We start from the raw sequence: 335,239 nt of genomic DNA, 5'->3' as shown, positions 1-335,239 counted from the left end.
TGGCCGAGCAGGAAGGGGAACTCGTCGTTGATACCACCCTGCCTGTAGTGCAGATCGGTGTGACAGACCCCGCAGGCCTGCACCTGTACGACGGCCTCGCCCGGCCCCGGGTCGGGCACCACGATCGTCTCGACCCGCACCGGCTCACCCTTGCCCGGTGCGATCACGCCGCGTACTTCCTGCGCCATGGCCACTCCTCGGTTGAAAGAGGGGGCGAGATGTTGCCCCATACGGCACGCATCTCGTGGTTCGCAACACAGCATCGCGGAGGCCGAAGCGGGGGTCAAGGATGCGGCAGTACGTCCTCCGCGGCCCGGCCGTGACTGGTCAGCCGGTTCCCCGCCCCCGAGGAGATCCGGCCGGCGTGCCGTCGGCGCCCGGGGCAACTGTCGTGTGCGCAGGTATCATCTATTGCGCAAACACCACAAACCCCCACATCCCGAGTCCGGCACGGATGTGCCCGAGGTGAGGATGCGCGACATCACCTTCGACGGCCGCGGTGAGCTCCCCGAGCCCGGGGGCGAGGCGGAGGCGCTGCTGGACGCGCAGGGCCGGGTGGCGGCCTGGGGCCCGGGCGCCGAGGCGCTGCTCGGCCATCCGGCGCGGGAGGTGCTCGGCCGGCGGGCGGACGGCCTGCTGCACGATCCCGCCGAGGCCGCGCACGTGGTCCGGCGGTGGGCGGAGGGGGACCGCCAGGGGCCGCTGGTGCTGCGGCGGCGCGACGGAGAACCGGTCGAGGTCCAGGTCTGGGTGCGTTCCCTCACCGCCACGGACGGCGGGCAGCGCTGGCTCGTACAGGCGGCCGGGGCGGAGGCGTACCGCACCTTCGAACTCGGTCGCGCCCTGTTGCAGGGGCTGTTCACCGACATCCCCTTCCACATCGACCTCTTCGACACACGGCAGCGGTTCGTGGCCCAGAACCTCGCGCAGCGGCGCGCCGGGGTGTTCAAGGACGCCGAGTACTCCGGGCACACGATGCGCGAGATGGCGCCGCCCGGTCTGCTGGACATCGACGCGCTGGAGGAGCGGCAGCGGAGGGTGCTGGAGACCGGCGCGGCGCTGCTCGACACGGAGGTGGTGGGCCACCCCGTACCCGGTTCGCCCGACGACTACGTGTGGTCGGAGTCCATCCTGCCGCTCAGGGACCCGTCCGGGACCGTGATCGCGCTGGCCCATGTGGTCTCCGACGTGACCCAGCGGGTCCGCTCGCGCGAACGGCTGGTCCTGGCCAACGAGGCGGGCTCACGGATCGGCACCACCCTGGACCTGTGGCAGACGGCCCGGGAACTGGCCGAGGTCGCGGTGCCGTGGTTCGCCGACTCCTGCCACGTCGACCTGCTGGACTCCGTCTTCTCCGACACCGACGACACGGACGGCGCCGGGGGCTCAGACGGCGCGGGGGGCACGGACAGCGCGGACAGCTCGGGGGACGCGGGCGGCGCGAGCGGTGGGGACGGCCCGGGTGGCCGGGAGCCCGCCGACGACGTACGGCCGCGCCACCCGCTGCCGCGCCACCCGCTGCTGCGCCGGGCCGCGTCCGACGGGGTGACCGCCGAGGACCCGGCCACCGGCGGGGCGCGTGCGGTGCGGGTGGGCGACCTCGACACGGCGGCGACGGCGCCCGGCTCGCCGTTCCTCCGCGCCCTGGCGAGCGGCGAGTCCGTCCTCCTCGCGGACGAGCAGCTGCGTTCCGCCGCCGCGGATCCCCGCCGGGCTCCGGGCGCCGGCCCGGACGTGCACTCCTGGCTGCTGGTCCCCATGCTCGCGCGGGGTGTCGCCCTCGGTACCGCCGTCTTCATGCGCTCACGCAGCCCCCGCCGGTTCGAGCCCGAGGACGTGCTGCTCGCCGAGCAGATCGTGACCCGTACCGCGGTGTGCGTCGACAACGCCAGCCGCTACCACCGGGAGCGGACGACGGCCCGGACCCTGCGGCGCAGTCTGCTCCCCCAGCGGCTGCCGTCGCCGTCGGCGGTGCGGACGGCGTCCCGCTATCTGCCGGCCAGCGAGCACACCGGTCTGGGCGGGGACTGGTTCGACGTGATCCCGCTGTCCGGGGCGCGGGTGGCCCTCGTGGTGGGCGATGTCGTCGGGCACGGTCTGCAGTCGGCGGTGACCATGGGCCGGCTGCGCGGTGCCGTCCGCACCCTGGCGGATCTCGACCTGTCGCCGGTGGAGCTCCTCGCCCACCTGGACGACCAGATGAACAGGTTCCTCGACGAGCGTGGCGACGAGGCGTCCCTGGTGACGGGGGCGACCTGCCTGTACGCGGTGTACGACCCGGTGTCGCGGCTGTGCCAGCTGGCGCGGGCCGGTCATCCGCCCCCGGCGGTGGTGTCCGCGGGCGGCGCGGTCGACTTCGTGGACCTGCCCGGCGGGCCGCCGCTGGGCCTCGGCGGTGTCGTGTTCGAGGAGCGCGAGATCGCCCTCGCCGACGGGGACCTGCTGGTCCTCTACACGGACGGGCTGCTGGAGTCGCGGGTGCAGGACTTCGACACCGGGCTGCGCCGGATGCGCGCCACGCTCTCCCGCACCCCCGCGTCCGCGACTCCGCAGGACGTGTGCGACACGCTCATCACCGGGCTGCTGCCGCCGGGCCACCAGGACGACGTGGCCGTACTGGTGGCCCGGATGACCGGTCTGGCCCCGGACGCCCATGTCACCTGGGAGATCGGCGCGCAGGAGCAGATGGTCGGCCGGGCACGGGAACTGACGGTGCGGCAGCTGGCGCGGTGGGGGCTGGCGGAGGAGTCGTTCACCACCGAGCTCATCGTGAGCGAGCTGGTGACGAACGCGCTGCGGTACGGCGGAGCGCCGATCACCCTGCGCCTGATCCGGGACCGGAGCCTGATCTGCGAGGTCTCGGACGGCAGCAGCACCTCGCCCCATGTGCGGCACGCCCGGGACACGGACGAGGGCGGACGCGGCCTCTACCTCATCACCCAGCTCGCCCAGAACTGGGGGACGCGGTACAACCCGCGGGGCAAGACCATCTGGGCCGAGCAGTCACTACCCGCCTGAGGCGCCCGCCGCGGAGGGCGGCCGGTCGTCGTCCGGCCCCGGTACGACGACCAGGAAGGCGTCCGTGCCGAGGTCCATCACCACCGTCGCCCGCCCGCCCTCGGCCCGGCACCGCGCCGCGTACTCCTCGGCCGGCCACGAGCCCCGGGGAGCCCCTGCCGGAAATCGCTCCAGCACCCTCGCACCCATCGTGTCCCTGCACCTCCCGGGTCGGTTCTCGCCTTTCCCTCCGGCTGCCCCCGATCGACGCGGACATGCCGGGCGGGAGCGCGACCGGGCCCAGAACTACACATAAAGAAGAAATAAGAGCACAATGCTATCTAGCGGCGTATACCGCACGCACCAGACGCGGTCAGGCCTGTAAGTCAAGAAGGAGACGAGTCATGGCCAACGTCTCGCACGGCAGAAGTGACATGACCAGCCACCCCGATGTCTCCGAGATGCGGGAGCGCTACGCCCGCATGCTCGGCGGCCGTGATGTGGCGCTCGTGGACGGACCGGTGTTCCTGCTCGGTCTGTACTGCGCGGCGTCCCCGTGGATCCTCCACTACACGGCGAGCCAGCCCTCACTCGTGGCCCACAACCTGATCATGGGCATAGCGATAGGCCTGCTGGCACTGGGCTTCACCAGGGCGCCGGAGCGCATGTACGGCCTCAGCTGGGCCATGTGCGCGCTGGGCATCTGGATGATCATCGCCCCATGGGTGGTCGGCAGCAGCCCGGACAAGGGCGTCATCATCAACAACGTCATCATCGGCGCGCTGGCCCTCTGCCTCGGGCTGGTGTGCGCCGCTTCGGCGGCCAAGCGGACGCCTATGACCTAGGCACACCCGGACTTCCTCTGGAAGGGAGGACGCGGGGCCGGTCCGGTGACGGCGGACCGGCCCCGCCGGGCGCCCGCTCAGCGGCCGGGGACCAGCCAGGGCTCCTGCGGGAGCGGACTGCCGGTCTCGATGAGGGACTTCAGGTTGGAGAGCACGGCCGGCCAGCCGGACGAGATCGCCCGGAGTTCGCCCTCGTCGTTGAGGTCCTCGTGGGTGACGGTGAGCTTGACGATGTCGGCGTGCGGGCGGATGTCGAAGGTGACCCGGGAGTGCCGGCCCCGGTCGCCCTCGTCCGCGGGCGCGGCCCAGGTGGTGACCAGCCGGGTCGGACGGTCGCTCTCGACGACGGTGCCGACCACGTCGGCGATGCCGGAGCCGTCGGTGCGGACGTGCTCCCAGCGGGAGCCGGGGCGCCAGTCGGAGACATTGGAGTGGCCCCAGTAGACGGCGGTCAGGTCGGCGTCCGTGAGGGCGTCCCAGACCCTCTCGGGGGTGCTGGCGATGTAGGTGACGTAGACATAGCTGGGCTGGTCGCTCATGGCTTCCTCGGCTCTTCGCTTCAGGTCGCCGAGCGCGCGCAGGCGCGGGCGCTCGAACTTGTCGATCCACCGCTCCTGGATCTCGTGGAGCGGCACCGGGTTGAGGTAGTGCAGCTTCTCCCGCCCCCGCCGCACGGTGCTGATCAGATTGGCCGCCTCCAGGACGGCCAGGTGCTGGGTCACCGACTGCCGGGTCATCGCGATCCGCTCGCACAGCTCGCCCAGCGTCTGGCCGTTCTGCTCGTGCAGCCGGTCCAGCAGCCGTCTGCGGGTGTCGTCGGCCAGCGCCTTGAAGACCTGGTCCATCCCGCTGTCGTCCTCTGATCGCACACCCAACGTTATGCAGGCAATTACTTGCATGTCAATGCCGGCCGCGGCGGGGCGCGGTTCGGGGAGCCGTGTCGAAGGAGATCCACACGTCCGGCGGCAGCCCCGGCTTGCCCGGCACCGGCCGGGGCTCCTCCGTTCAGGCATCGCCCGCGACCTCGGCCGCGACCCGCCGCCAGAAGGCGACGGCGCCCGGGTTCTCGTACTGGAACGCGATCTCCCAGCGGCCCGGATGCCGCGCGAGCACCTCGCGGACGGCGGCCGACCCGACGCCGGTCCGCCGCGCGCCGCGCACCACGAAGAAGCTGTTGAGCACCCGCGCGGGCGCGTCCAGCGCCCGGACGAAGGCGAAGCCGACCGGGTGCTCGCCCAGAAGGAAGAGATATGCCGCCCAGTCGGGTGCGCGGAACGCGTCCTCGACGCGCTCGTCGCGGAACGAGCCGTCGGGCCTCGGCAGGAGTCCACGGAACTCGGACAGGTCGTGGCGGAACATCAGCCACAGACGGTCGACGACGGGGCGGTCCCCGGGAACGGCGGGGCGGACGACGACGTCCGCGGCAGTGGTTTCGGTCATGAAAAAAGCCTCACCCGGCGGCAGTTGACCGCCGGGTGAGGCTGACGTGTGGTGGAGAATCTACACCACGGCCGGTTCCTCCGGCGCGACATATTCCTCGCTGATCTCCTTCGCCCCGAACGGCCACACCTTCTCCAGCCGCGCCCAGACCAGGAACGCCACACCGCCGAGGGCGAGCCAGGCAAGCGACCACTCGATGGGGTGGCGGCCCGGGGAGTTCCGGTCGGCGTAGCCGTAGATCACGCACCAGCCGACGAAGGCGACGATGCTCGGCAGCGGGTAGAGCCACATCCGGTACGGCCGCTTCAGGGCCGGCTGCCGGCGGCGCAGCACGCTCAGCGCCACGATCTGGGCCAGCGCCTGGACGATCACCATCACGGTGGTGAGCAGCTGGATCAGGGTCGCCAGGTCGGTGTGCCGGCCGATCAGGAAGCCGATCGCGGTGATCACGCCCATGGTGGCGAGCCCCAGCATCGGGAAGCGGTGCCTGGGGTGCAGCTTCTCGTAGGGGCGGAAGAAGACGCGGTCGCGGGCGGCGTCGTAGGGCACCCGGGAGCCGCCGAGCAGGCCGGTGAAGACCGAGGCGAAGGCCGTGATCAGGATCAGCACGGTCACCGTGTCGGCGGCGCCCTTGCCCCAGGTCTTCTCAAGAACCGCCGAGGCCACGGAGGTCGAGGCGATGTCGCCCGGGTTCGTCATGCGGTGCCAGTCGATGACGCCGAGCGTGCCGATCTGGAGCAGCAGGTAGATCGCCATGATACCGACGATCGAGAAGAGGATGGAGCGCGGCAGGACGCGGCCGGGGTCCTTGATCTCGGCGCCCATGTACGCGGTCGTGTTGTAGCCGAGGTAGTCGTAGATGCCGATGGTCAGGCCCGCGGCGAAGCCGAGCCAGAAGTGGTCGCTGGTCAGGTCGAAGGCGTGGGCCGGGTAGGTGAAGGCCAGGTGCGGGCTGAAGTCGCTGGCCGCGGCGGCGATCACCAGCAGCACCGAGGCGATCATCACCGTCCACATGACGGCGGTGATCCGGGCGATGTGCTCGATGCCGCGCCAGAGCAGGAGCACCACCAGGGCGATGACACCGAGCCCGATCAGGTCCCCGGAGGTCTGGCCGAGGCCGGGGGCGAGGTAGCCCAGGTACTGGACGAAGCCGACCACGCCGGTGGACATGATCAGCGGGATGAAGAGCATCGCCGTCCACACGAACAGGAACGGCATCAGGCGTCCGGTGCGGTACTGGAAGGCCTGGCGCAGATAGACGTAACTGCCGCCGGAGCCGGGCATCGCGGCGCCGAGCTCGGCCCAGACGAGGCCGTCGCAGAGCGCGAGCACGGCGCCCGCGACGAAGCCGATGACGGCCTGCGGGCCGCCGAACGCGGCGACCATCAGCGGAATGGTGACGAACGGGCCGATGCCGCACATCTGGCTCATGTTGATGGCGGTGGCCTGGAACAGACCCACGCGGCGGACGAAACCGCCGTTCGGCGGGGCACTGCCCGGGGCGACGGGACTACCGGGACCAGCGGACATGGGGGCTCCTGGGCGAGACACGGGGAGGTGGGCGGGGCACGTACGACGGGCGGGTGCCGACTCGGCGGGATGGCCGATAAAGTTAAGGAGCCTTACTAGATGCGTCAAGTATGCGTCGGGAATCGGTGAGAATGGTGCGATGGCCGCCAGCGACGTCGTAGAGGAGCAGGAGCAGCCCTGGAGCCGGCGGCGCCTGCGCAGCGCCAACGAGCGGCTGCTGCTGGACCGGCTGCGCCTGCTCGGTTCCGCCTCCCGCGCCCAACTGGCCCGCGAGACGGGCCTGTCGAAGCCGACGGTGTCCAGCGCGCTGGCCGCGCTGGAGTCGGCGGGCCTGGTCCACGAGGTCGGTACCCACGTGCCGGAGCGCGGTCGCACCGCGGTCCTGTACGCGCCCGACCCGGCGGCCGGGTTCGCGCTCGGCATCGACGTGGGCCGGAGCTGGCTGCGGGTCGCGGTCGCCGATCTCGACGGCACCCTGGTCGCCCGCTCCGACGTGCGCAACCGGGCCCGGGGTTCGGGAGCGATGGCCGACCTGCTGGTCGCGACCGCCCGGCAGGTGGTCGCCAACTCCGGGGTGGATCCGGCCGAGGTGGTGCACGGGGTGGTGGGCACGCCGGGCGTGTACGACGAGCGGCAGCGCCGGGTGCGGTACGCGATGCATCTGCCCGGCTGGGGACGCGCGGGCCTGTTCGACCGGATGCGCGAGGAGCTGGGCGTCCCGCTGGAGGTGCACAACGACGCGAACCTGGCGGCCCTCGGCGAGTACACGTACGGCGTCGGGGCGGGCAGCCGGCTCTTCGCGTACATCATGATCGGCACCGACCTCGGGATGGGCGTGGTCAGCGAGGGGCGGCTGTTCACCGGGGCGCACGGGCTGGCCGGGGAGATAGGGTTCCTGCCCTGGCCGGGGCGGCAGCGGGGACCGGAGCGGCTGGAGGACGCGGTGTCGGGGGTGGCCGTGGTGGAGACGGCGCGGCGGCTGGGGATGACCGGGCAGCTCACCGCGAAGTCCGTGTTCGACGCGGCCCGTCAGGGCGACGAGGTCGCCGCCGAGGCGGTACGTCTTGAGGGCGAGCGGATCGCGCACACGGTGGCGGCGGCAGCGGCCGTGCTCGACCCCGACCTGGTGGTGCTCGGCGGCGGTGTGGGCCACAGCGTCGACCTGCTGCTGCGTCCCGTGCGGGAGCATCTGCGCACCCTCACCCCGCTGCGCCCGAAGCTGGCGCCCAGCGGGCTCGGCGAGGACGCGGTGCTCCTCGGCGCGGTGGCGACCGCCCTGGGCACCGCCCGTGACCTGGTGTTCGAGCGCCGGTCGGGCGCTTCCTGACCGCGGCGGCGCCAACTCGCGCGGGCCCCACGGTGATTGACACCGCCTCCGCGGCACCCTAGCTTGAGCCGGGTTAGTAAAGTTTCCTAACTTTACGAGCCTGGAGACCATCGTGTTCCCTCGCCGTGCCCCCGGACACCGCCTCGCCACGGCCGCCGTGGCCCTGGGACTGCTCTGCTCACTCAACACCAGCGCCTGGGCCGGGGCCCGCGACCCGGCCCACGGGCCCGGCCGGATCACCCGTGTGCCGTCCGCCGCCGGGTCCGAGACCCCGCTGTCCGGGTACGCGATCCGGTCCACGGCCGACGTGGGCGACTCGGCGGCGGCGGTCTCCTCCCCCGGCTACCCGACGCAGGGCTGGTATCCGGCGGGGCCCCGCTCCACGGTCCTGGCCGCGCTCCTCGCCGACGGCGTCTACGACGACCCGTTCGTCTCCACCAACCTCCAGAAGATCCCCAAATCGCCTTTCCAGGTGCCCTGGTGGTACCGCAGCGACTTCACGGTGGCCGACCCCGCGCAGCGCACCTACCTGGACTTCAGCGGGGTGATCTCGGCGGCCGACGTGTATGTGAACGGCCGTCAGGTCGCGACCGCCGCCGATGTCACCGGCGCCTACACGCGGCACGAACTGGACGTCACCTCGCTCGTGAAGGCCGGCACGAACACGGTCGCCTTCCGCATCCAGCCCAACAACCCGAACAAGAACCTCACCATGGGCTGGCTGGACTGGCTCCAGCCGCCGCCCGACCAGAACATGGGCATCGTCCGGGACGTCCTGGTCCGGCGCGGCGGCCCGGTCGCGCTGCGCGACACGCACGTGATGACGAAGCTCGCGGTGCCGTCCCTGGCGACGGCCGACCTGACGGTGAAGGCACAGGCCCGCAACGACTCGGACGCGCCGGTCACCGCCGAGGTCTCCGGCACCGTCGCCGGGGTGCCGCTCACCAGATCGGTCGAGCTGGCGGCCCACCAGAGCAGGACCGTCACCTTCACCCCCGACGACGCCCCGGGCCTGCACCTCACGGACCCCAAGGTGTGGTGGCCGGCCGGCATGGGCGGCCAGCCGCTCTACGACCTCGACCTCACCGCCTCCGTCGCCGGCACGGCCTCGGACACCGCCCACGAGAGCTTCGGCGTCCGGGACGTCCGGGCCCCGCTGAACTCCGACGGCGCCCGCCAGTACGCGGTCAACGGCCGCCGGCTGCTGATCAAGGGCGGCGGCTGGTCACCGGACGAGTTCCTGCGCTGGGACCGCGGCTATGCCGAGGACCGCCTGAAGTACGCCCTCGACCTGGGCCTGAACGCCATCCGGCTGGAAGGCCACGTCGAGCCCGACGAGTTCTTCGACCTCGCCGACCGCCTCGGCGTCCTCACCCTCCCGGGCTGGGAGTGCTGCGACAAGTGGGAGGGGCAGACCAACCCCGGCGAGAGCGGCGAGAAGTGGACCGCCGCCGACTACCAGGTCGCCCAGGCCTCGATGGCCGCCGAGGCCGCCCGGCTGCGGGACCACCCGAGCGTGGTCTCCTTCCTGATCGGCAGCGACGCCGCGCCCGACGCGAAGATCGAGAAGAACTATCTGGACGCTCTGGACGCCGCCGACTGGGCGGTCCCGGTGGTTCCCGCCGCCTCGGACAAGTCGGCCCCCCAGCTGGGCAGTTCGGGCATGAAGATGACCGGCCCCTACGACTGGGTCCCGCCGGGCTACTGGTACGCCAAGCGCGAGGGCGGCGCCACCGGCTTCAACTCGGAGACCAGCGCGGGCCCGGACATCCCCACCCTCGACACGCTGCGCCGGATGATGACCCCGGCCGAACTCGACACCCTCTGGAAGGACCCGGACGCCAAGCAGTACCACCGCTCGCCGTCCGCCACCTTCGGCACCCTGAAGGTCTACGACGCCGCCCTCACCGGCCGCTACGGCGCCCCGAAGAGCCTCACCGACTACGTCAGGAAGGCGCAGCTCGCCCAGTACGAGAACGTCCGCGCCCAGTACGAGGCGTACGAGCGCAACCAGACCGACGCCTCGAAGCCGTCGACCGGGGTGGTCTACTGGATGTTCAACAGCGGCTGGACGTCCCTGCACTGGCAGCTGATGGACCGTTACCTCGACCAGGGCGGCGCCTACTTCGGCGCGAAGAAGGCCAACGAGCCGCTGCACGTCCAGTACTCCTACGACGACCGCTCGGTGGCCGTGGTGAACAACCGGCACACGCCGGTCTCCGGGCTCACCGCGCGGGCCACCCTCTTCAACCCCGACGGCACCCAGAAGTACGACAAGACCGTCACCGGCGTCTCGGTGCAGGGCGACGGCGCGCACAGCACCGCGCTGACCCTGCCGGCGTCGGTGTCCGGGCTGGCGTCCACGTACCTGGCGCGGCTGGTCCTCACCGACGCCGACGGCAAGGAGGTGAGCCGCAACGTCTACTGGCTCTCCACCAGGTCCGACACCCTCGACTGGGCGAAGACCGACTGGTGGCACACGCCGACGACGAGCTACGCCGACCTGACCGGGCTGTCCTCGATGGCCCAGGTCCCGGTCACGGCGACGGCCTCGACGACGGACGCCGACGGCACCTCGACCACCACGGTCACCGTCCGCAACTCGGGCACCGGGAAGACGCCCGCGCTGCTGACGGACGTCCACCTGGTCGACGCCGACGGCAAGCCCGTGCTGCCGGTCCGGTGGTCGGACAACGAGGTCAGCCTCTGGCCGGGCGAGTCGGCAACACTGACTGCCGCCTACCGCACCGCCGACCTGCACGGCTCGGCGCCCCAGGTGCGGGTCTCCGGCTGGAACGCGGTGGAGCGGACGGTTCCGGCGGACCTGCCGGAACCGTCCGTCCCGCTCAGCTCACGTTGAGCGCGGTGTCGTCGACGACGAAGGACGTCTGGAGGGTCGAGCCCTCGACACCGGTGAACTTGATGGTGGCCGTGGTGCCGGCCAGGGAGGAGACGTCGAAGCTCTTGAGGACGTATCCGGAGGCCGCGTTGAGGTTGGAGTACGTGGCCAGGGTGGTGGATCCGGCGGTGACCGTCAGTTTGTCGTAGGCGGTGCTGGTGGTGGTCTCCGCGGTGTCGATGTGCAGATAGAAGCTGAGCGTCGCGGAGCAGCCGGACGGAATGGTCACCGACTGGGACAGCGTGTCGGTGTGCGCGGACCCGTAGCCGTCGAGCCAGGCCTTGTAGGAGCCGGTGCGGGCCGCCTCGCTGCTGGAGTTGGTGATGACCCCGCTGCTGGCGGTCCAGGTGGTGTTGCCGGACTCGAAGCCGGGGTTGCCGAGGAGCTGGGCGGAGGTGCAGGTGCCGCCGCCACCCCCGCCGCCGCCACTGCTGCCGCTGGACGCGCCGGTGAGCCAGGCGGTGGCGTTGAGGGCGAGGGCCGCGTTGGTGGCGCCGGTGTCGTTCCAGCCGTCGTACAGCGTGTTGCCGGACTGGCCGGTGCCGTCGTCGATCGGGGAGCTGTCGCCCCAGAACGCGACCCGCCCGCTGCCGAAGGTGCTGGTGGCGAAGAAGGCGCCGGTGTTGCCGGAGTAGCCGCTGCGGTAGACGAGCCCCTTGACGGCCGAGTTGTCGGACGGCTTGAGCGTCGCCGTCGTCCCGTCGGCGATCAGGCTCTTGGTGACCGTGCCGAAGGAGCCGTTCAGCACCGGGTCACTGCTGTCGCTGATCGCGGCCGGGTAGCCGGAGCTGATGTCGAGCGAGTCGATCGAGAAACCGAAGGGGTCGGTCGAGTCGACGCTGTTGTTGGTCATCAGGTCGTTGAGGATCTCGACCGCGTCCTCGCCGTCGCTGTTGCGGTCGGCCCCGGTGTGGTCCGAGATCATGAACAGCCCGCCGCCGGCCTTCACGAAGTTCATGATCGCCGTCTTCTCGGCGGTCGTGAACAGGGTGTTCGGCTCGGGCAGCACCAGCGCGTCGAAGTTCGACAGGTCGGTCGTCGACGAGCCGCCGTAGGTGAGCGCGCTGGTCGCGGTCTTCATGCTGTAGCTGCCGGTCTTCTGGAGGGCCACGCCCCACGAGGAGAGCGCGCCGGTCCAGTCGGTCTCCGAGGACGGGGAGGAGTCCTGGGCGAGCGGGTCGGGCTTGCTGGTGGAGATGATCCAGTCCGCGTTGCCGGCCTCCTCGGCGTGGCCGTCGTCGAACAGGACGCGGTAGGTGGTGGCCGCGTGGGCGGGGGCGGCGGCCGTGCCGACCTGGAGGGCGGCTCCTGTGACGAGCAGTCCGAACCCGGCCAGGGCGGTGGTGAGTCTGTGGCGGGATCTGCTGGATCCAAGCATCCGGCGAACCTCCGTGAGGGGGTGGGGTAGAGGCGGTGCGGGCGCCAACTCTGCGCGCGTAGAACGTGCTTGAGATTTCTACACGCGTCGACTCCTTGAAAGGTACATGGCATGTCCGGTCGGTGAACAGAAAACCGCTGTAACAACCGGACGGGACTGTCGCCGGATTCAGCGGGCAGATTGGACTGCAGCGGGGTACAGACGAAGAGGGGCGGAAATGGAGATCTCGGGCATCATCAGCGCCATCATCATCGGGCTCATCATCGGTGTGCTGGGGCGCCTGGTCGTCCCCGGCCGCCAGCACATCGGTGTCCTGTGGACCATCGTCGTCGGCATCGTGGCGGCACTGCTGGGTTCGGCGCTCGCGGCGGGCTTCGGCGTGGCCGACACCAAGGGCCCCGACTGGATCGAGTGGTTCATCCAGATCGCCCTGGCGGCGCTGGGCATCGCGGCACTGGACCGCAGCAAGGCGCGCCGGTGACCTGAGCGCGCCTCGGGCGCGGCGGGACCGCACCGGGTGGTGCGGTCCCGCCGCGCGGGCGCGTCCTGCGGCGGTCGGTCGTACGGCGCCGGTCGCCGGTTGCTTTTGCCTCCTGCCTCCTGCCGCTTACCGCGGAGAGGGCGGAGAGAGATACGGCGTGGTCGTGCTCAGGGCGTGGAAGCCCAGCCGCTCCAGGATCGGCCTGCTCGTCGGCAACGCGTCCACCTGGAGGTACCGGCAGCCGTGCGCGGCGGCGACGCGGGCCCGGTGGGCGACGAGAGCGCGGTACACACCGCGTCCGCGCCACTCCTCCACCGTGCCACCGCCCCACAGTCCGGCGAACCTCGCCCCTGGCACCAGCTCGACCCGGGCGGCGCTGACCGGTTCGTCCCCGGCGAGCACGACCAGCGCGACCATGGTGTCCGGCTGCTCGGCGAGCCGCGTCAGCAGCTGGTGCCGGAGCGCCGAGCCGTCGGTGCCGAACGCCTTCTCGTGCACGTCCACCACGAGTTCGATGCCCGCCCGGTCCGTGGCGGGCACCACACGCACGCCGTCCGGCAGCCTCGTGTCGAGGGTCAGCCGGGCGACCTCGCCGACCATCAGCGTCTCCTCCGGCTCCGCCCCGAACCCGGCGGCGGCGAGCCGGTCACCGAGGTCCGAGGGCCGGTCGTGGCCATAGACCTTCCACTCGAACTCCCGCCCCTGGGCGGCGAAGAACTCGATCTGCTCGGCGATCGCACGATCGGCGGTCGCCTCGTCCAGGTCCGACCAGAGAACGCCGTTCCACCCCTCGGCGTCCGCCACCTGGCGCACCACCGCGCCCGTCCGCTCGATCCGGGCGCCGGGCCCGTCGGGCCGGGCGCCTTCGCGCATGTCGCGGTCGTACAGGGCGAGCACGGTTCTGTGATCCATCCCGGCACTCCACCATCCGGGCACGACGGCTGCAACAGAATTACCAGGTGGCGGCCGGGTGTGCGGGGCGGCGGTCAGCCCAGTTCGAGCGTCGTGACCCCGAAGACCCGCTCCTGGGCGTGGTCGCGGACCGGGCCGGTGTACATGCGGGCGGTCTCGAACGAGGGGACGAAGCCGGCCGCTTCGACGAGGGCGACGCCCGCCGTGCTGGTCCCGGGTACGTCGATGGCGACCTGGTCGCCCGCCGCCTCGGCGGTGAGCGCGGTGAACAGGGCGCGGGCGTCCTCGGCGCTGTCGGCGAAGAGGGGTCCGATGCGCAGGGTGTCGCGGCCGGGGCGGATCACGCCGTAACCGGTGAGGCGGTCGCCGTCGTGGCGGACGAACGCCCGGTGCCCGGTGCCGGTCAGCCACGCGGCCACGAAGCGCGGCCGGTCGGCCGGGCAGCAGGCACTGTCGTACGCCGTGACGGCGGCCAGGTCGGCGGCGCGGGCGGGCCGGACGCCGGCCGGGGTCTCGGCGGCGGGGGCCTCGCCCACGAACCGGGCGGTGCGGTAGGCGAGTTCGAAGCCGGACTGGCGGTAGTTGTCCTGCTGGGCCACCACGCCGTCCAGGCCGACGGTGCGGTTGCCGGCATGGGCGAGTGCGGTCTTCCAGGTGGTGAGGCCGTGGCCCTGGCCGCGCAGGTCGGGGCGGACCAGGTACCAGCCCAGGAAGGCGTAGTCGGCGCCGTGGTTGACGACGGAGATGGCCGACACCGGTTCGCCGTCGACCCGGCCGACGAAGAACCCGTCGGGGTCCTGGGCGAAGAAGGCGGCGCTGTCCGACAGCCCGGGGTTCCAGCCCTCGTCGGCCGCCCAGCCGACGATCACCGGCCAGTCGTCGGGGGTGGCCCGGGTGACGACGAGGTCCTGGGGGGCCGGAGAGGTCATCGATGCGCTCCATTCCGTAACGGGGTCCGACCGCACGGCGACCGGCGCCGCGCGCCCGCAGCATCCTTCCCGATCACCGTGCACCGTGCCACGACGGGATCAAGCCGTTGACGTGCCGCGCGCGGGAACGGCGGAGGCCCCACCGGTCGGGTCCGGTGGGGCCTGGCGATGCGCGGTGCGTCAGCCCGCTCCGGTATCACTCCGGCCGGTCAGCGCGTCCGGCCCGGGCGGAAGCGCCGGTACAGGGCGGTCCCGGCGAGCAGCAGCGCCGCGCTGCCCGCCAGGGCGGCGCCGGTGAGGTCCGTGCCGGTGTGGGCGAGGGTCGCCTGGGCCGGCGGCGCGACGGGGTCGTGCGCCTCGGGCTCGTGGTGGGCCTTGGGCGGGGCCGGCGGCTTGACCTTGGGCGGCTCCGGGGTGGTGGTCTTCGGCGGGCTCGGGTGGTCGCCGGAGGTGTTCACCGAGGTGTTGCCCATGGTCGGGTTCAGGACGCCCACCACGTTGACGCTGTTGCCGCTGACGTTCACCGGGAGGTCGACCGGCAACTGGATGCCGTTGCCGGACACCACCCCGGGCGAGCCCTCCTCGGCGCCCTGCGCGGACGACCCGCCGGACGTGACCGAGCCGGCGGGCGCGCTGTCGGCGGCGTCGCCGCCGCCCTCGTTCACACAGGTGTTGCCGGCCGCCGGGTTCAGCAGCCCCACCACGTTCACGGTGTTCCCGCACACGTTCACCGGGAGATCGACCGGCAACTGGATACCGTTGCCGGACACCACCCCGGGTGAACCGGCCGCAGTACCGTCCGCGCTCGCGTCGGCCCAGGCCGGAACCGCCATGGCCATCGCACCGGAGGCGGCAGCGACGGCGATCACACCGTTTCGGGTAACCCGTTTCATAGGTTCCCTGCCTTCCAGACATGATTACGGGCGCTCGCCCGCAACGGTTAAAACGCGGACGAACCATGCGAGTTATGGCTTATCCATATTTCACCCGATCGAGCGACACCCAGGTCGAACCGGCGGCCAAAGTATGCAAGGGCATCGAGAGGGGGCGGCGGCGCGCAGAGTACGCCCCCGGCCCGCCCCGCTCGCCGGGAGGCGGGCCCCGCGGAGCCCGCTTATGGTGAGCGAAAGCCCTGTGTCCGGTCCGCCACGGAGCGTCCCTGGAGGCCCCCGATGCCTGCCGTGCCCCGCACCCGGCCCGCCCTGCGGTGCTGCGCCGGCGCCGGCGCCGTGGCGCTGGCGCTGCTGGGCGCAGGGCTGCCCGCGACCACGGCCGCCGCCGGCGGGGAACAGCCGGACCTGACCCGGTTCTATCGGCAGCACGCCAGGTGGACGGCGTGCCGGGACGACGCGCTGCCCAAGGACATGCAGTGCGCCAGGGTGACCGTCCCCCTCGACTACGCGCGGCCGGCCGCGGGCACCCTCGATCTGGCGCTGTCCCGCTACCGGGCGACCGGGAAGTCGCAGGGCTCGGTGCTGCTGAACTTCGGCGGCCCGGGCGGCTCGGGCGTCAGCCAGCTCGGCCAGGACGGCAAGCAGTTCATGGGCCTGACCAACGGCTACGACGTGGTCGGCTTCGACCCGCGCGGGGTCGGCCGCTCCTCCCCCGTCAGCTGCGGCGACGGTATCGGCGGCACCTCGGACGGCGACGGCGCGAGCGCCGACGAGCCGCCCGACATAGCGCGTCCCGATGCCCTGATGAAGGAGCTGAAGCAGCTCACGGTGCGGTGCACCAGGAACTCCGGCCCCGTGCTGTCCCACATAGGCACCGTGAACGCCTCCCGGGACCTGGACGTCATCCGTCAGGCGCTCGGCGACAAGAAGCTCAACTACCTGGGTTTCTCCTACGGCACCAGGCTCGGCGCGGTGTACGCGGCGCAGTTCCCGCACAACGTGGGCCGGATGGCGCTGGACGGCGTGGACACGCTGACCGAGTCGCTGGCCGAGCAGGGGGTGGCCGGGGCCCGGGGGCAGCAGACGGCGCTGGACGACTTCCTGGACTGGTGCGTCGCCGGCCTGGGGTGCCCGTTCGGGCAGGACCGGCGCAAGGCGGGCGAGGCGGTCGTGAAGCTGGTGCGCTCCCTCGACCAGGACCCGGTGCCCTCCGACTTCGGCGGCCCGTTCACCGGCCAGGACCTCGTGGGCGCCCTCGGGCAGGGGCTCTACGGCAAGGAGCTGTGGCCGGTGCTGGAGCGGGCACTGGCCTCGCTGATCGAGGACGGGGACACCCGGGGAGTGCAGAACGTCGCGTCCGGCGGCTCCGCGCTGCCGCACGGGCACCGGCCGGCCGGCGGGCTCGTGGACAGCGCGGACATCCCCGTGGACAACCTGTCGGCGGCGCTGATGGCCATCAACTGCGCCGACGACCCGGACCGGCCGAGCGCCTCGCGGCTCACCCGGGATGTCGCCCGGCTGGACAAGGAGTACCAGCGGGCGTCCCCGGTGTTCGGCCGGTTCCGGCTGACGCAGGTGCTGCTCTGCTACGGCCGGCCGCGCGGTACGGACTTCATCCGCGAGAAGGTGAAGGACGTGCCCTCCGCGCGGATGCTGCTCGTGGGCACCCGCGGTGACCCGGCGACGCCGTACAGCTGGACGGTCGAGACGGCGAGGCGGCTCGGTCCTTCGGCCGTGGTGCTGGACAACAGGGGTGACGGGCACACCGGGTACACGTCGTCGACCTGCGTGCACGGGAAGGTCGACGACTTCCTGCTGTACGGCACGCTGCCGCCCGACGGCAGCTCCTGCCCTCAGGACAGGGTGAGTTCCGGGTCGTAGAGGTCGATCCAGTGGGCCAGGTCGAGGGTGCGTTCCAGGCCGCGCCGGTCGGCCTGGGTGCTCAGCTCGGGCCGGTGCGCCGCCTGGTCGGCCTTGTCGCGGTCGACGAGGTCGAAGACCCGGTGGTCGGGCCGGGCCACCAGGTCCTTGACCTGCTCCTGGAGGGCGCGGCCGTACTCCGGGTCCTGGGTGGAGGGGTAGGGGCTCTTGACCCGGTCGTACACGGACTGCGGGAGGACGTCGCGGGTGGCCTCGCGGAGCAGGGTCTTCTCGCGGCCGTCGAAGGACTTGAGGGCCCAGGGCGCGTTGTAGACGTACTCGACGAGCCGGTGGTCGCAGAACGGCACCCGGACCTCCAGGCCGACGGCCATGCTCGTCCGGTCCTTGCGGTCGAGCAGGATACGGACGAAGCGGGTGAGGTGCAGGTAGCTCATGCGCCGCATCCGGTACTCGAAGTCGCTCTCGCCGTCCAGGCGCTCGATGCCGGTGAGGGCCGCGTGGTAGGAGTCGGCGATGTAGTGCTCCAGGTCGAGGGACTTGGCGAGGTCCGGGCGCAGGACGCCGGCGTCGTCGCCGAAGTGGCGGGCGAACTGGAAGAGCCAGGGGAAGGTGTCGGCGGTGCGGGCCCCCTCGTCGAAGAACTGCAGGTAGCCGCCGAACACCTCGTCGGCGGACTCGCCGGACAGCGCGACGGTTGACTGGTCGCGGACGGCCCGGAAGAGCAGCAGGAGCGAGGTGTCCATGTCGCCGAAGCCGGCCGGCAGGTCGCGGGCCCGGATCACCCGCTCGCGGACCGCGGGGTCGGCGAGGCTGGCCACGTCGAGGACGATGTCCTGGTGGTCGGTGCGGGCCAGGCGGGCCACGTCGTGCACGAAGGGCGTGTCGGGGGTGGAGCGCAGTTCGTCGGCGACGAAGTTGTCGGTCCGGCCGACGAAGTCGACGGCGAAGCTGCGGACCTTCTCGCCGTGCGCGGCGAGCTGACGGGCGGCGAGCGCGGTCATGGCGGAGGAGTCGAGGCCGCCGGAGAGCAGGGTGCAGCGGGGCACGTCGGCGACCAGCTGGCGGCGCACGATGTCGTCGAGGAGTTCACGGACGGTGGCGACGGTGGTGTCCCGGTCGTCGGGGTGCGGGCGGGTCTCCAGCCGCCAGTAGGCGCGGGTGCGCAGGCCGCGGCGGTCGACGGTGACCACGGTGCCGGGTTCCACCTCGCGCATGCCGTCCCACACGGCGCGGCCGGGGGTCTTCACCATGGTGAACAGCTCGCGCAGGCCGTCCAGGCCGACCCGGGGGCGGACCAGCGGGTTGGCCAGGATCGCCTTGGGCTCGGAGCCGAACAGGACGCCGTCCGGGGTCGGGTACAGGTAGAAGGGCTTGATGCCCATGCGGTCGCGGATCATCACGAGCTTGTCGTGCCGGCCGTCCCAGACGGCGAAGGCGTACATGCCGTTGAGCCGCTCGGCGACGGCGTCTCCCCATTCCACGTAGCCGCGGAGCACGACCTCGGTGTCCGAGTCGGTGGTGAACTCGTGTCCGCGGGCGGCGAGTTCGCGGCGCAGCTCGGTGAAGTTGTAGGCCTCGCCGGAGTAGACCATCGCGACGGTGCCGTCCGGGGTGCGGACGGTCATCGGCTGGCGCCCGCCGGGCAGGTCGATGATCGCGAGCCGGCGGTGCCCCAGGGCGGCGGGGCCCTCGCTCCAGGTGCCCCGGTCGTCGGGGCCGCGGCAGGCCATGGTCTCCGTCATTGCATCCAATGCGCGCTGCTCGGTGGTGAGGTCACGGTCGAAGGAGACCCAGCCGGTGATGCCACACATGTGCTACCTCCTGCTGCCGGTCAGCCGGGCCATGCGCGCCACCTGCGGTTCCGCGGTGGAGGCAATTGCCCGAGCGAACCACTTGTATTCAGCACCTATATAGCGAGCGTGCGCCCGGGACCTCGGCCGGTCAACCTGGCTGTAACACGAACGGAGTACCCCACCCCCACTTTCGGACGCGTTTTGCCCGTGCGAGGCCCGTGAACCCGCCTCACACCGGGCCCTGCCCGCCCCGAACAGGCCAAGCGCAAAAAGTTCCCCAAACGGGTCGGCGCCGCGGCTTTCGCCGGGCGCCGGTCACCTGGTGCTGTCGCGGGTTCGCGCTACGCGGCCGGGGCGAGGAACCGGTCCAGCACCGCCGTCAGCTCGGCCGGCCGCTCCACCGGCAGTTCGTGGCCCGCGTCGATGATCCGGACCTCGGCGTCCGGGTAGGCCTTGGCCATCCGCAGCATCTGCCCCACCGGCAGCTGGATGTCGTGGTAGCCGTGCACCATCAGGGTGGGCGCGGTGATCTCGCCGGCCCGGTCGAGGACGTCGAAGGCGCGCATGGCGCCGTACAGCGTCATGACGACCTCACGCGGGGTGCCGGCGGACGCCCGGACGTACTCCCTGATCTGCTCGCGCGGGTAGCCCGGGGCGAAGGCGCGCTGGATGTTGGCGGCGACGAACAGCTTGAACGGCACGAGCGCCGAGGCCGCCAGCAGCAGCCCACGGCCGCGGCTGTACGTCATCCGGCCGATGGAGTTGACCAGGACCATCCGCTCGACCCGCTCGGGGTGGGCCAGCGCGAGGGTCTGGGAGATCATGCCGCCCATGGAGTGACCGACGGGGACGAAACGGTCCACCTCCAGGTGGTCGAGGAGCGCGACCACGTCCTGGGCAAGCTCGGCGACCGTCTTCACGCCGGCCCCGGTGCTCTCGCCGTGGCCGCGCAGGTCGAGCCGGATCACCCGGCGCTCTCCGCCGAAGTGCGCCATCTGATGGTCCCAGCGGTGCCGGTTCGCGGTCCAGCCGTGGATGAACACCAGGGGCGCGGCGCCGCCGTCGCGGGGACCCTCGTCGTCGTACGTCAGTGCCGCTCCGTCGACTTCGAGCTGCGGCATGGGGGCCTCCTGGGGCGTGATCCGGTTACTGCCGGGTACGGTAACGGGCCGTCCGGCCCGCCGTCACCGGCCGCCGGGCCTCAACACGGTTACGGCGCACCCGGGGCCCGGCAGCGCCGGAGGATTACCCCAAATGCCGCAATGGCGAATCGGTCCTATGGTGCTGATATGGAGCACGCACTCAGTCCTTCGACCCTTGCCGAGCTGCGCCGCCCGCGCCCCTATCCCGCTGTCTCCGTGCTGACGCCGACACACCGTCGTGAGCCCGACAACGCCCAGGACTCCGTCCGGCTGCGCAATGTCGTGGCCGAGGCGAAGAAGCAGCTGGAGTCCGATCCCGCGGTCACCCGGGACCGCCGCTCCGACGTCGTCAGGCAGCTCGAACAGGCTCTCGCCGAGGTCGACCTGACGTACACCGAGGACGGTCTGGTGATCTTCGCCGCTCCGGGCGAGCACCAGGTGTGGTCGCTGGCCCGCAGCGTGCCCGAGCGCGTGGTGCTCGCGGACACGTTCCTCACCCGCAACCTGGTCTCGGCGCACGCGGCCGAGCGGCCGTTCTGGGTGCTGTCGATCTCGGCCGACCGCGTCACCCTGTGGAACGGCGGCATCGACCGGGTCACCGAGAGCCGGGCGGCCGGTTTCCCGCTCAACCGCAGCCAGGAGAACTTCGACGCCGAGCGCCGGGAACAGATCGGCGACATGCCCAGCACCTTCCGCGACGAGGACACCAAGCACTTCCTGCGGGAGGCGAACACCGCGATGGCCGCGCTGCTCCGGGAGGAGCCACGGCCGCTCTACGTCACCGGCGAGCAGGCCGCCCTCTCCCTGTGGGAGGAGCTCGGCAACGTCGCCCGGTTCAGCATCCCCGTGCAGCACGGCGGGCTCGCGCACGCCGGCCCGGAGGCCGTGTGGCAGGCGATCACCCCGCTTCTCCAGGCGGAGTCCCGCCGGAGCACGGCGTCGGTGGCCCGGGAACTGGAGTCCGCACGCGGCCACAAGACGTTCGCGGCCGGTGTCGACGAGGTCTGGCAGAGCGCCCGCGAGGGCCGGGTCCGGCTGCTCGCCGTCGAGGAGAACTACCGCACGACGGTCCGCGACGACGGCGACCACCTGATCCCGGCCGTGAGCGGCGACCTCGACGCCCGCGACGACATCGTGGACGAGATCGTCGAGCAGTGCCTGGAGACCGGCGCCGACGTCCGCTTCGTCCCGGACGGCACCCTGGGCGACGAGAACGGCATCGCCGGCGTGCTGCGCTACTGACCAGCCCCTCCCCCGGCCGACGTAGGCTCTGGAAGCGTGATCGTCGGCCGAGAGGGAGTGTGTGGGCGTGGCTGAGTTGCTGGGCGTCGCGGTACTGGGTGCCGGACACATGGGGGCCGACCACATACGACGGCTGGACCAGGTGATCAGCGGCGCCCGGGTGGCCGCGGTGGCCGACCCGGACCCCGACCGCGCCAAGGAGGCGGCGGCCGGTCTCGACGGCGTCACCGTGCACGCGGATCCGCTGGCCGCCCTGGGCGCACCCGGGGTCGACGCGGTGCTGATCGCCTCACCCGGCCCGGCGCACGAGGAGCCGCTGCTCGCGTCCTTCGAGCGCGGGCTGCCGGTGCTGTGCGAGAAGCCCATGGTGCCGGACTCCACCGGCGCGCTGCGGGTGGTGGAGGCCGAGGCGAGGCTCGGGCGCAGACTGGCGCAGATCGGGTTCATGCGCCGCTACGACGCCGAGTACGGGCGCCTGAAGTCGCTGCTGGACGGCGGCAGCCTGGGCCGGCCGCTGATGCTGCACTGCACCCACCGCAACGTGTCCTCGCCGCCCGGGTTCACCAGCGCCATGCTGATCAACAGCTCGGTGTCGCACGAGATCGACGCGGCCCGCTGGCTGCTCGGCCAGGAGCTGACCGCGGTGACCGTGCTGCGGCCCAGGCCATCCTCGGGCGCCCCCGAGGGACTGCTCGACCCGCAGCTGGTCCTCTTCGAGACCGACGACGGCGCCCTCGTCGACGTCGAGGTCTTCGTCAACTGCGGCTTCGGCTACCAGGTGCGCTGCGAGGCCGTGTGCGAGAACGGCAGCGCCCGGATCGGCGAGGACCACACCATGCTGGTCACCGCGGCCGGCGGCGCCCGCGAGGAGGTCGCCCAGGACTACCTGGTGCGGTTCGCCGACGCCTACGACCGCGAGGTGCAGGCCTGGGTGGACGCCACCCGGCAGGGCCGGGTCACCGGACCGGGCGCCTGGGACGGCTACGCCTCCTCCGTGGTCGCCGAGGCCGGGGTCCGGGCGCTGGAGAGCGGCGGCCGTACGGCCGTCGAGCTCGCCCCGCGCCCGGACCTGTACGCGGACCTCAGCCGCTGACGGAGGGGGTGCCCGTCTCCAGATGGCCGGTGAACCGGCGCGACCAGGTCGCGTCGGAGTCCACCGTGACCGTGAAGTCGTACCAGCCGCTCTGGTACGCGACGGCGTTGAAGTAGTCCTCGGTCGAGGCTCCGGCGGCCACCGTGTACGTCCACGGGCCGTCGGTGCGGTAGTTGTTCGAGGTGATCGTGAACTTCACCGGCGTGGAGCCGGTGTTGGCCATCTTGAACCAGACGGCGAGCTTGCCGCTGCCGGGTTCCACGGCGTAACGGGAGCTCACCTCGGCCGACTTGCCGGCCTTGGTGGCGTCGCCCTGGAAGCGGCGCAGGAAGCGGTTGGGACCGGCCATGGTGATGTCGTACCTGCCGGCGCCGTATCCGGTGCCGATGTTGAAGTAGTCGGAGGCGGTGGCGCCGGCGCCGACCGTGTACTGCCAGGGCGTGGTGTCCCGGTAGGCGTTCGGGTGGATGGAGAGGTGCGCCGAACGGGTCGCCGGGGTGCCCTGGTTGGCCATGGTGAACCAGGCGCGGACGGTGCCGCCGGTCCCGAACTCCAGGTGGTCCAGGTAGCCGTTGGGCTGGTAGGGCAGCGCGCGGGCCGGGCGGGTGCCGGACTCCTGGGCGGGCAGGGCGTTGGTGGTGGGCACCGGGTTGGGCAGCGGGCCGCAGGTGGAGTAGCCGATGACGCCGGTCGAGGGCAGGGAGACGGCGCCGTGGACCGGGTTGGCGAAGTCGAAGACGCCGGTCAGGTCGCCGCTCACGGCGCGCCGCCAGTCGCTGATGTTGGGGCATTTCGCGGGTTTGCCGAGGGCCGCCGTCCAGGTCTCCAGGAAGCGCAGCACCGAGGTGTGCTCGAAGACCTCGGAGGAGACCCAGCCGCCGCGGGTCCAGGGCGAGATGACGATCATCGGGACCCGGAAGCCGAAGCCGTAGGGCACGCCGTTCAGGAACTCACCGGCCGTGCCGGCGGGCGGGGCCGGGGGCGGGACGTGGTCGAAGTAGCCGTCGTTCTCGTCGTAGTTGAGGAACAGGACGGTGGAGTCGAAGACGTCCGCGTCGGCGGCGAGGGCCTGGTAGACCAGGTTGACGAAGTGCGCGCCGTCGCCGGGCGGGGCGTAGGGGTGCTCGGAGAAGGCCTGGTTGGCGACCACCCAGGAGACCTGCGGGAGGGTGCCGGCCACGACGTCCGCCTTGATCGCGGCGGCGATGTCGTCGGGGGTGGAGCCGGTCACCGCCGGGACGGAGGACATGCCCCGGTCGTGGAGCGGGTTGCCGGCTCCGGCGTTCGCGAAGTTCTTGAAGTAGGCGCAGCCGTTGTCACCGTAGTTGTCCTGGGCGTTCTGGTAGACCTTCCAGGTCACTCCGGCGCTCTGCAGGGCCTCGGCGTAGTTCTGCCAGGTCAGGCCGGACTCGTCGCCTCCGTCGTAGCTGGCGGAGTCGACCTTGCCGCTCCACAGGTAGGTGCGGTTGGGGCCGGTGGCGCTGAGGGTGGAGCAGAAGTAGGCGTCGCAGATCGTGTAGTTGTCGGCGAGCGCGTAGTGGAAGGGAATGTCGGCGCGGTCCAGGTAGCCGAGGGACCGCACGTTGCCGACGCCCGCCACCCAGTTGTCGAGGCGGCCCTTGTTCCAGGCGGAGTGCTGGGAGGACCAGGAGTGCGGGAGGTCGCCGTTGCACTGGGCGAGGGTCTCGCCGTCCTTGCCGCCGGCGTCGGGGGTGGCGCTGAGCTTCCACGGGTACTGACGGCCCGTGCCGTTCGGCTGGTTGAAGACCGGATAGCCGCCGCTCAGGGTGATGCCGCTGCGGTCGGCGAAGCCGCGGACGCCCTTGAGGCGCCCGAAGTAGTGGTCGAAGCTGCGGTTCTCCTGCATGAGGATCACCACGTGCCTGACGTCCGAGATCGTGCCGGTCGCCGTGCTCGGGGCCGCGGTCGCGGTCCGCGGGCCGGCGGCGCCCACCGTCATGCCCGCCGCAACGGAAGCGCCCAGTCCCACGAAGCCTCTTCGGCTGATCGGTGTCATTCGCCCCGTCCTCGTCACCGGTGCGCCCGTGCGGCACACCGCGCGCCAGAGTGCACCTGGCGGTCGGCGGGCTCCGGGCCGGATCGGTGAGGCGGGAGTGAACAAGAGTCAAAGTACGGGTCGGTACCGCCCCGTGCGCCTCACACGCCCCCGAACAGCGTGCTCAGGCCCCGTTCCACGACGGCCTCGACGTCCTCCTGTCCCGGGGCCACCACCTCGTGGGAGCGCTGCAGGAACCGGACCAGCGCCTGGGTGTCGAACTGGAGCAGGGCGAGGCCGTGCGGCGAGTGGAACTCCACGGCCGTACGGCCCGGACCGCAGGGCCAGATGTGGACGTCCCCACGCCCGGCCGGGGCGCTGAGCCCCTGGTCGAGCAGCGAGCGGGCGAAGGTCCAGGTGACCTCCTCGCCGCCGAGGGTGACCTCGGCCGGGAAGTCGACGAAGACGGCCAGGGGATCACCGGAGGTGTACCGGAGCGTGGCGGGCACCGGGACCTCCTCGTCCTCGGCGGTGATCAGCCGGGCGCGGGCGGGTTGCTCGAAAGTGATGTCCATGCCTGTAGGACTCCGGGAAGGCCCCTTGCATGACGCGAAATCCGGACAGAGTTGCCGCGGTTGGCCGAGACCGCGACACTGTGAACACAGGGGCGTCGAACAACCGCCCGAGCGCGACACGAAGAGCTCGCGAAGTCCGTCACATCACGTAGCCCTCCTACGACTTGGACGTCCGCTCGCGTACACCTTTCAGGGGCGGCGACCAGGCCATGAAGACTCTGGCATATGCCAGAAGCACCACCGTATCGTGTGTTGCCAAATCCCTTACGGGGCGTCGCAGGCTGTGCAACAGTCGTAACCGGTCCCACCGTCCGCCTTGGCCGTTCAGTCCCCTCATCGGAGTGCGTCATGCCGTCCCATGTCTCCGCGGACCGCCCCGCCGCCCAGCCTCCCGGGCGTGGCTCGGTCGAGGCGTTGATATCGCAGACGCGGCGACTCAAGGGCGACGTCGACGCGGTGCGCCGGGACACCCGGAGCCCGGGTTCGGACTCCGAGGAACGCTGGCAGCGGGCCCTGTACGACCTGGCGCTCCATCAGCTCAACGACCTGGACGAGCACTTGGCCCAGCTGCGCGACGGACCGGCACCCCCGCCGGCCGGTGCGGAGGCCGCGCCCGCCCGCCCCGCCCCGCCCGCCCCGGGCTCGCTGCTCAGCCGGGTCGGCAGCGCGGAGTGGAACCTGCTGACGGACGAGGCCAGTTGGTCCGGCGAGCTCTTCCAGATCCTCGGCCGCGACCCGGCCGCGCCCGCGCTCACCCTCGACGAACTGCCCGCCGTGGTGCTGGACGAGGACCGGCCCCGGCTGACCGCGATGGTCACCGACTGTCTGGTCGACGCCAAGCCGATCGACGGCGAGTTCCGCGTCCTGCGGCCCGACGGGAACGTGCGGACCGTCCACATGATGGGCGAACCGGTGCTCGGCGGCGACGGCAGCACCGCCTCCATGTGGGCCGTGCTGCGCGACGTCAGCGAACTGCGGCTCAGCCAGCGGACGGTGCGCGAGACCCGGGACACGATGCAGCGGCACCGCCGGCGGGCCGAGACCGAGCAGCGGCTCGCCGTCGAACTCCAGGAGGCCGTGCTGCCGCCCGGGCGCGGTGCCCTGCGGCTGCCGAGCCGGGGGCCCGGCACGCTTGACGTCGCCGCCCGCCATCTGCCCTCCGGGGCCGGAACCCTGCTGGGCGGCGACTGGTACGACGCGCTGGAGCTGCCCGACGGCGGCACCCTGCTGAGCGTCGGCGACCTCACCGGACACGGCGTCGCCGTCGCCTCGGGCATGACGATGCTGCTGGGCGCCGTACGCGGCATGGCGATGGCCGGCACCCAGCCGGGGCAGCTGATGTCCCTGCTGAACCAGTTACTCGACGCCACCGTGCAACCCGCGCTGGGCAGCGCGGTCTGCTGCCGCTACCGGCCCGCAACCCGCACCCTGACCTGGGCACAGGCAGGACACCCCGCCCCGCTGCTGTTCCGCGGCGGGACGGGGTGTGCGCTCAGCGCGCCGGACGGCGTGCTGCTCGGTGTCACCTCGGGAGCCGGTTACGGGCAGACCGAAGTGACCCTGGAACCAGGCGATCTGCTGCTGCTGCACACCGACGGAGTGGTGCCCGGGCACAGCGGAGCGGACTCTCTGGGCGCGCTCCTCGGCCTGGCCCCCCGGTTCGGGGCGGCGCGCACCGCCCAGGACTGTGTCAGGGCCGTGGTCGAGGAGTTCGGCGAGAGCGAGCGCGAGGACGAGGCCTGCGTGCTTGTCGCCAGGGTGGGTGAATAGGGAGCAAGCAGGGAGCACAGGCGGGGTCAGCCGTTGCCGCCCTGATGAGAGCCGATGAGACCCGATGAGGTCGGTCGGCCGGCTGGTGTCGAGCGCGCAGGCCCCTATGCCTGCGCGCTGTTGTTGTTCCTCTTGCTCCTGGCCCTGGGCAGGGCCAGCTTGATCTCCTCCCGCAGTTCCTGGATCCTCGGGTAGCTGGAGTACTCGGCGGTGAGCCGGTACATCTGGCGCAGCCGGTCCCAGGTGCGGTGGGAGGAGTTGGATCCCATCGACATCAGGGCCAGCCGGGCGTACCGGTCCGCCTGTTCGGGGTCGTCCGCGATGAAGCAGGCGGAGGCCATGGACAGGAAGTCGAAGATCTTCGACCGCTGGCGGCCGTCGATCCGCAGGGCCAGGGCCTTCTCCGCGTAGTGCTGGGCGTGCACGGCCGCGGCCGGGTCGTGCTCGGCGAGCGTGCGGTAGGCGAGGGCCTGCATGCCGTACAGGTCCTCTTCCCTGAACATCTGCATCCAGCTCGGCGGCGGCACGTCGCCCCGGTCGGAGACGAAGAGGTCCTCCGCCTGGCCGAGGGTGCGGCGCATCGCCTGGCCCTTGCCCATCGAGGCCTGTGCCCAGGCCTCGATGGTGTAGAGCATCGCCCGGGTACGCGGCAGCACCTCGTCGCCCGAGCCGGACTTGGCGAGCTTCATCAGGTCGAGTGCGTCGTCGGGCCGGCCGAGGTGCACCATCTGGCGAGCCGCTCTGGAGAGCGCCTCCCCGGCACGCGGCCGGTCACCGCCCTCACGGGCCGCGTGGGCGGCGATGACGAAGTACTTCTGGGCCGTGGGCTCCAGGCCGACGTCGTGCGACATCCAGCCCGCGAGGACGGCCAGGTTGGCGGCGACGCCCCACAGGCGCCGCTGGAGATGCTCGGGGTGGCGGTAGGCGAGCATGCCGCCCACCTCGTTGAGCTGTCCCACCACGGCCTTGCGCTGGAGACCGCCGCCGCGGGCCGCGTCCCAGGCGCGGAACACCTCGACGGAGCGCTCCAGTTCCTCCATCTCCTCGGACCCGATGGGGGCGGCCTCGTAGCGGTCGAACCCGGCGGGGTCGGCGTGCAGAGGATCGTCGAGGACGGGGGCGTCGGCCTTGAGTGTGGGGTCGGTGTGCAGCCACTCGTACATGGCACTGCTGAGTACGGATCCCGCGGTGAGCGCGGCACCCGCGCCCACCAAGCCGCGTCGGTTGAGCATGAGGTCCATTCCCGTGAATTCGGTGAGGACCGCGGCGGTTCGTTCGGGCGCCCACGGCATGCCGTCGGGATGTTCCACGTTCCCGTCGTCCGGCCGTTTTCCCGTACGCCCGTGCCGTACCAGACCGAGGTCCTCGATGGTCACGACACGGCCGAGACGCTCGGTGAACAGAGCCGCCAGCACCCGCGGCACCGGATCGCGCGGGATCTCTCCCGTGTCGATCCACCGCCGCACCCGGGAGGTGTCGGTCGCCAGCTGGGGGTGGCCCATGGCCGCCGCCTGCCGGTTGACCAGCCTCGCGAGTTCGCCCTTGGACCAGCCGGCCAGGCCGAACAGGTCCGAGAGGCGGGTGTTGGGTTCTCCGGTCACGTCAAGCCCCCAGGTTCTCGGCTGAGTTGACAGTAGCCCGGTGCCGGTTGCCGGGCGACTATTCGCCACGGTTCGCCAGGGTGCGCCAGATGGTGTGCCACTGGGCGACGGGTGTCAGGTAGGAACGCGCCACCCCGACCCGGTCGCCACTCGACGGGCACACTCCCCAGGGTGTGTCCGGGCGGCCGGGACGGGCTGGGCGCGAGAACCCCTCACAGGACTTCTCAGGCAGGCACCGCAGGTACACGAAGGGATCTGTATCGCCCATGTACGCAGCATCGTCCTCCGTGTCCGCTCCGCCCCGGCCGCTGCGCCCTCGTCCGGCGGGCAGCGGACCCTATCTGGACCCCGCGCGGCCGGGGGCCGCCGTACCGGTCGTGGGCCGGCAACGGCGCGCCGCGGGTCTCGGCACTCAGCCCCTCAGCGGCAGACTCGACCTCTCCGGCCCCCAGGGCGCGCAGCTGCGCACCGCGATCGCGTCGGTGCACCGGATCTGTCCGGAGTTCGCTCCGGTGCAGGTGCTGCGCCGCACCGGGCGGTCGGTGATCCTCGTCGGCACGACGGGGCGCAGTACCGCCGTGGCGAAGTGTCTGCTGGACCACTCCCCCGCCTGGGCAGAGCGGACCCGCCACGAAATAGCCGCATACCGCTCGTTCGTCCGGCACCGGCCGCCGATCCGGGTGCCGAGACTGATCGCGGCGGACCCGGACAACTGCACGCTGGTGATCGAGCGGATGCCCGGCCGGGTGGCGGCGGTCCAGCGCCACCCCGCGGAGGCGCCGCCCCGGGCGGACATCCGGGCCGCACTGGGCGCGATCTGCCGGCTCAACGCGTGGCGGCCCCCGGCCGGCACCTTCGACGCCCCGGTCGACTACCCGGCCCGGATCGCCCGGTACCACGAGCTGGGTCTGCTCACCGACCGCGACATGGGTGACCTGCAGAAGCTGCTGCACGGCATCGCGGTCGCGGCCGGCCGCCAGGGGATGGGCCAGTTCTGCCACGGCGACGCCCTGCTCTCGAACATCCTGCTGTCCCCGGCCGGTCCAGTGCTGGTGGACTGGGAGCACGCGGGCTGGTACCTGCCGGGGTACGACCTGGCCACGCTCTGGTCGGTTCTCGGCGACGCCCCGGTGGCGCGCCGTCAGATCAGCCAGATCGCCCAGTCGGCGGGGCCCGCGTCCCGGGACGCCTTCCTGGTGAACCTGATGCTGGTCCTCACCCGGGAGATCCGGACCTACGAGACCGCCGTGCAGCGTTCGATGCACGACGCGACCCCGGCGGCACCGGGTACGGCCCACCCGGGCGCCGCGCCGACCGGCGAGGAACAGCGGCTGCTGCTCCGGCGGCTGCACGACGACTGCCAGATGGCCCGCCGGGCCGTACGCGCGGCGGTCGGCACTCGCTGACGGGGAAGAGGATCCGCGGTGCGCTCAGGGCAACTGCGCACCGCGGATCCTCGTATGTCCGGGGATCCCTCCGCGGGTGCCGCGGACACCCACTGGTGTACTCCACTGACGCCCCGCAGGCCCGCGGGGCGCCACCGCGAAACTCCCACGATCATCGCATGACATGGGAATTCCGGTCTCTCTGGGCATGATTGACGGATCGTCGGCAAGCCGGTACCACTGAGCCACGCTCAGCCCCGCACGCCCCGTCGCGCTCCATCGCCCCAGGAGGCTGCATTGCGAGGATCCGTCACCGAGCCCGCGCCCCCGCGCAGTGGCAGACGTACGCGCAGGACGGCCGGGGCCGTCGCCGCCGCGGCGCTGCTGCTGCCGCTGCTGGGTGCGGCACCGCCCCCGGACACGAGCGAGTCGTCCGCCGGACTGCTCCAGCGGACGTTCGCGTCCGCCGCCACCGCGTACCACGTGCCGCAGAGCGTGCTGCTCGCCGTCTCCTACCTCCAGTCCCGCTGGGACACGCACGACGGCGCGCCCAGCGTGACCGGCGGCTACGGCCCGATGCACCTCACCGACGCGCACACCGCGCTGGCGACGGCCGGCGAGCACTTCGCCGACGGCACCGAGGACGCCCGCGGCGACAGCGCCCGCCCCGCCCTGCGCCCCAAGGCGCAGGTCCCGCAGAACTCCGCGCTCCCGGCCCGCCTCAGGACCCTGCCGAGGGCCGCCGCGCTGACCGGGATCCCGGCCGAGCGGCTGCGCACCGACGCGGCGGCCAACGTGGCCGGCGGCGCCGCCCTGCTCGCCGCCGCCCAGCGGGACCTGCACCAGCCGCTCAGCGCCGATCCGGCCGCCTGGTACGGCGCGATCGCGAGCTTCTCCGGCGCCGACGACACGGCGACCGCGGCGGCCTACGCCAACGACGTGTTCGACGTCCTCCACACGGGCGAGGAGCGCACCACCGACGCCGGACAGTTCGTCGCCCTCGCCGCCCAGCCGGAGCTGCGGGCCGACACCGCGCAGCTGGAGCTGACCGGGCTGCGCCCGGCGGCGGACGACGGCACGGAGTGCCCGACAACGGTGTCGTGCGAGTGGATCCCCGCGCCCTACGCGCAGTTCGGGGACAACGACTACGGCAACCACGACCTCGCCGACCGGCCGGCCTCGCAGAGCATCAAGTACATCGTCGTCCATGACACCGAGGGCTCCTGGGACACCACCATCGGCCTGGTCCAGGACCCGACCTATGTGTCCTGGAACTACACGATCCGCTCCACCGACGGTCTGATCGCCCAGCACGTCAAGGCGAAGGACGTGGCCTGGCACGCGGGCAACTGGTACATCAACGCCAAGTCGATCGGCATCGAGCACGAGGGCTTCCTCGCCTCGCCGGACGCCTGGTACACGGAGGCGATGTACCGTTCCTCGGCGCGGCTGGTGAAGTACCTCTCCGACCAGTACGGCATCCCGCTGGACCGGCAGCACATCCTCGGCCACGACACCGTACCCGGCCCGACCACGTCCACGATCCCCGGGATGCACACCGACCCCGGCCCCTACTGGGACTGGCGGCACTACTTCGAGCTGCTGGACCACCCCTTCAAGCACAAGGGCAGGAAGCACCGGGTGGTGCCGGGCGGGGTGGTCACGATCCTGCCGGACTACGCCACGAACCAGCCGAGCTACACCGGCTGCGTCACCAAGGGCCAGCCCTGCGCCGCGCACGGGTCCGGCGAGGTACGGCTGTACTCCGACCACGACACGACATCGGCCCTGATCAAGGACATCGGCATGGGCACGACGCCGACGACCGACGTGAACGACCTCTCCTCGCGGGCCTCCACCGGGCAGCAGTACACGGTGGCGGACACCTGGGGGGACTGGACGGCGATCTGGTACCTCGGGCAGAAGGCCTGGTTCGAGAACCCGGCGAGCGCCCCTGCGGCGGTCGGCTCGACGGGGGTCGTGATCACGCCGAAGGCGGGCCTGACCAGCGTCCCGGTGTACGGCCGCGCCTATCCGGAGGCGTCCGCGTACCCCTCCGGAGTACCGGCCCAGTCGATCTCACCGCTGCCGTACACGATCCCGGCGGGCCAGAAGTACGTGGCCGGTGACAAGGTGCCGGGCGAGTACTACTACGCGGTCACCTTCAACACCGACTCGCACAAGGTCGTGGTCGGCAAGGACCTGTACTACGAGATCCAGTACGGCCACCGGGTCGAGTTCGTCCGCGCGGCCGACGTCGACGTGGTGCCGGCCGCGAAAGCCGGACGGCACCACGGCCACGGGAAGTAGCCGGCCTCAGCCCTGCTGGAAAAGCTCCGCCGGGAGCGGCTTCAGCAGGGCGTACAGGTCGTCGGTGATCGGGCGGTCCCAGGCCGCGATGGTCACCAGGACGCCGTCGCTGCGGTCGAACTGGACGCAGGAGATCCGGCTCTCGGAGAGCTTGAGGCGCCGCACGATCAGCAGGTTGTCGCCCTGCAGGACCGGCATGTCCTCGGTGCCGACGACGGTGACGTCCTCGTCGTTCTCCAGTGCGAGGAGGAGCTGGCCGACCTCGAAGGGGATCTCGTCCTCCTCCACCTCGCGGGCCGGGGAGCCCTCGGGGAGGTTGCCGATGATCATCGCGGGGCCGCGGCCACCGAAGAGGTCGTAGCGCAGGAAGACGCCCTGGCAGGTGCCGTCGGGGGCGGGCAGCAGCCCGGCACCGAGATTGCCGGGCCAGTCGCCCGGGTCCATGGCCAGAACGTCGAATTCGGGGCCGGCGGGCGTGGCGCTGCGGCGACGGAGGAACGACATGCGCTCCATGGTACGGGGCCCGGGTTGTGGGGCGGGGATCAGTACGGGGTACGTGGTACGGGTCGGCCGACGTCGGTGCGGCGCGCCGGGTCCGCCGCCGCTCTTGCTCCGCCGCCCTCGGCCCGCGCCCCCTCTCGATCCGCCCCTGGGTTCGCCACCCCTATCGGTCCGCCGACGCCCTCGACCCGCCGCTGCGCCGGGTGCGCCGGGTGCGCCGACATCCTCGATCCGGTGCCGTGCGTGATCCTCGGCAGCCCTCGATTCGCGGCCACTCTGATCTGCCGCCAGTCTTGATCCGCCGCAGCGGTGATCAGCCACGACGGTGGTGTTCGGCGGTGCCGTGCCGGGCGGGGGTGTTCGCCGTGGTGGCTGGCGGTGCTTCGCCGGGTGCCGCGCCGTCGTGGCTTGTCGCGCGGTTCCCCGCGCCCCTGGGTGGGTCGGCGTTGGCGCCCGCTACAGAGCCGCGCTCTCAGCGGTTGCCAACTCGGCCCGTGCCGCGTCCGCCAAGCCGTCGGCTCCGCACTGGTGGGCGGTTTCGAGGCCTCGGCGCAGGTGGGTGGTGTCGTGGAGTTCCGTGCCGAGGGCGACCAGGGCGCAGGCCAGTTCGTAGGCGGCCGGGGAGCGGTCGAGGTAGGTGATCGACTCGCGCAGGTAGGCCAGGCGGGCATCGCCCGAGGAGACCTCGGCCGCTGTGCGCAGGGCCTGGCCGATCGCGGAGGGGGCGCCGAAGCGGCGGGCGCGGGTGAGCGCGTCGAGGGCTGTCGTGAGGGCGCGTTCCGGGGTGTCGTGGGCTTCGGCACGGGCCAGGTGGAGCTGCCAGGGGCACCAGGAGGGGTTGCGGATGCCGCGTGGTTCGAGGCGACGCCCCGCCGCGGAGAGCTCGGCCGCCGCGTCCTTGGTGAGGCCGCGGGCGAGGAGCAGCTCGCCGTAGACCGTCTGGGCGTCGGGGAAGACCACGGCCGCCGGGAAGGGCTCCCGGAAGGCGTGGTCCTCGGCGAGGCGGGTGGCCTCGCCGGTACGACCGCGGGCCAGCAGGGTCTGGATGAGGATGCCGACGGCGTACCAGTGGGCCGGAGTGCCGGGGCCGACGCGTTCGGCGAGGCGCAGGCCGGAGCGGGCGTGCTCCTCGGCCTCGGCGAGCCGGCCACGGCGGTAGCGGACGTAGCCGAGGAGGGTGTACGCGAAGGAGAGGTGGGCGCCGCGCCAGCCCTGGCGTTCGAAGTCGGCGATCCCGGCGGCGAAGAGTTCCTCGGTGCGCTCGGGCCGGTCGGCGTACATGAAGGCGAGGGCGACGAGGACGGGGACCTCGAACCCGCGGTCGGCCTCCGCCCAGCCGAGGCCGCCGGCCAGGGCGCGCTCGGCGTGGTGGAGGGCGACGTCGGCGGGTTCGCCGCGCTGGACGGCGTCCCAGGTGCGCAGCCCGATGACGTAGCGCTCGGTGAGGTCACGGCCCTGGAGGCGGTCGGCGAGCCGGGTCAGGCGGCGGGACCGGGACGGATGGTCGGGCTCGTCGGCGCGGAAGGCGTCCCACATGAACTGTTCGGAGAGCATGCGGAGCCGGACGCGGGCGTCGCCGGTGACGTGGATCTCGCGGGCGAGGGTCTCGGAGGCCTCGGCGAGGCGGTCGCTGTGGGCGAGGACCTGCGAGAGGCGGTAGACGATGTGGTGGCGCAGGGCGGGCTCGGCGATGGGTTCCTGGAGGGCCGCGCGCAGGTGGTTGACGGTGGTGGCGGGCTCGGTGAGGAGGGAGGCGCTGCCCAGTTCGTGGAGGACGGCGGCGCGCAGCTTGGCGGGCGGGGGTTCGCGCAGCGCGCGGGCGAGGTAGGCGCGGGCGGTGTCGGGGGCGCCGGCCCGGAGGGTCTCGCCGGCGGCGGCGCGCAGTTGCCGGACGACCCAGGTGTCGCCCTCGGGGTGGGTCTCCAGGAGGTGGCGGGCGGCGGCGGTGGCGCCCTGGCCGTCGTCGGTGACGCACCAGGCGGCCTGGCCGTGCAGGGCGACCCGGGTGGCGGGTGGGATGGCCCGGTAGACGGCGGTGGCGATCAGCGGGTGGACGAACTCCAGGGTCTCGGCGCCGGTGAGGACGCGGGCGCCGCGCAGGGCGTCGGCCGCGTCGGCGGCCTCCTCGTGGCCGAGGCCGGCGACGGCGGCGGCGAGCGCGGGATGGATCTCGGTGCCGAGAACGGCGCAGGCCCAGGAGAACCGGACGGCGGAGGGGCCCAGGCGTTCGAGGCGGGCGATCAGCCCGCTGCCCTTGACGGCGGCGGCGAGGTCGCGCAGCAGGGGTGCACCGGCCTCGGTGGGGTCCAGGCCCCGGTCGTGGACCTTGGCGGTCAGTTCGACGGCCTCGAAGGGGTTGCCCGCGGTGACGGCCCAGCACTCGTGGCAGAAGGCGTCGTCGGCGTGGTCGCCGAGGCTCTCGCGGACCAGGCCGGCCACGGCGTCCGCGCTGAGCGGTTCGAGGCCGTGCGGGCGACCCCCGGCCCGTCCGGGCAGGCCGCGGAACGCGTCGGCGTGCCCGGGGAGTTCGTCGGGCCGGTACGCGACGACGACGAGCAGCGGAAGTTGCTCGGCCCGCGGTGCGAACGCGGCGAGCCAGCCGAGGGATTCGGGGTCGGCCCAGTGGGCGTCGTCGAGGACGAGGACCACCGGGGCCTGGCGCACGGCGAGGTGGGTGAGGACCCAGTCGAGGCCGTCGCGCAGGCCCTGCTGGTCGGGCGGGGCGCCCTCGGTCGGGGCGCACAGGCCGAGGGCGGGACCGACGATGTCGTACCAACTGCCCAGCGAGGCGCGGAGTTCGGCCTCCGGTGCCCCGGCGAGGCGGGGTTGCAGGAGCTGGCGGGCGACGTGGAAGGCGACGCGCTGTTCCTGGTCGCCGCCGCGCGCGGAGAGCACGGTGCAGCCCTGGGCAGCGGCGCGGCGGCGAACCTCGGCGAGCAGCGTGGTCTTGCCGATGCCGGCCCGGCCGGCGAAGGCGAGCAGTGCGCCGAGCGGCCGGTCGCCCGGCGCCGCGCCGTCCGTGCGCAGGCCGGTGAGTTCGGCCAACGCCTCGTCGACGGCAGCGAGTTCGCTGTCACGCTCGTAGAGCGTCCGTCGGTTCCTCAGGACCCGCTGTCCCATGACCACCCCCCGCCACGGTGTTGCGCGAGCGCGGGGAGCGGGCGCGCACCGTGGCTTGCAGGCAGCTCAGCGTACGCTTCACGGCGGTGATCCGCTCTCTACTGACGGTAACTGGGCGAAGGGGCTTGACATCACTGCTGCGGCGGCGAAGGCGGGACCACCGCGATCGGGGCAGCCGCGTGCAGCAGTACGGCGTGAGTGACGGAGCCCATCATGCGGGCCGGGGCGAGCAGCCGCCGGCGGTGGCGGCCGACGACGACCAGTGCGGCGTCCTTGGAGGCGGACACCAGCAGGCCCGCCGCGTCGCCGGGCAGCGCGAGGACGTCGGCGCGCAGGTTCGGGCGGTCCTTGAGGTGCGGGGCGAGGAAGCCCTCGGCGAGGGTGCGGGTCTCCTGCTCGACCTCGTCCTGGTCGACGGCCGGCGGGACGAGTTCCCCGGCCGCGAACCAGCTCTGCACCGGCCACGGGTAGGCGGCGACCACCTGGAGCCGGGCGCCGCGCCGGGCGGCCTCCGCGAAGGCGAAGGCTAGGGTGGCGTCGTCGGGGCTGTCCACGTCCAGGCCGACGACGACCCGCGGGCCGGGCTCGGCGGGCAGTTCCTCGTGCACCTCACGGCCGGGCCGGGGCACGACGACCACCGGGCAGGCGGCGTCGCGGGCGGCGGCCATGCCGTTGGAGCCGAGCAGCAGGCCGGCGAAGCCGCCGCGGCCCCGCGAGCCGAGCACCAACAGCTGGGCGTCGGCGCCCAGTTCGGGCAGCAGCGCGCTCGGCGCACCCTCCAGGGCGACGTATTCGACGGTCAGTCCGACGGCGCCGCTGCGCAGCCGGTCGCGGACCTCGTCGAGCACGGGGTCGCCGCCCTCGTCCGGCTCCCCGGCGACCAGGACGTCGGGCTGCCCCCAGGCGGCGTACTGGCGGACATGAACCACCCGCAGCGGTGCGTCCCGCTGCCGGGCCGCCTGTACCGCCCAGTCCAGGGCCCGCAGGCTGTCGCCCGAACCGTCCGCCGCGGCGATGACCGGCGCAGCGCTCATCGTTCCTCACCTCCGGAATACGACCTTCCCCGTCCGGGGCCAGCCTGTCTCAGGCGGCGGCCCCGGAAGGGCGCTGCTGGTCACGTGTCCGGAAATCCTTGCGGAACACCCCCCGGTTCACCTCTCTGCCACGGCGGCGAAGCCGGGGGGAGGCGCTCAGGTGAGGTCGAACTCGCCCTCCCGGGCCCCCGACACGAAGGCACCCCATTCGGCGGGGGTGAAGATCAGGGAAGGGCTCTGCGGGCTGCCGCTGTTGCGCATCGCGATGAATCCCTCGACAAAGGCGATCTGGACATCCCCCAGGCCCCGGCTGCTGGACTGCCAATCGGCCCCGCTGAGGTCCAGCTTCGGCTTCTCCCAGCCCAGTACCGGCTGCTGCTGGATGGTGCTCTCGGCCACGTCCGTGCTCCTCCCGAATTCGTCGTCCGCGGCCAGCCTAGCTTTCGGTTCCGGCACTCAACAGGCCACGTGAACGGGTCCTTTCAGTTGTCGGGGGCGGCGGCGCCGACGAGCCACATGGAGAAGAACTGGGAGCCGCCGCCGTAGGCGTGCCCGAGCACCTTGCGGGCGCCGTCCACCTGGTGTTCTCCGGCCTGGCCGCGTACCTGGAGGGCGGCCTCGGCGAACCGGATCATCCCGGAGGCACCGATCGGATTGGTGGAGAGCACTCCGCCCGACATGTTGACGGGGAGGTCACCGTCGAGTTCGGTGACACCCGATTCGGTGAGTTTCCAGCCCTCGCCCTCCTCGGCGAAGCCGAGGTTCTCCAGCCACATGGGCTCGTACCAGGAGAACGGCACGTACATCTCGACGGCGTCGATGTCGCGGCGCGGGTCGGCGATGCCCGCCTGCCGGTAGACGTCGGCGGCGCAGTCCTTGCCTGCCTGCGGCGACACCGCGTCCTTGCCGGCGAACAGGGTGGGCTCGCTGCGCATGGCGCCGCCGAGCATCCAGGCCGGCGGCTTCGCGGAGCGGGCGGCTCCGGCGCGGTCGGTGAGGACCATGGCGCAGGCGCCGTCGGAGGAGGGGCAGGTCTCCGAGTAGCGGATGGGGTCCCACAGCATGGGGGACGCCTGGACCTTCTCCAGGGTGATGTCGTGCTCGTGGAGGTGGGCGTAGGGGTTCTTGAGCGCGTTGCGCCGGTCCTTGTAGGCGACCAGCGAGCCGACGGTGTCCGGGGCGCCGCTGCGCCGCATGTAGGCCCGCACATGGGGGGCGAAGAAGCCGCCCGCGCCGGCCAGCAGCGGCTGCTGGAAGGGGATCGGCAGGGAGAGCCCCCACATGGCGTTGGACTCGGACTGCTTTTCGAAGGCGAGGGTCAGCACGGTGGAGTGGACGCGGGCGGCGACGAGGTTGGCCGCGACGAGCGCGGTCGAGCCGCCCACCGACCCCGCGGTGTGGACCCGCAACATGGGTTTGCCGACCGCCCCCAGCGCGTCCGCCAGGTAGAGCTCCGGCATCATCACGCCCTCGAAGAAGTCGGGCGCCTTGCCGATGACGACCGCGTCGACGTCGGCCCAGTCCAACTCGGCGTCGTCGAGGGCGCGTCGCGCGGCCTCGCGGACGAGCCCGGCGATCGACACGTCCCGCCGGGCCGCCACGTGCTTGGTCTGGCCGATCCCTGTGACGGCCACGGGCTCCTTGCTCATCGCGGATCCCCTTCGAGTACGGCGACCAGGTTCTGCTGCAGGCAGGGCCCGGAGGTGGCGTGGGCGAGGGCGCGGTCGGACTCGCCGCGGTGGATGCGGGCGGCGGCCTCGCCGATGCGGATCAGTCCGGCGGCCATGATCGGGTTGGCGGCGAGGGCTCCGCCGGACGGGTTCACGCGCACGTCGTCGCCGAGCCGCAGCGCCTTGCGCAGTACGACCTCCTGCGAGCTGAACGGCGCGTGCAGCTCGGCGGTGTCCACGGGTCGTTCGAAGGCACCGGCCCGCTCGGCGGCGAGCCGCGCGGACGGCGAGTCGGTCAGGTCGCGGACGCCCAGGCTGTGCGCCTCGATGCGGTGGTCGATGCCCCGGATCCAGGCGGGCCGCTCGCACAGTTCCCGGGCCCGCTCCCCTGCCGCGAGGATCACGGCGGCGGCGCCGTCGCCGATCGGCGGGCAGTCGCCGGTGCGCAGCGGCCGTACGAGGTAGTCCCCCTGCGGCACGGAACCCCGGAGCTGCGCATGGGAGTTGGCTTCCGCCGCCGTCCTGCTCCGGGCGCCGACGGCGGCCAGCGCGGGCTCGTCGGTCTCCCCCGCGTCGATGAGTGCCTGGGCCTGGAGGGCGGCGAGCGCGACGGAGTCCGGCCAGAGGGGGGCCACGTAGTAGGGGTCGAGCTGCCGGGTCAGCACGTCCCGCACCGAGCCGGGCGAGGACTTGCCGTAGGAGTAGACGAGCGCGGTGTCCGCGTCCCCGGTGAGCAGCTTCGTCCAGGCCTCGTACAGGGCCCAGGCGCCGTCCATCTCGACGTGCGACTCGGAGATCGGCGGCCAGGCGCCGACGCCGTCGAGGGCGAGGGTGAAGGAGAAGGCCCGTCCTGCCAGGTAGTCGCTGGAGCCGGAGCAGGTGAAGCCGATGTCGGCGGTCTTCAGCCCGGTCTGCCCGACCACGTCGTGCAGCACCGGCATGAGCATCTCGACCTCGGAGAGGTCCTCGCTGGTGCGGCGGTGGTCGGTCTGCGCGAAGGCGACCAGTGCTATGTCACGCATCACAGCAGCTCCTTGTACGTGTCGTAGTCCGCGTCGGGCTCGCCGGTGGGCCGGTAGTGGTCGGGGAATCGGGCCCCCTCGGTCCACACCGGTTCGACCCTGAGTCCCATCCGCACCTGGTCGTAGGGGATCCCGCCGATGCGGCCGTGCAGGGCGAGGCCGGCGCCGTCGAGGGCGATGTGGGCGTAGACGTACGGCACCTCGATGTCGAGGTTCTTCGCCTTGATGTTGACGATGCAGAAGGTGGTGACCGTGCCGCCGGGACCCACCTCGACCTGTTCCGATGTGGCCACCCCGCAGGTGGGGCACGCACCCCTCGGCGGGATGTACACCTTCCGGCAGGAGGGGCAGCGCTCGCCGAAGGTGCGCCGGGAGGAGAGCGCCTCGATGTAGGCGGACTGGGCCCGGCCGGGCGAGTAGGTGTAGTCGAGGCGGGCATGGGCGACGATGCCGTGGACGGCGTCCTCGAACTCGCCGCCGTGCCCGCCGGGTTCGACCGCCTCCCCGTCGTACGGCTCGAAGCAGGCGATGTCGGTGATGGCGCCGGACCGTTCCTCGGCCCAGCGGACACGGACCCGCATGCCCGTGCGCACGGCCTCGGGGCCGGAGACGTCCAGGGCGTGCAGCAGGGCGGTGTCGGCGCCGTCGAGCCGGACCAGCACCCAGGCGAAGGGGGTGCCGAGGGGCTGGCCGCGACGGGGTTCGTGGTTCCAGGCCCAGGTGGTGACGGTACCGGTGGGGGCGACCTCGACGAGGTCACGGATCTCGTCGGCGGTGACGGGGTCGTACTCGACGGGCGGAACGAGCGTGCGCCCGTCGGCGGCCTTCACCCCGAGGACGACCCGCTCCCGCAACCCGGTGAGAAACGCACTCTGCACAGGCCCGAGAGACCGGGTGAAGGGAAACTCGACGACGAGGGGAGCTCTGAGAACTTCGGGCATCGGCGCTGCCTCCTTGAGAAGGTCAGTGGATAGCGCCCCGTCAGGGGCGCGGGGAACTGCGCGACCAGCCCCCACCGGCCCGCGCCTTCCGAACCGGCCCAGGCCTGCACAGCACTACGCACGCTTGTAGGCAGGCACCCGCTTCTCCGCGAACGCACGAGCCCCTTCCTTGGCGTCGGAAGTGTCGAAGATCGGCCACCCCCGCTTCAGCTCCGCAGCCAGCCCGTCCGCCTCCGTCATCTCCGCGGTCTCGTACACCGACGCCTTGACCGCCTCGACCGCCAACGGCCCGCACGCGTTGATCTGCTCGGCGATCTCCAGCGCCTTCTCCAGCGCCGAGCCGTCCGGCACGACATGCCCGACGAGCCCGATGTCCGCCGCCTCCCGGGCGCTGTACGGCCGCCCGGTGAGCAGCATCTCCAGCGCGTGGGTGCGCGGAATCTGCCGCTGGAGCCGTACCGTCGAGCCGCCGATCGGGAAGAGCCCCCGCCGGACCTCGAAGAGCCCGAACGTCGCGGACTCGCCCGCGACCCGGATGTCGGTGCCCTGGAGGATCTCCGTGCCGCCCGCGACGCAGTACCCCTCGACGGCGGCGATCACCGGTTTGCGCGGGCGATGGTGGCGGAGCATCGCCTTCCAGTGCAGGTCGGGGTCGGCCTTCAGCCGGTCGCGCAGGTGCTCGCCCGCCATGCCCTGTCCGGCCAGCGCCTTGAGGTCCATCCCGGCACAGAAGGCACCCCCGGCCCCGGTGAGCACGATCGAGCGGACGCCGTCGTCCGCGTCGGCCTCGATCCAGCCGTCGTACAGACCGACGAGCATGGAGATCGAGAGCGCGTTCTTCGCCTCGGGCCTGTTGAGCGTGAGCACCAGTGTGGCGCCCTCGCGCCGCACGGTGAGGTGTTCCGTCCCACCCATGGACCGTCTCCCCTCTGAAAGAACGAGAACAGGTTGCAGTAGGCCGGGAGGCACTTCAAGGGTTTTCTGACAGACAGTCAGATTTCTTCGCGTGAACCCTTCACACTTGCCGCGCCCTTTGCTCTGATGACCGGCGAACGGACAGGTGCGCCTTTCTTCGTCACGGTTGCCGGGGTCAGGAGGAGCGGTGGAGTACAACCTTGCCGATCTGTTCGAGTCGGTCGTCGACGTGGCCTCGGACCGCGAGGCGCTCGTGTACGTCGACCACCCCGGCACGGGCGCGGAACGCCGGCTGACCTACGCCGAGCTGGACGCCGCCGCCAACCGCATCGGCCATCACCTGATCGACAGCGGGATCCGCCCCGGGGAGCATCTCGGCCTGCACCTCTACAACGGGATCGAGTACCTCCAGACCGTGTTCGGGTGCATGAAGGCGCGGGTCGTGCCGGTCAACGTCAACTACCGTTACGTCGAGGACGAGTTGGTGTACCTCTACCGGGACGCCGACCTGGTCGCGCTGGTCTTCGACGCGGAGTTCGACGACCGGGTGGCGGCGGCGCTGCCCAGGACGCCGAAGCTGCGGCACCTGGTGCGCGTGGGCGAGCCGACGTCGGAGCTCAAGGCCCTGCCCTTCGCGGAGGCCGAGGCCGCCGGGTCGCCGGGTCGGGGGTTCCCGGCGCGCTCGGGTGACGACCAGTTCATCATCTACACCGGTGGCACCACGGGCATGCCCAAGGGGGTGATGTGGCGTCAGGAGGACCTGTTCTTCGCCGGGTTGGGCGGCGGGGCGCCGACCGGTGAGCCGGTGAAGCGGCCGGAGGAGCTGGCCGAGCGGGTGGCGGCCGGCGGAACCGGGATCACCTTCTTCCCCACTCCCCCGCTGATGCACGGCACGTCGACCCTCACCTCCCTCATCGGCTTCAACTTCGGTCAGCGGGTGGTGATCCACCGCAAGTTCGTGCCCGAGGAGGTGCTGCGGACCATCGCGCGGGAGAAGGTCACCAGCATGTCGCTGGTCGGCGACGCGATGCTGCGCCCGCTGATCGACGCGCTCAACGGGCCGATGAAGGGCACCGACTGCTCCGCGCTGTTCAGCGTCTCCTCCTCCGGTGCGATCCTCTCCGAGACCGTGCGCAGGCTGTTCACCGAACTGGTCCCGAACGCCGTGCTGCTGAACAACTTCGGGTCCTCCGAGTCCGGTTTCAACGGCACCGCGACCGACGACTCCGGGGCCGGCAGCGGCTTCCGCGTCCGCGTCAACTCCCGTACGCAGGTGGTCGATCCGGCGACCCACGAGCCGGTGGCGGTGGGCGAGATCGGGCGGGTCGCGCAGAGCGGGCACGTACCGCTCGGCTACTACAACGACCCCGCGAAAACCGCCGAGACGTTCTTCGAGAAGGACGGCCGCAGGTGGGTGCTCCTCGGTGACATGGCGACGGTCGACGAGGACGGCGTCGTCACCGTGCTCGGCCGGGGCTCGCAGTGCATCAACACCGGGGGCGAGAAGGTGTACCCGGAGGAGGTCGAACAGGCCCTCAAATCCCACCCGGACGTGTACGACGCGCTCGTCGCCGGGGTGCCCGACGCCAAGTGGGGCAACCATGTCGCGGCCGTGGTGCAGCTGCGCGCGGGCGCCGAGCAGCCCTCCCTCGCGGACATCCAGACCCACTGCCGCAGCCGGCTGGCCGGGTACAAGGTCCCCCGCCAGCTGGTGATCGCCGAGGCCATCCAGCGGTCCCCGAGCGGCAAGGCGGACTACCGGTGGGCGCGGGAGACGGCGGTGGCCGCCGACCGGTAGACCGTGCGGGTGCGCCACCCCCGCGGGGTGGCGCACGGGCCGTACGCTGTGCGCACGATCAGTTGTCGATCATGCACACGGTGTCACAGCCGCCGCACGGAAGGACCTCCGGTGTCGCACCCCACGCCCGCCCGGCCGCCGGAGACCGCGCCCGCGCCGGCGGATCCCGGCACGGACGAGGGCTGCCGCCGGAGGCAGCCACGCACCGCCCGGGGCATCGCGGTGGGAACGACCGCGGCCTCCGCCCTCCTGCTGCCGGCCGCGCTGCTGCTGCCGAACCGGCTGGACCTGCTCACGCCGACGGCGTTCCTGCGCCTCCCGGTCGAGGGGATCGTGCTCGCGGCCGTGCTGCTGGCCCTGCCCGGCCGGGCGCGGCGCGTCACGGCGGTGGCGGCGGGCGCGTCGGTGGGGCTGCTGACGCTGGTGAAGTGCCTGGACATGGGTTTCTACTCGGTGCTTGAACGGCCGTTCGACCTGGTGCTCGACTGGGTCCTGCTGGACGACGCGGCGGACTACGTGCGGGAGTCGTTCGGCCGGACCAGTGAACTGCTCGCGATCTCCGGGGCCGTGCTCCTCGCCGCGACCGTGCCGGCCGTGACCGCCCTCGCCCTGCTGCGGGTCGCCGAGCGGATGGCGCGCAGGCGCCCGCAGGCCGTCCGTACGGCCCTGGTCCTGGCCGTCGCCTGGGTCACCTGTGCCACCTTCGGTCTCCGGGCCGGCGGCGCGCCCGTCGCCTCGTCGCTCGACGCGCAGCTGGTGGACGACCGGGTGCGGGCGGTCCGCGCCGGTCTCGCGGACGCGCGGGTCTTCGCGGCGGAGGCAGCCGTCGACGCCTTCGGGAACACGCCGCCGGACCGGCTGCTGACGGGCCTGCGCGGCAAGGACGTGCTGTTCACGTTCGTCGAGAGCTACGGCCGTACGGCGATCGAGGATCCGGCGATGGCCCGTCAGGTCGGCGCGGTCCTGAAGGAGGGCACCGCCACGCTCCGGGCGGCCGGTTTCGAGGCGCGCAGCGGCTGGCTGCGGTCCCCGGTGCTCGGGGCGGGCAGCTGGATGTGCCATGCCACGCTGCTGTCCGGGCTGTGGATCGACAACCAGCAGCGGTACCGCGATCTCGTCTCGGGCGACCGGACGACCCTCAACGAGTACTTCCGCAGGACCGGCGCCTGGCGCACGGTCGGTGTCGTGCCGGGGGTCCGCAGGGCCTGGCCGGAGGCCCGGTTCTTCGGCCTCGACCGCGCCTACGACGCCACGCACCTCGGCTACCGCGGCCCGTATTTCAGCTGGACGCCGGTCCCCGACCAGTTCACGCTGGAGGCCTTCGACCGCCTGGAGTACGGGAAGCCGAACCGGCGTCCGATGATGGCGGAGATCATCCTCGCCTCCAGCCACCAGCCCTGGGCGCCCCTCCCCCGCATGATCGACTGGACCGACCTCGGCGACGGCTCGGTCTTCGGTCCGATGCGGAAGGCGGGCAAGGACCCGGCGGAGGTCTGGAAGGACCCGGAGAGCGTGCGGACCGAGTACCGGGTCTCGATCGAGTACTCGCTGCGCAGCCTGTTCGGGTTCATGGGGCGCCACGCGCGCCGGGACACGATCCTGGTCTTCCTCGGCGACCACCAGCCCCGCCCGGAGGTCGTCGCAGGCAGCCCGCGCCGGGATGTGCCGGTCACGATCGTCGCCCACGACCCGGCGGTCCTGGACCGGGTCGCCGGCTGGGACTGGACGCCGGGCCTGAAGCCCGCCGCGGACGCGCCGATCTGGGCGATGGACAAGTTCCGCGACCGTTTCCTCACGGCGTTCGGGCCGCGGGACCCGAGCGCGGCTCAGGCGTCCAGGAAGCCGACGGTACGGCGGACGAACCACTCGGGGTCGTCGAGCCAGGGATAGTGGCCGGCGCCGGGCTGCACGACGACCTCCGCGTGCGGGAAGGCATCGGCGACGCGCCCGGCCAGGGCGGGGCTGGGACCGCCGTCGAGTTCCCCGGCGTACACCAGGACGGGGGCGGCGAGGGCGCGCAGGGCGGCCCGGGTGACGTCCGGGGTGAAGGCGCCCTCGGCGAAGCAGCGGTCGCCCGCCTCGAAGTTGCTCTGCTGCTCGGTGGCGGCGACATGGGCCCGGGCGGCGGCGTCCCAGCGGCCGTGGAAGAAGGGCATGAACACCACGTCGAACTCCCCGGAGCCGGTCAGCCACGCCTCCAGCGCGGGGAACGCCTCCGCGAACCAGGGCTCTCCCGCCCGCAGCCGGGCCGCCGCCAGCCGGTCCTCGGGGGTGGCGTGCAGGCCGAGGGCCGAGGAGTTGCCGGTGATCAGCGCGAGCCGCCGCACCCGGTGCGGATGGGCCGCCGCGTACAGGGTCGCCAGGGCGGCGCCCGCCGAGTGCGCCAGTACGTCCATGTGGTCGAGACCCATGTGGGCCCGCAACATCTCCACGTCGTCGACCAGTCGGTCGCAGCGGTACGACGCCGGGTCGGCGGGCACCGCGGAGTCGCCGGTTCCGCGCAGGTCGAGGAGGATCAGCCGGCGGTGGGCGGTGAGCCCGCCGAGGTCACCCAGATAGACGGAGGCCCGCATGGGGCCGCCCGGCAGTACGACGAGCGGTTCGCCCTCCCCTCTGACGTGGTAGGCGAGGCGGGTCCCGTCGGCTGCGGCGAAAGTGGGCATGGCGCTGATCCTCGGGGACGGCGCCGCGGTGCCGCAACGGGTTTCTGCGGCCGGCCCCCGGTGTCAGGCAGCCGGGACCGGCTTGCTCACCCGGAACGCGAACTGGCCGCAGAACGTGAGCTTGCGGAGGTTCACCAGGGCCGCCTCCCGCTTGCTGCCGCGGGCCCAGGCGTCGATCTCCGTGTTGAGCGGCGACTCCGTCTGCCAGAAGCGGCCGTACTCCTTCTTCCGCGAGGCATGGTAGGTGCGCATGATCAGTGTCACGCCGTCGAGCGAGGGCCGGATCTCCTCCAGGGCGAGCCCGGCCTCCTCGACCAGCACCCGGAATCCGTAGGGCGTGTAGTTCCACAGGCTGAAGGAGTGGTACGGCTCGAACTGCGAGGTGCTGCCGATGAACAGGCCGCCCGGGCGCAGCACCCTGCCCACCTCGGCGAGCAGTTCCCTGGGCCTGGCCACGTGTTCGAAGACCTGGTGGGAGTAGACGAGCGGGACCGCGCCGGAGCGGAACGGCAGGTTGACGCCGTCGAAGTACACGACGCTGTCGCCCCCGGGCCTGCGCTGGGCGGCCTCCGGCGAGTCGCGGATGTCGACTCCCACCCAGCGGACGCGGGAGTCGTGCTTGCGGAAGAGCTCCGCCGACGTGCCCCGCCCGCACCCGAGGTCGACCACCCGGTCCGGTGCCCGCGGCGAGCTCATGGCTTCGTCGAGGTAGTAGCGGGAGGTGACCTGACGGGCGTGGTCGTCAGGGATGCAGTCGTGCATGAGTTCCCACAGGGTCGACATGTCCCCACGCTACGGACGTGCCGTTCTTCTAGGCCACATCCAGGCGGGGGTTCGGGACCGCGGTCATCCCTTGGGGCGAACGGGACTGGGCGGACGGCGGCACGAGGCGGCCGACGCCGGACAGGTCGCGGGCGGTCACGCTGTTGCGGTCGGCGACGGTCCGGCCGAGTGCGTGGTACGGCCAGAGTCCCCCGGCCTGCCGGCGGCTGCGCTCGTTCCACTCCAGGGCCTCGGCGGCGCGTGCCCGGAAGAAGTTGAGCGCGTAGCCGCCGCTGTGGATCCGCAGCAGGAAGAAACCGCCGGGGTACTCCTTGGCGGCACCGACCTCCAGCTGGGTCACCCGCGGGGCGAGGGGCACACGGGTGCGCTTGTTGCGGTGGGTGTGGCCCACATGGTGGAGGAACACACCCGGGGCGGTGGCGTAGGCCCGGAGGATCGCGCGGGCCTGGCGGCGGCCGAGGCGCTGCGCCGGGCTCACCGGGAAGAGGCCCTCCCGGACGGTCAGCGGGTGGTGGCCGAAGACGACGGTGGGCTGTTCCCGGTGGGCGCGCAACCGGCGCCGGAACCAGGAGAGCTGCTCGGCGCCGAGGCCGCCCGCGTCACCGCCGTTGCCGCGCTTGTCGTAGGTGTCGAGGCCGATGATCCGCAGTCCGGCCACGTCGTGCTCGAACCAGCCGGGCCCGTCCGGTGTGCCGAACTCGCGTTGGAAGGCGTCGCCGTCGGTCGCGGCGCGGTCGTGGTTGCCCCGGACGACGAAGTAGTCCCGCCGGTGGGCGCCGAAGCCGTCGAGGATCCGTCTGGCCTCCGCCAGGTCGCGCGGTCCGCCGCCTGCGGAGATGTCACCGGCGGCCAGCAGCAGCTGGGCGCCGCGGCTGCGGGCCTCGTCCACCACGGCGCGGCTCATCAGTTCGGGGTAGGGGGTCTGTCCCGTCCGCTGCCCCACTCCGCGCAGGAAGGGGACGCCGGCCACGAGGCCGGCGACGGTCTCGCCGATGTGCAGGTCGTTGCAGAGGGCGACGGAGAACAGGTGGTGGCCGGGCGGGGGCTGCGGGGTGGTGAAGGAGTAGGGGCCGCCGGGCGTGCCGAGGCCGTGGCGGGAGGTGCCGGCCGCGTTGCCGCGGACCAGGTGCAGCGCGGTGGGTGTGGCGGGCACGCCCCGGGAACGGGCCTGGTAGTAGTAGGTCTGGCCCGGCTCCAGGCCGGTGAGTTCGACGTGGTGGTGCGCGGTGGGCCGGTCCTCGCCGGCGGTGCGGTTGAGGCGGGCCGGGTGGGTGCCGTAGACGACCTCGCCCTCGGTGACGGCGGGCAGCATCCGGCCGGTGCCGTCGTCGGTGCCGGGCAGGGCGGTGTGCCAGGTGATGACGGCGCGGTCCTCGGTGAGGGTGACGAGTTCGAGGTGGACGGCGGCGAGGGAGCGGGGGTGACGGGGACGGGGGGCGGCGGCGGAGCGGAGCAGGGCGGGTGCGAGGAGGTAGCCGGAGCGCAGCAGCTCGCAGGGGCCGGGGATGCCCGCGAGTGCGCCGAGGGGGACGGGGAGGCAGCAGCGCATGTCGGTTGTGTGCTCGCCGGCGGTGAACGGCGGACGTGGTGTCGGAAGCCGCACAAGGTATGGAACCAGACTTCTTGGGTCCGTACGGGGCGTTGTGTCGACGCTCACGTGCCGGGCCGCGCAGGAGCCGCCGCCCGGTCCTCAGGAGGCGGGGCCGAACCGGTCCCGCAGTTCCCGCTTCAGGATCTTTCCGCTGGCGTTGCGGGGGAGCGCGTCCACGAAGAGGATCCGCTTGGGTGCCTTGAAGGCGGGGAGCTTCTCCTTCACGTGGGCGATCAGCCCGGCCTCGTCGACTTCGCCGCGCGCGACGACGACCGCGGTGACCGCCTCGATCCACCGCTCGTCGGGCAGGCCGATCACGGCGGCCTCGGCGACCGCCTCGTGGGTGTACAGGGCGTCCTCGACCTGGCGCGAAGCGACCAGCACGCCACCGGAGTTGATGACGTCCTTCACCCGGTCGACGATCGTGTAGTAGCCGTCGGCGTCGCGCACCGCGAGGTCGCCGGAGCGGAACCAGCCGTCCCGGAAGGCCTGTTCGGTCTCCTCGGGCTTGTCCCAGTAGCCCTCGCACAGCTGCGGTGAGCGGTAGACGATCTCGCCGGGGGTGCCGTCGGGCACGTCGGCGCCGTCCTCGTCCACCACCCGTGCCTCGACGAACAGGACCGTGCGACCGCAGGAGTCGAGCCGCCCCTTGTGCTCCTCGGGGGCGAGCACGGTGGCCAGCGGTCCGATCTCGCTCTGCCCGAAGCAGTTGAACAGGGCGAGTTTCGGCAGCCGTTCACGCAGTCGCTCCAGGACGGGGACCGGCATGATCGAGGCCCCGTAGTAGGCCTTGCGCAGTCCGCCGAGGTCGCGGGTGGCGAAGTCGGGCCGGTTGGCGAGTCCGATCCACACGGTGGGCGGCGCGAACAGGCTGTCGACGTCTCCGGCCTCGACGAGGTCGAAGAGGGTGTCGCCGTCCGGCCCGTCGAGGATGACGTTGGTGGCGCCCACCGCCAGGTAGGGCAGCAGGAACACGTGCATCTGGGCGGAGTGGTAGAGCGGCAGCGCGTGTGCGGGGCGGTCCCCGGCGCTCAGGTCGAGGGCGGCGATCGCGCTCAGGTACTCGTGCACCAGCGCCCGGTGGGTCATCATCGCGCCCTTGGGCAGCGCCGTGGTCCCGGAGGTGTAGAGCAGCTGCACCAGGTCCTCGGTGCGTGGTTCGGGCCCGTCGTACGGCGTCGCGTCGGCGAGCCGGGCGAGCAGCGAACCGTCGGCGTCCCGCAGCGGCAGCGTCGGTACGCCGTCGGGGAGCCGGTCGGTGAGGGCGGGGTCGGCGAGGACCAGGGAGCTGCCCGACTGGCCGACGATGTAGGCGAGGTCGTCGCCGGTCAGGTTCTGGTTGACCGGGACGTGGACCAGGCCGGCGCGGGCGCAGGCGAGGAAGGCGATCAGGTAGGCGTCGGAGTTGTGTCCGTAGGTGCCGACCCGGTCGCCGCGGTCGAGGCCCTGGCCGAGCAGGACGTTCGCCGCGCGTGAGACGGCGTCGTCGAGTTCCCCGTACGTCCACCGTCGCTCGCCGTACCGCACCGCCACCCGTGCGGGGGTGCGGCGGGCGCTGCGCCGCAGCACCCCGTCGACCGTGCTGCCCTGTCCCTGCGTCATGACTCATGATCCTCGGGCCGTCGCCCGGGCAGGTCAAGCGAACGCGAAGGGCGACGCCGAAACCCTCCGGGTCCGGCCGGGAGGGAACCGCACGGGAGTGACGGAAAGAATCACCATCGATGCATCTTGCATCAAGAGGCGTTCACCGATTGGGCATCTTGCTTCAACGTGCCCCTGTGCGCCCCTTTGGAGAAAGGTTTCCGGAAACCCGCACATGATTGAACTGGGCAGGACTTGTCTCGGACTGTCAGCCTCGAAGCAGGTTCGCTCATTTCACGCGTTGCACTGGGCAGGAGGTTTCCATGAACGGTGCTGTGCCCGAACAAAAACGGACATGGACAGCAGGTACTGCTCCCGGCATATTCCCACTCCTCGGTCACGGTATCGCTTTATACCGTCGCCCGCTGGCGTTTCTCAATTCTTTGCCCGCGCACGGGGATCTGGTCGAGATACGGCTGGGCCCCCGGCGCGCCTGGATGGTGTGCCACCCGGAGCTGGCCCACGAGGTGCTCATGGACCCGCACACCTTCGACAAAGGGGGCCCGCTCTACGACAGGCTGGGCAGGCTCATGGGCGACGGACTGGTCACCTGCCGTCAGTCCGCGCACCGGGACAAACGCAGGCTGTTGCAGCCGGCCTTCCGTCCGTCCCACGCCGCCGCGTACACGGAACTCGTCGCCGAGGAGGCCGAGTCGGTGTGCGAGGGGTGGCAGGCGGGCCAAGCGGTTCCCGTCACCGAGGCGATGACGACCCTCACGACCCGCGTCATCAGCCGGGTCCTGCTCTCCGACTCGCTGGACGACTCGACCGCCGCCCAGGTGCGGGACTGTCTCGCCGACGTCGTCCGCGGTCTCTTCGTCCGCACGGTCGTGCCGGTCGACGCGCTGTTCCGGCTCCCGACCCCGGCCAACCGCCGCTACCGGCGGGCGCTCGCCCGCCTGCACGCCGTCATCGACGCGGTGATCGCCGAACGCCGCCGGGGCATCCCGCGAGACGACGTCCTGGGAACGCTGCTGGCGGCCCCCCACGGCCACGGCGCGGAACCCGCCCGCACCGACCAGGAGGTCCACGACCACCTGATCACCCTGCTGCTCACGGGCGCCGAGACCTCGGCCCTGTCCCTGGCCGCGGCCTTCAGCCTGCTGGCCCGCCATCCCGAGGCCGAACGGCGTCTGCACACCGAGCTGGACACCGTCCTGCCCGGCGGTCGCCGACCCCGCCCCGACGACCTGCAGCACCTCGTCCGGACCCGGTGCGTCGTCTCCGAGACCCTGCGCCACTCGTCCCCCGGCTGGCTCTTCACCCGCGTCGCCACCCGGGAGACGGAACTCGCGGGACGCCGGCTGCCCGCCGGAGCCACCGTGCTCTACAGCCCCTACCTCCTGCACCACGACCCGTCCTCGTTCCCCGACCCCGAACGCTTCGACCCCGACCGCTGGCTGCCGGGGCGGCCCACCGCCGGCCAGCGGCGCGCGATGATGCCGTTCTCCGCGGGCAACCGCAAATGCCTCGGCGACGAGTTCGCCATGGTGGAGATCACCGTCGCGCTCGCGACCATCGCCGGCCGGGTGCGGCTGCGCCATCTGCCCTCGTACACGGCACGGGCACCGCGCCCCGCGATCACACTGGGGCCGCGCTCCCTGGTCATGCTCTGCGAGACACGCCCGCCCGGGCCGCCGGAGGCCTCGTCGTCCCGCGCCCCGCTCCCGCGCCGCGCGGTCTGCCCCCGCCAGGCACCGGACTCCCGATCGGCAGGTGACCACAGTGTCGGCAACGCATGAGGAGGTCGCGGTCGGCGTACCGGACGGAACCCGCGCCGCCAACCTCGGAGACCTGATCGACGCCCACCTCCATATGCCCTTCCCGTTCCGGCGCAACCCCCATGAAGCCGAAGCCGCGGTCGGCGTCGGCGCGTGGCTGCGCGCGCGGGGGCTGACGGACGAGCCGGGCGTGGCGAAGATGATCGCCCGCACGCGCCCCGCCGAACTCGCGTCCTACATCAGCGCCGACGTGGATTCCGGCCTGCTCCAGATCGTGGCCAACCAGATCGCCTACCAGTTCGTCTTCGACGACCAGGCCGAGGACGTCGGGCAGCGCTCGCCCGGCCTGCTGCTGCCGATGCTGTTCGAGAGCATCGCGGTCCTGCGCGACGAACGGCCCCCCAGCACTCCCCTCGGCGCGGCCCTGGCCGATCTCCACCGACAGGTCCGGGAACGGTGTACTCCCGCGCAGGCCGCACGGTGGGCCTGGAAGAGCCGCGAATACGTGCACGGCCTGTTGTACGAAGCGGTGGCCCAGGCCCAGCCCTACCTTCTGCGGGCCGGAGACTGCACCTCCATACGGTCCCTGATCGCGGGAGTCGAACCGTTCCACCCGCTGTGCGAGGCCGCTCAGCCCGACGAACTGTCCGCCGCCGAACTCCACCATCCCGTCGTACGGCGACTGGCCCGGCTCTCGGCCGACGCGGCGGTGTGGATACCGGACCTGTTCTCCTCGGTGAAGGAACAGCGGGCCGGCGGAATGATCAACCTGGCCCTCGCCCACCAGCGCGAGAACGGGTGTTCCCTGCAGGCCGCCGTCGTCCTCGCCATCCGGCAGATCAACAGCACGATCGAGGAGTTCCAGGAGCTCTACGCCGGGGTCGAACCGGAACTCAGCACCGCGGGGGTGGGTTACGTGGAAGGCATGACCGGCTGGATCCGCGGGTGTTACCACTGGTCCCGGACCGTACCGCGGTACGCGGATGTGGCGTCGGTGCCCGTCGTGCAGTAGGTGCACCTGCCGCGGTCCGGCGACCGCCCCTCAGGAAGGAGGCGATCAGGGTCCCCTACCCGGAAGACGGACATTATCCCTTCTACAGTTCATGATTCACCCGATAGTACTCAGTCCGGTCGGGCCGCACCGCGACAAGGCGTACGCTCGGCTGTCCCCGGGCCGAACGAAAGAAAGCGGTACGGCATATGGCAATGGAGCCGCGGCAATCGGTCTTGGATCAGCAGACCTTGATCGAGCGCCGACGGGAACTTCAGGCCCTCGACGCGGCGTTCCGGGAATTGCGGCGCACATCGAGCGGAGTACCGCGAGCACGGCACAAGGGATTGCTGGCCTTCACGGGGCGGGCCGGACTGGGCAAGACGGCCCTCATGGCGGAAGCACGCGCGAAAGCCGCGGCGGGCGGATTCACCGTGCTGTCCGGCAGGGGCGGCGAAGCGGAACAGGGTTCGGCCTTCCGCGTCGTACGGCAGCTGATGCAGCCCCCGCTGGCGCGGATGGAGGAGGCCGAACTCCGCGCCTTTCTGGGAAGTTGGTACGACACCGTCGCCGCCGTGCTCGGTCTGGAAGCAAGGGGGTCCGCTCCCGCTCCGGACCCCACCGGGGTCCGTGAGGGTCTGGACTGGGTCATGACGCGGCTCACGGTGAAGAAGGCACCCGTGGTCATCCTCCTCGACGACCTGCACTGGGCGGACCCCGAGTCCCTGAAGTGGCTCACCTCGTTCGTACCCCGGGTCGACGACCTCCCGCTGCTGCTCGTGGTCGCCTACCGGCCCGACGAACTGCCGCCCGAGGGAGGCGAACTGCGCACCCTCGTGGGACATCACGGGGACCGCCCGCACGAGCTCGAACTGCTCACCGCCGAGGGGGTGGCCAGGATCGTCAGGGCCGAAGTCGGTGACGTGGCCAAGGACGAGTTCTGCAAGGAATGCTGGTCCGCCACCGGCGGGAGCCCCTTCGAGACGGTGGAGCTCGCCATCAAGCTCGCCGAGCAGAGGGTGGGCGGTACCGAGGACGACCTGCTCGCGATGCGTGAGCTCGCCGCGGAGATCAAGGGCCCGGGGCTGATCGAGCGGCTGAAGCGGCTCGGCACGGCGACGGTCCGGTTCGCGCACGCCGCGGCCGTGCTGGGTTCGCCCTTCTCCCCACAGCTCGCCGCCACCATCGCGGTGCTCGGCGACGAGGAGGCGAACGAGGCGGTCCACAAGCTGCGAGCGGCCCGGATCCTGTCCTACGGACGCGAACTCGACGGCTCCCTCGAGTTCGTGCATCCCCTGATCGCCACGACGATCTACCGGTCCATCCGCCCGCAGGCCATCCGGGTCGGCATGCACAACGCCGCCGCGGAGGCCGTCCTCGCCGCCGGGCACGGCCCCACCGCCGCCGCCCGGCACCTGCTGGAGGTGCCCTGCGAAGGCAGTCCGGAAGCGGTGGCGTGTCTCCGCGAGGCCGCTCGCGTGTACCTGCGCGCCGGGGCCACCGAGGCCGCCCGGCGCCTGCTGACCCGTGCGCTGCGGGAGCCGCCGCTGCCCGAGGACCGGGCCGCGGTCCTCCACGAACTCGCCTGCTCCACCTTCCTGATCGAGCCCACGGCCACCGTCCGGCACCTGCGCCAGGCGCTGGCGCAGTCCGACGTCGACCCCGATCTGCGCGCCTCGATCGTCTTCCGGCTCGCGCAGGCTCTGGCGCACACCGACCAGCTGGCCGAGGCCGTGAGCGTGGCCACCGAGGAGGCGCGGCAGGCCACCAGTCCCCGCGTCAAACTGCGCATGCAGGCCGATCAGTTCGTCTGGGGCATGTTCCAGGCCGACGACCACGACTCGCCCGCTCGCTCCCGGACCCTGGCACGGCTGGCCGAGCAGTTGCCCGGCCGCAGTCTGGAGGAGCGCTACATCCTGGGGCTGCGGGCCTGGGACGCCGTCCTGCGCGGCGAGCCGCGGCGGAGCAGCCTCGGCCATGCCGAGAAGGCCCTGGACGGCGGCATGAGCTGGACCGACGAGAACCGGGGTTTCGAGGTCCCCGCTTCGGTCGCCCTGGTCTACATGTACGCCGACCAGCCCCGAAGGGCCGAGGAGTTGTTCAGCAAGGGCATCGCGGAGTGCGTGGCCATGGGCTGGCGCGGCTCCCACCTGGCGCTCGGCCAGACCCTCGCCGGTTACATCCGCTACCGCCGCGGATGCCTCGCCGAGGCCGAGGAACTGGTACGGGGAGGTCTGCTGATCGCCGACAAGGTGGAGGGGGCCGTGCCGGCGCAGTGGTTCGCCGTGGGCATCCTCATCCAGACGCTGCTGGCCCGTGGGCGGGTCGCAGAAGCGCGGGCGCTCGCCGACGAGCACCGCTTCGGCGCGACGGCTCCCAACGCCGTCATCTACCCCGACCCCCGCACCGTCCACGCCGAACTCCTCCTCGCCGAGGGCCGGCACGCCGAGGCGGCGCGGTTGGCGGCCTCGGTCGGACAGTGGCTGGACGCGCGGGGCTGGCGGAATCCGGCCTGGTGTCCGTGGCAGCTGCGGCTCGCGACCGCGCTCGCGCCCACCGCTCCCGAGGAGGCGGTGGGGCATGCCGAGGAAGCCGTGCGCCGGGCCCGGGAGTTCGGTGCCGCCTCGGCCGTCGGGCAGGCCCTGTACACGCTGGCCGAGGTGACCTGCGGGCCGGCGGCGGTCGACCTGTACGCGCAGGCCGTCGAGCAGCTGGAACAGTCGCCGGCCGCCTACGAACTCGCCCGCGCCCAGATCGGCCACGGCGCCGCGCTGTCCCTGGGCGGCCGACTCCAGGAGGCCGCCGACCGGCTCTACCAGGGGCTGGAGGGAGCCGTCCACTGCGGGGCCGAGGCGCTCGCCGCCCGGGCCCGGGAGGAGCTGTCGGCGGCCGGGCTGCGGCCGTTGCCGTTGCGCTACGCGCAGGTGGACACGCTCACCGCGCCGGAACTGCGGACCGCCGAACTGACCGTCCGGGGACACTCGGCGGGTGTGGTCGCCAAGGAGTTGCACCTCACCGAACAGGGCGTGCGGCAGCTGCTGTCCCGGGTCTACCGCAAGCTCGGCACCGATGCGGCCGGCCTCGGCGGGTTCCTGGAGGTCAGGCAGCGTCCGCGCCCCTGACGTGCCGGACCGCCGGACCGCCGGGTCCCGGTCGGTCACACCGGCCTGGTGCGCCCCTCCCAGTAGGGGTCCCGCAGCCGCCGCTTGTACAGCTTGCCGTTGGGGTCGCGGGGCATCTCGGCGATGAAGTCGAGGGTCTTGGGGCACTTGTAGCCGGCGAGCTGTCCGGCACAGTGGGCGAGCAGGTCGGCGGCGAGGTCCGGGCCGGGCTCGTGTCCGGGGGCGGGTTCGACGACGGCCTTGACCTCCTCGCCCCAGTCGTCGTGCGGGATGCCGAAGGCGGCGGCGTCGGCGACGGCCGGGTGGGACAGGAGCACGGACTCGATCTCGGCGGGGTAGATGTTGACCCCGCCCGAGATGATCATGTCGATCTTGCGGTCGCGGAGGAACAGGTATCCGTCCTCGTCGAGGTAGCCGAGGTCGCCGACGGTGAAGAAGTCGCCGATGCGGTTCTTCTCGGTCTTGGCCCGGTCCTTGTGGTAGGCGAAGCCGCCGGTGTTCATCTTCATGTAGACGGTGCCGAGTTCGCCGGGCGGGAGCCGGTTGCCGTCGTCGTCGAAGACCGCGAGTTCGCTGATGGGCCACGCCTTGCCGACCGTACCGGGCTTCTTCAGCCAGTCCTCGGCGGTGGCGAAGGCGCCGCCGCCCTCGCTGGCCGCGTAGTACTCCTCCACACAGGGGCCCCACCAGTCGAGCATGGCCCGCTTGACGTGGTCCGGGCAGGGGGCGGCGCCGTGGATGGCGTGCCGCATGGAGGAGACGTCGTGTTGTGCCCGCACATCCTCGGGGAGGGCGAGCAGGCGGTGGAACTGGGTCGGGACCATATGGGTGTGGGTGCACTTGTGTGTGTCGATCAGGCGGAGCATCTCCTCGGGGATCCACTTGTCCATGAGGACCAGGCGGTGACCTATGTGGAGGGACGCGCCCGCGAACTGCAGTACGGCCGTGTGGTAGAGCGGCGAGCAGACCAGGTGGACGTTGTCGTCGAAGGGGCGGATGCCGAAGATGCCGAGGAAGCCACCGAGGTAGGCCTCCTCGGGGAGCTTGCCGGGCAGCGGGCGGCGGATGCCGCGGGGGCGGCCCGTCGTACCGGAGGTGTAGTTCATGACCCAGCCGAGTTCGCGGTCCGCGGGCGCCGACTCCGGCTGTCCGTCGAGGAGTTCGGCGTACGGCCGGAAGCCCTCGATCTCGCCGACCGCGTACCGGTGGGTGGCGGGGAGGCCGGCCTCGTCGGCGGCGTGCCGTGCCGGGCCGGCGAACCGCTCGTGGGCGAGGAGCACCTTGGCGCCGGAGTCGGCGACGATCCAGCCGATCTCCGGGCCGACGAAGTGGTGGTTGACCGGGACGAGATAGAGGCCGGCCTGGGTGGCGGCGAGGTAGGCGGTGAAGAACTCGGGCCCGTTGGGCAGGACGACCGCGAAGGCGTCGCCGCGCTCCAGGCCAGCGGCCCGGAGTCCGTGGACGAGTTGGTTGACGGCCGCGTGCAGGCGGCCGGCGGTCCATTCCTCGCCGTCGGGTGCGACGAGCACCTTGCGGTCGGGATCGCTCGTGGCCTGGGCCCAGAACCCGGTGGGGGGCGTGCTGGTCACTTGCCGCTCCTTCCGGCGATGCGGTTGATGCGGTCGACGGTCTGTTCGAAGCCCCGGGTGAGGTCGTCGAAGACGGCCTGGACGCTGCGTTCGGCGGTCATGCGGCCGACGATCTGGCCGACGGGGGTGCCGAGCAGGGGCTCGACCTCGTACTTCTGGATGCGGGTCAGTGCCTCGGCGACGAGCAGGCCCTGGAGGGGCATGGGGAGGGTGCCGGGGCCGTTCGCGTCGTCCCAGGCGTCGGTCCACTCGGTGCGCAACTGGCGGGCCGGTTTGCCGGTCAGGGCGCGGGAGCGCACGGTGTCGCCGGAGCCGGCGGCGAGCAGTTTGCGGGTCACGGCGGGCGAGGAGAGGTCCGCCTCGGTGACGGTCAGCCACATGGAGCCCAGCCACACTCCCTGAGCGCCGAGGCTGAGCGCGGCGGCCACCTGCCGGCCGCTGCCGATCCCGCCCGCCGCCAGGACGGGCAGTGGCGCGACGGCGTCGACGACCTCCGGGGTGAGGACCATGGTGGCGATCTCGCCGGTGTGGCCGCCGGCCTCGTAGCCCTGGGCCACGACGATGTCGATGCCCGCCTCCCTGTGCTTGACCGCGTGCCGGGCGCTGCCGGCGAGCGCGGCGACGAGGACGTCCTGGTCGTGGGCGCGGTCGACGACGTCGGCGGGCGGGGAGCCGAGGGCGTTGGCGAGGAGCCGGATCGGGTAGTCGAAGGCGACGTCGAGCTGGGTGCGGGCGACCTGTTCCATCCATCCGGTGATGCGCCAGCCGGACGCCTCGCCGTCGGCCAGTTCGGGCACGCCGTACTTGGCGAGGGTGTCCCTGACGAACTGCCGGTGCCCCTCCGGGATCATCGCCTCGACGTCGGCCTCGGTGACGCCTTCCACCTTCTTGGCGGGCATCACGACGTCGAGGCCGTAGGGCTTGCCGTCGACGTGTGCCTCGATCCAGTCGAGGTCGCGCTTGAGGTCGTCGGGGGCGGTGTAGCGGACCGCGCCGAGCACTCCGAAGCCGCCGGCCCGGCTGATGGCCGCGGCCACGGCGGGAAACGGCGTGAAGCCGAAGACGGCGTGCTCGACTCCCAGGGTCTTGCTCAGCTCCGTCTGCATGGGCGCAGGATGCCGCAGTCACGCGGACGACGGAAGAGGTTTTCTGATGCTCCGTCAGATTCTTTGAAGGTACCCCGGTCGGCCGCGTCCCGGTCGGCGGTGTCCCGGTCGGCGGTCAGTCGTTCCGCTGTTCCAGGACCGCCATCGCCGCGTTGTGCCCCGGTACCCCGCTCACCCCTCCCCCGCGGACCGCGCCCGCCCCGCACAGCAGGACGTTGGCGTGCCGGGTCTCCACGCCCCAGCGGCCGGTGCCGTCCTGGGCGTAGGGCCAGGAGAGGTCGCGGTGGAAGATGTTGCCGCCGGGCAGGCGCAGGTCCCGTTCGAGGTCGAGGGGGGTCTTCGCCTCGATGCAGGGGCGGCCGTCGGCGTCGAGGGCCAGGCAGTCGGCGATCGGCTCGGCGAGGTGGGCGTCGAGCTGGGCGAGGGTCGACTTGAGGAGTTCGTCGCGTACCGCGTCGTTGTCGGCGGCGAAGAGCCGGGCCGGGGTGTGCAGGCCGAAGAGGGTGAGTGTCTGGTAGCCGCGGTCGGCCAGGTCGCGGCCGAGGATGGTGGGGTCGGTCAGGGAGTGGCAGTAGATCTCCGAGGGCGGGGCGGCGGGGAGCAGGCCGGCCGCCGCCTGGGCGTGCGCGGCGGCGAGCTGCCCGTAGCCCTCGGCGATGTGGAAGGTGCCGGAGAACGCCTCGCGCGGGTCGACGGCGGTGTCGCGCAGCCTGGGCAGCCGCTTGAGCAGCATGTTCACCTTGAGCTGGGCGCCCTCGGCGGGCTCCGGGGCGGGATCGCCGGTGAGGGCGGCGAGCTCCTGCGGGGAGGCGCCCACCAGGACGTGCCGGGCGACCGCCACGCCCTCCCCGTCGGCGGTGCGGTAGGCGACCTCCGCGGTCCGGCCGTCCGTCTCGATCCGTACCGCCTCGTGTCCGGTGGCGAGCACCGCGCCGGCCGAGCGCGCGGCGGTGGCCAGTGCGTCGGTGAGGGCGCCCATGCCGCCGACCGGTACGTCCCAGGCGCCGGTGCCGCCGCCGATGACGTGGTAGAGGAAGCAGCGGTTCTGGCGCAGCGAGGCGTCGTGGGCGTCGGCGAAGGTGCCGATCAGCGCGTCCGTGAGGACGACGCCGCGCACCAGGTCGTCGGCGAAGTTCTCCTCGATCGCGACCCCGACCGGCTCCTCGAACAGGGCCCGCCAGGCCGCCTCGTCGTCGATCCGGCGGCGGAGTTCCTCGCGTGCGGGCAGCGGTTCGGTGAGCGTCGGGAAGACGCGTTCGGCGACCCGGCCGGTCATGGCGTAGAACCGCTGCCAGGCCTGGTACTCCGTCTTGCCCCCGGTGAGCCGTTCGAACGCCTCGCGGATGCGGCGCTCGCCGCCGCCGACCAGCAGTCCGGTGGGCCGGCCGTCGCGTTCCACGGGCGTGTACGAGGAGATGGTGCGGCCACGGACCCGGAAGTCCAGGCCGAGGTCGCGGACGATCTTCCTCGGCAACAGGCTGACGAGGTACGAGTAGCGGGAGAGCCGCGCGTCGACGCCGGCGAAGGGGCGGGTGGAGACCGCGGCGCCGCCGGTGCGGCCGAGTCGCTCCAGCACCAGGACGGTGCGGCCGGCCCGGGCCAGGTAGGCCGCCGCGACGAGGCCGTTGTGGCCGCCGCCGACGATGACGGCGTCGTAGCTCCGGGTTGCTTCGGTGGCAGGGGGCATGGTTCTTCGTAACACATGATGATCTAGGCGGGTAAGAGGCATGCCGGTTCGCTCCGCGGGATGGGCCGGTTTCGACCTGCGGGTCGCGGGTGGCTGGTCGCGCAGTTCCCCGCGCCCCTTTCGGGGCGCTTCACGGACGGCGTTGCTGCCGCAGCACCGCCACTCTCCGGTACAGCTCCACCGCCTCGGGGCCTCGGCCCAGTTGTTCCAGGCAGTGGGCCTCGTCGTTGCGGCTGGCGAGGGTGTCGGGATGGTCCGGGCCGAGGACTCGTTCCCGGGCGCTCGCCACCTTCCTGTACTCCGTCAGCGCGTCCGGCCAGCGGCCCAGCCAGCCGAGGCTCACCGCGACCTCGCGGCGGCTGACCAGGGTGTCGAGGTGATCCGGGCCCAGGATCCGGTCGCGGATCGCGCAGACGTCGCGGGACTCGGCCAGGGCCTCCTCCCAGCGGCCGAGGCGGCCGAGGTTGACGCCGAGGCCGTGGCGGGCGCGCAGGGTCTCGGGGTGGGCGGGGCCCTGGACGCGGGTGCGGTCGTCGATCAGGGCGCGGTAGAGGGTGAGCGCGTCGGCGCTGCGGCCCAGGCGGCCCAGGCTGATGCCGACCTCGTAGCGGGCGGCGAGCGTGTCGGGGTGGTCGGCGCCGAGGGCACGGGCGCGGGCCTCGGCGACCTCGCGGTAGGTCTGCAGGGCCTCCTCCCAGCGGCCCAACTGGCCGAGCGCGTAGGCGACTTCGTATCGGGTGACCAGGGTGTCGGGGTGGACCGGGCCGAGTACCCGGGCGCGGGCCGCGGCCACGTCGTGGGCCATGCGGTACGAGTCCTCCAGGCGGCCCAGCCTGCTGAGGTTGAAGGCGAGGTTGTGGCGGCAGCGCAGGGTGTCGGGATGGTCGGGGCCGGCCAGCCGCTGCCGGGCGGCGAGGACGGTGGTGTACATCTGGTGGGCGTCGAAGTGGCGGCCCAACTGGCCCAGTACGTAGGCGGTTTCCTGGCGGGCGGCGAGGGTGTCCGGGTGGTCGGCGCCCAGGGCGTGCTCCCGGGCGGCGGTGACCTCGGTGTACGCGCGCAGCGCGTCGGCGGCGCGGCCGGTGCGGCTGAGGGTGAAGGCGATCTCGTAGCGGCTGGCGAGGGTGTCGGGGTGGTCGGGGCCGAGCAGACGGGTGCGTTCGGCGGCGACGGCCCGGTGCACCACGCCGGCCTCGGCCCAGCGGCCGAGCCGTCCCAGGCTGAGCCCCGCGTTGTGGCGGCCGGCGAGGGCGGCGAGGGCCGCCGGGGAGGGGGCGGGGTCCGCCGGGGCCGGGGCCTCGGCGCCGGTGGCCGGGCGGGCGATCCACTCGCCGGTGAGCCCGGCGCCGGGGTCGGGCGGGGTGGTGCGCAGGGCGGCGCCGGTCGCCTTGTGGCCGGTGGTCATGGACCGGGTCCAGGACGGCAGCCGGGGTTCGCGGGCGGCCGGTTCCGGGGGCCGGAGCCGGGGCTGCGCGGTGACGACGGTGGGGACGTAGGTGGGTGTCGTCCGCCCTGAGGTGATCCGGCGGCCCAGTTCCCGGGCGTCGTAGGGTCGTTGCTCCGGTCGTTTGGCCAGCAGGTCGAGGACGACCCGCTCGAACCAGCCGGGCAGTTCGGGGCGGTGGGAGCGCGGCGGGGCGGGCGGGGTGTCGCGGTGGCCGACGAGGATCGCCCAGGCGTCGTCGAGGTCGAACGGCGGTGCCCCGGTGGCGATCTCGTAGAGGACGCAGCCCAGTGAGTACAGGTCGCTGCGCTGGTCGACCTCGGTGCCGCCGATCTGCTCCGGGGACATGTAGTGCGGGGTGCCCATGGCGATGCCGGTGCCGGTCAGCCGGGAGGTGAAGCCGATGTCGTGGCCGAGGCGGGCGATGCCGAAGTCGCAGATCTTCACGGTGCCGTCGGTGAGCCGCATGATGTTCGCCGGTTTCAGGTCCCGGTGCACGATGCCCTGCTGGTGGGTGTAGGCGAGGGCGGCGGCGACCTGCTCGGCGATGTCGACGACGTCGCCGACGGGCAGCGGGTGGTGCCGGTCGTCCTCCAGGAGCTGGCTCAGGTTGCGGCCGTCCAGCAGCTCCATCACCAGGTAGAGGATGCCGTCGTACTCGCCGAAGTCGTGGACGACGGTGACCCCGCGGTGCGAGAGCGCGGCGGCGACTCTCGCCTCGCGCCGGAACCGCTCCCGCAGGATGCGGGTGAACGCCTGGTCGTGGTGCGGGCCGAGCGGTTTGAGGCACTTCACGGCGACCTGCCGGCCGAGCGACTCGTCGCGGGCCCGCCACACCTCGCCCATCCCGCCCCGCCCGATCAGATCGAGCAGCCGGTACCTCTCCTGGACAAGCCTGCTGTCGGCCATCGCGCGCCGCCGCCCCCCGTCGCGGTCCGTGACACCCCCCTGCTCGCCCAGTATGGCTGTCTATCGCCCGACTTTGTACGGTGCGGGGCGTGCGCCCGGGCCGAGCCTCTCGATGGCGTCCAGGATGTGTTTCGGCGGGAGTTGCCAGCGCAGACGTGCGGGAACACAGCGCAGCAGGGTGCCGGTGGCGCGCAGCCGGCGAGTGACCACGGCGGGTTCCGGGGCCGGTCTGCCGTACAACTCGTGGGCGTACGGCGGCAGGGAGGCGTACGCGAGGTGGGCCACGCGCCGCCACAGCACCTCGCGCGCCGGTATCAGGAGCGGGTGCGTCGACGGGCGGAGCAGGAACTCGTCCACCGCGCGGGCGTCGGCACCGACGGCGAGCACGGGCCGCACCGACGTGAAGTAGGCGGCCAGTGCCGCCCGGTCGCCGGGTACGGCGTCGGTGACGAGGCCCACCAGGCGGGCGCGGGCGCGCTGTTCGGCGATGTACCGGTCGGCCTGCGCGTCGGTGAGCGGGATGCCGGAGCGGCGGCCGACGTGCAGGTACGAGTCGATCTCGGCGCAGTGCACCCAGAGCAGCAGCTCGGGTTCGTCCACGCCGTACCGTTCGCCGGTGTCGGGGTCGGTGGCGCCCAGCATGCTGTGGATCTTCCGTACCCTGGCTCCGGCCCGCTCGGCGTCCTCGGTGGTGCCGTAGACGGTGGTGCGCACATAGGTCGCGGTCCGCATCAGGCGGCCCCAGGCGTCGCTGCGGAAGTCCGAGTTCTCCATGACGCCGCGCACCGCGCGCGGGTGCAGCGCCTGGAGGTAGAGCGCCCGGATGCCGGCGATCCACATCATGGGGTCGCCGTGCAGGTGCCAGGTCACGGAGTCGGGGGTGAAGAGCCCGGCGTCACCGTCCATACCGGCAGGCTAACGCCGTACCCGTGGCATCCCCAGTCCGATCCAGGAGATGATCTCCCGCTGGATCTCGTTGTTGCCGCCGCCGAAGGTGAAGATGACCGCGGAGCGGTAGCCGCGTTCCAGGTCGCCGTGGAGGACCGCGCCCGCCGAGCCCTCCTTGAGCGGCCCGGCCGCGCCGGCCACCTCCATCAGTGAGGCGTAGGCGTCGCGCCGTGCCTCGGAGCCGTAGACCTTGACGGCGGAGGCGTCCTGCGGGGTGAGGGTGCCCTCCTGGACAGCGCTCACCATCTGCCAGTTGAGGAGCTTCATGGCGTCGAGGCGGGCGTGGGTGCGGGCGAGGTTGCGCCGTACCCAGGGCAGGTCGACGACCCGGCGGCCGTCGGCGAGCTTGGTCTCCATGGCCCAGCGCTGCACGTCGTGCAGGGCGCGGATGGCCATGGTGCCGTGGGCGGCGAGGGTGACGCGCTCGTGGTTGAGCTGGTTGGTGATGAGCCGCCAGCCGCGGTTCTCCTCGCCGACCCGGCGGGCGACGGGGACGCGGATGTTCTCGTAGTAGCTGGCCGTGGTGTCGTGCGAGGCGAGGGTATTGATCAGCGTGCAGGAGTAGCCGGGGTCGGTGGTCGGCACCAGGAGCATGGTGATGCCCTTGTGCGGCGGGGCCTCGGGGTCGGTGCGGGTGGCGAGCCAGACCCAGTCGGCGGTGTCGCCGTTGGTGGTCCAGATCTTCTGGCCGTCGACCACGTACTCGTCGCCGTCGCGCACGGCCCGCGTCTTCAGGGCGGCGAGGTCGGTGCCGGCGTCGGGCTCGCTGTAGCCGATGGCGAAGTCGATCTCGCCGGAGAGGATGCGGGGCAGGAAGTACGCCTTCTGCTCGTCGGTGCCGTACTGCATGATCGTCGGGCCGACGGTGTTCAGCGCCATCAGCGGCAGCGGTACGCCGGCCTGGGCGGCCTCGTCGAAGAAGATGAACTGTTCCATCGCGGTCAGGCCACGGCCGCCGTACTCCTTGGGCCAGCCCACGCCGAGCCAGCCGTCGGTGCCGAGGCGGCGAACGGTCTCCCGGTAGAAGCGTTTCTGCGCGGCCGGGTCGGCGTAGCGGGCGTAGGCGTTCTCCGGCACCAGGCCGGCGAAGTAGGCGCGCAGTTCGGTGCGCAGCCGCTGCTGCTCGGGCGTGTGGTCGAGGTGCACGGCGCCTCCAGGCTCCCCAAGGGCGGTCCTGACGGCGCACACCGTAGAACGTGTTACAGAAATTGGGAATGGCGGCGGCCCGCCGCGACCGGTGTCAGCTCTCGCCGGGTGCCAGCGGGCTGCCGTGCAGGGAGTCGAGCACCCCCGTGCCGAGGACCTTCAGCAGCGGCTCGGTGAAGACGCCGTCGACCAGGACGAACGCCATCCGGGCCGCCGTGTCCGTGCGGTTCTCCCAGCGGTGGTCGGTGCCGCGCTGGACCACCACGTCCCCGGCGCGCAGCACCCGCTCGGAGTCGTCGAGGACGAGGACGACCTCGCCGGTCAGGACGATGCCGTAGTCCACGGTCTGGGTCCGGTGGGTCGGGGAGACGCAGCCGGGCGGGAACTCGTTGACCCGGATCTTGGTGCCGCCGGGGGCCGGCGGCACGGTCAGGTCGCGCTGCGTGGGTTCGGGCTCGTCCGCCGCGAGGGGTGCCGGTACGGAGTCGGTGTTCCACATCTCGTAGAAGGCGGCACCGTCGGGCGCGGTGCGGATGACGGGCGACTCGCCGTCGGAGAGGAACACGGAGGTGCCCGTCTCGTCGTGACCGGTGACGATCCGGCGGGGCGGCTGGCTCATGACGGAGCTCCTCTGGTCGCACGCGGGCTGCGGGGAACGGCGGTACCCGGCCACGCTAGGCAGCCCGGCGGGACGGCGGAAACGCGTATCGGCGATGCCAGCCATCGGGTCAGCGGTTCGCGGCGGCCCGGCCCGCCTCCGCGCGGATCTCCTTCGGTGCCAGGGCGAGCAGGGTGACCGCGACCGCCAGCAGCACCGCCGCGAACTGGGCCGGCCGGATTCCGATGGTGGCCGCGAGCGGGCCCGCGAGCAGCGCCCCGAGCGGTGTGGCGGCCACCGAGCCGAGCATGTCGTACGAGCCGACCCGGGCGAGCCGGTCCGCCGGGATGGTCCGGGCCATGACCACGTTCCACTGGACCATCATCAGCTCCACCAGGACCCCGGTCCCGAACGAGAACGCGCAGATCAGCCAGAGCGGCAGGAGCAGCGCCAGGGCCAGCGTGGGCGCGGCGACCGCCGCTCCGCACAGGGTGACGAACCGCAGGGGCCGCCGGGTGGTGAAGCGGGTCGCGGCGCAGGCCCCGACGACGAGTCCGAGCGACTCGGCGACCAGGATCTCGCCCCAGGCGGCCGAACCGCCGAGGCTGTCCCGGGCGACCACGGGACCGAGCACGCTGTACCCCCACGCGCAGGCCATGAAGACCAGCGAGTACTGCAGGACGATGACCCACAGCCAGGTGTGGGAGCGGAACTCCCGCCAGCCCTCGCGCGCTTCGCCGAGCAGGCCGGGAGCGGGGCGGAAGGCGTTCGGGGCGGTGCGGATCAGCAGGTTGGGGACGGCCGCGGCGAGCATCGCGGTCGCGTCCGCGGCCAGCGCCCAGCCGGGGCCGAAGGAGGCCACGGCCACCCCGGCGAACGCGCCGCCGCCGACGGTCGCCCCGTTCGTCACCAGTCTGCTGATCGCGTGGGCCCGCTGGAGCTCCGCGTCCGGCACCAGGCGGGGCAGGAGCGCCGTAGAGGCCGGGAGGAACATCGCGAGGGCCGATCCGGTGCCGGCCTCCAGCAGCATGATCTGCCCGATGCCGGGGCGTCCCGTCAGCAGCAGGCAGGCGAGGGTGCCTTCGCAGCACGCGGTGAGCAGGCAGGCCGCGGCGATGACGTACTGGGCGCCGAACCGGTCCGCGAGGACGCCGCTGACCGGCATGAGCAGCAGCGCCGGGAGGATCTGGGCGGCCAGCACGTGCGACAGGTCGGCGACGGAGCCGGTGAGGCCGAGGACGGCGAAGGAGACGGCGACCGTCGAGACGGCCGTCGCGGCGGGGGCGAGCAGCCGGTCGAGGAGCAGCAGGCGGAAGCCGTGCAGATGCCACACGCTCCGCGGCGCGATCAGCTGGACGGACATCACGGCGTGACTCCCCGGGCCCTCAGGCGCCGGTCCGCGGGAAGGCCACGGCGCGGACCGGGGCTCCGGGGCCGCCGCGCAGCGGGACCGGGAAGCGGGGTGGGCGGTCTCATCGTCGTACCCCGGTCAGCGAGTCCGCGAGGTCGGCGATCAGGGTGCCGCCGGTCTCGCGGCCCGGGGCGCGGCGGATGTCCTCGCGGACCTGCGTGAGGCGCCGCCTGCGGCCGTCGTCGGCGAGCAGTTCCCCGATGGTGGCGACCAGGGCGTCGGGGTCGAAGCCGTAGGTGTCCATGCGGACGCCGAACCCGAGGTCGGCGACGCGCTGGGCGTTGTCGTACTGGTCCCGGAAGAGCGGGAGGACGATCATCGGCAGGCCCGCGGCGACGCCCTCGCCCAGGGTGTTGCTGCCGCCGTGGGTGATGAGGAGGTCGCACTCGGGCAGGACGCCGGGCTGCGGCAGGAACGGCTCGCCGTACATGTTCGGGCCGAGGGTGACCTCGTGGTGGCAGGGGCCCATGGAGACGATCGTGCGGTGGCCGGTGCGGGCGACGACGTCCACCAGGTGCTGGAGGAGCCGGGTGTCCAGGGAGCCGAGGGAGCCCAGGGAGAGGTAGAGGACGGGGCCGGTGCCGGGCAGGTGGTCGGCCACGCGGAACGTGCGCTCTCCGGTGCGGACCACGGTGTCGAGGCGGTGCCAGCGGCGGGCGAATTCGGCCGGGCGCGGGTAGTCGAGGGCGCTCGGGTAGGTGTAGAGGTTGAGCCAGGGCGAGTCGTAGGCGAACCGCAGCGGTTCCAGCGGCGGGGCGCCCTGGGCCGTGCAGTAGGCGTCGAACTCGGCGTGCAGGCCGGTGTGCAGGGCCGCGTACTCGGCGCGGAAGGCGTCCCAGCCGGAGCGGTCGCCGAGCGGGTAGCCGGAGAAGGCCGGCGGCAGGTCCGGGTCGGCCAGCTCCAGGGGGTTCGCGGAGATCGACCGCACCCACGGGATGCCGGACGCGGCGACCGAGGGGTCCGCGCCGACGTTGTCCACCACGATCAGGTCGGGCCGTACCTCGTCGATGATGGCGCGCAGCCGGGGGTGGGCGTACTCGGCGGCCCGCGCCAGCTCGGCCCACTGCGGCCGGATCACCGTGCGGAGCTGCTCCAGGGTGGAGCCGCGGAAGTGCACGGCGTTCTCGCGCACCCGGTCGGCCCACATCGCGGGGCCGCCCGCGGCCGGGTCGGCGGGCGGGGGCGAGGCGTCGTACACCTCCTCGTCGAAGCCGTGCGCGACGGCGACCCCGCGGAAGCTGCCGTCCATCGCGAAGACGGGACGCGCGCCGCGGTCGCGGACCACCTCGGCCATCGCCCGCAGCGCGTTGTACGGCCCCCACGCGGCGGCGCCGGGCACGAAGAGGACGCGGGGGGTGTCAGGCACGGGCCGGCCCCCGTCCGGTCGGCGTCGACGCCGAGCTGCCTGCGGCCTCGGTCAACTCCGGCTCGTACAGCGCTGGTTCTCCGGCGGGCACGGTCACCGTGCCGCGGTCGAACCCGTTGCGGTGCGCGCTCATCGGCCGCCTCTCGGTCCGGGATCCGGGCCCGGAAGCGTGCCGCGGCCCTGGCTGACGCCGGTCGACACCGTACGGCCGCACCATGGGGACATTCCCAGATCCCCGAACGAAGACCTGTCGGGCGTCGGGGCGCCGCACCTACCTTCTTGTCCCACGCGATCCGGACGTGCCCGGCCACCGACGAGAGGGAACCCTGCCCGTCATGACCCAGCAATCCCCCGAGACGATCCACGCGCTCGCGTACGGCGCCTACCCGGCGCGCTGTCTGCAGGTCGCGGCCGAGATCGGCGTCGCCGACCTCATCGACGACGAGCCGGTCCCCGTCGGCAAGCTCGCGGCGGCCCGCGGGGCCACTCCCGGCGCGCTCGACCGGGTCCTGCGCCTGCTCACCTCCTTCGGTGTCTTCGAGGAGCGGGACGGCGGCTACGCGCACACCGACGCGTCCCGCGTGCTGCGGGACGACCATCCGATGAGCGCACGCCCGCTGCTCCGGCTGATGGGGCTGCCGTTGCACCTGGACAGCCTCTCGCTGCTCCGGCACACGGTGATGACCGGGGAGCCGGCCATCGAGGTGCTCCGGGCCGGCGGGCTCTGGGGCTATCTGCGGGAGCAGCCCGAGGACGCCGAGATCTTCCACCACGCCATGACCTCGAAGGCGGCGGCGGACGGCCCGGCGGTCGTCGACGCCTACGACTTCACGCCGTTCGGCGTGATCGCCGACATCGGCGGCGGCCGGGGTCACCTGCTGCGGGGCATCCTGGACGCCGTCCCCGACGCCGAGGGAGTCCTGTTCGACCAGCCGGGCGTCATCGAGGCCCTGGGCTTCCCCGACCACCCGCGACTCGCGCTGCGCGCCGGGGACTTCTTCGACGAGGTGCCCGCCGCCGACGCCTACGTCCTGATGCACGTCCTGCACAACTGGGACGACGAACGGGCCGCGCGGATCCTCGCCACGGTACGGAGGTCGGCCGCCCCCGGAGCCGCCCTGCTCGTCATCGAGAACGTGCTGCCCGACGAGCGGCCGGCCCCTGCGGCGCTCACGATGGACGTCATCATGCTCGCCCTCACCCGCGGCCGTGAACGCACGGAGGGCGAGCTGTCCGCGCTCCTCGGCGCCGCCGGTTTCCGGTTCACCGGGATGACGGAGACCTCCGGCACGATGCGCATCGCCGAGGCGCGGGCGGTCTGACCCGCACGACGGCGCCACCCCTGCCGACGGGAGCCCGGCCGGGGTGGCGCTGTCGTACGTGCGGGGCGTCGGCTCCGCTAGGCGGCGGGGCCCAGGATCACGGGCAGTTCGGCGAGGTCGTTGCCGATGAAGGAGTGCTGGGGCTCCAGTTCGTCGGGGGCGATGGAGAGGGCCAGCCGGGGGAAGCGGGCGAACAGGGCCGGCAGGGCGATCTCGGCTTCGAGCCGGCCGAGCGGGGCGCCGACGCAGTAGTGGATGCCGTGGCCGAAGGCCAGGTGCTGCTTGTCGGCGCGGTCGATGTGGAAGGCGGCCGGGTCGTCGTGGATGCCCGGGTCGCGGCCGTGGGCGCCGAAGGCGATGAGGATGGCGTCTCCGGCCCGTAGGGTGACGCCCTCGCCGAGGTCGATGTCCTCGGTGGCGTACCGCAGCGGCAGGTGCATGATCGGCGGGTGCAGCCGCAGCGTCTCGTCGATGACGTCGGCCCAGCGGGCGGGTTCGGCGAGGACGGCGGCGAGCTGGTCGGGGTGGGTGAGGAGTTCGCGTACGGCCGCGTCGATCAGGGAGACGGTGGTCTCGCTGCCGCCGCCGATCATCGCGATCAGGGTGGAGATGAGTTCCGTCTCGCTGAGCCGGTCGCCCTCCTCCTCGTGGGCGGTCAGCAGGACGCTGGTCAGGTCGTCGGCGGGGGCGCCGCGCTTGGTCTCGACGAGGGCCTGCATCGCGCCGTAGAGGTCGTTGGCCACCGCCGCGGAGTGCTCGGGCGTGACGTCGGTGGCGAAGACGTCGCCCATGATGCGGAGCATCTCGGGCCGCTGGTCGGCGGGGACACCGAACAGGTCGCAGATGACCCGGGTGGGCACACCGTGCGCGAACCCGGCGCGCAGGTCGACGCGTCGGTCGGCGCCGCGGGCCGCCAGGTCGTCCAGGAGGTCGGTGACGATCGTCTCGATCGCGGGCCGCAGCTCCTCGATCCTGCGCGGGGTGAAGGCCCTGCCGAGCAGCTGCCTCAGCCGCGCGTGGTCGTCGCCGTCGGAGGTGAACATGCTGATCACGTCCACCCAGGGATAGAGCCACGGTACGGCGCCGGGCCGGTGTCCGGGCCAGGACGTGCGGGCGTCCTTGGAGACGTGCGGGTGGACGAGGAGCTGCTTGGCGACGTCTCCGCGGGTGACCGACCAGGCGACGACGTCCTCGGGCATGCGGACGCGGACGGCGGGGCCTGCGGCACGGAGTTCGTCCGCCTGCTCGTACAGCCGTCTGCCGCCGTCGCTGTCGAGGGTCACGGTCTCGATGGGGATGCCGGTCACGCGGTACCTCCTGGGTGTGGGCCGCGGCGTGGTCGCACGCCGGGTACTGCGGGCGGGAGCGTGCGCGGTGCCGGGCGGGGCGTGCGGCTGAACCGTCTTCCCTCCGGATGGTGAACTGCCTTACCGCGCAGGAGAGTTGGGTGGGCGCAGCGCCACCGTACGGCTGCCCCGCGAGGACAGGCACAGATCCCCGAACGGGGACCTGTCGGCCGGCCCGGCCCTGTTCCTACCTTGGGTGGAGTGCGGACGACGGCTGCCCCGAGGCCGGTCGGCGCGACACGCACTGCGGTGCCGAACCGGCGAGTGGGTCATGGTTGCTGATGGCAGAGTCGTCCCGTCCTTCCCGATGCCCCGGGCCCCCGGACGGCCCTTCGATCCCCCGCCGGGCCTGTACCGGCTGCGGCTCGAGTCGCCCGTGTGCCGGGTGCGGCTGTGGGACGGCAGCGCCGCCCGGCTGCTGACCCGGCACGCGGACCAGCGGGCCGTGCTGCTGGACAGCGAGCGGTTCAGCTCCGACACCGACCTGCCGGGGTTCCCGCATCGCAGCGCGAGTTCGAAGGCGATGCGGTCGCGGGAGCGGGCCTTCATCGACAGGGACGATCCCGATCACGGCAGGATGCGCCGGCTGGTGATCCCGGACTTCGCGGCGCGGCGGGTCGACGCCCTCCAGCCGATGATCCGGCGGGTGGTGGACGAGCGCGTCGACGCGCTGCTCCGCGGACCCGGGCGGTTCGACCTGGTGGCGGACTTCGCCACCCCGGTGACCCTGCTGATGCTCTTCGAGGTCCTCGGGGTCCCGTTCCGGGACCACCCGTTCCTGCGGGACGCGGCGCTGACGATGCAGTCGGCCGGCCATTCGGAGGCGGTGGGCGCCTCGGTCAAGGCCCGGGTCATGACGTATCTGGAGGGGCTGGTCGACGCCAAGGCCGGCTGCCCCGGGGCGGACGTCGCCTCCCGGCTGGTGCACGGCGGCCTGGCCGCCGGGAAGCTGAACCGGGAGGAGACGGTGATGACGCTGATGCTCCTGCTGATCGCCGGGTTCGAGACCACCGAGCAAATGATCGCCCTGGGCACCCTGGCGCTGCTCGAACACCCGGACCAACTGGCCCTGTTGCGGGAGAACGACGACCCGGCCGCGGACACGAGGGCGGCCGACGAACTGCTCCGCTACCTGACGGTCTCTCATTTCGGCCGCCGGCGGGTGGCGTTGACGGACGTGGAGGTCGGCGGTGCGGTGGTGCGGGCCGGTGAGGAGGTCGTCGTGGCCACCAACATCGGGAACCGGGACGAGGAGGTGTTCCCGGACGCGGACCGGCTGGACCTCCGGCGCGACGCCCGCGGTCACCTCTCCTTCGGGTTCGGCCGGCATCTGTGCCTGGGCCACCATCTCGCCCGCACCCAGCTCCGGATCGCCCTCGGCGCCCTGCACCGGCGGCTGCCGTCACTGCGGCTCGCCGTCCCGCGCGACGCGCTGGCGTTCCGCCACGACAAGATGATCTACGGCGTCCACGCGCTGCCGTTGCTCCGCGGCGCACCGGCGTGACCCGTCAGCCGCGCGCCTCCGCTCGTCCGGGGCCGGAGCCGGGGTCCGCTGCGGCGCCGACCTCGCGCCGGGAACGTACCTGGAGCTTGGTGAGGATGTGCGAGACATGGGTCTCCACAGTGCGCCGCGAGAGCAGCAGCCGGGTGGCGATGTCGGGGTTGGACAGGCCCTCGGCGACCAGGTCGGCGACGCGCCGTTCGGTCGCGGTCAGCGCCTCCCAGCCGAACGAGGGCCGCACGTGCGGGGCGCGGCTGCCGGCCCGCACGCCCCAGGGGCGCAGCCGGGCGGCGGCGCGGCGGGCGTCCCAGTCCGCGCCCAGCTCGGCGCAGACCGCGAGGGCCTCGCCGAACGAGGCGCGGGCCGCGTCGAGTTCACCGGACGCGGCCTGGACCACGGCGAGGTCCTCCAGGGCGTTGCCCAGATCCGGCTGCCGGCCGGCGCCCCGGTGGTAGCCGACGGCGGCCAGCAGCCGGGCCGGGTCCTGGTCGAGCAGCCCGGCACACCAGTCGGCGGCGGCGAGAGTCCGTGGCCGTGGCCGGCGGTCGGCGGCCTGCCGGGCGGCGATCCCGGCGGCGCTCGCGGTCTGCCGGTCCTCGGCGGCGAGCGCCAGCCGGACCAGGGCGGGCAGCCACTCCGGGTGGTTCCCGAGGTCGTGTGCGTAGGTCTCGGCCATCAGCCCCATGAGCACCTCAAGGGCCTCGGGCAGCCGGCCCGCCCGTTCGGCGACCAGGCCGCGAGCGAGCAGCAGGTGTCCCGCGGCGACGGGTCCCTGCCCCGGGGTCCGGCCGCCGCCCGGTGCGTCCAGGAATCCGGCCGCCTCCTCCCACTGTCCGCGGCGGGCGCTGATCATCGCTTTCAGGCCCCGGCGGGCCAGCCGCCACAGCGGAGGGAGGTCGGTGACCTCGTCCAGCACCGCCAGCGCGTCGTCCCAGCGGCCGTGCTCGTAGTACCGCTCGGCCCCCTGCACGAGGGTCATCGACAGCCGGGTCGCGCCGACCCGTTCGGCGAGGGTACGGGCCTGGGTGAGCGCCTCCTCCGCCTCCTGGAGGCGGTCGACGCCGTCCAGGTCGGTGGCCCGTTTGCCGAGCAGGATGAGCCGCAGGTCGACGAGGTCCGGGTCGTTGCCGACCTCCGCGAGCGCCTCGGCGTTCAGGGCCAGCGCGCCGGCCTGGTCGCCGTGCCAGCTGCGGATGACGGCGGCGGCGTGCAGGGCGTAGCCGACGGTGGTCGGGTCGCCCAGTTTCCGGCCCTCGTCCAGCGCCTCGGCCATGGCCAGCCGGGCCCGGCCGATCTGCCCGAGGAGCTGCCGGGCCAGCGCCACCAGAGCGAGCAGCCGGGCCCGCCAGACGGGGCTGATCCGGGGGTCGCCGGTGGCGGCGCGCCAGTTGTCCACCACGGCCTCGTAGCGGCCGGTGCGCATCCCGATGGTGCTGAGCAGCCATCTGACCCGGCCGAGCAGCTCGGGGTCGGCGGTCTGCCGCAGTACGGTGCGGGCCAGCTCCTCGGCACGGTCCAGCGGGCCCATGCGGAAGTAGAGCGCGGCCAGCCGGCCGGTGAGCACGGGCAGCCGCGGATCGTCCGGGGCCGCCTGGCGCACGGCGTGCTCCAGGAGTTCCGCGGCGGCGATCGGGGCCCGTACGACCAGTCGCTCCGCGTTGTCCGCGAGCCACTCCCACTCGCGGTCCTCGGCGGTGTCCAGGACCGGGAGGACCAGCTCGGCCACCCGCTCCGCGGGGGCTCCGGAGGCCATCAGTTCCTGTGCCGCGCGCCGCAGGAACGCCGTGCGCAGGGCGGGCGGCATCGCCTCGTACAGGACCTCCCGCAGCAGGCCGTGCCGGAACCGGAGGCGGGACCCGGCGGACTCCAGCACGGCGGCGCCGAGCGCCTCCTCCACCACGGCCAGCAGGGAGCCGGTGCCGCGGCCCACCGCCGCGGCCAGGTCCCGTACCGAGAACTCCGGCCCGAGCAACGACGCGGCGCGCAGCGCCTCCTGGGTGTCGGCGGAGAGGCCGACCATGCGGTCCGCGATCACCTCCCGCAGTTCGGTGAGTTTCTCCACGTCCCGGCCGGCCGACGTCAGCTCCACCCGGCCGTCCGTGGTGCGCAGGGCGCCGACGCGGGCCAGGGCGTCGAGCAACTCCCGTACGTAGAGCGGGTTTCCGGCGGCGGAGCGGAGCCGTTCGGCGAGCACCGGGCCGGGTTCACCGTGCGCCAGCAGCCCGGTCAGCCGGGCCACCTCGACCTCGGGCAGCCGGTCGAGCTCGATCAACTGCCCGCCCCGGGAGCGCAGATCGCGACGCAACGGCTCCAGCTCGGTGTTGCCCGGCACCGGTCGGCAGGTGCCGATGACGAGTAACGGCAGCTGGACGGAGGCCCGGCACAGCCGACGCCACATCAGCAGGCTCGCCTCGTCGGCCCAGTGCAGGTCCTCCACCGCCAGCACCAGCGGGCCGGTCGCACACAACCGGTCGACCAGCACCAGGAGTTGTTCGGTCGCCGCCACCACCGGGTCCCCGGCGAGCAGCCGCATCGTCCAGCCCGCCGCCTGCTGCGGCTGTTCCAGGGCGAGCGCCGCCTCGGCGCGGCGGGGGTCGGGCGAGCCGGGGTCGATCTCCAGGATCCGGGTCATCACGGAGAGCGGCAGCCGTCGGCCGAGTTCGTCGCACTGCCCGGCCGACACCTCGCAGCCGGCCGCACGGGCCTTGGCCAGGGCGTGCGCAAGCAAAGTCGACTTACCGATGCCCGGCTCGCCCTCGATCAGCAGACTCCCGCCGCGACCTGCGGCGACATCGGAGACCAGCCGGTCCAAAGTGGCCTGCTCCGCTTCCCGGCCGATCACCGGATGCAGCTGTTGCCCGAGCATGTTCATGACTCTAGAGCCCTTCTGTGAGATCCCACTCCGTTTCAGATGACGCCTGGGAAAACTGCGGCCCCGGTCACACGGCCGCCCCCGGCTCACTGAGTCGGCCGGTCCCCCGAGCCTCCGGGATCTCAGTGAGGCTCACGGATGTCTCCGTATCGGCGCTGCCGCAGGCTCGTTCCATCGGTCGGCAACAGATGGGGCAGCTCATGACGACGGCACTCGCACCCGAGGCACGGACTTCCGCACCGCAGACGTTCCCCGTCCCGGGGTCCGCGGAGGAGAAGATGCGGATGATCTACGACGTCAACAAGAACTCCCTGATGCGCAGCCTGCTCGGCTGGACCCAGGGTGACCGGCAGACGGCGGAGGACCTGGTCCAGGAGACCATGGTCCGTGCCTGGCGCAATCTGGACATCCTGCCCGCCGACCCGCGGGCGGCGCGGCCCTGGCTGCTGACGGTGTCGCGGCGCCTGGCGATCGACATGCTGCGGGCCCGCTCGTCCCGCCCCACCGAGGTGGAGGACGACCCGCTGGAGTCGATCCCGGTGACGGGTGAACCGCTGGAGCAGGTCCTCGACCGCCAGGTGCTGCGCACCGCGCTCGCCGGGCTCTCCGCCACGCACCGCGCGGTGCTGGCCCAGGTCTACTTCCTGCACCAGCCGGTCCGGCACGCGGCCGAGGTGCTCAACGTCCCCGAGGGCACGGTCAAGTCCCGTACCCACAACGCCCTGCGGGCCCTGCGCGAGGCACTGGGCGACCGCAACGGCGCGACCCTGCGCGCACGGCACGGCCTGCCGGCCCGGGCCCAGCGGCATCCCGGCCGGCGCCCGGCCGCCGTACGGCCGTCCGTCGCCGCGCACTGACCGAGGACGCCGCAACGGCCCCCGCACCGGCCCCTTCCGGCACCGCACTCCCCCGCCGCCCGCACGCGGGCTCCCTCGGGACGGAAGCCGGGCTCCGGACCGCCACCGCCGGGACCACTGGGGTCCCCTCCGCGCCCACCCGTCGCCATGCGGTGCCTGCCGTCCGCCGACCACGCCCACGCCCAAGCCCACGCCCACGCCCACGCCCACGCCCACGCCCACGCCCACGAGAGCGGTCGGCCCCGAGGCCAGGACACAGCCCCGCCCCCGCAGCGCACCGCCGTCAGCGGTCCCGGGCGGCGCCGCCTGTGCGGGCACACACCTCATCTCGTGAAGCGTGCGCCCCGGTGTTTCCCGCCTGGGGCGCAGCCACGTGCCGTCGCACACCAGGCCCCCGCCGACCATGCCGGCGGGGGCCTTCCGCTTTCGCGAGCCCCGTACCGCCATGACGCCTCGGCCTGACCCGCCTTCGCCGACCGAGAGGTCCGCTCCCCGCGGGGCCGCACCGTGTGGCGGGGCCGGGGTGGGGACGCTCGGGCGGTCCGTGATCGGGTGGGCCGCCGGTGGTGCCGCGTCCGGCGGGGTGCGGGGCGCCGGTGGCAGGGGGCGCCCGGCCGTCGCCCGGGACTGTCGCGCCCGCCGGTGCCGGTGCCGGTCCCCGGCCATGGGCACCGGCAGCACGGCGGCCCCCTGCGTCCCCGCCACGGCGACGAGTCGGGCGCTTTCCGGGGGTTCCGGACAGCCCGGCTGCTGCGGGGTGTCGAGGCGGGTGGTCCTGCCGGGGTGTGGCTCGGTGACGGGGGTGACCGGGTCCGGCCGGCCGTGCCGTGCGGGCCGTGTGGTGGGGTCCGCCGAACGGCGGAGCGGCAGGGCGGGTTCGGTCTGCCGTCCGACGGCCGGGGCCGTCGCGTGCGCTGCCATGCGGCGGAGCGTAGCGATCACCCGGGAGGCGGAGGTGCCGCGGAGATGAACGTTTCCCGCTTCCCCTCCGCCCCACCGGGGCCGCTCCTCACGCGTCCAGGGCGACCTGGACCAGGGTCGGCGGCGTCTGGCGGCCGACCAGGACGCCCCGGCCGGCCGGGCGCTGTGCCGCGCGCTCGCTGCCGAGCACCACGCCCTCCCGCGGATCGCCGGACAGGACGAGGCCCGCTGTACCCAACTCCTTCACCCGCGTGAGCAGTTGCTCGGACATCGAGCCGCGGGCCGTGCCGGCGACCCGGCGGGCCACCACCAGGTGCAGGCCGATCTCACGGGCCTGGGGCAGGAAGTCCAGCAGCGGATTGAGCGGTGACGTACGGCCGTTGGCGACCAGGTCGTAGTCGTCGACCACCACGTAGAACTCCGGGCCGGTCCACCAGTCGCGCCTGCGCAGCTGCTCCATGGTCACGTTCGGCGGGGGCAGCCGCTCGGTGAGTTTGGCGACGACCTGCTCGATGTAGACCTGGGCCGCGTTGGCGTCGCCGATGTAGGCACCGATGTACTCCTCGGCCACCGCGCCCATCAGGGCCCGCCGGTAGTCGACGACGACGAAACGCGCTTCGACGGCGGAGCGCCGGGCCGCCAGGCCCTTCATCCAGCCGCGCAGGAACGTGGACTTGCCGCAGCCGGCGTCTCCGAAGACCAGGAAGTGCGGGTCGGCGTCGGTGAGGTCCAGGCGGACCGGGGCCAGGTCGGCCTCGGCGATGCCGATCGGCACGCCCGGGGTGGTGTCGTCCTCCCGGATCCGGTCCGCGAGCTGGGCGGCGGTGAGGCGCTCGGGCAGCATCCGGATCGGCGGGGCCACCGGCCCGGACCAGGAGGCGGTGAGTTTGCCGATCGCCTCCTCCTGGGCCTCCGCGAGGCCGTCGGCGCTGTCCCTGCCGTCGAGCCGGGGAAGGGCGACCTGGAACTGGATGCCGGGCGGCGCCATGCCGCGGCCGGGGGCGGCGAGCCCGAAGGCGCGGGCCGCGCGACGGTTGATCTCCGAGTCGCCCGGGTCGTTGAGGCGCAGTTCCAGTCGGGCCGAGATGGCGTCGCGCAGGGCGGTGCGGATGTCGGCCCAGCGGCCGGCGGCCAGCACCAGGTGGACGGCGACGCCGAGACCGCGGCCCGCGATGTCCAGGACGGCCGCTTCGACGCCCTCCATCTCACCGCGTACCGCACCCCAGTTGTCGATCACGAGGAAGACGTCGGCGGTGCGCATGTCCTTGGGCAGCCGGTCGGAGTTGCGCAGCCGCCGGAACTCGTCGGCGGAGTCGATGCCGAGGTGGCGGAAGACCCGCTCGCGCTCGGCGATCAGCTGCCGGACCTCGGCCACCGCCCGCCGGGCCCGGGTCGGGTCGTGCCGGCCGGCCACCCCGCTGACGTGCGGGGCCCGTTCGAAGGGCTGGAGCGAACCGCCGCCGAAGTCCAGGCAGATGAACTGGGCCTCGGCCGGGGTGTGGGTGAGCATCGTGGAGAGCATCAGGGTGCGCAGGAAGGTGCTCTTGCCGGACTGCGGGGCGCCGACCACCGCGAGGTGACCGGCCTTGGCGAAGTCCGGTACCAGCGGCTGCTGGAGCTGCTGGAGCGGTACGTCCAGGACGCCGACCGGGGTGCGCAGCGCGCCCTTGTGGGACCACCAGTCGGCGGTCATGCCCCGCTCCGGGCGGACCACGACGGGTCCGGTGAGGTCGTCCAGGGCCAGCGCGCCGGGTAGCGGGGGCAGCCACACCTGGTGGGCCAACTGGCCTGCCGTTCCTAGCCGTTCGACGATGACCTGCATCTCGCTGGGCCCCTCGAGCATGGGCCGCACCCGCTCGCGTTCCTCCTCCGGTTCCGCGTCGGGGTCGGGCGGCAGCCGCAGTGCGAAGTGCACGGGGTCGGTGGGCAGCGGTCCGGCGGCGAGGGCGCGCTGCTCGTCCGAGAGGTGGGTCCCGGAGACATGGGCCACGCGGAACCGCTCCAGGACCGTCTCGGCGACCTTGAGGTAGGCGGAGCCGGGGATCGGCGGCAGCCGGTAGGCGTCCGGGGTGCCGATGACGACCCGGGACTCGGCCGCCGAGAAGGTGCGCAGGCAGATCCGGTAGGAGAGGTTGGCCTCCAGGCCGCGCAGCCGTCCCTCCTCCAGGCGCTGGGTGGCGAGCAGCAGATGGATGCCCAGGGAGCGGCCGACCCGGCCGATCTGGACGAACAGCTCGATGAAGTCAGGGCGGTTGGCGAGCAGTTCGCCGAACTCGTCGACGATGACCAGCAGGTACGGCAGCGGTTCCAGCGGGCGCCCGTCCGGGCCGGTGGCCCCGGCGGCCCGCCGCAGCTGGTACTCGCGGACGTTGTCGATGTTGCCGGCGTCGCGAAGCATCTTCTGCCGCCGCTGCTGTTCGCCGACGAGGGCGTCCTTGACCCGGTCGACCAGGGCGACCTCGTCCACCAGGTTGGTGATCAGGCCCGCCACGTGCGGGAGTTCGGTGACGCCCGCGAAGGTGGCGCCGCCCTTGAAGTCGACCAGGACCAGGCTGAGGAGTTCCGGCGAGTGGGTCATGGTCAGGCCGGTGACCAGGGTGCGCAGCAGTTCGCTCTTGCCGGAGCCGGTGGCGCCGACGATCAGGCCGTGCGGGCCCATGCCGCCCTGCGCGGACTCCTTGAGGTCCAGGACGAGTTGCCGGCCGCCGCTGTCGAAGCCGATCGGCATGCGCAGCACCCCCTCGTCCTGGGCGTCGACCCAGAGGGACTCGGGGCTGAAGTTCTCCAGGTCGGAGATGCCCAGCATGCTGGGCAGCGACATGGTCTGGGCGAGGATCTCCTCGCCCTCCGCGGACAGCGTGAGCGGGGCCAGCGCCCGGGCGACGGCCTCGCACAACGGCAGTTCCGCGCGGGCCGCGACGGCCGACTCGACCGCGGAGCGGGCGTCGGCGCGACGGCCCTCCACGGTGACGGCGCCGTGTGCGTCGAGTCGTACCCGGACGTCGGCGCGGGTGGGTTCGTCGTTCTCGTGCTCCACCAGGCAGATGACGGTGATCGCGCTCTGCGGGCCGGCCGCCGCGAGGAGTTCGGCGGCGAGCGGCGAGCGGGCCCAGGCCGCCCGTGGCAGGTAGCGGTCGAGGACGACGACCAGGCGGCGCCTGGTGTCCGGGCCCTCCCGCTCGGCCAGGGTCAGCCGACGGGACGGCTGCTGGGCGGTCGCCTCCAGGGCCTGCTGGAGGTGGTCGGCGATGCCTTCGAAGTCCTCGGCGACCAGCGGGACCACGCCGGCCTCGCCGGTGGTGTCGGGTTCATGGGTGTGGGGCAGCCACTTGGCCCAGTTCCAGTCCTCGCCGCCGGTCGCGACGGCGATGCCGACGTCGTCGGGGGCGTGCAGTACGGCGATCTGGCAGAGCAGTGCGCGCACGGCCTCGCGGGCCGCCTTGGGCGGTCCGAGGACGCTGACCACACCGGCCTTCGCCAGGTCCAGCACGGCGGGCTGGTCGCCGACCACGGACATCGAGTCGACCAGCCGGTCGGCCGCCGTCTTGGCGCGCGGGTCGTACTCCACGGTCGGATCGTTGCGGGTGGACATCCGGATGGGCGTCGACAGCGGCGCGTTGCCCGAACCGACGGACACCTTCAGGAAGTCGGGGTCGGTCACCCGGCGCTCCCACACCCGGCGCCGCTGGGACGCGATCGCCCAGAGCCGGCGAGGCGAGGGGAACTGCCAAGCGGCGACGGCGCGTTGGCTCTCCGCCACCTGGCGGGCGGTGCGCCGCACCTCGACCAGGTGGTCCAGGTAGCGGTCGCGGGCGCGCAGCTTCTGCTTGCGGGCCTGCCCGCGCATCTGCATCCGCACGCCGACGGTGACGCCGATGGACAGCACGACGAACGCGATGCCGAGCAGGACCAGCATCCGCCGGCCGCCGGACATCAGATAAGCGGCCATGCTGATACTGGACAGCAGCGGCATCAGCAGCATCAGCCAACTGCCGTTGCTGTCCTTGCCGACCGGCTGCGGCGGCGCGGAGAGCACTACCGGGTCGGTGGGCAGCGGGGGCGGCACCACCCTGGCGGGCCGGTGGAAGATGACCCGGGACATCAGATCTCCTCGTCGGTCGGGCTCGCGGGCGCGGTCATCGCCGGGAACGGCGGTCGGGGAAGCGCGGTGCGACGGAGGCCCTCTTGTTCTCGGTCCTCTCGCCGTTCAGTCCGGCCAGGATGTCCTGGAGGCCGCCGGTGATGCCCGACACGGCCTCGGCGCGCTGCTCGGTGACGGTGTCGTGGGCGCTGTCGACGGCTTCGACGAGGAGCCTGACCAACCGCTCCGGGTTGTCCGGGTCGATCACCGACGGGTCGATGCGCAGGTCCACGATCCGGCTCTCGGCCGAGACGGTCGCGCTGACCATGCCGTCCGAACTGTGGCCCGTGGCCTCGATGTTGTGCAGGTCGAGCTGTGCGTCCGCCACACTGCCCTGGATCCGCCGGGCCTGGTGGGCGAGCGCGGAGAAATCGATCTGCTCGTACTCGGGCATGCTGGCATCTCCCTTCATGGGGGCCGTTGTTCGCTGGGAAGTTCCGCTGCGAGGTTCCGCTCATGGGTTCCGCTGAGGGGTTCCACTCGGAGTTACGGATCCTGGGCCGGATCGGGTCTGTGTCACTTTCGCGACGAGCAGATCTCGACGGGTGTCCGCAGACCGCCGACGGTGAGCACGGCCCGGCGCCCGAGACCGTTCGCGACGGCCTGGGCCAGCGCCATGCCGGCGAGGGAGGAACTCCCGTCCTTCATGGTCAGGTACACGTCGAGGTGGCCGGGCACCGTGCGCTCCTTCGCGAGCTCCGCCTCGATGTGGCCGATCAGCCTGGCCCCCAGTTCGCGCGCGTGCTCTTCGCCCGCCTGCGTGTCCTTCTGGTCCAGCGACTCGTTCAGGAACCGGAGTTCGTCCGCGGACACCACGTCCTCCACCGGGAACTCGCGCTTCTTGACCACCACCGAGAGCGGCAGCCTGCGTCCGGGGGCGGCGCCGTGGTGGGGGTTGGGGACCCACTCGCCGAGGGTGTTCCCCTCGTCGCCGGGGACGACGGCCCAGCCGCCCTTGACGAACCGGGAGGCGACGCCACCCGCGAAGAGGATCTGCTGCCCGCCGGTGGCCGTCCCGGACAACCCGTAGGCGTCGAGCGTCGCGCCGAGGTCGATGCCGCCGGGCGCGTCGACCTCCCAGACGTAGCCCCGCCTCCCGTCCGTCAGCCGTCGCGCCGCCGCCTCGGGCGAGGTGTCCGCGGTCACGAACCCGTGGCCGGGATCACCCGCCTCCTGGGCGTAGGCGACGAGGTCCAGGCCCGTGCCGGCGGGCACCAGCCCCTCGGCGAGGACCGATTCGGGACCGTCGGTGAGGGCGACGAACACCTGTCGGCCCGGGTACGGGATCGGCGGCGGGATGATGTCGGCCGCGTCCGTGGGAATCACGGCGTTCGGCATCGGTCCCTCGACGATCTCCGCGGCGGAGGCGGACGAATCCACGGCCGGGTCGGCCACGGACGACGACAGCACCGTCTCGTCGTCGGCGCCCTGCCCCTCGGCCGTCGCCAGGGCGACGGGGGCGGGGGCCACCGGGACCGGGGCGGGGGTGGCCAGGGCCGGGGGTTCGGTGAGTTCCCATTCCGTTCCGGCCAAGGCCCCTGGTGACAGCTGCGCGGTGACGATGACGTGGTCGTGGGTCGTGGTGTCGTGGAAGAGGTCGAGTTCCACCGCGGGCGTGTACACCCTCCTGGCGGTGGCCGACCGGCTCGCCAGGGCCTTCGCCAGGACCTCGCCGCGGCCGGAGCCCGGCACGACCGGCACGATCGCCTCCTTCGTCGGACGACCGCTCAGCACCGGATCGTTGGCGAGCAGTTCGGCGATCTCGTCGGCGGGCACCTGGCGCCGCGTGCCGTCGGGCCACGGCATGTCGAGGTGGCCGGAACCGCCCGTCCCCAGCACGAAGTAGGCGGGAGGCCGCTGGCCCGCGAGGGCTCCGTCGACGCGCCACGGGGCGTAGTACAGCTTCGCGTTGGCCGCGGAGGTGCCGTTGGGCGAGGACAGGTACGCGTCCGCGACCAGCGGGTCCCGCAACGGGGTGCCGGTCCAGTTGCGGCCCAGGACGACCCCCTTGGCCGTCTTGAGCAGGGTGGCCGGGTCCAGGGCGCCGTTGCGTTCCAGATGGTGGGCGGCGACGGCCGACGGGTTGCCGAGGTCCCGGCCGGCCGCTGCCGCCGCTGCCGTCGCCCACAGCAGTTCGGCCCGCCGTGCGCCGTCCACGGTGGCGGCGGAAGCCGGCAGGTGCAGGACCTTGACCGCCAGGGCGTCCACGTCGGCGGCGCCGTCCAGGCTCTCCACGGCCTTGACCGTCGCCCACAGCAGCCGCTGCCGGTGCACCGCCGTCACCGTACCGGCGGGCTCCAGGTCCAGGACCTCGACGGCCCGCCGGTCGGCATCACCCTGCGCCAGCAGCCCGAGGGCCTTGTCCACCGACGCGAGCGGCACGAAGTCACGCAGCGCCGTCCCGGCGGGCCGCAGCGCCGCGGCCTCCAGCACGGTGAGGATGTCCGTCGCGTCCAGGGCCGAGCCGGCCGCCCGTCCGAGGTGCGAACGGGCGGCGCGCGCCAGCAGGTCCATCGTGAACGGCCCCTCGTCCCGCAGCCGCGCGTCGTTGCGGCGCATCGACTCCAGCGCGCCGATCCCGCGCACCAGCCGCGTGTACTCCCCGTGGGCACCGTCCTCGACCGCGGCACCGAACGTCTGCCGCAGGGCCCGCACCAGCCGCAGCGTGGCGACCCTGAGCTCCTCGGGAGCCGGACCCTGAGCCGTGTGCAGGCCCGCGGTCCGGGCCAGGTCGTCCAGTGCCTCCCCCGCCGGCTCCGGCCGCAGCTCCAGCCACTTGCGCCGCTGCCCCTCGGCGGTCGTGGCGACTCCTTGCCGCCGCACGTTCTTCTCGCGTGTGAAGTAGAAGATCCGGTCTACGGCGAACACGGTGCGGTCGGTGTGGTTGGCCACCTGCTGGGCCTCGGAGACGGTCGCCAGCGGATCGGCGACGAAGGGAGCGGGACTGGCGTCGGTCACATGCGGTTCGCTGTCCGCGGGCGCGCCGACCCAGCAGGACATGAGGACGACGACGCCGTCGGCGGCGAGCCGCTGGAGACTCGGACGCCGACGCAGGTAGTCGCCGACCTGGTCGCCGCGCGCCGACACGTTGGTCCTGCCCGTCGTCAGGAGGCCGAACGACCCCGGACTGCCGTGCAGTTGGAAGAAGTACGCCGTGCGCCCGGCCCAGGGAACGCGCTCCGCGTCGCCGTACACGTTCTCGGTGACGGGATCGAGGTGTACGTACTCGTCCAGTGTCGGCACGAGGTCGAAGTACGGCTCGCGGTGGGACTGGTCGACCCTGTTGAAGACGGCGCGGCCGTACGGGCGTCCGTCGGCGGCGAGGGTGTAGCTCATGATCTCGTCGTCGGGGAGCAGCGTCCCGTCGAGCAGACGTACGGAGCGGTTCGTCGCTCCGGGCGTGAGCGCCGTGAGCCCCGGATAGTCCGGCTCGCTGGCGAACCAGGCGCCCAGCGGTTCCCCACGGAGGCTGCGGTCGGTCACCCTGATCCGGGTCTGCTGCTTCACCGCGTCGTCGTACAGCGACACATTGCCGCTGTGCGCCCACACGGTCCTGCCGCTCCGGGCGGCGGCGACGCGCGGCAGACGCGGACTCCGGGCACCCGCGTGCGGGACGACGAGGACGACCGGCAGGTGACCGTCGAGACCGGCCAGCTCCTGGTCCATGGCCAGCAGCTCGGCGAACTCCCCCAGCGGCACCCGCGGCAGGGAACGGTCCGGCAGCCGTATGTCGACATGATCGTGGTTGCCCTGGGCGGCGATGACATAGGGGCGGTGGTCACCGGGACCCTGCTGGTCCCAGGACGCCGTGGGGGTCTTCACTCCCTTGTCGCTCACCTGGTCGTAGGTCGCGGTGACCAGGTCGTCGATCTGGCTGTCCGTCCAGTTACGGCCCAGAGCCCTGCCGTCCGGAGCGGTGATCCCGGTGGCCGCGGACAGTGCCCCGCGCCGCCAGAGGTCGAACGCGCCGAGCGCGTCCAGGCTCGTCGCCCGGCCGGCCGCCATCGCCTCCTCCACCAGCGCGTACAACGCGCTGCGATGGGTGTCCCGGACCGGCCCGTACGTGCCGATGTGCAGGATCCGGCGGGCGAGCGCATCCGGGTCGAAGGCTCCCTCGTGGAGACCGGCCTCGGGATCGGCCAGGCGCAGCTTGTTCAGCAGTTCGATGGCGGGCGAGCGGTCCGCCAGGTCGATCTCGATCTCCACCTGCCGCCGCAGGGCCCGCAGGTCGGAGCCGCCGGCGGCGGTCTTGCGCCCCTCGCTGAACCGGTCGATCCCGAAGTCGTCGACGTCGACGCGTACGGCGGTGGGCGGATCGTTCTGCTGGAGCAGGGTCAGGGCACTGCCGATCTCGGTCCGCAGCGCGTCGGCGACGGCGTCGGCACGCTGCCGGCCCGTCCGTTCGGCGCCCCGGTCCTTGCTCGCCGGCTTGAGCCACGAACCGTTGCCATGTCCGGTGATGGTGATCAGGGGTTCCAGGAACCCTTCCCGGATGTCCCGCAGGCCCGCCTCCGCGATCTTCCGGGCGAGAGCGACGAGGCCTGCGCGCTGCACCGGGTCGATGTCCTTGGAGCCCTCCTGGAAGGTGACCTTCGCCGTGGTCCAGGACGCCGGGGCCGTGGTCGCCCCGGCGATGGCGGCGGGGGAAGAAGCGGCGACGGTGCCGGCGGATGCCGACGCCACGCGCGGCGCGCGCGGCGCGGGGGCCGCGGTGAGCACCTCGGTCGCATCCGTCGCCTCCGCTGCATCGACCGTCTCGGCCGCATCGACCGTCTCCGCCGCGTCGATCGCCTCAGCCGCGTCGGCAGCCTCCGTCGCGGGCATCGAGTTGGTGAGGGTCACGGTGGCCGACGCCGTACCGCCGGATGACGTCAGGGCCGGCGGCTCGGTGCGGGCCCAGCCGGTCGTGGCGCTCGTCCCCTGCGCCGGTTCGTCCACGACCAGGTAGTACTCCTTGGCCGCGGTGTCGTGGAACAGGTCGACGTGCGCCGCGGGCATGTAGGCGGTCCTGCCCGTCGCCGCCCGGTCCGACAGCGCCCTCATCAGGGGGCGGCTCCGCCCGGTGCCCAGCAGGACCGGCACGACCGGCTCCGTCTGCGGGCGGGAGCTCAACTCGTCGTCGGTGGCCAGCAGTTCGGCGATCTCGTCGGCCGGCACGGGGCGCCGGGAGCCATCGGGCCAGGGCATGTCGACGTGGGCGCGACTGCCCTCGGCCAGCACCAGGAAGCCGGATGCCTTCGTGCCGGCGGCGGCGGTTGCGGAGGCACGCCACGGCACCGGGCGGACCGCGGCGCTGGTCTTGCCGACGGCCGGGTCCACCGCGATGTACCGGTCCCTGAGCACCGGGTCGGTCATCGGCCGACCGGTCCAGTTGCGGCCGATCACCCGGCCGTTGCCCGCGCGGAGCAGCGTGTCCTTGGACAGGGCGCCGTTGCGCCTCAGATGGTGGGTGGCGACCGCCGTCGGGTTGTGCACGTCACGGCCTGCCGCGGCGGCCCCGGCCAGCGTCCAGAGGAGTTCCTCGCGCAGCGCGTCGTCCACGGGCCGGGCGGTGGCGCCCAGGTGCAGGGCCTTGGCCGCCAGGGCGTCCACGTCGGCGGTGCCGTCCAGGCCCTCGACGGCCTTGACCGTCGCCCACAGCAGCCGCTGCCGGTGGGCCGCCGTCACCGTGTCGGTCGGCTCCAGGTCCAGGATCTCGGCGGCCCGCCGGTCGGCATCACCCTGCGCCAGCAGCCCGAGGGCCTTGTCCACCGACGCCAGCGGCACGAAGTCACGCAGCGCCGTCCCGGCGGGCCGCAGCGCCGCGGCCTCCAGCACGGTGAGGATGTCCGTCGCGTCCAGGGCCGAGCCGGCGGACCGGCCCAGGTGGGCACGGGCGGCACGCTCCAGCAGGTCCATCGTGAACGGCCCGGTGTCCCGCAGCCGCGCGTCGTTGCCACGCATCGACTCCAGAGCGCCGATCCCGCGCACCAGCCGCTGGTACTCCCCGTGTGCGTCGTCCTTGTCGTCCTCGATCGCGGCACCGAACACCTGGCGCAGCGCCCGCACCAGACGGAGGGTCGACTCCCGGGCCTCCGCCGGAGCAGGTCCGTCAGCCGTGTGCAGGCCCGCCGTACGGGCCAGGTCGTCGAGTGCCGCGCCCGTCGGCTCGGGCCGCAGCTCCAGCCACTGGCGCCGCCCGCCCTCGGCGGTCGTGGCGATGCCCTGGCGTTTCGTCCCCTGCTCGTAGGTGAGGTAGTGGACCCGGTCGACCGCGAACACGGTGCGGTCGGTGTGGTTGGCCACCTGCTGGGCCTCGGACAGGGTCGTCAGCGGGTCGGCGACGAAGGGGGCGCGGCCTGCCGTGTTGACGAAGGCGGGGCCGTTCGCGGCGGCGCCGACCCAGCAGGACATGAGCACCACGACACCGTCGGCCGGAAGCCGGCGGAAACTGGGGCTGCGCCGCAGATAGCCGCCGACCTGGTCACCGCGGGCGGTCTTGAGGGTGCCGTCCGCCCTGCTGATCTCGAACTCGCCGGGATGCCCGTGCAGGTTGAAGAAGTACGCCTCCCGACCGGACCAGGGCACGCTCTGCGCGGCGCCCTGGAGCTGCCCGCTGACCGGATCGATGTGCACGTACTCGTTCATCGCGGGCAGGGAGTCGAAGTACGCCTCCCGCCGGACGATGTCGTCCTTGCCGAGTACGGCGCGGCCGTAGGCGCGCCCGTCCGCGGCGAGGGTGTGGGTCATGATGTCGTCGTCCGGGACGAGCGTCCCGTCGATCGTGCGCAGGAACCGCTCCTCGACCCCGGCCGCCGAGGCGTCGAGCGGGAGGAGGTCCGGACCGCTGGCGAACCAGCTGCCCAGCGGCTCCCCCGCCGCCCTGCGGTCGGCCACCACGATCCGGGTCCGCTGCGACTTCGGGTCGTCGTAGAGCTCGGTCTCGCCGCTGTACGCCCACACGGTCCTGCCGGTCCGGGCGGCGGCGGTGCGCGGCAGCCACGGACTGCGGGCACCGGCGTGCGGGACGGCGAGTACGACGGGGAGCCCGGCGTCGAGTCCGGCCAGGTCGGTGTCCATGGCCAGCAGCTCGGCGAACTCGTCCAGCGGCACGCGCGGTTCGGAGCCGTTCGTCAACGGCACCACGACATGGTCGTGACCGCCCTTGGCCGCGACGACGTAGGGGCGCGTGTCACCGGTGCCCGGCTGCTGCCACAGCGCCGCCGGGCTGTCCACGACGCGGCCCTCCCGCACCAGGAAGTAGGACTTCGTGGCCAGGTCCGTGACCTGGGCGCCGGTCCAGTTGCGGCCCAGGGCCCTGCCGTCCGGACCGGTGATCCGGGTCGCGTCGGACAGCGCCCCGTGCCGCCAGAGGTGGTACGCGCCGAGCGCCGCCACACTCGTCGCCCGGCCGGCCGCGATCGCCTCGTCCACCAGCGCGTACAGCTCCTGACGATGGTGGTCCCGCACCTGCTGCTGCTCGCCCAGGTGCAGGATCTGGCGGGCGAACGGATCCGGGTCGAACGGCGCCTCGCGCAGCGCGGGATCGGAGCCGGCCGACCGGAGTCCGTCGAGCAGTTCGACGGCCGCCGAGCGGGGCGCCGGCTCGATCTCGATGTCCGCGACGCGCCGCAGGGTGCGCAGCTCCGCGCCCTCGGACGTGCCGTCGGAGGAAATGGTCCGTCCCGCGCTGACGGCGCGCACTGTGAACGCGTCGGCGTCGACGTGCGTGGTGGTGGGCGGATCGTTCCGCTGGAGCAGGTACAGGGCGTTCCAGATCTCGGTCCGCAGCGCGCCGGCGACGGCGTCCGCACGCTCCTGGCCCGTCCGTGCGGCGCCCCAGTCGTCGCGGGCCGGCGTGAGCCACGAGCCGTTGCCGTGGCCGGTGACGGTGATCCAGGGGGCCGGCAGGCCCGCCCGTACGTCGCGCAGGCCCACCTCGGCCACCTTGCGGGCGAGAGTGGTGAGTCGACCGCGCTGGACGGGGTCGATCGCCTTGGAGCCCTCCTCGAAGGTGACCTTTGCCGTGGTCCAGGGTCCTGAGGGCACGGTCTCCTCGGTGCCGTCGGCCGGATCGGCGGCGGTGCGGGTTCCGGCCGGGGTGTGGTGCTGGGCGTTGTCCGGGCGTCCGGCGGGGGTGTGGGTGACCCGTTCGGGGTGTGCCAGGCCCAGGTCGCCCGCCTCGTGGTGCAGTGACGGCGCCTCGGCCGCGCCCGTGTCGGGGTCCTGATGCGTGCGCTGTGGGGAAGCCGTGGGTTCCGCGAAGCTCGGGTTGGGGGTGAACGGCATGGCGAGGCTCGACCCCGTGGCGGGCTCGATGGTGATGCCGCCCTTGCCGTCCGGGACGGGGTTGTAGTAGCCGGAGACCCGGATCACGCCCTTGATCCGCTCGGGCGGGACGCTGTCGAGTGCCGCCCATTCCTCCTGGTAGCGGAAGCGCGCGAGGTTCTCCGGCAGGTTCTGCGCATGCAGGTGGATCAGCGGCGCGTCGCCGGGGTCCACCACGTAGATGTATCCCTCCCGCTTCATGTACGTGTTCTTGCCGACCCGCGTCGTGTCGCCGCTGGGGCGGATGAACTGCAGGGCCACGTTCTGGTTCGCCGTCGTGGAGACGAACCCGCTGCCCCGGGCGTTGTGGATGTGCTGCGTGATGTCGTAGTGCGGAACGCCCCCCTCCTGTCGGGCGGCGGAGTTCAGTCCCTCGCGGAAGACGCTCTCCGGCGGAGCGCTCGACCCGTGGTACAGGTATCCGTTCAGCGGCGGATTGGGGTTCAGCGGCTGGGCCAGTGCCGGATGCGACGCCGCGGGGGCGGCCTGCGCCCCGGCCGGCGGCGCGGCCGTGCGCGAGGGTGCCAGATCCGTGATGTCCATGCTCAGCGCCCGGGGGCGCTCGGGCAGGCTCTCCGCGTACGGCGACGCCGGCCCGTTCTCGACGCGCTCCGGGGAGTCGAAGTCCCGCGCTGCCCGGCTCCGGCCCTCCGAGTCCCCTTCCGGACCAGCGGTCAGCTCCTGGAACAGGCCCTCCGCGGTGGCCAGTTCCCGGCGGGCCGCGGCGAGGTCACGCCACGCCCGTGCGAGCAGTGAGCCCGTCGGGTCGTCGGCGGATTCGGACACCGCCGTGTCGCGTACGACCGGGAGGCCGGGCGCGAGGTCGCCGAGGATCTGCCCGGCGCCCTCGCGGAGTTCGGTCAGCCGGTGATCGGCCGCCTCGAAGCGGGCCATCGCCTCGTCCAGGCGCTGTTGCGGTGCCACCCGCGGGTCACGCGTGCCGGACGGACCGGCACCGTCCTGCCACGTCTGTTCCGCCCGGCGGAGCAGGGCGTTCAGCCGCCCCACTTCCGCGGCGGCGGACGCGCGCTCGTTCTGCGCCTCCGCCACGGCCGCCTCGTGGTCCGCCGCGACGGTCGGCGCGTCCACGCGCCGGGCGGTCGTCGCGGCCGGGTTCTCCTCCTCGTCCGTCGCCCGCTGCTTGCCCTTCCCACCGACGGCGCCGACAACGCCGGCGCCCGGGGCGGCGACCTCACCCTGGGCAACACCTTCGGCCTGGGCCACGCCCTCGGCCTGAGCCGCACCTTCGCCCCGCGCCGCACCTTCAGCCTGAGCCGCACCTTCGCCCCGCGCCGCACCCTCGACCTGAGCCGTGCCCTCGGTCTGCGCAGCGCCCTCGGTGCGGGCAGCGCCGCCATCGTGAGCGGTACCCGCGGTCTGGGTCGTGTCGGCGGCGGGCCGGGGCGCGACGGGTGGGGTGGCCGGGACGGCTGCGAGGTACTCGTCCCCGCGCTCGTAGACCGTCACCGTCGCCGTGGTGTCGGCGCCGGTGGCCGCCGCGCCGAAGGTGTGGACCGTGCCGTCCTCGTGGACGAGGGTCAATCGGATCCCGTTGGCCTCGGCGGTCAGCTCGGCGGCCAGCAGGGCCGTCGCGCGGTCCCAGCGCCGGGCCGCGGCCAACTGCGCCCGGATCAGCGCCTCTTCCTGCGGTCGGGTGAGCGTCAGGGACGCGGGCAGCCGCCCGCCGTTCCGCTCGAACTCCCCGGTCTGCTCCGGGGTGAGCGTCAGCCCGGCGTCCGTCAGCTCCCCCGGCCGGAAGGTCGCCCGGGAGGCGAGCCGGGAGGCGGCGGGCACCGCCTGGGCCGCCCCGGGGACGGTCACGGCGGCCACGGCGGCAGCCGTCTGGTTCCTGGCGGCCGTCAGCGCGGTCGCCACGGCCGCGTAGAAGCGGTTCCCGTCACCGGTGGCCTCCACCAGGTCGGAGACCCGACCGTCGGGGGCGATCAGGTGGCCGGGGCGGGTCGCCGCGTCGAACCGGGAGCGGTCCGTGGCCGCCGTGCCGTCCAGGCCCTCCCAGGTCCAGGGGCGGGTCGCGTGGGCCGGCAGGTCGCCCGAGGGCTCGGTCGGCGTGGTCTCCGCCGTCGCGGGCGGCGCGGCCTTTCCGGCGGTGCCTCCCGTCGGCGTCCGGTCGACGGCGCGGAAATGCCGGTCCGTGAGATGCAGCACCACCCTCTCGGCGTCGGCCGCGGCCGGGACGTCGAGGTCCGGTCCGTAGTCCTGGAAGGTGCCGTCGGCCGCGACGATCCGGACGACGACGCCGAACCGCTGGGCGGCGAGCGACGCGAGGACGTCGGCGGCGCTGTGGTCCCAGCCGGTCTCGTCGGCCGCGTCGGCGGCGGCCGGACGGCGCAGCTGGGCCACGGCGACGGCGCGGCGCTGTGCGGCGGTCAGCGGCCGGTGGCGCTGGTCGGGGGTGGCCTGTGGGCCGGCGGAGTGCGGGAGTACGCCCAGGGCGTCGAACTCGCGCCGTTGCGGGGTGTCGGTGCCGAGGTCGACTCCGGCGGCGCGCAACTCGGCGTCGGTGAAGGTGTCCTTGGTGTCCGGGGTGACGTACGCGAGCAGCGGTGAGTCGTCCGGCAGCGCGGCCAGCCGGTCGGCGAACTCCCGGCTCAGGGTGTCCGCGTCACCGGCCTCCCGGCCCAGGCTTTCGCCGAGCGCGTGGAAGAAGGACCTGCCGTCCCTGGGGACGTCGACCAGGCGGTGGATCGTGCCGTTCTCGGGTGCGATCAGCGCGGGCGAGCCGTCGTGGGCGATGGCGTCGGCGTAGCCCGGGCGCGGGGCGGCCTTGGGCTTCGCTTCGGCGACGGGGGCGGGGGTCAGTACCGGCTCGGGCACGCCGGCCCGGGTGCGGGCGGCGTCCGGGCCGGCCGCGTTGCGCGGGTCGTCGGGCAGTCGGTGCCAGCGGGTCAGCCGGTCGGTCTCGGCCCGTACCCGGTGGAAGGCGGTGGCCGCGGCCTCGGCGGCGGTCTGCTGTTCGCCGACCTCCCGGACCCGGGTGTCGAGGGCTTCCCGTGCGGTCCGGACGGCCTGGGCCGCGGTCCGTACGTTCTCCTCGGCGGCCGGCACCGGCCGGTCCACCGCGGCCCGCCGTACGCCGGCCGCCTGCCTGGCCTCCCTGACGGTGCGGTCCAGTTCGGCCCGCCGGCTGTCGTGCTCCTCGGCCGTGAGTTCGGCGAGGCGTTCCTCGGCGCCGCGCCGGTCCCCGAGCGCCTGGCCGATCCGCGCGTCGAGCGCGCGGAGTTGGTCGTCCACGAGGTCCGCCCAGCCGTCGTGCTCGGGTTGGGCCGCGCTCAGCGCCTCCCGCTCGGCTTCGAGCGCTTCGACCGTCGCCCGGGTGTTCTCGGCCGTGGTCCGGGCCTGCGCGAGCTGTGCGGACGGCGGGGCGTCGCGCCGTGCTTCGGCGGCCGTGACGGTGGCGACGAGTTCGGCGTGGGCGGCGATGTGTTCCTGCTGCGCGGCGGCGCGGAGCCCGTCGCGGTCGCGGCGGGCGACGGCCCTGGCCGCCACGGCCGTGTCGAGGGCTTCCTGCAGATCGGGCAGGGTGCGGCGCAGCTTCCAGTACTTTCCGTCGGCGTCGGACCACGCCTTGCCGGCGTCCTTCACGCCGTCCCAGGCCTTGGCTACCTGGGAGGGGAAGTTGGCGTCGGTGATCAGCCCGAGGTCGCGGGCGACGTCCTCGCGGACCCAGGCGACGGCATGACTCCGGGACTCGACGGCCTGCGGGCCGGGCCTGGTGCCGCCGAAGGGGCCCATCAGGTGGTCCCGGAGCCAGGTGGCGACCGAGCCGTCCTTGAACTGCCGGTTGACGTCGGCGACGCTCAGCCAGGTGACCGGGACGGCGAACGCGAACGCGCGGGCCGCCTTCGGCTTGACCCGGTCCTGCTTCACCCGTTCCTCGGTGACCAGCCGGCCGTCGGTCTCGATGGTGTCGGTGCCCGTGCCGCTCGCACCGGGGCCGGTCACGCCGACCATGTCGGTCTTGAGGGCCGGGAACGCGCCGAGCGACGAGTCCTGGGTACCGCCCTGGGAGGCGGTCACGTTACCGCTCTCCGTGTAGCGGTCGGCGGCCTCCATCCGGACGTTGTCGGCCACCGCCAGCAACTCCGCGCCGGCCAGGTCCGGCCTGGAGTACATGGCCAGCGTGCCGTCGGACCGGTCCGCGAACAGGTCCTCGGTCAGCCCGGCGACCTGGTAGCCGTGGCTGCTCGCGCTGTCGTGGAAGAACGCGGACAACGCGCCCTTGCCGGTGCCGTCCTCCAGCGCCTGCGCCGAGCCGGTGCCCGGTGCCGTCAGGCCGTTGGCGGTCGCCTTGTCGAGAGCCCGGTCCAGTTCCTCGCCGGTCAGCGCTCCCCGGGTGCCGGCGAGTGTGTTGTCGTACGCCTTGGCGAGCGCGATGACGTTGGCGGCCTGGACCTGGTCGGCGCCGGCCACGGTACGGACCTGGAATCCTTCGGCCGGCATGGTGAACGGCCTGGTGGTGCCGTCGGGGTGGCGGGTGGCGCGCCAGGCGTCGATCCGCTCGGGGGTCGTGGGGACCTGGGCTCCGGTCAGTACGGTCACGCTCGGCGGCCCGGCGGTCAGCTCCGGCGGGGCCAGCGCGTCGGGGGCGGCGTCCGCGGCGGTGGTCGACGCGGTGTCCGGCCGCATCAGGCTGGTGGGGACCAGTTCCGTCAGCCTGCCGACGTCGCCCTCGGTGAAGACCTGCTGCTTCTTCTTGGCCTTCCGCTTCCTGCCGCGGCCCGACTCGGCCTCGTCGCCCTCGATCTCCATGCTGAGTTCGAGCCGGTACCCGGTGCTGAACTCGGCGTGCGGCTCGTTGGTGTAGGACGACCACAGCTTCGTGCGGGTGGCCGCCCGGGAGCCGGACACCCCCTGCCGGTTGGAGCCCAGCTCGCCGTAGGTGGGACCGCCTGAACGCACCGTGGGGTCGGAGGTGTGCACGCCTTCGGTGACCAGTACGCCGGTGTCGCGGCCGGTCGTCGCGTCGAACGCCTCGGTGACGGTCTCGACCGCCAGCCGGTGGTCCTCCAGTTCAAGGCCCGGCCACAGCCCCCTGAACTCCTGGCCGTCGATGTCCGGGACCAGCCGCGCCCGCACCCGCACCGTCCGGGTGCCGATCCTGATCCGCTTCCAGCCGGGGCCGCCGATCCTGGCCGGGGCCGAGGTGCCGATGCCCGTCATCTCCCGGCGCAGCGCCCGCACGACACGGGCCGAGACCAGCTGCCGGATGGCCTCCCGGCTGGAGTCGTCGAGCCCGAGGTCACGGGTCCTGCGGTCGAAGTCGTCCAGCACCCGGGTGGTGTCCAGGGAGTTCACCGGGTAGGTGGCGAAGAGGTTGTTCCGGAACCACTCCGGCTGCTTCCAGGGGCTGTTCGTGTACGTCGGTACGGCCCCGGCCGCGTCCTTGATGACCCTGAGCAGGTGGGCGCTGCGCTCGGGGATGTGCCCGAGCCAGCCGCCGCGGACCTGCCAGCGCTCCCCGGCCGAGCCGTGCGTGCGGCCCGGCAGCAGACGCGACAGCGGCGCCAGCAGACCGGCGGTGCGCACGGACGCCGCGACCTCGTGTTCGGCGTCACCGGCGACCAGCACCTGGTGACCGCCGTCGACCCGGTTGATGTCCGAGGTGACGGTCCGGGCGACCTGGACCGCCTGCCCCCGGGAGCGCCACCACGGGCGCACCACCAGTCCGTAACCGCCGGTGACCCCCGGGCCGGCCGAGTGGGACTGGTTGTAGACCAGGGTGCCGCCGAAGGAGTGGGTGAAGGACTTGGTCTGGGAGCCCGACGCCTGGGTGCTGCCGCCGACGGTCAGCTCGACCTTCATCGGGGTGGGCCGGCCCAGGGCCCGCAGCGCGCTCACCCGCACCCGGTGCACCACGGTCCCCAGGTAGTCCAGGTAGGGGCCCTTGCCGAACAGTCCGGTGGTGCGCGAGCCGAGCGGGCCGGAGCTCTGGTCGAAGTCCGCCGTCAGGAACTGTGCCCGCTCCGGGCGCACCGCCGCGTCGTGCGCGGGCGCGCCCGCCTCGGTGAGGTGCCACAGCCCGCCCGACGCCTTCTTCAGGACCCTGTCCACGATGCCGGGCTCACCGCCCAGGCCCAGGACGGACACCGTGTGGTGGGCGTGCTCGCCGAGCGGACCCGCCTGGCGTCCGGTGTCGACGGCGGCGAGCGAACCCGCCGTCAGCGCCTTGGCCTGGGCGTCGGTCATGGGCTCGCGCGTGACACGGTCGGCGTCCGTGCCCGCGTACGGGTTGACGGCGCCGGCCGCGTGCGGGTCCCGCGCCGGCATGTGCTCGGAGGGGACGCTCAGCAGGACCCGGCCCCGGGTGGCGGGGTGGGCGGCGGTGTCCCCGAGGATCTCGGTCTTGGCCTGGCTGAAGACGAAGGGCTGGGTGCCCAGGATGCCGAGCGAGGCGATGCCCCGGAACAGGCTGCGGAAGCGCCAGTAGCCACCGGTGCTCGCGGTGAGCGTGAGGCCGTAGCTGTACAGGTGGGACGGCTTGCCGCTCACCGCCATCGGCTCGAACGTCGCGCTCGGGCCGTAGCCGATGCCGTGCTGCGTCTTGCCCTCCGCCTGGTAACCCAGCTGCGCGGTACCGGCGTGCAGCGGCACGTTGACGTTGTCGACGGCCTTGTCGCGCACCGATGCCAGGAACTCGAAGCCGCCGCCCGCGCTCTGCGCCATGCTCTGCTGCCCGGCGACGGAGGTGGCGCCCGGGGCGCTGAACCGCATCTTGAGGTCGTTCTGGGTGCCCTCGTAGCGGCGGTCGGTCAGTTCGGCGTCCAGCCAGATGTACCGGTAGCCGCGGGTGGCGCGGCCGGGATCCACCAGACCGACCCGGATGCCGGTCGTGGTCAGCGCCTCCAGGTTCCCGGCCATGCTGTGGTGGGACAGCGCGTTGATCACGGTCAGGGTGTTGGACAGGACCATCTGGTAGTGCGCGGCGTTGCGCCACACGGACGGATCTCCCAGCTCGGCCAGAGGGGCGACCATCCCCGGGTACTTCTGGGCGACCACGTCCAGTACCTGGTCGATGAGGGTGTCGAGCACGGTCCGGGCGGGTCCGGTGTCCGTGTCGGTGAGTTCGATGCCGTCGGCGCCCTCCACCGCCGGGGCGGCCGGGGCGGGTGTGCCGCTGTAGCTGCCGTCGGCGAAGGTGAACTGTTCCACCCGGCTCATGCCGAGGGTGGGCGGGTGGTCCGGGGTGAGGTATGCCGGGGCGTACGGCTCCCCGCCGTGCCGCGCCGGCAGGGTCGTGCCGTCGTCCCAGCCGGCCAGCCGGCGCGCCTCGGTCTGCGTCATCCGGTCCAGGCTCCAGGTGACGAACCGCGTCGGCTGCGCGTCCCCGGTCTTGCGCACGTAGACGAACTTCTCGACCACGTACAGGGCGGTGGTGCTGTCCTTCACCTGCCCCACCGCCTTGACCGCGCCGGAACCGCCCGTCACCTGCGCGCGCCCCGAGGAGTGGCCGTAGCGTCCGCTCGGCCCCAGCTGGAGGCGCAGTTTCACCGCGTCGGTCAGGCCGAACAGGCTGGGCAGGTTGAAGGTCGGACCCGTGACGACGGCGAAGTCCTGGTTGAGGGACTTGGTCTCCTTGCGCTCGTTGCGCACCGTCAGCTGGCCGGTCTCACGCAGCTCCTGCAGGTCCGTCTCGGTGACGAACCGCGCCCGTCCGGGCACCACCCGCTCGATCACGAACGCACCGAGCGGGGTGCGCTTCTTGTCGTCCGCCTGAAGCGGCACACTCGTCACCCGGGAGTGGGTCAGCCGTCCGGCCAGTTGCTGGAAGCTGTCGGAGGAGAAGAGGCCGTCGAGCTCCTCGTAGGCGGAGCTGGCGGGCTCGGCACCGATCCGGTCCGCCGCCCAGTCCCGGATCTCCCGGAGCGGGCCGAAGTCCTCGGTGTACACCAGCCGGTAGTCGGACTCCGCACCGAGGTCCATCTCCCTCGGTGTCCGGCCCGGCTCCGACCGACCCGTCAGGCTGTCCGGCAGCCGCACTCCGAGACCGTCGCGCACACCGAAGCCGAAGACCTGGTCGGCGCGGTGCTCCTCGGCGGGCCTGCGCCGCCAGGCAGTGCCGAGGACGCCCTTGCGCGCGGCCCGCGGCGGCCCGTCGATGACCGTCAACTCGTAGTGCACGTCGTCGAGATGCTGGTGGGAGCCGCCGCCCGAGCGGTTCTCGCTCTGGCTGACCACCTGTTCGCTCATCAGGTAGTCGAAGGCCCTGGAGTATCCGAACCGTGCGGAGACCCGCCCGAACCCGGCGAACACCCCGCTCGGGGGCCCCAACGGCACGCCCGGAGCCAGCTGCCGGGTGGTGGCGACCGTCTTGCCGGCGCCGGTGGTGGCCTGGCTGCGGTTCAGGTTGTCGACCTTGTTCTGCTTCCCCGAACCGTCGTCGAACCGTTCCCACTCACCGTAGTTGCGGGTCCTGACGCGGAGCGTGCGGATCCGTCCCTCGGCGGTGCGGTAGACGAAGTCGCGGCCTTCGCCCGCGAAGGTCCGGGGCGCGCTCCCCAGTGCCTGCCGCACCCGGCCGAGCAGGTCGTCGGCGCCGCCGGGACGCTGCCGCCGTCCGCTCGGTCGCGGCTCCTGCGGCCGGGTGGCCGGGTCCTGCCCGAGCAGCCGCTCCAGCTCCGCCACGACCTGGCCGGTGCCGCGCAGCGTCACCTCGCTCTGCCCGTAGGCGACGGAGTCGTCGAGCACGGCGCGGCGGTCCGGGTCGACGAGCACGTCCGGTTCGCCGCCGGCCATGAACGTCAGGAGGTTGAGGTAGTCCGGCATCCTGCTGCCGTCCTCGAACCGGCGGGGGCCCTGGTGGACGGGCGGCGGCAGCAGGTCGTGGTCCAGCCGGGCCGGCCGGTGCAGTTCGAGTTCCTCGTCGATCCGGGCGCCGGGAACCCTGGGCTGCTGGGTCAGGCGGGCCGGCTCTTCGGCGGGCTGGGCGGCGACGATCTGCGGGACCCCGCCCGGGTCCTGGCCCTGGCCCGGCTCCTGGGGCTGGGCCTGGGGTTCGGGTTCAGCGTGCTGCTCGGGCTGGCGCTCGGCCTGCTGCCCGGCCCGGATCCGGCTCCGGGGGACGACGGCGTCCAGGTTGGGGGCTCCGCCGGGTCCTCTGCCCAGCTTGATGGCCCTGATGTCGTCCGTTCCGGCCAGCGCCATTTTGATGACCGCGCCCGCGGTCACCTCCACGATCGACCTCAGGTCCGTCTTCCAGTACGACGGCAGCGCGGCGAACACCCTCGCCACGTCCTCGTTCGTCACGGGACCCCGGCGCCAGTTCTGCCGCGCCAGCTCCTTGTTCACACCGGCCTTGACCAGGGAGAGGTCGGCGGCCGACAGCACGTCGGCGAACCGCCTTCGTCCCTGTCCGTGCTCCGGCTCCGCCGCGACCTCGTCGTTCTCCGCGTACGTCGCCTCGAACGCCCGGACGTGTTCCGCGCGGATGCGGTCGATCTCCCGGCGGGCCCAGCCTGCCACGGCGTCCGAGGTCACGGTCACGGGCGCGAGCTGTACGGAGGACAGCGCGCCGGCCAGATCCTGCTCGGCGAGATGACGGACCCGGGCCGCGTCCCGCAGCGCGTCGAGCCCGGCGGCGAGGTCGGCCATGGCCGAGGCACGATCGCCCGGCCGCAGTTGCCCCAGGTAGGCGACGAAGTCCTGGACGAGCGCCCCCTGTTCGGTGCTGTGCCAGCGGGTCAGCTCCCGGGACCAGCCGGACTCCGCGCCCCGCGCGCTGGCCAGCTCGGCGGCCTGCCGGACCGGCCCGCCCAGGGACTCGGCGCGGGCCAGCAGGATCGACGCCGCCCGGCGGACCCCCGTCTCCAGGCGGCTCGCCGTGTCCGCGGTGGGCCGGCCCTCACCGGCGGTCAGCCACTCCTTCGTGTACAGCCCGCGCAGCTCCCGCAGCCCGCCGTCGTACCAGGCCCGCTGCTCCTCGGCCCACGACGGGCGCCCGCGCGTGAGGTCGACCCCCTCGGGAAGGACGAGCGCCTTCTCGAACGACTCGTGCGCCCACTGCTCGGCCCGCCAGCCCTCGTACGCCTGCGTGTACCGCCGGCGGTACTCCTCCGTCAGCCGCGCGGCCACCCCCTCCTCACCGGCGACGGTGGCGGCGGCATCGGTCATCGCCCGGCCGAAGTCCTCCCGGATCGAGCGGGCCACGGACGAGGCACCGAAGGACGCGTACGTCGAGCGCAGCTTCCACGACAGGGCGATCTCACGGTCGAAGACCTCGTGCGCCTGCGCCGTGGCCTTCGCCTGGCTGTACGCCTGCTCCAGCTTCTGCGTCAGCTCGGTGTTCAGGGCGGTGTTCAGCTCGTCGCGGCCGACGGCGTCCGGCTGTTGTGCCGCCTGCGTCCACCGGTCGGTGTACCACTCCCGGACCTGCGCCTGTTCCGCGTACGGGATGGTGTCCCGCAGCGCCGGGTTGTCGGCGAGCCGCTGCTCGAACTGCTGGTACGACTGCTCACGGAGCTCCACTCCGGCCCGCAGGCCGGCCAGCGCACCGACCGGACCCTGCGCGGCCGTCGGTACGGCCTGCGCCCCTTCGTCGGGGGCCCCGGTGTCCCGGGAGGCCGTCGCGCCGGCTTGCCCGTGCTGTCGGCCGGACTCCCGGAGCGGGGTCCGGTCGATCGTCAGCCGGGTGAAGTCCAGCTGCCACGAGGGGGTTTCCCGCGGCCGACGGAACTCCGCGTCGGCCTGCGCGGCCTCGTCGTAGAGAGACTGGATCTTCTCCTGCGCCGTGCGCACCGCCGTGGCGAGGCCGTCCGCCGTCCGGGCCGCCGTCATCTCCTGCTTGAAGGAGTCCAGGACCTGCCGGCTGTCCTCCCGGAAGGTCTGGCGGACGCTGTCGGAGCCAAGGGCCGACGCCCGCGTCTCGACCTGTCCGCGCACGTCGGCGTCCGCCTCGAAGGAGGAGAACATCTGCCGCAGTTGGGTCCGCCACGCGTCCTGCTCGGCGCGCTGCCGGGGGCCCTCCACCTCGTTCACGAGGTCGCGCCACGCCTGGCCGCGGGCCGTGCCGAAGACGTCGCCGTCGGCCCGCTCCGTGCCGAGGGCGGCTTCCACGTCGCGGTCGGCGGGGCCGAAGATCTCCTGGTGGGTGAGCGCGGCGTCGTTCCTGAAGTCGTCGGCCACCCGGCCCAGGTCGTAGCCGTTCAGCGCGTAGCGTCCGGTGACCGCTCCGGTCACCTCGTCGACCTTGCTCGACAAGTCGTTGAACCGGCGGCCCCCTTCGGCAAGGGCCGCGTCGAAGTGGCCCTCGTAGGCCAGGCGGTCGCTCAGGGACCGGACGTAGGGATCGAGGACCGTGTCGTGGAACTCCGCTTCCCGGGCGTTCAGTTCCTCGCCGGACCACTGGCCCCGCTCGGGCATCGCGACCTGTTCGCGGTAGGCGTCGGTGAGCGTCCTGCGCATGTCGTCCTGGACCCGCTTGGCCTGCGAGCCCAGTTCGGTCCCCTTCCGGGATCCGACGACCGCGTAGAGGTAGTCGTCCGCCTGTGCCAGCGCCTGATCCAGGCCGGAGTGCAGGTCGTGCCGGGCGGCCATCTGCTCCATCAGCCGCAGGTGGGCCTCGCTCAGGTCGGCCGTGTACGCGGCCCAGTCGTCGGCGGACAGGTCTGCCGGTTCGCGCGAGTCGAGGATCCCGGTGACCTCGTCGTCGAAGGCCTTGGTGTGGTCCGCGAGCATCCTGTCGGCGACCTCGCGGGAGGCGACGTACCGGTTGTCGCGCACCTCGGCGGCCTGTTCGCGCAGGTCGCGTTCGGCGGCCTTCGCGTCGAGCCTGGCCGCCCAGCGGTCCTGGAGTTCCCGCAGGGCGCGGTTGAACGCGGGGGCCGCTTCCGCGTACTCGTCCCTGGTCAGTTCACGCACCGCGCGGCCGTCGGCGAGTGTGCCGGTGGCCTCGGCGTACTCGTCGAGGAAGTCCTTGCGCACCGTGCCCATGTCGTCGGAGGACCGGTCAAGGGATCTGGCGTCGGCCATGGAGTCGAAGGTGCGCGTGGCGTCCTCGGCCAGCGTCAGCCGGGTCTCCAGGCCGCGGGTCAGGGCGTCGAAGCGAGCCTGCGCGCCCTGGAACAGGTCCGGCAGGAAGTCCCGGTGCACCAGGTTCCCGTCCAGGTCCGACTGGCGGGTGAGGTCGCGCAGATCGGTGGTGAACTCGTCCAGGAAGTCGGTCCGCAGGGTCGCCTCGTCCTTCGGCGAGAACGGCCGCCGGTCGAAGAGGGCCTCGGAGGTGAACAGGTTCTCGCCGGGACGGTCCGCGTGGGTCAGGGCACGGTCGAAGGCGTCCGCCGCCGCACTGCGCAGCTGGCGGAGGGCGGCCTCCAGGGCGAACTCCTGGGGCAGTCCCTCGTACAGGCTCTGGATCGCGGCCTCGCCCTGCCGGGCGGTGAGGTCGCCCCGCTCGACGGCGTCCTCGATGCCCTCGATCCGGGTTTCGAGCCGCTGCTTGACCTCCTCCCGCCAGGGCCGTGGCTGAGCGCCCTGGAACCGGTTCTCCTCGCGGATCATCCGGTCGGCCAACGACCTTGTCGGCAGGTTGTGTTCCAGGTTGCCGAGATGGTCCTCCAGCTTTGCGGTCAGCGACTCCTCGAACGCGTGGGTGTTGAGGTCGGTCTCGCCCGCGCGCGAGTGCTCGAAGCGGGCCTCCTGGAAGGCACCGGCCACGGTGGAGACGAGGTCTTCCGGAACCCCGAGCTTCCGGACCCAGTCCTTCGGCCCGAAGTTCTCGTCCGACGACCGCCGGATCGCCTCGACGAGCTCGGCGGGCGACGGACCCCGGTAGCCGTGGTCCAGGACGGACTCCAGCGCCTTCGCCAGCTTGGCCTGGAGCGGGGAGTGCGTGACGGCGCCGGTCTCGGCGTCGGTCCCGACCTGGAGTTCGTCGGCCCGCTTCTCCGGGTGCTCCTCCAGGTACTGCCGGTGTTCCTCCACCGCCTTGTGGTACGCGTCGGACATCCCCTCGGCGTAACGGTCCGGGACACCCTCGCCTCTGACGACGGCCTCGATGTCGCTGACCGGCTCGGACCTGACCGCGGGGTATTCGTGCGTCAGATCGTCGCGGACGTCCTCGAAGGCGTTCCACAGGCGCCGGTTGTGTTCCAGCCGCTGGGCGGCCCGCTCGGCCTCGTCCGCCAGCTTCGACTCGTAGGTCTCGTTCTGCCGACCCTTGGCTTCCTCGTACGCGGCGTTCTTCGCGTCCGACATGTCGTGCCGGTAGGCGTAAGCAGGCTGCTCGTGCCCGGGCTGCTCCCTGGTACCGGTCCCGGCTCCGTCCTCGTGCTCGGACTTCGCGACCGCCGCGCGGGCCTCCGTGCCGGTGGCGGCCGACTCGTGGTTCGCCGCCCGGTCCGCCGTGCTCCGGTCCCCGACCTGCCCCGGTGACTTCTCTCCCGCCCCGGACGCGTCGGTCGCTTCCGTCGCGTCGGCGGACCCGGACGCCACGTCGTCACGGCTCGCGCCGGCGCTCCGCTCCGTGGTCTCCTGGCGGACCGCGGCCGTCCGGCTGCCCGCCGCCTTCTGGCGCTGAGCGGTCTCCCTGAACTCCGCGACCCGCTGTCGTTCCGCGCGGGTGACGGTGACGTCCGTGTCACCGGACTTGCGGTCCGGTGCAGGCCGCTCGGACCCGGCCGCTTCGGACCTGGTGGCGGACCGTGCCTCGGACGCGGCCCGCGCCGATGCTCCGTGCACGGTTCCGTCGGCCCGCGGGATCCCCTCGGCCGCCTCCACGGGCGCGGTCCTGTCCTCCGCCGGCCTGGCGGGCGCGGCCGTGTGGCCGCCGTCGTCCGCCGCGGACCTGGCGTCCGCCCTGCCGGCGGCGGGCCCGACCTGCCGGCCGCCCAGACCGGCGGCCGACTTCAGCGGTGTGCGGCCCGCGTTCGGAGCCGTGCGGGCGCCCTCGGCTGCAGCGGAGGCGCGCTGCCCCTGGTCCGCCCCCGAACGCACAGCCGTCTCCCCCAGGTTGGCCCGGGCGCCGGTCTCCTTCGCCGCGGCGCCGACGCCGTCGACCGTGCCGCGGGCGCCCTGCTCCGCGGACGCGGACGTGGGAGCCGTGCTACCGGCCGTCTCCGCAGTACCCGTACGGGCGCCGCCCTCGATGCGCGCGACCGACGCCTCGCGCACCGGACCGGCCGACTGGACGACCTCCGGCTTCCCCGACGGCACCGACCGCACCGGGGACACCTGCTCCTCGGCCCCCGCGTGGCGGGCGCCCGGGTCCGCCACGGCGGCATGGTTGTCGCCGACGGCTCGCAGCGCGCTCTGCGCCTGCCGCACCCCGGCGTCGACCGCCTTCCCGACGCCGGGTGTCGCGTTGCCCCCCGTGTCCTGGGTCCTGCCGGCGACGCCGGTGTCCGTCGTGGGGCTCGGGGCCTGGGCAGCCACGTCGTGCGGGGTGACGGTGGACGGCTGGGCCTCCAGGTTCGTCCGCACCGCGCGGTCGGCGCCGGCGGCGCCCACCGACTCCTGGCCGCCGGTCGAGTGTCCTGCCGTCGAGGCGTCCACGGTCCGCTGCGCGGCCTGCGCCGTCTTGGCCACGCTGCCGAGCCCGGAGCCGACGTCGTGCAGGACGCTCTGGCCGGTGGCAGCGTCCGTCGCGCCAGTCGTGATCGTGCTCGCGTCACCACCGGCCGTCCCGGTCTTCGGCGCGGGCTGTACGGGCTGGGTGGCGCCGTCGGTGGCCGTCTTGACCGCGGAGGAGCCGCCGGGCGAGGTGCCGGCGTCCACCGGGGTCACCTTGTCGGGTACGGCCGTCCCGCCGCCGGCGCTCGGGCCGTCGGGTGCCGCGGTGACCGTCGCCTTGGTGGGCGTCGGGGCCGGTGCCGTGTCCGTGGAGGTGCGCACCGTGGTGCCCGTGAGCGTCCGGGTCACGGCGGAGTTGACCTCGACGTCCGAGGACAGCGTCAGGTCGGACTTGGTGAGGCCCTTGGAGGAGTCGGCGATCGTCCCGCTCACGGAGGAGACGGAGGTGGCCGAGGACGGCAGGGTCAGGCTCGTTCCGGAACCGGTGCCCGTCGACGCGCTGCCGGTGGAGGTGCCCACGTCGCCGACGCCGACGTTCACGTCCCCGACGTTCAGGTCGGACTTGATGATGTCCAGCTTCTCCCTGGCCACGTTGACCAGGCCCTTGGCGGCGGAGGCGACGGCGACGCCGATCCCGCCCCACAGCACCATGTCCGAGATGAAGCCGGGGATCTGCTCCAGGGAGGTGGGGACGGGGATGAGCTGCTCGGCGGTCGTCTCCAGGCCGGCGGCGGCGTTGCCCGCCGCCACCGAAGCCGCGTTGACTCCCATGAACTCGATGCCGAAGCGGGCGACGTTCCCGGTGACGCCGGCCATCGTCACCACCCAGTCGGGCAGGGCCTCGCCGACCGCGGTGGCCGCGCTGCCGACGAACTGGCCGACGCTCTTCCCCACGTTCACCAGGAAGGTGAAGATGCTCCCCATCATCCCGCCGATGTCCGCGAGGATCTCCATTCCGACACCGATGAGGCCGAGGAGTTCCGGCGCCACGAACAGGAGCGCACCGAGCAGGGCACCGACGATGCCCGCGATGAGATTCGCCAGCGACTGCTTCGCGAGCGTCGCCTCCTGCTCGGTGCGGAGCATGGCGTAGTAGTTGATCATCTCGCCGGTGTCCCAGAACTCCTCGATGATCTCCATCACCGATTCGCGCTGGTCGGAGTAGGCCTGAGTCATCCACATCTCGGCGTCGCCCTGCCATGCCCCGTTGTTCAGATCGAACTCGGCGCTGGTCATCCGGGCGACCTGCTCGTCCAGGTAGTCACCGAAGTCGATGAGGGCGTTGCCGAGTTCGTAAACGGGGTTGGGGTCCCAGTTCTTGTCCTTGAAGATCGACTCAGACATGATCGGGGGCTACCTCAGAATCCGGTTTCGTTTACCGCGGTGGTGTGGAAGTTCTCGTTCGGAGTACCGGTCGGCTGGTCCACCACGTCGGTCGGGGCACCGGTGGACGTCGAACCGCCGCTCTTGCCCAGCGTTGTCCCGTGGTGGAAGTTCCAGAACATCGCCTTGACGGCGCCCTCGCCGCTGGCGTAGTTCTGCGCGGCCTTGGAGACGCCTGCGGTCAGGACGTTGAGGACGCCCTTGGAGGGATTCGCCTGCGTGCCGTAGAGCTGCTCCGTCACCGTCGTCCAGCGTGTGTTGAAGTCGTCGGCGACGTCGGCCGAGTCTCCGGTCCACGCAAGCCGCAGTTCGCTCAGGGAATTCATGATGTCGGCGAGCGCGTCGCTGATGTTCCGGCCGGCCGCGTTCAGTTGGTCGCACGCGGCGGTGAGACTGTTCGGATCCACCGAGAGCGTGACGGCGTTGTAGTCGTGGGGGATGTTCGGCATTGCTGACGCCTCCTCAGGAGCCCTGTGAATTCGCGATGTTGGCTGTCTCGGCGGAGATGTAGTTCTCCTTGCTGGTCATCATGCGCTCGATCATGTCGGTGAGGAGATCCTGGAGGTCCGTCATGACTTTGCTGAGCTGCGTGGAGATATCGGTGAACGAATTCCCGGCGGGGCCGTTCCAGGCGTCTTCGACGACGCGGTACTGGTCCTGGATGGCGTTGATGTTGTCCTCGATCACACCGGACCGGTTCCGGACCAGCGTGATGGACTCGCCCAGCTGACCGATGTCGACGGCCCAGGCCCCGGGGGTCATCACCGTCGAGCCGTCGGCGAGCACGTAGGAGCCGTCGCTCTGCAGGGTGGCGCTGTCGACTCCGTCGTCGGTGACGAGGAAGGTGGAGCCGTCGGACGCGGTGAAGATGCCGGTCTGGGTGTCGAGGCTGCCGGTGAGCACGGTGCCGTCCGCGAGGACGACGGTGGTCCCGTCGGAGGAGTAGAAGTCGCCGCCCGACATGTAGCCGTAGAGGACGGTGCCGTCGGGCAGGGTCTTGGTCACCCCGTCCTTCAGGAAGCTGCCGTCCGGGGTGCTGATGCCGTGCTCGACCTCGCCGTCCGCCGCTACGTAGACGGTGCCGTCCTGGGAGATCCAGCCGCCGTCCTGGGTGGCGGTACCCAGCAGCGTCTGCCCGTCGACGTCCCGCGAGACGAGGAACTGCCCGTCCGCCGTGGTCTGTCCGTTCAGGACGGTGCCGTCGGGCTGGATCTCGACGGTCCCGTCCTCCGACACCCAGGTGCCGTCGCTCAGGACGCTTCCGTACACCTGCTGCCCGTCGACGGTACGCGCCTCGCCGTTCGGCAGGAACGTACCGTCCGGCGAGGTCAGCCCGTTCTCCACCTCGCCCGTCGGAGAGACGTAGACGGTCCCGTCCTCCGAAATCCACCCGCCGTCCTGGGTGGCGGTCCCCAGCAACGTCTGTCCGCCGACGGTCCGCGCGGTCAGTCCCGACGAATCCGACCCCGACTCCTCGGACTCCTCGGAGGAGGTCCCGTCTGAGGAGTCCACCGCGTCCGACGTGCTCGTCCCGTCGCCTACGGTGCCGTCGTCCGAGACGGTGGTCGTACCGTCGTCCGGGACCGTGGTCGTGCCGTCATCCGGCACGGCCGTCGTGCCGTCGCCCGAGACCGTGGTCGTCGTGCCGTCGTCCGCCGAGGCTGTCGTCGTGCCGTCCCCGCCCGACGTGTCGCCGGCTGCCACGAACGATCCGTCGGACGAGGTCTGCCCGTACTCGACCTCTCCGTCCGCCGAGACATATACGGTCCCGTCCTCGGAAATCCACCCACCGTCCTGGGTGTCGGAGCCGAGCAACTCCTGGCCGTCAACAGTCCGCTCGGTCAGAAACTGCCCGTCGGACGAGACCTCCCCATGCTCCACCACACCATCGGCGGTGACCATCGTCGTCCCGTCCTCCGACAGAAACGACCCATCATCCAACCGCGTCCCATAAACAGTCTGACCATCAACCTGCTGCACCTCGCCATTCGCCAAGAACGAACCGTCCGGCGCCGTCAGACCACGCTCCACCGACCCATCACTCGACACATAAGCCGTGCCGTCCTGAGAAACCCACCCCCCGTCCTGCGTATCCGAACCCCACATCGCCTGACCGTCAACAGTCCGCTCCGTCAGAAACTGCCCGTCGGACGAAACCTCCCCATGCTCCACCACACCATCGGCGGTGACCATCGTCGTCCCGTCCTCCGACAAGAACGACCCATCGTCCAAACGACTTCCGTAAACCTCCGCACCGTCAATGGTGCGCACTTCACCATTCGCCAGGAACGAACCATCAGGCGCCGTCAGACCATGCTCCACCACACCATCAACCGAGACGTAAACCGTCCCGTCCTGCGAAACCCACCCGCCGTCCTGTGTATCCGAACCCCACAGATCCCGACCGTCAACAACCCGCTCCGTGACGAACTGCCCATCCGCAGTCGTCTGCCCATGCTCGACCACACCACCGGCAGTGACCATGGTGTTCCCGTCTTCGGACAGGAACGACCCGTCGTCCAAACGGGTTCCGTAGACCGAGTCACCGTCGATCTGCCGTACTTCACCGTTCGCAAGAAACGCGCCGTCCGGCGCCGTCAGCCCCTGCTCCACCGTGCCGTCGCCGGAGACGTGGACCGTGCCGTCCTGGGAGATCCAACCGCCGTCCTGGGTGGCGGATCCCAGCAGGTGCTGGCCGTCGACGGTTCGTTCGGTGAGGGCTTGGTCGGTCGATGTGGTCTGGCCGGGGTCCGAGTCGCCGGTGTCCGTGGGGGTGTTCGCCGCACGCGGTTCCTCCGTTTCCGATGATGTCGGCGCGGGGGTGGACGCGGAAGCGGAGGGCTGGGTCTCGGCGGCGCCCTCTCCGTGTGACGGTGACGGGGGCGCTTGGACGGTGAATTGTGTGTCGCCGGTGTCCGCGTGATCCGCCGGCATCTGGTCCGCACGGCCCGCATGGTCCTCGTGTCGTTCGGGGACTCCGTGGCCGTGGTGGGGCCTCGCGTGGGGCTCCCCCGTCGCCCGGCTGAAGAATTCCCTGTCCAGGTGGACCAGCGAACCGTCGTCGGGCGTCAGACCGGCCTCGCCGTGGGTGTCGACCGCCGGTTCCGCCGGAGTGGAGTTCTGGGCAACCGGTGCCGGGGCTGCGGCGTCCTGGTCCGTCGACGCCGTCGCGGGCTCGAACAGCCCCCGGTCCAACGGAATCAACGCCTCGCCGTCGGTGTGCGCGTTCGCCATCTCGCCCCGTCTCCTCTCCCCGCCCCGTCGGCGACTTCATATGTGTCCGCACGCTAAGAGTCGTGGGGCGGGAAGGGATTTCCCAGATCCTTGTTCCTGGCATCGGGGACGTCCTGGAAAAGGGACGTCGAGCGGCACTCGATATCCCGGCACCATGGATGGGTCGATCAGAAGGCCGATGACCGAAGAAAGCGGGGTATCTCATGGGCGACAGCGACAGCGACGACGTAAGCCCGCACGCATCGAAATACCAGAGCGACCCCTGGGTACCGAACGTAGACCCGGACGCGAGCGATCACGGCGACGAGGAAGACGCCGCCGAACAGTACGCCGAGATCTACGGGGTCACGGCGACGACCAACAAGACCGACGACTCGGACTCCGACGACCCGCCCGACCCGATGGTCACCATGCCGAAGCTGAGCATGGCCTACACCACGGCTCCCGACCTGGTGCCCACCGAGTCGAGCGGCGGATCGGACGGCCCGCCGCCCCTTCCGGACACCAACGCCTTCTCGATCGACCTGGGCGCGCTGCGGGCGGCGGAGGGGACCTTCCTCGATGCCGTCTCGAACGTGACGAGCGCGTACGAAGCGCTGCGGACCAAGGTGCAGGCCGCCATCCACGATGACACCCTGTTCGGCCAGGACAACGGTCACTCCGAGGCCAGTGGCCCGCACGGCGCCCTGCAATGGCACAAGGACGAACTCGCCGAAAGCGGAGCCCAGTTCGCCGAGGCGATCAATCCGCAGCTGACGAAGGTCATGCAGGACGGTGCCGGTGGCATCGAACTGATGGGTACCTTCACCGCGTTGCTGAACAACGCCGGCCAGACCTACGCGCAGACGGACGCGAAGTCGTCCATGGATCCGTCCGCCCAGTCGGCGGTGCAGGGGAGCGACGCGGACACGCCCTCGGCGGTCTGACACGCGCGCGGAGCACAGCGGCGCCCGGCCGGAGTTCCCGGTCGGGCGCCGTTCCGTGTGCTCTGGGGTGGTGCCGTCCTACCGGTGCCTCACTCCACGGCGACAGTCGGCAGGTCGTCCGGCAGCAGGGTCACCAGGTCCTCCGTGGTCGGCTCGACCAGTTCCACGACCCGTTGGGCGTGCCGTTCCGTCATGCGCTGGAAGATCTGGCGGGCGGTGCGGCCGTTGCCGAAGCGGTCGTCACGCACGAGCGCGCCGAAGTAGGCGAGCAGGGCCTCACGCGTGTCCGGCGGCAGCTCGTACTCGTGCTTGGCCGCGTGGAACTCGACGATGCGGCCCAGTTCCTCGCTGCCGTAGTCGTCGAACATCAGGGTGCGGGTGAAGCGGGAGGCCAGGCCGGGGTTGATGTCGACGAAGCGTTCCATCTCGTCGGGGTAACCGGCCACGATGACGACGATGTCGTCGCGGTGGTCCTCCATGAGTTTGACCAGGGTGGCGATGGCCTCGCGGCCGTAGTCGTTGCCCTGGCCCGCGGGGGTGAGGGCGTACGCCTCGTCGATGAACAGGACGCCGCCCAGGGCTCGTTTGAAGACGGCGGTGGTCTTGGGCGCGGTGTGGCCGACGTACTCGCCGACCAGGGACCCCCGGTCGGCCTCGATCAGGTGGCCGCGGGAGAGCAGGCCGAGGGCGGCGAGGACGCGGCTGTAGAGGCGGGCCACCGTCGTCTTGCCGGTGCCGGGGTTGCCGGCGAAGACCAGGTGGCGGCTGAGCGGCGGGGCGGCGAGGCCTGCCTCGGTGCGCCGGCGGACCAGCTGCATGACCTTGACCATGGTGCTGACGTCCTGTTTGACGCTCTCCAGGCCGATCAGGTCGTCGAGTTCGGCCAGGACCTCGGAGAGGCTCTCGGCCCGGGACTGCCGGGTGCCGGTGCCCGTCGCGGATGCCGCGGCGGGGCCGGTGGCCCGGCCGCCCGGTGCCACCGCCAACGCGCCGGTGCCGGCCGGTGCGGGCAGCGGGTCGTCGCCCAGTGCCTCCTCCGGCATCGTGCTGATCTTCACGTCGTCGACGCGGCAGCGCTCCATGGTGGGGTCGGCGCCGTCGGCGAGTTTGAGGTCCTCGTCGGTGTCGTGGATACGGCAGCCGCGCAGGAGGGGGGTCGCCTCCTTGCCGACGTAGACGGCGGGGAAGCCGGTGGCGCTGATGTCGCAGTCCTCGAAGCGTCCTGCGGCATGGTCGGCGATGTAGAGGCCGTTCTTCGCGGTGCCGGTGACGGTGGTGCCACGGACCCGGGGCCTGGCCTTCGCCTGGACCACGACACCGGTGCCCTTGGTGTCGGTGACGGAGCAGTCGGTGAGCCAGGCGGCGGCGCCCTCGCGGACGAAGACGCCGGCCGCGCCGGTGCCGGTGACACGGGTGTCGACGACGAGTGCGGCGGTGCCCGCGCCGATGTCGATGCCGACGCCGGAGCAGGAGCTGATCGAGCAGTCGTCGACGAGCGGGCGGTGTTCGGTGCGCAGGCCGATGCCGGTGGCGGCCTTGGTGATGCGGCAGCCGCGGGCGGAGAGGTCGCCGCCGTCCACCTCGATGCCGCACAGCTCGGTGTCGTCGATCTTCGTGTCGGTGAGGGTGAGCAGGGCCTGGTCCACGCTGCGCAGGCCGTGTTCCGGGGTGCCCTGGACCCGGCTGTCGTGGACCGTGACCCGGCTGCCGTCGCCGGCGTGCACCCCGGTGAAGGCGGAGACGGTGACGGCGCAGTCGGTGAGGGTGAGGCGGGCGGTGTCGGAGGCGTAGACGCCGTTGGCGCCGGAGCGGGTGAAGGCTCCGGCGCGTACCTCCACCTGTGCCTCGCCGCCCGCCGCCAGGCCGGAGCCCGCGGTGTCGGTGGTGGTGGTGCCGTGCAGCCGGAGCCGGGCGGCGCCGGTGGCGACGACGCCGGCCGCGCGGACGTCGCTGACCCGGCAGTCGACGAGGGAGGCGACGGCCCGGCCGGTGACGTGCACGCCGTCGCGTCCGGTGCGGGCGATCTCGCAGCCGCGCAGCGCGACCCCGAACTCGCCCCCGGCGGACGGCGCTTCACCGGCCTTGTCGTCGTCGGGGGCGGCGTCGGCCCCGGCGTCGCCGGTGATGACGACTCCCCCGGCCTCGCTGTCCCCGATCCGGCAGGTGCGCAGCACGGGCCGGGCCGTGTCGTCGACGGCGACGGCCGCGGCGCCGGTGTGGGTGACGGCGCACAGCTCCAGGGCGGCGCGGGCCGCGCCGGTGACGCGGATGCCGTGGCCGCCGGTGCGGGTCACCGACACCCGGGTGAGGGTGGGGGCCGCGCCGTGGTCGACGAGGATGCCGACGGCGTCCACGTCGCTGATGCCGGTGTTCTCCACCACGGCGCGGCTGTCACCGCCGAGGTGGAGCCCGATGTCCCCGGTGTGGTGGAGTTCGCAGTCCCGCAGGACGGGCTTGGCGGTGCCGGTGACCTGGATGCCGCCGCCGGTGATCTCGCAGCCGCTGATCTCGACCGCGCCCGAGGTGACCAGGACGGCCGGTTCCGTGCCGCGGCCTTCGAGGACCAGGCCCTGTATCCGGCCGCCGGGGCTCTGCACGGTGAGCGCGGGACCGTGGGCGCCGGCGACGAGCCGTACCGTGCCGCGGCCCTTCTCGGCGGCGAGGGTGATGTCCCGGTCCAGGACGACGCTCTCGGTGTAGGTGCCGGGCTGGACGGAGATCACCGCGCCCGCCGGTGCCTCGCGGACCGCGGCGACGATGGTCTTGAAGGTGCCCCAGCCGCGGGGCGCGACGCGGAGTCCGGCGCTCATGTCGAGGTGCAGGTCAGGCGCAGCTGCGCGGCGGCGACATGGACGCCGTCGGCCGCGTCGGCGCGCTCGGCACCGGCGTCCACGAGCTTGACGGTGACCCGGCCGGTCCGCACGGTGAACGCGGGCGAGGTGTACCAGCGACCCTGGTGGGCCTTGCCGACCTGGTCGACGAGGAAGCCGCCGAGCGGCTTGGGCTCGCTGTCGGCGCTGGTGGCGGGGGTGGCGCTGGTGGCGGGGGTGTAGTCGTCGTCGTAGTAGTAGAAGTAGGCGGGCGAGCCGCCGACCCGGGTGCGGGAGGAGTTGACGGGCACGTAGCTGGAGACCCGGCAGGAGGCGACCGTGAAGTGGGAGCTGAAGTCGTACTTCCACAGCGCGTAGCGGGTGGCGTCGTAGCCGTCGGCCTTGCCGGAGACCGGCATGGAGAGGTAGCCGCCGGTGCACGCCTCGCCGGTGTAGCCGCCGCTGTCCGACTGGGTCCAGGCCGCGGTGCCGTCGGCGTCGGTGCCGGTGGCGTAGCCGTAGGCGGCGAAGCTGGTCGAACCGTCGCTGCTGGCCGCGCAGTCGGGGCCGGCGATGGCCTTCCAGGTCTGTCCGGCGCTCTGGCCGCCGGCCTGGTAGGGGGTGGCGTCCGGGCTGGGGGCGATCGGCTTGACCTCGTCGGGCAGTGCGAACGCCGGGCCGCCGAGCGCGCCGTAGACCAGCGCGCCGAGGGCGACGGCCAGGAGCGTGGAGACGCTCACCACGAGCATGCGCTTGCCGGTCCGGCCGCGCGGGTCCTCGGGCCTCACGGATTCGGCGAACGCGGAGGAGAACTCACGCCAGTCCTCTTCAATCATGCGGGAAAGCACCCCTCATTGTTGAGTTTCTGAATAATCCTGGGAAAGGGATGGCGGAACGAATAGCCGCGGCGCGGGCGCACGAGTGGGCTACTCGGCCGCAGGGCACCCGACTTGAGTTACGTACGAGGTCATGGGCAGGTTCACGTGTTTTCTCTCACGAGTCCCGGAGCGGGGTCGGGGGCTGACGCGGAGGCTACGTTCGTACTCAGGAACTCCCCGAAACCGAGAATTGGCAGGAGCCCGATGTCCCCCCAGATTGCTCAGATCGCCGTTGTCGAGCAGCACAGTCTGGTGCGCCTGGGTCTGGAGACCCTGCTCTCCGGCAGCGCGTTGCTGCGGGTGGTCGCGCTGGCCGCGGATCCGGCGGAGCTGCCGGAGCCCGCCGCGCAGCGCCTGGACGTCATCGTCTACGGGGCGCCGCAGCAGCCGGGGCCGTCGCTCGCCAGGACCGTGGCCGCGCTCACGGAGTGCGCTCGGGTGCTGGTGGTCGCCGACCTCGCGGGCTGGCAGCCGGTGACCGACGCGCTGCGCGCCGGGGCCTACGGCTGTGTCGGCAAGCAGGCGGGCGAGCAGGAGTTGCTGCGTGCGGTCGAGACGGTGGCGCTGGGCGGTCTGCATGTGGCGCCCGGCCTCGCGGGCCGGCTCCACCACGAGCTGCGGCAGCCCGTCGGCACCCCCGCCCCGGCGCTCGCGCACCGGGAGCGGGAGGCACTGAGGCTCCTGGCCACGGGACTGACGCACGGTCAGATCGCCCGCCGGATGGGGCTGACGGAGGCTACGGTCAGCACCTATGTGAAGCGGATCCGGAACAAGCTGAACGTCCGCAACAAGGCGGATCTCACCCGCAAGGCGATCGAGCTCGGGCTGCTCCAGGACGACGAGTTCCGCAGCCCCGTTCTCGCGGCCGGCTACTCCTCCGCCGCCTGACATCGCGCGCACCCTTCCTGTCGTGACCGCCGGCCCGCACAGCACCTGTGCGGGCCGGCGGTCACGCCTGTTGTCGACGTCGGTGACGTCTCGTCAGATGTGGTGTCCCAGACCGACGATCGAGCCGAACGCGCCGAACGTCGCCACCGCGAGGGCGACGCTGCCTCCGGCCAGTACCGAGCCGAATCCGGTCAGCCAGCGGGGCCGGGCCATCGCCGGCAGGTCCGGACGGCGCATCATGCGCCGGAATCCGTAGACCAGGAGTACGGCCGCGCCCAGGGCGCTGCAGACGGGCCCGACCCAGCTCGCCGAGCCGAACCGCTCGGGGCCGGTGACGAGCAGCGTGAAGAGTCCGGCCGTACCGGCCAGCAGCAGCGGCACCACCTCGGCGACCAGCCGGGCCGATCCGGCGCGCAGCAGGACCGCGAGCCCCAGCAGTCCGGCCGCGAGGTCGGCGTACGGGGAGGCGGAGGCGGCCATGACCACCAGCGCGCCGCCGAGGATCACGCTCAGGGCGGCGCTCCAGGTCACCAGCAGGACGGTCGCGGCGCGTACGGCGTCGGCGACCTCGTCGTCGCGCGGCTCCTCCTGCACCCTCATCCGCACCCGCCGCCAGGTGAAGGCCACCGTGCCGCTGACGGCCGACGGCACGACGGTGAGCAGGGCGAAGGCGACGACGGCCACGACGGAGGCCGCCTGGACGCCGCCGGCCCGCAGTGCGGCGAGGCCGATGCCGAGCACGGCCGCGACGACGGCCGTGAAGAGGGTGGCGGAGGTGGTGACCGCGGGCGCCGCCAGGGCGGCGAGGAAGGCGCCGAGCAGCGCGCCCACGGCGAGGGCCGCCACGGCCGGCCCGGTCCCGGTCGTGATCCCCGTGAGGCCCAGCCGTTCGGTGCCCTGGCCCAGGGCCGCGGACCACGCGCAGAGGGCCAGGGCGGGCACCGCGCACAGGCCCATCGTCATCCGAAGGGCGGCCGGGACGGGCCAGGTGCGCTCCGTCGCGACCCAGGCCAGGACGGGCAGGGCGAGCCCGGCGGCGAGCGCGAGATCGAGGAGGACGCCCGTGCCGGGCCGGTGCCGGACGGCGAGCACGGCCAGCGTGGCGACGAGCCAGGCCAGGGCGAGCGCGGTCAGGGCGTAGGTACGGGAGCGGGCCTCCCACCGGCGGTCCAGGACGCCCCCGGAGACGTCGGCGACCCGTTCGGCGACGTCGTGCACGACCGGGTCGTCGAGTTCGTCGGCGGTGGCGTCGCGCAGGTAGAGGACCTGCCCGTCGGTGACGCCCAGTTCGGCGAGCGACCACTCGGGGGCGAAGGCACTCCCGGTCGCCGCGCCCAGGGTCCAGGCCGCCGGCATGATGTCGGACTCCCGCTGGTCGCACAGGCGGGCCAGGGTGTCGGCATAGCTCACGATCGGGGCGCCGGCGGGGACCGCGAGGTCCACCTTCCGGCGCTCGCCGACGACGGTGATACGGCAGTGCTCATCCACGATGACGATTCCTCAGGGGATGCGGGGGCGTTCCGCCACGGGGACGGCGGGTCAGCGGTGCTGCCAGGTGCGGCCGTTGGCCCACTCGGCCTCGGAGTAGTTGTTCCAGTTGACGTGCATCGCGTTGGCGACCTCGCCGAGCACACCGTCCGGACCGAAGAGCCCGTTCGCGGCGTAGTTCCACTCCGCTTCCAGACCCTCGAAGTACCGCTGTGCGTCACCGGTCCAGTCGCCGCCGGCGAGGACCGGCTGGAGCTGGTTCTTGAGGTCCCTCAGTTCGTCCGCGATGGTCTGGGCCATGCCGTTGATGTCCTTGCCCGCCTGGGCGAGTTCCGGCCTGACCACGAGGTTCGCGCCGTCGATGTTTCCTGCCATGATCACTCCCTGGTGTGCTGGGTGCTGTGCCGGGTCGGCGGTGGTGACGGGACGTCAGCCGAGGTTGGCGTTGGAGAGGCCGGCCTCGATGGTGTTGATCGAGTTGATGTTCTGCTGCTCGGCGTCGCCGTAGTTGACGTAGTTTCCGCGCAGGCCGCCGGCGATGTCGGTGAGCGCGTCGTGGAGCATGCGGGAGTAGATGTCGTACTCCTGCATCAGGGCCTGGAAGGTGTCCTGGGCGATGCCCTGCCACGAGGCCTCCATGTTGGCCACGTAGTTCTTGAGGTTCGCCAACTGGCCGTCGATCTCGCCCGCCTTGGTGTCACAGGCCGCTGCGGCCATCGAGATCTGCTCCGGTGTCACCTTGAAATCGGTCACCGTACTGCTCCTCTCCGGGTGGCGTCATACCGGCCCAGTAAGCGTCGCAGCGGTGGACGGAAGGCGGACAGATCCCCTTTCCGGTGTCCCCCTGGAACGGCGAACGGTGTCCCCGCGCCCACGCATGCCGAAAGTCCCCCGCGCGCAGGGGATTTGACGGCTCATCAGCGAAGAAGGCAAGGAGCGGGCCGCCCTCGGGGCAGGTCTAGGGGCCCTCGCCCACCGGGCCCGCGCACCGCTCCGGCCAGCCTCCGCCGCCGTGGCTCTGGGCGCCCCGGCCGCGGAGCACTTCGTCCAGGCCGGCGAGCGCGGCGCGGTCGGCCCCGCCGAGTTCGGCGTCCGGTCCCTGGCCCGGTGCGGACGCCGGGGCCCCGCCCGAGGCGGGCAGTTCGCGCAGCAGGACCACCGGGGACGGACCGCCGCGCCGTACGTCGAGAACCATGAAGGGCGTGCCGGGGGCGAACACCACTTCAGGGACCGCCACTTCAGGAACCACCACTTCAGGAACCGCTGCTTCAGGGGCCACCGCCTCCGCGGCCGCCGCCTCCGGGACCGCCTCCGGCCCGTCGAGGGCGGCGAACAGCGGCCTGGCGAGTCGGCCGGTGACCGACCAGACGGCATAGCGCGGGCCGCGCGGCCAGGCCGCTCCCCCGGCCGCGCGCACACCGCTGAGCGGGGCGCGGTCCCGGAGCACGGTGCCGGGGCGGAGCGGATCGGTCTCCGGGTCCTCCGCCTGCGGCAGCGCGAAACCCGCGCCGCGCAGGACCGCGCCGCGGTGCGTCGGCAGCCGGCGCAGCCCGGACACCAGGCAGGAGGCGAACGGCAGCAGCCTGTCGTCACGCCCCTGGCAGGCCGCGGCGACCGCGTGGTGGTCGAGCAGCCCGCCCGCGTCGTCGAGATGGAGGAGAACCGCCGTCAGGTCCGCCTCGGCGGCTGCCCGTTCCCCGTCGGACATGGCCGGCAGCCGGGTGAGCGCGCGGGCGACGGCGGGCGCGTGCCGCTCCCACGCCGGTCCCGCGAGCAACCGCAGCGCCGTGTGCTCCGCGGGACCGCTGCGGTGACCGGCCCGGAAGGGGGACCGGGCGGGCCCCGTCCCCGCCGGCCGCGTGGCGTCCGGGCGGGACGGTCGCGGCCGGGGCGTCAGCCGGTCCGAGGCGTCCGGGGCTCCCGGCGTCTGCAGGGCTCTTGGCGTCTCCGGCGCGCCCGGCGTCCCCGGAGCCTCCGGAGCCTCCGACGACGAGGTGGTGATCGGCGCGGGGCGCCGGCTCAGGTGCTCCCATGCCTCGTCGAGGTCGGGACCCGCGGGCGGGTCCTGGGTCAGCGGTTCCCGGGGGGCGGCGGTCTCCGCCCGCCCCCCGATGAGGTGCTCCCAGGCGTCGGCGAGATCGGGTACGGCCAGTGGATCCGCCGCGGTACGGGGCACGGCCGGCGCGGGTGCGGCGGCCGGGACCCGCGGGTACGGGACGAGCTGGGACCCTCCGGTCGGGGCCGGGGGGCGCAGGCCGTGGCGGGACGTCAGCTCGCGCAGGGCGTCGGCGTCGTCCGGTGCGGAACCGTGCACCTGGAGCGTGGCGTCGGCACGCGTCCGCGGCGGCAGCGAACCGAGCAGGCGGTCCAGTGCCGGCCACAGCGAGGGGTCCGGCCGCTCCCCCGGGACCCCGGCCTCCACGACCGGTCCCGTCGGGTCGACCGCGAGCCCCGCACCCGGGCGGGCGGTGCCGTGCTCGCCGACCCACAGCCCGGCCCGGGTCACCGTGACCTGCCAGCGGTCGGTGAGCCGGACCGCTCCGTCGGGCGGGTCGTCCGGGCCGTGCAGCGGTGCCGCACAGCCCAGCAGCCGGGGCTGCTGTCCTGGCCGGCACTCGGCGGCGTTGACGAACGGCACCCAGCCGGGCGCGCCGTCCGTCCCGATCACGACGGAACGGACCGCGCGGGCGCCACCGGACGGGCCCTCGGTCAGCAGCGGCAGCCCGGTCGCCGCCATCACGGGGATGCCGAACCGGTCGGCCAGTCGCTGGGCCAGCGGCAGCAGATCCAGGGGACCGCCGGGTGCCAGCCGCACGGCGTCACGCACCGGACCCGGCAGCGCGGACAGCACGGCGGCGACGTCGTCGGCCGACGCCTCCTCCCCCGGCGGCCCGCCCACGACCACGGTGAGCCGTCGGGGGTCGAGCGGAACGGTGTGGAGGAGATCGCCCGGTACGGTGGCGGGCGCCTGGGCGGGCCGCAGCAGCAGTCCTGCGGGGATCCGCTCGATCACCTGTCCGCCGGCCGTGTACCCGGGAACGACGTCGAGCGCGGCCTCCCACGCGGGCCTCGGACACCGCGCGCCGAGCAGCACCGGGGCGAGGCCGGGGGCGAACCCCAGCCATCCGCCGGGTGCGTACAGCGAGGCACCCGGCACCAGATGCACACCGGCGGTGGGGGCCTCCACGCTGACGGCCCAGCTGTCGGCGACCCGCCGGGCCAACGCCGGACGGCCCGGCCGCTCCTCGCCCGCACCCGCCATCGCCAGCCGTACGGCGGTATGGCCGGCCCCGCGAAGCGCGTCGAGCACTCCGCCCAGCCGGGGCCAGAAATCCGCCCGGGCCATGGTCTGCGGATCGGAGACCAGCGTGACCGTCCGGTCGCCCGCCCAGCGCAGCACACGGGCGAGGTCGTCGACGTCGTCCACGGGCCCTGACGTGCCGGAACGGAGCACCAGCAGGCCGCCGTGCTCCTCGACGCGTACCGCCCCGTCGTCCACGCCGGTCCCCCTGGGGGTTGCCTGTGCCATCCCCGCTCACTTTCGGGTCGATGGGAGGGTGCGGCGGACGTGAGGGGGACGCCGCCGGTGCGGGCGTCCGCCCCGGCATCGCCCTTCCGTCCCGTGTCCGTACCGCATCAGGAGCGCCCCGCCACGGCCGAGCACGAGGTGGCGGCCACGGGTTCGTCGGCGTTCCCGAAGGCGGACGGCTGCGGCGGGAGAACACCGGTGGTCCTCGCCTGCCCGGACGGCACCACCGGCACCAGCTCCCGCTGCGCGGGCGACCGCCGCACGCGCGCCGCGACGGGGGCGACGGAGGCGGGGACGACGGCAGGGACGGGGGCGACGGCGGCGACGGAGGCGGGGACGACGGCAGGGACGGGGGCGACGGCGGGGCCGACAACCGAGGGCGTGCGCGACTCGGCGCCGGCCCGGGAGGTCCGCGCCCCGCCTGCCGCCGGAGCCGTCCGGGGCTCGGCGGCAGCCGCGGGCGACCGATACTCGTCGGCGGGCGGTAGCGGCCGGGGCTCGCCGGAGGCTGCAAGCGGCCGATTCCCGTCGGAGGCCGGCGCCGTCCGGGGCCCTGCGGCAGCCGCGGGAGTTCGGGGCTCGGTCGCAGTCCGGGGCGGCCGTGGGCCGGTGAGGACCGGTGGTGTCCGGTGCCGGTCGGCCGGCGGCGGGGGTGTCATCGGGACCGGTACGGCCGACGGCAGGTGCGGCGTGGGCGGGGTGGCGTGGGCCGACTCCAGCTGGTCGCGGTAGCGTTCCGCGGCCCGCAGCAGGCGGCCGTTCGGGCCCGGCACCTTCTCGCGCAGGGAGATGATCGACGGCGCGATGCGCAGGGCCAGTGCGATGTCGGCGGTGTCCCGCCAGCAGGCGTCCGCGTTGGCGGCGGCCTGCTCGGCGTCCACACTGTCCAGGCCGGCGGTGACCAGCAGGCTGAACGCGACGCGCCGGTAGAGGTCGGCCGCGAGGGCGTTGTGTCCGGCCAGCCGCATCACGTGGGCCCTGATCTGGCGGATCTGCAGGGACGTCGGGTGCTCCGAGCCGTGGGCGGTGAACGCCTCGCGTTCGAGTGCCGTGGCGAGGGTCGTGGCGTCGTCGTACCGTCCGCCGTTCGCCGCCTGCACGATGCCGCCGATCCGTTCGCGGTAGACGGAGAACCCGTCCGGGGCCGGTGCCTCCCCGGCGCTGGCCGGGGGCTGTGCGGCGGCGGCCGGTTCGGGCAGGGCCTCCGGGTCGGCGCCGGCGGTCGGCGGCCACAGCATCCGGACTCCGTGCTGCACGGCGAGCCGGCGCAGCATGCGGCTCTCCTCGGCCGTGCGGCCGGGCGCGTGCAGGACGGCGAACTCGCGTGCCTCGGGGTCGAGGTAGTCGAGCACGTGCGAGAGGGCGGCCCAGCAGGTCTCGTCGAGCGGCTGCTCCGACGGGGCGATCTCGACGGCGAGTTGGTCCGCGAGCACGGGGCGGTCCGCGATCGGCAAGGACTGGTCGACGGGTCCGAGGGCGAGCCCCGACCGGGTCATGGTGAGCTGCCAACGCTCCGACAGCCGGACCACACCCGCGTCCTGGAGCTGGGCGTCGGGCACCGGGGAACGCCAGCGCAGCAGCCGGGGGTCGGTGACCTCCGCGTCGGCGCCGGAGTCGCCGGAGCGGTCGGAGCCGCCGGAGTCGCCGGAGCGGTCGGAGCCGCCGGAGTCGCCGGAGCGGTCAGGACGGCCGGGGCGACCGGGGCGGCACTTCACGGCTTCGACATAGGGCCGCCAGGTCGGCCGGCCGGTGCCGTCGACGAGGACGGGCCCGGCGGCGAGTTCCGCGTCGTCCAGTGTCTCCGCGCGGACCGCGAGCGGCGGCCCGGTGAGCACCTCGACCCCGATGTCCAGCGCGCCGGTGACCTCCTGGACGACGGGGAGCAGGTCGCCCTCGGCGCCGGGCGCCACCCGGATGTCGTCGCGCACCGTCGGCGGCAGCGCGGTGAGCAGTGCGGCCAGGTCGTCGGCCGGGATCCGGGCACCGCCGCCGGGGCCGGGCACGCCGACCAGCACGGTGGGGTGGGCGGGGTCGACGGGCACCGCGTAGCACAGGTCGCCGGGGACGGGCGGTGGCGTGCCCGGGGGCTGGAGCAGTACGCCGGCCGGGACGGGGCGAACGGCGTACCCTGCGGCGGTGTGTTCGGGGAGCGCCGCGAAGGCGGTCTGCCAACCCGGGGCGGGATGGCGCGCCCCCAGCGGCGTCGGCTCCGTGCCGGGCTGGAAGAGCTGCCAGCCGCCGGACGGCTCCGGTGCGTCGGGGACGAAGAGGGTCCCGCCGGGGACGAGCAGAGCGCTGCCCGCGGGCGCGATCACGCCCAACCCCCAGGCGTCGGCGATCCGTTGGGCCAGGGCGGGCCGGTCCGCGGTGCCGCGCCCCGCGCCGGAGACCACCAGGCGGACGGTCGTCGCGCCGTCGTCCCGGAGCGCGTCGAGGATGTCGCCGAGCCGGGTCCACAGCACGGGCGGCACCGGGCCGTCGACTCCGACGACGACCGTGGCGACGGTCTGCCCCGCTGCGGCGCCCAGGGACCGGGCGAGTTCCGCCGCCTCCTCCGTTCCGGGGACGGCCTGTTCGGTGGCGCGCAGCAGGGTCAGCCCGTCGTACTCGTCGACGAGGACAAGCGTGTCGGGCTCACCCGGCGTGCTGCCGGGCTGCTCGCCCCGGCCTGGTGCCAGGCGCGTGAAGAGGGTCCCCCAGCGGGACATGAACTGCTCCTTCCGTGACGGCATGCCCTTCCCGGACGTACCGGACGTACGTCGGCGGACGGCTTCCGTCCCTCGGTTCACCGGCTCCGGCCTCACCTACAGCTACGGACGGCCGCCAAGATCGGTTCGCCGCGGGTGCCGGAGTCCGCGCTCACCCGAGCGGACGGGGCTGCCCGGCCGGATCGGGCGGGAAGGGGACGGCCGGTGACAGGTGTTCGTGCACGGCGAGCCAAAGGGCGTCTGCCCCACGGCGGAAGACGATCGTCTCCCTCTCGTGCAGGGTGCCGGTGCCGGTGCGCGTCGAGACGTCCGTCTCCACGGTGTGGGTGAACACCGCGGTGTCGTCCCAGAGTTGGATCCGGCGGTCGGAGGAGCGGCACTTCAGCACGTGGAAGTCGTCGTCGGCCGCCCAACGGGCCCAGACCCGACGGTACTCGGCGACGGACTCGATGCGCCGGTCGGTGGTGTGGAACACGAAGGTCGCGTCGGGGGCGAAGGCGGAGAAGTAGTCGTCCAGGCGCTCCTCGGCGAAGGCGGCCACGAGACCGTCGGCGGCCCGCAGCACCTGCTGTTCCTGTCGTTCCTGCTCGTTGCTCATGCGGGTTGCTCTTCTTCCGGCGTTGAAGTGGTGGTGTCCCGGCAATCGGCGCGGGGGCGCGAGGCCGCGAGGGCCCCGCGGCGCTAGACGGTGACGAGCAACAGCGCCCCGGCCCCCAGGAAGAGTCCGAGCGCCTGATGGGCCGTCACGCGTTCGCCGTCGAGGACCAGCGCGAGGACGACGGTGGCCGCCGGGTAGAGGGACACGATCGACCCGACCACGCTCAGCAGCCCCTGGTCGGCGGCGAACAGGCAGAAGGCGAAGGCCGCCGTGTCGAGGACGCCGGCCAGTACGACGGACAGCCAGGGCACGGACGTGCCGCCCGTCTCCGGCCGTGTGCGCAGGGCGCCCGGGGTCACGCACAGGATGGAGACCGCGCGGGCCCCGGCCAGCGGCCACAGGCCCGCGTCCGGTCCCGGATGGGAGATGAACACCAGCTGGAGTCCGAGCGCCGCGCCCGTCGCCAGGGCGAGGAGCAGGGTGCGCAGCGCGACGGTGGCCTCCCGGACCCGCCCCACCAGGCTCACCAGCGCGATCGACAGCAGCGCGCAGCAGACGCCGCCCAGCGCGAACGGCCCGGGAGCCGACTGGAGGGCCAGTCCCACCGTCAGGGGTACGACGGCCGCCGTGACCGCCGTGACCGGGGCGACGAGCACGATCCCCTCGGCGGCGAGCGTGCGGTAGAGCAGTACGAGGCCCAGTACTCCGAAGGCTCCGGCTCCGCATCCCCAGGCGAGGGCGGTCAGGTCGGGTCCGTGGTCGGCGGTCGCCGCCAGCCAGCCGGCGAGCACCGGGAGGGACAGCGCCTGGGAGAGGAGGACGACCCGTCCGGCGGGCATGGTCCGCGACGCGCGGGCGCCGCAGTAGTCCGCGGCTCCCCATCCCGCCGCCGCGACCGCGGCCAGCAGTGTGGTGATCATCAGGCACCCGGCCGGCTGAGGAGGACGTCCCGTCTGGCGTCGGCCAGATGGCGGGCGGCCTGGCGGGGCGTGCACACCGTGTCCTCGGCGAGTTGCAGGGTCTCGGTCACCAAAGTGCGCAGCGCCGCCCGCACCTTGGCCAGGGAGGCCGCCGCGTCCGGTGCGACGTCGCCGTAGAGCACCCACCACCACCAGGCGTTGGTCCCGGAGTTGGCGACGACGTCGGGGACGACGACACAGCCGCGGCGCAGCAGCAGTTCCTCCGCGTCGGGCGTGACGGGGAGGTTCGCCGCCTCCACGATGTACCGGGCGGCGACGCGGTCCTGGTTGGCGCCGTCGATGCTGTAGGAGGTCGCGGCCGGGACCAGCACGTCGGCTTCGAGGGCCAGGCAGGCGTCGCGTTCCAGCAGGACGTCGTCGGGACCGAGCCGGCCGCGGTCGACGGTTCCGAACGCCCGGCGGTGGCGGAGCATGTCCTCGACGGCGAGGCCGCGTGGGTTGGCGACGGCGCCGTGGACGTCGGAGACGCCGACCACCCGGACGCCGGCCGCGTGCAGGTAGCGTGCGGTGGCGCCGCCCATGGCCCCGAAGCCCTGGACGACGGCGGTGGCGGAGGACCGGGGGATGCCGTCCCGGTCCAGGAGCGTGAGGGCGGCCTCCGCGACCCCGCACCCGCCGACGAGTTCGGCGAGTCCGATGCCGTCGACCTCGACGGAGAACGCCTCGGTGAATCGTCTGCGTGCCGCCGCGGGGTCGTCGAGGGTGCGCACGACCGGGGCGATGCAGCCGTCCACGCCCAGCTCGCCGAGCACCTCGTCGATGAGTTCCGTGGTGGTGCCGAGGTCGTCGCCGGTCGCCCAGTTGTCCGCCACGTAGGGGCGGATGAACGCGAGGAAGCGGGAGAGCACGCCGCGTGCCTCGCTGCTGAGCGGGTCGCAGTCGATCCCGCCCTTGGCACCGCCCATGGGGAGGTAGCGGCCCGCGGGGTCGTAGTGCAGCGCCTCCTTCACGCTCATCGCCGCCGCCAGTTCCCTGACCTCCTCGTAACGGCAGCCTTCGCGCATCCGCAGGCCGCCGCTGGCCAGGCCCCGGACGAGCCGGTCGACGACGAGGAAGCCCTGGCGTCCGGTGACGGGGTCGGTCCAGGTCAGTGCTGCTTCGGGAGGTCGGGGTGCGGCGGCACCGGCACGGACCGCGGGCATGGTGAGAAGACCGCTGTTCACGGCGAAGGGCTCCTAGCGAAAGCCGACGAGGACGGGCCACGGAGCGCGCCGGTGACAGCCACGACGGCCGGGAGGCGGCCACCCGCGCGCGCTCCGACGGTAGTTCCGGCCCTGCGTGACTGGGCAGTCCCCCGTTCCGGGGGCATGCCCGGTACCCCGCTCGGGGACTGCCCTTGCCCGACGGCGGCTCATCGGCCGCTCACCGGCGCCGTCCGTACGCCCGGCCCGGGCGCCCGGGCCGGGCGTGGCCCCGCCGGTTCCGGGATGACCGAGCGTCACCCGGAGGTCAGTCGAGTACCGCCATGAAGTCCGTGCAGGCCGCCGCGCACGCCCGGCAGGCCGCCGCGGTCGGCTCGGCGCCCGGAAAGGCGTCGAAGGCCTGCGCGCAGCCGAGGCAGACCGTGCGGCACCACTCGAGTCGGTCGCGCAGGCCGTCCGCGTCCCGGCCGGTGCCCTCGGTCAGGTTCTGGCAGGTGGCGTCGCACACCTCGGCGCACATGATGCCGGTGCGACGCAACCGGTCCGCCTCGGTGTCGGAGGTTCCGCCCGGATCCAGTGTCCCCGCACGCAGTGCGCACATCCGGGCGCACTCCGTGCATGCCTGCGCGCATGCGAACCGGTCCTCCAGGAACCGGTACAGGTCCTGCTGGGAAGACGGCGAAGTCATGCGGCCCGGGTAACCGGACCGCGGCGGGGCAAACTCCGCGTGCCGTCGGCCGTGGCTCAGCCCTGCTCCGCGCGGACGATCACCACCGGGCAGCTGGCATGCTGGGACACCTGCTGGCTGACGGAACCGAGCAGGGCGCGGGCGAACCCGCCCCGGCCCCGGCTGCCGACGACCAGGGCCTCGGCGCCCTCCGCGGCCCGCAGCAGGACGTCGGTGGTGTTGCCGTGCACCAGGTGGGAGCGGACCGAGCCCGCCGCGTCCGCGCCGAGTACGTCGGTCAGCTCCTGCCGCATCTTGTCCCGGGCCTCCTCCGCGTCGAGGTCCATGTCCACGGCGGGCCCCGACCATCCGTACAGGCCCGGCAGCTCCCACACGGCGACCGCCTCCACCACGCCGTCCACGAGGCCGGCGTACCGCAGTGCCCAGCGCAGGGCCGCGTACGAGGACGGCGATCCGTCGACGCCGACCACGACCCGCCGCTCGGTGACATCCCTGTCCATGCGTTCCGCCTCTCCTCAAGCTCGGCTCGGGCGTTCGGCAGGCCCTCTCCTCCACGCTGCGCGACGGGCGGCCGGGCCGCCAGAGAAGTGCGGCCGGGGGCATGACACGGTCCGGCGCCCGCCGCGGGTGCGGGCCGTGGCGCATTCCGGGCCGGTCGGCCCCTGGTGGCCCGGGCGTTCCCGTGGTGTGCTGGAGGTGACGGGAAGGACCCCCAGTGACGCGGGGAAGCGGTCGGCCACGGCCGCGCACCGCGCAATCAGGATCCGCGAGAAGTGGATGGCGTCCTTCCCGCCCTCTCGTGATCGGCGGGATCCGAGGAGGCGACCATGCACGGCAGCCCGCACACCGTCGGCGACGTGATGACCCGCGCCCCCGTGGCCGTGGGCCGTGACGCCCCGTTCAAGGACGTCGTCACGCTGATGGACCGGTGGAAGGTCAGCGCCCTGCCCGTGCTGGCGGGCGACGGCAGGGTGATCGGCGTCGTGTCCGAGGCCGACCTGCTGTTCAAGGAGGCCTTCCGGGACCGCGACCCGGACCCCTTCGTCGCACGGGAACGTCCGGCCGACGTCGCCAAGGCCGGCGGGGTGACCGCCGGGGAGCTGATGAACGCGCCCGCGGTGACCGTGCACGCCGACGCCACGGTGGCGGAGGCTGCGCGCATCATGGCCCGGCGCGGGGTCAAGCGGCTGCCCGTCGTCGACGGATCGGGCGTGCTCAGGGGCATCGTCAGCCGGGCGGACCTGCTGAAGGTGTTCCTGCGTGCGGACGAGGAACTGACCGAGGAGGTGCGCCGGGAGGTCGTCGACCGGCTGTTCCCGCTCTCCGCCGACCATATCCGGGTCGACGTCTCCGAAGGGGTCGTCACCCTGACCGGCTGGATCGACAGCCCGGAACCGGCGCCGGTCGCCGAACGGCTGACCCGCGCCGTGGAGGGCGTGGTCGACGTCCGCTGCCGTCTCTGCCCGGTCTCGGTACGCGACGCCCCGCACTGACGCCCGGCCGGCCCCCTCCCTTCTCCGGAGTTCGCCGCTGTCGCCCGCCGCGTACGATCAGTCACCGATTGCGTCCGGTTCGCACCGTTCTGGGAGGGGTATCCCATGGCTATGAGTACGGAACCGATGGAGCTGGCCGCCCCCAGCGGCCTACTGAGTCTCGCGCTCTTCGTGGTGGCCGTGGCCGTGCTGGCGATGCTCGCCGGGGGCTTCTGGCTCGGCAACCGGATCAAGTACCGCGAGTCGCCCAGGCCGCGCCCCGAGGAGCAGCCGAAGCTGCCGCCGGAGGGCGCCGTGCACGAGATCCGGGAGAACCGGGAGTCGGAGGAGATCCCCCTGATGCCCAAGGGCGGCCGTCCGCTCACCCCGTACGAACTCAGCAACCAGCAGACCAGGCCGAGCACGTCGAAGGACCGGCCGCGCTGGAGTCCGGGCTCCAGCGGCTCGTTCGGCGGCGGCGGGCTCGGCGCCCACTGATCCCGGACACTCCCTAGACCGTCCCGCGGCCCGCGTCGAGGCGACCGACGTGGGCCACGTTCCCGAGGTCCTCGGCGTCCTGGCTCGGCGTGGCCGCGAACCAGGCGTCGAGGATCTCCTTGAGCACCGGCGGCGAGGTCAGGCGCAGGCCGATGGCGAGGACGTTGGCGTCGTTCCAGCGGCGGGCGCCGTCGGCCGTGTACGCGTCGGCGCACAGGGCGGCGCGGACGCCGGGCACCTTGTTGGCGGCGATCGAGGCGCCGGTCCCGGTCCAGCAGCACACCACGGCCTGGTCGGCGGCGCCGGCCGCGACGTCGCGGGCGGCCACCTCGGAGCAGACGGCCCACTGCGGGTCGGCCCCGGGTTCCAGTGCGCCGTACGTGCGCACGTCGTGGCCCCGGCGCCGCAGCTCCTCCACGAGGAGGCGGGCGACGGGTTCGTCCATGTCGGAGGAGACGGAGATTTTCATACGCACCCATTTCCTCGCGGGTCGACGGCGTGCCGTGCATCGACGGCGGGGACCTTCATGCCGCTTCACGTTACGCGTTACCGGTCAGACGCCGGAGGCGTCGGACGTGGGCTGTTCGCCGTGCAGCGCGGCCAGCGCGGCGGCGAGCCTTCCCCGGCTGGTGATGCCGAGGCGTGGATAGACGCGGTACAGGTGTGCTCCGACGGTGCGGTGCGAGATGAACAGGCGCTGACCGATCTCCCGGTTGCTCAGTCCCTGTGACGCCAGCACGGCTATCTGCATTTCCTGGGCGGACAGTTGCTCAGCGCTGTTCGCATGCCGTCGACCGCTCGACTCACCGGTGGCCCGCAGCTGCTCGCCGGCCATCTCCGCCCAGGGCCGTGCGCCGGCCCTGTCGAACTCGTCGCGGGCGAGGCGAAGCGGGTGCCGGGCGTCCACGTTGCGGCGTTGACGGCGCAGCCAACGGCCGTGGTGCAGGTGGAGGCGGGCACGCGACAGCGTCCAGCCGGCCGGCAACGCGGAAAGGGCCGCCGCGTAGCGCTCCTCCGCCGTGTCGTCCGGGGCCAGCACCGCGTCGGTGTAGGCGTGCGCCACCACCATCATCTCGGAGGGCAGCTGTCCGGCCAGACCCGGAAGGCCGGCCAGCAGTTCCCGGGCCTGCTCCACGGTGCCCGCGGCAACCGCGGCGTCCGCCAGATCAGGCGCGAGCAGCCAGCGGCTCACCGAGTGAAAGTGCGGGTCAGCGGGGTCGAAGGCGCGGGCCAGGATGTCGTGGGCCTCCGTCGCACGACCGTCGAAGAGGGCGAGCAGGCCGTCGGTCTGCTGCGCCATCACCGTGACGAACGGCATCCCGGGGAACAGGCCGTGCATGCGCAGTTCGTGGATCACCCGTGCTGCCTGCTCGGTCTCGCCCCGCATCGCCGCCACCAGGCCGGCCGTGGCCTTCAGACCCAGCCAGACGATCCACTCCCCGGTCTCCTCGGCCAGGGCGAGCCCTTCGGCGGACTCCTCGCGGGCTTGTTCAAGCCGTCCGAGGTACACCTGCGGCCAGCTGGCGGCCAGCGAGCGGGCGAGCATTCCGAGCCGGCCCTGCGACCGCCACGCCGAGGCCGCGAGCGCCAGGTAACGGACGGCGCGGCCGATGTCGCCGATGACCATGGCGCCGCTACCGAGAAAGTGCAGGATCCGGCCGTCCTGACGGTCTTCGCTGACTCCGTCGAGCCGCGCAATCACGTCGGCCCCGTGCCGGTAGGGCTCGGTGTACGCCCGCACGGCCAGTACGTGGGGGGAATCAGGATCAGGGTTCCACCGGTCCAGTTCCGCCGCGGCCTGAGCACGCACCCGCGCATCGCCGTCCTGGAAGAAACATCGTGCGGCGGCCCGCCACAACAGGTTCTCCGCGACGTCTCTCGCCCCCGCGTCGAACGCTCCGGCCGCCGCGGTGACCATGTCCTGGATCCGTCGCTGCGGCTCACTCGGTTCAAAGGCGCAGTTGTCGGACACCACCATGAGGCGTGCCCGCTCCACCCGGCCCAGCGTGCTCATGTCGGTGCGGTCCAGCAGAGTCTGGACGCCGGTGCGGTCGTTGATCTCGCTGGACAGCTCGGCCGCCCGAACGAGCATGCCGGTTCTGCGCTGCGGGTCGAGGACGAGGTCGGCCGCCTGGCGCAGCGCCGGGACGGCTGCCGCCACCTTGCCGCGGGCCTGCGACGCGTCGGCGAAGCGCTCCAGCCGGGTGGCCAGCCGGTCGTCGGGGCCGATGGTGGCCGCCGCCTCGTGGGCGAGCTGCCGCTCGGGGGTGTCGTCCATCACCGAGGCGAGGGCACGGTGGGCGGCCAGCCGTTCGGCGAGCGTGGCGTGCGTGTAGATCGCCGTGCGCATGAGTGGATGACGGAACTCGGGGGTGTAGCCGACCAGGGTGACCAGATCCGCGTCGACCGCCTCCTGTACCGCGTCGACGGAGACCGCCGAGCCGATGAGGCGACCCGACACGTCCAACAGCAGGTTGAGCGGCGCGGCCGGCTCGATGGCCAGCACCAGGAGCAACGTGCGACATGCCGGACTCACCGTGTCGGTACGCGCCGAGAACGCGTCCTCCAGGCGCTGGGTGAGCGGCAGGTCGTCCGACTGCGCGGTGGTGCCCTTCACCGCCTTGGGCAGCTCCACCAGGGCCAGCGGAAAGCCCGCGGCGCGCTCCAGGATGAGCGTCCGCAGCGGCAACGGCAGGTCGGGCGCGCCGGCATCGAGCAATTCGGCGGCGGCCACCGGACCGAGCGGCTCCAGCGGAAGGTCCAGGAGCACATACGACTCGGAGTAGTGGACCCGGGCGGCGGCGATCACCTGTATCGCGAGGTCACGGGTGCGCCGGGCAACGAACTTGAGCACGTCCCGGCTGCTGGAATCGATCCACTGCACGTCGTCGACCAGCAACAGCAGCGGCTGCCGGTTGGCCGCGTCGGCGAGCAGTTCGAGCACGGCCAGTCCGACCTGGTATATCTCGGGCTCGGTCTCCCTGGCGCCGAACGCACCGTTCAGCGCCGACCGGTGCGGAGCGGACAGGTCTTCGATGCCACGGGCGACCGGTTGCAGCAGTAGGTGCAGTGCGGCGAACGGCAGCCACTGTTCGGGTTCCACCCCGGATGTACGCAGCACCTTGAAGCCGCCCTCGACGGCGTCGGCCCCGACCGCGCGCAGCAGGGCCGACTTGCCGAGTCCTGGGGCGCCATGGATCAGCAGTGCGCTGCCGTGCCCGGCCGCGGTGTCTGCCAGCAGCCCCCGCAGGAGGCTGAGCTCCTCGTCCCGCCCGATCATCGCGCGCGTGCCGGACGTTCACTCATCGGCACAGCGGACATCGGGTATGGCACGTGTGGCTTCTCTCGTCAAGGGGTCATTCGACCGCCATGCTACTCGGCAGGTGCGACGACCCATGTCGGCGAGGTCCGACCATCAGTCGAACGACTCCAAAGCGGTTCCGTCCGGCGACCGACCGACGAGATCCTCGATGTCCAGACGGCTTCCTTCCTCCCCCGGGGGAACAACCTCGAAGGCAGAATGCAGAAAGTCGTCCACGACCGCCGCCGATGCGGCTACGACAAACATCTCCCAGCCCGACCGGAAGGACATGTACACCAGCCTGTGACCGCGGATCTCGGCTGGCCAGACCTGAACATCACCGAGACCTGCGAGCCGCCGCCGACCGGCGGCCAGCAGATCGCGCGCGAACTCCCACTCGATGACCGAATCAGCGCGAGCGCCACCGTTGAACGCCATGAACACCGAGTACGGATCCGCACGGTCGTACCGAAGATCCGTCATGACCGGCAGGGGCACCTCCTCCTCGAGAAGAGCCACGACCGTCCGGCATGTCACGGACCCGGACCGGACGTCATCCTGGTGCGCATACTCAGGCTCGTCATCGGTGTCGAACACCTTCCCGTTCATCATTCGTCCCCTCTCGCCTTCCGACCACGACGGCCGCCGATCGGTCAGATCGGGCTACTACGAGCCTGGGGCCGACCCGAAGCCCGATACATCAGTCAAGTGACTGGACCGGACCGGCCACACGGACAAGCCGAGAGCAGCAGCACACACTCAGTTTCAAGTGAAACCGTATCGAATGCACATATGGCTGTAATGTGACTCCGTGACCACCAACACCCATCACAGAGCCGCCTCCTCCACCACCTCACGCGCCACCGACCGTCCTGGGGACACCTCACCCTTCGCCGTCGCGCTGTTGTTGCGGCGGGCGCATTGGCGGGTGGCGGGGGTGATGGCGGAGGCGTTGCGGCCGTTGGGTGTGGAGTTGCGGCATTTCGCGGTGTTGTTGGTGCTGGTGGACCGGGGGCCTACGGTGCAGCGGGATCTGGCGGTGGCGACGGGGTCGGACAAGGCGGGGATCATGCGGGTCGTGGATGATCTGGAGCGGATGGGGCTGGCGGTGCGCAGGGCGGTTCCGGGGGATCGTCGGGTGCGGGCGGTGGAGATCACGCCGGAGGGTGTGGCGTTGTTCGACGCGGCGCATGTGGCGGCGGAGCCGTTGGCGGAGCGTCTGGTGGCCGGTCTGGAGCCCGGGGAGTCCGAGCAGCTGACGAGTCTGCTGACCCGGTTCGCCCACCCCGGACAGGGCGAGGGCTAGGCACATCCGACCCGACAACCACCGCCGACACCGACCCGTCGCCCCAGATAGTATTGAATGATACTATTGCAAGTGTGACTGTCACTGATGGGTCTGACGGAGAGGGATACGGGCGATCATGAACGTCTACGAGGCTGTCGTGAGCCGGCGAGCTGTCCGGGCATTCACCGACCAGCAGGTCCCGCGGGAGGTGCTGGAGCGCGTGCTGTCCGCCGCGGCCTGGGCTCCGTCCGCATCGAACCTCCAGCCGTGGCACGCCTATGTGCTGACCGGCCGGCCGCTCGCCGAGCTGAAGAAGCGCGCCGGCGAACGGATAGCCACAGGCGACCCCTGGGACGAGCCGGAGTACGAGCAGTACCCGTCGACGCTGAAGAGCCCGTACCGGGAGCGCCGATCCGCCTTCGGCGAGCAGCGTTACGGCGCACTCGGCATTCCACGTGAGGACGTGGAGGCGCGACAGCGAGCGTCTGCCGCGAACTGGGACTGCTTCGGGGCGCCCGCCGCCCTGTTCTGCTACATCGACCGCGGCATGGGCCGGCCCCAGTGGTCCGACATGGGACTCTATCTGCAGTCCGTCATGCTGTTGCTGCGCGCCGAAGGGCTGCACAGTTGCACCCAGATGGCCTGGGCGAAGTACCACAGGACCGTCGCCGAGGTCCTGTCACCCCCGGACGAGCTCCTCCTCTTCTGCGGCATGTCGATCGGCTACGAGGACGTCGCCGCGAGCCAGCCCCGCATCGGCCGGGCTCCGCTCGAAGAGACCGTCACCTTCGTCGACGGCTGTTGACACGGCCGGCGCCCCGTCGTCACGTCCCCCGGTGCGATTCCGGATCGCCCGGGGTGTCGGGCCGGTTCCAGGAACGAAGCTTGTCGGGATTGAGGACGACCCAGACCTGTGCGACACGCTGGTCGGCGACATCGAGGCCGATGACGGCTGCGACCCGGGAGCCGTAGCGGACGAGGAGCCCGGGCCGGCCGTTGACGGAGTGGGTGGTCAGAGTGGTGCGGGGGTGGCGGGCGAGGAGTGTCAGCAGGCTGCGGGCGACCTGGTGGCTGCCGTGTACCGGCCTGCTCAGTGTGCGGACCTTGCCGCCGCCGTCGAAGAACGCCGTGGCGTCCGGGCACAGCAACGACTCGAGCAGTTCGGCATCCTCGTGCACGCAGGCCCGGCGGACGGCGCGGGCGAGGTGGTCGTACTCGTCCGGCCCGGTGGGGCGTGAGCGCTGCCTGCGAAGACTGTGGCGAGCCCGGTCGGCGAGCTCGCCACACTCGGACTGCGGGCGCCCCACGATGTCGGCCACCGAATCGGAGGCCATCCCGAAGACGTCATTGAGGACGAACGCCGCCCGCTCGACCGGCGACAGGGAGTCCAGCGCGTTCAGGAGCACCTGGCTGACCTCCGCCGCCAGGCCCGCCTGCGCCCCCTCGGCGTCTGCCGTCCTCGCAGGGTGCGCAGGGTGCTCCTCGCTCTGGTCCGCACGGCAGGTCGTGCCCCTCCGGGGATGGGCGAGCATGCCCAGACAGATCCCGCCCGCCGTCTTCGCGAGCCAGTGCCGGGGAGCCGTGATCCCCGCGCGCTCCGCGTCGGACAGCCGGTACCACCGCCGGTAGGTCTCGTCGACGACGCCGTCCGCGTCCCGGGAGTTGCCCAGCATCCAGTAGGTGACTTCCAGCAGGTGCCGACGCTCATCGAGCAGCTCCGCGACCGGCACCGCATCAGCATGACCCATACGGCATCCTCCGCCCCTGGTTCCTCGGCTCAATCTCATGACCGGTCATGCACGCGTCTTGTGACAATCGACGCCCGCGGGTACCCGTACGAACCGGGCGGACCCCGGTGGCTCAGCTCATCGTCCCCAGCATCACAGCGACACACAGCATCGCAGCGGTGATCAGAGCCATCGCGGTCGCCGTTCCGCGCAGCCAGTGCCGGAAGCGTACGTGGTGCCGCTCCTCCACCACGCTGATCCGGTCCGAGATGTGTTCCGTGACCATACGGGCGACATACGTCTGCTCGTCGAGATACCAGCGCTCGATGTCCGTCTTCTGGACCTGGGTCAGCCCCGGCGCCCGTGCGGTGAAGGCTGCCACCCGCTGGCGTGCTGCTTGCAGATGGGCCTCCCGGTAGAGGTACGTCTCGATGTCGGTGAGACCGCGTCGGGCCTCTCTACTCGCGTCCATGCTGTCCTCCGGCGGGAAGGCGGGAAGGCCGGTCGTGACCGTCCCGGGAGCCGGGAGCGAGCCGGTCGTCGAGCCAGTCGCCGTAGCGAGTGGGCGCGATGTGGGCATCGGCACCGGGAAGAAGGTCATGACGACGGACTCTGGCGCCGAAGTAGGGACTGCGGTCGTCGATGAACAGCCGGCGGTACTCCCCGCTGTCGGTGAGGGCGGCACGGACGAACATGCCGAGCCCGATCTCGTCCGGGCCGGCGATCTCACGGACACCGAGGAGCGGGCGGAAGGACGCGGTGTGGGCCACGAGGGTGGCGACGTCCGCGCAGGACACCGGCCGGATCAGGACGGGTGCGACCCAGACACTCCAGTCCTCCGTGGCCGCCTCGGCGATGTCACCGGCGGACTCGAACAGCTGGGTCGCACGGATGATCGAGTACGGGATCCGATCCTGCCTGATCAGGGATTCCTTGGCATACAGGGCTCGGAAGTACCCGCTCTCCCGCAACCGGTCCACGCCGACCACGGACAGGGCGACATAGTGTTTCACGCCGGCGGCGGCTGCCGCCGACAGCAGGTTGGCCGTGGAGCGGCACAGCGTCTCCATGACCGCCTCCTCATCGATGACGAGGCCGGAATCCTCCGTGCGGACCCCGTCGTCGAGTGAGGGCGGTCCGGTCAGGTCGACCAGTACCGAGCAGTTCTCGAGAGCCTCGGGGAGGCCTTCTCCCGTGCGGATGTCGACGCCGCTCGAAGCGGAGACCAGACAGGCCTCGTTCCCGTGCCCGGTGATTCCTGCGACGGTCGCGACCCCGGTGGATCCAGCGTCGTCGATGACAACGACCTTCATAGAAAGAAGCCTTCCCTCGGGCCTTCAGGCAGCGGTGTGGTCGCCCGCGGGGCTCCCGCCGGGGTGTCCAGGACCGGCATTCGACACGAACGCGTCCCGTGGATGCTGGACGGAGGCAAGCGAGACGAGGTCCCTGCCCCACAGCGCGGCGGTGAGCCAGACGGCCAGGACGCGGACCTTGCGCTCCCAGCTGGGCACGGCCAGGACGTGGTAGCCCCGGTGCATCAGCCAGGCGGGGAGCCCCTTGATGACGATCCTCTTGTACTGGAAGATGCCGCGTCCGAGACCCAGGGTCGCGACCACTCCCAGACTGCTGTGGCGGTAGTTGCGGGTCGCGCGCCCGCGCAGACTCGCCGCGATGTTCTTCGCGAGGCGCTTGCCCTGCCGAACGGCATGCTGGGCGTTCGGCACGGTGTGCGCGCCCGGTACGGGAGAGGCGAGGTCCGGCACGGCCGCGTCGTCGCCGGCCGCCCACGCGTCCGGTACGGGTTCGCTGTCGGTGCCCACGCGCAGGTCGGGCCCTACCACGATGAGGCCTCGCCCGTCGACGGGCAGGTCCGTGTGGTTGTGCACGACCGGGTTCGAAGCGTTGCCGGCGGCCCAGACGATCAGCGCGGAATCGAATTCCTTTCCGTTGGACAGCACGACGTGACCGTCCTCGGCGGAGAGCAGCTGGGTGTTCAGGTGGACCTGGGCACCGCGGTCCTCCAGGGAGCGCACGACCCAGGCGCCCGGCTTGTCCCCCACCTCGGGCAGGATGCGTCCCCGGGCCTCGACCAGGTGGAACGACACGTCGTCGAAGCTCAGTTCCGGGTAGAACCCGACCATCGCGGTGGCCAGCGAGAGCAGCTCGCCGAACCCCTCGACGCCGGAGAACCCGCCGCCCACGAACGTGACGGTGAGCAGTCGCTGCCGCTCGGGGCCGGGCGGCAGCGACGCCGCCTGGTCGAACGCCGTCATCAGCCGGTCGCGAATGGCCACCGCCTCTTCCACGTGCTTGAGGCCTATCGCCTGCTCCGCCACTCCGGGTACCGGGAAGGTGCGGGTCACGGCTCCGGCGGTGACCACAAGGGTGTCGTACTGAACCTCGTACTCCGTCCCGCTCGCGGAGCGCACACTCACCGTCCGGTCGGCGTGGCGGATCTCGGTCACGCTCCCCGCGATCAGCCGGGTGCTGCGCAGGTGCCGCCGCAACGAGACGGCAGCGTGACGTGCCTCGACCGAGCCGGCCGTCACCTCCGGCAGGAAGGGCTGGTACGTCATGTACGGACGCGGGTCGACGACCGTGACCCGTGCCTCGCCCTTACGGAGCTTTTTCTCAAGGCGCCATGCGGTGTAGAAGCCCGCGTAGCCCCCACCGACGATCAGAATCTCGCGCATCGGTCCCTCTGTCTGTTGGCTGACACCAGATAGACCGGACGGGCCAGGACGGTGTGACACGGCGGCGGTGAGAGAGCCACGGAGCCGGTCCGGTCACAGAACCCGGGGACTTCCGGTCTTCAGCTCGAGGACGTGAGTTACACGCTGTGCGTCACGATGGGAACCCGGTGCGCGTATGAGGCCATAGCGGCGGCGGACACGTTGCTGGTGGCCGTGGCCGGGCGGGGCAGGGTCCAGGAGCCGGACGGCAGGGCGGCTCGCCGGTGCACGACCGAGGCGTCAATCTCGCCAGCGACAGTCGCGTTCAATACCATCTCGTGTTTGACTGTGGGCGAGCACAAGTCCTCTCTTGGGAGAAAACCCATGGCCACATTGCTGCACATCGACTCCTCCGTGTTCCCCGGCGAGGCCTCCTCGTCCCGTCCGGTCACGGCGGCCTTCCGCCGGGTCTGGGAGGAGCAGCACCCCGGGGGAACGGTGATCTACCGCGACCTCGCCGCCGACCCGGTGCCGCACATCACCGCCGCCGCCTGGTCCGCCGGTTACACCGACCCCGCCGAGCGCACCGCCGAGCAGTCCGCCGCGTTCGCCGCGCGCATGCGGCTCATCGAGGAGCTGGAGCAGGCGGACGCCGTCCTGATCGGCGCCCCCATGTACAACTTCTCGATCCCCTCGACCCTCAAGACATGGCTGGACAGCGTGCTGCTCATGGGCCGCACCGCAGGCGAGACCCCTTCGGCCAAGGGCACCCCAGCCGTGGTGGTCGCCAGTCGCGGCGGCTCCTACGGGCCCGGCACCCCGCGCGAGGGCTATGACTTCGTGCAGAACTACCTGGAGACCGTCCTCGGGAAGACCCTCGGTCTGGACCTCGACTTCATCGTCCCGGAACTCACCATGGCCCCCCGCAACCCGGCCATGTCCGAACTGGTCCCCCGCTACGAGGCGTCCCGCAAGCGCGCCCTGGAGGAGGCTGCCGCCAAGGCCGAGGCCCTGACGGAACTCCTCGCCGCGTAGCCCTTCCCGCATGGGACACCGTGTGAGATCCCGGCACGGGACACGGTCACACGGTGTCCACGGGGCCGTCGGCGGCGGTTGTCGGGTCGGGTGTGCCTAGCCCTCGCCTGGTCCGGGGTGGGCGAACCGGGTCAGCAGACTCGTCAGCTGCTCGGACTCCCCGGGCTCCAGACCGGCCACCAGACGCTCCGCCAACGGCTCCGCCGCCACATGCGCCGCGTCGAACAACGCCACCCCCTCCGGCGTGATCTCCACCGCCCGCACCCGACGATCCCCCGGAACCGCCCTGCGCACCGCCAGCCCCATCCGCTCCAGATCATCCACAACCCGCATGATCCCCGCCTTGTCCGACCCCGTCGCCACCGCCAGATCCCGCTGCACCGTAGGCCCCCGGTCCACCAGCACCAACAACACCGCGAAATGCCGCAACTCCACACCCAACGGCCGCAACGCCTCCGCCATCACCCCCGCCACCCGCCAATGCGCCCGCCGCAACAACAGGCCGAGAGCGAAAGGCGAGGTGTCCCCGGGACGGTCCGTCGCACGCGAGGCCACGGAGGGGTGAGGATCGTCGGCAGTCACCACTCCAGACTAACAGCCGTCCGTTCACCCAATACGGTATCGACTGAAACAAACCACGGCGGCGCCGGTCCCGACCGCGCCTCCACAACGCGGTTCCAACCGGCGCACGCAGCCCTGCGAGCGGCGGAGCCGCTCAGCTCTCAACAGCCGGACCCGGCCACAACGCCCGCACCGCGTCGGGCACCTCGGCCACGACCGCCGGATCGAGCAGAGCCACTTGGAGGATGTAGCCGGGAAGGACGGAGAGCATCGTCGAAGCGATTGCCTCAGCCGTCACGCCCACAGGGAGACCTCCGCTCCTCTGGTGATCACGGACCAAGGTGACCAGATTGGCGCGTATACCTCCCATGAGATGGTCGAGTTCGCGCGCCAGTGAGCGGTTGCGCATGGCCTCCCCCCAGACCAGCACCGCGAGGCCGGCCACGTCCTCCTCGGCGGACTTGACCCGGATCACGTCGAGCAGTTCCGCCATGACCTCTCCCATGGAGCGGCCCTGCCGGTTCGCGGCGACGGCGAGCGTGATGTCGAGGACGTCGCGCATGTTCTCCTCGGCGATCGCGAGGATCATCTCGTCCTTGCTGGTGAAGTGCCGGTACACCGCGCCCGCGGACATCTGCGCCTCGGCGAACAGGTCCTGCATGGACGTGGAGTGGAAGCCGTCACGGAGGAAGCAGCGGCGCGCCGCGTCCAGGATCTGCTTGCGCCGGGCGTCCATGTGCTGCTGGGTGACCTTGGGCATGAGGCCAGCCTAACAAAGAAAACGAACGTTCATGTTGACGATTGCCGACCGACCGGGCCAGACTGGGAGTCTAAGAAAACGATCATTCCTTTTTATGAGAGGTCGCGTGGTGAGGAACCCCTTGTCAGGACACCAGGCATGGCGGGAAGTGGCCATCGCCGCCGTGGCACTGCCCATAGTGATCACTCTGGCGGTGCTGGCCTTCGCCTGGCCGTCGGGGCGGATCTCGCCACGCGACGTTCCGGTCGGGATCGTGGGCACCGGTCCGGCCAGCCAGCACGCGGTGGAGGCACTGACCCGTGCCAAGCCCGGCGCGTTCGACTTCCGTCTCTACCCCGACCAGCAGGCCGCGCGGTCGGCGATCAGGAGCCGGGACGTCTACGGCGCCTTCGCCGTCTCCGGCCACGGCATCACCGTTCTGGAGGCCACTGCCGCCAGCCCCTCCGTGGCCCAGCTTCTGACCGGTGTCGGACAGCAACTGGCCGACAGGGCCACCCTTCAGCTCGCCCACCAGAAGGCCGCGCTGGAGAAGGCCGCACAGGAGAAGACCGCCGCCGCACATTCCTCGGCGAAGACCCACAAGAAGGCGCCCGCCCCGCAGAGCGCCGCCGGCGCCGGCTCGTCGGTGCAGATCGCCCTGAAGACGGTCGACGTGGTGCCCCTCGCCACCGAGGACCCCCGGGGTGCGGTGTTCAGCTCGTCGGTCTTCCCGCTCACGATCTGCGGCATCATGATCGGCGCGTTCGTCACGATGGCCCGCGGCCTGGCACGCCCGCGGCACCGCGTACTGACACTTCTCGTCGCCTGCGCCGTCGCGGCCCTGGGCGTCTACCTCGTGGCCCAGGGATTCCTGGGGGCGCTGCCCCACGATCATGTGGCCACATGGGCGATCCTGTCGCTCGACCTGCTGTCCGTCGGTGCCACCGCCGCCGGCCTCATCAGACTGCTCGGGCCGGTGGGTCTCGGGCTCAGCGCCGCGCTCATGGTCTTCGTCGGCAACGCCTTCTCCGGCGCCACCTCCGCCCCGGAGATGCTCCCCAACGGCGTGCACCACCTCGGCCAGTGGCTGCCCCCGGGCGCCGGAGCCAGTCTGCTCCGCGACACCACGTACTTCGACGGGAGCGCCGGCGCCGGCCACCTCGCCGTCCTCGTCCTGTGGAGCGTCTGCGGTCTCACCGCGGTCATGTTCGGCCACTGGGTCACCGGCGAGGCCCGCGGAACGAAGTCCGGCACGACGGCCCCCGGGGGCCTGCTCCCGGCCCTGCCGGGGCCCGACGCCACCTTGCCGGTCCGACGCCACGCGCACGCCCACGCCCGCCGCGACGACAGCGCCGGTTGACACCGACCGCCTCACCCCGAGAACACGGCCGTCCGCACAGGCCGACATCACGCAGGGCGCGCCCGCCCTTGGTGCCGCGCCTCCCGGGCCCGCATCGCAACCCGGACGTGCGGCCCGGCAGGCACACGGCTCGGATCCCGATCCGACCACGATCACGATCACGATCACGATCACTGAGCACTGCGCGAGGTGTTGTACCGCGATGCCTCGCGCCGTGCCGGAGCGGACACACACCATGAGCACGCCGCAACACCCCCGGCCGGCACGCCGGTCCGAACCTCCGCAGTCCGCCGACACCTCTCCGGCCATCGCCCGGGCCTTCGCCCTGCTCAGCAGACGTGGGAACGGCCTGATCCTCATGGCCCTGGCCAAGGGACCGGCCGACTTCGCCCAGGTTCGCGAGCGCGTCCCCGGCATCAGCGACGGCACGCTCACCCGGCGCCTCCGGGAACTGGCCGAGATCGACCTGGTCACCCAGGACGTACGGCCCAGGCTGTCGTCGCGAACCCGTTACGCGCTGTCGCCGCACGGCAAAGCCTTCCTGATCCCCCTGGCCGTCCTGTTCTTCTGGGCGGAGGACCATCTCCCGGCGAACGACCCGCCGGCATCGGAACGGCAGGCCGGGTCAGCCCGCTGACTCCCCTTTTCGCGCCGTGCGGGGGAGCCGGAACCGGACGCATGCCTCCGCCCGGCGATCGGCCCCGAACAACGCCGTGCGGCCGACCTCCGCGGAACGGCGACCCGGCCGTCGACGGCGCTGTGGGCTCCCGACACCACTCCCGCATGTGCGATATGTCGCATATCATCCACTTTTACGGTCCGTTGATGGTCAAGGGCCAGGCATGCGGGGCGGACGAGGGAGACTGGTGATCTTGGACGTCTACGAGGCGGTCACAAGCCGTCGGGCCGTGCGTGGATTCATCGACCGGCCGGTCCCGAGGGAGGTACTGGAGCGGGTGCTGTCCGCTGCGGCCTGGGCACCGTCCGGGTCGAACCTGCAGCCCTGGCACGTCTACGTACTGACCGGCCGGCCGCTGGCCGAACTCAAGGAGCTGGCCGGCGGGCGCGTGACCGCACGCGATCCCTGGGACGAGCGGGAGTACGAGATGTACCCGGCCACGCTCAAGTCCCCGTACCGCGAGCGCCGGTCCGCCTTCGGCGCGGAGCGCTACAGCGCGCTCGGCATCGCGCGTGAGGACTGGGAGGCGCGCCAGCGAAGCGCTTCCGCGAACTGGAGCTGCTTCGGCGCGCCCGCCGCCCTGTTCTGCTACATCGACCGCGGTCTGGGCCGGCCCCAGTGGTCCGACGTGGGCATGTTCCTGCAGACCGTGATGCTGCTGCTCCGCGCGGAAGGCGTGCACAGCTGCCCGCAGATGGCGTGGTCGGTGTACCGCAAGACCGTCGCGGAGATCCTGTCACCCCCGGACGACCTCATCCTCTTCTGCGGCATGTCGATCGGATTCGAGGACACCGCCGAGCCCTACACCCGTACCGGCCGGGCACCGCTCGACGAGACGGTCACGTTTGTCGACGGTTAGCCGGCGGTCAGTCGGACGACCGGTCGGCGGTACCTGTCGGCTCACGCCTGACGGCCGTAGCGGTCGCGTGCCTGGCCGACCGACTCCGGGGCGATCGCGCCGGTCCGCGCCAGCTGGTCGAGGGCGAGGGACTTCAGCACGTTCCAGCCGGCGCCGCGGAACCGGCCCTCCGGCTCCTGGACGATCTTGGAGTTCGACCGCACCGGACCGTCCAGGCGCTGCAGGTTGCAGTTGACCACGAAGGTGAGGTTGTCCAGGCCCTCGCGGGCGGCGAGGGCCAGCGCGGCCATCGCTTCCGGCTCGTCCGTCTCCCCGTCCCCGAGGAAGGCCCATACCCGGGACCCGGACGTGTCCTTGATGCCGCGCGCATGCAGGTAGCGGTTGAACCGGGCCTGGTGGACGGCGGCGAGCGGACCGAGTCCCCTGGAGACGGTCGGGAACTCCCACAGCCACGGCAGGCGGCGGGGGTGCGGGTACGACGGCAGTCCGTGGCCGTCGGCCTCGCGTCGGAATCCGTCCAGCTGCCTCTCGTCGAGGCGCCCTTCGAGGAACGCACGGGCGTAGATGCCGGGCGAGGCATGCCCCTGCAGGAAGAGCTGATCGCCTCACCCGTCGCAGCAGGTACACCGCGCGGTCCGGCCCCGCGTTGCACACGACGGCGTCGAACGACGCCTGCCATTCGGCGGTCTCCTCGGTGTCCCGGTCGGGCAGGGTGGGGTGGAGCCGACCGCCCCGACACCAGGGACCGCACACCTGCCGCCTTTGTGACGATCCTCGACGCTGCGCCGACGCGGCTGCCGCACGGCAGCGAGGAAACGTGGTGCCGTTACGCGCGACGCCATGACCGCTGAGACCCGCGTCACATGCCCCTTGCTGTCACACCTTGCCGGGCTGTCCGGTCAGAAATGCGTACCGGCAATTTCACTAGGAGCGCCCATGGACGCACGTCTCAACTACTACGGCAATCCCTTCGCGGGCAAGGTGCTGAAGCACCTCCTGTCGACCAGCAAGGTTCTGTCGGACTCGACGCTTCCGGCCACGATCCAGCACCTGGTCGAGATCCGCGCCAGCCAGATCAACGGCTGCGGCTTCTGCACCGACATGCACACGAAAGAGGCCGCGCACCACGAGGAGACCTCGGTGCGGCTCAACCTGATCGCCGCGTGGCGGGAGGCGACGGTCTTCACCGAGGCCGAGCGCGCAGCGCTGGAGCTGGCCGAGCAGGGCACCCGCGTCGCGGACGCGGCCGGCGGCGTCACCGACGAGGCCTGGGCGGACGCCGCCAAGCACTTCGACGAGGACCAGCTCGCCGCGCTGACCACCCTCATCGCCGTCATCAACGCGTACAACCGCATCAACATCATCACCCGGCAGCCGGCCGGCGGCTACAAGGTCGGCATGTTCGGCTAGAAAGCCGGGCCCCGGCCGACTGCGCTCGATCTCGCGGTCGGCCGGGCCGAATTCATTTCATCAGCCCAGCCCGGAATGTCCGACGCGAGACCGCTCGTTCCGGGCAGGTCCACGGAGGTGTTGTACTCATGCACGAAATGCACGGCATGCACGGCATGCATGCGGAGGACGGCTTCGGCCCCAAGATGCTGGCAGACATCAAGCCGCCCTTCATTCCCGAGGGGGCTTCGGGAATGACCGTGCTTGTCGAGTGGGCTCCCGGCGACCCCGGCACTCCCCCGCACCGCCACTCGGGGCCGTGTTTCGGCTACGTCATCGAAGGAGCCGTCCGGTGGGAGCTGGAGGGGGAGCCGGAGCACGTGATCAAGGCCGGTGAGACCTTCTGGGAGCCGGGCGGTGAAGTGATCCACTATCAGAACGGCAACGCCTCGACGGAGGTCCCGGCCAAGTACGTCGTCTTCATGATGTGCGCGCCGGGCCAGCCGATGCTCACGCTGGTCGACGACGAGGAACTGGAGCAGCGGGCCCACCTGCGCGCCCCGCGCCCCACCGCCTGACCCGCCCCCGCCCGCTGCACACCGCCATGGCCCTCGGCCGTGGCGGTGTCGTCGTGGAACCGCGGTCGTGGGCTCGGTGCACCCGGCCGCACCCCGGGCGCCGGCCCGTCAGGAGAGCCAGTCGGTGTAGCGGGTGGCGGCGAGGTGGGCGTCCTTGTCGGTGAGGACGTCGCCCTTGACGACGGCGAACATGCCGGCGGTGGGGTCGGTGACGACGGTGCGGCCGTCGCCCTTGCGGGACAGGGTGATCCGGCCCAGTTCGTCCAGGGTGAAGATGTCGGGCCCGGCGATGTTCCGGATGCCGTTGAGCGGGGCACCCGCGGCGACCTCCGCGACCGCGGCGGCCACGTCCTTGGCCGCGATGGGCTGGATGGGAGTCGCGGGCAGCCGGACGGTCTCGGCGTCCGAGGTCCAGGACATGGTGGCGTCCATGAACTCCATGAACTGCGTCGCCCGCACGATCGAGTAGGGGATCTTCCCGTCGGCGAGGACGTGCTCCTGGAGCGTCTTGGCCTGGTAGTAGTCCAGCTCCGGCACCTGGTCCACGCCGACGATGGAGAGGATGACGAAGTGCCCGACACCACCCTTGCGGGCCGCGGCCACCAGGTTGTCCATCGAGGTCCGGAAGAAGGCCGGCGAGGCCTCGTCGAAGGTCGGTGAGTTCGTCAGGTTGACGACGACGTCGGCACCCGCCAACGCCTCGTCCACCCCCTGACCGCTGATGACGTCGACACCGTTGGACTTCGAGTACGGCACCGCCTCGTGCCCGGCGGCATTCAGATTCTCGACCACCTGCGACCCGATCAGTCCCGTACCGCCGATGACTGCGACCTTCATGGCATGCCCTTTCACCGCCAGCGCCCCGAAGTGGTACATAACTCACTATATCGGGGCGTTATCGGTTTGGCCTGGTCACGTTCCGCCTCGATCGCCGTGACCGGAACCGGTGCGGCACGGTGTCACAAGAGCGGGGAGGAGTCGGTCATGCGACTGTCCGCATCTGGAAGCCCTCCTCACACAAAGGTGCACCAAATATGACATCTACCGTTACCCTGTGCGACGCCGACGGAGTCGTGCGGTGACCGAGTGGACCCGGTTGCCCGATCTGCCCACCGACAAGGACTACGACGGTGAGGTCTTCTCCCCGATCTACACCACGACCGTGACGGTGAGCGGGGGGACGGCGAGCCACGGGCGCGCCTCGGGAAAGGCCCGCTCGGGCGACGGAATCCTGGATCTCGACCTGCGCATGCCCGCGGAACTGGGCGGAGACGGGCAGGGGACGAATCCCGAGCAGTTGTTCGCCGCCGGTTTCGCCGCCTGTTTCCACGGGGCGCTGAGTCTGGTCGCACGGCAGGCCGCTCTCGATCCCACGGCCATCCGCGTCGAGGCGACCGTGGCGTTCGGAAGGGACCCTGAGGACGGCGGCTACCTCCTGCACGTCGACCTGGCGATCAAGTGGCCGGACGTCGACCCTGCCGTGGCCACCCCGCTCGTGGAGAAGGCCGACTCGCTGTGCCCCTACACGAAGATGGCTCTGCGGGGTACGCCGACGAGCATCAGGCTGGCCTCCTAGCCGACGACACACGGCCGGCCGTCGTCCGGCCGTATGTCGTTTCTGCAGCCGTCGTGTGCCCGTCGCGGCACACGACGGCTCTTCGTGGAACACCCGGCGGCTGAAGGTGTCACAGGTTCCGGGACAGGCCGGTCGTACTGAGTGACAATCCCTCGGCGATCGGAGTAGGTCGTGGCCATCACAGAACAACGTCTTTCCACCTCGGTGCTGGTGATCGGAACCGGAGGTGCCGGGCTGCGAGCATCGATCGAACTGGCCGAGGCCGGTGTCGACGTCCTTGCGGTCGGCAAGCGTCCCAAGGAGGACGCGCACACGGCGCTCGCCGCCGGCGGAATCAACGCCGCCCTCGGCACCATGGATCCCGAGGACAGCTGGCAGCAGCACGCGGCCGACACGCTCAAGGAGAGCTACCTGCTCGCCGATCCCCGCACCGTGGAGATCGTCACCCAGGGCGCCGCCCGGGGCATCGGCGACCTGGAGCGCTACGGCATGGCCTTCGCCCGTGAGGAGGACGGCCGGATCTCCCAGCGCTTCTTCGGCGCCCACACGTTCCGGCGGACCGCGTTCGCCGGCGACTACACCGGTCTGGAGATCCAGCGCACGCTCATCCGGCGCGCGGAGCAGCTGAACGTTCCGGTGCTCGACGGTGTCTACATCACCCGGCTGCTGGTGCACGACGGCGCCGTCTTCGGTGCCTACGGCTTCGATCTCACCCATGGCACGCGGTACCTGATCCACGCCGACGCCGTCATCCTCGCCGCCGGCGGCCACACCCGCATCTGGCGGCGGACGTCCTCCCGGCGCGACGAGAACACGGGCGACTCGTTCCGTCTGGCCGTGGAGGCCGGCGCCCGTCTGCGCGACCCCGAGCTGGTGCAGTTCCATCCTTCCGGGATCATCGAGCCCGAGAACGCGGCCGGCACGCTCGTCAGCGAGGCCGCGCGCGGCGAGGGCGGCATCCTGCGCAACGCACTCGGCGAGCGGTTCATGAACCGCTACGACCCCGCGCGCATGGAGCTGTCGACCCGCGACCGCGTGGCCCTGGCCTCCTACACGGAGATCAAGGAAGGGCGGGGTACGCCCAAGGGGGGCGTGTGGCTCGACGTCTCCCACCTGCCACGGCAGACGATCATGACGCGTCTCCCCCGCGTCTACCAGACCCTGCTCGATCTGCAGATGCTGGACATCACCCGCGATCCGATCGAGATCGCGCCCACCGCGCACTATTCGATGGGCGGGGTGTGGGTTCGCCCCGAGGACCACAGCACCGACGTGCGCGGCCTGTACGCGATCGGTGAGGCGTCGAGCGGTCTGCACGGTGCCAACCGCCTCGGCGGGAACAGTCTCATCGAACTGCTGGTCTTCGGCCGTATCACGGGGCAGGCAGCCGCCGCCTACTCGCAGTCCCTGACCGCCCAGCCGCGGTCGGCGCCGGCTGTCGCGCAGGCCCGCGCGGAGATCGACGAGCTGCTGGTGGCCGACGGACCGGAGAACGTCCGCGCCCTGCAGCGTGCCATCCGCAACACCATGACCGAGCACGCCGGAGTCGTACGCGACGAAGAGGGCCTGCGCGCCGGGCTCGCCGAACTCACGACGATCGAGAAGCGCATGGAGGACGTCGGCGTGCACCCGGACATCGCCGGTTTCCAGGACCTCGCGCACGCCTTCGATCTCAGGTCCGCGGCACTGGCGGCCCGGGCCACCCTCGAAGCGGCACTCGAGCGCCGCGAGACCCGCGGCTGCCACAACCGCAGCGACTACCCCCACATGGACCCCGCCCAGCAGGTCAACCTCGTGTGGTCGCCCACGACGGGCATCACCCGCGAGAGCATCCCTGCCGTCCCCGACGAGATCTCCTCTCTGATGGCAGAGGTCTCGACCGACGGAAAGCTCGCCGAATAAGGCCCCTGTCACAGGTGGATCTGCTGTCCGGCCTCATGAAAACCTATGGAAGGAAACCACTGTGAAGGTCGTAGTGATCGGCGGAACCGGGCTCATCGGCTCGAAGCTGGTCGGCAAGCTCGACGACCACGGGCACGAGGCGGTCGCGGCCTCTCCCCGTACCGGCGTCAACGCCCTGACCGGCGAAGGGCTGGCCGAGGCCCTGGCGGGCGCGTCGGTCGTGGTCGACGTGTCCAACTCCCCTTCGTGGGCCGACGACGACGTCATGCACTTCTTCCGCACCTCGACCGGCAACCTCCTGAAGGCCGAGGGGGACGCCGGCGTGACGCATCACGTGGCGCTGTCCGTGGTCGGTACGGACCGTCTTCAGGAGAGCGGCTACTTCCGTGCCAAGCAGGCGCAGGAAGAGCTGATCAAGGCCGCCGAAATCCCGTACTCCATCGTCCACGCCACCCAGTTCTTCGAGTTCGTGACCGGGATCGCGGACATCTCGACCGAGGGCGACACCGTGCGTCTGGCCCCCGTGCAGTTCCGGCCCGTCCACTCCGACGACGTAGCCGCGGCCCTCGGCCGCACCGCGGTCGGCGCCCCGGTCAACGGCGTCCTGGAGATCGCCGGCCCCGACGTGTTCCAGCTCGACGAACTCATCCGTCAGCTGCTCTCCGACAAGAAGGACGCCCGCACGGTCGTCACGGACCCGAGCGCCCCCTACTCCGGTGCCGGACTCAAGGACGAGACGCTCGTGCCGAGTCGGGGAGCGCAGATCGCCGAGACCCGTTTCGCGGACTGGCTCGCACGGCAGCAGTAGGCCCTGCGGGTGGCTCCCGGCAGCAGTCGGGAGCCACCCCGGCCGTGGATCCACGCACGACTGACCGGCATCCACGCCGTGGATCCGGTCCCGGCGCGCTGTCGTCACACGCTCCGTTGCGGCCCTCCGGAAGCGGCTCGCATTCAACCCACGCCCCCGAAAGGGCCTTTTCGTGAACCATCGTTCTCTCCACCGACGCAGCCGGACTCCCCTCGCCGTCCTGGCTGCGGCGAGCGCCGGGGTCGCCCTCTTCGTCACCGCGGTCGATCCGGCGAGCGCATGCACCTCGACGATCGCGCCGACCTTGGCCACCCTGTCCGATCCGTCCGGCGCCGGGAGCGAGCCGGCTGTGGTGGTCGTGCACGGCGCGTGGGCCGACGGCTCGAGCCGGCACGGCGTCATCGACCGTCTGCGGAACCGGGGGTAGGCCGATCAAGGGACCGATCGTGCTGGTCGGCCACTCGTACGCCGAACCAGACCATCCCCACCTGGGCTCTGACCGGGTACCAGGACAAGATCATTCCGGCGGCTGTGCAGGAGGCGACGACAAAGGTCGCACACGCCGAGGTGCAGGAGATCGACTCCTCACACACCTCCCCCTCGTCTCCCATCCCGGCGCCGTGGCCGGCCTCGTCGTCACGGCGGCCCGCGCCAGTTGATCCGCTGTGCCGTGACCGATCCCGGTGGCTCCGGTAGCCACCGGGATCGGTCACACCCACGAGAACGCGGCGCCGAACTGCCGCCTCGGCGGCCCGGGATGGCCGGTCGGCCGGGACGGTGTGCCCGGTGTCCCGCGCCACAGCGGCGGCACGGGACCAAGGACGTGGCGCTCGGTCCGGTGCCGCTGTGGTACCGGCGTCAGGAAGCGATGCCGCGTCTGTCCATGGCGTCCTCGACTATGTGCAGGCCATCCATGCCCGGCAGCTTCGCGATGTGGGAGTCGATGTCGCGGACGAGTTTGCGGCCGTCGGAGCCGGCGAAGAGGTGGGTCATGACGTGCGTGACCTCCGCGTCGGACATGATGCCGGAACCGACCGGGCCCCAGGCCTTTTCGAGCGCCAGCCGGGCGATCACGCGGGCCTTCTTGCTCGCCGCGAGCCGGTCCCGCGCCTGCGAGGCGTAGAACGCGACGTGCTTCGTCTCCTGCTGCGCGATCCGCCGCAGCAGTGGCACCAGCACCGGGTGGGTCTCCAGCGCGGCGAGCCGGTGGTAGGCGGCTGTCGCCGACCACTCGTTCGCCGCGCCCCATGCCATGTGCACGGCGACGAAGTCGGGTCCGACCAGCCGGCCGATCACCGTCTGCTTCACCGTCCCCAGGCGGTCCCTCCAGCCGAGCTTCAGCCGGGTCGCCTTGAGCTCGTCGAAGTCGACGCGGAGGCCGTGGCGCTCCAGTACGGCCGCGAGCGCCTCGCCGTGCCAGAACTCCTCGCGGTTCCACATCGTCATGAACGCGCCCACCGCGGGCTCGTCGTGGGACGGGGTCGTCAGCAGATCTCGCAGGTAGCAGACCGTGTGGTACTCGATGTCGCACATGTAGCGCAGCGTGCGCAGCGTCTCCTCGGGCAGCGGGTTGCGCTCGAACTCGTCGAAGTCGAGGTCGGCCCACTGCACGCCGGTGGAGTTCTTCGTGTACTTGTCTATGTCGAAAGCCATCAGTCGCTCGTCTCGTGCGTGTGGGCCGGATCCGTCGCCCGTGCCGCCATGACGTCGCGGCGCACCCCCGAACCGCCGCTCTTCCAGCGGTGGATGTCCCAGTTCCTCCTGTGCGCCTCGCGTGTCAGTTCGGCGTCCGGGTTGATCGCCGAGGGCCTGCCCAGCAGCGACAGCCAGGGCAGGTCGGCGTGGCTGTCGCCGTAGCCGTAGGAGGCCGCGAGGTCGTAGCCGCCCTCCTCCGCGTACCGCTGGAGCCAGGCGGCCCGCGCCTCGTCGACGAGCGGCGGCTTGGCGAGGTAGCCGGTGAGCACACCGTCCCTGACGTGCATGGAACTTCCGACGACCTCGTCGAACAGGTCGGCGAGCGGAGCGGCGAGCAGGCCGATGGAACCGGTGACCAGGACGGTGCGGTGGCCTGCCGCCCGGTGCTCGCGGATGCGCGCCACGGCGTCCGCGCTCGTGTGCCGCAGCATCGTGTCGGCGTAGCCGCGCCCGACCACGTCCTCCAGGCGGGCGATGGGCATGCCGCGGTAGCGGCGCAGGAAGGCGCGGATGAACTCGCCGCGGTCCCGCCGCTCGGCGCGGAGGTAGCCGGGCAGCGAGGCGAGCAGGTCCGCCGCCTCCTTCGGCCAGGCGGCCTTGCGGAAGCCCGTGGTGCGCACCCAGAGGTACTGCTCGACGATGTTGGAGTCGACGACGGTCCGTTCGAGGTCGAAGACGGCGACGACGTCGCTGCGGCGGGGCAGTTCGCGTTTCGGCCGGGCGCCGGCCCGGCGGCCGGCCGCGGCCTTGCGGCGACGGTGGGCGGCTGTCAGCTCATCGAGAGCGGGCAGGTGGACCTTCTGCAGGTACTCCTCCCAGTCGATCCGCTCCACGTCGAAGCCGCGGTCCTCGCGCACCTCGGCGGGAAGGGCGTCGTTCAGCGCGCGGGTGTTGCGGTCGTCGAAGACGATCTCGGTCTGCGCGTAGGCGCGGTAGAGGTCGATGAAGTTGCCGAGGGTGGCGATGCCGGCGCGCAGCCTGGCGTTCTCGGCCGCGAGGGCACGCCTGCGCTCGTCGTTCGGCAGCAGCCGCAGGGCTGCGTCCCGCAGGTCGGCCTTCTTCCTGGCCAGCATCAGGCCGCGGTGGAACCGGCGCTCGCCCGAGAACTTCCAGGCGGGCACCCTGACGAAGCCGTCGTCCTTGGCCACCGGGTGCCGGGTGTAGTAGTCGCGCACGTTCTCGTACATGCGGTGGAAGGGCAGCGGATTCGACGCGCCCGAGGCGATGTGGAAGTACTTCGGCTCGTCGACGGGGGCCGGGTTGGCCGCCACCGCCAGGATGGCGTTGACGACGAAGTCGACGGGGATGACGTCGAGGATCGAGTCGGGCAGGCCGGGGAAGTCCGGGAGCTGGCCGCGGCCGTAGGCGAAGATCAGCGGATCGGCGACCTTGAATCCGTCGATCCAGCCGGGGAACGGGTGCTGGAGGGCGCTCTCGATGATCGCGGGCCGGACCACCGAGAGCCGGTGTCCGGCCTCACCCCAGAGGTCTTCCGCGGCGCGTTCGGCGAGTGCCTTGGTCAGCGTGTAGACGTCGGTCCAGCCGAGGCTCTGCGCGCGCCGCCGGCCGGCGGCGACGAGCTGGGACCGCACCCACGCGCGCCGTGCGTTCTCGCTGGCGCGGGCCGCCGCGACCGGGCCCTCCTTGCCGTGGTCGCCGCGGGCGCGGGCCATGAACGGTTCGAGCACCGCCGGTTCCCGCGAGGTGAGTTCGGTGCGCTCGTGGGCCTGGGCCGCCAGGGTCCACTCGGTGCGCCAGTCGGCGTCGTGTTCGAGCTTGGCCTCGGGCACCACACCGCGGCGCAGGCCCCCGACGTAGCAGGTCGACACATGGACGACGTGCGGGTCGGATCCGGACGCGAGGAGGGCCTCGTAGAGGCTCACGGCGCCGTTGACGTTGGTGTCGAACGCCTCGTGGATGGGCGGGTCGAAGGAGACGGTCGACGCCGAGTGGATGACGAGGTCGAGGCGGGAGGGCAGCTCGGGGACGCTGGTCATGCTGCCGTCGAGCACCGTGACCCGCTCACGGACGATGCGCTCGGCGTCGTCGGCGCCCACCGCGTCCCGCCAGCGCGCGAACACGGGCTTGCGCAGCAACTGCCGGAGCCGGTGCTGCCCGCTCTGGCTGCCCTTCCCGCGCACCAGGAGCCAGATGTGGGTGGTGGGGTGATCGGCGAGCAGCCGCTCCAGCACGGCCTGCCCGACGAAGCCGGTGGCGCCGGTCAGCAGGACGTGCACGTTGCCGAGTTCGGTCTTCGCGCTGTGCGATGTCACGGAAGGAGCCTCGATTCCACGATGGATGCGACACGGGGACGGATGCCGGGGAGCGCGGCGACCCGCGCGCGGATGCGGTGTGCCTCGGCCCGTCCGCGCCGGTCGCCGAAGACCTGGCGTTCGAAGAAGGTGCGCTCGTGCTCGGACCTGTCGACCGAACCGAGCGGCCAGGCGGTGCGCCGGAGGGCGCGGCGGGTGAGGCGCCGGGCGCGGGCCGACCGCCGCAGTCGCCGCTCCGCCTCCTCGGCGAGGAAGCGGCTGTGGCGGTGCTTGATCTCCACCACGGGATTGATGATCGACGCCATGGCGGGGGACGCACCGGCCAGTCGCCGGTAGGCCGCCTGCGTGATCCATTCGTCCACCAGGCCCGTCGTCATGTGCTCGGCGACGATCTGCGTACCGGTGATGCCGGCGACGAGGGAGCGGGCGACCGGGCCACGGCGCTCACGGCGTTCCGCCGGCGCCCACCGTGCCGGACCGGCGCTCGGCGGGAGATCGCCGGTGGCGGGAGAGACGTCCAGGACGGCGTCGAGGGCGTCGGCGATCCAGAACCTCTCGAACATCCATGTGGTGAGGAAGGCGGTGACCCGGGCGTCCTTGTGTGTCGCCGTGACGAGGAGGTCGCGCACCCGGTGCAGGGTCGCGCGTTCCATGTCGCGCAGGGCGCGGACGAGTCGGAGGGACTCGGCGTCGAGCGGCTCTTCGGCGAGCGGCCGTAGATCGAGCGTCGCGCGGTGGTTGCCGTGTGCCGTACGGGCGAACTCACGCACGTCGAAGCCCGCTGTCTCGGGCGGCGCGGTCGCCGTCTCGCTGTCTGAGTTCATGCACGGACCTTCTCGGGCGGGAGCGGGGGTGACTCTGCGAAGGCCCCGAAGCGTGCGAAGAGCCGTCGGGGCCGTCACCTGAGACCGGTCGACCGGCGCATGTGTGACACATGACCGGCGATCCGGAGCAGACCGGCGGGGCTTCGCCGGGCCGGGCGACCCGGTCGTGTCACACGGCGCATGGGTGTCCGGTCTTACGGAACGACCCGAGAGACGAAAGGTGGGACATGCGCCCCACGCGACAACTACGAGCGGGAACCCGGGTGCCGAGCGGACGGCACATGAGACCGTGCTGAGCCGTACCCGGGTCGCACTGGTCACCGGTGCCTCGTCAGGTATCGGAGCGGCGTTCGCGCGCACTCTGGCGGACCGCGGATGGGACCTCGTCCTGGTGGCGCGGGACAGGGAGCGGCTGGACCGGATGGCGGTCGAGCTCGCATCCCGGGGCCGTGCCGTCGAGGTGCTGCCCGCCGACCTGTCCGACCGTGCCGACGTCGAGCGTGTCGCCGCCCGGCTGACGGACCCCGCACGTCCGGTGGACATGCTCGTGAACAACGCCGGTTTCGGCGTGCACGCACCGCTGACCTCGGCCGACACCGCTCCGCACGACCGGGCGATCGAGGTCATGGGCCGCGCGGTGCTGGTGCTCGCCGGCGCCGCCGGGCGGGCCATGCGCGAGCGCGGTCACGGTGCGATCGTCAATGTCTCCAGTACGGCCGGGTTCGTCACCCTGGGGAGCTATTCGGCCGTCAAGGCCTTCGTGACCTCGCTCACGGAGGGACTGGCGAACGAGCTCCGCGGGACGGGCGTCACCGTGACGGCACTGTGCCCCGGCTGGGTCCGCACGGAGTTCCACACGCGGGCCGGAATACGGTCGTCGGGCATTCCCGGCTTCCTCTGGCTCGACGCCCGGCGGCTCATCGAGACGAGTCTGCGCGACGTGCGCCGCGGACGGGTGATCTCCGTGCCGACCTTCCGGTACCGGCTGCTCATCTGGTTCGCACGCCGTCTTCCACGTCACACCGTGCGGTGGATCTCGCGGCGGATCTCGTCCAGCCGCAACGACAGTCCCACTCACTGAACGAACCAGTGCGGGCGGTCCCGCACGGGAAGGAAGCGCATGGCCGCGGCGATACGCGACCGTTTCACCTCACGCTCCCACGCTGCGGCACGGTTCGTCGCGCAGCGGGGGCTGTTGAAGCCCGTCGTATGGAGCGTGACCAGTGTCACGGTCCTCGGGCGCGAGCACCTGGCGAAGGTCGAGGACGCGTATGTCGTCGTCGCCAATCACACCTCGCACCTCGACACACCCCTCATCATGGGTGCGCTGCCGCGCCGGCTGGCGCGCTACCTCGCGGTGGGTGCCGCCGCCGACTACTTCTTCGACGTGTGGCAGCGGCGCGGACTCACGGCGCTCTTCTTCAACGCCTTCCCGGTCGACCGCACCGGGGTGAAGGCGCGCGGAGTGAGCGCCAGGGCCCTGCTCGACCGGGGTGTGCCGCTCCTCATCTTTCCCGAGGGCACCCGCTCGCGCGACGGATCCCTCGGGGCGTTCAAGCCGGGGGCGGCGGCACTCGCGTCGTCGGCCGAGGTGCCGGTGGTCCCCGTCGCGGTCATCGGCGCGCACGCGGCGCATCCTCGCGGATCCAACTGGCCCAAACCGGGCCGCCTGCCGGTCGGGGTCGTCTTCGGTGAACCTCTCACCGCCTTTCCCGGGGAGTTGCGGAGCGAGTTCACCGAACGCATCCGCTCGGCGATCGTCGCCCTGGCCGAGGAGAACTCGGACCGCGTCCTCGGCGTGGGTACCACCTCACGCCGCACACCTGAAGGAGACCGTTCGTGACCGAGCCCACCAACCGCACCGACGCGCTGCGCACCGGCGAGGTGAAACACATGAAGTGGTGGGGCTGGGGCGTGGAAGGCGTCGGTTTCCACCACGAGGACAAACCTGGTTTCGCGCCGTTCGTACGCAAGGCCATCGGTCTCGATCTCCGGGCGGGCGAGCGCGCCGAACGGCCCGACTTCGCGCGGCTGAAGGTGCCGGCCTCGACGGCACCGGAGGAGTTCCTCGCGGCGCTGAGCGGCATCGTCGGGGCCGGAAACACCGCCGTCGACGACCTGTCCCGGGTCGTCCACACGTACGGCAAGAGCCTGCGCGACCTGGTCCGCGTCCGGGGCGGCGCGATCGCGCGCACTCCCGATGTGATCGTCTATCCGGCCGACGAGGCCGAGGTGCGACGCGTCGTCGCCGCGGCCGTCGAGGCGGACGCCGTGCTCATCCCCTTCGGCGGCGGCAGCAACATCGCCGGCAGCCTCGAACCGCACCCGGACGAGACCCGGGTGATCGTCTCACTGGACCTCGGCCGCCTGAACCAGGTGCTGGAGATCGACGCCGACTCCGGCCTCGCGCGCATCCAGGCCGGGGCGCTGGGCCCCGATCTGGAAGCTCAACTGAACGGCTCCGGCTGGACGATGGGGCACTTCCCCGACTCGTTCACCCACTCGACGCTGGGCGGGTGGGTCGCCACGCGGTCGTCCGGCATGCAGTCGGACAAGTACGGCGACATCGCGGACATCGTCAAGGGTCTGCGTGTCGTGCGGGCCGGCGGGATCCTCGTGGTCCGTGCGGTTCCGAGCGCGTCGACCGGACCGAGCGTGCGGGAGATGGTGGTGGGCTCGGAGGGGCGGCTCGGCGTCGTCACCGAGGTCACGGTGCAAGTGCACCGGCTCCCCGAGAAGCGTGCCATCCACGCCTACTTCTTCAAGAACCTCGACCACGGCCTCGCCGCCATGCAGGAGATCGCCGAGAGCGACGCCTCGCCCTCGGTCACCCGCATCTCGGACGCGCACGAGACGGCCTTCTCCCTGGCGACGAGCAAGGAGTCGACGGGGGTTCAGAAGACGGCACAGGCCGGTCTCATGGCGTATCTCAGGATGCGAGGCTGGAACCTCGACGAGATGTGTCTCTCCTTCATCGGCTTCGAGGGCGGCGGGGCGCACACAAGGCGGCAGAAGTCGCTCGTCGACCGGATCGTGCGCAGGCACCACGGCTTCGGCGTCGGCAAGGGACCCGGGGTGCTGTACGACCAGAAGAAGTTCGACACACCGTACATCCGCGACTTCCTGCTGGACCGCGGTGTCGCAGGCGACGTGAGCGAGACGGCCGGTCCCTGGGCGAAGCTCCGCGGCATCCACGCCGCGGTCTACGAGGCGGCCGACCGGGCCTACGAGAAGATCGGCCACCAGGGCTGGACGATGTCGCACCTGTCGCACTCGTACCACTCGGGTGCATGTCTCTACTTCACTTTCGCCTTCGTGTTCGGTGCCGACCCGCTGGGCGAGTACGACACCGTCAAGCGCGCGATCCAGCAGGCGTTCGTCGACGCCGGCGGCACGCTCTCGCACCACCACGGGGTGGGCCTGGAGCACGCGCCCTGGCTGGAGGAGGACATCTCGACGCAGGGGGTGGCGATCATGTCGGGCCTCTTCGAAGCCACCGACCCGGGCGGCAACTTCAACCCGCGCAAGATCGTGGTCTGAGCGCGCCGGTCCGTGCGAGCGACGAATCCTGGAGTGTGTCATGGCTGCGGAACACAGCGAACACGCGACGTACTGGCGCGAGCGGGGAGCCTGCCTGCGCGTCGACCCCGAACTGTTCTTCCCTCCCGGTAGCGGCACCCTGACGCACGTGCAGATCGACGACGCCAAGGCCGTCTGCCGCCGCTGCCCGGTCCTGGAGCAGTGTCTCGGCTGGGCCATGGAGTTCGGGCCGGTGGAAGGCGTCTGGGGTGGAACGACGGAGAGCGAACGCCGCCTGATGAGGGGGCGTGCGGTGCAGGGGCCCGGCGGGACGGCCACAAGGGCGGCCTGACAGCGCCGCGTCCGGTCCTGCCGCCATGCGTGTCACATCCATGCCTCCTGTCCGGTCATACGGGTGGAAGCAGTCATGGACCCGGGTCGGTGCCGCCCGGCAGGACTTCCGGGCCGTGCGGAGTGCGCCGGAGAGGCTGATGTCTCGATTCTGCCCGCGATGTTCCGTTCCTGCCCGGTATCGAGACAGGTCCATGACGGCAAGCCAGGAGACATGGAATCCGAAAAGGCCGGGAGCGTCCTTTTCGGACCGGATGAGGAATGGTCGCAGGGCATGGATGATCAGAGTCAGGAAAAAGAAGTGGGCGAAGGAGGCGGTGGGGAGAGGATCGCCCGCTGGGCGAACGGGCGCCTGGGCCCGTACGGTCGGATCCGGGCCAGGATGCGCAGGGCCTTCCCGGACCACTGGTCCTTTCTGCTGGGCGAGATCTGCCTCTACAGCTTCATCGTGATCATCGTGACCGGGATCTATCTGAGCCTGTACTTCCATCCGTCGATGAAAGTGGTGCAGTACAACGGCAGTTACCTGCCGCTGCGCGGGCAGCCGGTGTCGGAGGCGTTCGACTCGACCCTGCACATCTCCTTCGACGTCCGGGGCGGCCTGCTGATCCGGCAGGCCCATCACTGGGCCGCCCTGGTGTTCATCGGGGCCATGCTCGTCCACATGCTGCGGGTGTTCTTCACCGGCGCCTTCCGCAAGCCCCGCGAATTCCAGTGGCTGTTCGGGTTCCTCCTGCTGGTCCTCGGAATGTTCGGAGGCCTGACCGGATACGACCTCCCGGACGACCTTCTCTCCGGAACCGGGCTCGCCGTCGTGAACGGGACGATCCTCTCCATACCCGTCGTCGGAACCTACCTTTCGATGTTTCTCTTCGGAGGCGAGTTCCCGGGCACCGAACTGGTGGCGCGCTTCAACACCATCCATGTCCTGATCATCCCCGCCGTCATGGTGGGACTGCTCCTCGCCCACCTGATCCTGCTGCTCCACCACAAGCACACGCAGTATCCGGGCCCGGGGCGGAGCAACACGAACGTCGTGGGCCCACCGCTGAAGGTGCGGGCCGTGAAATCCGCGGGCCTCTTCTCACTGGTCGCCGGCGCCGTCTTCGCCGCCGCCGCAGTCGCGCAGATCAATCCCGTCTGGCTGTACGGCCCCTACCGCGTCGACCAGGTCTCGGCCGGATCCCAGCCCGACTGGTACATGGGCGTGGCCGACGGACTGCTGCGCGTCATGCCCGGCTGGGAGATCGCCCTCTGGGGCCACACCCTGGCCCTGGACAACCTGATTCCGCTGCTGGTGGGCGTCGGCCTCTTCCTGGCCATGGGCGCCTATCCGTTCATCGAGTCCTGGGTGACGGGGGACGACCGCGAGCAGCATCTCCTGGACAGGCCGCGCAACCGCCCGGTGCGGACGGCACTCGGGGTCGCCTGGATCAGCTTCTATCTGCTGTCACTCGTCGGCGCCGCGAACGACATCATCGCCACCCGGTTCCATGTCTCGGTCGAATCGGTGACATGGGCGGTCCGTATCGGTCTCTTCGTCGTGCCGCCCGCGGCCTATGCCGTGGCGAAGCGGTGGGCCCTCGGTCTGCAGCGCGCGGATCGCGACAAGGTGCTGCACGGCCGCGAGACCGGTGTCATCAAGCGGTTGCCGCACGGCGAGTTCGTCGAGGTGCACGCACCTCTCGGGCAGGGGGAACTCCATCTGCTCACCCAGCACGAGCAGTACACGCCGATCGCGCCGGGACCGGGCACGGGCACCGGCCTTGCCGGGCGCCTGCGTGTCGGTCTCAGCCGCGCTCTCTACGGCGAAGGCTCGCAGATCCCCAAGCCGACCGCACACGAGTACCGCGAGCTCACCGACGAACACCTGCGCTGAGTCGGACCCGGCCAGGATCCACGTCGCACGACACCCGTCCGGCGACATCAGCCAACCAGACGGTCCACGAGAGAGGTTCGAAAGACCGTGCCGAGAACATGTCTCATAGTCGACTTCGGCGGTGTGCTCACGACGTCGTTCGACGATGCGGTGCGTGGCTTCGAAGTGCGTGAAGGCCTTCCCGAAGGAGCGGTGGAGAAGACCTGGTACCGGGATCCGGCGATGGTGGAGCTCACGCACGACCTCGAACGCGGCAGGGCCACCCAGTACGCCTGGAACCGTCGCCTGGGCCGGGCGCTGGGCATCGACGGCACCGACCTGCTGGGCCGGATCTTCGCCGACACCCGCCTCGACGAGTCCATGACGTCGGTGGTGGCCCAGGTCCGCGCCGCAGGGCTGAGGGCCGGTCTGCTGTCCAACAGCATGGGCCTGGCGCCGTGGAACATGTACCGGGGCTTCGACATCCATGCGTCCTTCGACGCGGTGCTCCTCTCCGCGCAGCACGGAATGCGCAAACCGGAGCCGGCCATGTACGAGCTCATCCTCAAGATGCTCGAAGTGCCCGGCGACGCGTGCGTCTTCGTCGACGACAACGCGGAGAACCTGCCGCCCGCCGAGGCCCTGGGCATGGCCACCGTCCTGCACCGCAGCGTCGAGCACTCCAGCACGCGGCTGGAGCAACTGCTGGGCGTCGTCGTCCCTGGAATCCCTCAGAAGGAGAACTGACATGACCACCACTCCCCTTGCACCGCCGTCCGACCTGCTGGACGCCGACTTCTACCGCTACGAGACGCTGCTCCGGGACGACGAACGGAAGATACTTCTCAAGGCCCGGGCGTTCCTGCGCGACGAGGTCAAGCCGATGGTCAACACGTACTGGGACAAGGGCGAGTTCCCCGCGGAGCTGATCGGGAAGTTCCGCGGCAGCGGGCTCACCGCGCTGTCCTACGAGGGGTACGGGGAGCACCTGCCTGCCGCCAGTCATCTGCTCACCGGCATGCTCGCGATGGAGATGAGCCGCGTCGACGCCTCGGTCGCCACCTTCTTCGGCGTCCACAACGGGCTCAGCTTCTACTCCATCCACACCGGCGGCGACCAGGAGCAGCGCGCGAGGTGGCTGCCCGCCATGGCCTCGATGGAGAAGATCGGCGCCTTCGCCCTGACCGAACCGCTGGGCGGCTCCGACGTCTCCGGTGGCATGCGCACCACCGCCGAGCGGCAGGGCGACACCTGGGTCCTCAACGGTGCGAAGAGGTGGATAGGCAACGCGACCTTCGCCGACCACGTCGTGGTGTGGGCCCGGGACGTCGACGACAACCAGGTCAAGGGGTTCGTCGTCGAGAAGGGGACCCCCGGCTTCGTGCCGGTGAAGATCGAGGGCAAGACCGCGCTGCGGATCGTCCAGAACGCCGAGATCACCCTGACCGGTGTACGTGTGCCGGAGGCGAACCGACTTCAGAACATCAGCTCCTTCCGGGACGTCGCGGAGATCCTGCGCTTCACCCGCAGCGGAGTCGCCTGGCAGGCTCTGGGCGTCATGATCGGCGCCTATGAACTCGCGCTCGCCTACGCCAGGGAGCGTCGGCAGTTCGGCCGGCCGATCGCCGGGTTCCAGATGGTGCAGGACCTGCTGGTGAAGAGCCTGGGCGACATCACGGCCTCATGGGGCATGCTGGTGCAGCTCGCGCGGCTGCAGGACGAGGGGATCTTCCGCGATGACCACTCGGCGCTGGCGAAGGGGTTCACCACCTCCCGGATGCGGGAGGTCGTCGCGTCGAGCCGCGAGATCTTCGGCGGCAACGGCATCGTCCTCGACTACGACATCGCACGGTTCTTCGCCGACGCCGAGGCCCTCTACTCCTACGAGGGAACCCGCCAGATGCAGACCCTGATCGTGGGCAAGTCCATCACCGGGCAGAGCGCCTTCGTGTGAGTCGTGAGGCGGCAGTGAACCAGGGCCCTGCAACGCCCCTTGCGGGGCCGGCAGCACGGCGCACTCCGGATGCCTCGCCGGCTGGAGCCGGAGCCGGTGGGGTGCGCGGCGGCGTGAGGAAGCGAGTGGGAATGACCGACGGCAGCCGGGGCCACGGCCCCCGCTCCCGCCACGAGCGGCTGGTGTTCGCCAGGATGCGCACGTCGCAGGAGCGGCTCGCGGACGGGATCACCGCGTTCGCGGGCACGATGGGCTTCGGCTACGTCCATGCCGTCTGGTTCGCGGTGTGGATCGCCCTCAATCTCGGCCTGTTCGGCCCGGCGGCGGTCTTCGACCCCTACCCCTTCGGGCTCCTGACCATGATCGTGAGTCTGGAGGCCATCTTCCTCTCCACGTTCGTGATGGTGAGCCAGAATCGGCAGGCCGCGAGGGAGAACGTCCGGGCCGATCTGGTTTTCGAGACCAATGTGCGCGCAGAGGTCTGGGCCGTGCACATGGGCATGGCACTCGGCCTGGATCCGGAGGACGTCGAGGGGCACGTCCAGGAGATCGTCCGGCAGAGCAGGCGAGCGATGGACCCGGAGTCCGGGGTTCGACCGGTGGCTCCGGAGGCTCTGTGAACGCGTCGCCTCCCGGCGAATCACCCGGCCCCGTCCGTGACATCACCGCGTTCGACGGCCAACCGGGTCAGTTCGACACGGGTGTTGATACCCAGCTTGGTGAAGATGTGCCTCATGTGCGTGTTGACGGTGTGCACGGACACGTAGAGCCGGTCCGCGATGGCCCGGTTGGTGAGTCCGTCCACGACGAGCGGAATCAGCTTCCGCTCCGATTCGGTCAGGCTGCCCCATTCCGGGTGACCGATCGTGTCGGGACCCGGGCCGCCCGTGCCCGCGCGCACCCCGAGTTGCCGTAGCCGCCGCTCGATCCGTTCCTGGTCGCCCAGGGCACCCGACGCCGACGCCAGCTCACCGGCTTCTTCGAGGTACGGGATCGCCTGCGCCGTCTCGGCTGCGGCGGCCAGGAGCTCGCCGAGGTCCTCGCACGCCGCGGCCAGAGCCAGACGCCTGCCGGTGCTCCGGTAGCCGTCGACGGCGGAGGCGAGTGCCCGGGGGTCGCCGTGGAGCAGGCCGTCCACATGGGCTCGGACGGCCCCGATGATCTCCTGGCTGTCGTCCCGGGCGGTCAGCGTGCGCAGCACGCCGGACACGGCCTGCGCGACCGACGGCTCCCCGCCCCGCAGCGCGATACGCACGATCGAGGGCCAGTGGGACGGCGGAAGGACGAGCAGCCGCGTCGGCTCACCGTCCTCGAAACGGCCCGTGAGCGCTGCTGCCGCCGCCGCGTCCCTGCCCTCCGCGTCCGCCAGGCAGGCGCGCGCGAGCGACACCCACAGGGCGTACCGCTGCGCCGTCGTGCCGGAGCCGGCTTCGGCCGCGCGGAGCTGGTCCCTCGCCCCGGCGAGGTCACCGCGCCTGATGTCCACCAGCGCCAGCACCGCGTGGGCCTGCGGATTCGGCTGGGTGATCTCGAGTTCGTCCGCCACCGCCAGACCGGCCTCGGCCTCCACGGCCGCGTCGTCCAGCGCACCCTGTTCGAGCAGGGCGCAGGCACGGCGGGCATGCCAGTGCGGAAGGGACCAGCCGAGGCCGAGCGCCTCCGCTTCGCGCTGGCCCTCCCGCAGCACCCGCTCGGTGTCCGCGAGCCGGTCGGTGCTGGTCAGTACCGTGGCCAGCCACAGCGCCGGAATGCGCGGGGGCCGCAGGTAGGGCGCGGTGGGCTCGGCGGAGGCGCGGGCGGTGGCGGCCTCGGCGAGCTCCAGCGCCCGGGTCAGACGGCCGCGGTAGAAGAACGTCTGCGACTGGAACACCATGACGCTGACGACGACGGCCGGATCGTGGCTCCGGTAGGAGGCCGCGACCAGGCCGGTGTCCGTCTGCTCGGCAGCGGTGATGTTCCCGAGGTACACGTGGCCCGTCGCCTGGGTCTTCAGCAGGAGCACCCGCAGGTCGGACGGCAGCCCGGGGAGGTCCAGGGCCCGCCGCAGGTGGGTCATGGCGGCGGCGTCGTCACCCGTGGCCTGGTGTGTTTCGGCGGCCACCAGGCGCAGGTTGGCCTCCTGCAGCGGATCAAGGCCGTCCGACAGGGTCGCGTCGACCAGATCGAGCGCCTCGTGGACCCGGCGGGTCCGGCCGAGGTACTCGGCGGCGTCGGTCAGCAGACCGACGCGGCGCCGGTCGCGCGGAGGCAGCAGGCCGGCGATCCGCTGGGCCAGGTCCGCGGCGGCGTCGGGGGCCGTGGACGACAGTTCCCGTACGGCGGTGTGCAGCGTGGTCACGGCGTCGTCGTCGACCGGGCCGCCCGCCATGACGACGTGCCAGGCCACTTCCGCCGACCGTGCCCCGGTGGCGCGCAGGCTCTCGGCGGCCTCCCGGTGCAGCGCGGTCCGTACGGCCGGCAGCAGGTCCTCGTGGACGGCCTGGCGCAGGAGGTCATGGCGGAAGGCGAGTCGCGGGCCGTCCGCCGAGAGCAGACCGCTGTTCAGGGCGGCTTCCACGCCGGACAGCAGGCTCCCGACCTGCCTGCCGAGCATGCGGGCGGCCGTGCCGAAGTCGAATTCGCGGCCCAGGACGGAGCCGATCTGCAGGAGGCGTACGGCGTCCTCCGGGAGCTGCTGAAGACGTGCGGCGACACTGTGCCGGAAGGCGACGGGGATGTCGCGGTACAGGCGGTCCGCCGTGCCCGCCTCCGCTTCGGCGGCATCCGAGCCGGAAAAAGAGCGCACCAGTTCGATCGCGAGGAACGGATTGCCGGCGACGCCCCGCAGCATCCGGGCCAGACCGGGCGAGGGTTCCGCCCCGAGCACGTCGGCCGCGATGTGCTCCAGTTCCCGCTGGGGCAGCGGGCCGAGGCTCAGCCATCGGGCGCCCAGGTGTTCGAGGTCCTCCCGCACCCTGGCCACGGTCGGGCGCTCGGCCTCCGACCGTACCGCCAGCACCCACAGGATCCGCGAGGTGGCCAGTCGTCCGGGGAGCGTGCGCAGCGCGAAGAGCGTGGCCGGATCCGACCACTGCGCGTCGTCCACGAGCACGAGCACCGGCGCGCGCTGAGCCCGGTCCTCCAGCGCGTCCGCGATGCTGTCCAGCAGCCGGAGCCGCTGGTCGTCCCGGCCCGCGGCGGCCCGGGAGGAACCGTCGTAGGCCTTCAGGACGGACTGCAGGGCGGCTCCCGCCGCGTACTGGTCGAACTCGTCGGCCCGTACGGAGACCACGTCGAACCCGCACCGCCGCGCGCGCCCGTCCAGCTCCGCGAGAAGCCGGCTCTTGCCGACGCCGGGCGCGCCTTCCACGACGACGCAGGCACCCCGTCCGCCACGCACCGCCACCAGGGCCTCGCGGACGGCCGCCATCTCACGGTCCCGTCCCCTGAGGCGCAGCCCCGTCCCGGCCTGGTTCCCGCGCCCGGGGTCCAGGTGTCCCGTGGGGTCTGTGCTGCGCATGGGTCAAGGATGCCGCAGGCCCCGTACCGCGACGACACCGGAGTGCGCGGCCGTCGCGGAGGCGAGGACGGGGCGCGTCTCGGGCAGGGGCGGTACCCCGCGCTCCCGTGGGTCCGCCGGTGCGCGGGCCAGGTCCTCTTCGGCCCAGACCACTTTGCCGCCCGGCACGGTGCGGAAACCCCATCTGCGGGACAACTGGGCGACCAGGAAGAGGCCGCGGCCGTTCTCGTCATGGGTGCATGCGCTGCGCAGACGCGGGGCGCAGGCGTTCGAGTCGAACACTTCGCAGGTCAGGACCTGGTGCCGGATCAGGCGCAGGGTGATCTGACCGCTGCCGTGGCGGACGGCGTTGGTGACCAGTTCGCTGACGATCAGCCTGGTGGCGTCCGCGACGCCTTCCAGGCCCCATTCGGTCAGCTGACGGGCCGCCATGTGCCGGGCGCTGCGGGCGGCGGTCTGGTCGCCGGGCAGCGTCCAGGAGGCCACCTGGGCGGGGCTGAGCGTACGGGTGCGGACGAGGAGCAGGGTGGCGTCGTCGGAGGGTGCCTGTCCCGGGAAGGTCTCCATCGCACGGCCGCAGAGTTCCTCCAGGGGGCGGCCCGGTTGTGCCAGGGCGCTGCCCAGGCGGTCCATTCCCACGTCGATGTCGTGGTCGCGGGTCTCGACCAGTCCGTCGGTGTACAGGCCGAGGAGGCTTCCTTCGGGCAGTTCCAGCTCCGCGGCCTCGAAGGGGACGCCCAGCCCCGTGCCCAGCGGGGTTCCGGTGGGCAGGTCGGGGAAGGCGACCCGCCCCTGCGGGTCGACGATCGCGGGCGGCGGGTGCCCGGCCCGCGCCATGGCGCACCGGCGGGTGACCGGGTCGTAGACCGCGTACAGACAGGTGGCGCCCACGGCCGGGGAGTACTGCTCCGGGGCGTCGGCATCGTCCTCGGCCAGTCGCTGGACCGTGTCGTCGAGGTGGGTCAGCAGTTCGTCGGGGGACAGCTCCATGTCGGCGAGGGTGCGTACGGCGGTGCGGAGCCGGCCCATGGTCGCGGCGGCGTTGATCCCGTGTCCGACGACGTCGCCGACGACGAGGGCCACGCGCGCGCCGGACAGCGGGATCACGTCGAACCAGTCGCCCCCGACGCCGTGGTCCATGTCGGCGGGCAGGTAGCGGGACGCCGTCTCGACCGCCGCGCCGCCCTTCAGGCGGTGCGGGAGCAGGTTCCGTTGGAGGGCGAGGGCGGCGGTGTGCTCGCGGGCGTACTGGCGCGCGTTGTCCAGCGCCAGCGCGGCGCGGCTGACGAGTTCCTCGGCGAGGAGGACGTCGACCTCCTGGAACGGCCCCGGGTCCGAGGTTCGGATGAACAGCACCATGCCCAGCAGGACGCGCCGCGCACGGATGGGTATGAGCATCAGGGAGTGGATGCCGTTCTCGTGGATCGTCCGTGCCCGCTCCGGGTCCTGGTCGATCCATGTGCCCGGAGCGGTGTCGAGGACCGGCTCCAGGTGGGGCATGCCGGTGCGCAGGACGTCGGTGAAGGGGGAGGCGGGCGGCCACGGAACCACCTCGCCGTGCGCCCACGGGGACTCCGGGACCCCGTGGTGGATCGACGCCAGACCGGCGCGCCGGAAAACCGGGAGGCGCCGGCCCGAGGAGCCGATGTGGACCGGGGGCCCTTCGCCGCACGGGACCGACTGTTCGAGGTCGACCGCGACGTAGTCGGCGAGCAGCGGTACGGCCAGGTCGGCCAGTTCCTGGCTGGTCCGCATCACGTCCAGGCTGCTGCCGAGGCGCGTACTGCCCTCGCTGAGGATGGCCAGGCGATCGCGTGCCTGCCGGCTCCCGGTGAGGTCGACGCTGATGACGCACACCCCCAGCACCTGGCCGTCGGCGTCCTGGAGGCAGAAGATCGAAGCCGCGTGCGTGTGCTCCCGGTGCGGGCTCGACGGCAGCCACGTCCGGTGGTCGTGGACCTGCACGGGCCCGCCCCGCATCACCTCTCGCATCGCCCCCTCGAGGGCTTCGGCCTCGGCACCCGGCCGGACGTCGCTGAAGCGCCGTCCGAGCCGACGGCCGCGGGGAATGCCGTCGTGGCTCTCCATGGTGTCGTTCACCCAGGTGCACCGCAGCTGCGGGTCCCGTACGACGATGCCCATGGGGACGCGGGCGAGCAGTGACTCCCGCACCAGTTCGTTCGTCGCTGCTCCGGAGGCCTCGCCGATGTCGGTCACGGAGACGAGCCACCGGACCGTTTCGCCGTGCCCCCACAGCATCGAGACCCGCAGGCTCACGTCGAGCCGGTGCCCGTCCCTGTGCCGTACCGTCGTCGTGCCCGACCAGCCGCGCCGGGCCCGGCACCGGTCGGCGAACTCGGCCGTCGTCGGCGCTTCTTCGGAGTACGGCAGTACGGCCGCAGCCGACCGGCCCACCACGTCGCCGGCGGAGTACCCGACCAGCCGCTCGGCGGCCCGCGTCCAGCCGACCACCGTCCCCTGCTCGTCGAGCATCGCGATCGCCGACTCCGAGGGCTCGCGGATGTTCGGCTGCCTACGGGGTGTCGCTGTGTCTGTGCTGGTCATCGAATCGTCGTCCTCGGATGGGTGGCGGCGAGGCAGGCACCTGTGGCACGCCGTGCCGGGTGACCGTTCTCGATTCCGGTCTCGGACCTGAGCGCGATGGCGCCCCTGCTTGTCCCTTTTCAGACCATTGACCGGACGCCGCTTTGATCTGTGACAGGGGCCACTGCCGCGACGGAGGTCCCGGACGGCGCCCCCGCGCGGGGCCGGTCGGTGCGGACGTACGGTGCTGGTAGGTGCGCCGTACGGGAGGACGCCCTGATCGACCACGCACGGCGAACCGCCCCCATGACGGACGACAGCGCTCTGCTGTTCATCGGTCCCACCACCACCGGCCAGGACGGACCGCAACGACGAGAAGGCCAACGAGAACGAGAAGGAGGTGGGCTCATGACCGGGACACCGGGCAGGGTGGCGTTGGTGACGGGCGCCAGCAGCGGAATCGGGGCGACCACCGCGCGGCTCCTCGCCGCACGGGGGATGGGCGTGGTGGTCGACTACCTCAGCAGCGCCGGAGCGGCCGAGGAGGTCGTGGCCGGCATCGAGGCCGCCGGCGGCCGGGCCATGGCCGTCCAGGCCGACGTGCGCGACGCGGCGGCGGTCGAGGACATGGTCGAGCGGGTCCGGGCCGCGTGGGGCGGCATCGACGTGCTCGTTCACAACGCGCTCATCCCGTACGCGGTCAAGTCCTTCCACGACATGACGTGGGAGGAGCTGGGCGGCAAGGTCGACGCCGAGATGCACGCGGCGTTCGCGGTCACCAAGGCCGTCCTGCCCCACATGACCGAGCAGGGCTGGGGGCGCATCGTCTACCTCGGTACCGGTCTCAGCCGCCGTCCCCGGGCGGGCATGGTCGCACTGGGGACGGCGAAGGCCGCGCTGGAGGGGTTGGCCCGCTATCTCGCCCAGGAGCTGGGACCGCACGGCATCACGGTCAACGTGGTCGCGCCCGGTGCGGTGGAGGACACCCGGATGGCCGGCGTGATCGACGACGCGGTCAAGCAGCGGCAGGTGGCCGCCACCCCGCTGGGCCGCCTGGCACACCCGGACGACGTCGCCCAGGCGATCGCCTTCTACGCCGGTGAGGACAACTCCTTCATGACCGGCACCACCGCCGCGGTCAACGGCGGAATGGCGATGTACTGACGCACCCGCTGTCCGCCGCGCACGGCGCACCGCTCTCTCGAACCACACGACCGGGAAAGACCGCCATGCACACCATCGATCTCGCCTACGTCGGACGCGGCCTGCACGAGGAACTGGCCGCCTACATCGCCGACCAGGAGGACTACTACGCCGACGAGGGAGTCCACGTCGCACTGCGCGACGGCTGCACCTGGGACGAGGAGCGGCTGCGCCGCTGCGCCACCATCGGGCTCGGCAGGGCCCTGCTGTCACGGCTGACCGACGGGACTCCGTGGGTCGCCCTCAGCGTCAACACGCACCGTCCGCTGTTCTGGTTCCTCGCCCGCCCCGGCCCGACCTCCCTGGCCGATCTGGCCGGCCGACGGCTGGCCGTGCACGCCCCCCGCACCGCACCCGGGTGCTTCGCCCGGATCGTGCTGCGCGGGGCCGGTCTCGATCCCGACCGCGACCTGGACGCCGTCGTCCGGGCGCCCGGCGACTACGGCCTGGACCTGCGCGGGCTGCGCGACGGCAGCATCGACGCCGCCTTCGTGGGCAGCACCATGGCGCCGGAGGCGGTGGCCGCCGAGCACGGCTGGCAGCTCCTGGCCTGGGTCGGCGACCACTTCCGGATCCCCACGGTGGGCGTGGCCGTGGACCCCACCCACATCGCGCCCGACGACCCCGCGGTCCAGGCCGTCGTACGGGCGCACCGCCGTGCCCTCCAGGTGATCCACGACGACCCCGGCACCGCGGTGCGGTACATCCGGACGTTCCTGGGCGGACAGACCGCGGCGGAGGCCCGAGCACACTACGAGACCTTCGTCGCGCCGTACTTCACCGACGACGGCCGGGCCGACCTCGGGGTCGGCGAGAGCGCGATCACGGCGGTCGCCGCCGAACTCGGCGTGCCCGCCTCCGTCACCGCGGCCGAGATGTACCGCACCGCGACGGTCGAGCCCGGTTGAGGAGACCGGGGAATGTGGCTCACCCGTCAACCGACGCAAGGCCGGGGGCAGTTGTGCGGCGGGCTCCGGAGTCCAGGAACGCGGCGACCTCGCCGGGGTCGAACACCCACATCACCCTGCGGACGCCCTCCCTCGAAACAGCCACGGTCAGGAGCGCGGTGGGGAAACCGTCGCGGTAGATCATCACGCCCGTACGGCCGTTGGCCTGGACCGGTCACGGGTCCGTGCCTTGCCAGACGACCGACTCCGCTCTGATCACCGAGCGGGGGCTCGACCAGACCCACCGCGACGGCATCATCCCGCTGCACGACCTGCGCAAGGGGACCGTGCCCGCCGCGCCCGGGATTCTCCGGGCGCTCAAGGAGCGTGGCCACACCGTCGTCACGGTGTCGCAGCTGCTCGCCCCGCCGAGCCCCAGCCCGGGATGGTCTACCGGCCCTGAGGCCCCGCGACGGCGGTCCGACCCCTTGTCGCTCTCCCCCGCGGGAACCTAGACTCCACGAGTGAACTGAAGTTGGTTCAGTTCCGGATCCGCCGCGGGCGGAAGGGAGCGGACGATGGCTGGTTCCCTCTTGGACAGGGTCGCTCTCGTCACCGGCGCGGGCCGGGGCATCGGCCGGGCCGTCGCGGTGGAGCTGGCCCGGCAGGGCGCCGCGGCCGTGGCCGTCGCCGATCTCGACGAGGAGGCCGTGGGCGAGAGCGCCGCGCTGGTGCGGGCCGAGGGGGCGAAGGCCGAGGCGATCGTGTGTGATCTGCGGGTGCGTGACGACATCGAGGCGATGGTGGCGCGGTGTGCCGAGCGCTTCGGCGGCCTCGACGTGCTGGTCAACAACGCCGGGGTGATCGACACCGCGTTCACGGCCGGCCGCGACCACGGTGTCGCCTCGCTCCCCGAGGAGGTCTGGGACACCGTCTACGAGATCAATCTCAAGGCCGTCTGGCTCACGACCAGGTTCGCGGCGCCTCTGCTCCTGCGGTCCGCCCGCGGCCCGGCCATCGTCAACACCGCCTCCGTCTCCGGCCTGGTCGGGTTCCCCGACTGCCCCGCCTACGGCGTCACCAAGGCCGGTGTCATCCATCTGACCAAGGTCACCGCGGTCGACCTGGCCCCGGTGCGCTGCAACTGCCTCTGCCCCGGCGTCATCGACACACAGCTGACGCAGGACCACTTCGCCGCGGCCGGTGACCGTGAGGCGACGGAACGGGCGCTGCTGGCGCCGCAGTTGGTGGACCGGATGGGGCGGCCGGAGGAGGTGGCCCGGCTCGCCTGCTTCCTGGCCTCGGACAGCGCGGCGTTCATCACGGGCGCCGCCCATGTGATCGACGGCGGCGCGCTGGCCTGGCGTGGCGTCAAGGGCTGAAGCGAAGGAGGGACAGGCGTGATGGAGGCGAGACTGGACGGCCGGGTGGCCCTGGTGACAGGCGCGACCGGAGGCATCGGTGACGCCGTCGTACGGCGGCTCGCGGCCGAGGGCGCCACCGTGGTGGTGACGGACGTCGACGCGGAGCGCTGCGAGAAGCTGGCCGAGGAGGCCGGGGGCGGTGCCGTCGGGCTCGCGCTGGACGTGACCGACGAGTCGGCCTGGGAGGCCGTCGTGGACCGGGTGACCGGCCGGTTCGGCTCCCTGTCCGTGCTGGTGAACAACGCCGGGATCGCCGCGATGCGTACCGTCGAGACGGAGACGCAGGAGTCCTGGGACCAGGTCATCGCGGTCGGTCAGACCGGTGTCTGGCTCGGCATGAAGCACGCCGGTGCCGCCATCGAGCGCTCCGGCGGCGGCTCGGTCGTCAACGTCGCGTCGATCTTCGGTACGGTCGGCGGCTTCGGCTCCCAGTTCTCGTACCACGCGGCCAAGGGCGCGGTACGCCTGATGACGAAGAACGCCGCGCTGCACTGGGCGCGGCGCGGCGTCCGGGTCAACTCCCTGCATCCCGGTTTCATCGGGACGCCCCGCTCCCGTGAACTGTGGCGGGACACACCGCGGTTGGCCGCGATGCTCGACGGCACACCCCTCGGCCGGCTCGGTACGCCCGAGGAGGTCGCGGCGGCCGTGGCGTTCCTGGCCTCCGACGACGCGAGCTTCATGACCGGCTCGGAGCTGTACGTCGACGGCGGCTGGACGGCACGCTAGGCGGCGAGCGCCGTGTAGTGGTCGACGCCGTCGGCCGACCGGGTGCGCCGGACGTGACCGCGGGCCGCCAGCACGTCGAGGTGGGCCGCGGTCTCGTTGACCGCGAGCATCTGGTTGAAGACGTTCAGGTCGGCGAAGGCGACCTTGCGCCGCGTCCACCCCAACTCCCCGGCCACGTCGTGGGCGTTGAGTGTGCGGTCGCCGAGGGCCGCCCGGGTCCGGGCGAGCCGGTCGTCGTGATGGGCCAGCAACTCGCCGACCCGGGCGTGCACGCTGTCGCCCACCGGGCCGTGCGCGGGCAGCAGCCGGGCGTCCGAGAGCGTCGTCATCATCCGCAGTGAGTCCAGGTAGTCCCCCAACGGCAGCCGTGCCGGGCCCAGTTCGAAGCCGATGGACGGGGTAATGTGCGGCAGGACGTGGTCCCCGGAGAACAGCAGGCCGCGGGCCCGGTCGAGGTAGACGACGTGCCCCCGGGTGTGGCCCGGGGTCGGGACGACCTGCAACACCGCGTCGCCGAAGCGGAGTTCCTCCGCCTCCAGCCAGCGGTCGGGGGCGTCCCACACGTCCGGGTCGAAGTCGCCGTGGTCCATCGCGGCCACCCGCTCGGCGAGTTCGCCCGCACCGGCCCGCGCCAGCGTCTCCAGCGAGCCGGCCGGCTGCGTCGTACGGAGTGATCCGAGCAGTTCCAGGCCGGGGCGTTCGCCGGAGCCCAGGTAGACCCGGGAGCCGAGCAGTCTGCGCAGGGCGACGGCCTGGGTGTAGTGGTCGCGGTGGATGTGGGTGACCAGGATGTGGCTGATCTCGCCGAGGTCGTGGCCGAGGCCGGCGAGCGCGTCCTCCAGCGCCGTGCGGGACTCGGGGACGGACCAGCCCCCGTCGATCAGGACCAGCCCCTCCGTCAGGCCTTCCAGCGCGTACACGTTGACCGCGCGCAGTCCGTCGTCGGGCAGCGGCAGCGGGATGCGGTGGACGCCGGGCCGTACGGTCTCGGCGCCGGCCTCCGACCACCGGCCGCGGTCGAAGCGAGGGGTGCGGGTCGTGGGGGAGGTCATGCGTCTCCTTGCCGGTGCGGTGGGCGGTGCGTCGGCCCGTGCGACGGGCTGTGGGGGTGCGGGGCCGGCTCCGGGGCGAGCCGGGTGTGCAGTGCGTGGGCGAGCCTGCGGGCTCCGGGGCGGTCGAGCTTGCCGACCGTGGTCTGCGGCAACTCGCCCACGGTGAAGGCGAACTCGGGCCACTTGGCCTTGGACAGGCCGGTGCGGTCGAGGTGTGCGGTGATGTCGTCGAGGCCGATGCCGTCGTGGCCGTCCTCCGGGACCACGAGCACGGCCGCCCGTTCGCCGAGCAGCGGGTCCGGCACCGGCACCACGCAGGCTCGGGCGACGCCCGGGTGGGCGGCGACCGCGCGTTCGATCTCGGTGATGTCGAGGTTCCGGCCGCCCCGGATGATGACGTCCTTCTCCCGGCCCATGACGGTGACCGTCCCGTCCTCGCCGGTGACCAGCAGGTCCCCGGTGGGGAAGAAGCCGTCCGGGGTGAGGGCGGGCGGTTCGACCCTGCCGTCACGGGCGTACCCGACGAACAGGGAAGGGCCGCGGACCTCGGCCCGGCCGGTCGCGCCGGGGCCCAGGACGGTGCCGTCGGCGGCGACCGCGCGCAGCTCGGTGCCGGGGAACGGGCGTCCGTCCCGGCCCAGCCGGATCTCCTCCGGGTCGCCGGGCCGCGGGGAGGTGTGCCCGAGGCATTCGGACATCCCGAAGACGCGCAGGATCCGGGTCCCGAGCGAGCGTTCGGCACGGGCGAGGGCGCCGCGGTCCATGGGACCACCGCCGACGGTGAGGGAGCGGACGCCTTCGAGGACTCGTGATCCGGCTGCCGCCGAGCCCATCTGCAGTGCCATGGTCGGCACGCACATGGTCCACCGGACGTCGTTGGCGGACATCCGCGCCAGTGCCTCCTCGCGGTCCCAGCGTCCGCTCAGGACGAGCGGGCCGCCCAGCATCAGGGCCATGCCCACGCCGAAGCAGTAGGCGGCGGTCGAGGAGAGGGGCACGACGGCGGCCACCGCGTCCCCTTCGCGCAGCCCGTTGATCTCCGCGGTGCGGGCGCACGCGTAGCGCAGGGCGCTCTCGGACTGGACCACTCCCTTGGGCCGTCCGGTGGAGCCGGACGTGAGGCCGATGAGCGCACCGCCGGACCAGCGGGAGACATCGCGCGGGCCGCGGCCGACGAGGGCCTGCCAGCCGTCGAGCGCCTCGGCCGTCCGCGCACCCGGCATTCCCTCCCGCGCCGGCCATCCCTCGGCCGCGGACGGCTCGGCGACGACGGTGTCGGGGCGGATGTCCTCCAGGGCCGCCGCGAACTCGGCACGGGTGGTGTGCCGGTTGACCAGTGCCAGGACGCCTCCGGTCAGCCCCACGGCGAGGGTGGCGGCGACGGTCCGCCAGGAGTTGTCGGCCTGGAGCAGGACGGTCCCGCCGGGCGAGCCGCCGGCCGCGTCGGGCACCATGGCGTCGGCCAGTTCGGCCGCGTGCGCCAGCAGGTCGCGCGCGCCGTGCCGGCCCGTGTCGTCGACGACGGCGGTGAAGTCGGCCTTCTCCGCGCGTTGCTGGAACTCCCGCACTGTCTGTCGCATCCGCTGCTTCCTCGCCTCTTCGCGCGAAAGGTGGTGGTGGCTGTCCGGCCCCGGCGGGCTCAGCCCGGGTACATGTCCGTCTCGCCGCCCATGACGGCGATGCGCCGGCCCCGCATGTCGCCGACCTGGGCGACCGCCGCCGCCCACTCGGGACTGTCCAGTGCCTTGCGCAGGTCCTCTGCGGTGTCGAAGGTCAGGACGGAGACCCCGTCCCAGCCTTCCGAGCGGGGTTCGAGGGCGGCGTCGACGTCGGTGTGCCGCCAGGACCGCAGTCCGGGCAGGGTGCGGGTGAGTTCGGCGTGTTCGCCGCGCCACCAGCCGATGAACCGCTCGTGGGTCCACTCGGGCGGCCGGGCGGCCAGCAGGACCAGGTTGTACATCGCGCCCTCCTCGGGCTTCTCAGGTGAACAGCACCTCGGGCGAGCGCCCGATCATCAGCCGCCGCAGCCGGCCGGTCGCGTCCAGCCGGGCGCCGGCCACGAAGGTGGCCTCCGGCACCCCGGCGCGCCGCACCTCGCCGAGGAACAGCTCGTCCCGGCCGACGGTGCCGGCCGTGAGCAGGTGGTGGGTGCGCACGCCCACCTCGCGCTGGGCGAGGTAGCCCGTCAGTTCGGCCCGGCCGCCGTGGAAGTCGGTCGCGCCTCCGCCACCGGTGGAGAAGAGGATGGAGAACGAGAAGTCGTCGCTGATCAGGTCCAGGACGCGGTCCGCGTCCGCGCTGTCGAGGATGGCGAACCACCGGGTCAGGAACGCCGCGGTGGACTGGGCGGCCGGGGCGGTCACGGCCGGTCCACCAGGTCGAACTCCGTGGTGAAGAAGGACTGGTAGCGCGCCATCAGCCCGGCCGCCGAGACCTGTACGGCGGAGAGGAACGCCCCCGTGGTCACGCCCTTCTCGACGACGAAGCCGTACGCCGTCTCGACGTCGCCGTCGACCGCGTACCTCTTGATCTCATGGGTACGGTCCACGGCCCGCCGCCCGGCTATGTAGGCGGCGAACTCGTCGCGCGAGGCCCCGCTGCGCTCACCCCCGGGCAGGGCGATGAGGAAACGGAATCCGGGCTCCACCAGCTCCAGGGCTTTTTCGGGATCCTGGCCGTCCATTCGGGCCATGTATTCGCGCAGCACCATTGCCGATCGCTCTCCCCACAGACGTGATGTGGCAGGCACAGACCTTCTCGCCACAACCTGAGTTCAGTTCAGTTTGATCCCAGGACGGCCGCCCCGGCAAGAGGCGGGACGGGACGGACCCGGAAGTCATTCGGCGACCATGCGCACCACGCATCCCTCGATCATCTCGCTGATCTCGGCGAGCGGGATCGCCCCGGTCGGCCGGTACCAGCGCCAGACGCTGACGATCATGCCGAGCACGGCCAGGCCGAGGGTGTGGGCGTCGCGCAGCGGGAAGGCGCCCTTGGACATGCCGCGCATCAGCAGGTTCGTCCAGTCCCGCTCGACCATCTGCACCAGCTGGCGGGCCGCGACCCGCTCGGTCTCCTCCCGCCTGGACTTGCGCGGGTTGGCCAGCAGGGACATGTTCGCCTGCAGGATGCGCATCTGGCGGATCTCCTGTTCGGTGACCGCGAAGGCGGAGCGCACCGCCGCGCGCACCTCCTCGACCGGCTCCGTCACGTCCTTCGTGGCCTCGACGAACTGGTCGTGGGAGCGCTGGAGCTCCAGGCGCATGATGGTGAGCAGGCAGTGGGCCTTCGACTCGAAGTAGTGGTAGAGCGCCGTCTGCCCGATGCCGACCCGGTCGGCGACCTCGGACCACTTGGTGCTCTCGTAGCCGTCCTCCCCGAACCGCTCCACCGCGGCCACCAGGATGGCCGCCCGCTTCGACCTGGGCCCCTCCTCCGGATCCACGATCCGCGCCCTTGCCATCGTCTCTCCCTCTGCTCCACGGCCGGTTCCGATCACCGTCCGGTCGTCCGAGAGTAGACCCAAGTTCAGGTTGGCTTCGAATCGACCGGACGCGAAGGTGCGGGCGGCCCCGCCCGTCACCGCGCGGGCGCACGTGTGAAGTCCGGCGGGCGCCGGCCGAGGAACGCGGCCATGCCCTCGCGCCCCTCCCCCGACACGGCGGTCGCGGCCAGCCGGCGGGCCTCCGCGTCGAGCTGTTCGTCCAGCCCGGCCGCGCCCGCGTCGGCGACCAGCCGCCGGGTCACGCCGTACGCCCCGGTGGCGCCGTGTGCCAGTCCCCGCGCGGCCTGCACGGCCTCCTCCCGGAGCCGCTCCGGCTCGACCACCCTGCTCACCAGTCCCATCTCCAGGGCCTCCGCGGCGGACACCCTCCGGTTGGTCAGCAGCAGGTCCAGTGCCCGCTTGGGGCCGACGAGACGGGGCAGCAGCCAGGTCACGCCGGCGTCCGGTGAGTACCCGATCGCGGTGTACGCCGCGGTGAAGTGGGCGTCGGCGGCGGCGAACCCGAGGTCGGCGGCCATCGCAAGGCCGAGTCCGGCCCCCGCCACGGCCCCCTGCACGGCCGCCACCAGCGGCGCGTCGAGGCCGGCGAGGATCCGCAGGGCCGCGTGCAGCGCGTCGGTGACATCGGTGAGGTGCCCGGCCAGCCGCTCCGCGGGCAGGGCGCCGAACTCCTTCAGGTCGCCGCCCACGCAGAAGGCCGGCCCGCGCCCGGTGAGCAGCACCGCCCGCACCCGCGCCGCCGCGCACTCCCGTGCCGCCGCCAGCAGCCCCGTGGCGGTCGCGAGGTCGATCGCGTTGCCCGCGCCCCGGCACATCTCGACGTGCGCCACCCCGTCGTCGTCGATCCCGACCGTGACCCTCATCGTGCCGTCCACCCCCCGTCCACGGTGAGCACCTGTCCGGTGCAGTACGACGACGCGTCCGAGGCCAGATAGAGCAGCGCTCCGTCCAGCTCGCCCGGTGCGCCACCGCGCCCGAGCATCGTGCCGCGCTCCACCCAGCGCCGGGAACGCTCGTCGGCGAAGAGTCCGTCGGTCATCTCGGAGCGGAACCAGCCGGGCGCGAGGGCGTTCACCCGCACCCCCGTCTCCCCCCACTGCCCGGCCAGTTCCCGGGTCAGCCCGAGGAGCCCCGCCTTGGAGGCGGCGTAGGCGGCCCCGCCGAGGGGGGCACCGGCCACGAGCCCGAGGACGGAGGAGACGTTGACGACCGATCTCGTACGGCCCTGATCGCTCCCTGCCTCGGCGAGCAGCCGGGCGAGGTGGAACGGCGCCACGAGGTTGACGGCCAGGACGCCCGCGAAGTCGCCGGGGCTCTCGTCCTGTGCGCGTACGGCGCCCGGTGCCCCCGCGTTGTTGACCAGGACGTCGAGCCGGCCGCGGTGCGCGAAGGCGGTCTCCGCGAGCCGGACGCGGTCCGCCTCCCGCGTCACGTCGCAGACGACCGGGTGGATGCGCGGGTCCCCGTCGGCCAGTTCGGTCAGCTTCTCCGGGCGTCTGGCCGCCGCGAACACCGTGGCACCGGCGGCGGCCAGCACCGTGGCGAAGCGTGCGCCCAGCCCCGACGAGGCCCCGGTGACCACGGCCGTCCGGCCGTCGAGCGAGAACAGGTCCCCGTCCGCGCCGGTCACCCTCCCACCCCGATCGGCAGTGCGGTCGCCCCGCCGTCCAGGACGAGCGTCTGGCCGGTCATCCAGGACGAGGCCCCGGACGCGAGGAACACCGCCGCGTTCGCCACGTCCTCGACCGTCCCCAGCCTGCGCAGGGGCAGCTTCGCGGTCAGGATCGGCTCCCTGGGTTCCCATACGGCCCGCGCCAGTTCGGTCTTGACCAGGCCGGGCGCGATGGCGTTGACCCTGGCGTGCGGGCCCAGTTCGTAGGCGAGTTGCCGGGTGAGATGGAGCATCGCCGCCTTGGTCGCGTTGTACCAGCCGATGTGCGGGTCGACGACCAGCCCACCGACGGAGGCGATGTTGACGACGGCTCCTCCGTGCTCGCGCATCCATGCCCGCCAGGCGTGCCGGGTCCACACGACCATGGCGTACTGGTTGACCTCGACCGTCTTGTGCGCGCGTGGCGGGTCGAGGTCGAGCAGGGGGCCCATGTAGGGGTTGGTGGCGGCGTTGTTGACCAGGACGTCGAGTCGGCCGAACCGGCCCACCGTCTCCTCGACGCACCGTTCGGCGTCCTCCGGCCGGCCCGCGTGGGCGACCACCTCGTGCACCTCGCCGTCGCCCTCGACCCGCAGCAACTCCTGGCGCGCGGTGGCCAGTCCGTCCGGCTTGCGGGCGGCGATCACCACATGGGCGCCCGCCTCCCGGTACGCCTTCGCGATGCCGAGCCCGATTCCCCGGGAGCCGCCGGTGATCACGGCCACCCGTCCGTCGAGTGCTTGCCCGTTCATGCCGACTCCTCGGGATACCTGGCCAGTTCACGCCGGGCCACGGTGCGCAGGTGCACCTCGTCCGGGCCGTCCGCGATCCGCAGCGCCCGCGTGATGGCGAACAGCCGGGCCAGCACGGTGTCGTCGCTGACCCCGGCGGCCCCGTGCGCCTGGACCGCCCGGTCGACCACCCGGTGGGCCACCTCCAGCGCGGCCACCTTGATCGCGGCGACCTCGGTACGGGCGGCCACGTTGCCCGAGGTGTCCATCAGCCAGGCCGACTTCAGGACCAGCAGCCGCAGTTGCTCGATCTCGATCCGGCTGCGGGCGATCCACTCACGGACGACGCCCTGGTCGGCGAGCGGGCCGCCGAAGGCGGTACGGGTCAGGGTCCGGCGGCACATCAGCTCCAGGGCGCGTTCGGCGAACCCGACCGCCCGCATGGCGTAGTGCATACGGCCGGGCCCCAGCCGCCCCTGGGCCAGCGCGAACCCCTCGCCCTCGCCGCCGAGCAGGGCGGACACCGGCACCCGCACGTTCTCGAAGAGCACGTCCCCGTGGCCGCACCGGTCGGTGTAGCCGAACATGGGCAGGTCGCGCAGGACGGTGATCCCGGGGGTGTCGCGCGGGACCAGCAGCATGCTCTGCTGCCGGTAGGCGGGTGCGCCGGGGTCCGAGACCCCCATCAGGATGATCAGCCGGCAGTCCGGGTCCAGGATCCCGGAGGTGTACCACTTGTGGCCGTCGACGACGTACTCGTCGCCGTCCCGCCTGATCCGGGTGCGGATGTTGCGCGCGTCGGAGCTCGCCACCTCGGGCTCGGTCATGGCGAAGCAGGACCGGATCCGCGCGGCCAGCAGCGGTCGCAGCCAGCGGTCCTGCTGCTCGGGGGTGCCGTAGAGGGCGAGCAGTTCCATGTTGCCGGTGTCGGGGGCCGAGCAGTTGAACACCTCGGGGCCGATGACGGAGCGTCCGGCCAGCTCGGCGAGCGGGGCGTATTCGAGGTTGGTGAGGCCCGCGCCCCAGTCGCCGTGGGCGAGGAAGAGGTTCCACAGTCCCTCGGCGCGCGCCCTCTCCTGCAGTTCCCGCATGATCGGGGGGAGTTGGTGCGGGTCGTCCCCCTCGGCGAGCTGGCGGTCGTGGACGGGCTCGGCGGGCAGGACGTGCTCCGCCATGAACGCGGCCATCCGCGAACGGAGTTCCTCGGCCCTCGGCGAGAGTCCGAAATCCATGGTGCGGCTCCTTCAGGACCGTCGGGACCGTGCGGCGAGGATGCCTGCGGCCGTGCGGATCATCGCCGCGATGGTCGGGGGCAGCCGCTCCTGGTCGGGGTCGTGGTGCTTGCCCTCGCGGTGCCTGCGCAGGTTGTGGCCCATGATCGCGGCCATCTTGGTGCGGGCCAGGGCGCGGAACCAGTCGAGGGCGGGCGGTGCGGGGCGGCCGTCGAGGTAGGCGGTGAGCAGTTCCTCCTCGGTGGGCAGACCGGGCACCGCACGGCCGAGGCGGGGGAAGTTGCGGTGGTCGGCGAAGAGGAGGAACCACGCGAGGTCGATGCGCGGATCGCCGTACTCCCAGATCTCCCAGTCCACCACGGCCGTCGGCCGATCGCCCCGGCACAGGACGTTGCCGAGGCGGAAGTCGCCGTGGGTGAGGGTGGGTGCCGTACCGGCGGGGATGCGAGCGGCCAGTGCGTCCAGCAAGCCCTCGGAGCCGGGGCGCAGTTCGTCCGGCACCGCCCGCATGGTGCGGCTCCACCGCTCCAGCTCCCCCGCCGGATCGAGGGGTCGGCGGCCCTCCGGGCTCGCGGTCCCGTGCAGCTCGCGCAGCACGCCGGCCAGGGCGAGCATGCGGGTCCGGCACCGCCCGGGGTCCAGGTGGTGTTCGTCGAGGACCGGTTCGACGGCCTCGCCGTCCACGAACTCCATGGCGAACCAGGCGGGTTCGGTCTCGTCCACGGCCACGACGGCCGGGACGGGCACCGGTGACCCGGCGAGTGCGCGCAGGATCCGCGCCTGCCGGAGCACGTCGTTGCGGCCGACGGCGCGCTGTCCGGGCGGCACCGCCTTCACGACGTACGAGACCGCTCCGGCCGTGACGGAGTAGGTGAGGCCCGAGTGGCCGCCGGGCAGGGTGCGCAGGTCCCCCGGCGGCTCGTGCGGGTGCCGGGCGGCAAGCCGTTCACGGACCCGCCGTCCGAGTTCGGCCACTTCGGTCGTCGTACTCAACTTCCCGTTCCCTTCGGCTCTTTGGGCAGCCGGAGCACGCGCTCGGCCAGGATGTTGCGCTGGATCTCGTCGCTGCCGCCGGCGATGCGGTAGCCGGGGGCGCCGAGCAGGTGCTCGGTCCAGGCGAAGGTGCCCCACTCCCCCGTGTCGGCGGCCAGCCGTGGTCCGAGGAGCTGCTGGACGAGGTCGGTGGTGGCGCGCATGGTCGCGGTGGCGTGCAGCTTGCCGACCGATGCCTCGGCGCCCGGTTCGCGGCCGGCCGCCAGGGCGGCCGTCACCCGGAGTCCGGTGAGCCGTTGGACGAGCGTGCTGACGTAGAGGTCGGCCGCCTGCTGCTGTTCTCCGCCGGTGAGCGGGCGAGGCAGCCGCCGGGCGAGGTCCAGGGCGCGCTCGGCGTTGTCCAGACCGAGGCCGCCGGAGTCGAGGCGTTCGGCGGCGAGCACGGTGAGGGTGACCCGCCAGCCCTCGCCGACCGGCCCGAGCCGGTCGGTGTCGGGCACGAAGACGTCGTCGAGGTAGACCTCGTTGAAGCTGGAGCCGCCGGTCATCTGCCGGATGGGCCGTACGGTGACGCCCGGCGCGTCCATGCGGACCATGAGGACCGTGATGCCCGCGTGCCGGGGAGCGTCGGGGTCGGTGCGGCAGACGGCCACGCCCCAGGTGGCGACCCGGGCGCCGGACGTCCACACCTTGTGGCCGCGCACCACCCAGCCGTCGCCCTCCCGCACCGCCCGGGTGCGGACGCCGGCCAGGTCGGAACCGGCCTCGGTCTCCGAGAAGAGCTGGCAGGCGAGTTCGTCGGTACGGAGCATGGGGCGCAGCCAGCGCCGCTGCTGTTCGTCCGTGCCCCAGATGCGGACGGCGGGGGCGACGAGGTGCCGGGTGACCGGGAAGACCTCGGTACGGCGCGGTACGTCGTAGGCGGCCTCTTCGGCGCGGTACAACTGCTCGTAGTACGAGGGGACTTCGCGGCCCCCGAACTCCGGTGGCCAGCCGAGGGCGCCCCAGCCCTGGTCGTACCGGGTGCGCTCCCACTGCCGTGTCAGGTCGGTGTGGGCGCGCTCCTCGGCCTCGGTCCAGTTCTCGAAGACCGCCACCGAGTCGTCGCCGCGACCCCGGTCCTGGTGCGCGGCGCGCTCCTTCGCCACGCCGGCCAGCCAGCTCCGGGCCTCGGCGCGGAACTCCGCCGGCTCGGGAATGCCGCTCATCCTCCTCCGACCTCCCTTCTTCTCGATGCCTCGACGCCTCGACGCCTCGGTGCCTCGACGCCTCGGTGCCTCGGTGCCTCGACGCCTCGGTGCCTCGGTGCCTCGGTGCCTCGGTGCCTCGGTGCGTCCTGATGTGCCTCGACGCGCTCAGCGGGTCAGCACGGTGCAGGCGCTGACGCCCGGCGCCCCGTACACGTGGGTGAAGCCGGCCGCCGGACCACCCGGCACCTGCCGCTCGCCGGCCCGGCCGCGCAACTGCTGGACGACTTCGTGGACCTGGCGCAGCCCGGAGGCTCCGACCGGTTCGCCGTTGGCGATGCAGCCGCCGTCGGTGTTGACCGGCAGCGAGCCGCCGATCCCGGTCGCCCCGAACGGGATGAGCGACTCCTGTTCGCCGTGTGCGCAGAACCCGCACTCGGCGAGGTGCATCACCTCGGCACCGCTCTCGGTGTCCTGGAGCTGGCACACGTCGATGTCCCCCGGGCCCAACCCGGCTTCCTCGAAGGCGTCCCGCGCGGCGTCCGCGCTCACACTCGTCGGGGTCCCGGTCGGCGCCCAGGGGCTGAAGACCTCGAAGGAGCCGAACCGGCGGGTCCGTACGACGGCCGCCCGCAGCACGACCGGAGTGCCGCCGAGCTCGCGGGCCGCGGCACGGCTGCACAGGATCAGGGCCACCGCGCCCTGCCCCGGCGAGCAGAACATGTACCGGGTCAGCGGGTCGTTGACCATGCCGGACGCGAGGATCTCGTCGGCGTCGAGCGGCTTGCGGCGCCAGGCGTGCGGGGTGAGCGCGCCGTTGGCGTACGCCTTCTCGGCGACCAGGGCGAGGGTGCGGGGGCTGATGCCGTGGTCGTGCATGTACCGCTGGATCTTCATCGCGAAGAACTGCGTGGTGACCATCAGCCCGTCGCGCCCGTAGGCCTCGTCGAGCCCCCAGTCGGCGGGCCGCGGGTCGAAGGCGCCGCGCGGGTGCTTGTCGAAGCCGACGGCGAGAGCGACGTCCGCCGCTCCCGACCGGATGGCGTGGACGGCCGACACCAGTGCGCTGCCGCCGGTCGCGCAGCCGTTGCGGACGTTGGTGAACGGCACGCCGGTCAGGCCGAGTTCGGCGACCAGGGTGTCGGCGTTGCCGGCCGCGTCGCTGCCGCCGTACGCGGCCCGTACCCGTGACCACGGCAGTCCGGCGTCCTGGAGCGCGGCGCGCACGGCTTGCACGGCCAGGTCCCGGCCGCTCGCCTCCGTCCGGGCGAAGGAGGTGATCCCGGCCCCGCAGACGAGCACGTCCTCGCCGCTCATACGGCGGCTCCCGTGGCCCTCGGCACACCGTCGCCCGCGGTGACGGTGACCGGCATGCCGATCTCCGCGTCCTCGGGCCGGATGTCCAGGGCGGCCAGTACCCGTACGCCTTCGGGGAGTTCGACGTATCCGACGGTGAAGGGCGTGAACCCGGCGGCGGGCGGGGCGTACGGCGGGGACTTGGGCGCGTACCGCTGCACGGTCCAGGTCCACAGCGTGCCCGTGGCGGAGAGCAGGACCGGTTCGGCCGGTCCCCCGCAGCGGGGGCACCCGGGCCGGGCCGGGTAGACGGCCACCGTGCAGTCGGCGCACCGGGAGCCGCGCAGCCGGCTCCCGGACTCCGCCGCGGCGCTCAGCGGCCCTTCCACTGCGGTTCCCGCTTCTCCAGGAAGGCCGCCACGCCCTCCGCCGCGTCCTCGGAGTTGAGCATCACGCCGACGGCGAGGTGTTCCATGACCATCAGGGACTGGATGTCCGCGTCGAGGCTCCGGTCGATGGTCATCTTGGTGATCCACATGGTGAACGGGCTCTTGTCGACGAGCTGGTCGGCGAACTCCTCGACGGTGGCGTCGAGTTTGTCGGCGGGCGCCGAGGAATTGATGAGCCCGAACCCGGCGGCCTCGATCCCGGTGAGCAGCTTGCCGGTGAGCATGAGCTCCTTGGTCTTGCGGACGCCGATCATGCGCGGCACGCGGTAGATCGGTCCGGCGCCGCCGAACAGGGCGCGGCGGATGTGGAAGTCGCCGATCAGCGCGTCGTCCGCGGCGATCGCGAAGTCGCAGGAGATCATCAGCTCGAAGCCGCCGGCGGTGACATGCCCTTCGAGGACGGCGATCGACGGGGTCTTCATCGAGTACAGCCGGTCGCAGACCTTGGCCGACAGCACGGCGACGTCGATCGCGTTGGACCTGCCGACGAAGTCGGCCTTGAGGCTGTCCAGGTCGAACCCGGAGCAGAAGGTGTTGCCGCGCCCGCGCAGCACCAGCACGCGCAGTTCGGGGTCCGCGTCGACCTCGGTGATGATCTCGTCGAGGCGGTTGAGGATCGGCACGGTCACGCAGTTCTTCTTGTGCGGGCGGTTCAGCCAGACCCGCGCCACCTGCCCGTCGCGCTCGAACTGGATCTCGTCTTCGACTGCCATGAGTCCTCCAACTGAACTGAATTGAGTTCGATTCTGGGGGCGGTGGATGCCCCTGTCAATGGTCGGGAAGATCGGCGGCCGATGGGCGGTCAGTCGCCGCGGCCGACGAGGCCCAGCAGGCCGGCCAAGCGCAGGGCATGGTCGTCACCCGTGCCGAACAGTGCCTCGTCGGCTCTGGCGCGGCGCACGTAGAGGTGGGCCGGGTGCTCCCAGGTGAAGCCGATACCACCGTGGAGCTGCACGTATTCGGCAGTGGCGAGGCGATAGGCACGAGTGCAGGCGACCGCCGCGGCAGCCGCGGCCACGGGCAGCTCGGGCCGCCGCACGGCCAGGCAGGCACTCGCGTACGACGACGCGGAACGGGCCCCCTCGACCGCGACCAGGAGATCGGCCAGCCGGTGCTTGACCGCCTGGAAGGATCCGATGGCTCTACCGAACTGAGTTCGGTGGGACACGTAGTCCAGGGTGGCGTCCAGAGCGTGGGCGCTGCCTCCCACGTGCTCGGCGGCCAGTGCGGCCCGTCCGGCGTCCAGCACGGCGGCGGCGATCGCCGGGACCTGTCCCGGCTCGCCGACCGATTCGGCCGCGGCTCCCGCGAACCGGACCAGCGCCTGGCGCCGGGTGGGGTCGAGGACACGGCGTGCCGTACGGCGGCAGGTCGCGGCGTCGGGTGCGCACGCGAACAGCCGCTCCCCGTCCGGGGCGCGGGCGGCGACCAGCAGCAGCTCGGCGCCCTCTCCGTCGGGCACGAAGTCCGCCTCGCCGCGCAGCAGCCAGCCGCCGGGGCCGCGCTCGGCCGTGACGTGCGCCGGGTGCAGCACTCCGGCGACGGTCGCGGTGCGGGCTCCGGAGGCGATGCCCGGCAGCCAGCGTTCGCAGGCCCGCCGGTCGCCGCCGGCCAGCAGGGCCTCCCCGGCCAGTACGACGGCCGGCAGCAGCGGCACGGGACACAGCACGCGTCCCGTCTCCTCCAGGGCGACGGCGAGTTCGGCGAAGGTGTAGCCGGCGCCGCCGTACTCCTCGGGCACGGCGAGGCCGTGCACGCCGATCTCGCCGGCGAGCCGGTCCCACAGCGCCCGGTCGAATCCGCGCGGGCCCGCGGCCTGTCGGCGGACCTGCTCGGGCCCGCAGGAACCGGTCAGCACATCCCGCAGAACCGCGCGCAGTTGGCGCTGCTCCCCGGTCTCCAGCAGCAGCTCGGGATCGACATCGAGCCGGACCATCGGGACCTCCCTCACACCGTGAACCGTCCGCCGTTGGCCAGCAGGACCGCGCCCACGAGATTCGCCGCGTCCTCACTCGCCAGGAACAGGGCGATGTCGGCGATCTCCTCCGGCGTGGCGTAGGGCCGGACCCGTGGATCGGCGAAGCCGCGCCGCAGCGCGGTGGGCGTGCGCGCCGCCATGCCCGTCTCCGTCGGCCCCGGCGCCACCGTGTTGACGCGGACGCCGAACGCGATCGCCTCCTTGGCGACGGCCTGGCTCAGCGCGTGCGCACCGGCCTTCGACGCCGCGTAGTGCGGATAGCCGGCCAGGGTGTCGAAGGCCGAGGAGGAGCCGACGGTGACGACCGCCCCGGATCCACGGGGCGCCATGACGCGCAGCGCGGCGCGCAGCACGTGGAAGGTGCCGTCGAGGTTGACCCGCAGCACCCGCCGCCACGCGTCGTCGCCCAGTCTCGTGGTCACTTCGGGTGGCCGGCCGTCGAGCAGCGCGTCGGCGATCCACTCCTTGGCAGCGGGATCGTCCACACCCGCCGCGTGCACCACCACGTCCAGGCGTCCGTGCGCCTCGGTCGCGTCCGCGATCGCCCGGTCGACCTGTGCGGGGTCCGCGACGTCCACGGTCAGCGCGCGGGCGCCGGGCAGTTCCGCCGCCACGGCCGCGACGGCGGTGCCGTCGATGTCGGCCGCGAAGACCTCCGCGCCCTGCTCCGCGAGCCGCCGGGCGGTCGCCGCACCGATTCCGGAACCCGCGCCGGTGACCAGGGCGACTCGGCCGCCGAAGCGGCCCGCCCTCCCGTCACCGCGTCCGTCACCGCGTCCGTCACCCATAGCGGTCACCTCTCCCTCCACCCGTTCCCTGCACCCGTCTCAGCTCTACTGAACTGACTTCATTTTTGTTACGGTCTCGGTCATGTCAACAGCCAGAACAAGAGCGGTGCGGCTGACGCGCCGGGGCGGGCCGCCCGTCCTCACCGGACTGCCGAGGCCGGTGCCCACGGGCGAGGAGGTGCTGCTGCGGGTCGAGGCGGCCGGGCTGTGCCGGTCGGACCTGCACGTCGTCGACGCCGCCGCGGGCGGTCTCCCGTACCGGGTTCCGTTCACCCTCGGCCACGAGGTCGCCGGCCGGGTTATGGAGCGGGGGCCGCGGGCCGTGGGTCCGGCCGTCGGGGAGCGCGTCGTCGTGTACGGGCCGTGGGGCTGCGGGCGGTGCGCGAACTGCGGTGCGGGCGCGGAGAACTACTGCGACCGGCGACCGGACCTCGACCGGGAACTGGCCGGCACCGGGGCGGGGCTGGGCCGCGACGGCGGGATGGCGGACACGATGCTGGTGCCGTCCGGGCGGCTGCTGGTCCCGGTGGGCGACCTGGACGCGGTCCAGGCGGCGCCGCTGACCGACGCCGGGCTCACCGCGTACCACGCCGTCACCGCCTCGGGGCGCCCCCTCCCCGACGGCGCGAGCGTGGTCGTGCTCGGGGTCGGGGGGCTGGGTCACCTCGCGGTCCGGATCCTGCGGGCCACGACCACCGCGCAGGTACTGGCGGTGGATGTGCGGGAGGAGGCGCTGGCCCTGGCCGACGCCTGCGGCGCGCACTTCGCGACGCTGCCGCGGCCCGACACCGCCCGCGTCCTGCGGGCGCGGACGGGCGGGACCGGGGCGGCGGCCGTGCTCGACTTCGTCGGCAGCCACTCAAGTCTGGAACTCGCCGTCGGTGCGCTGCGGGCCGGCGGGGAGCTGGTCGTCGTCGGCAGCGGGGGCGGTGAACTGACGGTCCGCAAGCCCGGTGCGCTCCCTCCCGGAACGCGGATCTCGCTGCCCTTCTGGGGGACCGTGCCCGAGCTCCGGCGGGTGGTCGCACTGGCCCGGGAGGGTGCTCTGCGCGTGGAGGTCGAGCAATATCCGCTGTCGGGCGCGCTGGAGGCGTTCGAGAGGCTGCGGGCAGGCGCGGTGCGGGGGCGCGCGGTCGTCGTTCCGGACTGAGGCTGGGTCGAACGCGGCCGGACGCGGCCGAAACCGTACTGCCACAGCGCACCCCCACCGACCCCTCGACTACAGAAGTGAGTTCAATTAGCGTCTTGTTTCATTCGGTGACACAGAGGCGGAGGACTGCCCATGGGCGCGGACACAGTGGATCTGCTGGTGATCGGCGGCGGCATGGCGGGGCTCTCGGCCGCCGCCCGGGTGGCGGCCGAGGGCGGCTCGGTGGTGCTGGTGGAGAAGGCGGAGCGCACCGGCGGCTCGGCCCGCTTCGCCGGTTTCATCTGGACCGCGCCGACGGTCGAGGAGTTGCGCCGGGTCAACCCGGACGGCGACCCGGAGCTGGCCGCGACCCTGGTCGGCGGATTCGCCGACGGGGTGGCCTGGGTCCGGTCGCTCGGTGTGGAGTGCAAGCCGCCCGTGCCCGTTCTCGGCTTCGGCCGCGGACACCAGGTCGACACCAACCACTACCTCGACACCTGCGAACGGCTCGTCCGGGACCGGGGCCAGGAGGTGCTGACCGCCACCTGGCCCCGCGCCCTCCTGACCGAGCACGGCCGGGTGACGGGGGCCGAGTGCCTCCTGCCGGACGGCTCGGCACGCCGTATCGAGGCCGCCTGGACCCTGCTCGCGACCGGCGGCTTCCAGGGCGACCCCGAGCTGCGCGCCCGGCACCTCCACCCGCAGGCCGCCGATGTCGCGCTGCGGGCCAACCCGCACAGCCGCGGTGACGGACTGGCGCTCGGACGGGCGGCCGGGGCGGAGTTCGGCGCGAAGGACGCCGGTTTCTACGGCCACCTGATGCCGGCGGGCGTCTCCCTGGCCGATCCGGCACGCTTCGTCGACCTCGCGCTCTACTACAGCGAGCACGCCCTGCTCTTCGACACCGCGGGCGAGCGCTTCGTCGACGAGACGGTCGGCGACCACCTCACCGCCATGGCCCTGCTGGACCGGCCGCAGGCCCGCGGCCTGCTGGTCGCGGACGCGCGCGTGCACCGGGAGTGGATCAGCGCCTCGTACGTGGCGGGCATCCCGGGCGTCGACAAGTTCCAGCTGTGCCACCGCGCCGGGGCCCGCTGCGCGGTGGCGGAGGATCTGGACGACTTCGCGTCGATGCCCGAGGAGTGGGGCTATCCCGGCGCCGTGATCCGCGACCGCATCAGGGAGTTCAACGCCGAAGCGGCATCGGGCGCGGCCCCGGTACCCGGTCGCCTGCTGGACTCCCGTCCGCTGGACGAACCGCCTTTCTACGTCGTCGAGGCCGCTCCGGCGGTCACGTTCACCTTCGGCGGCCTGCTGATCGACTCGTCCGCCCGCGTCCTGGGCGGACCCGGAGCCGCGGGCGCCGGCGGGCACGGTCCGGTCCCCGGGCTGCTCGCGGCCGGCGCGGACGCGGGCGGGCTGTACCGGCGTGCCTACGCGGGCGGTCTCGCTCCCGCCCTGGTCTTCGGGCTGGCGGCGGCCCGTACCGCGCTCGCCGGGAGACCCACGGCCGACGGCCGCTGAGACCGCCGCCCGGGCGGCACGCACAAATCCCGTGCACGAGTCTTGCCCGTCCGGCGCCGCAGTGCCTAGCTTACTGAAGTGAGTTCACTTTGACTTGACGTCGGCCACGGTGCCGGTACGTCCCGCACGCGTGGCGTGAAACGCGCTCTTTCCCGAGGGAGGGACTGTGAGTCAGTTCCTGCTTGTCCTGGTCAGCGGTGTGGCGAGTGGAGCCGTGTACGGCCTCATGGGCCTCGGGCTGGTCATCATCTACCGGGCCACGGACGTCGTGAACTTCGCGATGGCGTCGCTCGCGACGCTGGGTCTGTACGTGGCCGTCTCGCTGCACGACCGCGGCGTGGCGACGGTGCTCGGCCTGCTCGCCGCCGTCGCCGTCACCGTCGCGGCGGGCCTGCTGGTCCGCGAGACCGTGATCCGGCCGCTCGGCCAGGGGCAGCTGTTCTCCGCGCTCGTGGTGACCATGGGGGTCTCGCTGATCGCCGAGAACCTGGCCGGGTCGGTCTGGGGCGAGCAGCCCAGGGACTTCCCCAGCCTGGTGGACGGCACCGTCCGCTGGTCGGGCGCGGCGCTGCCGGTGCAGAGCCTGGTGACGATCGGTGTCGCCGCGGTGGCGATGGCGCTGGTGGGCTACCTGTTCTCGCGCACCACGCTCGGCTCGGCCATGCGGGCCGTGGCCGAGTCGGCCGAGACGGCCCGGGTGGTCGGCCTCGGCGCCCAGCGGCTCGCCCGGATCTCCTGGGCCCTCGGCCTCGGCCTCGCCGCGCTGGCCGCGTGCCTGTACGCGCCGCGCTCGGGCCTGGCGACCACGGCGCTCACCGCACCGCTGTTCCGGGCCTTCGCCGGGATCTTCCTGGGCGGTCTGACCAGCATGTACGGCGCCGTCGTCGGCGGGCTGGCCATCGGTGTCCTGGACAACCTGGCGGCCAACTACGTCTCCGCCGGCTTCCGCGACACGTTCGTGTTCTCGTTCACCGTGCTGGTGCTGCTGATCCGCCCCCAGGGCGTGTTCGGCACCCGCACCTTCCAGCGCGTCTGAGGGGTCGCATCGATGGTCTTCAACCGTTCCGTCCTGGCGAGGGCCGCCCTGGGACCGGCCGCAGGCGCGGTACTCATGGTGTTCATGGCGGCCGGCGCGATCCCGGCCTACCAGATGTACTCGGTGGCGCTGGCGGCCGTGTACACGATGGTCGTCCTCTCGGTCGGCCTGCTCGCCGGCTGGTCCGGCATCTGGTCGGTGGGACACCCCGCGTTCTTCGCCATCGGCGCCTACTTCGCGGCGTACGGCAGCGCGCACGGCTGGGCGCTGGAGGCGGTGGTCCTGGGGGCGGTCGCCGTCGGTACCGCACTGGGCGCCTTCCTCGGGTATGCGGGCGCCCGGTTCTCGGTGCTCTACATCGCCCTGCTGACCCTCGCGTTCACCACGGTGACCCTGGAGCTGGTCAACAGGTGGAGCAGCGTGACCGGGGGCGACCAGGGCGTACCGGTGCTCCAACTGCGCAGCGTCCTGGGCCTCGGCACGTTTCCTGGCGGTGGCACGCAGGCCCAGTACCTCGCGGTGGGCGCGGCGGCCGTGGTCCTCGCCCTGGCCGTGCCCGCCCGCGCCTCGGCGCTGCGGATGCGCCTGGTGGCCGCCAAGTCGCATCCGATGGCCGCCCGTACGGCCGGCATCGCGCCGGAGGCCCAGTCGTCGCTGTCGTTCGCGGTGAGCGGGGCGTGCACGAGCTTCGCGGGTGTGCTGCTCGGCCTGATCACCGGGTTCGTCAGCCCGGACCCGTTCTCGCTCGCCTTCGGCATCTCGCTGATCGCGGCGTGCGTGCTCGGCGGGGTCGGCTCGGTCCTCGGCGCCGTGGCCGGCGGCGTCTACCTGACCTGGAGCCCGTCGCTCTCGTCCACCGTGGGGATGCCCCAGCCGGTGGTGCAGGGTGTCGTCCTCATCGCGATCCTCCTCTTCCTGCCGGCGGGCGTCGTCCCCTCCCTCGCCGGGCCCGCGCGCGAGGTCCTGCGGCGGGTACGGCGGCGGCCGGGGGCCGGGCAGCCGCCGTTCCCCGAACCGTCCGCGGAACGGCCGGAGTCCGGGCGACCGCCGTCCGCCGAGCCCTCCGCACCGCTGCCGCCCGCCGGGCGCCCGTCGGGCGCGGGCGGCGAAGCCCCCGCTCTCCTCCGTCTGGAGCACGTGTCCGTCGCCTACGGCGGACTCAAGGCCCTGGAGGACGCCTCGCTGTCCGTGCGGCAGGACGAGATCCTTGCCGTCATCGGGCCCAACGGGGCGGGAAAGACAACGCTGTTGAACGTGCTGTCCGGGCTGACCGGCAACGGGCGCGTCAGCGGCACCGCGGACTTCGCCGGCCGGCCCCTGCTCGGGGCAAGGGCGACGGCGCGACGGCGGCTGGGGATCGGCCGTACCTTCCAGCACGCCGAGGTGTTCTCCGAACTCACCGTCGCCGAGAACGTGTTGTGCACCCGCCGCCGTATCACGGCCCGCGACCGGGAGGCCGTCGCGCACCTGCTGCACTCCGTGGGCCTCGCGGGCGTGGCGGACCGTCGCCCGGCGGAGCTGCCCTTCGGTCTCCAGAAGCGGCTCGACCTCGCGCGGGCGATGGCGGAGAGGCCGCGGCTGCTGATCCTGGACGAGCCGTTCGGCGGCCTCGACGCGGGCGAGCGGGCGTTGCTGGCCGGGCACATCAGGCGGCTCAACGCCGAGGGCACCGCCGTGGTCGTCATCGACCACGTCCTCGACGACCTCTTCTCCGTCGCCCACCGGGTGCTCGCCTTCGACTTCGGCCGCACCATCGGCGACGGCACTCCGGACACCGTGCTCCAGGATCCGAAGGTGCGGTCGTCCTACCTGGGAACGGTCGGTGACCGGGCCCGGCTGCCCGACGCCGTGGGGCGGCAGAGCCTGATCCGGCTGCGCGGGACGGGCCACTCCTACGGCGGTGTGGTCGCCCTGCGGGACGTCGACCTCGACGTCCGCCAAGGATGCGTGCTGGGTGTCGCGGGAGCCAACGGCGCCGGCAAGAGCACCCTCGCCGGGATCCTGCACGGCTCGCTCCGGCCCGCGCACGGCGTACGCGAGTCGACCGGCTCGGTCCGCACGAGTCTGGCCCCCGAGGGCCGCGGACTGTTCAAGACGCTGTCGCTGCGCGAGAACCTGGAGGTCGCGGCGTACGCGGCCGGCATCACGGGCTCGGAGCTGCGCGAGCGGCTGGAGGAGACCGTCCAGTGGCTGCCGGTCCGGCTGCGGGACCGGATGTCCGCCCCGGCCGCCGGGCTGTCGGGCGGCGAGCAGCAGATGCTCGCCATCGCGCGGGCGCTGATCGCCCGGCCGGACGTCCTGATCGTCGACGAACCGGCCCTCGGTCTGGCGCCCGCCCTGGTGGACGAGGTGTACGACCGGCTGACCGGGCTGACCCAGGACGGCCTGACGGTGGTGCTGCTGGAGCAGTCGCTCGGCCGGGCCCTGACCGTCTGCCACGAGGTGGCCGTCCTGCACGAGGGCGTCGTCGCCGCTCAAGGGCGGCCGGGCGACCCGGAGTTCGCGGCCCTGGCGGAATCGGCGTACTTCAGCGGTGGCCCGGTGGCCGCCACGACCGCGGCGGCCACCGCCCGGACCTCCCGAGTGAAGTGAATTCCCGTTGCGAGCGCCACATCCGTCGCGCCCGTTGTGATCCTTGTGAACGAGGTGGACCGTGTTCAGGACATTCAGCAGATTCCGCCGTGCGGCGGGAGCGACAGCCGTTCTCGCCGCGATGGCCCTGACCGCCGGCGCGTGCGCGGGTCAGGACTCGGCGTCGGCGGGCGGCAGTTCCTCCGAGATCCACATCGGCGCGTGGCTGCCCCTCACGGGCTCCACCGCCACGTACGGCGTGGCCGAGAAGGCGGGCGCCGACGCGTACTTCAAGATGCTCAACGCCCAGGGCGGCGTCAACGGGCGCAAGATCGAGTGGACCGTCAAGGACAACGCGGCCGACCCGCAGCAGACCGTGCAGATCGCCCGTGAACTCGTCGGCCAGGACAAGGTCGTGGCCATCGTCAACGCGAACGGCACCTCCCAGGCGGAGGCGGCCTTCCCGTTCGTCCTCACCCAGTCCAGGGTGCCGGTCCTCAACGAGGTCGGCGGCGCCGAGAACTGGTACAAGCCGCCGCGCGCGGGCCTGTTCGGCACCCAGACGCTCTACGAGGACCAGGCCGCGGCGGTCGCCGCGTGGGCGGTGCAGGACGGCGCGAAGAAGATCCTCGTCGTGCACAGCGACCCGGCCGCGTTCGTGAACGTGGCCGAACAGGTGGCGCCCGTCGCGAAGAAGCTGGACCCCTCGGTCGAGGTCGACCGGCTGCCGGTCAAGTACCAGACCACCGACTACACGCCCGTGATCAGCAAGGTGAAGTCGGCGAAGCCGCAGGCGGTCGTCCTGATCCTCACCTCGCCCGAGGCCGCCGCCTTCCTCAAGGAGGCCAAGCTGCAGGGCCTGTCCCTGCCCACGTACGCCTACGCCCCGGTGGCGGCCGAGTCGACGATCGCCCTGGCCAAGGACGCCGCCGAGGGGCTCAAGGCCGTCCAGCTGGTCAAGGCGCCCTCGGACGACGACCCGGCGGTGAAGGAGTTCCGGACGGCGATGGCCACGTACGAGCCCGGGCAGACCGCGGGCTTCCTCGCCCTGTGGGGCTGGAGCAACGCCAAGGTCTTCGCCGAGATCGCGAAGACCGTCAAGGGCCCTGTCACGGCCCAGTCCCTCACTGCCGCCTACCAGAAGGCGACCAAGGTGGACCCGGGGGTGTCGCCGGTGATGAGCTTCAGCGCGAGCGACCACCTGGGGACGCGGAGTGTGCAGAAGGTCGTGGTGAAGAACGGCGTCTGGACGTCCGTGGGCGACTTCTACACTCCCCCGGCCCGCGACTGACCGTCCGCCCCGACGACGCGGTTCCGCTCGCCCGGGGGGCGTGGGCGGGCGGACCGCGGGATGTCCTTCGGGAGGGTCAGCCGAGCGTGCTCCAGAACGCACAGTGGTGGCGGAACGGCGCCGTGCGGGTGGGGACGATGCGGTCCGGGGCCAGCGAGAGCACCGTCTGCCGGGACCACCGCGGCGACGACGGGCCGTTCGGGTCGCCGGTGCGGGCGAACCGGGTCCAGTAGTCGATCATGGTGTCGGCGAGCCGGTGCTGGGCCGCGGTCAGCTCGCGGGGACGGCCGCCCAGGTCGAACAGGTAGGGAAGCTCGCTCGCGTGCGGAGCTCCGAGCGGGAACGGCGGGGTGCCCGGGGTGAGGGGCGGCGCGTGCTCGTCGGCGAACTCGTAGCGCCAGACCGGCACATGGGCCGCGAGCAGTCCGGCGGTACGCGCCGTCGGGCAGGCGAAGTTCGCGTCGCCGATGACCGCGCCGAACACCGGACCGCCGTCGGTGGGGTGCACCGGGTACTCGCGGACGACCGCCTCCGCCTGTCCCTGCGAGGGGAAGAAGGCGGCCACGACGTCGGGCCAGGTGGCCGGGGTGACGGGGTTGCCGGCCTGGATGATGCCGGCGGCCCAGCCGTTGCCCTCGTCGTGGTTGTTCCCGATGAGCACCGGGACGGGGTGGAACCGGCCGGCGGCGACCGCTGCCGCGGGATCGGCGGGCAGCAACGGGGTGGCGTAGGCGGGCTGTTGGTCGGCGTCCTGGGCTGCGAGCAGCCGGGAGACGGGCACGCGCCGCAGACAGGCCACGACGTCGCGGGACGAGCCGCAGCCGACCTTCGCCGCGAGGTCCGCGCCCGTGCCGCGTGCCGTGGACAGCGGGACGGCGGACGGTGCGAAGGGGCGGTCGGGGCTGCCGGTGCACGGGCCGCTCTCGACGACCGCCCGGTCGAAGAGCCCGGCGGCGGCCGGTGAGGCGAGCTGGGCACAGACGCTGTATCCGCCCGCGGACTCACCGGCCAGCGTCACGTTGTGCGGGTCGCCGCCGAAGGCCCGGATGCCCTCGCGCACCCAGCGCAGCGCCGCCTGCTGGTCGGCCAGGCCGAAGGTGCCGGAGCCCGGCAGCCCCGCGTGCGCGAGGAAACCGAGGGCCCCCAGGCGGTAGTCGACGGTGACGACCACGACGTCTCCCCGGGTGGCCATGCGGTGGGCGTCGTAGGAGCCGGCCGCGCCGGTGGTGAGACCGCCGCCGTGCAGCCACACGATCACCGGCCGGGGGCGTTCCGACGCCGCGTCGTCGGGTGTCGTGACGTTCAGGTGGAGACAGTCCTCGTCGGTGCTGCCACCGGGCACCTCACCGGCCGGCTGCGGGCAGGCGCTCGCGGGCCGGGTCGCGTCCCGGGTCCCCGCCCAGGCGGCCGGGCGCCGCGGCGCCGCCCAGCGCAGCGCGCCGACCGGGGGCGCCGCGTACGGGATCCCCTCGAACGTGCGGTACCCGTCGTGCGCGGCCCCCCGCACCAGGCCGTCGCGGGTGTGCACCGTCGTGGCGGCGGGCCCCGCTGGTGGCGCCGGAGCCCAGGCCGCCGCGAACACGGCGCCCAGCACACAGGCCAGGGTGGTCAAGGTACGGCGCTTGGTCATCGTCTCCCCCTTGCGGTCAGTGGTCGCGTCCCTGCGGCCGGTCGTCTGGCCCCCGTGGTCAGCTGCCGCCCATGCCGCCCTGCGCGGCGATCATGGTGGTCGGCAGTGTGCGGACGGCGTGCTCCAGGCCTGGTGCGAGGGCGCCGAGGCGGCTCGTGCAGGCGTCGATGCGGGCCCGGTGGGTCTTCTGGTCCTGGCGTGAGACGACCGTGCGGACCCGGCCCGCCGCGGCCAGTGCCAGGAGCACGGCGTCGGCGGCGGGGACCTCCCGGACGGGAGCGTCGCCGTGCAGCGCGGCGGACACCCTGGTGCGGAGTGCCGCGGACCCGGCGTGGTCGGTCACGGTCGACCGCCGGCCGCCGAGGCGCAGGCGGGGCGCCCGCAGTGTGAGGAGTCCCGCCGCGGCGAGCCGGTCCTCGACCTCGGTCAGGGTCCGCCTGCGGTGACGGCGCACGAGATGTTTCCAGCCGTGCCCGCCGAGGGCGTCGCGCAGCACCCCGTCCAGGACGGGGTCGCCGGTCGGTTCCGTGCCGGACACGGTGACCGTGCCGCGGTCCTCGCCCAGCCGGCCGCGCAGTGCGAGGTCGGCCAGGGCCGCGGCACGGACCAGCAGCTCGGTCCGGGAGCGGTCGCAGGGGCCCTCGGCCGCGTCGTCGTGGGCGAGCAGGTACATGAGGCAGGCCAGGTCATCGGTCACGGTTCGACGCTAGGGCCGGTCGCCCGCGCCGCGGATCGGCCGCCGGGAGGGACCGTCACTGGGAGCACGGGAGGACGGCGGCCCGGTCTCCTCCCTGGGGAGGAGAGCGCGGAAGCGGTGCCGTCAGGGGCGGCGCGGTCGTACGAGGCCGTGGTCGTAGGCGGCGACGACGGCCTGGACGCGGTCGCGCAGGCCCAGTTTGCGCAGCACCGCGGTGACGTGGTTCTTGACGGTGGCCTCGGACAGGCGCAGCCGCTCGGCGATCTCCGCGTTCGACAGTGCCTGCCCGATCAGCGTGAGCACCTCCCGCTCGCGGCCGGAGAGGTCCCGCAGGGAGGGCGGCGGTGCCGGGTCGGGCGTGGTGCGCAGGAACCGGTCGAGGACGCGGCTCAGCACGGCGGGTGCCAGCAGCGCGTCACCGCGCGCGGTGACGCGGATCGCCTCGACGAGTTCGGGGGCGCGGATGTCCTTCAGCAGGAAACCGCTCGCGCCGGCCCGCAGCGCGGCGACCACGTGGGCGTCCACGTCCCAGGTGGTCAGCACGAGCACCCTGGCCCGGCCGCCGTCCGCCACGATCCGCCGGGTCGCCTCGATGCCGTCGACGACGGGCATGCGTACGTCCATCAGCACGACGTCGGGTGCCAGTTCCCGCGTCAGTCGCACCGCTTCGCCGCCGTCGGACGCCTCACCGACCACCTCCAGGTCGTCCCGGGCGTCGATGATCATGCGGAATCCGGTGCGGACCAGGGCCTGGTCGTCGGCGATGACCACCCGCAACGTCATGACACACGCTCCACCGGCAGTCGCGCCGCCACCTCGAACCCGCCGCCGGGCAGCGGGCCCGTACGCAGGCTGCCGCCCACGAGCCGCGCCCGCTCCCGCATCCCCAGGAGCCCGCGCCCCGTTCCCTGCGTGCCCGAACGCCCCTGCGGTGTACGGCCGTTGTCGACCACCGTGACCGTCACGCACTCTCCTTCCGCCGCCACCCGCACCCGCACCTCGTCGGCGCCGGACGCATGGCGCAGGGTGTTGGTGAGGGCCTCCTGGACGATCCGGTAGGCCGCGAGGTCCACCGCGGCCGGCAGTCCGTCGGTGGTGCCGTCGCGGTCCACGTGCACGGTCATCCCGGTCGCCCGGACGGTGTCGGCCAGTGCGTCCAGACGAGCCAGCGAGGGCCCCGGCTGCCGCAGTTCCCCGCTCCCTTCCTCTGCTGCTTCGGGCCCGAACGCCCGCAACAGCAGGCGCAGTTCGCCGAGCGCGGACCGGGCGCCCGACTCGATGGCCCGCAGCGCCTGGCGGGCCTGTTCGGGCTGCCGGGTGAACACGTCGTCGGCGGCGCCCGCCTGAACGACCATCACCGACAGGGTGTGTGCCACGACGTCGTGGACCTCGCGCGCGATCCGCGCCCGCTCCTCGACCACGGCCCGGCGCGTCTCCGACCTCGTCCGGGCCCGCTGCGCCCTGCGCCACTGCCCGGCGGTCCACGCGAGGATCACCGTCAGCAGGTAGACCGCGAGCCCCGCGGGGCCGCCGGCCGCGAAGGACAGCGGTGCCGGCAGGCACATCGCCGCGAGAGCCCGCGCCGACTCGCGGCGCGGGCGGATCGCCGACAGCACGCACAACGCGACCTGCGCCGCGAGCAGGGCCCCCGTCAAGGTCACCGCGGGCAGCAGCGCCCACACCGCGAGCCCCGCCGCCGCGGTCGCGGCCAGTACGGCGGCCGGGGCCCGCGCCACCCACCGCAGGGCACCGACCTGCACCAGGACCAGCGCCACGGCCGCGGGCAGTCGTCCGACGTGTTCCGCGCCGGCGACGAGCACCGAAGTGCCGAGGACGGCGAGCACCAGAGCGGCCGACCCCCACCACAGGGCCCGGGCCGCCCGGGGCGAGGGCTCCTCCTCCGCTTCGCCGGCGAACGCGTCGTCCGGCTGCCTGTCCGGCTGCCTGCTGCTGCGGTCCACGCCTCGACCCTATCCAGCGGCGTGCGCGGAGCCACTTCGTGGACCGCCACCCGGACCCGGGGCGGGCGGCGTCCGTTGTGCGCGCCGAGGCCGTCCGGCGCGCCCCATGGCCGGATCACGGCACCGATTCCGCCCGGATAGCCCGCATTATCTACCTATAAACACGAGCATTTATGCCAACGTCTTGACGCACACTGAACCGGAGGGCACGCTGATCGCTATAGTTTCCGGAGTTGCGCAAGTCTGCGCATGAGCGTGTCGGTGCAAAGTAGAGACGGCATTCCTCCTTTAGACGGCACAGCGCTCACTTCCGATCGTTTCCCCTTCCTTCTCCGTCAACAGCGCCATTTTTCCGATGAGAAAACGTTGTCAGGGGTGAGCCGGCCATGAAGGCGTCCGATGTCCTGATCAGCGGTCTGGGCACGTTTCTGCCCGACCGGGTACCTATGGAATGGGCGGTCGAACGGGGACTGATCGACCGGACCGCCGCAGCGGAATACGGAATCACGAGCGTCACCGTCGCGGGCGATGTTCCCGCACCCGAGATGGCGGTACGGGCATGTCGGCAGGCGCTCGAAAGGTCGGGCCTGAATCCGGCCTCTCTCAGCTTATTGCTCTACGTCAGCGTGTGGTATCAGGGCCCCCACGGCTGGTGCCCGCAGTATTACGTGCAACGGCACACGGGCGCGGGCCGGGCCACCGCGGCCGAGATCAGACAGGGCTGCATGGGGATGTTCTCCGCCCTGGAGCTCGCGGCGGGTCATCTGATGGCCTCGCCCGAGCATGAGGCCGCACTGGTCACCTCCGGCGACAACTTCACCTCGGAACTGCTCGAACGCTGGCGGTTCAGCCCCATTTCGTCATGGGCGACGCGGGCTCCGCCGTCGTCCTCAGCCGGCGCGAGGGGTTCGCCCGGCTCAAGTCCGTCAACGCGGTCACCCTCCCCGAGTACGAGGCCATGCACCGCGGGCCCGAGCCTCTTTTCCCGCCGGGAGCGGGCCAGCCGGGCAAACTCGACTTCGGTGACTCCAAACACCGCTGGCTGGAAGGCCCCGACCGGGATCCGGCGGGCCCGCTGAAACTCGTGGCGGCCCAGGACGAACTCGTCGGCCGCACACTCGACGAAGCCGGAATCACGATGGACGACGTCTCCCGCGTCGCCTATGCGAACGGATCCCGGGAACGCGTCGAGGGACGCGCGATGATGCCGCTCGGTCTGCCGATGTCCCTTTCCACGTGGGAACAGGGGCGCACCGTCGGCCATATCGGCGCCAGTGACCAGGTGGTGGCCCTGGAACAGCTGCTGCTTTCCGGGGAACTGCGCCGCGGGGACCATTTCCTGATGCTCGGCGTGGGGCCCGGACTGAACATCGCATGTGCCGTGATCGAGATCATCGAGACTCCGCACTGGTCCGCTGCCAATCCGGCCACCGCCGCGTGAAAGGCATCGCATGGATTTCGGCCTGAGCGCCCGGCAGAAAGAACGGTACGCGCGGACGAAAACGGCCGCGCACGAGCTCGCCGCGGATTCCACCGCGGCCGGATTCCGCCGCGACCGCTGGAGCAGAACCGCCGGTCTCGGACTGCTCGGCGCGGCCGTACCGGAGGAGTACGGCGGTAGGGGCCTCGGTGCCCTGGACACGGCCCTCCTGTACGAGGCGGCGAGCGAGGGCGGCGCGGACACCGGACTGCTGTTCGCCGCCGCGGCCCATCTCTTCGCCTGCGTCCGGCCGGTGCTGGAGTTCGCCCTCCCGGAGACCCGGAAGACGCTGCTCCCCGCCCTGTGCTCGGGAGAGCTGGTCGCGGGGAACGCCATGACGGAACCGGAGTCGGGCTCGGACGTCTCCCGGCTGACCACCCGGGCCACCAGGGTCGAGGGCGGATATCTCCTCGACGGCGTCAAGAGTTTCGTCAGCAACGGCCCGGTCGCCGATCTCTACGTCACCTACGCGACCACCGACCCGGACGGCGGCTATTTCGGTTCCACCGCCTTCGCCGTGGACCGCGGCTCGCCCGGTCTCACCGCCGGAGCGCCGCTGGCCAAGTCCGGCCTCGCGACCTGCCAGGCCGGCGAGGTGGTGTTCACCGGGTGCTTCGTGCCGGACGAACGGGTGCTGGGCAGCCCCGGGCAGGGGCAGCTGGTGTTCCAGACGTCGATGCAGTGGGAGCGGTCCTGCCTGTTCGCGATCTATCTGGGCCGGCAGGAGCGTGTCATCCGGCGTTGCGTGCAACACGCCCGGGAACGACGGCAGTTCGGGAAGCGGCTCGCCGACCTCCAGCCGGTCGCGGACCGGCTGGCGGACATGAAGCTGCGGCTGGAGAGCGGGCGGCTCCTGCTCTACCGGGCCTGTACCGAGATCGACGGCGGCCAGGATCCCGCCCTGTGGGTGGCCATGGCGAAACTGGCCGTGTCCGAGGCCGCGGTCGCCACCGCGCTCGACGCCGCCCGGATCTTCGGGGGCCGCGCCTTCCTGACCGAGTACGGGATCGAGGACGAGGTGCACGACACCCTGCCCGCCACGACCTTCTCCGGTACCTCCGACATCCAGCGGCAGCTGATCGCCCGGGGGATGGGCCTGTGAGCGCCGGCGGAAGGGCGAGCCGCCCCGGGGCGGTGACCCGCGACCGGGCGGTGGGCCTCTACGGCCTGGTGGTCGACGCTGCGGCCCGGACACCGGACGCGCTCGCGGTCCAGGACCTCGGCGGCGGCCTCGGTTACGGCGCGCTGGACACGCTCGCGGACACGTGCCTGGCCGCGCTGCGCAGCCGCGGCGTCCGCCCCGGCGACCGGGTCCTGGTGTGGACGGACAAGACGACCGAAGCCGTGGCCGTCGCCCAGGCGGCGTTACGGGGCGGCGCGATCCATGTCCCCGTCCCCCGGGCCAACCCCCGGGAGCGGGTCGCGCGGATCGCCGCCGACGCCCGCCCGGCGCTGATCGTCACGGACCACGACGACCGCGTCCCCGGTACCGACTGCGTACCCGTCGGGGATCTCCTTCGGGACCGGGACCGGGACCCGGCACACGGCCCGGCCGAGGCGCACCACCCGGTCGGCCCGACCGATCCCGCGTACATCCTGTACACCTCGGGTTCGACGGGGACGCCGAAGGGCGTCTGCCTGAGCCACGGCAACGCGCTCGCGTTCGTGGACTGGGCCTGCCGGGAGCTGGACCTCACGGCAGCCGACCGGCTCGCGAACCACGCCGCGTTCAGCTTCGACCTCTCGGTCTTCGACCTCTACGGAGCCTTCCGGGTCGGCGCCTCGGTGCATCTCGTCGGCGAGACCCTAGCCCAGGCGGCGGGACCGCTGGTCGACTTCCTGCTGGAGCAAAGGATCACGGTCTGGTACTCGGTGCCGTCCGCACTGGTGCTCATGGCCGCGTACGGCGAACTGCTGGAGCGCGGGCCGGGAGCGTTGCGCGCGTGCGTCTTCGCCGGCGAACCCTTCCCGCTGAAGCGGCTGAAGGAGCTGCGCCGCGCGTGGCCCGGCGTCCGGATGCTCAACTGGTACGGCCCGACGGAGACCAACGTCTGCACCTCGTACGAGGTGACGGCCGCCGACCTCGCGCGCACCACGGCCGTACCGATCGGGTCGCCCGTGGCCGGGGACACGGTCTCCCTGGAGGGCGGCGAGATCGTGGTCGACGGCCCGACCGTCATGCTCGGCTACTGGGGCGGGGAACCCCGGGTCGGCCCGTACCGCACCGGTGATCTCGGCCGGTACGACGCGGCCGGCCTGCTGGAGTACCGGGGCCGGGCCGACGACATGGCGAAGGTCCGCGGCTACCGGATCGAGCCGGCCGAGGTGGCCGGCGTGCTCGTCGCGCACGAGGCGGTGCGCGACGCGGTGGTTCTCGTCGTGGGCACCGGTCTGGACGCGCGGCTGCACGCCTTCGTCGTACCCGAGACCGGTGCCGGGACCGGTGCCGAGACCGGCACCGAACGCGGGCCCGCGCTCGTGGAGTTGCGGCGGCACTGCGCGCGGTTCCTGCCGCCGTACATGGCCGTCGACGCCGTGCACGTGGTCGACGGTTTTCCCCGCACGCCGAACGGCAAGGTCGACCGCGCCGGACTCGGTGGCCTGGTGGCGCGGGGAGTCCGCGCATGACCGGCGCCACGGCCTGGGACGCCTTCTGGTCGACGCTCCCGGCCGAGCCCGGAGCGGCCCTGTGGGACTCGTCGCCCCGGGTGACCGCCGAGCTTCATCTGCCGCTGTTCCGTGACCATGCCGACCCCGCGCTGCCACTGGTCGACCTCGGGTGCGGCAGCGGACGGCAGACGCGCTGGCTGGCACGGCACTTCCGGCGGGTCGTCGGGCTCGACATCGCCGAGGCCGCGGTGGAGCTGGCCGCCGCGTCGCACCCGGCGGCCAATGTCACCTACCGCCGGGCCGACCTGCTCGACGAGGACACCGTCGCGGCGCTGCACGCGGAACTCGGCGACGTCAACGTCTACATGCGCGGGGTCCTGCACCAGCTCGGCCCGGACGACCGCACGAGGCTGCTGACGACGATCAGGCACCTGCTCGGCGGCGCCGGGATCCTGTTCGCCCAGGAACTGACCGAACGCACCGGCTGGTACGTCGCCGAACTGCTCGCCGGCGGTGCGCACCTGCCGAAGACGGCCGGTCTCGCGGCCCGCTTCGACTTCGGCGCCCGCGTCGCCCCCTCCCACGACGGGCGGCTGCGGCTGCTCTTCGAAGGAAGCGGGTTCGACGTGGTCGCCGACGGCGACATAGCCCTGCACACCACGGAACGCACGTCCGACGGGCGACCGCTGGAACTGCCGACGAGATACCTCGTGGCGCGTGCACCGACACGGCTCCCCTCGGAAAGGAACACGGAGGAAGAACATGACGGACCCTGACCGCGCGCTGCTCCTCGACCAGTTGCTCCGCTACGTGCGCGAGGAACTCGAAGCGGGCGTGCCCGCCGACTCGATCACCCCCGACAGCCCGCTGCTGGAGATGGGGGTGCTGGACTCGGTCCGCACCGCACGCCTCCTGGCGCACATCCGCACCGCGTACGACGTCCGGGTGCCGCCCGTACAGATGACCGGTGAGCACTTCCGCACGCTGGAGACGATCACCGACCTGATCCTGGAGCTCCGCTCGCAGGCCGCCGCGCTCTGACCGAAGACTTCCGAGCGAAGACTTCCGGCCGAAGACTTCCGAACGAGACTGGAGACTGGAGAACCGATGATTCACGACTACGACATCGGCATCGTCGGCGGCGGCCCGGCCGGTTCGACCGCCGCGTCCTACCTGGCCAGGGCCGGTCTGTCGGTCGCGGTCTTCGAGAGTGAGTTCTTCCCCCGGGAGCATGTGGGCGAGTCGCTGGTACCGGCGACCACGCCGGTGCTGCTGGAGATCGGCGCCATGGAGAAGATCGAGGCGGCCGGTTTCCCCCGCAAGTACGGCGCCGCGTGGACGTCGGCCCACGCGGACGGGGTGGACCCGCTCGGCTTCCAGGTCCACGACCACGGCCTCGGCGCGGCCGACGTGCTGTTCAACGAGCGCGACCAGCTGGGCGTCGACCGCGACTACACCTTCCACGTGGACCGCGGCCGGTTCGACCACATCCTGCTCAAGCACGCGGAGAGCCTGGGCGCGAAGGTGTTCTCCGGGGTGCGGGTGCGCGGTGTGGACTTCGCCGACCCCGCCCGTCCCGTGCTGCGGGTCGGACTCGGCGCGACGACCGCCGACGTGGCGGTGCGGATGGTCGTCGACGCCAGCGGGCGCGGCACCCTCCTGGGGCGGCAGCTCAAGGTCAAGGTTCCCGACCCGGTGTTCAACCAGTACGCCGTGCACAGCTGGTTCGAGGGGCTCGACCGGGAGGCCCTGGCGAACGACGAGAACCAGGCCGAGTACATCTTCATCCACTTCCTGCCGCTCAGCGACACCTGGGTGTGGCAGATCCCGATCACCGACACGATCACGTCGGTCGGGGTCGTCACCCAGAAGGCGCGGTTCAGGGAGGGCAAGGACGACCTCGAAGGCTTCTTCTGGGACTCGGTGGCCAGCAGGCCCCTGCTGCACGACGCGCTGAAGAACACCGTGCGGGTCCGCCCGTTCAAGGCCGAGGGCGACTACAGCTACGGCATGACCAAGGTCTGCGACGACGGCATGGTCATGATCGGCGACGCGGCCCGGTTCGTCGACCCCATCTTCTCCAGCGGCGTCAGCGTCGCCATGAACAGCGCCCGGCTGGCCTGCGCCGACATCATCGCCGCCGCGGAGGCCGGCGACTTCAGCGCCGGCCGGTTCGAGAACTACGTGACGAAACTGCGGCGCGGCGTGTCCAGTTGGTACGAGTTCATCTCCATCTACTACCGCCTGAACATCCTCTTCACCGCGTTCGTCCAGGACCCCCGCTACCGGATCGACGTCCTGAAACTCCTTCAGGGAGACGTCTACGACGAGCAGGAGCCGGCCGCGCTGACGGCGATGCGCGAGTTCATCGCCGCCGTCGAGGCGGACCCCCAGCACCTCTGGCACCCGCTGCTCGGCAGGATGAAGGTGTCCCTCGGCTCCCGGGCGCTGTTCTGACCGGGCCGTGGGCGGTGCTGTTCGACATGGACGGCACCCTCGTCGACACCGAACCGCTCCTGCACGAAGCCCTGCTGGCGGTGCTCGGCGCGGCGGGCGTGCCGGCGGCGGCGATCCGGCCGGAGGAACTGCGCGGGCACGGCGTCGCCGAGAACCTGACCCGGCTGAGCGCCCTCACGCGGTCGCCGATGACCACGGAGGAGTTGTACGCACGCGTCGGCGGGCGTCTCCTGGACCGGTTGCGGCTCGGGATCGCTCCGCTGCCCGGAGCCGTCGGCCTGCTCGGCGCGCTGCGGCGGGCACGCGTTCCGTGCGCGCTCGTGTCGTCGTCGTACCGGGCGATGGTGGACGCCGTCCTGCCCTCGCTGGGCCGGGCGGAGTTCGCGGTGACCCTGGCGGGTGACGAGGTGCGGCGCCCGAAGCCGGATCCCGAGGCGTACCGCACCGCCGCGGACCGGCTCGGCATCCCACCGGGGCGCTGCGTGGTCGTCGAGGACTCGTCCGCCGGGCTCCGTTCGGGACGGGCCGCGGGGTGCGTCACGGTCTCCGTCGCACCGACGGGGGAACCGGTGGCCCTCGGCGTGCGGGACCTGTCCGAGCTGACCGTCGAACGGCTCGCCCGCCTGCTGTACACGGCGGAACCCGCTGACTTCCGACTCTCCAGAGAAAGCGACACATCGACATGAACGAGCCCCGGCCCCCACACGGCGAGCAGGACAGGGCGCCCATGCGTCCCGGCCAGGAACCCGCATGAAGCCGGCGGACGTGTTCCTCAGCGGCCTCGGCTGCTGGCTGCCGGCCGCCTACCCCGCGACCGAGGCGGTCGCCGCGGGCCTGTACGACGAGACGGTCTTCGCCGAGAGCGGTCTGCGCAGCGTGCTGGTCGCCGGGGCGGAGTCGCCGCCCGAGATGGCCGTACGGGCCGCGCGGACGGCACTCGGCCGTTCCCCGGGCGGCGCCGCCGCGATCGGGACGGTGCTGCACGGCTCGACGTTCTACCAGGGGCCCGAGATGTGGTCGCCGTCGGCGTACATCATGCGGGAGCTGGGCATCTCGGGGGCCGGCAGCACCGAGATCCGCAACGGGTGCAACAGCATGCTCACCGGTGTCGAGCTGGCCGCCGGCCTGCTGTCGTACCGGTCGGCCGACCGGCCGGACATCCTGCTGACCACGGCGGACAACTTCAACTCACCGTTGTTCAACCGGTGGGACAGCGGCCCGATGGGCGTGATCGCGGCCGACGCGGCCAGCTCCGTCGTGATCAGCCCGGACGCCGGCTTCGCGCGCGTCGACGCCGTCGTCTCCCGGGTCTACCCGGAGTTCGAGGGGATGGCGCGCGGCGACGAGCCGCTGTTCCCGCCGACCGGGTCCGCGGGCCGCCGGATCGACACCGTCGAACGCGCCCAGCAGTTCAACGAACGGGTGCGGGAGATCGGCGGGACGAGCGTCGCCGACGGCATAGCGAAGGCCTGCTCCGAGACGGCGCTCGCCGCCGTGGACGAGGCCGGTGTCGACGCCGGTGAGCTGCGCTGGGTCCTCGTGCCCAACGGCGACGAGGCGACCACCCGGAACTGCATGACGGACCCGCTCGGCCTCGATGTCTCCCGCACACAGTGGGAGTTCGGCCGCGGGATAGGACACGCCTCGTCCAGCGACCAGTTCATCGCCCTCGACCATCTCCTGCGCACCGGGCGGCTCGACGCGGGCGACCACGTGCTGCTCTTCGGCGGCGCGCCGGGCTGGTCGGCCGTCGCCGTGATCCTGACCATCACCGAACTGCCGTCCTGGATCTAGGGGTTGACGATGCCGACCGGACGCCGCGGACAGGACCGACACCGACAGGACCGATACCGACAGGACCGACACCGGCGCGACCGACACCGACAGGAGGGGACCGCGTGACGGCGCAGCAGCAGGACCCGGCCGCCCCGGAGCCGATCGCCATCGTGGGCATGGCGTGCGAGTTCCCCGGCGCGGACGGCGTCTCCGCGTTCTGGCGGATGCAGCTCGACGGCGTCGACGCCACCACGGAGGTCCCGGCCGACCGGTTCCCCGTCGACGCGTTCCACGACCCCCGCCCGCGCACGCCCGGCCGCATCGTCAGCCGCCGCGGCGGCTTCCTGCCCGACATCCGGGGCTTCGACGCCCACTACTTCGGCGTGTCCGGCCGCGAGGCGAGCCACATGGACCCGCAGCAGCGGCTGCTCCTGCAGACCGCCGCCGCGGCCGTGCGGGACGCCGGCCTGACCCTGGAGCAGCTCGCGGGGAGCCCGACCGCGGTCGTCGTCGGGCAGCGGACCGCCGAGTACTGGGACCTGCTGCGCGCCGCCGGAGCCCTCGACATCTACGCCAACACCGGTACCTCGCGCAGCGTCCTGTCCGGCCGCCTGTCGTTCTTCTTCGACCTGCGCGGCCCGAGCACCTCCGTCGACACCGCCTGCTCGTCGTCGCTGGTGGCCGTGCACCAGGCGTGTGCCGCGCTGCGCGCCGGGGAGGCCTCCCTCGCCCTGGCCGCGGGCGTCAACCTGGTGCTCACCCCGGAGGAGAGCATCACCTTCTCCCAGGCGGACATGCTGTCTCCGGACGGCCGCTGCAAGTTCGGCGCGGCCGACGCCGACGGGTTCGTCCGCAGTGACGGCGTCGGCGTCGTCGTCCTCAAACCACTCGCGCGGGCCGAGGCGGACGGCGACCGCGTGCACGCCGTCATCCACGGCTCGGCGGTCGAGAACGAGGGCCGCAGCAGCGGATACCTGATGACCCCGTCGGAGACCGCCCAGATCGACGCCATGCGGCACGCCTGCGCCCGCGGCGGCGTCGACCCGCGCACCGTCGGCTTCGTGGAGGCGCACGGCACCGGCACCCCCACCGGCGACCCGATCGAACTGCGCGGCCTCGACGCGGTCTACGGCACCGGCGCCGGCCGGTCGGCGGCGGACCCCCTGCTGGTCGGCTCCGTGAAGACGAACATCGGCCACACCGAGGCAGCCGCCGGCATCGCGGCCCTCATCAAGGCGGCGCTCTGCGTCCGCCACGGCGTCGTCCCGCCCAGCCTGCACAGCGGCCGGAGGACCGACGCGGTGGACTGGGACCGGATGGCGCTGGAGATCCCGCAGACCGCTCGCGCGTGGGGAGGGGAAGGCGCCCGCCGGTACGCCGCCGTCAGCTCGTTCGGCATCTCCGGCACCAACGCCCACGTCGTGCTCGGCGAGCACCGCCCCACGGCCGTGCCACCGCCCGCCGCACCACGGCCGTACCTGCTCGCCCTGTCGGCGCAGACGCCCGCCGCGCTGCGCCGACTCGCCGACGCCTACGCCGACTTCCTCGGGCCGGACGGGGAGGGACGCGGGCACGACCTGCGCGACGTCAGCTTCGGCGCGCTGACCCGCAGCACCCATCACCGGCACCGCATGACCGTGCTCGCCGAGGAGCACGACCAGGTCGTCCGGCAGCTGCGCAAGGGCCGGCCGATCGTCGCCGCCAGGACCGGCGCGCGCCGGCGGACCGTCTTCGTGTTCCCCGGGCAGGGCTCCCAGTGGACCGGCATGGGGCGCCGGCTGCTGCACACCTCCGCGGTCTTCCGGGAGACCATCGAGGAGTGCGACCGGAAGGTCCGCGCCGAGCGCGGCTGGTCGGTGGTCGACAGGCTCACTTCCGGCCACGAGGCGGACTGGCCGATCGACGTGGTGCAACCGCTGCTCTGGGCCATGGAGGTCGCGCTCGCCGCGCTCTGGCGGTCGTGGGGCGTGGAGCCGGACGTCGTGATCGGGCACAGCATGGGCGAGGTCGCGGCGGCCTGTACGGCGGGCGCCCTCACCCTGGCCGACGGCGCGGCGGTCATCTGCCGGCGCAGCGCCCTGCTCAGGGAGATCGCCGGCACCGGGTCGATGGCGGCCGTCGACCTGCCCGCCGACGAGGTGCGGCGGGAACTGGCCGACGTGCCGGACGTCGACGTCGCGGTGAGCAACGGCCCGCGGCGCACCATCGTCTCGGGGCGCACCCCGGCGGTGGAGAAGGTGCTGGCCGAGCTGGCGGAACGGGACGTCGTCGCCAGGATCGTGAAGGTGGACGTCGCCTCGCACAGCAGCCAGGTCGACCCCCTGCTGGACGCGCTGCGCACCGCCCTGGAGTCGGTCCGGCCCCGCAGGGGTGAGGTACCGCTGCGTTCGACCGTGACCGGGGAGCTGCTGTCCGGCGAGGAGCTGGACGCCGACTACTGGGTGCGCAACCTCCGCGACGAGGTCCGCTTCCACGCCGCCGTCGACGCCGAGACCACCGGCCCCGAAGCGGCGGCCGTCGTCGAGATCAGCCCGCATCCCGTGCTCAGCGCGGCGGTGAAGGAGTGCCTGCCCGAGGAGCGCGCCGACGACCAGGTGGTGCCGTCGCTGGTGCGCGACACCGACGACCTGACCGCGCTGCTGACGTCCGTCGGACAGCTTCACCTGGCCGGATACCCGGTGCGCCACCGCGCGCTGTTCGAGGAGCCCGCCGCCTATGTGGGACTGCCCGCCTATCCCTGGCAGCGCGCCGAGTTCTGGCTTGAGCCCACGCCTGCCACGACTACCGTGACAGCCGCGACGGCCGCCTCGGGTGCGCCCACCGCGAGGCCGCTCCCGGGCCTTCCGGGCCTTCCGGGCGGGCACCCGCTGCTCGGTGCGCACGCCGTCCTCGACGACGGCACGCACCGGTGGGAGGGCCCCGTCGACCTGGACCGCAACGCCTACCTCCTGGACCACCAGGTGCAGGGCCTGGTCATCCTGCCCGGCACCGCGTATCTGGAGCTGGCGGCGGTGGCCGCGGCCGAGGTCGTGGGCGGCGATGTCGTCGTCAGGGACGTCCGCTACGACAAGGCGCTCTTCTTCACCGCCGAGGCCCCGCCGCTGCTGCGGGTGACGCTGCGGCCGGCCGGGCAGGGGTGGACCTTCGACGTCGCCACCTTCGACCTCGCCACCTCCGAAGGCACCGGCTCCGACGGGACCGACTCCGACAGCACTGACCCCAACGGCACCGGTTCCGGCAGCACCGGCTCCGGCAGCACCGGCTGGACCCGGCACGCACACGGTCACGTCGAGCAGGCACCCGTCGGCATGCCCGCCCCCGGTCTCCCTGAGGGCACGCCCGACGAGATCGCCGCGCGCGCCCCCGAGCACCTCACCGGCGCCGAGTTCTACCGCCGGTTCGCGGCCCGCGGCAACGACTGGCGCGGCGTCTTCCAGGGCGTCGCGCAGGTGTGGCGCGGCGACGGCGAGGCGCTGGCCGAGGTCGTGGTCCCGGCCGGTCTCGCCGCGTACGAGCGGCACCTCGTCCATCCGGCGGTCCTCGACGCCTGCGGGCAGGTGCTCGCGGCCACGCTGCCCGACTCGGCGGTCCCCGGCGAACAGCACGCCTTCATCCTGGGCTCGATCGACGCGTTCCGCCGGCACGGGCCGCTCACCGGGACCCTCTACAGCCACGTGGTGCAACGCGACCTGACCGCCGAGTCGTTCAGCGGCGACATCGCCGTGCGCGACGAACGGGGCACGCTGCTGGCCGAGTTCCGCGGCCTGCGGATCCGCTTCCTGCTGCGCCGGGACCGGCCCGGCCCGCTGACCGGCTGGCTCTACGAGCCCCGGTGGACGCCGGCCGCGCTGCCCGCGGCAGTCCCGCAACCGGCAGCCCGCGCCTGGCTGGTGTTCGAGGACGAGGACCTCGGACCGCGGCTCGCACCGGCAAACGGCGCGCGGATCTCCGTACGGCCCGGAGAGCGGTACGAGCGCACCGGCGACGGCGCCTACCGCATCGACCCCTCCCGCCTGGACGACTACGCGCGGCTGCTGTCCGAGGTCGGCCGGGACCGTCCCGAGGGTGTCGACGCGGTGGTGCACCTGTGGAGCACGCGGGAGCCGCGGAAGCTGGGGGCGGTGCCACTGGGGCTGGGCAGCGCGTTGCTGCTGGACCGGGCGCTGTCCACCGTGCGCCGGGACGGCCCGCTCCCCCGGCTCGTGCTCGTCACCCGCGGCGCGCAGACGGTCACGGACGCGGACGGGGCACCGGACCCGGACCAGTCGGCCGTGTGGGGCTTCGGGCGTACGGCGGGGAGCGAGCTGTCCGCCGTCCCGCACACCCTCGTCGACCTGGCCGCGGACGCCGGCGCGGCGCAGGCGGACGCGCTGGCCCGGGAGATCGCGACCGCGGACGCGGCCGAGGACCAGATCGCGCTGCGGGCGGGCGCCCGGTACGTGCTGCGGCTCCGCCGCACCCACCCCGGGTCCGGCACGGCCGAGGTCACCGAGGACGAGGTCACCGAGGTCGTGGCGGACGACGACCGCCGCGCGGGCCCGGTGCGGGCGACCGTCGAGGCGCGGCCCCCGGCCGCCGGCGAGGTGCAGATCGCCGCGGCGTACGGCGGGGTCGGCTTCCGCGACGTGCTCCGGGCCGCCGGGGCCCACCGGGACCCGGACGACGACGGCCGGCTGGGCCAGGAGACCGCGGGCGTGGTGACGGCCACCGGCGCCGGGGTGCGCGGACTGGACGTGGGTGACCGCGTGGTGGCCGTCGCCCGTCCCGGACTGGCCACCCGCGTGCTCGCCGATCGCCGGCTGACCCTCCGTGTCCCCGAGGGTCTGGGTCTCGCGGAGGCCGCCACCGTGCCGGTCGCCTATCTGACCGCCTGGTACGGCCTCATGGAGCTGGCCGCGCTCCGTGAAGGCGAACGGGTCCTCGTGCACTCGGCCACCGGTGGGGTGGGACTCGCCGCGATCCAGGTGGCCCGGTGGCGGGGCGCGGAGATCTACGCCACCGCCGGCAGCGAGCGGCGCCGGGCCCTCCTGCGGACGATGGGCATCGCCCATGTCGCCGACTCCCGGGGCGACTTCGCCGGTCCGCTGCTGGACGCGACCCGGGGGACGGGGGTGGACGTCATCCTCAACTCGCTCACCGGCAAGGCCGTTGACCAGAACCTGGGCCTGCTCGCCCCGTTCGGGCGCTACGTGGAACTGGCCGGGAACGATCCGGCGGACGACCGCCCGGCCGGTCTCGGTGGCCTGCCGTGCAACGGCTCCTTCCAGGTCCTGGACATCGCCGCCCTCTGCCGTGAGCGACCGGACCGGGCCGGTGCGCTGCTCGACCGCGTGCTGCGCCTGATCGCGGCGGGCGAACTCGCGCCGCTGCCCGCGGAGATGTATCCGCTGGACGCCGTCGGCGCGGCCTTCGACGACATGGCGGCGGCCCGGCACACGGGCAAGGTGCTCATCGACCTGCGCCGCACCGCCCCGGCGGATCCGCAGGCGCCCGCGGCCACCCGGATGCGGCCGGACGCCACCTATCTCGTGACCGGGGGCGGCGGCGGTCTCGGCTCCGGGCTGGCCCGCTGGCTGGTCGCGCGCGGCGCCCGGCACCTGCTGCTCACCGGCCGTTCGGTGCCCGGCCCGGCCGCGCCGTCCGGAGGTGATCTCGCCCCCCTGCTCGAGGAGTTGCGCGGTCAGGACGTCGAGGTGCAGTACGCCCCGGTGGACGCGGCGGACGAGCGGTCGATGCGGCGGCTGGTCGAGAAGCGCCACGCCGCGGGCCGTCCGCCGGTGCGGGGCGTGTTCCACACCGCGGGCGTCTTCCTGTACCAGCCGATCGGCGACACCACCCTGCGGGACCTGGAAGCCGTGCTGAGGCCGAAGCTGGAGGGGGGCCGCGTCCTCGACCGCCTCTTCGAGGACGACCTCGACCACTTCGTGCTGTTCTCCTCCGGGAACGCCCTGCTGGCCTCGCCCCAGGTCGCGGCGGGGGCCGCCGCCAACGCGGGCCTCGACGCGATCGCCCGCGCCCGGCGCAGCCGGGGCCGCAGGGCGCTCGCCGTGAACTGGGGCTTCTGGACCGACCGGGGCATGGCCGCACGGGCGGGCACCGAACTCGGGCGGAACCTGATCCCGCGGGGCATGACCGGTTTCACCTCCACGGCCGGGTTCGCGGTCCTCGACCACCTCCTGGCCACGGGGGCCAGGGACACCGTGGTCATGCCGGTGGACTGGGCCCGGTGGCGGACCGCCTACCCGGCCGCTGCCGCTTCGCCGTTCCTGCGGGACGTCGTGAGCGACGCGCCCACGCCACCTGTCGCTCCACCCGCCGCTCCACCCGCCGCCGCTCCACCCGCCGTCGCTCCACCCGCCGTCCTCCCATCGCCCGCCGCTTCGCCGCCCGTCGCTCCGCCCGCGGCGGCACCCGCCGCGGACCGGGCGGAGTTGTTCCTGGCCGAGGTCGCCGCCATCCTGCGCGTGGACGCCGCGCACCTCGACCCGGACCGGGACCTGACCAGCCAGGGTCTCGACTCGCTGATGGCGGCTCAGCTCCGGCAGGCGGTGCAACGCTCGCACGGGGTGCTGCTGCCGATCGGCAGGATCCTCAGCCGCACGACGCTCGGTGACCTGACGGACCATCTGGACGCCGCGCCCCGGCCGGAGTGATCCCGGCGAAGGCCGTTGTCAGTGGCTCCGACTACGGTCTGATCAATGGGATCCTCCGGACGGACGGCGGATCCGTATGGGGAGGGGTCTGATCCGCCATGTCCACCGGTTCTGCCGCAGTGTCGACGACGTACCTGGAGCTGTCCCAGGAGGACGGCGCCGCGCACAAGTTCTACGAGGTGTCCGTCGCCGACCTGGTCGTGACCGTGCGGTACGGCCGGATCGGCGCCGAGGGGCAGACGCAGACGACGACGTTCGCGACGGTGGAGAAGGCACGGGCCGCCGCCGCGAAGAAGGTCGGCGAGAAGGTCCGCAAGGGATACGCCCCGGCCGTACAGGGAGCACGCGCGCCACGCTCGGTGACCCGGCGTCAGGTCGCGTCGGCCCCCTCCACCGCGCGCTCCACGGCTCCCGTGCTGTGGCGTTTCCGCACCGGCTCCGCCGCGTTCGGCATCCATGTCGACGACGACCGCTGCTGGGTCGGCAACCAGTCGGGCGATGTGTACACCCTGGACCACGAGGGCGGCGTGCTGGCCCGCTTCAGCCTCCCGGACGGCGTGAAGTGCCTGGTCGCCGACGACTTCTGGATCTACGCGGGCTGTGACGACGGCAAGGTGTACGACCTGTCCTCGAAGCTGCCGTTCGTGGCCTACGACATCGCGGCGGACGTCGACATCTTCTGGCTGGACATCCACGAGGGCGTGCTGGACGTCTCCGACCGCGACGGCCGGCTCACGGTCATCGACCACGAGGACGAGCACCAGTGGGCCCGCCGCAGCCAGGGCGAGCAGGCGTGGATGGTCCGCGCCGACGAACGGGCCGTGTACCACGGCCACACCAGGGGCGTCACCGCCTACGCCCCGGACGGCGGCCGGGAGTTGTGGCACACGCCCACCAGGGGCGGGGTGCTGTTCGGCTGGCAGGAGGGCGACGTGGTGTACGCGGGCACCGCCCACAAGGCGGTCCAGCGGCTGTCGAAGGCGACGGGCGCGATCGAGGTGACGTACGCGTGCGACAGCGCCGTGTACTCGTGCGCGACCTCGCCGGGCGGGCGGTTCGTGTTCGCCGGTGACGCGTCCTCGTCCGTCTACTGCTTCGACCAGGACGGCACCCGGCTGTGGAAGCTGGGCACGGGCGGCGGTTCGGCGCTGTCGATGCAGTACCACGACGAGCGGCTCTACCTGGTGACCACCGACGGCTCGCTGGTCTGCGTGGACGCGAGCGAGGCGGCCGTCACGGCGGCCCAGCAGGGGTCGGTGCCGGTGGCGCGGGACATCAAGCTGGCCGCGGCGATGCCGGCCTGGGCGCCGGCCACGACCGTGAGCGCGGTCGCCACCGTCGCGCAGGCCCCCACCGGGGCGATCGTCGTGGAGTGCGTCCAGGAGTCGGGCCGGGTCCGGGTGCACGTCGTCTCGGACGGCTACGACCAGTCGCTGAACGTCCAGTTCCCGCGCGCGATACGCGAGCCCGGGGCCCGCTATGTGGTGGACTCCCTGCACACCGCGGCCGGCGGCTTCTACCGGGTGCGCGGTGACATCCGGCGACTGCTCTGAGCCGGAGACAGAACCCCGGGGCGCGGGGTTCAGGACGCGGTACGCAGCTCGGCGTACAACTCCGCTCCGGTCCAGGTGCGCGGGGTGGTCTCCGCCTCGTGCACCAGGGCCGCGAGTCGGGCGTTCGCGGCGGCCCCGTGTCCGTGGCTGCGGGCGACGGCGACGATCTCGCCCTGGAGTGAGTCGATCTCCGTCGCCCGGCCGCGTTGCAGGTCCTCCCACATCGACGAGCGCGCGTGGGCGTCGATGCGCAGGGAGGCCGCCGCCACCCGGCGGAACGCGGCGTCGGGCAGTTCGAGTACGTACGGGGTCAGCCGCGGCGAGGTCGGCCCGAGGCGGGCGGGGGTGATGCCGGCGGCGCGGTAGGCGGCGAGGGCTTCGCGCTGGCACAGGGCCAGGCAGCGGCGGTAGGCCCGCTGACCGAGCTGGTCGCGCAGCGGCAGTCCGGACAGGGCGTTGATCGCGTTGTTGAGGTTCATCAGCAGTTTGGCGTGCTGTACGGCGGTCATGTCGGTGCGGGCCTCGACGGCCAGGTGTGCGCCGCGCAGGGCCGCGTGGAGGGTGTCGTCGGGCTCGGTCATGAGCCTGCCGGGCATGCCCTGGTGGACGGTGCCGGGTTCGGACTGGACCACGTTGTAGGGCACCATGCCGGCGAGCACGGTGTGTCCCGGCAGGGCGGTGCGCAGGGTGGCGGGGTTGTGCAGCCCGTTCTGGAAGCTGACCACGACGGCACCGGGGGCGAGAGGGGCGGCGAGGTCCTTGGCGGCGGCCTCGGTTCCCGCGGTCTTCACGGTGACCAGTACGTAGTCGGCGCCGGCCGCGGCCTCGGTCCCGGTGGCGAGGGTCAGCCGGTCGGGGGTGAGGTGGACGGGCGGACGGCCGGAACCGGTGAGGGTGAGCCCTCGTTCCCCGAGCACCCGCATGCCGGACGGCCGCCCGATGAGCACGACCTCGTACCCGGCGGCGACGAGGTGGCCGCCCAGATGACAGCCGATGCTGCCGGCGCCGAGGACGGCGAAACGGGGCTTCGACACGGGTGACCTCCGGTGCATCGGCAGTGGATCGGCGGCGGGCCGCGGTGTCCGGGTCCTCCTGACCGGACCGACTCCCCGCTCGATGGTGTCACAGGCGACGACGCGGCCGATCCGCTCCGGCGACGTGGTCCGCCGGACGGCGCCCGGCGGACTCAGGAGCCGTCGAGGTAGTCCTGAAGGACCTGTGAGCGGGAGGGGTGACGGAGCTTGGTCATGGTCTTGGCCTCGATCTGGCGGATGCGTTCGCGGGTGACGCCGTAGACGTGTCCGATCTCCTCCAGGGTCCGGGGGCGGCCGTCCGTGAGTCCGTGGCGCAGGGCGATGACGCCGGCCTCGCGGGCGGTCATGCCGGTGAGCAGGGAGCGGATGGTGTCCTGGAGGAGGTGGTGGGTGACGGCCTCCCAGGGGGCGGGTGTGTCGGTGTCCTCGATGAGGTCGCCGAACTCGCCGTCTCCGTCCTCGCTGAGGCTTGCGTGCAGGGAGACGGGCTCCTTGGTGTAGGCGTCCAGTTCGTGGAGGCGTTCCACCGTGATCTCGGCGCGCTCGGCGAGCCGCTCCGGTGTCGGCGCGGTGCCGGTCTCCCGGGTCAGCTCCCGGCGGGCCCGGGCCACCCGGTTGATGACCTCCACGGTGTGCACCGGGATGCGGATGGTGCGGCTCTGGTCGGCCAGGGCGCGGGTGACGGCCTGTTTGATCCACCAGGTCGCGTAGGTGGAGAACTTGAAGCCCTTGGCGTAGTCGAACTTCTCCACCGCGCGGATGAGACCGGCGTTGCCCTCCTGGACGAGGTCGAGCAGGTCAAGCCCGCGGCCGGTGAAGCGCTTGGCCACGGAGACCACCAGGCGGAGGTTGGCCTCGGTCAGGTGCTCCTTGGCCCGCCGGCCGTCCGCGGCGAGGTCCGCCAGCTCCTCCTCCCGGTACCGGCGGTCTCCCTCCTCCAGCAGCCGTTCGGCGTAGAGGCCGGCCTCGATGCGCCGGGCGATGTCGACCTCCTGTTCGGCGGTGAGCAGCCGGACGCGGGCGATGAGGCGCAGGTAGTCCTTGACGGGGTCGGTGCTGCCGCCCGCCGCCGGCAGCAGCGGCTCGGGACCGTCGGCTTCGTCGTCGTACGACACGGCTTCCCGCGCGCTCTGCGGTACGGCACTCACGCGACCGTCCCCTTCAGCAGCGGGCGGCCGATCCGGGCGTGGAGCAGACGCGGGTGGTCGTACACCTCGGTGAGGGTGCCGCGTGCGTACACGGACGGCGATTCCACATGGCGCCGCCGCCCCTCCGCGAAAATGACGGGCGAGTCCCTCGAAAATTCCACGGACACGTCACGAAGATTGTGCTGACGGGCGCCTTTGACGACGAGTCGATTGCTCACTCATTCGAGGCTACCACCGCAAAACCGCAGGGTATTGCCGCCCGAAAGCCCTTTTCCCGTGTGACGAACATCGCGCTTGACACGCATTCCGACGATGTGAGCAAAGAATCGCCCACGGCCGACGAACCGGATTCTCGGAGCGCCATCGCATCCCGGAGCAGTCCGAAGTCCTCGACGGCCGGCGGCGCCAGGCCGCAGCGCGGTCCGTACCCCCGGTTCGTCCACTGGGTGAGGATCACATCGGGCGTGAACGCGCGCAGTGGGACGGCGCGCACCGGTGCGAAATCGACTGCCCGGCGCCGTGAAGGCGCGGAGTTCGCCTTCTCCCCCGGGCGCCCGGTGCGCGGGTGGATGACGAACCCGTCGGGGCAGGTCAGACCGCTTTTCCTCCGTTCCCTAATTAACCGCTGGAATGATGGAAAGCCCCGGCTGTTCATAAGCCGTCCCGAGATCTCGGAGCGCCACGGCGAGGCCCATTTTCCAGGGCCTTACATGTCAGCTGGCGTCATGTATTCCGTGCGCCTCGGGAGAGGCCGGCGGTGTCCGCCCGCCGTGCGGTCAGCCGACCCTGCGTACCGACTGACGGATGACCAGCTGGGTGCTCAGGACCACGTGGTCGTCGCCGGTGATGCGTTCCGTGCTCTCCAGGGCCAGCCGCACCGCCGTGCGGCCCAGGTCCTCGTACGGGACCCGGATCGAGGTGAGTGACGGGACGAGGTCGGCGGCGAAGGGCACGTCGTCGAAACCGACCACCGAGACGTCGGCGGGGACGTCCAGCCCGGCGTCACGGAGCGCGGCGAGCGCCCCGAGGGCGACCATGTCGGTGCCCGCGATGACGGCGGTGAAGTCCACCCCCGCCTTGAGCGCGTCCCGCGTGCGCTGGTAGCCGGAGACGCGGGTGTAGTCACCGGGCACGTCGAGTTCCTCGGCGTACGGCAGTCCGTGTGCGCGCAGGGCGTGCAGGTAGCCCTCCCGGCGTTGCAGCCCGGTGCTCAGCCGGGGGTCGGCGCCGAGGAAGAGGGCGCGCCGGTGGCCCTGGACGAAGACGTGGTCGGCGGCCTGGAAGGCGCCGCCGCGGTTGTCGTAGTCCACGACGGTCACCGGCAGGTTCCCGGGCAGGGGCGGGCGTCCCACCAGGACCAGCCGGGATCCGGCGGCGTCCAGGGCGCGCGCGTACTCGGCCATGCGCTGGAAGTAGGCCTCGTCCTGCACCGTGCCGCCCACGAGTACGACCGCTGCCGCGTGCTGTTCACGCATCAGCTGCACCAGGGCGTCCTCACGCTCCGGGTCCCCGTGGGTGGCGCAGACCAGGCTCAACCGGCCGCGCAGCGCCGCCTCTTGCTCGACCCCGGCGGCGACATGGGCCAGCGACGGCCCGGTGATGTCCCGCAGGACCAGGGCGATGGGGCCCGCGACCTGCCCGGAGAGGGCCTTGGCGTGGACGTTCACCACGTAGTGGAGTTCGTCCACCGCGGCCATGACCCGCTCCCGGGTGGAGGTGGAGACGGGGTAGTTGCCGGCCAGCGTTCTGGAAACGGTTGCTACCGAGACACCGGCCCGTACGGCGACATCGCGGATGGTGCTGGGGCGATCACCATCTGCGGTCCTCTTCCGCCGACGCCTGGCGCTTCCGGGCTCTGGACCCGCACCCGAGTCTCTTCCGTTCACCGTCACACCGCGACGTTACTGCATCCGGGACCCTTGCGACCCCTCCGAGGCGATTACTAGTGTGACGACGGCAGTAACCGTTTACCAACCCCTGCATCCACCGGGAGCCCTCACTCGTGTCCGTCACCTTCTTCCGCTGGGGCACCGACGAGTTGTCCCTGCTCCTCGCGTACGACACGGCAGGACCGGTGCGGCTGCTGGCGGCGGGCGAAGCCGCCGCCCTTCCCGATCCGGCCCGCGAACCCGCGGGCCTGACCGCTCTCGCGCGAGCGGCCCTGCCGCTGGTCGAGGTCCAGACGACCGGCAGCGGGCGGCTCGGCACCTCGGGCAAGCGCCACGTGGACGGCGCCGCCTCCCGCGCGCTGCGCCACACCGGCCACGAGGAGTCCGCCGACGCCGACGGCACCCGGACGCTGCGCGTGCGCATGGCCGACGACGCGACGGGCCTGCTTGTCACCGCCGTCTGCACCTTGCGCGAGGGCGTCCCCGTCCTGCGCACCGAGGCCTGCGTCGAGAACACGGGCGAGCAGGCGGTGGTCCTGGAGTACGTCTCGTCCTTCGTGCTCTCCCACCTCGCCCGTGCCCTTCCCGAGGGCGCCGGTTGGGAGCAGGGCCTGTCCCTCTGGACCGCGGCCAACCCCTGGAGCGGCGAGTTCCGCTGGTCCCGGGCCACCCTCGTGGAGCACGGCCTGCACGATGTAGGAATGGTGGCCTACGGCCAGACGGGGTCCAAGAACCGCATCTCCCTGACCAGCACCGGCGCCTGGTCCTCCTCCGAACACCTCCCGACGGGCTGCCTGGAGGAGCCGTCGACCGGCCGCGCCCTGATGTGGCAGATCGAGCACAACGGCTCCTGGCACGCCGAACTCGGCGACCGCTTCGACGACGTCTATCTCGCCCTGTCCGGCCCGACCGACCGGGAACACCAGTGGCGGCGCAGGCTCGGCCCCGGTGAGTCCTTCCGTACCGTGCCCGCCGCGGTCGCCCTGGTCCCCGAAGGCGGCTTCGAGGCGGCGCTCGCGGCACTGACCCGACACCGCCGCCGGACCCGCCGGCCGCATCCCGACCACCAGGGCCTGCCCGTCGTCTTCAACGACTTCATGAACTGCCTGATGGGCGAGCCCGGTACGGAGGCGCTGCTGCCCCTGGTCGACGCTGCCGCGGCGGCCGGTGCCGAGGTGTTCTGCATCGACGCGGGCTGGTACGACGACGAGCCGCCGGGCGCGGTCGGCCCCGGGGGTGTGCCGGGCTGGTGGGACGCGGTCGGGGCGTGGGAGGAGTCCGCCTCCCGGTTCCCCGGCGGACTCGGCGAGGTCATGGACCGGATCCGCGCGGCCGGGATGGTCCCGGGCCTGTGGCTGGAGCCGGAGGCGGTGGGGGTACGCAGCCCGGTCGCGACCGCACTGCCCGACGAGGCGTTCTTCCGCCGGGACGGCATCCGGCTGGTGGAATGGGGGCGCCACCAGCTCGACCTGCGGCACCCGGCCGCCCGAGCCCATCTCGACGCGGTGGTGGACCGGCTGGTCGCCGACTACGGCGTCGGCTACCTGAAGCTGGACCACAACATCGACATCGGCGCCGGTACGGACGGCGGCGACAGCCCGGGCGACGGCCTGCTCGGCCACAACCGCGCCCACCTCGGCTGGCTGGACGGAGTCCTCGACCGGCACCCGGGCCTGGTCCTGGAGAGCTGTGCGGCGGGCGGCAGCCGCACCGACCACGCCATCCTGTCCCGCCTGCCCATCCACTCCGTCACCGACCAGCAGGACTTCCGGCTCCTCCCCGCGATCGCCGCCGCGGCGCCCACCGCGGTCACTCCGGAACAGGGTGCGATCTGGGCCTGCCCGCTCCCCGAACACAACCCGGCGGAACTCGGGATGGTGCTGGTGTCAGCGATGCTCGGCCGGGTCCACCTCAGCGGACGCCCGGACCTGCTGGCCCCCGAGCAGACGGCCGTCGTACGCCGGGCGCTGGAGACGTACAAGTCCTGTCGCCATCTGCTGCCGGGCTCCCTCCCCCACTGGCCGCTCGGCCTGCCCGGATGGCGGGACGGCTGGATCGCCCTCGCCCTCACCGCCGAGAGCGGTACGACCCTGCTCGCGCTGTGGCGCCGCGACGGCGCCCCGGCCACCCTGGCCGTCCCGCTGCCGTGGGTCGCCGAACACATCTCCCCGCAGGCCCTGTTCACCGCGGGACCGCAGCCCTCGTACACCTGGGACGGCCGGGAGCGCACCCTGCGGGTGACCCTCCCGGCCGAGAGGTCGGCACTCCTGCTGTCCTTCGGAACTCCGCGGACAGTGTGACCCCGGGTTCGGCAGCGCCCCACAGGGGCGTGGGGCTGTGCGGATCTGCCGCTCCGCCACGTGGGCGCGACCAGCCACGGCGGCGCCGCGGACGACCGACGACATGTCGCGGCCCAGCCGGCGGAGCGCCTAGCCGAGACCGGCCAGCGGCAGCCAGACCCGCATGCCGCCCGCTCCACGATTGGCCCACGCGTAGTACGGCACCGCCGTCAGCCGGACGTCCTCCCCGGACCGGGGTTCCTCCGCCCCGAGCGGCCGGTACGGCCAGCCCGCGCGTTCGTCCGTGGCCGGCAGACGCCCCACTCCGCTCACCCTGTCGACCCCACCGAGCAACCCGGGCTGCCGGTCCACCGTCAGCGGCACCCCCGGATCCAGCACCACGTCATCAGGGTCCAGACCCCCGGGCTGGTCGGCCTGTTCGAGGCAGTACACCAACGGCCCCCGCTCGATCGCGGCGCACCCGCGGACGGCGTCGACACGCGGGCCCGCGACGGTGAGCCGGGCCGGCATCGCGAGTTCGAGCCGGACGGTGTCGCCGGGCACGAAGGCGTGGGTGACCCGGAGCCATCCCGACTCCGCCCGCCCCTCGACCACGGCGCCGTTCAGCGCGAGCGTGTACCGCGTGCACCACGCCGGCACGCGCAGCGTCAGAGTCTTCGGCCCGGTCAGGGTGGCCTCGTCGACGGTCACCGTCACCGTGCCGTCCCACGGGTAGTCGGTCGTCACCCGCACGGTGAGGCCGTCGCCGCCGTAGACGCCGGTGGCGTACTGGTGGAGGTGGAGGCCGTCGTCGCCGGTCGTGGCGGTGTAGTGCGGCAGGCTCGCCAGCAGGCGCATCACGTTCGGCGGGCAGCAGGCGCAGCGGAACCACGGCGTGCGGTGGGCGGTCTGGTCGCCGGGGCGTTCGTGGGAACGGGCCCGGTGGTGCAGCGGGTTGACGTACAGCCACGTCCGCCCGTCCAGGCCGGCTCCGGCGAGGAAGCCGTTGAACAGGGTGCGTTCGACGAGGTCGGAGTAGCGGGCCTCGCCGGTGAGCAGGGCCATGCGCCAGGAGAAGTGGACCGAGGCGATGGCCGCGCAGGTCTCGGCGTAGGCGCGGTCGGCGGGCAGTTCGTGGGCGTCGCCGAAGGACTCCCAGTCGTGGCGGGAGCCGACGGCACCGCTGACGTAGGTCTTGGTGGTGACCATGTCGTCCCACAGCCGTACCAGCGCCGCGCGCAGCTGCCGGTCGCCGGTCTCCGCCGCGAGGTCGGCGGCCCCGGCCAGCAGGTAGAGCTGGCGTACGGCGTGGCCTGCGACCTCGGTCGCCTCGCGGACCGGGGTGTGGTCCTGCCAGAACTCCGGTCCCGGGTCGCGGTCGTGGCCGCGGTCGGCGCCGGAGGACAGGGTGCCGTGGCCGCGCCGGTCGATGAAGTGGCGGGCGAGATCGAGGTGGCGCCGCTCCGAGGTGGTCCGGTAGAGCTCGACGAGCGCGGTCTCCACCTCGGGGTGGCCGCAGACCGTGTCGAGCTGCTTGCCGGGGCCGAAGACGGAGTCGATGTGGTCGGCGAACCGGCGCGCCACGGCCAGCAGCCGGTCGGAGCCGGTGGCCCGGTGGTGGGCGACGGCGGCCTGGATCAGGTGCCCCGCGCAGTACAGCTCGTGGCCCCAGCCCAGCTCGGTCCACGGCTCGCCGCCGCCGAGCTGGTAGTACGTCTGGAGGTAGCCGTCCTCCCGCTGGGCGGCGGCGATGAGCGCGACGACCGCCTCGACTTCGGCGGCGAGTTCGTCGTCGGGGCTGTCCGCCAGCTGCCAGCAGGCGGCCTCCAGCCACTTGTAGACGTCCGAGTCCTGGAACTGGAAGTCCCCCGCGAAGCCCGGGGGCACCGTTCCGCCCTCGGTGCGCAGGAGCGCGGCGGCACGGAAGTTGGCGAGGTTCCCGGCCGCCTCCAGCCGCTCGGGGCCTTCGGCCAGGGACACCTCGGCGTTGATCCGCCGGCGCTCGGCCCAGAAGCCGCCTTCGACACGGGCCAGGGCGGCGGGACGCAACGGGGAGACGGCACCGGGGGTGGGCCGGACCGGTCCGGCGAACACGGTGTTCAGGGGAGCCTCCGAAGGAGAGGAGATCGATGGGGGCGGCGAAGGAGACGGGGCGCGGGCGGTCAGGCGCTGATGGCGAGCTGGGCCCGGTGCACCGGGTGCGCGAGGGGCAGGCCGGAGGTGACGCGTTCCAGTTCCTGGACGACGGTGTCGCCGAGGCGGGCCAGTTCGTTGCCCAGGGAGCCGGCGATGTGCGGGGTGAGGAAGACGTTGGGGAGGCTGTGGAGCGGGGAGCCGGCGGGCAGCGGTTCCGGGTCGGTGACGTCCAGGACCGCGCTGATCCGTCCGCTGACCAGTTCCTCGGTGAGCGCGGTGTGGTCGACCAGGGCTCCCCGCGAAGTGTTGATCAGCACGCCGCCGTCGGGGATGAGCGCGAGCCGTCCGCGGTCGAGCATCCCCTGCGTCTGCGGGATGTCCGGCGCGTGCACGCTGACGATGTCGCTGGTGCGCAGCAACTCGTCCAGCGGCAGGGGGACGGCACCGAGCCGCGCCGCCTCCGCCGGGTCGACGTAGGGGTCGTACAGGCTCACCGAGAAGTCGAACGGCCGGAGCAGCTCAAGGACCCGGCGGCCCACCCGGGAGGCGCCGATCAGACCGACCCGGCGGCCGAGGTTGCCCACGGCCGCGAAGTCCGTCGGCGCGGGGTACACCCGCTCGGTGCGGAAGCGTTCGCGCAGCCCGAAGGCGTCCTTGCCGGCGAGCAGGATCGCGGCGAGCGTGTACTCGGCCACGGGCAGCGCGTTGGCCCGCACCGCGCTGGACAGGGTGATGTCCCGCTCCCAGAACGGCTCCCCGACCATGTGCCGGACGCTGCCTGCCGCGTGCAGCACCGCCCGCAGGCGTGGTGCCCCGTCCAGGACCGGTGCGCCGATGTGGGGGCAGCCCCAGCCGGTGATGAGTACCTCGGCGCGGCTCAGGGCTGCGGCTGCCGCCGGTTCGGAGAAGTCCTGGACGACGAGACCGGGGTCGATCCGCACGAGTTGACGGAGCCGGTTCATCAGCCGCGGCGGGAACAGTTCGCGCAGGTGGACGGGGTTCATGACGAAGAGCGCGTGAGGCGACGCTGATGCCGACATGGTGGTGCTCCTGCTCGGGCTCAGGGGCGGCGGGCAAGGCGCCGCGAGGTTAGTAAACGTATTCCACGCTAGAAGCCTCCCTGACGTCGGTCAATGCTTCGCCGTGGCGTGCTCGATGAGGCCGACCCTCTCAACGGGTCGATGAATTGCCGAATCACGCAGGTCAGACGTGCCTCCAGGTAACGTTCTTGAAAGTTTGGCGAAACAATCCGGCCCTTCCCCCTTGTGGATCCGGCCACCTCGGCCGTACGGTCCACGACAAACGATTACTGCTGCTGATGAGCAGTGCCGGTTTCACTCCCCTTTGCGCCGCCCGACCGCGCCGCCTTCCCCACGTTGCAGGCGCCGTCTCGTTCCCCTCGTGGAGGACCGATGTCCAAGTCCCGCATCCGCAGCAGAGCCCTCGTCCCGGTGGCCGCCGCCGCGTCCCTCTCCCTGCTCCTGGCCGCCTGCTCGGACGGCGGTGGCTCCGAGGCCTCGTCGAAGACCACGGGCAAGGTCACGCTGGAGTTCTGGAGCTGGACCGACGGCATCGAGGCCCAGACCAAGGTGTGGAACAAGGAGCACCCCGAGACGCAGATCAAGTTCGTCAACGCGGCGGGCGAGACCGTCTACCAGAAGCTCCGCGCGGCCGTGAACGCGGGCACGGCCCCGTGCCTGTCCAAGATGGACGGGATGAACCTGGCGAGCTTCGCCGCGGACGGCCTGCTGACCGACGTCACCAAGGTCGCCGCCCCGTACAGGAACGCGTACACGACGGCGGCGTGGAACGCGGTCAGCCCCGGCGGCACCACCTTCGGCATCCCGATGGGTTCCTCGCCCCTGTTCACCGCCTACCGCGCGGACCTGTTCCAGAAGTACGGCATCCAGGCGCCGAAGACCTGGGACGACCTGATCGCGGCCGGCAAGAAGGTCCAGCAGCAGGACAAGAACGTCAAGATCTACAACATGGCCGGGGAAGACCCGAGCACCCTCGTCGACCTGTCCTGGTCGGCGGGTGCCCAGTGGTACAAGGCCGACGGCGACCACTGGGTCATCGACTTCACCTCGCCCGACGCCCTCAAGGCCGGCGACGTGGTCCAGCAACTGGTCGACAACGACCTCGCCTCCAACGCCTCCTACGCCGACCCGGGCGTCTTCAAGACCTGGGACCTCGGCAAGACCGTCGCGATGACCACCTCCACCTGGCAGCTGCCGATCTACGACACCAACTTCCCCAAGTCCAGGGGCAAGTGGCAGCTCGCGGACGCCCCGCTCTTCGACACCGCGACGCCTCGGACGTCCAGCAACTTCGACACCACCGCCGTTCTCAAGGGGTGCAAGTACCCCGACCGCGCCGCGCAGTTCGCCGCCTGGCTGTCCAGCAGCAAGGAGTCGCTGACCACCCTCACCGACCCGGCCTCCAAGTCCGGCCTGTTCCCGGCCGTCAAGGACGTCTCGCCGTACGTCGACAAGATCATCCCGACCGAGATGTTCAACGGGAAGTCCGACAGCGCGAACGTCATCACCACCGCCGCGTCCCGGGTCGGCGAGCAGTGGCAGTACGGCCCCGACTACGCCGCCATGTACTCCGAGATGCAGAAGCAGTGGGGCCAGGTGATGAAGAAGCAGCTCACCGTGAAGGCGATGCTGACGCATCTGCAGCAGTGGACCCTCGACGACCTCAAGGGCAAGGGCATCAAGGCCGTCGCCGGCAGCTGATCCCCCAGGCCGCCCACCCCCTCTTCGCACTGGAGATATCCGTGTCCACCCAGACGCGACCGCCCGAGGTCGCCACCGACTCGCCGGTCCGGCGGCCCTCCCCCCGCCGGACCGGGAGACGGGGGACCTACAAGGGAGTGCTGTTCACGCTGCCCTTCCTCGTGGGGTTCCTGGTCACCTACGTGCTGCCGATCGGCTACGCGTTCGGCCAGAGCCTGTACGAGAAGAAGGGCACCGGTCTCGGCTTCGGGCCGACGCGCACCGTCTACAGCGGATTCGACAACTTCGCCTCCGTCCTCGGCAACGACGCCTTCTGGGCGAGCATGCTGCGCACCCTGCTGTTCGGCCTGGTCCAGATCACGGTGATGCTCGGGATCTCGCTGTTCCTGGCGCTGCTGCTGGACGGGGTCGCGGCGCGGGCGGTGCGGTTCTTCCGGGCGGCGCTGCTGATCCCGTACGTCGTGCCCGCGGTCGTCTCGACCGTCATGTGGCTGTTCCTCTACAGCCCCACCGGCAGCCCGCTGCTCGACCTGGCACACCGGGCCGGCACCGACGTCGACTTCTTCGGCGGCCTCAACACCTATCTCTCGCTGGGCAATCTGCTGACCTGGCAGGGCATCGGCTTCAACATGATCCTCATCTCCGCCTCCCTCCAGGCGCTGCCGCGCGAGCTCTACGAGGCGGCCCGGCTGGACGGGGCGAAGGAGTGGCGGATCGCCTGGTCCGTCAAGGTCCCGAACATCACCGGGATTCTCGTCCTGACCGGCATGTTCTCCCTGATCGGCCGGCTCCAGCTGTTCACCGAACCGCTGATGCTGCGGCAGATCGCACCGGAGTCGATCAACACCGACTTCACGCCGATGATGGAGATCTTCGACCAGGCGTTCAAGGCCGGCAACTACCAGTACGCGGCTGCCGAGTCGCTGGTGCTGGCCGTCGTCACCGGCATCCTCGCCTTCGTGTTCCACCGCGTGACGAACAGGAAGATGTCATGAGCAGTGTCGCCACCGGGGGCGGAGCACGCCCCACCCGCCGTGCCGTGGCCCTCACCACCGGTCTGCTGGTCCTCTTCCTGCTGTACTCCCTTGCACCGACCTGGTTCCTGATCGTCTCCGCGACCAAGAACCAGACCGACCTGTACTCCACGTTCGGCCTCTGGTTCTCCTCGAACCACCTCGGCGACAACCTCCAGCAGATCTGGACCTACCACGACGGCGTGTTCACCCGCTGGATCGGCAACTCGATCCTCTACTCCACGCTCGGCGCGGCCGGCTCCACCCTCATCTCGCTCGCCGCCGGGTACGGACTGTCGAAGTTCGACTTCCCGGGGCGCGGCGCCCTGTTCGCGGTCATCGTCGGCGCCTCGCTGCTGCCCAGCACCCTGCTGGCCTTCCCGCTCTACCTCGTCTTCGCCAAGATCGGGCTGACCAACACCATCTGGTCGATCCTGATCCCCTATTTCATCAACCCCTTCGGGGTCTACCTCGGCAAGGTCTACGCGGACAGCTCCGTACCCACCGAGCTGATGGAGGCCGCCCGCATCGACGGCGCCTCCGAGCTGCGGATCTTCTGGTCGGTCGCGCTGAGGCTGATGCGGACCGGCGGCATCACCATCTTCATGCTCGTCTTCATCGACATCTGGAACAACTTCTTCCTCCCCCTGTTCATGCTCAACGGCGAGCGCACCTTCCCCGTCACCCTGGGCCTCTACTCGTGGCTCCAGCAGGCGCAGACCGCCCGCGACATGAACACCCTCGTCCTCACCGGATCCCTGCTGTCGATCGTTCCGCTCGCGGTGTTCATGTTCGCGCTCCAGAAGTACTGGCGCAGCGGAATCCTCATGGGCAGCCTCAAGTAAAGGACCAGCCGTGCCCAACGCACCCAGAAGACGTGACGTCCTCAAGTACGCCGGCACCACCGGCGCCGCGGCGGCCGGCCTCGGCCTGCTGAGCACCCAGCCCGCCACGGCCGCACCCGCCGCCGGACCCGCCCTCGCGAAGGCGGTCTGCAAGCCTCTGGACATCGTTGTCTTCGGCAACACCTCCTCCGAGTCCGCGCACCACCTCACCGCCACCCTCTCCGACACCGTCACCGGCGGCCTCGGCCAGCCGGCCCGCGTCCTCAACCCCGCGGAACCCGCGGCCTACTGGGGCGGCGCCCTGAAGTTCGACGTCACCGTCAGCCCGACCGACACCACCTACGTCACCGTCCGCCTCTGGGGCGACGACTACGACCCGACCTCCCAGCAGTCCGCGTCCGGCACGAACATGTGGCGGCTACAGCTGTTCTGCGACGGCCTCCAGGTCGGCCACCAGGACGAGGGCGCCGTCGACAGCCTCGACATCCTCGACACGGCACCCCGCAGCCCCGGCCGCTTCTTCTTCCACACCCTGCCGCTGCCCGAACGGCTCACCCGGGGCAGGAAGAAGGTGACGCTGGAGATCCGGTCCATGGGCCGCATCTGGTCCTACGGCCAGAACGCCGACCAGCTCTACTACAAGATGACGACGCCCTCGCGGGGCATCTACCGCCTCTACACCCACACCGAGCCCTGCTTCGTCCCGCCCAAGGGCGAGGCGCAGGGCCCGGCTCCGGTCCCCAAGGTGCGGGAGGTCGAGGGCCCCGAGGCCCTGGACGCCGTCCGCAGGCGCGTCGACAAGGACCAGAAGTACTACCTCAGCGGCGCCAACCCGGCCGGGATGGACGCCTGGGCCTTCCAGTCCCTCGCCGAGGGCTACCTCTGGTCCGGCAGCCCGGCCTACCAGAACCCCGTCGCCCTGGACCGCGTCCTGCGGGCGCTCGACGGCCGCTACATGGCCTGGCAGAACGACCCGACGGTGCTGACCGGCTCCGACCAGCAGTGGCAGGGCTTCGGCCGGGTCGGCCTGGTCCTCGCGCTGCTCTGGGAGCACCTGGGCGACCGTCTGGACCAGAAGGTCACCGGATCGCCGTACGACATCGCCAACCCCGGTTTCGAGGAGGGCGGCGACACCCCGGAGGGCTGGCAGGTGCCGGGCTGGGGGAAGACCGCCGACGCCGACTGGGCCCGCGACACCACCGTCGCCCGCACCGGATCCGCCTCCCTCAAGGTGACGGCGACCGCGGCCAACGGCTTCATCACCGTGTACTCCTCACCCAAGACCCGGATAGGCAAGGGTACTTACACCTACGGCGCGTGGATCAGGACCGACGGTGTCACCGGGCAGGGCGCCCATATCGACCCGCTGTTCTTCGACGCCAGCGGCAACCTCGTCGGCAGCGACCACCGCGCGTTCGCCGCCACCGGCACCCACGACTGGCAGTACGTCTCCATCGACCTGGACACCCCCGACGGCGCCACCCAGCTGGAGATGCACCTGCGGCTGTCGGGTCCCGGCACCGCCTGGTTCGACGACGTGGTGGCCATCGCCCCCGCCGGCACCGGCACGGTGGAGCCGCCGGTCCGGCGTGCCGCCTACACCGACATGCTCCAGTCCAGCCGGGACTACTGGCGCCGGCACTTCCCGCACTACAGCAACCAGACGCAGATCTGCGCCATCGGCATCTACCAGGCCAACCGCGGCCTCGGCCTGCTCGCCCCCGACCTCGCCCTGCCCGAGGACAAGGCGCGCGGCTACCTCTACCAGTCGCTCGGCATGACCCCCTACCTCGGCCCCGAGGACGCGGACGGCAACCCGACCAAGCCGCTCGGCGAGGGCTACTACCAGGTGACGAAAGCCGGCCTGACCCGCGAACTCGGCTATGTCGGCAGCTACGGCGAGGTCATCGACTGGCTCGTCATGATGTACGAGTCCGTCACCCGCGGACACCAGGGCCAGGACGCGCCCGAACTGCGCAAGCAGATGGTCGACATCATCAAGGCGCGCGGCCGGTTCCGGGTCGTCGACGTCGACGAGACCGGCGCCCGGGTCGCCCGGATCGAGACCGTCATCGGCTGGCGCAACGAGGTCTACCCCGGCGAGATCGCGTACGCGTCCCGCACCGTCTGGGACTCCCACCCGGTCATGTCGGCCGTCGTGTTCAAAGACCCCGACATCGTCGGCTGGACCCAGGAGATGATGAACGACGGCCAGTTCTACCGGCAGTTGGACCTGCTCATCAACCACACCTGGACCCGCGTCGGACTCGCCGCGCTCCGGCTGGTCTCCCGGGACTGGGACGTCTTCCAGGCGCTGCCCGGCCGTCCCGCCCGTATCCCCACGGACTGGGACCGCCCCGACTTCGTCTTCACCGACGAGGACAACGGCTGCCTCGCCGTCAAGAACGGCAGGGAACTCCTCTTCGCCTCCCTGTACTGGCGGGCCCGCCAGGGCGTGAACGACTACGCCCGCATCCACCACCTCACCCCGACCGACCAGCGGTCCGCGACGGTCCGTCAGCGCTCGGCGGGGACCACCGACGACACGTTCACCGTCCGGGACTGGATCCTGTGGGACTACGCCATCAACGACCCCGGCGCCGCCGGCATCCCGCCGGGCGGCTTCCCGCCCCCCGGTGACACCCTCCACCAGGCCCTGGCCGGAGACGTGTACCACCTCGCGCCCGTCCCGGCGGACGTCCCCGACCCCGCCCTCGGCGTCCACTTCGACGGCGTGGAGACCATGCTGGTCGGCCGCGCACCGTTCTACCTGTGCGAGTACGGCGACTACCTCATCGCCATGAACACCAGCACCGACCGGACCTTCACCCTCCCCGCCCGCCCGGAGTTCGGCCCGGCCCGGGACCTGGCCACCGGCAGGAACGTGGGCGCCGGGCAGCGCCCGAAGGTCGGCCCGCACAGCACCCTCGTGCTCCACCGGGGTGCCGGACGCGACGACACGTGAGGAAGCCCGCATGACCGAGCCGCACCTCCCCGCCCCCACCCGCCGCCGGTTCCTGAAGATCACCGCCGTCGGCACCGCCGTGGCCGCCACCGGGCTGGTCCTCGCCCCCTAGGCGGACGCCCTCACCTCGTTCATCCACCCCGGGGTGCTGCACAAGCTCTCCGACATCCAGCGGATGAGGACCAGGATCGCCGCCGGTACCGAGCCCTGGCTCAGCGGCTGGAACGTCTTCAGGGCCGATCCGTACTCGCAGTCGTCGTACGCGATGCTCGGCCCGTTCGCCTCGGTCGACCGGGGCACGACCGAACTGCACAACTGGGAGTTCTGGAACGACTGCAACGCCGCCTACCAGAACGCCCTGATGTGGAACCTCACCGGCACCACCGCCCACGCCGCCAAGGCCCTCCAGATCATCAAGGCCTGGTCGGCCACCCTCACCTCCATCACCGGCAAGGACGCCCAGCTCGCGGCCTCCATCTACGGCTTCAAGCTGGCCGCAGCCGCCGAACTCATGCGCTACACCGCCCCCTCCGGAAGCTGGTCGGCGTCGGAGATCACCCAGACCGAGAACCTCTTCAGGAACGTCTGCATCCCGCTCGTCAACACCTTCGGTGACGCCGGCTGGGGCACCAACTGCGTCAAGGCGATGATGGCCATGGGGGTGTTCTGCAACGACACCTCCGTCTACAACGCCGCCGTCGACGCCTTCTATCTGCACGACTGCTGCAAGATCAGCCGGGTGATCAGCGACACCGGGCAGTGCGTGGACAGCGGACGCGACCAGGCCCACACCCAGCTCATCCTCGGCAGCATGGCCGAGGCCTGCGAGATCGCCTGGGTGCAGGGCCAGGATCTCTACTCCGCCTCCGCCAACCGCCTGCTCGCCGGTTACGAGTACACGGCCGAGTACAACCTCGGCAACGACGTCCCCTACACCGTCTGGGGCTCCTGCCAGGCCACCTACAACGCCATCTCCACCGTCGAGCGCGGCAACCTGCGCCCGATCTACGAGCTGGCCTTCAACCACTACGTCAAACGCCGCAGCCTGCCCACCCCGTGGACCTACGCCGCCGTTGCGAAACTCCAGCCGGAGGGCGCCGCGTTCCAGTGCGACCACGTGGGCTTCGGCACCCTGCTGTTCACCCTCTGATCCGCCCTCCGACCGGAGCATCCGTGAGCCTGCTGATCCAGAACCCCGTCCTGCGGGGCTTCGAACCCGACCCGGCGATCCTGCGGGTCGGCGCCGACTTCTACGTCGCCACCTCCACCTTCGAGTGGTGTCCGGGCGTCCGGATCCACCACTCCAGGGACCTGGTGAACTGGCGGTCGCTGGGCGGGATTCTGGACAGCACGCGTCTGCTCGACCTGACCGGCGTCCCCGACTCCGGCGGGATCTGGGCACCCGGACTGTCGTACGCCGACGGCCTGTTCCACCTCGTCTTCACGGTCGTCGACACCTACGCGGAGGGCTGGAAGGACCTCCCCAACTACGTCACCACGGCCCCGTCGGTCGAGGGCCCGTGGTCGGACCCGGTCCCGCTGCACGGCCGCGGTTTCGACGTGTCCCTCTTCCACGACGACAGCACAGACGGCGACGGGCGCAGCTGGCTGCTGAACATGCGCTTCGACTGGCGGCCGGACCACGAGTCCTTCGCCGGGATCGAACTCCAGGAGTACGACCGCACGACGCGGACCCTGCTCGGCGCGCCACGGACGATCTCCGTCGGCACCGCCGCCGGGGTCGCCGAGGGCCCGCACCTGTACCGCCGGGACGGCTGGTACTACCTGGTGCACGCCGAGGGCGGCACCGGCTACGAGCACGGCGCCGCGGTGGCCCGCTCCCGCAGCCTGTTCGGCCCGTACGAGCCCGACCCGGCCGGTCCCCTGCTCACCTCCCGGCACGACCCGGCGCTGGCACTGCAGAAGGCCGGTCACTGCTCCCTCGTCGAGACACCGGCCGGGGAGTGGTACGCCGCCCACATCGCCGCCCGCCCCCTGACCGAGCGGGGCCGGTGCGTGCTCGGCCGGGAGACCGCGCTGCAGCCGGTGACCTGGACCGAGGACGGCTGGCCCCGCATCGCCGGGGCCGTCCCCGCCGTCACCGTCCCGGCCCCCGCCCTCCCACCGGCGCCCGCGCCCGAACGGCCGCCCGCGACCGACCTCTTCGACACCCCCGCCCTCGGCCCCGACTGGTCCACCCTGCGCCGGCCGGCCGGCCGGGACTGGATCGAACCGGCGCCCGGGAGACTGCGCGTCCACGGCGGCCAGTCACCGGTCGGCCGCCGCGCCCCCAGCCTGCTCGCCCGCCGGGTGACCGCGAGCCGCTGCTCCCTCCGGACGAGCCTGACCTTCGCCCCCCGCTCCCCCGACCACATGGCCGGACTCACCGCGTACTACAACACCCGCAACTGGCACTACCTCCACGTGACGGCCGAGGACGACGGATCCCCGGTCCTGCGCACGCTGAGCTGCGAGGCCGGACGCCTCGTCGCCCACCGGCCGACAGTGCCTCTCGTCCCCGGACGCGCGGTCGTGCTCCACGCCGAACTCGACCTTCCCGTCCTGCGTTTCTCCTACGACACGGGCCAGGGCATGTGCGTGCTGCCGCTCGAACTCGACGCCACCGTGCTGTCCGACGAGCACGCCGACGACGTCCACGACGGCCAACTCCGGGTCCTCGGATTCACCGGCGCGATGCTGGGGCTGTGGGCGCAGGACCTCGACGGCGCCGGCGTGCACGCGGACTTCGCCTACGCCACCTACCTCACCACCCCGGACCGTGACGCATGACCATCCTCCCCCTGGGGCGCGTCCGCCTCTTCTGCACCGCACTCGGCCCCGCGGAGGGCCTGCCCCTTCTCCTGGTGCACGGCTGGGGCGGGGACGGCCGCGAGTGGTCCCCGCACGCCGAGGCCCTCGCCGGCCGGTTCCGGGTGATCGTCCCCGATCTACGGGGCCACGGCCGCTCCGAGGTACCGGACCAGGGCAACACCCCGGCGGAGATGGCCGACGACCTCGCCGCGCTGCTCGGCCGCCTGGACACCGGGCCGACGGTCGTCGTGGGCCACTCGATGGGCGGACAGGTCGTCAACCTGCTCGCGGTACGGCATCCGGTCCTCGTCCGCTCCGTCGTCGCCCTCGACCCGGCACACGGCGCGCACGGCGACGAGGTGACTCGGATCCCGGCTCGGCTGGCCCGGTACCGGGCACTGGGCGCAGGGGCGGCAGCCGACTTCGTCGCCGGTGCGTTCTCACCGGTGGCTCCGGTGGGTCTGCGGACCGCACATGTCCGTACCGTGCTCGGCACCCCGGACCATGTCATCGCCCAGGCCTACGCCGGCATGTACACCGACCCGGACGCGGTGGGCGTCCGCCCGCACAGCGAGGCGTATCTGCGACGCCGGACGCGGCGCGCCCTGACCGTGTGGACCTCGGCGGAGGCCGCCGCGTGGGAGCGCGACACGCTGCACGTGCCCGGCTCCCGTGTCGAGCACTGGCCCGACAGCGGGCACTACCTGCACGAGGAGCACCCCGAACGTACGGTCCGGCTGATCCAGGAGTGGGCGGCGGACGAGGCGCGCACGGGGCCCGGCCGCGCCTGAGGCGATCGGCCGTCAGGGGGTGACGGTGGCGGCGAGCGCTTGGGCGTACTGCTCGTCGGTCACCGGTTCCAGCCAGGTGGTGCCGTCACCGTCGGCGACGCCGACCACCATGGCGATGTGCGCCATGAGGGTGGTGTCGGTGCCACCGTGCCAGTGCTCCTCACCGGGCGGGCACTTGACGGTCTGGCCGGCGCTGACGCGTACGACGTCGCCGTCGCGGGTGCCGACGAGGCCGACGCCGTCGGTGATGTAGAGGGTCTGGCCGTTGGCGTGGGAGTGCCAGTTGGTGCGGGCGCCGGGGGTGAAGCGGACCAGGGCGGTCGCCAGCCGGGCCGGCTCGGCGGGGGTCTGGATCATGTTGAGGTAGACGTCGCCGGTGAAGCGCTCGGCCGGAGCCTTGGCGGTCGGGGTCTGCGTGACGAGTTCCACGGAAGGCGTTCCTTGCTGTGCGGTTGCGGTTGCGGTTACGGGAAGTGGGGTGCGGGGTGCGGGTGTCAGGCGCGGCGGTCGCCGACGCCGACCGTCACCGGGCTGCGATCACTCCTTGGTTCTCAGGGCTTGAGGAGTGCCTTGACGGCCCGGCGCTCGTCCATGGCCCGATAGCCCTCGGCGACCTGGTCGAGGGGCAGGGTGAGGTCGAAGACCCGGCCCGGGTCGATCCGGCCGGTCACGACGCGTTCGATGAGGTCGGGCAGGTAGCGGCGCACGGGGGCGGGGCCGCCGCGCAGGCCGACGTGGGAGAAGAACAGTTCCTGCCCGTCGACGGCGACGTCGTGCGGGACGCCGACGAAGCCGACGCTGCCGCCGGGGCGTGCGGAGTGCAGCGCCTGCCGCATGGCCTCGGCGGTGCCCACGCACTCCAGAACGCTGTCGGCGCCGATGCCGCCGGTGAGGTCCTTGATCCGGGCGATGCCCTCGTCGCCGCGCTCGGTGACGATGTCGGTGGCGCCGAACTCGCGGGCCAGCTTCTGCCGGGACTCGTGGCGGCTCATGGCGATGATCCGCTCGGCGCCCATCTCCTTGGCGGCGATCACCGCGCACAGGCCGACCGCGCCGTCGCCCACGACCACGGCGGTGGATCCCGGCCCCACCTCGGCGGCCTCGGCGGCCCACCAGCCGGTGCCCATGACGTCGGAGACGGCCAGCAGACCGGGCCACAGCTCCTCGCCCGGCACCTCGTCCGTGGCGACGAGGGTGCCCTGGGCGTTGGGGATGCGGACGTAGTCGGCCTGGCAGGTGCTCATGAACTCGCGGTGCAGGCAGTTCGACGGGAAGCCGTTGCGGCAGTTCGCACAGGTGTTGTCCGAGGTGGCGAACGAGCCGACGACGAACTGGCCGGGCTGCACGGCCGTGACCTCGGAGCCGACCTCCTCGACGAAGCCGACGTACTCGTGGCCCATCGGACGGGCGCCGTCGATCGGCTCCAGGCCGCGCCAGGGCCACAGGTCGGAGCCGCACACACAGGTGACGGCGGTGCGGATCACCGCGTCGGTGGGATGGAGGATCTTCGGGTCGTCCAGCGTCTCGAAGCGGACGTCACCGGGGGCGTGGATCACTGCGCCGCGCATGGGGGTTCCTTTGCTCAGGTGAGGTCGGGCCGCTGAGGGCGGTCCGGACAGGCCCGGTCCCGGGCCGATGGGTAGCCGCGAGGTGTCCGCGTGCCGGGGGCGGGCGTCCCCGTCCACACCGGCGGGCGGCCGGGGACGGCGCCACGTCCTCCAGGTAACCGCCCCCGGCGGCGGCCGGCCAGTCACCGTCGATGGGTGTACCGGCAGTACATCCCTGATGCGGCCCGCTGCACGTACGGTCGAAGGGTGGACAACCAACAGGAGGTCCGCGAGTTCCTGACCTCGCGGCGCGCCAAGATCTCCCCCGAGCAGGCGGGGCTGCCCTCCGGGACCCGGCGCCGCGTTCCCGGGCTGCGCCGCAGCGAGGTCGCGGCCCTCGCCGACATGAGCGTGGAGTACTACGCCAAGCTCGAACGCGGCAGTCTGGCCGGGGTCTCCCCCGCGGTCCTGGAATCCGTCGCCCGTGCCCTGCGGCTCGACGACGCCGAACGCGCCCATCTGGTCCATCTGGCGCAGGCCGCCGACGGCTCCGACGCGCTCACCCGCCCCCGGCGCCGACGCCCGGCCCGGCAGTGGGTCCCGCACCCGAGCCTCCAGTGGACGCTCGACGCGATCACCGCGGGCCCCGCCTTCGTCCGCAACGGCCGGATGGACGTCCTCGGCACCAACACGCTCGCCCGCGCCTTCTACAGCGACCTCTACGCGAACCCCCACAACCAGGCGAACCTCGCCCGCTTCGCCTTCCTGGACCCCGCTGCCCGCCGCTTCTACCCCGAGTGGGGCCCGGCCGCCGACATCACCGTCGCGATCCTGCGCACCGAGGCCGGCCGCAATCCCCACGACAAGGAGCTGCACGACCTGGTCGGCGAGCTCTCCACCCGCAGTGACGACTTCCGCACCCGCTGGGGCGCGCACAACGTCCGCCACCACGGCACCGGGACCAAGAACTTCCACCACGAGGCCGTCGGGGACATCACCCTCGCCTACGAGGGTCTGGAGATGGCGGCCGAGCCCGGCCTCACCGTCACCGTCTACACCGCGGAACCCGGCTCGCCCTCCGAGGAGGGCCTGCGCCTGCTCGCCTCCTGGGCCGCCACCCGGGAAGCCCTTGCGGGGCGGCCACGGGCGTTCTGACTCCTCCGGTGGTCAGTCGTTCCGGGTGGGGACGACGGTGGCGGTGCTCGTCCAGCCGGCCAGGAGGGCGAGTGCCTCCCGCTCCCGGGAGTCGGGTTCGGGGGTGTAGAAGCTGAGGCGGAGGCCGGGGTCGGAGGGCAGGTCCATCGCCTCGTAGGGCAGGGCGAGGTCGCCGACCAGCGGATGGCGCAGGTTCTTCACCCCCGTGCGGTGGAACTGGACGTCGTGGCGGGCCCAGCGGCGGGCGAAGTCGTCGCTCCTCGTCGTCAGCTCGCCGACCAGGTCGGTCAGCGCCTTGTCGTGCGGCGCCCGGCCCGTCTCGGCGCGCAGGAAGGCCACCGCGTCGTCGGCGCCCTTCTCCCAGTCGACCCAGAACTCCCTGCTCGCCGGGTCCAGGAACATGAAGCGGGCGGTGTTGACGGGCCCGCGCTGGGCGAACAGCGGCGAGTCGAAGACCGGAGCGTACAGGGCCCGGCCCAGTGTGTTGGCGGCCAGGACGTCGAACCGGGCGTTGCGCACGTACGCCGGCACGTCGGTCATGGAGTCGAGCAGCCGCAGGATCGTGGGCCGCACCCGGGACGCGGTCACCGCGGACCGGCGGCCCGACGGGGTCGCCGCGCGGGCCAGGTCGTAGAGGTGGGCGCGCTCGGCCTCGTCGAGCTGGAGTGCGCGGGCGAGGGCTTCGAGCACCGAGTCGGAGGCACCGCTGAGGTTTCCGCGCTCCAGCCGGACGTAGTAGTCCACGCTCATGCCCGCCAGCAGCGCGACCTCCTCGCGGCGCAGGCCCGCCACCCGGCGGTTCCCGCCGAACACGGGCAGCCCGGCCCGCTCCGGGGTGATACGCGCCCGCCGGGTGCTCAGGAACTCACGCACCTCGCCGGCGAGGTCCTTCTTCTTGTCACTCTCGGTCATGGTCAGGCCTCGGGAAGTTGATCGGCGACGGCGGGCGTGCTCGGGCGGTGTCGATCGGGCCCGCCCCCTCACGGTAGGTGCGTCGGTGCACGCCTGCGAGGTACTGCCGTTACCTGGAACAGGAGTGACTCCCACCTGCGCGTCCGCCCGCGGTTCCCTGGAGGAGGCCGAGGGCTGCGAGTCCTCGGCCGGTCCGATGGAACCGATCCGAAGGAACACCGTGCGCGCAGCACTCATGTACGAATCCGGCGACGCCGACGCCAGAACCGGTGCGGGACCGGCGACGGGACGGGTGACGGGGCCGGTGACGCGATGACCACCGCCGCAGAGCGCGGGTCGGCACCGGCGGCGGTGCGCCCCGACGGGACTCCGGTCCACGCGACGCTGATCCTCGCGATCATCTGCGTCAGCTACTTCATGGTGATCCTGGACAACTCGATCGTCTTCACCGGGCTGCCGCAGATCCGCTCCGACATGGGGTTCTCCGAGACCGGCCTGTCCTGGATCACCAACGCCTACGTCCTGGTCTTCGGCGGACTGCTGCTGCTGGGAGCCCGGGCCGGTGACCTGTTCGGACACCGCAGAGTCTTCCTGTTCTCCCTGGTCGTCTTCTCGCTGACCTCGCTGCTGGTGGGCGCGGCGCAGACCCAGTGGTGGCTGATCGGCGCCCGGGCGCTCCAGGGCGTCGGGGCCGCGGTGCTGGCCCCGTCCGCACTGTCCCTGCTGACGCGTACCTTCGCCGAGGGCCGGGCCCGTGACCGGGCGATGGCCGCCTACAGCGCCGTCGCCGGTCTGGGCGCCGCCCTCGGACTGGTCGTCGGTGGTCTGGTCGCGGACCTGGTGTCGTGGCGGGCCGGGTTCTTCCTCAACGTCCCGGTCGGCGTCGGGATGCTGGCACTGGCCCCGCGGTTCCTGCCCGAGACCGAACGCCGGCCGGGCCGCTTCGACATCGCCGGGGCGGTGCTGGCGACGCTGGGTTCGACCGCGCTGGTCCTCGGCATCGTGGACGCCGCCGACGTCGGCTGGACCGCGCCCCTGACCCTGGGGCCGCTGGTGGCCGGGGCGGTGATGCTCGGGCTGTTCGTGCGGGTGGAGCGGCGGGCCGCGCAGCCGATCGTGCCGCTGCGGCTGTTCGCCGCGCGGGAGCGCAGCGGCGCCTACGTCACCCGGATGCTCTACATGGGCGCGATGATGGGCTTCTTTTTCTTCACCGCGCAGTTCGTGCAGAGCGTCTACCACTGGACACCGCTCCAGGCCGGCCTCGCGTTCCTGCCGATGACGCTGGCCAACTTCGCCCTCGCCGTCCAGGTCCCGCGGCTCCTGGAGCGCGCCGCACGGCCGCTGGTGCTCCTGACCGGGATCGTCCTGACCACGGTGGGCATGGCCTGGCTCAGCCGCCTGGACCTGCACACCCCCTACCTGACGGGCGTGGCCCTGCCGATGGTGGTCATCGGCGCCGGCCAGGGCCTGACGCTGGCCCCGCTGACCTCCAGCGGTGTCGACGGCGTGGCCCCGGCGGACGCGGGGGCCGGCTCGGGCCTGGTCAACACCGTGCACCAGATCGGCAGCGCGCTGAGCCTGAGCGTCCTGACCGCCGTCGCCGCCTCCGTCTCCACCGGGCACGCGGCCACGGACATCGCGGCCCGCTCGGGAACGGCCCTTACCGGCTCCGCCGTCCTGCTCGCGCTGGCGGTCGTGACCGTCCTCACCCTGATCGTGCCCGCACGGGCCGCACACGACGAAAGGTCCCTGTGATGCAGACCCTCACCCTCAACAACGGCGTCGAGATGCCCGCCCTCGGCCTCGGCGTCTTCCAGACCCCGCCCGACGAGACCGTGGCCGCCGTCAAGGACGCCCTCGACCTCGGCTACCGGCACATCGACACCGCCGCCGCCTACGGCAACGAACGCGAGGTGGGCCGGGCCGTCCGCGAGTCCGGGGTACCCCGTGACGAGATCTTCGTCGAGACCAAGATCTGGATCAGCGACTACGGCTACGGCGAGACCCTGCACGGCTTCGACAAGAGCGCCGCGAAACTCGGTGTCGACCGGATCGACCTGCTGATCCTGCACCAGGCCCTGCCGTCCGACTTCGACCGGACCCTCGACGCCTACCGCGCCCTGGAGAAGCTCCTGGCCGACGGCCGGGTCCGGGCCATCGGCGTCAGCAACTTCATGGCCGACCACCTGACCGCACTGCTCGACGCCACGTCCGTCGTCCCCGCGGTCAACCAGCTGGAGATCCACCCCTACTTCCAGCAGCGCGCCGTACTCGACCTCGACGACCGGCACGGCATCCTCAACCAGGCCTGGTCCCCCATCGGCGGGATCACCTTCTACCCGGGCTACGGCGAGGACCGCAGGAGTGTCCTCCAGGACCCCGCCGTCACCCGCGTCGCCGAGGCGCACGGCAAGAGCCCCGCCCAGGTACTGCTGCGCTGGGGCATCCAGCAGGGCCGCTCGGTCATCCCCAAGTCCACCCGGCGCGCACGCATCGCCGAGAACATCGACGTCTTCGACTTCGAGCTCACCACCGAGGAGCTCACCGCCCTCGACGCGCTGGAGACCGGCCGGCGCGGCGGCCCCGAACCCGAGAACGTCACCCTCGCCCGCTACGGCCGCACCGTCCCCGAAGCCTGACCCGCCCCGCACCCCCTCAGCACCACTCCGTTCCGTCCGAAGGATTCCCCGTGTCCACCACCGTCAGGGCGTTCGGCGCCCACGATGTGCGTCAGCCGCTCGTCCCCCTCACCATCGAGCGCCGCGACGTCGGCCCGCACGACGTCAGGCTCGACATCCTGTACTGCGGCATCTGCCACTCCGACATGAACTACGTCGGCGGCGCGTTCGGCCCGCTGCCGGCCAGCCCGCTCGTGCCCGGCCACGAGATCGTCGGACGGGTCACCGAGACCGGCTCCGCGGTCACCCGGCACCGGGTCGGAGACCTCGTCGGCATCGGCTGCATGGTCAACTCCTGCCGCCGGTGCGAGAACTGCCGGGCCGGGCAGGAGCAGTACTGCCTGGGCGGCCGCACCCTCGTCTTCGGCAGCCCCGACCCCGCGGAGCCCGGCGCGCACACCCAGGGCGGCTACTCCGAGGCCGTCGTCGCCCCCGAGGACTTCGTGGTCCGCGTTCCCGACGGCCTCGACCCGGCCGCCGCGGCACCGCTGCTGTGCGCGGGCATCACCGTCTACGCGCCGCTCAGGCGCTACGGCGCCGCGCCGGGCAGCAGGGTAGCGATCGTCGGCCTCGGCGGCCTCGGCCACCTCGGCGTCAAGATGGCCAGGGCCATGGGCGCCGAGGTCACCGTCCTCTCGCGGTCCGACCGCAAGCGCGACGACGCCGAGGCCCTCGGCGCCGACCACTACGCCGTCACCGGCGACGGGTCCGCCTTCGCCGACCTGGCCAACACCTTCGACATCGTCCTCAGCACCGTCAGCGCACCGATCTCGCTCAAGGACCACCTGGGGATGCTCCGTCTGCACGGCACCCTGGTCAGCGTCGGCGTGACCACACAGCCGATGCCGCTCGACGTCTTCCCGCTGCTGCAGAACGGCCGCGCCTACGCGGGCTCGCTGTTCGGCGGCATCGCCGAGACCCAGGAGATGCTGGACTTCGCCGCCGCGCACGGCGTGAGCGCCGACATCGAACTGATCGCGGCTCAGGACATCAACACCGCCTACGAGCGGATCCTCGCCTCCGACGTCCGCCACCGGTTCGTCATCGACGGAGCGACCTTCGGCGGGCAGTCTCCAGACCCGTCAGGACTCCCTCGGGCCGCAGCGCGGGGTCGTCGCTGAACAGGATCTGCCCGTGGTCGTCGACCTGTTCGTGCTGACGCCTGCTCATCTCCCGCAGCCCTCCGGTCGGTTACCGCTCCGCGTCCGCGCAGCAGACGGCTGGATGTTGAACCATCCTATTGAAGGATCGTTGAACAATCCATACATTGGAGCGCATGGAGCACGTACGCACAGGGCGAATTCGCCTGGGCCGGCGGGTACTGGTGGGCGCCGTAAGCGCCGGCGCGGCCTTGACGCTGTGGGCGATCGTGCGTCTGATCGCGCTCACAGCCTTCGTCACGCACGCCCAGTGGATCGACTTGCTGTGCGCGCTGGCGATCCTCCTCGGCTGCGTGTTCCTGTGCACGTGCTGGCACTTGGACCTCCGGTGGATGCTGTGTGCGGTGTGCCTCTTCGGGGTGCTGATCCTGCAGATCCTGGAGCTTGATCAGCAGGCACTGCACCAGCACGGACGTACCGAACACGTCAGGGTGCGGCAGATCCAGTGGTCCGCCGGTGACGGAATGGATCCCGGCGTCCACCGCTACACGGTCTCCGTCCTCGACGGCCCGCCGCTGGCCCCGTTCGAGGAGAACGGGCTCATGGGCTGGAAGTGGGTGGTGGGCGGCACTTACCCGGTGACCGTCGATCCGCAGGGCCGCGCCCCGCTCCAACGGGGCGCCAAGCCGGGGCCTCCGCTGATCCAGCAGCTCCTGCAGATCCCGCTCGGCCTCGGCCTGGCCTTCGGCCTGTGGCGCCCCGGGGACCTGCTCGTGCGCCGACGGGGCGTCCCGTCAGCCGACCCCGCCCGGCCGGAGTCGGCGGTCACGTGATTCCCCCGGCTCAGGCCCCGGACGCCGGCAGTGTGACCGACTTGTACTCGACGTACTGGGAGAGCCCCACCGCGCCGTACTCGCGGCCGATGCCGCTGGCCTTGTGGCCGCCGAAGGGGCCGTCGAAGGAGATGGGGGCGCCGTTGACGGTGACCGTGCCGGTGCGCAGCCGGCGGGCGACTTCGAGGGCGTGGGTCTCGTCGGCGGACCATACGCCGCCGGAGAGGCCGTACTCGGAGTCGTTGGCGATCCGCACCGCGTCGTCCTCGTCCTCGTAGGGGATGACCACGAGGACGGGGCCGAAGATCTCCTCCTGGGCGATCCGCAGGGAGTTGTCGACGTCGGCGAACACGGTGGGGGTGACGTAGTTGCCGCGTTCCAGACCCGGCGGGACCTGCGGGCCGCCGGTGACGAGCCGGGCGCCCTCCCTGATGCCGAGCTCGATGTAGTCGCGCACACGCTGCTGCTGGTCCCGGCGGACCATCGGGCCGATGAAGGTGTCGGGGTCGGCCGGGTCGCCGACCTTGAGCGACTCCACGAGGTCCTTGAGGGCGGTGACCACCTCCTCGTACCGGCTGCGCGGCGCGAGCACGCGGGTCTGCGCGATGCAGGACTCGCCGTTGTTGAGGAGCGAGGCGAACTTCAGTCCCGGCACCGCCCGGTCGAGATCCGCGTCCGGCAGGATGATCGCGGCCGACTTGCCGCCCAGCTCCAGGCTGACCCGCTTCAGCTGCTCGCCCGCGATGGCGGCGATCCTGCGGCCGGCCCGGGTCGAGCCGGTGAAGGCGATCTTGTCGACGTCGCGGTGCGAGACGAGGTACTCGCTGGTCTCCCGGTCGGCGGGGAGGACGCTGATCACACCTTCCGGCAGCCCGGCCCGCTCCAGCAGTTCGGCGAGCAGCCCCATGCTCAGCGAGTTCTCCGGGGAGACCTTCAGGACGACGGAGTTGCCGGCCAGCAGCGCGGGGATGATCTTCGCCATGGCGGCCGAGAACGGGGAGTTCCAGGGGATGACCGCGGCCACGACACCGACCGGCTCGCGGCGCACCACCGTCCGGACCCCCGCGGCGGATTTCAGCGTCTCCTCCCAGCCGAACGCCTCCGCCGCCCCGAGGTAGGCCTCGGCCTGCCGGGTGAGCCCCGGCTGGCCGGCCCCGGTGAACCAGCGGGCCGAGCCGTTCTCGGCCGAGACGAGGTCGGCGATCCGCTCGGCGTCCGCCTCCCGCAGAGAATTCAGCCGCCTCAGTACGGCGATGCGCTCCGCCGGTGCCGTCCACGGCCAGGGGCCTTCGTCGAAGGCGGCGCGCGCGGCTGCCACGGCGCGGTCGACGTCGGCGGGCCGGGCCTGGGCGGCACGGCCGATGACCGCCTGGTCGTGCGGCGAGCGGATGTCGAGCAGGTCCGGGTCGCTGGGTGCGGTCCACGAGCCCGCGATGTAGAGCCGGTCGTAAGTGATCATGTGCCCTCTCCGGAGGGTTCGAAGGGATCAACGCTGACGATATCTGTCACTTCAATGTAACACTTAGGCGAAGGAGAGCGTCGCGTCCGTGGCAGAAGGTGAGACAGGCTCCACACCTCCGGATATGCTCTGGCGCGTGAGAGCCGACGCAGCACGCAACCTGGAAGCCGTTCTGACCACCGGGGCCCGAATGCTCGCCGTCGATCCGGGCGCGAGCATCGCCGCGATCGCCGCCGAGGCCGGGGTCGACCGGCGCACCGTCTACCGGCGGTTCGCGTCCCGCGAGGAGCTGCTGGCGGCCATCTACGAGGCGCGGTACGACGCGGTCGAGCGGGCCGTCGAGCACGCCAGGCTGCGGGAGGCCCCGGTCGCCGTGGCGCTGCACCGGTACGTCGAGGAGATCATCGGCGTCAATCGCACATGGCCCGTGGAGCTCACCCGGCTGCGGGCCGACGACGCGATCCGGGAGCGGCGCGACGCCCTGGTCCGGGAGGTGGACGACTTCCTGCGGCGGGCCACCGAGGACGGGCTGCTCCGCGACGACCTGCCGCCCGGCTGGGCCGGTTCACTGCTGCCCCAGCTCATGCACCTGGCATCGCAGCAGCTGCCCGAGCTCAACGCGGCCCAGGCCGCCGACACGGTCGTGGACACCTTCCTGCGGGGGCTCGGGGCGCGGTGATCGCCGCGGGGGTTGTGGCAGGCCCGCGCGTCTGGTTGGGTACCGCGCGACAGAGGGGGTGACCTGCGTGGATCAGACGGCACGGCAGGACGTCCGCGGGGCGCTGCCCGCGGGGCTCGGGCAGGCGATACGGCGGACCTCCGCCGACATCGCGGCCGTACTCGACGGGGTCGGCGACACGGGTGCCGCCGTACCGGGATCGGTGTGGACGGTCGGCGAGGCGGCGGCCCATCTCGCCCTCGCCAACGAGCTGATGGCCGACCTCGCCGCGGGGCGGGAACGGCCGTACGGGGACGGCACGCCGCAGAGCCTGGCGGCGGCCAACGCCGAGTCGCTGGCCGTGTTCGGGGAGCGCCGGGCGGCGCCGCTCGCGGCGATGATCAGCGAGCAGGCGGAGCGGTGCGCCGACGCGCTGGCCTCGGCGGCCGACGGTCCGGCGCCGGTGACCCCGCTCGGCCCGATGGACCGGTCCGTGCTCGCCTCCTACCTGCTCACCCACATGCTGGGCCACGGCTACGACCTCGCCCGCGCGGTGCGCCGCCCGCACATGATCGACGCCGAACGGGTCGCGTGGTGCCTGCCGTTCCTGCTCTCGGTGATGCCGGCCGTCGCGGACGGCACGGCCACCGCCGGCCTGACCGCCCGCTACACGATCCGGCTGCGCGGAGGCGGCGGCGCCTTCGGCGTCAGCCTGGCCGACGGTGCCGTACAGGTGGCACCGGAGCCGCGGGACCACCCCGACTGCACGATCCTCATCGATCCGGTCGCCTTCCTGCTCATCGCCCTCGGCCGCCGCAACCCGTGGCTCGCCATGGCCCGGGGCCAGGTGTTCGCCTACGGCCGCAAGCCCTGGCTCGGCCCCCGCTTCCCCGCCCTCTTCGTCGCCCCCTGACCGGCCCCCCGACTCGCCCCTGACCGGCCCCTCGGCCCGCCGGTCCGGCGTGCGCCCAGGCCTTCCACCCCCGTCCGGCCCAACCCCGCTCGGCCAGAAGAGGCGAGCGGGCGTGACCGGTGTGACCGTGGTGGAAGGTATGGGCGCGCGCACGGATCCGAGGAGGCTGCATGGCCGAGGGACTGGTCGACGGCAGAGCGCCCCGCACTGCCCTGGAGAACGGCTCCGGCCGTCCCGCGCCGACCTTCGAAGCGATGAGTGCAGTCGCCGACGCCGTGCTCTACGAGGGCTATCTCCTCTACCCCTATCGGCGGTCCTCTCCGAAGAATCGTGCCCGCTGGCAGTTCGGGGTCCTCTTCCCCCGCGACGTGGCGGAGGCCGACGGTCCGGTCAGGCCGGGGGTGTCGGGTTCGGCGGACTCCTGGTACCAGCAGACGGAGTGCCTGCTGCGGGTGCGCAGGCCGGACGCGGTCCTGCGGCTGCGGGTGCGGTATCTGCAGTTGCAGCACAAGCAGGTCGAGGACGCCGACGGGCGACCCGTGGAGTCGCTGCGCTGCGCGGACGGGACCGTGCAGCTGACCTTCGAGGAGGCGGTGGCCCGCGCGGCCGAGTTCACGGTCGCGCTGGACGGGGACGAGCACGGGTTTCCGGTGGGCTCTCCGGCCGGCACCGACACGGAGGAGCTGCCCCGGGGCGCCGGGCGGATCGTCCGCCGCCGGGCGGAGGTGCGGGCGAGTACCGTCCTCGTGGCCGAGCGGCTCGGGGGAGACCTCCTCCGGCTCCGGGTGCGCACCACGAACGAAGGGCACCTGGGGGATCCGCGCGCCCCGCGCGACCGGGCCCTGCGGCACGCGCTGATCGCCACCCACACCCTCCTCGGCGTCGAGGGCGCGGAGTTCGTCTCCCTGGTCGACCCGGGCCGGGACCTCCAGGACGCCGCCCGGAGCTGCCGCAACGACTTCACCTTCCCGGTGCTCGGCGGCGCGCCCCCCGCCGCCGCCCCCGAGGACGGCTCGGTCTCCGCCCTGCTGCTCTCCTCGCCGATCATCCTCCCCGACCATCCGCAGGTGGCGCCCGAGAGCCCCGGTGACCTGCACGACGCCGGTGAGATCGACGAGATCCTCACCCTGCGGACCATGCTGCTGACGGACGAGGAGAAGCGGGAGGCCCGGGCCACCGACCCGCGGGCCGCCGAGATCCTCGACCGGGTCGACACCATGCCGCCGGAGGTCTTCGAGCGCCTGCACGGCGCCATCCGCTCGCTGAGCCCGGTCGGCGAGGCCGCCGGCAGCAAAGCGACCGGCGACGCGCCCCGCGTCGGCACGGGCCCGGGCCCCGCCGGCCGGGACCCGCTCGCCGCGCGCCCCGCCTGGTGGCAGGAGGGCGGCGACGACGGGCTGTCCCCGGCCACCGACACGCTCCTGGTCGACGGCGTGCGGGTCGGCGCCGGCAGCCCGGTGCGGCTGCGCCCGCGCGGCAGGGGCGCCGACGCCCAGGACATGTTCCTCGCCGGCCGGACCGCGACCGTGGCCGCCGTCTTCCACGACGTGGACGGCAGCAGCCGTCTCGCCGTCACGGTGGACGACGACCCGGCGGCCGAACTGCACGGCTGGTACGGCCGTTTCCACTACTTCCGGCCCGACGAAGTCGAGCCGCTCGGGGGCACCGACGTCCCGGATCCAGCGGCGGCTGCCGAGCCGTCCCCGGGGCCCACACCACCGGAGGCCTAGCACATGAGCAGCAGCAAGAACGGCACCACGGCCGTCGGCGGCGAACCCGCCCGGGCCGACGGCGAGCACCAGGGCTTCGACGAGATCACCATCCTCTGGATCTCCGAGGGCATGAGCTGCGACGGCGACACCGTCTCCGTGACCGCCGCCGACCAGCCCTCCATCGAGGACCTGGTGCTCGGCCTGATCCCGGGGATGCCCAAGGTCAACCTGGTCAACAAGGTGCTCTCGCCGAGCCTGGGCGGCGAGGACTTCCTCGCTCCCTACCGGGCGGCGGCACGGGGCGAACTGGAGCCGTTCATCCTCGTCATCGAGGGCTCCGTGCCGAACCAGAACATCATCGAGGGCGACGGCTACTGGACGTCCTTCGGCAACGACCCGGAGACCGGCCAGCCGCAGACCCTGAACGACTGGATCGACGAACTGGCGCCCCGGGCCTGGGCGGTGGTCGCCGTCGGCACCTGCGCCACCTTCGGCGGCATCCACGCCATGGCCGGCAACCCGACCGGCGCCATGGGCCTCGCGGACTACCTCGGCTGGGACTTCACGTCGCAGGGCGGGCTGCCGGTGGTGAACATCCCGGGCTGCCCGGTGCAGCCGGAGAACTTCATGGAGACCCTGGTCTGGGTGCTCTACCACGCGGCCGGCACCGCTCCCCCGCCGCCGCTGGACCACATGCTGCGACCGCAGTGGCTGTTCGGCCGCACCGTCCACGAGGGCTGCGACCGCGCCGCCTACTACGAGCAGGCGACCTTCGCGGCCGACTACAACTCGCCCAAGTGCCTGGTCAAGACGGGCTGCTGGGGTCCGGTCGTGAACTGCAACGTGCCCAAGCGGGGCTGGATGGCCGGCATCGGCGGCTGTCCGAACGTCGGCGGCATCTGCATCGGCTGCACCATGCCGGGCTTCCCGGACGCGTTCATGCCGTTCATGGACGAGCCGCCCGGCGGCACCCTCTCCTCGCTCGCGATCAAGCCGTACGGGGCGGTCATCCGCAGGCTGCGCGGCTTCACCAACGAGCTGGTCAACCACGAGCCCAAGTGGCGCCACAACAAGCGCAAGCTCACCAGCGGTTACGCCCCGCGCTGGCGCCCCTGACGCGCCACGGCCGCTCCCCCCACCCCAGTCCCCCCACAGCAAAGGTCAGCGAACGCCGATGACAACCGAGGCCCGGCACAAGGGGCGCAAGCCCGCGCAGATCGTGGACATGTCCTGGGATCCGATCACCCGGATCATCGGAAACCTGGGCATCTACACGAAGATCGACTTCGCCAACAAGGAGGTGGTGGAGTGCCACAGCACCTCCTCCCTCTTCCGCGGCTACTCCGTCTTCATGAAGGGGAAGGACCCGCGCGACGCCGGGTTCATCACCTCGCGCATCTGCGGCATCTGCGGCGACAACCACACCACCTGCTCCGACTACGCCCAGCAGATGGCGTACGGCGTGAAACCGCCGCCGCTGGCCGAGCACATCGTCAACCTCGGCGAAGCGGCCGAGTACATGTTCGACCACACGATCTTCCAGGACAACCTGGTCTTCGTGGACTTCTGCGAGCAGATGGTCAAGGCCACCAACCCGAGCGTCCTGGCCCGCGCGCAGAAGACCACGGCGCCGCGCGGTGACATCCACGGCTACCGGACCATCGCGGACATCATGAAGGCCTTCAACCCCTTCGAGGGCGAGGTCTACAAGGAGGCCCTGAAGGTCTCCCGGACCACCCGGGAGATGTTCTGCCTGATGGAGGGCCGCCATGTGCACCCCTCCACGCTGTATCCGGGCGGTGTCGGCACCATGCCGTCGCCGACCGCGTTCACCGACTACCTCAGCCGGCTGATGCACGTCATCGACTTCGTGAAGAAGGCCGTCGCCATGAACGACGACGTCTTCGACTTCTTCTACGAAGCGCTGCCCGGCTACGAGGAAGTGGGCAAACGCCGCATCCTCCTTGGCTGTTGGGGCGCCTGGCAGGACCCGAAGGTGGTCGACTACAAGTACGAGAACATGAACCGCTGGGGCAAGGCGATGTACGTCACCCCCGGCATTGTGGTCGACGGCCAGCTGGTCACCAACAACCTGGTCGACATCAACCTCGGCCTGCGGATCATGCTGGGCTCCTCGTTCTACGAGGACTGGGTCAACGAGGACCCCTTCGTCACCCACGACCCGCTCGGCAACCCCGTCGACATGCGCCACCCGTGGAACCAGACCACCCTCCCGGTGCCGCAGAAGCGGGACTTCGAGGGCAACTACAGCTGGGTGATGAGCCCCCGCTGGTACGACCAGCGCACCGGCGACCACCTGGCCCTGGACACCGGCGGCGGCCCGCTGGCCCGGCTCTGGTCGACCGCGCTCAGCGGCATCGTCGACACGCCGTACATCAAGGCCACCGGACACAGCGTGCGGATCTCGCTGCCCAAGGGCGAGTCGCTGCCGGAGACCACCCTGGAGTGGAAGATCCCGAAGTGGTCCAACACCCTCGAACGGGACCGCGCCCGGCCGTACTTCGTCGCCTACGCGGCGGCGATGGCCCTGCAGTTCCTGGACGAGGCGATGGGTCTGGTGCGGTCCGGCGACACCAAGGTGTTCGAGGACTTCGAGGTGCCGGACGAGGCGATCGGCTGCGGCTTCCACGAGGCCGTGCGCGGGGTCCTCTCGCACCACCTGGTGATCAAGGACAAGAAGATCGCCAACTACCACCCGTACCCGCCGACCCCGTGGAACGCCAGCCCGCGTGACAAGTTCGGCACCCCGGGCCCGTACGAGGACGCCGTCATGGGCCAGCCGATCTTCGAGGAGAACGGCCCGGACGACTTCAAGGGCGTCGACATCATGCGCACGGTCCGCAGCTTCGACCCCTGTCTGCCGTGCGGCGTCCACATGTACACGGGCAAGGGCAAGACCCTGACGGTCACGCACTCGCCGACGTACGGGGCGAACCATGGCTGACGCGCGGCTCGACGGCCCGGCGGTCGAGTCCCGGCTGGCCCGGCTCGACGGCCTGCTGGAGAGCCTGGAGTCCGCGCCGGGACCGATCGGCGGCTCGGCCGTCGAGGCGGTACGGCTGCTGACCGAGGTCTACGGCGAGGCGCTCGCCCGCGTCCTCGACCATGCCGACCCCCCGCTGGCCGAGCGGCTCGCCGAAGACGAGCTGCTCGACCACCTCATGGTCCTGCACGACATCCACCCCGACCCGCCCGAGCGCCGGGCCGCCCGCGCGGTCGAGCGGCTGCGCCCCGCCGTCCGGGAGCGCGGCGGCGACGTCGAGTGGGCCGGGGTGGAGGGCGAGGTCGGCCGGGTGCGGCTCGCCAAGGGCGGCGGTTGCGGTTCGGGGTGCGGCGGAGGTACCACGGAGGTGACCGACGCCGTCCGGGAGGCGGTGCTCGCCGCAGCGCCCGAGCTGGCCGACGTGCAGCCGGTGCCCGAGGCCCCGGCGCCCGCCTTCGTCCCCCTGGACTCCCTGCGCCGGCCACAGGAGACCCGGTGACCACCCGGACACCGCCAGACGGAGCGCTGGCCCGCCTCATCCGTTCCTCGGCCGACCGGCAGCCGGCGGCCGGGGCGGAGGTGTGCGACCTGTGCGCCGAGCCGCTGTCCGAGGACCATGCGCACCTGTACGACACCGGGCAGGCCGAGGTCCGCTGTGCCTGCCGCGCCTGCTCGGTGCTGTTCGCCGGCACCCGGCAGGGCACCGGCGCGGGCGACGGCCACTTCCGGCTGATCCCCACCCGCCGGCTCCGCCTCCCGGAGGTCGACACCGCGGCCCTCGGGGTCCCGGTCGGCCTGGTCTTCTTCGTGCCGCGCGCCGACGGCACGGTCACCGCGGAGGGCCCGAGCCCGGCCGGGGCCATGCGCTGGGAGGTGGAGGCGGCGGCCTGGCAGCGGGCGGTCGCCGGCTGCCCGCCGCTGGCCGGCATGACCCCCGACGTCGAGGCGCTGCTGGTCAACACGGTGCACGGCCTCGACCACCACTGGATCGTCCCGGTCGACGACTGCTTCCGCATGCTCGCCGTCGTCCGCCGGGAGTGGCGCGGCCTGTCCGGCGGCGGCCGGATGTGGCCGGCCGTGGAGCGCTTCTTCGAGGAGCTCACCGAGCGGCCCTGAGCCGGACGGCCTCGAGGAACGGCAACACAGGAAGGCTCAGGAAGGAGAACCCCATGGGCAGCATCAGAGTCGGCCGCGCCCAGGCGAGGCCCGACACGCCGTCCCACGTGCCCGGCATGCACCAGGGCAACAGGGGCCCCTACACGAAGCAGACAGGACACCACCCGGACGGCACCGCCGACGCGCGCCGCTCGACCAACATCCACTGGAAGCGGCACGACGCCCTGCTGGACGTCATGCCGAACATCCCGCCCGCGTGACACCGAACAGGGAGTGCCCGCTGTGAAGATGCAACGCAAGAGAACCGGAACGGCGGCCCAGCGCGTGCTGACCGCCGAGGTCGCCGTGGTGGGCGCGCTGCTGCTGGCGCTGTTCGTCACCGAGATCCCCAGCATGATGCGCGAGATGAGGATCTGGCGGATCGCCGGCGGACTGCGCGCCGGTCACCGGTATCCGTGAGCCGGTCGTGCACGAACTGTCGATCGCGACGGCGATCGTGGAGCAGGCCGACGAGTGGGCCCGGGCGGACGGCGCGGACACCGTCGCCGCGGTGACCGTCCGGGTCGGCGAACTGTCCGGGGTCGTCCCCGACGCCCTGGACTTCGCCTTCGAGGTGGCGCGCGAGGGCACCGTCCTCGCCGCCGCCCGGCTCGTCGTCGAGCAGGTGACCGCACAGGCCTGGTGCGGGCCGTGCGCCGAGGAGTTCGCGGTGGGCATGCCGCCGTTCTTCTGGTGCCCGCGCTGCGACCGGCCCTCCACCGACCTGCGCAGCGGCCGGGAGCTGGAGATCACCGCGGTCGAGTGACCCCGCCGGTGCCCGGGACGGTCCGGGCACCGGCGGAGTCACGCCCTGGCGTCGAGCGGGAGCCGCCGTCAGCAGATGCGCGGCAGCTGCTCCCCGAGCGGGAGGTCGACGACCCGGGTGCCGCCGAGTCCGGTCGCCACCACGACCATGCCGGGGTGTTCGGTCACGCACTCCCCGATCCGGGTGGCGCCGGCCCCCTGCGGGTGGGCGCGCATCGCCTCCAGCACCGCGTCGGCGTCCGTGGGCGGGACGAAGGCGACGAGCCTGCCCTCGTTGGCGACGTAGAGCGGGTCCAGGCCGAGGAAACCGCAGGCGTTGGCCACCGCGTCCGGTACCGGCAGGGCGCGCTCGGCGAGCCGTACGCCCGTTCCCGAGGCGCGGGCGATCTCGTTCAGGGAGGCGGCCAGGCCGCCGCGGGTCGGGTCGCGCAGGACATGGACGTCGGGGGTGACGTCCAGCATGGTCGCGACCAGGTCGGCCAGCGGCGCGGTGTCGCTGGCGATCTCGACGCCGAACTCAAGGCCCTCGCGGACGCTGAGCACGGCCACGCCGTGCAGGCCGATCGGTCCGCTGACGATGACGGCGTCGCCGGGCCGGGCCCGCTGCGGCCGGATGTCGACGCGCTCGGGAACGAGCCCGACGCCTGCGGTGGTGACGTACACCCCGTCGCCGTGGCCGCTCTCCACCACCTTGGTGTCGCCGGTGGCGATGGTGACGCCGGCCGTCTCGGCCGCCGCGCCCATGGCCCGCGCGATGCGTTCGACGACGGCCAGCTCGACGCCCTCCTCCAGGACGAAGGCGGCCGAGAGGTAGGCGGGCCGGGCACCGCTCATCGCCAGGTCGTTGACGGTGCCGTTGACGGCGAGGTCGCCGAGGCAGCCGCCGGGGAAGAACAGCGGCCGTACGACGTAGGAGTCGGTGGAGAGGGCGAGGCGGGCGCCGCCGAGGTGGAGGACGGCGGAGTCGGTCATCCCGGCGAGCAGGGCGTTGCCGTAGGCGGGGACGAAGATCTGCTCGATCAGTTCGGCGGAGAGGGCGCCGCCTCCGCCGTGGCCCATGACCACGACCGGCTGGTCGCGGATCGGCGCCGGGCAGCTCCAGTTCGCGGGGTCGACGACGGTCTGCTCAGCCAACGGGGTTCATCTCCTCGCGCGGGAGCGCCGGTTCGGACATCCGGCGGTAGAGGTAGTAGGCGGCGCAGGCGCCCTCGCTGGAGACCATGGTGGCGCCGAGCGGGGTGCGCGGGGTGCAGGTGGTGCCGAAGGCCGCGCAGTCGGTGGGCTTGATGAGCCCTTGCAGGACCTCGCCGGCGCGGCACTCGGCGGGTTCCTCGGTGCGGATGCCGGTGACGTCGAAGCGGTGCTCGGCGTCGAAGTCCCGGTAGGCCTCGCTCAGTCGCCAGCCGCTGCCGGGGATGCGTCCGATGCCGCGCCAGTTCCGGTCGGTGACCTCGAAGACCTCCTCGATCATGCGGATCGCGGCCGGGTTGCCGTCGGCGCGCACGGCACGGGCGTAGGCGTTCTCCACCCGGTGCTCGCCGCGCTCCAGCTGGGCCACCGTGCGGCGGATGCCCTCCAGGATGTCGAGCGGTTCGAAGCCGGTGACGACGACGGGGACCCGGTGGCGTTCGGCGAGTGCGGGGTACTCCGCCATGCCCATCACGCTGCACACGTGCCCGGCGGCCAGGAAGCCCTGCACCCGGCAGGCGGGGGCGGTCATGATGGCCTCGATGGCCGGGGGGACCCGGACGTGGGAGACCAGGAGGGTGAAGTTGGTCAGGCCGAGGCGCTTGGCCTGGTGGACGGCCATGGCGTTGGCGGGGGCGGTGGTCTCGAAGCCGATGGCGAAGAACACCACCTGCTTGTCCGGGTGGCGGCGGGCGAGCTGGAGCGCGTCGAGCGGCGAGTAGACCACGCGGACGTCACCGCCCCCGCCCTTGACCCGGAACAGGTCCCGGTCGGTGCCGGGGACGCGGAGCATGTCGCCGAACGAGCAGAAGACCACGTCGGGCCGGGCGGCGATCTCCAGTGCCTTGTCGATGCACTCCAGCGGGGTCACACAGACCGGGCAGCCCGGCCCGTGGATCAACTCGACCTCTTCCGGGAGGAGTTGATCGATGCCGTGCCGGATGATGGAGTGTGTCTGGCCGCCGCACACCTCCATCAGCGCCCAGGGCCGGGTGACGGTGGCCCGGATCTCGTCGAGGAGCCGGCGGGCCAGCTTGGGGTCGTTGAACTCGTCGAGGTACTTCACCGGGCCTCGCCCCCCGCGGACTCCGGAGCGGCCTGCCGGGCCGCCTGCTGCCAGGCGTCGCCGAACTCCTCCTCCAGGAGCCCCAGTTCCTCGAAGAGCTTGAGGGAGGCCAGGGCCGACTCCTCGTCAAGTCGTTGCAGGGCGAAGCCCACATGGACGATGACGTACTCGCCGACCTCGACGTCCGACACGTACTCCAGGCACGCCTGCTTCTGCACCCCGCCGAAGTCGATCAGGCCGGTGAGCGGATCGGCGGTGTCGTCGATGCTCACGACTCTTCCGGGCACTGCCAAACACATGGGTCACTCCGTCTCGTCGCTGACTGCCTTGCGTCGGTCGTCGTCGGGTCGCGGGCCGTGGGCGGCGACCACCAGTTGCCCGAGGGCCAGTCCGCCGTCGTTCGGCGGGACTTCGCCGTGCCGCAGGACCGTGAATCCGGCGCCGTGCAGCAGCTGCGTGCTCGCGTCCTCGAGGAGGGCGTTGGCGAACACGCCTCCGGTGAGGGCGACGGTGGTCACTCCGGTGGCCCGGCGCGCTCCGCCGCACAGGTCGAGGACGGCCCGGGCGACCCCGCGGTGGAAGCGGGCCGCGATCACCGGTGCCGGGGTGCCACGCCGCAGGTCGGCGATGATCGCGCGCAGCGCGGGGGCCGGGTCGAAGCGGTCGCCGAAGGGGTACGCGGCCGTCTCCGCACCCCAGGCCGCACAGGCCTGCGCCTCCAGTTCCAGGGCGGCCTGGGCCTCGTACCCGGCGCGGTGGCACACGCCCGCGAGGGAGGAGACGGCGTCGAAGAGCCGCCCCATGCTGGAGGTGGCCACGCAGCCGACCTGGCTCGGCAACTGCCGTTCCAGCAGGCGGAGTTCCTCGCGGGAGCAGGCGGCGACGCTGGGCAGGTCGGGGTCCCGGGGCAGGCCTGCCGCCCACAGCCGGGCCACCGCCGTGCGGCACGGGTTGGCGACGCCCGCGTCCCCGCCGGGCAGCGGTGCCGGGGCGAGATGGGCGAGGCGCCGGAAGCCGGTGTAGTCGGCGAGGAGCACCTCGCCGCCCCAGACGGTGCCGTCGTCGCCGTAGCCGGTGCCGTCGAAGGCGACGCCGATGACGGGTGCGGTCCCGTCGAGCCCTGCCTCGGCCATGGCGGCGGCGATGTGGGCATGGTGGTGCTGGACGAACACCGGTCTGCCGAGCGCGAGCCGGGTGGCGCGGCGGCGGGCCCAGGCGGCCGAGTGGTAGCCCGGGTGGCGGTCGGCGGCGACGGTCTCGGGGTGGATCCCGGTCAGCCGGCGCATGTGCCGTTCCGCCCGGACGGCCGCCTCCAGGGTGGCCAGGTCGCCCATGTCGCCGATGTGCGGCCCGAACCAGGCCAGGTCGCCCTCGCCGACGCACAGCGCGTTCTTGAGGTCGCCGCCCACCGCGAGCGCGGGCCGTACCGGGACCGGCAGGCGCAGCGGGCACGGCGCGTAGCCGCGGGAGCGACGCAGGACCTGTTCGGTGCCGTCGGCGCGGACCCGCAGCAGGGAGTCGTCGCAGGGCGAGGCGATGGGCCGGTCGTGCGCGAGCCAGGCGTCGGCCAGGCCGAACAGCCGGGTCAGCGCCTCGTCGTCGTCCGTGACGATGGGCTCGCCCGAGCGGTTGCCGCTGGTCATGACCAGGACGCGGGGGCCGGGCGGGTCGCCGGGGAGGCCGAACAGGAGGGTGTGGACGGGTGTGTAGGGCAGCATGACGCCGAGGTGCGGGCTGCCGGGGCAGACGCCGGGGGCGAGCCGGCCGGCGGGGCGGGGGCGGAGCAGGACGATGGGGCGCCGGGGGCCGGTGAGCGCGGCCCGCCCGGCCGTCCCGACCTCGGCGATCCGCTCGGCCTCGGCGAGGTCGGCGCACATCACCGCGAACGGCTTGTCGCCGCGCGCCTTGCGGGTGCGCAGGGTGTCCACGGCGCGGGCCGCGGAGGCGTCGCAGGCCAGGTGGTAGCCGCCGATGCCCTTCACGGCGACGATCCGCCCGGCGGCGAGCAGTTCTCGCGCCCGTGACAGGGCGTCACCGTCGCGAGCGGCTCTCACCCCGCTGCCGGCGGCGGGCACCAGCCGCAGCCGGGGACCGCACTCCGGGCAGGCCACCGGCTGGGCGTGGAAGCGGCGGTCGGCCGGGGCGTCGTACTCCCGGGTGCAGGCGGGGCACAGGGGGAAGCCGGACATGGTGGTGACCGCGCGGTCGTAGGGCATGCCGGTGGCGATGGTGAAGCGGGGTCCGCAGTGGGTGCAGGTGATGAAGGGGTGGCGGTGTCGGCGGTCGGCCGGATCGGCCAGTTCGCGCAGGCAGTCGGCGCAGGTGGTGGTGTCGGGCGGGAGGAGGGTGCGGCCGGGGGCCGACTGCTCGGTGGCGCGGATGGTGAAGCCGGGGTCCGCGCCGGTGGCCGGTACCTCCTCGACGGCCACGGCGGTCACGGTGGCCAGCGGCGGCGGCTCGGCGGCGAGCCGCGCGCAGAACCGTTCGACGCCGGACGCCGTTCCCTCGACCTCGATGAGCACCCCGTTCTGCGTGTTGCCGACGAACCCGGTGAGCGCCAAGTCGGCGGCCAGCCGGTGGACGTAGGGGCGGAAGCCCACGCCCTGCACGGTCCCGCGCACCGTGACGCGCCGGCGGACGGCCGTCGTCGTGGTGGGCGCCGTCACGAGGCGGTCGGGGCGTGGACGTGGCCGTGCGGGTGCGGGGCGAGCGGCGGACGGTGCGCCGGGGCGCCGTCCCGTACGGCGAGCACCCGGTCGAGGACGGTGTCGACGCCCTCGCCGGTGCGGGCGCAGGAGCGCACGATCTCCACCCCGGGGTTGACCCTCCGCACGTGCTCGGCGAAGGCGGTCCCGTCGAAGCCGGCCGGTCCGGCGAGGTCGGTCTTGGTGAGCACGACCAGGTGCGCGGAGCCGAAGGCGGTGGGGTACTTTGCGGGCTTGTCCTCGCCCTCGGTGACCGCCATCAGCACGATCCGCAGGTGCTCGCCGAGGTCGTAGGAGGCCGGGCAGACCAGGTTGCCGACGTTCTCCACGAAGAGCAGCGCGGTGTCCGGCGGCAGCCAGCCCTCCAGGTGGCCGCGGACCTGCCGGGCCTCCAGGTGGCACAGCCCGTCGGTGAGCAGCTGCTTCACCGGCGCCCCGGAACGGGCCAGGCGTTTCGCGTCGTTCTCGGTGGCGAGGTCGGCGGTGAACGCGGCGACGGGGACGCCCCGCTCACCCGCCCGGGCCAGCACCCGGCCGAGCAGTTCGGTCTTGCCGCTGCCGGGGCTGGAGAGCAGGTTCACCACGCCGACGCCGCGCGCGGCCAGGTCGCCGCGCAGACTGGCGGCCAGGCCGTCGTTCCTGGCCAGGACGGCCCGGGTGACCTCCTCCGACTGACACATGAATGCTCCGCTCCTCGGTGGTGGCGCTCGGGAGGGACCTGCGGAGCGGGTGGGTCCGCTTCCTGGTCCGGCGAGCGCTTCGCTGGTTGTGCCGTTCGTCTGCCGCGGGCCGGCGGGGGCTGGTCCCTCCCCCTCGTTCCCGGCTTCGCCCGAACCCGGGGGGGACCGCCATCGCGGCGGAGCCGCATGCCGGATACCGCCCCGCGCCCCGGACGGGGCGCGGGTCCGCCGCCGACTCGGCCGGGGGCCCGCCCCCCACCTCCCCGCCCGCGGGGGCGGGGGGCGGGCGACCGGCCGCGGCGGGGGCCGCGGATTCCTCCGGGCGGTCCAACGCGGGCGTGGCCAGGGGATCCGCGAGCAGCGCCGGGACCAGGGTGTGCAGGGCGGCGACGGCCCGGCCGACCGCGTCGCGGACGGGTGCGCTCAGCCCGGGCGCGATGTCCTCGTCGCCGCGCGGCAGCTCCCCGGGCTCGCAGGCGAGCACGAGGACGCGGGGCAGGGCCTCCTCGCCGAGGTGGGCGGCGAGGGCGAGCACCTTCGCCGGGTCCATGCCGTGGGCCTCGGGCGGGGCCGCGGGGCGCCCGTCGGGGAGGTCGGGCTCGACGAGGGACAGGGTGCCGGGGCGTTCGCCGCGGACGGCCGCGTCCACGAGGACGACCGCCGCCCAGCCGTCGAGCAGGGTGTAGGCGAGGTCCATGCCCCGGATGCCGTAGTCCCGGACCTGCACCCCGGGCGGCAGCGGGCGCTGCTCCAGGGCGCGGACCACCTCCGGTCCGAAGGCGTCGTCGCCGAGGAAGATGTTGCCGACGCCCGCCACCAGCAGTCGGCTCATCGGGCACCGCCCGGGACCTTGCGCACGAAGTCGGAGCGCAGCGAGTGGTAGGCGGCCCCCGGGTCGAAGAACACGGCGTGCATCCGGGCGAGTTCGTCCCTCCGGTACGCGGCGAGCGGCCGTTCCTCCTCGTCGGCCCGGCGCGCCGCGGCCTTGGCGGCGATCCGGCGGCCGAGGTCCGGGGCGGTCGCGAGCTCGGCCGCAAGGCGCTCGACCTCGGCGGTGAACCCCTGCGCGGGGACCGGCAGCAGCCGGTCGACCAGCCCGGTGCGGGCGGCGGTCGCGGCGCTCACCGGCCGGGCCTGCTCCGTCAGCCGCCCGGCGGTGTCCGCGCCGACGCGGCGGGGCAGCGAGTACGTCCAGTACTCGGAGCCGTACAGGCCCATGAGCCGGTAGTGCGGGTTGAGGACGGCGCCGGACCTGCACCAGACCTCGTCGGCGGCGAGGGCGAGCATGGCCCCGCCGGCCGCCGCGTTCCCGCCGAGCGCGGCCACGACGAGCCGGTCGGTGGTCCGCAGCACGGCCTCGACCAGGTCGTCCATGGCGTCGAGGTTGGCCCGGGACTCCTCGGCGGGGTCCGGGGCGGCCTCGATGACGTTGAGGTGGATGCCGTTGGAGAAGAAGTCGCGCCGGCCGCCGAGCACCAGGACCCGGGTGGGCCGGGTGAGGGCGAACCGGTAGGCGGCGAGCAGGCGCCGGCAGTGGTCGGTGCTCATCGCGCCGCCGGGGAAGGAGAAGGCGACGAGGCCGACGTCGCCGTGCTGCCGGTAGCGGATGTCGGTCCAGGTGCGGCGGTCCGCGGGCAGTTCGAGCGGGGCGGGGTGCTCGGGGAGGTCCGGGGCGTCGAGGACGTCGGTGGCGGGGCGGCGGAAGGGGGACGGGTCGCCGGAGTTCCGGCGGGGGCGCAGCTCGGGGATCCAGACGGCGCCGTCGCGGGTGGCCCGGCAGACCGCGCCGGCCCGGGTGGCCAGCAGTTCGCCCGGCTCTCCGCGCAGCCGGTCCTCGGGGTGGCCGCCGTGCAGGAACAGCTCACGGCCGAGGAGTTCGTCCAGCACCCCCGGCTGCGAGTCGGCCCCGCGCAGCTTGCGCAGCACCGTGGCGGTGTCGTCGGCCGCCCAGTCGATCCGCCGCCGCTCCTGCCGGAAGGCGTCCCGCCAGACGATCCGGCCGCGGATCTCGGGATCGCTCTGCGGCCGGGGCTTGTACGAGCCGTCCGCGTACCGCCGTACGGCCCGGTGGACGGCGGTGAGGGCGGCGTCGGCGGCCTCGTTGCGGTAGAGGTCGCTCTTGCCGACCGGCGCGACCGGGAAGGTCTCGCTCGCCCAGACCGCGCCCGCGTCCATCGCCGCCTCGGCCTGGAGCACGGTCACCCCCCACTCGGCCGCCTGCCCGGCGACGGCCCAGTCGAGGGAGGCGGGGCCGCGGTCGCCGAGCGGTCCCGGATGGACGATCAGGCAGGTGTGCCGCTGCCAGACGTCCTCCGGGAGCGCCGTCTTCAGCATCGGCGCGACGACCAGCTCCGGGTGCCGTTCCCGTACGGCACGGCGGACTGCGTCGGGGCCCTGGCCGGCGAGGACGACGTCCACCCGGTGGCCGAGGTCGGACAGTTCGGCGTAGACCCGCTGGGACAGGCTGTTGAACGCGCTCGCGACGAGCAGAATGTCCATGGTGCGGCATATTCGCCGCTTCGGTGGCTCCCGGGAAGGACCCGTGCGGCGTTTCGCCCGCCGTCCTGCGCCGCTCGGCCCCGTTCAGGCGGCGGAACGGGAAACGGGGACCGTACGCGGGGCCCGCGGCGCGAAGATGGGTGCGCCCGTGTCGACCGATCCCTCCTTGGAGCGTGCCGCGTGACGTCGTCGGACCGTGTCTCCGAACGATTCGTGGAACTGCTGGACACCCGCCCGGAGATCCTGCGGGAGGCCGCGGCGGACTTCGGCCACCTGGTGTGCGCACCGCCGCTGGGTGTGCTGCGGCCCCGGTCGGCGGCCGGGGTCCGGGACGCGCTGGCGTATGCCGGGCCGCGCGGGATCCCGGTGGCGGCGCGGGCCGGCGGTCACTCGATGTACGGCCAGGGGCAGGCGCGCGGCGGGATCGTCCTCGACCTGGGCGGGCTGAGCGCGGTCGGGCCGGTGGCCGGGGACCGGGTGGAGGTGCAGGCCGGTGCGCTGTGGCGGGACGTGCTCGCGGCGACCCTGCCGTACGGGCTCGCGCCGCCCGTCCTCACCGACTACCTCGGGGCCGGCGTCGGCGGGGTGCTGAGCGTCGGCGGGCTGGGCGGCGCGAGCCACCGGCACGGCCTGGTCGCGGACTCGGTGCTGGAGCTGGAGGTGGTGACCGGCGCCGGCGAGCACCTGGTCTGCTCCCCGGACCGCCACGACGGCCTCTTCCACGCGGTCCTGGCCGGCCTGGGCCAGGTGGCCGTCGTCGTCCGGGCCACCCTGCGCCTGGTGCCGGCGCCCGCCCTGGTCCGCCGCCACTGCCTGTACTACCCGGACCTCGACGCCTACCTGGCCGACCAGCGCCTGCTGGCAACCGACGGGCGCTTCGCCTACCTCGAAGGCCAGGCCCGTCCCACCGAGGACACCGACGGCGACTGGACGTACATGGTGGAGGCGGTGGCCGCGCACGAAGGCACGGCCGCGCCCGACGACCGGACCCTCCTCGATGGCCTCTCCTTCGCCGCGTCCGAGACCGAGGACCTCGGTTACGCCGAGTTCGCGAACCGGGTCGCCACCGACGAGGAGGTGCTGCGCGCGACCGGCGAGTGGTTCCACCCGCACCCCTGGCTGAACCTGCTGCTCCCCGAGGACACCGCCGCGTCCGTCGTGACCGACGTCCTCGCCGACCCCGCCTTCCGCGACCTGCGCGAGAACGGCCTGGTCCTGCTCTACCCCCTGCTCACCCGCGCCCTGCGGGCCCCGCTGTTCCGCCGCCCGCCCGGCGAGGTCGTCCATCTCCTCGCCCTGCTGCGCACCGCCGCCCCGGGCACCGCCGACCCGATGGTGGCCGCCAACCGCAGGGCGTACGAGAACGCGCGGGCCAAGGGCGCGGTCGCCTATCCGGCCAACGCGCTGCCGATGTCCCCCGGTGACTGGCGGGAGCACTACGGCAGCCGCTGGAGCGACCTGGCCGGGGCGAAGGGCCGCCACGACCCGCACGGTGTCCTGGGCCGGGGGCACGGCATGGGGTGGTGAACAGTGTCGCGGGAAATTCGGTGCGCCGGGGTGTCGATCGCGCGGGGTGCCGTTCGTCGGTGGGGTGCAGGAAGTTCTTGAGGACCGGGAGGAACCATGAAGTACATGCTGCTGGTCTGCGGCGACGACACCGCTGACGCGTCCGGGATGGCACCGGTCGAACCCTGGGTGGAGGAGCACGGCGTCCGCCGCGGCGACCGGTTGTACGGCCACCGGCTGCAGCTGCCGGACCGGGCCGTCACCGTGCGGGTGCGGGACGGCGAGGTGCTGCGGACCGACGGGCCGTTCGCGGAGACGAAGGAGTACGTGGCCGGGTTCGACGTCGTCGACTGCGACAGCCTGGAGGCGGCCGTGCGGATCGCCGCCGCGCATCCCGTCGCCACCATCGGGGCCATGGAGGTGCGCCCGTTCTGGGACGAGGGGCTGACGGAGGACGCGGAGACGGCCGTCCGCCGTCTCGACGCCGAACTGACCGGGGCCGCCCGCGACCGGGACGTCGACCGGCTGACGGCCTGCTACGCGCCCGACGTGGAGGCCTTCGGGCTGACCGGTGCGGAGGTGCGGTCGGGGATCGGCGCGCTGCGCAAGGCGGCCGAGGCGTGGTTCGCGACGCTGACCGGGCCCGTCCACCGCGAGGTGCTCGAACTCCGCGTGCGTCCCGGGGAGGGCAGCACCTTCAGCCATGCCCTGGTCCGGTTCCACGGCACCCGGGTGACCGGGGAGCCCCTGGACCGGGTGGTGCGGGTGACCACCGGCTACCGGGACACCGGTTTCAGCTGGCTGATCGCGCACGAACACGTCTCGGTGCCCCTGGAGGCGGAGCGGTCATGAAGTACGTCCTGTTCATCTGCACCCCCGTCGGCGGCACGGAGCTGAGCCCGGCCGAGATCGCCGAGGACCCGCGGTTCACCTCGTACATCCAGGAGGTGCGCGGCCGTGACGTCGTCAGGGGCGGTGCCCGGCTGCGGCCCGGGACCGACGCGACCACCGTACGGGTCCAGGGCGACGAAGTCCTGCTCAGCGACGGGCCGTTCGCCGAGACCAAGGAGTACATCGCGGGCTTCGACGTCATCGAGGTCGCCGACCTCGACGAGGCGATCGCGCTGGCCTCCCGGCACCCCGCGGCGCTCGCCGGCGGCTCGGTAGAGGTCCGGCCGGTCTGGGAGTGAACGCCACGGACGAGGTCGAGGCGGCCGTCGCCGCCGCGTTCCGCGAGGAGTGGGCCCAGGTCGTCGCCACCCTGATCCGGGTGACCGGCGACTGGGACCTCGCCGAGGAGTGCGCGCAGGACGCCTTCGCCCAGGCACTGGAACGGTGGCGGCGCGACGGAGTGCCGGGCCGCCCCGGCGCCTGGCTGACCACGACCGCCCGCAACCGCGCCCTGGACGTCCTGCGCAGGGAGGCGGTGGGGGCCAGGAAGCTGCGGGAGGCGGCGGTGCCGGCACGGGACGGGGAACTGTACGACCCGTTCGACCCGGACGACCCCTACGGTCCGTACGGCCCGTTCGGCGAGGGGCACGGCAGCGGGGTGGCGGACGACCGGCTGCGGCTGCTGTTCACCTGCTGCCATCCGGCGCTGCCGATCGAGGCCCGGGTCGCGCTGACCCTGCGCACCCTCGCCGGGCTGACCACGCCCGAGATCGCGCGCGCCTTCCTCGTCCCCGAGGCGACGATGGCGCAGCGGCTGGTGCGGGCCAAGCGGAAGATCCGCAACGCCGGCATCCCGTACCGGGTGCCGCCCGCGCACCTGCTGCCGGAGCGCACGACAGGTGTGCTCGGCGTGCTGTACCTGCTGTTCAACGAGGGGTACGCGGCCACGGCCGGCGCCGACCTGATGCGGACCGGCCTGTGCGCCGAGGCGATCCGGCTGGCCCGGCTGCTCGCCCGCCTGATGCCCGACGAACCGGAGGTCGTCGGGCTGCTCGCGCTTCTGCTGCTGCACGACGCCCGCCGGTACACCCGGGTGGACGCGGCCGGCGACCTGGTCACCCTGGAGGACCAGGACCGCACGGCCTGGGACCGCGCCGAGATCGACGAGGGCACCGCGCTCCTGGACGGCGCGCTGCGCCGGGGCCGCCCCGGCCCGTACCAGATCCAGGCCGCCGTCGCCGCCTGCCACACCACCGCGCCGACCGCCGCCGACACCGACTGGGCCGACATCGCCGGCCTCTACGGCGAACTCCAGCGGTACGTCCCCTCGCCCGTGGTCCGGCTGAACCGCGCGGTCGCCGTGGGCATGGCCGAGGGCGCGGCGGCGGGGCTCGCCCTGGTGGCCGAGCTGGAGGCGGAGGACGACCTGACCGGTTATCACCTGCTGCCCGCGACCCGGGCCGACCTGCTGCGCCGCATGGGGCGTACCCGGGAGGCGGCCGAATCGTACGCGCGGGCGCTGGAGCTGGCGGAGAACGCGGCGGAGCGCAGGTTCCTCGCGAAGCGCCTGGCTCAGTGCCGGTCGGCATAGCCGTTCGGGGGTTCGCCCGAGGTTCCGGACGGGGGCTGGCACCACACCGAATGCGGCAGCAGGCTGGAGTGATCGCGGGACCGGCCGTGCCTAGCGTGATGACGCATGGCAACGTTCTCCCTGAAGTCCACCCTGGCGTTATCGGTGGCGGCGCTCGTGCTCGCCTCCGCACCGGCGGCCCTCGCACGCTCGTCGCCTCCGGGGCCGGCCGAGCGGTGCGGTCCGCCGGACGGCGTCCGACGCGCGCTGACCCGGCTGACCGCCGACGACCACCTCGCGGGGGCCTCGGTCCTCGCCGACGGCCCGTGCGGACGCTGGACCGCGACCGCCGGTACCGCCGACCTGCGCACCGGCCGTCCGATGAACACCACCGACCGGCTGCGCGTCGGCAGCGTCACCAAGACGTTCACCGCGACGGTCGTCCTGCAACTCGCCGCCGAGCACCGGCTCTCCCTCGACGCCACCGTCGACCGCTACCTGCCGGGCCTGATCGACACCCACGGCTACGACGGCCGGCGCATCACCGTGCGGCAACTCCTGCGCCACACCAGCGGGTTGCCCGACTATCTCGACGCACCCGAGTGGGAGCACCCCGAGCGGCTGCGCTACCGCCACTTCGAGGCGGGCGAGTTGGTCGCGCGAGCACTCGAACTCCCCCGCCCACAGCGGTCCTGGCACTACGCCACCACCAACTACCTGGTCCTGGGCCTGATCGTGCAGAAGGTCACCGGGCACAGCGCCGAGGACGAGATCGGCAGCCGGGTGATCCGGCCCCTCGGGTTGCGCGACACCTACTGGCCGGGGGACGCGACCCGTATCCAAGGGCCGCACTCCCACAGCTACTTCACCTCCGGTGACGGGCGGCGCGTCGACGGCACCGACTGGAACATGTCCCTCGGCGGGGTCGGCGGTGCCCTCGTCTCCACGCAGGGCGATCTCACCCGGTTCGCCACCGCGCTGCTCGGCGGGCGGCTGCTGCCCGCGGCCCGACTCGCCGAGATGGAGCGGACGGTGGCCGCCGATCCGGACCGGCTGTGGCCCGGCGCCCGGTACGGCCTGGGGCTGATCTCGTCGCCGCTGTCGTGCGGCGGGGTGTGGTGGGGACACGCCGGGACCGTGCCCGGCGGGCACCGTGCGCTGGTCGCCGTCGGCCCCGGTGGCCGGAGCGTGGCCGTCGCCCTGAACCAGGTCCCGGACAGCCTTCAGGCCGAACGGGACTTCCGGCACCTCGTCGACACCTCCCTCTGCGACAGCGAAAGGACCTCCGTATGACCGGCTTCGCGGCGACCGCCGCCCTGGCCCTGGCGAGCGCGCTCGCCCTCGGCACCGCACCGGCGGCCACCGCCTCCGTCGCCCCTGACCCGCTGGCCCGCTACCACCACCAGCACCTCACCTGGAAGAGCTGCGTGCTCGGCCCCGACGACGACACCGGCAAGGACCTGGAGAAGGCGGGCGCCCGCTGCGCCGACGTCACCGTGCCGTTGGACTACGCCGACCCGGGCGGCCGTACGATCACGGTCGCCGTCTCCCGGATCAGGGCCACCGACACCGCCCACCGCGTCGGAGCGCTGCTGCTCAACAGCGGTGGCCCGGGCGGCCAGACGCTCGGTGACCCGCCGTGGGTGCGGGAGGCGATGAAGGACACCGGCAAGCGGTTCGACGTGGTCGGCGTGGATCCCCGTTTCGTCGGCCGCAGCACGGCCATGGACTGCCACTGGCCCACCGGGTCGGGGATCCGCGGCCCGGGGCACGACCGGGCCGGCTTCGACCGCTCCACCGCCCTCGCCGAGGAACTCGCCGGGGACTGCCGGAAGCACGAGGGCGACGTGCTGCCGTACGCCACCACCCGGAACACCGCACGGGACATGGACGTGATCCGCGCGGCGCTCGGTGAGCGGCGGATCTCCTACCTCGGGTACTCGTACGGCACGTACCTGGGCGAGGTGTACGCCACCATGTTCCCGGGCCGCACGGACCGGGTCGTGCTGGACGGGGTGGCCGACCCCGCCCGGTACAGCCCGCGCCTGCTGCGCGGTTCGGAGTCCGCGAACCGGCACGCGCTGCGGGACTGGGCCGCCTGGGCCGCCGCCCGCGACACGACGTACGGCCTGGGCCGCGGCCGGGACGCGGTGCTGGCCGTCGTGGACCGGATCCAGGCCGCCGCCGGGCGCGCGCCGCTGCGGGTGGGCGGCTACCGGGTGGACGACGGCGTCGCGCCGATGGTCGTCTTCAGCGGTCTCTCGCAGGACGACGACGCGGCCTACGGCGCCCTCGCGGCGGCCGTCCGCGACCTGCGGGACGCGGCCGACGGCAAGGCGGTCAACCCAAGTCCGTGGCTGGCCGACACGCTCGGCTTCACGCTGACCGGTTCCGAATCGGCGTACGGCAGCGTGCAGATGGCGATCCTCTGCGGGGACGTCGCCGCTCCCCGCGACCCGGAGACGTACTGGAAGGACGTGCAACGGGCCCGGGCGCAGGACCCGTTGTTCGGTCCCGTGACCAACAACATCGGGCCGTGCGCCTTCTGGGACCCGCCGCGCGAGCGCCCGACCACGATCCGGGACGACCTGCCGGCCCTCCTCGTCAACGCGACCGGAGACCCGCGCACCGTCTACGCGGGCGCCCAGGCGGTGCACCGCGGCTGGCCCAGCTCCCGCCTGGTGACGCTGCGCGGTGCGGACCAGCACGCGGTGTTCGGGGTCTACGGCAGCGCCTGCGCCGACGCGGCGGTCAACGCCTACCTCGCCGGCGGGCGGCTGCCGGCGACCGACGTCAGCTGCGCCGCGCGTCCTGTGCCAGCGCCCTGAACTCCGCCCACCGCACCTCCGGCCGGGGCAGGCCGCGCCGGCTCAGATAGCGGTCGGTGGCCCGCCTCGTGCTGCGCAGCACGCTCACGGCGTCACTCACCCGGCCGGAGCCCATCGGCTCCACGACCTTGCCCGGGACGAACACCCGTCCGGTGCCGTCCGCCCGCAGTTCGCCGCGCACGAGCGCGTTGTGCATGTGGTTGAGGCGCTCGTCGTGCCGGTGCACCAGTAGGGCGGCGGGGCCGGGTGCGGCCGGGCAGTCGGCCGGTACGTCCACGGCGAACCCCTCGCCCGTGGGCACCGGCCGGGTGCGGGCCAGGACCGGCGCGCCGGAGGTGTCGCGTGCGGCGAGCACCGCGGTCGGGAAGCGGGCGAGCTGCGCGGCGCCGACCAGGTCGCCGGCCGGGGCCGCGGGCACGCCGGACGACGGCAACGGCGGGCGTACGACGACCTGTCGGGGCGTGACGGTGATCAGCAGGCGCAGGTAGTACCAGTCCATCACCAGGCGCATCGGCGCGGAGACGTACGACCTGCTGTGCGGCTGCCGTGCGAACAGCATCCGCCAGTAGTCCTCGGCGCCCTCCGGCCCGGTCATGATCTCGTCGGGGCAGTCGGCGTGGCCGCCGACGAAGATCTGCGGCGGATTCTCCAGGCCGCTGCCGGTGGGGTCGGAGAAGAGCAGGGCGACGCGGCCGTCCCGGCGGATGTTCAGCGCCTTCTGCGCGAACGCCACGGAGGTGCTGAGCAGCAGCGTCCCGTCCGGGCGGCGGCGCACGGCCGTCGGCCAGGCGAGCGGGGTGCCGTCCCGGCCCAGGGTGGCGAACTCGCAGGTCCGGTAGGCGTCGAGGGCGTCGAGCGGGGCGGAGTCGAGGAGGGCCACGGGCTACTCTCCGTCCAGCGGGCCGCGCACGGCCCGGCGGTAGGCGGCGTACTGGCGGCGGCCGACGGCCCGCCACAGCAGCCGGCCGATCAGCGGGGCCTTGCCCAGGAAGAAGGCGCTCTCCTCGGGGGTGGCCTCCTCCAGGATCGCGCCGAGGGCCAGCATGCGCTTGTTCTTCGGCAGCCCTTCCAGGCCGCGCTGTCCGACCAGTTCCCATTCCGGGACGGTGAGATGCTCGGCGACCAGCGGGAGCAGCGACCGCTCCTCCTCGTCGAGGTGGTCGAGGAGCGCGATCCGGTGCGCGTCCAGGGCCAGCGCCAGTTCCTCGCCGGGTATCCGGTCACCCGACCGCTCCCACAGGGACAACCACTCGCCGACCGCCGCCAGGGTGCGGTCGATCGCCTCGTGCTGCTCCGTCATCCGCTCCACCAGCGCCGCGTCGTGCGCGGCGCGGTCCCGCAGCAGCGGCCAGATCAGTTCGTCCTCGGCGTGGTGATGGTGGTGCAGGCCGAGGATGTAGTCGCGCAGGGCGGCGGCGATGTGCGCCGCGCGGGCCCGGTCGCCGTCGGGCACGGCACGCACCAGCCGGGGCAGCAGTGCCGACTCGCGGCGGAAGACCCGGTGGACCACGACCATTTCGTGGGTGTGCGGACGCTCCGCGGTGGCGGAGGCGCCGTGGCTGCTGTTGAGGGACACGCTTGCTTGCTCCAACGATCCGGTGTGTGCGGTGAGCTGCCCACGGTCGGGCACACCGCTTGGCGCCCGCTTGGCATCCGCTTGGCGGCCGGCTCGGCGTCCCCTCGGCGGCCGGCCGGCGGGCCCGTCCAGTGCGCGTTCAACGTCTGTTGACAGGATCGTTGCAGCGCTCGGGTAGATTCCGGCGACGTGCTGCGTTTGCGAGTCCTGGGTCCGCTGGGTGCCGATGTCGCCGGGACACCGGTCGAGTTGGGCGCTCCGCGGCAGCGCGCCGTCCTGGCCCTGCTGATCGCGGCCCGGGGCGGTGTCGTACCGGTGGACCGGATGGCGGACGCGCTGTGGCGGGGCGAGCCGCCGGCCAAGGCCGGGGCGTCGCTGCACGCCTATCTGTCCAACCTGCGCCGGTCGCTGGAACCGGGGCGCCCGCCGCGGGCCCCGGCCACCGTGCTGGTCACCGTGGCGCCGGGGTACGCCCTGCGGCTGGCCGCGGACGCGGTGGACGCCTGGCGGTTCGAGACCTGGGTCGGGCGGGCCAGGACCGCCCCGGCCGAGGAGGCCCGGCGGCTGCTCGCCGAGGCGCTGGGCTGGTGGCGGGGGCCGGCCTTCGCCGAGCACGCGGACGAGGAGTGGGCCGCCGCCGAGGTGGCCCGCCTGGCCGGGCTGCACACGGAGGCCCGGGAACTGGCCGTCGGCGCGGATCTGCGCACCGGCCGGGCGGCGCAGGCCGCGGCCGACGCCGAGTCACTGGTCCGGGACAGCCCCTTGCGCGAGGAGGGCTGGCGGCTGCTCGCGCTCGCCCACTGGGCCTGCGACCGGCAGGCGGACGCCCTCGCCACGGTGCGCCGCGCCGGCGTCGTGCTGCGCACCGAACTCGGCTGCGATCCCGGGCCCGCCCTGCGGGAGGTGGAGCACGCCGTGCTCAACGGGCGGCTCGACGTGCTGCGTGCGGCCGGGCCCGAGCCCGTCGCCGCACTCCCCGCCCGCACCGGACCCGGTCTGTTCGTCGGCCGGGGCCCGGAGCTGCGCGGCCTGGACGCGGCGGCCCGGGCCGCACGCGAGGGCGGCGGACTCGTGCTGGTCACGGGCGCGGCGGGGGCCGGCAAGTCGGCGTTCCTCGACCGGGCCGCGGCCCGGCTGCGCGAGGCCGGCTGGCGGGTGGTGGTCGGGCGCTGCCCCGAGTACGAGGGCGCACCGCCCGCGTGGGCGTGGGTGGAGGCGCTCGGCGCGCTCGCCCGCGAGGTGCCCCCGGCCCGGCCGGAGGAGCTGACGGTGCTGCTGCGGGAGCCGGAGGGCACGACCGCCCCCGCCCCGGAGGGGGAGGCCAGTGCCGGCCGCTTCCGCATGCACCGCGCCTTCGCCGCCTGGCTGCGCGCCGCGGCCTCCCGGGCACCCCTGGCGGTCCTCCTGGAGGACCTGCACCGGGCGGACGCCGAGACCCTCGCCCTGGTCGAGGCGGCGGCCGGGGTCACCGGGGTGCCCCTGCTCACCGTCGCCGGTTACCGGCCCACCGAGGTCGGCGAGCACCTCCTGAAGACCCTCGCCCAGCTCGCCCCGGCCGCGCCGCACCGGATCGCGCTGGACGGCCTGCCGCGCGAGGACACCGCCACCCTCGTGAACGCCGTCTGCGGGACCCCGGTGGCTCCGGAGACCGTGGCGGCGCTCGCCGAGCGCACCGGCGGCAATCCGTTCTACGTCCTGGAGAGCGCCCGGCTGCTGGCCGACGAGGGCGCCCTGGTCGCAGTCTCCGAGGTCCCCCAGGGGGTGCGTGACGTGCTGCGCAGGCGCCTCGCCCTGCTGCCCGCCGCCGCCCGGTCCGTCGTCCAGCTCACCGCCGTGCTGGGCCTTGAGGCCGAGGTGGCCCTGCTCGTCGACGCCGCCGACGCGGACGAGGAGCAGGTGCTGGAGGGGCTCGACGCGGCGCTCGACGCCGACCTGCTCGCCGAACCCGGGCCCGGCCGCGTCCGGTTCGTGCACGCCCTGGTCCGCGACACCGTCTACGCCGACCTGTCCGGCGCCCGGCGCTCCCGGCTGCACGCCCGCGTCGCGCGCCTCCTGCGCCACCACCGGCCCGGTGAACTCGCCGCCCTGGCGCACCACTTCGCCCGGTCCGGCAGCGCGGCCGACGCCCCGCTCGCCGTCGACTACGCGCTGCGGGCCGCCGAGGCGGCGGAGCGGCGCTACGCCCACGACGTCGCCGTCACCCTGATCCAGCAGGCGATCGACACCCACACCGCGGCCACGGGCGACGACACCCCGCCCGACCGGCTGATCGAGCTGTCGGTACGGCTGCTGGGCGCCCAGGTGCGCACCGGCGCCACCGACACGGCCCGGCGCACCCGGCAGCGCGCGGTGGAACTCGCCGAACAGGCCGACCGGGGCGACCTGGTCGCGGCCGTGTACGGGGCGTGGACCGAGCCCGCGCCCTGGCGCAGCCGGCTCGAAGGGCCGTTCGACCGAACCGCGCTGGCCCGGCTCGAACGGCTCGCCGCCGACTACGGGCTGGACGGTCCGACGCGGGCCCGGGTCCTCCAGGTGCTCGTCGACGCGGTGGCCGCCGAGGACCCGCACCGGGCCCTGCAGGCGGCCCGCGCCCAGCTGGCGCTCGCCCGTGCCGACGGCGAACCGCGCCTGATGGCCGCCGCGTTGATGACCTCGGCACGGCTGCTGCCGCACGAGACCGGGGCCGGCACCCGGCCGCCGTTCACCGCCGAACTGCGCGACCTCGCCCGGACCCACGACCTGCCCGCCTATCGCTGGGTCTGCGAGAACCTGGACGCGATGACCGCCGCCGCCCGCAACGACCCGGGCGCCGTGCACCGGCACACCGCGGAGGGGCTGGTGCTCGCCCGCCGCTACCGGCTGGTGTGGGCGCAGGGACTCAGTGCGGCGACCACCGCCATGCTGGCCTGCGTGGCCGGGCGCTTCGCGGCGGCGGAGGCCGCCTACGCGGAGGCGGACACGCTGCTGCAGCGGGTGGGCGCCCACCACGCCGCCGGCCTGCGCACGCTCGGCCTGATCGCCATGCGGCTCGTCCAGGACCGGGCCGCCGACGTGGAGCCGCTGGTCCGGGCCGTGTACGAGTCGGCGCCCGGGCAGGTCGCGGTGGCCCGGGCGCTGGTCCTGGCCCGCCTCGGCAGACTCGACGAGTCGCTCGCGGTACCGATCGGCGCGGAACCGACACGGGACCATCTCTACGGCCTGGAGCTCGACTTCCGCGCCGAGCTCGCCGTGCTCCACCGGGACCACGGCACGGCGACCGCCCTCCTCGGGCATCTGCGGCCGTTGCGGGACCAGCTGGCCGGGGCGGCGGGCGCGGCGTACGCGAGCCGTCCGCTGGCGCACGGCCTGGCCGATCTGCACCGGCTGCTCGGCGAGGACCGAGCGGCGGCCGAGGGCTACGCGCTGGCCCAGCGCACCGCGCACGCCTGGGGTTCGGCCCACCTCGCGGCCGACGCCCGCCGGGCCGCGGCGGACCTGGCCGAGGCCCGGGCCCGCCGCCGCACCTTCGCGACCTGACGGCCCGGCACCGGGCCGCCTCCGCCGTCAGCCGCCGAGTGCGGTGTCCACCACCGCCTTGGCCTCCTCCTGCACCCGGGCCAGGTGCCCTGGGCCGAGGAAGGACTCGGCGTAGATCTTGTAGACGTCCTCGGTGCCGGACGGGCGGGCCGCGAACCAGGCGTTCTCCGTGGTCACCTTGATGCCGCCGATCGCGGCGCCGTTGCCCGGCGCCTCGGTGAGGACGGCGGTGACCGGCTCGCCCGCCAGGGCCTCGGCGGTGACCTGGGCCGGGGAGAGCTTGGCGAGGAGGGCCTTCTCCTCGCGGGTGGCGGGCGCGTCGATACGGGCGTAGGCGGGTTCGCCGAAGCGGGCGGTGAGGCCGGCGTAGTGCTCGGACGGGGTCCTGTCCGTCACGGCCGTGATCTCGGAGGCCAGCAGGGCGAGCAGGATGCCGTCCTTGTCGGTCGTCCAGACGGAGCCGTCGCGGCGCAGGAACGAGGCGCCGGCCGACTCCTCGCCGCCGAACCCGATGGCGCCGCTGACCAGTCCGTCCACGAACCACTTGAACCCGACCGGCACCTCGACGAGTTGCCGGCCGAGGTCGGCGGCGACCCGGTCGATCATCGAGGAGGAGACGAGGGTCTTGCCGACGCCGGCGCCCGCCGCCCACTGCTCGCGGTGGCGGTAGAGGTAGGAGATGGCGACGGCGAGGTAGTGGTTGGGGTTCATCAGGCCGGCGTCGCGGGTGACGATGCCGTGCCGGTCGGCGTCGGCGTCGTTGCCGGTGGCGACGCGGAACTCGTCGCGCTTCTCGATGAGCGAGGCCATCGCGTACGGCGACGAGCAGTCCATGCGGATCTTGCCGTCCCAGTCCAGCGTCATGAACCGCCAGGTGGGGTCGGTGTAGGGGTTCACTACGGTGAGGTCGAGCGAGTGCCGTTCGGCGATCCGGCCCCAGTACGCGACGGACGCCCCGCCGAGCGGGTCGGCGCCGATGCGGAGTCCGGAGGCCCGGACCGCGTCGAGGTCGAGGACGCTGGGCAGGTCGTCGACGTAGACGCCCATGAAGTCGTACCGGCCGGTGGTGGGTGCGGCGAGCGCCCGCTCGTACGGGATGCGCTGTACGTCCTTCATCCCGCCCGCGATGATCTGGTTGGCGCGGTCCTGGATCCAGGAGGTGGCGTCGGAGGCGGCGGGGCCGCCGCTGGGCGGGTTGTACTTGAAGCCGCCGTCGGCGGGCGGGTTGTGCGAGGGCGTGACGACGACGCCGTCCGCGAGTCCGGTGGTACGGCCCCGGTTGTGGGTGAGGATGGCGTGCGAGACCGCGGGGGTGGGGGTGTAGCCGTCGGCGCTGTCGACGAGGACGGTCACGCCGTTGGCGGCGAACACCTCCAGGGCGGTGACCTTGGCCGGCTCGGACAGGGCGTGGGTGTCGGCGCCCAGGAAGAGCGGGCCGTCGGTGCCCTGGCCGCTCCGGTACTCGCAGATGGCCTGGCTGGTCGCGGCGATGTGGTCCTCGTTGAACGCGGTCGTCAGCGACGATCCGCGGTGTCCCGAGGTGCCGAACGCCACCCGCTGGCCGGGGTCGGACGGGTCGGGGTGCAGCGCGTAGTAGGCCGTGACCAGCCGGGCCACGTCGACGAGGTCCTCCGGAGCCGCCGGCCGGCCCGCTCGCTCATGCGGCATGAGTCCACTTCCTCCGCAGTCGTTGATCGATCGCTCGCCGCCCATCTTTCCTTGTCAGCGGCCACGAACGCGAGTGCGGCACCGGCCGCGCGCCGAAGACACGGCGGGTTCACGGCCGGTTCACAGCAGACGTACCGCGGCGGGCGTGCGCTGTTCGCAGAGGCCCGCCGGCCGGCCGGGGCGGAGCCGGCCGAAGGGGAGAGGGCCCCCGGACGTATCCGGGGGCCCTCTCGTGTCGTTCGGTGTGGCGTGGTGCCGTGCAATGCGGTGCCCAGCGGTGCCGTGCGGTGCCGGTCAGTGGGGAGCGGGCACCGTGCGCGCGGCGGTCGGTGCCTTCGCCGGCTTCGGGTGGAGGACGCGTTCGGCCAACTCGCCGAACAGCAGGCCGAATCCGCCCCACAGCACCACCTGGATGGTGAGCGCCGAGAGCCGGAACCGCCACAGCAGGGTGGCCGGGAAGTCCGCGGGCACCTCGTTGATGACCGGCAGGAACTGGTAGGCGAGTCCGATGACGACGGCGAACGCGGCCACCGCGAGGACGGCCGCCCACCATGTGCCCAACCGCGGCTGGAGCCGCTTGCCGAGGATGGTGGCGGCGACCGCGAGGAGCACGCTGAGCAGCATCATCAGGAAGTAGAGCGTGGTCCGCTTGCCGATGGTGTCCGGGTCGCCCACCGACGGCGGGTTGGCCGGGTACTTCAGGAACGGCACCACGTACACGGCGACCAGGGCGCAGCCGGACAGCAGCAGTGCCGTCGCCCGCGGCGAGAAGCGGCCGACGCGGCCGAGGGCGAAACAGTAGGCGAGGGCGGCGATGCCGCCGAAGGCGACCCCGTAGACGAGGACACCGGTGGCGAGGCCGGCGGTGGACTGCAGGGAGCGGGAGACGACCTCCATCTCGTGCTCGTGCGAGTGGGCGTCCTCGAAGCTGATCGCCTTGTCGACGCTCGGCTCACCGAGGAGGTAGGCGACCACCAGGGCGAGCACGCCGGCGACGAGACCGGCGAGCATGCCCCGCACCAGGAGGTTTCTTACGGTTGCGGAGTTCATGATGTGTTCGGTGCCCCTCGGGTCAGTGGCAGGGGAAGCCGAGGAGATGGCGGGCGTCGTGCACCCACTCGTGGACGTCCGTGCCGCTGACCACGGAGGTGGCGCCCTGCTCGGCGCCGACGAAGTAGAGCAGGACGAGCATCAGGATGCCGAAGAAGACCGCCCAGGGAGCTATCGCGGACAGCGGCAGCTTGGCGGGGACGACGGGGGTGGTGGCTGTCGGCTGAGCGACGGTCTGCGCCATGGCAGAACCTCCTCTGGGAGTTCGCGTCCCATCTCGGTGGTGCACAGGACGACGGCCACGGGTCTGACTCACGAGAGGCCCTGGGGCTCTCGCATACAGTGGCGCGACCGTGCCGGACTCCCACCGGCTTCCGTCTCGCCGTCATCGATATCGGACCGACCGTACCGCCTGGCAAAGAAACGGCCAAGACCGCACCACCAGGCGTGATCTTCGTCTCGCGCCTGATGGGCGGTGGGCGGGAGCGGCTCAGGCGGGCGGCTCAGGCGGGTGGCGCAAGGCCGAGTTCGCGTGCGCCGAGCGGGGCGAAGAAGCGGTCGACGTCGGCGTCGGTGACCTCGGCGAGGGTGGCCGGGGACCAGCGCGGGGTGCGGTCCTTGTCGACGACCTGGGCGCGGATGCCCTCCACCAGGTCGTGGGTCGCGAGGGTCGCGCAGGAGACGCGGTACTCCTGGTCCAGGACCCGTTCCAGCGAGCCGAGTTCGCGGGCCCGGCGCAGGGCCGCGAGCGTGACCTTCAGGGCGGTGGGTGACCTGGTGAGCAGGGTGTCCGCCGTCTCCTTCGCCGCCGGGTCGCCGTGCGCGAGCAGCCGCCGGACGATCTCCTCGACGGTGCCGGCCGCGTAGCAGGCGTCGATCCACGCCCGGTGTCCGGCCAACTCCCCCTCGGGCGCCTGCCGTACGCGCCGGGCGAGCGCCTCGGGTACCGGCAGGGCGGCGAGGTCGGCGACGAACGCGGGGACCGTGCCGGCCGGGAGGCAGTGGTCGGCGAGTCCGCAGAGCACGGCGTCGGCGGCGCCGATCGAAGCGCCGGTCAGGGCGAGATGGGTGCCGAGTTCGCCGGGCGCGCGGCCGAGCAGGTAGGTGCCGCCGACGTCGGGGACGAAGCCGATCCCGGTCTCCGGCATGGCGATCCGCGACCGCTCGGTGGCGATCCGGACGCTGCCGTGCGCCGAGACACCGACCCCGCCGCCCATCACGATGCCGTCCATGAGCGCGACGTACGGCTTCGGGTACCGGGCGATACGGGCGTTGAGCCGGTACTCGTCCCGCCAGAACGCGGCTGCCGCCGACCCGTCGCCGTCCCTGGCGTCGTCGTGGACGGCGCGGATGTCCCCGCCCGCGCACAGACCGCGCTCCCCCGCACCGGTGACGACGACGGTCTGCACGGCGGGGTCGTGCTCCCACTCCGTGAGCGCCTCGTCGATGCGGCGCACCATGGCGTGCGACAGCGCGTTGATGGCCTTCGGCCGGTTGAGCGTGATGTGCCCGGCCCGTCCGTCGACGTGCAGCAGGACGTGTTCCTCGGCGCCGGTCATCCGGACACCTCCGCCGGGCCGCCGGCCACGATGAGGCGCATGATCTCGTCGGTTCCTTCCAGAAGCGGGTGGTCGCGTGGGTCAGGGACGATCTTCCCCCGTCCGTCGCGTCCGCGGCTCACCGACCCGTCGACGCGTCGACCCGTCGCAGGGCGTCCCGGACCTCGGTCGCGGCGGCGGGTCAGAAGGTCAGCACCGGTTTGACCACGTCGTCCTTCATCCGTGCGACCGCTTCGTCGATCGCCGTGAACGGGAAGGCGGTGACGAGTCGTTCGGCGGGGAAACGGCCCGCTGCCCGCCAGTCCAGGAGGAGGGGGACGAAGTCCTGCGGGTTCGCGTCGCCCTCGATGCTGCCCCGGATCGTCTTGCCGCCGCCGATGAGGTCCAGCGTGTCGAGACCGAGGTCCGCCGTGCCGAGGCCGACGACGACCAGGGAACCCAGGGGTGCCAGAGCGCGGGCGGCGGCGCGGACCACCGGGGCCGCTCCGGTGGTGTCGAAGGCGTGCGAGGCACCGCCCGCGGTGAGGTCCCTGATGTGCTCGACGAGATCCGGGCTCGCGCCGTCGAGCGTGTGGGTGGCGCCCAGTTCCTTGGCGAGCCGGCGCCGGCGCTCCACCAGGTCCACGGCGACGACGGTGCCGGTGCCGAGGGCGGCGGCGGCCATCACCGCCGCCAGGCCGACCCCGCCGGCCCCGAACACGACCAGGCTGGAGTCCGGTTCGGGCCGCAGCACGTTGACCACCGATCCGGCGCCCGTCTGGAAGCCGCAGCCCATGGGCGCGGCGGTCACGAGGTCGGTGTCCGCCGGGACCACGACGACGTTCTCGCGGGTGGCGACGGCGTGCCGGGCGAAGCTGGACTGGCCGAAGAAGGAGGACCAGACGGCGTCCCCTCCCCGGGTGAGCGTCGGGCTGCCGTCCGGGCGGCGGCCCGCGTTGTTCAGGGCGGCGAACCGCTCGCAGTACGCCCGCCGTCCGGCCCGGCAACGGGCGCACGTGCCGCAGCTGTTGTAGCTGAGGACGACCCGGTCGCCGGGCCGCACGCCGTTGACGTCGGCGCCGGCCGCCTCCACCACGCCGGCGCCCTCGTGGCCGTACACGGCGGGTACGCCCTGCGGCAGTGCGGCCTTGGTGACCAGGTCGGTGTGGCAGATGCCGGTGGCGGTGAGGCGGACCAGGATCTCGTCGGGGCGCGGGTCGGCGATGTCCACGTCCTCGAGGGTGAAGCCGGTGCCGGGGCCGTACGAGACGGCGGCCTGGGTGCGCATGGTGTCCTCCGGGGCGCGGTGGGTCAGGCGCGGGTGGCGCGGGTGCGGATGTCGGTGAGGGTCGCGGCGACGAAGCCGCGCAGGGCCGCCGCTTCGGTCTCGCCGGCCGGGGGCAGGAGGTTCTGGGCGAGGCCGGTGGGTGCCGTGCTCGCGGCGACGGTCCGGCGGTGGCTGAAGGTCAGGAAGCCGGTCCTCCCGTGGTAGGCGCCCATGCCGCTGCGTCCGATGCCGCCCGACGGCGCGCCCGGCACGCCCCAGTGGACGGCGAGGTCGTTGCGGGAGACGCCGCCCGAGGCGGTGCGCCGGACGAACTCCCGGAACTCCGGTCCGTCGGAGCCGAAGAAGTAGGCGGCCAGCGGGCTCGGGCGGGTGTTGACGTACGTGACGACCTCGTCGAGTTCGTCGTACGGGTACACCGCGAGCACCGGCCCGAAGATCTCCTCCGACGCGATCGCCATGTCCTCGGTGACGTCCAGCAGCACGGTGGGCGCGATCCGGCGTCCCTTGCGGCTCGGGAGCCGGTCGGCCTCCTCCGGCGGGACGATGGTCCGCACCCGTGCGCCCTTGGCCGCGGCGTCGGCGACCAGGCCGGTCACCCGGTCGAAGTTGCGGTCGTCGACGACGGAGACCACGTCCGGGTGGTCGAGCCAGGTCGGGAAGTGCGCCCGGACGGCGTCCTCGTAGTGGGCGAGGAAGGCGTCGGTCCGCTCCCGGGGGACGAAGACGTAGTCCGGGCAGAGGCAGATCTGACCGCCGTTCATCAGCCGCATGCCGCCCACGCGTTCGGCGGCCAGGGCGAGATCCGCGTCGGAGCCGAGTACGACCGGGTTCTTTCCGCCCAGTTCCAGCGTCACCGGCACCAGGTTGCGCCCGGCCGCTTCGGCCACCCGGGCGCCGACCGCCGGGGAGCCGGTGAAGATGAGGTGGTCGAAGGGGAGCGCGGAGAACGCCGCGGCGGTGGCGACTCCGCCGCGGACGACCGTCACCTCCTCCGGGGTCAGGCGGGACGCGACCGCCCGGGCGAGGACCTCGGCCGTCCGCTCGGTCACCTCCGACACCTTGATCATCACCCGGTTGCCCGCGGCCAGCGCCTCGATCGCGGGCTGGACGACGAGGGTGACCGGGAAGTTCCACGGCCCGATCACCCCGACCACGCCCTTGGGCCGGATCTGCACGAACGCCGGTGTCCCGGCCTCGGCGGAGCCGGGGAGTTCCTCGTCCCGCATCCACTCGGCCAGGTTCGCCCGGACCTCGTGCAGGGCCGGGACGGCGCCGACGACGTCGCTCACCAGGTTGGCGAGCAGCGGGCGGGAGCCGAAGTCGGCGTCGAGGGCGGCGCAGAGTTCGTCGGCGTGCTCGAGGACGCAGGCCACGAGCCGGTCGATGCGGTCGAGCCGTACGTCCAGGTCCGGCGGGCCCTCGGCGAGGAACGCGGCCCGCTGGGCGTCGAGGAGTTCCCGCTGGCGGGCGGCGGACGGGTCCACGGGAAGCGGCGGGGTGCTGCTCATGGCGGTGCCTTTCTTGCTGCGGCTCAGACGGCGGGCGCGAGGACGGCGGAGGTGAGGACCGCGGGGGTGAAGACGGGGACCGCCTCACCGCCCTCGGGGCGTTCGAAGGCGACGGTGACGGGCAGGCCGGACCGGGGGCGCTCACCGGGCCGCAGGCCGCGCAGGGCCGCGTACAGCCAGGGGCCCTCGGTGAGTTCGACCAGTGCGACGACCTGCTCCGCCCCGGGGGTGCGGCCGTGCACGACGGTCCAGGACACGACGGTTCCGGTGCCGGCGGCCGGTTCCCAGGTGGCCGTGACGTTCCGGCAGCGGGGGCAGGCGTCGGACGGGGGCGCGGCGTGCGTGCCGCAGGCGGTGCAGCGGCGGACGAGGAGTTCGCCGCGTGCGGTGGCGTCGAAGAAGGGTTCGGTGGCGGGGTCGCGAAGGACGACGGGCAGGGACACGGTGGCTCCGGGCGCGGGTGGGTCCAGGGGTGGGGGTGGGTCGGGCGTGCGGATGGGTCAGGCGTGCGGGTGGGGGCTGAGGACCAGCGTCGAGTGGTGGTCGAGGATGCCGCCGTTGCCGCTGACCAGGACGATGTCGTGGTCGGGCACCTGGCGTTCGCCCGCTTCGCCGCGGGTCTGGAGGACGGCCTCGGACAGCGGGGTCATGCCCCACAGGTAGTAGGAGGAGAGCTGCCCGCCGCCCGTGTTGACCGGGAGCGGGCCGCCGGGGGCGAGCGCGCCGCTCGCCGCGAGCGCGCCGCCCTCGCCCTTGGCGCAGAACCCGTAGTCCTCCAGGGTGAGCAGCGCGGTGAAGGTGTAGCAGTCGTAGAGTTCGGCCACGTCCACGTCGCCGACGGAGATCCCGGCCATCTTCATCGCCGCGGGGCCGGCCTGGGCGGCGCCGCTGACCAGGCCGAAGTCGCTGTCGCGGTGCATCGGGAGGCCGGGGTGCGACTGGGCCCAGCCGAGCACGTGGACCGGCGGCCTCCTCAGGTGGGCCGCGCGCTCCGCCGTCGTGACGACCACGGCGATCCCGCCGTTGCTGACCAGGCAGCAGTCGAGCAGGTGGAACGGCTCGGCGATCATCCTGGACGCCTGGTGGTCCGCGACCGTGAGGGGGTCGCGGAACTGGGCGCGGGGGTTCAGCGCCGCCCAGGCCCGCTGGGCCACCGCGATGTGGCCGAGCTGTTCGCTGGTGGTGCCGTAGGCGTCCATGTGGCGGCGGGCGGCCAGGGCGTAGAGGGGGTTGGCGCCCGCGATGCCGGCGGCGGTCAGGAGACCGTCCCAGCCCCGCGGACTGCGGGCACCGGCGTAGGCCGCGCCCGCCGAGGACTTCTCCTTCAGGGGAGCGTCGGCGAAGACGCAGGCGACGGCCTCGGCCATGCCGGCGCGGACGGCCATCGCCGCGTACTGCACCATGGCGCCGGCGGTGGAGCCGTACGCCTGCATCTCGGAGAGCAACCTCAGGTCGCGCAGGCCGAGTTGCTTCTGGAGGGCGAGGCCGACGCCGCTGGTCACGCCGCTGCTGGTGAGCAGCCCGTCGAGGTCGGTGAGGGCGAGGCCGGCGTCGGCGGCGGCGCGGCGCACGGCGTCGGCCGCGAAGTCGGCGGCGCTGCGGTCGTACACCTTGCCCAGTTCCGTGATGCCGAGGCCGGCGATGACCGGGCCGCGGGCGGGGTTGGTGGTCACGGTGGTTCAACTGCCTTTCTTCGTGCGGCTGTTCAGCGGGACTGCCAGACCGGGACGCGCTTCTCGGCGAAGGCACGGGGGCCTTCCTTCGCGTCCTGGGAGGTCATGACGGCCCGGCCCTCCTGGTGCGTGCGCTCCCAGGCGGCCTGTTCGGCCTCGACGCGCCCGGTGGTGATGCCGCGGGCGATGCGCTTGCTGGCCTGGACGGCGAGGGGGGCGTTGGCGGCGATGCGGTCGGCGAGGGCGAGGGCCTCGCCGAGGACCCGGTCGGCGGGGACGACCCGGTTGACCAGGCCGAGGTCGCGGGCGGCCGGCGCGTCCAGGGTGTCGCCGGTCAGCAGGAGTTCCATGGCGACCTTGGGCGGCAGCTGGGCGGCGAGCCGGAAGGCGCCGCCCGCGCCCGCGATGATCCCCCGCTTCACCTCCGGGAGTCCGAAGGAGGCGTCCTCGGCCGCCACGACGAGGTCGCTGGCCAGGGCGATCTCGGTGCCGCCGCCGAGGGCGAAGCCGCGTACGGCCGCGATGGTGGGCTTGCCGATGTGGTGGCTGACGTATCCGGCGAACCCCCAGTCCTTCGTCCGGGGCGGCATGATGTCCTCGCCCCGGGCCACCGCCTTGAGGTCGGCGCCCGCGCAGAACGCCTTGTCGCCGGCGCCCGTGATGACGACGGCGCGGATCTCCGGGTCGCGGTCGGCCTCCGCCAGCGCCTCGCCGACGCCGACGGCGACGGCCGCGTTGACGGCGTTGCGGGCCTCGGGCCGGTTGAGGGTGATCAGGAGGACATGGCCACGGCGTTCCACGAGGACGGCCGGGGAGAGGGCCGGGGAACTCACGGTCGGGATCTCCTCGCTGGTCTCGAGCACCCCTCGGGCGACGAGCTTGTCGGTGTCTTCGTCGGTCAGGCCGAGCAGGTCGCGGGCGATCTCCCGGGTGTGTTCGGCGGGCAGCGGCGCGGGGCGCTGCGGCGGGTCGGCGAGGTGGCGGGAGCGGGCCGGGCGGGCCTCGGCGGGCAGCGGCTCGGGGAGGGTCGGCTGCCGCAGCTCCGCGAAGAAGTCCCGGGCCCGGAGCTGCGGGTCGGTGAGGAGTTCGGGGACGCGGAGCATGGGTGCGGCCGGGACGCCGGCCGCCTGGAGGAGTCCGGTGACCTCGCGCGGGCTGCGGACCGCGGTCCAGGAGGCGATGTCCTCGCCCGCGACGACGGCCCGCAGGCGCGCGCGGTCGGTGTCGTCCCGTACGCCGATCACGCACCACTGGTCGTCGCCCGCGCAGGCGTACACCCCGTCCGAAGCCGCCTGCGGCGAGCCGAGGTCGAGCCACTCGCCCGCCAGGTGTTCCGCCAGCGCGTCCAGGATGATCTCCGCCTGGGCGATGCCGACCGTGCCGCCGCGGCCGGTGCGGCGGCGCCGGACCAGCTGCGCGACGACGGCCGCCGCGCCGACCCGGCCCACCACGTGGTCGGGGTAGATGGTCACCGAGTCGCTGTGGCCGTCCGGGTCGCCGGGGTAGCTCCACAGCTCGCTCAGCCCGGTCGAGGCGCGGACCAGGGGGCCGTATCCCATGCGGCGGCTCCACGGGCCGCTCGCGCCGAAGGCGCTGCTGTCGGCGACGACCAGGCGGGGGTTGAGGGCAAGGAGGACGTCGGGGCCGAGGCCGAGGGCTTCGAGGGTGCCGGGCTTGAAGTTGGACAGCACGACGTCGGCGTCGGCGGCCAGCCGCTTGAAGAGGGCGGCGCCCTCCGGGTCGCGCAGGTTCAGGCCCAGGCTGCGCTTGTTGCGGTGGCCCCAGGCCGCCGACGCGGTGACGACCTCACCGGTCATGGACTGGCGCCCGCCGTCCGGGAAGGCCCGGTTCTCCACCTTGATCACGTCGGCGCCGTGGTCGGCGAGCAGCCGGCCCAGCTCGGCCCCGGCGACGATGACCCCAAGGTCGAGGACGCGGAGGCCGGTCAGCGGATGGGTGCGCTCGGGAGCGGCGGAAGCGGCAGCGACAGCAGAGGCGGGAGCGGAGGCGGGCGCGGCCCGGGTCTCGGCGGACACCTCGGCGTTGTGCTCGCCCGGCAGGGGTGCCCTGCGCGACGCGCCCGCCCGGACGCCGTCGACCTCCAGGAATCCCGTGGGCACCCGGGTGGTGAGCCCGGGGGCGACTTCGAGGTCCGCGAGGGCGCCGCGCGCCAGGTAGTGCCCGGCGCGCAGGGCCTCGCCAGGGGTCAGTACGGCGGCGACGGGCACCCCGTGTTCCTGGCCCTCGCCGACGAGTTCGTCCCGGGTGCGGTCCCGGAAGTGGGCGGCGATCCGGGCCTGGATGCGCTCGGCCTCCTGGAAGCGGACGGCGATGTCGTCGTAGCGCGGGTCGGCGAACTCCTCCGGCTCGCCGAGCCAGGCGCGCATGCCCCGCCACTGCCGGGTGCTGAGCACGCAGATGCGGACCCTGCCGTCGGCGCACCGGAAGATCGGGTACAGGTGCCCGGCGGACGGCCGGCCCGGCGGCCAGTCGGCGGCCCGCCTGCCGCCGGTGGCGGAGCCGCCCATGCCGAAGCCCGGGTCGAGGAGCTGGGTGACGGCCTCGTGCACCGAGAAGTCGATGTGGTCGCCGTGGCCCGTGCGCAGGCTGTTGTGGTGGGCGAGCAGCGCGACCCAGGCGGCCTGGAGGTACGCGGCCTCGGTCACGATCGACGCGGGCGGCGGCAGCGGCGGCCGGCCGGGCAGCCCGGAGCGGGACAGCAGACCGCTGAAGGCCGCGTGCACGGCGTCGGTGGCGGCGAATCCGGCGTAGGGGCCCGTCAGCCCGAAGTCGCCGACGGTGACCAGCACGAGGCGCGGGTTGCGGGCCGCGACGGTGTCGTAGTCGAGGCCGGGGAGGCCGGGGCGCCCGGACTCGATCCAGATGTCCGCCGTGTCGAGGAGGGCGAGCAGGTCGCGCCTGCCGTGCTCGGTGGCGGCGTCGAGGGTGACACCGCGCTTGCCCGCGTTGCGGACGGCGAAGTAGAGGCTGGTGCCCTGGTGCAGCGGGGCCCGGCGGCGGGCACGGGCGCCGTCCGGCGGCTCCACCAGGACGACGTCGGCGCCGAGGGCGGCCAGGAAACGGCCGGCCCCCTCACCGCGTCCGTCCGTGGTGTCGACCACGCGGACTCCGTGCAAGGGCGCCGCGTCAGGCCCCTGCGAGGGCGCCGCCTCGGTTCCCCGCGAGGGCGCCGCCTCCGTTCCCTGCAAGGACGTCGCCTCGGTTGCCTGTGGGGGCGCTGCCTCGGTCATCACTCACCTCCGGGCCTGGCCGGCCGGCGCCGCACCGCCCCGACGCGGGCAGGGCGGACCCACCCGTGGCCGGGGGCGAAGGGGGTCGGGCCTGGGGTGCGGGGCGGGAACACCCGCACCGGCGCGCGTCGGAGAGCTGCGGCGGCCGGGTGTCGGCCGTGTGAACTCCGCGTTTCCGTGTCCTCAGCCTGGCCCGGGCCGAGCGTGCCTGTACACGTCCGTTTCGCTGACGTCCACGTGTCCGCAGCGGCAACGTCACCGGCTTCCGGAGGCGGCCACGGGACGGTGATCTACTGGCCTGGTGGACATCCAGCAGCTGCGCTACTTCCTGGCCGTCGCCGACGAACTGCACTTCGGCCGGGCCGCCGAGCGCCTGCACGTGACCGCGTCGCCGCTGAGCCGCCGGATCCGGGAGCTGGAGCACGAGCTGGGCCGCGACCTGTTCGTCCGGGAGCACCACCACGTCGGGCTGACGCCCTTCGGTGAGCTCTTCCAGGGGCGGGCACGGGAGGTGGTACGGGACTTCGACGGCCTGCGGGACCTCGCCCGCGACCTCCCGGACGCCCCCTGCTGCCGGGTCGGCGCGGCTCCGCTGACCCCGCCGAAGGTGCTGGACACGGTGCTCGCCGTCTACCGGGAGGCGGCCCCGCAGGTCGAACTGCCGGTCACGCTCGCCTCCTCGGCGGAGCTCCTCGACCAGCTCGCCGCCGGCCGCGTCGACCTCGCCGTGGTCCATCTCCCGCTCGGCAGGACCGACCTGGAGAGCCTGGTCATCGCCCGCGGCCGGCTCGGCGTGGCGATGCCGGCGGACGACGAGTTCGCCGACCGGACCTCGCTGACCCTGCGGGACCTGCGCCACCGCCAGGTGCTGATGACCTCGGCCAAGGTGCACCCGTCGGTGATGGGCGAGCACAGGTCGGCGCTGCTGGCGGCCGGCGTCACACGGCTGGTGGCTCTCCCGCACAACGACGTCGTGCAGATCGCCGCCCACGTCCTGCGCACCGGCGCCCTGACCCTCACCGTCCTCGGCGAGGACCTGCCCACCTCGCGGGTCTTCGACTCCCCCGCCTTCCGCCTGGTGCCGCTCGACGAACCGGGGCTGGCCCTGCGGGTCGGGATCGCGTGGCGGGCGGCCCCGGAACGGGTGGTGCCGGGGCTGCGGAAGACCCTGACGGCACTGCGGGAGCGGTACGGCGAGACCCCGACGGCCCTGTGACAGGGCGTCGGCTCGGTGCTCGGTACCTCAGCCGTCGGGGGTCTTGGCGCCGCTGAGCGCGGGGACGGTCTTCTCCCGGTGGAGCAGGGAGCGGGCGCCGAGGCGGAACCGGTCGAGCCTGTCGATGACGGTCTGGCCGACCGGGGTGTGGCCCCAGACGCTGATGCCCTGGTGGGTGCCGGGTTCCCAGGTGGCCTCGTCGACGACGACCGGGTTCCAGCCGACCTCCCACTCGAAGCCCGAGGGGGTGCGGGCGTAGTAGGAGAGCTCCCTGTCGTTGGTGTGCTGGCCGATGGACAGGGCCATGTCGAAGCCGAGTTCGTGGACGCGTCGGTAGCTGCGGGCGAGGTCGTCGAGGCTCTGGCACTGGATGTTGAGGTGCTGGACGCGGGTGCGGACGGGGTCGACGGGCAGGCCGCGGACGGCGGCGACGGCGATGGAGTGGTGGCGTTCGTTGACCCTCAGGAAGCGGATCCTGAGCTTGACGCCGCTGATGGTCTCGTCGATGTGGTCGGTGAGACGGGCGTCGAAGACGGTGCTGAAGTAGCCGCGCGTCAGGGCGGGCCTGGTCGAGGTGAGGGCGACGTGGCCCATCCCCGGGTCGCCGGTGACCCACCCGGACGCGAGCATCGTCAGCGGGTCCGTGGCGAGGACGGGGGTGGTGCAGATCTCCTGGGTGATGCCCTTGGGACCGGGGAAGCGCAGCAGTCGCTCGACGCCGCGCAGTCCCGCCTCCTCGGCCGTGCCCGCCACCGCGGGGACGCCGTGGGCGCGGACCCGGGCCTCGATCCGCTCGAAGGTGGTGTGGTCGTCGAGGTGCCAGCCCATGGCGACGACGTCCTCGGCGGGACCGCGCCGCAGGAGGAACCGGCATGCGTGGTCGTCGAGCCGGAACCGCATCAGGTCGCGGGAGAGGTCGTCGTGGTGCAGGCCGATGGCGTCGGTGCCGAACCGGCGCCAGTCGGTGAACCTGTTCGTCTCGATGACCAGGTGACCGAGGCGTACGGAGCCGAAGACGTCCGGACGCGCGGTCATCGGCGGCCTGCCAGGAAGTCCGCGCACAGGCCGTTGAACAGGTCGGCGCGCTCCCACTGCACCCAGTGCCCGGTGTTGGCCACCAGGTAGAGGTCGCAGTCGGGCAGGCGGTCGGCCAGCATCAGGGCCCCGGCGGGCCGGTTGACCTTGTCGGCGGCGCCCCACAGCACCAGGGTGGACACGGGCAGCCGCGCCAGGCGCCTGTCGCGGGTGAAGTCCGTCTTCCACAGGGCGCGCAGGGACTTCGGACGCGTCAGCGGCGGCGCCGCCACGACCTCGGGGTCGATGCTGTCCCGGTAGCGGGAGTCGATGACCGAGTCGGGCACCTCGGCCGCGTTGAAGACGAGGTGGGTGCGGATGAACTTCTCCAGCTTGAGCCGCGAAGGCCCCTCCCCCGTGTAGTAGCCGAGGAGGCTGTTGAGGCCGGGGGTGGGCAGGGCGCGGGTGGTGCCGATGCCGCCGGGGCCCATCAGGACCATGCGGTCGACCCGGTCGGGGGTGTCCAGGGCCAGGCGCAGCGCGCAGGCACCGCCGTAGGAGTTGCCGACCAGGTGGGCCCGGTCCAGGCCGAGTCGGTCCAGCACGCCCCGGATGTGGTCGGCGAGGTGGCCGAACGGGTCGCTCCTGTCGACGCCCTTGGTGCTGCGGCCGTAGCCGGGCAGGTCGGGCACGACGACCCGGTACTCCTTGGCCAGTTCGGCGATGTTGCGGCTGTAGTTGGAGACTCCCGAGGCGCCGGGGCCGCCGCCGTGCAGGAGGAGGACGGGCGGCCCCTCGCCGGTCTCGGCGACGAAGATCTTCTTGCCCGCGACGTCGAGCAGGGACTCGTGCATCGACGGCGGCTGTCGGTGCGCGGTCATGGGGGTGCTCATGGGGGTGGTCATGGGGTGGTCCTCACTGGGCGGAGACGGCGGCGGAGCGTGACGCGGGGGCGAACCCGGCCGGTGGTGGGGGGAGTCGGGCACCGGCGGGCGCGGCGGCGTAGACGTAGGCGTCGGGGCGCAGGGCGAGCGTGGTCACGCCGTGCTCCGCCAGCCAGGGCAGCAGCACGCCGTCGCTGTCCACGACCGCGCCTTCGGCCGGACGTGAGTCCGCCGGCAGGACGGCCAGCGAGGGCACACCGGCCCGTTCCCAGGCGGGCTGTGGGCGGGGCAGGCCGAGGTGCAGCAGCAGCCAGCGGCCGGCGAGCACGTCGTCCAGGCGGACCCGCTCCCCGTCGGCGCCGGTCACCCGGGGCTGCGGGATCTGCCGCCCCGAGGCCCTGGTACGGGGGCGGGCCTGGAAGCCCTTCGCGTAGGACGCGACCGGTATCCAGTTGGCGTCCACCAGCCGGGCGGTGAGCCCCGGCACCGGGCGGATCGCGCGCAGCACGCCGTTGCGGGCCCGGGCCACCGGGAGCCGGCGTTCGGTGATGAGCCGGCCGACGAGCACCGCCCGCCGGGTCACCTCCTTCACGTGCGGCTTGCGTTCGGCCTCGTAGGAGTCGAGCAGACTCTCGGGCAGTTCGCCGCGCAGCACCGCGGCCAGCTTCCAGCACAGGTTCGCCGCGTCCCGCACCCCCGCCGCCATGCCCTGCCCGATCCACGGCGGCATCGCGTGCGCGGCGTCCCCGGCGAGGAAGACCCTGCCCACCCGGAACCGGGCGGCGAAGCGGACGTGGTGGCTGTAGACGGTCGCCCGCAGGATCCTGATCCGGTCCCGGCCGATGCCGTACCGGGACACCATCGCGTGGATCGCGTCGTGCGTGGTCAGGTGCTTCTCGTCGTCACCGGGCAGGACCGGGAACTCCCAGCGGTGGTGCCCCAGGGGGGTCGGGCAGTCCACCGCCGGGCGCTGCGGGTCGCAGCGGAACCGCAGCCGGTCGTGGTCGGGCCACGGCTTGAGCATCTCCGTGTCGACGACCACCCAGCGGTCCTCGTACGTCCGTCCCTCGTACCCCACGTTGAGCTGGGCGCGGGTGAGGCTGGAACCGCCGTCGGCGGCGATGGCGTACCGTGCGCGCAGGCGTCGTACCGAGTCGTCGGCGCCGGCCACCGTCAGCTCGACGCCCTCCGTGTCCTGCCGCAGCCGCAGGCACTCGTGCCGCAGCAGCACCTCCACGTCCGGATAGCGGTCGGCTCCCTCGCGCAGCACCTGCTCCAGCGCGGGCTGGTAGACGAACATCTGCGAGGGGTGGCCGTGGCCGCGCGGGGCGGGATCGGCGCTGAGGAGGGTACGGCCGCGCGCGTCGACGAAGTCCAGCGGGCGCCCGGCGAGCATGTCCGCCTTCAGCCGCTCGGCAAGACCGGTCCGCTGCCAGATCCGGATGACCTCCTCGTCCGTGGAGATCGCCCGCGCCCGGGAGAAGACCTCGGCGTCCCGCTCCACCACCACGACCCTGAGGCCCAGCCCGCCCAGCAGGTTCGCGGCGGTCACCCCCGTGGGCCCGTAGCCGATCACCGCCACGTCGTACTCACTGTCGTCGGCTCCGTCGTCGGCTCCGTCGTCGGATCTGTCGTCGGCTCTGTTCACGGCGCTCTTCTCACTGCTCACCGGGCCACCTCGTGTCGCTCCCGTCGCGGCTCATTGCTGTAGCGTCTGCTCCAATTGGAGCAGACGCTACGGTAAGCAGGCCGTCAGAGGGCGGTCAAGCGCCGTCACAAGGGGAAAGGCAGTCCCATGACCAGCGCACCTCGCCGGATCGACGTCCATCAACACCTGGTCCCGCCCTTCTACCGGGACGCCCTCGCCGGGCACGGGATCGGCGAGGCGGGCGGCCGGGCCCTGCCCGAGTGGAGTGCCGGGGCGGCGCTGGAGCTGATGGACCTGCTCGGCACCGAGACGGCGATCCTGTCCGTCTCCACGCCGGGCACCGGGTTCCTCGCCGACCCCGGCGAGGCCGGCGCCATGGCCCGGCGGCTGAACGAGTTCTCCGCCGCGCTCGCCGCCGAACACCCCGGCCGCTTCGGCTGGTTCGCCACCCTGCCGCTGCCGGACACCGCCGCGGCGGCCCGGGAGGCCGAGCGGTCGCTCGCCGGGCTCGGCGCCGACGGCGTGACCCTGCTCGCCAACACCGGCGGCCACTACCTCGGGGCCGACGGCCAGGACGCCCTGTGGCGGGTCCTGGACGCGCACGGCGCCGTCGCGTTCGTCCACCCGGCCGAGCTGCCCGGGCCGGCCGTGACGGGGATCCCGCCGTTCGCCGCCGACTTCCTCCTCGACACCACCCGCGCCGCCTACCTCCTGGTACGCAACGGCGTCGTGCGCCGGTACCCGCGCATCCGGTTCGTCCTCGGTCACGCGGGCGGCTTCGTGCCGTACGCCTCGCACCGCATGGCCGTCGCCCTCGCGGCCGGCACCGGGCGCAGCCCGCTGGACGTCCTGGAGGACCTCCGCGGCTTCTACTTCGACACCGCGCTCTCCTCCAGCCCGGCCGCACTGCCCACGCTGCTCGCCTTCGCCCGGCCCGGGCACGTCCTGTTCGGCAGCGACTGGCCGTTCGCGCCGGCCGCGGCCGGCCAGTACTTCGCCCACGGCCTGGACAGCGGGGTCGACGCCGGCACCCGCGCCGCGGTCGACCGCGGCAGCGCCGAGGCGCTCTTCCCGCGGCTGGCCGGCGCCCCCCTCCCGGCTCCCGCCGCCCGCCCGCTCCCGGCACGGCTGCGGCGGTCCGTGCGGCGGGCCGGTGCCCGCGCCCTCTTCCGGCTGGTCCAGCCCGGCACCGACTGAGCGGCTCCCGAGGAGGTCCGGTGAACCGGCAGGGAACTCTTGGTCATGGGTTTCCCTGGACGGCCGTTCGAGTACAAAGGGCTGCCTAACATGAGGCGATCACGAACGGTACGAACCCCCGGGAGCTCGGGATGGTGTTGTCCGGCCTCAACTGGAGGTCGTTGCGTCCCTGGACGGTCGTCGGTGTCGCCGTCGTGTGCCTGGTGGCCGGAGTTCTGGCGCTCACGCACGACTCACGCCCCGCGCACGCCGACCCGGCCGCGCTGCCGCACACGACCGTCGAGGTGTCCGCCAGCCGCTGCGGCCGGGGCTGGAGCGCGCCGGTCTCCGGTGTCCAGGTCTTCGACCTGCACAACCCGACCGACGGGGCCGCCGAGGTCCTCCTGGAGGACCCGAAGAGCCAGGCCGTGTACGGCGAGGTGGAGGACATCGGGCCCGGTACCACCCGGGAGCTGACCGTCCGGCTCGGCAAGGGCGCGTACGCGTTCAAGTGCGTGCCCGACGACGCTGACGCCGTCACCGGACCGACCGTCCGGATCGCCGGCGGCAGCAGCGGCCCGGCCGCGGCCCCGGTCACCGAGCACGACCTGATCCCGCCGGCGCTCGCCTACCAGAAGTGGGTCGGCGGCGGCCTGTCCGACGTCGTACGGCTGACGACCGCCCTGCGGGACGCGGTCGACCGCGGCGACCTCGCCGCCGCCCGCACCGCCTGGCTCCCCGCGCACCTGGAGTACGAGCGGCTGGGCGCCGCGTACGACGCCTTCGGCGACGCCGACGGCGCGATCAACGGCACGGACGCGGGGCTGGCCGGCGGGGTGCACGACAAGGACTTCACCGGCTTCCACCGGATCGAGTACGGCCTGTGGCACGGCGAGTCCGCCGCAGGACTGCGCGGCCCGGCCGCCGACCTGGTGAAGGCGGTCACCGCACTGCGCGACGACTGGGCGCAGGCCCGGATGGACCCCGCCCAGCTGGGGCTGCGGGCGCACGAGATCCTGGAGAACACGGTGCAGTTCGAGCTGACCGGCCGTACCGACTACGGCAGCGGCAGCAACCTCGCCACCGCCCGCGCCAACCTGGACGGCACGGTGCAGGTCATGTCCCGGCTGCACCCGCTGCTCGCCACCCGGTACGCGGATCTCGCCGGTCTGGAGAGCGAGTTGAAGCGGGCCGGTACGACACTCGACGGCTTCGGCCACGACGGCACCTGGACCCCGCTCGGCAAGCTCGGTCACCGGCAGCGCGAGGACGTCGACGCGGTCCTCGGCGACCTGGTGGAGCGGCTGGCGTCGGTGGCGACCCTGTGCGACCCGCGGAGGACGGTATGAGCGCGCACGAGACGGCCGGCAAGGTCGGGGTGGGCCGCCGCGGGTTCCTGCGCGGCGCGGCCCTCGCGGGCGCCGGACTGGCCGCGGGCGGCGCGGCGGCCCCCGGCACGGACACCGCGGACGCCGCCACGTCCGCGATCGCTCCCTTCCACGGCGCCCGCCAGCAGTCGGCCATCGCCGCGCCCCGCCGGACGAGCGTGTTCACCTCCTTCGACGTCACCGCCGGGAGCCGCACCGAGCTGACCGAGCTGCTGCGCACGCTCACCGACCGCGCCCGCTTCCTGACCTCCGGCGGCACCCCGGACCCGGTCGGGGTCACCGGCCCGCCCGCCGACTCGGGCGTCCTCGGCGAGCAACTGCCCTCCGGTGCGCTGGCGGTGACCGTCGGCGTCGGCGGCTCGCTCTTCGACGACCGGTACGGGCTCGGGAAACTGAGACCGCGCCGGCTGACGACGATGCCGGCGTTCCCGGACGACGACCTGCGCCCCGAGTGGTGCCACGGCGACCTCAGTTTGCAGTTGCACGCGGACGACACCGACACCGTGCTGCACGCACTGCGCGACATCGCCCGGCACACCCGGGGCGGCATGCAGGTCCGCTGGCGGCTGGACGGCTTCTCCAGCCCGCCCCGCCCCACCGGCACCCCACGCAACCTGCTCGGCTTCAAGGACGGCACCGCCAACCCGGAGACCGGCAGCGCCCGGGAGATGGACCGGCTGATCTGGGTCGGCAAGGACTCCGGGGAACCGGGTTGGGCGGTCGGCGGCAGCTACCAGGTGGTGCGGCTGATCCGCATGCTGGTGGAGTTCTGGGACCGGGTCTCGCTCAGCGAGCAGGAGCGGATGTTCGGCCGCTCCCGCGAGTCCGGGGCGCCCCTGGACGGCAACGCCGAGCACGACACGCCCGATTACGCCGACGATCCCAAGGGCGACGTCATCCCCCTGGACGCGCACATCCGGCTGGCCAACCCGCGCACCACGGCCACCGCCGACCAGCGGCTGCTGCGCCGTGCGTACAACTACGACCGGGGCATGGACAGCAACGGCAACCTCGACATGGGCCTGCTGTTCTGCTGCTACCAGCAGGACCTGGCCCGGCAGTTCGAGACCGTGCAGAAGCGGCTGGCCGGGGAGCCGCTGGTCGACTACATCTCGCCGTTCGGCGGCGGCTACTTCTTCGCCCTGCCCGGGGTACGGGACCACGACGACTGGTACGGACGCGCTCTCCTCACCTGAGCTTGTCCGAACAACTCCCCGGCAAATCCGTAGCCCGAACGGTCAATACACAGTCAAGGTTTGCCCCAGCATCCCTGACCCGGTGTTCATTCACCCGCCATCATGGCTCCGCCGGAGCGCCCGGAAGCGGGCGAAGCATCCCTGCCTGTACGACGCAGGTACGACGCAGTGACGTTCATGCCCGGAGGGGAACCAGCATGGCCAGCACAGGAAGACGAACGGCGATGAGGAGCCTCGGCGCCCTCGCGGGGGCCGCCGCGCTCACGGTCCTCGGGAGCACCGCGCCCAGCTGGGCCGCCGTACCCGCCGGACACGGCGGCGGCTCGTCGACCGCGACCCCGATCAAGCACGTGGTCGTGCTGTTCGACGAGAACATCTCCTTCGACCACTACTTCGCGACCTACCCGAAGGCCGCGAACACCGACGGCACGAAGTTCACGGCGTCCAAGAAGACCCCGAAGGACGTCGACACCGTCGCGCACGCCGGGCTGCTGACGAAGAACCCGAACCAGTACGCGCCCAAGCGGCTCACCCCGGCGCAGGCGATGACCTGCGACCAGAACCACTCCTACGGGCCCGAGCAGCTGGCCTACGACGGCGGCAAGGCCGACCAGTTCGTGCAGAACACCGAGGTCGACAAGTGCTCCGGCGGCCTGTTCGGCGAGCCGGGCCTGGTCATGGACTACTACGACGGCAACACCGTCACCGGTCTGTGGAACTACGCCCAGCAGTACGCGCTGAACGACCGCTCCTACAGCTCGGTCTACGGCCCGTCCACGCCCGGCGCGCTCAACCTGATCTCGGGTCAGACGCACGGCGCGATCTCGGTGGACTCGGTCACCGGCAAGCAGACGTCGACGCCGGACTCGTACGCCATCGCCTCCCCGAACGCGAAGGGCGTCGGCACGGTCGTCAACGACCCCGACCCGGCCTTCGACGACTGCTCCGACAAGGACCACACCAGCACCAGCGCGCTGGCGTCCCTGCAGGGCAAGAACATCGGTGACCTGCTCAACTCCAAGAAGGTCACGTGGGGCTGGTTCCAGGGCGGCTTCCGCCCGTCGACGGCCTACAACGGCACGTCCGGCTCCTACGCCAAGTGCGACACCACGCACACCAACGTCGGCGGCGCCTCCGTGGTCGACTACAGCCCGCACCACAACCCGTTCTCGTACTACAAGTCGACGTCCAACCCGCACCACGTGGCGCCGAAGAACGTCAACGAGATCGGCCACAACGGCCAGGCGAACCACAACTACGACCTGACCGACTTCACCGCGGCGGCCAAGGCGGGCAAGCTCCCGGCCGTCAGCTTCCTCAAGGCCGGCGAGTACCAGGACGGTCACGCGGGCTACTCCGACCCGACCGACGAGCAGCACTTCCTCGTCAACGAGATCAACACCATCCAGAGCTCGCCGCAGTGGAAGTCCACCGCGATCGTCATCGCCTACGACGACTCCGACGGCTGGTACGACCACGCCTACGCCAAGCCCCGCAACGGCTCCAAGGACACCACGGTCGGCTCCAACGGTAAGGCCCTGGACAGTGCCGCCTGCCAGTCCGGCCCGGCCGCGACCGGCGGGTACGCCGACCGCTGCGGTCCCGGCACCCGGCAGCCGCTGCTGGTCATCTCGCCGTACAGCAAGGTGAACAAGGTCGACCACACCCAGACCGACCAGTCCTCCATCACCCGCTTCATCGAGGACAACTGGCGCACCGGCCGGGTCGGCGACCACTCCTTCGACGCGACCGCGGGCACGCTGACCAACATGTTCGACTTCAGGCACCCCAACAACAAGCAGGTGCTGCTGAACGCGAACGGCTCCGTCAAGTCCGTCAGGCCGATCCACCACGTGGCCGCGGTGAGCACGCACATCACGCCGGGCCCGGCGATGGTGAACACGGCCGCCACGACCGGCTCCGGCCCGTTCCCGGCGCTTCCGGTCGGCCTCGGTGCGGGCGCCCTGGTCGCCGCCGGCGCCACGGGCACGTACCTGTCGCTCCGCCGCAGGCAGCGCACCGCCGCCTGACCCCACCCCGCCCCGACCCGCTCGGCACGGTCCTCCTCCCCGGACCGTGCCGAGCGGCGTTTCCGCGCTCGCACCGGTACCCGCCGGGCAGGGTGCCGGGACGGGCGCGGCAGGTGAGGAGGGTGCGGCCGGGTGTGCGGTTGTCGTCCGTCCTGCGGCACGGGATGCTGAGGGAGCACGGAGGGAAGCGGTGCCCATGGATCGTTTTCCGAACGCGGCCGACGTCGATTTCCACAGTCCTCTTGACCTCACCAAGGCCGCGACCGCGGTGCTGGACGCCGACGGCCGCATCTCGGGCTGGGGCCCCTCGGCCCAGCGCCTCCTCGGGCATCCGGCCGAGGACGTGCTCGACCGGCCGGCGGCCCTGCTGCTGGCGACTCCGGGACAGCGGCACTCCTCGCTCTGCACGGCCCACCGGCCCCGCAGCACGGTCCTGGACCTGGCCTGCCGGGACGGGCGCACCCTGCGCGCGGCCGTGGCCTTCAGCCCGCTCACCTCCCAGGGCGTGGCCGCGACCGTCGTGGTCGCGGCGGAGCTGGAGGCGCTGCGCGGCTGGGAGGCGCAGCTGGCCATGTTGCAGGGGCTGGCCACCGAGTCCTCCGTGGGCCTGACGATCTTCGACACCGACATGCGGGTGGTCTGGGGGAACGTCTCCACCGACCTGGAGCTCGCGGGGGTCGCCCAGTACGTCGGGCGGCCGGCCGCGGACCTCTTCCCGGAGGGCGAGTTCATCTCCCGCCACCACCCCCCGGACGAGGACCAGATCATGGAGCACGTGCTCACGACGGGCGAACCGATCATGGGCATGCACTACCGGGGCCGGGCCCCCGCCGACCCGGTGCGCGAGCACGTCTGGTCCTGCTCGTACCACCGGCTGCTGGACGCCCGTGGCGAGCCGCTGGGGCTGTTCGAGGAGTCCCTGGACATCACCGACCGCTACCGCGCCCAGGAACGGCTGTCGCTGCTCGTGCGGGCGGGCAAGCGCATCGGCGCCTCGCTGGACGTGCGCCGCACGGCCGCGGAGCTCGCCGACGTGGCGGTGCCGCAGCTGGCCGACGAGGTGCTGGTGGACCTGCCGCCGGCGGTCATCGAGGGCCGGCAGCCGCCGACGGGTTCGGCGCCGGGGCACAGCCTGCTGCGGATGCACGGCCGCACCCCGGAGGAGTTCCGGACCAGTCCCGTCTCCTACCCGCCGTCGTCGCCGCAGGCACTCAGCCTGGCCACCAGCCGCCCCGTCGTCGACGCCGTCCCGCCCGGGTCACCGGACGAGCCCGCTCCGGCCGGCCGGCGCTCCAGCCTGTTCGTCCCGCTGCTCGCCCGGGACGCGGTCCTCGGCCTCGCCACGTTCCGGCGCAGCAGCAACCCCGACCCCTTCGGGCCCGAGGAGCAGACCCTCGCGGTGGAGCTGACCGAGCGGGCCGCCGTCGGCATCGACAACGCCCGCCGGTACACCAGCCAGCACGCCGCGGCCCTGGTGCTGCAGCGGAGCCTGCTGCCGCGGCACCTGCCCGAGCAGAGCGCGGTCGACGTGGCGTACCGGTACCTGCCCGCGGACAGCCGGGTGGGCGTGGGCGGCGACTGGTTCGACCTGATCCCGCTCTCCGGGGCCCGGGTGGGGCTGACCGTCGGTGACGTGGTCGGCCACGGTGTGCACGCCGCCGCGACCATGGGCAGGCTGCGCGCCACCGTACGGACCCTGGCCCTGCTGGACCTCGACCCGGCGGAGCTGCTGACCCGACTCGACGGGCTGGTCGCGCAGGACTCCGAACCCCACGCGGACGACGGGCTGGGCGACGAGGCGCTCGGGGTGACCTGCCTGTACGCGATCTACGACCCGGTGAGCGGTCGCTGTGTCTGGGCGAGCGCGGGCCATCCCCCGCCGATCGTGGCCGACGCGAACGGCTCGGTGGCGCTGTCCGCGCTGGCGCCGGGGCCGCCCCTGGGGCTGGGCAGCCTGCCCTACGAGAACGTCGAGCTGAGCCTGCCCGACGGCAGCGTGGTGGCGTTCTTCACCGACGGGGTGGTGGAGGACCGGCGCACCGACATCGACAGCGGTATCGACCGTCTCGCCCATGTGCTGACCTGGCAGCGGTGCCCGCTGGAGGAGCTGTGCGACCGGGCGCTGTCGACCCTGCCGCCCGGGCCGCAGGCGGACGACGCGACGCTGCTGCTGGTCCGCACGCGGCGGCTGGACGCCGGGCAGGTGGCGGACCTGGAGCTGCCGCCCGACCCGGCGATGGTGGCGCGGGCGCGCACGGACACCGAGCGCCAGCTGGAGACCTGGGGCCTGTCCGACCTGGCGTTCACCGCGGAGCTGGTGGTGAGCGAGCTGGTCACCAACAGCATCCGGTACGCCACCGGGCCCGTGCTGCTGAGGCTGATCAGGGACCGCAGCCTGCTGTGCGAGGTCTCCGACAACGCGCACACGGCACCGCACCTGCGGCGGGCCCGCCGGGACGACGAGGGGGGACGCGGCCTGTTCCTCGTCGCCCAGATGTCGCAGCGCTGGGGCACCCGCTACACCGGCTCCGGGAAGACCATCTGGGCCGAACTGGCCATCCCCTGACCCGGGCGGACTCACGCGCGGGGCGGCCTGTGCCTGCGGCCGTCCCGCGCGTGCACCCCGGCCCGGCGGGCCGGAGCTGGGTCAGCCGTCGATGCGGTGGGTGGTCCAGAACGACGTCAGGTCGGTGCTGGTGGCCGCCTGGGCCGCCGCCTTGAACTCGGCGGTGGTCGAGACGCCGTACCAGTGCGAACTGGCGTAGCTCTTCAGGAGGTTGGTCATGGCGGTGTCGCCGATCAAGCGGCGCAGGTCGTGCAGGGCGCACTTGCCGTAGCCGTAGACGACGGTGGAGTAGCGGGAGGAGTGGGCGTCCCAGTAGGCCATCGAGTTGGTGATCTTCTCCGCCGACGAGGCCCAGGACACGCTGTTCCAGCAGTTGGTGCCGGACAGGCCCTGCGCCAGGTCGGTGGCGTAGTCCGTGAACGCCTCGTCCAGCCAGGGGCTGTTGTACTCGTCGTCGCCGACGATGCCGTACCACCACTGGTGGCCGATCTCGTGGGTGAGCGCGGTGGTGCTGACCAGGTCGAGGACGAAGCCCGGGTACTCCATGCCGCCGAACCAGAAGTTGTTGTCGATGACGGCGTCCAGCTCGCCGTACGGGTAGGCCCCGAAGCGGCCGGCGTGGGCGTCGACCGCGGACTTGGCGGTGGTGAGCATGGACTGGGCACTGGAGGAGCTGATGCCCGACACCGAGTAGATGTTGATCGGCACCCCGCCCGGGGAGGTGCCGGAGATCTTGCTGAACGGCCCGGCCGCCCAGGCGAAGTCACGGACCTTGGTGGCGGTCGCGGTGGTGACGGTACGGCCGCTGGTGCCGGGGGTGTCGACGGAGGTGCCGGTCGCCGGGACCAGCAGGCTGGTGGGGTGGTCCAGGGTCACCTTGAAGTCGGCGGCCAGGGAGTAGAAGGACTCGCCGTTGTTGGTGTACGGGTCCAGGTGCCAGCCGGAGCCGTCCCGGACCGCGAGCACGGGCAGCGCGTTGCCGATCATGCTGAAGGCGCCGTCGTAGCCGAAGCGGTCGGCGCCGCTGGGTACGGTGATGCCCAGGTCGAAGCCGATCGTGGTGCTCTGGCCCTGGGCCAGCGGTGTCGGCAGGGCGATCTGCAGCGCCGTGCAGGCGACCGAGAGCGCGCCCGCGGTGCCGCCGGTGACGTTGCTGACGGTGATCGGCGGGGCCGAGCAGGTGCCGTGGTAGTTGTCCCACAGCCGCAGGTAGATCTCGCTGAGCGCGGTCGCGGAGGCGTTGGTGAAGGTCACGCTCTCGTGGCCGGTCCAGCCGGTGCCCGCGGTGTTGCTGGTCAGGCTGACGGTGTACGACGGCGAGGCCGGGGTGCGGGTGGTGTCGCCCGGGGTGGTGGCGGCCGAGGTGTCCAGGGCGACGTCGTCGACGACGAAGCTGGTCTGGAGGCTGGAGTCCTCGGTTCCGGTGAAGGCGACGGTCACGGTCTGCCCGGCGAACGCGGAGACGTCGAACGACTTCTTCACGAACCCGGTGTTCTTGTCCAGGTTGGAGTACGTCGCCAGCGTGGTGCTGCCGATCTTCGCCGTGAGCTTGTCGTACGCCGTCGACGAGGTCGTCTCGGCGGTGTCGACGTGCAGCCAGAAGGTGAGCGTCGCGGCGCATCCGGAGGGGATGCTGACGCTCTGCGAGAGCGTGTCGGTGTGGGTGGAGCCGGTGCCGTCCAGCCAGGCGAAGCCGGCTCCGCCGTGGGCGGACTGGCCGGAGCGGCTGGTGATCACGCTGGTCGAGGACTGGGTCCAGGGTGATGTGCCGCTCTCGAAGCCGCCGTTGGTGACGACCTGGGCGGGGGTGCAGGCCGCCTGGTCGGCGGCCGACGCCGTGCTGCCGGGGAGCAGGGCCGCGGCGAGCGCCGCGATGGCCAGCGCACTGGTGGCGAAGGCCTTGTGGGGGGTCGATCTCACACGAAACTCCTTTGCGGAGGCCGGGTCATGGCCTGCTGAGTGACCGCCGGTCCGGCTGGGGTGCGCCGGTGGCGGCCTCACGCGATGCGAAGTGGTGCGAGTCGGAAGCCTGACAGACTTGACCAGGCCATGTCACTAAGGGGTTACCCTCGCGTCAGGCGTGGTCCGCGCAGCAGGGGGTGGGGTTGGGGACCTCGAAGGGGGCCAGCCGGCCGCCCGCCGCCGGGACCAGGGCGAGGGTGAGGACGCCGTCGCGCCACTCCGGACGGACGTGATCCTGCGTCAGGACCTCGGTGTCGAGCGGGAGTCGGGCATCCGGCGCGCCGAGCACGACCAGGCGCTCGACGGCGGTGCGGCCGAGCAGGTCCGCGACGGTGACGGTGCCGGCCAGGTGTGCCACACCGGGGTAGGCCACGGCCCGGCCCGAGGCGGGGGGCGCGGCGGCGGCCAGCCGGGCACCGTGCACCGCGTCCGCGGGGCCGTGGGTCCGGTCGGCCAGGGCGAGGCCGGAGCCCTCCGGGAGCGCCTCGACGAGTTCGCGCCACACGGCGTCCACGTCCGCGTGCGGGACGGCCAGCGAGACCGTCGTACCCCGGCGTTCGTCGGTGCGCAACAGGTGGGTGCAGGCGAACACGCCCTCCGTGACCGCCGGCCGGTCGAGCAGCCGGTGGATCAGGTGGTCGGCCTCGCGCAGGGACGCCGTACCGGCGTCCACCCCGATGACGGAGCGGACGCCGGACGCGTGGTGCGGGGAGGTCATGCGGGCAGGACCCACATCGGGTTGGAGTAGAACCACAGGTCCTTCCACGGGTCGGCGTCGCCGAGGACGTCGATGGCCGGGCCGGCCGGGTCCACGGCGGCACCGTTGAAGCCGACCGCGGAGCGGTTGCCGTCGGTGCCGCGCAGCCGGACGTAGACCGGCTTGTCGAGGCGGCCGAGGGAGTACGTCAGCTTGACCGTGCCGGTGGCCTTGTTGACCTCGAAGGACTTCACGACCTTGGTGGCGGGCGTGGCGAAGGTGTCCTTGTCGCCGACCTTGCCGGTGACGTCGCCCTGGATGACGTCGACGCGGGCCAGCGACGGCACGAACTGCGCCCAGTTGGGGCCGTTGGCGAGGCTGATCTCGATCACCAGGTCGACCTTGCTGCCCTTGCGGACGTGCAGCACGTCGCCGAGGGTCACCGCCTGGGAGCCCGAGCGCAGCTGGGCGTCGAGGCCGCTGATCAGGCCGCCGTGGTCCACCCAGACCCGGCCGGCCCGGATGCCGTCCATGACCGACTTGTAGGAGAAGGACGAGGCGCCGACGTGGGTGCGGGAGTACTGGCCGGGCCAGAAGTCGGTGTCGGTGAGGCTGATGCCGGTGCCGTAGACCGGGTCCTCGTAGCGGCCGTTGGCGTTGAAGTCGCTGTTCGGGCCGCGCACCGCGGTGTCGGCGTACACGTTGTGGGAGTCGGAGTTGGCGGTGATCCACCAGGGCTTGCCCTCGGCGAGCAGGCTGTCCCACAGGCCGCCGACGGTGGCGGTCATCCAGTCGAAGCCGCCCCAGGTGCGGTAGCTCTCCAGCGGGTAGCCGGCGAAGGAGTCGGCGCTCGGGCTGTTGTCGTAGATGCCGCGGGCCGAGCCGGGGCCGTTCGGCTTGGGCAGGCCGCCCGCCTGGTGGCCGGGGGCGCCCTCGAAGCCGACCGCGATCGACGGCTGGGCGTCGCGCCAGGCGCGGATCTCGTGCGGGGAGTCGATGCCCTTGCGCGCCGGGTGGTTGGCGAGGAACAGGGCGTCCCTGACCTTGCGGCGCTGCACCTGCTCGGCGAGGAAGTTGAGGCCGGAGATGGCCAGCGCCTCGTTGGCCGGGGAGCTGCCGGAGGCGCCCTTCACCGAGCCGTCGAAGGAGTTCTCGAACTCCTTGAGGACGGCGACCTCGTTCTTGCCGGGGTGGACGAAGACCGTGCCGTGCTCGGCGGCCGGGATGTTCCACTCCAGGCCCTGGAAGACCAGGGTGTCCTCGATCCGGTCGCGGGCGGCGACGATGTCCGGGTTGACCTTCTCGACACCGATCTTGGCGTGCGCCTCGCTGCCGTGGTCGGTGATGACCATCCAGTCCAGGCCGTGCGCGTTGGCCTGCCGGACGTGGTCGATGACCCGGTACTTGGCGTCGGAGCTGTACTGGGTGTGGATGTGGTGGTCGCCGGCCAGCCACAGGTAGCCGCCGGACCGGCCGTTCTGGGAGTGGGCGGAGGAGACCGAGGCGGCGGCCTGGCCCGCGCCGGCGAGGACGCTGCCCGCCGCGAGGCCGGCGCCGAGCAGGCCGGTGCGGCGCAGCATCGAGCGGCGGGAGAGCTGACCGGGCGTCAGCTCCGCGTCGGGGACGGACAGATCGAGGGCGGGCGGCAGCGACGAGGCGGCGTCGCCGTCCCCGTGGTGGTGATGGTGGTGGTGACCGTGGTCGTGGCTGTGACCGTGGCTCATGTTCGGAACTCCCGCGGGCGGCCGGTACGGGGGATGGCTCAGGACGTGCAGAGTCTGCGAAGGTCGCATGAACAACGGGAGTCGAGGTCATGGTGGGGTAAAGAACGACTCATGTGCAGCGCGCTACGCACTTGTCCTGGTGGGGAGTTGGCCAAGCAGCCGTAAAGACGGCAATGCCCGGACCGGCTCGCAAGGAGCCGGTCCGGGCATCGGGCCCGGTCGGTCAGACCGCCGTCGGTCGGACCACCGTCGGTCAGACCAGGTCGAAGCGGTCCGCGTTGGCGACCTTCGTCCAGGCGGCGACGAAGTCCTTCACGAACTTCTCCTTGGCGTCGTCGCTCGCGTAGACCTCGGCGACGGCGCGCAGCTCGGAGTTGGAGCCGAAGACCAGGTCGGCACGGGTGCCGGTCCACTTGACGGCACCGCTGTCGTCGCGGCCCTCGAAGGTGGACTGGTCCTCGGAGGTGGACTTCCAGGTCGTGCCCATGTCGAGCAGGTTGACGAAGAAGTCGTTGGTCAGCACGCCCGGCGTCTCGGTGAGGACGCCGTGCTTCGAGCCGCCCTGGTTGGCGCCGAGGACGCGCAGGCCGCCGACGAGGACGGTCAGCTCCGGGGCGCTCAGGCCGAGCAGGTTGGCGCGGTCCAGGAGCAGGTACTCGGCGGGCAGGCGGTTGCCCTTGCCGAGGTAGTTGCGGAAGCCGTCCGAGGTCGGCTCCAGGGCCGCGAAGGACTCGGCGTCCGTGTGCTCGTCGGTCGCGTCGACCCGGCCCGGGGTGAAGGGCACCTCGATCTCGACACCGGCGTCCTTGGCGGCCTTCTCCACCGCGGCCCCGCCGCCGAGGACGATCAGGTCGGCCAGGGAGACCTTCTTGGCGCCGGTGTTGAAGTCGCGCTGGACGCCCTCCAGGACGCGCAGGACCTGCGCGAGCTGGTCGGGGTCGTTGGCCTCCCAGCCGCGCTGCGGCTCCAGGCGGATGCGGGCGCCGTTGGCACCGCCGCGCTTGTCGCTGCCGCGGTACGTCGAGGCCGACGCCCAGGCGGTGGAGACGAGCTGCGCGACCGTCAGGCCCGAGTCGAGGAGCTTGGCCTTGAGGGCCGTGACGTCGGCCGCGTCGATGGCCTCGCCCTCGGCCGCGGGCAGCGGGTCCTGCCAGATCAGCGTCTCCGCCGGGACCTCCGGGCCGAGGTACAGGGACTTCGGGCCCATGTCACGGTGGGTCAGCTTGAACCAGGCGCGGGCGAAGGCGTCCGCGAACTGGTCGGGGTTCTCGTGGAAGCGGCGCGAGATCGGCTCGTAGATCGGGTCGAAGCGCAGCGACAGGTCGGTGGTGAGCATCGTCGGGAGCTTCTTCTTCGACGCGTCGTGCGCGTCGGGGACGATCGCCTCGGCGTCCTTGGCCACCCACTGGTTGGCGCCGGCGGGGCTCTGGGTCAGCTCCCACTCGTAGCCGAAGAGGATGGAGAAGAAGTCGTTGCTCCACTGGGTGGGCTTGGTGGTCCAGGTGACCTCCAGGCCGCTGGTGATCGCGTCGCCGGCCTTGCCGCTGCCGTAGGTGCTCTTCCAGCCCAGGCCCTGCTGCTCCATCGGGGCGCCCTCGGGCTCGGCGCCCACGTTCTCCGCGGGGCCGGCGCCGTGGGTCTTGCCGAAGGTGTGGCCGCCGGCGATGAGGGCGACGGTCTCCTCGTCGTTCATCGCCATCCGGCGGAAGGTCTCGCGGATGTCGCGGGCCGCGGCGATCGGGTCCGGGTTGCCGTTGGGGCCCTCCGGGTTGACGTAGATCAGACCCATCTGGACGGCGCCGAGCGGGTTCTCCAGGTCACGGTCGCCGGTGTAGCGCTGGTCGTCGAGCCAGACCTTCTCGGGACCCCAGTAGACGTCGTCCTCCGGCTCCCAGACGTCCGCGCGACCGCCGCCGAAGCCGAAGGTCTCGAAGCCCATCGACTCCAGGGCCACGTTGCCGGTGAGGATCATGAGGTCGGCCCAGGAGATGGCCTGGCCGTACTTCTTCTTGACCGGCCACAGCAGCCGGCGGGCCTTGTCCAGGTTGCCGTTGTCCGGCCAGCTGTTGAGCGGGGCGAAGCGCTGCTGGCCCGCACCGGCGCCGCCGCGGCCGTCGGAGATGCGGTAGGTGCCCGCGCTGTGCCAGGCCATCCGGATCATCAGCGGGCCGTAGTTGCCGAAGTCGGCCGGCCACCAGTCCTGCGAGGTGGTGAGCACCTCGGCGATGTCACGTTTCACGGCCGCGAGGTCGAGGTTCTGGAACGCCTCGGCGTAGTCGAAACCCTCGTCGAGCGGGTTCGATACGGCGGGGTTCTTGGCAAGGATCTTCAGGTTGAGCCCCTCGGGCCACCACTGGCGGTTGCCGCCACCCTGGGTCGGGTGCGGTGCGCGGTCGTGCGCGACCGGGCACTTGCCCGCGTTCTCCTGGGCCTCAGACATGGGGGAAATCCTTCCGGAAAGGGCGGATCGACATACTCAGGAACTGCTGACGGTGGAACATGCGGGGCACAGGCCCCAGTAGATGACCTCGGCCTCGTCGATCGCGAAGCCGTGGTCGTCCGAAGCGGTCAGGCACGGGGCGTCACCGACCGCACAGTCGACGTCGGCGACGGCACCGCACGACCGGCACAGGACGTGGTGGTGGTTGTCGCCGACCCGCCCCTCGAACCGGGCCGGGCTGCCGGCCGGCTCGATGCGGCGTATGAGTCGTGCCGTGGTGAGCGCGTGCAGCGCGTCGTACACGGCTTGAAGCGATATGTGGCCCACCCGGTCGCGGACGCCCGAGGCGATCGCCTCGACGTCCAGGTGGTCGCCGTGGCGGACGGTCTCCAGCAGCGCGACGCGGGCGGCCGTCACCCGCAGGCCGGCACCGCGCAGCTCATCGGCGGTCGTCGGGGGCTGGGAGGCGGTCATGACACCAACCTATCTCCATAAACACGAGTGATTCAAGAAAACAAACCACTCAAGTCTGGTGGCGAACCGGCCAACGCCCGGCCCCACCCGCCCCGCGCCGCCCCACCCGCCGCTCGACTTTGCCATCTCTTTACAACCTGACCCGGTGCCGGGTCGTCTCTCCGCTCGATCCGTAACTCAGCCCGCCCCGACCACGGCGGGCCGACGAGAGAGAGCGTCCTCATGCGCCGAACTGTCCTGAGCGCCACGGCCCTCGCCTGCACCGCCGTGCTGGCCGCCACCGTGCCCGCGTTCGCCGGCGGCACCGCCCCGAGCCCGGTCGCCACCGTGGCGCCGTCCGCCGCGGCTTCCGCCGCTCCGTCCGCCGTCCCGTCCGCGGCCCCGTCCACCGAGCCCACGAGGGCCGCCAGCCCCGTTCCGTCCCGGGACTCGCACCAGGTCGCGGCGGTGCCGCAGGGCGCGCCCGACACCGGGGTGACGGAGCCCTCCTCGGGCTCCGGCTCCGACAGCGCGCTGATCGGCGGCGGTGCGGCGGCGGCCGTCCTCGCCGCGGGCGCGACGGTGTTCGCCGTCCGTCGCCGCCGGGCGACCGGGGCATGACCCCCCTCTCCAGGCGCGCCTTGGTCACCGCCGCGACGGCCTCGCTGCTGGCGGGCTGCGCGGGCCGGGCACCGGACCGGACGGCCCCGGCCGCCCACCGGAAGCCGGCGTCCGCACCGCCTTCGTCCACGGCCACGGCCGCCTCCGGCACGCCCACCGCGCTCGGCCGCTCCACGCCGGTCCGGCTGCGCATCCCGGCGATCGGGGTCGACACCCCGCTGCTGCGGCTCGGCCTGGCCGCCGACGGCACGGTGCAGGTGCCACCGGTCACCGCGCACGACCGCGCGGGCTGGTACCGCTACTCCCCCACCCCGGGGCAGACCGGCCCTGCGGTGATCCTCGGCCATGTCACGGTCGGCGCCTACGGGGACGGGGTGTTCCGCCGGCTCGCGGAGCTGCGCCGGGGCGAACAGGCCGTGGCGCGCCTGGAGAACGGCAGGTCCGCGGTGTTCACCGTCGACAAGGTGCGTACGGTCGCCAAGGCCGCGTTCCCGACCCGGGACGTGTACGGGGACGTGGACCGCCCGGAGCTGCGGCTGATCACCTGCGGCGGTCCGCGTGGCGGCGACGGCTACCTCGACAACGTGATCGTCTTCGCCACGCTGACCGGCACGACCGTCTGACCCGCCGGAAACGGATGCGGGACCGGTGGAACGTACGCCGCCGGTCCCGCATCCTCCCCGACGAGTGAGTCCCCCCTCGACCCTGGAGAACGTTGAAACGGTCCCGTGACACGGCGGCCTCCGAGCTGTTCGCCGCCCTGTACCCGCGCCTGGCCGGCTGGTGCCGCCGTCTGGTCGACGACGACGAGACGGCGCACGAGGTCGCCTCGGAGGCCTTCACCCGGCTGTGGGCCCGGTGGACGAAGGTGGAGGAGCCGCGCGGCTTCCTCTACGTCACCGCGGCCAACCTCGTCCGGGACCACTGGCGCAAGCTGGAGCGCGAGCGCCGGACAGTGCGCCGGGTCGGATCGGAGGCCGCGACCCGCCCGCACGCCGAGCCGGCCGACCCCTCGGTACGGCTGCTGGTGCAGTCGCTGCCGGAGCGACTGCGGGTGCCGATCCTGCTGCACTACTACGCTGACATGCCGATCCGGGAGGTGTCCGAGCTGACCGGGCGCAAGGAAGGAACCGTCAAGGCCGATCTGCACGCGGCCCGAGAACTGCTCCGCGGTCATCTGAGGAGAAGCCTTGACCACACGCCTTGACGACGAGCCCGAGTTCGACGGCCCCGACGACCCGCTGGCGGTGATCCTGCGTCCGCCGGCCGCCCACCTCGGTCCGCCGCCGGGCCGCTACGGGGAGATCCGGCGCGCCGCGAGCCGCCGCCGCCTGGTCCGTACGGCGGCCGGAGCCGGGGTGACCTGTGCCGTCGCCGTCTGCGTCGCCCTGTCGCTGCACCTGACGGCACCCGCGGCGCCTGCCTCCCCGCAGGTGCCCCTCGCCCCGCCGGCCGCCACCCCCAGCGCCCCGCACCGCTCGTCGGGACACCCGACACCGGCCGCCCCCAGCGCGAGCCCCAGCGTCGCCCCGAACCGGCGGGAGACCACACAGGCTCCCGCCCGGGGAGCGTCGACGGCCCCGTCGGAAGCCGTCCCCTCCGCGGTCCGGGACGTCCCGTCCGGGTACCGGCCGAGCGCCGTCGCCACGGCGTCCCCCGGGTAGCGGCGTCAACGCGGCGGCGGCCTGCGTCATCCGTCCGTGCCCCGTGTCCCGACGCACCGCCCGCGCCCCAAAGGCGCGGGTCAAGACGCCACTCCGGGACGTGCGGGGCACGGCGGGAGCGACGGCCCGGATGGCCGAGGCTGCGGCTCGGCGTTGGTGTGATGTTTCGTACGAGGCCGGAATGAAAGGCGTGGAACGGGCAACGCTCCGTTTCATGCTCCACGCGCGAACCCTCCGGCAGGTGACTCGATGACGACGGCGACCCAGGCCCCTCTGACCGCTCCGGCCGCCGCACCACCCGCCCGCACCCTCCCGCCCGCCTCCCCTTCGCTGCCCTCCCTGACCGGACTGAGATGGATGGCCGCACTGCTGGTCTTCGGGCTGCACGTGCACAACTTCCGGTATTTCGGCGGCACCGGCGGTCGCATCGTGTCCTGGGGGTTCGAGGCCGGCGCCTCGGGGGTGTCGTTCTTCTTCGTCCTCTCCGGCTTCGTCCTGATGTGGTCCGCGCGGCCGGGCGACCGGGCGACGCGGTTCTGGTGGCGGCGGATCGCCCGGGTCTACCCGGTGCACCTGGTCACCGTCGCCCTCGCGCTGGTCATGGTGTGCACGCTGCCCCGCCAGCCGCGGCCGACCCTGTTGCAGGGCCTGGCCGACGTGTTCCTGGTGCACTCCTGGTGGCGGCCGTGGTGGCAGACCCTGGACCCGGTCAGCTGGTCGCTCGCGTGCGAGGCCTTCTTCTACGCCGCGTTCCCGCTGCTGGCGCTGGTGCTGCGCCGGCTGGGCGGGCGGGGCGCCACGGCGGTGGCCGCGCTGTCCGTGCTGACCGTGCTGGCGCTGGCCTGGACGGACGCGCACCACTGGTGGGCGCAGCCGATCAGCTCGTTCCCGGCCGCCCGGCTGCCCGAGTTCGTGCTGGGCGCGGCCACCGCGCGGCTGGTGCTGCTCGGCCGGTGGCGCGGCCCGGGCCTGGAGGCGTCGCTGGCCCTGGCGATCATCGGCTACTTCCTGGTCCCGCAGGTCACCGCCGAGTACGCGGCCACCGCCTGCACCATCACGGGCTTCGCGCTGCTCATCCCGGCGGCGGCGGTCGCGGACCTGCGCGGCCTGCCCTCGCTGTGGCGGCGCCGGTGGCTGGTCCGCCTGGGCGAGCTGTCGTTCGCGTTCTACATGGTCCATCTGCTGGTCCTGCGGGCGGGCACCCACCTGCTCGGCACCCGCCCGCGTTTCCACCTGCTCACCGGCACCGCCGTCGCCGCCGCCGCGTTCACCGTCGCACTGGGCCTCTCCTGGCTCCTCTACGAGGGCGTCGAGCGACCCGCGCGACGCCTCCTGCTGCGACGGCGGCCCCGCAGCGCCCCGTGAGGGGCCCGGCGCTCACCCGGCTACGGGAACTGGACCACCTTCGACGGGACCGTGCCGGTCCCCGAGGTCGGTGAGCCCGTGGTGTTGACGACGTGCGCGTACTGGCCCATGCCGCCCAGGGAGATCACCAGCAGGTCGTGCATCCTGATCCCCGAACCGGTGGGCACCTGGAAGCCGTTGGACTGCACGATCGAAGGGTCGGCCGTGTAGTTGCAGTAGCTGCCCAGGCCCCACGCCTCGTGGCTGGTCACGGTGTCGGCGACCTTGTAGGCCGCGTAGCCGACGACGCCGTCGTGGGTGATGGCGGCGGCGTCGGGGGCGTCGTAGGCCTTCTCGTTCTGGAAGAAGATCGTGCGGCCCCTCTCGCCCTGCCAGTAGACGTCGTACTTGTTGAAGTGCTCGACGAACAGGCCGGTGGCGAGGACGTCGTTGCCGTTGACGCGGAGGCCGTAGTCGGCGCGGTTGGTGGTCCAGCCGACTCCGCTGCCGTGGTCGGCGCGCCACAGCCAGGTGTGGTCGATGATGACGTTGTTGCTGTTGACCACGACCGAGTTGGTGGCGAGGCCTGGTCCGGCGCCGCCGATGCGGACGAACACGTCCTGCATGGTGGTGGGGTCGGCGGAGTGGTCGGCGGTGGAGCCGGGGTCGCCGATCCGCAGCAGGGTGTCGGAGTTGACGGAGCCCGCGTCGATGAGGAACCCGGCGAGCTTCACGCCGTCGACGTCGGCGACGTGCAGGGCGTCGACGCCGTTGTCCGGGACCAGGGTGGCGAGGCCGAGGCCGAGGACCACGGTGCCCGCGCGGGTGACGTCGATGGTCCGGTCGAGGTGGTAGATGCCGGGCGTGAAGAGGAGGTTGAGGCCCTGGGCGAGGGCCTGGTTGATGGTGGCGGCCGTGGCGCCGGGCTTGACGACGTAGAACTGGTCCAGCGGGATGGACGTGCCCGCGTTCGCCGGCCAGGAGACGCCCCGGGCGTTGGTCCGCTTGGCGGGGACGAAGACCTTGTAGGTGCTGCCGTCCAGGTACAGGAAGGGCTTCTCGCGCGAGACGGGGGTGTTGTCCAGCGTGGTGTAGGAGCCGGTGGCGAAGTCGGTCGCGGGTGCGCCCTGGACTCCGGAGAAGGTCATGTTCCAGACGCCGTTGGTCCAGCCGCCGACCGAGCTGTCGCGGGTGTACCACTGCTGCTGGGAGTACGGGCCGACGGTGCCGTCGATCTTCGAGTCGGCGATGTAGCCGCCGGAGGCCCAGCCGTAGCCGTTCGGGGCGAGGTTGAGACCCCCCTTGACGTGGATACGGCGGAAGGGGGCCGCCTGAGCCACGGCCCACCGGTCGGTGCCGTTGGACGGCGTGATGGCGAAGTTCTCCGCCGAACGCCAGAAGTTCTGGGTGGCGTTGCCGTTGAACCAGCCGGCGTCGACCGTGACGTCACCGTTGATCTGGGTGTCGTCGGGGTTGAGGCCGAGCCCGGAGATCGAGGTGTAGAAGCCGAGCTGGGCGTTGATGCCGTTGTAGGTGCCCGGCTTGAGCAGGAACTGGTAGCGGCCGGTGCCGAACTGCGCCGACTCCTGCTGGGCGAAGACGGAGTCGAACTTCGCCTGGAGGTTCGGCGTGGACGGGTCGACGACGATCACGTTGGGGCCGAGGTCGCCACCGCCCTGGACCGGGGGCGTGCCGGTGGTGGTGCCGTAGACCTGGAACTCCCAGAGGGAGTAGCCCCACTGGGTGGCGCGGTGCACGCCCAGCATCCGGACGTAGCGGCCCTGGCCGGACACGGTGAGGGTGTCGGTGCCGCCGTCGCCGCCGGTCACGGACTGCAGGTCGGTCCAGTTGCTGCCGTCCGCGGAGATCTGGACCTTGTAGTCCTTGCCGTAGGCGGTCTCCCAGTTGAGGACCACCTGGCTGACCTGGGCGGTGGCGCCGAGGTCGACCCGGAGCCACTGGTCGTCGGTGAAGGCGGACGACCAGCGGGTGCCGGTGTTGCCGTCGACCGCGTTCGCGGCGGTGGTCCCGGCGTTCTCCTCCGAGGAGGCGGTGGCCGTCTTCCCCTGCGACAGCGGAACGTCGGCGGCATGGGCCGCCGGCGCGTGGGCGGCGGGCAGGGCGAGCAGCGCCGCCATGGCGGCGAGCACTACGCCCAGGGATCTCAGTCGTCTCATCAGCGGCTCCCTGAAGTGGACGTGGGGGTGCGGACAACGACCGCACCACACGGCTTAGTTCAGGTTTTGATTTAAGTGGTGAGGCAACTGGGCGGCAAGCCTTCGGGAGTGGATTTCTCAGCCGGCGCGGCCCCGCGGCAGGTCACGGGGACCGCCGCGGGACGAACCGCCGCAGGACGAACACCCCCCTGCCGCAGGCCGCATGTCACAGTCCGCGCTGCGCGTACATGGCGGCGAGGTCGCCCGACAGGGCACCCTTGGCCCAGCGGGTGATGTCGTCGGCGAGCACCTCGTAGGCGCCCGACTCGACGCCGTCGAGGGCCGCCGCGGCGATGTCCTCGGGCTTCGCCTTCGGCCCGTCGGCGTGCGCGGCCATGTCCGTGTCCACGTAGCCCATGTGCAGGCCGGTGACGCCGATGCCGCGCGGCTTGAGCGCGAGCCGCAGGCTGTTGGTCTGGGACCAGAAGGCCGCCTTCGAGGCGCTGTAGGCGCCGCCCTCGGCGACCCAGGACAGCACCGAGTGGACGTTCAGGATGTGGCCGCCGCCGTTGCGCTCGACGACCGGGACGAAGGCGCGGGCGAGCAGCAGCGGGCCGTAGAAGTTGATCTCGAACTCGCGGCGGATGTCGTCGAGCGACGAGGTCAGGAACTGGGTGCCGAGGGCGATCCCGGCATTGTTGACCAGGACCGTCACGTCCTGCGCCTGCTCGACGACGGCGGCCACGGAGGCGGGGTCGGTGACCTCCAGGGGCAGCGCCACCGCGTCGGGGTGGGTGACCGACCGCGGGTCGCGGGCGGTGGCGTAGACCTTGCCGGCGCCGCGTGCGTACAACTCCTCCACCAGCGCCTTTCCGACGCCGCGGCTGCCGCCGGTGACGAGGACGACGGAGTCCTTGATAGCGGTCATGACACTCACGCTCCAGATGTGCACAGAGATCGGAAACCGATCGGTTTCCTCCGTTCGCCGCCCATCGTAAACCGATCGGTTTCCAACTTCAATCGCGGACGGCCGTACCAGGCCGACGGCCGGACCCGATGTCCTTACGGGCAGGGCTGGTTACTCGATCCAGTCGATTGCGTCCGACCTCTGGCTACGGACTCCTACTGGGCGGTATACAGACCCCCGACACACGCGTGCGGGCCGCCCGTCGGGACCGGTTCCGTGCGCGTCCTGGTTCCAGGGGGGATCTCCATGGCGTACGGCATCCCGTCCGGCGGTTCGGCCAGAGGGCACCGGCGGAGGGCCACCGTGGCGGCGGCGCTGGGCGGCTGCGCCCTGGTGGCCGCGTCCACGGCACCGGCCGCGGCGCACGGCGGCGGCCACGGCTCCGGCCACGACCGCGGCACCAGCTATGTGGCGCTCGGCGACTCCTACACCTCGGGCCCGCTCATCCCGACCCAGGTCGACGCGAACTGCGCCCGCTCCGACCACAACTACCCCTCGCTGGTGGCGGCGGCCCGGCACGTGAGCGCGTTCAAGGACGTCAGCTGTTCCGGCGCGACCACCGTCGAGATGTGGAAGGCACAGGGCACCAACGGCCCCCAGCTCGACGCCGTGCAGCGGAGCACCGACCTGGTGACCGTCCAGATCGGCGGCAACGACATCGGGTTCAGCACGATCATCGGCACCTGCGCGGCCCTCAGCTCCAAGGACCTGACGGGCAACCCCTGCCAGCAGTACTACAACGCGTCCGGCACCGACCAGCTGACGGTCACCATCGCGCAGACCGCCCCCAAGGTCGACAAGGTGCTGCGGGCGGTCCGCGCCCGGGCCCCGCACGCCCGGATCCTGGTGGTCGGCTACCCCGACCTGCTGCCGGACGACGGCAGCGGCTGCTACCCGACGGTGCCCTTCGCGGCCAAGGACTTCCCCTACCTCCGGGACACCGGCAAGCGGCTGAACCTCATGCTGCGCCTGGTCGCCGCCTGGAACGGTGCCCGGTACGTGGACACCTACGGCCCGACCGTCGGCCACGACATGTGCAAGGCGCCCGCCGACCGCTGGATCGAGCCCCTCCAGCCGGCCTCCCCGGCCGCACCCGCCCACCCCAACGCCAAGGGCGAGGCGGCCATGGCCCAGGCCGTGCTGAACCGGCTGGAGCGGCGTTACTGAGAGCCCGTGGCGCTCGCACGGCCCGACACCCCGGGCCGTGCGGCCCCGTAGGACGGTTCGCGATAGGTTGACCTGCATGAGCGACAACGTTTACTTCGACATCTCGATCAACAACGAGCCGGCCGGCCGGATCGTGTTCAGCCTGTTCGACAAGGTGGTGCCCGACACGGCCCGCAACTTCCGTGAGCTCGCCACCGGGCAGCACGGTTTCGGGTACGCCGGTTCCGGCTTCCACCGGATCATCCCCCAGTTCATGCTCCAGGGCGGTGACTTCACCCGCGGTGACGGCACCGGCGGCAAGAGCATCTACGGCGAGAAGTTCAAGGACGAGAACTTCGACCTCAAGCACGACCGCCCGTACCTGCTCAGCATGGCCAACGCGGGCAAGAACACCAACGGCTCGCAGTTCTTCGTCACCACCGTCGTGACGTCCTGGCTGGACGGCAAGCACGTGGTCTTCGGCGAGGTCGTCGAGGGCCAGGACATCGTCGACCGGATCGAGGGCTACGGCTCGCAGAGCGGCACCCCCAAGGCCAAGGTCGAGATCACGGCGAGCGGCACCGTCTGATCCCGGTCCCGGACCGGGATCTTTCCGAGGGGGGACCGGGCGGCTCGCCCGGTCCCCCCTCGGCGTCGGTCACCGCGTGTCGCGCCCGCTCCGCGGTTCCGCCGCCTCCGGCGGGGCGCGTCCGGCCGGGGAGTCGTGCGCGGTGAGGTGTTCCAGGGCCTCGGCCAGTTCCGTGCAGGCCTCCGCCACGGAGCGCCGGGTGTTGTGCTGCTCGGTGATGACGGCCGACAGCAGCAGCGCGGTCAGGGCCAGCGAGCCGTTGAACATCTGCAGTTTCAGCATCACCTCGACGTGGGACAGGCGGGCGAACGCGCCGACCCCGTGCGTCGCGGCGACCGCGGCCACGACCGACGTGAACAGGGCGCACAGCACGCTCCCCACCAGCCGGAACCGCAGCGCGGACCAGATCAGCAGCGGGTAGGCGAGGAACAGCGCGCTCAGGGAGCTGAGCGTGGTCAGGGGGATCACGACGGCCGCGACGACCGTGAGAGCCAGACCCTCCGGCCAGCGGGCCGGGGACGGGGGCCGACGGGCTTGGAACAGCGCCAGCAGGACGGGGGTGACGATCAGGACGCCCATCGCGTCGCCGACCCACCACGCCAGCCAGATCGGCCAGAAATGGTTCGCGTCGAGCTTGCCGACGAGAATCAGCGTGATCACGTCGACGGTGGAGCTGACCAGCATGGCGGCGAGCGCGCCGAGGAAGACCAGGGCGAGACCGTCCCGCAGCCGGCCCAGGTCGGTGCGGAAGCCGACCCGGCGCAGCAGCAGGAAGGCGCAGACCGGACCGGCGGTGTTGCCGACGAGGATGCCCACGAGGTCGGGCCCGGGCGAGCCGATCGACAGCACGAGGAAGAGGGCGCCGAGCGAGACGCCCGGCCAGCAGCCCAGGCCGAAGACCAGCAGACAGGCCAGCGCCACACCCGTCGGCGGATAGATGGGGGTGAAGACGGCACCCTCGACGGTGAGCCGGCACAGCAGGCCGAGCCGTCCTGCCGCGAAGTAGCAGGTGGCGACGGCCAGCGTCCGGAGGGCGACGACGGCCGGGCGGCGCAGCTCCTGGTTACCCACCACACCAGCCATCACACACCGAGGCGGCCGTCTCGGCGAGGCGGGAGCACCGCCCGCGACCGGTCCGGCGGGGGCGCACCGGGCGCGGCGGCGGTACCGGACCCGGCGGCTGCGCCAAGCCCGGAAGCTGCACCGGACCCGGAGGCTGCGCCGGGCCCGGAGGCTAGGGTGTGGCGTCCAGGTCCTCGTGGCCCATGACCAGGACGGCCGCGTCGTCCTCGTGGCCCACCCGTTCCGCGCCCTTGATCACGGCGGCGGCCAGGGACTGCGCCTCCAGGCCCGCCACGGCGGCCACGCCCGCGAGCCGCACCACCTGGTCGAGCCCCTCCTCGATGGGCAGCGACGGCCCCTCCACCACCCCGTCCGTGAGCAGCACGACCATGCCGCCCGTGGTGAGCCGGTACCGGGCCACCGGGTACTCCGTGCCGGACTCGATGCCCAGCGGCGGCCCGCCCTCGTCCTCGCCGAGCCCGGACTTCCCGTCGGCGGTGGCCCACACGAACGGGACGTGACCGGCCCGGGCGCTCTCCAGCAACCCGGTCTCCGGGTCGAGCCGCATGAAGGTGCAGGTCGCGAAGAGGTCGCTGCCCAGGGACACCAGGAGGTCGCTGGTGCGCGCGAGAAGTTCGCCCGGCTCGCTGGTCACCGAGGCGAGCGCCCGCATGGCCGCCCGGACCTGCCCCATGAAGGCAGCCGCCTCGATGTTGTGTCCCTGGACGTCGCCGATGGACAGGCCGATGTGGCCGTCGGGCAGCGTGAAGGCGTCGTACCAGTCGCCGCCCACGTTCAGCCCGTAGCAGGCGGGCGCGTACCGGACGGCCAGGTGGAAGCGGGGAGTGTCGGGCAGGTCCCGGGGCAGCATGCCGCGCTGGAGAGCGACGGCCAGCTCGACCTGCGAACGCTGGTAGGCGGCCCGCTCGCGCGCCTGGGCGGTGAGCGACCTCAGTCTGGCCAGCAGCTCGTCGTCGTCCGTTGCACGCTTGCGGGGCATGGCTCACTCCGGCCGAGGCTCCGTCGCCACCTGGGCAAACCCCTAGGTTTCAACCTTTACAGGATCATAGTGCGAACGGCGGGCGAGCGGTCGGCCGTGACGGCGACGGCCGGGCACGGGCGGCCGTCGCCGGACGGGTCGGTTCACCCCTTGCGCAGGCCGTCCGGGCGGCGGGACGCGCGCAGCGTGCCGACCGTCTTGAGCAGCCGGTCCGCCGGGTCGCGCAGCCGGGGGTGAGCGAGGACGGTGTTGCGCAGCCCGCGGACCGGTCGGCGCCACAGGCGGTGCGCCGCGGCCACCGGGTGGGTGCGGGTGGCGAAGCCCTCGCCCACCCGCAGTTCGCGGGTCTTGAGCCAGTCCTTGTACTCCTTGTCGCCGCGCCCGAGGTCGACCAGGGTGACACCGCCGCGCGCCGACGCCTCGGCGGTGCGCAGATGCATCATCAACCCCGGCGAGTAGTAGTGCAGTTCGGGGTCGTAGGCGGTGAACCAGGCGGCCAGCACGGTGGCCGAGCGCGGGCCGAAGTGTGCGGCCACCGGCCGGTCGCCGGCGTAGAGCACGGACAGCACGCCGGTGAAGTGCTCCTCGCGGACGTGGAAGAGGTGGTCCACGAGGTCGACGATCCAGGGGCGGGAGAAGCGGTCCATGCGTCCGGTCCGCCGGTACTGGGCGGACTTCCAGCGCATCAGGGTGCGCAGGGCCGCGGGGTCGCGCTCGTCGAACTCGAAGCGCAGGTCGCCGAGGTCGCGACCGAGGCGCCGTTCCTTCTTCAGCGTGGTCTTCGCCAGGCCCGGGTAGGTGGCGCGCAGCCACTCGGGGTATCCGCCGTCGCCGGGCTTCACGTCGATCACCGGCGAGGCGAAGGTGCCGGTCACGTGGGGAGCGAAAGGTCTCTGCTCGGCGACCAGGTGGTCGAACTCGAAGATGGACATCCCGCAGGCGCCCAGCAGTTCCTGGGCGTCCCAGACGACTCCGGGCCGGTGCACCAGCGCCTGGCAGTCGGAGAGACCGAGGCCGACGGCCCGGCCGACGCCGAGGGCGTTGCGCTCGTACGGGAGGAAGCCGACGGGTTCCCCGCCCTCGCGCAGGACCGCCACCCGCACGCCGGCCCGGTGTCTGCCGACGCCGATCGTGAACTCCGGGGCCAGAAAGGGGTTGGCGTACTCCGGCGACTCGTCCATCGCCTGGTGCCAGGCCCGGCGGAGCGGCTCGGTGAGCTCGCCGGGTCTGTGGATCGTGATGTCCACCTCAGATCAACCGCCCTTCGGCTGACGAGGTGTGTGAAGCATGACTGCACTGGCCTCTGGATCGCATGGATCGCATGCGCGACCACTCCCCCCCCCATAACGCGTGTTCCGCGTTCTGCCGTCTCTACGAACAGCTCCTGTTCCCCGCCGTACACCCTTGGGCCCGGACCGGCGACGGGGTCGCCGGTCCGGAGGTGTCGCTCAAACGTGGCGAAACAGTACGCACGCTGTCAAGGGTGCCACTGTCGGGGCGGGTTGGGGGTGGGGTGACTCGGACTTCTCCGGTCTTTTCTGTCAGGTCGCCGTCGCCGTGGCCGTCAGGTAGCCGTCGCCGCAGCCGCCGCGCGGCCCGCCTGCCGGCCGGAGAAGAGGCAGCCGCCGAGGAAGGTGCCCTCCAGCGAGCGGTAGCCGTGCACCCCGCCGCCGCCGAAGCCGGCCACCTCGCCGGCGGCGTACAGACCGGGGACGGGCGAGCCGCCGCTGTCCAGGACGCGTCCGGAGAGGTCGGTCTGGAGGCCGCCGAGGGTCTTGCGGGTGAGGATGTTCAGCCGGACGGCGATCAGCGGGCCGGCGCTGCTGTCCAGGATCTTGTGGATCGGCGCGGTACGGCTGAGCGAGTCGCCGATGTAGCTGAGGGCGTTGCGGATGCCCTGGACCTGGACGTCCTTGCTGTACGGGTTGTCGATCTCCCGGTCCCGGGCCTCGATCTGCCGCTTGAGGCCGGCGAGGTCGATGAGGTTGTCGCCGGTCAGCTTGTTCATGCCGGTGACGAGGTCGGCGAGGTTGTCGGCGACCACGAAGTCGGCGCCGTTGTTCTTGAACTTCTCGATGGGCTCCGGGGTCTGCCAGATCCGGGAGAGCAGCTGCCAGACGTTCTTGTTGGTCAGGTCGGGGTTCTGCTCGGAGCCGGAGAGCGCGAACTCCTTGGCGATGATCTTCTGGGTGGTGACGAACCAGGAGTAGTCGTAGCCGGAGGCGGTGATCGACCCGAGGGTGTGCAGGGTGTCGTAGCCGGGGATGTCGGGCGTGCCGAAGCGGCGGCCCTTGGCGTCGAACCACATGGAGGACGGGCCGGGCAGGATGCGGATGCCGTGGTTCGGCCAGATCGGGGCGTAGTTGCGCAGGCCCTCGGTGTAGTGCCACATCCGGTCGGGGTTGACGATCCGGCCGCCCGCCTGGGCCGTGATGCCGAGCATCCGGCCGTCCACGTGCGCGGGGACGCCGGTCACCATGAACTTCGGCGGGGTGCCGAGCCGGGCCGGCCAGTTCTGCCGTACGAGGTCGTGGTTGGCGCCGATGCCGCCCGAGGTGACCACCACGACCGGGGCCCGCAGCTCGAAGTCGCCGACGACGGTACGGCTGCTGGGGGTGCCGCGGGCCGCGCTGCTGGGCTCCAGGACCGCGCCCCGGACCCCGGTCACCGCGCCGCCCGTGGTCACCAACTCGTCCACCCGGTAGCGGAACTTGAAGGTCACCTTGCCGGCGGCGACCGCGGCGCGCACCTTCTTCTCGAACGGTTCGACGACCGCGGGGCCGGTGCCCCAGGTGACGTGGAAGCGGGGTACCGAGTTCCCGTGGCCGTCGGCGAGGCCGCCGCCGCGCTCGGCCCAGCCCACGATCGGGAACCACTGCACGCCCAGGCCGGCGAGCCAGGACCGCTTCTCGCCGGAGGCGAAGTCCACATACGACTGGGCCCACTTGTAGGCCCAGTAGTCCTGGCCGTTCGGGTCGTCGACGCCCCGGTCGAAGCCCGCGGTGCCGAGCCAGTCCTGCCAGGCCAGGTCGTGCGAGTCCTTGACGCCCATCAGCCGCTGCTCGTCGGAGTCGACGAAGAAGAGCCCGCCGAAGGACCAGAACGCCTGGCCGCCGAGGCTGGCTTCCGGCTCCTGGTCGAGCAGCAGCACCTTGCGGCCTGCGGCGGCGAGTTCGGCGGTGGCGACCAGGCCGGCGAGGCCGTGGCCGACGACGATCGCGTCCGCGTCCTGCGACTCGGCGGCGAACGCCCCGGCCTGGCCGAGGGTCAGGCCGGCGAGCGCGCCGCCGGCCACCGTCAGCACCTGACGGCGGGTGAACCGGGACGACTGCTCGGAGCCTTCGGCCGCGGCGGCGCCTGCGCTGGGATTTTCCATGGGGGGTTGCCTTCCGTACGGATGCGGGCGGTGCGGGAGACATGACTGGGACTGCCGTGACGGCAGGGTGTTACCGACGGTAGCCCAAGGTGGGGGCGGTGACCAGAGCCGTGCGCGACCGGCTCGCGGGCCAACTGCCGTACGGCGTCGGCGTCCGGACCGAGCGCGCCTTCCACGAACTCCTCCGGGACCTGTCGGCAACGCCGCCGCCGCACTCTCGCGGAACGCCCCCTTCGGCTCGCACTGGCGTGCTATCACCGGTGCCATGGAGACCGTGGCGACCGAGCCCGTAACCCCGTCCACCCCGCGCCCCGTCCGGCTGTCGACGATGGTCCAGGGGTGGTACCAACTGACCTTCCTGCACTGGCCGGTGGAGCCGGAGCAGGTGGCGGGTCTGCTGCCCGCCGGCACCCGTCCCGACACCCTGGACGGGGTCACCTACGTCGGGCTCGTCCCGTTCCTGATGCGGGGCACGGGCTTCGGGCCGGGACCGGGGCTGCCGTATCTGGGCACCTTCTGCGAGACGAACGTACGGCTGTACTCGGTGGACGGGCAGGGCCGCCGCGGGGTGGTGTTCAGGTCGCTGGACGCGACCCGGCTGCTCCCGGTGCTGGTGGGCCGGCTGGGGTTCCGGCTGCCGTACGCCTGGTCCGCGATGGGGCTGCGCCGCGAGGGCGATGTGATCACCTACACCTGCCGGCGGCGACGCCCGGTCGCCGCGAGCCGGGCGGTCGTAAGGATCGGGGCGCCGGTCGCCGAGCCGTCGCCGCTGGAGCACTTCCTGACCGCGCGCTGGGGGCTGCACGTGACCTGGCACGGCCGCACCGCGTACCTGCCGAACGAGCACGCGCCCTGGCCGCTGCACCGTGCGGAACTCCTCGATCTGGAGGACGGGTTGGTGACGGCTGCCGGGCTGCCGGAGAGGGCCGGGCCGCCGGTCAGCGTGCTCTGGTCGCCCGGGGTGAAGGTGCGGTTCGGGACGCTGGAAGTACTCCGCGCCAACAGGTAAAGAAATCGTATGGTCTAGTCCAAAGTGAGCTTTGGTCCAGTCCAATTCATTGACGTGACCGCGACACCTCCGGAAGCTGGGAGCCACCCCACCTCCCCGGCCCCCTGGAGGCACCAGTGAGACCCCTTCGCGCATGTCTGGGCGCGGCTGCCGCCGTCACCTTCGCCGCCGCCGGCACGACCGCGCTCGTCGCGAGCAACGCCTCGGGCGCGACCACGGCGCTGAGCAACCGGTGGTACGCCGCCGCCCCCTACCTGATGCCGCTGGACAACAACCCGCCGGACGCGGCTGCCATCATGGACGCCACCGGCCTCAAGGCCTTCCAGCTGGCGTTCGTCCTGGCCCCCAACGGCGGCGGCTGCTCGCCCACCTGGGGCGGCACGGCGGCGGTCTCCTCGGACACCGCCGTCCAGTCGGTGATCAACACGATCCGGGCCAGGGGCGGCGACGTCTCCGTCTCCATCGGCGGCTACGGCGGCACCAAGCTGGGGCAGACCTGCGCGGACGCGGCCTCCACGGCGGCGGCCTACCAGCAGGTGATCACCAAGTACGGGCTGCACGCGATCGACTTCGACCTGGAGGAGCCGGAGTACGAGAACACCGCGGCCATCAGGAACGAGATCGGCGCCGCGAAGATCCTCCAGCAGAACAACCCCGGCCTGTACGTGTCGGTGACGACGGCCGGCACGGCGGACGGCACCGGCTGGTTCGGCAAGCAGATGCTGCTGGAGGCGAAGTCGCAGGGGTTCACGCCCAACAACTTCTCCATCATGCCGTTCGACGGCGGTTTCAGCGGGGCGGCCTCGCAGACCGGCGCGCTCACCAACTTCAACGCGATCCTTCAGTCGACGTTCGGCTGGGACCAGGCGACCGCCTACGCCCACGAGGGCTTCTCCGGGATGAACGGCCGCAGCGACACCGGCGAGTACTTCACCCAGGCCGACTTCCAGACGGTGCTGGACTACGCCACGAGCCACAACATGGACCGCTTCACGTTCTGGTCCCTGAACCGGGACCGCCAGTGCACCCCTGTCGACAACAACGGCACCACGTCCGGGACCTGCTCCAGCGTGGCGCAGGGCGCCTGGGACTTCGCCAAGTACTCGGTAAAGTTCGCCGGGGTCACCCCGCCGACCACCACACCCACCCCCACGCCGACCCCGACACCCACCCCCACCTCGTGCAAGACCGCCTGGAGCGCGACGGCGGTGTACACGGCAGGGAACGAGGTCTCGTACAACAGCCACAACTGGAAGGCCAAGTGGTGGACCCAGAACGAGGTGCCCGGCGCCTCCGAGTGGGGTCCCTGGCAGGACGAGGGCGCCTGCTGAACCCCTTGACGGGACTGGTCCGGACCTTTACCTTCACGGGTCATCGGCGGTTATGGATGCGTCCGGAGTTCACAAACATGAACACCTGTGGGTGAGAACTCCGGGCGCGGCCCTCTGACGAAAGGACCCCCCACGTGAACCGCTCCCGGCTGCTCGCGGCGCCCACCGCCGCGGGCCTCGCCCTCGCGCTCACCGTCCTGTTCGGCGGCAGCGCGGACGCGGCGGACCCGAACGTCGCGCCCGGCGGCAACTTCGACCTGTCCGTATGGCAGCTCCAGGAGCCGGTCGGCTCCCCCGGATCGCCGACCACCGTCTCCTCCTCCCGGCTGCAGGGCGCGAACGGCTACCAGGACGCGTACTTCTACACCGACACCCGCGACGGCGCGATGACCTTCTGGGCACCCGAGAAGGGCGTCACCACCCCGAACTCCCACTACGCCCGCTCCGAACTGCGCGAGATGAACCGGGACGGCAGCGCCGCCAACTGGTCGCTGAGCGGCAGCCACAGGATGAGCGCGACGCTGCGGGTGGTCTCGGTGACCAAGAACGTGTGCGTGGGTCAGATCCACCTCGGCACCGGCGGCTCATCCACCAAACCGCTCCTCGAGCTGTACTACCGCTCCAACGGCGACATCGTGCTCGGCACCGAGAACTCCCCCGACGGCGGCCAGACCTCGCACGGCGTGGGCCATGTGTCGATCGGCAAGACCTGGACCTACACCATCGCGGTCTCCGGCGGGAACACCATCGACCTGACCGTCAACGGCACCACGACGCACTACGCCATTCCGTCCTCCTTCAACCCGTACAAGCAGTACTTCAAGGCGGGCTCGTACAACCAGTCGTCCTCCGACAGCACGACCAACGGAGCCCGGGTCGCGTTCTACGGCCTGACCGTGAAACACGGCTGAGTTCGCCCGGTCCACCCTGGCGGGGGCCGTCGTTCCGCCGCACGATGGAGAGGCCATCCGCGCCACGGCCGGACGCCGGGAGGACTCATGACGCAGAGCTGGGGACCACGTCCTCCCGTTACCGCGGACGGGCCCGAGTGGCGGCCGGCGCTCGACATCCCGGCACCGGCACGGCAGCGCCGCTGGACGGTGCTGCTGCGCTGGCTGCTGCTGGTCCCGCAGTACGTCGTGCTCGTCTTCCTCGGCATCGCGGCGTTCTTCGCCACGGTGGCCGGCTGGTTCGCGGCGCTCGTGCTGGGCCGGCTGCCCGACCCGATCGCCTCGTTCCTCGGCAGGTACCTCGCCTACGAGACCCGGGTCGCGGCCAGTTCCCTGCTCCTGGTGGACCGGTATCCGCCGTTCGCCCTCACCGCCCCCGACCATCCGGTGCAGATCGAGCTGCGTCCCACCACCCTGAACCGGCTCGCGGTGCTGTTCCGGCTGTTCCTGATGATCCCGGCGGCGATCGTCGCGAACCTCGCGACGACCGGCTGGTTCGCGGTCAGCTGGATCTTCTGGATCATCGGGATCGTGCTGGGCCGGCTCCCCGGGCCGGTCTTCGGGGCGACGGCCGCGGTCGCCCGCTACCGGATGCGGTTCGGCGCCTACACCAGCATGCTGACGCCCGTCTACCCGAAGGGGCTCCTCGGCGATCCGCCGGCCGCCGAGGAGAAGGTGCGCTCCGCCACCCGGCCCCTGGTCCTGGACACCGCCGCCAAGATCCTGGTCTGGATCTTCCTGGTCCTCGGCCTGATCACCCAGATCGCCTCCCGCTCCACCGGCGACCACGACATGAACGGAGTCGCGAATACGCCGCAAGTGGTACATCTCGCGGGACGGTCGTAGCGTCGAAGGGAAAGGTACGGCCGAACGGGCGGGAGCGACCATGCGCAGACCAGTGGTGGGAACGGCGATCGGACTCGGGGCGGCCCTGCTGCTCACGGCAGGCATGACGACGGCGTCCGCGACGCCGCCGACACCGTCCGCGTCGCGGGCCTCCGTCCAGCACCCGGTTCTCGTCGACTGCCTCTGGCACCAGCGGTTCCGGCCGACCGACTTCATGCTGGCCTGCGGCGACGGCAACAGCCTGCTCACCGGCATGCACTGGACCCAGTGGAACGACAGGACGGCGGTCGCCCAGGGCGTGAACGTGGTGAACGACTGCAAGCCGTACTGCGCGGCCGGAAAGTTCCACAAGTATCCGGTGACCGTGCGGCTCGACCGCCCGACAGCCTGGACGAAGCACCCGAACGTGCAGCACTTCACGCGGATGAACCTGACCTACTCCGGCGCACGCCCGGAGGGGTACACACAGGTCATGAACTACCCGATGTGGAACTGAGCGGGGTCGTCACCCGGCTGCGCGGCATGCGGGGCCACGCCGTGCGCCGGGCGGGCGACGTCGCGGCCACGGCTGCCCCGGCCCGGGGACGGGGAGGGGTCATCTTGGTGTGACCGGTACGCCGGAGCCCTGCGCTCCCGTCGAAAGAGGTCACATGCCCCGATTCCCCCGCCGGGCCGCCGTCGCCCCGGCCGTGGTCGCGATCGGCCTGCTCGCGGCGGTTCCGGCCGCGAGCGACGAGCCGGTCCTCTCCCGCCCGCACGCCGTCGCCCATTTCGATCTGGCCCGGGGGCAGACGCCGGAGAGCGTCGTCGCCGAGCAGGGCGGCTCGGTCGACATGTCCTTCGCGGTCGCCCGGCAGGTCGTCAAGGTCACCCGCGAGCGCCGGGTCCGGGTCCTCGCCACCCTGCCCGACGAGAAGCACCCCCGGACGCCCCTCGTGAACACCGCGGTCACGCACGGCCTGGCCCGCGCGCACGACGGCACCCTGTACGTCAACTACGCGACCGGCACCGACCGGACCGGCGTCTGGCGCATCCCGGCGGGCGGCGGCAGGCCCGAGCAGATCGCCCAACTGCCGCCCGACGGCCTGCCCAACGGGCTGGCCCTCGACGAGAGGCACGGCGTGCTCTACGCCGCCGACTCGGTGCGGGGCACGGTGTGGCGCGTCCCGCAGTCGGGCGGCACGCCCACCGCCTGGGCCACGGGCACCGAACTCTCCGGGGTCCCGTCGGCCAGCGGCTTCGGCGCCGACGGGATCAAGGTGCACAAGGACGCGGTGTGGGTCACCAACACCGACCGGGGCACCCTGCTGCGCATCCCGGTCGGCGCGGACGGCTCGGCGGGGCGGGCGGAGACGCGGGCGACCGGCCTCACCGGGGTCGACGACTTCGTCTTCCCCGGGCACTCGGACCTCGTGCTCGCCGCGCTGAACCCGTCCAACGAGGTCGTGCTGGTCGCCCCGGACGGCACCCGCGGCACGGTCCTGACGGTGCAGGAGGGGCTGTCCAACCCGACCTCGCTCGCGGTGCACGGCCGTGACGTGTTCGTGGCGAGCGCCGCCTACTCCACGCAGCGCGACCCGAACCTGCTGAAGGCCCTGCTCGCCGCGCACTTCTCCCGCTCGTAGCCGGGAGGGCCGGGCGGACCCGGCCCTCCCCCGCTCTCCCCCGGGGCTGTCCGGCCTCAGGCGATCTCGACCAGCAGGTCGCCGCCCTCCACCTGCTGGATGCGGTTGATGGCGAGCCGGGAGATCCGGCCGGCCTTCGGGGCGGTGATGGTGGCCTCCATCTTCATGGCCTCGATCGTGGCCACCGTGGCGCCCGCCTCGACCTCCGCGCCCTCCGCCACCGCGAGCGTGACCACGCCGGCGAACGGGGCCGCGACATGGCCGGGGTTGGCGCGGTCGGCCTTCTCGGTGACCGGGATGTCGGAGGCCGCGGCCCGGTCCCGGATCTGGATCGGCCGCAGCTGTCCGTTGAGGCTCGACATCACCGTGCGCATGCCGCGCTCGTCGGCCTCGCCGACCGCCTGGAGCTCGATGAGCAGCCGGACGCCGGGCTCCAGGTCGACCGAGTACTCCTTGCCCGGGCGCAGCCCGTAGAAGAAGTCCTTGCTGTCGAGGACGCTGGTGTCGCCGTAGGTCTGGCGGTGCGTCTCGAACTCGCGGGTCGGGGCCGGGAACAGCAGCCGGTTGAGGGTGGTGCGGGGCTCCTTGGCCAGGCCCTCGCGGTCCTCGGCGGACAGCTCCGGCGTCGGCTTGGCGGCGGCGCGGCCCTGGAGGGCCTTGGTGCGGAACGGCTCCGGCCAGCCGCCGGGCGGGGTGCCCAGCTCGCCGCGGAGGAAGCCGATGACCGAGTCGGGGATGTCGAACCGGTCGGGCGTCGACTCGAAGTCCTCCGGGCTCACCCCGGCGCCGACCAGGTGCAGGGCGAGGTCGCCGACCACCTTGGAGGACGGGGTGACCTTGACCAGGCGGCCGAGGATCCGGTCGGCGGCCTCGTACATGGCCTCGATGTCCTCGAAGCGGTCGCCGAGGCCGAGCGCGACGGCCTGGGTGCGCAGGTTGGAGAGCTGGCCGCCGGGGATCTCGTGGTGGTAGACGCGGCCGGTCGGCGAGGCGAGACCCGCCTCGAAGGGGGCGTAGACCTTGCGGACGCTCTCCCAATACGGCTCCAGGTCCTCGATCGCCCGCAGGTCGAGCCCGGTGGGACGCTCCGAGTAGTCGGTCGCGGCCACGATCGCCGACAGGGAGGGCTGCGAGGTCGTACCGGCCATGGAGGCCACCGCGCCGTCCACCGCGTCCGCGCCCGCCTGGATCGCGGCGAGGTAGGTGGCCAGCTGGCCGCCCGCCGTGTCGTGGGTGTGCAGGTGGACGGGGAGGTCGAACTCGCTGCGCAGCGCCGAGACCAGCTTCGCGGCGGCCGGGGCGCGCAGCAGGCCGGCCATGTCCTTGACGGCGAGGACGTGCGCGCCCGCCTCGACGATCTGCTCGGCGAGCCGCAGGTAGTAGTCGAGGGTGTAGAGGCGCTCGTCGGGGTTGGACAGGTCGGCGGTGTAGCAGAGGGCAACCTCGGCGACCGCGGTGCCCGTCTCGCGTACCGCCTGGATGGCGGGGCGCATCTGGCCCACGTCGTTGAGGGCGTCGAAGATGCGGAAGATGTCGATGCCGGTGGCGGCGGCCTCCTGGACGAAGGCGTCGGTCACCTCGGTCGGGTACGGGGTGTAGCCGACGGTGTTGCGGCCACGCAGCAGCATCTGGAGGCAGATGTTGGGAACGGCCTCGCGCAGCGCGGCGAGCCGCTCCCAGGGGTCCTCGGCGAGGAAGCGGAGCGCCACGTCGTAGGTGGCGCCGCCCCAGCACTCCAGGGAGAGCAGTTCGGGCAGGGTGCGGGCGACGACCGGGGCGACGGCGAGGAGGTCCTTGGTGCGCACGCGGGTGGCGAGCAGGGACTGGTGGGCGTCGCGGAAGGTGGTGTCGGTGATGCCGATGGTGGGCGACTCGCGCAGGGCGCGCGCGAACCCCTCGGGGCCGAGTTCGACGAGCCGCTGCCGGGAGCCCGCGGGCGGCTCGCCGGCCGGGAGCGCGGGCAGCTTGGTGGTCGACTCGATCAGATGGGGGCGCTCGCCGTGCGGCTTGTTGACGGTGACGTCGGCCAGGTAGGTGAGCAGCTTGGTGCCGCGGTCGGCGGAGGTGCGGGCGGTGAGCAGGTGCGGGCGCTGCTCGATGAACGACGTGGTGATCCGGCCCGCCTGGAAGTCCGGGTCGTCCAGGACCGCCTGGAGGAAGGGGATGTTGGTGGCCACGCCGCGGATGCGGAACTCGGCGACCGCGCGCCGGGCGCGCCCGATGGCGGCCTTGAAGTCCCGGCCCCGGCAGGTGAGCTTGACCAGCATGGAGTCGAAGTGCGCGCTGATCTCCGTACCGGCGTGGGTGGTTCCGCCGTCGAGCCGGATGCCGGAGCCGCCCGGGGAGCGGTAGGCGCTGATGCGGCCGGTGTCGGGGCGGAAGCCGTTGGCCGGGTCCTCGGTGGTGATGCGGCACTGGAGGGCGGCGCCGTGCAGCTTCACCGTCTCCTGGGACAGGCCGAGGTCGGCGAGGGTCTCGCCGGAGGCGATGCGCATCTGGGCCTGGACCAGGTCGACGTCGGTGACCTCCTCGGTGACCGTGTGCTCGACCTGGATGCGCGGGTTCATCTCGATGAAGACGTGGTTGCCCGCGGGGTCGAGGAGGAACTCGACGGTGCCGGCGTTGCGGTAGCCGATCTCGCGGGCGAAGCGGACGGCGTCGGCGCAGATCCGGTCGCGCAGTTCGGGGTCGAGGTTGGGCGCGGGGGCCAGCTCGATGACCTTCTGGTGGCGGCGCTGGAGCGAGCAGTCCCGTTCGAAGAGGTGGATGACGTTGCCCGCGCCGTCGGCGAGGATCTGCACCTCGATGTGACGGGGGTCCACGACGGCCTTCTCCAGGAAGACGGTCGGGTCGCCGAACGCGGAGGCCGCCTCACGGGAGGCCTGTTCGATGGACTCGCGCAGCGCGGCCGGGTCCTCGACCCGGCGCATGCCGCGGCCACCGCCGCCGGCGACGGCCTTCACGAACAGCGGGAAGCCGATCTCGTCGGCGGCCCGGACCAGTTCCTCGATGTCGTTGGAGGGCTGGGAGGAGCCGAGCACCGGGACGCCGGCGGCGCGGGCGGCGGCGACCGCGCGGGCCTTGTTGCCGGTCAGCTCCAGCGTCTGGGCGCTGGGTCCGACGAAGGTGATGCCCGCCTCCTCGCAGGCGCGGGCGAGTTCGGGGTTCTCGGAGAGGAAGCCGTAGCCGGGGTAGACGGCGTCGGCCCCGGCCCGGCGGGCCGCGGCCACGATCTCCTCGACGGAGAGGTAGGCGCGCACCGGATGTCCCGGTTCCCCGATCTCGTAGGCCTCGTCGGCCTTCAGCCGGTGCAGCGAGTTGCGGTCCTCGTGGGGGAAGACGGCGACCGTGCGCGCACCCAACTCGTAGCCCGCGCGGAATGCGCGGATGGCGATCTCTCCACGGTTGGCGACCAGCACCTTGCGGAACATCCCTGGATCCCTTCAGCCTGCCGGCGACGAACACCATGGTGTCAGCCGCGCCCTGCCGTAGCCCGCGCAACATTAGGGGTTGGCCGGACCGGCTGAAGTGCGAAAACCATCACATTGACGTTGTTGAGCACTTCGGCGGGTCTGCCGCGTGACATATGGGTTTTCGGGGAATCCGGGAGGGTTGGGGAGTCTTCAGGGCAGCCGGAGGGACGGTACGGGGTGGCGCGGTGGGCTCGGCCGGTGTGTCGGCGGGTCCGACCGGGGCGGCGACGGCGTGGTGCCGAGGCGTTCCGCCAGGCGGACGGGGAACGGCAGCCGGCGGCCGTGCAGCAGGCCGAGGACGACCGCGGCGGCCACGGCGATCAGGTGCTCGCGGCCGGCGAGGTTCGGCACGGTGACGGACTCCCACACCATCGAGCCGCCGGTGAGGGTGAAGACGACGGGGGCGCGCCGGACCACCGCCAGGTAGGTGAAGAGGCCCACCACGGCGGCGGACGGACCCGTGTCGAGGATCCGGCCGACCTCCGGGGGCAGGCCGAAACCCCACCAGCCGGGGCCGAGGGCGACCATCACCCGGGCGGTCATCGTGCCGGCCAGGGTGGTCACGTAGGCGACGGCGAGGGTCCGGCCGCGGCCGAGGGTGAGTTCGGCGAGCGCGAAGGCGAGGAAGAGCTGGGTGATGCCCGCCCAGACCGGCAGGTCGAGCGCCGGGACGTAGAGCGACACCGGGGTACGCAGCAGGGAGAGCCACAGCGGCAGGTCGGCGGTGACACCGCCGAGGTGCCACACCAGCCGTCGGCCGAAGGGGTGCTGGGCGATGCCGTGGAAGAAGATGACGCCGAACGCGGCCACGAACGCCAGCACGAGCCCGGACAGACCGCGCCGTACCAACTGCCGTACCGGATCCACCACGACGGCGTGCCATTCGCCGCGCAGCGTGCGCCCCGTGAACCGGACCGCCCGCGCGGCCACCCGGCTCCAGTCGCCTTTCACGAAGGCATCGCCCCCCTCGACACCGTCCCCGTCGTCGGCCTGCGCACTCCAAGAGGTTCTCCGTGCCCGGGCCGTTCCACGCGTCATCGTATAGACGTTTGGATCATTTGCGACGATGCGGGAGCTACGGATGGTCGGATATCGACGTCGGATTTATCACCCGTCCACGGCTGAACCCGCACGGCCGCAATCGCGTCCCCCTGAGCGTCGTCCCGGTAAAGGAGCGGTCATGCGTGAAGTGTCGCGTCGCACGGTGCTGGCCTCGGCCCTGGGGGCGGCGGTGACCGTCCCGCCGGCCCCGGGAGCGACCAGGAGACTGCGCGCCCTGGAGCGCGAACACGGAGCCCGGCTGGGGGTGTTCGCCCGGGACACCGGGTCCGGGGCGCGGTTCGGGTACCGGTCGGGCGAGCTCTTCCCGATGTGTTCGGTGCACAAGCCGCTCGCGGTCGCCGCCGTCCTGCGCGACCTCGGCGAGGACGTGCTCGGCAGGGTCGTGCACTACGACGAGAGCGATGTCGAGCGGGCGGGCGGCGCCCCGGTCACCGGACAACCGGAGAATCTCGCCGCGGGAATGACCGTCGCGGAGCTGTGCGGAGCCTCGATCTCGTACAGCGACAACACCGCGGCCAACCTGTTGCTGGAGCAACTGGGCGGGCCGGTGGCGGTGACGAGGCTGTGCCGTTCGCTCGGGGACGGGGTGACCCGCCTGGACCGGTGGGAGCCGGAGCTGAACTCCGGGGAGCCGGGGCGGGTCACCGACACCACCACTCCGCTGGCCATCGCCACGACCTACGTGAAGCTGACGGTCGGTCACGCCCTTGCCGGTGCCGACCGGCGGCGGCTCACCGGCTGGCTGCTCGCCAACACCACGGGCGGCGAGCGGATCCGCGCCGGGCTGCCCGGCGACTGGACGGTGGGCGACAAAACCGGAACCGGCGGCTATGGCACCGCCAACGATGTCGCGGTCGCCTGGCCCCCGGGCCGCGCGCCGCTCGTCCTGGCCGTCCTCTCCACCCATGCCGATGCCGCCGCCCAGGCGGACTCCCCGCTGGTCAGGGAGGCGGCCACGATCGCGGCGGACACCTTCGGACGGGGCGGCGCATAAGATCGTTCACAGTCGGAACACAGCAAGTCACCTTCCTCGCAGCAGGTTTTCTGCAATGAGACCGGAACCGTTCTGTTTCGATCACGAACTCTCGTATAGTGACGCGCAGTTCAACACCGAGCGTCACAACTCCTTCACCGGACACACATCCCTACCTGCTCCGAGGACCAGACCGGACCGATGACCGCGCCCACGCACCCCGGCGAACGACCTGCCCTCCGTACGCTCGTCCCGACCTTCGCGCTGACCGCGGTGGTGTCGGCCCTCGCGGTCTTCGCCGCGGCGACCGCCGCGCCGGCCTCGGTCCGCACGCCCCTCGCCCTCGGCGGGAGCGCCGCCGCGCTGCTGCTGTGCACGGCGGTGACCTGGGCCGTGCACGCGACGCGGGCCGCACGCGGCGCCCGGCGCCGGCTGGAGGCGGTGAGCCAGGACATCGGGCGGCTGCTCCAGCAGCAGGCCAGGACCACCGAGGACGCACGCCAGGAGCAGCAGCGGCTGATCGACGAACTGGCCCAGCAGCGCAGCGAGTTCGCCGAATCCTTCGAGCAGGAGCGGAGCCGGATCCACCAGGACAGCGGTCAGGAACTGGACTGGTACCGGCAGGAGAACGCCCGGCTCACCACCGAACTGGAGCGCGCCCTGCGGGAACGGGCCGCCGCGATCGCCGCCGCGGGCAACGCGGCCGGACGGATGCAGGCCCTGGCCACCGCCACCCTCGCCGACCTGCGGGCCATGGAGGACCGGCACAGCGACGAGGACGTGCTGGCCGACCTGCTCCACCTCGACCACCGCACCGCCCAGGCGGGCCGGCTCGCCGACTCCATCGCCGTGCTCACCGGGGCGCGTTCCGGCCGCCGCTGGGCCCGGCCGATCAGCATGGAGTCGATCCTGCGCGGCGCGATGGGCCGCATCAGCGGCTACCGCCGGGTGCGGGTGCACTCGGTGAGCGAGACGGCCGTCGCCGGACACGCCGCCGAGGGTGTCATGCACGCGCTGGCCGAACTCCTCGACAACGCGGCCAACTTCTCGCCGCCCACGGCCGAGGTCCACGTGTACGTGGAGGAGGTGCCGGCCGGGGTCATCGTGTCCGTGGAGGACAGCGGCCTGGTGATGGGCGACGTGCAGCTGCGCCGCGCCGAACGGGCGGTCACCGGTGACAGCACCGAACTGGGCGGCCTCAGCGGCACCCGGCTCGGGCTCGCGGTGGTCGGCCGGCTGGCCCGCAAGCACGGCCTGAAGGTGTCGTTCCGGCCGTCGGCACGCGGTGGCACCGGGGTGCTGATGCTGGTCCCGCAGGACCTGCTGACCCGCCCGGTCGCCGACGAACCCGCCTCGGCACCGGAGCTGGAGCCGGAGACGCAGACCGCCGCACCGGCACCGGCAGTGCCGGACCCGACACCCGTGCACGAGTCCGCCGCCGAGCCCGACGAGGACGAGGACGGATCCACCGGGCTGCCCAGGCGGCGGCGCGGCCGGACCCTCGCCGAGGCCGAGCGCCGGTCGGCGCCCCAGCCGGCCGAGCCGCGCCCCGCGCCCGGCGGCGCGGACGCCCAGGTCCGCGCCGCCCGCTTCAACAGCTTCCGGCAGGCCGTCCGCCCGGCCGCGCACGACGCCCGCTCCGCCGAAGCCCCCGGCACCCCCGGCGAGCCGGCCGCCCCGTACGCCCCCACCCCCGCACACGACCCGGCCCCCGCGCCCCACCCGGAGTCCGGTCCAGAACACACGTCCCACCCGCATGCGTACCCGGAAGGCGACCCCACTTCATGACCGGCAGGACCACCGCCGACTCCAAGCTCACCTGGCTCATCGAAGGCCTTCTGGAGCGCACCCCGGGCGCGCGGCACGCCCTCGTGCTGTCCCGCGACGGACTGAAGCTGTGCCGTACGCCGGAGCTCTCCGTCGACCAGGCCGACCAGCTCGCCGCGATCGCCGCCGGCATCCAGTCGCTGTCGCACGGGGCGTCCGTCGAGTTCGGCGACGGCAGCGGCGGCGTGCGGTCGGCGATGACCGAGTTCTACGGCGGTGTGCTGTTCATCGTCGAGGCCGGCGAGGGCGCCCACCTGGCCGTGGTGACCAGCGAGGACGCGGACCCCGGGCTGGTCGGGCACAACATGAGCGAACTGGTGGAGCAGCTCGGCGAGCACCTGACCGCGCAGCCCCGCACGTCATGAGCCGCCCGGGCAGGGACGACGCGCCCGACCGCCTGTACACCATCACCGGCGGCCGTAGCGGCTCCGGCCCCGACAGCCCCTTCGACCTGGTCACCCTGGTGGTCGCCGAGTCGGAGCCGACGCCCGGCATGCAGTCGGAGCACGCGGCGATCCTGCGCCTGGCCGAGTTCCCGACCTCGGTGGTGGAGATCGCCGCGGAGCTGAGGCTGCCGGTGAGCATCACCAAGATCCTGCTGGGCGACCTGCAGGCGGCCGGCCGGGTCAGCGCCCGCCACCCCCACCGGCCGGCCATCACCGACCCCGACATCCTGGAGCAGGTGCTCGTTGGACTCCGCAACCTCTGACGCGCGCACCCCGTTGGGTGCCTCCGCCGACCACGGTTTCAAGATCGTGGTCGTGGGCGGCTTCGGCGTCGGCAAGACCACCCTGGTCCGCTCGGTCAGCGAGATACGTCCCCTCAACACCGAGGAGACGATGACCCAGGCCGGCGAGGAGGTCGACGACATCCGGGAGGTGCGCGGCAAGTCCGCGACCACCGTCGCCTTCGACTTCGGCCGGATCACCCTGGACGCCCGCAACGTGCTGTACCTGTTCGGGGCGCCGGGCCAGGAGCGGTTCTGGTTCCTGTGGGACCGGCTGTTCTCCGGCACCCTCGGCGCCGTCGTCCTGGTCGACACCCGGCGGATCGGCGACTCCTGGTACGCCATCGACCGGCTGGAGAAGCACGGCACGCCGTTCATCGTGGCCTGCAACGACTTCGGCGGCCCGGTGCACACGCCCGAGGACGTCCGGCACGCCCTCGACCTGGACCCGCACGTCCCGCTGGTCAACTGCGACGCCCGGTCCCGGGAGTCCGGCAAGCAGGTACTGATCACGCTCGTCCAGCACGTCAAGAACCGGTACGCCGGCCCGTCCGCACCGGCGGACCTGCCCCGACAGGAGTTCGTGTGACCCCCGATGCCGTGCCGCTCGGCGGCCCCCGGTTCCAGACCGAACCGGCGCGTCTGTACCGCGAGATGCGGCGCGACCACGGTGCCGTCACCCCCGTCGTGCTCGACGGGGACGTGCCGGCCTGGCTGGTGGTCGGCTACCGCGAGCTGCACCAGGTGACCGGGGACCCGGTGCTGTTCAGCCGGGACTCGGACCTGTGGAACCAGTGGGACATGATCCCCGACGACTGGCCGCTGCTGCCGATGATCGGCCGCAAGCAGCCCTCGATCCTCTACACCGTCGGCGAACGGCACCGCGAGCGGGCCGGGATGATCAGCGACGCGCTGGAGGCCGTCGACCCGTTCGAACTGCGCGGGCACGCCGAGCGGTTCGCGGACGAGCTGATCGACGGACTGTGCACGAGCGGCGAGGCGGACCTGATCGGCCAGTACGCGATGCTGCTGCCGGTACGGGTGCTGGCGCGGCTGTACGGTTTCTCCGACGAGGAGGGGCCCGGCCTGGTCACCGCGCTCAACGACATGATCGACGGGCGTGAGCGGGCGCTCGCCGGGCAGCAGCATCTGGGCTCGTCCATGGCGCAGTTGCTGGCCGACCGGAAGGCGGACCCGGCCGACGACGTGGTGTCGCGGATGCTCCAGGACAAGAGCGGGTTCACCGACGAAGAGATCATGCAGGACCTGATGGTCATGATGGCGGCCGGGCACCAGCCGACCGCCGACTGGATCGGCAACTCGCTGCGCCTGATGCTCACCGACGACCGGTTCGCCGCCTCCCTGTTCGGCGGGCGCAACAGTGTCGCCGAGGCGATGAACGAGGTGCTGTGGGAGGACACCCCCAGCCAGAACATCGCCGGCCGCTGGGCGTCCCGGGACACCCAGCTGGGGGGCCGCCGGATCCGCGCCGGTGACCTGCTGATCCTCGGGCTCCAGGGCGCCAACTCCGATCCGCAGGTGCGCACCGACGCCTCCGCGCTGACCGGCGGCAACAACGCGCACTTCTCCTTCGGGCACGGCGAGCACCGCTGCCCGTTCCCCGCGCAGGAGGTCGCCGAGGTGGTCGCGCGGACCGGGATCGAGGTGGTCCTCGACCGGCTCCCGGACATCGACCTGGCGGTGCCCGCCGACAGCCTCACCCGCCGGCCCTCGCCCTGGCTGCGGGGGCTGACCGAGCTGCCCGTCCGGTTCACGCCCGTACCCGCCCTGTAGTCACCCCCGACAGTTCGGCGCAGCAGCACACCGATCGGCGCAGTACTCCGACCCTGCCCTGGGAGGCATGCCACGATGACGACCGGTACCGAAGAAGCCCGGATCGCCCTCGACCCCTTCGTCACCGACCTCGAAGGCGAGAGCGCGCGGCTGCGCGCCGCCGGTCCGCTCGCCGCCGTGGAGCTGCCCGGCGGGGTCCCCGTGTGGGCCGTCACGCACCACGCCGAGGCGAAGGCGCTGCTCACCGACCCGCGCCTGGTCAAGGACATCAACGTGTGGGGTGCCTGGCAGCGCGGGGAGATCGCGCCGGACTGGCCGCTGATCGGCCTCGCCAACCCCGGCCGTTCGATGCTCACCGTGGACGGCGCCGACCACCGCAGGATGCGCACGCTGGTCGCGCAGGCGCTCACCCCGCGCCGGGTGGAGCAGATGCGGGAGCGGATCCAGAAGCTCACCCAGGACCTGCTCGACGGCCTCCCGGCGGACGGGGGGACGGTCGACCTCAAGGCGGCCTTCGCCTACCCGCTGCCGATGTACGTCGTCGCCGACCTGATGGGCATCGACGAGGCCGAACTGCCGCGCCTGAAGGTGCTGTTCGAGAAGTTCTTCTCCACGCAGACCCCGCCCGCGGAGGTCATCGCGACCCTCACCGAGCTGGCCGGGATCATGGCGGCGACGGTCGCCGCCAAGCGGGCCGAGCCCGGCGACGACCTGACCAGCGCCCTGATCCTGGCCTCCGAGGACGGCGACCACCTCACCGACGCGGAGATCGTCTCCACCCTCCAGCTGATGGTGGCGGCCGGGCACGAGACGACGATCTCCCTGATCGTGAACGCGGTGGTCAACCTCTCCGCCCACCCCGACCAGCGGGCCAGGGTGCTCTCCGGCGAGGTGGACTGGTCGGCGGTGGTCGAGGAGACCCTGCGCTGGTCCACCCCGACCTCGCACGTCCTGATCCGGTTCGCCACCGAGGACGTCCAGGTCGGCGACAAGGTACTCCCGGCGGGCGACGCGCTCATCGTGTCGTACGCCGCGATAGGCCGCGACGAGAACGCGCACGGGCCGAGCGCCGGGGAGTTCGACGTCACCCGGGAGTCCCCGAACCGGCACATCTCCTTCGGGCACGGCCCGCACGTCTGCCCGGGTGCCGCGCTCTCCCGCCTGGAGGCGGGCGTCGCGCTGCCCGCGCTGTACGACCGCTTCCCCGGCCTGGACCTGGCGGTACCGGCGTCCGAGCTGCGCAACAAGCCGGTGGTCACCCAGAACGACCTCTTCGAGCTGCCGGTCCGGCTGAACCCCTAGCGGGTGTGCACGGAGTACGACTTGGCTCCGGTGCCGGCCAGCCTGCCGCCGTCGACGATCAGGTACTCGTCGCGGATCGGCCGGCCGGTCAGCCAGGACTCCAGGATCTCCCGGGTGCCGGCGGCGTAGCGGGCCTGGGCGGAGAGGCTGGAGCCCGAGATGTGCGGGGTCATCCCCTGGTGCGGCATGGTGCGCCAGGGGTGGTCGGCGGGGGCGGGCTGCGGGTACCAGACGTCGCCCGCGTACCCGGCCAGTCGCCCGCTGCGCAGCGCCCGGTCCACGGCGTCCCGGTCGACGATCAGGGCCCGGGCGGTGTTGATGAGATAGGCGCCGCGTTTCATGGTGCCGAGCAGCTCCTCGCCGAACAGGCCCTCGGTCTCCGGGTGCAGCGGCGCGTTGACGGTGACCACGTCGCAGTGCGGGGCCATGTCGGCCGCGCTCTCGTGGAAGGTCAGGTTCAGCTCGCGCTCGACGGACTCGGGCAGCCGGGTCCGGTCGGTGTAGTGCAGCTTCACGTCGAAGGGCGCGAGGCGCCGCAGGACGGCGAGACCGATCCGGCCGGCCGCGACGGTTCCGACGTGCATGCCCTCCAGGTCGTACGACCGGCTCACGCAGTCCGCGATGTTCCAGCCGCCGTCCAGCACCACCTGGTGGGACGGCAGGTAGTTGCGGACCAGCCCGAGGATCATCATCACGACGTGTTCGGCGACGCTGATGCTGTTGCAGTACGTCACCTCGGCGACCGTCACCCCGTGCGCGATGGCGGCGTCGAGGTCGACGTGGTCGGAGCCGATGCCCGCGGTGATCGCCAGCTTCAGGTTCGGCGCGGCGGCGATCCGCTCCGG

At 72.6% G+C, this 335,239-nt stretch carries 253 protein-coding genes, 5 pseudogenes and 1 riboswitch; of the genes and pseudogenes, 121 read left to right on the top strand and 137 right to left on the bottom strand.

The annotated features are described in order from the left end of the window. The coding region (locus AB0D74_RS19015; RefSeq protein ID WP_362587592.1) for an alcohol dehydrogenase catalytic domain-containing protein at window positions 1-188 on the bottom strand (188 nt) is incomplete at its 3' end. 283 nt (window positions 189-471) lie between these two features. Between AB0D74_RS19015 and AB0D74_RS19010 the strand changes: the two genes are divergently transcribed. Beyond that, window positions 472-3,018, top strand: coding sequence for a SpoIIE family protein phosphatase (locus tag AB0D74_RS19010; RefSeq protein WP_362587589.1), 2,547 nt, complete (start codon window positions 472-474; stop codon window positions 3,016-3,018). Here the strand turns inward: AB0D74_RS19010 and AB0D74_RS19005 are convergent. Beyond that, a complete protein-coding gene (locus AB0D74_RS19005; RefSeq protein ID WP_362587586.1) occupies window positions 3,007-3,207 on the bottom strand; it encodes a hypothetical protein in 201 nt (66 codons plus the stop codon). The two genes, AB0D74_RS19010 and AB0D74_RS19005, sit on opposite strands and share 12 nt — an antisense overlap. A gap of 194 nt (window positions 3,208-3,401) precedes the next feature. Here AB0D74_RS19005 and AB0D74_RS19000 point away from each other — a divergent pair, with 194 nt between their 5' ends. Further along, window positions 3,402-3,842, top strand: coding sequence for an SPW repeat protein (locus AB0D74_RS19000; protein WP_362587583.1), 441 nt, complete (start codon window positions 3,402-3,404; stop codon window positions 3,840-3,842). A gap of 77 nt (window positions 3,843-3,919) precedes the next feature. Here AB0D74_RS19000 and AB0D74_RS18995 read toward each other — a convergent pair whose 3' ends face one another. From AB0D74_RS18995 to AB0D74_RS18985, 3 genes and pseudogenes are all read right to left on the bottom strand, one after another. Further along, entirely contained in the window at window positions 3,920-4,687 is a 768-nt protein-coding gene (locus tag AB0D74_RS18995) for a metalloregulator ArsR/SmtB family transcription factor (protein ID WP_362587637.1), read from the bottom strand. 55 nt (window positions 4,688-4,742) lie between these two features. Beyond that, a pseudogene (locus AB0D74_RS18990) lies at window positions 4,743-5,282 on the bottom strand (GNAT family N-acetyltransferase). A gap of 60 nt (window positions 5,283-5,342) precedes the next feature. Then, window positions 5,343-6,812, bottom strand: coding sequence for an APC family permease (locus AB0D74_RS18985; protein WP_362587580.1), 1,470 nt, complete (start codon window positions 6,810-6,812; stop codon window positions 5,343-5,345). 139 nt (window positions 6,813-6,951) lie between these two features. On the opposite strand from AB0D74_RS18985, the gene AB0D74_RS18980 reads away from it, so the two are divergent. Continuing rightward, complete coding sequence (locus AB0D74_RS18980; RefSeq protein WP_362587577.1) at window positions 6,952-8,139, top strand: ROK family transcriptional regulator; 1,188 nt, start codon at window positions 6,952-6,954, stop codon at window positions 8,137-8,139. A 112-nt stretch (window positions 8,140-8,251) separates the two neighbouring features. Further along, window positions 8,252-10,999 carry a sugar-binding domain-containing protein gene (locus tag AB0D74_RS18975; protein WP_362587574.1) on the top strand — a complete coding sequence of 916 codons (2,748 nt, stop codon included), beginning with the start codon at window positions 8,252-8,254 and terminating at the stop codon, window positions 10,997-10,999. Here AB0D74_RS18975 and AB0D74_RS18970 read toward each other — a convergent pair. Further along, complete coding sequence (locus AB0D74_RS18970; protein WP_362587571.1) at window positions 10,986-12,416, bottom strand: hydrolase; 1,431 nt, start codon at window positions 12,414-12,416, stop codon at window positions 10,986-10,988. The genes AB0D74_RS18975 and AB0D74_RS18970 overlap by 14 nt on opposite strands. Window positions 12,417-12,633: 217 nt before the next feature. Here AB0D74_RS18970 and AB0D74_RS18965 point away from each other — a divergent pair, with 217 nt between their 5' ends. Beyond that, entirely contained in the window at window positions 12,634-12,897 is a 264-nt protein-coding gene (locus AB0D74_RS18965) for a GlsB/YeaQ/YmgE family stress response membrane protein (RefSeq protein WP_362587568.1), read from the top strand. A gap of 126 nt (window positions 12,898-13,023) precedes the next feature. On the opposite strand, the gene AB0D74_RS18960 is transcribed toward AB0D74_RS18965, so the two are convergent. The 3 genes from AB0D74_RS18960 to AB0D74_RS18950 all read right to left on the bottom strand — a co-directional run bounded on the left by AB0D74_RS18960 (window position 13,024) and on the right by AB0D74_RS18950 (window position 15,607). Then, window positions 13,024-13,809, bottom strand: coding sequence for a GNAT family N-acetyltransferase (locus AB0D74_RS18960; RefSeq protein ID WP_362587565.1), 786 nt, complete (start codon window positions 13,807-13,809; stop codon window positions 13,024-13,026). A gap of 74 nt (window positions 13,810-13,883) precedes the next feature. Then, window positions 13,884-14,738, bottom strand: coding sequence for a GNAT family N-acetyltransferase (locus tag AB0D74_RS18955; protein ID WP_362587562.1), 855 nt, complete (start codon window positions 14,736-14,738; stop codon window positions 13,884-13,886). Window positions 14,739-14,947: 209 nt separating this feature from the next. Then, on the bottom strand, window positions 14,948-15,607 hold the full coding sequence (locus tag AB0D74_RS18950) for a chaplin (protein ID WP_362587559.1): 660 nt from the start codon (window positions 15,605-15,607) through the stop codon (window positions 14,948-14,950). A gap of 303 nt (window positions 15,608-15,910) precedes the next feature. On the opposite strand from AB0D74_RS18950, the gene AB0D74_RS18945 reads away from it, so the two are divergent. Next, window positions 15,911-17,512, top strand: coding sequence for an alpha/beta hydrolase (locus AB0D74_RS18945; RefSeq protein WP_362587556.1), 1,602 nt, complete (start codon window positions 15,911-15,913; stop codon window positions 17,510-17,512). Here the strand turns inward: AB0D74_RS18945 and asnB are convergent. Both asnB and AB0D74_RS18935 read right to left on the bottom strand, forming a co-directional pair. Beyond that, window positions 17,485-19,323, bottom strand: a complete 1,839-nt coding sequence (asnB, locus tag AB0D74_RS18940; protein ID WP_362587553.1) for an asparagine synthase (glutamine-hydrolyzing) — start codon at window positions 19,321-19,323, stop codon at window positions 17,485-17,487. The genes AB0D74_RS18945 and asnB overlap by 28 nt on opposite strands. Window positions 19,324-19,646: 323 nt before the next feature. Then, window positions 19,647-20,426 (bottom strand): alpha/beta fold hydrolase, encoded by a 780-nt coding sequence (locus AB0D74_RS18935; RefSeq protein ID WP_362587550.1) that lies wholly within the window; start codon window positions 20,424-20,426, stop codon window positions 19,647-19,649. A gap of 168 nt (window positions 20,427-20,594) precedes the next feature. Here AB0D74_RS18935 and AB0D74_RS18930 point away from each other — a divergent pair, with 168 nt between their 5' ends. After that, the gene (locus AB0D74_RS18930) at window positions 20,595-21,689 is read left to right on the top strand and encodes a chemotaxis protein (protein ID WP_362587547.1); all 1,095 of its coding nucleotides are present in this window, start codon (window positions 20,595-20,597) and stop codon (window positions 21,687-21,689) included. A 67-nt stretch (window positions 21,690-21,756) separates the two neighbouring features. Next, window positions 21,757-22,782, top strand: coding sequence for a Gfo/Idh/MocA family oxidoreductase (locus tag AB0D74_RS18925; protein WP_362587544.1), 1,026 nt, complete (start codon window positions 21,757-21,759; stop codon window positions 22,780-22,782). On the opposite strand, the gene AB0D74_RS18920 is transcribed toward AB0D74_RS18925, so the two are convergent. Both AB0D74_RS18920 and AB0D74_RS18915 read right to left on the bottom strand, forming a co-directional pair. Beyond that, on the bottom strand, window positions 22,772-24,799 hold the full coding sequence (locus AB0D74_RS18920; RefSeq protein WP_362587541.1) for a phosphocholine-specific phospholipase C: 2,028 nt from the start codon (window positions 24,797-24,799) through the stop codon (window positions 22,772-22,774). The two genes, AB0D74_RS18925 and AB0D74_RS18920, sit on opposite strands and share 11 nt — an antisense overlap. Before the next feature lie 140 nt (window positions 24,800-24,939). After that, entirely contained in the window at window positions 24,940-25,353 is a 414-nt protein-coding gene (locus AB0D74_RS18915; RefSeq protein WP_362587538.1) for an SsgA family sporulation/cell division regulator, read from the bottom strand. Window positions 25,354-25,701: 348 nt separating this feature from the next. Between AB0D74_RS18915 and AB0D74_RS18910 the strand changes: the two genes are divergently transcribed. Next, entirely contained in the window at window positions 25,702-27,123 is a 1,422-nt protein-coding gene (locus AB0D74_RS18910) for a SpoIIE family protein phosphatase (protein ID WP_362587535.1), read from the top strand. Window positions 27,124-27,227: 104 nt separating this feature from the next. Here AB0D74_RS18910 and AB0D74_RS18905 read toward each other — a convergent pair whose 3' ends face one another. Continuing rightward, window positions 27,228-28,724: a hypothetical protein gene (locus tag AB0D74_RS18905; RefSeq protein ID WP_362587530.1), complete on the bottom strand. Its 1,497-nt coding sequence runs from the start codon at window positions 28,722-28,724 to the stop codon at window positions 27,228-27,230. A 266-nt stretch (window positions 28,725-28,990) separates the two neighbouring features. On the opposite strand from AB0D74_RS18905, the gene AB0D74_RS18900 reads away from it, so the two are divergent. Both AB0D74_RS18900 and AB0D74_RS18895 read left to right on the top strand, forming a co-directional pair. Next, window positions 28,991-30,130, top strand: coding sequence for an aminoglycoside phosphotransferase family protein (locus AB0D74_RS18900; RefSeq protein ID WP_362587527.1), 1,140 nt, complete (start codon window positions 28,991-28,993; stop codon window positions 30,128-30,130). Window positions 30,131-30,406: 276 nt separating this feature from the next. Then, window positions 30,407-32,419: an N-acetylmuramoyl-L-alanine amidase gene (locus AB0D74_RS18895; protein WP_362587524.1), complete on the top strand. Its 2,013-nt coding sequence runs from the start codon at window positions 30,407-30,409 to the stop codon at window positions 32,417-32,419. A 6-nt stretch (window positions 32,420-32,425) separates the two neighbouring features. Here AB0D74_RS18895 and AB0D74_RS18890 read toward each other — a convergent pair whose 3' ends face one another. The 8 genes from AB0D74_RS18890 to AB0D74_RS18855 all read right to left on the bottom strand — a co-directional run bounded on the left by AB0D74_RS18890 (window position 32,426) and on the right by AB0D74_RS18855 (window position 41,622). After that, complete coding sequence (locus tag AB0D74_RS18890) at window positions 32,426-32,923, bottom strand: hypothetical protein (RefSeq protein WP_351960988.1); 498 nt, start codon at window positions 32,921-32,923, stop codon at window positions 32,426-32,428. A 453-nt stretch (window positions 32,924-33,376) separates the two neighbouring features. Then, window positions 33,377-36,040 (bottom strand): AAA family ATPase, encoded by a 2,664-nt coding sequence (locus AB0D74_RS18885; RefSeq protein ID WP_362587519.1) that lies wholly within the window; start codon window positions 36,038-36,040, stop codon window positions 33,377-33,379. 131 nt (window positions 36,041-36,171) lie between these two features. Beyond that, window positions 36,172-37,074, bottom strand: a complete 903-nt coding sequence (locus tag AB0D74_RS18880) for a universal stress protein (RefSeq protein ID WP_362587517.1) — start codon at window positions 37,072-37,074, stop codon at window positions 36,172-36,174. 156 nt (window positions 37,075-37,230) lie between these two features. After that, on the bottom strand, window positions 37,231-37,473 hold the full coding sequence (locus AB0D74_RS18875) for a DUF397 domain-containing protein (RefSeq protein WP_362587515.1): 243 nt from the start codon (window positions 37,471-37,473) through the stop codon (window positions 37,231-37,233). Between the two features lie 83 nt (window positions 37,474-37,556). Beyond that, window positions 37,557-38,723, bottom strand: coding sequence for a thiolase domain-containing protein (locus AB0D74_RS18870; protein WP_362587512.1), 1,167 nt, complete (start codon window positions 38,721-38,723; stop codon window positions 37,557-37,559). After that, entirely contained in the window at window positions 38,720-39,766 is a 1,047-nt protein-coding gene (locus tag AB0D74_RS18865) for a thiolase domain-containing protein (RefSeq protein ID WP_362587510.1), read from the bottom strand. Before AB0D74_RS18865 ends, AB0D74_RS18870 begins: the two co-directional genes overlap by 4 nt. Further along, window positions 39,766-40,707, bottom strand: a complete 942-nt coding sequence (locus AB0D74_RS18860; protein ID WP_362587507.1) for an OB-fold domain-containing protein — start codon at window positions 40,705-40,707, stop codon at window positions 39,766-39,768. The genes AB0D74_RS18865 and AB0D74_RS18860 overlap by 1 nt, the downstream gene beginning before the upstream one ends. 114 nt (window positions 40,708-40,821) lie before the next feature. After that, window positions 40,822-41,622 (bottom strand): crotonase/enoyl-CoA hydratase family protein, encoded by an 801-nt coding sequence (locus AB0D74_RS18855; protein WP_362587504.1) that lies wholly within the window; start codon window positions 41,620-41,622, stop codon window positions 40,822-40,824. A 187-nt stretch (window positions 41,623-41,809) separates the two neighbouring features. On the opposite strand from AB0D74_RS18855, the gene AB0D74_RS18850 reads away from it, so the two are divergent. Together AB0D74_RS18850 and AB0D74_RS18845 are read left to right on the top strand one after the other, a co-directional pair. Next, entirely contained in the window at window positions 41,810-43,420 is a 1,611-nt protein-coding gene (locus AB0D74_RS18850; protein WP_362587501.1) for an acyl-CoA synthetase, read from the top strand. Window positions 43,421-43,531: 111 nt separating this feature from the next. Beyond that, on the top strand, window positions 43,532-45,310 hold the full coding sequence (locus tag AB0D74_RS18845) for a sulfatase (protein WP_362587498.1): 1,779 nt from the start codon (window positions 43,532-43,534) through the stop codon (window positions 45,308-45,310). On the opposite strand, the gene AB0D74_RS18840 is transcribed toward AB0D74_RS18845, so the two are convergent. The 4 genes from AB0D74_RS18840 to AB0D74_RS18825 all read right to left on the bottom strand — a co-directional run bounded on the left by AB0D74_RS18840 (window position 45,247) and on the right by AB0D74_RS18825 (window position 50,059). After that, window positions 45,247-46,083: an alpha/beta hydrolase gene (locus AB0D74_RS18840; protein WP_362587495.1), complete on the bottom strand. Its 837-nt coding sequence runs from the start codon at window positions 46,081-46,083 to the stop codon at window positions 45,247-45,249. The genes AB0D74_RS18845 and AB0D74_RS18840 overlap by 64 nt on opposite strands. Window positions 46,084-46,146: 63 nt before the next feature. Continuing rightward, on the bottom strand, window positions 46,147-46,866 hold the full coding sequence (locus AB0D74_RS18835) for a class I SAM-dependent methyltransferase (RefSeq protein ID WP_362587492.1): 720 nt from the start codon (window positions 46,864-46,866) through the stop codon (window positions 46,147-46,149). 28 nt (window positions 46,867-46,894) lie between these two features. Next, window positions 46,895-48,415 carry a metallophosphoesterase family protein gene (locus AB0D74_RS18830; RefSeq protein WP_362587489.1) on the bottom strand — a complete coding sequence of 507 codons (1,521 nt, stop codon included), beginning with the start codon at window positions 48,413-48,415 and terminating at the stop codon, window positions 46,895-46,897. A gap of 141 nt (window positions 48,416-48,556) precedes the next feature. Next, window positions 48,557-50,059: an acyl-CoA synthetase gene (locus AB0D74_RS18825; RefSeq protein WP_362587486.1), complete on the bottom strand. Its 1,503-nt coding sequence runs from the start codon at window positions 50,057-50,059 to the stop codon at window positions 48,557-48,559. Window positions 50,060-50,361: 302 nt separating this feature from the next. Between AB0D74_RS18825 and AB0D74_RS18820 the strand changes: the two genes are divergently transcribed. From AB0D74_RS18820 to AB0D74_RS18810, 3 genes are all read left to right on the top strand, one after another. Next, entirely contained in the window at window positions 50,362-51,840 is a 1,479-nt protein-coding gene (locus tag AB0D74_RS18820; protein WP_362587484.1) for a cytochrome P450, read from the top strand. Next, window positions 51,824-52,831 carry a (-)-alpha-amorphene synthase gene (locus tag AB0D74_RS18815; RefSeq protein ID WP_362587482.1) on the top strand — a complete coding sequence of 336 codons (1,008 nt, stop codon included), beginning with the start codon at window positions 51,824-51,826 and terminating at the stop codon, window positions 52,829-52,831. Before AB0D74_RS18820 ends, AB0D74_RS18815 begins: the two co-directional genes overlap by 17 nt. A gap of 188 nt (window positions 52,832-53,019) precedes the next feature. After that, window positions 53,020-55,932: an AAA family ATPase gene (locus tag AB0D74_RS18810; RefSeq protein WP_362587478.1), complete on the top strand. Its 2,913-nt coding sequence runs from the start codon at window positions 53,020-53,022 to the stop codon at window positions 55,930-55,932. Between the two features lie 35 nt (window positions 55,933-55,967). On the opposite strand, the gene AB0D74_RS18805 is transcribed toward AB0D74_RS18810, so the two are convergent. The 10 genes from AB0D74_RS18805 to AB0D74_RS18760 form a co-directional block, all read right to left on the bottom strand. Further along, entirely contained in the window at window positions 55,968-57,521 is a 1,554-nt protein-coding gene (locus tag AB0D74_RS18805) for an acyl-CoA synthetase (RefSeq protein WP_362587475.1), read from the bottom strand. Then, a complete protein-coding gene (locus AB0D74_RS18800) occupies window positions 57,518-58,627 on the bottom strand; it encodes a nitronate monooxygenase family protein (protein ID WP_362587473.1) in 1,110 nt (369 codons plus the stop codon). The genes AB0D74_RS18805 and AB0D74_RS18800 overlap by 4 nt, the downstream gene beginning before the upstream one ends. A gap of 115 nt (window positions 58,628-58,742) precedes the next feature. Further along, window positions 58,743-60,314 (bottom strand): NAD(P)/FAD-dependent oxidoreductase, encoded by a 1,572-nt coding sequence (locus AB0D74_RS18795; protein WP_362587470.1) that lies wholly within the window; start codon window positions 60,312-60,314, stop codon window positions 58,743-58,745. 130 nt (window positions 60,315-60,444) lie between these two features. Next, entirely contained in the window at window positions 60,445-62,667 is a 2,223-nt protein-coding gene (locus tag AB0D74_RS18790; protein ID WP_362587467.1) for a serine/threonine-protein kinase, read from the bottom strand. Between the two features lie 60 nt (window positions 62,668-62,727). Next, window positions 62,728-63,573, bottom strand: a complete 846-nt coding sequence (locus AB0D74_RS18785) for an oxygenase MpaB family protein (RefSeq protein WP_362587464.1) — start codon at window positions 63,571-63,573, stop codon at window positions 62,728-62,730. Between the two features lie 9 nt (window positions 63,574-63,582). Further along, entirely contained in the window at window positions 63,583-64,761 is a 1,179-nt protein-coding gene (locus AB0D74_RS18780) for an acyl-CoA dehydrogenase family protein (protein ID WP_362587461.1), read from the bottom strand. 94 nt (window positions 64,762-64,855) lie between these two features. Continuing rightward, window positions 64,856-65,380 carry a cupin domain-containing protein gene (locus AB0D74_RS18775; RefSeq protein ID WP_362587459.1) on the bottom strand — a complete coding sequence of 175 codons (525 nt, stop codon included), beginning with the start codon at window positions 65,378-65,380 and terminating at the stop codon, window positions 64,856-64,858. Between the two features lie 109 nt (window positions 65,381-65,489). Beyond that, the gene (locus AB0D74_RS18770; RefSeq protein WP_362587457.1) at window positions 65,490-66,722 is read right to left on the bottom strand and encodes an MFS transporter; all 1,233 of its coding nucleotides are present in this window, start codon (window positions 66,720-66,722) and stop codon (window positions 65,490-65,492) included. A gap of 109 nt (window positions 66,723-66,831) precedes the next feature. After that, on the bottom strand, window positions 66,832-68,136 hold the full coding sequence (locus AB0D74_RS18765) for a glycosyltransferase (protein WP_362587453.1): 1,305 nt from the start codon (window positions 68,134-68,136) through the stop codon (window positions 66,832-66,834). Next, window positions 68,129-68,269 carry a hypothetical protein gene (locus AB0D74_RS18760; protein WP_362587450.1) on the bottom strand — a complete coding sequence of 47 codons (141 nt, stop codon included), beginning with the start codon at window positions 68,267-68,269 and terminating at the stop codon, window positions 68,129-68,131. The genes AB0D74_RS18765 and AB0D74_RS18760 overlap by 8 nt, the downstream gene beginning before the upstream one ends. Before the next feature lie 202 nt (window positions 68,270-68,471). On the opposite strand from AB0D74_RS18760, the gene AB0D74_RS18755 reads away from it, so the two are divergent. Beyond that, on the top strand, window positions 68,472-69,458 hold the full coding sequence (locus AB0D74_RS18755) for a methyltransferase (RefSeq protein ID WP_362587447.1): 987 nt from the start codon (window positions 68,472-68,474) through the stop codon (window positions 69,456-69,458). A gap of 77 nt (window positions 69,459-69,535) precedes the next feature. Here the strand turns inward: AB0D74_RS18755 and AB0D74_RS18750 are convergent, their stop codons facing one another. Next, entirely contained in the window at window positions 69,536-70,765 is a 1,230-nt protein-coding gene (locus AB0D74_RS18750; protein WP_362587444.1) for a cytochrome P450, read from the bottom strand. A gap of 346 nt (window positions 70,766-71,111) precedes the next feature. Here AB0D74_RS18750 and AB0D74_RS18745 point away from each other — a divergent pair, with 346 nt between their 5' ends. Further along, window positions 71,112-72,308, top strand: coding sequence for a cytochrome P450 (locus tag AB0D74_RS18745; protein WP_362587441.1), 1,197 nt, complete (start codon window positions 71,112-71,114; stop codon window positions 72,306-72,308). A 4-nt stretch (window positions 72,309-72,312) separates the two neighbouring features. On the opposite strand, the gene AB0D74_RS18740 is transcribed toward AB0D74_RS18745, so the two are convergent. Beyond that, entirely contained in the window at window positions 72,313-75,171 is a 2,859-nt protein-coding gene (locus tag AB0D74_RS18740; protein ID WP_362587438.1) for an AAA family ATPase, read from the bottom strand. A gap of 206 nt (window positions 75,172-75,377) precedes the next feature. On the opposite strand from AB0D74_RS18740, the gene AB0D74_RS18735 reads away from it, so the two are divergent. Then, complete coding sequence (locus AB0D74_RS18735; protein ID WP_362587435.1) at window positions 75,378-76,034, top strand: sigma-70 family RNA polymerase sigma factor; 657 nt, start codon at window positions 75,378-75,380, stop codon at window positions 76,032-76,034. 1,009 nt (window positions 76,035-77,043) lie between these two features. Here the strand turns inward: AB0D74_RS18735 and eccCa are convergent. From eccCa to AB0D74_RS18710, 5 genes are all read right to left on the bottom strand, one after another. Further along, window positions 77,044-81,057, bottom strand: coding sequence for a type VII secretion protein EccCa (eccCa, locus tag AB0D74_RS18730; RefSeq protein WP_362587432.1), 4,014 nt, complete (start codon window positions 81,055-81,057; stop codon window positions 77,044-77,046). A 34-nt stretch (window positions 81,058-81,091) separates the two neighbouring features. Next, the gene (locus AB0D74_RS18725; RefSeq protein ID WP_362587429.1) at window positions 81,092-81,490 is read right to left on the bottom strand and encodes a YbaB/EbfC family nucleoid-associated protein; all 399 of its coding nucleotides are present in this window, start codon (window positions 81,488-81,490) and stop codon (window positions 81,092-81,094) included. 122 nt (window positions 81,491-81,612) lie between these two features. Beyond that, the gene (locus AB0D74_RS18720) at window positions 81,613-105,270 is read right to left on the bottom strand and encodes a lonely Cys domain-containing protein (RefSeq protein ID WP_362587426.1); all 23,658 of its coding nucleotides are present in this window, start codon (window positions 105,268-105,270) and stop codon (window positions 81,613-81,615) included. Between the two features lie 14 nt (window positions 105,271-105,284). After that, complete coding sequence (locus AB0D74_RS18715) at window positions 105,285-105,758, bottom strand: hypothetical protein (RefSeq protein ID WP_362587423.1); 474 nt, start codon at window positions 105,756-105,758, stop codon at window positions 105,285-105,287. Window positions 105,759-105,771: 13 nt separating this feature from the next. Then, complete coding sequence (locus AB0D74_RS18710) at window positions 105,772-108,543, bottom strand: WXG100 family type VII secretion target (protein ID WP_362587420.1); 2,772 nt, start codon at window positions 108,541-108,543, stop codon at window positions 105,772-105,774. A 203-nt stretch (window positions 108,544-108,746) separates the two neighbouring features. Here AB0D74_RS18710 and AB0D74_RS18705 point away from each other — a divergent pair, with 203 nt between their 5' ends. Further along, entirely contained in the window at window positions 108,747-109,469 is a 723-nt protein-coding gene (locus AB0D74_RS18705) for a hypothetical protein (RefSeq protein WP_362587417.1), read from the top strand. An 89-nt stretch (window positions 109,470-109,558) separates the two neighbouring features. On the opposite strand, the gene AB0D74_RS18700 is transcribed toward AB0D74_RS18705, so the two are convergent. Together AB0D74_RS18700 and AB0D74_RS18695 are read right to left on the bottom strand one after the other, a co-directional pair. After that, the gene (locus AB0D74_RS18700) at window positions 109,559-112,279 is read right to left on the bottom strand and encodes a right-handed parallel beta-helix repeat-containing protein (protein ID WP_362587414.1); all 2,721 of its coding nucleotides are present in this window, start codon (window positions 112,277-112,279) and stop codon (window positions 109,559-109,561) included. Further along, the gene (locus AB0D74_RS18695; RefSeq protein WP_362587411.1) at window positions 112,276-113,115 is read right to left on the bottom strand and encodes a hypothetical protein; all 840 of its coding nucleotides are present in this window, start codon (window positions 113,113-113,115) and stop codon (window positions 112,276-112,278) included. Before AB0D74_RS18695 ends, AB0D74_RS18700 begins: the two co-directional genes overlap by 4 nt. A gap of 246 nt (window positions 113,116-113,361) precedes the next feature. Between AB0D74_RS18695 and AB0D74_RS18690 the strand changes: the two genes are divergently transcribed. Then, complete coding sequence (locus tag AB0D74_RS18690) at window positions 113,362-114,045, top strand: response regulator transcription factor (protein ID WP_362587408.1); 684 nt, start codon at window positions 113,362-113,364, stop codon at window positions 114,043-114,045. Between the two features lie 93 nt (window positions 114,046-114,138). Here the strand turns inward: AB0D74_RS18690 and AB0D74_RS18685 are convergent, their stop codons facing one another. From AB0D74_RS18685 to AB0D74_RS18640, 10 genes are all read right to left on the bottom strand, one after another. Continuing rightward, a complete protein-coding gene (locus AB0D74_RS18685; RefSeq protein ID WP_362587405.1) occupies window positions 114,139-115,533 on the bottom strand; it encodes an EsaB/YukD family protein in 1,395 nt (464 codons plus the stop codon). A 51-nt stretch (window positions 115,534-115,584) separates the two neighbouring features. Further along, a complete protein-coding gene (locus tag AB0D74_RS18680) occupies window positions 115,585-115,908 on the bottom strand; it encodes a WXG100 family type VII secretion target (RefSeq protein WP_362587402.1) in 324 nt (107 codons plus the stop codon). 54 nt (window positions 115,909-115,962) lie between these two features. After that, complete coding sequence (locus AB0D74_RS18675) at window positions 115,963-116,286, bottom strand: WXG100 family type VII secretion target (protein ID WP_362587399.1); 324 nt, start codon at window positions 116,284-116,286, stop codon at window positions 115,963-115,965. A gap of 205 nt (window positions 116,287-116,491) precedes the next feature. Further along, complete coding sequence (locus tag AB0D74_RS18670; RefSeq protein ID WP_362587396.1) at window positions 116,492-119,062, bottom strand: hypothetical protein; 2,571 nt, start codon at window positions 119,060-119,062, stop codon at window positions 116,492-116,494. A 107-nt stretch (window positions 119,063-119,169) separates the two neighbouring features. Next, window positions 119,170-121,770, bottom strand: a complete 2,601-nt coding sequence (locus tag AB0D74_RS18665; RefSeq protein ID WP_362587394.1) for a hypothetical protein — start codon at window positions 121,768-121,770, stop codon at window positions 119,170-119,172. Window positions 121,771-121,921: 151 nt separating this feature from the next. Next, complete coding sequence (locus tag AB0D74_RS18660) at window positions 121,922-122,368, bottom strand: nuclear transport factor 2 family protein (RefSeq protein ID WP_362587391.1); 447 nt, start codon at window positions 122,366-122,368, stop codon at window positions 121,922-121,924. Between the two features lie 83 nt (window positions 122,369-122,451). Continuing rightward, window positions 122,452-123,288, bottom strand: coding sequence for an EamA family transporter (locus AB0D74_RS18655; RefSeq protein ID WP_362587388.1), 837 nt, complete (start codon window positions 123,286-123,288; stop codon window positions 122,452-122,454). Next, window positions 123,288-124,490, bottom strand: a complete 1,203-nt coding sequence (locus AB0D74_RS18650; RefSeq protein ID WP_362587634.1) for a Glu/Leu/Phe/Val dehydrogenase dimerization domain-containing protein — start codon at window positions 124,488-124,490, stop codon at window positions 123,288-123,290. Before AB0D74_RS18650 ends, AB0D74_RS18655 begins: the two co-directional genes overlap by 1 nt. Before the next feature lie 307 nt (window positions 124,491-124,797). Beyond that, entirely contained in the window at window positions 124,798-125,178 is a 381-nt protein-coding gene (locus AB0D74_RS18645) for a ferredoxin (RefSeq protein WP_362587385.1), read from the bottom strand. Window positions 125,179-125,234: 56 nt separating this feature from the next. Then, window positions 125,235-125,678: a universal stress protein gene (locus AB0D74_RS18640; RefSeq protein WP_362587382.1), complete on the bottom strand. Its 444-nt coding sequence runs from the start codon at window positions 125,676-125,678 to the stop codon at window positions 125,235-125,237. A gap of 327 nt (window positions 125,679-126,005) precedes the next feature. On the opposite strand from AB0D74_RS18640, the gene AB0D74_RS18635 reads away from it, so the two are divergent. Continuing rightward, a complete protein-coding gene (locus AB0D74_RS18635) occupies window positions 126,006-126,671 on the top strand; it encodes a CBS domain-containing protein (RefSeq protein WP_362587380.1) in 666 nt (221 codons plus the stop codon). 111 nt (window positions 126,672-126,782) lie between these two features. Further along, a complete protein-coding gene (locus AB0D74_RS18630) occupies window positions 126,783-127,148 on the top strand; it encodes a DUF6479 family protein (RefSeq protein ID WP_362587377.1) in 366 nt (121 codons plus the stop codon). A gap of 13 nt (window positions 127,149-127,161) precedes the next feature. Here AB0D74_RS18630 and AB0D74_RS18625 read toward each other — a convergent pair whose 3' ends face one another. The 3 genes from AB0D74_RS18625 to AB0D74_RS18615 form a co-directional block, all read right to left on the bottom strand. Then, a complete protein-coding gene (locus tag AB0D74_RS18625) occupies window positions 127,162-127,617 on the bottom strand; it encodes an RpiB/LacA/LacB family sugar-phosphate isomerase (protein ID WP_362587374.1) in 456 nt (151 codons plus the stop codon). An 84-nt stretch (window positions 127,618-127,701) separates the two neighbouring features. Next, window positions 127,702-130,428, bottom strand: coding sequence for an AAA family ATPase (locus AB0D74_RS18620; protein ID WP_362587372.1), 2,727 nt, complete (start codon window positions 130,426-130,428; stop codon window positions 127,702-127,704). Window positions 130,429-130,563: 135 nt separating this feature from the next. Then, the gene (locus AB0D74_RS18615; protein WP_362587369.1) at window positions 130,564-131,061 is read right to left on the bottom strand and encodes an SsgA family sporulation/cell division regulator; all 498 of its coding nucleotides are present in this window, start codon (window positions 131,059-131,061) and stop codon (window positions 130,564-130,566) included. Window positions 131,062-131,260: 199 nt separating this feature from the next. Between AB0D74_RS18615 and AB0D74_RS18610 the strand changes: the two genes are divergently transcribed. Together AB0D74_RS18610 and AB0D74_RS18605 are read left to right on the top strand one after the other, a co-directional pair. Next, window positions 131,261-131,755 (top strand): MarR family transcriptional regulator, encoded by a 495-nt coding sequence (locus AB0D74_RS18610; RefSeq protein WP_362587367.1) that lies wholly within the window; start codon window positions 131,261-131,263, stop codon window positions 131,753-131,755. Between the two features lie 118 nt (window positions 131,756-131,873). Continuing rightward, window positions 131,874-132,542 (top strand): nitroreductase, encoded by a 669-nt coding sequence (locus tag AB0D74_RS18605; RefSeq protein WP_362587365.1) that lies wholly within the window; start codon window positions 131,874-131,876, stop codon window positions 132,540-132,542. 19 nt (window positions 132,543-132,561) lie between these two features. On the opposite strand, the gene AB0D74_RS18600 is transcribed toward AB0D74_RS18605, so the two are convergent. The 4 genes from AB0D74_RS18600 to AB0D74_RS18585 all read right to left on the bottom strand — a co-directional run bounded on the left by AB0D74_RS18600 (window position 132,562) and on the right by AB0D74_RS18585 (window position 136,157). Further along, a complete protein-coding gene (locus AB0D74_RS18600; RefSeq protein WP_362587362.1) occupies window positions 132,562-133,485 on the bottom strand; it encodes an RNA polymerase subunit sigma in 924 nt (307 codons plus the stop codon). 112 nt (window positions 133,486-133,597) lie between these two features. Continuing rightward, window positions 133,598-133,936: a hypothetical protein gene (locus tag AB0D74_RS18595; RefSeq protein WP_362587359.1), complete on the bottom strand. Its 339-nt coding sequence runs from the start codon at window positions 133,934-133,936 to the stop codon at window positions 133,598-133,600. Next, the gene (locus AB0D74_RS18590; RefSeq protein ID WP_362587356.1) at window positions 133,923-134,777 is read right to left on the bottom strand and encodes an NAD(P)H-binding protein; all 855 of its coding nucleotides are present in this window, start codon (window positions 134,775-134,777) and stop codon (window positions 133,923-133,925) included. Before AB0D74_RS18590 ends, AB0D74_RS18595 begins: the two co-directional genes overlap by 14 nt. A gap of 24 nt (window positions 134,778-134,801) precedes the next feature. Continuing rightward, window positions 134,802-136,157, bottom strand: a complete 1,356-nt coding sequence (locus AB0D74_RS18585; protein ID WP_362587353.1) for an FAD-dependent oxidoreductase — start codon at window positions 136,155-136,157, stop codon at window positions 134,802-134,804. 129 nt (window positions 136,158-136,286) lie between these two features. Between AB0D74_RS18585 and AB0D74_RS18580 the strand changes: the two are divergent. Both AB0D74_RS18580 and AB0D74_RS18575 read left to right on the top strand, forming a co-directional pair. Continuing rightward, window positions 136,287-136,358, top strand: a pseudogene (locus AB0D74_RS18580) (DUF5133 domain-containing protein); the annotation flags it as partial. 162 nt (window positions 136,359-136,520) lie between these two features. Further along, window positions 136,521-137,171, top strand: coding sequence for an NAD(P)H-dependent oxidoreductase (locus AB0D74_RS18575; RefSeq protein ID WP_362587350.1), 651 nt, complete (start codon window positions 136,521-136,523; stop codon window positions 137,169-137,171). A gap of 96 nt (window positions 137,172-137,267) precedes the next feature. Here AB0D74_RS18575 and AB0D74_RS18570 read toward each other — a convergent pair whose 3' ends face one another. Next, on the bottom strand, window positions 137,268-137,753 hold the full coding sequence (locus tag AB0D74_RS18570; RefSeq protein ID WP_362587347.1) for a MarR family transcriptional regulator: 486 nt from the start codon (window positions 137,751-137,753) through the stop codon (window positions 137,268-137,270). Between the two features lie 133 nt (window positions 137,754-137,886). Continuing rightward, window positions 137,887-138,492 (bottom strand): TetR/AcrR family transcriptional regulator, encoded by a 606-nt coding sequence (locus AB0D74_RS18565; RefSeq protein WP_362587344.1) that lies wholly within the window; start codon window positions 138,490-138,492, stop codon window positions 137,887-137,889. A gap of 163 nt (window positions 138,493-138,655) precedes the next feature. On the opposite strand from AB0D74_RS18565, the gene AB0D74_RS18560 reads away from it, so the two are divergent. The 3 genes from AB0D74_RS18560 to AB0D74_RS18550 all read left to right on the top strand — a co-directional run bounded on the left by AB0D74_RS18560 (window position 138,656) and on the right by AB0D74_RS18550 (window position 141,369). Continuing rightward, window positions 138,656-139,831 carry an ABC transporter permease gene (locus AB0D74_RS18560; protein ID WP_362587341.1) on the top strand — a complete coding sequence of 392 codons (1,176 nt, stop codon included), beginning with the start codon at window positions 138,656-138,658 and terminating at the stop codon, window positions 139,829-139,831. Window positions 139,832-140,066: 235 nt separating this feature from the next. Next, window positions 140,067-140,468 carry a helix-turn-helix domain-containing protein gene (locus AB0D74_RS18555; protein WP_362587338.1) on the top strand — a complete coding sequence of 134 codons (402 nt, stop codon included), beginning with the start codon at window positions 140,067-140,069 and terminating at the stop codon, window positions 140,466-140,468. A gap of 235 nt (window positions 140,469-140,703) precedes the next feature. Beyond that, on the top strand, window positions 140,704-141,369 hold the full coding sequence (locus tag AB0D74_RS18550) for a nitroreductase (protein WP_362587631.1): 666 nt from the start codon (window positions 140,704-140,706) through the stop codon (window positions 141,367-141,369). Window positions 141,370-141,461: 92 nt separating this feature from the next. Here the strand turns inward: AB0D74_RS18550 and AB0D74_RS18545 are convergent. Further along, window positions 141,462-142,122, bottom strand: a pseudogene (locus AB0D74_RS18545) (hypothetical protein); the annotation flags it as partial. Between the two features lie 183 nt (window positions 142,123-142,305). Between AB0D74_RS18545 and AB0D74_RS18540 the strand changes: the two are divergent. Both AB0D74_RS18540 and AB0D74_RS18535 read left to right on the top strand, forming a co-directional pair. Continuing rightward, a complete protein-coding gene (locus AB0D74_RS18540) occupies window positions 142,306-142,779 on the top strand; it encodes a carboxymuconolactone decarboxylase family protein (RefSeq protein WP_362587336.1) in 474 nt (157 codons plus the stop codon). 155 nt (window positions 142,780-142,934) lie between these two features. Then, entirely contained in the window at window positions 142,935-143,336 is a 402-nt protein-coding gene (locus AB0D74_RS18535) for a cupin domain-containing protein (protein WP_362587628.1), read from the top strand. A 108-nt stretch (window positions 143,337-143,444) separates the two neighbouring features. Here the strand turns inward: AB0D74_RS18535 and AB0D74_RS18530 are convergent, their stop codons facing one another. Then, window positions 143,445-144,173, bottom strand: coding sequence for an NAD(P)H-binding protein (locus AB0D74_RS18530; protein WP_362587334.1), 729 nt, complete (start codon window positions 144,171-144,173; stop codon window positions 143,445-143,447). A gap of 241 nt (window positions 144,174-144,414) precedes the next feature. Between AB0D74_RS18530 and AB0D74_RS18525 the strand changes: the two genes are divergently transcribed. The 4 genes from AB0D74_RS18525 (at window position 144,415) to AB0D74_RS18510 (ending at window position 148,049) form a co-directional block, all read left to right on the top strand. Continuing rightward, entirely contained in the window at window positions 144,415-144,912 is a 498-nt protein-coding gene (locus AB0D74_RS18525) for an Ohr family peroxiredoxin (RefSeq protein ID WP_362587331.1), read from the top strand. 171 nt (window positions 144,913-145,083) lie between these two features. Beyond that, window positions 145,084-146,814, top strand: coding sequence for an FAD-binding protein (locus AB0D74_RS18520; RefSeq protein ID WP_362587328.1), 1,731 nt, complete (start codon window positions 145,084-145,086; stop codon window positions 146,812-146,814). A 61-nt stretch (window positions 146,815-146,875) separates the two neighbouring features. Beyond that, window positions 146,876-147,622: an SDR family oxidoreductase gene (locus tag AB0D74_RS18515; protein ID WP_362587325.1), complete on the top strand. Its 747-nt coding sequence runs from the start codon at window positions 146,876-146,878 to the stop codon at window positions 147,620-147,622. A gap of 172 nt (window positions 147,623-147,794) precedes the next feature. Continuing rightward, window positions 147,795-148,049 carry a hypothetical protein gene (locus AB0D74_RS18510; protein WP_362587322.1) on the top strand — a complete coding sequence of 85 codons (255 nt, stop codon included), beginning with the start codon at window positions 147,795-147,797 and terminating at the stop codon, window positions 148,047-148,049. Between the two features lie 431 nt (window positions 148,050-148,480). Here AB0D74_RS18510 and AB0D74_RS18505 read toward each other — a convergent pair whose 3' ends face one another. From AB0D74_RS18505 to AB0D74_RS18495, 3 genes are read right to left on the bottom strand one after another with little or no spacing between them, the layout of a single operon-like run. Continuing rightward, complete coding sequence (locus AB0D74_RS18505) at window positions 148,481-149,275, bottom strand: ferritin-like domain-containing protein (RefSeq protein WP_362587319.1); 795 nt, start codon at window positions 149,273-149,275, stop codon at window positions 148,481-148,483. Beyond that, window positions 149,275-151,590 (bottom strand): SDR family oxidoreductase, encoded by a 2,316-nt coding sequence (locus AB0D74_RS18500; RefSeq protein ID WP_362587316.1) that lies wholly within the window; start codon window positions 151,588-151,590, stop codon window positions 149,275-149,277. The genes AB0D74_RS18505 and AB0D74_RS18500 overlap by 1 nt, the downstream gene beginning before the upstream one ends. Continuing rightward, window positions 151,587-152,414 (bottom strand): hypothetical protein, encoded by an 828-nt coding sequence (locus AB0D74_RS18495; RefSeq protein WP_362587313.1) that lies wholly within the window; start codon window positions 152,412-152,414, stop codon window positions 151,587-151,589. The genes AB0D74_RS18500 and AB0D74_RS18495 overlap by 4 nt, the downstream gene beginning before the upstream one ends. A gap of 289 nt (window positions 152,415-152,703) precedes the next feature. On the opposite strand from AB0D74_RS18495, the gene AB0D74_RS18490 reads away from it, so the two are divergent. The 8 genes from AB0D74_RS18490 (at window position 152,704) to AB0D74_RS18455 (ending at window position 160,716) form a co-directional block, all read left to right on the top strand. Next, the gene (locus AB0D74_RS18490) at window positions 152,704-153,495 is read left to right on the top strand and encodes an SDR family oxidoreductase (RefSeq protein WP_362587310.1); all 792 of its coding nucleotides are present in this window, start codon (window positions 152,704-152,706) and stop codon (window positions 153,493-153,495) included. A 39-nt stretch (window positions 153,496-153,534) separates the two neighbouring features. Next, complete coding sequence (locus AB0D74_RS18485; protein ID WP_362587307.1) at window positions 153,535-154,257, top strand: lysophospholipid acyltransferase family protein; 723 nt, start codon at window positions 153,535-153,537, stop codon at window positions 154,255-154,257. After that, a complete protein-coding gene (locus AB0D74_RS18480) occupies window positions 154,254-155,954 on the top strand; it encodes an FAD-binding oxidoreductase (RefSeq protein WP_362587305.1) in 1,701 nt (566 codons plus the stop codon). The genes AB0D74_RS18485 and AB0D74_RS18480 overlap by 4 nt, the downstream gene beginning before the upstream one ends. Window positions 155,955-155,994: 40 nt before the next feature. Then, entirely contained in the window at window positions 155,995-156,285 is a 291-nt protein-coding gene (locus tag AB0D74_RS18475; RefSeq protein ID WP_362587302.1) for a WhiB family transcriptional regulator, read from the top strand. Window positions 156,286-156,558: 273 nt separating this feature from the next. After that, on the top strand, window positions 156,559-158,163 hold the full coding sequence (locus AB0D74_RS18470; protein ID WP_362587299.1) for a cytochrome b N-terminal domain-containing protein: 1,605 nt from the start codon (window positions 156,559-156,561) through the stop codon (window positions 158,161-158,163). An 87-nt stretch (window positions 158,164-158,250) separates the two neighbouring features. Further along, complete coding sequence (locus tag AB0D74_RS18465; RefSeq protein ID WP_362587296.1) at window positions 158,251-158,889, top strand: HAD family phosphatase; 639 nt, start codon at window positions 158,251-158,253, stop codon at window positions 158,887-158,889. Between the two features lies 1 nt (window position 158,890). Further along, window positions 158,891-160,096: an acyl-CoA dehydrogenase family protein gene (locus tag AB0D74_RS18460; RefSeq protein ID WP_362587293.1), complete on the top strand. Its 1,206-nt coding sequence runs from the start codon at window positions 158,891-158,893 to the stop codon at window positions 160,094-160,096. Between the two features lie 131 nt (window positions 160,097-160,227). Further along, complete coding sequence (locus tag AB0D74_RS18455; protein WP_362587290.1) at window positions 160,228-160,716, top strand: DUF1003 domain-containing protein; 489 nt, start codon at window positions 160,228-160,230, stop codon at window positions 160,714-160,716. A gap of 20 nt (window positions 160,717-160,736) precedes the next feature. Here the strand turns inward: AB0D74_RS18455 and AB0D74_RS18450 are convergent, their stop codons facing one another. Further along, a complete protein-coding gene (locus AB0D74_RS18450; protein WP_362587287.1) occupies window positions 160,737-163,595 on the bottom strand; it encodes an AAA family ATPase in 2,859 nt (952 codons plus the stop codon). A gap of 3 nt (window positions 163,596-163,598) precedes the next feature. After that, a complete protein-coding gene (locus AB0D74_RS18445; RefSeq protein WP_362587284.1) occupies window positions 163,599-166,160 on the bottom strand; it encodes a SpoIIE family protein phosphatase in 2,562 nt (853 codons plus the stop codon). Window positions 166,161-166,547: 387 nt separating this feature from the next. On the opposite strand from AB0D74_RS18445, the gene AB0D74_RS18440 reads away from it, so the two are divergent. The 5 genes from AB0D74_RS18440 to AB0D74_RS18420 all read left to right on the top strand — a co-directional run bounded on the left by AB0D74_RS18440 (window position 166,548) and on the right by AB0D74_RS18420 (window position 170,382). Further along, window positions 166,548-167,303, top strand: coding sequence for an SDR family oxidoreductase (locus AB0D74_RS18440; protein WP_362587281.1), 756 nt, complete (start codon window positions 166,548-166,550; stop codon window positions 167,301-167,303). Between the two features lie 65 nt (window positions 167,304-167,368). Beyond that, window positions 167,369-168,250: an ABC transporter substrate-binding protein gene (locus AB0D74_RS18435; RefSeq protein ID WP_362587278.1), complete on the top strand. Its 882-nt coding sequence runs from the start codon at window positions 167,369-167,371 to the stop codon at window positions 168,248-168,250. A gap of 224 nt (window positions 168,251-168,474) precedes the next feature. Then, window positions 168,475-168,744, top strand: a complete 270-nt coding sequence (locus AB0D74_RS18430; protein WP_362587275.1) for a hypothetical protein — start codon at window positions 168,475-168,477, stop codon at window positions 168,742-168,744. Between the two features lie 63 nt (window positions 168,745-168,807). Further along, window positions 168,808-169,611: a glucose 1-dehydrogenase gene (locus tag AB0D74_RS18425; protein WP_362587272.1), complete on the top strand. Its 804-nt coding sequence runs from the start codon at window positions 168,808-168,810 to the stop codon at window positions 169,609-169,611. 21 nt (window positions 169,612-169,632) lie between these two features. Next, window positions 169,633-170,382, top strand: coding sequence for a glucose 1-dehydrogenase (locus tag AB0D74_RS18420; RefSeq protein WP_362587625.1), 750 nt, complete (start codon window positions 169,633-169,635; stop codon window positions 170,380-170,382). Here AB0D74_RS18420 and AB0D74_RS18415 read toward each other — a convergent pair. The 17 genes from AB0D74_RS18415 to AB0D74_RS18335 all read right to left on the bottom strand — a co-directional run bounded on the left by AB0D74_RS18415 (window position 170,379) and on the right by AB0D74_RS18335 (window position 185,244). Then, a complete protein-coding gene (locus AB0D74_RS18415; protein ID WP_362587269.1) occupies window positions 170,379-171,434 on the bottom strand; it encodes an MBL fold metallo-hydrolase in 1,056 nt (351 codons plus the stop codon). The two genes, AB0D74_RS18420 and AB0D74_RS18415, sit on opposite strands and share 4 nt — an antisense overlap. Continuing rightward, the gene (locus AB0D74_RS18410) at window positions 171,431-173,014 is read right to left on the bottom strand and encodes a class I adenylate-forming enzyme family protein (protein WP_362587266.1); all 1,584 of its coding nucleotides are present in this window, start codon (window positions 173,012-173,014) and stop codon (window positions 171,431-171,433) included. The genes AB0D74_RS18415 and AB0D74_RS18410 overlap by 4 nt, the downstream gene beginning before the upstream one ends. A gap of 59 nt (window positions 173,015-173,073) precedes the next feature. Further along, on the bottom strand, window positions 173,074-173,394 hold the full coding sequence (locus tag AB0D74_RS18405; protein WP_362587263.1) for an EthD family reductase: 321 nt from the start codon (window positions 173,392-173,394) through the stop codon (window positions 173,074-173,076). A 19-nt stretch (window positions 173,395-173,413) separates the two neighbouring features. Further along, window positions 173,414-173,797 (bottom strand): nuclear transport factor 2 family protein, encoded by a 384-nt coding sequence (locus AB0D74_RS18400; RefSeq protein WP_362587260.1) that lies wholly within the window; start codon window positions 173,795-173,797, stop codon window positions 173,414-173,416. Continuing rightward, window positions 173,794-174,144: a nuclear transport factor 2 family protein gene (locus tag AB0D74_RS18395; RefSeq protein ID WP_362587257.1), complete on the bottom strand. Its 351-nt coding sequence runs from the start codon at window positions 174,142-174,144 to the stop codon at window positions 173,794-173,796. The genes AB0D74_RS18400 and AB0D74_RS18395 overlap by 4 nt, the downstream gene beginning before the upstream one ends. Window positions 174,145-174,270: 126 nt before the next feature. Beyond that, window positions 174,271-174,897, bottom strand: coding sequence for a TetR/AcrR family transcriptional regulator (locus AB0D74_RS18390; RefSeq protein WP_362587254.1), 627 nt, complete (start codon window positions 174,895-174,897; stop codon window positions 174,271-174,273). A gap of 116 nt (window positions 174,898-175,013) precedes the next feature. Next, window positions 175,014-175,802, bottom strand: coding sequence for an enoyl-CoA hydratase-related protein (locus AB0D74_RS18385; RefSeq protein WP_362587251.1), 789 nt, complete (start codon window positions 175,800-175,802; stop codon window positions 175,014-175,016). Then, the gene (locus AB0D74_RS18380) at window positions 175,799-176,569 is read right to left on the bottom strand and encodes an SDR family oxidoreductase (RefSeq protein ID WP_362587248.1); all 771 of its coding nucleotides are present in this window, start codon (window positions 176,567-176,569) and stop codon (window positions 175,799-175,801) included. The genes AB0D74_RS18385 and AB0D74_RS18380 overlap by 4 nt, the downstream gene beginning before the upstream one ends. Then, window positions 176,566-177,342 carry an SDR family oxidoreductase gene (locus tag AB0D74_RS18375; RefSeq protein ID WP_362587245.1) on the bottom strand — a complete coding sequence of 259 codons (777 nt, stop codon included), beginning with the start codon at window positions 177,340-177,342 and terminating at the stop codon, window positions 176,566-176,568. Before AB0D74_RS18375 ends, AB0D74_RS18380 begins: the two co-directional genes overlap by 4 nt. Next, window positions 177,339-178,553 (bottom strand): acyl-CoA dehydrogenase family protein, encoded by a 1,215-nt coding sequence (locus tag AB0D74_RS18370; protein ID WP_362587242.1) that lies wholly within the window; start codon window positions 178,551-178,553, stop codon window positions 177,339-177,341. The genes AB0D74_RS18375 and AB0D74_RS18370 overlap by 4 nt, the downstream gene beginning before the upstream one ends. A 12-nt stretch (window positions 178,554-178,565) precedes the next feature. Then, window positions 178,566-179,546: a phosphotransferase family protein gene (locus AB0D74_RS18365; RefSeq protein ID WP_362587239.1), complete on the bottom strand. Its 981-nt coding sequence runs from the start codon at window positions 179,544-179,546 to the stop codon at window positions 178,566-178,568. Continuing rightward, window positions 179,543-180,754 (bottom strand): acyl-CoA dehydrogenase family protein, encoded by a 1,212-nt coding sequence (locus AB0D74_RS18360; protein WP_362587237.1) that lies wholly within the window; start codon window positions 180,752-180,754, stop codon window positions 179,543-179,545. Before AB0D74_RS18360 ends, AB0D74_RS18365 begins: the two co-directional genes overlap by 4 nt. Before the next feature lie 147 nt (window positions 180,755-180,901). Then, on the bottom strand, window positions 180,902-182,050 hold the full coding sequence (locus AB0D74_RS18355) for a thiolase family protein (RefSeq protein WP_362587234.1): 1,149 nt from the start codon (window positions 182,048-182,050) through the stop codon (window positions 180,902-180,904). Continuing rightward, window positions 182,047-182,418: an OB-fold domain-containing protein gene (locus AB0D74_RS18350; protein ID WP_362587231.1), complete on the bottom strand. Its 372-nt coding sequence runs from the start codon at window positions 182,416-182,418 to the stop codon at window positions 182,047-182,049. Before AB0D74_RS18350 ends, AB0D74_RS18355 begins: the two co-directional genes overlap by 4 nt. Continuing rightward, entirely contained in the window at window positions 182,403-183,191 is a 789-nt protein-coding gene (locus tag AB0D74_RS18345) for an enoyl-CoA hydratase/isomerase family protein (RefSeq protein ID WP_362587228.1), read from the bottom strand. Before AB0D74_RS18345 ends, AB0D74_RS18350 begins: the two co-directional genes overlap by 16 nt. 89 nt (window positions 183,192-183,280) lie before the next feature. Next, entirely contained in the window at window positions 183,281-184,414 is a 1,134-nt protein-coding gene (locus AB0D74_RS18340; RefSeq protein ID WP_362587225.1) for an acyl-CoA dehydrogenase family protein, read from the bottom strand. 11 nt (window positions 184,415-184,425) lie between these two features. Continuing rightward, window positions 184,426-185,244: an SDR family NAD(P)-dependent oxidoreductase gene (locus tag AB0D74_RS18335; protein WP_362587222.1), complete on the bottom strand. Its 819-nt coding sequence runs from the start codon at window positions 185,242-185,244 to the stop codon at window positions 184,426-184,428. Between the two features lie 82 nt (window positions 185,245-185,326). On the opposite strand from AB0D74_RS18335, the gene AB0D74_RS18330 reads away from it, so the two are divergent. The 5 genes from AB0D74_RS18330 (at window position 185,327) to AB0D74_RS18310 (ending at window position 192,795) form a co-directional block, all read left to right on the top strand. After that, window positions 185,327-186,394, top strand: coding sequence for an alcohol dehydrogenase catalytic domain-containing protein (locus tag AB0D74_RS18330; RefSeq protein ID WP_362587219.1), 1,068 nt, complete (start codon window positions 185,327-185,329; stop codon window positions 186,392-186,394). A gap of 132 nt (window positions 186,395-186,526) precedes the next feature. Beyond that, window positions 186,527-187,897, top strand: a complete 1,371-nt coding sequence (locus AB0D74_RS18325; RefSeq protein ID WP_362587216.1) for an FAD-dependent oxidoreductase — start codon at window positions 186,527-186,529, stop codon at window positions 187,895-187,897. A 166-nt stretch (window positions 187,898-188,063) separates the two neighbouring features. Continuing rightward, the gene (locus tag AB0D74_RS18320; protein ID WP_362587213.1) at window positions 188,064-188,933 is read left to right on the top strand and encodes a branched-chain amino acid ABC transporter permease; all 870 of its coding nucleotides are present in this window, start codon (window positions 188,064-188,066) and stop codon (window positions 188,931-188,933) included. A 12-nt stretch (window positions 188,934-188,945) separates the two neighbouring features. Further along, window positions 188,946-191,525, top strand: a complete 2,580-nt coding sequence (locus AB0D74_RS18315; protein ID WP_362587210.1) for an ATP-binding cassette domain-containing protein — start codon at window positions 188,946-188,948, stop codon at window positions 191,523-191,525. Window positions 191,526-191,646: 121 nt separating this feature from the next. Beyond that, window positions 191,647-192,795 (top strand): ABC transporter substrate-binding protein, encoded by a 1,149-nt coding sequence (locus AB0D74_RS18310; RefSeq protein WP_362587207.1) that lies wholly within the window; start codon window positions 191,647-191,649, stop codon window positions 192,793-192,795. A 76-nt stretch (window positions 192,796-192,871) separates the two neighbouring features. Here the strand turns inward: AB0D74_RS18310 and AB0D74_RS18305 are convergent, their stop codons facing one another. From AB0D74_RS18305 to AB0D74_RS18290, 4 genes are all read right to left on the bottom strand, one after another. After that, window positions 192,872-194,425 carry a carboxylesterase family protein gene (locus AB0D74_RS18305; protein WP_362587204.1) on the bottom strand — a complete coding sequence of 518 codons (1,554 nt, stop codon included), beginning with the start codon at window positions 194,423-194,425 and terminating at the stop codon, window positions 192,872-192,874. A gap of 58 nt (window positions 194,426-194,483) precedes the next feature. Then, the gene (locus AB0D74_RS18300; RefSeq protein ID WP_362587201.1) at window positions 194,484-195,122 is read right to left on the bottom strand and encodes a GPP34 family phosphoprotein; all 639 of its coding nucleotides are present in this window, start codon (window positions 195,120-195,122) and stop codon (window positions 194,484-194,486) included. Window positions 195,123-195,245: 123 nt separating this feature from the next. Then, window positions 195,246-195,905 (bottom strand): response regulator transcription factor, encoded by a 660-nt coding sequence (locus AB0D74_RS18295; protein WP_362587198.1) that lies wholly within the window; start codon window positions 195,903-195,905, stop codon window positions 195,246-195,248. Beyond that, a complete protein-coding gene (locus AB0D74_RS18290; RefSeq protein ID WP_362587195.1) occupies window positions 195,902-197,083 on the bottom strand; it encodes a sensor histidine kinase in 1,182 nt (393 codons plus the stop codon). The genes AB0D74_RS18295 and AB0D74_RS18290 overlap by 4 nt, the downstream gene beginning before the upstream one ends. An 862-nt stretch (window positions 197,084-197,945) precedes the next feature. Here AB0D74_RS18290 and AB0D74_RS18285 point away from each other — a divergent pair. From AB0D74_RS18285 to AB0D74_RS18240, 10 genes are all read left to right on the top strand, one after another. Next, window positions 197,946-198,524 carry a 3-oxoacyl-[acyl-carrier-protein] synthase III C-terminal domain-containing protein gene (locus tag AB0D74_RS18285; RefSeq protein WP_362587192.1) on the top strand — a complete coding sequence of 193 codons (579 nt, stop codon included), beginning with the start codon at window positions 197,946-197,948 and terminating at the stop codon, window positions 198,522-198,524. Between the two features lie 10 nt (window positions 198,525-198,534). Continuing rightward, window positions 198,535-199,665 carry an acyl-CoA dehydrogenase family protein gene (locus AB0D74_RS18280; RefSeq protein ID WP_362587189.1) on the top strand — a complete coding sequence of 377 codons (1,131 nt, stop codon included), beginning with the start codon at window positions 198,535-198,537 and terminating at the stop codon, window positions 199,663-199,665. Continuing rightward, window positions 199,662-201,191, top strand: a complete 1,530-nt coding sequence (locus tag AB0D74_RS18275) for an AMP-binding protein (protein ID WP_362587186.1) — start codon at window positions 199,662-199,664, stop codon at window positions 201,189-201,191. The genes AB0D74_RS18280 and AB0D74_RS18275 overlap by 4 nt, the downstream gene beginning before the upstream one ends. After that, entirely contained in the window at window positions 201,188-201,949 is a 762-nt protein-coding gene (locus AB0D74_RS18270; RefSeq protein WP_362587183.1) for a class I SAM-dependent methyltransferase, read from the top strand. Before AB0D74_RS18275 ends, AB0D74_RS18270 begins: the two co-directional genes overlap by 4 nt. Then, window positions 201,936-202,214 carry an acyl carrier protein gene (locus tag AB0D74_RS18265; RefSeq protein ID WP_362587180.1) on the top strand — a complete coding sequence of 93 codons (279 nt, stop codon included), beginning with the start codon at window positions 201,936-201,938 and terminating at the stop codon, window positions 202,212-202,214. The genes AB0D74_RS18270 and AB0D74_RS18265 overlap by 14 nt, the downstream gene beginning before the upstream one ends. 66 nt (window positions 202,215-202,280) lie before the next feature. Continuing rightward, window positions 202,281-203,630: an NAD(P)/FAD-dependent oxidoreductase gene (locus AB0D74_RS18260; protein ID WP_362587177.1), complete on the top strand. Its 1,350-nt coding sequence runs from the start codon at window positions 202,281-202,283 to the stop codon at window positions 203,628-203,630. A gap of 14 nt (window positions 203,631-203,644) precedes the next feature. Then, window positions 203,645-204,316: an HAD family phosphatase gene (locus AB0D74_RS18255; protein ID WP_362587174.1), complete on the top strand. Its 672-nt coding sequence runs from the start codon at window positions 203,645-203,647 to the stop codon at window positions 204,314-204,316. Between the two features lie 64 nt (window positions 204,317-204,380). Next, the gene (locus tag AB0D74_RS18250; RefSeq protein ID WP_362587171.1) at window positions 204,381-205,424 is read left to right on the top strand and encodes a ketoacyl-ACP synthase III family protein; all 1,044 of its coding nucleotides are present in this window, start codon (window positions 204,381-204,383) and stop codon (window positions 205,422-205,424) included. 104 nt (window positions 205,425-205,528) lie between these two features. Beyond that, the gene (locus tag AB0D74_RS18245; protein ID WP_362587168.1) at window positions 205,529-212,059 is read left to right on the top strand and encodes an SDR family NAD(P)-dependent oxidoreductase; all 6,531 of its coding nucleotides are present in this window, start codon (window positions 205,529-205,531) and stop codon (window positions 212,057-212,059) included. 98 nt (window positions 212,060-212,157) lie between these two features. Further along, window positions 212,158-213,612, top strand: coding sequence for a WGR domain-containing protein (locus AB0D74_RS18240; RefSeq protein WP_362587165.1), 1,455 nt, complete (start codon window positions 212,158-212,160; stop codon window positions 213,610-213,612). 29 nt (window positions 213,613-213,641) lie between these two features. Here AB0D74_RS18240 and AB0D74_RS18235 read toward each other — a convergent pair whose 3' ends face one another. The 4 genes and pseudogenes from AB0D74_RS18235 to AB0D74_RS18220 all read right to left on the bottom strand — a co-directional run bounded on the left by AB0D74_RS18235 (window position 213,642) and on the right by AB0D74_RS18220 (window position 217,590). Continuing rightward, a complete protein-coding gene (locus AB0D74_RS18235; RefSeq protein WP_362587162.1) occupies window positions 213,642-214,646 on the bottom strand; it encodes a 2-dehydropantoate 2-reductase in 1,005 nt (334 codons plus the stop codon). A 152-nt stretch (window positions 214,647-214,798) separates the two neighbouring features. Continuing rightward, window positions 214,799-215,794: an RNA polymerase sigma factor gene (locus AB0D74_RS18230; protein WP_362587160.1), complete on the bottom strand. Its 996-nt coding sequence runs from the start codon at window positions 215,792-215,794 to the stop codon at window positions 214,799-214,801. A gap of 23 nt (window positions 215,795-215,817) precedes the next feature. After that, window positions 215,818-216,012 (bottom strand): annotated as a pseudogene (locus AB0D74_RS18225) (hypothetical protein); the annotation flags it as partial. A 558-nt stretch (window positions 216,013-216,570) separates the two neighbouring features. Further along, window positions 216,571-217,590, bottom strand: coding sequence for a LacI family DNA-binding transcriptional regulator (locus AB0D74_RS18220; protein ID WP_362587622.1), 1,020 nt, complete (start codon window positions 217,588-217,590; stop codon window positions 216,571-216,573). 206 nt (window positions 217,591-217,796) lie between these two features. On the opposite strand from AB0D74_RS18220, the gene AB0D74_RS18215 reads away from it, so the two are divergent. Continuing rightward, complete coding sequence (locus AB0D74_RS18215) at window positions 217,797-219,983, top strand: glycoside hydrolase family 36 protein (RefSeq protein WP_362587157.1); 2,187 nt, start codon at window positions 217,797-217,799, stop codon at window positions 219,981-219,983. A 129-nt stretch (window positions 219,984-220,112) separates the two neighbouring features. Here the strand turns inward: AB0D74_RS18215 and AB0D74_RS18210 are convergent, their stop codons facing one another. Then, a complete protein-coding gene (locus AB0D74_RS18210) occupies window positions 220,113-222,065 on the bottom strand; it encodes a beta-L-arabinofuranosidase domain-containing protein (protein ID WP_362587619.1) in 1,953 nt (650 codons plus the stop codon). 59 nt (window positions 222,066-222,124) lie between these two features. Beyond that, entirely contained in the window at window positions 222,125-223,138 is a 1,014-nt protein-coding gene (locus tag AB0D74_RS18205) for a hydroxyacid dehydrogenase (RefSeq protein ID WP_362587154.1), read from the bottom strand. A gap of 372 nt (window positions 223,139-223,510) precedes the next feature. Here AB0D74_RS18205 and AB0D74_RS18200 point away from each other — a divergent pair, with 372 nt between their 5' ends. From AB0D74_RS18200 to AB0D74_RS18165, 8 genes are read left to right on the top strand one after another with little or no spacing between them, the layout of a single operon-like run. Continuing rightward, entirely contained in the window at window positions 223,511-224,839 is a 1,329-nt protein-coding gene (locus AB0D74_RS18200) for an extracellular solute-binding protein (RefSeq protein WP_362587152.1), read from the top strand. Between the two features lie 41 nt (window positions 224,840-224,880). Then, window positions 224,881-225,834 (top strand): sugar ABC transporter permease, encoded by a 954-nt coding sequence (locus AB0D74_RS18195; protein ID WP_362587149.1) that lies wholly within the window; start codon window positions 224,881-224,883, stop codon window positions 225,832-225,834. Continuing rightward, entirely contained in the window at window positions 225,831-226,697 is an 867-nt protein-coding gene (locus AB0D74_RS18190; protein ID WP_362587146.1) for a carbohydrate ABC transporter permease, read from the top strand. The genes AB0D74_RS18195 and AB0D74_RS18190 overlap by 4 nt, the downstream gene beginning before the upstream one ends. A gap of 10 nt (window positions 226,698-226,707) precedes the next feature. Then, a complete protein-coding gene (locus tag AB0D74_RS18185; RefSeq protein ID WP_362587143.1) occupies window positions 226,708-229,662 on the top strand; it encodes a Tat pathway signal sequence domain protein in 2,955 nt (984 codons plus the stop codon). Between the two features lie 10 nt (window positions 229,663-229,672). Next, window positions 229,673-229,774: a twin-arginine translocation signal domain-containing protein gene (locus AB0D74_RS18180; RefSeq protein WP_362587140.1), complete on the top strand. Its 102-nt coding sequence runs from the start codon at window positions 229,673-229,675 to the stop codon at window positions 229,772-229,774. A gap of 33 nt (window positions 229,775-229,807) precedes the next feature. After that, the gene (locus AB0D74_RS18175; RefSeq protein WP_362587137.1) at window positions 229,808-230,812 is read left to right on the top strand and encodes an alginate lyase family protein; all 1,005 of its coding nucleotides are present in this window, start codon (window positions 229,808-229,810) and stop codon (window positions 230,810-230,812) included. 32 nt (window positions 230,813-230,844) lie between these two features. Then, window positions 230,845-232,452, top strand: a complete 1,608-nt coding sequence (locus tag AB0D74_RS18170) for a glycoside hydrolase family 43 protein (protein WP_362587616.1) — start codon at window positions 230,845-230,847, stop codon at window positions 232,450-232,452. Then, on the top strand, window positions 232,449-233,264 hold the full coding sequence (locus tag AB0D74_RS18165; RefSeq protein ID WP_362587134.1) for an alpha/beta hydrolase: 816 nt from the start codon (window positions 232,449-232,451) through the stop codon (window positions 233,262-233,264). The genes AB0D74_RS18170 and AB0D74_RS18165 overlap by 4 nt, the downstream gene beginning before the upstream one ends. A gap of 12 nt (window positions 233,265-233,276) precedes the next feature. On the opposite strand, the gene AB0D74_RS18160 is transcribed toward AB0D74_RS18165, so the two are convergent. Continuing rightward, window positions 233,277-233,693, bottom strand: coding sequence for a cupin domain-containing protein (locus AB0D74_RS18160; protein ID WP_362587131.1), 417 nt, complete (start codon window positions 233,691-233,693; stop codon window positions 233,277-233,279). A 122-nt stretch (window positions 233,694-233,815) separates the two neighbouring features. Continuing rightward, window positions 233,816-234,832, bottom strand: a complete 1,017-nt coding sequence (locus AB0D74_RS18155; protein WP_362587128.1) for a zinc-dependent alcohol dehydrogenase family protein — start codon at window positions 234,830-234,832, stop codon at window positions 233,816-233,818. Between the two features lie 246 nt (window positions 234,833-235,078). Between AB0D74_RS18155 and AB0D74_RS18150 the strand changes: the two genes are divergently transcribed. Then, window positions 235,079-235,966, top strand: coding sequence for a helix-turn-helix transcriptional regulator (locus tag AB0D74_RS18150; RefSeq protein ID WP_362587124.1), 888 nt, complete (start codon window positions 235,079-235,081; stop codon window positions 235,964-235,966). Between the two features lie 12 nt (window positions 235,967-235,978). Here the strand turns inward: AB0D74_RS18150 and AB0D74_RS18145 are convergent, their stop codons facing one another. Beyond that, window positions 235,979-236,878 carry a helix-turn-helix transcriptional regulator gene (locus AB0D74_RS18145; protein WP_362587121.1) on the bottom strand — a complete coding sequence of 300 codons (900 nt, stop codon included), beginning with the start codon at window positions 236,876-236,878 and terminating at the stop codon, window positions 235,979-235,981. A 312-nt stretch (window positions 236,879-237,190) separates the two neighbouring features. On the opposite strand from AB0D74_RS18145, the gene AB0D74_RS18140 reads away from it, so the two are divergent. From AB0D74_RS18140 to AB0D74_RS18125, 4 genes are all read left to right on the top strand, one after another. Then, on the top strand, window positions 237,191-238,633 hold the full coding sequence (locus AB0D74_RS18140; protein ID WP_362587118.1) for an MFS transporter: 1,443 nt from the start codon (window positions 237,191-237,193) through the stop codon (window positions 238,631-238,633). Continuing rightward, window positions 238,633-239,517 (top strand): aldo/keto reductase, encoded by an 885-nt coding sequence (locus tag AB0D74_RS18135; RefSeq protein WP_362587115.1) that lies wholly within the window; start codon window positions 238,633-238,635, stop codon window positions 239,515-239,517. Before AB0D74_RS18140 ends, AB0D74_RS18135 begins: the two co-directional genes overlap by 1 nt. A gap of 50 nt (window positions 239,518-239,567) precedes the next feature. Continuing rightward, complete coding sequence (locus tag AB0D74_RS18130; protein ID WP_362587112.1) at window positions 239,568-240,677, top strand: NAD(P)-dependent alcohol dehydrogenase; 1,110 nt, start codon at window positions 239,568-239,570, stop codon at window positions 240,675-240,677. Between the two features lie 155 nt (window positions 240,678-240,832). Further along, a complete protein-coding gene (locus tag AB0D74_RS18125; RefSeq protein ID WP_362587109.1) occupies window positions 240,833-241,489 on the top strand; it encodes a hypothetical protein in 657 nt (218 codons plus the stop codon). Between the two features lie 10 nt (window positions 241,490-241,499). On the opposite strand, the gene AB0D74_RS18120 is transcribed toward AB0D74_RS18125, so the two are convergent. Then, the gene (locus AB0D74_RS18120) at window positions 241,500-242,948 is read right to left on the bottom strand and encodes an aldehyde dehydrogenase (RefSeq protein WP_362587106.1); all 1,449 of its coding nucleotides are present in this window, start codon (window positions 242,946-242,948) and stop codon (window positions 241,500-241,502) included. 190 nt (window positions 242,949-243,138) lie between these two features. Here AB0D74_RS18120 and AB0D74_RS18115 point away from each other — a divergent pair, with 190 nt between their 5' ends. The 10 genes from AB0D74_RS18115 to hypA all read left to right on the top strand — a co-directional run bounded on the left by AB0D74_RS18115 (window position 243,139) and on the right by hypA (window position 251,156). After that, window positions 243,139-243,627, top strand: coding sequence for a TetR/AcrR family transcriptional regulator (locus AB0D74_RS18115; protein ID WP_362587613.1), 489 nt, complete (start codon window positions 243,139-243,141; stop codon window positions 243,625-243,627). Window positions 243,628-243,694: 67 nt separating this feature from the next. Beyond that, window positions 243,695-244,519 (top strand): maleylpyruvate isomerase family mycothiol-dependent enzyme, encoded by an 825-nt coding sequence (locus AB0D74_RS18110; protein WP_362587103.1) that lies wholly within the window; start codon window positions 243,695-243,697, stop codon window positions 244,517-244,519. A 254-nt stretch (window positions 244,520-244,773) separates the two neighbouring features. Further along, complete coding sequence (locus tag AB0D74_RS18105) at window positions 244,774-246,249, top strand: hypothetical protein (protein ID WP_362587610.1); 1,476 nt, start codon at window positions 244,774-244,776, stop codon at window positions 246,247-246,249. A gap of 3 nt (window positions 246,250-246,252) precedes the next feature. Further along, window positions 246,253-247,347 (top strand): hydrogenase expression protein HypE, encoded by a 1,095-nt coding sequence (locus AB0D74_RS18100; RefSeq protein ID WP_362587100.1) that lies wholly within the window; start codon window positions 246,253-246,255, stop codon window positions 247,345-247,347. Window positions 247,348-247,405: 58 nt separating this feature from the next. Then, the gene (locus AB0D74_RS18095; RefSeq protein WP_362587097.1) at window positions 247,406-249,196 is read left to right on the top strand and encodes a nickel-dependent hydrogenase large subunit; all 1,791 of its coding nucleotides are present in this window, start codon (window positions 247,406-247,408) and stop codon (window positions 249,194-249,196) included. Beyond that, on the top strand, window positions 249,189-249,734 hold the full coding sequence (locus AB0D74_RS18090) for a NifU family protein (protein WP_362587094.1): 546 nt from the start codon (window positions 249,189-249,191) through the stop codon (window positions 249,732-249,734). Before AB0D74_RS18095 ends, AB0D74_RS18090 begins: the two co-directional genes overlap by 8 nt. Next, window positions 249,731-250,351 carry a DUF5947 family protein gene (locus tag AB0D74_RS18085; RefSeq protein WP_362587091.1) on the top strand — a complete coding sequence of 207 codons (621 nt, stop codon included), beginning with the start codon at window positions 249,731-249,733 and terminating at the stop codon, window positions 250,349-250,351. Before AB0D74_RS18090 ends, AB0D74_RS18085 begins: the two co-directional genes overlap by 4 nt. Window positions 250,352-250,404: 53 nt before the next feature. Further along, window positions 250,405-250,611, top strand: a complete 207-nt coding sequence (locus AB0D74_RS18080; RefSeq protein WP_362587088.1) for a hypothetical protein — start codon at window positions 250,405-250,407, stop codon at window positions 250,609-250,611. 28 nt (window positions 250,612-250,639) lie between these two features. Beyond that, window positions 250,640-250,810 carry a hypothetical protein gene (locus AB0D74_RS18075; protein WP_362587085.1) on the top strand — a complete coding sequence of 57 codons (171 nt, stop codon included), beginning with the start codon at window positions 250,640-250,642 and terminating at the stop codon, window positions 250,808-250,810. A gap of 7 nt (window positions 250,811-250,817) precedes the next feature. Further along, on the top strand, window positions 250,818-251,156 hold the full coding sequence (gene hypA, locus AB0D74_RS18070) for a hydrogenase maturation nickel metallochaperone HypA (RefSeq protein ID WP_362587082.1): 339 nt from the start codon (window positions 250,818-250,820) through the stop codon (window positions 251,154-251,156). A gap of 68 nt (window positions 251,157-251,224) precedes the next feature. Here hypA and hypE read toward each other — a convergent pair whose 3' ends face one another. The 7 genes and pseudogenes from hypE to AB0D74_RS18035 form a co-directional block, all read right to left on the bottom strand. Next, window positions 251,225-252,214, bottom strand: coding sequence for a hydrogenase expression/formation protein HypE (gene hypE / locus AB0D74_RS18065; RefSeq protein WP_362587607.1), 990 nt, complete (start codon window positions 252,212-252,214; stop codon window positions 251,225-251,227). Between the two features lie 67 nt (window positions 252,215-252,281). Then, a complete protein-coding gene (gene hypD, locus AB0D74_RS18060; RefSeq protein ID WP_362587079.1) occupies window positions 252,282-253,409 on the bottom strand; it encodes a hydrogenase formation protein HypD in 1,128 nt (375 codons plus the stop codon). Next, the gene (locus tag AB0D74_RS18055) at window positions 253,406-253,708 is read right to left on the bottom strand and encodes a HypC/HybG/HupF family hydrogenase formation chaperone (protein WP_362587076.1); all 303 of its coding nucleotides are present in this window, start codon (window positions 253,706-253,708) and stop codon (window positions 253,406-253,408) included. The genes hypD and AB0D74_RS18055 overlap by 4 nt, the downstream gene beginning before the upstream one ends. Window positions 253,709-253,711: 3 nt before the next feature. Then, entirely contained in the window at window positions 253,712-256,075 is a 2,364-nt protein-coding gene (hypF, locus tag AB0D74_RS18050) for a carbamoyltransferase HypF (RefSeq protein ID WP_362587073.1), read from the bottom strand. Further along, entirely contained in the window at window positions 256,072-256,794 is a 723-nt protein-coding gene (hypB, locus tag AB0D74_RS18045; protein WP_362587070.1) for a hydrogenase nickel incorporation protein HypB, read from the bottom strand. The genes hypF and hypB overlap by 4 nt, the downstream gene beginning before the upstream one ends. Before the next feature lie 301 nt (window positions 256,795-257,095). Continuing rightward, window positions 257,096-257,626: pseudogene (locus AB0D74_RS18040) on the bottom strand (hydrogenase maturation protease); the annotation flags it as partial. Beyond that, window positions 257,623-259,293, bottom strand: coding sequence for an enoyl-CoA hydratase-related protein (locus AB0D74_RS18035; RefSeq protein ID WP_362587067.1), 1,671 nt, complete (start codon window positions 259,291-259,293; stop codon window positions 257,623-257,625). The gene AB0D74_RS18035 and the pseudogene AB0D74_RS18040, both read right to left, overlap by 4 nt. Window positions 259,294-259,473: 180 nt before the next feature. On the opposite strand from AB0D74_RS18035, the gene AB0D74_RS18030 reads away from it, so the two are divergent. The 6 genes from AB0D74_RS18030 to AB0D74_RS18005 all read left to right on the top strand — a co-directional run bounded on the left by AB0D74_RS18030 (window position 259,474) and on the right by AB0D74_RS18005 (window position 266,088). Beyond that, window positions 259,474-260,820 (top strand): FAD-binding protein, encoded by a 1,347-nt coding sequence (locus AB0D74_RS18030; RefSeq protein WP_362587064.1) that lies wholly within the window; start codon window positions 259,474-259,476, stop codon window positions 260,818-260,820. Window positions 260,821-260,916: 96 nt separating this feature from the next. Further along, on the top strand, window positions 260,917-261,651 hold the full coding sequence (locus AB0D74_RS18025; RefSeq protein ID WP_362587061.1) for a nuclear transport factor 2 family protein: 735 nt from the start codon (window positions 260,917-260,919) through the stop codon (window positions 261,649-261,651). Then, on the top strand, window positions 261,648-261,989 hold the full coding sequence (locus AB0D74_RS18020) for a YciI family protein (RefSeq protein WP_362587058.1): 342 nt from the start codon (window positions 261,648-261,650) through the stop codon (window positions 261,987-261,989). The genes AB0D74_RS18025 and AB0D74_RS18020 overlap by 4 nt, the downstream gene beginning before the upstream one ends. Further along, window positions 261,986-263,281, top strand: a complete 1,296-nt coding sequence (locus tag AB0D74_RS18015; RefSeq protein ID WP_362587055.1) for an RNA polymerase sigma factor — start codon at window positions 261,986-261,988, stop codon at window positions 263,279-263,281. The genes AB0D74_RS18020 and AB0D74_RS18015 overlap by 4 nt, the downstream gene beginning before the upstream one ends. A gap of 105 nt (window positions 263,282-263,386) precedes the next feature. Then, window positions 263,387-264,553 carry a serine hydrolase domain-containing protein gene (locus tag AB0D74_RS18010; protein WP_362587052.1) on the top strand — a complete coding sequence of 389 codons (1,167 nt, stop codon included), beginning with the start codon at window positions 263,387-263,389 and terminating at the stop codon, window positions 264,551-264,553. After that, on the top strand, window positions 264,550-266,088 hold the full coding sequence (locus tag AB0D74_RS18005; RefSeq protein WP_362587049.1) for an alpha/beta hydrolase: 1,539 nt from the start codon (window positions 264,550-264,552) through the stop codon (window positions 266,086-266,088). The genes AB0D74_RS18010 and AB0D74_RS18005 overlap by 4 nt, the downstream gene beginning before the upstream one ends. Here the strand turns inward: AB0D74_RS18005 and AB0D74_RS18000 are convergent. After that, entirely contained in the window at window positions 266,054-266,968 is a 915-nt protein-coding gene (locus AB0D74_RS18000; RefSeq protein ID WP_362587046.1) for a pyridoxamine 5'-phosphate oxidase family protein, read from the bottom strand. The two genes, AB0D74_RS18005 and AB0D74_RS18000, sit on opposite strands and share 35 nt — an antisense overlap. A 3-nt stretch (window positions 266,969-266,971) precedes the next feature. Beyond that, window positions 266,972-267,664 carry a hemerythrin domain-containing protein gene (locus tag AB0D74_RS17995; RefSeq protein ID WP_362587043.1) on the bottom strand — a complete coding sequence of 231 codons (693 nt, stop codon included), beginning with the start codon at window positions 267,662-267,664 and terminating at the stop codon, window positions 266,972-266,974. 189 nt (window positions 267,665-267,853) lie between these two features. Here AB0D74_RS17995 and AB0D74_RS17990 point away from each other — a divergent pair, with 189 nt between their 5' ends. Further along, a complete protein-coding gene (locus AB0D74_RS17990) occupies window positions 267,854-271,180 on the top strand; it encodes a BTAD domain-containing putative transcriptional regulator (protein WP_362587040.1) in 3,327 nt (1,108 codons plus the stop codon). A gap of 27 nt (window positions 271,181-271,207) precedes the next feature. On the opposite strand, the gene pgm is transcribed toward AB0D74_RS17990, so the two are convergent. The 9 genes from pgm to AB0D74_RS17945 all read right to left on the bottom strand — a co-directional run bounded on the left by pgm (window position 271,208) and on the right by AB0D74_RS17945 (window position 283,027). Beyond that, window positions 271,208-272,848, bottom strand: coding sequence for a phosphoglucomutase (alpha-D-glucose-1,6-bisphosphate-dependent) (gene pgm, locus AB0D74_RS17985; RefSeq protein WP_362587037.1), 1,641 nt, complete (start codon window positions 272,846-272,848; stop codon window positions 271,208-271,210). 294 nt (window positions 272,849-273,142) lie between these two features. After that, window positions 273,143-273,898 carry a CbtA family protein gene (locus AB0D74_RS17980; protein ID WP_362587034.1) on the bottom strand — a complete coding sequence of 252 codons (756 nt, stop codon included), beginning with the start codon at window positions 273,896-273,898 and terminating at the stop codon, window positions 273,143-273,145. Between the two features lie 22 nt (window positions 273,899-273,920). Next, the gene (locus AB0D74_RS17975) at window positions 273,921-274,142 is read right to left on the bottom strand and encodes a CbtB-domain containing protein (RefSeq protein WP_362587031.1); all 222 of its coding nucleotides are present in this window, start codon (window positions 274,140-274,142) and stop codon (window positions 273,921-273,923) included. Window positions 274,143-274,178: 36 nt separating this feature from the next. Beyond that, window positions 274,179-274,320, bottom strand: a riboswitch (cobalamin riboswitch). A gap of 81 nt (window positions 274,321-274,401) precedes the next feature. Then, window positions 274,402-275,457, bottom strand: a complete 1,056-nt coding sequence (locus AB0D74_RS17970; RefSeq protein WP_362587028.1) for an enoyl-CoA hydratase/isomerase family protein — start codon at window positions 275,455-275,457, stop codon at window positions 274,402-274,404. Between the two features lie 181 nt (window positions 275,458-275,638). Beyond that, a complete protein-coding gene (locus tag AB0D74_RS17965; RefSeq protein ID WP_362587025.1) occupies window positions 275,639-276,724 on the bottom strand; it encodes an NAD(P)-dependent alcohol dehydrogenase in 1,086 nt (361 codons plus the stop codon). A 23-nt stretch (window positions 276,725-276,747) separates the two neighbouring features. Further along, entirely contained in the window at window positions 276,748-278,232 is a 1,485-nt protein-coding gene (locus AB0D74_RS17960; protein WP_362587022.1) for an aldehyde dehydrogenase family protein, read from the bottom strand. A 23-nt stretch (window positions 278,233-278,255) separates the two neighbouring features. Then, window positions 278,256-278,675, bottom strand: coding sequence for an OB-fold domain-containing protein (locus tag AB0D74_RS17955; RefSeq protein WP_362587019.1), 420 nt, complete (start codon window positions 278,673-278,675; stop codon window positions 278,256-278,258). Between the two features lie 57 nt (window positions 278,676-278,732). Continuing rightward, a complete protein-coding gene (locus tag AB0D74_RS17950) occupies window positions 278,733-279,905 on the bottom strand; it encodes a thiolase family protein (RefSeq protein ID WP_362587016.1) in 1,173 nt (390 codons plus the stop codon). Between the two features lie 32 nt (window positions 279,906-279,937). Continuing rightward, the gene (locus tag AB0D74_RS17945) at window positions 279,938-283,027 is read right to left on the bottom strand and encodes a crotonase/enoyl-CoA hydratase family protein (RefSeq protein WP_362587013.1); all 3,090 of its coding nucleotides are present in this window, start codon (window positions 283,025-283,027) and stop codon (window positions 279,938-279,940) included. A gap of 430 nt (window positions 283,028-283,457) precedes the next feature. On the opposite strand from AB0D74_RS17945, the gene AB0D74_RS17940 reads away from it, so the two are divergent. Beyond that, the gene (locus AB0D74_RS17940) at window positions 283,458-284,372 is read left to right on the top strand and encodes a LysR family transcriptional regulator (protein ID WP_362587010.1); all 915 of its coding nucleotides are present in this window, start codon (window positions 283,458-283,460) and stop codon (window positions 284,370-284,372) included. Between the two features lie 27 nt (window positions 284,373-284,399). Here AB0D74_RS17940 and AB0D74_RS17935 read toward each other — a convergent pair whose 3' ends face one another. From AB0D74_RS17935 to AB0D74_RS17925, 3 genes are read right to left on the bottom strand one after another with little or no spacing between them, the layout of a single operon-like run. Then, entirely contained in the window at window positions 284,400-285,407 is a 1,008-nt protein-coding gene (locus tag AB0D74_RS17935; protein ID WP_362587007.1) for a VOC family protein, read from the bottom strand. Further along, a complete protein-coding gene (locus AB0D74_RS17930; protein WP_362587604.1) occupies window positions 285,404-286,267 on the bottom strand; it encodes an alpha/beta fold hydrolase in 864 nt (287 codons plus the stop codon). The genes AB0D74_RS17935 and AB0D74_RS17930 overlap by 4 nt, the downstream gene beginning before the upstream one ends. A 34-nt stretch (window positions 286,268-286,301) precedes the next feature. Further along, complete coding sequence (locus tag AB0D74_RS17925) at window positions 286,302-287,918, bottom strand: bifunctional 3-(3-hydroxy-phenyl)propionate/3-hydroxycinnamic acid hydroxylase (RefSeq protein ID WP_362587601.1); 1,617 nt, start codon at window positions 287,916-287,918, stop codon at window positions 286,302-286,304. 147 nt (window positions 287,919-288,065) lie between these two features. Here AB0D74_RS17925 and AB0D74_RS17920 point away from each other — a divergent pair, with 147 nt between their 5' ends. From AB0D74_RS17920 to AB0D74_RS17900, 5 genes are all read left to right on the top strand, one after another. Beyond that, entirely contained in the window at window positions 288,066-289,115 is a 1,050-nt protein-coding gene (locus AB0D74_RS17920; RefSeq protein ID WP_362587004.1) for an amidohydrolase family protein, read from the top strand. A gap of 131 nt (window positions 289,116-289,246) precedes the next feature. After that, entirely contained in the window at window positions 289,247-290,443 is a 1,197-nt protein-coding gene (locus AB0D74_RS17915) for an EfeM/EfeO family lipoprotein (RefSeq protein WP_362587001.1), read from the top strand. Continuing rightward, on the top strand, window positions 290,440-291,678 hold the full coding sequence (gene efeB / locus AB0D74_RS17910; protein ID WP_362586998.1) for an iron uptake transporter deferrochelatase/peroxidase subunit: 1,239 nt from the start codon (window positions 290,440-290,442) through the stop codon (window positions 291,676-291,678). Before AB0D74_RS17915 ends, efeB begins: the two co-directional genes overlap by 4 nt. A gap of 197 nt (window positions 291,679-291,875) precedes the next feature. After that, window positions 291,876-293,708, top strand: coding sequence for an alkaline phosphatase family protein (locus AB0D74_RS17905; protein WP_362586995.1), 1,833 nt, complete (start codon window positions 291,876-291,878; stop codon window positions 293,706-293,708). A 196-nt stretch (window positions 293,709-293,904) separates the two neighbouring features. Continuing rightward, the gene (locus AB0D74_RS17900; protein WP_362586992.1) at window positions 293,905-296,274 is read left to right on the top strand and encodes a SpoIIE family protein phosphatase; all 2,370 of its coding nucleotides are present in this window, start codon (window positions 293,905-293,907) and stop codon (window positions 296,272-296,274) included. An 81-nt stretch (window positions 296,275-296,355) separates the two neighbouring features. On the opposite strand, the gene AB0D74_RS17895 is transcribed toward AB0D74_RS17900, so the two are convergent. The 5 genes from AB0D74_RS17895 to AB0D74_RS17875 all read right to left on the bottom strand — a co-directional run bounded on the left by AB0D74_RS17895 (window position 296,356) and on the right by AB0D74_RS17875 (window position 303,571). Then, the gene (locus tag AB0D74_RS17895) at window positions 296,356-298,194 is read right to left on the bottom strand and encodes a M1 family aminopeptidase (RefSeq protein ID WP_362586989.1); all 1,839 of its coding nucleotides are present in this window, start codon (window positions 298,192-298,194) and stop codon (window positions 296,356-296,358) included. Between the two features lie 154 nt (window positions 298,195-298,348). Continuing rightward, window positions 298,349-298,954 carry a hypothetical protein gene (locus AB0D74_RS17890; RefSeq protein ID WP_362586986.1) on the bottom strand — a complete coding sequence of 202 codons (606 nt, stop codon included), beginning with the start codon at window positions 298,952-298,954 and terminating at the stop codon, window positions 298,349-298,351. Beyond that, complete coding sequence (locus AB0D74_RS17885) at window positions 298,951-300,657, bottom strand: PHP domain-containing protein (RefSeq protein WP_362586983.1); 1,707 nt, start codon at window positions 300,655-300,657, stop codon at window positions 298,951-298,953. The genes AB0D74_RS17890 and AB0D74_RS17885 overlap by 4 nt, the downstream gene beginning before the upstream one ends. A 253-nt stretch (window positions 300,658-300,910) precedes the next feature. After that, entirely contained in the window at window positions 300,911-303,097 is a 2,187-nt protein-coding gene (gene katG / locus AB0D74_RS17880) for a catalase/peroxidase HPI (RefSeq protein WP_362586981.1), read from the bottom strand. Between the two features lie 36 nt (window positions 303,098-303,133). Then, window positions 303,134-303,571 (bottom strand): Fur family transcriptional regulator, encoded by a 438-nt coding sequence (locus AB0D74_RS17875; RefSeq protein WP_362586978.1) that lies wholly within the window; start codon window positions 303,569-303,571, stop codon window positions 303,134-303,136. Between the two features lie 222 nt (window positions 303,572-303,793). Between AB0D74_RS17875 and AB0D74_RS17870 the strand changes: the two genes are divergently transcribed. The 5 genes from AB0D74_RS17870 (at window position 303,794) to AB0D74_RS17850 (ending at window position 307,200) form a co-directional block, all read left to right on the top strand. Further along, the gene (locus AB0D74_RS17870; RefSeq protein WP_362586975.1) at window positions 303,794-304,171 is read left to right on the top strand and encodes a sortase-dependent protein; all 378 of its coding nucleotides are present in this window, start codon (window positions 303,794-303,796) and stop codon (window positions 304,169-304,171) included. Further along, a complete protein-coding gene (locus AB0D74_RS17865) occupies window positions 304,168-304,794 on the top strand; it encodes a class F sortase (protein WP_362586972.1) in 627 nt (208 codons plus the stop codon). The genes AB0D74_RS17870 and AB0D74_RS17865 overlap by 4 nt, the downstream gene beginning before the upstream one ends. A 92-nt stretch (window positions 304,795-304,886) precedes the next feature. Then, the gene (locus AB0D74_RS17860) at window positions 304,887-305,378 is read left to right on the top strand and encodes an RNA polymerase sigma factor (RefSeq protein ID WP_362586969.1); all 492 of its coding nucleotides are present in this window, start codon (window positions 304,887-304,889) and stop codon (window positions 305,376-305,378) included. After that, entirely contained in the window at window positions 305,362-305,835 is a 474-nt protein-coding gene (locus AB0D74_RS17855; RefSeq protein ID WP_362586967.1) for a hypothetical protein, read from the top strand. The genes AB0D74_RS17860 and AB0D74_RS17855 overlap by 17 nt, the downstream gene beginning before the upstream one ends. Before the next feature lie 249 nt (window positions 305,836-306,084). Further along, on the top strand, window positions 306,085-307,200 hold the full coding sequence (locus AB0D74_RS17850) for an acyltransferase (RefSeq protein ID WP_362586964.1): 1,116 nt from the start codon (window positions 306,085-306,087) through the stop codon (window positions 307,198-307,200). Window positions 307,201-307,220: 20 nt separating this feature from the next. Here the strand turns inward: AB0D74_RS17850 and AB0D74_RS17845 are convergent, their stop codons facing one another. Continuing rightward, window positions 307,221-309,356, bottom strand: coding sequence for a discoidin domain-containing protein (locus AB0D74_RS17845; RefSeq protein ID WP_362586961.1), 2,136 nt, complete (start codon window positions 309,354-309,356; stop codon window positions 307,221-307,223). A 205-nt stretch (window positions 309,357-309,561) separates the two neighbouring features. Beyond that, on the bottom strand, window positions 309,562-310,263 hold the full coding sequence (locus AB0D74_RS17840; RefSeq protein ID WP_362586958.1) for an SDR family oxidoreductase: 702 nt from the start codon (window positions 310,261-310,263) through the stop codon (window positions 309,562-309,564). Between the two features lie 285 nt (window positions 310,264-310,548). Here AB0D74_RS17840 and AB0D74_RS17835 point away from each other — a divergent pair, with 285 nt between their 5' ends. Both AB0D74_RS17835 and AB0D74_RS17830 read left to right on the top strand, forming a co-directional pair. Next, window positions 310,549-311,469 carry an SGNH/GDSL hydrolase family protein gene (locus AB0D74_RS17835; protein ID WP_362586956.1) on the top strand — a complete coding sequence of 307 codons (921 nt, stop codon included), beginning with the start codon at window positions 310,549-310,551 and terminating at the stop codon, window positions 311,467-311,469. Between the two features lie 76 nt (window positions 311,470-311,545). Continuing rightward, window positions 311,546-312,037, top strand: coding sequence for a peptidylprolyl isomerase (locus tag AB0D74_RS17830; RefSeq protein ID WP_362586953.1), 492 nt, complete (start codon window positions 311,546-311,548; stop codon window positions 312,035-312,037). 69 nt (window positions 312,038-312,106) lie between these two features. On the opposite strand, the gene AB0D74_RS17825 is transcribed toward AB0D74_RS17830, so the two are convergent. From AB0D74_RS17825 to AB0D74_RS17810, 4 genes are all read right to left on the bottom strand, one after another. Next, window positions 312,107-313,120, bottom strand: coding sequence for an MASE1 domain-containing protein (locus tag AB0D74_RS17825; protein ID WP_362586950.1), 1,014 nt, complete (start codon window positions 313,118-313,120; stop codon window positions 312,107-312,109). A 151-nt stretch (window positions 313,121-313,271) separates the two neighbouring features. Beyond that, the gene (locus tag AB0D74_RS17820) at window positions 313,272-314,099 is read right to left on the bottom strand and encodes a PP2C family protein-serine/threonine phosphatase (protein ID WP_362586947.1); all 828 of its coding nucleotides are present in this window, start codon (window positions 314,097-314,099) and stop codon (window positions 313,272-313,274) included. 143 nt (window positions 314,100-314,242) lie between these two features. After that, a complete protein-coding gene (locus AB0D74_RS17815; protein ID WP_362586944.1) occupies window positions 314,243-315,346 on the bottom strand; it encodes a GNAT family N-acetyltransferase in 1,104 nt (367 codons plus the stop codon). Window positions 315,347-315,663: 317 nt separating this feature from the next. After that, window positions 315,664-317,475 carry an FAD-binding dehydrogenase gene (locus AB0D74_RS17810; RefSeq protein ID WP_362586941.1) on the bottom strand — a complete coding sequence of 604 codons (1,812 nt, stop codon included), beginning with the start codon at window positions 317,473-317,475 and terminating at the stop codon, window positions 315,664-315,666. 274 nt (window positions 317,476-317,749) lie between these two features. Here AB0D74_RS17810 and AB0D74_RS17805 point away from each other — a divergent pair, with 274 nt between their 5' ends. From AB0D74_RS17805 to AB0D74_RS17780, 6 genes are all read left to right on the top strand, one after another. Continuing rightward, complete coding sequence (locus tag AB0D74_RS17805; protein ID WP_362587598.1) at window positions 317,750-318,484, top strand: DUF2071 domain-containing protein; 735 nt, start codon at window positions 317,750-317,752, stop codon at window positions 318,482-318,484. Window positions 318,485-318,600: 116 nt separating this feature from the next. After that, on the top strand, window positions 318,601-319,815 hold the full coding sequence (locus tag AB0D74_RS17800) for a carbohydrate-binding protein (RefSeq protein ID WP_362586938.1): 1,215 nt from the start codon (window positions 318,601-318,603) through the stop codon (window positions 319,813-319,815). Window positions 319,816-319,949: 134 nt separating this feature from the next. Next, window positions 319,950-320,726 carry a polysaccharide lyase family 7 protein gene (locus tag AB0D74_RS17795; protein ID WP_362586935.1) on the top strand — a complete coding sequence of 259 codons (777 nt, stop codon included), beginning with the start codon at window positions 319,950-319,952 and terminating at the stop codon, window positions 320,724-320,726. An 87-nt stretch (window positions 320,727-320,813) separates the two neighbouring features. Next, window positions 320,814-321,611, top strand: a complete 798-nt coding sequence (locus tag AB0D74_RS17790) for a DUF4389 domain-containing protein (protein ID WP_362586932.1) — start codon at window positions 320,814-320,816, stop codon at window positions 321,609-321,611. A 40-nt stretch (window positions 321,612-321,651) separates the two neighbouring features. Then, the gene (locus AB0D74_RS17785) at window positions 321,652-322,107 is read left to right on the top strand and encodes a hypothetical protein (protein WP_362586930.1); all 456 of its coding nucleotides are present in this window, start codon (window positions 321,652-321,654) and stop codon (window positions 322,105-322,107) included. Window positions 322,108-322,261: 154 nt separating this feature from the next. Further along, complete coding sequence (locus AB0D74_RS17780) at window positions 322,262-323,236, top strand: hypothetical protein (RefSeq protein WP_362586928.1); 975 nt, start codon at window positions 322,262-322,264, stop codon at window positions 323,234-323,236. A 56-nt stretch (window positions 323,237-323,292) separates the two neighbouring features. On the opposite strand, the gene AB0D74_RS17775 is transcribed toward AB0D74_RS17780, so the two are convergent. Next, window positions 323,293-326,667 carry a pyruvate carboxylase gene (locus tag AB0D74_RS17775; RefSeq protein ID WP_362586925.1) on the bottom strand — a complete coding sequence of 1,125 codons (3,375 nt, stop codon included), beginning with the start codon at window positions 326,665-326,667 and terminating at the stop codon, window positions 323,293-323,295. Between the two features lie 192 nt (window positions 326,668-326,859). Beyond that, window positions 326,860-327,660 carry a hypothetical protein gene (locus AB0D74_RS17770; protein ID WP_362586922.1) on the bottom strand — a complete coding sequence of 267 codons (801 nt, stop codon included), beginning with the start codon at window positions 327,658-327,660 and terminating at the stop codon, window positions 326,860-326,862. A gap of 229 nt (window positions 327,661-327,889) precedes the next feature. On the opposite strand from AB0D74_RS17770, the gene bla reads away from it, so the two are divergent. The 7 genes from bla (at window position 327,890) to AB0D74_RS17735 (ending at window position 334,394) form a co-directional block, all read left to right on the top strand. Continuing rightward, window positions 327,890-328,765 (top strand): class A beta-lactamase, encoded by an 876-nt coding sequence (gene bla / locus AB0D74_RS17765; RefSeq protein WP_362586919.1) that lies wholly within the window; start codon window positions 327,890-327,892, stop codon window positions 328,763-328,765. Between the two features lie 180 nt (window positions 328,766-328,945). Further along, window positions 328,946-330,532 carry an ATP-binding protein gene (locus tag AB0D74_RS17760; RefSeq protein WP_362586916.1) on the top strand — a complete coding sequence of 529 codons (1,587 nt, stop codon included), beginning with the start codon at window positions 328,946-328,948 and terminating at the stop codon, window positions 330,530-330,532. After that, window positions 330,529-330,936 (top strand): roadblock/LC7 domain-containing protein, encoded by a 408-nt coding sequence (locus tag AB0D74_RS17755; RefSeq protein ID WP_093506900.1) that lies wholly within the window; start codon window positions 330,529-330,531, stop codon window positions 330,934-330,936. The genes AB0D74_RS17760 and AB0D74_RS17755 overlap by 4 nt, the downstream gene beginning before the upstream one ends. Further along, window positions 330,933-331,280 (top strand): DUF742 domain-containing protein, encoded by a 348-nt coding sequence (locus tag AB0D74_RS17750; RefSeq protein ID WP_362586912.1) that lies wholly within the window; start codon window positions 330,933-330,935, stop codon window positions 331,278-331,280. The genes AB0D74_RS17755 and AB0D74_RS17750 overlap by 4 nt, the downstream gene beginning before the upstream one ends. A 13-nt stretch (window positions 331,281-331,293) precedes the next feature. Continuing rightward, window positions 331,294-331,887, top strand: a complete 594-nt coding sequence (locus AB0D74_RS17745) for an ATP/GTP-binding protein (protein WP_362587595.1) — start codon at window positions 331,294-331,296, stop codon at window positions 331,885-331,887. Beyond that, window positions 331,884-333,092, top strand: a complete 1,209-nt coding sequence (locus AB0D74_RS17740; RefSeq protein ID WP_362586909.1) for a cytochrome P450 — start codon at window positions 331,884-331,886, stop codon at window positions 333,090-333,092. Before AB0D74_RS17745 ends, AB0D74_RS17740 begins: the two co-directional genes overlap by 4 nt. A 75-nt stretch (window positions 333,093-333,167) precedes the next feature. Continuing rightward, the gene (locus tag AB0D74_RS17735) at window positions 333,168-334,394 is read left to right on the top strand and encodes a cytochrome P450 (protein WP_362586906.1); all 1,227 of its coding nucleotides are present in this window, start codon (window positions 333,168-333,170) and stop codon (window positions 334,392-334,394) included. Here the strand turns inward: AB0D74_RS17735 and AB0D74_RS17730 are convergent. Further along, window positions 334,391-335,239: NAD-dependent formate dehydrogenase (locus AB0D74_RS17730; protein WP_362586903.1), on the bottom strand; the 849-nt coding region annotated here is incomplete at its 5' end. The genes AB0D74_RS17735 and AB0D74_RS17730 overlap by 4 nt on opposite strands.

The organism is Streptomyces sp. NPDC048278 (assembly GCF_040652195.1).
Lineage (GTDB): Bacteria > Actinomycetota > Actinomycetes > Streptomycetales > Streptomycetaceae > Streptomyces.
The sequence above is the reverse complement of the archived record's forward strand: the minus strand, read 5'-3'. Positions and strand labels throughout refer to the sequence as shown.

Coding starts and splice junctions, on each gene's coding strand:
- AB0D74_RS18680 (WP_362587402.1), bottom strand. CDS start 115,908: ATGGCAGGAAACATCGACGGCGCGAACCTCGTGGTCAGGCCGGAACTC.
- AB0D74_RS18890 (WP_351960988.1), bottom strand. CDS start 32,923: ATGTCGTTCCTCCGTCGCCGCAGCGCCACGCCCGCCGGCCCCGAATTC.
- AB0D74_RS18725 (WP_362587429.1), bottom strand. CDS start 81,490: ATGCCCGAGTACGAGCAGATCGATTTCTCCGCGCTCGCCCACCAGGCC.
- AB0D74_RS18740 (WP_362587438.1), bottom strand. CDS start 75,171: ATGCTCGGGCAACAGCTGCATCCGGTGATCGGCCGGGAAGCGGAGCAG.
- AB0D74_RS18535 (WP_362587628.1), top strand. CDS start 142,935: ATGCATGCGGAGGACGGCTTCGGCCCCAAGATGCTGGCAGACATCAAG.
- AB0D74_RS18625 (WP_362587374.1), bottom strand. CDS start 127,617: ATGAAAATCTCCGTCTCCTCCGACATGGACGAACCCGTCGCCCGCCTC.
- AB0D74_RS18745 (WP_362587441.1), top strand. CDS start 71,112: ATGCCCCGGGCCCCCGGACGGCCCTTCGATCCCCCGCCGGGCCTGTAC.
- bla (WP_362586919.1), top strand. CDS start 327,890: ATGCGTGAAGTGTCGCGTCGCACGGTGCTGGCCTCGGCCCTGGGGGCG.
- AB0D74_RS17835 (WP_362586956.1), top strand. CDS start 310,549: ATGGCGTACGGCATCCCGTCCGGCGGTTCGGCCAGAGGGCACCGGCGG.
- AB0D74_RS18670 (WP_362587396.1), bottom strand. CDS start 119,062: ATGGCACAGGCAACCCCCAGGGGGACCGGCGTGGACGACGGGGCGGTA.
- AB0D74_RS18565 (WP_362587344.1), bottom strand. CDS start 138,492: ATGCCCAAGGTCACCCAGCAGCACATGGACGCCCGGCGCAAGCAGATC.
- AB0D74_RS18485 (WP_362587307.1), top strand. CDS start 153,535: ATGGCCGCGGCGATACGCGACCGTTTCACCTCACGCTCCCACGCTGCG.
- AB0D74_RS18960 (WP_362587565.1), bottom strand. CDS start 13,809: ATGGATCACAGAACCGTGCTCGCCCTGTACGACCGCGACATGCGCGAA.
- AB0D74_RS17790 (WP_362586932.1), top strand. CDS start 320,814: ATGACGCAGAGCTGGGGACCACGTCCTCCCGTTACCGCGGACGGGCCC.
- AB0D74_RS18615 (WP_362587369.1), bottom strand. CDS start 131,061: ATGATGAACGGGAAGGTGTTCGACACCGATGACGAGCCTGAGTATGCG.
- AB0D74_RS18930 (WP_362587547.1), top strand. CDS start 20,595: ATGGAGCACGCACTCAGTCCTTCGACCCTTGCCGAGCTGCGCCGCCCG.
- AB0D74_RS18330 (WP_362587219.1), top strand. CDS start 185,327: ATGTCAACAGCCAGAACAAGAGCGGTGCGGCTGACGCGCCGGGGCGGG.
- AB0D74_RS18595 (WP_362587359.1), bottom strand. CDS start 133,936: ATGGACGCGAGTAGAGAGGCCCGACGCGGTCTCACCGACATCGAGACG.
- AB0D74_RS18705 (WP_362587417.1), top strand. CDS start 108,747: ATGGGCGACAGCGACAGCGACGACGTAAGCCCGCACGCATCGAAATAC.
- AB0D74_RS18645 (WP_362587385.1), bottom strand. CDS start 125,178: ATGACTTCGCCGTCTTCCCAGCAGGACCTGTACCGGTTCCTGGAGGAC.
- AB0D74_RS18695 (WP_362587411.1), bottom strand. CDS start 113,115: ATGATTGAAGAGGACTGGCGTGAGTTCTCCTCCGCGTTCGCCGAATCC.
- AB0D74_RS18710 (WP_362587420.1), bottom strand. CDS start 108,543: ATGGCGAACGCGCACACCGACGGCGAGGCGTTGATTCCGTTGGACCGG.
- AB0D74_RS18650 (WP_362587634.1), bottom strand. CDS start 124,490: ATGCCCGCGGTCCGTGCCGGTGCCGCCGCACCCCGACCTCCCGAAGCA.
- AB0D74_RS18025 (WP_362587061.1), top strand. CDS start 260,917: ATGAAGTACATGCTGCTGGTCTGCGGCGACGACACCGCTGACGCGTCC.
- AB0D74_RS17920 (WP_362587004.1), top strand. CDS start 288,066: ATGACCAGCGCACCTCGCCGGATCGACGTCCATCAACACCTGGTCCCG.
- AB0D74_RS18965 (WP_362587568.1), top strand. CDS start 12,634: ATGGAGATCTCGGGCATCATCAGCGCCATCATCATCGGGCTCATCATC.
- AB0D74_RS18945 (WP_362587556.1), top strand. CDS start 15,911: ATGCCTGCCGTGCCCCGCACCCGGCCCGCCCTGCGGTGCTGCGCCGGC.
- AB0D74_RS17840 (WP_362586958.1), bottom strand. CDS start 310,263: ATGACCGCTATCAAGGACTCCGTCGTCCTCGTCACCGGCGGCAGCCGC.
- AB0D74_RS18900 (WP_362587527.1), top strand. CDS start 28,991: ATGTACGCAGCATCGTCCTCCGTGTCCGCTCCGCCCCGGCCGCTGCGC.
- AB0D74_RS18205 (WP_362587154.1), bottom strand. CDS start 223,138: ATGTCGGCATCAGCGTCGCCTCACGCGCTCTTCGTCATGAACCCCGTC.
- AB0D74_RS18140 (WP_362587118.1), top strand. CDS start 237,191: ATGACCACCGCCGCAGAGCGCGGGTCGGCACCGGCGGCGGTGCGCCCC.
- AB0D74_RS18495 (WP_362587313.1), bottom strand. CDS start 152,414: ATGAACTCAGACAGCGAGACGGCGACCGCGCCGCCCGAGACAGCGGGC.
- AB0D74_RS18795 (WP_362587470.1), bottom strand. CDS start 60,314: ATGCCCCCTGCCACCGAAGCAACCCGGAGCTACGACGCCGTCATCGTC.
- AB0D74_RS18360 (WP_362587237.1), bottom strand. CDS start 180,754: ATGAGCGGCATTCCCGAGCCGGCGGAGTTCCGCGCCGAGGCCCGGAGC.
- AB0D74_RS18180 (WP_362587140.1), top strand. CDS start 229,673: ATGACCGAGCCGCACCTCCCCGCCCCCACCCGCCGCCGGTTCCTGAAG.
- AB0D74_RS18735 (WP_362587435.1), top strand. CDS start 75,378: ATGACGACGGCACTCGCACCCGAGGCACGGACTTCCGCACCGCAGACG.
- AB0D74_RS18920 (WP_362587541.1), bottom strand. CDS start 24,799: ATGACACCGATCAGCCGAAGAGGCTTCGTGGGACTGGGCGCTTCCGTT.
- AB0D74_RS18555 (WP_362587338.1), top strand. CDS start 140,067: ATGAGCACGCCGCAACACCCCCGGCCGGCACGCCGGTCCGAACCTCCG.
- AB0D74_RS18440 (WP_362587281.1), top strand. CDS start 166,548: ATGACCGGGACACCGGGCAGGGTGGCGTTGGTGACGGGCGCCAGCAGC.
- AB0D74_RS17915 (WP_362587001.1), top strand. CDS start 289,247: ATGGTGTTGTCCGGCCTCAACTGGAGGTCGTTGCGTCCCTGGACGGTC.
- AB0D74_RS18785 (WP_362587464.1), bottom strand. CDS start 63,573: ATGGACGGTGACGCCGGGCTCTTCACCCCCGACTCCGTGACCTGGCAC.
- AB0D74_RS18540 (WP_362587336.1), top strand. CDS start 142,306: ATGGACGCACGTCTCAACTACTACGGCAATCCCTTCGCGGGCAAGGTG.
- AB0D74_RS18120 (WP_362587106.1), bottom strand. CDS start 242,948: ATGATCACTTACGACCGGCTCTACATCGCGGGCTCGTGGACCGCACCC.
- AB0D74_RS17965 (WP_362587025.1), bottom strand. CDS start 276,724: ATGCGCACCCAGGCCGCCGTCTCGTACGGCCCCGGCACCGGCTTCACC.
- AB0D74_RS18420 (WP_362587625.1), top strand. CDS start 169,633: ATGGAGGCGAGACTGGACGGCCGGGTGGCCCTGGTGACAGGCGCGACC.
- AB0D74_RS18435 (WP_362587278.1), top strand. CDS start 167,369: ATGCACACCATCGATCTCGCCTACGTCGGACGCGGCCTGCACGAGGAA.
- AB0D74_RS18840 (WP_362587495.1), bottom strand. CDS start 46,083: ATGCCCACTTTCGCCGCAGCCGACGGGACCCGCCTCGCCTACCACGTC.
- AB0D74_RS18395 (WP_362587257.1), bottom strand. CDS start 174,144: ATGGTGCTGCGCGAATACATGGCCCGAATGGACGGCCAGGATCCCGAA.
- AB0D74_RS18355 (WP_362587234.1), bottom strand. CDS start 182,050: ATGAGCGGCGAGGACGTGCTCGTCTGCGGGGCCGGGATCACCTCCTTC.
- AB0D74_RS18425 (WP_362587272.1), top strand. CDS start 168,808: ATGGCTGGTTCCCTCTTGGACAGGGTCGCTCTCGTCACCGGCGCGGGC.
- AB0D74_RS17865 (WP_362586972.1), top strand. CDS start 304,168: ATGACCCCCCTCTCCAGGCGCGCCTTGGTCACCGCCGCGACGGCCTCG.
- AB0D74_RS18155 (WP_362587128.1), bottom strand. CDS start 234,832: ATGCGCGGCGCAGTGATCCACGCCCCCGGTGACGTCCGCTTCGAGACG.
- AB0D74_RS18955 (WP_362587562.1), bottom strand. CDS start 14,738: ATGACCTCTCCGGCCCCCCAGGACCTCGTCGTCACCCGGGCCACCCCC.
- AB0D74_RS18715 (WP_362587423.1), bottom strand. CDS start 105,758: ATGCCGAACATCCCCCACGACTACAACGCCGTCACGCTCTCGGTGGAT.
- AB0D74_RS18305 (WP_362587204.1), bottom strand. CDS start 194,425: ATGACCAAGCGCCGTACCTTGACCACCCTGGCCTGTGTGCTGGGCGCC.
- AB0D74_RS17870 (WP_362586975.1), top strand. CDS start 303,794: ATGCGCCGAACTGTCCTGAGCGCCACGGCCCTCGCCTGCACCGCCGTG.
- AB0D74_RS18295 (WP_362587198.1), bottom strand. CDS start 195,905: ATGACGTTGCGGGTGGTCATCGCCGACGACCAGGCCCTGGTCCGCACC.
- AB0D74_RS18620 (WP_362587372.1), bottom strand. CDS start 130,428: ATGATCGGGCGGGACGAGGAGCTCAGCCTCCTGCGGGGGCTGCTGGCA.
- AB0D74_RS18285 (WP_362587192.1), top strand. CDS start 197,946: ATGGGCGACGCGGGCTCCGCCGTCGTCCTCAGCCGGCGCGAGGGGTTC.
- hypB (WP_362587070.1), bottom strand. CDS start 256,794: ATGTGTCAGTCGGAGGAGGTCACCCGGGCCGTCCTGGCCAGGAACGAC.
- AB0D74_RS18995 (WP_362587637.1), bottom strand. CDS start 4,687: ATGGACCAGGTCTTCAAGGCGCTGGCCGACGACACCCGCAGACGGCTG.
- AB0D74_RS18470 (WP_362587299.1), top strand. CDS start 156,559: ATGGATGATCAGAGTCAGGAAAAAGAAGTGGGCGAAGGAGGCGGTGGG.
- AB0D74_RS18135 (WP_362587115.1), top strand. CDS start 238,633: ATGCAGACCCTCACCCTCAACAACGGCGTCGAGATGCCCGCCCTCGGC.
- AB0D74_RS18885 (WP_362587519.1), bottom strand. CDS start 36,040: ATGGGACAGCGGGTCCTGAGGAACCGACGGACGCTCTACGAGCGTGAC.
- AB0D74_RS18655 (WP_362587388.1), bottom strand. CDS start 123,288: ATGATCACCACACTGCTGGCCGCGGTCGCGGCGGCGGGATGGGGAGCC.
- AB0D74_RS17760 (WP_362586916.1), top strand. CDS start 328,946: ATGACCGCGCCCACGCACCCCGGCGAACGACCTGCCCTCCGTACGCTC.
- AB0D74_RS18405 (WP_362587263.1), bottom strand. CDS start 173,394: ATGTACAACCTGGTCCTGCTGGCCGCCCGGCCGCCCGAGTGGACCCAC.
- AB0D74_RS17890 (WP_362586986.1), bottom strand. CDS start 298,954: ATGACCTCCCCGCACCACGCGTCCGGCGTCCGCTCCGTCATCGGGGTG.
- AB0D74_RS18010 (WP_362587052.1), top strand. CDS start 263,387: ATGGCAACGTTCTCCCTGAAGTCCACCCTGGCGTTATCGGTGGCGGCG.
- AB0D74_RS17980 (WP_362587034.1), bottom strand. CDS start 273,898: ATGAACTCCGCAACCGTAAGAAACCTCCTGGTGCGGGGCATGCTCGCC.
- AB0D74_RS18265 (WP_362587180.1), top strand. CDS start 201,936: ATGACGGACCCTGACCGCGCGCTGCTCCTCGACCAGTTGCTCCGCTAC.
- AB0D74_RS18105 (WP_362587610.1), top strand. CDS start 244,774: ATGAGTGCAGTCGCCGACGCCGTGCTCTACGAGGGCTATCTCCTCTAC.
- AB0D74_RS18830 (WP_362587489.1), bottom strand. CDS start 48,415: ATGCGCTGCTGCCTCCCCGTCCCCCTCGGCGCACTCGCGGGCATCCCC.
- AB0D74_RS18910 (WP_362587535.1), top strand. CDS start 25,702: ATGCCGTCCCATGTCTCCGCGGACCGCCCCGCCGCCCAGCCTCCCGGG.
- AB0D74_RS18720 (WP_362587426.1), bottom strand. CDS start 105,270: ATGTCTGAGTCGATCTTCAAGGACAAGAACTGGGACCCCAACCCCGTT.
- AB0D74_RS17845 (WP_362586961.1), bottom strand. CDS start 309,356: ATGAGACGACTGAGATCCCTGGGCGTAGTGCTCGCCGCCATGGCGGCG.
- AB0D74_RS18370 (WP_362587242.1), bottom strand. CDS start 178,553: ATGGATTTCGGACTCTCGCCGAGGGCCGAGGAACTCCGTTCGCGGATG.
- AB0D74_RS18755 (WP_362587447.1), top strand. CDS start 68,472: ATGACCCAGCAATCCCCCGAGACGATCCACGCGCTCGCGTACGGCGCC.
- AB0D74_RS18865 (WP_362587510.1), bottom strand. CDS start 39,766: ATGCGTGACATAGCACTGGTCGCCTTCGCGCAGACCGACCACCGCCGC.
- katG (WP_362586981.1), bottom strand. CDS start 303,097: ATGTCTGAGGCCCAGGAGAACGCGGGCAAGTGCCCGGTCGCGCACGAC.
- AB0D74_RS18760 (WP_362587450.1), bottom strand. CDS start 68,269: ATGAGCGCGCACCGCAACGGGTTCGACCGCGGCACGGTGACCGTGCCC.
- AB0D74_RS18980 (WP_362587577.1), top strand. CDS start 6,952: ATGGCCGCCAGCGACGTCGTAGAGGAGCAGGAGCAGCCCTGGAGCCGG.
- AB0D74_RS18585 (WP_362587353.1), bottom strand. CDS start 136,157: ATGCGCGAGATTCTGATCGTCGGTGGGGGCTACGCGGGCTTCTACACC.
- AB0D74_RS17755 (WP_093506900.1), top strand. CDS start 330,529: ATGACCGGCAGGACCACCGCCGACTCCAAGCTCACCTGGCTCATCGAA.
- AB0D74_RS17935 (WP_362587007.1), bottom strand. CDS start 285,407: ATGACCGCGCGTCCGGACGTCTTCGGCTCCGTACGCCTCGGTCACCTG.
- AB0D74_RS18810 (WP_362587478.1), top strand. CDS start 53,020: ATGGCAATGGAGCCGCGGCAATCGGTCTTGGATCAGCAGACCTTGATC.
- AB0D74_RS17900 (WP_362586992.1), top strand. CDS start 293,905: ATGGATCGTTTTCCGAACGCGGCCGACGTCGATTTCCACAGTCCTCTT.
- AB0D74_RS18665 (WP_362587394.1), bottom strand. CDS start 121,770: ATGTCCCGCTGGGGGACCCTCTTCACGCGCCTGGCACCAGGCCGGGGC.
- AB0D74_RS18690 (WP_362587408.1), top strand. CDS start 113,362: ATGTCCCCCCAGATTGCTCAGATCGCCGTTGTCGAGCAGCACAGTCTG.
- AB0D74_RS18385 (WP_362587251.1), bottom strand. CDS start 175,802: ATGAGGGTCACGGTCGGGATCGACGACGACGGGGTGGCGCACGTCGAG.
- asnB (WP_362587553.1), bottom strand. CDS start 19,323: ATGTGTGGCATCACCGGCTGGGTCTCCTTCGACCGTGACCTCACCACC.
- AB0D74_RS18080 (WP_362587088.1), top strand. CDS start 250,405: ATGGGCAGCATCAGAGTCGGCCGCGCCCAGGCGAGGCCCGACACGCCG.
- AB0D74_RS17775 (WP_362586925.1), bottom strand. CDS start 326,667: ATGTTCCGCAAGGTGCTGGTCGCCAACCGTGGAGAGATCGCCATCCGC.
- AB0D74_RS18590 (WP_362587356.1), bottom strand. CDS start 134,777: ATGAAGGTCGTTGTCATCGACGACGCTGGATCCACCGGGGTCGCGACC.
- eccCa (WP_362587432.1), bottom strand. CDS start 81,057: ATGTCCCGGGTCATCTTCCACCGGCCCGCCAGGGTGGTGCCGCCCCCG.
- efeB (WP_362586998.1), top strand. CDS start 290,440: ATGAGCGCGCACGAGACGGCCGGCAAGGTCGGGGTGGGCCGCCGCGGG.
- AB0D74_RS18475 (WP_362587302.1), top strand. CDS start 155,995: ATGGCTGCGGAACACAGCGAACACGCGACGTACTGGCGCGAGCGGGGA.
- AB0D74_RS18450 (WP_362587287.1), bottom strand. CDS start 163,595: ATGCGCAGCACAGACCCCACGGGACACCTGGACCCCGGGCGCGGGAAC.
- AB0D74_RS18505 (WP_362587319.1), bottom strand. CDS start 149,275: ATGGCTTTCGACATAGACAAGTACACGAAGAACTCCACCGGCGTGCAG.
- AB0D74_RS18310 (WP_362587207.1), top strand. CDS start 191,647: ATGGCCCTGACCGCCGGCGCGTGCGCGGGTCAGGACTCGGCGTCGGCG.
- AB0D74_RS18935 (WP_362587550.1), bottom strand. CDS start 20,426: ATGCCGCAGCTCGAAGTCGACGGAGCGGCACTGACGTACGACGACGAG.
- AB0D74_RS18985 (WP_362587580.1), bottom strand. CDS start 6,812: ATGTCCGCTGGTCCCGGTAGTCCCGTCGCCCCGGGCAGTGCCCCGCCG.
- AB0D74_RS18390 (WP_362587254.1), bottom strand. CDS start 174,897: ATGGCAAGGGCGCGGATCGTGGATCCGGAGGAGGGGCCCAGGTCGAAG.
- AB0D74_RS18335 (WP_362587222.1), bottom strand. CDS start 185,244: ATGGGTGACGGACGCGGTGACGGACGCGGTGACGGGAGGGCGGGCCGC.
- AB0D74_RS18790 (WP_362587467.1), bottom strand. CDS start 62,667: ATGGCCGACAGCAGGCTTGTCCAGGAGAGGTACCGGCTGCTCGATCTG.
- AB0D74_RS18530 (WP_362587334.1), bottom strand. CDS start 144,173: ATGAAGGTCGCAGTCATCGGCGGTACGGGACTGATCGGGTCGCAGGTG.
- AB0D74_RS18970 (WP_362587571.1), bottom strand. CDS start 12,416: ATGCTTGGATCCAGCAGATCCCGCCACAGACTCACCACCGCCCTGGCC.
- AB0D74_RS19000 (WP_362587583.1), top strand. CDS start 3,402: ATGGCCAACGTCTCGCACGGCAGAAGTGACATGACCAGCCACCCCGAT.
- AB0D74_RS18630 (WP_362587377.1), top strand. CDS start 126,783: ATGAGTACGGAACCGATGGAGCTGGCCGCCCCCAGCGGCCTACTGAGT.
- AB0D74_RS18020 (WP_362587058.1), top strand. CDS start 261,648: ATGAAGTACGTCCTGTTCATCTGCACCCCCGTCGGCGGCACGGAGCTG.
- AB0D74_RS18315 (WP_362587210.1), top strand. CDS start 188,946: ATGGTCTTCAACCGTTCCGTCCTGGCGAGGGCCGCCCTGGGACCGGCC.
- AB0D74_RS17735 (WP_362586906.1), top strand. CDS start 333,168: ATGACGACCGGTACCGAAGAAGCCCGGATCGCCCTCGACCCCTTCGTC.
- AB0D74_RS18415 (WP_362587269.1), bottom strand. CDS start 171,434: ATGACCTCCCCCACGACCCGCACCCCTCGCTTCGACCGCGGCCGGTGG.
- AB0D74_RS18090 (WP_362587094.1), top strand. CDS start 249,189: ATGGCTGACGCGCGGCTCGACGGCCCGGCGGTCGAGTCCCGGCTGGCC.
- AB0D74_RS17930 (WP_362587604.1), bottom strand. CDS start 286,267: ATGACCGCGCACCGACAGCCGCCGTCGATGCACGAGTCCCTGCTCGAC.
- AB0D74_RS18055 (WP_362587076.1), bottom strand. CDS start 253,708: ATGTGTTTGGCAGTGCCCGGAAGAGTCGTGAGCATCGACGACACCGCC.
- AB0D74_RS17885 (WP_362586983.1), bottom strand. CDS start 300,657: ATGAGCCACGGTCACAGCCACGACCACGGTCACCACCACCATCACCAC.
- hypE (WP_362587607.1), bottom strand. CDS start 252,214: ATGGGCCACGGCGGAGGCGGCGCCCTCTCCGCCGAACTGATCGAGCAG.
- AB0D74_RS18700 (WP_362587414.1), bottom strand. CDS start 112,279: ATGAGCGCCGGACTCCGCGTCGCGCCCCGCGGCTGGGGCACCTTCAAG.
- AB0D74_RS18660 (WP_362587391.1), bottom strand. CDS start 122,368: ATGAGCAACGAGCAGGAACGACAGGAACAGCAGGTGCTGCGGGCCGCC.
- pgm (WP_362587037.1), bottom strand. CDS start 272,848: ATGCCGCATGAGCGAGCGGGCCGGCCGGCGGCTCCGGAGGACCTCGTC.
- AB0D74_RS17780 (WP_362586928.1), top strand. CDS start 322,262: ATGCCCCGATTCCCCCGCCGGGCCGCCGTCGCCCCGGCCGTGGTCGCG.
- AB0D74_RS18125 (WP_362587109.1), top strand. CDS start 240,833: ATGGAGCACGTACGCACAGGGCGAATTCGCCTGGGCCGGCGGGTACTG.
- AB0D74_RS17875 (WP_362586978.1), bottom strand. CDS start 303,571: ATGACCGCCTCCCAGCCCCCGACGACCGCCGATGAGCTGCGCGGTGCC.
- AB0D74_RS18800 (WP_362587473.1), bottom strand. CDS start 58,627: ATGCAGACGGAGCTGAGCAAGACCCTGGGAGTCGAGCACGCCGTCTTC.
- AB0D74_RS18035 (WP_362587067.1), bottom strand. CDS start 259,293: ATGGACATTCTGCTCGTCGCGAGCGCGTTCAACAGCCTGTCCCAGCGG.
- AB0D74_RS18605 (WP_362587365.1), top strand. CDS start 131,874: ATGAACGTCTACGAGGCTGTCGTGAGCCGGCGAGCTGTCCGGGCATTC.
- AB0D74_RS18260 (WP_362587177.1), top strand. CDS start 202,281: ATGATTCACGACTACGACATCGGCATCGTCGGCGGCGGCCCGGCCGGT.
- AB0D74_RS18270 (WP_362587183.1), top strand. CDS start 201,188: ATGACCGGCGCCACGGCCTGGGACGCCTTCTGGTCGACGCTCCCGGCC.
- AB0D74_RS18345 (WP_362587228.1), bottom strand. CDS start 183,191: ATGGCAGTCGAAGACGAGATCCAGTTCGAGCGCGACGGGCAGGTGGCG.
- AB0D74_RS17850 (WP_362586964.1), top strand. CDS start 306,085: ATGACGACGGCGACCCAGGCCCCTCTGACCGCTCCGGCCGCCGCACCA.
- AB0D74_RS18190 (WP_362587146.1), top strand. CDS start 225,831: ATGAGCAGTGTCGCCACCGGGGGCGGAGCACGCCCCACCCGCCGTGCC.
- AB0D74_RS18115 (WP_362587613.1), top strand. CDS start 243,139: ATGCTCGCCGTCGATCCGGGCGCGAGCATCGCCGCGATCGCCGCCGAG.
- AB0D74_RS17810 (WP_362586941.1), bottom strand. CDS start 317,475: ATGGAAAATCCCAGCGCAGGCGCCGCCGCGGCCGAAGGCTCCGAGCAG.
- AB0D74_RS17785 (WP_362586930.1), top strand. CDS start 321,652: ATGCGCAGACCAGTGGTGGGAACGGCGATCGGACTCGGGGCGGCCCTG.
- AB0D74_RS18005 (WP_362587049.1), top strand. CDS start 264,550: ATGACCGGCTTCGCGGCGACCGCCGCCCTGGCCCTGGCGAGCGCGCTC.
- AB0D74_RS18100 (WP_362587100.1), top strand. CDS start 246,253: ATGAGCAGCAGCAAGAACGGCACCACGGCCGTCGGCGGCGAACCCGCC.
- AB0D74_RS18455 (WP_362587290.1), top strand. CDS start 160,228: ATGACCGACGGCAGCCGGGGCCACGGCCCCCGCTCCCGCCACGAGCGG.
- AB0D74_RS18075 (WP_362587085.1), top strand. CDS start 250,640: ATGCAACGCAAGAGAACCGGAACGGCGGCCCAGCGCGTGCTGACCGCC.
- AB0D74_RS18145 (WP_362587121.1), bottom strand. CDS start 236,878: ATGACCGAGAGTGACAAGAAGAAGGACCTCGCCGGCGAGGTGCGTGAG.
- AB0D74_RS18250 (WP_362587171.1), top strand. CDS start 204,381: ATGAAGCCGGCGGACGTGTTCCTCAGCGGCCTCGGCTGCTGGCTGCCG.
- AB0D74_RS18375 (WP_362587245.1), bottom strand. CDS start 177,342: ATGAACGGGCAAGCACTCGACGGACGGGTGGCCGTGATCACCGGCGGC.
- AB0D74_RS18340 (WP_362587225.1), bottom strand. CDS start 184,414: ATGGTCCGGCTCGATGTCGATCCCGAGCTGCTGCTGGAGACCGGGGAG.
- AB0D74_RS18855 (WP_362587504.1), bottom strand. CDS start 41,622: ATGGGTGGGACGGAACACCTCACCGTGCGGCGCGAGGGCGCCACACTG.
- AB0D74_RS18200 (WP_362587152.1), top strand. CDS start 223,511: ATGTCCAAGTCCCGCATCCGCAGCAGAGCCCTCGTCCCGGTGGCCGCC.
- AB0D74_RS18915 (WP_362587538.1), bottom strand. CDS start 25,353: ATGGACATCACTTTCGAGCAACCCGCCCGCGCCCGGCTGATCACCGCC.
- AB0D74_RS18280 (WP_362587189.1), top strand. CDS start 198,535: ATGGATTTCGGCCTGAGCGCCCGGCAGAAAGAACGGTACGCGCGGACG.
- AB0D74_RS18860 (WP_362587507.1), bottom strand. CDS start 40,707: ATGCCCGAAGTTCTCAGAGCTCCCCTCGTCGTCGAGTTTCCCTTCACC.
- AB0D74_RS17820 (WP_362586947.1), bottom strand. CDS start 314,099: ATGCCCCGCAAGCGTGCAACGGACGACGACGAGCTGCTGGCCAGACTG.
- AB0D74_RS17750 (WP_362586912.1), top strand. CDS start 330,933: ATGAGCCGCCCGGGCAGGGACGACGCGCCCGACCGCCTGTACACCATC.
- AB0D74_RS18165 (WP_362587134.1), top strand. CDS start 232,449: ATGACCATCCTCCCCCTGGGGCGCGTCCGCCTCTTCTGCACCGCACTC.
- AB0D74_RS17825 (WP_362586950.1), bottom strand. CDS start 313,120: ATGGCTGGTGTGGTGGGTAACCAGGAGCTGCGCCGCCCGGCCGTCGTC.
- AB0D74_RS18410 (WP_362587266.1), bottom strand. CDS start 173,014: ATGCGACAGACAGTGCGGGAGTTCCAGCAACGCGCGGAGAAGGCCGAC.
- AB0D74_RS18770 (WP_362587457.1), bottom strand. CDS start 66,722: ATGTCCGTCCAGCTGATCGCGCCGCGGAGCGTGTGGCATCTGCACGGC.
- AB0D74_RS18835 (WP_362587492.1), bottom strand. CDS start 46,866: ATGTCGACCCTGTGGGAACTCATGCACGACTGCATCCCTGACGACCAC.
- AB0D74_RS18635 (WP_362587380.1), top strand. CDS start 126,006: ATGCACGGCAGCCCGCACACCGTCGGCGACGTGATGACCCGCGCCCCC.
- AB0D74_RS17960 (WP_362587022.1), bottom strand. CDS start 278,232: ATGAGCAGCACCCCGCCGCTTCCCGTGGACCCGTCCGCCGCCCGCCAG.
- AB0D74_RS18240 (WP_362587165.1), top strand. CDS start 212,158: ATGTCCACCGGTTCTGCCGCAGTGTCGACGACGTACCTGGAGCTGTCC.
- AB0D74_RS18870 (WP_362587512.1), bottom strand. CDS start 38,723: ATGAGCAAGGAGCCCGTGGCCGTCACAGGGATCGGCCAGACCAAGCAC.
- AB0D74_RS17905 (WP_362586995.1), top strand. CDS start 291,876: ATGGCCAGCACAGGAAGACGAACGGCGATGAGGAGCCTCGGCGCCCTC.
- AB0D74_RS18600 (WP_362587362.1), bottom strand. CDS start 133,485: ATGGGTCATGCTGATGCGGTGCCGGTCGCGGAGCTGCTCGATGAGCGT.
- AB0D74_RS18095 (WP_362587097.1), top strand. CDS start 247,406: ATGACAACCGAGGCCCGGCACAAGGGGCGCAAGCCCGCGCAGATCGTG.
- AB0D74_RS18445 (WP_362587284.1), bottom strand. CDS start 166,160: ATGACCAGCACAGACACAGCGACACCCCGTAGGCAGCCGAACATCCGC.
- AB0D74_RS18820 (WP_362587484.1), top strand. CDS start 50,362: ATGAACGGTGCTGTGCCCGAACAAAAACGGACATGGACAGCAGGTACT.
- AB0D74_RS17975 (WP_362587031.1), bottom strand. CDS start 274,142: ATGGCGCAGACCGTCGCTCAGCCGACAGCCACCACCCCCGTCGTCCCC.
- AB0D74_RS17970 (WP_362587028.1), bottom strand. CDS start 275,457: ATGACCGGCGCCGAGGAACACGTCCTGCTGCACGTCGACGGACGGGCC.
- AB0D74_RS19010 (WP_362587589.1), top strand. CDS start 472: ATGCGCGACATCACCTTCGACGGCCGCGGTGAGCTCCCCGAGCCCGGG.
- AB0D74_RS18460 (WP_362587293.1), top strand. CDS start 158,891: ATGACCACCACTCCCCTTGCACCGCCGTCCGACCTGCTGGACGCCGAC.
- AB0D74_RS19005 (WP_362587586.1), bottom strand. CDS start 3,207: ATGGGTGCGAGGGTGCTGGAGCGATTTCCGGCAGGGGCTCCCCGGGGC.
- AB0D74_RS18640 (WP_362587382.1), bottom strand. CDS start 125,678: ATGGACAGGGATGTCACCGAGCGGCGGGTCGTGGTCGGCGTCGACGGA.
- AB0D74_RS17830 (WP_362586953.1), top strand. CDS start 311,546: ATGAGCGACAACGTTTACTTCGACATCTCGATCAACAACGAGCCGGCC.
- AB0D74_RS18575 (WP_362587350.1), top strand. CDS start 136,521: ATGGCCACATTGCTGCACATCGACTCCTCCGTGTTCCCCGGCGAGGCC.
- AB0D74_RS18825 (WP_362587486.1), bottom strand. CDS start 50,059: ATGACGCAGGGACAGGGCAGCACGGTCGACGGGGTGCTGCGGCGCAGC.
- AB0D74_RS18775 (WP_362587459.1), bottom strand. CDS start 65,380: ATGAGCCAGCCGCCCCGCCGGATCGTCACCGGTCACGACGAGACGGGC.
- AB0D74_RS18325 (WP_362587216.1), top strand. CDS start 186,527: ATGGGCGCGGACACAGTGGATCTGCTGGTGATCGGCGGCGGCATGGCG.
- AB0D74_RS18880 (WP_362587517.1), bottom strand. CDS start 37,074: ATGAGCGCTGCGCCGGTCATCGCCGCGGCGGACGGTTCGGGCGACAGC.